431 protein-coding genes and 7 pseudogenes (1 of these 438 only partly in view) are annotated in these 461,373 nt (G+C 67.9%); 230 read left to right on the forward strand and 208 right to left on the reverse strand.

What is annotated here, in order from left to right:
* On the reverse strand, positions 1–963 hold a 963-nt coding region (locus tag NX1_RS02255), incomplete at its 3' end, for an acyl-CoA dehydrogenase family protein (protein WP_169812163.1).
* 286 nt (positions 964–1,249) lie between these two features.
* A complete protein-coding gene (locus NX1_RS35880) occupies positions 1,250–1,402 on the reverse strand; it encodes a hypothetical protein (RefSeq protein WP_157119486.1) in 153 nt (50 codons plus the stop codon).
* Between the two features lie 197 nt (positions 1,403–1,599).
* Between NX1_RS35880 and NX1_RS37630 the strand changes: the two are divergent.
* Positions 1,600–1,962, forward strand: a pseudogene (locus NX1_RS37630) (sigma factor-like helix-turn-helix DNA-binding protein); the annotation flags it as partial.
* A gap of 453 nt (positions 1,963–2,415) precedes the next feature.
* Positions 2,416–3,252 (forward strand): peptidoglycan-binding domain-containing protein, encoded by an 837-nt coding sequence (locus NX1_RS02265; RefSeq protein WP_245668277.1) that lies wholly within the window; start codon positions 2,416–2,418, stop codon positions 3,250–3,252.
* Between the two features lie 124 nt (positions 3,253–3,376).
* Here the strand turns inward: NX1_RS02265 and NX1_RS02270 are convergent, their stop codons facing one another.
* The gene (locus NX1_RS02270) at positions 3,377–4,612 is read right to left on the reverse strand and encodes a lipase family protein (protein WP_373864858.1); all 1,236 of its coding nucleotides are present in this window, start codon (positions 4,610–4,612) and stop codon (positions 3,377–3,379) included.
* 529 nt (positions 4,613–5,141) lie between these two features.
* Here NX1_RS02270 and NX1_RS02275 point away from each other — a divergent pair.
* The gene (locus NX1_RS02275; protein WP_157119487.1) at positions 5,142–5,591 is read left to right on the forward strand and encodes a hypothetical protein; all 450 of its coding nucleotides are present in this window, start codon (positions 5,142–5,144) and stop codon (positions 5,589–5,591) included.
* Positions 5,592–5,603: 12 nt separating this feature from the next.
* Here the strand turns inward: NX1_RS02275 and NX1_RS02280 are convergent, their stop codons facing one another.
* On the reverse strand, positions 5,604–7,337 hold the full coding sequence (locus tag NX1_RS02280) for a GMC oxidoreductase (protein WP_068052958.1): 1,734 nt from the start codon (positions 7,335–7,337) through the stop codon (positions 5,604–5,606).
* Positions 7,338–7,436: 99 nt separating this feature from the next.
* Between NX1_RS02280 and NX1_RS02285 the strand changes: the two genes are divergently transcribed.
* From NX1_RS02285 to NX1_RS02295, 3 genes are all read left to right on the forward strand, one after another.
* A complete protein-coding gene (locus NX1_RS02285; RefSeq protein WP_245668278.1) occupies positions 7,437–8,120 on the forward strand; it encodes a MerR family transcriptional regulator in 684 nt (227 codons plus the stop codon).
* Between the two features lie 37 nt (positions 8,121–8,157).
* On the forward strand, positions 8,158–8,853 hold the full coding sequence (locus NX1_RS02290; protein ID WP_068052964.1) for a TetR/AcrR family transcriptional regulator: 696 nt from the start codon (positions 8,158–8,160) through the stop codon (positions 8,851–8,853).
* 123 nt (positions 8,854–8,976) lie between these two features.
* Positions 8,977–9,966: an AurF N-oxygenase family protein gene (locus NX1_RS02295; protein ID WP_068052967.1), complete on the forward strand. Its 990-nt coding sequence runs from the start codon at positions 8,977–8,979 to the stop codon at positions 9,964–9,966.
* 42 nt (positions 9,967–10,008) lie between these two features.
* Here the strand turns inward: NX1_RS02295 and NX1_RS02300 are convergent, their stop codons facing one another.
* A complete protein-coding gene (locus NX1_RS02300) occupies positions 10,009–10,743 on the reverse strand; it encodes a TetR/AcrR family transcriptional regulator (RefSeq protein WP_068052970.1) in 735 nt (244 codons plus the stop codon).
* A gap of 396 nt (positions 10,744–11,139) precedes the next feature.
* Between NX1_RS02300 and ctaD the strand changes: the two genes are divergently transcribed.
* Positions 11,140–12,894 carry an aa3-type cytochrome oxidase subunit I gene (gene ctaD, locus NX1_RS02305; protein WP_068054065.1) on the forward strand — a complete coding sequence of 585 codons (1,755 nt, stop codon included), beginning with the start codon at positions 11,140–11,142 and terminating at the stop codon, positions 12,892–12,894.
* A 71-nt stretch (positions 12,895–12,965) separates the two neighbouring features.
* Here ctaD and NX1_RS02310 read toward each other — a convergent pair whose 3' ends face one another.
* Both NX1_RS02310 and NX1_RS02315 read right to left on the reverse strand, forming a co-directional pair.
* Entirely contained in the window at positions 12,966–13,529 is a 564-nt protein-coding gene (locus NX1_RS02310; RefSeq protein ID WP_068052973.1) for a TetR/AcrR family transcriptional regulator, read from the reverse strand.
* A complete protein-coding gene (locus NX1_RS02315) occupies positions 13,526–14,749 on the reverse strand; it encodes a cytochrome P450 (RefSeq protein ID WP_068052976.1) in 1,224 nt (407 codons plus the stop codon). Before NX1_RS02315 ends, NX1_RS02310 begins: the two co-directional genes overlap by 4 nt.
* Before the next feature lie 142 nt (positions 14,750–14,891).
* Between NX1_RS02315 and NX1_RS35885 the strand changes: the two genes are divergently transcribed.
* Both NX1_RS35885 and NX1_RS02320 read left to right on the forward strand, forming a co-directional pair.
* Positions 14,892–15,062: a hypothetical protein gene (locus NX1_RS35885; RefSeq protein ID WP_157119488.1), complete on the forward strand. Its 171-nt coding sequence runs from the start codon at positions 14,892–14,894 to the stop codon at positions 15,060–15,062.
* A 390-nt stretch (positions 15,063–15,452) separates the two neighbouring features.
* Positions 15,453–16,784, forward strand: coding sequence for a PucR family transcriptional regulator (locus tag NX1_RS02320; RefSeq protein ID WP_084500875.1), 1,332 nt, complete (start codon positions 15,453–15,455; stop codon positions 16,782–16,784).
* A gap of 46 nt (positions 16,785–16,830) precedes the next feature.
* Here NX1_RS02320 and NX1_RS02325 read toward each other — a convergent pair whose 3' ends face one another.
* The 3 genes from NX1_RS02325 to NX1_RS02335 form a co-directional block, all read right to left on the reverse strand.
* Positions 16,831–18,156, reverse strand: a complete 1,326-nt coding sequence (locus NX1_RS02325) for a glycoside hydrolase family 1 protein (protein ID WP_068052978.1) — start codon at positions 18,154–18,156, stop codon at positions 16,831–16,833.
* 411 nt (positions 18,157–18,567) lie between these two features.
* Entirely contained in the window at positions 18,568–19,368 is an 801-nt protein-coding gene (locus NX1_RS02330; protein ID WP_068052981.1) for a class I SAM-dependent methyltransferase, read from the reverse strand.
* A gap of 109 nt (positions 19,369–19,477) precedes the next feature.
* Positions 19,478–21,691 carry an MMPL family transporter gene (locus NX1_RS02335; RefSeq protein ID WP_068052984.1) on the reverse strand — a complete coding sequence of 738 codons (2,214 nt, stop codon included), beginning with the start codon at positions 21,689–21,691 and terminating at the stop codon, positions 19,478–19,480.
* A gap of 302 nt (positions 21,692–21,993) precedes the next feature.
* On the opposite strand from NX1_RS02335, the gene NX1_RS02340 reads away from it, so the two are divergent.
* Positions 21,994–22,470: a nitroreductase family deazaflavin-dependent oxidoreductase gene (locus NX1_RS02340; protein ID WP_068054067.1), complete on the forward strand. Its 477-nt coding sequence runs from the start codon at positions 21,994–21,996 to the stop codon at positions 22,468–22,470.
* A gap of 6 nt (positions 22,471–22,476) precedes the next feature.
* Here the strand turns inward: NX1_RS02340 and NX1_RS02345 are convergent, their stop codons facing one another.
* The gene (locus tag NX1_RS02345) at positions 22,477–23,349 is read right to left on the reverse strand and encodes a LysR family transcriptional regulator (protein ID WP_068052987.1); all 873 of its coding nucleotides are present in this window, start codon (positions 23,347–23,349) and stop codon (positions 22,477–22,479) included.
* Between the two features lie 70 nt (positions 23,350–23,419).
* Between NX1_RS02345 and NX1_RS02350 the strand changes: the two genes are divergently transcribed.
* Complete coding sequence (locus NX1_RS02350; RefSeq protein WP_068052990.1) at positions 23,420–24,316, forward strand: dihydrodipicolinate synthase family protein; 897 nt, start codon at positions 23,420–23,422, stop codon at positions 24,314–24,316.
* Between the two features lie 66 nt (positions 24,317–24,382).
* Positions 24,383–25,096 carry a TylF/MycF/NovP-related O-methyltransferase gene (locus NX1_RS02355; RefSeq protein WP_068052994.1) on the forward strand — a complete coding sequence of 238 codons (714 nt, stop codon included), beginning with the start codon at positions 24,383–24,385 and terminating at the stop codon, positions 25,094–25,096.
* Here the strand turns inward: NX1_RS02355 and NX1_RS02360 are convergent.
* The 4 genes from NX1_RS02360 to NX1_RS02375 are packed head-to-tail and all read right to left on the reverse strand — an operon-like array spanning position 25,036 to position 28,384.
* Complete coding sequence (locus NX1_RS02360; RefSeq protein WP_068052997.1) at positions 25,036–26,250, reverse strand: epoxide hydrolase family protein; 1,215 nt, start codon at positions 26,248–26,250, stop codon at positions 25,036–25,038. The two genes, NX1_RS02355 and NX1_RS02360, sit on opposite strands and share 61 nt — an antisense overlap.
* Positions 26,251–26,302: 52 nt before the next feature.
* The gene (locus tag NX1_RS02365) at positions 26,303–26,800 is read right to left on the reverse strand and encodes an HIT family protein (protein ID WP_218024036.1); all 498 of its coding nucleotides are present in this window, start codon (positions 26,798–26,800) and stop codon (positions 26,303–26,305) included.
* A 28-nt stretch (positions 26,801–26,828) separates the two neighbouring features.
* Positions 26,829–27,917, reverse strand: a complete 1,089-nt coding sequence (locus NX1_RS02370) for an NAD(P)-dependent alcohol dehydrogenase (RefSeq protein WP_068054075.1) — start codon at positions 27,915–27,917, stop codon at positions 26,829–26,831.
* Positions 27,914–28,384, reverse strand: coding sequence for a DUF4334 domain-containing protein (locus NX1_RS02375; protein ID WP_068052999.1), 471 nt, complete (start codon positions 28,382–28,384; stop codon positions 27,914–27,916). Before NX1_RS02375 ends, NX1_RS02370 begins: the two co-directional genes overlap by 4 nt.
* A gap of 90 nt (positions 28,385–28,474) precedes the next feature.
* On the opposite strand from NX1_RS02375, the gene NX1_RS02380 reads away from it, so the two are divergent.
* Together NX1_RS02380 and NX1_RS02385 are read left to right on the forward strand one after the other, a co-directional pair.
* The gene (locus tag NX1_RS02380; protein ID WP_068053001.1) at positions 28,475–29,035 is read left to right on the forward strand and encodes a TetR family transcriptional regulator; all 561 of its coding nucleotides are present in this window, start codon (positions 28,475–28,477) and stop codon (positions 29,033–29,035) included.
* A gap of 116 nt (positions 29,036–29,151) precedes the next feature.
* Positions 29,152–30,768 (forward strand): FAD-dependent monooxygenase, encoded by a 1,617-nt coding sequence (locus NX1_RS02385; RefSeq protein ID WP_068053004.1) that lies wholly within the window; start codon positions 29,152–29,154, stop codon positions 30,766–30,768.
* Positions 30,769–30,775: 7 nt separating this feature from the next.
* Here the strand turns inward: NX1_RS02385 and NX1_RS02390 are convergent, their stop codons facing one another.
* From NX1_RS02390 to NX1_RS02400, 3 genes are all read right to left on the reverse strand, one after another.
* Positions 30,776–31,603, reverse strand: coding sequence for an alpha/beta fold hydrolase (locus tag NX1_RS02390; RefSeq protein WP_068053007.1), 828 nt, complete (start codon positions 31,601–31,603; stop codon positions 30,776–30,778).
* Positions 31,600–32,193: a TetR/AcrR family transcriptional regulator gene (locus NX1_RS02395; RefSeq protein ID WP_068053010.1), complete on the reverse strand. Its 594-nt coding sequence runs from the start codon at positions 32,191–32,193 to the stop codon at positions 31,600–31,602. The genes NX1_RS02390 and NX1_RS02395 overlap by 4 nt, the downstream gene beginning before the upstream one ends.
* 696 nt (positions 32,194–32,889) lie before the next feature.
* Positions 32,890–34,089, reverse strand: coding sequence for a site-specific integrase (locus tag NX1_RS02400; protein WP_068053013.1), 1,200 nt, complete (start codon positions 34,087–34,089; stop codon positions 32,890–32,892).
* A gap of 326 nt (positions 34,090–34,415) precedes the next feature.
* Here NX1_RS02400 and NX1_RS02405 point away from each other — a divergent pair, with 326 nt between their 5' ends.
* Positions 34,416–35,276 carry a TIGR03619 family F420-dependent LLM class oxidoreductase gene (locus NX1_RS02405; protein ID WP_068053016.1) on the forward strand — a complete coding sequence of 287 codons (861 nt, stop codon included), beginning with the start codon at positions 34,416–34,418 and terminating at the stop codon, positions 35,274–35,276.
* A gap of 84 nt (positions 35,277–35,360) precedes the next feature.
* On the opposite strand, the gene NX1_RS02410 is transcribed toward NX1_RS02405, so the two are convergent.
* Positions 35,361–36,578 carry a pyridoxal phosphate-dependent aminotransferase gene (locus tag NX1_RS02410; protein ID WP_281216016.1) on the reverse strand — a complete coding sequence of 406 codons (1,218 nt, stop codon included), beginning with the start codon at positions 36,576–36,578 and terminating at the stop codon, positions 35,361–35,363.
* Between the two features lie 83 nt (positions 36,579–36,661).
* Between NX1_RS02410 and NX1_RS02415 the strand changes: the two genes are divergently transcribed.
* Positions 36,662–37,237, forward strand: a complete 576-nt coding sequence (locus NX1_RS02415; protein WP_169812165.1) for a winged helix-turn-helix transcriptional regulator — start codon at positions 36,662–36,664, stop codon at positions 37,235–37,237.
* Here the strand turns inward: NX1_RS02415 and NX1_RS02420 are convergent.
* From NX1_RS02420 to NX1_RS02430, 3 genes are all read right to left on the reverse strand, one after another.
* Complete coding sequence (locus tag NX1_RS02420; protein WP_068053019.1) at positions 37,234–37,740, reverse strand: nucleoside deaminase; 507 nt, start codon at positions 37,738–37,740, stop codon at positions 37,234–37,236. The two genes, NX1_RS02415 and NX1_RS02420, sit on opposite strands and share 4 nt — an antisense overlap.
* Positions 37,741–37,750: 10 nt before the next feature.
* On the reverse strand, positions 37,751–38,221 hold the full coding sequence (gene cynS / locus NX1_RS02425) for a cyanase (RefSeq protein WP_068053022.1): 471 nt from the start codon (positions 38,219–38,221) through the stop codon (positions 37,751–37,753).
* A 64-nt stretch (positions 38,222–38,285) separates the two neighbouring features.
* Positions 38,286–38,864 (reverse strand): carbonic anhydrase, encoded by a 579-nt coding sequence (locus tag NX1_RS02430; protein WP_068053025.1) that lies wholly within the window; start codon positions 38,862–38,864, stop codon positions 38,286–38,288.
* A gap of 195 nt (positions 38,865–39,059) precedes the next feature.
* Here NX1_RS02430 and NX1_RS02435 point away from each other — a divergent pair, with 195 nt between their 5' ends.
* The 6 genes from NX1_RS02435 (at position 39,060) to NX1_RS35890 (ending at position 42,788) form a co-directional block, all read left to right on the forward strand.
* A complete protein-coding gene (locus NX1_RS02435; RefSeq protein WP_068053028.1) occupies positions 39,060–39,533 on the forward strand; it encodes a hypothetical protein in 474 nt (157 codons plus the stop codon).
* Positions 39,534–39,829: 296 nt separating this feature from the next.
* Positions 39,830–40,405 (forward strand): TetR/AcrR family transcriptional regulator, encoded by a 576-nt coding sequence (locus tag NX1_RS02440; protein ID WP_068053032.1) that lies wholly within the window; start codon positions 39,830–39,832, stop codon positions 40,403–40,405.
* A gap of 71 nt (positions 40,406–40,476) precedes the next feature.
* Positions 40,477–41,265 carry an oxidoreductase gene (locus tag NX1_RS02445; RefSeq protein WP_068053035.1) on the forward strand — a complete coding sequence of 263 codons (789 nt, stop codon included), beginning with the start codon at positions 40,477–40,479 and terminating at the stop codon, positions 41,263–41,265.
* A 223-nt stretch (positions 41,266–41,488) separates the two neighbouring features.
* Positions 41,489–41,674: a hypothetical protein gene (locus tag NX1_RS02450; protein WP_157119489.1), complete on the forward strand. Its 186-nt coding sequence runs from the start codon at positions 41,489–41,491 to the stop codon at positions 41,672–41,674.
* Between the two features lie 180 nt (positions 41,675–41,854).
* On the forward strand, positions 41,855–42,601 hold the full coding sequence (locus tag NX1_RS02455) for a HEAT repeat domain-containing protein (protein WP_068053040.1): 747 nt from the start codon (positions 41,855–41,857) through the stop codon (positions 42,599–42,601).
* Between the two features lie 28 nt (positions 42,602–42,629).
* Complete coding sequence (locus NX1_RS35890) at positions 42,630–42,788, forward strand: hypothetical protein (protein ID WP_218024037.1); 159 nt, start codon at positions 42,630–42,632, stop codon at positions 42,786–42,788.
* Positions 42,789–43,008: 220 nt separating this feature from the next.
* Here the strand turns inward: NX1_RS35890 and cynR are convergent, their stop codons facing one another.
* A complete protein-coding gene (gene cynR, locus NX1_RS02460; protein ID WP_068053042.1) occupies positions 43,009–43,893 on the reverse strand; it encodes a transcriptional regulator CynR in 885 nt (294 codons plus the stop codon).
* Between the two features lie 204 nt (positions 43,894–44,097).
* Here cynR and NX1_RS02465 point away from each other — a divergent pair, with 204 nt between their 5' ends.
* A complete protein-coding gene (locus tag NX1_RS02465; RefSeq protein WP_245668279.1) occupies positions 44,098–44,631 on the forward strand; it encodes an ankyrin repeat domain-containing protein in 534 nt (177 codons plus the stop codon).
* Entirely contained in the window at positions 44,628–44,753 is a 126-nt protein-coding gene (locus NX1_RS37635; protein ID WP_245668280.1) for an ankyrin repeat domain-containing protein, read from the forward strand. Before NX1_RS02465 ends, NX1_RS37635 begins: the two co-directional genes overlap by 4 nt.
* Positions 44,754–44,828: 75 nt before the next feature.
* On the opposite strand, the gene NX1_RS02470 is transcribed toward NX1_RS37635, so the two are convergent.
* Positions 44,829–45,566, reverse strand: a complete 738-nt coding sequence (locus tag NX1_RS02470) for a MerR family transcriptional regulator (protein ID WP_068053045.1) — start codon at positions 45,564–45,566, stop codon at positions 44,829–44,831.
* A gap of 41 nt (positions 45,567–45,607) precedes the next feature.
* Positions 45,608–46,522, reverse strand: a complete 915-nt coding sequence (locus NX1_RS02475; RefSeq protein WP_068053048.1) for an alpha/beta fold hydrolase — start codon at positions 46,520–46,522, stop codon at positions 45,608–45,610.
* Positions 46,523–46,923: 401 nt separating this feature from the next.
* Between NX1_RS02475 and NX1_RS02480 the strand changes: the two genes are divergently transcribed.
* The 3 genes from NX1_RS02480 (at position 46,924) to NX1_RS02490 (ending at position 50,244) form a co-directional block, all read left to right on the forward strand.
* Positions 46,924–48,333, forward strand: coding sequence for a hypothetical protein (locus tag NX1_RS02480; RefSeq protein ID WP_068053051.1), 1,410 nt, complete (start codon positions 46,924–46,926; stop codon positions 48,331–48,333).
* 367 nt (positions 48,334–48,700) lie between these two features.
* Positions 48,701–49,690 (forward strand): NAD(P)H-dependent flavin oxidoreductase, encoded by a 990-nt coding sequence (locus NX1_RS02485; RefSeq protein ID WP_068053053.1) that lies wholly within the window; start codon positions 48,701–48,703, stop codon positions 49,688–49,690.
* A 305-nt stretch (positions 49,691–49,995) separates the two neighbouring features.
* Positions 49,996–50,244, forward strand: coding sequence for a hypothetical protein (locus tag NX1_RS02490; RefSeq protein WP_068053056.1), 249 nt, complete (start codon positions 49,996–49,998; stop codon positions 50,242–50,244).
* Positions 50,245–50,403: 159 nt separating this feature from the next.
* Here NX1_RS02490 and NX1_RS02495 read toward each other — a convergent pair whose 3' ends face one another.
* Positions 50,404–50,832 (reverse strand): organic hydroperoxide resistance protein, encoded by a 429-nt coding sequence (locus NX1_RS02495; protein ID WP_068053058.1) that lies wholly within the window; start codon positions 50,830–50,832, stop codon positions 50,404–50,406.
* A 140-nt stretch (positions 50,833–50,972) separates the two neighbouring features.
* On the opposite strand from NX1_RS02495, the gene NX1_RS02500 reads away from it, so the two are divergent.
* Both NX1_RS02500 and NX1_RS02505 read left to right on the forward strand, forming a co-directional pair.
* Complete coding sequence (locus NX1_RS02500) at positions 50,973–51,674, forward strand: alpha/beta fold hydrolase (RefSeq protein ID WP_068053061.1); 702 nt, start codon at positions 50,973–50,975, stop codon at positions 51,672–51,674.
* 4 nt (positions 51,675–51,678) lie between these two features.
* Positions 51,679–52,365 carry a winged helix-turn-helix transcriptional regulator gene (locus NX1_RS02505; protein WP_068053064.1) on the forward strand — a complete coding sequence of 229 codons (687 nt, stop codon included), beginning with the start codon at positions 51,679–51,681 and terminating at the stop codon, positions 52,363–52,365.
* Here NX1_RS02505 and NX1_RS02510 read toward each other — a convergent pair whose 3' ends face one another.
* Both NX1_RS02510 and NX1_RS02515 read right to left on the reverse strand, forming a co-directional pair.
* Positions 52,366–53,940, reverse strand: a complete 1,575-nt coding sequence (locus tag NX1_RS02510; protein WP_307649626.1) for a carboxylesterase/lipase family protein — start codon at positions 53,938–53,940, stop codon at positions 52,366–52,368.
* A 231-nt stretch (positions 53,941–54,171) separates the two neighbouring features.
* The gene (locus NX1_RS02515; protein ID WP_218024038.1) at positions 54,172–54,648 is read right to left on the reverse strand and encodes a MarR family winged helix-turn-helix transcriptional regulator; all 477 of its coding nucleotides are present in this window, start codon (positions 54,646–54,648) and stop codon (positions 54,172–54,174) included.
* Positions 54,649–54,736: 88 nt separating this feature from the next.
* On the opposite strand from NX1_RS02515, the gene NX1_RS02520 reads away from it, so the two are divergent.
* The 7 genes from NX1_RS02520 (at position 54,737) to NX1_RS02550 (ending at position 61,644) form a co-directional block, all read left to right on the forward strand.
* On the forward strand, positions 54,737–55,060 hold the full coding sequence (locus NX1_RS02520; protein WP_068053070.1) for a rhodanese-like domain-containing protein: 324 nt from the start codon (positions 54,737–54,739) through the stop codon (positions 55,058–55,060).
* 339 nt (positions 55,061–55,399) lie between these two features.
* Complete coding sequence (locus tag NX1_RS02525; RefSeq protein WP_068053073.1) at positions 55,400–56,317, forward strand: phosphatidylinositol mannoside acyltransferase; 918 nt, start codon at positions 55,400–55,402, stop codon at positions 56,315–56,317.
* A 266-nt stretch (positions 56,318–56,583) separates the two neighbouring features.
* Positions 56,584–56,874, forward strand: coding sequence for an SHOCT domain-containing protein (locus NX1_RS02530; protein WP_068053075.1), 291 nt, complete (start codon positions 56,584–56,586; stop codon positions 56,872–56,874).
* Positions 56,875–56,893: 19 nt separating this feature from the next.
* On the forward strand, positions 56,894–59,374 hold the full coding sequence (locus tag NX1_RS02535) for a heavy metal translocating P-type ATPase (protein ID WP_068053078.1): 2,481 nt from the start codon (positions 56,894–56,896) through the stop codon (positions 59,372–59,374).
* 212 nt (positions 59,375–59,586) lie between these two features.
* The gene (locus NX1_RS02540) at positions 59,587–60,273 is read left to right on the forward strand and encodes a Mu transposase C-terminal domain-containing protein (protein WP_068053081.1); all 687 of its coding nucleotides are present in this window, start codon (positions 59,587–59,589) and stop codon (positions 60,271–60,273) included.
* A gap of 7 nt (positions 60,274–60,280) precedes the next feature.
* Complete coding sequence (locus NX1_RS02545) at positions 60,281–60,637, forward strand: TniB family NTP-binding protein (protein ID WP_245668281.1); 357 nt, start codon at positions 60,281–60,283, stop codon at positions 60,635–60,637.
* Positions 60,634–61,644 carry a hypothetical protein gene (locus NX1_RS02550; RefSeq protein WP_068053084.1) on the forward strand — a complete coding sequence of 337 codons (1,011 nt, stop codon included), beginning with the start codon at positions 60,634–60,636 and terminating at the stop codon, positions 61,642–61,644. Before NX1_RS02545 ends, NX1_RS02550 begins: the two co-directional genes overlap by 4 nt.
* 61 nt (positions 61,645–61,705) lie before the next feature.
* Here the strand turns inward: NX1_RS02550 and NX1_RS02555 are convergent, their stop codons facing one another.
* On the reverse strand, positions 61,706–62,368 hold the full coding sequence (locus NX1_RS02555; protein WP_068053086.1) for a TetR/AcrR family transcriptional regulator: 663 nt from the start codon (positions 62,366–62,368) through the stop codon (positions 61,706–61,708).
* 104 nt (positions 62,369–62,472) lie between these two features.
* Between NX1_RS02555 and NX1_RS02560 the strand changes: the two genes are divergently transcribed.
* From NX1_RS02560 to NX1_RS02595, 8 genes are all read left to right on the forward strand, one after another.
* Entirely contained in the window at positions 62,473–63,321 is an 849-nt protein-coding gene (locus NX1_RS02560; RefSeq protein WP_068053088.1) for an SDR family oxidoreductase, read from the forward strand.
* On the forward strand, positions 63,318–64,415 hold the full coding sequence (locus tag NX1_RS02565; RefSeq protein WP_068053091.1) for an MBL fold metallo-hydrolase: 1,098 nt from the start codon (positions 63,318–63,320) through the stop codon (positions 64,413–64,415). Before NX1_RS02560 ends, NX1_RS02565 begins: the two co-directional genes overlap by 4 nt.
* A 158-nt stretch (positions 64,416–64,573) precedes the next feature.
* Positions 64,574–65,557 (forward strand): alpha/beta hydrolase, encoded by a 984-nt coding sequence (locus NX1_RS02570; RefSeq protein WP_245668282.1) that lies wholly within the window; start codon positions 64,574–64,576, stop codon positions 65,555–65,557.
* Positions 65,558–65,613: 56 nt separating this feature from the next.
* Complete coding sequence (locus NX1_RS02575) at positions 65,614–66,333, forward strand: recombinase family protein (RefSeq protein WP_084500877.1); 720 nt, start codon at positions 65,614–65,616, stop codon at positions 66,331–66,333.
* A gap of 472 nt (positions 66,334–66,805) precedes the next feature.
* Positions 66,806–67,750: a coiled-coil domain-containing protein gene (locus NX1_RS02580; protein ID WP_068053095.1), complete on the forward strand. Its 945-nt coding sequence runs from the start codon at positions 66,806–66,808 to the stop codon at positions 67,748–67,750.
* 48 nt (positions 67,751–67,798) lie between these two features.
* Positions 67,799–68,425, forward strand: coding sequence for a maltokinase N-terminal cap-like domain-containing protein (locus NX1_RS02585; protein ID WP_068053098.1), 627 nt, complete (start codon positions 67,799–67,801; stop codon positions 68,423–68,425).
* Between the two features lie 69 nt (positions 68,426–68,494).
* Positions 68,495–69,094: a DUF308 domain-containing protein gene (locus NX1_RS02590; protein ID WP_068053101.1), complete on the forward strand. Its 600-nt coding sequence runs from the start codon at positions 68,495–68,497 to the stop codon at positions 69,092–69,094.
* Between the two features lie 91 nt (positions 69,095–69,185).
* Positions 69,186–70,586, forward strand: a complete 1,401-nt coding sequence (locus NX1_RS02595) for a S8 family peptidase (RefSeq protein WP_068053103.1) — start codon at positions 69,186–69,188, stop codon at positions 70,584–70,586.
* A 69-nt stretch (positions 70,587–70,655) separates the two neighbouring features.
* On the opposite strand, the gene helR is transcribed toward NX1_RS02595, so the two are convergent.
* Entirely contained in the window at positions 70,656–72,857 is a 2,202-nt protein-coding gene (gene helR / locus NX1_RS02600; RefSeq protein ID WP_174555447.1) for an RNA polymerase recycling motor ATPase HelR, read from the reverse strand.
* A 965-nt stretch (positions 72,858–73,822) separates the two neighbouring features.
* Here helR and NX1_RS02605 point away from each other — a divergent pair.
* The 6 genes from NX1_RS02605 to NX1_RS02635 all read left to right on the forward strand — a co-directional run bounded on the left by NX1_RS02605 (position 73,823) and on the right by NX1_RS02635 (position 80,738).
* A complete protein-coding gene (locus NX1_RS02605; protein ID WP_245668283.1) occupies positions 73,823–75,208 on the forward strand; it encodes a three-helix bundle dimerization domain-containing protein in 1,386 nt (461 codons plus the stop codon).
* A 194-nt stretch (positions 75,209–75,402) separates the two neighbouring features.
* A complete protein-coding gene (locus tag NX1_RS02610; protein WP_068053106.1) occupies positions 75,403–76,158 on the forward strand; it encodes a hypothetical protein in 756 nt (251 codons plus the stop codon).
* Positions 76,159–76,278: 120 nt separating this feature from the next.
* On the forward strand, positions 76,279–76,770 hold the full coding sequence (locus tag NX1_RS34985) for a hypothetical protein (RefSeq protein ID WP_245668317.1): 492 nt from the start codon (positions 76,279–76,281) through the stop codon (positions 76,768–76,770).
* Positions 76,713–78,590 carry a protein kinase domain-containing protein gene (locus NX1_RS37640; protein ID WP_245668313.1) on the forward strand — a complete coding sequence of 626 codons (1,878 nt, stop codon included), beginning with the start codon at positions 76,713–76,715 and terminating at the stop codon, positions 78,588–78,590. The genes NX1_RS34985 and NX1_RS37640 overlap by 58 nt, the downstream gene beginning before the upstream one ends.
* Before the next feature lie 448 nt (positions 78,591–79,038).
* The gene (locus tag NX1_RS02630; RefSeq protein WP_068053117.1) at positions 79,039–79,911 is read left to right on the forward strand and encodes an alpha/beta hydrolase; all 873 of its coding nucleotides are present in this window, start codon (positions 79,039–79,041) and stop codon (positions 79,909–79,911) included.
* A 128-nt stretch (positions 79,912–80,039) separates the two neighbouring features.
* A complete protein-coding gene (locus NX1_RS02635; RefSeq protein WP_068053121.1) occupies positions 80,040–80,738 on the forward strand; it encodes a DUF4241 domain-containing protein in 699 nt (232 codons plus the stop codon).
* A gap of 93 nt (positions 80,739–80,831) precedes the next feature.
* Here the strand turns inward: NX1_RS02635 and NX1_RS02640 are convergent, their stop codons facing one another.
* The 11 genes from NX1_RS02640 to NX1_RS02690 form a co-directional block, all read right to left on the reverse strand.
* A complete protein-coding gene (locus tag NX1_RS02640; RefSeq protein ID WP_068053125.1) occupies positions 80,832–81,125 on the reverse strand; it encodes a gas vesicle protein K in 294 nt (97 codons plus the stop codon).
* On the reverse strand, positions 81,122–81,334 hold the full coding sequence (locus NX1_RS02645; RefSeq protein WP_068053128.1) for a gas vesicle protein: 213 nt from the start codon (positions 81,332–81,334) through the stop codon (positions 81,122–81,124). The genes NX1_RS02640 and NX1_RS02645 overlap by 4 nt, the downstream gene beginning before the upstream one ends.
* Positions 81,331–82,122 carry a GvpL/GvpF family gas vesicle protein gene (locus tag NX1_RS02650; protein WP_068053131.1) on the reverse strand — a complete coding sequence of 264 codons (792 nt, stop codon included), beginning with the start codon at positions 82,120–82,122 and terminating at the stop codon, positions 81,331–81,333. The genes NX1_RS02645 and NX1_RS02650 overlap by 4 nt, the downstream gene beginning before the upstream one ends.
* Positions 82,115–82,513, reverse strand: a complete 399-nt coding sequence (gene gvpJ, locus NX1_RS02655; RefSeq protein WP_068053134.1) for a gas vesicle protein GvpJ — start codon at positions 82,511–82,513, stop codon at positions 82,115–82,117. Before gvpJ (NX1_RS02655) ends, NX1_RS02650 begins: the two co-directional genes overlap by 8 nt.
* Positions 82,510–82,842: a gas vesicle protein GvpO gene (gvpO, locus tag NX1_RS02660; RefSeq protein ID WP_068053137.1), complete on the reverse strand. Its 333-nt coding sequence runs from the start codon at positions 82,840–82,842 to the stop codon at positions 82,510–82,512. Before gvpO ends, gvpJ (NX1_RS02655) begins: the two co-directional genes overlap by 4 nt.
* A gap of 18 nt (positions 82,843–82,860) precedes the next feature.
* Positions 82,861–83,097, reverse strand: a complete 237-nt coding sequence (locus NX1_RS02665) for a gas vesicle protein GvpG (protein WP_068053139.1) — start codon at positions 83,095–83,097, stop codon at positions 82,861–82,863.
* Between the two features lie 3 nt (positions 83,098–83,100).
* Positions 83,101–83,892, reverse strand: coding sequence for a GvpL/GvpF family gas vesicle protein (locus NX1_RS02670; RefSeq protein WP_068053142.1), 792 nt, complete (start codon positions 83,890–83,892; stop codon positions 83,101–83,103).
* Positions 83,892–84,290: a gas vesicle protein GvpJ gene (gene gvpJ / locus NX1_RS02675; protein WP_068053145.1), complete on the reverse strand. Its 399-nt coding sequence runs from the start codon at positions 84,288–84,290 to the stop codon at positions 83,892–83,894. The genes NX1_RS02670 and gvpJ (NX1_RS02675) overlap by 1 nt, the downstream gene beginning before the upstream one ends.
* Entirely contained in the window at positions 84,287–85,510 is a 1,224-nt protein-coding gene (locus tag NX1_RS02680; protein WP_084500881.1) for an SRPBCC family protein, read from the reverse strand. The genes gvpJ (NX1_RS02675) and NX1_RS02680 overlap by 4 nt, the downstream gene beginning before the upstream one ends.
* Positions 85,510–86,127, reverse strand: coding sequence for a hypothetical protein (locus NX1_RS02685; protein WP_068054100.1), 618 nt, complete (start codon positions 86,125–86,127; stop codon positions 85,510–85,512). Before NX1_RS02685 ends, NX1_RS02680 begins: the two co-directional genes overlap by 1 nt.
* Positions 86,128–86,617: 490 nt before the next feature.
* Positions 86,618–87,586: an NADP-dependent oxidoreductase gene (locus NX1_RS02690; protein WP_068053148.1), complete on the reverse strand. Its 969-nt coding sequence runs from the start codon at positions 87,584–87,586 to the stop codon at positions 86,618–86,620.
* A 77-nt stretch (positions 87,587–87,663) separates the two neighbouring features.
* Here NX1_RS02690 and NX1_RS02695 point away from each other — a divergent pair, with 77 nt between their 5' ends.
* The 3 genes from NX1_RS02695 (at position 87,664) to NX1_RS35900 (ending at position 89,397) form a co-directional block, all read left to right on the forward strand.
* Positions 87,664–88,047 (forward strand): winged helix-turn-helix transcriptional regulator, encoded by a 384-nt coding sequence (locus tag NX1_RS02695; RefSeq protein ID WP_068053151.1) that lies wholly within the window; start codon positions 87,664–87,666, stop codon positions 88,045–88,047.
* 52 nt (positions 88,048–88,099) lie between these two features.
* On the forward strand, positions 88,100–88,942 hold the full coding sequence (locus NX1_RS02700; protein WP_084500883.1) for a DJ-1/PfpI family protein: 843 nt from the start codon (positions 88,100–88,102) through the stop codon (positions 88,940–88,942).
* A 230-nt stretch (positions 88,943–89,172) separates the two neighbouring features.
* Positions 89,173–89,397 (forward strand): hypothetical protein, encoded by a 225-nt coding sequence (locus NX1_RS35900; RefSeq protein ID WP_157119491.1) that lies wholly within the window; start codon positions 89,173–89,175, stop codon positions 89,395–89,397.
* A 60-nt stretch (positions 89,398–89,457) separates the two neighbouring features.
* Here NX1_RS35900 and NX1_RS02705 read toward each other — a convergent pair whose 3' ends face one another.
* Positions 89,458–91,038: an FAD-dependent oxidoreductase gene (locus NX1_RS02705; RefSeq protein ID WP_068053155.1), complete on the reverse strand. Its 1,581-nt coding sequence runs from the start codon at positions 91,036–91,038 to the stop codon at positions 89,458–89,460.
* 40 nt (positions 91,039–91,078) lie between these two features.
* Positions 91,079–91,699 (reverse strand): acyl-CoA-like ligand-binding transcription factor, encoded by a 621-nt coding sequence (locus tag NX1_RS02710; protein WP_068053158.1) that lies wholly within the window; start codon positions 91,697–91,699, stop codon positions 91,079–91,081.
* 136 nt (positions 91,700–91,835) lie between these two features.
* Between NX1_RS02710 and NX1_RS02715 the strand changes: the two genes are divergently transcribed.
* The 5 genes from NX1_RS02715 (at position 91,836) to NX1_RS02730 (ending at position 94,118) form a co-directional block, all read left to right on the forward strand.
* Entirely contained in the window at positions 91,836–92,267 is a 432-nt protein-coding gene (locus NX1_RS02715; RefSeq protein WP_218024039.1) for a T6SS immunity protein Tdi1 domain-containing protein, read from the forward strand.
* Positions 92,268–92,316: 49 nt separating this feature from the next.
* Positions 92,317–92,688, forward strand: a complete 372-nt coding sequence (locus NX1_RS02720; RefSeq protein WP_068053161.1) for a hypothetical protein — start codon at positions 92,317–92,319, stop codon at positions 92,686–92,688.
* Positions 92,689–92,972: 284 nt separating this feature from the next.
* On the forward strand, positions 92,973–93,170 hold the full coding sequence (locus tag NX1_RS02725; RefSeq protein ID WP_157119492.1) for a hypothetical protein: 198 nt from the start codon (positions 92,973–92,975) through the stop codon (positions 93,168–93,170).
* Positions 93,171–93,367: 197 nt separating this feature from the next.
* Entirely contained in the window at positions 93,368–93,754 is a 387-nt protein-coding gene (locus NX1_RS35905; RefSeq protein ID WP_157119493.1) for a hypothetical protein, read from the forward strand.
* A gap of 130 nt (positions 93,755–93,884) precedes the next feature.
* Complete coding sequence (locus tag NX1_RS02730; RefSeq protein WP_068053166.1) at positions 93,885–94,118, forward strand: hypothetical protein; 234 nt, start codon at positions 93,885–93,887, stop codon at positions 94,116–94,118.
* 6 nt (positions 94,119–94,124) lie between these two features.
* On the opposite strand, the gene NX1_RS02735 is transcribed toward NX1_RS02730, so the two are convergent.
* Complete coding sequence (locus tag NX1_RS02735; protein WP_068054107.1) at positions 94,125–94,529, reverse strand: DUF2752 domain-containing protein; 405 nt, start codon at positions 94,527–94,529, stop codon at positions 94,125–94,127.
* A 14-nt stretch (positions 94,530–94,543) separates the two neighbouring features.
* Positions 94,544–95,035, reverse strand: coding sequence for a CD225/dispanin family protein (locus NX1_RS02740; protein WP_084500885.1), 492 nt, complete (start codon positions 95,033–95,035; stop codon positions 94,544–94,546).
* 322 nt (positions 95,036–95,357) lie between these two features.
* On the opposite strand from NX1_RS02740, the gene NX1_RS02745 reads away from it, so the two are divergent.
* Entirely contained in the window at positions 95,358–96,719 is a 1,362-nt protein-coding gene (locus tag NX1_RS02745; RefSeq protein WP_084500887.1) for a M20/M25/M40 family metallo-hydrolase, read from the forward strand.
* A gap of 46 nt (positions 96,720–96,765) precedes the next feature.
* Positions 96,766–97,290: a YbhB/YbcL family Raf kinase inhibitor-like protein gene (locus NX1_RS02750; RefSeq protein ID WP_068053172.1), complete on the forward strand. Its 525-nt coding sequence runs from the start codon at positions 96,766–96,768 to the stop codon at positions 97,288–97,290.
* Positions 97,291–97,354: 64 nt separating this feature from the next.
* On the opposite strand, the gene NX1_RS02755 is transcribed toward NX1_RS02750, so the two are convergent.
* The 4 genes from NX1_RS02755 to NX1_RS02770 form a co-directional block, all read right to left on the reverse strand.
* The gene (locus tag NX1_RS02755) at positions 97,355–99,187 is read right to left on the reverse strand and encodes an AMP-dependent synthetase/ligase (RefSeq protein ID WP_068053174.1); all 1,833 of its coding nucleotides are present in this window, start codon (positions 99,185–99,187) and stop codon (positions 97,355–97,357) included.
* 161 nt (positions 99,188–99,348) lie between these two features.
* A complete protein-coding gene (locus tag NX1_RS02760; protein ID WP_068053178.1) occupies positions 99,349–99,966 on the reverse strand; it encodes a GTP cyclohydrolase II in 618 nt (205 codons plus the stop codon).
* Between the two features lie 190 nt (positions 99,967–100,156).
* Positions 100,157–100,954, reverse strand: coding sequence for a GTP cyclohydrolase II (locus tag NX1_RS02765; protein ID WP_157119495.1), 798 nt, complete (start codon positions 100,952–100,954; stop codon positions 100,157–100,159).
* A gap of 53 nt (positions 100,955–101,007) precedes the next feature.
* Positions 101,008–102,498 carry a PfkB family carbohydrate kinase gene (locus NX1_RS02770; RefSeq protein ID WP_068053184.1) on the reverse strand — a complete coding sequence of 497 codons (1,491 nt, stop codon included), beginning with the start codon at positions 102,496–102,498 and terminating at the stop codon, positions 101,008–101,010.
* A 463-nt stretch (positions 102,499–102,961) separates the two neighbouring features.
* Between NX1_RS02770 and NX1_RS02775 the strand changes: the two genes are divergently transcribed.
* Positions 102,962–103,228 (forward strand): hypothetical protein, encoded by a 267-nt coding sequence (locus NX1_RS02775; RefSeq protein ID WP_068053186.1) that lies wholly within the window; start codon positions 102,962–102,964, stop codon positions 103,226–103,228.
* Positions 103,229–103,243: 15 nt separating this feature from the next.
* Positions 103,244–103,636: a hypothetical protein gene (locus NX1_RS02780; RefSeq protein WP_068053188.1), complete on the forward strand. Its 393-nt coding sequence runs from the start codon at positions 103,244–103,246 to the stop codon at positions 103,634–103,636.
* A gap of 29 nt (positions 103,637–103,665) precedes the next feature.
* On the opposite strand, the gene NX1_RS02785 is transcribed toward NX1_RS02780, so the two are convergent.
* The 3 genes from NX1_RS02785 to NX1_RS02795 are packed head-to-tail and all read right to left on the reverse strand — an operon-like array spanning position 103,666 to position 106,033.
* The gene (locus tag NX1_RS02785) at positions 103,666–104,742 is read right to left on the reverse strand and encodes a quinone-dependent dihydroorotate dehydrogenase (RefSeq protein WP_068053191.1); all 1,077 of its coding nucleotides are present in this window, start codon (positions 104,740–104,742) and stop codon (positions 103,666–103,668) included.
* A 5-nt stretch (positions 104,743–104,747) separates the two neighbouring features.
* Positions 104,748–104,996: a DUF5703 family protein gene (locus NX1_RS02790; protein ID WP_068053194.1), complete on the reverse strand. Its 249-nt coding sequence runs from the start codon at positions 104,994–104,996 to the stop codon at positions 104,748–104,750.
* Positions 104,996–106,033 carry a YncE family protein gene (locus tag NX1_RS02795; protein WP_307649657.1) on the reverse strand — a complete coding sequence of 346 codons (1,038 nt, stop codon included), beginning with the start codon at positions 106,031–106,033 and terminating at the stop codon, positions 104,996–104,998. The genes NX1_RS02790 and NX1_RS02795 overlap by 1 nt, the downstream gene beginning before the upstream one ends.
* 149 nt (positions 106,034–106,182) lie before the next feature.
* Here NX1_RS02795 and NX1_RS02800 point away from each other — a divergent pair, with 149 nt between their 5' ends.
* Genes NX1_RS02800 through NX1_RS02810 form a run of 3 tightly spaced genes read left to right on the forward strand, consistent with a single transcriptional unit; the run spans position 106,183 to position 109,192 of the window.
* Positions 106,183–106,539, forward strand: a complete 357-nt coding sequence (locus NX1_RS02800) for a hypothetical protein (protein ID WP_068053197.1) — start codon at positions 106,183–106,185, stop codon at positions 106,537–106,539.
* 6 nt (positions 106,540–106,545) lie between these two features.
* The gene (locus NX1_RS02805; protein ID WP_068053200.1) at positions 106,546–107,082 is read left to right on the forward strand and encodes a WKL family lipoprotein; all 537 of its coding nucleotides are present in this window, start codon (positions 106,546–106,548) and stop codon (positions 107,080–107,082) included.
* Positions 107,083–107,098: 16 nt separating this feature from the next.
* Positions 107,099–109,192 (forward strand): MMPL family transporter, encoded by a 2,094-nt coding sequence (locus tag NX1_RS02810; RefSeq protein ID WP_068053202.1) that lies wholly within the window; start codon positions 107,099–107,101, stop codon positions 109,190–109,192.
* Positions 109,193–109,209: 17 nt separating this feature from the next.
* Here the strand turns inward: NX1_RS02810 and NX1_RS02815 are convergent, their stop codons facing one another.
* From NX1_RS02815 to NX1_RS02830, 4 genes are all read right to left on the reverse strand, one after another.
* Positions 109,210–110,064: a heme ABC transporter ATP-binding protein gene (locus tag NX1_RS02815; protein WP_068053205.1), complete on the reverse strand. Its 855-nt coding sequence runs from the start codon at positions 110,062–110,064 to the stop codon at positions 109,210–109,212.
* Positions 110,065–110,248: 184 nt separating this feature from the next.
* Positions 110,249–111,394 carry a FecCD family ABC transporter permease gene (locus tag NX1_RS02820; RefSeq protein ID WP_245668284.1) on the reverse strand — a complete coding sequence of 382 codons (1,146 nt, stop codon included), beginning with the start codon at positions 111,392–111,394 and terminating at the stop codon, positions 110,249–110,251.
* Between the two features lie 150 nt (positions 111,395–111,544).
* The gene (locus NX1_RS02825) at positions 111,545–112,588 is read right to left on the reverse strand and encodes a heme/hemin ABC transporter substrate-binding protein (protein ID WP_068053208.1); all 1,044 of its coding nucleotides are present in this window, start codon (positions 112,586–112,588) and stop codon (positions 111,545–111,547) included.
* 19 nt (positions 112,589–112,607) lie between these two features.
* Complete coding sequence (locus tag NX1_RS02830; RefSeq protein WP_068053211.1) at positions 112,608–113,573, reverse strand: aldo/keto reductase; 966 nt, start codon at positions 113,571–113,573, stop codon at positions 112,608–112,610.
* Between the two features lie 315 nt (positions 113,574–113,888).
* Between NX1_RS02830 and NX1_RS02835 the strand changes: the two genes are divergently transcribed.
* The 4 genes from NX1_RS02835 to NX1_RS02850 all read left to right on the forward strand — a co-directional run bounded on the left by NX1_RS02835 (position 113,889) and on the right by NX1_RS02850 (position 117,083).
* Positions 113,889–114,824, forward strand: a complete 936-nt coding sequence (locus NX1_RS02835; RefSeq protein WP_084500971.1) for an undecaprenyl-diphosphate phosphatase — start codon at positions 113,889–113,891, stop codon at positions 114,822–114,824.
* A gap of 37 nt (positions 114,825–114,861) precedes the next feature.
* The gene (locus tag NX1_RS02840; RefSeq protein ID WP_068053217.1) at positions 114,862–115,605 is read left to right on the forward strand and encodes a histidine phosphatase family protein; all 744 of its coding nucleotides are present in this window, start codon (positions 114,862–114,864) and stop codon (positions 115,603–115,605) included.
* Between the two features lie 83 nt (positions 115,606–115,688).
* On the forward strand, positions 115,689–116,273 hold the full coding sequence (locus tag NX1_RS02845) for a DUF3090 domain-containing protein (protein WP_067783416.1): 585 nt from the start codon (positions 115,689–115,691) through the stop codon (positions 116,271–116,273).
* Positions 116,274–116,276: 3 nt separating this feature from the next.
* Complete coding sequence (locus tag NX1_RS02850) at positions 116,277–117,083, forward strand: SCO1664 family protein (protein WP_068053222.1); 807 nt, start codon at positions 116,277–116,279, stop codon at positions 117,081–117,083.
* A gap of 284 nt (positions 117,084–117,367) precedes the next feature.
* Here NX1_RS02850 and NX1_RS02855 read toward each other — a convergent pair whose 3' ends face one another.
* On the reverse strand, positions 117,368–118,234 hold the full coding sequence (locus NX1_RS02855) for an LLM class flavin-dependent oxidoreductase (RefSeq protein WP_068053225.1): 867 nt from the start codon (positions 118,232–118,234) through the stop codon (positions 117,368–117,370).
* A 168-nt stretch (positions 118,235–118,402) separates the two neighbouring features.
* Here NX1_RS02855 and NX1_RS37645 point away from each other — a divergent pair, with 168 nt between their 5' ends.
* The 4 genes from NX1_RS37645 (at position 118,403) to NX1_RS02870 (ending at position 121,614) form a co-directional block, all read left to right on the forward strand.
* Positions 118,403–118,552, forward strand: coding sequence for an aldo/keto reductase (locus tag NX1_RS37645; protein ID WP_169812166.1), 150 nt, complete (start codon positions 118,403–118,405; stop codon positions 118,550–118,552).
* Between the two features lie 62 nt (positions 118,553–118,614).
* Positions 118,615–118,863: a hypothetical protein gene (locus tag NX1_RS36770; RefSeq protein ID WP_068053228.1), complete on the forward strand. Its 249-nt coding sequence runs from the start codon at positions 118,615–118,617 to the stop codon at positions 118,861–118,863.
* Between the two features lie 249 nt (positions 118,864–119,112).
* Positions 119,113–120,351, forward strand: a complete 1,239-nt coding sequence (gene mshC / locus NX1_RS02865; RefSeq protein WP_068053231.1) for a cysteine--1-D-myo-inosityl 2-amino-2-deoxy-alpha-D-glucopyranoside ligase — start codon at positions 119,113–119,115, stop codon at positions 120,349–120,351.
* A 189-nt stretch (positions 120,352–120,540) separates the two neighbouring features.
* The gene (locus NX1_RS02870) at positions 120,541–121,614 is read left to right on the forward strand and encodes an MBL fold metallo-hydrolase (protein WP_068053235.1); all 1,074 of its coding nucleotides are present in this window, start codon (positions 120,541–120,543) and stop codon (positions 121,612–121,614) included.
* A gap of 65 nt (positions 121,615–121,679) precedes the next feature.
* On the opposite strand, the gene NX1_RS02875 is transcribed toward NX1_RS02870, so the two are convergent.
* The 3 genes from NX1_RS02875 to fadD11 all read right to left on the reverse strand — a co-directional run bounded on the left by NX1_RS02875 (position 121,680) and on the right by fadD11 (position 125,932).
* Positions 121,680–122,939: a ZIP family metal transporter gene (locus tag NX1_RS02875; protein WP_245668285.1), complete on the reverse strand. Its 1,260-nt coding sequence runs from the start codon at positions 122,937–122,939 to the stop codon at positions 121,680–121,682.
* Complete coding sequence (locus tag NX1_RS02880) at positions 122,936–123,985, reverse strand: multicopper oxidase domain-containing protein (protein ID WP_068054117.1); 1,050 nt, start codon at positions 123,983–123,985, stop codon at positions 122,936–122,938. Before NX1_RS02880 ends, NX1_RS02875 begins: the two co-directional genes overlap by 4 nt.
* Positions 123,986–124,114: 129 nt before the next feature.
* Positions 124,115–125,932: a fatty acid--CoA ligase FadD11 gene (gene fadD11 / locus NX1_RS02885; protein WP_068054122.1), complete on the reverse strand. Its 1,818-nt coding sequence runs from the start codon at positions 125,930–125,932 to the stop codon at positions 124,115–124,117.
* Positions 125,933–126,077: 145 nt separating this feature from the next.
* Here fadD11 and NX1_RS02890 point away from each other — a divergent pair, with 145 nt between their 5' ends.
* Positions 126,078–126,599, forward strand: a complete 522-nt coding sequence (locus tag NX1_RS02890) for a DnaJ family domain-containing protein (protein WP_068053239.1) — start codon at positions 126,078–126,080, stop codon at positions 126,597–126,599.
* Between the two features lie 62 nt (positions 126,600–126,661).
* On the opposite strand, the gene NX1_RS02895 is transcribed toward NX1_RS02890, so the two are convergent.
* Both NX1_RS02895 and ligD read right to left on the reverse strand, forming a co-directional pair.
* On the reverse strand, positions 126,662–127,513 hold the full coding sequence (locus NX1_RS02895) for an SDR family NAD(P)-dependent oxidoreductase (RefSeq protein WP_068053243.1): 852 nt from the start codon (positions 127,511–127,513) through the stop codon (positions 126,662–126,664).
* Between the two features lie 47 nt (positions 127,514–127,560).
* Positions 127,561–128,508, reverse strand: coding sequence for a non-homologous end-joining DNA ligase (ligD, locus tag NX1_RS02900; RefSeq protein WP_068054128.1), 948 nt, complete (start codon positions 128,506–128,508; stop codon positions 127,561–127,563).
* Positions 128,509–128,668: 160 nt separating this feature from the next.
* On the opposite strand from ligD, the gene NX1_RS02905 reads away from it, so the two are divergent.
* The gene (locus NX1_RS02905) at positions 128,669–130,405 is read left to right on the forward strand and encodes an aminotransferase class V-fold PLP-dependent enzyme (RefSeq protein WP_068053246.1); all 1,737 of its coding nucleotides are present in this window, start codon (positions 128,669–128,671) and stop codon (positions 130,403–130,405) included.
* A gap of 20 nt (positions 130,406–130,425) precedes the next feature.
* Here NX1_RS02905 and NX1_RS02910 read toward each other — a convergent pair whose 3' ends face one another.
* Entirely contained in the window at positions 130,426–131,265 is an 840-nt protein-coding gene (locus NX1_RS02910; protein ID WP_068053250.1) for an SDR family NAD(P)-dependent oxidoreductase, read from the reverse strand.
* A 196-nt stretch (positions 131,266–131,461) separates the two neighbouring features.
* Here NX1_RS02910 and NX1_RS02915 point away from each other — a divergent pair, with 196 nt between their 5' ends.
* A complete protein-coding gene (locus NX1_RS02915) occupies positions 131,462–132,103 on the forward strand; it encodes a histidine phosphatase family protein (protein ID WP_068053253.1) in 642 nt (213 codons plus the stop codon).
* A 339-nt stretch (positions 132,104–132,442) separates the two neighbouring features.
* On the forward strand, positions 132,443–133,171 hold the full coding sequence (locus NX1_RS02920; protein ID WP_068053257.1) for a dienelactone hydrolase family protein: 729 nt from the start codon (positions 132,443–132,445) through the stop codon (positions 133,169–133,171).
* A gap of 243 nt (positions 133,172–133,414) precedes the next feature.
* On the opposite strand, the gene NX1_RS02925 is transcribed toward NX1_RS02920, so the two are convergent.
* Positions 133,415–134,323, reverse strand: a complete 909-nt coding sequence (locus NX1_RS02925; protein WP_068053260.1) for a LysR family transcriptional regulator — start codon at positions 134,321–134,323, stop codon at positions 133,415–133,417.
* Between the two features lie 71 nt (positions 134,324–134,394).
* On the opposite strand from NX1_RS02925, the gene NX1_RS02930 reads away from it, so the two are divergent.
* The gene (locus tag NX1_RS02930) at positions 134,395–134,808 is read left to right on the forward strand and encodes a nuclear transport factor 2 family protein (protein WP_068053263.1); all 414 of its coding nucleotides are present in this window, start codon (positions 134,395–134,397) and stop codon (positions 134,806–134,808) included.
* Positions 134,809–135,096: 288 nt separating this feature from the next.
* On the opposite strand, the gene NX1_RS02935 is transcribed toward NX1_RS02930, so the two are convergent.
* From NX1_RS02935 to NX1_RS02945, 3 genes are all read right to left on the reverse strand, one after another.
* Entirely contained in the window at positions 135,097–135,330 is a 234-nt protein-coding gene (locus tag NX1_RS02935) for a DUF6841 family protein (RefSeq protein WP_068053266.1), read from the reverse strand.
* Positions 135,331–135,457: 127 nt separating this feature from the next.
* A complete protein-coding gene (locus NX1_RS02940) occupies positions 135,458–136,111 on the reverse strand; it encodes an enoyl-CoA hydratase-related protein (protein WP_068053270.1) in 654 nt (217 codons plus the stop codon).
* Positions 136,112–136,137: 26 nt separating this feature from the next.
* Positions 136,138–136,743: a TetR family transcriptional regulator gene (locus NX1_RS02945; protein WP_068053273.1), complete on the reverse strand. Its 606-nt coding sequence runs from the start codon at positions 136,741–136,743 to the stop codon at positions 136,138–136,140.
* A 204-nt stretch (positions 136,744–136,947) separates the two neighbouring features.
* Here NX1_RS02945 and NX1_RS02950 point away from each other — a divergent pair, with 204 nt between their 5' ends.
* Positions 136,948–137,535: a TetR/AcrR family transcriptional regulator gene (locus NX1_RS02950; protein ID WP_068053276.1), complete on the forward strand. Its 588-nt coding sequence runs from the start codon at positions 136,948–136,950 to the stop codon at positions 137,533–137,535.
* Here NX1_RS02950 and NX1_RS02955 read toward each other — a convergent pair.
* On the reverse strand, positions 137,511–139,364 hold the full coding sequence (locus NX1_RS02955) for a Na+/H+ antiporter (protein ID WP_068054131.1): 1,854 nt from the start codon (positions 139,362–139,364) through the stop codon (positions 137,511–137,513). The genes NX1_RS02950 and NX1_RS02955 overlap by 25 nt on opposite strands.
* A gap of 42 nt (positions 139,365–139,406) precedes the next feature.
* On the opposite strand from NX1_RS02955, the gene NX1_RS02960 reads away from it, so the two are divergent.
* The 3 genes from NX1_RS02960 (at position 139,407) to NX1_RS02970 (ending at position 141,960) form a co-directional block, all read left to right on the forward strand.
* Positions 139,407–140,372, forward strand: a complete 966-nt coding sequence (locus NX1_RS02960) for an alpha/beta fold hydrolase (protein ID WP_245668287.1) — start codon at positions 139,407–139,409, stop codon at positions 140,370–140,372.
* A 56-nt stretch (positions 140,373–140,428) separates the two neighbouring features.
* Positions 140,429–141,031 (forward strand): TetR/AcrR family transcriptional regulator, encoded by a 603-nt coding sequence (locus NX1_RS02965; protein WP_245668288.1) that lies wholly within the window; start codon positions 140,429–140,431, stop codon positions 141,029–141,031.
* Between the two features lie 137 nt (positions 141,032–141,168).
* Positions 141,169–141,960 (forward strand): SDR family NAD(P)-dependent oxidoreductase, encoded by a 792-nt coding sequence (locus NX1_RS02970; protein WP_068053278.1) that lies wholly within the window; start codon positions 141,169–141,171, stop codon positions 141,958–141,960.
* Positions 141,961–142,141: 181 nt separating this feature from the next.
* Here the strand turns inward: NX1_RS02970 and NX1_RS02975 are convergent, their stop codons facing one another.
* On the reverse strand, positions 142,142–142,711 hold the full coding sequence (locus NX1_RS02975; protein ID WP_068053281.1) for a TetR family transcriptional regulator: 570 nt from the start codon (positions 142,709–142,711) through the stop codon (positions 142,142–142,144).
* A gap of 114 nt (positions 142,712–142,825) precedes the next feature.
* Here NX1_RS02975 and NX1_RS02980 point away from each other — a divergent pair, with 114 nt between their 5' ends.
* Positions 142,826–143,704, forward strand: coding sequence for an SDR family oxidoreductase (locus NX1_RS02980; RefSeq protein ID WP_068053284.1), 879 nt, complete (start codon positions 142,826–142,828; stop codon positions 143,702–143,704).
* A 98-nt stretch (positions 143,705–143,802) separates the two neighbouring features.
* Here NX1_RS02980 and NX1_RS02985 read toward each other — a convergent pair whose 3' ends face one another.
* From NX1_RS02985 to NX1_RS02995, 3 genes are all read right to left on the reverse strand, one after another.
* A complete protein-coding gene (locus tag NX1_RS02985; protein ID WP_218024040.1) occupies positions 143,803–144,306 on the reverse strand; it encodes a GNAT family N-acetyltransferase in 504 nt (167 codons plus the stop codon).
* 260 nt (positions 144,307–144,566) lie between these two features.
* On the reverse strand, positions 144,567–144,962 hold the full coding sequence (locus tag NX1_RS02990; RefSeq protein ID WP_157119496.1) for a hypothetical protein: 396 nt from the start codon (positions 144,960–144,962) through the stop codon (positions 144,567–144,569).
* 308 nt (positions 144,963–145,270) lie between these two features.
* Positions 145,271–146,692 (reverse strand): wax ester/triacylglycerol synthase domain-containing protein, encoded by a 1,422-nt coding sequence (locus NX1_RS02995; RefSeq protein ID WP_068053290.1) that lies wholly within the window; start codon positions 146,690–146,692, stop codon positions 145,271–145,273.
* 215 nt (positions 146,693–146,907) lie between these two features.
* Here NX1_RS02995 and NX1_RS03000 point away from each other — a divergent pair, with 215 nt between their 5' ends.
* From NX1_RS03000 to NX1_RS03010, 3 genes are all read left to right on the forward strand, one after another.
* Entirely contained in the window at positions 146,908–148,746 is a 1,839-nt protein-coding gene (locus tag NX1_RS03000; protein ID WP_068053293.1) for an AMP-dependent synthetase/ligase, read from the forward strand.
* 99 nt (positions 148,747–148,845) lie between these two features.
* A complete protein-coding gene (locus tag NX1_RS03005; RefSeq protein ID WP_068053296.1) occupies positions 148,846–151,644 on the forward strand; it encodes an AMP-binding protein in 2,799 nt (932 codons plus the stop codon).
* Positions 151,645–151,963: 319 nt separating this feature from the next.
* Positions 151,964–156,160: a cation-translocating P-type ATPase gene (locus tag NX1_RS03010; protein ID WP_068053299.1), complete on the forward strand. Its 4,197-nt coding sequence runs from the start codon at positions 151,964–151,966 to the stop codon at positions 156,158–156,160.
* Positions 156,161–156,178: 18 nt separating this feature from the next.
* Here NX1_RS03010 and polX read toward each other — a convergent pair whose 3' ends face one another.
* Complete coding sequence (polX, locus tag NX1_RS03015) at positions 156,179–157,921, reverse strand: DNA polymerase/3'-5' exonuclease PolX (RefSeq protein ID WP_068053302.1); 1,743 nt, start codon at positions 157,919–157,921, stop codon at positions 156,179–156,181.
* Positions 157,922–157,930: 9 nt separating this feature from the next.
* Positions 157,931–158,299 carry a hypothetical protein gene (locus tag NX1_RS03020; protein WP_068053305.1) on the reverse strand — a complete coding sequence of 123 codons (369 nt, stop codon included), beginning with the start codon at positions 158,297–158,299 and terminating at the stop codon, positions 157,931–157,933.
* A 372-nt stretch (positions 158,300–158,671) separates the two neighbouring features.
* Here NX1_RS03020 and NX1_RS03025 point away from each other — a divergent pair, with 372 nt between their 5' ends.
* Positions 158,672–159,643 (forward strand): enoyl-CoA hydratase/isomerase family protein, encoded by a 972-nt coding sequence (locus NX1_RS03025; protein WP_068053308.1) that lies wholly within the window; start codon positions 158,672–158,674, stop codon positions 159,641–159,643.
* A gap of 36 nt (positions 159,644–159,679) precedes the next feature.
* On the opposite strand, the gene NX1_RS03030 is transcribed toward NX1_RS03025, so the two are convergent.
* Positions 159,680–160,114: a MarR family winged helix-turn-helix transcriptional regulator gene (locus NX1_RS03030; RefSeq protein WP_068053310.1), complete on the reverse strand. Its 435-nt coding sequence runs from the start codon at positions 160,112–160,114 to the stop codon at positions 159,680–159,682.
* A 115-nt stretch (positions 160,115–160,229) separates the two neighbouring features.
* Between NX1_RS03030 and NX1_RS03035 the strand changes: the two genes are divergently transcribed.
* Positions 160,230–161,357: an NADH:flavin oxidoreductase gene (locus tag NX1_RS03035; RefSeq protein WP_068053312.1), complete on the forward strand. Its 1,128-nt coding sequence runs from the start codon at positions 160,230–160,232 to the stop codon at positions 161,355–161,357.
* A 79-nt stretch (positions 161,358–161,436) separates the two neighbouring features.
* Here the strand turns inward: NX1_RS03035 and NX1_RS03040 are convergent, their stop codons facing one another.
* The 3 genes from NX1_RS03040 to NX1_RS36780 form a co-directional block, all read right to left on the reverse strand.
* Positions 161,437–163,644, reverse strand: coding sequence for a molybdopterin oxidoreductase family protein (locus NX1_RS03040; protein WP_068053315.1), 2,208 nt, complete (start codon positions 163,642–163,644; stop codon positions 161,437–161,439).
* 203 nt (positions 163,645–163,847) lie between these two features.
* A complete protein-coding gene (locus NX1_RS36775) occupies positions 163,848–164,024 on the reverse strand; it encodes a hypothetical protein (protein WP_169812167.1) in 177 nt (58 codons plus the stop codon).
* A gap of 295 nt (positions 164,025–164,319) precedes the next feature.
* Positions 164,320–164,760, reverse strand: a complete 441-nt coding sequence (locus NX1_RS36780) for a nuclear transport factor 2 family protein (RefSeq protein ID WP_169812168.1) — start codon at positions 164,758–164,760, stop codon at positions 164,320–164,322.
* Positions 164,761–165,256: 496 nt separating this feature from the next.
* On the opposite strand from NX1_RS36780, the gene NX1_RS03055 reads away from it, so the two are divergent.
* The 5 genes from NX1_RS03055 to NX1_RS03075 all read left to right on the forward strand — a co-directional run bounded on the left by NX1_RS03055 (position 165,257) and on the right by NX1_RS03075 (position 171,525).
* On the forward strand, positions 165,257–166,423 hold the full coding sequence (locus NX1_RS03055) for a cytochrome P450 family protein (RefSeq protein WP_245668289.1): 1,167 nt from the start codon (positions 165,257–165,259) through the stop codon (positions 166,421–166,423).
* An 11-nt stretch (positions 166,424–166,434) separates the two neighbouring features.
* Entirely contained in the window at positions 166,435–167,691 is a 1,257-nt protein-coding gene (locus NX1_RS03060) for a cytochrome P450 family protein (RefSeq protein WP_068053325.1), read from the forward strand.
* 221 nt (positions 167,692–167,912) lie between these two features.
* Complete coding sequence (locus NX1_RS03065; protein ID WP_157119498.1) at positions 167,913–169,748, forward strand: acyl-CoA dehydrogenase family protein; 1,836 nt, start codon at positions 167,913–167,915, stop codon at positions 169,746–169,748.
* 361 nt (positions 169,749–170,109) lie between these two features.
* Positions 170,110–170,556: a sigma 54 modulation/S30EA ribosomal C-terminal domain-containing protein gene (locus NX1_RS03070; RefSeq protein WP_068053331.1), complete on the forward strand. Its 447-nt coding sequence runs from the start codon at positions 170,110–170,112 to the stop codon at positions 170,554–170,556.
* Positions 170,557–170,565: 9 nt separating this feature from the next.
* The gene (locus NX1_RS03075; RefSeq protein WP_068053334.1) at positions 170,566–171,525 is read left to right on the forward strand and encodes an acyl-ACP desaturase; all 960 of its coding nucleotides are present in this window, start codon (positions 170,566–170,568) and stop codon (positions 171,523–171,525) included.
* Between the two features lie 122 nt (positions 171,526–171,647).
* On the opposite strand, the gene NX1_RS03080 is transcribed toward NX1_RS03075, so the two are convergent.
* Positions 171,648–172,091 carry a pyridoxamine 5'-phosphate oxidase family protein gene (locus NX1_RS03080; protein WP_245668290.1) on the reverse strand — a complete coding sequence of 148 codons (444 nt, stop codon included), beginning with the start codon at positions 172,089–172,091 and terminating at the stop codon, positions 171,648–171,650.
* A 200-nt stretch (positions 172,092–172,291) separates the two neighbouring features.
* On the opposite strand from NX1_RS03080, the gene NX1_RS03085 reads away from it, so the two are divergent.
* Positions 172,292–173,380, forward strand: coding sequence for an Acg family FMN-binding oxidoreductase (locus tag NX1_RS03085; RefSeq protein WP_245668291.1), 1,089 nt, complete (start codon positions 172,292–172,294; stop codon positions 173,378–173,380).
* A 155-nt stretch (positions 173,381–173,535) separates the two neighbouring features.
* Here the strand turns inward: NX1_RS03085 and NX1_RS03090 are convergent, their stop codons facing one another.
* On the reverse strand, positions 173,536–174,015 hold the full coding sequence (locus tag NX1_RS03090) for a PaaI family thioesterase (protein WP_084500900.1): 480 nt from the start codon (positions 174,013–174,015) through the stop codon (positions 173,536–173,538).
* Between the two features lie 63 nt (positions 174,016–174,078).
* Here NX1_RS03090 and NX1_RS03095 point away from each other — a divergent pair, with 63 nt between their 5' ends.
* The 4 genes from NX1_RS03095 (at position 174,079) to NX1_RS03110 (ending at position 178,355) form a co-directional block, all read left to right on the forward strand.
* On the forward strand, positions 174,079–175,407 hold the full coding sequence (locus NX1_RS03095; protein WP_068053343.1) for an aminotransferase-like domain-containing protein: 1,329 nt from the start codon (positions 174,079–174,081) through the stop codon (positions 175,405–175,407).
* Positions 175,408–175,532: 125 nt separating this feature from the next.
* Entirely contained in the window at positions 175,533–176,006 is a 474-nt protein-coding gene (locus NX1_RS03100; protein WP_068053345.1) for an RrF2 family transcriptional regulator, read from the forward strand.
* A 1-nt stretch (position 176,007) separates the two neighbouring features.
* Positions 176,008–177,231, forward strand: coding sequence for a globin domain-containing protein (locus NX1_RS03105; protein ID WP_068053348.1), 1,224 nt, complete (start codon positions 176,008–176,010; stop codon positions 177,229–177,231).
* A gap of 233 nt (positions 177,232–177,464) precedes the next feature.
* Positions 177,465–178,355 (forward strand): universal stress protein, encoded by an 891-nt coding sequence (locus tag NX1_RS03110; RefSeq protein WP_068053351.1) that lies wholly within the window; start codon positions 177,465–177,467, stop codon positions 178,353–178,355.
* A gap of 9 nt (positions 178,356–178,364) precedes the next feature.
* On the opposite strand, the gene NX1_RS03115 is transcribed toward NX1_RS03110, so the two are convergent.
* The 3 genes from NX1_RS03115 to NX1_RS34995 all read right to left on the reverse strand — a co-directional run bounded on the left by NX1_RS03115 (position 178,365) and on the right by NX1_RS34995 (position 181,833).
* A complete protein-coding gene (locus tag NX1_RS03115) occupies positions 178,365–180,110 on the reverse strand; it encodes a sensor histidine kinase (RefSeq protein WP_068053355.1) in 1,746 nt (581 codons plus the stop codon).
* A 58-nt stretch (positions 180,111–180,168) separates the two neighbouring features.
* The gene (locus tag NX1_RS03120) at positions 180,169–180,810 is read right to left on the reverse strand and encodes a response regulator (RefSeq protein WP_068053359.1); all 642 of its coding nucleotides are present in this window, start codon (positions 180,808–180,810) and stop codon (positions 180,169–180,171) included.
* A gap of 150 nt (positions 180,811–180,960) precedes the next feature.
* Positions 180,961–181,833, reverse strand: a complete 873-nt coding sequence (locus NX1_RS34995) for a DUF302 domain-containing protein (RefSeq protein ID WP_084500902.1) — start codon at positions 181,831–181,833, stop codon at positions 180,961–180,963.
* Positions 181,834–182,984: 1,151 nt separating this feature from the next.
* Here NX1_RS34995 and NX1_RS03130 point away from each other — a divergent pair.
* The 4 genes from NX1_RS03130 (at position 182,985) to NX1_RS37655 (ending at position 186,914) form a co-directional block, all read left to right on the forward strand.
* Positions 182,985–184,619: an MFS transporter gene (locus tag NX1_RS03130; protein WP_068053362.1), complete on the forward strand. Its 1,635-nt coding sequence runs from the start codon at positions 182,985–182,987 to the stop codon at positions 184,617–184,619.
* Positions 184,620–185,079: 460 nt separating this feature from the next.
* Positions 185,080–185,532: a DoxX family protein gene (locus NX1_RS03135; RefSeq protein WP_068053365.1), complete on the forward strand. Its 453-nt coding sequence runs from the start codon at positions 185,080–185,082 to the stop codon at positions 185,530–185,532.
* Between the two features lie 755 nt (positions 185,533–186,287).
* Positions 186,288–186,551 (forward strand): hypothetical protein, encoded by a 264-nt coding sequence (locus NX1_RS37650; RefSeq protein WP_245668292.1) that lies wholly within the window; start codon positions 186,288–186,290, stop codon positions 186,549–186,551.
* Between the two features lie 183 nt (positions 186,552–186,734).
* On the forward strand, positions 186,735–186,914 hold the full coding sequence (locus tag NX1_RS37655; RefSeq protein ID WP_245668293.1) for a hypothetical protein: 180 nt from the start codon (positions 186,735–186,737) through the stop codon (positions 186,912–186,914).
* 39 nt (positions 186,915–186,953) lie between these two features.
* On the opposite strand, the gene NX1_RS03145 is transcribed toward NX1_RS37655, so the two are convergent.
* Positions 186,954–187,313, reverse strand: coding sequence for an Rv2640c family ArsR-like transcriptional regulator (locus NX1_RS03145; protein ID WP_068054153.1), 360 nt, complete (start codon positions 187,311–187,313; stop codon positions 186,954–186,956).
* A 98-nt stretch (positions 187,314–187,411) separates the two neighbouring features.
* Here NX1_RS03145 and NX1_RS03150 point away from each other — a divergent pair, with 98 nt between their 5' ends.
* Positions 187,412–187,930 (forward strand): ArsI/CadI family heavy metal resistance metalloenzyme, encoded by a 519-nt coding sequence (locus tag NX1_RS03150; protein ID WP_068053368.1) that lies wholly within the window; start codon positions 187,412–187,414, stop codon positions 187,928–187,930.
* Between the two features lie 77 nt (positions 187,931–188,007).
* On the opposite strand, the gene arsA is transcribed toward NX1_RS03150, so the two are convergent.
* On the reverse strand, positions 188,008–189,789 hold the full coding sequence (gene arsA / locus NX1_RS03155) for an arsenical pump-driving ATPase (protein ID WP_068054156.1): 1,782 nt from the start codon (positions 189,787–189,789) through the stop codon (positions 188,008–188,010).
* 375 nt (positions 189,790–190,164) lie between these two features.
* Here arsA and NX1_RS35000 point away from each other — a divergent pair, with 375 nt between their 5' ends.
* Positions 190,165–190,623 (forward strand): OsmC family protein, encoded by a 459-nt coding sequence (locus NX1_RS35000; RefSeq protein ID WP_169812169.1) that lies wholly within the window; start codon positions 190,165–190,167, stop codon positions 190,621–190,623.
* Between the two features lies 1 nt (position 190,624).
* On the forward strand, positions 190,625–190,933 hold the full coding sequence (locus NX1_RS35005) for an arsenate reductase/protein-tyrosine-phosphatase family protein (protein ID WP_245668315.1): 309 nt from the start codon (positions 190,625–190,627) through the stop codon (positions 190,931–190,933).
* A gap of 20 nt (positions 190,934–190,953) precedes the next feature.
* Here NX1_RS35005 and NX1_RS03165 read toward each other — a convergent pair.
* The 3 genes and pseudogenes from NX1_RS03165 to NX1_RS03175 all read right to left on the reverse strand — a co-directional run.
* Positions 190,954–192,434: pseudogene (locus NX1_RS03165) on the reverse strand (Tn3 family transposase); the annotation flags it as partial.
* 113 nt (positions 192,435–192,547) lie between these two features.
* Positions 192,548–193,318, reverse strand: coding sequence for a leucyl/phenylalanyl-tRNA--protein transferase (aat, locus tag NX1_RS03170; protein WP_218024041.1), 771 nt, complete (start codon positions 193,316–193,318; stop codon positions 192,548–192,550).
* A 202-nt stretch (positions 193,319–193,520) separates the two neighbouring features.
* Positions 193,521–194,021, reverse strand: coding sequence for a hypothetical protein (locus NX1_RS03175; protein WP_157119500.1), 501 nt, complete (start codon positions 194,019–194,021; stop codon positions 193,521–193,523).
* 222 nt (positions 194,022–194,243) lie between these two features.
* Between NX1_RS03175 and NX1_RS03180 the strand changes: the two genes are divergently transcribed.
* The 6 genes from NX1_RS03180 (at position 194,244) to NX1_RS03200 (ending at position 201,041) form a co-directional block, all read left to right on the forward strand.
* On the forward strand, positions 194,244–194,675 hold the full coding sequence (locus NX1_RS03180) for a Fur family transcriptional regulator (RefSeq protein ID WP_068053375.1): 432 nt from the start codon (positions 194,244–194,246) through the stop codon (positions 194,673–194,675).
* Between the two features lie 39 nt (positions 194,676–194,714).
* Entirely contained in the window at positions 194,715–196,946 is a 2,232-nt protein-coding gene (gene katG / locus NX1_RS03185) for a catalase/peroxidase HPI (protein ID WP_068053378.1), read from the forward strand.
* 98 nt (positions 196,947–197,044) lie between these two features.
* Entirely contained in the window at positions 197,045–197,761 is a 717-nt protein-coding gene (locus NX1_RS03190) for a metal-dependent hydrolase (protein WP_068053381.1), read from the forward strand.
* Positions 197,762–198,201: 440 nt separating this feature from the next.
* A complete protein-coding gene (locus NX1_RS37290; RefSeq protein ID WP_218024042.1) occupies positions 198,202–198,309 on the forward strand; it encodes a cytochrome P450 in 108 nt (35 codons plus the stop codon).
* Between the two features lie 431 nt (positions 198,310–198,740).
* Entirely contained in the window at positions 198,741–199,745 is a 1,005-nt protein-coding gene (locus NX1_RS03195) for an SMP-30/gluconolactonase/LRE family protein (RefSeq protein ID WP_245668295.1), read from the forward strand.
* 45 nt (positions 199,746–199,790) lie between these two features.
* A complete protein-coding gene (locus NX1_RS03200) occupies positions 199,791–201,041 on the forward strand; it encodes a lipase family alpha/beta hydrolase (protein ID WP_068054162.1) in 1,251 nt (416 codons plus the stop codon).
* Between the two features lie 7 nt (positions 201,042–201,048).
* Here the strand turns inward: NX1_RS03200 and NX1_RS03205 are convergent, their stop codons facing one another.
* A complete protein-coding gene (locus tag NX1_RS03205) occupies positions 201,049–202,140 on the reverse strand; it encodes a hypothetical protein (protein WP_157119501.1) in 1,092 nt (363 codons plus the stop codon).
* 94 nt (positions 202,141–202,234) lie between these two features.
* Between NX1_RS03205 and NX1_RS03210 the strand changes: the two genes are divergently transcribed.
* Positions 202,235–203,032: a HugZ family pyridoxamine 5'-phosphate oxidase gene (locus tag NX1_RS03210; RefSeq protein ID WP_068053383.1), complete on the forward strand. Its 798-nt coding sequence runs from the start codon at positions 202,235–202,237 to the stop codon at positions 203,030–203,032.
* 315 nt (positions 203,033–203,347) lie between these two features.
* Here NX1_RS03210 and NX1_RS03215 read toward each other — a convergent pair whose 3' ends face one another.
* Positions 203,348–203,971, reverse strand: coding sequence for a TetR/AcrR family transcriptional regulator (locus NX1_RS03215; protein ID WP_068053386.1), 624 nt, complete (start codon positions 203,969–203,971; stop codon positions 203,348–203,350).
* A 137-nt stretch (positions 203,972–204,108) separates the two neighbouring features.
* On the opposite strand from NX1_RS03215, the gene NX1_RS03220 reads away from it, so the two are divergent.
* Positions 204,109–204,984, forward strand: coding sequence for a TIGR03619 family F420-dependent LLM class oxidoreductase (locus NX1_RS03220; RefSeq protein WP_068053389.1), 876 nt, complete (start codon positions 204,109–204,111; stop codon positions 204,982–204,984).
* Positions 204,985–205,002: 18 nt separating this feature from the next.
* Positions 205,003–205,848 (forward strand): fructosamine kinase family protein, encoded by an 846-nt coding sequence (locus NX1_RS03225; protein ID WP_068053392.1) that lies wholly within the window; start codon positions 205,003–205,005, stop codon positions 205,846–205,848.
* A gap of 15 nt (positions 205,849–205,863) precedes the next feature.
* Here NX1_RS03225 and NX1_RS03230 read toward each other — a convergent pair whose 3' ends face one another.
* Positions 205,864–206,643 (reverse strand): helix-turn-helix domain-containing protein, encoded by a 780-nt coding sequence (locus tag NX1_RS03230; RefSeq protein ID WP_068053395.1) that lies wholly within the window; start codon positions 206,641–206,643, stop codon positions 205,864–205,866.
* A 205-nt stretch (positions 206,644–206,848) separates the two neighbouring features.
* Entirely contained in the window at positions 206,849–207,415 is a 567-nt protein-coding gene (locus tag NX1_RS03235; RefSeq protein ID WP_157119502.1) for a MarR family winged helix-turn-helix transcriptional regulator, read from the reverse strand.
* Positions 207,416–207,486: 71 nt separating this feature from the next.
* Between NX1_RS03235 and NX1_RS03240 the strand changes: the two genes are divergently transcribed.
* Positions 207,487–207,840 carry a VOC family protein gene (locus NX1_RS03240; RefSeq protein ID WP_169812170.1) on the forward strand — a complete coding sequence of 118 codons (354 nt, stop codon included), beginning with the start codon at positions 207,487–207,489 and terminating at the stop codon, positions 207,838–207,840.
* 259 nt (positions 207,841–208,099) lie between these two features.
* Entirely contained in the window at positions 208,100–208,537 is a 438-nt protein-coding gene (locus tag NX1_RS03245; protein WP_245668296.1) for a carboxymuconolactone decarboxylase family protein, read from the forward strand.
* 133 nt (positions 208,538–208,670) lie between these two features.
* Here the strand turns inward: NX1_RS03245 and NX1_RS03250 are convergent, their stop codons facing one another.
* Together NX1_RS03250 and NX1_RS03255 are read right to left on the reverse strand one after the other, a co-directional pair.
* Positions 208,671–209,030, reverse strand: coding sequence for an RsbRD N-terminal domain-containing protein (locus tag NX1_RS03250; RefSeq protein ID WP_068053404.1), 360 nt, complete (start codon positions 209,028–209,030; stop codon positions 208,671–208,673).
* Positions 209,031–209,369: 339 nt separating this feature from the next.
* Entirely contained in the window at positions 209,370–210,068 is a 699-nt protein-coding gene (locus tag NX1_RS03255) for a chymotrypsin family serine protease (protein WP_245668297.1), read from the reverse strand.
* A 182-nt stretch (positions 210,069–210,250) separates the two neighbouring features.
* Here NX1_RS03255 and NX1_RS03260 point away from each other — a divergent pair, with 182 nt between their 5' ends.
* On the forward strand, positions 210,251–211,837 hold the full coding sequence (locus NX1_RS03260) for a serine hydrolase (protein ID WP_068054173.1): 1,587 nt from the start codon (positions 210,251–210,253) through the stop codon (positions 211,835–211,837).
* Positions 211,838–211,844: 7 nt separating this feature from the next.
* On the opposite strand, the gene NX1_RS03265 is transcribed toward NX1_RS03260, so the two are convergent.
* Positions 211,845–212,354, reverse strand: coding sequence for a mycothiol transferase (locus NX1_RS03265; protein ID WP_068053407.1), 510 nt, complete (start codon positions 212,352–212,354; stop codon positions 211,845–211,847).
* A gap of 176 nt (positions 212,355–212,530) precedes the next feature.
* On the opposite strand from NX1_RS03265, the gene NX1_RS03270 reads away from it, so the two are divergent.
* Positions 212,531–212,893 (forward strand): hypothetical protein, encoded by a 363-nt coding sequence (locus tag NX1_RS03270; protein ID WP_068053410.1) that lies wholly within the window; start codon positions 212,531–212,533, stop codon positions 212,891–212,893.
* A 54-nt stretch (positions 212,894–212,947) separates the two neighbouring features.
* On the opposite strand, the gene NX1_RS35915 is transcribed toward NX1_RS03270, so the two are convergent.
* Positions 212,948–213,109 (reverse strand): hypothetical protein, encoded by a 162-nt coding sequence (locus tag NX1_RS35915; protein ID WP_157119503.1) that lies wholly within the window; start codon positions 213,107–213,109, stop codon positions 212,948–212,950.
* 166 nt (positions 213,110–213,275) lie between these two features.
* On the opposite strand from NX1_RS35915, the gene NX1_RS03275 reads away from it, so the two are divergent.
* Positions 213,276–214,097: a DUF72 domain-containing protein gene (locus NX1_RS03275; protein WP_068053411.1), complete on the forward strand. Its 822-nt coding sequence runs from the start codon at positions 213,276–213,278 to the stop codon at positions 214,095–214,097.
* A 64-nt stretch (positions 214,098–214,161) separates the two neighbouring features.
* Positions 214,162–214,668, forward strand: a complete 507-nt coding sequence (locus NX1_RS03280) for an SLOG cluster 4 domain-containing protein (protein ID WP_084500913.1) — start codon at positions 214,162–214,164, stop codon at positions 214,666–214,668.
* A 2-nt stretch (positions 214,669–214,670) separates the two neighbouring features.
* Here NX1_RS03280 and NX1_RS03285 read toward each other — a convergent pair whose 3' ends face one another.
* From NX1_RS03285 to NX1_RS03295, 3 genes are all read right to left on the reverse strand, one after another.
* Entirely contained in the window at positions 214,671–216,143 is a 1,473-nt protein-coding gene (locus tag NX1_RS03285) for a DUF4153 domain-containing protein (protein ID WP_068053414.1), read from the reverse strand.
* Positions 216,144–216,644: 501 nt separating this feature from the next.
* A complete protein-coding gene (locus NX1_RS03290) occupies positions 216,645–217,577 on the reverse strand; it encodes a HAMP domain-containing sensor histidine kinase (protein WP_373864860.1) in 933 nt (310 codons plus the stop codon).
* Positions 217,578–217,825: 248 nt separating this feature from the next.
* Entirely contained in the window at positions 217,826–218,542 is a 717-nt protein-coding gene (locus tag NX1_RS03295; RefSeq protein WP_068053417.1) for a response regulator, read from the reverse strand.
* A gap of 514 nt (positions 218,543–219,056) precedes the next feature.
* On the opposite strand from NX1_RS03295, the gene NX1_RS03300 reads away from it, so the two are divergent.
* Both NX1_RS03300 and NX1_RS03305 read left to right on the forward strand, forming a co-directional pair.
* Positions 219,057–220,457, forward strand: coding sequence for an FAD-binding oxidoreductase (locus NX1_RS03300; RefSeq protein ID WP_068053420.1), 1,401 nt, complete (start codon positions 219,057–219,059; stop codon positions 220,455–220,457).
* Positions 220,454–221,203, forward strand: coding sequence for a S1 family peptidase (locus NX1_RS03305; RefSeq protein ID WP_157119504.1), 750 nt, complete (start codon positions 220,454–220,456; stop codon positions 221,201–221,203). The genes NX1_RS03300 and NX1_RS03305 overlap by 4 nt, the downstream gene beginning before the upstream one ends.
* Positions 221,204–221,224: 21 nt before the next feature.
* Here the strand turns inward: NX1_RS03305 and NX1_RS03310 are convergent, their stop codons facing one another.
* Positions 221,225–222,019: a helix-turn-helix domain-containing protein gene (locus NX1_RS03310; RefSeq protein WP_157119505.1), complete on the reverse strand. Its 795-nt coding sequence runs from the start codon at positions 222,017–222,019 to the stop codon at positions 221,225–221,227.
* Positions 222,020–222,454: 435 nt separating this feature from the next.
* On the opposite strand from NX1_RS03310, the gene NX1_RS03315 reads away from it, so the two are divergent.
* The 5 genes from NX1_RS03315 to NX1_RS03335 all read left to right on the forward strand — a co-directional run bounded on the left by NX1_RS03315 (position 222,455) and on the right by NX1_RS03335 (position 226,920).
* Positions 222,455–223,273: a hypothetical protein gene (locus tag NX1_RS03315; RefSeq protein ID WP_068053423.1), complete on the forward strand. Its 819-nt coding sequence runs from the start codon at positions 222,455–222,457 to the stop codon at positions 223,271–223,273.
* 60 nt (positions 223,274–223,333) lie between these two features.
* Positions 223,334–224,134 (forward strand): SGNH/GDSL hydrolase family protein, encoded by an 801-nt coding sequence (locus tag NX1_RS03320; RefSeq protein WP_068054185.1) that lies wholly within the window; start codon positions 223,334–223,336, stop codon positions 224,132–224,134.
* Positions 224,135–224,246: 112 nt separating this feature from the next.
* Positions 224,247–224,774 (forward strand): hypothetical protein, encoded by a 528-nt coding sequence (locus NX1_RS03325; RefSeq protein WP_068053426.1) that lies wholly within the window; start codon positions 224,247–224,249, stop codon positions 224,772–224,774.
* Between the two features lie 393 nt (positions 224,775–225,167).
* A complete protein-coding gene (locus NX1_RS03330) occupies positions 225,168–225,734 on the forward strand; it encodes a copper chaperone PCu(A)C (RefSeq protein WP_068053429.1) in 567 nt (188 codons plus the stop codon).
* Complete coding sequence (locus NX1_RS03335; RefSeq protein ID WP_084500918.1) at positions 225,727–226,920, forward strand: Dyp-type peroxidase; 1,194 nt, start codon at positions 225,727–225,729, stop codon at positions 226,918–226,920. Before NX1_RS03330 ends, NX1_RS03335 begins: the two co-directional genes overlap by 8 nt.
* A 49-nt stretch (positions 226,921–226,969) precedes the next feature.
* On the opposite strand, the gene NX1_RS03340 is transcribed toward NX1_RS03335, so the two are convergent.
* Positions 226,970–227,320 (reverse strand): hypothetical protein, encoded by a 351-nt coding sequence (locus NX1_RS03340; protein WP_068054193.1) that lies wholly within the window; start codon positions 227,318–227,320, stop codon positions 226,970–226,972.
* Between the two features lie 453 nt (positions 227,321–227,773).
* Between NX1_RS03340 and NX1_RS03345 the strand changes: the two genes are divergently transcribed.
* The 3 genes from NX1_RS03345 to NX1_RS03355 are packed head-to-tail and all read left to right on the forward strand — an operon-like array spanning position 227,774 to position 231,105.
* On the forward strand, positions 227,774–228,433 hold the full coding sequence (locus NX1_RS03345; RefSeq protein ID WP_068053431.1) for a TetR/AcrR family transcriptional regulator: 660 nt from the start codon (positions 227,774–227,776) through the stop codon (positions 228,431–228,433).
* A complete protein-coding gene (locus NX1_RS03350; protein ID WP_068053434.1) occupies positions 228,430–229,287 on the forward strand; it encodes a 3-hydroxyacyl-CoA dehydrogenase in 858 nt (285 codons plus the stop codon). The genes NX1_RS03345 and NX1_RS03350 overlap by 4 nt, the downstream gene beginning before the upstream one ends.
* A 48-nt stretch (positions 229,288–229,335) precedes the next feature.
* Entirely contained in the window at positions 229,336–231,105 is a 1,770-nt protein-coding gene (locus tag NX1_RS03355; protein ID WP_068053436.1) for an oleate hydratase, read from the forward strand.
* Positions 231,106–231,360: 255 nt separating this feature from the next.
* On the opposite strand, the gene NX1_RS03360 is transcribed toward NX1_RS03355, so the two are convergent.
* A complete protein-coding gene (locus tag NX1_RS03360) occupies positions 231,361–231,924 on the reverse strand; it encodes a TetR/AcrR family transcriptional regulator (RefSeq protein ID WP_068053439.1) in 564 nt (187 codons plus the stop codon).
* A gap of 134 nt (positions 231,925–232,058) precedes the next feature.
* Between NX1_RS03360 and NX1_RS03365 the strand changes: the two genes are divergently transcribed.
* Together NX1_RS03365 and NX1_RS03370 are read left to right on the forward strand one after the other, a co-directional pair.
* Positions 232,059–233,102, forward strand: a complete 1,044-nt coding sequence (locus NX1_RS03365) for a fatty acid desaturase family protein (RefSeq protein ID WP_068053442.1) — start codon at positions 232,059–232,061, stop codon at positions 233,100–233,102.
* 26 nt (positions 233,103–233,128) lie between these two features.
* Entirely contained in the window at positions 233,129–234,502 is a 1,374-nt protein-coding gene (locus tag NX1_RS03370) for a carotenoid oxygenase family protein (protein ID WP_068053444.1), read from the forward strand.
* Positions 234,503–234,826: 324 nt separating this feature from the next.
* Here the strand turns inward: NX1_RS03370 and NX1_RS03375 are convergent, their stop codons facing one another.
* The gene (locus NX1_RS03375) at positions 234,827–235,459 is read right to left on the reverse strand and encodes an HD domain-containing protein (RefSeq protein WP_068053447.1); all 633 of its coding nucleotides are present in this window, start codon (positions 235,457–235,459) and stop codon (positions 234,827–234,829) included.
* 167 nt (positions 235,460–235,626) lie between these two features.
* On the opposite strand from NX1_RS03375, the gene NX1_RS03380 reads away from it, so the two are divergent.
* Both NX1_RS03380 and NX1_RS03385 read left to right on the forward strand, forming a co-directional pair.
* Positions 235,627–236,547 (forward strand): NADP-dependent oxidoreductase, encoded by a 921-nt coding sequence (locus NX1_RS03380; protein ID WP_068053449.1) that lies wholly within the window; start codon positions 235,627–235,629, stop codon positions 236,545–236,547.
* Between the two features lie 287 nt (positions 236,548–236,834).
* Positions 236,835–237,404 carry a hypothetical protein gene (locus NX1_RS03385; protein ID WP_068053452.1) on the forward strand — a complete coding sequence of 190 codons (570 nt, stop codon included), beginning with the start codon at positions 236,835–236,837 and terminating at the stop codon, positions 237,402–237,404.
* A gap of 219 nt (positions 237,405–237,623) precedes the next feature.
* Here NX1_RS03385 and NX1_RS03390 read toward each other — a convergent pair whose 3' ends face one another.
* Positions 237,624–238,043, reverse strand: a complete 420-nt coding sequence (locus NX1_RS03390; RefSeq protein WP_068053455.1) for a DUF6463 family protein — start codon at positions 238,041–238,043, stop codon at positions 237,624–237,626.
* A 250-nt stretch (positions 238,044–238,293) separates the two neighbouring features.
* The gene (locus tag NX1_RS03395; protein WP_245668299.1) at positions 238,294–239,211 is read right to left on the reverse strand and encodes a hypothetical protein; all 918 of its coding nucleotides are present in this window, start codon (positions 239,209–239,211) and stop codon (positions 238,294–238,296) included.
* 432 nt (positions 239,212–239,643) lie between these two features.
* Here NX1_RS03395 and NX1_RS03400 point away from each other — a divergent pair, with 432 nt between their 5' ends.
* Together NX1_RS03400 and NX1_RS03405 are read left to right on the forward strand one after the other, a co-directional pair.
* Positions 239,644–243,777, forward strand: coding sequence for an SMI1/KNR4 family protein (locus NX1_RS03400; RefSeq protein ID WP_068053461.1), 4,134 nt, complete (start codon positions 239,644–239,646; stop codon positions 243,775–243,777).
* Positions 243,778–244,214: 437 nt separating this feature from the next.
* Positions 244,215–244,445: a DUF6400 family protein gene (locus NX1_RS03405; protein WP_068053464.1), complete on the forward strand. Its 231-nt coding sequence runs from the start codon at positions 244,215–244,217 to the stop codon at positions 244,443–244,445.
* 72 nt (positions 244,446–244,517) lie between these two features.
* Here NX1_RS03405 and NX1_RS03410 read toward each other — a convergent pair whose 3' ends face one another.
* A complete protein-coding gene (locus NX1_RS03410) occupies positions 244,518–245,105 on the reverse strand; it encodes a GNAT family N-acetyltransferase (RefSeq protein ID WP_084500920.1) in 588 nt (195 codons plus the stop codon).
* A gap of 158 nt (positions 245,106–245,263) precedes the next feature.
* Between NX1_RS03410 and ligA the strand changes: the two genes are divergently transcribed.
* A complete protein-coding gene (ligA, locus tag NX1_RS03415) occupies positions 245,264–247,255 on the forward strand; it encodes an NAD-dependent DNA ligase LigA (RefSeq protein WP_068053467.1) in 1,992 nt (663 codons plus the stop codon).
* Positions 247,256–247,326: 71 nt separating this feature from the next.
* On the opposite strand, the gene NX1_RS03420 is transcribed toward ligA, so the two are convergent.
* The 8 genes from NX1_RS03420 to NX1_RS03460 all read right to left on the reverse strand — a co-directional run bounded on the left by NX1_RS03420 (position 247,327) and on the right by NX1_RS03460 (position 256,641).
* On the reverse strand, positions 247,327–247,704 hold the full coding sequence (locus NX1_RS03420; RefSeq protein WP_245668300.1) for a VOC family protein: 378 nt from the start codon (positions 247,702–247,704) through the stop codon (positions 247,327–247,329).
* 342 nt (positions 247,705–248,046) lie between these two features.
* Complete coding sequence (locus tag NX1_RS03425) at positions 248,047–248,295, reverse strand: hypothetical protein (protein WP_068053473.1); 249 nt, start codon at positions 248,293–248,295, stop codon at positions 248,047–248,049.
* Positions 248,296–248,438: 143 nt separating this feature from the next.
* Positions 248,439–248,906, reverse strand: a complete 468-nt coding sequence (locus NX1_RS03430; RefSeq protein WP_068053476.1) for a hypothetical protein — start codon at positions 248,904–248,906, stop codon at positions 248,439–248,441.
* An 854-nt stretch (positions 248,907–249,760) separates the two neighbouring features.
* Complete coding sequence (locus NX1_RS03440; protein WP_068053482.1) at positions 249,761–250,489, reverse strand: SAVMC3_10250 family protein; 729 nt, start codon at positions 250,487–250,489, stop codon at positions 249,761–249,763.
* Positions 250,490–250,504: 15 nt separating this feature from the next.
* Entirely contained in the window at positions 250,505–252,337 is a 1,833-nt protein-coding gene (locus NX1_RS03445; RefSeq protein ID WP_169812171.1) for a protein kinase domain-containing protein, read from the reverse strand.
* Entirely contained in the window at positions 252,330–254,138 is a 1,809-nt protein-coding gene (locus NX1_RS03450; RefSeq protein ID WP_068053488.1) for a vWA domain-containing protein, read from the reverse strand. The genes NX1_RS03445 and NX1_RS03450 overlap by 8 nt, the downstream gene beginning before the upstream one ends.
* Positions 254,135–255,172 carry a KH domain-containing protein gene (locus tag NX1_RS03455; RefSeq protein WP_157119506.1) on the reverse strand — a complete coding sequence of 346 codons (1,038 nt, stop codon included), beginning with the start codon at positions 255,170–255,172 and terminating at the stop codon, positions 254,135–254,137. The genes NX1_RS03450 and NX1_RS03455 overlap by 4 nt, the downstream gene beginning before the upstream one ends.
* A 224-nt stretch (positions 255,173–255,396) precedes the next feature.
* The gene (locus NX1_RS03460) at positions 255,397–256,641 is read right to left on the reverse strand and encodes a hypothetical protein (protein WP_068053493.1); all 1,245 of its coding nucleotides are present in this window, start codon (positions 256,639–256,641) and stop codon (positions 255,397–255,399) included.
* Positions 256,642–256,944: 303 nt separating this feature from the next.
* Here NX1_RS03460 and NX1_RS03465 point away from each other — a divergent pair, with 303 nt between their 5' ends.
* Together NX1_RS03465 and NX1_RS03470 are read left to right on the forward strand one after the other, a co-directional pair.
* Entirely contained in the window at positions 256,945–257,955 is a 1,011-nt protein-coding gene (locus NX1_RS03465) for a methyltransferase (protein ID WP_068053497.1), read from the forward strand.
* Positions 257,956–258,266: 311 nt separating this feature from the next.
* A complete protein-coding gene (locus NX1_RS03470; RefSeq protein WP_068053502.1) occupies positions 258,267–259,292 on the forward strand; it encodes an alpha/beta fold hydrolase in 1,026 nt (341 codons plus the stop codon).
* A 182-nt stretch (positions 259,293–259,474) separates the two neighbouring features.
* On the opposite strand, the gene NX1_RS03475 is transcribed toward NX1_RS03470, so the two are convergent.
* A complete protein-coding gene (locus NX1_RS03475) occupies positions 259,475–262,726 on the reverse strand; it encodes an ATP-binding protein (protein ID WP_169812172.1) in 3,252 nt (1,083 codons plus the stop codon).
* A gap of 75 nt (positions 262,727–262,801) precedes the next feature.
* On the opposite strand from NX1_RS03475, the gene NX1_RS03480 reads away from it, so the two are divergent.
* Entirely contained in the window at positions 262,802–263,437 is a 636-nt protein-coding gene (locus tag NX1_RS03480; RefSeq protein WP_245668301.1) for a hypothetical protein, read from the forward strand.
* Positions 263,438–263,718: 281 nt separating this feature from the next.
* Positions 263,719–263,889, forward strand: coding sequence for a hypothetical protein (locus NX1_RS36785; protein ID WP_169812173.1), 171 nt, complete (start codon positions 263,719–263,721; stop codon positions 263,887–263,889).
* A 268-nt stretch (positions 263,890–264,157) separates the two neighbouring features.
* Here NX1_RS36785 and NX1_RS03485 read toward each other — a convergent pair whose 3' ends face one another.
* Positions 264,158–265,069 (reverse strand): class I adenylate-forming enzyme family protein, encoded by a 912-nt coding sequence (locus tag NX1_RS03485; RefSeq protein ID WP_084500926.1) that lies wholly within the window; start codon positions 265,067–265,069, stop codon positions 264,158–264,160.
* Positions 265,070–265,475: 406 nt separating this feature from the next.
* On the opposite strand from NX1_RS03485, the pseudogene NX1_RS38840 reads away from it, so the two are divergent.
* Both NX1_RS38840 and NX1_RS38845 read left to right on the forward strand, forming a co-directional pair.
* Positions 265,476–265,865 (forward strand): annotated as a pseudogene (locus NX1_RS38840) (RsbRD N-terminal domain-containing protein); the annotation flags it as partial.
* Between the two features lie 268 nt (positions 265,866–266,133).
* A complete protein-coding gene (locus tag NX1_RS38845) occupies positions 266,134–266,703 on the forward strand; it encodes a PucR family transcriptional regulator (protein ID WP_507762093.1) in 570 nt (189 codons plus the stop codon).
* Between the two features lie 387 nt (positions 266,704–267,090).
* Here NX1_RS38845 and NX1_RS03495 read toward each other — a convergent pair whose 3' ends face one another.
* A complete protein-coding gene (locus tag NX1_RS03495) occupies positions 267,091–267,309 on the reverse strand; it encodes a hypervirulence associated TUDOR domain-containing protein (protein WP_068053511.1) in 219 nt (72 codons plus the stop codon).
* A 17-nt stretch (positions 267,310–267,326) separates the two neighbouring features.
* Positions 267,327–268,313 (reverse strand): phytoene/squalene synthase family protein, encoded by a 987-nt coding sequence (locus tag NX1_RS03500; RefSeq protein ID WP_068053515.1) that lies wholly within the window; start codon positions 268,311–268,313, stop codon positions 267,327–267,329.
* Between the two features lie 227 nt (positions 268,314–268,540).
* On the opposite strand from NX1_RS03500, the gene NX1_RS03505 reads away from it, so the two are divergent.
* Positions 268,541–270,046 (forward strand): SDR family oxidoreductase, encoded by a 1,506-nt coding sequence (locus NX1_RS03505; RefSeq protein ID WP_068053518.1) that lies wholly within the window; start codon positions 268,541–268,543, stop codon positions 270,044–270,046.
* Positions 270,047–270,050: 4 nt separating this feature from the next.
* On the opposite strand, the gene NX1_RS03510 is transcribed toward NX1_RS03505, so the two are convergent.
* Positions 270,051–270,488, reverse strand: coding sequence for a GtrA family protein (locus NX1_RS03510; protein WP_084500986.1), 438 nt, complete (start codon positions 270,486–270,488; stop codon positions 270,051–270,053).
* Positions 270,489–270,783: 295 nt separating this feature from the next.
* Between NX1_RS03510 and NX1_RS03515 the strand changes: the two genes are divergently transcribed.
* On the forward strand, positions 270,784–271,755 hold the full coding sequence (locus tag NX1_RS03515) for an NAD(P)-dependent alcohol dehydrogenase (protein WP_068053520.1): 972 nt from the start codon (positions 270,784–270,786) through the stop codon (positions 271,753–271,755).
* Between the two features lie 108 nt (positions 271,756–271,863).
* Here the strand turns inward: NX1_RS03515 and NX1_RS03520 are convergent, their stop codons facing one another.
* Entirely contained in the window at positions 271,864–272,850 is a 987-nt protein-coding gene (locus tag NX1_RS03520; RefSeq protein ID WP_084500928.1) for a GlxA family transcriptional regulator, read from the reverse strand.
* Positions 272,851–272,919: 69 nt separating this feature from the next.
* Between NX1_RS03520 and NX1_RS03525 the strand changes: the two genes are divergently transcribed.
* The 7 genes from NX1_RS03525 to NX1_RS03555 all read left to right on the forward strand — a co-directional run bounded on the left by NX1_RS03525 (position 272,920) and on the right by NX1_RS03555 (position 282,221).
* Positions 272,920–273,882 carry an NADP-dependent oxidoreductase gene (locus NX1_RS03525; RefSeq protein WP_068053524.1) on the forward strand — a complete coding sequence of 321 codons (963 nt, stop codon included), beginning with the start codon at positions 272,920–272,922 and terminating at the stop codon, positions 273,880–273,882.
* A 202-nt stretch (positions 273,883–274,084) separates the two neighbouring features.
* Entirely contained in the window at positions 274,085–275,584 is a 1,500-nt protein-coding gene (locus NX1_RS03530) for a HEAT repeat domain-containing protein (RefSeq protein WP_157119508.1), read from the forward strand.
* Positions 275,585–276,001: 417 nt separating this feature from the next.
* Positions 276,002–277,084: a zinc-dependent alcohol dehydrogenase family protein gene (locus tag NX1_RS03535; RefSeq protein ID WP_245668303.1), complete on the forward strand. Its 1,083-nt coding sequence runs from the start codon at positions 276,002–276,004 to the stop codon at positions 277,082–277,084.
* Positions 277,085–277,662: 578 nt separating this feature from the next.
* Positions 277,663–279,285, forward strand: a complete 1,623-nt coding sequence (locus tag NX1_RS03540) for an ABC-F family ATP-binding cassette domain-containing protein (RefSeq protein ID WP_068053530.1) — start codon at positions 277,663–277,665, stop codon at positions 279,283–279,285.
* Between the two features lie 99 nt (positions 279,286–279,384).
* Complete coding sequence (locus tag NX1_RS03545) at positions 279,385–280,236, forward strand: alpha/beta fold hydrolase (protein WP_068053532.1); 852 nt, start codon at positions 279,385–279,387, stop codon at positions 280,234–280,236.
* Between the two features lie 40 nt (positions 280,237–280,276).
* A complete protein-coding gene (locus NX1_RS03550) occupies positions 280,277–280,717 on the forward strand; it encodes a VOC family protein (protein WP_218024043.1) in 441 nt (146 codons plus the stop codon).
* 22 nt (positions 280,718–280,739) lie between these two features.
* Positions 280,740–282,221, forward strand: a complete 1,482-nt coding sequence (locus NX1_RS03555; protein WP_068053535.1) for a dihydrolipoyl dehydrogenase family protein — start codon at positions 280,740–280,742, stop codon at positions 282,219–282,221.
* 114 nt (positions 282,222–282,335) lie between these two features.
* Here the strand turns inward: NX1_RS03555 and NX1_RS35920 are convergent, their stop codons facing one another.
* From NX1_RS35920 to NX1_RS03580, 6 genes are all read right to left on the reverse strand, one after another.
* On the reverse strand, positions 282,336–282,482 hold the full coding sequence (locus NX1_RS35920) for a hypothetical protein (RefSeq protein ID WP_157119509.1): 147 nt from the start codon (positions 282,480–282,482) through the stop codon (positions 282,336–282,338).
* Positions 282,479–283,393 (reverse strand): alpha/beta fold hydrolase, encoded by a 915-nt coding sequence (locus NX1_RS03560; protein ID WP_068053538.1) that lies wholly within the window; start codon positions 283,391–283,393, stop codon positions 282,479–282,481. The genes NX1_RS35920 and NX1_RS03560 overlap by 4 nt, the downstream gene beginning before the upstream one ends.
* Positions 283,393–283,821 (reverse strand): SRPBCC family protein, encoded by a 429-nt coding sequence (locus NX1_RS03565; protein WP_068053541.1) that lies wholly within the window; start codon positions 283,819–283,821, stop codon positions 283,393–283,395. The genes NX1_RS03560 and NX1_RS03565 overlap by 1 nt, the downstream gene beginning before the upstream one ends.
* Before the next feature lie 229 nt (positions 283,822–284,050).
* Positions 284,051–285,097, reverse strand: coding sequence for an alpha/beta fold hydrolase (locus tag NX1_RS03570; protein ID WP_068053543.1), 1,047 nt, complete (start codon positions 285,095–285,097; stop codon positions 284,051–284,053).
* Positions 285,098–285,322: 225 nt separating this feature from the next.
* On the reverse strand, positions 285,323–288,037 hold the full coding sequence (locus tag NX1_RS03575) for an ATP-binding protein (protein WP_068054206.1): 2,715 nt from the start codon (positions 288,035–288,037) through the stop codon (positions 285,323–285,325).
* 129 nt (positions 288,038–288,166) lie between these two features.
* A complete protein-coding gene (locus NX1_RS03580; RefSeq protein WP_068053545.1) occupies positions 288,167–288,811 on the reverse strand; it encodes a TetR/AcrR family transcriptional regulator in 645 nt (214 codons plus the stop codon).
* Between the two features lie 147 nt (positions 288,812–288,958).
* On the opposite strand from NX1_RS03580, the gene NX1_RS03585 reads away from it, so the two are divergent.
* Positions 288,959–289,585 (forward strand): SRPBCC family protein, encoded by a 627-nt coding sequence (locus NX1_RS03585; RefSeq protein WP_068053547.1) that lies wholly within the window; start codon positions 288,959–288,961, stop codon positions 289,583–289,585.
* Between the two features lie 96 nt (positions 289,586–289,681).
* On the opposite strand, the gene NX1_RS03590 is transcribed toward NX1_RS03585, so the two are convergent.
* The 6 genes from NX1_RS03590 to NX1_RS03615 all read right to left on the reverse strand — a co-directional run bounded on the left by NX1_RS03590 (position 289,682) and on the right by NX1_RS03615 (position 296,694).
* The gene (locus NX1_RS03590; protein ID WP_068053548.1) at positions 289,682–290,164 is read right to left on the reverse strand and encodes a hypothetical protein; all 483 of its coding nucleotides are present in this window, start codon (positions 290,162–290,164) and stop codon (positions 289,682–289,684) included.
* A 225-nt stretch (positions 290,165–290,389) separates the two neighbouring features.
* Positions 290,390–290,923 (reverse strand): hypothetical protein, encoded by a 534-nt coding sequence (locus NX1_RS03595; RefSeq protein WP_218024044.1) that lies wholly within the window; start codon positions 290,921–290,923, stop codon positions 290,390–290,392.
* Positions 290,924–291,201: 278 nt separating this feature from the next.
* On the reverse strand, positions 291,202–292,341 hold the full coding sequence (locus NX1_RS03600; protein ID WP_245668316.1) for an esterase/lipase family protein: 1,140 nt from the start codon (positions 292,339–292,341) through the stop codon (positions 291,202–291,204).
* Positions 292,342–292,911: 570 nt separating this feature from the next.
* On the reverse strand, positions 292,912–294,291 hold the full coding sequence (locus NX1_RS03605) for an ABC1 kinase family protein (protein ID WP_068054210.1): 1,380 nt from the start codon (positions 294,289–294,291) through the stop codon (positions 292,912–292,914).
* A 168-nt stretch (positions 294,292–294,459) separates the two neighbouring features.
* Positions 294,460–295,701 carry a PucR family transcriptional regulator gene (locus NX1_RS03610; protein WP_068053554.1) on the reverse strand — a complete coding sequence of 414 codons (1,242 nt, stop codon included), beginning with the start codon at positions 295,699–295,701 and terminating at the stop codon, positions 294,460–294,462.
* Between the two features lie 336 nt (positions 295,702–296,037).
* Positions 296,038–296,694 (reverse strand): TetR/AcrR family transcriptional regulator, encoded by a 657-nt coding sequence (locus NX1_RS03615; RefSeq protein ID WP_068053557.1) that lies wholly within the window; start codon positions 296,692–296,694, stop codon positions 296,038–296,040.
* A 209-nt stretch (positions 296,695–296,903) separates the two neighbouring features.
* Here NX1_RS03615 and NX1_RS03620 point away from each other — a divergent pair, with 209 nt between their 5' ends.
* Entirely contained in the window at positions 296,904–297,482 is a 579-nt protein-coding gene (locus NX1_RS03620) for a hypothetical protein (protein ID WP_068053560.1), read from the forward strand.
* A gap of 32 nt (positions 297,483–297,514) precedes the next feature.
* Here the strand turns inward: NX1_RS03620 and NX1_RS03625 are convergent, their stop codons facing one another.
* Both NX1_RS03625 and NX1_RS03630 read right to left on the reverse strand, forming a co-directional pair.
* The gene (locus NX1_RS03625) at positions 297,515–298,000 is read right to left on the reverse strand and encodes a DUF488 domain-containing protein (protein ID WP_068053563.1); all 486 of its coding nucleotides are present in this window, start codon (positions 297,998–298,000) and stop codon (positions 297,515–297,517) included.
* A gap of 67 nt (positions 298,001–298,067) precedes the next feature.
* On the reverse strand, positions 298,068–298,463 hold the full coding sequence (locus tag NX1_RS03630; RefSeq protein ID WP_068053566.1) for a RidA family protein: 396 nt from the start codon (positions 298,461–298,463) through the stop codon (positions 298,068–298,070).
* A gap of 132 nt (positions 298,464–298,595) precedes the next feature.
* On the opposite strand from NX1_RS03630, the gene NX1_RS03635 reads away from it, so the two are divergent.
* The 5 genes from NX1_RS03635 to NX1_RS03655 all read left to right on the forward strand — a co-directional run bounded on the left by NX1_RS03635 (position 298,596) and on the right by NX1_RS03655 (position 304,216).
* A complete protein-coding gene (locus NX1_RS03635) occupies positions 298,596–299,576 on the forward strand; it encodes a helix-turn-helix transcriptional regulator (protein ID WP_068053569.1) in 981 nt (326 codons plus the stop codon).
* Positions 299,577–299,653: 77 nt separating this feature from the next.
* Complete coding sequence (locus NX1_RS03640) at positions 299,654–300,016, forward strand: DUF1304 domain-containing protein (RefSeq protein ID WP_068053572.1); 363 nt, start codon at positions 299,654–299,656, stop codon at positions 300,014–300,016.
* Complete coding sequence (locus NX1_RS03645; protein ID WP_068053574.1) at positions 300,013–300,582, forward strand: TetR/AcrR family transcriptional regulator; 570 nt, start codon at positions 300,013–300,015, stop codon at positions 300,580–300,582. Before NX1_RS03640 ends, NX1_RS03645 begins: the two co-directional genes overlap by 4 nt.
* A gap of 171 nt (positions 300,583–300,753) precedes the next feature.
* Positions 300,754–303,576 (forward strand): toll/interleukin-1 receptor domain-containing protein, encoded by a 2,823-nt coding sequence (locus NX1_RS03650; RefSeq protein WP_084500933.1) that lies wholly within the window; start codon positions 300,754–300,756, stop codon positions 303,574–303,576.
* Positions 303,577–303,694: 118 nt separating this feature from the next.
* Complete coding sequence (locus NX1_RS03655) at positions 303,695–304,216, forward strand: RipA family octameric membrane protein (RefSeq protein WP_068053579.1); 522 nt, start codon at positions 303,695–303,697, stop codon at positions 304,214–304,216.
* A gap of 61 nt (positions 304,217–304,277) precedes the next feature.
* Here NX1_RS03655 and NX1_RS03660 read toward each other — a convergent pair whose 3' ends face one another.
* Positions 304,278–304,943 (reverse strand): hypothetical protein, encoded by a 666-nt coding sequence (locus NX1_RS03660; protein ID WP_068053581.1) that lies wholly within the window; start codon positions 304,941–304,943, stop codon positions 304,278–304,280.
* 9 nt (positions 304,944–304,952) lie between these two features.
* Complete coding sequence (locus NX1_RS35925) at positions 304,953–305,090, reverse strand: hypothetical protein (RefSeq protein WP_157119511.1); 138 nt, start codon at positions 305,088–305,090, stop codon at positions 304,953–304,955.
* Here NX1_RS35925 and NX1_RS03665 point away from each other — a divergent pair.
* The 8 genes from NX1_RS03665 to NX1_RS03700 all read left to right on the forward strand — a co-directional run bounded on the left by NX1_RS03665 (position 305,089) and on the right by NX1_RS03700 (position 313,044).
* Positions 305,089–305,277 carry a hypothetical protein gene (locus NX1_RS03665; protein WP_068053587.1) on the forward strand — a complete coding sequence of 63 codons (189 nt, stop codon included), beginning with the start codon at positions 305,089–305,091 and terminating at the stop codon, positions 305,275–305,277. The two genes, NX1_RS35925 and NX1_RS03665, sit on opposite strands and share 2 nt — an antisense overlap.
* Before the next feature lie 88 nt (positions 305,278–305,365).
* Positions 305,366–305,542: a ribbon-helix-helix domain-containing protein gene (locus NX1_RS03670; RefSeq protein ID WP_068053591.1), complete on the forward strand. Its 177-nt coding sequence runs from the start codon at positions 305,366–305,368 to the stop codon at positions 305,540–305,542.
* Positions 305,539–305,880, forward strand: a complete 342-nt coding sequence (locus NX1_RS03675) for a glyoxalase/bleomycin resistance/dioxygenase family protein (protein WP_068053592.1) — start codon at positions 305,539–305,541, stop codon at positions 305,878–305,880. Before NX1_RS03670 ends, NX1_RS03675 begins: the two co-directional genes overlap by 4 nt.
* A 5-nt stretch (positions 305,881–305,885) precedes the next feature.
* Complete coding sequence (locus tag NX1_RS03680; protein WP_068054213.1) at positions 305,886–306,740, forward strand: class I SAM-dependent methyltransferase; 855 nt, start codon at positions 305,886–305,888, stop codon at positions 306,738–306,740.
* 436 nt (positions 306,741–307,176) lie between these two features.
* Positions 307,177–307,581, forward strand: coding sequence for a Fur family transcriptional regulator (locus tag NX1_RS03685; RefSeq protein WP_169812180.1), 405 nt, complete (start codon positions 307,177–307,179; stop codon positions 307,579–307,581).
* Between the two features lie 34 nt (positions 307,582–307,615).
* Positions 307,616–309,841 (forward strand): catalase/peroxidase HPI, encoded by a 2,226-nt coding sequence (katG, locus tag NX1_RS03690; protein WP_068053603.1) that lies wholly within the window; start codon positions 307,616–307,618, stop codon positions 309,839–309,841.
* A gap of 180 nt (positions 309,842–310,021) precedes the next feature.
* Entirely contained in the window at positions 310,022–311,554 is a 1,533-nt protein-coding gene (locus tag NX1_RS03695) for a MutS-related protein (protein ID WP_068053607.1), read from the forward strand.
* Positions 311,545–313,044 (forward strand): MutS-related protein, encoded by a 1,500-nt coding sequence (locus tag NX1_RS03700; RefSeq protein WP_068053610.1) that lies wholly within the window; start codon positions 311,545–311,547, stop codon positions 313,042–313,044. Before NX1_RS03695 ends, NX1_RS03700 begins: the two co-directional genes overlap by 10 nt.
* Before the next feature lie 38 nt (positions 313,045–313,082).
* Here NX1_RS03700 and NX1_RS03705 read toward each other — a convergent pair whose 3' ends face one another.
* On the reverse strand, positions 313,083–313,634 hold the full coding sequence (locus NX1_RS03705; protein ID WP_084500935.1) for a P-loop nucleotide/nucleoside kinase family protein: 552 nt from the start codon (positions 313,632–313,634) through the stop codon (positions 313,083–313,085).
* A gap of 770 nt (positions 313,635–314,404) precedes the next feature.
* Here NX1_RS03705 and NX1_RS03715 point away from each other — a divergent pair.
* Together NX1_RS03715 and NX1_RS03720 are read left to right on the forward strand one after the other, a co-directional pair.
* Entirely contained in the window at positions 314,405–315,271 is an 867-nt protein-coding gene (locus NX1_RS03715) for a thermonuclease family protein (RefSeq protein WP_218024045.1), read from the forward strand.
* A gap of 176 nt (positions 315,272–315,447) precedes the next feature.
* Positions 315,448–315,918 carry a GNAT family N-acetyltransferase gene (locus tag NX1_RS03720; protein ID WP_068053626.1) on the forward strand — a complete coding sequence of 157 codons (471 nt, stop codon included), beginning with the start codon at positions 315,448–315,450 and terminating at the stop codon, positions 315,916–315,918.
* Between the two features lie 230 nt (positions 315,919–316,148).
* Here the strand turns inward: NX1_RS03720 and NX1_RS36790 are convergent, their stop codons facing one another.
* Positions 316,149–316,370 carry a hypothetical protein gene (locus tag NX1_RS36790; RefSeq protein ID WP_068053629.1) on the reverse strand — a complete coding sequence of 74 codons (222 nt, stop codon included), beginning with the start codon at positions 316,368–316,370 and terminating at the stop codon, positions 316,149–316,151.
* Between the two features lie 149 nt (positions 316,371–316,519).
* On the opposite strand from NX1_RS36790, the gene NX1_RS03730 reads away from it, so the two are divergent.
* Positions 316,520–317,257: an MBL fold metallo-hydrolase gene (locus tag NX1_RS03730; RefSeq protein WP_068053632.1), complete on the forward strand. Its 738-nt coding sequence runs from the start codon at positions 316,520–316,522 to the stop codon at positions 317,255–317,257.
* Between the two features lie 149 nt (positions 317,258–317,406).
* Here NX1_RS03730 and NX1_RS03735 read toward each other — a convergent pair whose 3' ends face one another.
* Together NX1_RS03735 and NX1_RS03740 are read right to left on the reverse strand one after the other, a co-directional pair.
* Entirely contained in the window at positions 317,407–318,024 is a 618-nt protein-coding gene (locus NX1_RS03735) for a LuxR C-terminal-related transcriptional regulator (protein WP_068053635.1), read from the reverse strand.
* The gene (locus NX1_RS03740) at positions 318,021–319,217 is read right to left on the reverse strand and encodes a sensor histidine kinase (RefSeq protein ID WP_068053638.1); all 1,197 of its coding nucleotides are present in this window, start codon (positions 319,215–319,217) and stop codon (positions 318,021–318,023) included. The genes NX1_RS03735 and NX1_RS03740 overlap by 4 nt, the downstream gene beginning before the upstream one ends.
* Before the next feature lie 130 nt (positions 319,218–319,347).
* Between NX1_RS03740 and NX1_RS03745 the strand changes: the two genes are divergently transcribed.
* Positions 319,348–320,394, forward strand: coding sequence for an ABC transporter permease (locus tag NX1_RS03745; protein ID WP_068053641.1), 1,047 nt, complete (start codon positions 319,348–319,350; stop codon positions 320,392–320,394).
* A 14-nt stretch (positions 320,395–320,408) separates the two neighbouring features.
* Complete coding sequence (locus NX1_RS03750) at positions 320,409–321,131, forward strand: ABC transporter ATP-binding protein (protein WP_068053644.1); 723 nt, start codon at positions 320,409–320,411, stop codon at positions 321,129–321,131.
* A gap of 107 nt (positions 321,132–321,238) precedes the next feature.
* Here NX1_RS03750 and NX1_RS03755 read toward each other — a convergent pair whose 3' ends face one another.
* Both NX1_RS03755 and NX1_RS03760 read right to left on the reverse strand, forming a co-directional pair.
* A complete protein-coding gene (locus NX1_RS03755; RefSeq protein WP_245668304.1) occupies positions 321,239–322,723 on the reverse strand; it encodes a flavin-containing monooxygenase in 1,485 nt (494 codons plus the stop codon).
* A 381-nt stretch (positions 322,724–323,104) separates the two neighbouring features.
* Positions 323,105–323,509, reverse strand: coding sequence for a nuclear transport factor 2 family protein (locus NX1_RS03760; protein WP_068053649.1), 405 nt, complete (start codon positions 323,507–323,509; stop codon positions 323,105–323,107).
* A gap of 136 nt (positions 323,510–323,645) precedes the next feature.
* On the opposite strand from NX1_RS03760, the gene NX1_RS03765 reads away from it, so the two are divergent.
* From NX1_RS03765 to NX1_RS03775, 3 genes are read left to right on the forward strand one after another with little or no spacing between them, the layout of a single operon-like run.
* The gene (locus NX1_RS03765; protein WP_068053655.1) at positions 323,646–324,227 is read left to right on the forward strand and encodes a TetR/AcrR family transcriptional regulator; all 582 of its coding nucleotides are present in this window, start codon (positions 323,646–323,648) and stop codon (positions 324,225–324,227) included.
* A gap of 10 nt (positions 324,228–324,237) precedes the next feature.
* The gene (locus NX1_RS03770; protein ID WP_068053657.1) at positions 324,238–324,966 is read left to right on the forward strand and encodes a TVP38/TMEM64 family protein; all 729 of its coding nucleotides are present in this window, start codon (positions 324,238–324,240) and stop codon (positions 324,964–324,966) included.
* 58 nt (positions 324,967–325,024) lie between these two features.
* Positions 325,025–325,753: a MerR family transcriptional regulator gene (locus NX1_RS03775; RefSeq protein WP_307649758.1), complete on the forward strand. Its 729-nt coding sequence runs from the start codon at positions 325,025–325,027 to the stop codon at positions 325,751–325,753.
* Here NX1_RS03775 and NX1_RS03780 read toward each other — a convergent pair whose 3' ends face one another.
* The 3 genes and pseudogenes from NX1_RS03780 to NX1_RS38615 all read right to left on the reverse strand — a co-directional run.
* Positions 325,754–326,320, reverse strand: a complete 567-nt coding sequence (locus tag NX1_RS03780) for a hypothetical protein (RefSeq protein ID WP_068053659.1) — start codon at positions 326,318–326,320, stop codon at positions 325,754–325,756. It lies immediately after the preceding gene.
* A 9-nt stretch (positions 326,321–326,329) separates the two neighbouring features.
* On the reverse strand, positions 326,330–326,566 hold the full coding sequence (locus NX1_RS38610; RefSeq protein ID WP_373864861.1) for an aromatic-ring hydroxylase C-terminal domain-containing protein: 237 nt from the start codon (positions 326,564–326,566) through the stop codon (positions 326,330–326,332).
* Between the two features lie 83 nt (positions 326,567–326,649).
* Positions 326,650–326,739, reverse strand: a pseudogene (locus tag NX1_RS38615) (FAD-dependent monooxygenase); the annotation flags it as partial.
* Positions 326,740–326,865: 126 nt separating this feature from the next.
* On the opposite strand from NX1_RS38615, the gene NX1_RS35010 reads away from it, so the two are divergent.
* A complete protein-coding gene (locus tag NX1_RS35010; protein WP_084500990.1) occupies positions 326,866–327,345 on the forward strand; it encodes a hypothetical protein in 480 nt (159 codons plus the stop codon).
* A 13-nt stretch (positions 327,346–327,358) separates the two neighbouring features.
* Here the strand turns inward: NX1_RS35010 and NX1_RS37670 are convergent, their stop codons facing one another.
* Positions 327,359–328,456 carry an HD domain-containing protein gene (locus NX1_RS37670; protein WP_245668305.1) on the reverse strand — a complete coding sequence of 366 codons (1,098 nt, stop codon included), beginning with the start codon at positions 328,454–328,456 and terminating at the stop codon, positions 327,359–327,361.
* A 13-nt stretch (positions 328,457–328,469) separates the two neighbouring features.
* On the opposite strand from NX1_RS37670, the gene NX1_RS03800 reads away from it, so the two are divergent.
* Complete coding sequence (locus NX1_RS03800) at positions 328,470–329,855, forward strand: flavin monoamine oxidase family protein (RefSeq protein WP_068053663.1); 1,386 nt, start codon at positions 328,470–328,472, stop codon at positions 329,853–329,855.
* Between the two features lie 82 nt (positions 329,856–329,937).
* On the opposite strand, the gene NX1_RS03805 is transcribed toward NX1_RS03800, so the two are convergent.
* Positions 329,938–330,459: a L,D-transpeptidase gene (locus NX1_RS03805; protein WP_084500939.1), complete on the reverse strand. Its 522-nt coding sequence runs from the start codon at positions 330,457–330,459 to the stop codon at positions 329,938–329,940.
* Between the two features lie 317 nt (positions 330,460–330,776).
* Between NX1_RS03805 and NX1_RS03810 the strand changes: the two genes are divergently transcribed.
* On the forward strand, positions 330,777–331,538 hold the full coding sequence (locus tag NX1_RS03810) for a hypothetical protein (RefSeq protein ID WP_068053669.1): 762 nt from the start codon (positions 330,777–330,779) through the stop codon (positions 331,536–331,538).
* Here NX1_RS03810 and NX1_RS03815 read toward each other — a convergent pair.
* Positions 331,434–332,459, reverse strand: a complete 1,026-nt coding sequence (locus NX1_RS03815) for an AraC family transcriptional regulator (protein WP_068054227.1) — start codon at positions 332,457–332,459, stop codon at positions 331,434–331,436. The two genes, NX1_RS03810 and NX1_RS03815, sit on opposite strands and share 105 nt — an antisense overlap.
* Before the next feature lie 162 nt (positions 332,460–332,621).
* On the opposite strand from NX1_RS03815, the gene NX1_RS03820 reads away from it, so the two are divergent.
* The 5 genes from NX1_RS03820 to NX1_RS03840 all read left to right on the forward strand — a co-directional run bounded on the left by NX1_RS03820 (position 332,622) and on the right by NX1_RS03840 (position 337,717).
* Positions 332,622–333,596: a quinone oxidoreductase family protein gene (locus NX1_RS03820; protein WP_068053672.1), complete on the forward strand. Its 975-nt coding sequence runs from the start codon at positions 332,622–332,624 to the stop codon at positions 333,594–333,596.
* A gap of 32 nt (positions 333,597–333,628) precedes the next feature.
* Entirely contained in the window at positions 333,629–334,522 is an 894-nt protein-coding gene (locus tag NX1_RS03825; RefSeq protein WP_068053677.1) for a TauD/TfdA dioxygenase family protein, read from the forward strand.
* 189 nt (positions 334,523–334,711) lie between these two features.
* Complete coding sequence (locus NX1_RS03830; RefSeq protein ID WP_068054230.1) at positions 334,712–335,560, forward strand: 3-hydroxybutyryl-CoA dehydrogenase; 849 nt, start codon at positions 334,712–334,714, stop codon at positions 335,558–335,560.
* Between the two features lie 293 nt (positions 335,561–335,853).
* Positions 335,854–336,651, forward strand: coding sequence for a class II aldolase/adducin family protein (locus NX1_RS03835; RefSeq protein WP_174555450.1), 798 nt, complete (start codon positions 335,854–335,856; stop codon positions 336,649–336,651).
* Between the two features lie 142 nt (positions 336,652–336,793).
* A complete protein-coding gene (locus NX1_RS03840; RefSeq protein WP_068053680.1) occupies positions 336,794–337,717 on the forward strand; it encodes an alpha/beta fold hydrolase in 924 nt (307 codons plus the stop codon).
* Positions 337,718–337,809: 92 nt separating this feature from the next.
* Here the strand turns inward: NX1_RS03840 and NX1_RS03845 are convergent, their stop codons facing one another.
* From NX1_RS03845 to NX1_RS03855, 3 genes are all read right to left on the reverse strand, one after another.
* Complete coding sequence (locus NX1_RS03845) at positions 337,810–338,319, reverse strand: thioesterase family protein (protein ID WP_157119512.1); 510 nt, start codon at positions 338,317–338,319, stop codon at positions 337,810–337,812.
* An 11-nt stretch (positions 338,320–338,330) separates the two neighbouring features.
* A complete protein-coding gene (locus NX1_RS03850) occupies positions 338,331–339,227 on the reverse strand; it encodes an SCO6745 family protein (RefSeq protein WP_068053686.1) in 897 nt (298 codons plus the stop codon).
* A 109-nt stretch (positions 339,228–339,336) separates the two neighbouring features.
* Positions 339,337–339,945 carry a TetR/AcrR family transcriptional regulator gene (locus NX1_RS03855; protein ID WP_068053688.1) on the reverse strand — a complete coding sequence of 203 codons (609 nt, stop codon included), beginning with the start codon at positions 339,943–339,945 and terminating at the stop codon, positions 339,337–339,339.
* A gap of 252 nt (positions 339,946–340,197) precedes the next feature.
* On the opposite strand from NX1_RS03855, the gene NX1_RS03860 reads away from it, so the two are divergent.
* Positions 340,198–340,851, forward strand: a complete 654-nt coding sequence (locus NX1_RS03860; RefSeq protein WP_068053691.1) for an HAD family hydrolase — start codon at positions 340,198–340,200, stop codon at positions 340,849–340,851.
* A 52-nt stretch (positions 340,852–340,903) separates the two neighbouring features.
* Entirely contained in the window at positions 340,904–341,719 is an 816-nt protein-coding gene (locus NX1_RS03865; RefSeq protein WP_068053694.1) for an enoyl-CoA hydratase-related protein, read from the forward strand.
* Between the two features lie 383 nt (positions 341,720–342,102).
* Here NX1_RS03865 and NX1_RS03870 read toward each other — a convergent pair whose 3' ends face one another.
* The 12 genes from NX1_RS03870 to NX1_RS03925 form a co-directional block, all read right to left on the reverse strand.
* A complete protein-coding gene (locus tag NX1_RS03870; RefSeq protein ID WP_068053697.1) occupies positions 342,103–343,104 on the reverse strand; it encodes an NADP-dependent oxidoreductase in 1,002 nt (333 codons plus the stop codon).
* 97 nt (positions 343,105–343,201) lie between these two features.
* Entirely contained in the window at positions 343,202–343,525 is a 324-nt protein-coding gene (locus NX1_RS03875) for a putative quinol monooxygenase (RefSeq protein ID WP_068053700.1), read from the reverse strand.
* Positions 343,526–343,569: 44 nt separating this feature from the next.
* The gene (locus NX1_RS03880) at positions 343,570–344,793 is read right to left on the reverse strand and encodes an acyl-CoA dehydrogenase family protein (protein WP_068053703.1); all 1,224 of its coding nucleotides are present in this window, start codon (positions 344,791–344,793) and stop codon (positions 343,570–343,572) included.
* 156 nt (positions 344,794–344,949) lie between these two features.
* Complete coding sequence (gene curA / locus NX1_RS03885; RefSeq protein WP_174555451.1) at positions 344,950–345,966, reverse strand: NADPH-dependent curcumin/dihydrocurcumin reductase; 1,017 nt, start codon at positions 345,964–345,966, stop codon at positions 344,950–344,952.
* 4 nt (positions 345,967–345,970) lie between these two features.
* A complete protein-coding gene (locus tag NX1_RS03890; protein ID WP_068053705.1) occupies positions 345,971–347,080 on the reverse strand; it encodes an acyl-CoA dehydrogenase family protein in 1,110 nt (369 codons plus the stop codon).
* Positions 347,077–348,264 (reverse strand): acyl-CoA dehydrogenase family protein, encoded by a 1,188-nt coding sequence (locus NX1_RS03895; RefSeq protein WP_068053707.1) that lies wholly within the window; start codon positions 348,262–348,264, stop codon positions 347,077–347,079. The genes NX1_RS03890 and NX1_RS03895 overlap by 4 nt, the downstream gene beginning before the upstream one ends.
* Positions 348,261–349,298 carry a phosphotransferase family protein gene (locus NX1_RS03900; RefSeq protein ID WP_068053709.1) on the reverse strand — a complete coding sequence of 346 codons (1,038 nt, stop codon included), beginning with the start codon at positions 349,296–349,298 and terminating at the stop codon, positions 348,261–348,263. Before NX1_RS03900 ends, NX1_RS03895 begins: the two co-directional genes overlap by 4 nt.
* Positions 349,298–349,750: a MaoC family dehydratase gene (locus tag NX1_RS03905; protein ID WP_068053712.1), complete on the reverse strand. Its 453-nt coding sequence runs from the start codon at positions 349,748–349,750 to the stop codon at positions 349,298–349,300. Before NX1_RS03905 ends, NX1_RS03900 begins: the two co-directional genes overlap by 1 nt.
* Positions 349,751–349,769: 19 nt before the next feature.
* Complete coding sequence (fabG, locus tag NX1_RS03910; RefSeq protein WP_068053715.1) at positions 349,770–350,531, reverse strand: 3-oxoacyl-ACP reductase FabG; 762 nt, start codon at positions 350,529–350,531, stop codon at positions 349,770–349,772.
* A 28-nt stretch (positions 350,532–350,559) separates the two neighbouring features.
* The gene (locus NX1_RS03915) at positions 350,560–351,543 is read right to left on the reverse strand and encodes an NADPH:quinone oxidoreductase family protein (protein ID WP_068054234.1); all 984 of its coding nucleotides are present in this window, start codon (positions 351,541–351,543) and stop codon (positions 350,560–350,562) included.
* 10 nt (positions 351,544–351,553) lie between these two features.
* Positions 351,554–352,306, reverse strand: coding sequence for an SDR family oxidoreductase (locus tag NX1_RS03920; protein WP_068054242.1), 753 nt, complete (start codon positions 352,304–352,306; stop codon positions 351,554–351,556).
* Between the two features lie 29 nt (positions 352,307–352,335).
* Positions 352,336–353,553, reverse strand: a complete 1,218-nt coding sequence (locus NX1_RS03925) for an acetyl-CoA C-acetyltransferase (protein WP_068053717.1) — start codon at positions 353,551–353,553, stop codon at positions 352,336–352,338.
* Positions 353,554–353,832: 279 nt separating this feature from the next.
* Here NX1_RS03925 and NX1_RS03930 point away from each other — a divergent pair, with 279 nt between their 5' ends.
* Entirely contained in the window at positions 353,833–354,597 is a 765-nt protein-coding gene (locus NX1_RS03930; protein ID WP_068053723.1) for a crotonase/enoyl-CoA hydratase family protein, read from the forward strand.
* 7 nt (positions 354,598–354,604) lie between these two features.
* Here NX1_RS03930 and NX1_RS03935 read toward each other — a convergent pair whose 3' ends face one another.
* From NX1_RS03935 to NX1_RS03975, 9 genes are all read right to left on the reverse strand, one after another.
* The gene (locus NX1_RS03935) at positions 354,605–355,285 is read right to left on the reverse strand and encodes a TetR/AcrR family transcriptional regulator (protein ID WP_068053726.1); all 681 of its coding nucleotides are present in this window, start codon (positions 355,283–355,285) and stop codon (positions 354,605–354,607) included.
* A 161-nt stretch (positions 355,286–355,446) separates the two neighbouring features.
* Entirely contained in the window at positions 355,447–356,265 is an 819-nt protein-coding gene (locus tag NX1_RS03940; protein ID WP_068054246.1) for an SDR family oxidoreductase, read from the reverse strand.
* A 182-nt stretch (positions 356,266–356,447) separates the two neighbouring features.
* Positions 356,448–357,086 (reverse strand): TetR/AcrR family transcriptional regulator, encoded by a 639-nt coding sequence (locus NX1_RS03945; RefSeq protein WP_245668306.1) that lies wholly within the window; start codon positions 357,084–357,086, stop codon positions 356,448–356,450.
* A gap of 114 nt (positions 357,087–357,200) precedes the next feature.
* A complete protein-coding gene (locus NX1_RS03950) occupies positions 357,201–358,094 on the reverse strand; it encodes an ABC transporter permease (RefSeq protein WP_068053729.1) in 894 nt (297 codons plus the stop codon).
* A complete protein-coding gene (locus tag NX1_RS03955) occupies positions 358,091–359,017 on the reverse strand; it encodes an ABC transporter permease (protein ID WP_169812174.1) in 927 nt (308 codons plus the stop codon). Before NX1_RS03955 ends, NX1_RS03950 begins: the two co-directional genes overlap by 4 nt.
* A 47-nt stretch (positions 359,018–359,064) precedes the next feature.
* A complete protein-coding gene (locus NX1_RS03960; RefSeq protein ID WP_068053735.1) occupies positions 359,065–360,597 on the reverse strand; it encodes an ABC transporter substrate-binding protein in 1,533 nt (510 codons plus the stop codon).
* The gene (locus tag NX1_RS03965) at positions 360,594–361,583 is read right to left on the reverse strand and encodes an oligopeptide/dipeptide ABC transporter ATP-binding protein (protein ID WP_068053742.1); all 990 of its coding nucleotides are present in this window, start codon (positions 361,581–361,583) and stop codon (positions 360,594–360,596) included. The genes NX1_RS03960 and NX1_RS03965 overlap by 4 nt, the downstream gene beginning before the upstream one ends.
* On the reverse strand, positions 361,583–362,542 hold the full coding sequence (locus NX1_RS03970) for an ABC transporter ATP-binding protein (protein WP_068053744.1): 960 nt from the start codon (positions 362,540–362,542) through the stop codon (positions 361,583–361,585). The genes NX1_RS03965 and NX1_RS03970 overlap by 1 nt, the downstream gene beginning before the upstream one ends.
* Before the next feature lie 82 nt (positions 362,543–362,624).
* A complete protein-coding gene (locus NX1_RS03975; protein WP_068053747.1) occupies positions 362,625–362,807 on the reverse strand; it encodes an MspA family porin in 183 nt (60 codons plus the stop codon).
* A gap of 413 nt (positions 362,808–363,220) precedes the next feature.
* Between NX1_RS03975 and NX1_RS03980 the strand changes: the two genes are divergently transcribed.
* From NX1_RS03980 to NX1_RS03990, 3 genes are all read left to right on the forward strand, one after another.
* Complete coding sequence (locus tag NX1_RS03980; protein ID WP_068053750.1) at positions 363,221–364,732, forward strand: AMP-binding protein; 1,512 nt, start codon at positions 363,221–363,223, stop codon at positions 364,730–364,732.
* Positions 364,729–365,688 (forward strand): phosphotriesterase family protein, encoded by a 960-nt coding sequence (locus NX1_RS03985; RefSeq protein ID WP_068053753.1) that lies wholly within the window; start codon positions 364,729–364,731, stop codon positions 365,686–365,688. The genes NX1_RS03980 and NX1_RS03985 overlap by 4 nt, the downstream gene beginning before the upstream one ends.
* Positions 365,689–366,029: 341 nt before the next feature.
* On the forward strand, positions 366,030–367,001 hold the full coding sequence (locus NX1_RS03990) for a hypothetical protein (protein ID WP_157119513.1): 972 nt from the start codon (positions 366,030–366,032) through the stop codon (positions 366,999–367,001).
* 112 nt (positions 367,002–367,113) lie between these two features.
* On the opposite strand, the gene NX1_RS03995 is transcribed toward NX1_RS03990, so the two are convergent.
* Together NX1_RS03995 and NX1_RS04000 are read right to left on the reverse strand one after the other, a co-directional pair.
* Positions 367,114–367,992, reverse strand: a complete 879-nt coding sequence (locus NX1_RS03995; RefSeq protein ID WP_068053759.1) for a VOC family protein — start codon at positions 367,990–367,992, stop codon at positions 367,114–367,116.
* Between the two features lie 187 nt (positions 367,993–368,179).
* Positions 368,180–369,145: a hypothetical protein gene (locus tag NX1_RS04000; RefSeq protein WP_068053762.1), complete on the reverse strand. Its 966-nt coding sequence runs from the start codon at positions 369,143–369,145 to the stop codon at positions 368,180–368,182.
* 105 nt (positions 369,146–369,250) lie between these two features.
* On the opposite strand from NX1_RS04000, the gene NX1_RS04005 reads away from it, so the two are divergent.
* Positions 369,251–369,883: a TetR/AcrR family transcriptional regulator gene (locus NX1_RS04005; protein WP_068053765.1), complete on the forward strand. Its 633-nt coding sequence runs from the start codon at positions 369,251–369,253 to the stop codon at positions 369,881–369,883.
* 50 nt (positions 369,884–369,933) lie between these two features.
* Here NX1_RS04005 and NX1_RS04010 read toward each other — a convergent pair whose 3' ends face one another.
* The 4 genes from NX1_RS04010 to NX1_RS04025 form a co-directional block, all read right to left on the reverse strand.
* On the reverse strand, positions 369,934–370,719 hold the full coding sequence (locus tag NX1_RS04010) for a hypothetical protein (protein WP_157119514.1): 786 nt from the start codon (positions 370,717–370,719) through the stop codon (positions 369,934–369,936).
* A 276-nt stretch (positions 370,720–370,995) separates the two neighbouring features.
* Positions 370,996–371,847 (reverse strand): class I SAM-dependent methyltransferase, encoded by an 852-nt coding sequence (locus NX1_RS04015; RefSeq protein ID WP_068054250.1) that lies wholly within the window; start codon positions 371,845–371,847, stop codon positions 370,996–370,998.
* Between the two features lie 296 nt (positions 371,848–372,143).
* The gene (locus NX1_RS04020; RefSeq protein WP_068053771.1) at positions 372,144–372,608 is read right to left on the reverse strand and encodes an aquaporin; all 465 of its coding nucleotides are present in this window, start codon (positions 372,606–372,608) and stop codon (positions 372,144–372,146) included.
* A gap of 26 nt (positions 372,609–372,634) precedes the next feature.
* On the reverse strand, positions 372,635–373,150 hold the full coding sequence (locus NX1_RS04025) for an ArsI/CadI family heavy metal resistance metalloenzyme (protein ID WP_068053775.1): 516 nt from the start codon (positions 373,148–373,150) through the stop codon (positions 372,635–372,637).
* A 98-nt stretch (positions 373,151–373,248) separates the two neighbouring features.
* Here NX1_RS04025 and NX1_RS04030 point away from each other — a divergent pair, with 98 nt between their 5' ends.
* Positions 373,249–373,608 (forward strand): Rv2640c family ArsR-like transcriptional regulator, encoded by a 360-nt coding sequence (locus tag NX1_RS04030; protein ID WP_068053777.1) that lies wholly within the window; start codon positions 373,249–373,251, stop codon positions 373,606–373,608.
* Positions 373,609–373,631: 23 nt separating this feature from the next.
* On the opposite strand, the gene NX1_RS04035 is transcribed toward NX1_RS04030, so the two are convergent.
* Positions 373,632–374,129: a DoxX family protein gene (locus tag NX1_RS04035; RefSeq protein WP_373864859.1), complete on the reverse strand. Its 498-nt coding sequence runs from the start codon at positions 374,127–374,129 to the stop codon at positions 373,632–373,634.
* Positions 374,130–374,244: 115 nt separating this feature from the next.
* Between NX1_RS04035 and NX1_RS37675 the strand changes: the two are divergent.
* Positions 374,245–374,429: pseudogene (locus NX1_RS37675) on the forward strand (helix-turn-helix domain-containing protein); the annotation flags it as partial.
* Between the two features lie 240 nt (positions 374,430–374,669).
* On the opposite strand, the gene NX1_RS04040 reads toward NX1_RS37675, so the two are convergent.
* Positions 374,670–374,921: a hypothetical protein gene (locus tag NX1_RS04040; RefSeq protein WP_157119515.1), complete on the reverse strand. Its 252-nt coding sequence runs from the start codon at positions 374,919–374,921 to the stop codon at positions 374,670–374,672.
* A gap of 628 nt (positions 374,922–375,549) precedes the next feature.
* On the opposite strand from NX1_RS04040, the gene NX1_RS04045 reads away from it, so the two are divergent.
* Positions 375,550–376,419, forward strand: coding sequence for a hypothetical protein (locus tag NX1_RS04045; protein ID WP_068053782.1), 870 nt, complete (start codon positions 375,550–375,552; stop codon positions 376,417–376,419).
* Between the two features lie 173 nt (positions 376,420–376,592).
* Complete coding sequence (locus tag NX1_RS04050) at positions 376,593–377,027, forward strand: hypothetical protein (protein ID WP_157119516.1); 435 nt, start codon at positions 376,593–376,595, stop codon at positions 377,025–377,027.
* A 147-nt stretch (positions 377,028–377,174) separates the two neighbouring features.
* On the opposite strand, the gene NX1_RS04055 is transcribed toward NX1_RS04050, so the two are convergent.
* On the reverse strand, positions 377,175–377,681 hold the full coding sequence (locus NX1_RS04055; protein ID WP_157119517.1) for a ricin-type beta-trefoil lectin domain protein: 507 nt from the start codon (positions 377,679–377,681) through the stop codon (positions 377,175–377,177).
* 283 nt (positions 377,682–377,964) lie between these two features.
* Between NX1_RS04055 and NX1_RS04060 the strand changes: the two genes are divergently transcribed.
* From NX1_RS04060 to NX1_RS04070, 3 genes are all read left to right on the forward strand, one after another.
* Positions 377,965–379,305 carry a hypothetical protein gene (locus tag NX1_RS04060; RefSeq protein WP_068053792.1) on the forward strand — a complete coding sequence of 447 codons (1,341 nt, stop codon included), beginning with the start codon at positions 377,965–377,967 and terminating at the stop codon, positions 379,303–379,305.
* Positions 379,305–380,702 carry an outer membrane protein assembly factor BamB family protein gene (locus NX1_RS04065; RefSeq protein ID WP_068053795.1) on the forward strand — a complete coding sequence of 466 codons (1,398 nt, stop codon included), beginning with the start codon at positions 379,305–379,307 and terminating at the stop codon, positions 380,700–380,702. The genes NX1_RS04060 and NX1_RS04065 overlap by 1 nt, the downstream gene beginning before the upstream one ends.
* A 306-nt stretch (positions 380,703–381,008) precedes the next feature.
* Entirely contained in the window at positions 381,009–382,172 is a 1,164-nt protein-coding gene (locus NX1_RS04070) for a hypothetical protein (RefSeq protein WP_068053797.1), read from the forward strand.
* Positions 382,173–382,466: 294 nt separating this feature from the next.
* Here NX1_RS04070 and NX1_RS04075 read toward each other — a convergent pair whose 3' ends face one another.
* The 5 genes and pseudogenes from NX1_RS04075 to NX1_RS04090 form a co-directional block, all read right to left on the reverse strand.
* On the reverse strand, positions 382,467–382,880 hold the full coding sequence (locus NX1_RS04075; protein WP_068053799.1) for an Imm10 family immunity protein: 414 nt from the start codon (positions 382,878–382,880) through the stop codon (positions 382,467–382,469).
* Between the two features lie 38 nt (positions 382,881–382,918).
* Positions 382,919–383,068: pseudogene (locus NX1_RS35025) on the reverse strand (IS982 family transposase); the annotation flags it as partial.
* Between the two features lie 114 nt (positions 383,069–383,182).
* Positions 383,183–383,431, reverse strand: coding sequence for a hypothetical protein (locus tag NX1_RS04080; RefSeq protein WP_068053802.1), 249 nt, complete (start codon positions 383,429–383,431; stop codon positions 383,183–383,185).
* Between the two features lie 115 nt (positions 383,432–383,546).
* Positions 383,547–384,611, reverse strand: coding sequence for a magnesium and cobalt transport protein CorA (locus NX1_RS04085; protein ID WP_068054257.1), 1,065 nt, complete (start codon positions 384,609–384,611; stop codon positions 383,547–383,549).
* Positions 384,612–384,834: 223 nt separating this feature from the next.
* Entirely contained in the window at positions 384,835–385,476 is a 642-nt protein-coding gene (locus NX1_RS04090) for a TetR/AcrR family transcriptional regulator (protein WP_068054260.1), read from the reverse strand.
* A gap of 208 nt (positions 385,477–385,684) precedes the next feature.
* On the opposite strand from NX1_RS04090, the gene NX1_RS04095 reads away from it, so the two are divergent.
* The 3 genes from NX1_RS04095 (at position 385,685) to NX1_RS04105 (ending at position 389,279) form a co-directional block, all read left to right on the forward strand.
* A complete protein-coding gene (locus tag NX1_RS04095) occupies positions 385,685–386,488 on the forward strand; it encodes an SDR family NAD(P)-dependent oxidoreductase (RefSeq protein ID WP_068053804.1) in 804 nt (267 codons plus the stop codon).
* Between the two features lie 32 nt (positions 386,489–386,520).
* Entirely contained in the window at positions 386,521–387,648 is a 1,128-nt protein-coding gene (locus tag NX1_RS04100) for a DUF5938 domain-containing protein (RefSeq protein ID WP_068053807.1), read from the forward strand.
* A gap of 89 nt (positions 387,649–387,737) precedes the next feature.
* Entirely contained in the window at positions 387,738–389,279 is a 1,542-nt protein-coding gene (locus tag NX1_RS04105; protein ID WP_068053809.1) for an acyl-CoA synthetase, read from the forward strand.
* A gap of 90 nt (positions 389,280–389,369) precedes the next feature.
* On the opposite strand, the pseudogene NX1_RS04110 reads toward NX1_RS04105, so the two are convergent.
* Positions 389,370–389,705, reverse strand: a pseudogene (locus tag NX1_RS04110) (transglycosylase family protein); the annotation flags it as partial.
* Positions 389,706–390,026: 321 nt separating this feature from the next.
* Here NX1_RS04110 and NX1_RS04115 point away from each other — a divergent pair.
* Positions 390,027–391,808, forward strand: a complete 1,782-nt coding sequence (locus NX1_RS04115) for an ABC transporter ATP-binding protein (RefSeq protein WP_245668308.1) — start codon at positions 390,027–390,029, stop codon at positions 391,806–391,808.
* Between the two features lie 7 nt (positions 391,809–391,815).
* Here the strand turns inward: NX1_RS04115 and NX1_RS04120 are convergent, their stop codons facing one another.
* The gene (locus NX1_RS04120; RefSeq protein ID WP_068053814.1) at positions 391,816–392,049 is read right to left on the reverse strand and encodes a hypothetical protein; all 234 of its coding nucleotides are present in this window, start codon (positions 392,047–392,049) and stop codon (positions 391,816–391,818) included.
* Positions 392,050–392,067: 18 nt separating this feature from the next.
* Between NX1_RS04120 and NX1_RS04125 the strand changes: the two genes are divergently transcribed.
* The 3 genes from NX1_RS04125 to NX1_RS04135 all read left to right on the forward strand — a co-directional run bounded on the left by NX1_RS04125 (position 392,068) and on the right by NX1_RS04135 (position 394,830).
* Entirely contained in the window at positions 392,068–392,724 is a 657-nt protein-coding gene (locus NX1_RS04125; protein WP_068053817.1) for a hypothetical protein, read from the forward strand.
* Positions 392,725–392,931: 207 nt separating this feature from the next.
* Positions 392,932–393,663, forward strand: coding sequence for a dienelactone hydrolase family protein (locus tag NX1_RS04130; protein WP_068053820.1), 732 nt, complete (start codon positions 392,932–392,934; stop codon positions 393,661–393,663).
* A 501-nt stretch (positions 393,664–394,164) separates the two neighbouring features.
* Positions 394,165–394,830, forward strand: coding sequence for a hypothetical protein (locus tag NX1_RS04135; RefSeq protein ID WP_169812175.1), 666 nt, complete (start codon positions 394,165–394,167; stop codon positions 394,828–394,830).
* A gap of 47 nt (positions 394,831–394,877) precedes the next feature.
* Here the strand turns inward: NX1_RS04135 and NX1_RS04140 are convergent, their stop codons facing one another.
* The 3 genes from NX1_RS04140 to NX1_RS04150 form a co-directional block, all read right to left on the reverse strand.
* Positions 394,878–396,287 carry a serine hydrolase domain-containing protein gene (locus tag NX1_RS04140; protein ID WP_068053826.1) on the reverse strand — a complete coding sequence of 470 codons (1,410 nt, stop codon included), beginning with the start codon at positions 396,285–396,287 and terminating at the stop codon, positions 394,878–394,880.
* A 288-nt stretch (positions 396,288–396,575) separates the two neighbouring features.
* Positions 396,576–397,856 carry an ATP-binding protein gene (locus NX1_RS04145; protein ID WP_068053828.1) on the reverse strand — a complete coding sequence of 427 codons (1,281 nt, stop codon included), beginning with the start codon at positions 397,854–397,856 and terminating at the stop codon, positions 396,576–396,578.
* Positions 397,857–398,018: 162 nt separating this feature from the next.
* Positions 398,019–398,735, reverse strand: coding sequence for a TetR/AcrR family transcriptional regulator (locus NX1_RS04150; RefSeq protein ID WP_068053831.1), 717 nt, complete (start codon positions 398,733–398,735; stop codon positions 398,019–398,021).
* Between the two features lie 153 nt (positions 398,736–398,888).
* Between NX1_RS04150 and NX1_RS04155 the strand changes: the two genes are divergently transcribed.
* Positions 398,889–399,818 (forward strand): NAD-dependent epimerase/dehydratase family protein, encoded by a 930-nt coding sequence (locus NX1_RS04155; RefSeq protein WP_068053834.1) that lies wholly within the window; start codon positions 398,889–398,891, stop codon positions 399,816–399,818.
* 134 nt (positions 399,819–399,952) lie between these two features.
* Here NX1_RS04155 and NX1_RS04160 read toward each other — a convergent pair whose 3' ends face one another.
* Positions 399,953–400,594, reverse strand: coding sequence for a hypothetical protein (locus NX1_RS04160; protein ID WP_068053837.1), 642 nt, complete (start codon positions 400,592–400,594; stop codon positions 399,953–399,955).
* Positions 400,595–401,030: 436 nt separating this feature from the next.
* Between NX1_RS04160 and NX1_RS35945 the strand changes: the two genes are divergently transcribed.
* Positions 401,031–401,711: a hypothetical protein gene (locus tag NX1_RS35945; protein WP_068053840.1), complete on the forward strand. Its 681-nt coding sequence runs from the start codon at positions 401,031–401,033 to the stop codon at positions 401,709–401,711.
* Positions 401,712–401,720: 9 nt separating this feature from the next.
* Here the strand turns inward: NX1_RS35945 and NX1_RS04170 are convergent, their stop codons facing one another.
* Positions 401,721–419,921: a non-ribosomal peptide synthetase gene (locus NX1_RS04170; RefSeq protein WP_068053843.1), complete on the reverse strand. Its 18,201-nt coding sequence runs from the start codon at positions 419,919–419,921 to the stop codon at positions 401,721–401,723.
* 574 nt (positions 419,922–420,495) lie between these two features.
* On the reverse strand, positions 420,496–421,146 hold the full coding sequence (locus tag NX1_RS04175) for a hypothetical protein (RefSeq protein WP_157119519.1): 651 nt from the start codon (positions 421,144–421,146) through the stop codon (positions 420,496–420,498).
* Positions 421,147–421,574: 428 nt separating this feature from the next.
* Between NX1_RS04175 and NX1_RS04180 the strand changes: the two genes are divergently transcribed.
* Positions 421,575–423,389: an ABC transporter ATP-binding protein/permease gene (locus NX1_RS04180; RefSeq protein ID WP_068053849.1), complete on the forward strand. Its 1,815-nt coding sequence runs from the start codon at positions 421,575–421,577 to the stop codon at positions 423,387–423,389.
* A gap of 69 nt (positions 423,390–423,458) precedes the next feature.
* Here NX1_RS04180 and NX1_RS04185 read toward each other — a convergent pair whose 3' ends face one another.
* The 4 genes from NX1_RS04185 to NX1_RS04200 form a co-directional block, all read right to left on the reverse strand.
* A complete protein-coding gene (locus tag NX1_RS04185) occupies positions 423,459–425,051 on the reverse strand; it encodes an HD domain-containing phosphohydrolase (RefSeq protein ID WP_068053852.1) in 1,593 nt (530 codons plus the stop codon).
* 69 nt (positions 425,052–425,120) lie between these two features.
* The gene (locus tag NX1_RS04190; protein WP_068053856.1) at positions 425,121–426,668 is read right to left on the reverse strand and encodes an ABC transporter permease; all 1,548 of its coding nucleotides are present in this window, start codon (positions 426,666–426,668) and stop codon (positions 425,121–425,123) included.
* On the reverse strand, positions 426,665–427,288 hold the full coding sequence (locus NX1_RS04195) for an ATP-binding cassette domain-containing protein (protein ID WP_373864862.1): 624 nt from the start codon (positions 427,286–427,288) through the stop codon (positions 426,665–426,667). Before NX1_RS04195 ends, NX1_RS04190 begins: the two co-directional genes overlap by 4 nt.
* A gap of 172 nt (positions 427,289–427,460) precedes the next feature.
* Positions 427,461–427,688, reverse strand: coding sequence for a DUF2933 domain-containing protein (locus NX1_RS04200; protein WP_068053859.1), 228 nt, complete (start codon positions 427,686–427,688; stop codon positions 427,461–427,463).
* A 371-nt stretch (positions 427,689–428,059) separates the two neighbouring features.
* On the opposite strand from NX1_RS04200, the gene NX1_RS04205 reads away from it, so the two are divergent.
* Complete coding sequence (locus tag NX1_RS04205) at positions 428,060–428,422, forward strand: DUF6153 family protein (RefSeq protein ID WP_068053862.1); 363 nt, start codon at positions 428,060–428,062, stop codon at positions 428,420–428,422.
* Between the two features lie 207 nt (positions 428,423–428,629).
* On the forward strand, positions 428,630–430,186 hold the full coding sequence (locus tag NX1_RS04210) for a multicopper oxidase family protein (RefSeq protein ID WP_068053865.1): 1,557 nt from the start codon (positions 428,630–428,632) through the stop codon (positions 430,184–430,186).
* A 439-nt stretch (positions 430,187–430,625) separates the two neighbouring features.
* On the opposite strand, the gene NX1_RS04215 is transcribed toward NX1_RS04210, so the two are convergent.
* Positions 430,626–431,741, reverse strand: coding sequence for a hypothetical protein (locus NX1_RS04215; protein WP_068053868.1), 1,116 nt, complete (start codon positions 431,739–431,741; stop codon positions 430,626–430,628).
* 188 nt (positions 431,742–431,929) lie between these two features.
* Between NX1_RS04215 and NX1_RS04220 the strand changes: the two genes are divergently transcribed.
* The 10 genes from NX1_RS04220 (at position 431,930) to NX1_RS35950 (ending at position 442,068) form a co-directional block, all read left to right on the forward strand.
* Positions 431,930–433,690, forward strand: coding sequence for a WXG100-like domain-containing protein (locus NX1_RS04220; protein WP_068053870.1), 1,761 nt, complete (start codon positions 431,930–431,932; stop codon positions 433,688–433,690).
* 24 nt (positions 433,691–433,714) lie between these two features.
* Positions 433,715–434,059, forward strand: a complete 345-nt coding sequence (locus NX1_RS04225; RefSeq protein ID WP_068053872.1) for a hypothetical protein — start codon at positions 433,715–433,717, stop codon at positions 434,057–434,059.
* Positions 434,056–434,544: a YbaB/EbfC family nucleoid-associated protein gene (locus NX1_RS04230; protein ID WP_068053875.1), complete on the forward strand. Its 489-nt coding sequence runs from the start codon at positions 434,056–434,058 to the stop codon at positions 434,542–434,544. The genes NX1_RS04225 and NX1_RS04230 overlap by 4 nt, the downstream gene beginning before the upstream one ends.
* Positions 434,545–434,589: 45 nt before the next feature.
* Positions 434,590–437,127 carry a hypothetical protein gene (locus NX1_RS04235; RefSeq protein ID WP_068053878.1) on the forward strand — a complete coding sequence of 846 codons (2,538 nt, stop codon included), beginning with the start codon at positions 434,590–434,592 and terminating at the stop codon, positions 437,125–437,127.
* Positions 437,124–437,924 (forward strand): ESX secretion-associated protein EspG, encoded by an 801-nt coding sequence (locus NX1_RS04240; RefSeq protein WP_068053881.1) that lies wholly within the window; start codon positions 437,124–437,126, stop codon positions 437,922–437,924. The genes NX1_RS04235 and NX1_RS04240 overlap by 4 nt, the downstream gene beginning before the upstream one ends.
* Before the next feature lie 278 nt (positions 437,925–438,202).
* Positions 438,203–439,249: a DUF6630 family protein gene (locus NX1_RS04245; RefSeq protein WP_157119520.1), complete on the forward strand. Its 1,047-nt coding sequence runs from the start codon at positions 438,203–438,205 to the stop codon at positions 439,247–439,249.
* 212 nt (positions 439,250–439,461) lie between these two features.
* Positions 439,462–439,683 (forward strand): hypothetical protein, encoded by a 222-nt coding sequence (locus NX1_RS04250; protein WP_067833685.1) that lies wholly within the window; start codon positions 439,462–439,464, stop codon positions 439,681–439,683.
* Positions 439,684–439,776: 93 nt separating this feature from the next.
* Positions 439,777–440,451 (forward strand): response regulator transcription factor, encoded by a 675-nt coding sequence (locus NX1_RS04255; RefSeq protein ID WP_068053886.1) that lies wholly within the window; start codon positions 439,777–439,779, stop codon positions 440,449–440,451.
* A complete protein-coding gene (locus NX1_RS04260; protein WP_084500954.1) occupies positions 440,448–441,722 on the forward strand; it encodes a sensor histidine kinase in 1,275 nt (424 codons plus the stop codon). The genes NX1_RS04255 and NX1_RS04260 overlap by 4 nt, the downstream gene beginning before the upstream one ends.
* 28 nt (positions 441,723–441,750) lie before the next feature.
* On the forward strand, positions 441,751–442,068 hold the full coding sequence (locus NX1_RS35950; protein ID WP_157119521.1) for a hypothetical protein: 318 nt from the start codon (positions 441,751–441,753) through the stop codon (positions 442,066–442,068).
* A gap of 101 nt (positions 442,069–442,169) precedes the next feature.
* Here the strand turns inward: NX1_RS35950 and NX1_RS04265 are convergent, their stop codons facing one another.
* Positions 442,170–443,096, reverse strand: coding sequence for a zinc-binding dehydrogenase (locus NX1_RS04265; RefSeq protein WP_068053887.1), 927 nt, complete (start codon positions 443,094–443,096; stop codon positions 442,170–442,172).
* Positions 443,097–443,178: 82 nt separating this feature from the next.
* Between NX1_RS04265 and NX1_RS04270 the strand changes: the two genes are divergently transcribed.
* A complete protein-coding gene (locus NX1_RS04270; RefSeq protein WP_068053890.1) occupies positions 443,179–443,628 on the forward strand; it encodes a MarR family winged helix-turn-helix transcriptional regulator in 450 nt (149 codons plus the stop codon).
* A 94-nt stretch (positions 443,629–443,722) separates the two neighbouring features.
* On the opposite strand, the gene NX1_RS04275 is transcribed toward NX1_RS04270, so the two are convergent.
* Positions 443,723–444,190 (reverse strand): YybH family protein, encoded by a 468-nt coding sequence (locus tag NX1_RS04275; RefSeq protein ID WP_068053893.1) that lies wholly within the window; start codon positions 444,188–444,190, stop codon positions 443,723–443,725.
* Positions 444,191–444,200: 10 nt separating this feature from the next.
* Positions 444,201–444,785, reverse strand: coding sequence for an NADPH-dependent FMN reductase (locus tag NX1_RS04280; RefSeq protein WP_068053896.1), 585 nt, complete (start codon positions 444,783–444,785; stop codon positions 444,201–444,203).
* 305 nt (positions 444,786–445,090) lie between these two features.
* On the opposite strand from NX1_RS04280, the gene NX1_RS04285 reads away from it, so the two are divergent.
* From NX1_RS04285 to NX1_RS04295, 3 genes are all read left to right on the forward strand, one after another.
* Entirely contained in the window at positions 445,091–446,017 is a 927-nt protein-coding gene (locus NX1_RS04285; protein WP_068053899.1) for an ATP-binding cassette domain-containing protein, read from the forward strand.
* On the forward strand, positions 446,014–446,823 hold the full coding sequence (locus NX1_RS04290) for an ABC transporter permease (RefSeq protein WP_068053902.1): 810 nt from the start codon (positions 446,014–446,016) through the stop codon (positions 446,821–446,823). Before NX1_RS04285 ends, NX1_RS04290 begins: the two co-directional genes overlap by 4 nt.
* 432 nt (positions 446,824–447,255) lie before the next feature.
* Positions 447,256–447,891: a sigma-70 family RNA polymerase sigma factor gene (locus NX1_RS04295; protein WP_068053906.1), complete on the forward strand. Its 636-nt coding sequence runs from the start codon at positions 447,256–447,258 to the stop codon at positions 447,889–447,891.
* A gap of 609 nt (positions 447,892–448,500) precedes the next feature.
* Here NX1_RS04295 and NX1_RS04300 read toward each other — a convergent pair.
* Together NX1_RS04300 and NX1_RS04305 are read right to left on the reverse strand one after the other, a co-directional pair.
* Positions 448,501–449,721, reverse strand: coding sequence for an MFS transporter (locus NX1_RS04300; RefSeq protein ID WP_068053909.1), 1,221 nt, complete (start codon positions 449,719–449,721; stop codon positions 448,501–448,503).
* Between the two features lie 6 nt (positions 449,722–449,727).
* A complete protein-coding gene (locus NX1_RS04305) occupies positions 449,728–451,101 on the reverse strand; it encodes an NAD(P)-binding domain-containing protein (protein WP_068053914.1) in 1,374 nt (457 codons plus the stop codon).
* Between the two features lie 101 nt (positions 451,102–451,202).
* On the opposite strand from NX1_RS04305, the gene NX1_RS04310 reads away from it, so the two are divergent.
* Positions 451,203–452,042 (forward strand): helix-turn-helix domain-containing GNAT family N-acetyltransferase, encoded by an 840-nt coding sequence (locus NX1_RS04310; protein WP_245668309.1) that lies wholly within the window; start codon positions 451,203–451,205, stop codon positions 452,040–452,042.
* 37 nt (positions 452,043–452,079) lie between these two features.
* Here the strand turns inward: NX1_RS04310 and NX1_RS04315 are convergent, their stop codons facing one another.
* Positions 452,080–452,610 (reverse strand): DinB family protein, encoded by a 531-nt coding sequence (locus NX1_RS04315; RefSeq protein ID WP_174555452.1) that lies wholly within the window; start codon positions 452,608–452,610, stop codon positions 452,080–452,082.
* Positions 452,611–452,718: 108 nt separating this feature from the next.
* On the opposite strand from NX1_RS04315, the gene NX1_RS04320 reads away from it, so the two are divergent.
* The 3 genes from NX1_RS04320 to NX1_RS04330 are packed head-to-tail and all read left to right on the forward strand — an operon-like array spanning position 452,719 to position 454,687.
* Positions 452,719–453,093 carry an ArsR/SmtB family transcription factor gene (locus NX1_RS04320; protein WP_068053921.1) on the forward strand — a complete coding sequence of 125 codons (375 nt, stop codon included), beginning with the start codon at positions 452,719–452,721 and terminating at the stop codon, positions 453,091–453,093.
* Positions 453,090–454,238 carry an ACR3 family arsenite efflux transporter gene (gene arsB / locus NX1_RS04325; RefSeq protein WP_068053924.1) on the forward strand — a complete coding sequence of 383 codons (1,149 nt, stop codon included), beginning with the start codon at positions 453,090–453,092 and terminating at the stop codon, positions 454,236–454,238. Before NX1_RS04320 ends, arsB begins: the two co-directional genes overlap by 4 nt.
* A gap of 38 nt (positions 454,239–454,276) precedes the next feature.
* Positions 454,277–454,687, forward strand: coding sequence for an arsenate reductase ArsC (locus tag NX1_RS04330; protein ID WP_068053927.1), 411 nt, complete (start codon positions 454,277–454,279; stop codon positions 454,685–454,687).
* 314 nt (positions 454,688–455,001) lie between these two features.
* On the opposite strand, the gene NX1_RS04335 is transcribed toward NX1_RS04330, so the two are convergent.
* The 3 genes from NX1_RS04335 to NX1_RS04345 form a co-directional block, all read right to left on the reverse strand.
* Complete coding sequence (locus NX1_RS04335) at positions 455,002–455,487, reverse strand: hypothetical protein (protein WP_157119522.1); 486 nt, start codon at positions 455,485–455,487, stop codon at positions 455,002–455,004.
* Between the two features lie 39 nt (positions 455,488–455,526).
* Complete coding sequence (locus NX1_RS04340) at positions 455,527–456,399, reverse strand: hypothetical protein (protein ID WP_068053932.1); 873 nt, start codon at positions 456,397–456,399, stop codon at positions 455,527–455,529.
* 680 nt (positions 456,400–457,079) lie between these two features.
* A complete protein-coding gene (locus tag NX1_RS04345) occupies positions 457,080–457,556 on the reverse strand; it encodes a nitroreductase/quinone reductase family protein (protein ID WP_068053934.1) in 477 nt (158 codons plus the stop codon).
* Between the two features lie 261 nt (positions 457,557–457,817).
* Between NX1_RS04345 and NX1_RS04350 the strand changes: the two genes are divergently transcribed.
* From NX1_RS04350 to NX1_RS04360, 3 genes are all read left to right on the forward strand, one after another.
* Positions 457,818–458,825 carry an Acg family FMN-binding oxidoreductase gene (locus tag NX1_RS04350; protein WP_068053937.1) on the forward strand — a complete coding sequence of 336 codons (1,008 nt, stop codon included), beginning with the start codon at positions 457,818–457,820 and terminating at the stop codon, positions 458,823–458,825.
* 437 nt (positions 458,826–459,262) lie between these two features.
* Positions 459,263–460,063, forward strand: a complete 801-nt coding sequence (locus tag NX1_RS04355) for a LuxR C-terminal-related transcriptional regulator (protein WP_169812176.1) — start codon at positions 459,263–459,265, stop codon at positions 460,061–460,063.
* A 331-nt stretch (positions 460,064–460,394) separates the two neighbouring features.
* Positions 460,395–461,373, forward strand: partial view of an IPT/TIG domain-containing protein gene (locus NX1_RS04360; RefSeq protein ID WP_218024046.1) — the 5' portion only. It continues 350 nt past the right edge of the window; the window shows 979 of its 1,329 coding nt (coding positions 1–979); its start codon is at positions 460,395–460,397; its stop codon lies off the right edge, out of view.

The following is a 461,373-nucleotide window of genomic DNA, read 5'->3' on the forward strand; positions in this document are numbered from 1 at the left end:
TTCCAACGCATTGAGGTACCCGGTCGACAAGGTCGCGATGGCCTTGGTGCCCACCATCATCCGGGCTTGTTCGATGACGTCGAACATCTGCGCGATGCCATTGTGCACGTCGCCGACCAGCCAGCCCTTCGCCGGTTTGCCGTGGCCGCCGAAGGTCAACTCGCAAGTGGCAGAGGCTTTCAGGCCCATCTTGTGCTCGAGGTTGGTGACGAACACCCCGTTGCGTTCACCGGGTTCGCCTGTCCGGGAATCGAAGAGGTACTTCGGGACGATGAACAGGCTCAGCCCCTTGGTACCAGGCTCGGCGCCCTCCGGGCGCGCCAGCACCTGGTGGAGGATGTTCTCGAACAGGTCGTCGGAGTCGGCGGAGGTGATGAAGCGCTTGACGCCCTCGATGTGCCAGGAGCCGTCCTCCTGCTCGACCGCCTTGGTCCGGCCCGCGCCCACATCGGAACCGGCGTCCGGCTCCGTCAGTACCATGGTGGCGCCCCATCGCCGTTGCACCGCCAGTGCGGCCCAATGGCGTTGTTCCTCGGTGCCGATGCCGTTGATGATGTCGGCCATACCAGGTCCGCCCGCGTACATGAACGCGGCAGGCTGCGCTCCGAGGACGAATTCGCTGATAGCCCAATCCACCATCCGCGGTGCGGGTACACCGCCGATCACCTCGGCTTTGCCGATGCGCCACCACTCGCCGTCGTACCAGGCGCGCACCGACCGTTTGAAAGCGTCGGGCAATCGCACCGAGCGCGTCTCCGGGTCGAAGACGGGCGGATTGCGATCGGACTCGGCGAAGGAATCGGCGACCGGCCCTTCGGCCAGCCGCGCGGCTTCGGCGAGCATCGTCCGCACGGTGTCGCCGTCCAGGTCGCCGAATGCTCCGGTCCGCAAGACCTCTTCGAGGCCGAACACCTCGAAGAGGTTGAACTCCAGGTCCCTGACATTGCTCTTGTAGTGCCCCATCGGCCTGTCCTTCCGACGCTTCTCGGTCTGGTTGCCGAGATCTGTCGGGCGCACATGATCACGCCCAGCCGAAATTCTGGCAGGCGGGAAGCCGGAAAGGCAGTCGTAAGTTACTGACCATTATGGAGTATCTTTCGCATCCGATCTGCGAACTAAAGAAGTACCTCCCAAGATTCGCGACCGACAGTTACCGATGGATTATCGCCGAGATCGTCGACGAGCGCCGACGGTCCGCACCCTGGATGCGAACGTCAGCGACGATCGCCCATAGGGGTCAGATCCGAGCTCAGGTCCACTCCCGACGCTGGCGCACGACGCCATCGAATTGCGCTGTGCCCGAGCTGACTTCGTTGACCATATCGTCGATGATCTCGACCGCCGGCCGCTCCGGTCCGGCCCGCAGCCGCCGGTACGCTCCGTCGGAGAGATCCCCGCCCACCGACGAGCCGATGAGTCGCGCCCTGAGGTCGCGCCTGGCGTAAGCGATCTCGGCGGCTGTCCCGATGCCTGTCAGGCCGCCTCCGATGACGGTGACCTGGCCACCGGCCGGGAGGCGTCAGTGCCGCCCCCGCTTGCCGTGCGCCTTCCCATGTGCCCACCGGGACCGTGCCCGGCATCGCCACGACCGTGCCGCCCACCGCGCCCGACGTCGCCGAGGACGTCGAGCTGGCAGACGACGTGTCGATGGCGATGCTGCTGGTGCGCGAGACGCTCACACCGACCGACCGGGCGGTGGTTCGTGCTGCGGGAAGTGTTCGACATGGGCTACGACGAGATCGCTCGAGCGTCGACAAGAGCGCCGCCGCGGTCCGCCAGATCGCCCACCGCGCCCGCACGCACGTCGCCGCGCGCCGGCCGCGCGGAGCCGTATCTCCCGTCGAGACCCGAGAAGCGCTCGGTGCGTTCCAACGAGCGGTCGAGACCGGCGATCTGCACTGCCTGCTCGACACCCTCGCGCCGGATGTCGGTCTTGGGCGCGGGTGTGACGTTCGATCCGCGGACCGGCGTTTTCGTGGCGAACAGTGGCGACGGCACGATCACCGTTATCGACCGCGACCACACGGTGAAAGCCACGATCGAACTCGATACGAGCGCCGGTGGCCCGCCGCAACCGGCCCACGACCGTTCGGTGTGGCCGCCGACCCCATGGACCGGATCTGGGCACACGCTCGTCGAAGCCCTTCAGCCACAACCATATAGAAAACAACTCGCAATCCGCCTCGAATTCACCCGACCTGGGTTTTCGCCCGGGCGAGCGTCGCTGTCTGGAGATCCGCGATTCGAGTAGTCCATTACTCACGCCTGGCCTGCCTCGCGAACCTATTTTCTCCCTTACCGGCGATCCGACCGCAAGAGGCCCTGACAAGGAGCGTTCACGCCGTGGTGCTCGGACACATGCTGTTCGGCTTCGTGGGCCACTGCCGAGCAACCACCTCGAAGGGATGACGAACCGTGGGACTCAAAAGCATGCTGCTGACCTCGCCTGCCGCCGACCAACAGCTGGAGAGCTGCCTGATTTCCGATCCAGCGCATATCGGGGAAGGGATCAACGGCATCGGCGAACACGTGCGGCGAATTCAGATCGCGCTCAACGAGGTCGACGACGCCGAACTGGAAGTCGACGGCAAATTCGGGAGCGCCACCGGCGATGCGGTCGAGGACTACAAGAACGCGCGCCGCATCCTTGCCCCCGGACAGACCACGGCCGACCGTGTCGTCGGCAAGCGCACGATCAAGACTCTCGACGACGAGGTTTTCGAATTCGAGAACACCGGGCCACCGGAGAGCGGCCTCGTCTCGCCGAGCGAGGCGGGCCTTCCGCACAATCACGCCGGTTGTCCGACCCGTCCGCGAGTGGCCAATCCGGGGCCGGACGGCCGCGCCCAGCATCGAGGCACACCGATCAATCCCATCGGGAACGCGATGAGACTCAACATCTATGGCGAAGGTGAGACCGACTACGTCGGCTTCACCGACTTCGCGACCGAAACTCAGCACGCCAAGGGCAGGCCGATGACTTCGACCTTGGTCGATGGATGCGCCAGCGATATCTGTGTGCGCAGTTCACCGCTCAGCGCGGTGACTCTCCGCGAAATCCGGCGGCTGGCTCAGTCTGCGCTGGTCGGCGGGTGCCGGTTCACCTATGCGTCGAACCAAGAGCTGTTCCGGACCCCGCGTGCCGATATCCTCAGCCTCGGGACCGTGATTCAGCAGCACCGCATCGCCGACCCAAGCCAACCGAACAACCCCCATGAGGACTTCGAGGTGTGGGTTGTCGACATGTTCTGACCGACAGCGCATCAGTACGTGCAGCCAGGATCGCCCGACGTAGCGCCGGACGACTACGGCAGCATCGTCGAGGCGGGCGGCCGTGCCCTTTCGGCATGACCGCCCGCCTCGAACCGTCGATACGTCAGCAGTTGCTGGGCGCGGGCTCGCCGTGAACCCGGGCGATGAGCCAGGGCAACACCTCGGGTGCGCCGATCAACGCGGCGGATAGGTGTTCGGGCGCGGACACCCGCAGCGTCTGCAACGGCACCCCGGACCCGCACCAGCGGTTGTCGGTGTTGACGATGGCGTCGACCGGAATCAGCGGGTCGGTCGGCGAATGCCATTCGAACATCGGTATCTGCGGCACCCCGGGGTAGAGCTCCAGGCTGTTCTGCTCCACCACCGCCCGCGCCTCCGGGCTGTCGAACACCGAGGTGTTGGCGACGTAATCGCCGACACCGGTGTTGGCGCCGATCGCGAGAAGTTCGTTGGTGCAGCTGTTGGCCAAGGCGTCGCGCACCGCGAGACCGCGCGGATTGAGGTACGAGGTGAGCGCCACCTGGTCCGGATACTCCCGTTCCAGGCCCATCGCCACCGCCATCACCAGTCCGAAGGCCGGATGCGAACCGTCGCGCACCGCCTCCGCCATGGTCACCAGGTTCATCGGGACGCCGCCGATGGCCGCGCCCGCGAGTGCCAGTTCGGGTGCGTACGACGGTTGCAGCGCCGCCGCCCATGAGGTGGCGATGCCTCCGCCGGAGTAACCGGCCATCACCACCGGACTGGCCTGCAGGGCGAGCTCCGGTAGTCGTTTGGCCGCACGGATGCCGTCCAAGGTGATTTGACCACCCAGCCGGGCGGCTCCGAGGGCGAACTGCGGCCCGAGGTGATCCGGCAGCGCGATACTCCAGCCCTGCTGCAGAAACACGTTCAGGACCGGCGCCGTGGTCATCAGATTCGGATCGCCGGAGTAGAGCTTGCGCGATACGGCACATTCGGTGCCGAGCGAATTGATGAAATGCTGATACGACAGCAGCGGCGCGTCGGGCCGGTTGATCAGCGGCGTGAGGATCGTGGTGGTGGCCGCGATCGGCGTCCCGTGCGAGTCGCTGGATCGGAATTCGACCAGCCGCACGGTGGCGCCGGGAAAGAGCAGCAGCGGCGGCAATTCCCGAACGTCGAGCACGTCACCGGGCCGGTGCGCTGCCAGATCCGGCGGGGCGGCGTAGAACGGGTCGGGATCGGGCCGCGGATACAACGGTTCCGCGGTTGCTGTCGCGACGAGCAGCAGCCCGAGTGCTAAACCTCCGAGTGCACCGAGGATGTCGGTCACGCGGTTGCGCTTGGCGCCGGGAAAACGAAGAAACGGACGAGTCACGAGCTTTGACCTCCACGGATTGTGCGCGGAATTCATCGACCAGCCAGCTTGATTTCGAGTGTCTTTGTCAGCAAACGCTCAGCGACACGTCAAAGAGTAAGCCGAAGACGCGTCGCGCACGTGCCGAATCGCGTCTGAAGGCGACGATCCGAGCTAGAACGATCCGCCCAAAGCGACCATGATTAGGCTATCTAGCAGCGGTTTTGTTCGACATGGCGGCTCTCTGGATGCCGGCGTGCGCGGCGGCCGCCGATCATGATCCGTCCTGCCTCGACTGCGGTTAACCGTGCCTCACGCTAGGAGGGCGATTGTGGAGCTATCTCATCTCGCGCCCGACGGCATGCTCGGTTAATCGGATATACCTCGGTGCTGGTCGCGACGATCCGCGCCGAGACACGCCGATCGGCTTCCAGAACTCGAGTAGGCGACTACCCGTTCGAGAGGCCGGCGTCGGTGCAAAACTCGCTGATGGCACGACCCGTGCCGTCCATTCGGACACAGCCATCCATTACTCGAAGCGGTGAATGTTATGTCGGTTGAATTCGATTCGGGATCGTTTACTACCAACGGCCTCATGCCGAGCAAGGTGACCGAGTTCGTCCTCGACAGGACCGTCGACATCGTGCTCGGACTTCAAGTCGACCAGAACGACGACGGGTTCTTTCTCGCGCTCATGCTCCGCACGCCGGGCGGAATACCGGAAGGCGTGAAGACTTCGGCGGCCTCGTTCGCGGTGGGTACCTCGCTGGAGATCCGGTTCGATGCGGTTCCAGCAGGCATCTATTCCATAGTGCTGCAACCTCTCGGCGGCGTCGTCGCCGGGACCTATCGGGCGCGCTGGGAGAACATCCTCGGCGGCGCGCTCGAAGCGGACGGTTTTCCGGTGAGTCTTCCCGCCGAGTCGAACTTCGAGGAATTCGAACCGATCTCCCAGGCTCCCGACGCGCAGGCGGTGCCGCTGGTGCCGGTTGGACCATAGGCCGGCTACGGCTCAGCCCGCGGCCGGTGTCTCCTCGTCGGCGCGGCGCACCGGCGTGATCGGCAACACGAGCGCGGCGGGCGCACCGGCCGGAACCACGGGCTTGGCAGGGGCGACCGGCGAAATGCGCTGATACCCGTCACTCTGCGACGGCCTGGTGTCCACTTCGCCCTTGTTCGGCCAGAAGGCCGCCGCGCGCTCGGCCTGCGCCGTGATCGTCAGCGACGGGTTCACGCCGAGATTCGCCGAGACCGCGGCGCCGTCTACCACGCTCAGCGTCGGGTAGCCGAAGACGCGGTGGTAGCCGTCGATGACGCCGTGCGCCGGGTCCGCGCCGATGGTGGCCCCGCCGAGGAAGTGCGCGGTGAGCGGAACGTTGAAGATCTCGCCCCAGCTGCCGCCCGCGATGCCGCCGATCTCGTCGGCCACCTTGCGAGTCACCTCGTTGCCGACCGGGATCCACGTCGGATTCGGTTCGCCGTGGCCCTGTTTCGAGGTGAGCTTGCGCCCGAACAGGCCGCGCTTGGTGTAGGTGGTGATCGAGTTGTCCAAGTGCTGCATCACCAGCGAGATGATGGTGCGCTCGCTCCAGTCTTTGGTGCTCAGGAACTGCAACAGCTGCATCGGGTGGCGCAGCACCAGCAGCACGAACCGCAGCCAGCGCGGGATGCGGCCGCCGCCGTCCACCATCAGCGTCTGCAACAGGCCCATCGAGTTGGAACCCTTGCCGTAGCGAACGGGTTCGATGTGCGTGTCCGGTGTCGGATGGATCGAGGACGTGATCGCCACGCCCTTGGTGAAGTCGACGCCAGGGGTGACCTTCCTGGTCGCCGCGCCGACGATCGACTCGGAATTGGTGCGGGTCAGCACGCCGAGGCGGTCGGAGAGGCCGGGCAGCACGCCCTTGTCGCGCATGTCGAACAGCAGCTTCTGGGTGCCGCGGGTGCCCGCGGCGAGCACCACGTGCGCGGCGGTGTAGGTCTTGGGCTGCTTGCGGACCAGCGCGCCGGTGCGCTTGGTCTCGACGTCCCAGGTGCCGTCGGGCAGCGGCCGCAGCGCGGTGACCGTGGTCATCGGGACAACCTCGGCGCCTGCCTGCTCGGCGAGGTAGAGATAGTTCTTCACGAGGGTGTTCTTGGCGCCGAACTTGCAGCCGACCATGCAGTCGCCGCATTCCACGCAGCCGGTGCGCTCGGGGCCGACGCCGCCGAAGTAGGGGTCGGCCACCGTCTTGCCCGGCTCGCCGAAGAACACGCCGACCGGGGTCTGCACGAAGGTGTCGCCGACGCCCATGTCCTCGGCGACCTTCTTGAAGATCTCGTCCGCGGGCGTCATGTGCGGGTTGCGCACCACGCCGAGCATCTTCTGGGCCTGCTCGTAGTAGGGCGTCAGCTCCGCGCGCCAGTCCGTCATGTCGCGCCACTGCGGGTCCTGGAAGAACGGCTCCGGCGGCACGTAGAGGGTGTTGGCGTAGTTCAGCGAACCTCCGCCGACACCGGCGCCGCCGAGAATCAGTACGTCGCGCAGCAAGTGGATGCGCTGGATGCCGTAGCAGCCGAGCGCGGGCGCCCAGAGGAACTTGCGCAGATCCCAGCTGGTCTTGGGCAGCTCGTCGTCGGCGAAGCGCTGACCCGCCTCGAGCACGCCGACCTTGTAGCCCTTCTCGATCAGGCGCAGCGCGGTGACGCTCCCGCCGAAACCGGAACCGACGATGAGCACATCGAAGTCGGTTGCTCGCTGGGACATGCGGGAACTCCTCGGACGGTCGACAGTGACCCGCGTTACGCTAATGCGGACAGTAGGAGCTGTCAACGAAGGATCGGCCGGGTCTCTATGCTGATTCGCGTGTCCCGATACAGCCGAGTCCAGCTGGCCGACCTCAGCGGTGTACCGGCGCGCACCATCCGCTACTACCACTCGCTCGGTGTGCTGCCGAAACCCGGCCGCGCGGGCAAGGAGGCGGTGTACACCGACGAGCATCTGGATCGGTTGCGCGACATCTCCGGTATGCAGGCGCGTGGATTGCGCCTGGAAGCGATCCGCGAGGTGTTCGACGCCGAAGCGCAGCGCGGCGCGAACGCCGACTGGCGGTCGGTGCTCGATCCGCGGTACGCGGGCGCGGCGGACCAGTCGGTCGTGATCGATGACGACGAACTGTCGTCGCTGCTCGGCGATCGCCGAGCCGACGTCCTCGACGAGCTCATCGCCGCGCAGTACGTCGAACGGTACGAGGAAGGCTGGCGCATCCCCGACCAGCCGATGCTCAAGGGCGCGCTGATCCTCTACGACGTCGGCACCGACATCACGCTCGCGGGCGCGCTGCGCAAACTCATCCGCGCCAGGATCGCCGAGCTGGCCGACGAGATGGTGCGCACCTTCCGCGACGCGGCCGCGACGAGCTACGGCGGCGAGGGCATCGGCACCGACCTGAGCCGTTTCCGTGAGCGCTTCCGCGCGGCCGCCTGGGAGGTCGGCGGCGCGACCCTGGCCGACGAAATCGAGCGCGCGGTCCGCGAACTGGACGGCTGACGAAACCGCGAGCAGTGTTCACCCTAAGGTGACTGCCATGAGCACGCCGCGCGCCAGGGCGAGAGCCCAGACAATGGAGGACATCAAGCGGATCGGCCGCGAACACCTCGCGACGCACGGCGCCGCGGCGCTCTCGCTGCGCGCGGTGGCCCGCGATCTCGGCGTGGTGTCCTCGGCGGTGTACCGGTACGTGCGCAGCCGCGACGAGCTGCTGACCCTGCTCGTGGTGGACGGTTACAACGCGCTCGGCGACGCGGTGGACGAGGCCCTGGTCGGCGCGCCCGACGATCCGGCCGAACGTCTGCGCGTCGCGGGCCGCGCGGTGCGCGCCTGGGCGCTGGCCGAACCCGCTTGGTACGGACTGCTTTTCGGCTCGCCGGTGCCCGGCTATGAAGCGCCCGCCGAGCAGACCGTCGACCCGGGCGTGCGGGTGATCGCCGCCCTGTTGCGGGTCTTCGCCGACGCGTACGCGGCGGGCCGCTTGGCTGGTCCCGCCCGGCCGGTGCGGGTCTCCACCGCGCTGGCGGGCAGTTTCGCGAACGTCCGCGACGAATTCGGCCTCGACGTGCCGGATTGGTTGGTGTCGCGCGGCGTCTCGGTCTGGAGTGCGCTCTTCGGCGCGGTGAGCTTCGACGTGTTCGACATGTACGGGCGCGACACCTTCGCCGACCGCACCGAACTGTTCGAGCTGATGCTGGACAACCTGCTGGATCTGCTGGGTTTCCGGGACTGAACCCCGGACGAACCTCCCCCGCCCCATTGTGTGGGACCGTCGGTCCCATATATTCTGGATCCCACCACGCGAGGAGCGTGCGCAGTGCCGGCGCCGAGCGCCGGCAGGAGCGAGGAGGCATCGATGACGCTGTCCGAATCGGTTCGTACCGGACTGTTCGATCGGGAGTACTGGGAGACGCTGGACACCCTGTCGGAGGGTTCGGTGCACCGGAAATTCGACCCGTACCTGGACATCGACTGGGATGGCCCCGAGTTCGCGATCGACAAGGACGATCCGCGGTGGATCCTGTCCCCTGAGTTCGATCCGCTCGGCGCGACCGACTGGTATCGGAACCTGCCGCGGCAGCGCCAGATCGAGATCGGCCGCTGGCGGACCGCGAACGTCGTCAAGGTGGGCGCGGCCTTCGAGAGCGTGCTGATCCGCGGGATGATGCAGTACATCATGAAGCTGCCCAACGGCTCCCCGGAGTTCCGTTACTGCCTGCACGAGATGACCGAAGAGTGCAACCACATCCAGATGTTCCAGGAGCTGGTGAACCGGATCGGTGACGACGTGCCCGGCATGCGGCCGATCTTCCGCGCGCTGTCCCCGCTGATCGGCGTGGCGGGCGGCTACGCGCACGTCATCCTGTTCATCGGCATCCTGGGCGGCGAGGAGCCGATCGACCACTACCAGAAGGCGATCATCCGCGACGGCGGCAACATCCCGCCCGCCGTGCTGCGCACCATGGAGATCCACATCGCCGAGGAGGCGCGGCACATCTCCTTCGCAAACGAATTCCTGAAGGCGCACATCGAACGGATGAGCCCTGCGGGTAAAGCCCTGTGCGCCTTGGCTTTTCCGCTGGCAATGCGCTGGCTGGCCGGTGAGATCATGGTGCCGTCGCGTTCGTTCGCCAAGCGGTTCGACATCCCGCGCGAAGTGTTCCGTGAGGCGTTCTGGCAGGGGCCGCAGTCGCGCCGGATCCTGTCCGGCTACTTCGGCGACATCCGCAAGCTCGCGGGCGAGCTGGGTCTGATGAACCCGGTCACCAAGCGGGTGTGGTCGATGCTGCACATCGACGGCGACGCGGCGCGCTACCGCAGCGAACCCGAACGCCGGATCGCCTGAACACTTCTCGCGCACCGCGTCCGCGAACGGGCCGGAAGCGGCTCAAGGCGCGGTGTCGACGCTGGACAGCCGGGCGAGCGCCGCGAGCAGCGGTTCGTCGGGATCCAAAGTGAGCCGGTGCGCCCGCGCCACTCCGTCGAGCACGCTCCAGGCGTAACCGGCGAGTTCGGTGACGAGTTCGTCGCGGCCCATGGCACGGTCCGGATCGCGCGCCCAGCGCGACACGGTGGCTTCGGTCATGGACACGATGGCGAAGGTCATCGTGTCCGCGGCCGCCTCGTCCACCACGCCGACCACTCCGGCCAGACCCGATACCAGCCGACGGGTGCGACCCGCGATCCGGTCTTCGAGGCTGCTCACGGCGTCTACGTCATCGGGGTCGCCGAGGGCTGGGCCGCGGCGCAGGAAGTCGTAGAGACGCGCGTGACTGTCGATCCAGTCCACCACCGCGGCGATGGTGCGGTGCAGGATGACGCGGATGGAGCCGTCGGAGATGTCGAGTGCGGTGTCGATGTCGTCGGTGAACCGATCGCCGATCGCCGTCCTGGTGCGCCGGTCGAGTTCGTCACGTCCCGAAAATTGCCGATACACCACCGATTTCGACAATCCGGAGCGCTCGGTGATCTGCTGCATCGGAACCTCGACGCCCATCGGCGTCTCCTCGATCAGCTCGATCAAGGCCGTCACGATGCGTTCGCGCCGCCGATCGTTGTGCGGCTGCCAGCGCGCCCGCCTGCCACCGATCGGCTGCGGGGCGGGTGACGAGGACGTCGGCACGGCACGAGTCTAGAACACGGGGGGACCGGGGGCGGCGTTGTCGATTCCGAGGCCGTGGGGGAGGGGTGGCGCATGACCGCCGGACCCGCAGGGTGGTGTCGCGAGGGCACCGAGCCCGGCGGTCATGACATGCCGACCATAACCGAGCGACGCCGGGGTGTCTGGCGGATCACGGTCGGCGCGGTGTGTCGCGATGGAGCAACGCCAAGTCGCCGGCGGGGCAAATGTTCGGTTCACATCTGCGCTGGTCGCGCGGCGCACAACGACACGGCAACAACTGGCCGAATCCGCACTCTTGCGTAATTGCCCGGCGTATGCTCGCCGTCGTTCGACCCGTGGGGATCCGCACTGGCGACACGTCCTACGGACCGGAATCTGATGCACGAGGAGGATGTGGTGACTGCCGTAGCTCCCAGGCCGGAGCCGGAACTCGAGGCCATCCGGCCGTATCCCCAACGGAGGGGGCCGAAGGGGTCGTTCATCTACAAGTTGGTCACCACGACCGACCCGAAGATGCTTGGCCAGATGTATTTGGTCACGTCGATGACGTTCTTCATGATCGGCGGACTGATGGCGCTGCTCATGCGTGGCGAACTGGCCAGGCCCGGCCTGCAATTCCTGTCCACCGAGCAGTTCAATCAGCTGTTCACCATGCACGGCACGATCATGCTGCTGTTCTACGCGACGGCCGTGGTGTTCGCGTTCGCCAATATCGTGCTCCCGTTGCAGATCGGCGCGCCCGACGTCGCCTTCCCGCGCCTGAACGCCCTCAGCTACTGGCTGTATCTGTTCGGCGCGACCATGGCGACGGCGGGTTTCGTGACGCCGGGCGGCGCGGCCGACTTCGGCTGGACCGCCTACCAGCCGCTCAGCGACATCATGCACTCGCCGGGCGTCGGCGGCGACCTGTGGATCCTCGGCCTTGCCGTCTCGGGTCTCGGCACCATCCTCGGCGGGGTCAACATGATCACCACCGTGGTCTGTCTGCGCGCACCGGGCATGACCATGTTCCGCATGCCGATCTTCACCTGGAACATCGTCGTCACCAGCGTGCTGATCCTGCTCGTCTTCCCGATCCTGACCGCCGCTCTGTTCGCCATCGCCTACGATCGGCACCTCGGCGGCCACATCTACGACCCGGCGACCGGCGGCGTGCTCCTGTACCAGCACTTGTTCTGGTACTTCGGCCACCCGGAGGTCTACATCATCGCGCTGCCGTTCTTCGGCATCGTCTCGGAGATCTTCCCGGTCTTCTCGCGCAAGCCGATCTTCGGCTACACCACCCTGGTCTACGCGACGCTGGCCATCGCCGCCCTGTCGGTAGCCGTGTGGGCGCACCACATGTTCGCGACCGGCGCGGTGCTGCTGCCGTTCTTCTCGTTCATGACCTTCCTCATCGCGGTGCCGACCGGCGTGAAGTTCTTCAACTGGATCGGCACGATGTGGCGCGGTCAGCTGACCTTCGAGACGCCCATGCTCTTCGCGGTCGGCTTCATCGTCACGTTCCTGTTCGGCGGTCTGTCCGGTGTGATCCTGGCCAGCCCGCCGCTGGACTTCCACGTCACCGACTCGTACTTCGTCGTCGCGCACTTCCACTACGTGCTCTTCGGCACCATCGCCTTCGCGACGTACGCGGGCATCTACTTCTGGTTCCCGAAGATGACCGGCCGCATGCTCGACGAGCGGCTCGGCAAATGGCACTTCTGGACTACGCTCGTCGGCTTCCACACCACCTTCCTGGTGCAGCACTGGCTCGGTGCCGAGGGTTTCCCGCGCCGCTACGCCGACTACCTGCCTTCTGACGGCTTCACCGGACTGAACACCGTATCCACCATCGGCTCGTTCATCCTGGGCGCCTCGCTGCTGCCGTTCATCTGGAACGTCTTCCGGAGCGTGCGGTACGGCGAACCCGTCACGGTGGACGATCCGTGGGGCTACGGCAACTCGCTGGAGTGGGCCACCACCTGCCCGCCGCCGCGGCACAACTTCTACGAACTGCCCCGGATCCGGTCGGAGCGACCGGCATTCGAACTGCACTATCCGCACATGGTCGACCGCATGCGCGCCGAAGCGCACGTGGGCTGGGGCGCGCCGCGGCATGGCCAAGCCGTCAGCGAACCGGCCGCGACGGCGGCCGACCGGGAGGCCTAGGCGCGTCACTCACGAAGGCCGCGGACACCGGCAACAGCTTCGGTGTCCGCGGCCTTCGGGACGTGTGGCGGTCAGGCTCGGGCGAACAGCGGCGCGACGAAGTGCTCGAGCATCGCGCGTTCGTCGGCGTCGTCGACACCGGGGACGGTGAGCAGCGAGACGACGATCCGCGTCAGCCAGCGCGCGAGCTGCGCTCGATCTCGGTCCCCGGCAATCGAATCCGGCAGGAACGCGGTCGCGAGCGCCGCGATGACCTCTGAGGATTGGCCGATCTCCACCGCGAGCCCGGCATCGGCGGGCCGGAACCACGCGATCAACAAGGGGTCGGCGCGCACCGCGCGCACCGCGGTCAGCACCGCCGCCACGATTCGCTCACCCGGATCGGCGATTCCGTCGACCTCGGCGACCACCTCGGCGCCGATGCGGCGCGCCTCCCGGTGGACGAAGGCCAACCGCACCGCGTGCCGGTTCTCGAAGTAGCGGTAGACCGTCGCGCGGGAACATCCCGCGGCCTTGGCGATATCGGCCATCTGGGTGTTGGCGACGCCTCGTTCGGCGAACAGGCGCGCGGCGGCATCGAGGATTCGCTGCGCCGCCAGCTCGGCGCGCTGATCGGCCAGCCAGTCGCCGGTCATGTTCCGCTCGCCACGAACGGAACGTGCACCGGCCACCGCACGTAGTTGCCCTCCGCGTAGCGGACGCCGTCGAGGTCGACGGTGAAGTCCGGGCAGCGGGCGAGCAGCTCCTGCAGCGCGACGGTGGCCTGCATGCGGGCGGCCGCCGCGCCGAGGCAGTGATGGTTGCCGTGGCCGAAGGTCAGAATCGTCTTCGGCCTGCGGGTGACATCCAATTCCGCTGCGTCCGGCCCGAATTCGCGCTCGTCGCGGTTGGCGGAGGCATACAGCAGCAGCGTCCTCCTGCCCGCCGGGATGGTGACGCCCTCGATCTCGACATCCCTGGTCACGGTGCGGGCCATGTTCTGCACCGGGGAGGTGAGCCGCAGGAACTCGTCGACCGAGCCGGGGATCAGGCTCGGGTCCTCGATGAGGCGCCTGCGCTGGTCGCGGTGCGTGGTCAGCAATTGCACCGCACCGCCGAGGTTGCCGGTGGTGGTGTCGTTACCGCCGGTGATCATGGTGAACGCGAAGCCGATGATCTGCAGGATGCCGGGAATGTCGTCGGGTTCGCCGAGGCCGGAGGCCACCAGGTGGGTGACCGTGTCGTCGGCCGGTTCGAGACGGCGGCGTTCGATCATCGCGGTGAAGTACTGGGTGAGCTCGCCGACGGCGGCCTGCGCCGAGTAGACGTTGCCGGTGGCCGAGGCCGCGACGATGCTATCGGTCCATTCGTCGAACTTCGCCCGATCCGCCTCTGGCACACCGAGATAGTGCGCGACCACCATGGTCGGCAGCGGCTTGAACAGCTCGGCGGAGATGTCGCCGCCGCCCGCCTCGCGCAGCCGCTCGATGCGCTCGACCACGAATTTCCGTACCGCGGGCCGGATCTCCTCTACCTGCCGCGGGGTGAATCCCTTGGCCACCCGGCGACGGAACATCGTGTGGTCAGGGGCGTCGGTGAAGACGAACGGCTTGTTCTCACCCAGCCCGATCTTCTCCAGATCGTGGTAGTCGACCGTGATGCCGGAGGCCGAGGAGAAGGTCTGCGCGTCGCGCACCGCGTCGTAGACGTCCGCGAAGCGGGAGAGCACGTAGTAGTCCTCATCGGGACGGTCGTCCGGCATCACGCGGTGGACCGGGGCGTGGTCGCGCAGTTGGGCGTACATCGGCCAGGGATCGCGCCAGGTATCGCCGGACCGGAGTACGAACCCGCCTGTTTGTGACAAACTCGCCTGCATATATCGACCGTAAGACGAATGACCACCTTTGTCTAGAACGCGTTTCAGTGAGCGCCGGTCTTCGAGAGTTCGGGGGAGCCTGCAAACCCTGCGACTGCCCGATCCGGTCGGCGGGCACTATGCGCGCGACGACTACGGGCGCATGACCGGGAAGGTCTCCGAGGCGCCCGCGGGGCTGTCGGTCATCGGGCCCGTCCTCGCCGACCAGCTCGCCGGCCCGGACCTGCTCGCCCGCGAGCACGCCGACCTCGCGCGCTGGCCAGATATCCGCGTCCCGGATCACCGGCCGCGCCTAGAGCATTGCGGGCGATGACACCCGAGCAGTTCCGGCGTGCCGCGCGACTCGGCATCACGTGCGGTTTGTTCGGCGATCACGTCTACTGCTGGGGCGACGTGCTCGTCGATGACCTGTTCGGCCCCGACCACGGTGCCAACTGGGTGCGCACCCGATTTGCACTCGATGCGGGTATGCGTGTCGTTCCACAACGACTGCCGGTCACCGGAAAAGAGCCGCTGCGCAACATGGCCTCCGCGGTCGTCAGGGGAGCCGACCTTCCAAACCTGACCCGCATCCTCTGTAACAAGTCACAAATCTCTGTGGGCAGCGGACCCAACTCTCACAATGCCTGGCCGAGGTGGCCCACCGTAACCGTGATTCCCGTTACGTTGGATCGCTGTGCAATTCCGGCCGGAAGGACCCGCTATGACCGCCCCCAACATGGCCGATCCAGATCTCATCGTCTCGGGCCGTCCGGTCTCGACACACCTCAAGGACACCAGGACGCTTTCTCAGCGCATGGTGGGGCACTTCGTCAAGAACGTGGTGCCGTGCGGCACGCTGCCCGGCGAAGCGCTCAGCGGCGACGTCACCGCCGTGACCAAGGTGTGCCTCGAACTGGCCGTGCAGATGCTCGACGGCAACGAAGGCGGCGAGGACATCGAGCGGGTCGGCGCCGCTGCCGCGGGCTGGGCGCGCGAAGGCATTCCGATCGACACCATCCAGCACGCCATTCACGAGGGCTTCAAACTCGGCTTCGACCTGATCTTGGCGAACGCCACCACCCAGGACCACGAGAGCCTGGTGAACGTGGCCCGTCGCTTCATGGACATCCTCGACACCATCATCACGACGGTCTCGGTGGCGTACGTGCGCGAGCTACGCGCCGTGGTGAGCGAACACCACACGGCGGTGCATACGCTGACCTCGGCGCTGCTCGGCGGCAACAGCACTTCGACCATGGCCCGCGAATGCGGCATCCAGGTCGCCGAGTCCTATCATGTGCTCGCGCTGGCGGTGCCGCCACACCGCGACGAGAAGAATCCCGCGCTGGACGGCAAAGTGGTCGCCCGGCGCAAACTGCGCAGGCTGCAAGCCGAGTTGGCCACCCGGTGCGGCGACAGCGCCCTTTCGCTGCTGAGCGTCGACGGCGGCACCATCCTCATCCCGACCACGACGCTCGCCGACGCGGAACTGGACGAACTGGTCATCCACCTGTCCAGGGCCGCCCAGGTTCCGGTGCGCGCGAGTGCCGTCGAGGCCACACCCGAACGCATCCCGCAGGCCGCCGACCAAGCGCACGAGCTGCTCGACATGGTGCACCGGATGAACAGCGCGCCGGGTCTGTACCGCTTCAACGACTTGGCGCTGGAATATCAGCTCACCCGCCCCGGCCCGGCGCGTGACTTCCTCGGCTCGCTGCTCGATCCGCTGGACGACTATCCCGAATTGCTGGAAACCCTCCAGATGCACATCGGCACCAACTTGAACCGGCAGCGGACCGCGCGCCTGCTGCACGTGCACACCAACACTGTCGACTACCGCCTCAAGCGGATTGGTCAGCTGATCGCGTTCGACCCGACCCAGGCCTCTGGCCTGTGGTATCTGCGCTCGGCGCTGGTCGCCCGCGCGCACCGCACCGGAGATCCGGCCGGCGAAATGCCTCCGCTCGCGGGCTATGGCGAGCCGGAACGCGCAGGCGAGCAGGACGCCGTGGTGCACGACATCGCCGCGTCGCCCCGCGTTCGGCGTTCCTGACGGGCCCCGGGCGCGCGGCGCCGGGCCGCACGCCGAAGCGGGCCTGTCAGCGGGGCAGAGTGACCGGATCGGCGCAGCTGGCGAGTGCGTCCACGAAGGAGCATTCCTTCGGCAGTCGCGTCGGCAGATAGTCGGCCGGGACGCCGCCTTCGCTGGTGATGGCGCGGTAGGCAGCGACGGCGTCGGTCGGGCGCCGGGTCAGTGCGGGGTCGGTCAGCACGTCGACCGTGTAGAGGCCGAAACGCGGTGTGTAGGAACCCCATTCGTAGTTGTCGGTGAGGCTCCAGTAGTTGTAGCCGATCAGGTCGATGCCGTCGGCCTTCGCGCGTTGCAGCCAGTAGACGGTGTCGCGCAGATTGTCCGCGCGGCTGTAGGCGTCCCAGCGCGGCAGGCCGTTCTCGGTGGGCATGCCGTTCTCGACGATGTAGAGCGGCTTGCCGGGGAAGGCGTGCGAATAGTGTTGGAGCGCATAATAGATGCCCTCGGGCTGTAGCGGGTTCTTCCACAGCTCGGTGAAGTTCGTCATCCCGGTGAGGTTGTCGGGGGAGAGGCCGTAGTAGTAATCGATGCCGATGTAATCCAGCTTGGCGGCGATCTTGTCGATGAGCGGCTTGTCGACCACGTCCTCGGCGGCGGGGATGTAGGCGACATTGCTGGTCACCATCGCGCTGGGCTGCACCGCGTGGATGTGGTCGTAGATGGCGTTGTGCGCCTGGGCGATTCGGTCGTGCATTGCTGGCACGTCGGCCGGTCCGATGCCGCCGTGGCGGACCTCGTTGAGCATGTACATGATCGGCTCGTTGAAGGTCACCCAGAGCGGGTCGGCGCCGGCGTAACGGTCGACCACCCGCCTCGCGTTGGCCAGCCAGTCCGCGACGATGGCCGGGTTACGCCAGCCGCCGCGGTCGACCTCCCAGCCCGGGTAGACCCAATGGTCGATGGTCAGCATCGGCCGCATGCCCGCGGCCTGGATCGCGGCGACCACGTTGTCGTAGAAGCGGAAGCCCGCCTCGTCCCACTCGCCGGGCCGGGGCTGAAGCCGCGCCCATTCGATGCCGATGCGGTACACGCGCACCCCCAGCTGAGCGGCCAGTTCGATGTCCGATCGGTACCGGCTGTAGAAGTCGATCGCGTTCTCGTACGGATCCTCGGTCTTGCCCGCGGCGACGTACCGCGACCAATTGCTATCCGGCGCATGGCCTTCCGACTGATAGCCGGACGCGGCGACGCCCCACAGGAAGTCGCTGCCGAACGGCTGCACCTGTGTGGGCGGCGCGGGGCGGGCCTGCACAGGGGCGTTACCGCCGACGAGCAGTGTGGCGGTGGTGGCGGCGAGGGTGGCCAAGACGCGGCGGCGACTGGGGGATCGCATCGAACTCCTGTTCCGAACGGGTGACCGGCGCTCGTGGACCCCCGGCGGCGAGAGCGCCGGGTCGGGTGGGGCCACGGCGAACACTGTAACTGGTCACCCGACCGTGTCGGGGGAGGATTGCGAAGCGCGGCAAGCCGATTCGGGTAGGGGAGGAGCTCGGAATGACGGGCTTGTCGGCCAGGGGAGGGGAGTGCGCAGGCCGGGGACCACCTGCGCTTTCGGGGCGGCCCAATGACTGTGCATCACGGTGGGCTTGCCGGTCTGGCAATCAACATGCTGATACGTAGATATGCGCATCTAACCATGAAAGCTCACCTTACCGAAAGGGCCATCACGGATCACCTTCAACAACAAACAAACGAAAATGCCCAGCCGCCAAGCTCTGGACGAGGAGGAATGCGGCGGAACGGATCAGTCGGTGACGACCGCCGTGGCGATGACGTACCCCTTGGGATCGCGCCAGGTGCGACCGGGGTGGTGCGCGAACCAGTCCTCGACATCGGCGCTGAGATCGGCGAGGACGGCGTCGCGATCGGGGTGGTCGGCCGGGATGCCGCGCGGGCCGAAGATGGCTTCGGCGAAGCGGATCAGCGGAGCCGGGGTGTCGAAGACGAGCGCGTTGTCGCGTCGTTGGACTCGCACGGAGCCGAAGACGTCGGACATGAGCCCGGGCAAGGTCTCCGAGTCCACCGTCCGGTACGGCGTCTCGCCGAGGTCGATGCCGTAGCTTGCGGCGTGCGCGTCGACGAGCTCGCCGACGTACGGGCAGGTCTCGGCGTGATTGACGACGACCGCGACGGTGCCGCCTGCTTTGGTGGTGCGCCGGAATTCGCGCAGCGCCGTCGCCGGGTCCGGCACGTGGTACAGCATATGGCGGGCGGTGAGCACGTCGAAGGTGTTGTCGTCGAGAGGGATCCGGCGGGCGTCGGCGCGGATGCCGCGCACGCCGGGGAGGGAGTCGGCCGCGGCGACCATGGCCTCGGAAGTGTCGATGCCGAGCAGTGGCCCGTGGTGCCCGAGGGCGACGAGTTTGGCGAGAAAGCGGGCGTCGCCGCAGCCGACGTCGGCGAGGTATTCGGTGCCGGACAGGCCGAGCGCGGCGAGCACGTCGGTGCCCGGGTCGTGTGGCTTCTCGGAGTAGCGCTCGTGGGTGTCGATCCGCACCCGCAGCGGAGTGGGATCGGCGTATTCGGCGTCGAGACGGCTGCTCATCGGTGCACGTCCTTCGGTCCGGTCGGCGGTGGTGACGCTCCCTTCTGGCGGTGAGCGTACTCCGGGCGAGGGTGGCGACCGCGCTTTTCGCGTCCGACTCGGCCGACGGTCAGGTCCGCGTGCCCGCGGATACCGCGACCGGCGCCACGTCGGGAGCCTGCGATTCGTCGTACAGAACAGGCTCGCCGAGGCCGACCTTCCGCTGGATTCGCTGCATCCAGGCCGGGGCCCACCAGCATTTGTCGCCGAGCAGTTTCATCACGGCGGGGACCAGCAGCATGCGCAAGAGGGTGGCGTCGATGAACAGCGCGGCGATCATGCCGTAGGCGATGTACTGCATCATCACCAGATCCGAGAAGGCGAATGCCCCGGTGACCACCAGGAGGATGAGTGCGGCGGCGGTGATGATGCCGCCGGTGTGGGCGGTGCCGACGCGGATGGCCTCGGTGGTGTCCGCGCCCCTGGCTCTGGCTTCGACCATGCGGGACAGCAGGAATACCTCGTAGTCGGTGGACAGCCCGTAGATGATGGCGATGATGAGCACCAGAACCGGGGACATGATCGGCTGCGGCGTGAAGTTCAGCAGCTCGGCGCCGTGGCCGTCGATGAAGATCCAGGTGAGAATGCCGAGGGTGGAGCCGAGCCCGAGTGCGCTCATCAGCGCGGCCTTGATCGGCAGCACGAGGGATCCGAAGGTCAGGAACATCAGCAGCGTGGTGACGAGCACGACCGCGGCGATCATGTACGGCATGCGGTCGAGGAGGGTGTCGATGCTGTCTTCCTGAATGGCGGGCTGACCGCCGACGAGCAGGGTGAGACCGTCGGGTACGTCGAGCGCGCGCAGGTACTCGATGGTCGGACCCGCGTCGTTGGAATCGGCGAGGGTGGCGCGCAGGCGGTAGAGGTCGGTGCGGCCGGGCGCGGAGGCGGGCACGCTGAATTCGCTGGCGAGTCCGGGCGCTTGGTTGACCTGGCGATAGAGCTGGCCGATGGCGGCGCGGTCCTCGGAGATCACGATGAGCTGGAGCGGGTCGGGCTGGCGTTTGGGGAAGAGTTCGTCGAAGTGCTGCTGGGCGAGTCGGGTGGTGTTGTCCGGCGGCAGGTAGGTCTCGCTCATGCCGCCGAAGGCGAGGTTGTTGATGGGGATGATGAGCAGGCAGAGTCCGAGGGCGATGGGAACGGCGACGCGCAGGGGGCGGCGCATGACCCAGTCGGTGGTGCGGCCCCAGAATCCGTTCTCGATCTCGGCGGCAGTCTTTGCGCGGCGGAAACGGCTGAGGCCGAGGCTGTCCACGCGCGGTCCGATGATGCCGAGCGCGGCGGGCAGGATGGTGATCGCGGCGAGGGCCGCCAGCAGGACGGTCGAGATCGCGCCGTAGGCGAGGGATTTGAGGAAGCCCTGCGGGAAGATCAGCAGGCCGCCGAGGCTGGCCACGATCATGGTGGCGGAGAAGACGACGGTGCGGCCCGCGGTACTGACGGTGCGGCGGACGGCGGTGCGGGTGTCGTGGCCGGCGGCGAGTTCCTCGCGGAAGCGGCTGACGATGAACAGCCCGTAGTCGATGGCGAGTCCGACGCCGATCATCGAGACCACGCCGGTGACGAAGGAGTTGACCTCGGTGAAGTTGGTGAAGATCCGCATGATGCCGTTGGCGCCGGTGACGGTGAGCGCTCCGATGGCGAGTGGCAGCGCGGCGGCGACTAGTCCGCCGAAGACGAAGAACAGCAGTACCGCGACCACGGGTAGGGCGACGACCTCCATGCGGTGCACGTCGTCGGTGAGGGTGTCGGTGAGCGTGCCCGCGATGGGTTGCAGGCCGGCGACCTGGACATCGACGCCGGGAATGTGGAAATCGTCCTTGACTTTTCGGTAGTTGCGCACCATTTCGGTGTCGTCGTCGCCGCGAATGGCGATGAGGACGAAGGCGTGCCTGCGGTCGTCTGTGGCGAAGAGAGGGCCGCTGCCTTTGCCGGTCTCGGTGGCCCAGTAGGCGCCGTTGATGCCGGCGATCTCGTCGGGATGGTCGCGTGGGAGGCGGTCGAGGCGGGCGACGACGGTGCGGGTGAGTTCCGGGTCGTCGACGGTCTTGCCCTCGGGTGCTGTGACGAGCAGGACGACGTCGGATTCGTGGTCGCGGCCCCATGCCTCGTCGGCGATGCGGCTCGCGCGTGCGGATTCGGAGGTCGGATCCTCCAATCCGCTGGAGCTCAGGTGGTTTTCGATCCCGATGCCGTAGCTCGCGAGTGCGAGCAGTCCGGCGACGACGATGCCGAGGACGCCGAATCGGTATCGGTGGACCAGGTCCCCCCATCGCGCGAACATCAGAGGTCTCCGTGGAGGCAGGGGCGGGCGTCGGGGGCCGGGTTCGGTCGGTGAGCCGATCCTGCTGCGCGGAAGACCAAGGGGCCGCGTCCTTTCCGTGGGGTGACGGGGGTGTCTGCCATCTAAAGTACATATGAGGGTGAAATATCGGCGTTTAACTATTGATTCCGTGGTGTGCGCCACCGGTTCGCTTCGTACACATGTGCGGTCGGTAGGCGGACAAAGACGTGCGCGTGTGTGAATTGCCCCGCTTCGGGCCGCGCGGACCGGCCGTGATCGCCGCGCCGTGGCACCATGCGGTTATGGTCTCGAATCCGTTGCCCACCCTGGCCAGACGCTTCGCCCAGCAGCGATGGGTGATGCGACTTGCGCCGGTGGTGCTGCCGCTGGAGCGGTTCGTGCGGTGGGTGAGCCGCGGCCGGATGGGCGTGCTCGACCTGGTGGGCCTGCCGTCGATCGAGGTGACCGTGGCCGGGCGCAAGACCGGTGTGCCGCGCACCGCGTCGCTGCTGTATGTGCCGCGGGGCACGGATTTCCTGGTGATCGGTTCGAACTGGGGCAGCCCGAAGCATCCGGCGTGGTCGGCGAATCTGCGTGCGGCGAGCACGGCGACGGTCGGGCATCGGGGTGAGCGGTTCGCGGTGCGAGTCACCGAGATCACCGGTGTCGAACGTAAGCGGGCCTGGGATCTGGCCGTGGAGTTCTGGCCCGGTTACGAGATGGAGTACGAGCTGTCCGGTGGCCGGGAGTTCCGGATCTTCGAACTACGCCGGGAGTGAGCGCGGTCAGTCGATTTCGGCTCGCACGGCCGCGGCGAAGGCGGCGATCGCGGGATGTGCGCCGGCTCCGGCGCGGCACGCGATGGTCGTGGTGCGTGCGATCGGTAGCCGGATCAGTCGCACGCCGGGCGGGAGATCGGTGGCGCTGAGTTCGGGGACCAGTGCGACGCCGTGTCCGGCGGCGACGAAGGCCAGCACCGTGCTGAAGTCGTCGACCTGGTGCCGGATGCGCGGGCTGAATCCGGCGGCTTCGCAGGCGCGCATCGTCATGGTGTGGCAGCGGGTTCCCGCGGTGGCCACGATCCAGGGCGCGTCACGCCAGGTGTCGAGTGTGGCGCCAGGGGCGGCGGATTCGGCGGCGAGGAACATGGCTTCCCGGTAGAGCGGTGCGGTGTGCACGCCGGGTTCGGGCGGGAACGGCACCAGGTCGTAGTCGTGGACGAGGGCGACGTCGAGTTCGCCTGCGCGCAGTGCGGCGGCCACCCTGGCCGGATCCAGTTCCGTCACACGGGGCTCCAGTCCGGGGTGGGCGGTGGCGAGCCGGGTGAGGGTGGCGGGGATGAAGGCCTGGGTGGCGCTGGGGAACGCGCCGATGCGCAGTGGTCCGGTGAGTCCTGCTCTGGCGTCGGCGAGATCGGACTCGGCCTCCTCGAGCCGGGCGAGCACGGCGTCGGCGTGGGCGACGAGGGTGTGTCCGGCGGTGGTGAGGGTGACACGGCGTCCGGTGCGTTCCAGGAGGGCGACGCCCGCTTCTCGTTCCAGCGCGGTGAGTTGCTGGGAGACCGCGGAGGGTGTGAACGCGAGTGCGTCGGCGACGGCGGCGATCGTGCCGCGTCGTGCGAGTTCGCGGAGCAGGCGCAGTCTGCGCACGTCGAGCATCAGTTTAGCTTACGCTGAGCAGAACAAATGCGAACTGGTACTTAATTTCGCGGTGCGGCACGCTGGCCGTATGCACCGATTTCGTGGGATTTTCGTACCGCTGGTCACGCCGTTCACGGCGGAAGGCGACGTAGCTCGGGACGCTTTGGAGACGTTGGCGCGCGACGTGCTCGACGCGGGTGCGGCGGGTCTGGTGGCGCTCGGCACGACCGCCGAGGCGGCGACGCTGGACGCCGAGGAGCGGCGCGGGGTGATCGATGTGTGCGCTAGGGCGTGCGCGGCGGCGGGGGCGCCGCTGATCGTCGGGACGGGCGGCAACGACACTCGCGCTGGTGTCGGCGCGTTGACGGAGCTCGCCCACTGGCCGCAGGTTGCCGCGGCCTTGGTACCGGTTCCGTACTACACGCGCCCCACCGAGGCCGGTGTCGTCGCGCATTTCGCGCACCTCGCGGCGAATTCACCCGTACCGCTGATCGTGTACCACATTCCCTACCGGACCGGGCGCGCGTTGAGCGCGAACACGTTACGCGAACTGGCGGCCTTGGACGGTGTCGTCGGCGTGAAGTACGCGGTCGGCGGTGTGGACGCCGACGCGGTGGATCTGCTCGCCGAGCCGCCCGCGGATTTCGCGGTGCTGGCCGGTGACGACGCGTTCCTGTCGCCGCTGCTCGCGCTGGGCGCGGCGGGCGGCATCGCGGCGACCGCGCAGCTGGCGACCGCACGCTTTGTCGCTCTCGAAAATGCTTGGCGGACAGGTGACCTGGCGGCCGCGCGGGCGATCGGCGGGGAGCTTGCGGTGCTCTCGGCGGCGGCGTTCGCCGAGCCGAACCCGACGGTGATCAAGGGGGTGTTGCGCGCGCAGGGGCGCATTCCGAGCGCGGCGGTGCGACTTCCGCTGCTGCCCGCCGCGCCGGAATCGGTGGATCGGGCGCTGGCGGCGCTTCTCGATCACATTCCATCTCGATAGCCGATTGCTATTCTGACGTAGTCCGGTGCCGCCGGGCGGCTGGAACCGCACAGACCGGAGGGCGTTGTGAACGATCGTCGCGGCGCGTTGCAGGAGTACCTGTTGCGGACCCAGCCCAGGACCGTCGACCGCGGGCGGATGGTGATCGTCGAGCGGGAGCTCACCCGGGTGGTGCGCGCCGGAGTGACGGGCGCGGTGGTCGAATTCGGTTGTTACCGGGGCGGAATGACCGCGTGGATGCGCGCCGTGCTGGATGCTCTCGAGGCGGACGCGCCGGTGCACGCCTACGACTCGTTCCGCGGACTGCCCGCGGTCGGCCGCCACGACAGCGACTATCTGGCCGAGGGCGAGTTCGCGGCGTCGGTCGGCGATGTGCTGAGGCTGCACGAACAGTTCGGTCTGCGCCGCCCGCACGTGCACGCCGGGTTGTTCGCTCACACCCTGCCAGAGCAGCTCCCCGCGCGAATCGCGTTCGCCTATGTGGACGGTGACCGGTACGAGTCGACAGTGGAGTGCTTGCGCGCCGCCCTGCCGCGGCTCGCACCGGGCGCGATCCTGGTGTTGGACGACTATGCCGATCCGGCGGCGTCACTGCCCGGTCGCGCGGTCGCGCAACCGAAGGCGCCGGGGGTGATGAAGGCGTGCGAGGACGTCTTCGGCACTCCGCTGGCGGTCACTTCGGTGTGCGAGAACCCGAGCTGGGCGCTGGGGGTCTACCGTCACGCGGTCCCGCCGACCGTCTCCGCGGCGATGTCCGTCGGTCCGGAGACGGCCCGCTGAGCGGTGGCCGTCTGGTTGCGGTATTCGCGGAAGGTGGCGCGCAAGTCGTCGACGATGAGGTCGGGTTCTTCCATGGCGGCGAAGTGGCCGCCACGGTCGAATTCGGTCCAGCGCACGATGTTGTGGTTACGTTCGGCGATGCGGCGAACCGGGATGCCGAGGTCGTGGGGCATGACTGCGACGGCGGCCGGCACGGGGGTCTCGGGTTCCGGTGTGCCCCAAGTGGCGGCGCCTTCGTAGTAGTAGCGTGCCGACGAGCCCGCGGTGGCGTTGAGCCAGTAGATCATGACGTTGGTCAGCATCGCGTCTCGGTCGACGGCGTCCTCCGGTGCGTCGGTGGAGTCGGTCCAGTCCTTGAAGCGTTCGACGATCCAAGCCAGTTGCCCGACCGGTGAATCGGTGAGCGCGTAGGACAGCGTTTGGGGGCGGGTCGCTTGCAGCATCGCGTATGCGCCGAGCTCGTACTGGGCGCGCTGAGCCAGTTCGACGGCACGCTGTTCGGCAGGGTTGCCGGGGTCGGCGGTCTCCGGGGTGACGGTGGCGGAGGCGATCATCGTCAGATGCATCGCGACCAGGTGCTCGGCGTCGATGACGGCGAGCTGGCGGGTGATCGCGGCGCCGGTGTCTTCGCCGTGGGCGGCGTAGCGGTGGTAGCCGAGCCGGTGCATGAGTTGCGCCCATGCCCGCGCGGCTCGTGCGGTGGACCAGCCGACCGCGGGTCCGGACAACCCGAACCCGGGGATCGTCGGCACAACGACATGGAAGGCGTCTCCCGCGGCGCCGCCGTGCGCCACCGGGTCGGTCAGCGGCCCGATCACATCGAGGAATTCCACGATCGACCCCGGCCACCCGTGCGTGAGGACGAGTGGCAACGCGTCGGGTTCCGTCGAGCGGACGTGGATGAAATGCAGGTTGTGGCCGTCGATTTCGGTGCGGAACTGGGGGAAGGAGTTGAGCCGGGCCTCCTGGGCTCGCCAGTCGTAGGTGTTTCGCCAGTATTCGGCCAGTTCCCTGGTGTAGTCGAGCGGGATGCCCTGGGCCCAGCCCACACCGGGAAGGCCGTCGGTCCAGCGGGTGGTGTCCAGCCGCCGATTCAAGTCGTCGAGCTGGTGTTGGGAAACGTCGATCCGGAACGGGGTGATCTCTGTGCTCATGAGAATCACGCTAGGACGCACCTAGGACATCTTCCGCCCTAGCTTTGCTGAGTCAGTCCAGTGTCGACAACGCTGCGCGCAGCCGGTCGGCGAGCTCGATCGCCTGGGGCAGCGTCCACGGCAGCACGCCGTTCTCGCCCATCAGCGCGTGGAACTGCTGTTCGCGGTAGGGGACGCCGGGCGGCAGCGGCGCGATGTGCCAGTGCAAATGCGAATTGCCTTGCTGGCTACCGAGACTGAGCACATAGGTGCGCTCGCTCGGCACGACCGCCTCCACCGCGCGCGTCACCCGGTGCACCAGCGCCATGATCCGCAGGAAGGCGTCATCGGGAAGGTCTCGCACGACGTGTTCGCGGTGCAGTTTCGGTGCGACGAGCACGGAGCCGAACAGAGTCGGATACCGCGACAGGAACGCGAAGTTCTCCTCGTCTTCGGCGATGACCTGCTCCAGCTCGGAATCGTGTTCACCCGCCACCATCGCGCAGATGAAGCACGGCGAGGTCTGGACGCGCTGGACGTAGGCGTCCACGTCGAAGGAAATCCGTTCCACCCCCGCGATTTTGCCGCAGCGGCAGAGATCACCAGGTGAGTACCGGTTTGACGACTCGGCCGTCGCGCTGCTGCTCCAGTGCGGCGTTGATCTCGGTGTGCGGATAGTCGGCCACCAGCCGGTCGATCGGGAAACGCCCCGCGGCATGGAGTTCGAGCAGGTGCGGGATGAAAGTGTGCGGATCGGCGTCGCCTTCGAGGCATCCGCGAATCGTCTTGCCGCCCAACACGATATCGCGCACGTCGATGTCGGGAACTCCCGCGCCGAGTCCGACCGCTACCACGGCGCCACCTGTGGTCAGTGCCGCGGTTGCCGCGGCGAGCACGCTCGGATGTCCGGTGGTGTCCAAGGCGTGGGTGGCGCCGCCGTCGGTGCTCTCGCGCACCGCCGCGAGGGTGTCGCCTGCCGCCGGGTCCAGTGCGGCGACAGCGCCGAGTTCGAGTGCCAGCGCTCGGCGTGCGGCGTTCGGCTCGACGACCACGATCTGCCGCACCCCGGCGACACGGGCGGCGAGCAGGCCCGCCATACCGACCGCGCCCGCGCCGTAGACGACGAACCGGGCGTCGGGCGCGGGTCGCAACGCGTTGAGCACCGCGCCGGCGCCGGTCTGAAAACCGCATCCCAAGGGCGCGGCGACGACCGGATCGACCGCGGGATCGATGACGACCGTGTTGTCCGGCGTGGTGAGCGCGTAACCGGCGAAGCTGGACTGCCCGAAGAATCCGTCGCGCACCGGAGTTCCGGCCACGGTGACGCGCGGGGTGCGGTCCCGCCGAGATCCGAACTGATTCAACGCGATCGACCGATGGCAGTAGGCGGGTCTGCCGCCGTGGCAATTGGCGCAACTGCCGCAGTGCCGGAAGGTCAACACGACGTGATCGCCGGGACGCACGGTGCGCACCTCGGCGCCGACCGCCTCGACCACTCCGGCCCCCTCGTGCCCGAGCAGCAGCGGCCGATCCGGACCGCCCGCGGCGCGCGTGACCAGATCGGTGTGGCAGATGCCGACCGCTCGCACCCGAACCAGGATCTCCCCGGCGCGCGGAGCATCGATTTGCACGTCCTCGACGGAGAACGGCGCGGCCGGATCGCGCGATAGCACAGCCGAAGTGGTCAGCACGGCGCGACTCGTTCGAGCAGGAAGTAGAAGTGCGCGCCGTCGGCGAGCACCAGGTCCGCGCGGCCGTTCATGATGCCCATCAGCGTCGTGTCGTCTAGGGGCTTGAAGTGGTCGAACACGGGCTGGCCGTCGTAGACCATCGTCGCGGTCACCTCGCCGCGGAATTCGATGTTCCACAGCGAGGCCTCGCCCTTGCCGAGTTCCTTGTTCGAGAACAGCGAGCCGTCCTCGGCGCGGCAGACCAGTGGCTCGACATGCGCCGGCGACCGAAACCGCTTGCCGTACCAGCGATTCGCCGGCAGCGCGCGGCAGAGCGGATGACCGGTCTGGAACGCGGCGCCGCGCCATTCGCCGAGAATTTCCTCCGCGCGCACCGTCGGAAGCCCGGCCCACAGTTCGTCCAGGGCCGCCGTCGAAACCCCTGATTCTCGCGCGGCCAGTTCACGCCAGGACGCAGTGCCCATCGTCGGTCCCCATCTTCCCGAAGTTTCAGAACCATTTGGTTCGTGAACCCTATCCCGGACCAAATGGTTCGGCAAGATAGGATTCCTGTCATGCGCGCAGCAGGCCACGCCACCAGGGATCGGATCCTCGCCGCGGCCAAGGAAGAGTTCGCTCGCCACGGCGTCGCGGGCGCGCGGATCAACCGCATCGCCACCGCCGCGCGCGCCAGCAAGGACCGGCTCTACGCCTATTTCGCGAGCAAAGACGAGCTCTACGCGGCGGTCACCGAAGAGTGGACGGGCCAGACCACCGAGGAAACCGCGCTCGACGCCGCGGACCTGCCCGGCTACGCGGGCAGGCTCTTCGATCACTATCTGCGGCACCCCGAGAACGCCCGCTTACAGACGTGGGCCGAGATCGAGGACACCCGCATCCCCGAAGCCGAAGACGCGGTGCGACGCGTCCTCGCGACCAAGATCAGCGAAATCGAGCGAGGACAGCGCGAGGGTTTGATCACCACCGACTTCCAGCCCGTCACGCTCGTGGTCATGCTCACCGATCTGGCGCGCACGGCCGCTGTGCGCGCCACCCGCGCGGAGGAAACGCACAACCTCGCCGAACGCCGCGCCGCGGTGGTGCTCGCCGCACGTCGGCTCGCCGCCCCGGAGTGATCCCGCCGAGCCTGCGCGAATGCTGGGAGTTTGCCTGGAACCGGTGATCGCCGCCGACGGCCGGGCGTAGACTCACCGGGATCGCTGCGTGAACATCCACTTCGAGGTGATGTCGCATGGTCGATACAGAGGTGCTCATCGTCGGCGCCGGTCCGGTCGGACTGACAGCGGCCATCGAGTTGGCCCGACGCGGAGTGGCATGCCGGATCATCGACGCGGCCGCCGAACCGCCGCGCTACGCCAAAGCGGTCGGCATCCAACCCCGGACGCTCGAGGTGTTCGAGGGTATGGGAGTGCTGCGGCAGGTGCTCGACTCGTCGATCGAGCTGCGCGGGCAGATCGTGTATGTCAACGGCGTCGAAGTCGAACGCGTCGCGTTGACCCTGCCCGCCGACATCCCCTACCGGTTCGTTGGGCTGCCGCAATACGAGACCGAACGGATTCTGCGTAAACGCCTGGACGCCACCGGCACGCGCGTGGAACGTGGCGTCGCGCTCACCCACTTCGAGCAGGACGAGTCCGGCGTGCACGCCGTGCTCACCGACGAGAAGGGCGAGCGCCGGGTGCAGGCGGCGTATCTGATCGGTTGCGACGGCGCGCACAGCATCGTGCGAAAGGGGTTGGGGCTCGGCTTCGAAGGCGCGGCGTTCGCGGAACAGTACATGCTCGGTGATGTCGAACTGGACTGGTCGATGCCGCGCGGTTACGGCATTCGCTCGATGCACCGCACCGACGGCGTCACCGACGATCTGCTGGTGTGCATACCGTTGCCCGGCGCGAACCGGTATCGAGTGTCGATGCTGGTGCCCGAGGAACTCGCGACCGTGCCTGCGATCGGTGGTGGCGCAGTCGAGCACGGCTTCGAAGGCGGTCATCCGCCCGAGCGGCACCACATCCAGGCGGTGCTCGACCGGTTGGCGCCCGAACCGGTCACCGCGTCGAGCCTGCGCTGGTCATCGGTGTTTCGCATCAGCCACCGCATCGTCGATTCGTATTCGCGCGCAAGGGTGTTCGTCGCCGGAGACGCCGCCCATATCCATCCTCCGACGGGCGCGCAGGGCATGAACACCGGCATCCAGGACGCGCACAACCTCGCCTGGAAACTCGCGCTCACCCTTGCGGGCATCGGCGCGCCCGACCTGCTCGCCAGCTACGACGCCGAACGCAAACCGGTCGGCGCGGAAGTGGTCGGACGGACCGTGCGCAGCGCGCGGGAAGGCATCGGCGCGGGAGAGACCGACCCCGACTTCGTCATTCGCCGCGAAGCGCAACTGCTGATCGACTACTCCGCCGGCCCGCTGGTGAGCAATGCCCCCGCCGACACAGGCGGCCCGCTGCCCGGGCAGCGAGCCCCCGACGCGGCCGGTCTGACTCGGGACGCCGTCGCTTTCCCGATACGGCTGTTCTCCTTGCTCGGACGCACCGATCACACCGTCCTGATCTACCTCGACGACACCGCAGGCTCCGAGTCGTCCGCCCTGGTAGCCGCGCTCACCGATGCCGCGCGGCGCGCCGCACACGGCCGGGTCGACGTCTACCTCATCGTCGGCGGCGACGCCGAACCCGCATCCGCCCTACCGGTGATTCGCGACCGCGACGGCGACTTCGCCCGCAACTACCGCGCGAAAGGGTTGTGCGCCTACGTCATCCGGCCTGACGGCTATCTCGGCTTCACCGAGCACGCACCGACGCCCGAGGACCTGACCAAGCACTTCGCGTCGATCTTCCGCTGAACCCGGTTCAGCGAGGCGAGAGAATCCGAATCAGCTGCTGAGCGAATTCGTCTGCGTCGGTGCGGATCCCGTTGTGCGCGCCGGGGAACTCGACCACCTCGAGACCGACCCGGCTCGCTATCTCCACGGCCGGGCGATACGGCAAGCAGCCGCGCGTCTGCTGGCCGACCGCCAGAACCAGCCGATCCCGCACCCGCGCCACTGCGGCGTAATCCGGGACGTAGGAAGTGAATTCGCGCAGCTCATGCTCGATCATGAGCGGACCGTTGGCCGCCAGGCGGACCCACATCTCGGCGGCGCGAGGCGGCAATTGCGAAACCTCCGGAGCCGGTTTCATCGCCGCCGGACCGATACCGGCCAGGAACCGGGCCCCCGCAGCGGCCGCGCCCTCTTGCTGGAAGATCGTGTAGACCTCGTCGACCATGGCGCGATGCACGGCGGCGTCGGGCAGGACGGCGAAACACGGCGGTTCGTGGGCGACCAGCGACCGCACCCGATCGGGATGGTGTGCCAGCAGATCCAGGCCGACGATCGCGCCACTGCTGGTGCCGCACACGAACGCCGGACCGTCCGACAGGTGAGCCAGCAACCGGTAGGCGTCGTCGCTCTGGACGGCGACGTGCTGGGTGGCAGGCGTGCCGCCGTCGAGGGCGCTGCGCGAGTAGCCGCGCGGGTCGAGCGCCGCGACGGTGAAGTTCTGGGCGAGCACGTCGGCCATGTCGTCGAACACGCCGGCGTCGCCGCCACCGCCGGGAATCAGCAGCAGCAGCGGGCCCGCGCCGCGCACTTCGTAGTAGAGGGTCGCGCCGGGCACGGACAAGGTCTCGGATCTCATCGCGGATCCTTCTCTGCGGATGCGGACGGCCACTGCGACAACGTCAGGTGCAGTGCGTCGAGAATGTGACGCCAGCTGGCGTCGGTAGGCCGGGAGTGGGCGAAGCCGCCCGCCGCTTCCAAGGTGGCGAAGCCGTGAAAGGTGCTGCGCAGCATGCGTCCCGCATCGGTGAGATCGGAGTCGGCCAAGTCGTAGCCGCGCAGCATCGACACCGTCAGCTCGATACCGCGCAGCATCGCGGGCTCGTCGGCGACCTCGGCCGGATCCATGTGGATCTGGGTCGCCGCGTAGCGGCCAGGATGTTCCAGCGCGTACGCGCGATAGGCGTCGGCGAACGCGATCAACGCGTCCTTGCCCGACCGCCCGGCCACCGCGATACCGATCCGATCGTTCATCTCCGCACCGGCCAGCAGCCCGACCTGCTTGCGCAGATCGTGCAGATTCCGCACATGGGCGTAGAGGCTGGGATCCCGCACGCCGAACCTGCGGGCGATCGCCGAGAGCGTGACGTTGTCGAATCCGATCTCGTCGGCGAGTTCGGCTGCGGCCTGGACGATTCGGTCCCGGGACAGACCCGCGCGAGGCGACATCGCAACCCTCCTTCCTACGATAAGTAGGCTACAACCTAATAGAATTAGGAACAAGGGCTCATACGACCCGGTCCTCGGGATCGGAAAAGTGTCGCGTAAGCGAATTCGCGCGCTCGTTGCCCGGGTGCTCACCTGTCGGCGCGGTGCCCGAACCGGGATCCCGCCATCACGTGATCGCCTCGGCGGCAGGAAAATTCGACGCGATCGATCAGCGCTCGAAGATGCTCGTGTCGCCCGGTTCGGTCTCGAGCGCCTGGCGGCCGAACGCGGCCGTTTTGCGGTCCAAGCGTCCGCGCACCGTCAGGTACAGCACGATCGTCGAGGCGTAGATGAGGGCGGGGAGGAACGTCGACCCGTGATCCGCTCCAGCAGCGCGTCACCCGGCAGCTTTCTCTGTCGACGCCGAGGCGCTCTCACGGCTGCACGCCGACGTGTTCGGCGTCTTCCGCATGTGAGCCCTTCGAAGGCTCGCCTGGGTGGGCGAAAACCCGTCCACGGCAAGGATTCCGGTGAACCCAACTACGATGCCTGCGTCGAGGGCTGACTGAACCACGAGAAGATCCAACGGCCTGCGCGAGGAAGGGTGGCTGTCCGTCGAGCGCGGACGCGTAAGCAGATGCGACGGTCGGTTGCTGGTCGATGTCGCGTTGCGGCAACACGGGCAGGGCCGTGACACCGGTCGCGTCAAAACCTACGTCACAGACCGAGTTTGGTGACGGCGTTGTCATCCAACGGGTTCGCGGTGCGGATGTACGAGTGCACGGTGCGCGGGTTGGACCAGCGTCCTTGGCGCATGATCTCGCGGTCGCTGGCGCCACCGAGGGCGGCTTGGGTGGCGAAGCCCGCGCGCAAGGAGTGTCCGGAGAAGAGATTCGGGTCCAGGCCCGCGCGGGCGGCGTAGCGCTTCACGAGTTCGGCGACGGCGCGGCCCGACATCGGGCGGTCGCCGATGCCGCCGTGGCGGGTGATGGTGGGAAACAGGGGGAGATCGGGGTGTTCGGCGAGGGGAGTGCCGGTGAAGCCGTGGCAGCGGTGGATTCCGTTATCGGCGACGCGTGCCGCGCAGTGTTCGCGGAGAGCGAGTGGTCCTGCCGCCGTGTGAATTTCGAGTAGCTCGAGCCAAGCGGCGAAGGCGCAGACGGGGCAGGTGTGCGGGCGTTGTCCGCGCGGAAGCGCCACGCGCTGTTCGGCGGCGCCGGTGGGGTCGGTCTTGGTGGTCGGCAGGTGCACGAGCAGAATCGGCTCGCCGGTGACGTGATCCGTGCTCACCCGCACGTCGGCGACGCGCAGACTCGCGAGTTCGCTGCGCCGCAACGCGCCCGCGAACCCGATCAGCAAAGCGAGCGCGTCGCGGCGGCGGGCGGGTTCGGTGGGCCAGCCGGGTTCCGGTAGACCGGCGAGCAGCTGGTCGAGGGTGTGCAGCAGGATGGGACGCTTCCGGGTGGGCGGTGTGCGGCGGGTGCGCCGGATACCGCGCAGGGTGAGGCGGACGACGTCGGATCGGGTGGGGGATGACAGCCCGTTGGCGGCGTGCACGGCGGCGATCGCGGCCGATTTGCGTTCCAACGTGGCGGGCCCGAACGCCCACTCGCCGTTCGGTCGTCGCGCGTCGGCCGCGGCCGCCAGATACACCGCGACATCGAGCGCGTCGGCCGGAAGCGCTTGCCGCCCTTCGGCCGCGCACCACCCCGCCCACGCGATCCAGTCGGTGCGATAGGCGCGCAACGTGTTCGCCGACTGCGACGCCTCCAGGTAGCGGCGCAGCGCACCGGCCTGGACGTCGTCGAATCGCTCACGCACCAAATGCAAGGCGGCAGCGTCGACGAGGACGCTGCGCACGCCACGACGCAGCTCCGTACGCACCGCCTCCGGCACGGCCACGACGCTGTCGCCCACTACCCGCTCCTCACTGCACCAGGTCGGCGACGCGCAGAACGTCGTGGCGCCGACCGACTTCCAGCCCAGACTATGCGCAAGCGGCGAGCGGATCGCGCATCCGGGCAGTCATGTTGCGGTCGTGGACTGCGGCGGCACGGTTTCTCCGGCGCGACTCGGTCGCGTCCAGACGGCGTTGGGGAGCGGTCGCCACCGCCGGGCCGGGAATTTTCGGCGAGCATGGCAAGGTTTCCCCCGCGGACGACCGCCGGACCCGGCAACACGCGCGCCGGAGCCGGTATCAGCACTGAACGGCGACACGGACGTCGCGCCGAAAGGGATCGAATATGAAGTTCGCGGTCAGTTACAGCAGCGCCCATTTCGGGACCGATCCCGATCGGATCGTCGACTACGCGCGCCACGCCGAGGCCTGCGGATTCGAGGGCCTGTACCTGCCCGAGCACCTGGTGCTGTATCCCGGCGCGAAGATGCACAGCTTCGAGGTCCCGCCCACGCTGCCATTCCTCGACCCGCTCGACACCCTCGCGTACGTCGCCGCGGCGACCGAGCGGCTGCTGCTCGGCACCGGCGTGTTACTGCTGCCGTACCGGCACCCAGTGGTGCTGGCGAAGCAGCTGGCGACCATCGATGTGCTGTCCAAGGGCCGGATGCGTTTGCTTACAGTGGGATTGGGCACCCTGCCCGAGGAAGCGGCGGCCACCGGCGTCGAATTCCGCGCCCGCGGACGGCGTGCCGACGAAGCGATCGACGTGCTGCGGCTACTGTGGGCGGGAGGCGAAGAGGGAGTCGGCTACCGCGGCGAGTTCTTCGCCTTCGAGAATCTCGTCCAATACCCGAAGCCCTACCAGGCCGCGACATTGCCGATTCACGTCGGCGGATCGAGCCTGCCGGCCGCGCGCCGGGCGGGACTGCGCGGCGACGGATACTTCGCGGGCGGCATGCTGGTGCCGCAGGAACGCAAGGTCCAGTGGGATCTGGCGCGCTCGACGGCCGAGGAAGCCGGGCGGGACCCGGACGTACTCGAATACACTCGCTGGAGCGGCATCGATATGACCGATGAACGGCTCGCCGCCTTCGCAGCGCAGGGTGTCACGCGCGTCGTCGTCAGCGCCACCGCGTTGGATCCGAACGAACAACTCGACGAATTGTCACGCTTCGCCGAACGATTCGGTCTCGCACGGGTGTGACCTCATTGCTCGGCCGACACCTCGTCGGGGGATGTTCGGCCGAGCGGGCGAACATCGCTGGTAACAGCGTCATTCGCCCGAAGGTCACTGGCGGTAGGTGGCCAGGAAGCGGCCGATGCGTTCGATGATCGCTTCGAGCTCGTCGGCGTGCGGGAGAGTGACGATGCGGAAGTGGTCGGGCCGCTTCCAGTTGAAGCCGGTGCCCTGCACGATGTGCAGCTTCTCCTGGAGCAGCAGATCCAGCACGAATTTCTCGTCGTCGTGGATCGGGTACATGTCGAGGTCGATGCGCGGGAAGGCATAGATCGCGCCCCTGGGTTTCACGCAGGAGACGCCGGGGATCGCGTTGAGCGCTTCCCAGGCCCGGTCGCGCTGCTCGCGCAGCCTGCCGCCGGGCAGGGTCAGGTCGTTGATGCTCTGATGCCCACCGAGCGCGGCCTGAATCGCTTGCTGTGCGGGAACATTCGCGCACAAGCGTAGCCCGGCGAGCATGGTCAGGCCCTCCAGGTAATTCTCGGCGTGTCCGGTGGGGCCCGACACCACCAGCCAGCCGGACCGGAATCCGGCGGCCCGATACGCCTTGGACAGTCCGGAGAAGGTCAGGCACAGCAGATCGGGGGCGAGCGCGGCGGTGGCGGTATGGGTGAGATCGTCGTAATGGATCTTGTCGTAGATCTCGTCGGAGAACACCACGAGATTGTGGCGGCGGGCGATTTCGAGGATCTGGCGCAGTACCTCGGGCGAATAGACCGCGCCGGTCGGGTTGTTCGGGTTGATGATCACGATCGCACGGGTGCGGTCGGTGATCTTGGCGGCGATATCGGCGACGTCGGGGAACCAGTCCGAGGACTCGTCGCAGACGTAATGCACCGGCTTGCCGCCGTTGAGCGCGGTCGCCGCGGTCCACAGCGGGAAGTCGGGCGAGGGAACGAGCACCTCGTCGCCGTTCTCCAGCAGCGCGGTCATCGCCATCATGATCAGCTCGGAGACCCCGTTGCCGAGGAACACCTCCTCGACGTCGACATCGTCGACGCCGAGGGTCTGGTAGTACTGCACCACCGCGCGCCGCGCCGAGAGCAGGCCTTTCGAGGAGGAGTAACCGCTCGAGGCGGGCAGCGTGCGGATGATGTCCTGCAAGAGTTCCGTGGGCGCTTCGAAACCGAACGGCAGCGGATTGCCGGTGTTCAGCTTCACGACGTGGTGGCCCTCGGCCTCCAGCCGCGCGGCGTGCTCGGCCACCGGTCCGCGGATCTCGTACGACACGCCCGCGAGCTTGCTCGACTGCTTGACCTGCATGGACATCCCTTCTCATTGCGGTTGCCGCACACTCTACTTGGTTTTTCCAAGTATGCACTTGGATTTTCCAAGCGACCGGTTACAGTGGCATGGTGCCACGTCGAAGCTATGACCACTTCTGCGCCGTCAGCCGCGCACTCGATGTCGTCGGCGACCGGTGGACGCTGCTGGTGGTCCGCGAACTGTCGTCGGGTCCGCGCCGCTACAGCGATCTGTTCGCGGACCTGCCGGGCATCAGCACCGACGTGCTGGCCGCCCGGCTCAAAGATCTGGAGCGCGACGGCATCCTCACTCGCCGCCGCGTCGGCCCGCGTGCGGCCACCGCGGTCTACGAACTCACCGAGTCCGGCCTCGGGCTGCGACAGGTCCTCGACGCGCTATCGGCTTGGGGCGCACCGCTGCTCGGTGAACGAGGCCCGACCGACGCCGTCCGCGCGCACTGGTTCGCCCTGCCGCTGGGTCGCGCGGTCGCCGAGCTGATCCCCGAAGGGATCGTCACCGTCCACATCGGCGAGACCACGTTCCACTACGTGATGACCGGCGCGGGCATCAGCCACCATGACGGCCCCGCCGAGGACCCCGACCTCGAACTCCACCTCGACTTGGCCGCCGCGACCGAGGTGGTCATGGGCACGCGCTCGTTGGCAGAGCCCGCGCAGCGTTAACCGCCGGTCGGGGCGCCCGCGACGCGCCGCTCGCCGCCGTTGCGTTCCTGCCAGAGGCGGTAGACCCCGACTGCATCCTCGTGCGGCGCATGGCGCATGGGCAGGCGGCGCTGGTCCCATGGCTTGCCGAACTCGTCGTAGAAAGTGTTGAGCTCGAAGTACCTTCGGTCGTCGACGTAGTGCGGTTCATAGGCGTCGCGGGTGGTGAGGAAGACGACCTCGTCGGGGGAGCAGTAGTACAGCGCTCCCAGGCACATCGGACAGGGCAGGGCCAGGATGTAAACGGTTGCGCCCGTAAGATGTTCGGTGCCGAGCGCCGTGCAGGCCTCGCGGATGGCGAGGATCTCCGCGTGGGCGGTGGGGTCGCCGGTCTGGGCGACCTTGTTCGGGCTCTCCGCCAAGACTCGGCCGTCCCGGACGATGACGGTCGCGAAGGGCCGCCCGCCCTCGGTGACGTTGCGGCGCGCGAGATCGATGGTGCGCTGTGCGAAATCCGTTGCTATTCCTCGCTTCTCAGAACGGTTCGGTGGGCAGATACTTGCCGTCGAGAGTGATCACGGCGCGTTCGCCGCCTTCCGGGTCGGCGACCTTGCGCACGTCGAGTTTGAAATTGATCGCGCTGATGATGCCGTCGCCGAACTGCTCGTGCACCAGCGCTTTGAGGGTTGTGCCGTAGACCTGCAACATCTCGTAGAAGCGGTAGATCGTCGGATCGGTCGGGACTCCGCCGGGAATGGACCCGCGGGTCGGGATAGTTTGCAGCAGCTTCGCCGCGTCGTCGTCCATGCCCAGCAGCTCGGCGACCGCCGTTGCGGCGTCGCGCGGAAGGGCGTGCTGGCCCAGCACCGCGGCGGTGACGAAGGCGACCGACAGCCCGGCGGCGTCGGCGATCTGCTGCCAAGTGAGGTCCTTGGTGATCTTCGCGTCCACCGCCGCGGCGGCCAAGACCTGGCGGGCGGTGGGATCGAATTGTGCGTGCACCATGGTGGGTTCCTTTCTGGTCGAACGGCCTGGAAGGTCAGGGCCGCTTCGGTTTTCGTGTGGGAGATCAGGTAGTCGGCACGCTGTCGGTATCCGAGCCGTCGAGGACGGTGATCGCGCCGGTGCCGATGTCGAATACCCATCCCTCGACGGTCAGATCGCCCGCCGTGACCGCGCGGGCAACCGACGGGTGACCCGTCAGGTCGGCCAGCTGCGCGAGGACGTTCGCTCGCACGAGCGTCGCGACGGAGACGCCCGAGGCGGCGGAGCCCGCGTGCCGCAACCACTCGGCGAGCATCGGTGTCGCGCTCAGTTCGCGACCTTCGGCCAGGGCGGTCATCGCGCCGCAGCCGGAATGGCCGCACACTACGATGCGCGAGACGCCGAGCACGGCGACGGCGTACTCGATGCTGGCCGTCACCCCGTCGGTATCCGGGTAGGCGGGAACCAGATTCCCCGCGGTGCGGATCACGAAGAGCTCGCCGGGCTCACTGTTCGTAACCAGCTCCGGAACCACACGCGCGTCGGAACATCCGATGTACAGCGTCTCGGGTCGGTGCCTCGTCGCCAAGCGGGCGAAGAGCTCCGCCTTGGCGGGGAAGACATCGCGCTGGAAACTCGCGACGCCGGCGGCGAGGTCGTGCATGGATCGCTCCCTTCGGTAAGCCCTGACGAATCCACCATGCACAACCTGCGGCTATAGCGTCCAAGACGCAGTTCCCATGCCTACGATTGCTCACACCAATAGTTGCGCGGGCGGTGGAGCGCTCACACCACCTCCGCTGATGTCACCGCACGGCCGCGCTTTCCCAACCGGCCTGCGAGATAGGCTGTGGCGGCTATGAGCAGCCGCCACGAGGTCACGCACCGAATCGATCAAGTGTTCACCGGCTCTCGGCCGCTCACCGAGGAAGAACTCGCACCGCCGAGCATCGACGCGCCGTACGTCATCGCGCACTTCCACGGCCGCTCGCGGGCGGACATCGACCGCTCGAGCTTTCTACCCGGCCTGCACATGGAAGACTTCACGTACATGACCGCGCAGGCCGTCGAGTACTACCTCCCGGCGGTGCTGAAGCTGATGCTGATCCAGCCGTACGACTTCGAACTCTGGATCCATCTCAGCGGCTTCCTCGGCAGTGCGCGACGCGAGGACGAGACGACGCTGCGCGGCCTGCGCCCCGAACAGCACACGGCGATCGCGGACTGGCTCGAGTTCCTGTCCCGCGAGATCGACGAGGGATTCGGAGTCGATCGCAAGGACGCCACGAAACTGGCGCGGCTCTATCGGCAGCTCGCGAACGCCGCGACGTAGCCAAGGCGCCCGGGCGTTCTGCGGATGGTCGGGAATGGAAGCTGGCCAGATTCTTCCAGATCGCAAGTACGCCAGATGAAGTCGAGCACGAAGTACCCGTCCCACCGGCCGCTTGGAGATCGGCGGCCTCGACCCTCCCCGTCCGGGCATTTTCGACGGCGGTAGTTGCTGTCGAGAGTGGGGGATGGTGTGTGCCGGAACCGGTTCGAGCCTATCGGCTGAGCGACGCGGACGGTCGACGGCCGCAACCGCCAGATTTCTTGACCTGTAGGACAAGAACGTTTAGGGTTCTTCGCATGGGCAGGCCGCGGAACTTCGAAACCGATACCGTGGTCGAGCGCGCGATGGAGGAGTTCTGGACCCACGGGTACGCGGGAACCTCTCCCGCGCAACTCGCCGAGGCCACCGGCGTCGGCAAGGGCAGCCTGTACCACACGTTCGGCAGTAAACGGCAGCTGTTCGACCTGGCATTGGCCCGCTACGGGCGAATGGGAGTGGAGCAAGCCGAAGAGTTGCTGTTCCAACCGGGAAGCACCCGCGAACGCATCGGAGCGTACCTGCGTGAGACCGTGGATTCCGATGTCGCACAGCCGGTTCGGCGTGGCTGCATGGTCGTGAACACGGCCGCCGAGCTCGGTGGCCACGACGAGGAGATCACCCGAGCCCTGCGTGGCATCGAGGAGCGCATCGTCGCGGTGCTGGCCGCCCGGATCGAACAGGGCCGACGCGACGGCGACGTCGGTCCCGGCGTCGATGCGCAGGCTACGGCCGAGTTCCTGCTCAACACCAGCGCCGGCCTGCGCACCATGGCCAAGACTCGCGACGCAGAAGCTCTGTATCGCATCATCGACGTCGCCCTCACCGCCTTCTGACTCATTCGCCACGGTGCGATGGCTCTCGTATACCCGAATTTTTGACCTGTAGTTCAAGAAAGGAAATCTCCATGGATCTCGAATTGACCGGCAAGACCGCGGTCGTCACCGGAGCGAGCCGCGGCATCGGCCTTGCCGTCGCCGAGACCTTGTCCGCCGCGGGCGCACGCGTGGTCGGCGCCGCCCGGACCATCACACCCGAACTCGAAAAGGCCACCGTGGCTACCGTTTCGGTGGACTTGAGCTCGCAAGACGGCGCGACCGCGCTCGTGGATGCCGCGCTGGAGGAACTCGGCGGCATCGACATCCTGATCAACAACGTCGGTGGCGGCGACCCCGACCAACTGACGCTGGGCGGGTTCCTCGACAGTACCGACGATCAGTGGCGGCACTTGCTGGATGTCAACCTGTTCAGCGCCGTCTGGGCGACCCGCGCCGCCCTGCCCAGCCTGCTCGACCGTCGCGGCGCCATCGTGAACGTCTCCTCGATCAACGCGCACCTCCCGTCCGCCGGGCCGGTCGGCTACAGCGAGGCAAAGGCCGCGCTCACCGCCTTCGGCAAGCGCCTGAGCGAGGAGTTCGGTCCGCGGGGAGTCCGCGTCAACACGGTCTCACCCGGCGTGGTCGGTACCCGGATCTGGCGCGGTTCCGAATGGGTGGGCGCGAAGCTCGCTGCGGAACAGGGCATCTCGCAAGAACAGTTGCTGGCGGCGCTGCCGGACCAGTTCGGCATCGCCTCGGGCCGAATCTCCGAGCCCGAAGAGGTCGCGGCCCTCGTGACGTTCCTGGTCTCGGGCAAGGCCGCCAACATCGTCGGAGCCGACATCGTCATCGACGGCGGGACCATCAAGACGAGCTGATCCGACAGTCTGCATCGGGACAAGACCCGGCCCGCGCGTCGACCACGACCTTCACCGGTCAGGTTGCGGTCGCGTGGGTTCGGGGTCGGCCCCAGCGCTGCCGGCGTTCGCTGCGGGTGGACGGGCCGGGGACGGTCTTCGGGGTCGACGGGGAGCTGGTCGACGGAGCGATCTGGTCGGGCGTGACCTGAGCAGCGCCGACTGGCGGGTGGAACAGATCCTGGTGCGGACGGACGGAACCAGGGAGGACGCGCTGCGGATCACGGCCATGGTCGAGGCGGACGGCGACTACGCGATCGACGATGCGCCGGAAGGGAATCCGGTCGGCCTCGGCGAGGTCGTGACCACCTGGGCGGACCAGCATGGTCAGTGGGATCTGGCCCTCGTCCGCCTCGGCGTCGCGGGGTGAGGATCTACACTTTCGCCGCGGCCTGTCGCGGGTGCGCTGGTCGTTTTCCGTACACCGACCGCACGGCCGAGATCGCAGGACGACGGCGAGGTTAGCCGCCCTGGTGTGACGGTCTCAATTGGTTCTGGCTATCGGGTTTTTCGGTAGTGGTCCGGCTGCTGGTGTCACTAGGGTCGTCCTGTGACTCTGCTCGTGCACCTGACACCGGAGAAGAACGCTCGGCGAATCCGCCGCGCGGGCATCACCGCCAGTAGCTCTGGACGCGGGGTGTTCTGCATGCCGGTGATGCCGTCCTACGTGCTGTCGCATCAATGGTTGCGCGAACTGCGCCGCGGCGGGCAGCGGCTGATCGTCGCGGTGGACTTCCGAGTACCCGACGACGAACCGGTCCTCGTCGGACACTATCGCACAGCAGCGACGGGAATGACTGCGGCCGAGGCTGTTTCGGTCATTCTTCACGCCGAGGACGCGCGTGGGTACGAGATCGTCGTACCTCGCTCGATCGCAGCCGCCGAACTGCATCGGGTTCGGCTCGTGCGGCAGGTGACGGGGTGGCGGTATCACCCGGACGCGCACGGTCGGCGGCCCTGCGCGTGTCCAGCGTGCTTGGCCCGCGGTGAATTCAAGGCCGCCGACCTTCGTCGCCGATTCGCCACAGAACCCCCACAGCTCACGAAGCCTCAATTGCTGGACCGACTGCGCAACGCGGACAACGACGACGAACTGATCGACGCACTCTACGACCTGGGTAGCAGGAGCCGCGGCGACGTCGCCGACATCGCGCACCTCGTCGACCATCCCAACCCGGACGTCCGCTACGCCCTCGCCTCGGCGCTGCACAGGTACCGCGGCGGCGAAGCCCGCCGACTCCTGGTGCGCTTGGCCGCCGACCCGGATCTCGAAGTGCGTGATGCGGCGACGGCCTGACCGTCGCGATCCGCGCGAAGCACCGGATATGGCGTGGGCCCGTGGCTGGGCTGTCCTGCGCGCCCTCGGCCTGATCCGGACCGGGCAGAACGGCAGGCGTGGTCTGCGCGGCGGCAAACCGACCTGGGAGCCGGCAGGCTACGCCACGCTCGGGCGGGTCCTGTTGATTACGCGAGCCCAACGGTGAAACGTGCTGGTGGGCGGAGGGTCGGCTCTCAGCGGGCTTGCGGATAGCCGATTTCGGAGATGTCTCGGGCCAGGTCCGCCAGGGTGACCTCGACGTTCAACGACGATACGAGTTCCTCGTCCAGCGGGACGAGCCAAGACGCGGCAGGTGAATATGCCAGCGCACCAGTACGGGATTCCGGACCGCGTGGCAGATCGATTCGGCGGGATGTCGACGGGGTTCAGTTCGACCGCGCGGCGTTCTCGATGATCGCGGTGAATGCCCGCGCGGCGGCCGAATGGTAGGCGGTTGCGCGCCGCAGCAATACCACGGTCCGGGTGGGCAAGGCGGGCGTCGAGTCGATGGGAACCAGGTCCGGGTGTGCGCGGGTGATCGCATCGGGCAGGACGGTGGCGAGCGAACCGCGGCGCACGAATTCGACAAGTGCTCCAATGGAATTGGCTTCCACCACGATGCTCGGCGTGCTGCGGCTTTCCTCGAAGTAGGCATCGATGTGCGTTCTGGTCGCGAAATCGCGCGTGAGCAGCGCCAGCGGATACCGCGCCAGCCGCGCGACAGGCAGTGGCCTCGCGCGTCCGGCCAGGGCGTGCGTCTTTCCGGCCACCAAGCTGAGGCGTTCGGTGAACAACGCGACGCTCTCGACCCCGGCGGCATGGGCGCCCGCGAAGGCGATACCGAGATCGACACGGTCGGCGAGCAAGTCGGCCTCGATCCGGTCCTGGGTCGTCTCGACGACGGTGAGCGTGACACCCGGGTACGCGGCGTGGAACTCGTGCACGAGCGGACCGATGAAATAGGCGGTGAACGTCGGCGTCATCGCCACCCGGAGCTGGCCGCGGGACAGATCCTGCACATCGTGGATCGCGCGCTCACCGGCATCGAGATCGCGCAGCGCGAGCCGGGCGTGATACGCGTACGCCTCGCCGGCCTCGGTCAGCCGTACGGCACGACCGGAGCGATCGAGCAGCTGCACCGCGAGCGTCCGCTCGAGCTGCTTGATCTGCTGCGACAGCGTCGGCTGCGACACGTGGAGGAACTCCGCCGCGCGGGTGAAGTTGCGGTGATCGGCGACCGCGAGCAGATACCGGATATGGCGCAGCTCCATGAACGAACTATAGATGCTTTCTATCGCGACCATGGGATCTACGTCTTGGGCACTATCGCGATTCCTGGGCATGGTGGGGACATCGGCAATGCCCTAGTCAGGAGTTCTCCATTGATCCAGCGTCACCGTCGAATCGTCCTGGCGACGGCCGCAATGGCTTTCGCGATCGTAGGCTGCACGGCCGATCCTCTCACCGACCGGACCGTGCCACCGGTCGACCGTCCCGGCGCCTTCGCCGCGGAGCCGCCGCCGGTGCGCGCTTCCCGCGACCCGGCACTCGGACCGCAGTTGGTGCAGGCGGCCTCGGCCGACGACGCGGAAGGGGTGCGCGAGCTCATCGCCGGTGGGGCTGATCTCGAGTTCCGCGGCGACCGCGATCGCACTCCGCTCATCGCGGCCACGAAGAACCGGGCCTCCGCCGCGGCTCGGGCACTGATCGAGGCGGGCGCCGACGTCAACGCCAAGGACGACATGGAAGATTCGGCCTACCTCTACGCGGGCGCCGAAGGAATCGATGACATCCTCGAACTCACCCTGCGCCACGGCGCCGACGTGCGCAGCGTGAACCGCTACGGTGGCACCGCTTTGATCCCGGCATGCGAACACGGCTACCTCGGCACGGTGCGGCTGTTGATCGATGCCGGCGTCGACGTCGACCACGTCAACGAGCCGGGCTGGACCGCGATGCACGAGGCGTCGTCTACGGAGACGGATCCGAGCGCTACGAGCGAGTCGTGACCGCGCTGCTCGACGCGGGCGCCGACGCCTCGATCCGCGACGCGTCCGGCCGCACCGCTCTCGACAATGCTCAGCGGCGTGGGCAAACCGCGATCGTCTCGATCCTCGAGGCACGGAATTGACCGAGAACGCTTTCGAATCTGTCCCCGAGAGCTAGTGAACGGCGGGGTCCCTGACCGCTGATGGACGACCGGAGGTCAGCTGTCGTGCCCGGCGGCTCGGCGCCGTTCGGCGCGGTGGGTGAGCGCCTCGACGATGCGTTGCCATGCCGGTGTCTCTTCGGAGATGCGGGAAAAGACCATTTTCACGTGCCCGGACCGGCTGCTGTCTCGCTCGTGCCGGATCTGCCATGCGTCCAGGTCGTCGATGAGCCGGTCCAGGCGCGGGTCGTGCGGATCCCAATCGGCCGCTCGATCACAGGCCAGATAGAGACGCGTCGTCTCGGGGTCGTCGAGAGCGGCGTTCTTGTCCCGAATCCGCTGCGGCATGGCGCTCGGTTCCAGCGCTTGCATCAAGATCCACGAGTCGCGCTCGAGTCGTACCCTTCGTTCGCCGACCCCGAGGCCGCGCATCCGGTCCAGGATCGCGACCACCTCGGAGGGCAGGACCAGTCTTTCGCCGCCGTCCAATTCGGCGATCCGGCGGCGGTATTCGCTGAGCTGGTCGATCTTGCGCTGCAATTCGGCATCGATGTCGGTGATGGCCGCGGCGAACTCGGTCGGCTGCGCATGCAGTAGCGCGTCGATACGGGCCAGCGGAACACCGGCGTCGGCGAGGGTCCTGATCCGGATGAGATCCACCGCCGCTTGCGCGCTGTAACGGCGATAGCCGGAGGCATCACGCTCGGGTTCGGGCAACAGCCCGACGTGATGGTAGTGGCGAACGGCGCGCACGGTCACGCCTGCGGCGGCGGCAAGTTGGCTGATCGTGAGCACCGTCCTCCTAGGGGCTTCGTGAACAGGTGAACCTGCCGAGTCTAGGGGCGAGCGGCCCGGTCGACGACGTCGCGGATCGCCTGGACCACGGCATCGGGACGGTCGAAGCAGAGACGATGGTGGGCGGTGTCGGAGAGGATGCGTTGTTCCCCGCGCGAGACCGCGCTCACCAGGGCGGCGTCCATTCTCGTCTTGCCGTCGTTGATCTCTCGCAGCGTCTGTTCCGGCATCAGCGCCTGCTGCGCTGGGTCGACGCCCACCACGGTGAGAGCGACCACCGGGACGTCGGGAATGTTCGGCCCGGCCCGCAGTTCGGCGGCGAGTCCGGCCAACATACTGCGCTCGGCGATGCCGACGCGGAGCCATTCGTCACTCACCTTGGCATCGATCAGCGGCTGCCGGACGTGCTCCGGGTAGTCCGCGTGCAACTCGACGCTCATTTCCCGCAAGGCCGGACGCATCTGCCGGAGCTGCTCCAGATCGGGTGTCGTCCGCTCGGCCGCCGCCAGACCCGCCGCGAGCGGCATGTATAGATCCCAGTCGCGGTGGAGGCCGTCCAGCCAGACCAGCCCGGCCACCTCCCGCGGGTACAGCTGCGCGAACCGATGCGCGTAGAAGCCACCGAGAGAATGCGGCGCGAGAACGTATGGCCCGGCGATGTTCTCGGCGCGCAGTACCTCGCGCAACTCCGTGGCGACCTCGGCAGCGCTGCGCGGCAGCGGAAGCGGATCGCTGTAGCCGGTGCCGCCGCGATCATAAACCACCACCGTGGTGAATTGCGAAACACCTTGCTGGACACCGAAATAGTCGAGGCCGACGGCGCTGGCGCCCGGTAGGAACACAACGGCCGGTCCGCCGCTGCCCGCCCGATGTACGAAAATGCGTCGGCCGTCGATCTCCTGGAACCCTCCGACCGGCGGAGCGAGCCGAGCCGAGTACGTGCTGTTGTTCGTCATGCGACAAGGTTTCAACCCTGACGCAGGGTCAAGGTCAACCCCGGCCATCGTCATCCACGGCCCGCCGTACGCGCCGGAGGCGCGGACCACGACGGTCGTAAATGATCTCGGCGCCGCATGGTTCATCTGAGGTGGGCCTTGCCGGGTGACGTCCGAGCTGGAGGCTCCGGACTTCTGCCCGGCGCGCATATGTCGTATGGTGGCGCGGTGACTTTCTCTTACGGAAAGGGCGCCACGCGCCCCTGCCGGTGAACCCCGGCGAGTGGCTGGTCTCCGGCGAAAGCGATGACCGGACCACTTTTCTCGCTCACGCGATCAGTCTCGTCGCCCTGCATGGTCCAGGCCCATGGCCTGCGGAGGGCCGCCCGCTACCGGACGATCCACCTGGCGAGCCAGAATTCATGAACTCGACCGTCCTCGACGGCGTACAGACCCATCACAGCAAGGCCCCGGCCGATCCCGATGCGGCCACCGACGCCGTTACCGCGATCACCGATATTGTTGCCGCGCCGAGCAATTCAGCGCTGTCCGCGTTGCACGACCAGCTGGCCGAGTGCTCCGCGCTGGCGCTGGCCGACTCGTTGGTGTGTGAGCTGCGTGCGGCCGACCTGCCCCGTGACGAGGTGCGGTCGGTCGCGCGGCGGCTCACCGAATACGGAACCCGCCGCAATGCGGTGGCCCTCGGCATCGTCATGCTGGGCGTGACCGGCGACGAGCGAGACCGCGAATTGTTGCTGACAGTGGGCTCGCTCGGCGATTTGACGCTCTATGCGGTTGTGGCGCTGGCCAATTCGCAACCGGATCGGCATCACGCGGTGTACGAACTCGCGCGCCGCGTCGACGGATGGGGTCGGATCCACGCCGTGGAGCGATTGGCGAGAACCAACGATCCCGAAATCAAGGCGTGGCTACTGCGAACCGGCTTCCGTAACGGCGTGATGAACGAATACCTGGCTCACCTTGCCGCCACAACGGGTGATCTCCGCGATGCGCTGCTCGCGTCTGCCATCGACGACGAACTCCTCGATGGCGCGGCCGACATTCTCGCCGCGCTGGCCGCCTATGGCGGGCCGGCCGCAGACATCCGGCACTACCCCGACGCGCTGCCGGTGCTGAACCGGTTCGCCGAGCTGCTCGCCACCTCGGCTCCGACCCTCACACGCATCCGCAGTGCGCAGACGATCACACGATTGCTGAACAACCCGCCTCCGGATCTGGATTGGCCATCCGACGAGATCAGTTGTCTCGCCGCCCAATACGCGGCGCTGCTCGCGCGGACCGACTGGGCAGAAGAAGTCCGGGCTCGCCTGGCCCAGCCGGAAGGCGAATTCGGCTTCGACTACGCCCTGGCTTGCGCCGACGCCGTCGAAATCCAGGCCTACCCGCAGGCTCTGGCTCATCTTCGACTCCAGCCGAAGAACATCTACGTGTGGCAATGGGTTTCCCAACGGACTCCCGGCCGTGAGGTCGCCGCACTGGCCGAACTGGCGCAGGAATTGCTACCGCTGGACGAGATCGTGTGCGGGCCAGAGCTCGGTCGCAGACGGCGCGGACCGGGATTCAACGAGGACCACATCATGGAGATCATGGTGTCGGCCGTGGCGCGTGCGGCACCGGGAACCGGCTTGCCGTTGGTGCGCTCCGCGCTCAGCGGACGTCCGACACGGCTGCGCCGAACTGCCCTTCGAACCATCGCCGAATGGTACGACCGCGACCTCCCCGACGAGATCCGCGAATGGGTAACCGCCGCTGCCGCAATCGAACCCGACGATGAACTGCGCAGCGAACTCGTTGCGCTCGGCGATCGCTGACCCGAAACCGGGGCCGTTCGCCCCGAACATTCGCATCGTCTGCGTCCCGGCCCGCCATCGTCGGGCGCAGACGCGTGCGAGGTACTCGGCCCTGTCCGAGAATCCGTTCTCGCTTACATTCTCACCGGCTCAAAGGAAATAGGTGAACGCACTCGAATCAACCCTTCTCCCACGTTTCCTACAGCCCTCGCCGCCGCGGTGCGCGCCGTCGTGGAAGCGCTGCCGGGACTACACGAAACCGCAGCCACGTGCTGGGATACCTGCAGCAGCTCCGCGCATCCTGCGGCCTCCGCAGTGACTCGGCGAACGGCGGTATGCTCGGCCGTTCGCAATGCGGCGGATTCGCCGCCCGGAAGGGGAGTGCGACGTGGACCTGGTGGATCGCATCGGAATCGAATATCCGGTCGTGCAGGCAGGAATGTCCGGCGGCCTCGCTACCGGCGCTCTGGCCGGGGCCGTGTCCGCCGCCGGGGGCCTCGGCACCGTCGGGCTGCTCGATCCTCGGCAGCTGCGCGTCGAGTTCGACGCCGCACGCGAGCGGGCGAACGGCCGGCCGATAGCGGCCAACCTGCTCGTTCCGTTCACCACCCGGACCCAACTCGACACCATCCTGGCGGCGAAGGTGAACGCGGCGACCTTGCACGGCAGCTTCGATGCCCGACTTGTCGCCCGGTTGCGCGAGGCAGGAGTCTGCGTGCTGGTCACCGTCGGCACGGTCGACGGCGCGCGTCGCGCGCTGAACGGCGGAGCCGACGGTTTGGTGGTGCAGGGAATCGAGGCAGGAGGTCACCTGCTCGGCGTGGAGCCCGCGCTGACCGCGCTCGAGAAGATTCGTGACGCCACCGGCTCCCGCGCGCTGCTGATCGCTGGCGGCATCGCCGAGGCCGCCGACACCCGCCGCGCGCTGGACGCCGGTGCGGCAGCGGTCGTGGCGGGAACACGTTTTCTGCTCACGCACGAATCCCGCGCCCATGACGCCTACAAACAGCATGTACTCGACGCGGACCGAACGCTGGAGACGATGCTGTTCGGCATCGGGTGGCCGATGAGACATCGCGTGGTGCCGAATGCGGCCACCGAGCGGTGGTGCCGCAACGACCCGCGGGGGCCCGCAGCGGTCGTCCGGCTGGCATCCTGGACTCGCGGCCTGCACCGCCTACCGCTGCGCACCGCCAACGTCCTCACCGCGATACAGCATCCACTCATCCCGTTCTACGGTCCCGGCGCACCCCTGACCGGAATGCCCGAACGCCGAGTGGATTCCACCGCCCTCTACGCCGGTGAGACCGCACTACGCATCCACTCGGTCGTACCGGCCGCGCAAGCCGTCGCCGACCTCGCGGGCCTGACGCAATGACTGCGAAACGTGAGAACTCTTGCGGTGCATGACACTCCATTGCGGACGGTGGAGGCGTGCCGCGCGTGAAGCAGCAACCGCAACGAAGTGGTGTCACTGATCACTTTCATCCGCCTCCACGGGACGCATCCGTCGGCCTTCGGGTGTGAAGAAGAAGATGGCCGGGAACGATCCTGTGCCACATCGGATCGCCAGCAGAACCTGCTCCGATTATTCGGACGGCGAGGTGTGTGTGTGCTGCGCGTTCCCGCGCCTCTTCGATTCGACGCCGATCGCACAGACCGGTGGGGAAGTAGCATCGCGGCATGGACGGTTTCCTGCTGTTCGTGATCTCGGTCGGCCCCATCGTGCTGATCACGGGGGGATTCGCAGTGGCTACGACCAGGGCGCGACGGCGGGGGATCGGTGGTGTTTCGGTGATCGGGCCGTTCCAGGACATGTGGGATCCGGGCGCGGCGCGCACCCAGATCGAGATCCAGATTCAGGCCGAGCAGGCAGCGCCCGCACCTTCTCCGGGTGATCCTCCCGACTCGGATGATCGATCGGACCGCTGACCGGCTGTCGCGGTGCGGTCGTGCCTTCGGGCTGATCACCAAGGCAGCGGTCGGACTTGTTCAAGGGTATTTGCCGTTGCGATTTCGCGCTTCGGCGCTCGCTCGATCCAAGGCCGGGCGCGATCGAGCGAGCTCCTCGGCTCTCGCTGGGCAAGTTCTCTACAGTCGGTTGCCGTTGACTACCAGCGCCACGTCGATGTTGTTTCGCGTGGCATTGGAGTAGGGGCAGACCTGGTGGGCCGCTTTCACCAGTTCGATTGCCTGCTCGGTGGTGACCGAGGGCAACGAAATATGAAGTTCGACACCGAGTTCGAAGCGGCCGCCATCGTTCGGGATCAGCGCGACCGACGAGTCGATTCGCGCGTCGTCGGCTTGGAGCTTGCTGCGCTGCCCGACGAGGGCGAGCGTCGTCCCGAAGCATGCGGCGTACCCGATCGCGAAGAGCTGCTCAGGGTTCGCGCCATCACCGTTGCCGCCCAACGCTTTTGGTTGGCGCAAGCTCAGATCCAGCTGTCCGTCCGTCGTCCGTCCGCGGCCGTTCCTGCCACCGGTCACCTGCGCCTCTGCGCGGTAGAGCACCTTCGTCATCCCGTTTCCTTTCTCTGCTACTGCTATATGAACTTGGCACTTCAAAAATAAGAAGTCAATAGCTACACTCGGGGAGCGGACAACCGTCCCAGCCTGGTTCGCCGACCAGGCTTTGCTCCACTGCGCGAGGAGGATTCGCGATGACCACCTTCGTTCTCGTCCATGGCGCCTGGCACGGTCCGTGGGCGTGGCAGCGGGTTGTCCCCGTCCTGCGCGCCGCAGGGGCGCACACCATCACCCCGGACCTCGGGGCGGACGACGATCACGGCCTCCACGACCACGCCGCCGTCGTCGCCGCCGCACTTGACGACGTACCGGACGAGGAGATCGTGCTGGTCGGGCACAGTTACGCGGGACTGGTCGTGCGGGAAGCGGCCGACGCCCGACCCGATACCGTCGACCACATCGTCCTGGTGGACGGATGGGCCGGCCGTGACGGCATCGGCATGTTCGACCTGGCCCCCGCTGCCTTCGCCACGTCGGTACGAGCGGCGGCCGAGTCGCGCGGGGACGGCCGGCGGATCCCACCCCCGTCGGCGGCGGCATTCGGAATCGTCGACCCTGACAACGCGGCTTTGCTGGATGCGCGCTTGCTCCCGCAACCGCTGCGCACGTTCACCGAATCCACTCGCCTGACAGGCGCCGTCGACCATATTCCCGGTACCGCCATCTACTGCGAACCGCAGACCTACCCCTTCGCGCAGTTCGGCGCGGCCCTCGGATACCGGACCCGCGCCCTCGACGGGCCCCACGACGTAATGCTCACCCGACCTCAACCGCTCGCCCGGATGCTGCTGGAAGCCTCGCTCGTTCAAAATCGGGAAGTGCGGAATCTAGAGTGATGAAGTGGACCAGCGAACCTACAACCAGTACTGCGCCACGGCGCGCACCCTCGACATCGTCGGGGAGCGCTGGACCCTGCTACTGATCCGCGAGCTGCTCACCGGACCCAAGCGGTTCGGCGACTTGCAGGCCAGCCTCCGTGGACTCGGCACCGGACTCCTCGCTGCCCGGCTGAAGCACCTGGAAGCCGAAGGGCTCGCGCGCAAGATCACTCTCCCGCCACCGGCCCGCACCCCCGCCTACGCGCTCACCGAGGCCGGTGAAGAACTCGCCCCCGCGATCCTGGCGCTGGCCCGTTGGGGATTGAAGTGGGCGATGGGGCAACCGCGCGAGTCCGAGACCTTTCACCCGGGCTGGGCCGTGCTCGGCCTGCGGGCTTGCTTCGATCCCAGCGCCGCTGCCGACCTGCGCGCGGTGTACGAATTTCGCATCGACGACGAGGTTTTTCACGCGCGTATCCACGACGGAACCATCGAGACGCTCCACGGACCGGCGCAACACCCGGACGCAAGCATCACCATCGGCTCCGCCTCCTTCCTGCGTCTGACCGGTCATGATCTGACTCTGGCCGAAGCGATGGAAAGCGGCGAGGCATCGGTGGCCGGCGACAGCGAGGCACTGCACAGGCTGAGGAGCTTGTTTCGCCTGCCGCCCCCGCACGCCCGGAATGCGCTGCCGCCCGCGTCTTGATCACGTCGTCTCTCGACGACTTGCTACCGCGGCGCGAGTCGGGCGCGAGTCCGTACGAAGTAAGTCGAGCGTGTCGAATCGGTGCGTGCGCCAGATGCGACGCGAGCGTTCCTCTGGGTAGGGCTGGGTGATCGGCTCGGCGTAATAAACGCGAGTTGTTCGTGTATGCGGATCGTAAGGCGCCCAGCCGAGTTTCCCTGTGGTTGCGAATCTCGCCCAGTCGGTGCGCATATGGTTTGCGACGTGGGTGATCTCGTTTGCGGCGTTCGGGTGGGCGGCGGGATGCGCGCGTACCTCATCGCTGCCGAGGGTGCCGAAGACGAGCAGGAAGTCGAGGCAGTGTGAGGCGCCCTGTTGCCGGTTGAAGCTCCAGCCGAGTTCGTAGAGCCAGACGGATCCGCCACCTGCGTGCGCGGCGTCGGCCAGGTGCAGGCTCGGCATGCGAAACAGCCAGTCGGTGTTGAGAAATTCGTACCGTTGCTCGGGTGTGGCGTCCGGGTAGGCGCGGCGGTAGACGTCCTCGGTGGCCGTGGCGGGTGCGAAGTGGTGAAATGCCGCGGTCATCCGAGTATCGGTCGGCTTCGCTCCGGGCCGGGAGGTGTACAGGCGGAATTCGTCACGGGTGTGACCGATGAGCAGGTCGATGTCGCTCGCGGCCCCGCCGGCGAGTGCGCGCCATGGTGCGTCCGGCAGCAGCACTCCGTCGACGACCGGTGAGAACGGTGTGGGCGTGAGCGCCATCGGGCCCCAGGAGTCCACGAATTCGGGCAGCTTCTGGATGACGGCGTCCGTCGCGTCGGTCAGGGCACGCGGCGAGAGACGAGAGAGCTCACCGATGCTGGCGCGCACACCGAGTCGCGCGGCGATCGTCGTGGAGATCGCGGCGGCGAGCCGTTCGGAGAAGTAGGTGCCCGGCATGCTCTGACTGATCGCTCGACGAAACAGTCCGGCGGCCATCGGCATGACGAGCAGGGCGGCGATGCACGCGCCACCGGCGGACTGGCCGAAAACGGTGACGTTGGAAGGATCCCCGCCGAAGGCGGCGATATTCTCCTGAACCCAACGCAGCGCGGCTATCTGGTCGAGAATGCCGCGATTGTCCGGTGCTCCGGTGATGCGGGCGAAGCCTTCCGCGCCGACGCGATAGTTCATGCTGACCACGACCACACCGGCCGCCGCGAGAGTCGCACCGTCGTAATGCGGGTTGGAGGAGTAGTTCTCCAGATACGTGCCGCCCTGGATCCACACCATCACCGGCATTCGAGCGGCACCGAGACTGGGTGACCAGACATTGAGCGTCAAACAGTCGTCGGACCCATCACAGATGGCGGGCGCCGACGACATCACAGGTCCCGCATGGCTCGCTTGGGGAACCGGTGGACCGAACTCCAGCGCATCACGGATGCCATCCCACGCTTGCACCGGCGCAGGAGCCATGAACCGACGTGCTCCGAACGGCGGCTCCGCGTAGGGGATTCCCCGGAAGACCGCGACGGCGTTTTCCCATCTGCCACGCACAACTCCGGAGGTCGTACGGATCTCAGGTCCGCTGTTCACTCGGGTACTCGCTTCCACCGGTGGATCAGGCTGCCGCCGAACCGATCGATCGCGTCGGACGGCAGACCGCCAGCAGCGCTCGCCACCTCACCATACCGGGCGGCTGCTTCCCCGTTCTGCCGTCCGCATCGGCCTTCTATCTCGTTGGCTCTCAGCAATTTCAGTCCCCTGTACGTGGTCCTGGAATCCTGGAACCGGGATTTCCTTCCTTCCGAGTGGAACGCTCCCGGCACTCGCCACGTTCGGCGACTACGACCGGCGCCCTCTGGTGGTGGGATCGGGAAGGTCGGTCTGGCCAAGGACTTTGCGGAGTCCCGACGAAATGACCTCGAGTTCTGTGGTGTCGAGGCCGGAGAAGCGGCGTTCGATGGCGGCGAGGTAGTGCGGGGCGGTTGCGTGGAGGCGTTGCCGGCCGTCGTCTGTGATGCTGACGAACGCGGAGCGACCGTCGTCGGGATTGGATTCGCGGCGTACCAGGCCGTGTGACTCCAGTTCGGTGACCAGCCTGCTCACCCGGGTTCGGCTGAGCACCACCCGCTCGCCCAGGTCGCTCATGCGCAATTGTTGCGGACCGTTCAACTCCAGCAGTACGTCGTACCAGCTCAGGGGGAGTCCGGTGGCGCGACGCAATTCGGCGTCCAGCTCGGGGACGAGTTCGGCGTGCACCTGAAGCAGCGCGGCCCAGGCGCTGACCGCCGGGTGTGATCGGTTGGCATGGTTCGGCACGACAAACATCCTAGCCAATTGCGTGCGTGCGCACACATATAGTAGCGTGCACACGCACGCAAATTCGTGCTCGAGAAAGGTACTACTGATGACTCGCCTGATCACCCGTGACGAACTCGCGAAAGAGCTCGAGACCGGTTCGGTGACCGTGATCGATGCGCTCCCCGCCGAGTACTACGACAAGGCGCACCTGCCCGGCGCACTCAACCTCGTCGAAGCCGATGTGGAAGCCAAAGCGTCGCAACTGCTTCCGGACAAGGACGCGGCGATCGTCACTTACTGCTCGAACCCGGCGTGCGCCAACAGCGCGCACGTCGCGGCCAAGCTGGAAGCCCTCGGCTACACCAATGTGCGCAAATACCGGGAGGGCATCCAGGATTGGACAGAGGCGGGCTTCCCCGTCGAAAACTGATCGCTGATCGTGTGGGTGTGGCAAGTGCCGCGTGCAGTTGCCACACCCGGCCCGGCGCCTGCCCTCCGTCGATCTCTCGCCGCATCTCTTCCGCGGTGGACAATCGCAGCCGAAGATCGGGCGAACCTTGCGCGATTCTCCCCGTTTCCGATGCATATGGGGGGACACTTCAGGAATGAACCGCACACATAGACCTCCGCCGGCCCTGTTCAGTCACCTCGACGAACCCGTCGTCACCCCGCCATCCGGTGAGGGAGCAGTGTGCCATCCGGTGTTCAGCAGCGCCGTCTCGGGCGCCGCAGCGACGGACGATGTCGCCGTCCCGGGTACAAATAATCAGTGAACCCGAAGGACCGAGCCTGGGATCTCGGATACGCGGCGGGGTGGCGGCTGGTGCGCGCCCTGCCGCAGCGGTGGGCGACGCGCCTGTTCGACAGCGCAGCCGATCGCGCGGCACGTAATGGCGGACCGGAACAATTGCGGCGCAATCTGGCTCGGGTCCTGGGCACCACACCGGGGGACGTGCCCGACGACCTCGTGCACGCGAGCCTGCGCTCCTACGCCCGGTATTGGCGCGAAGCGTTCCGGCTGCCGTCGATGAATCCGATGCGGCTGGCCGAGACCATCGAATCCTCGGCCACCGGGCTCGAACACATTCACGAGGCTGTCGAGCGTGGACGCGGCGCGGTGCTGGCGTTACCGCACAGTGGCAACTGGGACCTCGCGGGGGTCTGGGTGGTACAGCGGGTGGGTTCACCAACCGTCGTGGCCGAGCGTCTCAGACCGGATTCGCTGTTCCGGCGCTTCGTCCGGTTCCGTGAGCGCCTGGGATTCGAGATCATCCCGCTCACCGGCACCGCGACACCGCCGCTCGAGCTGCTGACCGCGCGACTCAGGCAGGGAAGAATTGTCGGACTGCTGGGCGAACGCGACCTCTCCGGTACGGGCGTGCCGGTCACGTTCTTCGGAGAGCCGGCCCGCATGCCGGCCGGTCCGGCCCGCCTGTCCATCGACACCGGCGCACCACTGCTGCCGGTGCACTGCTGGTTCACCCCCGGCGGCTGGGGATTCCGCGTCGACGCGCCGATCGATACCGCCCGTGGGGTAGAGCACACGACTCAGGCGATGGCCGACCGCTTCGCCGCCGGTATCGCCGAACACCCGGCCGACTGGCACATGATGCAACCGGTGTGGACTGCCGACTTCACCGCCGATCAACTCGCCCGCAGCCAGACTCGCCGCAATCTGCCGAATTGACCCTGCGGGTCCCCGAGGGCATATCGTGCCTCGGGCGAGCCCACTTCCAGAGCCGGTGACAGCACATCGGGAGGTATTGTCGCGCCTCGCGCGGCATACGGGGCGGGGGTAGTGACCTTCGGATTCGCGGTAAGGGCATCTTGTCTCTACCGACCGCAATCAGCGGAGCGGAGCGTAGAAGGCGCCGGTCACGCACCTACGCCGACACGACAGTCGGAGGGGAGGCGCGGCAACGCTGGCGATTCGCATCGATGAAGGAGCGCCCGATGATGATTTGGTACGGAGACAACGGGATGAGTGGCTGGGGTTACGGGCTCATGACCGTTGGCATGGTGTTGTTCTGGGTGCTGGTGATCGTGGGGGTCGTTCTCACAGTTCGCTACCTGGCTCAGCCGTCCGCGCCGGGCGGCGGCGCGCCGATCGTGCGTCCCAGCGCCGAGCAAGTGCTGGCCGAGCGGTTCGCCCGCGGTGAGATCGATGCGGACGAATACCACCATCGACTGGCTACGCTGCGCGGCGACAGCGGCCCCGGCCCCAGGTCGGAAGAGCGTCGGTGACGTGTAGAGGACTGATCACGTGACAACCCACCCCGAGACCCACAACCAGTCACCGAAGGAACGTGCCACCGCGGTGCTGGATGTGCGCGGCCTGCTGTTCGCCTCGGAGCAGAACGTCGTCGCCGCCCGGCTCGCCCGCCGCCCCGGCGTGCATCAGGTCGAGGTCAACCCGGTCGCGCAGACCGCCACCATCGTCTACGACCAGACACAGACAACGATTGCCGCGCTGCGGGACTGGGTTGTCGAATGCGGCTACCACTGCGCAGGCCGGTCGGTGCCCGCCCACATCTGCGACCCACTGACCGAACCGGACCCACCCACCGACGACAGGCACCACGAACACGCCGGCCAGCTGGCGACCGCGGAGCCCACCGACCATGCCGGGCGCACCGTGGCGGCCCCTGCTCAGATCGAGGAGTCGGCCGGCGCCGAGCTCCGTTCTCCGCATGAGGCGATGGGCCACGGTGGACATGCCGGAATGTCGATGGCAGCCATGGTGGCCGACATGCGCAACCGGTTTCTGGTGGCGTTGGTCTTCTCGATCCCGATCGTGATCTGGTCGCCGATCGGTCGCGACGTGCTGGGACTGGACGTGCCGGTGCCGTTCGGGCTGCGCGAAGATCTCTGGGCGCTGTTGCTGAGCCTGCCGGTCATCTTCTACTCGTCGTGGATCTTCTTCGACGGCGCCGCGCGCGCTCTGCGGGCCCGCACGCTGGACATGATGGTGCTGGTCGCCGTCGCGGTCGGCTCCGGTTGGCTGTATTCGCTGGTGGTCACGCTGACCGGCGGCGGCGAAGTGTTCTACGAAGCCGCCACCGTGCTGACGACGTTCGTACTGCTGGGGCACTGGTTCGAGATGCGTGCTCGCGGCGGCGCCAACGACGCCATCCGCACCTTGCTCGACCTCGCGCCGCCGAAAGCGCTGGTGCTGCGTGACGGCGAGGCCGTCGAAATCCCCACGGCCGAGGTCGTCGTCGGTGATCTGCTCCTGGTGCGCCCTGGCGCGAAGATCGCCGTCGACGGCATCGTCGAGGACGGTGACAGCGAGGTCGACGAGTCGATGGTCACCGGCGAGAGCCTGCCGGTGCACAAGGCCGCCGGTTCGGCGGTCATCGGCGCCACCATCAACTCCAACGGCACCTTGCGGGTGCGCGCGACCAAGGTCGGTGCGGACACCGCGCTCGCGCAGATCGTGCAACTCGTGCAGGAAGCGCAGAATTCGAAGGCCCCCGGCCAGCGTCTGGCCGACAAGGCGGCGTTCTGGCTGGTGCTCGTCGCGCTGATCGGGGGCGGCGGCACGCTGGCGGCATGGCTGTTGCTGTCCGACCGCCCGTTCTCGGAGGCGATCCTGTTCGCGATCACCGTCGTGGTCATCACCTGCCCGGACGCTCTCGGGCTGGCCACCCCAACCGCGATCATGGTTGGCACCGGGCTCGGCGCCAAACGCGGTGTGCTGTTCAAAAACGCGATGGCTCTGGAGACTTCGGCCCGAATCCAGGTGGTGGTGATGGACAAGACCGGAACCCTCACCAAGGGCGAACCCGAGGTCACCGACGTCATCACCGACGGCCTCGGCGAAACCGAGGTGCTGCGCCTGGTCGCCGCGGTGGAACGCGAATCCGAACATCCTCTCGCACAGGCCGTTGTCCGCTACGCCGAAAATCAAGGGGTGCAGCAAGTTCGGGCTCGAGGGTTCGAGAATATCTCTGGCCACGGCGCGATCGCCGAGGTCGAGGGCCATCGTGTCGTCGTCGGCAACCGGCGGCTGGCCGAACGAGAGGGCATCGACCTCGGCGCGCTGGCCGACCGCCGCGACGATCTCGCCGCCACCGGACGCACCGCGGTGATCGCCGCGGTGGACGGGAAACCGGCGGCGGTCATCGGCATCGCCGACGCGCCCCGCGAAACCTCACCGGCTGCCGTCACCGCGCTGCACGATCTCGGCGTCGAGGTCGTCATGCTCACCGGCGACAACGAAGCCACCGCCAAGCGCATCGCCGATCGGCTCGGTATCGACACCGTCATCGCCGAAGTCCTGCCCGGCGACAAGGCCGCGCGAATCGCCGGACTACAACGCGGCGGCCGCCAGGTCGCCATGGTCGGCGACGGCGTCAACGACGCACCCGCCCTCGCCCAAGCCGACCTCGGTATCGCCATCGGCGCAGGAACCGACGTCGCCATCGAAACCGCCGATATCGTGCTCATGCGCTCCGACCCACTCGACGTGCCCACCGCTCTGCGCATCGGGCGCGGCACCCTACGCAAAATGCGTCAAAACCTTGGCTGGGCCATCGGATACAACACCATCGCCCTGCCCATCGCCGCAGGCGTCTTCGAACCCGCCTTCGGCCTGATGCTGCGACCGGAGATCGCCGCACTGTCCATGTCCGGATCCAGCCTCATCGTCGCCGTCAACGCCCTCGCCCTCAAACGACTCCGACTCCCCACACCGAAACCCACACACACCGGAACATCCGAGAAAACACCGGTGGTCGCGTAGCGAACGCGGCCGGGCTCGGAGTGATGCGGGCGCGCTTCGCCGATCGCAGCGAATCCGCAGCCGTCAGCGGCGCAACCTCGGGTGTCGCTTGCCGCCATGCGGCCTCGGCGCGACGAGGTTGCGTGGCGCACGCCGCGAGCGCTGCGCCGCGGTTGTGAGCAGCACGGTATCGGTGTGGACTACCGGCCGCCGGGGCAGCCGCATTTCGGCGGGTGATCGAGCGGCTGATCGGCACCATGATGACGATGGTGCACGAGCTGCCCGGCACCACCTTCTCCAACACCGTCGAGCGGGGCGGCTACGACAGCGAGGCGAAAGCTGTTCTCACCCTGGGCGGACGGACCCCGGCCGGGGTGTGGGCGGAGCGCGCCGCGGTCCAGGGAGCTCCGGCGACGGTGACCAACGAGACCGCGTTCCTTGTCGACTTCTTGCCGGTGGTCCGGCGGCGCCTGTCGCGTACCGGGTTCACTGTCGATCACGTGCAGTACTACGCCGATGTGCTGCGGCCGTTGATCGCCCGCCGCGAGCAGCTGGGCCGGTTCGTGTTGCGCCGCGACCCGCGCGACATCTCGCGGATCTGGGCGCTGCACCCCGAGACCGGTGAGTACCTGGAGGTGCCGTATCGCACGTGGTCGCGCCCGGCGATCAGCGTGTGGGAGCACAGCGCCGCGGTGGCGCGGCTGCGTGAGCAGGGACGCGCCGAGATCGACGAGAACGCCCTGTTCTCGATGGTGGAGCAGATGCGCGCCATCACCGACACCGCGGCCGCGGCCAGCCGTAAGGCCCGGCGCACAACCGCCCGCCACACTGCGGTCCGGGCCCGGCGGCCGGCCGAGCCTGAACCGCCACCGGCCACGCCACCGGCTGCCGCCCAGCACCGGTGCGACCGTTCGAGGTGATCGAGCAGTGGTGATCGGCGAGCCGGTGGACCTGTCGCACCCGCATCCCTCGGCGCAGCGGATCGCGCTGCTTCCGGCCGTTGAGCGGGTGCGCCATGTGCGCGCGGATCGCTGGATCGGCTACACCCGCGCCACCGAGGCCCTCGCCCGGCTCGAGGCGCTGCTGACGATGCCGTCCAAGCAGCGCATGCCGGACCTGCTGCTGATCGGGCCGACCAACAACGGCAAGTCGATGATCATCGAGAAGTTCCGCCGCGACCACCCGCCGATCTCGCACACCGACCGCGAGGAGATCCCGGTGCTGGCGGTGCAGATGCCGTCGGAGCCCAGCTCGCACCCGGTGAGGCCACCCGGTTCGAGGTGACACGGCGGCGGGCTTGGCGCGGTCCGTGGATTCCCGAGACCTGGATGGATCGCTCCTGCCCCCTGTGCACGGCCGGGCCCGAGCCGCAGCACAGCTGGGTGTGGACGTTGCCGTTGATTACCGGCTGCACCATCCACCGGCGACGACTACTCACCCGCGCCGAGCTGGTCACCGCCGAGCTGGGAGGAAACGGTGTCGCAGGTGCTCCGGTCACCGAACCGGTTGCCGCACTGGAGAACTACACCCACCAGGCCCTGACCGCCGGCGCGGTCAGGTTGGCGGGACGCCGCGTGCACGCGGCGGTGTGGTTCCGGCTGCTGCGTACCCTGCTCGACGAACTGAGCCTGTCCACGACCGGCCTGAGCAGAGCCTCCGCGCGCACTCTCAACCAGGTGTGGCAGGCCGCCGGGCTGACCCCGCGCGCCGGGATCCGCATCTGGGCGCCCTACGAACACCTGTCCTGGCCACGCCAGGAGAACCTGCTCACCGCGGCCGCCGTCGCGGTGGACCTGGCCGCGCAGCGGCGCCTTCGACCGCGGGGAACCCTCGCCGAAGTGCTGGCCACGCCGAGCGCCGAACCGGTCTACCCCGGCGATGACCCTCGTCGCGCACCCGATAGTCCTGCCGCCCGGATCCTCGACTTCCGAGGCCTGTACCGGCGCACCGAGTACAGCGAGCTGTTCGACGAACTCGCCCGCACGGTGCGCACCGATCCTGACACCGCCCGCCGAGTGCTGGCCTTCCTCGTGCGCACCGACCCGAGCCCGGCCAACCTCGACCGCGAACGCGACATCCTGATCCGCGACACCGGCATGCCACCGGAATTCGTGCGGACCCGCACCGAAACCGAGGCGCTGCTGATCCTGCACGGCTATGAGCCCGGCGAGGTCGCCCGCGCGCTGGCCGAGCTTTGCGCCGAGTCCCCGTCGCGTGGCACCGACGGCCAGCGGACGAACCTGTTCGTACCCGACGATCTCGCACGGTTGCGTAGCCGGCTGGATCGGTGAACGGCACGCCAGCTCCGCTGCGGCAGGGGGCGGGGTCACCGGCGGATCGGGCACGCGGGCGCTACGACGTTGTGGCCGCGGCGTCCCAGCGTGTGCGGGCGGCGGCGAAGAGTTCCGCGCACACCGCCACAAGGTCGGCGGGGTCGTCACGGCGCCCGTCCATCAGCCAGTCGACGAGCAGGTGGTTGACGCCACCGACCAGCGCTGTCGCGGCGAGGCGTTCGCTGCGGGTGAGGGTGCGATTGCCCGCGGAGGCCCAGGTGGCCATCACGGTGTCCACGAAATCGCGTAGCACCCGGTGGCGGCGTTGCTCCATGTCCGGTGAGACACCGACGACTTCGACGAGTACCACCTGCGCGCGACGTGGATCCTGCGTCAGGTAGCCGATGAAGGCCCGCAGGCCGGCCGCGGTGAGCGCGTCGAGATCGGGTTCGGTCTCGGCCAGCGCAGCGGCGGTCGCCGCGCGCATCGCCTCGGACAAGGTGTCATACAGCGCGGCCAGGCAGACCTCACGGCTGGGAAACGACTCGTAGAAGTACCGCTCGGTGACCCCGGCGCCACGGCAGATCTGCTTGATCGAGGCCGCCGCGTATCCGGAGGTGCCGAACTGTTCCAGCGCGGAGTCCAGGATCGCCGCACGGCGCAGCCGCACGCGTTCCTCGGGCGCGATGCCCGAGTACTTCCGGCTGGAGAGCTTCGGACCGGAGGGGCCGGATCGTGTCATGGGCCTTTCCCTTCTGCCGACGAGGTGCAATACTAGCGCCGTTCAATTCTGACAATATTAGTTGCCCAACACGGGCGCGTGCCCGAGAAGGAAGGTGGCATGCCGTGACGACAGCACTGACCGGGCGCATCGTGGCCGTGACCGGTGGAGCTCACGGCATCGGGCGCGAGATCGCACGCCTGCTCGCCGAGGCCGGCGCCCGGGTCGCGATCGGCGACCGTGACGTCGAGACCGCGGAGAAGACAGCGCGGGAGCTGCCCGGGACGGTGCGCGCTTTGCCCCTGGATGTGACCGACACCGGGTCTTTCCGCCGGTTCCTGGCCGAGGTCACCGACGCGTGGGGACCACTGGACGTGCTGGTCAACAATGCCGGAGTGATGTGGGTCGGGTCCTTCGACGACGAACCCGAGGCCGCAACCGAGCGCATGCTCGCGGTGAACCTGCACGGGGTGATCCGGGGCGTGCGACTGGCCGCGCCGGGCATGCGCGCTCGCGGTGCCGGTCACATCGTCACCATCGCCTCGGCCGCCGCCAAACTGGCCCCACCCGGGGAGTCGACCTACGCCGCGACCAAGCACGGCGTGCTGGGCTACCTCACCGGCGTACGCGAGGAACTGCGCGGCAGCGGCGTGCACGTCTCGGTGATCATGCCCGGGGTGGTCGACACCGAACTCGCGGTCGGCACCGATTCCGGCGCGACCGCCCGGTTGCAGCCCCGCGACGTCGCCGCCGCCGTCGTGGATGTTCTGCACCGGCCGCGCTTCGAGGTCACCCTCCCGGCCTCGATCGGGCTGCTGGTCCGCGTGACCGGGCTGCTCCCGCAGTCGCTGCGTGACCGGCTGCTGCGCCGCACGGTCCCCAACCAGGTCAAGGCCCTGCAGGGCTCGAACACCCGTGAAGGCTACGAGCACCGCGCTCTGGCCGACTCCGCCGATCCGAGGACGACCCGATGACCGACACCGAATCCACCACCCTGCGCCCGATTCCGGAATTCGAGGGCGTCCACGACATCTGGCCACGCGGCAACCGCCTCGAGGCGATCCGTGAAGCAGCCCAGAACTACCGGGAACGGTTTTTGTGCCAGGGCCAGGTGCGCGCGGTCAAGAGTTTCGACATCGCCGCGGCGCCGTATCCGGCGCAGTACGCGTTCCAGAACTACTCGGTCAACCTCAACCCCTTCATCTCGATCATCAACCGCATGTTCGTCATCCAGTTCGAGGGCTTCGACGGCAAGCTCAAGACCCTGGTGTGGGAACCCACGGTGGCCGCCGGTTCGGCCGAAGCCCCGTTCTACCGGCAGCTGCAGCGCTTCGGCCGCCGGATCGGGATGGAATCGTTGTTCGTCAAGTACTACAACGACCCCGATCAGGTGCTGCCGCGCCTGGGGTTGACCAACGCCGACGTGGACTACATCAGCTTCGATCACCTCCACGTCCAGGACCCACGCATGATCGTGGGCAGCAGCGAACCGATCGAGGGCGAGACCCAACCGCGCAAGCCGTTGTTTCCCAACGCCAAACTGCTCGTGCACCGCCGCGAGCTGGGCACCTTCGAATCCATGCACCCCATGCAATGGGCCTGGTACGTCGAGGGCGGCATGAACGGCGTCCCCGAGGACAAGCTCGAGATCTTCGACGGCGACGTCGAACTCGGCGTCGGGGTCAGCCTGCTGTGGACTCCCGGACACACCGACGGCAACCACTCCTTGGTCGTCAACACCCCTGACGGGGTGTGGGTGTCTTCGGAGAACGGCATGGCGGCCGACAGCTGGCAGCCCGAACTGTCGAAGATCCCCGGTGTTCGCCGCACCGCGCAGTTCTACGGGCGCGAGGTCGTGCTCAACGCCAATACTCTCGAAGACTCCCTCGATCAGTACGACTCGATGGTCAAGGAGAAGACCCTCGCCAGCCCATCGCCGCGCAACCCGCAGTGGCGCCAAATCATCCCGTCCTCGGAGTGCGCGGACTGGAAGCGGCAGTGGCCGGTCGTACCCACTTTCAGCCACGGCGGCCTGGACTACGGCGCCATCACTGTCCTCGCCCGCTGACCAGGCCCGCCGAGGAACATCGCGATGCCCGCACCCGCCCGTGCGGGCATCGCGATGTTCCTCGCACCGGCGGGACACGGCGCTCGGCGGGCACCGCAGGGCTGGTGTTCGAACACTGACGGGCGGACGAGCTAGACACAAACTTGGAGTTGATCGACATGGCTGTACACACCGGCGCTGATGATCATGTGATCACCGTGCGGCGCTCACCCGCTGCGCTGATGACCATCTGGGCGTCGCGGATCTTCGTGCGCCCGATGCTGTGGCTGCTTCCGCTTCATTCACCGATCGGGGTTCTGGGCTACCGCTTCACACAGGTTGTGGCCTGCCGGATGTGGTTGGCTGCGATGCTCCCAGCCACCAGGGTCGATGCCACCGGGCCTAAGGGCCGGACCGTCGGAGAGTGGGTCGGCGGCCCCGCCCAACCCGGCGACCGGGTGATCTACTACATCCACGGCAGCGGATACATCAGCTGCAGCCCGTGGACTCACCGCGGCCTGGTGTCGGAACTATCGCGCCGACTGCATCGCCCCGTCTACGCCGTACGCTACCGGCGCGCACCGAAATACCGCTTCCCCGCCGCCCACGACGACGTCCTCAACGGCTACCTGTGGCTGATCGAACAGGGACACCGCCCCGCCGACATCGTCGTGATGGGCGATTCCGCCGGTGGCCACCTCGCCCTGGGGCTGTGTGTCCAACTGCGCGAACTCGGCGTCGACCAGCCCGCCGCGCTGGTCGGATTCTCCAGCGTCGTCGACCCGACATGGCAACTGGCCCAAGCCCACGGCGAACACATCTGGGACCAGTTCGTCTCCGCCCGCACCGGCCGCCGCATCATGCACACCTACCTCGTGGGGGCCGACTTCAGCGATCCGCGCCTGAATGTCCTCGGCGCGGTCGGCCCCGACCTGCCACCGATGCTGCTGCAAACCGGCGGCAGCGAGGCCCTCGGCTCGGACTCCGAACACTATGCCGCCGCACTGCGCTCGGCCGGTGGACGGTGCGAACTCGAGGTGTGGTCGGACATGTTCCACGTGTTCCAAATGGGATACCCGCGAATGTCGGAGGCGCGAAGCGCCCTCGACAGCGTCGAGCGGTTCATCGAGAACATCGACACGAACCACACCGCGACTGCCTGAGCACCTCACCGCCGCACGCGGCTCTTCACCGGATCCCGCGCCCGGGTGTTTCATAGGTGACCACCCATGAAACACCCGGCGCCGCAGCGGGTTTCCAGGGCGAACTACTGCCGCGCCCGGCCGCGGCCGCCGACGAGTCGAGCGCGCACGTGCGCATCGGCTACGCCCGAGCCTCCACTGTGCGCCAATCCCTCGACACCCAGCTCGATTCCCTGCGCGCGGCCGGGATCGGGCGGATCTTCTCCGAGAAGATCTCCACTCGCGCGCTGGTCCGCCCCGAGCTCGATCGTGCGGTTGCCCTGGCACGGGAGATCCGCGGCTCCGGCGCCGCGGTGACCCTGGTCGTGCACGAACACAAACGCCTCGGCCGCGGAATCGAACTCGCCGCCCTGGCCGAGCAACTCAAGGCCGCCGGCATCGGCCTGGAGTTCCTCACCGGCGAGCTCCAGGGCTCCCACGACCCGTCCGGGGTGGTCTTCACCGTGCTGGCCGCCCTGTCGGCCATGGAACGTGAGTACATTCGCGACCGCACCCTCGAAGGCCACGAATCCGCCCGCCAGCGCGGCAAATCCATCGGCGGGGTCTCCGTGGTCGACGAGACCATGCTCTCGATGGCGCTGCACCTGCGCGCCAGCGACTACAGCCTGCGCGACATCGCCGCGCGGCTGGTCATCACCAGCGGGAAGAAGAAGGGCCAGCGCCCTTCCCCTGCGACCGTGCTGCGGTTGCTACGCGACTACGACCAGCGCGCCGAAGTGGCGGAAAACGCCAGCTGAACAGGACTTCGAGCATTACTGAACCCGACTTCGAACACCGACAGATAACCCGGGAATGGTACGGACGTCCCAGCGGCCCTAGTTTTCAACGACTTTCGTAAGCATTATGTTTCGTTTGATGCGACCAAACGTAAACGAAACGAGGGTGGCTGTACGCGAGGGAGTCGCAAATCCTGACCGCCGATAATGTTCACTTATCGGCGGTCAGAACTAGAGTCCGTGCGCGTGTGCCCTCAACCGCCGACACGGATTTCGTTTGGTGTGAAAACGTAGAACCCAACGAAAACAACGCTACGATTCCCAGGTGTCCAGCATTTGTAACTATCCGGGATGCACCCGGCCCATCACTCGGGGCGGTGGCCCCGGACGCCCGTCGGAATACTGCGAACACCCCGACCACACGCGATGGCGGGCATGGCGGGAAAGGCAACGGCTGCAACAGGAGTCGGAGACACCCGTAACTTCCGTCACTGTGACGCCACAGGGTCCGGTCACGGCGGCTCGCGCGCGGGCCGACGAGCTGCTCACCCAGTTCCGCGGCCTCGCCGAACAACTGAGCAACAACCTCAATGCGGCGGTGGTGGAACTGTCGACGCTGGCCGATCCCTCGATCGCCGAGGCGCAGGTGCAGGCCGTCCAGGCCGATGCTGCCCGCCGCATCGCGGAGTCCGAGGTCGCGGCGGTGGCCGCCGAACAGGCGCGCCGGGAGGCCGAGGAAGCCCGCCGGATCGCGGAGTCCGCCGCCGACGACGCGGCCGCCGCCGCGGAACGCGCGGAAACGCTGGTCGGCGAGGCGAACACCGCCCGCGACGACGCGTTGCGCGAGGTGGAGCGGGTGAGCAAGCAGGCCGCCGATGACGTCTTCGCCGCCCGCACCGACGCCGACGCCGAGATACGCGCGGTGCGGCGCGAAGCCTCCGATGACATCGAACGCGCGCGTCAACAAGCGACCGAGGACGTGGACAAGGCGCGGCGCAAGGCCGCCGCCGAGATCGAGCAGGTGCGCAGGGAAGCCGCGCAGCAGGTCACCGCGGCGTGCGCCGAACGCGACCTCGCCGTGCAGCGCGCCGCCGACGCCGACCGCGCCATCGACCGCGCCGAACAAGCCACCGCCGAACGCGCGCAAGCGCTGGCCGAAGCGCGCGAGGAACTGGCCCGCCTACGCGGCGAACTGGACGCCACCCGAAGCGAACTCGCCGACCTGCGCCGCACCGCTGTCGCGGAAGCGGCCGCCCAGCGTGCCGAGGCCGCCGCGTCACTCGAACAGGCGCGCGCCGCTTCCGCCGAACGCATCGCCGCCCTGGACGACGCTCGCACCCAAACGCTCGCCCGTGCCGAACGGGCCGAACGCCAACTCGACGAGTTGCTCGCCGCCGCGCGAGTCCCCGCGACTCCCGTACCGGTCGAGGGCTCCTGACCGAAAATCGGGGCGCGGCCGACGCCCCGGCCCGCGCTATGGTGCGATATGGCTGTCATCCATCGCACGACCATGTCCCCGACCAAACTGGACCTGCTCACCGAGTGGTTGCCGAGCCGCCCGTGGTATCGCGGTGGGCAGCGACCGCGGCTGGTGAAAGCGGGCGGGTTCCGGCTCGACGATCCAGCGGGGGAGGTCGGCATCGAGTTCATGGTCGTCACCGACGATTCGGGCGCGCGACCGGTGACCTATCACCTGCCGCTGACCTACCGGGGCGCCGAGTTGTCCGACGGTGCGCACGCGCTGATCGGCACCTCGGAGCACGGTGTTCTCGGACCGCGCTGGATCTACGACGGATCGCACGACCCGGTGGCCGTCGCGCAGATCGCCGCGCTGCTGAGCGGGAACACCCAACCGCAGGCGCAGAGCGCGAGTGATACCCAGGATCCGTCCGTCGTCGTCGCGAACCCGATATCCGCGTCCCCCGTGGCGGAATTCGCGGTGGCGGACGGCGTCGACGAGGCCGCGATCACCATTGTCGGCGGACCGCTCCTGCGAGTTCATCGGCGGCTCGATGGGGAAGCGCTGCCGCCCGGCGTCCCCACCGTCACCGCGCCGTGGCGGGGGCCCGACGACGCGGTGACGCGGTCGGTGCTGCTGTCGGCTCACCACTGAGCTCCGGGCAGCCTCCGCAAATACGGCAAACATCAGGCTAACAACACTCTCCGGTCATATCATGGTGCTATGCCCGGAAACGGTGGTGAGGGGCGTGTGGAATCGCGGGTCCGTGGGGGACGGGAAACGATTCTGGTCGTGGGTGTCTGCTCCGTCGCCCTCGGCGTGCTGATCGCGATCTGGCCGGAGAAGACCGTGCCGATCCTGGAGTTGCTGTTCGGCCTGTATCTACTGGCCAACGGAGCGGCGCAGCTGTGGCTCGCGATCGGCGCGCGGTTCGCGCTGCCACTGCGGGTGCTGGTATTCGTCAGCGGACTGCTCTCGATCGTGCTGGCCGTATTGTGCTTGCGCGGTGGGAATTCGGTGTTGCTGCTCTCGATGTGGGTCGGGCTGAGCTGGACCATTCGCGGCATCACCCAGGCCACCGTCGCGGCATGGGACGACGAGCAGCTCTCCGAGAGTCTGCGCCACGAACTGTTCGGGTTGTTCACGATGATCGTCGGCATCGTCGTGCTCGGTCTTCCGCTGGAGGAACTCAGCACCCTCGGCGTGGTCGTCGGCGGCTGCCTCGCGGTGCTCGGCGGGCTCGAGATCGCGCTGGTCGGCGTCGGTCGCGCCGGTCCGGTCCGGGTGCCGGACGCGCCGCGAGTGCCCGTGCCGCGCAGTTGAACTGGCGGGACGTCCGCGTAACCGGTTCACTGTCTTTATGGCACCAACGGATCAGCGGCGCAGTTCGGCACGGCCATCGGTACCGGGTTCGATGCGGTCACCGGCGGAACTCATCGTCGTCACCCACGGCGCGGCGCGGCCCATCGGCCCGATCGCGTTGCGCGAGAACGACACAGGGCGATCCCATGTGGCGGCGGCGTTGCCCGGCGGCGCTCGGCTGTCGCCGATCTTCGGTCCGGCCGACCGGCTGCCAGGGCGGTTACGCGGCACCGACCAGGAACCGGTCGGCGCGCGATACCTGAACTACTTCGCCGTCCTCGGCGTCGCCGAAGATCTCGAAGCGATTGCTGAACAGTTGCGGGAGAACGATGCGGTGGCCGGCGCCTACGTCAAGCCGCCGGCGGAGCCGCCGATCGCACCGTTGTCCACCGCGGTGCCATCGGCGGCCGCCGCCCCGCCGGTGACGCCGGACTTCCAAGCCCGGCAGGGATATCTGGACGCCGCACCGGCCGGGATCGACGCGCGCTGGGCATGGACCCGCCCCGGCGGACGCGGAACGGGCGTGCGGGTGATCGACATCGAGGGCGCGTGGCGATTCACCCACGAGGACCTCACCCAGAACCAGGGCGGCGTGATCGGCGGCGAACCCTCCGCCGACGACGGCTGGCGCAATCACGGCACCGCTGTCGCGGGCGAGATCAGCGGCGACGCCAACACTTTCGGCATCACCGGCATCGCGCCAGAGGCCACCATCCGCGCCGTCTCGGTGTTCGGCCCGGGATCGGCGACGGCGATCCGCACCGCGGCCGACGCGCTGAGCCCGGGTGACATCATCCTGATCGAACTGCACCGGCCCGGGCCGCGCCGCAACTACCAGAACCGCGCGGACCAGCTGGGGTACATCGCGATCGAATGGTGGCCCGACGACCTCGCCGCCATCCGCTACGCCACCGCGCGCGGCGTGATCGTGGTGCAAGCGGCGGGCAACGGCGGCGAAGATCTCGATGCCGCGCTGTACGACACTCGCCCGACCGGATTCCCGGAGTCGTGGCGCAACCCCTTCCGCGGCGGAGCAGACGATTCCGGCGCGGTGCTGGTGGGCGCCGGCGCTCCGCCGCCTGGCACGCACGGCAGCGATCACGGCCCGGCGCGATCGCGGCTGGCGTTCTCCAATTACGGGTCCCGTATCGACGCGCAAGGATGGGGCCGGGAGGTGACCACAACCGGATACGGTGACCTGCAAGGCGGAGCCGACGAAGACTACTGGTACACCGACGAATTCAGCGGAACCTCCAGCGCTTCCCCCATCGTCGTCGGCGCGCTCGCGTGCTACCTGGGCATCACGTCCGCGACTTTCGAGACGCGCGATCCGGCGCAGGTGCGTCGGCTGCTGCGGGCCACGGGGTCTCCGCAGACCGATGCCGTGGGGCGGCCCGCCACGCAGCGGATCGGGAATTTGCCCGACGTCCGCGCCATGGCGGGAGAGCAGTAGCTCGTTTGCTCACCGAGACCCGTTCGCGCCCAGCGTGTTCGAGCACGCTGGGCGTGGAGGCCGCACGAATCACGCCGATCGTCGACACTCGGCCTGCGCGGGTGTCTCGGTTTCGGCGAGTCCGCGCAACGCCTGCGGCAGGGGCCCCCGGTGCAGGACGCCGAGGCGCTGGGTGGCGCGGGTGAGGGCGACGTAGAGCTCGGCCGCGCCGCGCGGACCGTCGGCGAGGATCCTTTCCGGATCCACCACCAGGACGGCGTCGAACTCCAAGCCCTTGGTCTCCGACGCGGCCACCGCACCCGGAACGCCCGGCGGCCCGATCACGACGCTGGTTCCTGCGCGATCGGCTTCCGCGCGGACGAATTCCTCGATGGCGGAGGGCAATTCGTCCTCGGCGACCTGCCGGGACCACGGCTGGACACCGCACGCGCGGACCGACTCCGGCGGCTTGACCTCGGGTGCGAACTCGGCGAGCAGCGCGGCGGCGACCGTCATGATCTCGGCCGGGGTGCGGTAGTTCACCGACAGCGACCGGTAGAGCCAGCGGCCCGGCACATACGGCTCGAGCATCGTGTCCCACGAGGTCGCTCCCGCCGCCGACCGGCGTTGGGCGAGATCGCCGACGACCGTGAAGGATCGGCCGGGACAGCGCCGCATGAGCACCCGCCAATCCATCTCCGACAGTTCCTGGGCCTCGTCGACCACGACGTGCCGATAGGTCCAATCCCGGTCCGCCGCAGCGCGTTCGGCGAGCTCACGAGTGTCGCGCTCGACGAAGCGATCCGCGAGGTCCTCGGCGTAGAGCATGTCCTGGGCGAAGAGGTGGTCCTCGTCGTCCATCATGTCCTCGCGGCTGACCAGGATGTCCAGCACGCCAGCGGCGTATTCGGCCTGGTCCTTCCGCTCGCGCTCGGCATCCCGATCGGCCGACTTCTCCTTGCCGAGCAGATCGACCAGTTCGTCGAGCAGCGGCACGTCCGAGACCGTCCAGGCGTCGCCGTCGGCGCGGAGCAGCGCCTCGTCGCCGCCTGCCGCTCGTAACCGCTCGGCAGAGGTGTACAGCGAGGCCAGCAGGGCTTCCGGCGTCAGAATCGGCCAGAGCTCGTCGAGTGCGGCGGTGAACTCGTCGTCGCCTGCCAGCTCGGTCAGCAAGTCCGCCCGCAACTGCTCCCACGCTTCGCGGTCCTTGCGCGTCAGCCAACCTCGGCCGATCCGGCCGATCGCCCGCTCGGTGAGCACCCACGTGACGATCTCTGTGAACACCGCACGTGCCTCGTTGTGCGGCAGCCCGCTCGCGCGCGCCTCCTCCCTGGCCCACTGCGCGGTCTCGGCGTCGATCCGCACCGTGATGTCCGCCAGCGCGATCGGCACCGGGTGCTCCGGCAGCCGCTGACGATCCGCGACCGCCGCCGCGAGCACGTCCAAGATCTTCAGCGAACCCTTGAGCCGCGCGGCTTCCGGGGTGTCCTCCGCCGTGACGCGCAGGCCAGGAACGAAGTCGCCGGTGGTCATGAAGACCACGTTGGACTCGCCCAGCGACGGAAGGACGCGGCCGATGTGGTTCAGGAACGCCGGGTTCGGTCCGACCACGAGCACACCGTTGCGCTCCATCTGCTGGCGCTGGGTATAGAGCAGGTAAGCGACGCGGTGCAGCGCCACCACGGTCTTCCCGGTGCCGGGACCGCCCTCGATCACCACGACGCCCGGATGATCGAGCCGGATGATCTCGTCCTGCTCCGCCTGGATCGTCGCCACGATGTCGCGCATCCCCGCACCGCGCGGCGCGTTGACCGCCGCGAGCAGGGCCGCATCCCCTCGCTCGCCACCACCGGGGCGGCCGAGCACCTCGTCGGTGAAATCGACCACGCGACGCCCGCGCGTGTGGAACTGGCGACGCCTGCGCATGTTCTCGGGGCTCGCGGCGGTGGCGACGTAGAACGCGCGCGAGGCGGGCGCCCGCCAATCGAGCAGCAAGGGTTCGTACTCGTTCGCCTCGTCGAAAATGCCGATCCTGCCGATGTAGGTGTGCTCGCCCGACACGGCGTCCAGCCGGCCGAAGCACAGCCCGTTGTCCGCCACATCCAGCCGCCTCGCCTCCTTGGCCAGCGCGCGCACCTCGAAATCCCGTTCCATGGGAGTGCCGCCGGTGCCTCGCAGCGCCGCGCCGTAACGACCCTTCACCCGCGCGCGCTCGGCGTCGAGCCGCGCGTAGAGCCCGGCGACGTAATCGCGCTCTGACCGCAGTTCGTCTTCATATCCCTGAGTTGTCACACACCCCTCACTTTCCCTGGCACGACGATCCCGGGCGACCGTGCCGCCTCTCACTTCTCCCATTTCCGCAGGTTCCGACCTCGGCCAGCGATTGTGCGGCACGACCGGGGTCTTGCCGCAAGCCCCCCTGTGCGCTATATGTTGAAAATGGAAAGGAGTTGATCCTTTCCGTTCATCGTCCGTTCGGACGGTCCACCTCTCGCTGATCGAGGTCGAAGCACTCGATCGCCTCCGCGACCTGAGAAGTCGTGGCGCAGAACCATGCACGTGATGCTGCCGTGCAGCACGAGGCCGTGCGGGGGTCGTGCGCTGCAAGCGCACCCCGAGCGCTCGAGCCGGAGCCAACTCGACGAGCCAGCCCGGTCTTCCGAAGCTCGAACATCGCAGGCGTCATCGCTGGAGCCCCAAGGACGAATCGCCGTGGTCGCAACGGTGCCGTGCGCCTTGCGGCGGGGCCGTAGGTCCGTCTGGCGGTCGAGTCTCGGCAGCCGGTCGCCAAACAGGCTGTGTCGCAACCCGAACCGAGGAAGCATCTATCGGTACAGCCCAGACCATCGTGCGAGCCGCACGTCCGTCGATCGGCCAATGCCGCACCGAGACAAGCGGTCTGGGTGCGGCCGGGTCGATCGGTGAACCGTGGCACAACATTCGATGGCGCGAAGCCGATGTCCGATTGAACTCTGCGCGTTTGCCGCGGCCGCTTCACCATCGGGTCCGTGGCGGTGCGGCATCGAGCGAGGCAACGTTTTTCACGCGAAGGAACAGGCGCTGACCTGCGGATCAATCGTCCGGCGGCCACACGGGTCGCGGCATCGAGATGCGTTCAACCGCAGGCGAATCGGCCTCGTCGCCGAGTTTGCGCGGTGTATCGGCCCGGGGGAAATGCCGGTATTGTTTCGGCGCGCGCGAACAGGTGCTCGAGGCTGTCGCGAGCTCCCATCCAGCTGTGACATCGAGGAGAACTGGTGGCTGTCGACACTGTCCGCGAAGAACAGGCGATGCGCCGGTTGACCGACAGTCTGGTCGAGAATTACACCGAAACCCACTCCACCGAGCAGATCCACTCCGCGATCGGCTCGGCCAGGCAGCGCTTCGACGGCCGCCCGGTGCGGGAATTCGTGCCGATCCTCGTCGAACGGATCGTGCGCAGGGAACTCGACCCGGAACCCGACGAGTTTCCGGCCGAAGGCGTCGCGATCGCCTCGGCGCCGGCCGAGGGCGCACGCGTCGATCTCGCCGACCGGTTGCGGCAGTCCCCGCTGAACAGCAAGCGGTCGCTCGCACTGCTCGGCGGCGCACTGGCCGCGGTGGCACTGATGGTCGTCGTGCTGGTGGCGCGACAGCCCGATCCCGCGCCCACCGCGATTCCCGGTTCCGGACTCACCATCGTGCGCGGCGTCGTCGGTTCGGAGAAGATGGCGTTCTTCGAGGACCCCCGCGTCGTGGCGGCGCTGGCCGAGCACGGGCTGAAGGCCGAAGTCGAGCCGGCGGGCTCCCGTCAGATCGCCTCGATCGACCTGACCAACCACAGCTTCGCGTTCCCCTCCAGCGCGCCCGCCGCCGAGCGGATCCAGCGGGCTCGGAATATCGCCACCAAATACACGCCGTTCGCCTCGCCGATGGCGATCGCCACCTTCCGGCCGATCGCGGACCTGCTGACCACGGCGGGCGTGGTGCGCCCGGGTCCCGTGCCGACCTTCGACGTGGCCCGCTATCTCGACCTGGTGAGCCGCAACACCGAGTGGGCGCACCTACCTGGCAACACCGCCTACTCGGTGCGCAAGAACATCCTGGTCTCCACCACCGACCCGCGCACCTCCAATTCGGCCGCGATGTACCTGGCCATCGCCGGGTTCGTCGCGAACGACAACGCGATCGTGCAAGGCGCGGAGGCCGAGCAGCGGGTGCTGCCGATCGTCTCGCGCCTGTTCACCGGCCAGGGCTACGCGGAGAACTCCAGCGCGGGCCCGTTCCAGGAGTACCTCACCGCCGGGATGGGCCCGACGCCGCTGGTGATGATCTACGAAGCCCAGTTCGTCGAGGCGGCGGCGCAGGGGCAGCTGAAGCCGGACATGGTGCTGACCTACCCGTCGCCGACCGTTCTCTCCACCCACACGCTGGTACCGCTGGACGCCTCTGGGGACCGATTGGGCCGACTGCTGTCCACCGATTCCGAGCTGCGGCGACTGGCTGCCCAGCACGGCTTCCGCACCGGTGACGCGGCACAGTTCGCCCAGGTCAGCGCGCAGTACAAGGTGCCGGTCCCCGCCGATCTGATCGACGTCGTCGACCCGCCGGCCTTCGAGACCATGGAGCATCTGCTCGACGGGGTCACCCACTCGAATAACTGAGATGTTGCGTTCGACGCGGTCGCGACGATGATTCAGTAGTAAACGGAAGTGTGACCGAGGGCCCGAGCGCGCAACGCGCGACGGATCGGCCCTGGCGAGTAGCCGGAACATGGGGAAACGAGTAGCCCGGCACTCGTGGCCGTGACCGGGTTTGGTGCCACTCTCCCACGAGGGACTGGAGAGAGGAGCCCCCCATGTTCGGGATCCACACCCACGCGTTCGAGCGTTCGAGCGCCATGGCGGGCACGACCGGTACGCACGCCATGCTGGTGTTCGGCACCGGCGTCGACTGCTACCTGTCGCATATGCCGACATTCGAGGCGCCGAACGACTACCAAGTGCTGCTCGCCGTCGAGCTGGACGAGCACGGGAGACGCGCGCTCGGCGCCGACCGCCGAATCGGATACGACGGGTTCCACACCTTCGAACCCGACTTCTTCCCGCTCGCCGAACTCGACCCGCAGGGCGAGCGGCCGCGCACCGAACTGCGCGGCACCCTGTTCCGTGGTCACCTGGAGCGCGGCGGTCCGATCATCGCGCGCGACGTGGTCGCCACCGTCCGCAGCGTCGTGTACTTCGCCGCACTCCGGCCGTACGTCGGCGAGGAGTTGCTCACGCACCTGTGCTTCGGGCGGCCGGGCCGGTTGTATCTCGCGCACCGCATCGCGCGGCGGCCCAGCTTCGATCAGATCGTAGCCGTGCGCCTGATCCCGGGCACGGTCACCGACATGCTCGGCAGGCGGTTGCCCGACGACGTGCGCGAGGTCGGCTTCGACACCGCGCAGCCGATCATCTTGGGACAGCGTGAATTTCACGGTCAGCGCCTGCGCACCGGGGAGATCGCGGTGGCGGCGTTTCGTGCGACTCCGTCCGTCGGCGGTGCGCAGGGGTTCCTCGCCGAACTCGCGGTGGAGCGCCAGATCTATCTGGAGGTCGCGGATCTCGGCTGACGCCGGGCCGCGCGGTCGATACGCCGGAAGTCACGGCTCGCCCGACTTCGACCATTCCACGAATCGCCCTTAGGAGGACGCGTTTCGGTCGTCTCGGCGGTTAGCGTCGAATCATGTCCGGTGCCACCGATCCGTGCTGCCCGCCGCGACATCCTGCGCGGCTTCGCGCTGTTCGGGATCCTGATCATCGATGTGACCGTCGCGACGGTGCTGTGGCGTGCAACTTTCCGTGGCGCCCAGCTTCCTGCTGCTCACCTGGGTGGGGCAGGGAATGACCAGCCTCGGACTGTTCTCGATCGGCATGGCTGCGGGCAAGCGGGGCTTGTTCGAGGGACGGCGCGACACTCGACCGGTGGGCGCCACGCGTGCTGGTCATCGGGCTGGGGCTCGGGCTGCTCGGCGGTGACGTTCGCGAACGCGGTCGGCCTGGTGCACGCGCCGTGGTGGTGGATGGGCGTGCAGGAACTGGTGAACCTGGCGATGACCTTCGCCTACATCGCGGGCGTGTCGTCCTGCTCGCCCGCGCGCCGCGTACCGCGCGAGCCATCGGCAGGCTGGCGCCCGCGGGCCGGATGGCTGCCTCGAACTACATCGGCCAGTCGATCGTGCTGATGGTGCTCTACACCCGCTACGGCTTCGCGCTCGCCGGCGAGGTGCCGCCTGTCGGGGTGTTCGGGCTCGCCCTGCTCACCTACGCGGCGCAACTCGCGCTGAGCGCGTGGTGGTTGCGCGACCGCCGCACCTCGCCCACTGGCCCCGGTCGGGGTTGTCGGCGGCTTCGCCACGGTCGTGCATCGGCGTATCCCGGACGATATCGTCGGGGTATGTCCGGGCAGCGCGGCAGCGGCTCGTTCGGGAGCTACCACCTCGAACGCTTGCTGGGGCGTGGGGGCATGGGCGAGGTGTGGTTGGCGCGCGACGGCAGCGGCGGCGCCGTGGCACTGAAGGTGCTGTCCACGTCGTACTCCGCGGATTCGGCCTATCGGCGTCGCTTCGAGCGAGAGGCACGGCTGGGAGTCCAGTTGCGCAATCCGCACATCGTGCCCATTCACCACTTCGGTGAGGTCGAGGGGCATCTGTTCCTGGAAATGGCCTACATCGAGGGTGTCGACCTGGCCACGAGACTGCTGTCGGGCCCGCTCGCGCCCCACCGGGCCGTGGAGGTCATCGCCCAGGCCGCCGAGGCGCTCGACGCGGCGCACGTGGCCGGGCTCGTCCATCGGGATGTGAAGCCGGCCAACATCCTCGAGCACACCAGCGGTTTCGTCTACCTGATCGACTTCGGTATCGCGCGGGGAGCCGATGCTACCGCGCTCACCGCCGCAGGCCAGGTCGTCGGCACGTTGCAGTACATGGCGCCGGAACGGTTCGAGGGCACGCTCGACGCCCGCTCCGATATCTATTCGCTGGCCTGCGTGCTCTACGAAACCCTCACCGGACGCCTGCCCTACGGTGACGGTGGTCCGGCGCAGCAGATGCGCGCACATCTGACCGCCACACCACCGCCCGCCTCGCGAGCTGCCGCGGGTGTTCCCGCCGCACTCGACGCCGTGATCGCGCGCGGCATGGCGAAGGATCCGCGCGACCGCTACGCGACGGCGGGCGAATTCGCTGCCGCGGCGCGTGCGGCCCTCGGCCTGCCTGTGCAGGCGCGACGGCCCCCACCGATGCCGCGCCAGGTCGCGCCGGGCACGCGCCCCGCGACTCGCGTCATGACCGCGGCCGGTCCGCCGGTGAGCGCGGCAGTGAGTCGACCGGCGGCGACCGAGTCCCGGCCACTCGCGCCGACCGATCGCAGGCCAAGGCCTTCGATGAGCCGGTGGGCAGCGTTCGCCGCGGCGGCAGTCGCCGTCGCCGCGGTGGCATTGTGGTTGCTCGTCGGCGGCATCGATATCGGTTCTCAACCAGGCTCGAACCCGACGACCCCCGAGGTTGCCGCTCCAGCTCCGAACACGACTACCTCCGAAGGCGCCGCTGCGGCGACGACCGGTGCGCTGCCGCCCCCGACCGCGGGGCAGCCCTCCGACGCGGGCGGTGCTGTGCGGGACGGGAACTTCGCGTTCACCGTGACCGACACGGTTTCCGGCGTGCCCGGCACCGGCTCGGCGGACGGCTCCTCCACCGTCGTGACGCTGACGGTCACGAATGTGTCCGATCGCCGGCAGGTTTTCCCGGTCGCCGATCAGCGCCTGATCACCGCAGGTGGCCGCTCTGTCGCACCCGAGGCCGCCGCCACCGCGGGACTCAACCCCTCAGGCACCGGCTCGATCGTCCTCGATCCCGGCGGCACCGGCACGATCCGGCTGGCCTTCGACCTTTCCGGGAAAGACAAGAAGAACGATAAGAAGAGCGACAAAAAACAGGACGTCCCGAGCCACCTCGAGTTGCATGGCGGTCCATCGACATCCGGCGTGATCGTGCCCATTCGCTAGCCGCGATGCGGGCTCGCACGTCCAGGTACCAAGCAACCTCTCGCTCTTCCTCCGGCCGTATCGCGACGTGATGCTCAGCCATGGACTCCACCAGCCTCGATGTCGGCGAGCCGGTCGAGGTCACTCGGGCGCAGATCTCGGCCGCGTGGCGGGGCGCTCGATGGGTTTCACGGCGACCCACCACGCCGCAATCACCTGACGCGCATCGACGGCGAAGTACGATGTGCAGCGCGTCTTTTCGAACCACCTGCCGCAAGACAGATCCGGTACGGCGGCCTCGCCGATGCACTTGCGGCACTTATCGTTTCGATCTCCTGCGACCCAGCGGCGCATGGCGGATCATCGAAGTCGTGATGACGGCGATCTTGGGGACGGCAACCGAGGGCTTCCATGACGCCCCTTGCCATGGCCGGTGTGTCAGTGCGAGCCGAGAGAAGGGATTCAGTTCATGAAAGTCGAATTCGACAGCGACGGAGTAGAACTCGTCGGCAATCTGTACTTGCCGCAGGGGCAAGACCCTGCGCCTGGCGTGGTGGTGGCCGGGACGTGGACCAGCGTCAAGGAAATGATGGCCGACCGGTACGCCGAGCGATTGGCCCGGCACGGTTACGCGGCGCTGTCGTTCGATTTCACCGGTTTCGGCGAATCCGCGGGCGAACCGCGCGATGTCGAATCCCCGCGGCGGAAGATCCGGGATATCCACAGCGCGGTGAGCTTCCTGGCCGGACATTCCGCGGTCGACGCCGGACGGCTCGGCGCACTGGGGATCTGCGCGGCCGCGATGTACATGTCCGACAACACCGCTCACGACACGCGCGTGAAATCACTCGCGCTGGTGGCGCCGTGGCTGCACGACGCGGCCATCTGCGAACAGGCCTACGGCGGGGCGGAGGCGGTGGCCGCCAAGATCGAGCTGGGGGAGCGGGCTCGGTCGCGGTTCGACGAGACCGGCGAGATCGACTACGTGCCGGTGGTCAGCGCGACCGACGAACGCGCGGCCATGCCCTACGACATCGACTTCTACCTCAACCCCGCGCGCGGTGGAATTCCCGCCTGGCCCAACCGGTTCGCCGTCATGTCCTGGGTAGACTGGCTCACCTTCGACTCGATCGCGTTGGCGCCGAAGATCTCCCAGCCCACCCTGCTCGTGCACAGTGAGCAGGGTGCGATCCCCGAGGGCGCGAGGAGCTTCCACGCCGGACTGGCCGGACCCAAGGACATCTTCTGGACCGAAGGCACCCAGTTCGACTTCTACGACCAGGAGCCCCAGGTCACCGTCGCGGTCGACACCGTCGCCGCTCACTTCGCACGGACGCTGTGAAAGGTTCGCCCGAAGCCGAGCGGTGAGTCAGCTTGGACGGGGATGCGGACGGCCAGCAGGTCGCGATCGGCGCGGGTGAGTAGGGTCGGGCGCGGATGCCGTGGACGTGAAAAGGGAAGGGGCGGGGCATGGACCAGCTCAGGCTGGAGTCTCGGGAGTATCTCGATGGACTGTTCACGGTAGGCCGGCGGATCGGAGGCGATCCGCACACGCCGTACAGCTGGATCGAGATCGTCGACGTGCAGAAGGTCGCCGTGATCCGGCTGCCGAGCGGCCGGCTGGTCGTGGACTCGCCCTGGAGCACCGAGCCGCCGCACGAGCTCGCTCTTCGCGTCCCGCCCGGCACATACCCGGTGGAGGCATCCTGGGCGGAATCACCCATCGTCGTCGACGGCTACTACACCGAGCACCGGGAGTGCGCCGCGACGCGCCTGCGCATCCGTGACGAGCCGGTGGTCACGTGGGAGCTGGTGCTTGGCAGGGACGAAGACCCGTCGGGACCACGCGCCGATCGCGCGGGGTTCGAGGCGGAGGAGGCCATGGGCTGCTTCGCCGACGCCACCGCCTGGGAATCGCCGACCGGGCCTTTCCGCCGCTTCCTGGCGGACGCGGCAGACTCCGGCTTCGGCCGGCCGGCTCCCGCACGGGACACCGAAGACCTTTGCGATGGCTACTTCGAGCTCGCCCGCGACGAGGAGCACCGGGCCGACCTGCTGACCTTCGGCGTCCCCGAAGGCTGGGCCCAGGTGTGGGCCGGCCGTGACCGCGACGGCGAGATCGCGGTGATCGTCGTCCCCGGCCCGGTGCGCACCAGCCCGTGGGACTGAGAGAGGCCGACCTCATGTTCTCGCGCGACTCGACAGGACACGCTTCCGCGGCCGGCCAACCGGCGAGCGGGCTCTCGTCACCGACACTGAACCTCACTGTTCGGGCAGCAGCGTCCCGAGCGGTCCGAGGTCGATGTTCAGGTCCTCGGGGGTGAGCCCGAAGTGGTCGCGCAGTTCCCCCATGCGTTGCTCGAGCAGCATCAGGGTGGTGCCGATGCGCTCGATCTGTTCCTCGCTGAGGTCGCCGTCGTCCACGCGACGCAATGCCTGGCGCTCCATCAACTGGCGTAACAGCTCCACGAGGGTGAGCACGAGCGTGACTAGTCCGCGTTCGACGGATTCGGGATCGGTGTCGATACGCGGGGAGATGCCGTCGAATTCAGTCATCCGGGGGTGGCTCCAGTTCGCTGCGCGAGGCGGACGCGAGCGGGGTCAAGGGCGCTGACCGAGGAGATCAGGGCACGCAGCGAGATCTGGACCATGTCGACATCCGCGATGGAGAGCTTGATGTCGCCGGTGATGACGACGCCGCCCGCCAGCACCCGATCCAGCAGGTCGACGAGTGCGACGCGTCGCTCGCTGTCGGTGCGCGTCATGGCGTGTCCCGTTCCGCGCCCGCGAACGAATACGGCGGCCACGGTCCGGTGAGCTCGAGCCGGATGCCAGGAAACTGGGCCCCGAGATCTTCGACGGCCGAGGCGAATTCGTCCGCGCGGTCGTCGTCGACCAGGTACGTGCCGTTGAGCACCATCCAGTCCCGGCGGCCGTTCAGTACGGGATCCGTCACCGGCTGACGCCGACCCGCCGCCGCCTGCCGGACCAACAGCTCGTGGATTCGATCGGCGCGCTCGGCCGCGTCGCGTTCGACGGTTTCCTGCGCCGACAACTGCGCGCGCCGCCGCAGCAGATAAGCCGTTCCCGCACCGCCTCTTTCGGACTTGGCGAGGTCGGCCTCGGCGACCGCGGCCGTGAGCGCGGCGCGGTCGCCGTAGGCCTTGACGCCCCACTCGGTCCGTCCGCGAATCAGGGCCAGCGCCGACTCGAAGGTCGCTCGGCGTTCCTCGAGCATGCCGCGCACCCGATCGTCGTCACGGAAGACGATGGCCAGGCGCAGCGGCACGGCCGTGCCCCGTCGCGCCAGTGCGGAGACGACGGCGTCGTGAGCCCGGGCCGTCGCCTCCAGCCACGTCAGATCTTCCAGATTCCGGCGCAGCGGCTCGTCGCCGAAGACCGCGAGCGGCACCGACCCCACGACCGCCGCGAGATCGCCGGAGACCACCGGGCGCACCGCCTCCCCGGCCACGCCGGTCAGCTCGCCCAGGTCTTCCCCGACGTCTGCGGCGCTGGTCACCGCGTACAGCCAGACTCCGTCGGCGTCAGTCACGGTCTCGCTCTTCCTCCGGCTCGCGTGCGCGCTCGATCGGCGTGGGATGCACATCCTTTCGCGATTCCAGTTCCGCGATCCGATCGCGGAGTTTCTGGTTCTCGAGTTCGAGATCGTGATCCTGCCGCTCGAGGGTGCGGGCCTTGCTGTTGAGCCAGGGATCGGTCTCCCACCAGTCGATGCCCACCGCCTTCGCGGTTTCCAGCGACGCGACCACCAGTCGCAGCTTGATCGTGAGCAATTCGATGTCGAGCAGATTGACCTGGATGTCGCCGGCGATGACCAGCCCCTTGTCGAGGACCCGCTCGAGGATGTCGCCGAGGTTCGTCGACCGATGGCCGCCGCCGTACGGCTCCGGAGCAGGCTGCGATCCGCTACCCACGACGGTCATGAGGTACCCCTTGCGCCGATGTCGGTGCTGCCGCGGGCGTAACGCCGGGTTCTGCGATACGCCACCAGATTCCCGTCCGGGTCGAGCTCCACCTCGTAGAGCGCGAGCATGTCCGACGACGACGGGATGCGGCGGTCCTCGAGCACCTCGACCTCCACCAGCCAGCCGTCCTCGATGGGCTCGGCCGAGGTTGCTCCCTCGGTGGCCTTCGAGGTCAGATCCGCCAGCTGCGCGATCGCCGCCGTGGCGGCCTCTGCGGCGGTCCGGCATTGCGATCGATCCGATCGGCCGCCGTCCTCGGTGTCATCGTCCGCTCTCCGGGCGCTCACTCGGATCACTCCTTCCGGTCAGGCGCCGCCGCCCGGACGCATCATCCGGTCGAGGACTGCCTGCTGGGCTTGAACGCGTTCTTCCTCGGACAGCTGACCGGCCGCCGCGGCCTCGTCGATCGCCTCGAGTTCACGCCGGATGGTGGCCGGATCGTGCAGCTTCCGTTCGACTTCGTCCTGGATGATCTCGCCCAACCAGATCACGCCGCGGACAGGCGCGAGCGGCAACGTGAAGATCGCCGAGAGCAAACCCACGGGTCAGCCCTCCGGTGCGCGCTTCATCACGAAGTCGTAAGCCGCCATCGGACCGAGCAGCGACAACTCCACACGGTCATCCCACTCGTCGGCGAGCCCGGCCAACGCATCCTCCAAGTCGTCCTGTTTGGACAGCTCAACGAGAATCGCGACGTGCACCGCGTCCTGCTCGTGGGTCGGGGGCCGCTCGTTGACGAGGGGTTCGAGCTCGACGAGCGCATCGAGCACCCGACGGGTGTCCTGGGCGCGTTTCGATTCGATGCCCTGGTTGATGATCTCGCCGAGTGCCATCCTGGCGTCCCGCGTCGCATCTGCCGACTTGTCACGGATGACGTCGCGCAACCGAGCCGCCTCGGCGTTCTCCTCGAGCAGTTCGCGCAGGATCGCCTTTTCGACGTAGCGACCCTTGACCACGAACTGCGCGCGACCCTCCAATTCGTCCAGCGCGGCACGGAACTCGTCTTGATGGGCCTCGAGCAGCTCCTTCTCCACCGCCTCCGCGGTGGACATGACGGCCCCGAACCGCAGCGGCAGCACCGGTACCACGGCGGCCGAGCCGTCCAGCAGCTCCGCGTGCGCGGTCATGTCGGCAGGGGTGCCGAGCGGCCGATCGGTCGAGATCTCGCTGACCAACGCGCCGATCTCCCCGTACCGCACCACGGTGACGCTGTGATCGCCGACACCGGAGGCCTGCTCTTCGGGCTCGACGTCCGCGGGCACGATGCCGTAGACATATACCGCGGTACGTCCGCCGCTTTCCTTCTCTCGCGCTTCGGTCGCTTGTTCGGTGGACATCAATCCTCCTTGTGTCGAGAGGACCGGCTCTGCTTCTGGCGCCTCGCCTCGACGTCGTCCATGAAGTTCAGGACTTTTTCGCCGGCGGCCTCGAGCGCGCCCTGGGTCTTGTGCTTGGCTCCGCCGCTGGCGACCTCCCCGACCAGGTCAGGCAGACCCTTCGGTTCGGTGTCGGAGATTTCGAGCCGGTTGACGGCCTCGGCGAATCGCAGATATGTATCGACGCTGGCCACCACGACTCTGGCGTCGATGGTCACCAATTCGATACCGACCAGCGACACGCGCACGAACGCGTCGATGACCAGTCCCTTGTCGAGAATCGTGTCGATGACGTCGGCCAAGCCCGAAGAGTTCGGGCGGGCCGCGACGCCACCGCCACCGGCAGGTTCGATAGTCATGCTTCTTGCCTCCTCCGCGCGGTCGACCGGCGTACGGGCGCGGCGCGCCTGCCCTCCGATGCGGTGCGACGACTCGCCGATGTGGTGCGACGGCGCGCCGCAGGCCGACGAGCGGGCCGCTCGTCTTCCTCGGTCTCCTCGTCTTCCTCGGCCTCGTCACGTTCCTGGTCTTCGCCGGGTTCTTCGTCCTCCTCGGCCTCGTCGCGTTCTTCGTCCTCGTCTTCGTCGGTCTCCTCGTCTTCGGCCTCGTCACGTTCCTCGACTTCGTCGGCTTCGTCGCGTTCTTCGTCCTCGTTTTCTTCTTCCTCACGACGGGCCGTCTCGTCGTCCTTGACGACCTTCTTGTCGCGGATTTCGCCGTGCCAGCCCACGATGTCATCGGGGCGCAGCGCGCTCTCGATCATGACGTGCCGCTGAAAATGCTTGAGCTCGAGTCGAACTCGTCGGCCTGCGGCACGCCAGAGGTTGGCGGTCTTTTCGAAGAACCCACCCGGGTGGTACTCGAGCACCACCACGATCCGTGTCAGATCGGGGGTGAGTTCGTGGAAGGTCACCGCGCCGTCGATGTAGCCCTTGGCGCCCTTCGAGCGCCACACGATCCGCTCGAACGGCACCTGCTCGACGATGGTGGAACTCCACCTCCGCTTGGACCAGAACACCTTGCCGGACCATTCGAGCTTCTCGTCGGAGACCTGCTCGACTTGCTCGACCTTCTTCATGAACTTCGGGAAGTCCGCGAACTGCGTCCATTGGTCGTAGGCGAGGTCGATCGGGACACCGACATCGATGTACTCGACGATATTGGTCAGTTTGAGCTTCTTGCCTCCGCTGCCCTTACCCTTGCCTCCGGTCAAGGATTCCTTGACGTCCTGGAACTTCTCCGTGGCGGTGTTCTTGAGCTTGTCCATGCCCGCGCTCATCGCCGCGGACATCGGTGATTTGCCTTCGGCCAGCTTCTCGACCCCGGTCAACGCAGACAGCAGGGTGCCACCGCCGCCTTCGGCCAAGTTGGTGAGTCGATCGGCCGTCCCGGCCACCCGGTCGGCGACGTTGGTGAGAGCACGCTCGGCGATGGTTTCCGTCAGACTCCGCAACGAGTCCTGCAGGTGCTGCTGCGGTGTGCCAGGCCCAGCCGCCTTCTTGGCCCGGCTCGCGGTCTCGGTCGCGGTCTGGCCGAGCTTGCGGGTGACGTCTTCGAGAACTTTCGCAGCCATCGCCATCACCTCCTGGTACGGCGCACGGGCGCGCTGTCCGCGGTGTCGGCACGGCTACGCCGCTGTCGCGACCCAGTCGGCTTACGTTCTCCGGAGCCGGACGCTTTGGCCGGTGTCCTGGACTTGGACGCCGGCGCCCTGCGGCGTGTGGTCTGTCGTGCGCGGGTGGATGACGACTTCTTGCCCTTCGCGGGCTCGGGCTCGGTGTCCTCCTCCTCCTCTTCGTCTTCGTCTTCCTCGTTTTCGTCCGCGGATTCGTAGTCGTCTTCGGCATGATCGTCCGCGTCTTCGGGGTACTCGTCTTCGTCGGTGTCTTCGTCGCCCTCGGACCTAGCGCCCTGCAGCTGAAGGCGTTCGTTCAACGCATCGATACGGTTGCTCGCGGCAGTGACCGCCGCGGCCCGCGCGGCATCCATCAGCTGACCGCGAATCGCGTCGGTGAGCTTCGTCAGTTCCGGCGACGACCCGAGCACGGACGTTCCGCGTTGCAGCAGCGCCTGTGGGCCGCCCGCCTGCTTGCTCAGTCCCGCGCCCGTCAACGCCAACGCCAGCTTCATCTTGCGCGTGCGTCCCAGTAGGTACCCGATCCCGATCCCCACCGCCATCCTCGTTCCAACCTTCATGGTCACTCCTGATTTGCCATCTACTCCATCTCGCGTCGAGGGTGCGAAATAGAGTTGAGCTATAGCCTCGCGTGTACAAAAGTGGGCTGGATCACTCGATGTCCCAAAGCTTGCACGCTACGCCCTCTACGAATGGGGTGTAACCGCGTTCTTGCTGCGAAAACCTGAAACGGCCCAATGTCGGGCGTGGATATCGTTCGCCGTACCCTGACCGGCCGCGAGGTCGGATTTCCGCGAAGCCGTGCTGTGCGCCGGGTGATAGCCAGATGGTTCCTCGCGCGATCTTCCGCGCTTCGGTGCGGCAGGCCGGACCGAGTGTCACGGCGGGCTGAATCTCGTTAAGCGAGAGCCTGCTTCGACAGCACCCTCTGCGCGCATCGCGCCGCCGGGGAGCGAACCGCGGGGGTCGCGGCACCTATGGCGGAACGCGCTGCGAGTCAGCGGAACTCCGCGTCCACGCCGCGGGTTGGGCGAATGTCGATCGCCGAGCTCATGGCACCAGCACGAGACGGCCGCGCAACTTCCCCTCGGCCATCCGGTGGTGCGCCTTCACGGCGTCGGCCAGCGGGAATGTCTCGGCCACGCGGACAGTCAATCGCCGGTTCTCCGCCAGTGCGGCGATCCGGGCGAGCGCGGCTCCGTCGGCGGCGATCCACTGCTCGCGGACGGTGATGCCGCGCAAGGGAGTGGGTGCGGCGCCTGCGATCACCGAGACGAAGCCGCCGCGATTCCGTACCGCCCCGAGGGCGGGCAGGCCGAGCACTGCCGTGTCCACCGCGGCGTCGACACCGCCCGGGACCAGTCGTCGCACGGCGTCGGCGAGGTCGTCGGTGCGCGGGACGAACCACTCGGCTCCCACGCCACGGAGGAATTCCTCGTCGGCCGCGTCCGCGTTCGCGACGACCTGCCACCCGCGTTGCGCGGCAAGTTCGACGGCGAAACCACCCACCGCGCCCGCCGCGCCGGTGACGAGCAGGGTGCCGCCCGGCGGCAGGTCGAGCAGATCCAAGGCTTGCGCGGCGGTGAGCCCGTTCAACGGCAGGGTCGCCGCTTCCACCGCCGACAGCCCGCGCGGCGCGGGCGCGAGCGCCGCCGCGTCGAGCACGAGGTAGTCGGCATAGGCGCCGAGGGAGAGGTCGAGCCGGTCGCGCAGGCCGATGACCCGATCGCCGACGGCGAACTCGATGACACCCGCGCCGGCGCTCTCGACTCGCCCCGCGACATCCCAGCCGATCCCGGTCACGGGACGTGGCGACATGAGTCCGGCTTCGACGAGCATTCCGGTCCGCGTCGCGACATCGACCGGGTTGACCGCGGCGGCCTCGACCCGCACCAGCACCTGACCCTCGCCCGGTGCCGGCATCGGGACCTCCGTCAAGGTCAACGCCTCCGGTCCGCCTGGTGTCCGCACCACCACGGCGCGCATCGTGGGGACTTTCTCGTTCTGCAAGCTCGTCATGATGGCGATCGTATGGAGAGCTACTCTCTGCTGGGAAGAACGCACTTCGAAGTGCGGTAGGCACGCGAAGGAGAGTTGTGCGGACACAGGACCAGGCGCGCGCCGCCTACGACGCCTATCTCGCGGGGTGCCCCGCGCGGCAGCTGCTCGACCGGATCAGCGACAAGTGGGTGAGTCTGCTGATCAACGCGCTGGCCGAGGGCCCACAGCGCTACAGCGATCTGTCGCGCACGCTGGTGAGCGTCAGCCAGAAGATGCTCACCCAGACGCTGCGCAATCTGGAGCGCGACGGTCTGCTCACCCGCACCATCACCCCCTCGGTGCCGGTGCGCGTCGATTACGCGCTGACCCCGCTCGGGGAGAGCCTGGTGCCGCTGATGCGGGAGATCAAAGCGTGGGCGGAAGCGCACATGGACGCGGTGACGGAGGCGCGCGCGGCATACGACACCGCGACCGCCTAGCAAGCAGGACCGGCAGCGGTTTCGCGGGCAGGCGCGCGGGTACGCGACGGCTGTGACCGCAACGAATTCGGCTGCCAAGGGCTCCGCCGATCACCGCAGGGTGCTGGTCGTCGTATCCGCCGCCGATCGAATCCCATTGCGCGAGGGCGGCAGCGAACCGACCGGCACCTACCTCGGTGAACTCGTCGAACCGACCGACGCCATGCTCGCCGCCGGCTTCGAGCTCTCGTTCGCCACACCGGGTGGCAAGATCCCGACGATCGACGGCACTTCGTGCAGCCTGATGTACTTCGGCATGTCCCGGCGCACCCGCGACGCGGCCATGACCAGCTATACCCGGCTGCTCGAACTCGGCCTCGCCAAGCCCGCCGACTTGGCCGATCTGGCGGCCTCGCCGCGCGAACCAGCCGCCTTCGACGCGGTGTTCGTCCCCGGTGGCCACGCGCCGCTGGTCGACCTGCTGTATCGCGACGCGTTCGCCGACGATTCCCGCAACGAGGACTTCGGCGCGCTGCTGAACTACTTCCACGAGCACAACCGCCCGACCGCGCTGATCTGCCACGCCCCGGCCGCGCTCGCCGCCGCGCCGAAGGTGGACGGACGCTGGATCTACCAGGGTTACCGAATGACCTGCTTCAAGACCGCCGTCGACACGATGCTCAGCACCGTCCCGGTGGCGCGCCGCTTCCGCGGTCATCTCACCGTCGATCCGACGGAGCTGCTGCGTGAGTGCGGCGCGCGCGTCGAGCAGACCCGGCTGCCGATGGGCAGCAAGATCGTGGACGACCGCGAGCTGCTGACGGGGCAGGATCCTTACTCCGCCAAGGCGTTGGGAGCCGCCTTCGTGGCGAAGGTCCGTGCGAGCGCGCCGGTGACGACGGGGCAGCCCGCCTGATCCAGCGGACGCCGTCGATCTCAGCGGATGCGGCGATGAGTTGTGCAGCAGCACAGCATGTTTCGACCTTCAGCCGCGTGACGTGCGGGTTCCGATCGCGAAGCCCTGCCCTACGAGGCTTTTTTCGATCACAACGACGCGAACAGTGGTTCGCGGTAAAAGAAACCGGACGCCACGTCGAAACAAGAAATCACGGTTTGATCACGAGCCGCCGTGGGTAATACGTGAATATGACCCCACGGAACGACCGAGCCGGCCGAATCATCGGCATCGAGCGCGGTACGGCCGTGCTGTGCGCTGTTATCGCCACGGCTCTGGCCTGCGGCGTAGCACTATTGACCACCTCGCTGACCTGGACACTCGCGGCGGCAGCCGCGGTGTGCGCGGGTATGGCGATCAGTTTGCCGACGATTTCTCAGAAACCGGCACCGCCGCGCGCTATTCGTGATATGTGACAGCGATTGGGCGCATTCCCGTCATCAATTCGCAAAACAACTTCATGTCATTCGACAACTTCATGACATTCGACGCGGCGCGGTGCGGTGGTCCGACGACTCGCCGAACCACCGCCGCACGGACGCACGAAGCGCATCCAGTTCCGCTGCGGTAGGCGCCGGTGACGAGGACGCCCAAGCGATGTAGCTGTCGGGCCGCAACAGTACCGCGGTCGCTTCGGTCGATTCCGTTGCGGCGGTGATGATTTCGACGCGGTCATCGGCGCGGGTCGCAGCGAGGCTTTTCGCGGCGGAAGCGTCCTTCGTGAAGTCGAGCAGCAGGGGGCGGGCGGATCTGGCCAGTTCGGCGAGGCGGACGGTTCTCGCGGCGGTGCGCACCGCCAAGTCGGGAGCGAAGCGGCCGACCAGTGGATGTGCGTCGGGGACGGCCATGTCGTAGCGGACGTCCGCGCCCGCGACGAGATCCGCGAGCCGCTGCACGGTGTCGCGGTCGCGCAGCAGTTCGGTGAACAGGTCGCGTAGTCCGCCGACATCGGGGCCCGGAGCTATGAGCGCCGTTTGTGCCTGCGCGTTCATGATCATGCGGCGGGCGGCGTGCCTGCGTTCGGTCTCGTAGCTGTCCAGCAGTCCGGGCGGGGCGTGGCCGGCGATCTCGGCGGCGAGCTTCCAGCCGAGGTTGACCGCGTCCTGGAGGCCGAGATTGAGGCCGGGACCACCGCCCGACGCGTAGACGTGGGCGGCGTCACCGATCAGAAACACCCTGCCGTCCCTGAATCGCGCTGCCACCCTGGTGTTTCCGCCGAACAGGCGGCGCAGTACATGCGGGCCGGCGCCCTCCGGCGCGGTCAGCGGCAGATCGGCGCCGAGCACGCGGCGGATACTGGCCCGCATTTCGTCGAGCGTCATCGGCGCGTCGGTGCGCGGCTGGTCCCACTCCGTGGTGCTGACCAGCGGCGGATGGCCGGGCAGTGGCGCGTAGGAGAATCCGCCGCGCTCGGTGCGATTCGGCGCGAAGGGCCGGACGTGACCGTAGCCGGGAACATGCAGCGCGCCGGTGCCGGGATCGATCGACGTCGCCGGAAGGGTGACGTGCGCGGATCGCGTCGTGGTCCGATCGTAGGTGACACCGGGAAATTCGATGCCGGACAGCTTGCGCGTGACGCTGTGCGCACCGTCCGCGCCGACGAGGTAGCGGGCCCGCAACCGATAGGTTCCATCCTGGCCCGCGACATCGACGCCGACCTCGTCGTCTTGCCGCACACCGAGAACTTCGTGGCCCCAGCGGATTTCGGCGCCCAACTCGGCGGCTCGCTCGGCCAGCACGTCGACGAGGCGACGCTGCGGCACGGGCAGGGCGTAGATCGGGCTCTCGTCGAGCAGGGTCAGGTCCAGATCCATGGCCGCGAACATGAAGTACGCCGAGTTCGGCTGCGGTGGAACCGAACCGCCACCGAGGCGCTCGAAAAGGCCGCGGCGGTCGACCATCCGCACGACTTGGCCGAGCAACCCGTTCGCTTTCGGCTCGGCGCTCGGTTCCGGCAGCCGCTCGAGCACGATCGGCCGGACACCGGCCAGGCTCAGTTCGCAGGCCAGCATCAGCCCGGCCGGGCCGCCGCCGACAATGACGACATCGGTGTTCATCGGATCTACTCCTCAGCTGAGAACGAATCGTTCGAAGGCGTCAGGGCACAGGGAGTCCGGCGCGGATTCGGTCGAACACCTCGCGCAGCACCCGCGCGAGGGGAAGCGGTTCGTCGGCGCGCAAACAGTGCTCGACGGCCGCCGCGGTGCCCGCGCCGATCACCGCGGCGACCAGTTGCGGGTACACGTCGCGCGTGGCGTCGGTGCTGGTGCGCTCGGCGATCGCCGCCGCCAGCGCGTTCTGCGCGGCCGCGTTGGCCTTGACCACTTCACCTTGCAATGCGGGCTCGGCCAGCATCAGCCGCAACGCGTCACGCCACCGCCGGTCGTCTTCCGAGTCGGCGCCGGAGCGCTCGCCTCCCGCGAACTGGGCCAGCACCGCGTCGGCGATCGAATCCCACAGCGGCTCGTCAGTCGGTCGCGTCCTGAGCTCGTCGGCGATGCGCATCGACCGCTCGACATGACTGGCGGCGATCGCTTCGGCCTTGTTGGCGAAGTAGTTGCGAAACGTGCGCACGGAAACATTCGCTTCCGCCGCGATGGCCTCGACGGTGACGTTGTCCCAGCCGCGCTCGATCGACAGCCGAATCGCCGCCCGGCTCAGCGCGAGTCGCGTCTCGCGCTTCTTGCGTTCCCGGAGACCCGGAGCTTCGACCGCCATGTCAGCCACGGTAGCAATAATTGCAGATTGTGCAAGTTTGCGCTTTGGGCAAGATTTGTTGCCGCAAGAGTGCGGAGAATCCCCGAACGGCCTGGGCCGTCGAGACAACTCATACCCCGGCTGATTGGATCGACGCGTGACAATCGAGGGTTTTCAGTTGATCGCGCAGCGGCCGATGCTCGAGGCGATGCCCGCGTGGGCGCCGCATTTTCCCCAGTTCGACCTCGTGTTCGGATACTCCGACCTGGGCCACGCGTTTCTGGTGAACAGCCAGTCGGGAGAGTGCTCGGTGCTGCATCCGTACCGCGCCGCCGCGAAGGGGTACGGCGCGTTCGCCGATCCGGCCGATTTCGCCGACCAAGTGCTGCGCGAGCCGGGGTTCACCGCGGTCGTGCTGCGCAACGAGCACGTCGCTCGGATCCGCGACCGGCTCGGGCCGCTCGATCCTGAGCAGGTGTACATCGCGACGCCGTATCCGTTCCTCGGCGGCAGCGAGGAGCCCGAGACGTACGACACGGGCGAACTGTGGACGTTTCTGGAGCTCGTCGCACAGGCGCAGCAACTTTAGTTGCGGGTCCCATTCCGACCGGTTCGTAGACGTGTCATGATGGGAACATGTGTTCGAATTGCGGCGCGGCCGGGTCGGGTGGTCGACGGTGAGCGAGGATGCCTTTTCGGCGGTCCGGCGCCTGCCGCGGCCACGCCCGGTGCTGGTCGATCCCAAGCGGATCTGGCTGCTGCCGAACCGGCCGGGACCCCAGCGGCCGTCGCTGGGCGTCGCGTCGAACAGCCTGGATCCTCGATTCCAGGAACCCTGGGTGCAGGCGACCCAGTACGGCTGGGTCCGGCTGCACCTCGGGCATTACGTCGCGTGGTACGCCGAGGTCGCGGTCGACTACCGGACGCGTAACAAGCTCACTGAGACGACGCTGCGCCACTGGGTGCCGTGGGATGCGGTGCGATTGCCACCGGCGGGTAAGGGCTCCTGACATTCGGCTCGGCGAGCTCAGGGCTACGTCCCAGCATCCGCTGCGCGATCCGGGGCGGGCAGTTCGGTTCCCAGTCCGTCATGGCATGGTGAGCACGGTGGGGTCATGCGACATCCCGCCGCGAGAATTGCTGCGGCCCAGGGCTTTCTGTTGTGAACGGAGCCCAGCGCTCCGTACCCTCGTATCTCGGGGAAGTTCGAATCAGGCACGGGGTGCGGATGATGGGCGCGCGATGGTTAGGGGCGTCGGCTGTTGTGGCGTGGGTTGGCGGGGGAATGCTGGAAGTGGCTTCTCTGTGGTCGTCGCAGCCTTGGCTGGTCTGGCCAGGATGGGTGCTGTTCGTGGTGGGGATGGTCGGAATGCTCGTGGCCGGGTCGCGTGGGGTGCGCAGGGCGCGGGCGGAGTCCGAACAGATAGTTGAACAACTGCGCGAGATGCGCGAGAAGAACGAGCGGATGTTCGACCAGCGCGATGGGCAGTGACGCGGTTCGATAACGTGGCGCTCATCGGTCGTAAGAATCGTTGTCGCGGCGCGGTGACCGGATTTCGACACGGCCCCGCCGGTGCGGCGGGGCCGCACGCGGGCATTGCGATCAGCGGCTGGGCGTGAGGTCGGTCTGACCGCCGGGGGTCAGATCGACTCGGCCGCCGCACACCAGGATGGGAGGAAGAACGCGGAATGACCGATGTGGCGCAGAATAACTCGACGAGAACCAGACGGTTCTTCGTGGCGTGGAGCACACTGGGCCTGCTCGGGGTACTGCCAGCGGGGTTTGCCTCACTAGTCGTGTGGATGGCGTCGGATCAGCCTACGCACTGCGGTTTCGAACCCTCGTGCTCCGCAGACGGCATCCTGTCCGTTGCTCTCCTGCCGCTGTGCTGCGTGTGGGGGTTCTGGTTCATCGCGGGCGTGCTGGCATGGGTAGTCGGGCAGCGTGCTGCTACAACAAACAGTCGCTTCGGCTCGACAGCAGCTTTCATAAGCGGCGCAATCGTCTTCGGACTCGGCCTCTTCGTCACCGGCTGGACGCTTGTACACGGCATAGACGCCACCCACGGACCCTGACCGCGCGAGCGCGGATACGCGGTGTCACATAGACTTCCGGCCCCGAAACATCCGTCCTTGCCGAAGGATCGGGTGCACAAGGCCGAACCTCGGTTGCTGTTGCAGACGGGAATTCGAATGGTCTACCACAGTGCTCGTCGCCCGCATGCCGCTGCTGCGCTATGCCGTCGTGCGCAATCCAGCACAGGCCCGCCGCATCCTGGTCTCGAATCAGGAGAACTATTGCAAGAGCGCCCAATACGACGTGATGGCGGTGACCTTCGGCCAGGGTCTGGTCACGACCGGGGAACCGATCAGGCGGGCGCTCGCGTTCACCGGCGGCCCGGACGGGCCGGTCCCGATGACGGCGACGCCGCGCACCTGAGCGGGCTCAGACGCGCAGACCGGTGAAGGGCGCGATCGGGATATTGCGCAGCACCAGCCAGCCGAGCACCAGCGCGAGCACGATGTGCGGCGCGTTCCGGTACTGATACCAGCGCACCGAATCACGGCCGCGGACGCGATCGCGCGTCCAGAAGACGAACGTGCCGACCAGCGCGATCAACGCGATCAGGCCGAGGGCGTTGTAGTGCAGGGCGGCGGGAAGGTCGCCGTGCAGCAGCGAATACAGCATGCGGGAGCTGCCGCAGCCGGGGCAGTTGATGCCGAGCAGCGCCTTCGACGGGCAGACCGGGATGACGCCGCCCGGCGTGGTGGGATCGGCCCACAGCACCGCGGCGCAGACCAGCGCGCCCGCGCCGGCGACCGCGACGGGCGCGGTCAACCGGTGCGGCATCGAGACGGACGTGCTCACACGCTGGAGGCCCCGATGAGCGCGACGTTGAGGATGATGATGAGAATGGCGCTGATGACGCCGCACACCGCGGAGATCATCGTCCATTTCTTGGCGTCCTCGGCCGCCCGGTATGCCTCGGCGGCCTGCCCCTGCGCCCACAGGTTGTTGACGTTTGCCGCCTTCATGATCGCGACGATGCCGAACGGCAGGCAGCAGAACACCGTCGCGAGGATCGCCCAGACCATGTTGTTGTCCGGCGGCGCGGCGGGGTAGCCGGGAGCCGGGGGATAGCCGCCCGCGGCCGGGTATCCCGGCGCCGCGGGATACCCGGGCGCCGCGGGATATCCGGGCGCGGCCGGATAACCCGGGGCCGCAGGGTATCCCGGCGCGGCGGGGTAGCCAGGCTGCTGCGCGTAGGGGTCGCTCGCAGGCTGCGGCTGCTGCTGCGCGTACGGGTCGGACTGCTTGTACGGGTCGAACCCGGGCTGGGGCGGGGGGTACGTCATCAATTCCTCACTTGTCGTCGACGCTCGGCGAGCGCGAATGTGGGCTTCGGTGGAACTCCGAGTGCGCGCTCCCCCCGAACGATCCTGACAGTCTGTCGACCAGGTCTCCGGCAGTGTAGTGGGTCTCGGCCGCCCTCTCCCGTCGGCCGCCCGTCGTCGTCCTCGCGGGCGCGGCAGCGTGTTTCGGCCCGGCGGGTACGGGTTCGGCTCACGCTGATCGCGAACGGCCGCGCGCGCGATCACGCACGCCAGCCCGCGCCGCCGGGGGACTCGCGGCGCGGGCGCGATGCCCCGTAGCGGCGACGAGTGGTAGGAAAGGGACGTGTCCGTCAACGGCGAAGACTCCGGTCCGAACAGCAGATCTCGTGCGGTGGACGAGGTCGTCGAGTTGGTCAGTCAGCTGATCAGATTCGACACCTCGAACACGGGCGACCTGGCCACCACGAAAGGTGAGCGGGAATGCGCCCAGTGGGTGGCCGACCAATTGCACCAGGTCGGATACACCACCGAATACGTGGAATCCGGTGCGCCGTGCCGCGGCAACGTCTTCGCGCGGCTGAAGGGGGCCGATCCCACCAGGGGCGCGCTGCTGATGCACGGGCACTTGGATGTGGTGCCCGCCGAGGCGTCGGACTGGAGCGTGCACCCGTTCTCCGGCGCGGTGCGCGACGGCTACGTGTGGGGCCGTGGCGCTGTCGACATGAAAGACATGGTCGGCATGATGCTGGCGGTGGCGCGCCAGTTCGCGATCGAGGGCACGGTGCCGCCGCGCGACATCGTCTTCGCGTTCCTGGCCGACGAGGAGAACGGCGGCAAGTGGGGGTCGCACTGGTTGGTGGACAATCGGCCCGACCTGTTCAACGGAGTCACCGAAGCGGTGGGAGAGGTCGGCGGCTTCTCGTTGACGGTGCCGCGCCGCGACGGCGGCGAGCGCAGGCTCTACCTGGTGGAGACGGCCGAGAAGGGCCTGGGCTGGATGCGCTTGCGCGCCAAGGCCCGCGCCGGGCACGGCTCGTTCCTGCACGAGGACAACGCGGTGACCATCCTGGCCGACGCGGTGGCGCGGCTGGGCAAACACACCTTCCCGCTGGTGCTCTCGGATTCGGTGGCCGAATTCCTCGCCGCCGTGTCGGAGGAGACCGGTTTACCGTTCGACCCGGAGAGCCCGGACATCGAGGGACAGCTCGCCAAGCTCGGCACCATCTCCCGCATCATCGGCGCCACCCTGCGCGACACCGCCAATCCCACCATGCTGCAGGCCGGTTACAAGGCCAACGTCATTCCGCAGACCGCGGAGGCGGTGGTCGACTGCCGGGTGGTGCCAGGACGCCAGGCCGCGTTCGAACGCGAGGTGGACGAGCTGATCGGCCCCGACGTCGAACGGGAGTGGATCACCAAGCTCGACTCCTACGAGACCACCTTCGACGGGCACCTGGTCGACGCCATGAACGACGCCGTCCTGGCCCACGACCCACACGGCCGCACGGTGCCCTACATGCTCTCCGGCGGCACGGACGCGAAAGCCTTCGCCCGCTTGGGAATTCGCTGCTTCGGCTTCGCGCCGCTGCGGCTGCCCCCCGACCTGGACTTCAGTGCCCTGTTCCACGGCGTGGACGAACGTGTTCCGGTGGACGCCCTCCAGTTCGGCACCCGGGTACTGGAACACTTCCTGTTGCACAGCTGATCCGTATACACGGCTCCGACATCCAACGGCTCCGAAAAGAGGAACGATGACCTACGACCCCTACGACGCACTGCCGAAAGTGCCTGGCTTCACCCTCACCTCCGAGGACGTCACCGACGGGGCCCCGCTCGGCAACGATCAGGTCAGCGGCGTGTTCGGCGCCGGAGGCAAGGACGTTTCCCCGCAGCTGTCCTGGTCCGGATTCCCCGCCGAGACCAAGAGTTTCGCGGTCACCGTCTTCGATCCGGATGCTCCGACCGCCTCCGGCTTCTGGCACTGGGCCGTCGCCGACATCCCGGTGTCGGTCACGTCGCTGCCCAGCGGTGCGGGCAGCGAGGGCGGTTCGCTGCCCGCCGGCGCCGTCACCTTGCGCAACGACGGCGGTTTCCCCGGATTCGTCGGCGCCGCACCGCCGCCGGGCCACGGCCCGCACCGCTACTTCGTCGTGGTGCACGCCGTGGACGTGGAGAGCCTCGGCGTCGGACCCGACGCGTCGCCCGCCTACCTGGGTTTCAACCTCTTCTCCCACACCCTGGCCCGCGCCACCCTGATCGGCACCCACGAGCGGTAGTCTTGCGCCGAAAGGACCGTGGCCCCGGGCTTTTCGCTCGGGGCCACGGTCGTCTCGCGGTGGCTCAGGAGACGTTGACGACCGTCTCGGGCAGCGGGTTGGTGTAGAGCGTCGCGATTTCCTCGGCGTACTTCGCGGCGATCGGGTTGCGCTTGAGCTTCATGGTCGGGGTCAGCTCGTCGCCGCCCGGCTCCCACGGCTTGGCGACGATCGTGAAGCGCTTGATCTGCTCGACCCGCGACAGTTTGCGGTTACCGGATTCGACGGCCGCGCGCACTTCGTCGACGATCTCCTTGCGGGTGGCCAGCGCCGCGAGATCCTCGGCGGGAGCGCCGATCTCCTTGGCGCGGATCGCGACCGTGTCGGGGTCGAGCACGATCAGCGCGGAGATGTACGGCTTGGCCTCTCCGATCGCCACCACCTGGCCGACCAGCGAGGACGCCGCCTTCACCGCGTTCTCGATATTGGTGGGCGAGATGTTCTTGCCCGCCTCGTTGATGATGAGTTCCTTCTTACGGTCCACGATCCGCACGTAGCCGTCGGCGTCGATGGTCGCCACGTCGCCGGTGGACAGCCAGCCGTCGGAGTCGAGCGCCTCCTTGGTCTTGTCGGGCTGCTTGCGATAGCCGGGCGTGACGATCGGGCCGCGCACCAGCAATTCGCCGTCCTCGCCGAGGCGCACCTCCAGCCCGTCCACCGCGCGGCCGACCGAGCCGGGCCGCGGCTTGTCCAGTTCGGTGTAGGTGGCCACGCCGGTGGTCTCCGACATGCCCCACACCTCGGTGACGGTGAAGCCCAGCCCGAGGAAGTACTCGAGGGTCTCCGGCGGGATGGCGGCCGCGCCGGAGGCTGCGACCTTGAGGTTGTCCAAGCCGAGCGCGTGCCGCAGCTTCGACAACACGAGTGCGTCGGCGATCTTGTATTGCACGCCGAGCACCGCACCGCGTCCCTTGCCCGCGAGATCGGCGCGCGCGGCGGCGATCCCGGTGCCGATGGCCCATGCCGCGAGCGACTTCTTGACCGGGCTCGGTTCGGTGGCCAGCTTGCCGTCGATGCCCGCCTTGATCTTCTGCCACACCCGCGGCACGCCGAAGAACACGGTCGGCCGCGCGTCGGGCAGCGCCGCGGCGATCTCGCGCGGGTCGGGGACGCAGGTGATCAGGATGCCGGTGAGCAGGCTGATCGCGTGGCCGGAGATGCGGTCGGCGACGTGCGCGGCGGGCAGGTAGGAGATCGCGCGGTCGTCGTAGCCGACCCGCAGCGGCCCGGACACCAGCGCGATGATCTGGGCGAGCACGTTGCGATGGGTGATCTCAACGCCTTTGGACGGGCCGGTGGTGCCCGAGGTGTAGATCAGCGTGGCCAGATCACCGGGCTCGACCGCCTGCCATGCGGCGGCGAAGTCGAAGTCGGCGGCCGGGTTGGCCTCCACCTCGTCCAGCGAGATCGCGCCGGTGGCCGGGCCGTCCACCACGACGGTGTGCGCGAGTACGACGCCGGCGCCCGCGATCACGTCCAGGAACGCGCGTTCGGTGATCACCACTTTGTTCTCGGCATTGGTGAACAGGTGGGCGATCTGTTCGGGGGAGCTCGTGTTGTAGATCGAGAACGGCGTGGCGCCCAAGTGCAGTGCGGCCGTGTCGACGAGGTTGAACTCGGGCCGGTTGGTGAGCATGATCCCGACGGTGTCGCCGCGGCCGACGCCGAGCGCGGCGAGCCCTGCCGCGATCGATTCGACCCGCTTGGCGTACTCCCGCCAGGTGATCTCCGTGGTGCCGCCGACCGTACGTAGCGCGATCCCGTCCGGCCGCAGCTTGACGGTCTCCTGGAACGCCTCGGGAACGGTGTAGACCGTCTTGCCTGATTCGTGCGCGAAACCGATTTCTGTAGTGCTCATATTCCCTGTTCCCGATGATCCTGTCGGTGAACCGACCCGATGCGCTCGACGCCAACCGCTGACATAATGCGCCAGACTCTATGTCATCTTCTCACCGCATGGGTGTCGGCGTGTGGCGCGGCTCACTCATGGTAGCCAGAGTGCGCCGAATATGACGGTCTTTACAGCGCGAGCAGCCGACGCCACCAGCAACCCGCCGCGAAGCGACGGGACGAGCAGCGCCGGACCGAACGTCCCAGCGCCGACCAGGTCTCGTCCTCGGCCGGAAGCGTGTGCCCGCGTCTGCGCCGTTTGGCTTCCAGATACCGGCGGGCGCGCTCGCTGCGCGGCCGCGTCACCAAAGGCACGACGATGACGGCGATGCCGAGCTCGGTGAGGGCGCGCACCTTGTCGGGGTTGTTCGTCAGCAGGCGCACCGACCGAAGACCGAGGTGCAGCAGCGCGTGAGCCGCGTGCTCGTAGGAGCGCGTGTCGACGCACAGCCCGAGTCGCTCGTAGCTGTCGAAGGTGTCCAGCCCGAACACCTCGCTGGTGCGCAAACCCCTTGCCTTGTCGACCAATCCGGCGCCGCGGCCCTCCTGTTCGAGGTAGACCAGCACGCCGCACCCGGCGTCCTGGATCAAATCCATCGACAGGTCGAGCTCGGGCCCGCAATCGCAGTCGTCGGAGCGCAGGGCGTCGCCGTAGAGGCAGCGCGAATGGATGCGTACCAGGCAACCATCGACCACCGGGCCGAAGACGAGAGCGTGCCCGCCGTCCTCGGCGCCAGGGATCGCCAAGACTCGAACGCGGAGTTCTCGCCCCTTGCGAGTCAGACGATGCCCGGTCTCACGGAGATCGGATGCCGCTCGGTCCATGCCCCTCCGATGCCATGCCCCTCCGATGCACAGTGCAGCGGTCGGCGAACTGCGGAATCCCCAGTCGCACAATCCATCTATGGTAGCCGCAGGCCGGGCATCGCAGCAGTGGCTAGACCAGAACCGGTGGCGCGCTTTCGTGCGCGGGTCCCTCCGGCAGCGCGCCGCCGGAATTCGCCCGCGGCAGAATGGTCTGCTCCAGCGACCACGGCGATTCGCCGTTGGGAATCCAGTGATGGCGCCTGCGACGTTTGGCGTCGAGATACTCGGCGGCGCGCTGACTCAGCGCTTCGGTGACCAGCGGAACCACTTGCACCGCAAGCCCTACCGCGCGCAGCGCGTGCACCTTGGCCGGATTGTTGGTCAGCAGTTGCACCGTGCGCAGATTCAGCACGTCGTACAGCGCTCGGGCCGCCTGCTCATAGGAGCGCCCGTCCGGGGCATAGCCCAGTCTCTCGTAGCTGGTGAAGGTGTCCTCGCCCGACTTTTCGCTCTCCAGGTACCCGCGCGCTTTGGCGAGAAGTCCTGCGCCGCGGCCCTCCTGCTCGAGATAGACCAGCACGCCGGACCCGGCCTCCAGGATCATGTCGAGCGACTTGTCCAGTTCCGGACCGCAATCGCAGTCGTCCGATCGCAACGCCTCACCGTAGAGACAACGCGAATGAACCCGAACCAGACATCCGTCGCTGATGTCTCCGAAGACGAGAATGTGGCCGCCTCCATCGCCGTGATCAGGTAGTTCGATCACGCGAACGCGAGTGTCACGCCCCTTGCGCGTGAACCGATGACCGGCTTCGGCAAGATCCGACGCAACCGTCGTCAACCGCTCCTCCGACTCAACAGGTGCGGCAGCTGGCCGCACATCCGAGATGACCTCGCAACCGTACCCTGCGTGTGACGTAACACGCATGTTACTACCAGGTCTTTTGTGTTAAAATACGCCGCCGCGCCGCGCGGATCAGGTCATTGTTCGTTCCCCAGCCGGACCACGTCGTCGATACGGTCCTTGTCCGGCATCGCGCGCGGAACCGCACCCAGCTTCTGGGTCGGAATCATCGCGGCGGTCGCCCAGATGAAGTCCTTCGCGGCCAGCTCACCGCCGGTTTCGATCAGACGGCACGCCAGCGCGGCGGAGAACGCGGCGGCCGCGCCCAGCGAATTCGTCAACGCATTTGTCTTCCGGAACCGGCTGACATCGAACTTCGACCGCTCCGAGAGCACCGCGCAGCCGAATTTGTCGATCGCACACACCGCGCGCACCCCCAGCCCGCGCAGGCGCTGCGCACTGCCTCCGGCGGAGTCGGTCGACACGACGGGCAGCATCGCCTCGAGTTCCGACGGCGATCCGACCAGGTAGTCCACCACCTCGAGATACTGGTAAAGATCTTGCGGCACAGTGGGACTCGGCGACGGGCAGAGGATCACCTGCGGCCGCGGCCGCATGCCGCGCACCATCGCGAGGACCTGTTCGGCGACGCCCTTGGGGTGTTCGAGCGTCAGCAAAACCACCTCCGAGCTCGCCAGCGCCGCGTGCACGGCGCCGGTGTGCAGATCCGTCACGTCGAGCTCGACCCTGTCGTCCTTGCACCCGATGAGCCTCGTCTCGCCGCTGGAATCCATGATCACGGCCGTGACGGGGGATCGGCCGCCGTCGACGATCTTCACCAGATCGCAGCGGACGTTCTCGTTGGTCAGGAAGCTCAGAATCTCCGCGCCGTCCTTGTCGTTGCCGACCGCCGAGACGAGCGCGACGTCCAAGCCCAGACGCGCGGCGGCCACCGCGCGGTTCAATCCCTTCCCGCCGGGCGGCCTGGTGAAGTCGCCGCGCGCCGCGCGGTCCGCGGCGGGGAAACCGTCGACGCGGTAGAGGTGATCGATGACCGCATCGCCGACCACCGTCACCGACTTCGGTCGCCGGACCGAATCGGGCAGCGAGACAAGGATTTTGCCGCTCGGCATGGCCTGCGGGACGACGTAGCCCGTGTCGGCGGTGAGCAGGTCGGCCAGTGCGGTGAAGGTGTCACCCTCCGACGACGTGCGCAGCCGCTTGACCGTCGGCGCCTCGGGAACGCGGTCGACACCGAGCGCTTCGTGCAACCGCCGCCAGTGCTCGACCAGGTATTCGCGTCGAGGCCCGAGATTGTCCGCGTAGAGCCGGGCGAGATCGACACCGTCAGGGGGGTTGTCACGAAAAAGGCCGAGCGCCAACGCCGAATCGGCGATCAGGCGATCGGTCGGGGGCAGCTGTCGCACCGTTTCGCGCACGACCGGCAGCAAGGATTCGCCCGCGGGCAGGCCGTTGCGTTGCGCGTGCTGGCGCACGATCGGCAGCTCGAGCAGGCTGGTAACGTCGATTTCGGTGTTGCCCAAGCGTTCTGGCCGCAGACCGTAGTAGGTGCACAAGCGGGTGAGGATGTCGCGGATCGCGATCGTGCGGGGATTCTGCGGAGCCATCGGCTAGTCCGCCCTCCATCGCGTCGTTGCCGTTTTCCTTGTGCTTGTGCGGTGATTGCCCTCATCGCGGTGTTTAACGGGCAACGAGACCGGCAATCCCCAAGATACTCCGGCAATTGACCGGGGGAAAGGCAAATGCCACACTGCTTTTGGGCGATCTGGTCGTCCTCCACCAGCGGACTCGGGAGGGCCTTGGTGATGAAAGAGATTCTGCTGATACGTCGCGACCGGCGGCGCATGCGTCACAAGCCCGGCACGCCAGAGACCGAACTCGGATCCCACCGTCCGGTCGCGTGATTCTCCCCCGACCAACGCGACACCCGAACCGCGTCCACCGCCGGTTCCGCTCCGCCGTCCAGCGAGACCCGGCCCGTGCGTCATTCGCGCACTTCGCCGGGGCTCGCCGCTCTCCGAACTCTTCGGTGACCCCACTCGACCCTCGGATGCTCGACAGGAGGCATTCGTGACCATCTACGTCACCGACTGGTCGATGACCAGCGATTGCACCACCGAATCGGCGCAGCGCGTCGCCGACAAATGGCCCAAGTCGTGGCGGCTGAGCTGGCTGCCCGACCGCCTGCTCACCCGCGAACAGGCACTGGCGGGGATGGATCTCGCCGAGATCGTCAGCACCCAGACCTACCGGCACGATCGGCTCGCCCACCTGCGGGCGGTGCACTTCGCCGGACAACTCGGAATTCCCCTGGAGCAGATATTGCTCGGGCTGTAGTACCGGAGGCAGCCAATGACCATTCACACCACCGAATGGACCATGATCAGCGACCTGACCCCCGAATCGGCTTACCGCGATGGCGAATCCAGCGCCGACACGTGGCGGCTGAGCTGGTTGCCGGGTCGCACACTCTCCCTCGAGCAGGCCTTGGCCGGCATGGAGCTGGACGAATTGCTCAGCGACCCGGACATGGTGCACGACCGAATGACGCACGCGCGCGCCGCCGCGCGGGCCGACCGGCTGGGCATCCTGCTCGACCACGCGATCATCTTGCTGCACAAGCGGATCGTCGCGCGATTACGGGAGCGGCCGGACGAGTCGGCGTCCGGCCCCGTCGGCGCATGCGGTTCTCGAGCGCACGGTTTGCCGCCAAGGGCGAGCGGTCCGCCGCGCGTGTACGGGTGACTCGCTCCGGCTCGGGATCAGCGCCGGATTCAGGTCCTCGCCACGTTGTCCGCGCCGACCGCGTCGGCGATCGAGCGGTAGCCGTGGTCGCGCAGACGCGCGGCGAGGCCGCGGTGGATCTTGCGGGTCCAGAACGGGCCGCCATAGATGAAGCCGGTGAAACCCTGGAGCAGGCTGGCGCCCGCGAGGATGCGCTCGAAGGCCTGGTCGGGAGTTTCGATGCCGCCGACGGAGATCAGCACGAGGCGATCGCCGACGCGCCGGTAGAGCCTGCGCAGCACCTCGAGCGAGCGTTCGGCCACGGGCGCGCCGGACAGGCCGCCCGCGCCCATGGCCGCGACCTCGGCGGCGTCGGTGCGCAGGCCGTCGCGGCGAATGGTGGTGTTGGTGGCGACGATGCCCGCGAGGCCGAGTTCCAGCGCGAGGTCTGCGACGGCGTCGATGTCGTCGTCGGACAGGTCGGGGGCGATCTTCACCAGAACCGGCACCTGGACGGTGTCGAGCACGGCCCGCAGCAGCGGGCGCAGCGATTCCACGGCTTGCAGGTCGCGCAGACCGGGGGTGTTGGGGGAGCTGACGTTGACCACGACGAAGTCGGCCAGCGGACCGAGCAGTGCGGCGCTGGTCGCGTAGTCGGCGGCGGCGTCGGCCGCTTCGACGATCTTGGTCTTGCCGATGTTCGCGCCGATCGGGACGGTGGCGGCCCTGGCGCGCAGCTGGTCGGCGGCGCGGGCTGCGCCGTGGTTGTTGAAGCCCATCCGGTTGATCAGGGCGCGGTCGGCCGGGAGCCGGAACATCCGAGGCGCCGGATTGCCGGGCTGGGCCTGGGCGGTGACGGTGCCGACTTCGGCGAAGCCCCAGCCGAACGGACCCCAGATGTCGGCGCCTTCGGCGTTCTTGTCGAAACCGGCCGCCAGACCGAGCGGGGCGGGGAACTCGACGCCGAAGACGGTATTGCGCAGGATCGGGTCGTCGACGACCGCGAGCCGCTTCACCAGCAGCCGGGTCGGCGCGAAACGGGCGGCCACGCGCATGGCCGCGAAGGCGAGATGGTGAATGCGTTCCGGCGGAACCAGGAACATCAAGCGAAGCAGCAGTGCGTACATCCGCCTCACATCCCCGGCTCTGGCTGGGGTAGTAGCGAGGTCTTGCGACGACGCAGCAGCACCTTGCGGCTGCCGTCGGTGTAGGCGCGCACGCGCGAGAGCTCCCATCCGCCGAATTCGGCCTGAATCGCCAGGCGCATCGAGGCGGTCACCCTGGTCACGTCTTTCGGTAAGCGCAGCGGGACGTATTCGTAGTCGTCGCTGCTGGTCTCCCAGTTCGCCGGTAATGCTGTGCGGGAGCTTTTCGGCGCCATCACTGCCCTCTCTTCAGCTGGTCCGCGCGGATCCGCTGGACACCGTCCCCGGTGGCGGATCCGACGAACAGATCACCGGTGCGCTCGTCGACGGTCACCGAATCGGGCTGCCGGACGGTCGGAAAGCGTCCCACTTCCTCCGGTATACCCGTCGACAGATCGAATCCGACGACTTCGTTGCTCTGGGTGCACGTCACCCACACGGTCTCGGACCGTCGATCGTAGGTGAGCGCGTAAGGCGACGATCCTACCGGGAAACGCTGGCGCAGCACGAGCGGCCCGGTGGTGTAGACCAGCAGTTCCTCGCCCGCGGTGTCGGTGACGATCACCCTGCCGAAGTGGTCGGAGATCATGTTGGTCGCGCCGTCGCCCGCGCGCAGGGCGAGGCCGAGGCGGTCTTTGGCCGGGTCGATCTCGGTGACGGAGGTCTGGCGGCGGTCGAGCACCGCGATGCGGTCGGCGGTAAGCGCGACGACGTCCGCCGAGGCCAGGCCGGAGACGGAGTCGCGCACGTCGCCGTCGGGACCGAGGACACGGACCGCGCCGTCGGCGGTGCCGACGACCAGCGTGCCGTCCTCGCGCTGACGGACCGAGCGGACGTCACCCTCGACGGGCGTCTCGGTGATCGCGCCGCTCGCGGTGTCGACGTGGATGACGAAGCCGGGTGCGGCGACCAGGACCTCGCCGGATTTGCCCTGGGCCAGGCTGGTCCCGTGCGCGGGCAGGGTGACGGTGCGCTGGCCCGCGCCCGCGGGGGCGGCGGGATCGATCAGGAAGAGCACGGTGGAGCTGTCGCTGCTCGCGTCGAGCGCGGCGAGCAGGCCGGTGCCGGATTCGGCCAACAGATTGCGGATCGGGGCGCTCAGGCCGATCACCTGGCCCACGGGCGGGGTACGGGGCGTGGGCGCGGCAGCGGCGGTCGCGGGTTCGCGGGTCGGGACGTCGGGTTCGCCCTTGTCGGAAGCACATCCGGCCAGCAGTGCGAGCACCGCCAAGGCGACGAGCGCTGAGGGGACCGAGCCGCGAGGGCGCACCACCGAACTCCTCCTACCGACGAATCAACCCGACGTCACCATCTGACCATGATGGCGCAACACCGCCACCGACCGGGGGTGGCGGCGGCACCGAATTACCCGTGATGGGGGTTACCGTGTAATCAAACAGTGTCCGACTCAGGGAGATCCGGTTGAAAGCCGACCATCCATCGGGATTTGCCATCGATGACATAACCGTTGGTCCGTTTGCTCACGGGTTCGGCACCACCGCCGATGGCAGGCCGTACGCGTTCCGCACGGTGCGCTCGATCCTGACCCTCGAGATCTACCGCGCCGACCTGGACAGCGATGTGCCGGCTCCGGAGGATGTGGTCGCGGTGGCGGAGGTGCGGGTCACCGACGTCGACCTGGACGACGAACGCAGTGTGGTCGCGCTGGTGCGCGACATGATCCCCGACGCGGTTCCGGTCGAAGCGGCCGCGGACCGGGACGTCACGACGGTGCGCGCCCTGCTCGCGCGAATCAGTTCCGTCATCGATGGTATGTAGGTAGTGATGTACTCCACACGAATCGCCCGAATGGGGCTGGCCGCGCTCGCCTGTGTCACGGTGGCCGCGACCGCCGCCTGCAATTCGGGTCCGGACGAGGCATCGGTCGAGACGGCCCGCTCCAAGGCCATCGCCGAGCTGTCCTCGTCCGCCGCCGCCACCTCCAGCGCCATCGCCAACCGGCCGATGCCGACCGCCGCCGACCTCGACGCCCAGATCAAGCGGGCGCTGGACCCGGCGCTGCCCGACAGCGAACGCACGGCGCTGATCGAGGACGGCGACGCCTTCCGCGACGCCATCCCCGACATGTACCGGGCGCTGCAGGACAACCCGCGCGCCGTCTACGGCGTCACCGATCCCGTCTTCGACAACCGCGACGGCACCCTGACCGCCACCATGCGACTGGACAGGGACGGCACCGGCACCGCCGTGCGCACCACCGTCGTGCACTTCGTCTACCTCGACGGCCGCTGGAAGATCTCCCGCACCGACCTGTGCGGCATCCTGCGCTCAGCCGATTACCGCACCGCGGCGTGCGGCTAGCGGCGCGGCCCGGAAAATGCTGCATTCCGGTTTCCTGGGGTGGGGGCGGTTCGTCCACCGCTATCGCTATCTCGTGCTGGCCGGGTTCGCTCTGGCCGTGCTGCTGTCCGGCTGGTACGGGCGCGACCTGACCGAACGGCTCAGCCAGGAGGGCTGGTTCGACGAGAGCAGCGAATCGGTGGCCGCGTCCGAACTGGCCGACGCCACTTTCGGCCGCGACACCGACAGCGACCTGATCCTGCTCTACACCGTGCCCGATGGCAGCACCGTCGACTCCCCTGAGGTGCGCGCCGCGGTCACCGCCCAGCTGCGCGGCCTGCTCGAACGCTACCCGGACCGGATACTGAAGATCGACAGCTACTGGGACAGCCCGTTCACCGCCAACGCCAGCGACGCCACCAAAACTCACGCCTTCGCCAGCGTCGGACTCTGCGGCGAGGGCACCGCCACCGTCGAGAACTATCTCGCGATCAAAGACGCGCTCGGCGCGGGCAGCGAAGGCGGCGGGCCGGGCGGCACCACGGTGCAACTGGCGGGGTTGCAGCCGATCGTCGAGGGCATCAACACCGGGATGCAGAACGACATCGAGCGCGCGGAGCTGATCGCGCTGCCGATCGTCGCGATCATGTTGTATTTCGTGTTCGGCGGGGTGATCGGGGCGCTGCTGCCGGTGATCATCGGCGGGATGACCATCCTGGGCACCCAGGGCATGTTGCGCTTGCTCACCGACCACATCGAGGTCAACGTCTTCGCCAACGCCGTGATGACGCTGGTCAGTCTCGGTCTTGCCATCGACTACGGCCTGTTCACCGTCACCCGGTTTCGCGAGGAGCTCGCGGCCGGACGCAGCGTGGAGGAGGCGACCGCCCGCACCGTGGCGACGGCGGGACGCACGGTGATGTTCTCCGCCGCGATCATCGCGATCAGCCTCGCGGCGCTGTTCATCTTCCCCAACGGAGTGCTGCGCTCGGTGCCCTACGGCGGCATCAGCTCGGTGCTGCTCGCGGCGCTGCTCTCGGTGACGGCGCTGCCAGCCGCGCTGAGCATCGTCGGCCGCCGCATCGATTTCCTCGGCTGGAAACGCTTCTCCCGCACCAAGACCGAAGCCCAGATCGACGCGGGGTTCTTCTCCCGGCTCGCGCTGTTCGCCATGCGGCGGCCGTGGGCGGTGGCCGTGCCGATCGTGCTGGTGCTACTGGCGTTGAGCATCCCGTTCCGCAATATCGAATTCGGCGGGATCAGCGAACGCTACCTCGCCGAGGACAATCCGGCCCGCGTCGCCCAGGAGAGCTTCGACGAGCTGTTTCCCAGCTTCCGTACCGAGCCGTTGAAACTCGTTGTGGTCGGGGCGAATTCGCAGCAGCTCGGCGACATCCGCTACGCGGCCAACCAGGTGCCCGGCCTGACCGGGCGCTTCGAACCGTCGGCGGCGACCAAGGACGGCGTCAACGTCCTCAACGCCGGATTGACCGACAAACGCGACGCCGACGCCGTGATCGCCGCGCTGCGCGCCATTCCCGAACCGCCGGGCGTGCGGGTGATGGTGGCAGGCGTGCCCGCGCTCGAGCGCGACAGCATCAACGGATTGCTCGACGGCTTGCCGATGCTGGTCGCGATCCTGGCCGGTACCGCGTTGGCGGTGATGTTCATCGCGTTCCGTTCGATCGTGCTCGCGCTCAAAGCCGTCGCCATGAGCGCGTTGAGTCTCGTCTCGACGCTGGGCATCCTCACCTGGATCTTCGTGGAAGGACACGGGGCGGACGCCTTCCGGTTCACACCGGGGCCGCTGATGTTCGCGGTGCTGGCGTTGATCGTGACGGTCGTGTTCGGACTCTCCACCGACTACGAGGTCTTTCTGCTGTCCCGTGTCGTCGAGGCGCGGCAGGCGGGAGCCGACGCGCCGGAGGCCATCCGCTACGGCATCGCGCACACGGGCGGGGTGATCACCTCGGCCGCCGCCATCCTCATCGTGGTGACCGGCGCGTTCGGCTTCTCCGACCTGGTGCTGATGAAATACATCGCCTACGGCATGATCGCCGCGCTGATCATCGACGCGACCGTTATCAGGATGCTGCTGACCCCCGCCGTGTTGAAGCTGATCTGGCGGTAGGCGGGACGCAGACGGGATCAGCGCCGGACCGGAAGGACCAGCTGGGCGCCGGTGACGGGATGGTCGAGTACTTCGACCGGATGCTGGTAGACCCGGCTCAGCAGTTCGGTGGTGAGCACCTCGCGCGGCGGGCCGTCGGCGGCGACGCGGCCGGATTCCAGTACGGCGACGCGGTCGGCGTAGGCGGCGGCGATGCCGAGGTCGTGCAGCACGACGACCACCGCCGCGCCCGCGGCCGCCCGCTCGGTGGCCAGCCGCAGCACCGCTTCCTGGTGGCCGAGATCCAATGCGGCAGTGGGTTCGTCGAGCAGCAGGGTGGCGGTGTCCTGCGCGAGGACGCGGGCCAGGGCGACGCGCGCGCGTTCACCGCCGGACAGCGTCGGGAACGATCGCATGGCCAGGTGCGCGACGTCGGCCGACGCCATGGCCGCCGCGACGAACTCGTCGTCTCGTTCGCCGCGCTCGGTGCGCACCCACGGCGCCCTGCCCATGGCCACGACTTCGCGGGCGGTGAACGGGAATCCCACGGTGTGACTCTGCGGCAGCACCGCGCGCCTGCGCGCCATGTCCAGCGGCGTCCAGTGCTCCAGCGCGCGGCCGTCCAGTTCGACGGACCCCTCGCTGAGCGCCAGCTCCCCGGCCAACGCGGCCAACAGCGTGGACTTGCCCGCCCCGTTCGGTCCAACCAGCGCGACGATCTCACCCGCGGCGACCGCGAAATCGACCGTATCCAGCACGCGCCGCAGGTGCGTGCTCGCGCCGCCGCGCCGGTCGACGCTCACCCCGCGCGCCCGCAACGTCACCGTCCCGCGCTCGGGGCGCTGCGGCTCCTCCTGCGTCCGGCCGAGCATCGCGCCCAGTCCCTGCCGCATGCCACTCACCGGCGACCTCCGATCCTCTGATCATCCGCGCCACCCGCCATGCCCACGGCGCGATCGACCGACGCGTCCGTCGGCCGGGCGGCAACGCGTTGTGCACCGGCAGGCCGCTGAAAGTGCGCGCGGTGCGTCCTCGCGGCAACTGCAGAGCCGCGCGATCGGTACGGGCGGGTCGCGGTCATCCCCAGCCTCCGGCGCGGGCGCGAGTGCGGCGGAGCAACCAGAAGAAGAAGGGACCGCCGATGAGCGAGGTGAGCATGCCGAGCGGAAGATCGGCGTTGTCGACGAGGGAGCGGGCCGCGACGTCGGCGGCCAGCAGCACCACCGCGCCGACGATGGCGCTGAGTGGGATCAGCACGCGATGGCCGGGACCGACGAGCATCCGCACCAGATGCGGGACGATCAGGCCGACGAACAGGATGATTCCGGTGAACGCGACGCCCGCGGTGGCGAGCACCGCCACGATGACGATGACATTGCGACGCAATCGTTCCACGTCGACGCCGAGATGGCGGGCGGCGGATTCACCCAGCGCCAGCAGGTCCAGGCGCGGCGCCACCGCGATCGCGGCCAGTACGCCCAGGGCGGCGAGCGGGGCGACGACCGCCACCGACTCCCAGCTCGCGCCGTTGAGACTGCCCAACTGCCAGAACACGATCTGGTCGCGCGCCGCGGGGGAGGCGACGAACAGCAGGAACGCGATCAGGCCGCCCGCGAAAGCATTGATCGCCACGCCGGTGAGCACCAAGGTCACCACTTCGGTGCGGCCGTTGGAGCGCGCGAGCAGATACACCAGCAGCGTGGTGAACAGGCCCGCGACGAACGCCGCGGCGGCGACCGACCATGCCGCGACGAACGCGCCGCCGACCACGATCACGGTGCCCGCACCGACCGCCGCGCCCGCCGAAACGCCGATCACGCCGGGCTCGGCCAGCGGATTGGCGAACACACCCTGCAACAACGCACCCGCTGTCGCCAGCGCCGCGCCCACCAGCATCGCCAGCACCACCCGGGGGAAACGCACCTCCCACAGCGTCACCTCACCGGCCGGATGGGCGGGCAACGGCCCCCAGTCCAGACCGATCCGGTGGAACACGCTGCCCGCGACCTCCGCGGGCGAGGTCGGCACCTGACCGATGGCGGCGGACGCCAAGGCCAGCACCACCAACGCGGCGATCGCCACCGCGAACGCGACGGTGATCCGCGAGACCGAGCGGGTGCGCGCCGGAACCGGCTCGGGCGGCGGCGACTCGATGCTGTTCTCCCGCACGGGCCCGGCGCCGTTGGCCGATGAAACGGACGATGTGCCCGCCCGATCGCTCATGCCTGCGCCTCGCTGGCGCTCGGCTCCGGCATGCGCGAGGCGCGCTGGCACACGATTCGCTCACTGCGTTCGCTCATGCCTGCGCCTCGCTGGCGCTCGGCTCCGGCATGCGCGAGGCGCGCTGGCACACGATTCGCTCACTGCCTTCGCTCATGCCGGCACGGCGCCGTAGACGGCATCATCGAGCGCGGCGACCACGCGCCCGGTGTTCGGGCCGAAGCTCAGCAGCACCCCATCGGCCATATCGACGACGCGGCGGTTCTTGCCGGCCGGTGTCTGCGCGATGCCGGGGACCTTCAGCAGTCCATCCACGCCGCCGACCGAGCTCAGCCCGTCGGTCATGACGAGCAGCACATCGGGGGCGGAACTGATCATCGCCTCGCTGGTGATGGCGGTGAACGGTTCGGTCAACCCGGCCGCGGTGCCCGCATCCTCGCCGCCGATGGCAGTGATCAGCTGGTCGGCGCCGGAGCCGGGCCCGGCCATCATCGTGATGGCGGTGCTGCGCAAGTACAGGAACGCGATCCGCAACGGCTTGTCGTGGGCGGCAGCCCCGGTGGACGCGGCGGCGATCTCGTCGCGTGTGCGGTCGGCCAGGGCGCGACCGCGGTCGGGGACGCCGAGTGCGGCGGCGACGGCCTCGATCTGGGGCACCACGCCCGCCATGGTTCGCTGCGGGTCGAAGTAGACGACCGTCACCCCGGCCGCGCGCAGCTGCTCCCGTATCGCGGGCGTTGCGCTGGTGGTGTCGGTGAGGAACACCGTGGGGCGCAGTGCCAGAACCGATTCCACGTTCATCGAGCCGTTGCCGCCGGTCACGATCGGCAGGTCCTCGATCGCGGGGAACACCCCCGAGGTGCTGCGCCCGACGAGGTTGGCGCCGAGACCGAGCGCCCAGACGGTCTGGACGAGGGTGCCGTAGCGGTCGGCGGCGATGATGCGGTCGGCCGAGGTGACCGTGACCTCGGTGCCGTCGAAGGAACGCACTGTCGCGGGCAGCGCAGGAGTCGGAGCCGGACCGATCGGCACCGGCTGCTGGTCGCCGACCGTGGCCGTGCTCGGCCCGCGCTGGCCGGAACCCGCCGCGCCACCGTCGCTGCCGCCGCACGCCGCGGTTCCGGCGAACAGGGTCAGGGCGAGGGCGAGGAGAAGGTAGCGAACCACCCCGGAACGGACACGGTCGAGGAACCTCATGAGGCAAGCCTAATCTGCGTCATTCGGTGCGCGCGCTGACGTCGTCCAGTGCGGCCGCGATCGCGCGCGGCAATTCCAGAGTCTCGGCGGCCATCACGCCCGTCAGCTGCCCGATGTCGCGAGCGCCGACGATCATGCTCGCGATGCCGGGCCGGTCCCTGATCCAGGCCAGCGCGACGGCGAGCGGCGAGGTGCCGAGCCCGTCGGCGGCGGTGACGAGCGCGTCGACCACCCGGGTGGCGCGTTCGTCGAGGCGGTGGCGGATCTCGGCGGCGGTCGCCTCGTCGGCCCCGCGCGAGTCCGCGGGCACGCCGTCGCGGTATTTGCCGGTAAGGATGCCGCCCGCCAGCGGCGCCGAGGCGATCACGCCGACGCCGTGATGCTGTGCGGCGGGGACGAATTCGCTCTCGGCGCCGCGCGCGAGCAGCGAGTACGGCGTATGGGCCGCGGAGACCGGCGCGATGGCGGCGAGGCTGGCCAGCTGCCACGGATTGAATCCGCGTACGCCCGCGTAGCGGACCTTGCCGGAGCGCACCGCGTGTTCGAGGGTGCCCGCGATCTCGTCGAGCGGGGTGTCCGGATCCCAGGCCGCGACGTGCCAGATGTCGAGGTAGTCGGTGCCGAGTTCGAGCAGCGTCCGGTCCAGCTGGCGCAGCAGCCCGCGCCGGGACGCGTCGATCTCGGCGCGCGGCGCCGGGCCCGGGATGGTGGTCTGCGCCGGTTCGGTGCGCGGCAGCACGCCCGCGCAGCCGCTCAACACGAGGTCGTCGCGCGACACCAGGTCGCCGAGCAGATCGGCGAGGATTCGCTGCGCCGCGCCGCCCGCGTAGGCGGGGGAGGTGTCGACGAGGGTGCCGCCCGCCTCGGCGAACGCCACGAGCTGGACCGCGGCGGCGTCGACGTCCGTCTGCGCGCCCCAGGTGTGGGTCGCCAGTCCTAGCCGGGACACCCGTAGGCCGCTGCGTCCGACCGTCCGCTGTTCCATCACCGGATCCGCGCTTTCATCACGGCGCCAAGCCTAAAGGTTGAGTCGGCCCCAGACGGTCATCAGCGGCGCATGACCTCGTACGAAAGCCGAGGTGCGTCCGAAGACGCCGCCCGACCTGCCCGTTCGCCGGTGCTGCGCGGGCGGGGAACGCAGGGCGGGGCAGCGGCCGGGATCACGCGTCCACCGGGCGACATGTACTGTCGCTGCCGTATTGCGGTGCCGCTTTCCGGCGTGCGGTGTCGTCGCTGGACCAATTGCCCAGTCGGAACGGATTTTTCGGGCAGTGGAAGAGGAGGTTGCGTGGGCGAGTCGATGACCTGGTTGCAGGCACTGGTACTCGGACTGGTGCAGGGTCTGACGGAGTTCCTGCCGGTTTCCTCCTCGGCGCATCTACGGATCGTGTCCTCGGTGTTCTTCGGCGACGACGCGGGCGCCTCGTTCACCGCGGTCACCCAGCTGGGCACCGAGGCCGCCGTGCTGGTGTATTTCGCCAAGGACATCTGGCGCATCATCGTCGCCTGGTTCACCACCTTGACCGAGAAGATGAGCGCCAGGTCGAGGGAGATGGTGCCGATCACCGATCAGGTCACCACGAAACTGCCCATCGTCACCGCGGGCGGTCCCGTTCCCTACGGGCTCGATGAGGACCGGCAGCGCGAGCTCGACTACCGCATCGGCTGGTATGTGATCATCGCCACCATCCCGATCGGCGTCATCGGCTTCGTGTTGAAGGACCAGATCCGCACCGGCGCGCGCAACCTGTGGCTGGTGTCGTTCATGCTGATCGCCTTCGCCCTGGTGATCGCGGCCGCCGAGCACTACGGCGCCAAGCGGCGATCGATCGAGCAGCTCACCAACCGCGACGGACTGGTGATGGGTTTCGCTCAGTGCCTCGCGCTGATTCCCGGGGTCTCGCGCTCCGGCGCCACCTCATCGGCCGGCCTGTTCCTCGGGTTGGAGCGCGAGGCCGCGGTGCGGTTCTCGTTCCTGCTGGCCATTCCCGCGGTGACCGCGTCCGGGCTGTTCAGCCTGCCCGACGCGTTCGAGCCCGCGGGCGAGGGACTCAACGCGTCGGGCCCGCAGCTGCTGGTCGCCACGATCGTGTCCTTCGTCGTCGGCTACGCGTCGGTGGCGTGGCTGCTGAAGTTCGTGTCGAAGCACTCGTTCAACTGGTTCGTCGGCTACCGCATCGTGCTCGGCCTGGTGATCATGGGTCTGCTCGCGGGCGGGGTGGTGTCGGCGACATGAGCCGCTCGGCATCGAAAGCGCCCACTAAGCTGGCGCCATGACGGTGATCCTGTTGCGGCACGGTGCGTCGACTTCGAACACCGCCCGCACACTCGCCGGTCGCAGTCCAGGAGTCGATCTCACCGAACACGGCGCCGATCAGGCCCGCGCGGTCGCCGAACGACTCGGTGCGCTCCCGATTCAGCACATCGTGCATTCGCCTCTGCTCCGCTGTCAGCGCACGGTCGGCCCGCTGGCGGACAAACTCGGGCTGGAACCGGAGTACGACGATCGGCTCATCGAGGTCGATTACGGCGACTGGACCGGTAAACCGATCGCCGACCTGCTCACCGAACCGTTGTGGAAGGTGGTGCAGCGGCACGCCTCCGGTGCGGTGTTCCCGGCGGGCGAGGGTCTCGCCCAGGTTCAGGCCCGCGCGGTCGCGGCGGTTCGCGAACACGATCGCGTCTTCGCCGAGCGGCACGGCCACGACGTGCTGTGGGTCGCGTGCACGCACGGTGACGTGATCAAGTCCGTGCTCGCCGACGCACTGGGTCTGCACCTGGACGGATTTCAGCGCATCGTGGTGGAACCGGCGTCGATCAGCGTCGTTCGCTACACCCCGCACGCGCCCTACGTGTGGCGGCTCAACGACACCGGTTCGGATCTGGGCGCGCTGGAGGCGATCAGGCCGCAACCGCGCAACGACGCGGACGCGAATCGATCGGATACGTCCGGCCCCGTTCCCGGCGGCGAGCTAGGCGGTACTCCTAGTGCGGATAATGGGAATGCGGAGCGCTGAGATTCCTTGTAAACGAGTAGTCGGTGTTCTCGGAGTCCGGGCGCCGCGGAGAGTCGATCAGGGTCACGCATCAGGAGGTGCAGATGGCACGAGCAATCCATGTATTTCGCACCCCCGATCGTTTCGTCGCCGGGACCGTCGGTGAGCCGGGCGATCGCGCCTTCTACCTGCAGGCGGTACAGCAGCCGCGCGTTGTGAGCGTGCTGCTGGAGAAGCAGCAGGTGAAGGTGCTCGCCGACCGCATGGGACTGCTACTGGACGAGGTGGCGCGCCGGTTCGGCGCGCAGGTGCCGCCGCAGGCCGACGACGTGACCGACACCGATCCGCTGGTGACGCCGATCGACGCCGAATTCCGGGTCGGCACCATGGGTCTGGGCTGGGACGCCGACGCGGGCGCCGTGGTGGTGGAGCTGCTGGCGATCACCGAGACCGAAGTGGACGAGTCGGTGGTGTTGGACGACACCGAGGAAGGCCCCGACGCGGTCCGGGTTTTCCTCACTCCGATCCAGGCTCGCGAGTTCGCGCTACGTTCGGCGCGAGTGATCGCCGCGGGCCGTCCGCCGTGTCCGTTGTGCGGGGAACCGCTTTCGTCGCGCGGGCACATGTGCGTGCGGACCAACGGCTATAAGCGCGGCGACATCTTCGGCGCGGCCGAGCTAGAGGAGTGATGCGTGGCGCGGGTCGACGAGGCGTTCTCCACCGGTGAGCTGAGCGTGATCGGACGGGTGAGCACCGCGAGCAACGTGACGCTCGTCTGCGATGTGGACCCGGACGTCGACGGGCACCCGCTGCGCGTGGTGTACAAGCCGGTGCGCGGAGAGCGGCCGCTGTGGGATTTTCCGGACGGCACCCTCGCCGGACGCGAAGTGGCCTCGTACCTGATCTCCGACGCACTGGGGTGGGGCGTGATCCCCGAGACGATTCTGCGTGACGGCCCCTACGGTCCCGGCATGGTGCAGCGCTGGGTGGAGTCGGTCGACAATCACACCGAACGGGGCAACCGGCTCGATCTGGTCGACCTGTGCCCGCCCGGCTCGGTTCCCGAGGGCTTCTGCGAGGTGTTGCGCGCACTGGACGGCGCGGGCAACGAGGTCTCGCTGATTCACGCCGACGACCCGCGTCTGCGGCGCATGGCGGTGCTCGACGTGCTGCTCAACAACGCCGACCGCAAGGGCGGACACGCGCTCGAGGGCATCGACGGTCAGGTGTACGGCGTCGATCACGGCATCTGCCTGCACAGCGAGCCCAAGTTGCGCACGGTGCTGTGGGGTTGGGCGGGTCTGCCGATCGGCGATGATTTGATCGTCGACATCGCCGCTTTCGCCGCCGCGTTGCCCGGTGAACTCGCCGACGCCCTCGCCGAGCACATCACCGACGCGGAGATCGACGCACTCGCCGGCCGCACGAAGGAACTGCTCGACCAGCCGGTGATGCCGCTGCCGCGCACGTCGCGGCCGATACCGTGGCCCGCGTTCTGAGGTTGTTCGCGGGAGCGGGAAAGTTCAAGGGCAGGAAGTGCACTCGGTGCCAGTGTGCGGCGAGCGCCGGTTTGCCGAGTTCGGGATAGCGCTCGGCTCCTGTCAGCCCCCACCCCGGTCGGGCGTGCGGAGGCCGGGTGGCGGGTCGTCGCTGGTCGCCGACACCGCCGCGGGCGTTCGCAGTGCCGGGTCGATTCGCGCGCTGGCAGGGTCGGAACCCGATAACTCGAAGACGGCGGCGGGCGTTGCCGGTTTTCGTCGCGGCGCTGTCGGCGAAGGAGCTTTCATTCGACCAAGGGACGCACCTGTTCGCCTGCGAAGCGGACGAAGTCGATGGGGTCCGGTTCGTCGGGTGCGGGTTCGAGGACGACGGTGTCGGCGCCCGCCGCGGACCACCGGTGGACTGCCTCGGCGATAGCGTCGGCATCGCCCGCGACGCCAACGGTGTCGGGGAGACCCGCGTGGCGGCGGGCGGTGGCTAGGCGCTGAGCGGCGTCGGGTCCGGTGACGGCGAGCAGATAGACGATGACGTTGTGCGGTTCGGTGCGGCCGGCCGTCGCGCGTCCTTCGTCGATGAGTCGGCGGGCGGCGCGAATACCGTCGGGGGTCGTCGAACTGGTGAGGACGGTGCCGTCGGCCAGTTCACCGGACAGCCGCAGGGTCTTGGGCCCGCTCGCGCCCGCGACGAGCGGCGGTGGCGTGCCGGGCGGCCAATCCAACCCGACCCGATCCAGCTGGACGTATCTGCCGGAGGCGTCGACGATTTCGCCGTGCAGCAGTTCGCGCAGCGCGGTGAGCTGTTCGCGCAGAAGAGTCAGCGGGGAGTCGACCCGAGCGCCCACCTGCCCCATCCACTCCTGCACGCCGTGTCCAAGACCGGGAATCACCCGTCCCGGGTGCATGCGCAGCAGCGCCGCGACCTCCATCGCGGTCAGCGCCACATTGCGCAGCGGCGCGGGCAGCACCCCGATGCCGACGCGCAGGCGTTCGGTGTGCGCGAGCACCGTGGCCACGCACGCGCTGCCAGCGGCCCAGAAACAGTCCTCCCACAGCCACAATTCGGCCAGTCCGCTCCGTTCGGCGGCCGCGGCGATCGCGGGCAGCTGTTCGGGCGGGAGCTGGGGGAGCGCGATCGCACCGAGTACCGTCACCAGCCCAAGGTAGCGGTCGGCTCCGACAAGTTCGTCCGCTGTCCGAGGGTGTCCCGGCAGGGTCTCGGGCGCGCCCGCTCCATGAGACTCGAACCATGCTGCGTTATCGACCCTTCGGCACCACCGGCCTCCGGGTATCCGAAATCGTCATGGGCACAAGGGGATTCGATGCCCCTGCGCGGGCGCGACATCCTCTGGGTGCACATCTGGGATCGGCACACTCCGCTCGAGGAGACGCTGCGCGCCCTCGACGACGCGGTGTCGGCGGGCAAGCTGTCCGGCGCGGCAGGCAGCCGGGTCGATCCGGCCGCGCGCTGACCGCGCGTGAGCGTGCGGCCGCCGCCTCGGTCGCCGGCGAGCTCGGCGCTCGGCCCGCGCAGGTGGCGCTGGACCAGACACAACCGCCCGCGGTGCTGCCGCTGGTCGGGGTGAGCAGTGTCGCGCAACTCACCGAGAATCTGGCCGACACCGAGCTGACGCTGCCCGAGGACGCGGTGCGCCGCCTGGAGGCCGCAGCGCCGTTCGAGCGCGGATTTCCCGGTGATTTCCTAGCCGAATGCGAACCCCATCCTTTCCTGTTCGGCACCGCCGCGACCAGGGTGGACGGTCGTCGCGGCGCTTCGCTGTGAATTGCCTCGCGGCCGCACGGTGAGCGGTCGCCGCGCCGCGGTTTGGCGGACTCACGCGGCCCGGGGTAGTTTGCTGGGCGAACCGCGGACTCCCGGATTCGTCGGATGTTCCCTTCCACGTGAGCGAAACCATTGACTTCTGGTAGTCGTCTCGTTTCGGCTGGTCCCGGCAGGGTGTGTGGGTAGCGTGGTGGCCCGCGGAGCCGGGTCGAGCGCCGACGAGCTCGGCCGCACCTTTACCCTCGAACCATGCAGTCCTGGTCCGATATCGCCCTTCCGACCGTCCCCGGAGCAGGGCCACCGTTGCGGTTGTACGACACCGCCGACGCGCGAGTGCGGCCGGTCACCCCCGGCGCCACCGCCACCATGTACGTCTGCGGGATCACCCCCTACGACGCCACCCACCTCGGGCATGCCGCGACCTACCTGACCTTCGACCTGGTCAACCGGCTCTGGCGCGACGCGGGCCACGACGTGCACTACGTGCAGAACGTCACCGATGTCGACGATCCGCTGTTCGAGCGGGCCGCCCGCGACGGCGTGGACTGGCGTGACCTCGGCACCCGCGAGATCGAGCTGTTCCGTTCGGACATGCAGGCGCTGCGCATCGTGCCGCCGCGCGAGTACGTGGGCGCCGTCGAGTCGGTGGACGAGGTCGTCGAGTTCGTCCAGAAGCTGCTCGCCTCGGGCGCGGCCTACGTCGTCGACGACGCGGAGTTCCCCGACGTCTACTTCCGCGCCGACGCCACCGACCAGTTCGGCTACGAATCCGGCTACGACCGCGCGACCATGGAGCGCCTGTTCGCCGAGCGCGGCGGCGACCCGGACCGCGCGGGCAAGCGCGACATCATCGACGCGCTGCTGTGGCGCGCCGCCCGCCCCGGCGAGCCGTCCTGGCCCGCGCCGTTCGGTGCCGGTCGTCCCGGCTGGCACATCGAGTGTTCGGCTATCGCGCTCAACCGCCTCGGCCCGGAGTTCGACGTCCAGGGCGGCGGCAGTGATCTGATCTACCCGCATCACGAGTACTCCGCCGCGCACGCCGAATCCGTCGTCGCGGGCCGCCGCTTCGCCCGCCACTACGTGCACGCCGGGCTCATCGGCCTCGACGGCGAGAAGATGTCGAAGTCCAAGGGCAATCTGGTGCTCGTCTCGAGGCTGCGCAAGTCCGGCGTCGACCCGGCCGCCATCCGCTTGGGCCTGCTGGCAGGCCACTACCGCCAGGACCGCATGTGGACCGATCAGGTCCTGACCGAAGCCGAGGCGCGTCTCGCCCGGTGGCGCAGCGCCACCACGCTGGCCTCCGGCCCCGCCGCCGATGACACCATCGCCCGGCTGCGACAGCACCTGGCCGACGATCTCGACACTCCGAAAGCCCTTGCCGCCGTGGATAACTGGGCCACTCAGGCGCTCGAATACGGCGGCCCCGACACCGCTGCGCCCGGTTCGCTCGCGACGGCCGTCGACGCGCTGCTCGGCGTGGAGCTCTAGGGATTCAGGCCGCACCCGGCAGCGAATTCCATGCGGACCACCGCGGGTTCCCCACCCTTCATGGCGAACATCCGGGGTGCGGACCGCGTGTAGGCGCTCGTCATGGTCGCGGCCGCCCTCGTCGCTGGGTTGCGCGGCAACGGTCCCCGAGGTCTTGCCGAACGTCGCGTTCCGTGATCTGGTGCACAAATGTGCAATCTGCATCCTGGTTCTCTGATCGCCGGTCTTCGTGGTGCACTGGGTGGTCCGCTGCGGCTGGACCCGGTGGGCGAGCCGGGGGACGCGCGGACGGTGGCGGCGCGGCGGCGGTTCTTCGGCGCCGCGGCGGATCCCGATTCCGGTGCGGTGCGGGCCGATCGGGCGGTGCTGTCGTGGGTCGGGTGCACGACGTACGCGCTCGCGCTCGGCGGTTCGGTGTTCCTGCTCGACGCGTGGGTGCCGCGGGTGACCAGCTCCGGTTACGTGCCCGCGACGCCGCAGGAGCTGGCGGACCTGCGTCCCGCCGCGATCTTCATCGGCCACGGGCATTTCGACCATGCCGGTGACGCGGGCGCGATCGCCGAGGCGAGCGGCGCGACCGTCTACGGCACGGCCGAACACTGCACGGCGATCCGCGCCCAAGTTTCCGAGGCCACGTTCCCAACGGTCGCCCTGGGCGACGCGCACACCCTCATCGGGCAGCGCCACGAGGTCACCCTCGCCGGGATCGAGATCACCGCGGTCAGGCACCTACATTCGGCGCGCACCCCGGAGGACCCGGCCGACGAGGCGCGCCGGTTCTTCCCCCGTCCCGAACTCGGCCCGATCCGGCGTCACCGCCCGACGCTCACCGATCTGCGCCAGACGCTGCCGCGCCTGCTCGATCCGGAGGGCGGCGTCCTGCTGTACCAATTCCGCGTCCCCGGTTTCACGCTGACCTGGCACGATTCGGCGGGCCCGCTGACGGAGAAGGCGCCCGAGGTCTTCGACTTGCTGGCGGGGTTGCCGAGCACCGACGTGCACCTCGGCGCGGTGCAGGGCTACAACCAGATCACCAACGGGCTGCGCGACCCGCGCAAGTACGTCGAAGCGTTGGGCCCGTCGGTCTTCGTCCCCGGCCACCACGACAACTGGCTGCCCGGCCTCACCGCGAGCGCCGTCACCTACGACGCCCCGCTGCGCACCGAACTCGCGCGCCTTGCCCCCGGCCGCCGCCCGGAACTGCGCACGATGCACGACCCCACCGATTACCTCAGCCCCGGCCGCCTGACCTTCGCTCTTTGAACCCGCACTCCACACACCTCTCGATGCCTATGTGAGGCGCGCAAAAGCTTAGGACCACCTGGGTGTTACGCCAGTACCAGAAGACCTGTCGCGTACATCGCCGCTACGCCGACGGCGACGCCCAGGATCGCGGTGGCGTCCATCGCTGCCACGGTCCCGGTCGCTCGATTGTCGGTGGTGCGCAACGCTGGCGCGATCTGCACGACGACCTGTGCGATCGCACCGATGCCGAGGCCGAGCAACAGCAACGACAGTTCCGCATTGCCGACACCGGCGCCGAGCACCGCACCGAGGATCGCCGGTCCGCCCGCGATCAGCCCGAGGCCGAGCAGTCGCGGCACACCGGGGTGTTGCGCCGCCAGCAGCGGGCTCACGATCGCCAACCCTTCGGTGGTGTTGTGCAGCGCGAAGCCGATCACCAGCGCCGCGCCGAGCGCGAGTTCGCCCAATGCGTAGGCGGATCCGATGGCCAAGCCCTCGCCGAGGTTGTGCAGGCCGATGCCGATGGCGATCATCAGCGCCAGCCTTCCACCGCCGCGCCCGCCGGCCGAGTCGCCGCGGCCATGCAACCAGCGATCGACGAAGGTGAGCCCGAGGAAGGCGAGAATCGACCCGAGCGCGAGCAGGCTGACCCCGCCGAACGCGCCGCCCGAACGATCGCCGAGCTCGAACCCTTCGAACACGGCGTCGACGGCGAGGAAGATCAGCAGTCCGACGGTCACCGCGAGCAGGAAACGGATGCCGCCCTTGCCGATTCGCCGCAGCACCGGAAGCAGCAGCATGCCGAGCACGACAGGGACGATGCCCACGTAGGTGCCGAGCAACGCCATCACCGCGAACAGGTCACGACCACCGGTGGGCGTCCGAACAGCGGCGCCGATCTCGTGTTCGATGACCACACCGGTGGAGGTCATCATGGACACCACGTACGGCTGACCTTCCTGCCACGGGTAGTCCAGGGTGAGCACGGTGCTGCGGCGCGGTTCGATCGGGTCCTCGCCGCCGCGGACGTCGACGAAGGCATCGTTGACGAAGACCTGCGCCACCTGAACCGGGTCGGGTCCGGCATTGCGGACGGTGAGATCGATGCGGCCGGGCGACATCCGGACCTGCTCGACCGCGAGCTCTTCGACGGGCGGGCCGATCCGCTCGGGCAGCGAGCGCCCGCACACGACGGCCAGCGCGGCCAGCGCCAGCCCGAGCAACAGGACCACCGCGATGGTCGATGCCCAACCGCGCCACCCGCTCGCCGGTGCGCGGTTCGCCTCGGCTTCCGGCGCGGTGACCGGCTCGCGTTCGGTCTCGATGTCGGCGCGCTCGCTCATTCGGTCACCTCGAAGAACCCCATCCACCCCAGTTCGGCGAACTCGGACTTGTGCGCGTGGAACATGTACTTGCCCGGATACGGGAACCGCAGTTCGCAGATGCCGCGCTGGCCTTGACCCTGGACGATGGTGTCGGTGTATTCCGTTGGCTGCAGGCGAGTTCCGGTGGGGAAGTAGTCGAAGAAGTTGCCGTGGATGTGGAAGCTGTTGATCGGGTCGTACTCGAGCACGTTGACCAGGTAGATGCGCACCAGTTCGTTGCGTTTCACCCGAACCGGTTCGTGCATGTAGTGGAACGGGATGCCGTTGACCGCGTAGAGCTGATTGCCTTCGGCGTCGAAGGTGGTGTTGTAGCCGTGCTGCACCATCACCAGTTCGTCGGCCGCCGGACGCGGCTGCGGCGGGTCGACGATGAACGTCCCGTACATGCCGCGGGCGATGTGCTCGGCGAGCGGCCCGACGTGACAGTGGTAGAGGTGCAGCCCGAAGGGAGTGGCGTCGAATTCGTAGACGGTGGTCTGCCCGGGCTCGATGAGTCCGGCGCCGAGGCCCGGGGTACCGTCCATCGCCGCGGGGTGGATGCCGTGGAAGTGCATGGTGTGCGGGTGCCGGGAGCCGTTGGTGAAGGTGATCCGCAGCAGGTCTCCTTCGGTGCAGCGCAGGGTAGGGCCGGGGATTCGGCCGTCGAACACCCAGGCCGGGAACTTGACGCCCGGTGCGACCTCGAGTTCCTTGTCGGTGGAGGCGATCTCCCACTCCCGCTGGGTGCGGCCGTCGCGGGTTTTCGAGACGGTGCCGTAATCGAAGTCGCGCAGGATGTCGGTGGGGTCGAATCCGTTGGCGTCGTGATCGACCGTCGAGCCGATGCGGAAGGTGGGGCCGCCGGCGCCGCCGCCGTGGGCGACCGCGCCGTGCATGCCGTGTCCGGTCTGTTCGGTGCGCGGCTGCGCCTCCGACAGGCCCGCGCGCGCCGCCACCGCCGCGCCACCGAGGCCTAGCAGCGCGCCGCCGCCCGCCAGAAACCCCCGCCGTGAAGCTCCCCCCATCGAGTCACGCTGCACAGCCCCACGCCCTTCCCGCGTAGTTTCGTATTACCTAAATTAGATCTAAGGGCGTGCTAATACAACTATTCGGGATGCCATTCAGGCTGGTCGGTTCTCCGCGGACGCTCGTCGCTAGTTGACCACAGGTTCGAGCGCCTCGATCGGCTCATGCACCGAACTGCCCGGCCGATCCGCGTAGAGCGCCTCGATCTCGTCCGCGTATTTCTCGGCGATGGGCTTGCGGCGCAGTTTCATGGTCAGGGTGATCTCGTCACCGCCCGGCTCCCAGAAGACGGGCAGAATCGCGAATCGCTTGACCTGCTCGACTCGCGACAGTGTCGCGTTGCCCGCCGCCACGCCGCGGGCGATCGCCGCGATCACGCCCGGGTCGGCGGCCAGGGCGGCGGGCGAGGAATCCGGCAGTCCGTGCTGTTCGGCATAGGGTGCCGCGGATTCGGCGTCGAGCACGATGAGCGCGGTGGTGAACGGCCGCCGATCCCCGATCACGGCCAGCGAGCCGACCAGCGGCGTCGCCGCCTTGACGGCGTTCTCGATATTGGCGGGAGACATGTTCTTGCCCGCCGAATTGATGATCAATTCCTTCTTGCGGTCGACCACCTTCAGGTAGCCGTCCGCGTCGACGGTGATGATGTCGCCGGTGTGCAGCCAGCCTTCGGCGTCGAGCGCGTCGGCGGTCTTCTCCGGTTCCTTGCGGTAGCCGCGCATGAGCAGCGGCCCCCGCACCAGGAATTCCCCGTCGTCGGTGACGGCGCCCTCCAGCCCCGGCAGCAGCTTGCCGACGGTGCCGAGGCGAGCCTGCTGCGGCGGGCTGACGCTGGCCACACAAGTCAGCTCCGACATGCCCCACACCTCGGAGATGGGGATACCGAGCCCGAAGAAGAAGCCGAGTGTCTCCGGCGGCACCGGCGCAGCCCCCGACATCGCCCACTTCACCTGATCCAGACCAAGTTTCGCGCGCAGCTTGGACAGCACGGCCGCATCGGCGCGCGCCCACTCCTCGGCGAGTGCGGGATCGAGCGGCTCGTCCCGCAGCCGGGCATCGGCCTTGCGGCGGGCCGTGTCGAGGGCCCACTGCAGGGCGGCCTTGGTGGTGGGATCGGCCTCGTTCGCGACGGAGAACTCGATCGCCGCCTTGAACTTCTCCCACACCCGCGGCACCGCGCCCCAAATGGTGGGGCGCACGCCGAGCAGCGCGGCGGGCAACTGGGCGCGATCCGGTACGGCGGTGATCTGCGTGCCGAACACCTCTTGCAGATACAGCGCGGTGAATCGGTCGGCCATGTGCGCGGTCGGCAGGTAGGAGGTCTGGCGGTCGCCGAATTCGACCGGCAGCACCGAGGCGAACGCGCGCGCCTCGAACAGCAGACTCTCGTGGGTGATCTCGACGCCCTTGGAGTTGCCTGTGGTGCCGGAGGTGTAGCAGAGGGTGACGATGTCGTCCGGGCGCACGGCCCGCCAGGTCGCCTCGAACTCGAAATCGTCGGCGGCCGAGGCCATGAGCTCGGTGACGCCGAGGGTTCCTTCCGGGGCGCCGTCGACGCACACGATGGTCTCGATCGGCGCTCCGCAGCCGCGAACCCGCTCGACGTACTGCTCCTCGCAGATCACCACCCGGTTGCCCGCGTTGCTGAACACGTACCGCAACTGGTCGGGAGCGAGGGTGTTGTACACCGAGAACGACGTGGCGCCGGTGTGCTGCGCGCCGACCTCGAGCGGATAGAACTCGACGCGGTTGCTCATCATCAACGCCACGGTGTCGCCGCGGCCGACGCCGAGCGCGCTCAGCCCACCCGCGACGGCACGGACCTGGTCCGCGTATTCGCGCCACGTCAGGCTTTGTTCTCCGCCGATCGACCGGACGGCCACGGCGCCGGGATCGATCGCGGCGACGCGCTGGAAAGCGGCACAGGAGGTGTTCGGTTCGGTCATTTCGGTCTCACTCACGACGCCCGGCACTGTGCCACGACCGTAGGTCGCGCGGGCCGCCACGCGCGGACTTTCCCCGAATCCTGTTCTTGTACAACACATCCCAATGTCATGGAGCCATCGAAACCGCCTCGGTAGGCTGGATGACATGACCGAGCGCAAACCGCCGGATCAGACCTTCGAATCGTGGATCGACAAACAGGTCCGCGAGGCGACCGAGCGCGGGGAGTTCGACAATCTGCGCGGCGCGGGCCGCCCGATTCCCGGGGTGGGCACCCCTGTGGACGAGAACTGGTGGTTGCGCGACTACTTGCGCCGCGAAGGGGTGCGCGCCGACGGCATGCTGCCGGACTCGCTCGTGCTGCGCCGCGATATGGAGCGCATTCACGAGACGGTGGCCGAACTGGACACCGAGCGTGAGGTTCGGGCCGCGGTGTCCGAACTCAACCAGCGCGTGGTCCGCTATCTGCGGACGCCGACGCCGCCCCACGTTCCGGTCGGGCCGGTGAACGCCGACGCGGTGGTGGTGCGCTGGCGGGCCGACCACACACCCACACCTGCGACGCCCTCGTCCGCCGCTCCGCAGCGAGTGTCATCCGCTGCTCCGCGGCGCGCGCCGGAAGCCGCGGGTCCGCCGCCGCGTCGGTGGTGGCAGCGTTTCCGCCTCTGAGCCTGTCGCACGCCTGAGGGTCTACGGACTGTCGGAATCAACCGTCGACCCGACAGTCCCGGTCAGTGTTTCGCTTCGGATTCCAGGCGCTGAACGAGTGCGGACATGGTTCTGTCGTGGTCGAGCCAGGCGTCGGTTGCGGTGGCGAAGATGCCGCGCAGCAGTGAGATCGGCGCCCAGCGTCGGGGTTCGATGATGCGGGCGGAGCGTCGTTCGATTCCGGCGGTGACAGCGTGCGCGACCCGTTCGGGCGATATCGGTTGTCCCAGTGGGCCTTTGAAAGCGCGTCGGGCCATGGTCGTCGCGGTCTGGTTGCCGCCGAGAGCGGGGTGCGCGAGGGGTGTGACGACCCAGCCCGGAAGCAGCACGCCTGCGCGTGCGCCGGTGTGCGCGAGTTCGGTTCGCAGTGAACGGCCGAACATTTCCACCGCGGCTTTGGAGGTGGCGTAGGCGGAGTTGGCGATCCCGTTGACGAACGCGTAGATCGACGCGGTCACCAGGACGTACCCGTCATTGCGGATGACCTCGTCGAGGCAGGCTTTGACGGTGCGCCACACACCCAGGAGGTTGACCTCGATGACTCTTTCGTAGGCGGCCACGTCCGCGGTGGCGACGGTGACCGGCGGGTCGACGGCGGTGCCGGCGTTGGCGAATACGACGTCGATGCGGCCGAAGCGGGCGACCGCCTGATCGGCGACCGAGCGCATCTGCTCGAAGGAGGTCACGTCGGCGGCGACCGCGAGCACCGCGCCCGTACCCAGCTCGGCGGAGAGAGCGTCGAGGGCGGCCCGGTCCAGGTCGACCAGGACCAGCCGTGCCCCACGGTCGAGCAGGTCGCGGGCGCATGCGGCTCCGATGCCGCCGGTCGCGCCGGTGATCAGGACGACTTTGTCGCGCAAGCTGTAGCGGCTCATGGTTCGTTCTCCGGGTGAGGTCGGCGGCTCGGGGCGTTGAATGGCGTCTACTCGGGTACTACCCACTTGATCTCGGCGGGAGTCTTGTCGATGCGCAGGCCCCGCCAGCTGGGGTGACGCAGACCCTCGGACGTGGCCTCGCGATATTCGATGTCGGCGACCAATTCGGGTGCGACCCAGTGCGCCACCACGGACACCGCGCGCGGCGGCGGAACGTCGAAAGGTGTATCAGGACGGGTGATTTCGTCGAGGCGGGCGCGGAGTTTGCGGCGTTCGGCGAGTGTCCAGCCGGTGCCGACGCTGCCGATCGGCACCAGCCGCCCCGCCGAATCGTGTGCTCCCAGAAGCAAAGACCCGAATGTCTTGGCGAACGGGCCATTTCCTGGCAACCATCCGGCGATGACGGCTTCCGCCGTTTTCCGGAACGGCGTCTTGATCCAGTTGCGGGTCCGCTCACCGGGTTGATACGTGGAGTCGAGGCGTTTGGCGACCAGTCCTTCGAGCCCGTTCTCGGCCGCGGCCGCGGCCAGCGCTTCGGGATCGACGTCGGTCCAGTAGGGCGACAGCTGGATCGGCGGGCGGCCGAGATCGAGCCGCGCGAGCAGGTCCCGCCGCTGCGAGTACGGCACGGCGGTGGTGGCGTGCCCGTCGAGGGCGAGCAGGTCGAAGATCATGTACAGCACCGGAACATCGCGAATCAGCTGTGCGGACGGCGCCCGCACGTGCATGCGCCGCTGGAGCCGGGAGAACGAGGGTGCGCCGCCCGCGCCCTCCGGTGCGACGATCTCCCCGTCGAGGGTGACCTGGTGATCGCCTGCCGCCGCGGCGACGGCCGCGGCGATCTCAGGGAACGAGCCGGTGACCTGTTTGCGGTTGCGGCTGTAGAGCTGGCATGTCCCGTCGGCCGCCGCGGCGATGGCGCGCATGCCGTCCCATTTCATCTCGAAAGCCCAACCGTCCGGGTCAGCGGGCGGTCGTCCGGAACGGGCCAGCATCGGCGGCGGCGCGGACACCACCGATACAGCATATCTTTGGCAAACGATTGCTCGGATAATTCAAGAGGCAGACCAATGGCCCTGGCGCGGCGCATGGCTCCGGGGCACGGTGGCTGGTAGCCGGGGTATCGGTGCCTCGCGGTGAAGAAGGAGGGCCGGCATGGAGAAGACAATGAGCAGCGTGGACGTCTCGGCCGCGCCGGTCCCCACCTCACCGTTGCTCGAGCGAGTCCGGCAAGGGGTTATCGGTGAAGGCGAGGTCTTGCACGGACCGTATGGTCGGCGCCGGATCACCTACGCCGACTACACCGCTTCAGGCCGGTCGCTGGATTTCCTCGAGGACTTCATCCGCAGACAGGTGTTGCCGCGCTACGCCAACACCCACACCGAAAGCTCCGGCACGGGATTGCAGACCTCACGGCTGCGGCAGGACGCACGCCGGATCATCCACGACGCCGTTGGCGGCACCGAGGACGATCTGGTGATCTTTTGCGGGTCCGGGGCCACGTCGGCGGTGAACAAGCTGGTGGGCATTCTCGAGCTCCGCGTTCCGTCCGGACTCCTCGCGCGCTACCGGTGGGACGGGAAGATCCCCGATTCGCAGCGACCTGTGGTCTTCATCGGCCCCTACGAACACCACTCCAACGAGTTGCCATGGCGGGAATCCATCGCCGATCTGGTGGTGATCGACGAAGACGCCGACGGTCAGATCGATCGGCGACAACTCGAGCAGCGGCTGATCCGCTACGCGGACCGGCCATTGCGCATCGGTAGTTTCTCGGCCGCCTCGAACGTTACCGGTGTCTTGTCCGATACCGACCGGATCGCCGCCCTGCTTCACGAGCACGGCGCGTTGTCCTTCTGGGACTTCGCCGCTGCCGGCCCCTACGTTCCGATCCGGGTGCGGGAGAGCGCTCCCGGTCGCGGCGACCACAAGGACGCGATCTTTCTCTCACCGCACAAGTTCGTCGGCGGACCGCAGACTCCCGGTGTGCTTGTGGTTCGTCGTGAGTTGGTGCGCAACGCCGTGCCCACCGTGCCGGGAGGCGGCACGGTGGCGTTCGTGGACCCGATCGGGCACCGCTACCTGGATGATCCCGTTGCCAGGGAAGAGGGCGGAACCCCGGCGATCATCGAGTCGATCCGTGCCGGTCTGGTCTTCGCGCTCAAAGACGCCGTCGGCACCGACCTCATCGAGCAACGGGAACAGCGGCTGTGGCGTCATGCCTTCGGCCGGTGGCGCGAACACCCGAACATCGAGATCCTCGGCCACCCTCGTGCCCGGCGACTGTCCATCGTGTCCTTCCGCGTGCGGTGCGGCGCGGATCGCTACCTGCACCACAACTACGTCGTAGCCCTGCTCAACGACTTGTTCGGCATCCAAGCTCGCGGCGGCTGCTCCTGCGCGGGCCCGTACGGGCACCGGCTCCTGGCGATCGATGCGCAGAACTCGCGCGCCTACCGAGACGAGATCGCCCTGGGTTGCGAAGGCATCAAACCCGGCTGGACACGGGTCAACTTCAACTACTTCATCTCCGACACCGTGCGCGACTATCTGATCGAGGCCGTGGAGCTGCTGGCCTCGTTCGGTCACCGTCTCCTCACCGACTACGTCTTCGGTCCGGACACCGGTCTATGGCGCCACCGGGACGCGACCCACCAGGCCCCGTTACGTCTGACGGACCTCTGGTACGACAGCGCGGGCACCCTGCACTATCCGACGGAGCGCGAGACCCTCGACGAGGCCGCGCTGGCCGAACACCTACGTACCGCCCGCACCCTGTTCGAGGCCCGCCCCGATGAGGTTCCCGACGGTTCCACCGGGCTCCCAGCGCATTTCGAAGCGCTGCGCTGGTTCCCGCTGCCGCCGCAATGCCTGACGCCCGATCCTCGCTGAGGGCAGGCGCGCACGGTGGATCAGTTCGCCACCATCGGCGGCATCGCCGGGTCTTGCTGATTGGCGATCTGTTCGGCGCGGTGTCGAATGTGCTCGAGATATCCGGTGCCGGTGAGGACGTAGAAGCGTTCCTCGCGGATCGCCTCCACCACCAGGTCACCGACACCGCGCGGCTCGAGGCCCTGCTCGAACGCCCGCCGGGCTGCATCGATCGACCACCCGCTCGGGCGCGGGCCGGCCTGCGGATAGCGCGCGGGGCGATTGCGTTCGGAAACGTAGATGCCGGTGTCGACGAGTCCTGGGCACAGCACCGAGGCGCGCGGCTTGTATCCGCCGTCGACGAGTTCGAAACGCACCGTCTCCGATAGCGCGACCACCGCGGATTTCGATGCCCCGTACACCGAGCCGCCCGCGATCAGTCCGGCGATCGAAGCGGTGTTGACGATGTGCGCCTGCTCGCCCTGGTCGATCATCAGCGGCAGGAATGTGTGGATGCCGTGCACCACGCCCATCAGATTGACGCCGAGCACCCACGCCCAGTCGTCGAGCGTGCTCTCCCAGCTGGGCTTGCTGCCCGCGAAGACGCCCGCGTTGTTGCACAGCACGTGCACGGCGCCGTAGGCGCGCAGCGCGGATTCGGCCAGCGCGGCCACTTCGCCGGGTATCGACACGTCGGTGACCACGGCGTGCACGTCCGCGCCCGCCTCGCGCAGATCGGCCGTGGTGGCCGCGAGCGCGGCTTCCTCGATGTCGGCGAGTACCACGCGCATGCCCGCCGCGAGGAACGCTTCGACCATCCCGCGGCCGATCCCACAGGCCGCGCCGGTGACCACGGCGATCTTGTTGTCCAGGCTGTCCACTGTTCCTCCGCGTCGGTCGATCCGGTCAGAGGTCACCAGGGTAGGGAAGCGCCGCCCGCCGAACATCGACCCGAGGGCCGATGTTTTTCCTGGTCCGAGCCGTTATTGTGAAAGTGGGTGGGAGTCCCCTTTCGACGCGATCGGCGATCGGCCATGTGCGCCACCCGAACTGCTGCCCGCGTGAGAAGGAGAATCGGTGCGCAAGGTCTATGTCGTCACGCATCCGGAGGCGACCCATCACGTCGACCGAGTCGTGGGCGGGTGGTTCGACTCCGAACTCACCGCGGCGGGCACGCGTGCGGCGGCCGCCATCGGCGTGGCGCTGCGTGCGCGGATACCCGAGGACGCCGACGTGCGGATGTACTCCTCGGATCTGCTGCGCACCGCGCAGACGGCCGAAGCGGTCGGCGAGGCATTGGGCGTGACGCCGATCCTCGACGCGAGACTGCGCGAGAAGTCCTACGGCGAGGCGGGCGGACGGCCGCAGGAGTGGCTGGATCGGCGATTCGTTCCACCGCCCGCGGTCGGCGAACGCCTGCGCCACGACGAGGGAATCGCGGGCGCGGAGACCAAAATGAGTCTGGCACAGCGCATCTACGCCGCGATGGGAGAAATCCTCGATGACCCCCGTGAGCATCAGGTGATCGTGACGCACGGCGGCGCAATGACATTCGTGATCGCGGCGTGGATCGGGATGCCGATCGAGTCGGCGGGCTACGTCGCCTTCCGGGCCGCGTCCGGCAGTATCACGGTGCTCACCGAGGACGATTTCTTCCACAACCGCGAGGTGTCGAGCCTGGGCGACACGCGCCACCTCGAGGCCGTGCCGGCAAACTGACCGTCGTTCGCGCCGTCGATTTCGAGGTCTGCTCGCCGTCCGCCACCGAGTGGCAACCCGCCGCGCCAGTCCTCTCTGAGCCACCGCCGTCGACTTCGAGGACCGCGCGCCGTGGCTTTGCCTGCGGTCCGCCGCCGTGGGAACCGCCGCTTCAGGCTCCCCGAGTCCAGTGCCGTCGATTTCGGGAAACGTCGCCGTCGGTCCCGTCGAGCGTCCGCCTGGGTGCTCTGTGGTCGACTTCGGCCGGGCCCGCATCCTGCGGGCAATGACCGAACTCGGACGAGTCGCGCTTCGGTCAACGCGCCCCGCCCTCGACCCGCGCGGCGTACATTTCCGATCATGGACAGGGTCGAGCTGAGCGCGCCGGACGGTCCGCTGCCTGCGCTGATCGCCAGGCCTTCCGGCGCGGGTCCGTGGCCGGGCGTCGTCGTGGTGCACGACGTGCTGGGGTTCGGTCCGGATCTCGAGGGGAACCTGGCGATGCTCGCCGAGCACGGTTATCTGGCCGTTGCCCCCGATCTGTTCTCGCGCGGCCGTGCCCGTTGTATGCGGGCGGTGATGCGCGCGCTGTGGTTCACCGGCGGCAAGTCCGACACCGACGCGGTCCCGGTGCGCGACATCCTCGCCGCACGCGACCGCCTGGTGTCCGATCCGGCGTGCACCGGCCGCACGGCCGTGGTCGGTTTCTGCATGGGCGGCGGGTTCGCGCTGCTGACCGCGCCGCGCGGCTTCGACGCGGCGGCCCCGTTCTATCCGGGCCTCTACGGCGACTACCGCACCTTGCTCGACGGCACCTGCCCGGTGGTGGCCAGCTACGGCCGCCGCGACCCGTCGCTGGTCGGCGCGCCGGCCAAACTGGAACGCGCGCTCACCGAATTCGGTGTCGCTCACGACATCAAGACGTATCCGGGCGTCACCCACGGCTTCGCCAACACCTTCCCCGGCGACCGGCTGCTGCGCGTCACCGGTCTCGGCCACAACGCCGACGCGACCGCGGACGCCTGGCGACGCATCTTCGCCTTCTTCGAGAAGCATTTGGCGGACCGCGAAAACCCGCCGTCACGCTGACCGCCGAATCGGCCACCGATCCGACGGCTATCTGCCACACCTCCAGTACGCCGTCGGCAAGGGGTCAGGGAGCAGATCCGCCCGATCCGGCGTCAAGCGCGGAGCGGTGAGCGGTGTTGACCTACAGGTGATTTCATGTCGGCGTGACCGATGGGGGTGGTGGCTATGGACGGTTTGGGGAATTCACCCTACTCAGCCTGCGCCGCCGCGCCGCGAATTCGGGCGCATGGCTATATGAGTCGGCTATCGCAGTCGCTGGCGGACCTCGGTGGCGAGGTCGGCGGCGGTATCACGCAGTGCCTCGATGAAAAGCTGTCTCGGGGTGGCCGGGTCCCCGCCGCGATAGACGACGCAGGTCGGGCGGACCGCAGCGGGATGGTCGATGCGGACCAATGCGATGCCGGGTGGCAGCACAGGAACCGCGATTCCAGGTACCACGGTGCTGCCCATACCCGCCGCGACCAGCCCGAGTTTGGCGAACCAGTCGCGGGCGACGAAGGCGATCTCCGGTTCCCAGGCGGCGTCGCGCCAAGCGCCGAGCAGGGTGCTGTTCACCTCGGTGCTGCCCGCGATCCAGCGCTCCCCGCGCAGCTGCGCGGGCGTGACGCTGGCCCGGCCCGCGAGGGCGTGGTCCGGTGGCACCGCGACGAGCAACGGGTCGTTCAGGAGTGAGACGATCTCGGTATCCGGGGGCGGATTCCGCATCTCGCTCACCACCGCCAGATCCAGCCGCCCCCGCGCGACGGCGGAGGCCAACCGCGGGCTGGTGCCCTCGCGCAGCGGTACGCGCGCGAGTCGTGGCGCCGCGGCGGCGATGGCCCTCGGCACCAGCGCGGCCATGGCGGTCGAGAATGCGCCGACCCGGAGCGTGGCGGGCGGAAACGCGGTCAGTTCGTCGAGTTCCTGCCTCGCGGAGCCGAGCCCGCCGAGTACCGTTTCGGCATGGCGCAGCAGGATCCGTCCCGCGTCGGTGACCTGGACGCCGCGCGCGTGCCGCTCGAACAATGCCCGGCCCGCCGCCTGCTCCATGAGGGCGATCTGCCGGGACACCGCCGACTGCGTGTAGCCCAGATTCTCCGCGGCGGTCGAGAACGACCCACACCGAGCGGCCTCCCGGACCACCCGCAAGCCGACGATCGTGAACTCACCCATGCGATCCACTCATATCAGATATGCGATACTCTCGCTTGTCGCATATCTCGACGCTCCCTAGCGTCGGAGGTATGAGTGCAGCAGCGAACAGGAAACTGATAGAGGACATCTTCGAGCAGATGTCGCAAGGCAATACCCGGGCGATGGTCGAGGCCATGGCCGATGACTTCCGCTGGGTCTTTCCGGGGAACTGGTCCTGGTCGGGCATCTGGGAACCGAAATCGGTGGTGCTGAACGAACTTCTGCGGCCGCTGATGACCCAGTTCACCGAGTACCGTAGCGCGGCCGAGTTCGTGATCGCCGAAGACGACCGCGTCGTCGCCCAGGTCCGCGCGCACGCCCGCACGACCCGGGGCGAGCCGTACGAGCAGACCTACTGCCTCGTCTTTCGGATCGCGGACGGTCGGCTCACCGAGGTGATCGAACATTGCGATACTGCGCTGGTCGAGCGGGTGCTCCAACCGCTCCATCGGGTTGGTGGCTAGCGTCGACGCCTGGAGGCCGGGTCGGCCTCGGCATGCCACCGCCTCAGCCTCTCGGCCGACACCTGGTGTATTTAGCGAGGCTACGCACCGAGGAGTGCCCGGACAGCATCGGCGTGGACGCGCCGGCCTCGGCGGCATGGTGAGCTTGCTGTGTCTGAGTTGGTGCAGCGTGAACGGGCCGCACTTGGTGTGCTGCTGTCCCGGCAGACTTTCGGATGCCTCGCAGAGGAGATCGTGGACGTCTATCGGACAACGCCCTCGGGCATGAACAGCGGTGGATACTTCTGCTCAGCCACGACCGACCACCTCGGTCGGCGATTCCGAGGCGAAGATCTCCTCGAGCGCGCTCTCGGCGGTGTCAATGGCTTGGACCGCGATCACCCGCCACCCAGCGACGGACTTCGCGACCTCGAAATGAACAGCCCAGCGACGGATTTCGCTCTCGTCGGCGCGGCGACGGGACCAGATCACCTCGATCGTCGCGCCGACGGCGTTGTAGACGGTGACGCGGCGATCGGGCACGACGGTGTGGACGCAGGCGACCGACCGGGGCTGACCCTTTTCGGCACACAGGCCCGACGGGCGGTGAATACCTCAGTGACCAGGCATCGCGATCGATGCCTGGTCACCGGATCTACCCGAGGTGGCCTTACGGCGTGGTGAGTGCGGCGACAGCCGGTGCGAACATCGTGTTCTTGATCGCGCCGAGGGTGCCGGAATCCTTGCCGCCCAGCGGAATCAGCATTTCCAGCGCGTCCGCGAGCACCTGCCCTTCGGCGACCGCCGCGTCGACGATGTCGACCTCGGCGGCGGCCTGTCCGCCGTAGCGGCGGCCGGTGGTCATCGAGGCGACGGCGGTCTTCGGGGGCAGCTTGGCCTGGATCAGGGCGGCCATGCCGGGGGTGAAGGGGATGCGGATGTCGACTTCGGGGAAACAGAAGTAGCCGCGGTCGGCGCGCATCACGCGGTAGTCGTGGGCGATGGCGAGCATGGCGCCCGCGCCGAAGGCGTGTCCAGGCAGCGCGGCCGCGGTCGGCACCGGCAGGGTGAGCACCCGCGCGAACAGGGCCTGCACGCGCTCGACGTACCACGGGCCGCGGTCGGAGTTGGCGCCGAGCCAGTCCAGGTCCAGGCCGTTGGAGTAGAACTTGCCGCTCGCGGTGGTGACCAACCCTTGCGCGCCCTCGGCGAGGACGGTGTCCAGGTGGGCGTTCACTTCGTCGAGAAACTCGGGGGAGAAGCGGTTTTCGTCGCCGCCGAGGTCCAGGACGGCGATCTTGTCGTGGTAATCCAGAGTTGGCATGGTGGCTCCTTCGTCATGGGACTTTTTCACGGGGGTGGCCCGACCGCGAGCACAGCGCGCACGGCGGCCCGAAGTTGTTCGCGGGCAAGGGGTTCGGCGATCCGGTCGCGGCGGATCAGGATGGCGGTCGGCAGGTCGACCAGGCAGGTGGTGAGTACCTCGACGGCGCGGCGGTCGCGGCGGCCCCACTGCCGCTGCGCGAGGCGCACCAGCAGATCGATCAGCGCGCGTTCGGCGGTGCGCACCTCGGCGGCGACGTCGTCGGGCAGGTCCTCACCGAGCAACTGCTCGCGGGAGACGGTCAGCAGCAGCCGGGAGGAGTCGGGGAATCGTTCGGCGAACACGCTCGGCGCCTCCGCCGCGGCCACGATCGCCTCGGCCGCACCGTTTTCGGCGTTCGATCGCACATCGACCAACTCGTTCTGCACCGCGAGGAATCGCCGCGCCGCGCGCAACCACGCGCGCCCGAGCACTCCCGACCGCGATCCGAACGTGTGGTACAGCGCGCCGTTCGACATGCCCGTCGCCGCGGCGACGGCGCGGATGGTGACCGCGGCGGGCCCACCGCGCACCGCCAGCGATTCCGCGGCGTCGAGCACGGCGTCGGGATCGTGGGTCCGGGGGCGTGGCATGCCGACGACTATAACAGAGCAAGTGCTCTGTTATACAAGGGCGACGCGGTCCGGCTCGGGTTTCGCAGGCGCACTGCATATTTCGCTCGGTAACTGCTACCGTGAGTCACCTAACGGATTCCGTTGTGCCCGCACGCGCGAGTGATTCGATGCGGTACTGTTCGGGCCCTCCCCCCTTGCCCGCACGAGCAGAACGGCATCCGCATGTCACGAGTGGTCACCAAGGAGCAGTACTTCGACAGCGCTTTGGAGGTGCTGGCCGAACTCGGGTTCAAGGGCCTCAATATCGGGCTGCTGTGCCGTCGGCTCGGGGTAACCAGCGGTTCGTTCTACCATCACTTCGGCAGCTGGCAGGGTTTCGTCGACGCGCTGCTCGAGCATTGGGAGAACCGGCAGGTGCTCATCCTGCGCACGTTGAAGTTCAATCAGGGCGATCCCGACGACGACGTGCGCGCCATGTCCGATCTCGCGGCGGGCCTGCATCACGAGGCCGAGGCCGCGATCCGGGCTTGGGCCGCCAACGACGAATCGGTGAATCTGGCGCTCAAGCGGGTCGACGAGTCGCGCCGCCGCACCGTGCACAAGGTGATCAACGGGGTGGTCGGCGACGACGAGACCGCCACCGTGGTCACCTCGCTCGGTATGGCGATGCTGGTCGGCTACCAGCAGATCAGCGCGACCGGTGGCGACGTGTCACTGCAGCGGCTGCTCAACGAATACGCCCGCCTGATCTACTCGCATGCCCGCCGCCCGGCGGCGGCGGGCGCTCAGCCGAGCAGCTCGTCCACGTAGCACCAGCGCCACGCCTCACCCGGTTCCACGCTGCGCATCACCGGGTGGGCGGTCGCGGCGTGGTGCTTGGTGGCGTGATTGCCCGGCGAGGAGTCGCAACAGGCGATGTGCCCGCAGGACAGGCACATTCGCAGGTGCACCCAGGTCAGCCCTTCGGCGACGCATTCGTCGCACCGGTCCGGTTCGGTGGGTTCGCGCAGCAGCGGCGCGGCACGCAGGTGCTCGCAGTCGTCGATGATGGCGGGCGCGGCGAGGGGTTCGCCGCGTTCTTCCTCGGTCTCGTCGAATCGGTCGATCATGGATTCCTCCAGATCGAGCCTGGCCAGCACGTGTTGCAGGATCTCGTAGTCCATGCCGCCCGAATCCCGCACCCGCAGCACGGTTTCGCGTTCGGCGCGCAACATCTCCAGCCGCAGCCTGCGGTATTCGGCGGTGGGGGTGCGCTGTTCGGATTCCGCGCGGCCCAGCCGTTCCCAGGCGGCGTTGGTCCGCCAGGTCAGCCGGTCCCGCAACGATTGCACGACCTGCGGCGGTGTGTCGGGTCCGGCGGCCGCGTCCAGCGCCGCCATTCCCGCGGTGCCTGCCTGGGTGAGCAGATTGGCCTTCTGCAGCGCGTCCTCGGAGCGGCTCGGGCCGCGCAGACGCAGCAGGCGCACCAGCCAGGGCAGCGAGGGGCCTTGCAGCAGTAGGGTTCCCGCCACCACGACCAGCGCGAGCAGCTTCAGCACGGGCAACTGCGGGGTGTCCTCGGGCAACAGCAGCACGGCCGCCAGCGTGACCACGCCGCGCATGCCCGCCCACGAGACCACCGTCGGGTAGCTCAGCGGGGTCGTCGAACGACCCAGCCGTTGGAACAGCAACGACCACGGGAAGATCCACAGCGGCCGCGCCACCATCACCGCGAGCAGGACCGCGATCGCCGAGACGATCAGGGTGGTGTGGTCGAGGCCACTGCCCCACGCCCCTTCCAAGATCGCCCGCACCTGCAAGCCGATGATGAGGAACACCGAGCTCTCCAGGATGAATTGGATGGTGCGCCAGTTGGTGCGTTCGGCGATGCGAGAGGCCGCCGACTGCCAGACCGGCGCGCCGTGCCCGAGGATCATGCCGCAGGTCACGACCGCGATCACACCGGAGGCGTGGATGCCTTCCGCTGGCAGATACGCGGCGAACGGCGCGAGGAACGACAGCGTGGTGTCCAGCACGGGGTCGGTGATCCGCCTGCGCAGCATGGCGAGCACCCCGGCGACGGCGATACCGACGACCGCGCCGCCGCCCGCGGCGAGCAGGAAGTTACCGCCCGCGCCCCATACCGACGCCGCGCCCGCCGAGGCCGCGATCGCGGTCCGCAATGCCACCAGCGCGGTCGCGTCGTTGAACAGCGATTCGTCCTCGAGGATGGTGACGATGCGCCGCGGCATTCCGATCCGGCGCGCCACCGCCGTCGCCGCGACGGCGTCCGGCGGCGCGACCACCGCGCCGAGGGCCACCGCCACCGCGAACGGCACCGGCAGCAGCCACCACACGACCCCCGCCACCGCGAAGGTGCTGAACAGCACCAGACCCACCGACAATGACGCGATGGTGCCGATGTTGGCGCGGAAGTCCACCAGCGAGGTCCGGATCGCCGCGGTGTAGAGCAGCGGCGGCAGCAAGCCGAGCAGCACCACCTCCGGTTCGAGGTGCACCTCCGGCACGAACGGCAGATAGGAGGCGGCCACTCCGGCCACGGTCAGCACCAAGGGTTCGGAGACCCCGAGCCGGCGCGCCAGGGCCGCGAGCGCGGCCGCCGACGCGACGAGAACCACCAAGCCGATCGCGACATGCACTAGGGCATTCTCGCAAAACGCGACCGCCGCGTCGGTGCCGCGGTGGACGACACGGTCGCCACGCCGATTCCCGCGAATGGCTGCCGCGCGGCCGCGCACGCGCAATGCTTGTTCGATATGGAGGAGTTTGCGAATTGGCGTGCGAACGGACACCGGTTCACCCATCGTGGGCATCAGATCTTCTGGACCGAGGGCGGCGGCGGACCCGAAGGGGTCCTGTTGTGTGTCCACGGCTTCCCGACCGCGTCCTGGGACTGGCATGCCGTGTGGCCCGGCCTGTGTCAGCGGTTCGCGCGGGTGCTGGCCGCCGACATGATCGGTTTCGGCTGGTCGGCCAAACCGCGCACCTACGACTACAGCATCGCCGACCAAGCCGACCTGCAAGAACGACTGCTGCGCGAACAAGGCGTGCAGCGTTTCCACCTGCTGGCCCACGACTACGGTGACACCGTCGCCCAGGAGATGCTCGCCCGCGACGCCGAACGCCGCGCGTCCGGAGACGATTCGCTGATCATCGAATCGGTGTGCCTGCTCAATGGAGGACTGTTCCCCGAGACCCACCGTGCGCGCCTGGTCCAGCGGCTGCTGGCCGGACCGCTGGGGCCGCTGGCAGGCATCTTCGGCGGCGAGGCTACGTTCGGCAGGAGCCTGTCAGCGGTCTTCGGGCCCGACACTCGCCCCAGCGCCGCCGAGCTGCACCAGTTCTGGCTGCTGTGGTCGTCCCGGCACGGTAAGAGCATCGGGCACAAGCTGATCCGGTACATGGCCGAGCGTCGCAAGAACCGGGAACGCTGGGTCGGCGCGCTCCAGCGCACCGAGGTGCCGGTGCGGTTGATCGACGGGCTGCGCGACCCGGTCTCGGGCGCGCACATGGTCGAACGCTATCGCGAGCTGATCGAGCACCCCGATGTGGTGGAACTTCCCGACATCGGCCACTACCCGCAGATAGAGGCGCCGCAGCGAACCCTGGACGCATTCCTCGAGTTCCATCGCACCAGGGTCAGGTGATCGTCTAGCGCACCGGCAAACACCTCGCACTATGGGCATCCCCATAGAATCGACGCGTGGCACGCCGATCCAGTCCCGACGGTTCTCGCACCCGCCTGCCCGACGCGCGACGGCGGATGATCGAAGGCGCGATCGACTCGCTGCGCGTGCACGGCGCCAGCGCGACCAGCGTCGACCGGGTACTGGCCAGCACCGGCGCGCCGCGCGGCTCGGTGTACCACCATTTCCCCGGCGGACGCACCCAGCTGATCAACGACGCGGTCACCACCGCGGGCGACATCATGGCCGGCTACATCGAGCGCCTCACCCGCGACAGCGACCCGGTCGAGGCGCTGGAGAAGTTCGCCGACATGTGGCGCACCACGCTGCGCGACAGCCAGTTCCGCGCGGGCTGCCCGATCCTCGCCGTCGCCGTCGAAACCAACGACGACGCACCGGAATTCGCGCGCGCCGCGGCGGCGGTGTTCGAGCGGTGGCACGCCGCGCTCATCGATGTACTGACCAGGAACGAGGTCCCCGCCGACCGGGCCCGCCGCCTGGCCATCCTCACCGTCGCCTCCTTCGAGGGCGCGATCGCGCTGTGCCGGGTGCAGCAGAGCATCGATCCCCTCGACGACGCCGTGGCGGAACTGCGAGCGCTCTACCCGGCGACGCGCTGATCCCCTACCGGAGGCGGAGCCGGAGATCCGACCGCACGCGGATGTGCTACCGCTGCAAGCTCGCTAGCGTGCTTGCAGAGCGGGGCTGGCCCGCGCACCGCGGGTGACGCGGTCGGCCACAGGGGACGGTAGAGCGGATGAAGATCGAAGGTTCACGAGTCCTGATCACGGGCGCCAGCGGCGGCATCGGGCACGCCATCGCCCACGAGTTCGCCGACCGCGGCGCCGAGTTGGTGCTGACCGGTCGCCGCGCCGACGTGCTCGCCCCGCTGGCCGAGCAGATCGGCGCCCGCGCCGTGCCCGCCGATCTGGCCGACAGCGAGGCCGTCGCGGCGCTGCTCGCGGCCGCGGGACCGGTAGACATCGTCGTCGCCAACGCGGCCCTGCCCGCCAGCGGGTTGCTCACCGACTACTCGATCGAGCAGATCGATCGCGCGCTCGACGTGAACCTGCGCGCCCCGATCGTGACCGCCCGCCTGCTCGCCGAACCCCTCATCGCCCGGGGGCGCGGCCACCTGGTGTTCATCTCCTCGGTCTCGGGCAAGCTCGCCTCACCACGCGCCTCCCTCTACAACGCCACCAAGTTCGGGCTGCGCGGCTTCGCCGAGGCGCTGCGGCAGGATCTCGCCCCGCACGGCATCGGAGTGTCGACGATCTTCCCCGGTTTCGTCCGCGACGCGGGCATGTTCGCCGACGCAGGCATTCCCGCTGCCCCCGGGATGGGCACCTCGAGCCCCGAGCAGGTGGCCGCCGCGGTGCGCCGCGCCGTCGAACGCGATATCGGCGAGATCGTGGTGGCTCCGCTACAGGTGCGTCTCGGCGTGCTGCTGGGAGGCATCGCGCCGGGCCTGGCCGCGCGGGTGCAGCGGCTGGGTGGCGCGGACAAGATCGCGGCGACACTGGCGGACGCGCAGCGCGTCAAACGGTAAGCGCGCAAGGATATCGCGCGACACTCGATCCCGCGCCGCATCGTCCGGCTGGTAGCGCAGTTTCCGAGCTACCAGCCCTTGCGGGTCCGCGACACGCGTTCCGATCCGCGCGGTCGGCCCAGCCTGACCGGTATTGCCAGCCCGCTAGCGCACATCGCCGGGGGATCGACCGCCTGGACTTTCAAAGGTCGTCCGAGGTGGCGGCCCTCAGTTCGTCGAGCGTCTCGTGGATGAGCGGCACCAAGTCTTGCCGTCCGGCGTCGGCGATCCAGCGGTTGAAAGCGACTTTGAATACCGCGATTCCCGCTTCAGAGGTCAGGATCGCGGTTCGGGCCTCGATGCCGCGCCCCCGCAACGCCCCGGCGATCCCCTGCGCGAGCGTGGACAATTTGACCAGCTCGCGCTCCTGCAACTCGGGGTTCGCGGCGATGACGGCCTGGCGTGCGCCAGCCTCCTCGCGGCGTTCCCGCAGAAGATCCGAGGCGGCCTCCAGGCCCGCGATGACCGCGCCGATGGCGGTGGACGTCGGCGGCGCACTGTCGACGGCACGCACCACCAACTCTTGCAACACGCCCGCGCCCGCGAACAGGACATCACGTTTGTCCGTGTAGTGGCGGAAGAAGGTCCGTTTGGTGAGCCCTGCCCGGACGGCGATGTCCTCCACCGTGGTCTGGTCGAACCCGCGCTCGCCATAGAGCGCCAGCGCCGCCCGTTCGAGGCGACCACGCGCGTCCGGCTCCCAACGGCCCACTGTCGACCTCCTCATTGTTCCTGGTCTCACCAGTGACACTATCCGTGATGACACCAGATGTCATCATGACGTACTCTGATGTCATCAGGTGTCATCACTAACCAGGAGATTCTTATGCGGGTATTCGTCACGGGGGCGTCCGGCTGGGTCGGTTCGGCCGTCGTCCCCGAGCTCATCGGCGCAGGCCATCGAGTCCTCGGCCTGGCCCGATCGGATTCCTCGGCCGCCGCCCTCACCGAAGCGGGGGCCGAGGTGATTCGCGGCGGCCTGGACGACCTGGACGTCCTGCACGCGGGCGCCACCGGATCCGACGCCGTCATCCATCTGGCGTTCATCCATGACTTCAGCAGATTCGCCGAATCCATCCAGACCGACGCGCGAGCCATCGAGGCGATGGGCGCGGCGCTGGAGGGCACCGGCAAACCGCTGGTGATCACCGCCGGGACGCCGGCCGTCCCCGGCCAGGTCGCGACCGAACATGACCACTCTGCCCCCGGCACCCCAACGGCGGGCCGGGACGCCAACGCCAGGATGGCCCTCGCCATGGCTTCGCGCGGTGTCCGCTCGTCGGTGGTGCGGCTGCCTCGCTCGGTCCACGGCGACGGCGATCAGGGCTTCATCGCCCAACTCATCGGCATCGCCCGCGACAAGGGCGCCTCCGGCTACGTTGGAGACGGAACCAGCCGCTGGCCCGCCGTACACGTCCAAGACGCCGCCCACCTGTTCCGCCTCGCGCTCGAGCAGGCCCCGGCGGGATCGGTCCTGCACGCGGTCGGCGACGAGGGAGTTCCGATTCGCGTCATCGCCGCCGCGATCGGCCGGCAGCTGACCCTGCCGACCGGCCCAGCACCGGCCGAGAATTTCGGCTTCCTCGGCCACCTCCTGGCCATCGATCAGCCCGCCTCCGCCACGCTGACCCACGAACTCCTCGGATGGAAGCCGACCCGGCCGGGACTCCTCGAGGACCTCGATCAAGGCCAATACTTCGCCTGAGCACAGTCGGAACGCTTCGGGCGAGCGTCTCGCCGAAGACTGCGGCCCGTTCTCAGATGGCCTGAAAACGCGTCAGGGAATCGGCGGAGATACTCACCTCAGCGCAGCGGCAACACCATCGTGACACTGGTAGTCCCCGCTCGGTTGACGATCTGGGAGCCGGGCACATCGGCGAAGCCCAGTCGCTGGTAGAGCCGGCGCGCCGGATTCTCTTCGCGCACACTGAGACTCATCGCGGGGTAGCGTCCGGCGACGTCGGCGATGAGCCGTTCCAGCATGGCCGTACCGAGTCCGGTGCCGCGGGCGCTCGGCGCGACGGCGATCGCGAGTTCCGGGGTGGCGTCGTCGACGTAGCCGTAGGCGGCGTTCGCGCCGGTGAACAGCCGCACCCAGGCCGCGCCGCAAGGGGATTCGGCCGGACCGCCGACGACACCGAGATCGCCCTCGGCGCCCCAGCCGTCGACGTAGCGCGACAGCGCGGGGATGGTTTCCAGGTCGGCGACGGTCAGTCCCTGCTCTGCGGCATGCGAGGCCTCGTAGAGCATTTCCCACAGGAACGGTTCGTCGGCGGGCACGGCCGGGCGCAGTAGAGCGGAGATCACGGACCCGACGATAGGGCAGCTGTGCGCGCCGCGGCCACGCCATTTCGGGTCGGTGCACCGCACGCCCGAGGGCGCCACCGCCGTATTCCCCGCCCCGACCGTTGTCCAACGCAGTCAGGAGCCGCAGAAGTCCCACGCAGTCAGCCCCGGCTCGACCGGTCGCCGCGGTCACCACCCCGATGCGGGGGAGTGCGGTCGACGATGGTCGCGGCCCGAGCAGATCTGCCATTCCGTGCGTTACTTCCCTGTTCGACGTGGCGTTACTGGCTGGGGGACGACACCTTTTGGGCATGCTTCGCCACCCAGACACCGACACCGATCGCCGTGGCTACCGGCCACGACACCAGTCCGGTGGCGGCCGCCGCGCCGAGCCCGCCGTAGTAGAGCAGCTGCTCCCGATCCGGCACCCGATGCAGTGCCGCCGTGGTCGCCGAGGAGACTCCGCCGGCCACGGTGCGCGGCCCGGGCGGAAGCGGGACTTTCGTCATCCGCACGCCGACGGTCGGAAGCGGGACACGCAGTCCCTCGTGCTCTTCGGTCGCCGCATTCTCTCCGGTCGCCGGCGATTCTCTTCCGGATTCGGGCACCGGAGGTGCCGTCCCGGATAGCTCGCTACCCGATTTGTGGGCCTGCTTGGTCGCTGTCTTGTGGGACATGGCCGTTCCTTCCTTGTCCTGGACCTCCGCGCCGAGTATGCGATCAAGTCAAGACCGGTCGGCCGCTGACCGCTACGTCCCTTGGCGGTGCGGTCGATGGACTTTGGTCACCGACGGCGACGCCGCGCTCCCAGGTCAAGCTTGCGGCAACCAACAGAGCCGCGGACAAGCCGAGCAATACCGGACAGATCTCGAACCAGATGACTCCGGTTCGCGCGCCGGTCACACCAGTCAGCACGGCCAGGCAGCTGAGTTTTCCCGTCACGCTCCGGCACACCCGGCTGTGCCGGTCGACGCGGCAAGACCGATCAGACGGGCGCCGATCGAGGCGTTTCACCGAGGATGTCGGCGCCGGCCTCTTCGCTCTCACCGCCGAGACGAAGCACGGTCGCGAACCCAGCGGCGAGACAGTCGGTCAATGTCGCGAGATCAGGGACCGCGGCGGTGTCCGCATTGATCGCGATATAGCAGGTCCCGGCATGCGAGGTCAGCGTCACGTTGACGGCCGTGCCGATGGTGGGACCGAATGCGTAGATCCGGTCGATTCGCGCACCTGCGATATAGAGAGGCACCGGAGAACCCGGGACGTTGGACGCGACGAAGTCGATGTGCTCGAGCATCTCGGTGAGCAGTCCGGCGGGCAACCGGTTGAACGCCGCCGCGACGGCGCCGGACAGCGGTATCGCCGGCTCACTGCGCCAACCATCGACCGCGGCGTCCACGGCGCGCATCAGATCTCCGGTCTCGGGGATGTCGACCGGCAACGCGAAACGAGCCAGCGTGATCCGGTTGCCGCCCAGCGGATCATCGGCTGTGCGAAGACTGATCGGCATCGTCACGCGCAGCCGGTCGACTTTCGCGCCGCGCCGATCGTGGTATCCGCGCAGTCCGACGACCACCGCGGTCAGGAACGCGTCGTTCATCGTGCAGCCCGCAGACCGCGCGGCGCGGCGTAGCCGCTCGACGGGAGCGTCCAGCACCGCCAGCCCGCGACAGAGACTGCGCTCGGTCATCACCGGCGAGAGCGTCGATGTGACGGGCTGTGCCAATCGGAACAGGGAGGCCGCGAGCGCGGCGCCGGCGCGCGCCGCCCGCGCGGGATGAGTGACCGCTCGCCATGCGGTCCGCGGCGTTGCCCGGACACCGCTGCCGAGGAGATCCGTGCCGACCGACCAGTTCCATGCCACCAGATCGCGGAGCGCGCCGTCACGCTCCGGCGACGGCTCGGGCGGAAGGCGGCGATCGGTACCCGCCCGATCGAAATCGAGCAGCGCTGTGGCGATCTGAATGCCACCGATACCGTCGGTGAGACTGTGGTGCACCGTCAGCACCAACGCGCATCCGCCACCTCGCAAGCCGCTGAGCAACGTCGAGTGCCACAGCGGACGGACCGGATCGAAGGCGGTCATCGCTTCGGTTCGGGCGAATTCGAGCACCGCGGAGAAATCAGCCGGTGCCGGGACCGCGGAACGTCGCAGATGCCAGGACAGGTCGAAATCCGGATCGAGTACCCAGCGCGGCGGGGCGAGACCGAATGGGGCGCGGACCAACCGATGCCGCAATCTCGGCACGATGCGGGTGCCGCGATCGAAGGTCTGTACCAGGCGATCCCAGTCCGGCTCGGTGTCCAGGATCTGGACCGAGACGATGGTCGAGCGCAGGATCGGATCACGCTCCATGTTCCACGAGAACAGGTCCGATTGCGACATGTGGGATTCGCGGGTGGCCATACGCCCGAGTCTGCTCTGTCTCGCTCGAAGGCGAACGATGACGAAGACCCCTATGGCTGGGCCATTCGTCCTCTGTGCCGGCTACTCGAGCCGCCTGCTGGTCCTCTTCGCAGGTCGAGGGAGAAATCCCGATGGAGCAATCCGGAAGATCCGAACGAGGGAGGAGTCGTCCGCGAACGCCCAGCGATCGGCGTCGATGCTCGTAGAATCGAAGGATGACGTTCCTCCGGCAATCCGAGGAACACCCCGAGCTCAGCAAGATCGAGAAACGGGCATCCTCGGTCGCCCAGATACTCGTCGACCGCGTCACCGCGACCCCGGACGCGGAGGCATTCCGATTCCCGGACGGCGACAGGTGGGCCAGTGTCTCCTGGAAGCAGTTCGGTGACCGGGTCACCAGCCTCGCCGCCGGGCTCATCGCGCTGGGAACAGAGCCCGAGGACCGGGTCGCGCTGTTGTCTTCCACCCGGTACGAATGGGTGCTCGCCGACTTCGCCGTGATGTACGCCGGCGCCGCCACCACCACCGTGTACCCCACCACGAAGGCGCCCGGCGTCGCGTTCATCGTCGCCAACTCGGGCAGTCGGGTCGTCGTCGCCGAGGACCAGGCTCAAGTCGGCAAACTGATCGAGCACCGCGCCGAGTTGCCCGATGTGCAACAGGTGGTGATCATCGACGGCGTGGGCGACGGAGACTGGGTGATCGCTCTCGACGACCTCGAGGAGCGCGGCCGCGGACTGCTCGCCGAGTCCCCTGACGCCGTGGCCGACCGCATCCACGGAATCCGGCCCGAGCACCTGGGCAGCATCATGTACACCTCCGGCACGACCGGCACCCCCAAGGGGGTTCGGCTGCCGCATTCCGCGTGGACCTACAGCGCCGCGGCGATCGACGCCCTGAACGTTCTCGGCCCCGACGACCTGAACTTCTTGTGGCTGCCGCTGTCCCACGCGTTCGGCAAGGTGATGTTGGCGTTGTCACCGCTGATCGGTTTTCCCACCGCGATCGACGGCCGGGTGGACAAGATCGTGGACAATCTCGCGATTCTGCGTCCGACCATCGTCGGCGCCGCCCCGCGCATCTTCGAGAAGGCGCATGCGCGAATCGAGGGCATGGTGGCCGAGAAAGGCGGGCTCGAGAAGAAGCTCTTCGACTGGGCGGTCGGAGTCGGTCTGGAAGTCTCGCGCGCCAAGCAGGCGCGCAGGCGGCCGTCGCCGCTCGTCTCGCTACAGCACCGAGTCGCCGACCGGCTGGTGCTCACCAAGATTCGCGAACGCTTCGGCGGCCGGCTGCGGTACTTCGTATCGGCAGCGGCGCCCTTGGATCGCGATGTCGGGCAGTGGTTCGACGCGATCGGTGTCATCGTGCTCGAGGGGTACGGCCTGACCGAGACCGCCGCCGCCTCGTTCATCAACCGTCCGGAGGCATACCGGTTCGGTACTGTCGGCAAGCCGTTCCCCGGTACCGAGGTCCGGATCGCCGAGGACGGCGAGATCCTGCTCAAAAGCCCCGGGGTGATGAGCGGCTATCACGACCGCCCCGACGCGACCGCCGAGGCTTTCGACGCGGACGGCTGGTTCCGCACCGGCGACATCGGCGAGATCGACGCAGACGGCTTCCTGCACATCACCGACCGCAAGAAGGACTTGTTCAAGACCTCGCAGGGCAAGTACGTCGCACCTTCGGCGATTGCCGCCACATTCAAGGGAATTTGTCCATACGCGGCGGAACTCATCGTCTACGGAGAGACACGACCCTACTGCGTCGCATTGGTCGGCCTCGATGCCCAGAGCATCACCGAATGGGCAGGCAAGCACGGCATGGCAGGGAAATCGTTCGCAGAAATCGCGGGCGATGCGAAGACCCACGACGTGATCGCCGGCTATGTCGACCACCTGAACGCCCAACTCGATCGCTGGGAACAGATCAAGAATTTCGACATCATCGACCACGAATTGTCCGTGGAGGCAGGTGATCTCACCCCGAGTATGAAGCTGCGCCGCAAGATTGTCATCGACAACCTCGCCGACAGCATCGACGCCCTCTATCGCTGAAGCCGATCGATGACAGTCACTACTCCACGTCCGGGCGCGCCGCCACCTCGAGTACGACCGGATCTCCGTGGAACGGGCGGTCCCGTCGAAGGATGACCGGTGACGACCTCAGGGCAGGATGCGGACCGGCTTTTGGCCGTTGTCCGGGATCTCGTGGCCGAACGGCACACCGTGGACCGCGCCGCGCGCGCGATGCTCGACAGCGAGCTGGACCGTGATCTCGGGCTGGACAGCCTCGGCGTCACCGAGCTGCTCGACCGCACCGAGCATGCCTTCGGGGTAAGCCTGGGACGCGGCGTTCTCGGCACCGTGACCACGCCGCGCGATCTTCTGGCCGCCGTGCACGGCGCTCCCGTTCGGAGCCGCAGGCAGTCGATGCCCGTCCGGCACGCCGTGCCGCCGCGCACCGGCCGGACACCGGAAGCCGCCGCCACACTCTGCGAGGCGCTGTTCTGGCATGCCCGCACCCACCCCGACAGCACGCACCTGCGGATACTCGCAGGCGGCCCGCGGGACTGGGAGCAGGAGGAAGTCAGCTACGGTGAAGTGCAGTCCGCCGCCGCAACGGTGTCCGCCGCCTTGCTCGTTCACGGGCTGCGCCCCGGCGACCGGGTAGCCATCATGCTGCCCACAGGCCGGGCGTACTTCACCACCTTCCTCGGTGTGCTCGTGGCCGGTGGCGTTCCGGTACCGGTCTACCCGCCCTCACGTCCGTCGCAGCTCGAAGAGCACCTGCGGCGTCAGGTGCGCATCCTCGGCAACGCACAAGCCCGCATCCTGGTCACCGATCCGCAGGCCGCGCGGCTGGCGCGGCTGGTGCGCGGCCAGGTGGAGTCGGTACGCCACGTCATGACCCCGGAAGAACTGGCCGGTTACGGGGAGGTCGAAGGCTCGCTCCGCGGGGCGGGCGAGGTCGCGTTGGTGCAGTACACCTCAGGTAGCACCGGCGATCCCAAGGGCGTGACCCTGACCCACGCGAACCTGCTGGCGAATATCCGGGCGATGGGTGAGGCGGCCGAGGTCGCCGCCTCGGATGTGTTCGTCAGCTGGCTTCCCCTCTACCACGACATGGGTCTCATCGGGGCTTGGTTGTCCTGCCTGTACTTCGGGGTGCCGCTGGCCGTGATGTCGCCGCTGGACTTTCTCGCGCGACCCGCGCGGTGGCTGTGGGCAATACACGCCCACCACGGCACGGTGTCGGCGGCCCCGAACTTCGCTTACGAACTGTGTCTGCGCAAGATCACCGACGCGGAACTCGACGGGCTCGACCTCGGGTCGCTGCGGATTCTCTTCAATGGCGCCGAACCCGTGAGCGCGGACACCGTGACCGGGTTCGGCGAGCGATTCGCCGCCTATGGGCTGCGCCGCGAGGCCCAGGCCCCGGTCTACGGACTGGCCGAGGCGTGCGTCGGCCTCACTCTCCCGCCCGTCGGCCGGGGGCCGATCGTGGACCGAGTCGACCGCGACCGTTTCCTGCGCACCGGCAGGGCGATGCGGGCCGCTGCCGACGACCCGGATCCGCTTCGCTTCGTCGGCTGTGGCCGGACGATTCCCGGCCACCGGATTCGCCTGGTCGACTCGGCGGGGAACGCGCTCGGCGACCGGCGTGAGGGCCGGATCGAGTTCTGCGGACCGTCTGCCACCGCGGGATACTTCCGCAATCCGCGGGCAACGAAAATGTTGTCGCGGCACGGCTGGCTCGACACCGGCGACCTGGGCTATTTCGCCGACGGAGAACTCTTCGTGACCGGCCGGATCAAGGACTTGATCATCCGGGCCGGCCGCAACCTGCACCCGGAAGAACTCGAACGGACCGTGGGCGATATCCCGGAAATCCGCAAGGGGTGCGTCGCCGTCTTCGCGACACCCGAACCCGTCGGCGGCACGGAGCGGCTGGTGGTGTTCGCCGAGACGCGCCAGACCGCGGCAGCCACGCTCGCCCGACTGCGGGAACAGATCATCGGGGTCAGCATCGACCTGCTCGGAACACCTCCTGACGACGTCGTACTCGCGCCACCCGGGACGGTGCCGAAAACCTCCAGCGGAAAGCTCCGGCGCGCAGCCACCCGGGAACGCTACGAGCGAGGCGATGTGCGTGCTCGTGCCCGGCCTGTTCGGTGGCAGCTGGCCCGGTTCGCAGCGCGGGGCGCGATCCCCGCGCTACGGCGCGTGGGCCGGCTCACCGCAACCGGGGCTTTCGCCTTGTGGTGTTGGTCGGTTCTCGTCGCCGTGGGTCTGCCGACACTGATCGGCATGGCTGCGCTGCCTCGCCTCAGCGCACGGCGAGCCGTCGCGCGTGTGGCCGCCCGCAGCCTCGCCCGGCTCACCGGCACCCGCATCACCGTGGACGGGGCCGAACAACTGGTGCGGCTGAGCAACTGCGTCGTAGTAGCCAACCACGCCAGCCTCCTCGACAGCATCGCGTTGTCCACGCTCCTTCCCGGCCGCTTCACCTTCGTGGCCGGCGAGGTTTTCGAACGCAAGCCGCTGATCGGCTTCCTGTTGCGGCGGGTGGGTACGCGATTCGTCGAGCGAACCGAGCGCGAACACAGCGTGGCCGACACTCATCGACTGATGCGAGCGGCACGGCACGGCGAATACCTGGTGGTGTTCCCGGAAGGCAGCCTCTCGCCGGTACCGGGCCTTCGACCGTTCCACATGGGTGCGTTCGTGATCGCCGCGAAGGCGGGCCTTCCCGTCGTGCCGGTCGCGATCTCGGGCACCCGGGCGATGATGTGGCCCGACCACGGCGCGATCATCCGCCGCGGCGCCATCCACGTGGTCGTCGGTGAAGCGATCCGTCCTGACGGAGACGGATGGGGTGCCGCCATCGGGTTGGAACGCGCGGCCCGCGCCGCGATCGCCGCACACTGTAAGGAACCCGACAACGCCGGGTGATGCGGGTCGCGTGTCCGGTTCGTTCGGAAGGTCGGGCACCGGCGAGGCGGTCTCGCGGCCCTGTGGCATCCGAACCCCCGGCGTCATCTCGACTACCGAAACTCGCCGGACCCGTCGACCCACGGACCGGAGGTCGCCGACACCAGCGGGTCCCTGGTCAGATGCTCGGAAAACCACACCGCGGCCAAATCGGCCGGGCGGCGTGCTCTGCCAGCTCAGGAGGTTGGGGGGCAAAGACAAAGGTCCCCCTGGGTCCGCCCCGTTATGCCCTATTCCGCTCGGTCACTCGCCAGGTTTGCTGAGCAATATCCAATCCGCAATGGAGGCTGTGATGTTGGGCGGATATCTCCAGAAAGCGGTGCGTGTCCCGCTGGTCGCGGTCGATGCCGCGTTGCGAGTCCCAACGGTCGCGGGCTACGCGCTGCGAGCCCCGGCGGCCGCGGTGGATGCGCTGCACTCTGTCGTGTCGGACGCCGCGGGCCACAGCCGCGCCATATGGTCCGGCGGGGACCGCCTGCATGTCGCGGTGCGCGGACCGGCACCTGACCGGCTGGAGGCATTCGCCGTGGACCTGAGCGCGCGGGTCGGCCGCCTGCCCGGGGTGGCGTGGGTGGGTCTGGACACTGGATGCGGGCGTCTCGTGATCGCCGAAGAGTCTCCCGCCTCAGTGGACGAGGCCGCCGTCATCGCCGCGGTGGAACAAGCGGAAGCCGACGCCGACGCCGAGGGGCCTTTCACCGCGGCCCGCACCGTGCATCCCACCGACCGGGCCGCGGCGGCCTGGTACACCGTTGCGGCACTCGCCGACGTGGCCGCCGCCGGCCTCGCGACCGTCGGCGTCATGCTGCGTCTGCCCGGGCGTTCGACGCCGATCGGACTCACCCCTGTCATCGCGTTCGTGCAGAACCAGGAGCGGCTACGCGGCCCGCTGGAGCGGCGATTCGGGGTGACCGAGGTGGATTTGGCCCTCGGCATCGCGGCCGCCACGTCCAGCGCCCTCGAACGCCAGTTGCTCAGCCCGGTCGTCGACCTCGTCCACCGAGTGCTGCTGCTGCGCCAGGAACGCTCTCGCGCGCAAACTTTCGCGCACGTGGAGCCGGTGCTGTACGCGGCGGCGCCGCCTGCGCGTCCGTTGCCGGAGCCTCCCGCGCCGCGGCCCATTCCGCTGCCGCCGGGACCGATCGAACGCTACGACGAGCGAGATTTGATCGCGACGATGGCCGCGGCACTGACCACCATCCCGCTTTCCCAGCGAACGCAGGAGGCGATCGACGTGCTCAGCGCGGGGGTTGCCAAGGCCGCCCGGCTCGGGCGCGAGGCATTCGCCGCTGGAGTCACGGAATACCTGGGCCGCTGCGACGTGCTCGTGGTGCGTCCGGAACCCTTGCGCGTACTCGATCATGTCGACCGCCTGGTGATCGACGTGGACCTGCTCGGTGACACGCAACCGCCCAAGCCGGTGGCAGGCCAGGACATCGAGATCGTCCGGTACGAACCCAAGACCGAGCCCGGGCAGGGTGCAGAGGACCTCACCGAACTGGTCGCCGGACTGCAGCGCGAAGGTCACGTCGTCGCGGTCGTCGCAGGCGGCGACGAGTCGGCGCTGGCCGCCGCGGACTGCGGCGTCGCCGTCACACCGCACCCGGAGCATCCGGTGCCGTGGCATGCCGACCTCATCGCCGTCGACGGACCGGTCGGTGTCGCGGCCGTGCTCGACGCCTGCCGGCTCGCCCGTGACATCAGCCGGCACAGTGTGCTGCTGGCGCTGGCCGGGTCGGCGGCGAGCGCGCTCGTGCTGCTCGGCGTGCCGATGCCGTGGCGGCGTCGGGAACTGCTGCCGGTCTCGCTCAGCGTGGACGCGGCTGCGCTGGTCGCCTTGGCGCACGGGCGTCTGAGCACGTTACGGCTGGTCCCGCCGCTTCCGAAGACGCGGACTGACGACGACTGGCACCGTGTCCCGGCCGCCGAGGTGCTCACCCGGTTGGGCAGCAGCCGAGCAGGATTGACCACAGCCGCGGCCGGCTCCGGCCGCCCACCGCCGGTCGCCGCGCCGAGCGCAGCCCGGCAGCTGCTGGCTCATATCGTCGACGAGATGCGCAACCCGCTCACCCCGGTGCTGGCGGCGGGCGCCGCACTCTCGGCGGCCGTCGGCTCGGTGCTGGACGCGGCCATGGTGGCCGCGGTCGTGTTCGCCGACGCCGGTATCGGTGCGATCCAACAGCTCGAAGCCGACCGGGCCGTCGCCGCGCTCGACCGGGTGGCCGCCCAGCGGGTGCGCGTGCGCCGCGACGGAATCGAGCGGGGTGTCCCCGCCGACGAGCTCGTCGTCGGCGATGTCATCCGGCTCGGTCCCGGCGAAGGGGTGCCCGCCGACTGCCGTCTGCTCGAGGCCGAGGGCCTCGAGATCGATCAATCCGCGCTGACCGGTGAGTCGTTGCCGGTGGCCAAGGTTCCCACGCCGACCGACGCGGCGGCGCCGGCCGACCAGGCGTGCATGTTGTTCGCAGGCACCGCCGTGGCGACGGGGCGAGCGAGCGGGGTCGTGGTAGCCGTCGGGGCGGACACCGCCGCCGGAAGGGCCGCCCAAGGCGTCACCTCTCCGCGCACTGGCGTGGAGATGCGGCTCGAGGCATTGGCGGCACGCGCCACGCCGGTCGCGCTCGGGGCGGGTGTCGTCACCATGGTCGCCGGTCTGGCCCAGGGCGCGCCGCCGGCCGAGACGCTGGCCACCGGAGTGAGCCTCGCCGTCGCTGCCGTTCCGGAGGGCCTGCCGATCCTCGCCACGGCTGCCCAGCTGGCCGGGGCCAGACGCCTCGCCGAACGGGGCGTCCTGGTTCGTCACAAGCGAGCCGTGGAGGCGCTCGGCCGGGTGGATGTGCTGTGTGTCGACAAGACCGGCACCCTCACCCATGGAATTCTGCGCGTCACCGCTGTGCACGACGGGCTGGAGGGTGTCGCTCCCGACCAGCTCTCCGGCGGGCACCGACGGATCCTCGCCGCCGCCCATGCGGTGGCGGCGGCCACCCTGCCGCGACGACGTCGCCTTGGCAGTACCGACGACGCCATCGTCACCGCGGCATCGGCCGCCCGGCTCGCGGCGCCCCCGGCCGCGCTGGCCGAGCTGACCTACGAGTCGGGCCGGTCCTACCATGCGGTCGCCGTCGCGGACCGGGGCAGTGTGCGTCTGAATGTCATCGGCGCTCCCGAGACGATCCTGAGCCGCTGTGTCCACCACGATCACCCTGCCTCCGGCCACGTGGTGGTGGACCGCCATCGCCGCGGCCGGCTCGATGGACTGGTCGAGGAACTGGCCGGAGACGGCGGCCGGGTGCTCGCCGTCGCCACCCGCAAGCTCGCCGCGCCACCGGACGGTGCGTTGACCGAAGACAACGTCGCCGGCCTCACCCTCACCGGCTTCCTCGTCCTCTCCGACCCGCCGCGCGGCCACGCCGTGGATGCGCTGGATCGAATCACCCGCGCCGGCGTGCGGCCGGTGCTGATCAGCGGTGACCATCCCGCGACGGCTCGCTGGCTGGCCGCGGAGGTAGGGATGCTGCCCGCGCCGGACGGCGGCACCGGGGTCGTCACCGGCCCGGAGCTCGACCGCCTCGAGGACGACGCCCTCGACACGACGCTGCCCGGGGTGTCGGTGTTCGCCCGAGTCACGCCGGCTCACAAGGTCCGGCTGGTGGCCGCCTACCGCAGAGCCGGGCATTGCGTCGCGATGACCGGCGACGGTGTGAACGACGCGGCCGCGATCCGGCTCGCCGACGTCGGTATCGCGCTCGGCAGCGGCCGTAGTACCGAAGCGGCCCGCCACGCCGCCGATGTAGTGCTCGTCGAGGACCACATCGGCAGTATCGTCGACGCGCTCATCGAGGGTCGCGCCCTGTGGGTGGCGGTCCGCGACGCGGTCGCCAACCTGCTCGGCCATAACTACGGTGAGATCGCGGTGATCACCGGTGTGAGTCTGTTGACCGGCACGACCCCGCTGACCGCCCGCCAGTTGCTGCTGTGCAACCTGTTCACCGACACGGTCCCGGCGCTGGCCATCGCCATGCGGCCGGTGCCCGACCTGGATCCCGCGCGGCTGCTCGCCGAGGGTCCTGACCGCTCCATCGGCCCGCTGCTGACCCAACGGATCACCGTGAACGGCGTCGCCACCGGCTTGGCGGGCGCGGGCGGCTACGTGGCCGCCCGCCTCAGCGGCACCGTCGGGCGGGCTCGCACTGTCACCCTGCTGAGCATCGTCGGCGCCCAGTTGGGGGAGACGGCGGTGCTGCGGCCCACCGACCCGGTGGTCGTCGGCGCGGCCGCCGCGTCCGCGGCAGCGCTGCTGGGCATCGTCGAGACCCCGGGGCTGAGTCAGTTGTTCGGATGCAGGCCGGTAGGCCCCGGCGGGTTGCTGATCGCCGGAACCGCCGCGGCAGCCGGGACCGTCGGCACACTGCTGTTCCCGGCTGTGACCGCGCGTCGACGCAACGAAGACGAGCTTCCTGCCACCGGACCACTCTAGACTTCCCGTCCGCCCTGATCACGCCCGTTGCGCAGACACACAGCGGCGCCGCTTGGCGAGAAAGCCGCGCAGTCGGCGCAGAGGCCAGGCGTTGACGACCTGGCTCGCCTCGGTCCAGCCGCGTTGTGCGGTCGCCACGCCGAAGCGCATGTGGTCCAGGTGTGGCACGGCATGGGCGTCGGTGTCGATGGCGAACGCGACACCGAGTTCGCGTGCCCGCCAGATCAATTCGTCGTCGAGGTCGAGTCGGTCGGGAAACGCGTTGATCTCGAGCGCGGTGCCGGTCGCTGCGGCGGCGGTGAACACCGCATCCGCGTCGAATTCGATGGACGGTCTGCGGCCGAGGATGCGGGTGGTGGGGTGGCCGATGATGTCGACGTAGGGGTGTTCGATAGCGGTGATGAGCCTGCGGGTCATCGCCCGGGGTGATTGATCGAAATGCGAATGGACCGAGGCGACGAGGATATCGAAGCCTGCGAGGAATTCGTCGTCCCAGTCCAGCGTGCCGTCGGCGGCGATGTTCAGTTCCGAGCCGTGCAACACCGCGATCCCGTGCTTCGAGGCGAGCTCACGCAGCTCCCGTCGCTGGGCGAGGGCCTTCTCGCGGGTCATCCGCTGCATCGCCAGCTGCGGTGCGTGATCGGTGATCGCGCAGTACCGATAGCCGTGGCGCGCCGCCGCGGCGATCATGTCCGCGGCGCTTGCCAGGCCGTCGGTCAGATCGGTGTGCATATGCAGGTCACCCCGCAGATCGGTGACCTCGACCAGTCGTGGCAGCCGCCCGGCCGCCGCGGCCTCCACTTCGCCGCGGTCCTCTCGCAAGGTAGGCGGAATCCACGGCAGCCCGAGTGCCTCGTAGATCTCCGACTCGGTCGCCGCCGCGACGGGCTGCTCGGTGCCCGCGACGAAGAGTCCGTATTCGCTCAGTTTCCGTCCGGCCCGGACCGCCAGCTTCCTGATGTGGATGTTGTGCGCCTTGGACCCGGTGAAATACAGCAGCGCGGCACCCCAGGACGAGGCCGGTACGACACGGAGATCCACCTGGATGCCCTGGGTCGTCACGATCGATGATTTGGTGGGGCCGTGCGCGAGAACCCGATCTACCAGCGGCAGCGCACAGAAAAGATCCATTACCGTTTCCGGATCGTCGTCGGCCGCGACGAGCAGATCGATATCGCCGACGGTGTCGCGCATGCGGCGCAGCGACCCGGCGTAGTCGGCGCGGCTCACCTGGGGAACCGTCGTGAGGGCGGCGACGAGTCCCTCGGCGATGTCCAGCGCGACCGCCAGCGGTATGCGGCGCCCTGACTCCTGCATGCCGCGGATCGCTTGGGCGAGGTTGCGTTCGCTGGTTTCGCCCCAGCCCTTCAATGTCCGCAGCCGTTCGTCGTGCAGCGCGGTCATCAGCTCCGGCATCGACGAGATGCCCAGCTCCTGGTAGACCTGGTGCGCCCGGCGCGGTCCGAGTCCAGGAATACCCAGCAGGGAGCGCAGTCCGGCGGGCAACTGGGCGTGCAGTTCTTCCAGGCCAGCGATCCGGCCGGTGCGGCGCAGCTCGAGCAGGCGGTCGGCGGTGTGCGCACCGACCGCAGGAATCGCCATCAGGCCCTTGCGATCGAGGGTATCGACGTCGAGGTGATATCCGGCGACCGAGCGGGCCGCCTTCTCGTAGGAGCGGACCCGGTACGGATCGCCGCCGGAGATCGCGATCAGATCCGCCATCTCCGACAAGGCTCGGGCCGCGACCTCGTTCGAGCGCATCGCGATCGGTTACTCCTCGCCGCTCGCGGGGCGGGCCGGTTCGCACCGCCGGGCGAGCCGAATCATGCGGGCACGGTATTCCGCTGGGGCGATCCGCCGGGCGAGCAACGCGGCCAGCAGGGCGTTCTCCGCGTCCAACGCGGACCACACCTGCGCCGGATCAGCCCACTCGAGGACGGGTTCCGCCTCCGGCACCGTCGGCTCGGAGGCGTGGGACGCGCGAAGCGCGGTGCTCGGATTCGTCTCGTCGGTCTCGCGCCGATACCGTCCGGGTAGACCTCGATCAACGCGCCTGTCGATGGTCGCTCCGATCGCCTGCCGCAGCAGTGCCGCCAACACGATCACGCACACGACCAGCAGGACAATGCCTAGGACCATGGGTCCGCCTCCTCCCTACCAGGGTGACCGGAGCCGCGCTCGGTGAATGAGCTGATCATGCATCGTCACGACCGGTCGGCGGTAGCGGCATCCGTACCGTTCCGGGTAGACCAACGTCCCTGACGCGAGGGAGAATTCGCCCCTCGTGACGCCCGTATCCGGTGTCGACGGGGGCGGAGCGCCCCCGGCCGAGTGGGGGGGCCGGTCGTTTGCCAGGTGCGCGATGCAGGCGGTGGTGGTCAGCGGGGGCGATGCTTGACACACCTATTATGGCGTATGCCATAGTCGATCGCCGGGGTTACAACCCCGAATCGCGTTAACGCAGGCCAATTTTCGCGTTCCGACCGCAGCCGCGCACCGAAGGAGCCGCCGATGTCCGCCGCCGACCTGCACCTGGAGACCATCGAACTCGAACGAGACGGGCGGGTACTCACCGCGCGCATCGTCGCCCCACCGTGGAACTTCGTCACCCCGGCGGTCGTGCGCGATCTCGACACCTTGACCGCCGCGGTCGACGCCGACGACACGGTCGGCGCGGTCGTGCTCACCGGCGGGCTGCCCGGGCGTTTCCTCACCCACGCCGACCCCGCCGCGCTCACCGGCATGATCGAACTGCCGCACCCGTTCGTTCCCGCCCGCGCCGCGGCGCCGTTCCTGCGCGCTACCGCGGCCGCACTTCGCCTGCCCGGCGCGGCGGCGCTGGTCGAACGCCGCGGTGGCGGACTCGGCGCGGGACTGGTCTGGGGTTACCGCTGGAAACGCACTACGCTGCGGATGAACCGCTCCGGCGTCGCCTACCTCGCCGCCATCAACGGCCCCGCGCTGGGCGGCGGTCACGAGATCGCGCTGGCCTGCGACCTGCGCTACGCCGCCGACGCCGACCACGTGCGCCTCGGCCAGATCGAGACACTGGCCAACCTCATTCCCGGCGGCGGGGCGACCCAACGCCTGACCCGCTTGCTCGGCGCCGCCAAAGCCATCGAGATCACCCTGGAAGGCACGCCTTTCACCACCCAGGAGGCCCTGCGCCTCGGGTTGGTGCATCGGGTGGTAGCCACCGACGAACTGCTCGCCGAAACCAAGGCCACCGCGGCCCGTTTGGCCGCACGCAACCCGGTCGTCGTCGCCGAACTCAAACGCGCCGTCTACTTCGGCACCGACAAATCGCTGTCCCGCGGCCTTGACGCCGAACAGGCCGGATTCGTCTCGGTCGGCACCACCGCCGCGGCCGCCCGCACCACCGAAGCCTTCTTCGAGGACCTCGACCGCCTCGCCGACACGCCCTTCCTCGCCGACCCGAAGCCATGGGTCGACGGCACCCGCGTCGACCAGGTGAGCAAATGACGAAATCCGCTGGAGCTATCTGAGCTGGTTCTCCGGTCAAACGGCGGGCTGGGCGACGAAAACCCGTTCCAGCAAGGTGTACAGGGAATCCCGATCCTGATCGCTGAGCCTGTCCAGGCCATCCTGCGTGGCGCGCATCTTCGCGCGAATCGCGTCGGTGACGCTCTCGCCCTCGGCGGTGAGGACGACGTTCTTGACGCGCCGGTCGGAGGCGCTGGGCTCGCGCCGTACCAAGCCGCGCTTCTCCAGCCGGTCGACTATCCCGGTCATGTTGGAGGCGTCGCAGGTCAAGGTCTCGGCCAGGGCGTTCATCGCGGCCGGTCCGCGGCGCAGCACGGTCAGCGCCTTGCCCTGGCTGGCCGTGAGGTTCTCGCTCGCCGCCGCGACCGTGAAGTCTCCGTAGTAGGCGCCGAGCGATACCGAGAGCAGTTCCATGAGCTGGGCCGTGTCGACGCGGGGACGTCCTGTCATTGGAGTCATTCTAGCCGGAAAACTTGACAATCTCAAATATCGACCTCTACCGTCTTCGAGTTGCTTGAAGTTCTCAAGCATCAAGATCGTCAAGTACCTACGAGGAGCATCCCCGTTGACCGTCACTGCGTCCCCCACCTCCCGCGCAGCCGAGATCCTGTCCCGGCCTGTCACGCTGAACGGCCTGACCGTCCCCAACCGCATCGTGATGGCGCCGATGACGCGTATGTTCTCCCCGGGCGGCGTCCCCGGTGAGAACGTGCGGTCGTACTACGCCCGTCGCGCCGCCGCGGGTGTGGGCCTGATCGTCACCGAGGGGACCTACGTCGGCCACGAGTCGGCCGGGCAGAGTAACCGTGTGCCGCGATTCCACGGTGAGGAGCAGCTGGCGGGGTGGGCGAAGGTCGCCGAGGACGTGCACGCGGCGGGCGGCAAGATCGTCCCGCAGCTGTGGCACATCGGCATGGTGCGCAATCAGGGCGAGCCGCCCTACGCCGACGCACCGGCCGTCGGCCCCTCCGGCATCCGCGTCGACGGCACCGAGGGCACCGGCAAGGCGATGACCCGAGGCGACCTCGACGATGTCATCGGCGCCTTCGCCGAGGCCGCCGCGGCCGCCGAGCGCATCGGCTTCGACGGCGTCGAACTGCACGGAGCCCACGGCTACCTCATCGACCAGTTCCTGTGGGCGGGGACGAACCGCCGCACCGATGCCTACGGCGGCGATCCCGTGGCTCGTACGAAGTTCGCGGCCGAGATCGTGGCCGCGGTTCGCGAGTCCGTCTCGCCCGAGTTCCCGGTGATCTTCCGCTACTCGCAGTGGAAGCAGGAGGCCTATGACGCGAGGCTCGCCGAGACTCCGGAGGAGCTGGAGGCAATCCTGACCCCGCTCGCCGCGGCCGGCGTCGATGTCTTCCACGCCTCCACCCGCCGCTACTGGCTTCCTGAGTTCGAAGGCTCGGACCTGAACCTGGCGGGCTGGACGAAGAAGCTCACCGGCAGGCCCACCATCACCGTCGGTTCGGTCGGTCTCGACGGCGACTTCTTGCGAGCGTTCACGGGCGAGGGCGCCGAGCTCGGCAGCCTCGACAACCTCCTCGATCGCCTCGAGCGCGACGAGTTCGACCTGGTCGCCGTCGGCCGCGCCCTCCTCCAGGACCCACAGTGGGCGGCGAAGGTCCTCGAGGGCCGGATCGACGAGCTGAACCCATACGACGGCACGGCCCTGAAGACCCTGAGCTAGGACCGGCGTCCTCGCAGAGACTCGGCACGCTTCGCAGCGCTCACAGCGTCTGCGAGGCGTGCACGACGTCTGCGAAGTGTCATGCGGTGGGGACGGATTCGGCCATGGTGGGGGCGGACGAGGGTTCGAGTGGTGCGGGTGTGACGCGGACCCAGGTGTTGTTGACCGCCGCGGCGCCGGAGAACGGGTCGATCGTCGCGGGGTCGTGCAGCAGGTTGACATTCGCGCCGGGCAGCGACGCGGCCACCGTCCAGCCGACGCCGGGCTCGCGGTGTCCCCATCCGTGCGGGATCGCCACGACGCCGCGCCGGATTTCGTCGCTCACTTCCAGCGCCACGGTGATCGAACCGGTCGCCGAGGTGACCGTCACCGGAGCGCCGTCGACCAGTCCGCGCTCGGCGGCGTCGTCGGGGTGCATGAGGGCCGTGCAGCGGTCCTTGCCTTTCACCATCGACGGCACATTGTGCAACCAGGAGTTGTTGCTGCGCAGGTGCCTTCGCCCGATCAACTTCAGGTCGAAACCCTCCGACGGCGCGGTCGTCGACCGGCCGCGCTCCGCGTCCTGGACCAGTTCGCGGGCCGCGGCCAGGAAGTCCGGCGGAGCCAACCGCACCTTCTTGTCCCACGTCCCGATCAGCGCCGGCAACCGCGGACGCAACGGACCCAGATCGACGCCACCCGCCGACTCGCGCACCTTCGCCACGGTCAGCCCGCTCCGCCCCTTGCGCAGCACGCCGTAGGGGCCCGCCGCCATCGCCGCCGACGCCAGCCGCACCGGGCTCAACCGCCGGAACAGCGCGTTCGCCACGCGGCCGGTGACTCCGCGCGCGGGCAACGGCAACACCTCGGTCACCAGCCGTGCCAGAATCTGCCAATCCTCCAGCCCGTCGGCGGGCGGCTCGAACACTCGCGCGTCGTAGCGCACGTTGTTGCGCACACTGAAAACCGGGAACAGGATATTCAGGTCCTCCCGTTCCAGCGGTGACACCGGCGGCAGGATGATGTCGGCGTGCCGGGTGGTCTCGGTGACGTACATGTCGACGGCCACATAGAAATCCAGCGTTTCCAGCGCCGCGCCCAATCGACCGCGCTGCGGTGTCGACAGCACCGGATTGCCCGCGTAGGTGATCATCGCCCGGATCCGTCCGGGTCCGTCGGTCATGATCTCCTCCGCCAGCGCGGCTACCGGCAATTCGGAGCGGAACGACTTGTAGGTGCCGGAGCTGTCGGTCCACGCCCCGTATCCCATCGGCAGATACTTCGCATACCGGGCCGCGTCGATCGGCGGGGTCGCGAACATCTGGCCACCAGGCCGATCCAGGTTCCCGGTGACGGCGTTGATCGTGTTCACCAGCCAATGGGTCAGCGTGCCCGTCACCTGCTGGCACACCCCGATCCTGGCGTAGAGCACCGCCGACGGCGCCGCGGCATGTTCGCGCGCCAGCCTGCGGATCGTCTCGGCATCCACCCCCGCGTGCGGCGCCATGGCCTCGGGCGTCACCCCCTCCACCAGCGCCCGCAACTCCGGCCACCCCGAGCACTGGGTGTGGATCGAATGCCGGTCGCACAGATTCTCGGTCACCAGCACGTGCAGCATGCCCAGCAGCAGATACACGTCCCCACCCGGCGCCACCGCCACGTGCTCGTCGGCCAGGCGTGCGGTCTCGGTGCGGCGCGGGTCGATCACCACGACCGTGCCGCCGCGTTTGCGCACCTCCTTGATGCGCAGTTTCGCTCCCGGCATCGTGGTGATCGACCCGTTCGACACCGCGGGATTCGCGCCGAGGATCACCAGCCGATCGGTCCGGTCGATATCGGTCACCGGCATGAGGACGTTCGACCCGAACATCCGCCACGCCGCGAATTCCTGCGGGAACTGATCGATCGAGGACGCGGTGTAGAAGTTGCGGGTCAGCAGCGCCGCGCGCAGCAGCCCGCCGTAGAGCACCGCGGAGCTGTGCGCAGCCGGATTACCGAGGTACATCCCGATCGCGCTCGACCCGTGCTCGGCGCGCACCGCCCGCAGCCGCCGCCCGATCTCGGTGAACGCCTCGTCCCAGCCGATCGGCTCGAACGTCTCGCCCACCCGCCGCACCGGGGTCCGCAACCGGTCCGGGTCGTGGTGCAATCCGCCCATCGCCGTCGCCTTCGGGCAGATATACCCTTTCGACAGCACGTCTTCCGGATTGCCTTCGATCCGGGTGACCTGCTTGTCCTCGACGGTCACCAGAATCCCGCAGTGGGCCTCGCACAGCGTGCACTGCCGGGCGATTGTGGTAGCGCTCATGGGTTTTGGACACCTTCCGCCGGTCGCTGGCCCCAGGCTACCGCGCGCGCCCGCCGCCGTAGATCCTCTTACGGTCGGAAATTTTCGGGCGACGGGCGAGCGGCCGGGGAACTCTCGCCGCCGAAGATCCCTGCCCGACAACGGACTTGCGCACGAATCGGGACCTGGCCGTCGAAGAAGCCAGGTCCCGGGGGTTCGGGGTCTCAGATGCAGAAGCTGACGGACACCGACCCGAGCGGAATGTTCAGGCAGATCGCCACCGGCCCGAGCGCGGGGGTCGTCTCGGGCGCCGGCGCGGCCGACGCGGTGGGAGCGGCGAAGGTACAGACGGACAGGGGGATCACAATGGCGGCGAGCGCCGCCGCAGCCTTGGCGAGCATTTCGATGTTCCTTTGCTGAGAGACAACTACACAATCCGACCCTCCTTAGATCGTGCGCCGCTACGGTGGCAGGAACAAGGCTTGGACGGCACATCGCAAGGTCATCGGCGGGAATTGTCCGAAAAAGATACCGACGGTTCCGTATGAAACCATTAATCGGATCTCCCACCTTGTCGTGGGGGCCATTTCGGACCAGAAGCATCGAAATGTCGCACGGCGCCCCGGTGGGAACGCCGAATCGCCTCGCACATCGGGAGCTCGCACCCGTTTCAGCGCGGAAACACCTTGCGCCGACTCACTCGCCTCGCGCTCCACCCGGCGGTGGGCCGATCGGCTCGAGCACTCGCTCGACCAACGCGGTGTTGCAGTACTCGACGACCTCGGCCAATCGCCCTTCGGCGACCCGGAAGACCATGCAATACGTCTGCTCGTATGCCTCGCCCCGCACGGTGACACCGTGGCCGCGCGCCTGCACCACGACCCGATCACCGTCGCCCAGAACGCTGTCCGCCACCAGGCGATAGCTCTCGAACTGTGCCATCAGCGGTCCCAGCAGTTGTTGCAGGACAACGGATTTCGGAGCCCACGTGCCCGCCCAGGACCAGTCGCCCGGAAAGATCCACGCGAAGTCCTCGGCCATGGCCGCACCCAGCGCGCGCATATCGCCGCCGGCCATTCGATCGAACACCGCACGCACGAGTTCCGTGTTCGGGTTCTTGGTGTCGGACATGATCATGACCACATTGTGCCGAATGAACAGTAGGTGAATAAATCCGATAGCGGCTCTCGGACAAGCACTTTTCAGCTGGAACAACGGCGCCGACCGGCGTCTGCGCTGTCGCCCGGCCTGGTACGTTGCACTGCGCGCGTAGTTCGTGATGGGTATGATACCGCGTCGTGATCGAAACATGTTTTGGTCAAACACCTTTCGGACTCGACGCTTCCCTCCCGTGTCCGCACTGGACGGAACTCGGAGCAGCCGGCCTACATAGCGGCTAAGACTCTTCACACTGCACGACCGGGCCATTCGGGGTTGCGGCACGCCGTTACCCCGGCTTCATCGGCCCGCGCTCGGCCGTGCCGCCACTTCGCTTGCTGTGCTGCGAAAATGTCATGTCGCACAGCATCTTTCATCGCTACATGCAAAATTAAGGGGGCTTTACCATGACTGTGCCACAGGTGAATTCGAGACCACGTCGGAGCGCTCGTTCCTCCGCATGGGCCGTTGGCGAATGAGACTGGATACGAAGGAGTTCGCCACTGACCCACACCGCGCCTATACCGACCTGCGGGACACGCACGGCCCGCTGGCTCCCGTGGAGCTGGCCGACGGAGTGCCCGCGACCTTGGTGCTCGGCTACCGTGAGGCGCTGCAAATCCTCAGTGACCCAGCGCGTTTCCCCACCGATCCCAGCGACCGGCCGAAGCACGCGGGATGCCCGGCGCTGCCGCTGTCGCAATGGCGGCCCAGTGCGGCAAGGGGAGAGGACCACAACCGCCACCGGCAGGCCTACAACGACTGCCTGGCTCGAGTCGATCTGCACGCGCTACGCAACGACGTCATCGCCACCGCGATACCGCTGATCAACTCGTTCTGCGGCGCCGGCTCCGCCGACCTGCTCAACGAGTACGCGGTCCCGTTGACGGTCCGCGTCGTCAACAGCCTGCTGGGTTTCCCGCCGGAGGCGGACGAAGCCGCGTTCGCCGCGTTGACGCACATGCGTGACGCCCCCGATGCGGCGGCGGCCGAGGTCGGTTCCGAGAAGCTGGCCGCGGTCATCCGTGCGGTGCTCGCGGACAAACGAGCCAGGCCGGGAACGGATGTGATGTCGTCGCTGATCACCCACCCGAGCCGGTTCACCGACGCGGAGATCGCTCAGATCGTCGGAATGTTGTACGAGGGCGGCACCGAGCCGACCTGGAATTTGATCGCCAACACGTTGCTGGAAATGACCAACGATGTGTCCTTCCGCGATGTCCTGCTCGGTGGGTCCCTCTCGACCAGAGACGCGATCGACGACGTGCTGTTCGGCGACCCGCCGGTACCCAACGGCTGCGTCAGCTACCCGCGGCAGCCGCAGATCATCGGCGCCACGATGCTTCCGCCGAATCAGCCGGTGATCACCAGCATGGCCGCATCCAACAACGATCCCACCACCAGCGCCGGTGATCGCACCGGCAACCGATCGCATCTGGCGTGGGGGGCGGGTCCGCACGTCTGCCCGGACAAGGCGCAGTCGGTGGCGATGGTCATCGCCACCGACGCCGTCGAGCAACTACTCGATGTCCTACCGGAGATCGAGCTGGCCGAGCAGCCGCAGTGGCAGCGCGGCGCTTTTCATCGCGCGTTGACAGCTCTACCGGTGACCTTCCCCCGAACCCCACCACTGCCCCTGTAAGGAGAACCCCCGTGCACCCGCAGCAGGCACCCCTTCGTGAGAGCGACGAAACACGTCCCATCGAAAGGATCGGCCCTCGGATTCCCCTCTACAGCCCCGAATTCGCCCACGATCCGCACACGGTCTACGAAGCGATGCGGCGCGACTACGGACCGCTGGTACCCGTCGAAATCCACCCCGGTATTCCGGCGACCCTGGTCATCGGCTACTCGACCGCGGTGCGAATTCTCGGTGACGAACCGCATTTCCCGGCCGACCCGCGCAACTGGCAGAAGACCATCGACCCGCAATCGCCGATCCTGCCGATGGTGGAGTGGCGGCCCAACGCCCTGCGCTCCACCGGTGAGGTCCGCGTCCGCTACCGCACGGCGACCAACGACGCCTTGGCCGGTGTGGACCTGCACTCGCTGCACGCCGTCGTGGAGCGCACCGCGATTCCGCTGATCAACTCGTTCTGCCGTGCGGGCGAGGCCGAACTCATCGGCCAGTACGTGCAGCCGCTGGTGTTCTCGGTGCTCAACCACATCCTCGGCTGCCCGCCCGAGATCGGCGCACGGGTTGCCGAGGCGTCGGCGGCCATGTTCGAGGGTGTCGACACCGCCACCGTCAACACGATGCTCGACAACGCGTTGCTCGAGCTCATCGAACGCAAACGAACCAACCCCGGCAACGACGTCGCCACCCGGCTGGTGCAGCACCCGGCCGAACTGGACGACGTCGAACTCATCAACGCGCTCGTCACCTGCTACGCCGCGGGCATCGAGCCGCAACAGAATCTGATCGCCAACACCTTGCGGCTGATGCTGACAGACGAACGGTGGCACGCGCACAACCTCGCCACCGCCCCGCTGCCGCGCCCCGCGTTGGAGGAGATCCTGGCGACCGATCCTCCGCTGGCCAACTACTGCATCACTTACCCACCCCACCCGATCGTGATCGACAACGCCACACTGCCCGCCAACGAGCCGGTCGTCATCAGCATGGCGGCGTGCAGCAACGACCCCGCCATGAACAACGGCCGCTATTCCGGACACGGCGCGGCGTGGAGTCTCGGCTGGGGCGCGGGTCCGCACCAGTGCCCGCAGCAGGCGCAGGCGTCCGCGTTCCAGATCTCCCAGGACGCCATCGAGCAGCTGATGGACGTACTGCCGGAAATGCGCCTGGCGATCCCGGCGCAGGACCTGGAGTGGCGCCCCGGGCCGTTCCACCGTGCGCTGGCCGCGCTGCCCGTCGTCTTCCCGAAAACCCCTCCACTGAATATCGGGTGACGCGCATGAACCGAGTCTGATCACGTGACATCCCGGTCGAGGGTGAGCCCCTCGACCGGGCAAGGAGTTTCCGCAGGAATTCCGCCCGCACATCCGCGACCGATCTCCTGGGCGACCCGCGGGCGGTCGGCAATATCAGGGTGAGTGCAATGACAAGAGCAGATATTCCCGTCGACCTATTCTCCGAATCCGAACGACCACAACACGATTCGAACTCAATCGTGCACGCGCTACGGAAGGTGATCTTCGGTGCCCACACCGACCTACACATCCGCGTGCGTGACATCGTCACCGAACTCGGCGACGTTCCCCGGTCCGGCCTGACCTACACCGAGGAAACCCAGGCTGCACCGCACTTGCTGCGCAGGGCCATCGCGGCGCTGGGCCGCCCAGGCAGGGAGATCGCCACCGACACCCATTTACGCGGGGCGTTGTGCGACTGGGCGCAGGTCAGCGCGCCCCGTCTGCTGCTCGTGCTGACCGGCCACTTCGACCTCGCCATCGGCGCGATCCTCGCGCACGGCAACGGCTCCGGCTACCAGCAGGAATGCTTGGCCGAACTGGACAGCGGCGCGGCGCTCGGAGTGCTGGCGTTGACCGAACTGGGCGGCACGAACGGCGCCGACCAACAGACCCTCGCCGAATGGGATCCGGTTTCCGGCGGATTCTGGCTGACCACACCGTCACCGGAAGCCGTCAAGTTCATGCCGAATGTCGCGAGCGAGGGCGTCCCGAAGATCGTCGTGGTGACCGCGCGGCTGATGGTCGCAGGCCAGGATGAGGGAGTCCTGCCGTTCCTGCTGCGGCTGCGCACGTCGACCGGGCTCGCCAGGGGCGTGGAGGTGGCGCCGATGCACAAGGTGTCCGCGCCGATGGACCACGCGATGATCAAGTTCGATCGGGTGTGGCTGCCACGTGAGGCGCTGCTCGGCGGTAACTGGGCACGCTTCGGCGAGGACGGCCGGTTCATGTGCGCGCTGCCGCGGCGCCAGCGTTTCCATCATGCGATCGCGGTTCTCGACAACGGCAGGCTGGATCTGGCGACCGCAGCCATCGCCAGCGCACGCGCGGCCTTGGCGGGGCTGGTGAACTACAGCCGCCAGCGACGCCCAGGATCCAACGACCTCGCGGCGGGCCAGTCCCGCAAGGCCATGGCCGACCGCGACCAAGTGCGGTTGGATTTCGTGTCGGCGCTGGCCGCGGTATACGCGACGAGCGCACTGGGCCAACAGATTCGAGACATGCGCGCGGCCGCCGCGACCACCGATGCCGAGCAGCGGCTCTGGTCGGCGCTGGCCAAGCCGCTGCTGTCCGGCACCGCCGCCGACGTGCTCGCCATGTGCCGTCAGCGCGCCGCGGCACAGGGGGCGCTGCGCCTCAACCACCTGGTGGACTGGATCGGCAATCTGGAGGCGATCATCACCGCCGAAGGCGAGAACCAGATCATGCTGGTCTTCGCCGGGCTCGCCGGTGGGCTCACCGACCTGCGACTACCTGGCACGCCGGCGCGGCGACCGTGGTTCCTGGACATGCTCGCCGCCCGCGAACACACCCTCGCCGTCGCACTGCGCAACGGCGACTACCAGTCCACCGGCGTCGTTCTCGGCCGAGATTCGGCCGCGATCGAGCTGGCCACGGCCACCGAGGAGCGGCTCGCGACGACAGCGCTGGTCATCGCCGCCTCCCGAACCGATGACCCCGACGCTCGACGACTGATCGAAACGACCGCCGCCGCCTACGCCCTCGGCCGCATCAACGCCCACGGCGCCTGGTACACCGCCCACCAGACGTTGTCGCCGCTCCGCGCCAACGAGATCGCCGCACAGCTGCGCCACCATTACGCCGTCCTGGCCGACGAGCTGCCGATCATGGTGCAAGCCTTCGATATTCCCGCTCTCCCCGGTCCCATATTCGCATCGGACAACAGTGCTGACACCACCACAGACATCGGCAGACCGGCCGCCTACATCTCCCGATGGATGGAATACGCGGGCTGGCGAGGCCCTTGGTCACAGCCCGTCGACAACCGGCCAGGACCGGCCTGGTCTCTGACCTGATGTGCTCGGTGGGTGGGCACCACCGCGATCAGTGCGGAGAGTAGCTCAGCTCGATCGCGGCCGCCGGATCGGTCAGCGCCGCGAGCACCCACCGAAGATTTCCGAGGAGCCGATGACCGTACCTATGGTGCGCGCCGGTCGGCAACCGTAGGAACCCGAGCCGGACGCCGCAGCGGGTTCGTCGCGGACGAACTGTCCGTCGAGCACGGCTCGAGCTGTGTCGCAATCCATTACGCCTGTCCAGATCCTGCCGCGCACAGGTCCTCGGTCCCCGCTCGCGATGACCTTCGGCCCTGGGTTCGCGGGCGGCTCGCTGGTGGCATGGGGGCGGCGCATTGCCGGAGCGAGGAGGCAGGGTTCGGTGGGTTCGGACATAGCGATCGGCGGGATCGGTGACGCGGTGCAGACGGTGCGGCCGGTTGTTCGCCGCGAACACCGTGTGCTGCCGGTGATCTCGGTCGCCCAAGCCGCGGCCGAAATGGCGGCCCGCGGCGGGGAGGCGTTGCTGTTCACCGACATCGAGTCCGGTATGGACGCGGTGCTGTATCGGGGCGGACCCTACGGCGTGCGGTTGGCGCGCCAGCACCGCCGAGGCTTGCCCAGCGACACGCAGGCGCCCGCGCTGACCGTCGACGCGCGCCCGACACCGTATCTCGAGGAATCCGAGGCGGTGGAGCGGCTGTGCCGGTTCGGCTTGCCGTTCGTGTTCTTCAACGACCCGCGCGACGGGCGGGGCAGATTGCTCTCTCGCGGCAACGACGGCGAACTGACCGTCGTTGCGCCGCGACCCACCGAAACGGAAAGGTGAACCACGACTATGGCACGCGATCTGACCCAGCGCGAGCTTCTCACCGAACTGGAACCCGTCGCCGAGACATGCGTGAACCGCCACCTGTCACTGGCCAAGGACTGGCAGCCGCACGACTACGTGCCGTGGGATCGGGGCCGCAACTTCGCCGCCCTGGGCGGAACCGATTGGGAGCCGGAGCAATCCGCGCTCAGCGACGTCGCCAAGGCGGCGATGGTGACCAACCTGCTGACCGAGGACAATCTGCCCTCCTACCATCGCGAGATCGCCGAGAACTTCTCCCGCGACGGCGCGTGGGGCACCTGGGTTGGCCGTTGGACCGCCGAGGAGATGCGCCACAGCACGGTGATCCGCGACTACCTGGTGGTGACGAGGGGCGTGGACCCGGTCGCGCTGGAACAGGCCAGGATGGCACACATGACCAACGGTTTCGACCCCGGCATCGGGCGCACCGAGGTCGACAGCGGCGCCGGATTCCTGCATTCGGTCGCCTACGTCAGTTTCCAGGAGCTCGCGACCCGCATCACCCACCGCAACACCGGCAAGGTCTGCCACGATCCGGTCGCCGACCGCATGCTGCAACGCATCGCCGCCGACGAGAACCTGCACATGATCTTCTATCGCACCGTCTGCGCGGCCGCGCTGGACCTGGTTCCCGACCAGGCCATCGAAGCCATCGACGCCATCGTGGAGAACTTCCAGATGCCCGGTGCGGGCATGCCCGACTTCCGGCGCAACGGCGTGCTGATGGCCAAACATGGTGTCTACGATCTGCGCCAGCATCTGCAGGAAGTGCTCGAACCGGTGCTGCGGCAGTGGAACATCTTCGAGCGCAACGACTTCGGGCCGCGCGGCGAAGCCGTCCGGGAACGTCTCGCTGCCTTCCTCGACGACATGCAGCGCGTGCGTATCCCTCGCTTCGAGGAACAGCGTGAACGCGCCCTCGCGCGGGAGCGGGCCAGGGCCTGAACCGCACTATCGTCACGTCCATGCCGCTGGGCTCGTCTCCCGATGAGCCCAGCGGCATTCTCTCGTGGGATAACCGCGCGCAGAGGATGTTTCAACCGCACCTCGGGAGGGCGAAGGACCGATCACAGATCGTCGACGAGCCTGATCCCGGAGACGATCGTCGCCTCGATCTCGATCACGCCGTCCATCGGCGCATCGATCCAGGGCTGAAGCAGCTGCTGGTAGCGGGCGAGCCGGGTGGTATCGGTGACCGGGCGCGCGATCCCGGTGACCACGACCGACCATCCGGTGCGGCGGTCGAGGTCGATGTCGTCGGCTTCGTAGGCCACCACGATGCCCGCTCGTCGCTGCACGGCGGTGGAGAACTGCGAGGCGAGCCGGGTGCGCACGATGACCCGCCCGTCGTCGAGCAGATGGTTGACCGGGCGAATCGCGGGCAGCGCGTCGCGGGTGTACACGACCCGCCCGAACGGGACTTCCGCGAGCAGCGCCAGCGCCTGCTCGCGATCCAGTTCGACGACGCTGTGTCCGGTTCGCACGGTGGTGGCCGGTTCGGAAGGTCCCACGTGATGCCCCATCCGTTCGCGCGTGTGATCACCTCGATGCTGGTCGTTTCATGCCACCAGCTGGTCCGAAAGCCTTCTAGGGTCGAAGGTCGTTTGCGCGGAGGACCAAACGACTGTCTCGCAGGGAATGTGACGATCGGCCCCGCAGGAGCGGCACAATGGCCGTCTCGATCCCCGCGCGCCGCGCCGACACTGGAATCATGACCGACAGCACCGCACCTCCCGCATCCTCCGTGCCGGATACGCCCACCCTGCTGGCGGCGCTGCAGCTGGCCGCCCGCGCCCCCTCGGTGCACAACTCCCAGCCCTGGCGCTGGGAGTTCGACGGCACCCGGCTCGACCTGTTCCGCGACGACGACCGGCTGCTGACCGCCGCCGATCCGCAAGGCCGCCAGCTGGTGATCAGCTGCGGCGCGATGCTGCACCATATGCGCACCGCTCTCGCCGCCCGCGGCTGGCACACCGACACCCAGCGTGTCCCCGTCGCGACCCGGCCGGACCTGCTGGCCACCATCACCTTCCGCGCCTGGCCCGACCCGCCCGCGGGCGTCATGACCCGCGCGCAGGCCATCGAGCGCCGTCACACCGATCGGCTGCCGATGATTCCGCCGCCGAGACTGGGCGAGCTGGTGCACACCGCGCGGATGCTGGCCAGCCCGCACGACGTCGAACTCGACGTCCTCGACGACAGCGCGCGCCCGTTGCTGGCGGCCGCCTCCGAGCACGCCGACGCCAACCGCCGCTACGACATGGATTACCAGACCGAATTACATTGGTGGGCAGGACATTCCGGCACGAACGAAGGAGTGCCCGGCACGGCGCTGGCCTCCGACGCCGAAGCCGCACACGTGCCGATCGCCCGCAAGTTCCCTTCCGCGGCGCATGCCCGACGCCGCGGCGACATCCACGATCAAGCCGCGCTGCTGGTGCTCAGCTCGCCCGGCCACACCGTCTCCGACTGGCTTCACGTCGGCGAAGCCCTTTCCGCGGTGCTGCTCGAATGCACCTCGATGGGGTTGGCGACCTGCGCGCTGACCCATATCACCGAGCTGCCCGCCGCCCGTGAGTCGATCCGCGGGGCGCTCACCCGCGCGGGCATTCCGCAGGTCGTCCTCCGTGTCGGCGCCGCACCCGCCGAAACCACCGAGCAACCGCCGACCCCGCGACGCCCGGTCAACGAGATTCTCACCGTCCGCGACCACCCGGCATCGCCTGCGGGCGGATCTCACACGCGGTCGCCGGACGGCGACAGGACGAACGTCACCATGTCGCGGCCGGGGCCGTTGTAGCCGCGCACCGGTTCGCCGACCTCGAATCCCATCGCTTCGTGGAAGGCGATGGAGCCGGTGTTGCGCCCAGCTCGCCATCGCACTCGGCGACGAGGCTGGTGGCGGCGAAATGATCGACCCAGCCGCCGGTTCCCGCCCATCGACCAGCGGTGCGGTCAGCGTCCGTGGGATCGCTCGCCGCGCAAGGTGGTGACGATGCTCGAGGCCGTTGCTACGGGTTTGCCGTCGGCGCGGGTGACTTCGCACGCGTAGTGGGTGAGGGTGCGGCCGGTGTGCACGGCGCGGGCGGTGGCGCGCAGGGTGTCGCGCCAGACCGGGCGCAGGAACACCGTGCGCAGTTCGATGGTGGTGAACGATTCACCGGTCTGCACGAGGGTGGAGTGGGCGGTGCCGATCGCGGCGTCGGCGAGTTCGGTGATCAGTCCGCCGTGCACGGTGCCTTGCTGGTTGCCGTGAACGTCGGCGTCTACTTTCAGTTCGACCGTGGCGCAACCGGATTCGATTTCGACCAGTTCGATGCCGAGTGTTCGCGAGATGGCGGTGGGGTAGCGGAATCCGCATTCCGCGCCATCGGTGGGGAGTCCGGCGATGTGGCGGCGCAGGAACTCGAGAACCGGCAGCGGTGTCGTTGTCATGGCTGACGACCGTAGGAACACGACCTAGGACAATCAAGAAATTGTCCTAGGTACAGTCGGTGGGTGCAGTCGTACGCCGACATCGCCGCGCAGGTGGCCGCCCAGATCCGTGCCGGACGCTTGGCCCCGGGCGACCGTCTGCCCACGCACCGCGCGCTGGCTGCCGAATGGGGCGTGGCGATCGCCACCGCGACCCGGGTCTTCGCCGAGTTGAAACGCCTCGGTCTTGTGGTGGGCGAGCCGGGCCGCGGCAGTTTCGTGCGCGATCGTTCGATCCGGCTGGTGCCGCCGGAGTACGGCCCCGGACCCGACACCGTCTACGCCGATCTCTCGGTCACACAGCCGCTCTCGCCGCGCCGGGCCGAACTGTTGCGGACCGCGTTGCGTGATCTGGCGTGCGCCGGTGACCTGGACGCGCTGTTGCGTCAACAGCCTCCCGGCGGACGGCCCGCCGACCGTGCCGTGGCGGCCGAATTCCTGGGCTCGCGCGGCATCGATGCCGAGGCCGATCGAGTGTTTCTCACCGCAGGTGTTCAGCACGGGTTGGATCTGGTTGCGCGAGCGGCACTCTCACCCGGCGACGTGGTCGCTGTCGACGCGTTGACCTATCCGGGGTTCAAGATGCTGGCCCACGCGCACCGGCTGCACCTCGCGCCGATCCCCGTCGGCCCGGACGGGCCGGATCTGGACGCGATGGAGGAGCTGTGCCTGCGACGGCGGGTGCGGGCGGTGTACACGATGCCGACGCTGCACAATCCGCTGGGCTGGGTGCTCGGCGAGCAGGCGCGTGACCGGCTGGTGCGTATCGCCCGTGCCAACGACCTGATTCTCATCGAGGACGCGGCGTACGCGTTTCTCGCCGAACCCGCTCCCGCGCCGCTGGTTTCGCGGGCGCCGGAACGCACGTATCGGCTGTCGAGCCTGTCCAAGAGCGTGGCGGCGGGTCTGCGTTTCGGGTTGCTGGTCACCCCGCCGTCGGGCCGGGCCACGATGAAGCACACGCTCCGTGTGCACATGGCCAGCCCGCCCGGCCTCGTCGCGGCGGTCGCTGCCGGGTGGTTGGCGGACGGCACGGTGGACGCATTGGAAGACGCCGCTCGCCGCAGCGCCGAGGAGCGTCAGCGTGTGCTGCGCGCCGAACTCCACGACATGGATCTCATCGCCCACCCGCGGTCCTACTTCGCCTGGCTGCCGATCGATCCGCAACAGCGCATGGACCGGGTGGCCGCGGAACTGTCGCGGCGCGGTGTGCGGATCTGCACGGCCGAGATGTTCGCGACCACACCGCATGTCCGGCACGGGGTGCGGATCGCGGTGGGATCACCGCTGGCCGAACTGCCCGCGGCGCTCGCCGCCGTGCGCGACGCTCTCGACGCCGTGCCACTGGGCTGACCAGCGATCCTCGCCGCCAGAAGAGATCCGGGCCACGCACGGCCGAGGCGCCGCGCCCAGCTTCGGCCCGGTTATCCCGCTCACATAATTGGTATCTCGCATGCGAATTATCGTAGGTTCAAGGCATGCAGCTCACCCGCTTCACCGACCTCGGACTCCGAGTCGTCATGCGATTGGCGGTGGCAGAGGAGGGTGTTCGCCCGGGAAGCCGCGAGATCGCCGAGGAATTGTCGGTGTCCTACACCCACGCGGCGAAAGTGATCACCCGGCTCGGCGAGCTCGGCGTCGTCGACGCGCGCCGCGGCCGCAGCGGTGGGCTGGCAATCACCGAGCTCGGCCGCACCGCCACCGTCGGCTGGCTGGCGCGCCGCCTCGAGGGCGAAGCCGAAGTGGTCGAATGCGACGGAGCCATCCCATGCCCGCTGCGCTCGGGCTGCCGGTTGCGCTCGGCACTGCGCCGCGCCCAGCAAGCGTTCTTCGAATCCCTCGACGCACTCACCATCGAAGACCTCACCCGAAACCCCACCGGCACAGTACTTCTCGCCCTTCCCCGGATCGGCGGCGCCGACACACAGATTTCAGCAACGAACGGAGAATGACATGCTCTCGGCCACCTCGAAGGAGACGATCCGCGCCACCCTGCCCGCGGTAGGTGCGGCCATCGACGACATCACGACGCTGTTCTACCGCAAGATGTTCACCGCCCACCCCGAACTCGAACGCGACCTGTTCAATCGCGGCAACCAGAAGCAGGGCGGCCAGCAGAAAGCGCTCGCAGGCTCCATCGCCGCCTTCGCGGCGCTGCAACTCGAACCCGACCAGGCACGCGTCGACCTCATCCTCTCGCGCATCGCGAACAAGCACGCCTCCCTCGGCGTCAAGCCCGACCAATACCAGATCGTGCACAAATACCTGTTCGAAGCCATCGTCGAAGTACTCGGCGCCGCCGTCACCGCCGAAGTCGCCACGGCATGGGACGAGCTGTACTGGCTGATGGCCGAGACGCTGATCGCGATGGAAGCGGGCCTCTACCGGTCCGCCGGTGTCGCGGCGGGCGACGTCTGGCGCAAGGTGCTGGTGCGCGAGCGGCGCCACGAATCCGCCGACACGGTCTCCTTCGTGCTCACCTCGATCGACGGCACACCGCTGCCGTCCTTCTCGCCGGGACAGTACCTCTCGGTCGGCGTGCACCTCGAAGACGGCGCCCGCCAGATCCGCCAGTACAGCCTGTCCTCGGCGCCGTCGAACGCCGACTGGCGCATCACCGTCAAACGCGTCGACGCCAAGACCCTGCCCGACGGCTCACAGGCACCCGCCGGTGAAGTGTCGAACTTCCTGTACCGCAACGTCTTCGAGGGCGACGTGCTCGAGGTGACCACCCCGTTCGGCGATCTGGTGCTCCAGGACGACGACGCGCCGCTGCTGCTGATCTCCGCTGGCATCGGATGCACACCGATGATGGGAATGCTCAGCCACCTCGCCGACACCGCCGACCCCCGCGCGATCTCGGTGCTGCACGCCGACCGCTCGCCCAGCAGCCACGCCCACCGCGCGGAACTGGCCGAACTCGTCGACCGTCTGCCGTTCGCGGTCATGCACCGCTGGTACGAGGACCTCGGCGCCCGCAGCCCCGAGGACCGGCTCCGCGAAGGTCGCGCCGATCTCGGTGAGATCACCATCGCCGCAGACACCCGCGCCTACCTGTGCGGTCCGCTGCCCTTCATGCTCGGCATGCGCGAGGCACTGCTGAAGAAGGGCGTCGCGGCGCAGAACATCCACTACGAGGTCTTCGGGCCGGACAGCTGGGCTGCTGCTCCCGCGTAATCCGCTGTGGCAGGGGCGGATTCGGCCGCTGGAACTCGCTGTCGTGTGGTTCCGGGCCGGATTCGCCCCACTCGGTCGCGCCGGATCGCCGGGAACCCGCGACCTCGGGCTGGTGACAGTGGTCCCAGCGATTGCAGGCATTCGTCCCTGGCCGAACCCGCTCCGCACAGCCAAGCTGTGAGTAAGGGTGTTGCCCACCGGGCAACACTTTTCGTACTGGGAAAGGATCCGACATGACCGAAGACACCTTCCCCGCCGACCGGCCGGTCCTCGTCGCGGTCGACGGCTCGGCGAGTTCGTACCAGGCCGCCGCGTGGGCCGCGGTCGACGCGGTCACACACGGGACCAGGCTCCACGTGCTCACCTCGGTGGCGCTGATCGGCGGAATCGGACCGGCGATGAGCCTGCCAGAGGCGGAGATGACGTGGTTGCGCACCGACGGCGAGCGGATCGCGACCGAAGCCGCGCGCATCGCACGAGAGGCGGTGCAGGGCGTGGAACTGGAGCTCACCACCGAGGTCACCTTCGACCTGCCGATCCCCACCCTCATCGAACGATCCAAAACCGTGCGCACCCTGGTCGTCGGCAGCCGCGGACTCGGCGCATTCCAGCGCGGCGTGCTCGGCTCGGTCAGCACCGCGGTAGCCAGGCACGCGCACTGCCCGGTGGCGGTCGTCCACGACCGTTCCGCGACCGACGCGGTGTCACTGACCAAGCCGGTCCTCGTCGGCGTCGACGGCAGCGAGAACAGCGTGCCCGCCGTGCGGTACGCCTTCGACCAAGCCGCCCGCCGCAAAGTCGAACTGGTGGCCCTGCACGCGTGGCGCGACACCAGCAGCATCGATCTGCCCGCGCCGGAATGGGATTCGATCCGGGAGACCGAGCGCGCTGCGCTGGCCGAGCGGCTGGCCGGCTTCGGCGAGGAATACCCCGATGTGACCGTGCGCCGAATCGTGGTGCCGGACCGACCGGTTCGCGCGCTGCTCGAAGCGTCGGCCGACGCCCAGCTGGTAGTGATCGGCAGCCACGGCCGCGGCGGCTTCTCCGGCATGCTGCTCGGATCCACCAGCAACGCACTGCTGCACGTCGTCGAATGCCCGATCGTGGTACTGCGGCAACGGTGAACCCGACGATCAGGGCAGCGGAACCGACCAGCGCAGCACAGTACCGCCCGCGGGGCGTGGGCCGATCTGGAAGGTTCCGCCCGCTTGCTCGGCGCGCACCGCGAGATTGGCCAGCCCGCTGCGGCGAGTGACGTCGTCGGCAATGCCGATTCCGTCGTCGGCGACCTCGATGGTCACGTGGTCACCGACGCGCAATTCCACCGCGACCATCGTGGCCCCGGCATGGCGAACGACATTGCTGACCGCTTCGCGCAGCACCGCCTCGACGTCATCGGACAGCGGCGGAGCCAGCACGGTCACCGGTCCAGCGAGACGAACGGTGGTGCGCAACCCGCTGTCGGCGGTCATCTCGACGATGATGCCGTGCAAATGCTTGCGGTACTTCGAGGAGTCCGCGATGTTGTTGCTCTGCAGGTCGAAGATCGAATGCCGGATATCCTGCACGATGGCCTGCACGTCGTCGACGGTCTCCATCAGCCGGGACTTGACCTCGGGGGAGCGTGCCCGCTGCAAGGTGGCCTGCAACGACAGGCCGACCGCGAACAGCCGCTGGATGACGTGATCGTGCAGCCCGCGCGCGATCCGATCGCGATCGGACACGATATCGAGCTCCCGTATCCGCCGCTGAGTGTCCGACAGCTGCAAGGCCAACGCCGCCTGGTCGGCGATCGCCGCCATCATCGCCTGCGCCTCGGCGTCGAGCGGGTGGGCCTCGGCCGGGCGCAGCGTGGTGAGCACACCGATGACCGTGTTGCGGGCACGCAGCGGCAGCGTCAGCGCCGGACCGAACTGCGTCCTGGCCTCAGAGAACACGCTGTCGGGAAGCTTCTCGACGGCGACGGTCTGCCCCGTGCGATACGCCGACCCGAACTGGGAGCCCTCGACCGCCAGGCGCCGACCGGTGATCACGTCGGCGTCGATGCCCGCCGCCGCGACCACGACCAGCTCAGTGACCTCCTCCGAAGGCACGTCAGGGTCCTCGGGCAGCGCGACGAAAGTGCACGCCGACCCGGTCAGCGCGAGAGCGCGCCCGGTGACCAGTTCCAGCACCTCGTTCGGTTCGCCGCCGGCGAGCAGTTCGGTCGCGACATCCCTGGTGGCCTCCAGCCACTGCTGACGGGTACGGGACTGCTCGTAGAGGCGGGCGTTGGCGATCGCGATGCCGGCCGCGGCGGCCAACGCCTGCACGACGATCTCGTCGTCCTCGGTGAATTCCTGGCCGTCGGCCTTCTCGGTGAGATAGAGGTTACCGAAAACTTCGTCACGCACCTGAACAGGAACGCCGAGGAAGGTACGCATCGGCGGATGGTGCGCGGGAAAACCGACCGACGACGAGTGTTCGGACAGATTCGTCAAACGGATCGGTTTGGGCTGTTGAAAGAGCAACCCGAGCACACCGTGACCGCGCGGCAGGTCGCCGATGAGCACCCGGGTGCGGTCATCGATCCCCTCGTAGACGAACTCCGCTAGCTCGTTGCCGGGCTTACCGGTCTCGCGGACGCCCAGCGCCCCGTATTGCGCGTCGACCAATTCGATGGCGGCGTGCACGATCGAACGCAGCGTCTCGTCCAAGTCCAGACCGGCCGTGACGACCAGCATCGCCTCGATCAGCCGATCCATCCGGTCACGGACATCGACGATCTGCGCGATCCGCTCCTGCACTTGCGTGAGCAGTTCGTTCAAACGCAGCTGGGACAGCGTCTCCGCCACCGGTGTGCGCCTGTTGACCAACGTGTCGTCGTTGTGCGCATCCACGTGGTCATTCTTTCATGATCGTGGACCAGCGCATCGCCGGTGATCGGACGGCCGGCGCCTATCGGTCGAAATCTTCGAGTTTGGACGCGATGACCGCCGCCTGTGTGCGCCGTTCGACCCCCAGTTTGGCCAGCAAGCGGGAAACGTAGTTCTTGACCGTCTTCTCCGCGAGAAACATCCGGCCCGCGATCTGCCTGTTCGTCAGCCCCTCGCCGAGCAGCGCGAGCAACGTGCGTTCCTGCGCGGTCAGCGTCGCCAGCGGACCGCTCTTCGCTTCCGCCTCGGAACGGAGCTTGGCCATCAACGCCGCGGCCGCCCGATTGTCCAGCAACGACTTGCCCGCCCCGACATCGCGAATCGCATCGATCAGCTCGAGGCTCTTGATGTCCTTGACGACATAGCCGCTCGCACCGGCCAGGATCGCGTCGAGCATCGCCTGCTCATCGGTGAACGAGGTCAGGATCAGGCAACGCAGATCCAGGTCCGCCGACAGCAGTTCACGGCACAGCTCGATCCCGTTGCCGTCGGGCAGCAACACGTCCAGCACGGCTACGTCGGGTCGCAAAGAGGGAATCCGGGCCAGGGCCTGCGCGCAGGTACCCGCCTCACCGACGACCTCGAGATCCGGCTCGAGGTCGATGAGATCGCCGACTCCACGGCGCACGATCTCGTGATCGTCGACCAGGAACACCTTGACCATGACTTCGTAGCCCTCTCCGTCGCGGCGTTGCCCTCAGCCTACGGGCTCGCCTACCCGGCCCGACGACGCAGTGGGCCTCTGCTTCGAGGACGAAAGTCCCTCATCGATCTTGTCGAGTTCGCCGCCTCCATCCCTGAATGCGAGCGCCTGCTAGGCGCGGTTCAGATCGCGAGACGATGACATCGAGCGTGCGGCCACGTGACGCAGCGCCGCCGACAAGCCCGCGCGTGCCTGGGCGGCGATCGACTCCAGGACCGGCTGCTTCCTTTGCGCCGCAACCAGATCCGGATCCACCGCCTCCACGACGGTCGACTCGGCGTCGGTCCGTACGACGACGTTGCAGATCAGCAGACCGGTACCGCCGTCGACCCGAAGCGCTCGGCCTGCGAGGTCGGGATTGCAGGCGGCGAGAACGACGTGGCGCTCCGACGTCGCATCGAGCTCAGCCTGTAAGTCGATTTCGGCGAGCACACCGAAGCCCTGCTCGGTCAAGGCGTTTCGGACCTCGGCGACCGTCTCGGCGAATGGCAGCTCGAGGCGCACGAACAGCGCGGCGGGAGCAACCGGAATACGGATCTCGGTGACCAGATCCCTCGGACTCACCGCCTCGTCCGGCGCGACCAAATACACCTCCGTGGGCGGGCCCACCGGCTGAAACTCCGATTCACGCAGCCAGTTCTCCAGCGCTCGATACGCCTGGCCGATATGCCGATAATCGCCGCGATGAGTGGTACGGGCGAAAAGGCCGTGCTCCTTGCGACGTACGAAGATCTCACCGGTGACGGCGTCCGCCGAGGTAACCGGCATCGCGAAATCGACCGCCGTCGACGCGCCGGCGGCGACCTCCCCTAGATAAGTCGTCGAAGGCGCACCGGCAGGCGTCAGACCGGTCGCGGCGACCAGCTCGTACAGCGCCTGCATGCCGTTGTCGATATCCTCGCCCGCTCGATCGGCGCGGACCGTTCGGCGCAGCTCGAACACGACATGAGGCGCCGAGTGATCGACGGTGACCTGATATGACATGGTCGGATCCCTTTCCGCGAGCCGCCGAACCGATATCGGTCCGCCACATTTGCGGGGACGAATCCGACGGTAATCGCGGCTGGACGCGGTACCCAGTGCCGAACCGACTCTGTAACAGGGACCTTCGGCATCGAGTCACGGCTCACGGGGGAGCGTGAAGTCTATGGGTATGCGTTGCCACAGAAAGGGGGAGTGCATCGAAGCCGAATCTCGACCAGCGCGTAGGCGATATCCCCGGCGGAAGCGCCGGGGATTGCCACACAGCGTCGTAGTACGGCCCACCTTCGCGGTGGGTTCTCAGCCTATGGGCTCAGATGCAAAAGACCACACTGCCGAGCGGGAGGCACAGTGCGACCGATCCCCAACCCCCATGCCCGGAGCCCGATCCCCAGAAGCCGGAGCCAGATCCCCAGAAGGCCGGTGTCACCTCGACCGGCGCCGACACCGCCGGGGCCTCCTGCACCGGGCTGGCCGAAGCCGCTGGAGCTGCGATAGCGCCCACAGGCAAGGCAATAGCGGTTGCGGCTGCGATCTTGATAATTGCGTTGGACATGTTCTCACCCTCGATCGACGTAACTTGGTTGCTCCGCGTCCAGTGCCGTCCAGGCATCTGCGCTGTCGCCATCGATCTGCGGATGGGTGGGTCAGCGAGCGATGTGCTGTCCGGCTGGTTACGTCCTGCTGCCAAGCGATTCCGACCCAGGACGCCCGTGACGCGCCTCGATTCAACCCCGACCCGATTCTGTATTGCGATGCGTAGCGAAGCGAACTAACGCCACGCGGCGAGACTGCCGGACCATCCGATCAGGAGTTCGTCCGGCGCCAGGGCCGGTCACGAATGCGCCGACCTGACAGCTCCGGCCACGAAACTCGACCGAAGCGGACCCTTTTCACAGCGCCGGGAAAAGGTTGCCCCTAGTTTACTGGCGGTCACCGCAGCCTGCCAGAGAGAAAGTCGCCGCTTCGTGCGCTCGGCTGCGCTCCGCCGGACGACGGGGCGCAGACCGACTTCCCGGGTCATCCCGACACTCCCACGCCTTTCCGGACGGACTCATCGTGCTGACATGGGACGATGACGCCGAGCGCGGTGCGGCCGGTTCTCGTCGTCGGCAGCGCCGACGCCGTCCACATCGCCACTGAAGGAGCGCCATATGGCATCGGTGCCGACCGAAAGATCCAGCTCCACCCTCGTACTCGTGGTGCTGGCGTCGGGCCAGTTCTTGATGACTCTCGACAGCTCCGTGATGAACGTGTCGATGGCCACCGTCGCCGAGGACGTCGGCACTACGATCACCGGAATCCAAACCGCCATCACCCTGTACACGCTGGTGATGGCATCACTGATGATCACCGGCGGCCGGGTGGGCAGCATCCTCGGTCGGCGCCGGGCTTTCGGGTTCGGCCTCGTGATCTACGGCGCGGGCTCGTTCACCACCGGGCTGGCGCCGAACCTGCCGATCCTCCTGCTGGGTTGGTCACTGCTGGAAGGCATCGGCGCCGCCCTGATCATGCCCGCGATCGTCGCCCTGGTCGCCGGGAATTTCCCTCCCGAACGCCGGTCAGCGGCCTACGGATTGGTGGCGGCGGCGGGAGCGATGGCCGTCGCGGTAGGGCCGCTTCTCGGCGGTGCCGTGACCACGTTCGCATCGTGGCGGTACGTCTTTTTCGGCGAGGTGGTCGTCGTCGTGCTGATTCTGCTGGTTCTGCGCCGGGTCCAGGACGCTCCCGCCGAACGTGTCCGGCTGGATCTCGTCGGCTCCGTCCTATCCGTGATGGGGCTCGGCATGGTCGTATACGGGGTGCTGCGGTCGAGCGAATGGGGCTGGGTGCGTACGAAGGAAGGCGGCCCCGACCTCCTCGGTTTGTCGCCTGTCTTCTGGTTGTTGATCGGTGGCCTACTGCTGTTGTACCTGTTCTTGCGGCGGCAGACCTATCTCGTTGAGCGCGGCCGCGACGCGCTGGTCGATCCGGGCCTGCTGGCGAACCGGCAGCTCGCCGGGGGCTTGAGCATGTTCTTCGCGCAGTTCGCGGTGCAGGCCGGAGTGTTCTTCTCCGTGCCGCTGTTTCTGTCGGTGGTGCTCGAACTCAGCGCGCTCGAGACCGGGGTGCGGATCCTGCCCCTGTCGATCGCGCTGGTCCTTGCCGCGGCGGGCATCCCGCGGTTCTGGCCGCGCGCCAATCCTCGCCGCGTCGTACGCCTCGGTCTGTCCACGATGATCGTCGGCGTTCTGATCCTCACCGCCGGAATGGACCCGGGCGCCAATGCGGGCGTCGTGTCGATTCCGATGCTGTTGATGGGACTCGGCCTGGGCGCCTTGGCTTCTCAACTGGGAGCCGTCACGGTATCGGCCGTGCCCGATTCGGAGAGCGCCGAGGTCGGGGGACTGCAGAACACCGCGAGCACTCTCGGTGCCTCCCTCGGCACCGCACTGATCGGGTCGGTCCTGATCGCCACGCTCACGTCGTCCGTGATCGAGGGCATCGAGAACAATCCGGCTATTCCGGCCTCCGTGCAGGAGCAGGCCACCACGGATCTGGCTGACGGAGTGCCGTTCCTGTCCAACACTCAGTTGGCGGGCGCTCTCGACACCGCCGGCGTCGGCGACACGACGGGTGACGCCATCCTCGCGGTCAACTCCGCCGCCCGTCTCGAGTCCCTGCAGGTGGCATTCGCCGTGACCGCTCTGCTCGCGATCGCCGCCCTGTTCGGCACCGGCCTGCTGCCTCGCCGACCGGTCGGCCAACCGGACACGAAGGTCCCCGGCACGCCCGGCCGGGATGGGTAGCGCACTCCGACTCCTGGCCGCAATCCGCTCGTCGATCCGATGGAGCATCTTGCGTCACTGTGACGTTTTGAGGGCAGCACGTCTCGCAATGCGGGGAAGTGGACCGAACTCGAATCTGGGTCAACCACTGGACCCGGGGCAGTGCGTCACCCGGCAGTGCGCGGATCCGGCATCGTGGTGAAATCCTACGATGGTTGCGGGAGCCGCATCGCCGTCGCGACCGATCGGCGTCGGACGCGAGGATGCGGATACTCGCTGGATGGGAGCCATGAACAGGCCGACAACACATACCTCCGCCACGGACCAGGAGTCCGCCTTCGAGACATCGCCAGCGCTGGACCGCACGCCGTCTCGCCGAAACCACCCGGCCGCGGAAGGGGCGCATCCCCGGAATACGCACGAAATCTATCGCCCCAGGACGATATCGGCGTCCGCGGGGCTGTCCTAGAGGAGTTTGTCAATGTCACGGAAATTCAACGGCCCGAACAGTTTTCGCGCGCTGGGGCAGGCCTCGCTCGGCGCGCTGCTGGCCACTGCCGGCACCGGTCATCTGACGTTCCAGCGCCAAGAATTCCGGGCGCAGGTCCCGGACTGGCTGCGGTTGGACCCCGATGTCGTCGTCCTCGCGTCCGGGGTCGTCGAGATCGGTCTCGGCAGCGCGCTGCTCGCCACCTGGAAACAACCCCGCCGGGCCTTCGTCGGCGGCACGGTCGCGGCGTTCTTCGTCGCGATCTTCCCCGGCAACATTTCGCAGCTGGTCAACCACGCCGACGCCTTCGGACTCGACACCGACACCAAACGTGCTGTGCGACTGGTCTTTCAACCGATGCTCGTCGCATGGGCGCTGGCCGCCACCGACAGCTTCCGCGTCCTGCGAGAGCGACGCGCCCTGCGGAATCGCCGATCGGCGTAGCCGGGCTCGGGTGCAGCGTTCATCGCCTGCGCTGGGCCGATGGGGCAGTACCGCGGTCTGGTGACAACGCGACCGGTAAGCCACTTACGTCACAGTGACGACTTATGCATATTTATGCATAAGTTGAGCCGAGTCAACCATCCAACTCGCAAGCTTTCGGTGTTTCCCTAGTTCAACTGGAGGCTCCCAGAACCCTTCCCGTATTACTCCCGCCTTCACCGGAACAGGCATCAACGACATTCGACGTACCTGATCCGATTAGACCCGGCAGCGGACTCGATGCGCCGACCAGGCCACTGCCAGGTTTCTTCGGACGCCGCGGTGGCCAGCATGTGCTGTCGACCGAGGTGGGGGTCCCGGTAGTAATGGCGCAGAAAACAACGAAGTTCGTGTAGCTGCTGGTCAGCAGCGGCGGTCGGCTCCGGGGCCGAGGAGGCTGGTGAGGTCGCGCATGGCGTGTGGCGATGGTTTGAAGTAGCGGCGCAGGTTCTCGGGTTTGCGGTGGCGGGACTTGGCCATGAGTTCGAGCAGGCAGGCCCCGGATTCACCGAGATGCGTGAGTCCGGAATGCCTGAGTTCGTGCAGGTCCCAACCGGTTCCGGGCCCGGTGGTCGCGGTGGCGGCGTCGAGCAGGTCGCGCGCCTGGTCGTAGGACAGCCGCGCGTCCGGGGTCGGGGCAGATGTCGCGGTCGGCGAGGTACTTGCTGGGCCCGGGGCGGCGGTGGGTGACGAACAGCGGCCCGACGCTGCGGTCCTTGATCAATCTCGGCAGCAGCAAGGCGGTGCCGGCGTCCCAGTGCACGGTCTCCAGGACGTATTCGTGGTGGGCGGCGCCGCGGCGGCGGGTGGGCGCCTTTGGATTTCACTGGGCAGCAGCGCCCGACCGGGTCCAGGTCTTCGATGTTGACCTGGAGCAGTTCGTCCGCGCGAGCACAGGTTTCGTACAGCATCCGCCACAGCGTCTTCTCCCGGATGTGGAGGTCGCGGCGGGCGATGAGCCGGTCGATCGCCGTGCGTGAGCGGACCGGGGTGTCGGAGTCCGGCGGGGTCGACCGGCGCGCCGTGGCGGGAAGGGCCGCTGCGTCCCAGCCCTGTTCGCGGCACCAGCTCAGCCATTTGCCCACGGCGGCGCGTCGCGCGTTCCAGGTGTTGACCGCCGCTGAGCCCCACAGGGATTCGAGGGCCATCGGGTCATCGGGTCGTTGCAGCGGTCGTTGCGCCGGGAGACCGAGGCGGGCTTCGCCCGCGATATGCACTACCCGAGTCGCTGGGATCCCTATTTCCGCGACCGTATGAGCCTCGCGGATCTCTACCGGTATCCCGGGCGGCACTATCACCACCACCGGAAACAGCTGACGGTCACCGGCACTCGGGAGCCGTGAGGGACCCAAAACGGCGGGGCCCACGTCGGGCCGTGGCTTTCAGCTGCAGCAGTTGGGGTCCAATACAAGGCACAGTGCCGATAATGCGTCCCGGCGTGCCTGGTGATAGGTGTTCATCCCGCGGCGTTCGGACTCGATCAGGCCTGCCTTCTTCAACTGCCCGAGGTGGTGGCTGACCGTGGACTCGGCCAGCCCGACTACCGCAGCAAGGTCCCCGGTGTTCTCCTGCCCGGCGGCGCTGGTCAGCAACAGCGACATCAACCGCACCCGAGCCGGGTCGGCCAGCGCCTTGAGCCGCAACGCCACCTCCAGCGCTGCGGCATTATCGACCGGTCCGGCCGCCACCGGCGCGCAGCAGACTGGGGCGGACATGTCGATCACGGGCAACGCCTTGGGCATGAAATCCACCCTACCCACTTTGTTGACATATGTCGAAAAGGTGGCACACTCGGCATCGTCAGCTTTTCGATATATGTCTCACGCATGGAGGTTGTGTCATGTCCCGTGTCCAGCTCGCCCTCAACGTCGACGACCTCGACCAGGCCGTCACCTTCTATTCGACCCTGTTCAACACCGAGCCGGCCAAGCACAAGCCGGGGTATGCGAACTTCGCCATCGCCGAGCCCCCGCTGAAGCTGGTGCTGATCGAGAACCCCGGTCACGGCGGCAGCGTCAACCACCTCGGCGTCGAGGTCGAGTCGTCGCAGCAGGTGCACGCCGAGATCGCGCGGCTGTCGGAGGCGGGGTTGTTCACCGAGGAGCAGATCGCGACCACGTGTTGTTTCGCCACTCAGGACAAGGTGTGGGTGAGCGCGCCCGATGCCGAGCGGTGGGAGGTGTACACGGTGCTGGCCGACAGCGAAACCTTCGGCACCGCACCCGAACTCGCCTCCGGCGAGGCGGAGTCGGTGGCCGTGTGCTGCGGGACCGCCGAGGAGGCCGCAGCCGAGGAGGCGTGCTGCGGAACGGCCGCGAAGGAGCAGGCACTCGCCTCCGGCGCCAGCTGCTGCGGCTGAGGTAACCGGGCCGGACGCGACCGCGGCGGGCGGTCGCGTCCTTCGGGGTTCTCCGCGTGGTGTGGCCCTGTGGCGGGTCAGGCGGGCGAGGCGTCCGGGGATTGGGGCCCGGTGGCGGTGTGGGTGAGTGCGGTCAGGGCGGGAATGCCGACGGGTTCCTCGGCGAGTGCGGGGATGACCGCGTAGCGGCCGGTGTGGGTGGTGACGCGGTGGATCTGGTCGAGTTCGGCGGCGGCGCGGCGGCGCAGTAGCGGGTCGGTGGGTGCGGCGGCGGCGAGGCTGTTGTCGATGATCCAGGCCCACGGGTGGATGCCGGCGCGTTCGAGGTCGGTTTGCAGGTCGGCGGCCTCGAGGACGGGGGTGGTTTCGGGCAGGGTGACCAGCAAGACCTTGGTGGCCTTGGGGTCCTGTAGCCGCATCAGTGGGGTAGTGAACCGGGTGCCGGGCGCCATCTGGCGCACGATGTCGCGGTGGTAGGAGCCGGTGGCGTCGAGCAGCAGCAGGGTGTGGCCGGTGGGTGCGGTGTCGACGACGACGAATCGGCGCCGGGATTCGGCGATGACGTGTGAGAACGCCTGGAAGACCGCGACCTCGTCGGTGCACGGGGAGCGCAGGTCTTCGGCGAGCGCGGCACGACCGGCGTCATCGAGGCCGGCGCCTTTGCCGGCCATGACCCGGGCACGGTAGTCGGCCACCGCCCGGGCGGGGTCGATGCGGGAGACCTGAAGGTGTTCCAGGCTGCCGGCGATGGTTTGGGTGAGGTCACCGGCGGGGTCGGTGGTCGACAGGTGCACGTCGTGGCCACGCTCGGCCAGCGCGACGGCGACCGCGGCGGCCACGGTGGTCTTGCCGACCCCGCCCTTGCCCATGCACATGATCAGGCACGGCCCATCGGCTTCGATCTGGGCGATGAGCCAGGCCAATGGCACATCGGCCACCGCCGCCATCATCGGCTGGACTGTGACCGCGGCGGTGCCGGGCGGGGTGGGATCGAACAGGGTCTCCAAGGCGTCGACACCGACGATGTTGGTGGCCTTGAGCTCGACCAGATCCCGCGGCAACTGCCCGACGCTGGCGGGCATGGCCTCGACGGCGGCGCGCTCGCGCCGGCGGGTCGCGGCCACGAGCGGGTCGCTGGAATCGACGGTGTCGGGCAGCACGCCGTTGATCACCACATACTGGTCGTCCAGCCCGACGGTGGCCAGTTCGGTGCGTGTGCGGGCGATCTCGGCCAGCGTCGAGCGTGACGGGCGCGCGACCAGCACCAGACGGGTGCGGTGCGGGTCGGCCAGCGCGGTGACCGCGGCAGCGTAGACGGTCTTCTGCTTGTCCAGCCCCGAGAGCGGGCCCAGGCAACTGGCGTCGCCGCCGCTGGTGAGGAATTCGCTCCAGCTGCCCGGCAACTGCAACAGCCGGATGGTGTGTCCGGTGGGCGCGGTGTCGAACAGCACGTGGTCGTAGCGGCTGTTCTCGTCGGTGAGCAGGGCGGTGAACTCGTTGAACGAGGCCACCTCGGTCGTGCACGACCCCGACAACTGCTCGGTCATCGACGCGATGTCCGCCTCCGGCACCACATCGCGCATCGGGGCGAGGATCCGCTCCCGGTAGGCGGTCACGGCCTGCTCCGGATCGATCTCGAGCGCCCACAACCCTGCCACATCGGGGATCGCGGTCACCGTGTTGCCGACCGTGACACCGAATACCTGCCCCACATTCGACGCCGGATCGGTCGACACCAGCAGCACCCGCCGCCCTTCTCGCACCAACGCCACCGCCGCGGCGCACGCGATCGACGTCTTGCCCACTCCACCCTTGCCGGTGAAGAACACGAACCGCGGCACACCGGCCAGAAACTTGATCTCACCCACCGTGTCCGACACCTCCACACAGCCGACCCCGGCCGTCCACTCGAACCTGTTTGCTTCATTCGACCGCAGTCCCGCCAGGCGCGGCAGGGCCGAACGTCCCGTAGGTCCAGGCCGACCATTGCCCATCTAAGAAGAAGATGATGTCCTCCGGCTCGATCCTGAACCCCACACCTCTGGCCCAGGAGTGGATCGGGGGTGCGATCTCTCTGCGCTCACCATGGCGAGGTCCCTTCCCTGCGGTAGCTCGTCGGATGCCGCGATCGTATGGGCGCGCGAGCCCGAGTGGGGCGACACGGCCGAAAGCAACCCGTGCCCGGTGACGTCGGGCCCTGGCCGCAGCGGCCGCCACGCGACAGGCTTGCGTGCATGGGAACCGCCGAGACCAGCACCATCGCGTCGGCCGCGCCGACCACCTACACCGTCACCGCCTGCTCGGGCGCCGGGGCCGGCCCGGCCGTGGCGCATGCCGGCAGCGAGACGATCGCCCTGGACGCCAGCTGGGGGACCGCGCCGTCGGGGCTGCCGGGTCCGGCGCACCTGCTGGCGGCGGCGCTGGCGGCGTGCCTGTTGAAGAACCTGGCCCGCGCCCAGGACCTGCTGTCGTTCGGTTACGAACACGCCGAGGTGCAGGTGAGCGCCCGACGCCAGGACGCCCCGCCGAAGTTCACCGAGTTCGCCTGGGAAATGCGGCTGGTCACCGACGAACCCCAGCGGCGCCTGGACCTGCTGCACCGCAACCTGACCACCCACGGCACCGTCTACAACACCCTCGCGGCCGCCTGCGAGGTCCACGGCACCATCACCGCCGTGCCGAGCGCCTCCTGACCTGCCGGACTCGGCATCAGCGGTGACCAGCACGATCAACCCCGCCGCCGTCGAAGCGATGGCCGAGGCCGGCATCGACATCATCGCCCAGACCCCGAAAATCCTCACCCCCGACACCGTCGCGACCTCCGATGTGGTGATCACCATGGGCTGCGGAGACAACTGCCCCAACTTCCCCGGCGTGGAATACCGGGACTGGAAACTCGACGACCCCGCCGGCAAAGGCGTCGACGCGGTGCGCCCGATCCGCGACCAGATCCGCACACTCGTCGAAGAGCTCATCGCCGAACTACTGCCCGCCCACCGCTGACCCCACCCGTGGGGCCCCAGTCAGAACAGGGTGTCGCGCACGCGCAAGGGCCGATATCCAGTCGGCCCGAGCGCGGCGAGTTCGCCCTCGATATCGACCTCGATCGCGCCGAAGAAGTTGATGTTCTCACTGTGCGCCGGGCTGATATGGGCGAGCACATCGTCATCGAGCAGATGCGCCCGGCCCGGCGCATCTGCTCGATCGCGAGCCCGTAATACTCTGTGGTCCACGCGATCACGGCGTTCGTGGCGAGGGTCAGACACCATGCCTGTCCTGTTTGCGCTTCCAGCTGCCGCGCCCGGATCATGCCCTTGTGGGCGTCGAACAGGTCCCGGCGCAACGCGCGCAGGGATTCGCCCTTGTTCAGCTGGCGGGCGATCTTGCGGCGATACGCCGGATCCGACAGATACCGAGCGGCGTAGATGGTGCGCCGCATCGCCCCGTACTCCTTGAGCGCCGCGGCCAGCGCGTTCTGCCGCCCGGATGCGGACAACTTGCCGACCAGCAGCGACGCGGTCGCGTGCCCGAACTTCAGCGATCCGGCCAGCCGCAGCAGATCGTCGTAATGCTCAGCGATCAGGTCCAGGTTCAACTTGCGGGTCATCAACGGGCCCGCGTGCGGGAACCGGGCCTCAGCCTCGGCGCGCGGGACCGGCCGGTACAGGGTGATCCGGCCCAGGTCCCGGATGCGCGGTGAGAGCTGCATCCCGAGCAGGTCGAACAACCCGAAGTTGACCAGGGTGACCCCGTGCGTATCGGTCGCATGCTCGGTGATCGGCAGATCCGTTGCGTTGCCGAGGATTTCATCGAGCACGTAGTGGGCTTCGCGTTTGGTCGCGACGATGACCTTCGTGCCATAGGTGGCGTGCTGATCGCTGACGTGGGTGTAAGTCGACAGCCCTTCCTCGGCGAAATACCGACTCAGGGCGCGGGCGGTGATCGACTTGCCGCGGGTCGGGAACCGCTGCCCGTCCGAGGACGACAAGGTACCGCCACCGAACGCCGAGGTCAGCGGCAGCCGCTGGTGGTAGTCGATGATCGCCAGGTTCGCCGCCCGCAGGGTTTCCTCCCGGACGTACCACTCCTCGGTCCAGGACAGGATGTCGTAGGAGATCCCACACGCCTCGGCCATCCGGGTCAGCCCGAGATTAGTGGAAGCGGCCAGCAGCACCGCAATCAGATTCCGCTTCAACTCCGGTGTCCGAGACTGCTTACCGCCGGCGTGGGTGAAACAGTCCAGGTAGCCGGTGCGTTTGTCCAGCTCGATCAGCAGCGACACGATCGGCGCGAACGGCAGCATCTCGGTCAGCTCCGCCTTCAACGCGATCGCCTCGGCGGGCACATCCTCCGCGGTCAACGGCGAGATCACCAGATCCCCACCCTCATCGAGCCGGACCGGGCCCTCACCCCGTGCCAGCACCGAATCCAGTTCCCCGACCGCCTCGTACAGCTCCGCGACCGCAACCGCCAGAGCCTGACCAGGGTCGGCGGGTTTGCAAACGGCGTATTTCCGTCCAGTCCTCCACGTTGAGCACCTCGTGATTCGTCACAGGGTGGGTCAGCGTTCACCCGGAACTACCAGGTCAGGATCGCACCGGAACCGACACCGTCAATTCACGACGTTGCTGACCTATCGCTTCGGTGATCGTTCACGCCGGTATGTGGTTGGGGGAGTTGGGGACCGGGATTTCGAACTGCCAGGGGCCCGGGAGGCCGGGGCGGGCGGCGGCCTGGGTGTAGGTGCAGGTAGTCCGCACGGGAGAGGTCGATGGCGCCGAGGGAGGTGAGGTGGCTGGAGGTGACCTGGCAGTCGATGAGGGCGAACTCCCAGGCGGTCAGTTGGGCGCAGAGCCAATACAGCGCGACCTTGGAGGTGTCACGGGCGCGGGAGAACATGGACTCGCCGGCGAAGGAGCGGCCGCATGCGACGCCGTAGAGGCCGCCGACAAGGTCGCCGTCGCGCCATACCTCGACTGAGTGCGCATGACCGAGGTGGTGCAGCCGCAAGTAGGCCGCCAGCATGTCGGAGCCGATCCAGGTTCCGGCCTCCTTGTCACGCGGTCCGGCGCAATTCGACATCACATCGGCGAAGGCGCGATCCATGGTCACCCCGTAGTCGGCATTGGCGACAGATCGACGATAGGACTTGGTCACCCGCAGGTCGGTCGGCACCAGAATGCTCCGCGGATCCGGGCAGTACCAGTGGATCGTTTCGCCGGGGTTGTACCAGGGAAAGATGCCCGCGGAATAGGCGCCCAACAGCCGCTCTGGCGACAGATCCCCGCCCAAAGCGACCAGTCCGGTCGGATCCGCGAGTTCGACAGGTGGGAAAGGCTGGTCTGGATCGACCAGATACATCCGCATCAGGTCGGTAGCGTCGGTCACCGTACAGACATTACCGACCTGAGCGAACAGCCTCAGGCTGCGACGACAGGACGAACCGTCGGACGGGGATCGGTCCGCGGACTTGGCAACCGTCGAGCGGGAACTTGCCTGCGACTCAGTCGATCGATCGGTAATCGAGGTCGCATTCCGAACCGACGCTTCGCGGCATTACAGGGCGTCGGTGAGGTTCTTCCCAGTCGGCCTATTCCGCCAGCAACTCGCGTGCTCGTTCGATCAATTCCTCAGGGTGCGGGGAGATGCCCTTGTGACACTGTCCCACTTGTGTGCCATAGGCGTACACGACGATCGTGCCCGTGACCATGACCCCCTCGCGTGCGGCTGCGTGACGCACTTGTGCATAGCGGACCGTCCCGAACACTATGTCGGAGAACAGGTCCCAGTGAGCGAGCCCATGCCGGCCACAAAGCGGGCTGTCGCTTTCATCGCTGCGATACTCGATGACGACAACCGCTCCGCTGGAAGTGAAGTCGTCGATCACCTTCCACTGTTCGTAGGGGTCGGTGTAGGGATCGAAGTTGATCCATGTGGCTGGCATCCCGACCACCGCCGGATACACGAAACGCTCTCTGCCGGAGAATACTTCACCGAACGCGTCTGGGCTTGCCCCCCACACGCGTTCATTTTCGTCACAGTGACAATAAGATGCCTGCATAAATATCCACCAACTGACCTGCAAGATCACAGCTACTGACAACCCTGCCCGGATCCGAGCCGCCAATCCAGAGCGCTGCCAACCCTTCCGGATCACTGCCACCTTTACCCAGATCAGGCACGACGGATCACCAACCCCTTTCCGGCGATGCCGTTCTCGCGCCGATAATCGACATTATGTCAAGTAAGGCCGGTGGAGTGCATTCCCCCAAACCGCCCACGGCGAAGACTTGACTGGGTCATACTTCAGAACGTGTCCACCACTTCGGACTTCCAGCGGATGCTTCGCGGCGCCGACCTGCGGGTGACCGCGCCGCGACTCGCGGTGCTGGCCGCGGTGCACGACCATCCTCACTCCGATACCGACTCGATCCTCGCCCGCGTGCGTCGCACGCTCGGCGCGGTCTCCCATCAAGCCGTCTACGACGTACTGCGCGCACTGACCGCCGCCGGACTGATCCGGCGCATCCAGCCGATGGGATCCGTGGCCCGCTACGAGACCCGGGTCGGCGACAACCACCACCACCTCGTCTGCCGATCCTGCGGCGCCATCGTCGACGTCGACTGCTCCGTCGGTGCGGCGCCGTGCCTGACCGCGGCGGACGACAACGGTTTCGTCCTCGACGAAGCCGAGGTCATCTACTGGGGCCTGTGCCCCGAGTGCGCACAACGGACACTCCCCTGATCACAGCCCGATTCACCGTCACCCCGAAAGGAAATCGCTGTGCCCGAAGAACATCCGCCCATCGCAGAGGCGAACACCGAACCCGCGGGAAGTGGTTGCCCCGTCGCGTCCAGTCGGCTGAAGTACCCGACCGAGGGCGGAGGCAACCGCGACTGGTGGCCCAACCAGCTCAACCTCAAAATCCTTCAGAAGAACCCCGCCGTGGCCAACCCCATGGACGAGGACTTCGACTACGCCGCGGAATTCGCGACCCTCGATCTGGCCGCGGTCAAGCGCGACATCGTCGAGGTCATGACGACCTCGCAGGACTGGTGGCCCGCCGACTACGGCCACTACGGGCCGTTCTTCGTCCGGATGGCCTGGCACGCCGCGGGCACCTACCGCATCAGCGACGGCCGCGGCGGCGCGGGCGCCGGCATGCAGCGGTTCGCGCCGCTCAACAGCTGGCCCGACAACGCCAGCCTCGACAAGGCTCGCCGCCTGCTGTGGCCGGTCAAGAAGAAGTACGGCAAGAAACTCTCCTGGGCCGACCTGCTCGTCTACGCGGGCAATGTCGCACTCGAGGACATGGGGTTCGAGACTTTCGGTTTCGGCGGCGGCCGCGTCGACCAGTGGGAGCCCGAGGAAGACGTCTACTGGGGCCCTGAGCAGACCTGGCTCGGCGACGAACGCTACTCCGGCTCCCGCGACCTGGAGACGCCGCTGGCCGCGGTGCAGATGGGTCTCATCTACGTGAACCCGGAAGGGCCCAACGGCAACCCCGATCCCCTCGCCGCGGCGACCGATATCCGCGAGACCTTCCACCGCATGGCCATGAACGACGAGGAGACGGCCGCGCTGATCGTCGGCGGCCACACCTTCGGCAAGACCCACGGCGCCGGCCCGGCCGACCACGTCGGCCCCGAGCCCGAGGCCGCACCGCTCGAAGAACAGGGCCTCGGCTGGCGAAGCTCCTTCGGCACCGGCGTCGGCAAGGACGCGATCACCAGCGGTCTCGAGGGCGCCTGGACCCCCACTCCGACCAAGTGGGACAACAGCTTCCTCGAAACCCTCTACGGCTACGAGTGGGAGAAGACCAAGAGCCCCGCGGGCGCGTGGCAGTATGTGCCCAAGGACGGCGCGGGCCAAGGCACCGTGCCCGACGCGCACGACCCGTCGAAGTCGCACACCCCGGTGATGCTCACGACCGACCTCTCGATGCGCATCGACCCGATCTACGGGCAGATCACCCGCCGCTGGCTCGACCACCCCGAAGAGCTCGCCGAAGCGTTCGCCAAGGCGTGGTACAAGCTGACCCACCGCGACATGGGCCCCCTCGTCCGCTACCTAGGACCGCTCGTCCCGCAGGAGGCGCTGCTCTGGCAGGACCCCATCCCCCCGGTCACGCACGACCTCATCGGATCGGCGGATATCGCCGAACTCGAGGGCCGGATTCTGGGGTCGGGTCTCACTGTCGCCCAACTGGTTTCCACCGCGTGGGCCGCGGCCGCCTCCTTCCGCGGCAGCGACAAGCGCGGCGGCGCCAACGGCGGACGCATCCGTCTCGAACCGCAGAGCGGATGGGAAGTCAACGAACCCGACGAGCTCGCCCAGGTGGTGCGCGTCCTGGAGGGTATCCAGGAATCGTTCAACGCCGCCCAGACCGGGAACACCCGCGTCTCGTTCGCCGATCTCGTCGTGCTCGGCGGCTGCGCGGCCGTCGAACAGGCCGCGAAGAACGCCGGATTCGATATCGAGGTGCCGTTCACGCCGGGACGCGCCGACGCCACGCAGGAATGGACCGATGTGGAGTCCTTCTCCGCACTCGAGCCGAACGCCGACGGCTTCCGCAACTACCTCGGCAAGGCCAGCAAGCTGCCCGCCGAGTACCTGCTGATCGACAAGGCGAACCTGCTCACCCTCAGCGCACCGGAGCTGACGGTCCTCGTCGGCGGCTTGCGCGTGCTCGGCGCGAACTACAAGCAGTCGCCGCTGGGCGTATTCACCGAGACCCCTGGGTCGTTGACCAACGACTTCTTCGTGAACCTGCTCGACATGGGGACGACGTGGGAGCCGTCGCAGGCCGATGACGGCACCTATGTGGGCAAGGACCGCGCCACCGGCGCGACCAAGTGGACCGGCAGCCGCGCCGACCTCGTGTTCGGCTCGAACTCTCAGCTGCGCGCCCTCGCCGAGGTCTACGCGACCGACGACGCGAAGCAGAAGTTCGTCAAGGACTTCGTCGCCGCGTGGGACAAGGTCATGAACCTCGACCGGTTCGACCTGGCCTGATCACGACGGCGCTCCGCGCACCGCCCGCGGTTCGCGGAGCGCCGTCACCGGACCACCGATTAGGTGGTGTGGTCGCCCATTCAACTAACCTCCAAGCGGTGCTTGGACATTCACATGCGACCAGCGGCGCGCTCGCCTGGTCGGTGGCGGCGGCGACGCTGCCTCTCGCGGCGTCTACCTATCCGGTATTGCAGAACAGCGAGGCCCGCCTCGGCCCGGTCGACATCCTCCTCGGCGTCTTCCTGACCGCGGGCGCGGCGCTGCTGCCCGATGCCGACCACCCCAAGGGAACGATCGCGCATGTGCTGGGCCCACTCTCCTACTTCCTCTGCAAAGTCATATCGACCGTCGCCGGCGGACACCGGCAGGCCACCCACTCCTTCGCGTTCGTGATCGTCGCCGCCTATGGCACCTGGGCCGGAATGCATTGGATCGGACGCGGATTCACTCTCGCACTCGTCTTCTTCCTGCTGGCCTTGGCGGTGCGGGCACTGCACCTGTACCCGCCGGGCGACGGCATCCGCTCATGGGGCACGGTCGTGGTCCTCGCGACCGCGGGCACCTTCGCGATGGACAACTGGATCAACGACCGACCCGCCTGGCTGCCGTTCTGCGTCGGCCTCGGCGCCTTCGCCCACCTCATCGGCGACTGCCTCACCGAACGCGGCTGCCGGCTCTTCTGGCCGCTCGAGCTGCGCACCCGGCTGCCGATCATCGAACGAACCGGGAACAAGGTCGAAACCTGGCTTCTCACACCGCTGTTCGCGGTCGCCACGCTCGGCGTGCTGTGGCACGTTTTCACCACCAGTCCGTAGCGGAACGGGTGGGCCACCGCAGCGGCCCACTCTCCCCTCGTCTGTGCGGTCTTTAGTCAGGAGGTTGTCGAGCGAAGCTGTCCGACATGAGTTTCGCAATATACATCGATATGCATATCTGAATAGCGGTATCTTTCATCCGACCTTCACGGCCGAGGCCAAGGTCTCCGTTCGATCCGTTCGATATCCGTGTTGAACCGCTCGAGGAACCCCGCGAAGGCTGCCACATCCGTGGCCGACCACTCCCTCAGGACGGTCTCCAGCGCCGACATGTTGTACGCCCCCCACGCGGCGCTCCCCCTCGTCGGCGATGCGGAATTTACTTGCCATCCCGCCCTCCGGATCGGGAATGCGTTCGATGAGACCGGCTTTCATCATCCCGGTGGTCTGCCGGTGCAGCGTCGAGGTGTCCAACCCGAAAGCATCGCTCAGCTCCCCCGTTGGTGCCCGACGCGCGCCCCGCCGAACGGCTGCTCGAGACCACGGTGAACCTGCTCGACCATGCCATCCACGCGCTGTTGACCCATCCCGCGCGGCGTCCGGCTTGAACGGCCGGTCCCCTTGTTGCAACCAGGTAGAGCCGGGCGTGCGCGACCGGTCGTTGCGGGGTCCGGCTCGCGGTGCACACATTCGGCGCGCTTGTAGCCGATCAAACCGGTGCTGGCCACCAGCATCGGTTCGTGGACACCTACTGGCACGCTGTCACGCCGCCGCCGGTCGCCTGACGGGCGTACCCGCGGCGAATCCGCTTCGTTCACGCTCGATGCGGTGGATTCGGCCCTGGGGCGGCGGGTCGAATCCACCACGTGAGGCGTTACGCACCGCCCCCTCCCCGTCCTTGCTCGTCCGGCGTGCCGGACGTCAAAGGGTCGATCCGAGAGGTATACATCGCTAGATGCGCATATCTACATAGCGAGATGTGGTTTTCCTTACTCCGATTCTCCACGACTCCGGCTCCGCCGCGGATACGCTGGCCGCCATGTTCGCAGGATCGACGATGCAACCGCACCGATGGACACCGCCGAGCGCCTCCGAGCGAGCGCGCGGGAAGCGCAGCACTCCCCCACTGCCGCCGGTCACCAGGATCGAACTCCCCGCCGCAGCACCAGAAGACGTCGTGCGCACGCCGGATGGAAAGGTGATCGCCGGCCTCGAAAACGGCGCGATCGTGAGCATCGACCCCACCGACGGATCGGTGCGCGAAGTGGCGAACACCGGCGGCCGTCCGCTCGGACTGCACGCCGACGCCGACGGCTCTCTGCTGATCTGCGATTTCGCGCGCGGTCTGCTGCGCATGGATCCCGACGGCGCGCTCGAGGTACTGGTCGACGAGATCGACGGCGAGCGACTCGCATTCGCCAGCAATGTGGTTCGCGATGCCGACGGCGCTATCTATTTCTCCGCGTCCTCGCGCCGCTATCCCCTCGACCAGTGGATGGGCGACCTGCTGGAGCATTCCGGCACCGGCCGCCTGTTCCGGCGCGATCCTTCGGGCAAGGTCGAAACCCTCATCGAAGGACTGCAATTCGCCAACGGCGTCGTTCTCGCCCCCGATCGCTCCTGCGTACTGGTGGCCGAGACCGGCGCGTATCGCGTGACCCGCTACTGGCTCACCGGGCCGCGGGCCGGTACACACGACCGGCTGATCGAGAACCTGCCGGGTTTCCCGGACAACATGGCGCTCGGCAGCGACGGGCTGGTCTGGATCACGTTGCCCGCTCCGCGCGATCCCCTGCTGGATCGCCTGCTTCCCTTGCCCGGCGTGCTGCGCCGCGTGGTGTGGTCACTGCCCGCTTGGGCGCATCCGAAACCGCCGCGAACGGTCTGGGTACAAGCGGTCGATTTCGACGGGACGGTCGTACACGATCTACAGACCGAGGGCGCGGATTTCTCGATGGTCACCGGGGTGGCGGAACACGACGGCACGTTGTATCTGGGCAGTTTGACGGAGGCGGCGATCGCCGTCAGCCACGTGCCGAGCTGAACAATTTCCACTGAATCCCTCAGTGCACATATGTACACTGAGGGCATGTCGGAGACAATCCCGCAGCGCCGGGCCGAGGTTCGCGCCTTGGCCCGCTTGGCGGGCGACGAACTCGGTGGCGCGGTGGACGGCATCGCGGCGATCCACCGGGCGGTGTCGGATCGCGTGTTCGCCGCGGTGCGCTTGGGTGTCGGCCCCGCCGCGGAGCCGGTGAAGGTGGTGCACGACGCGATCACCGACGGGGTGTACCGGATCGTCGGCGGCGCCGCGGTGACCGCGGGGGCGGTGGGCGAACGGGCAGCGGATCTGCCGGGCGCTCCCCCGTCTCGCACGGTGTGGGGTTCGGGTTTCCTCGCGGCGTTGCAGGGCCTGATCGGCGACAGTCTCGAGGCGAGCACGCCGGTCCTCGCCGGTCCGATGACGATTCGGGTGGACGGCGATCCCGTTGCGCCGGAGTCGATCTCCGAGCATGTGCCGCCGCGCGATCACCTGGTGGTGTTCCTGCACGGCCTGGTCGAGACGGAGCACGCGTGGCGGTGGGGCGGGCGGGCGACCTATGCCGAGCGTCTGACGACGGATCTGGGCTGCGCGTGCGTCCAGGTGCGCTACAACAGCGGCCTGCACATTTCCGAGAACGCCCGGGAGCTGGCCGATCTGATCGGGCGGCTCGTCGAGCACTGGCCGGTGCCGGTGCGGCGGATCTCGCTGGTCGGGCATTCGATGGGTGGGTTGATCGCGCGGGCGGCGTGTTTCGACGCGGCGGAACAGAACCGGGCGTGGGTGCGGCTGGTTCGCCACATCGTGTGTCTCGGTTCGCCTCACCTGGGTGCGCCGCTGGAACAGGTGGTGCATCGGTTGTCGGCGGCGCTGGTGTGGTTACCGGAGACTCGCCCGGTGGGCCGGATGCTGCGGCGGCGCAGCGCGGGGATCCGGGATCTGCGTTACGGCTCGCTGGTGGACGAGGATTGGCGCGGGATGGACGCCGACGCGCTGGAACGGCGTGCGGTACAGGAGATTCCGCTGTTGGCGGGTGCGGACCACTACTTCGTGACAGCGTCGTTCACGCGGAGTCCGCGTCATCCGCTGGGGCGGTTCATCGGTGACGGTCTGGTGTTGACGCCGAGCGGCGCGGGCCGGAGCCGGGCCAGGCGGCTGGGTTTCGCCGAGGACAACGGTCTGCACGTGCCGGGCGCGCATCATTTCGCGCTGTTGAATCACGAGGCCGTGTATGCCGCGTTGCGTGGCTGGCTCGGCGGTGCGCCCGCCGCGGCCCTGGGTCCGGGCCGGGCGGGGTGAGGCCGGTTCAGAAGAGCCGTTCGGAGTGGTTGTCGGCGGCGCGGCGGACGTCGGCGGCGAACCGGTCTTCGATGTCGGTGTCGTCGTCGTGGTGGACGGCGTAGAGCAGCAGGCAGCCGCGGATGCCGTCGAGCAGATCTTCCAGCAGGTCGAGTGCGGGGCGCGCGGGATCGAGCCTGCTGACGCGGAATTCGGCGAGCATGGCGGCGCGGGTGGCGTTGTCGATTTCGTAGCGGCGGGCGTGCTCTTCGAGTTCGGCGACGCGGGCGACGACGGCCCATGGGGCGGGCAGGTGGCCTTCGGAGACGGCGACGGCTTCGGCGATGAGGTCGACGACGATGTCGGTGGCCGTTTCGCCGTTGTCGAGGCGTTCCAGGACGAGGGTGGGGGTCGCGACGGGGATCGCTTCGATCTCGTCGGCTTCGGCGATGACGTCGGTGATGGGGAGGTCGGCGAGTTCGCCCGCGATCTCGGCGGCGGCGTGCAGCCAGTGGGCGGCGGCGACGGAGGCGGAGGCGGGGTCGAGTTCGGTGAACAGTTCCGGCGCGCCGAGTGGGTCGGCGCGCAGCAGTGTGTCGGCCGCGTGGACCTGGGCGGGTGAGACGTCGGGCCGGGAGAGTTCGACGGCTTGGCGGGCGCGGCCGGAGAGGTCGCCGAGTTCGGCGGCTTCGATCGCGGCCTGTTCGCGGTGGATCTCGGTGACGATGGTTTCGGTGAGTTCGGCGGTGTCGATGCTGTGCAGGCAGCGGCCGACGCGGTGGGCGGATTCGACGACGCCGCTGTAGGAGACGAGCAGGCCGGCTTCGGTGGGCAGGTTCGGGTTGCGCAGGCCGTTTTCGACCACGGTGAAGTTGCGGCGTTCTTCGGCGCGGCGCCAGGCCTCGCTGTCGGGCACCTCGGGGTCGCCCGCCGCGGCCGCGGGGTGGGTGTAGGTGCGCCAGTGGAAGCGCGACAGCGTGGTCAGATTCGACGCCAGGTCCGTTGCGAGCTCGGGTGTTGTCGGCGGCAGCAGGGCCACCGTCTCGGCCTGGTCGCCGCGGCCGGTCGCCCAGATGGCGACGAGTGCGTTGCGTGCGGCGTCGAATGCGTATCGGGTCACGTGGCACATCCTCACTCATTGGGTGGCGGCGCGCGGGTGTTGGGTTGCTTTGGTTGTGCCGCCGACGGCGTTTCGGCGTGGCACGCTGGTGGCCATGACTCTCGATCATGGTGATCCCGGTGATGCGTCGTCGATGCCGGGACCGCTCGGTCCGGTGGTGAATCCGGTGCGGCCGTCGGCGGCGGAGGAAGCGAGAACGGTTGCGGCGGCGACGAATATGGCGACGCTGGCGAGTTCGAGTGAGGACGGGACGCCGTGGGCGTCGTTCGTGACGTACGGGCTGTTGGATGGCGCGCCGGTGCTGTGTGTGTCGCGGATGGCCGAGCATGGGCGGAATCTGGCGGCGGAGCCGCGGGCCAGTCTGTCGATCGTGGCGCCGGGGCTGCCCGCGGATCCGTTGGCGGGTTCCCGGATCACGGTGGCGGGAGTGGTGGAGCGGCCGGTGGACGCGGAGTTGGCGGCGGCGCGGGAGGCGCATGTGGCTGCGGTGCCCGCGGCGCGGATGTATGTCGATTACAGCGATTTCTCACTGTGGGTCTTGCGGGTGCGGCGGGTTCGGTGGGTCGGCGGGTACGGACGGATGGATTCGGCGACGGGCGAGGAGTATCTGGCGGCGGAGCCGGATCCGGTGGCGCCGGTGGCGGCGCGGGCGGTCGCGCATCTGAACGACGATCACGCGGACGCGTTGCTGTCCATGGCGCGGGTGCTCGGTGGTTATCCGGACGCGACGGCGGCGCGGTGTGAGCGGGCGGATCGGTACGGGCTCGATTTGCGGGTGGAGTCGCCGCGCGGGGTGGCGCGGACCCGGGTGGGTTATCCGGAGCGGCTCGATGGAGTCGATGGATTGCGTGCGGCGACAGTGGAATTGACGCGGCGTGCGCGGGAGGGTTGAGTTCGCCGCGCGGTTGGGGGCTGAGTAGTCCTACGCTTCCGTGCGCGTGCGGCGTGGGTGATGCTGGCGGTCATGAAGCGGTATCGGGGGTTGTGGGCGGTCGGTCTGCCCGCCGTGAGGTCTTCCTTCTCAGGTGGTCGGCGGGGTGATGCGTGATGCGGCCGCGGATTCTCGGGCGAGTCTGGCGAGATCACTGCGCAACGGCGACGGCGGGCGAACCGGTCGATCGGCGAGACGTGCCGCGGCCCAGGCGGCGCGGCTCGATGATCGCGCGGGTGGCGGCGTGTTCCGCGCGCGGGTCGAGCTGAGCGGATCTCAGGCGGAGTCGCGTGGGGGCACGGTGAGCATCGCGACGAGCATGTCGGCGATTTCGGCGGTGTCGTCGTCGAGGTGGGGGGTGCGGGTGCCGTCTTGGAGTGCGCGTTCGTAGTCGGCGACGAGTGCGAAGAGCACGGTGGTCATGGTTTCCATGCGCCTGCGGCGGTGACGGGGCTTCAGGTGCGGGAGGGCGGCGTCGAGGCGGGTGGCGATGATGCGGACCGCGGCGCGGTCGGCGCCCGCGAGGCGGCGGGCGTCGGCGATGACGGGGTGGGTGCGGACGACTTCGAGGAAGCGCCCGTAGTGGCTGGCGCGGTCTTGTCCGACGAGTTCGAGCATGGGTCCGACCAGCATGCCGACGAGGGCGTGCGGGTCGGCGCCGGTGCCGTTGGCTTCGTGGGTGGCGAGCATGTCCATGCGGCGCTGTTCGAGCCGGTTCATGCGGCGCTCGACAATGGCTTCGATGAGTCCGTTGCGTGAGTCGAAGTAGTAGTGGACGGCGGAGTTGTTGCGCTGGCCCGCGGCGGCGGCGATGTCGCGCAGCGGGACGTCGACGCCCCGTTCGGCGATGAGCCGCTCCCCCGCGGCGAGGAGGGCGGCGCGCGAGTCCTCGGCTTGCATGGACACCCACTGTACTGAACCCGAGTCTTGACCTTGTTAAGCACCAGTGATTAATTGGCTGGGAGATGTTCGCGGGGCGTACCGCGCTCACCGACGACACCGTTGCCCGGCGACGACCGAGCAGGAAGGCTGGTCCCATGCGGTTCACGTACGCGGAGACGATGACCGACCCGTCCTACTACGTGCCTTTGGCGCAAGCGGCCGAGGCGGCCGGGTACACGTCGATGGCAGTGGCCGACAGCGTCGCCTATCCGCGCGACTCCGACGCCACCTATCCCTACACCCCCGACGGCAGCAGAGAGTTCCTCGAGGACAAGCCGTTCATCGAGGCGTTCGTGCTGTCCGCGGCCATGGCGGCCGCGACGACGAAGCTGCGGTTCACCCCGTTCGTGCTGAAGCTGCCGATCCGTCCGCCGGTGCTTGTGGCCAAGCAGGCGGCGTCGGTGGCGGCGCTGAGCGGGAACCGGTTCGGTCTCGGCGTCGGGATCAGCCCGTGGCCGGACGACTTCCAGATCATGGACGTGCCGTTCGAGAAGCGCGGCGCGCGGATGGACGAGTGCGTCGACATCGTGCGCGGGCTCACCGCGGGCGGCTATTTCGAGTACCACGGCGAGTTCTACGACCTGCCGCCGATCAAGATCAATCCGGTGCCCACCGAGCCGATCCCGATCCTGATCGGCGGGCACAGCGGCCCGGCCCTGCGGCGCGCGGCCCAGCGCGGCGACGGCTGGATGCATGCGGGCGGCGATCCCGCCGAGCTCGATCGGCTGCTGGCCAAGCTGGACACGCTGCGGGCCGAGTACGGGACGCGCAAGGATTTCGAGGTGCACGTCATCTCGCTGGACGGTTTCACCGTCGACGGCGTGAAGCGTCTGGAGGACAAGGGCGTCACCGATGTCATCGTGGGCTTCCGCAACCCGTACACCCGCGAGCACGACACCGAGAGCCTGGAGACGAAGATCGCGAATCTGTCCCGGTTCGCCGAACACGTCATCGCGCGCACCGCGTCCTGAGCGGCATACCGTGGTGCGGTGAGCATCGCTGACCGGCTGGGTGAGTCGCTGGGTGTCGCCGTTCGCGCGGTGACCGATCTGGGGTCGGGTCACGGGTGGACGCTGCACCGAGCGGAACTGGCCGACGGGCGCGCCGTATTCGTCAAGGCCGCCGCGGACCGGGCCGGGGTGTTCGCGGCGGAGGCGGCGGGTCTGCGCTGGCTCGGCGCGGGTAACTCCGGGCTGGTGCCGCCGGTGCTGGCCGCCGGTGACGGCATGCTGGTGCTGCCGTGGTTGCCGGATGCCGCGCCCTCCCCCGCCGCGGCGGACCGTTTCGGCCGCGATCTCGCACTGCTGCACGCGGATTCGCCGGAGGCTTTCGGCGCGCCGTGGCCCGGGTGGATCGCCGAGTTGCCGTTGGACAACACACCGAGCGAGGGGCCGTGGGCGCGCTGGTACGCCGAGCGCAGGCTACGCCCGTTCGTGGTGCGAGCCGCCGATGTGCTCGGCGCGGACGGGGTGCGGCTGCTGGAGCGGGTGATCGACGGGGTCGACGAGTTGGCGGGCCCGCCGGAGCCGCCAGCCCGCATTCACGGCGATCTGTGGTCGGGCAACCTGCGCTGGACCGACACGGGCGTGGTGCTGATCGATCCGGCGGCGCACGGTGGACACCGAGAGACGGATCTGGCGATGCTGGCGCTCTTCGGCGCACCGCATCTGGACCGCATCCTGGCCGCCTACGAACGGACCCGCCCGTTGGCGGCGGGCTGGCGGTCCCGTTTTCCACTGCACCAGTTGCATCCGCTGCTGGTGCACGTCGCGTTGTTCGGCGCGGGGTATCGCGCGCGGACTCTGGCCGCCGCCCGCGCCGCGCTGACGGGCTGACGGGCACCGATCGGCTCAGGAAGCCAACGCGCCCAGGCGTTTCCGCGTCTCGGCGTCGGCGGGGAAGAACGATTCGATGGCCAGTTCGGCCACGGTGACGTTCATCGGCGTGCCGAACACGGTGGTGACCGACAGGAACGACAGTTCCTCGCCGTCGTGGCGCAGTCGCAGCGGAACGATGGCCTGATCCGGTTCCGGGAGTGCGACCTCGGTCTCGCCGCCCGGGTAGCCGCGCAGTTCCTCGCGCAACGCGATCAATTCTGGTGCGCCGGTCACCTCGATCTGCCGGGACAAACGCGCGAACAGGTGCCTGCGCCATTCGGCGAGATTGACGATGCGCGGTGCGAGGCCGCCGGGATGCAGGCTCAGCCGCAGCGCGTTCACCGGCGCGATCAACAGCCGCGGGTCGATGCCGGTGAGCAGCAGGGCCACACCGGCATTGGCGTCGACCATGTTCCAGTCCCGGTCGATGGCCAGCGCCGGGTGGGGCTCGTGTCCGGCGAGGATCTGCCGCATCGCTTGCCGCACCGCGTCCATCTCGGGGGTGTCCATGGCCGGTTCGGCATAGGCCGGGGCGTATCCAGCCGCGAGCAGCAGGCGGTTGCGTTCCCGCAGTGGAATGTCGAGGTGGTCGCACAGGTGTGCGAGCATCGCGCGACTCGGTGTGGCGCGGCCGGTCTCGATGAAACTGAGGTGGCGCGCGGACGTTTCGGCACGACCGGCCAGCTCGAGCTGACTCAGTCGACGCTCGAGGCGCCAGTGCCGCAACAGATCGCCCGCCGTCCGAGTACTCACCCCGCCGATCCTACGAACCGTGCGGGCGTCCAACGAACTACCCTGTGGGTAGTAGCCGCACCATGCCTAGGCATGGTTGGCCAGAAGGTTGTCGACGAGCCATGTCCAGCCGGTCAGCCACATGGCGGAGCCCGTGAGTCGACGGCTGAGCCGGTCGCGTCCTCGGTCAGTGCGGCGCAGTTGGACCGAGTGGCACGGTCGGCGATCAGTGTCGGAGGACCGCGTTGTTGACTGGGCAGTTGCCTTCGCTTCGGCCGCATGCGGCGAAGTCGCAGAGGCGACATAGCCAAGGTTGTGGACGGTCGTTGGTGCCGGCCGCGCGGCCCTCGGCTCTGGCGAGGGTGACTGTGGTCAGCATCGTGTCCAGAGTTGCTGCGAGGTTGTCGATCTCGTCCGAGGACAACGCCGATAACGCGCTCGTCAGTGACGTCTCACGTGCTTGAAGTATCCGCACCGCCATGCGATGGCCAGTTCGGGTCAAGACGACGGATACCGCCCGCCCGTCCTGTGCTGCGACCCGCTCGACGAGGCCCTCGGCTTCGAGGCGATCGACAAGGCGGACTGTGCCCGAGTGAGTCAGGGCCAGCACGGAACTCAACTGGGTGACCGACCCGCCGTCGAGAAACTCGTGCAAGGCGGCCAGTGCGGCGGGGGCCGACGGGCCGAGCGCCGCGATCGCTTCGATGGCCGCGTTCATCCGGTCGGCGACTACGAGGCTCAACGCGCCCAGGGCGTTGGCTGCGTGCTGGAGGCTTGACTGTTTTGGCGACACCGCTCTAGTTTATATGCATGAGTCACACATATTCTACTTCCGAGCGTGGTGAGTCGACGGCGGCGCTGTCGATGCTGAACATCGACAGCGCGGACCCAGCGAGGCTGGCACGGTTCTATGCGGCCGCGCTCGGTTGGGAAGTCACCTACAGCGACGACAGTTACGGGATGGTCGAAGGCAACGGCATCAAGATCGGCTTCGGCAAGGTCGAGGGGTTCCGGCCCGCGCAGTGGCCTGATGAGGCTTGCGCCAAACGCTTCCACCTCGACCTGCAAGTGGACGACCTCGACGAGGCGGCCGAGAGCCTGTGCGCGATCGGAGCCAGTCAACCGGACTTTCAACCCGGAGCCGGGCGCTGGCGGGTGCTGCTCGATCCCGACGGCCAACCGTTTTGCCTGAGTCCCCGTCCTGCGGCTGTGCCGTAGCGCCCGTCCCGACAGAGCTCGCGGAGCTGCTCGTCCGGGACGCCGAGGCGTAGCACGCCCGGTTGGGACAGCCACCATGCCGACCACCCTGGGGTCTGGCTGGTGCTGCGCAGGAAGGGCTGTCGGACGACGACGGCCCTGACCCGTGCGCAAGCGCTTGACGAGGCGCTGTCGCGGACGATCTCGGCCAAGGTGCGTTAGATGAACGGCCCGGATGGGCGCACGTAACCGACGAAGGGCAGGACTCATGGAAGCACGCATGAACATCGTGGCGAATCCCGACTTGATCACAGGGATCCAGCATCTCCAAAAGGCGATTCACGCCGGTGGCGTCGACCCGCTCATGCTCGAGCTGGTCCATCTGCGGGCCAGCCAGATCAACGGCTGCAGCCCGTGTGTGTTCGCCGGCGTCCAGTCGGCGAAGAAGCATGGAGAGACCGAGGAGCGGCTACACAACGTGGTCACCTGGCGCGAGACCCCGTTCTTCACCGAGGAGGAGCGGGCAGCGCTCGCGCTCACCGAGGCCGCCACCCGGATCCAGGACGGCTCGCCGGGAGTGACCGACGAGATCTGGGAGGCTGCTGCCACCCACTTCGACGAGAAACAGATGTCCGCGATCATCCTGAACATCGCAATCACCAATTTCTTCAACCGGATTAACCACACGATCCGGGAGCAGGCCGGCAAGACCTGGTGAAGGTGCGCGGCGTCATCCATCCAGAGACCCCGATCGACGGCTACTCCCGCCTCGCCTACACCGAAGCGCTCCCAGATGAGAAGGCAGTCAAGGAGGAGTTCTCCAGCGTCAGCAATGTCCTGACGTCCCACACCTAGCGGGCGGTGCCGCGCGTGACGCGATCGGCTGTCAGATACGCCCGCGACACGGTCGAGGTCATGATGTCGAGCAGATCGACGACGAGCAAACAGTCGAGCAGCGGGCCCGCTTCGTCGCGCAGCTGGGCGAGCCCGGATTTCACGCCCTCGTGGACCGCGTGCTGGATGTCGTCGATCGGCACGCCGTCCAGCGCCCACAGCGTGGTGTGGCGCTCCAGGGTGCGCAGCATGCCGTCCAGCGACGGGTCGGCATCCTCCACCAACGCCAGGGCGAGATCCAGGCCCATGCGGATCGCCGTGCCGAAGTCACGCACCGGAGCCGGTTTGCCGTCGTCCTCGGCGTCGTTGGAGCCCATGTGGATTCTGCTTCCTCCCGATGTGGTCCCCACGGTATCGACCGGCAACCCCCGAGGCGATTCGGTGGCGCGAATTCGGCAAACGCCCCCGGTTGAGTATCCAGTCGTTGTGACCAACCCCAAATCGCAGCGGCTCTAGTTGCTATTACTCCGTCACTTGACTAGAGAGACCAATCCGTAATCTGTTGGCTTCTCACATAAGTCGATAACAATCTGGCCTCACAGCCTCCAGATCGGGGATTCACTTAATGTACTGCTGCGCCTGGCGAGCGGCCGTCTCGCACATCGCTGTCCTCGAACGCTCGGCGTGCTCGTCGCGAGCCGACCGGCCCGACCACGTCAGATCGGCTGGAAACCCGCGCCGACCTCTCCGCGCGCATCCAGATCGGCCACTACCGCATGAATGTCGGTACCCACTTCCGGCCCGAAGCAACCCACCCCGAGATAAGCGTTCACCATGCCGACGAGAGTGGAGCCGACCAGCACCGGTGCGCCGGAATCGCCTTCCAGCACGCACAGCTGCGTCCAAGTGTCGGACGTAGCGCCGATGTCGCCCCACGCGACGCCGCAGGTGGTTCCCGTGGTGCGGCCCTTCTTGCACACCACCGTCGGGAACTGTGCGGGCGCGCCGAGACCGGTGATCGCGATGTCGCCGAGCTGTCGCGCCGGGGTGACGCGGTCGGCGTCGAATTCGATGACCGCGTAGTCCAAGACGGGATCGGAGTGGGCGAACCTGCCGACGACGCCGTAATTGGGGTTGTATTCCGCCAGCACCGTCGCGCCCGGTTCGCCGCAGTGCCCGGCGGTGAGACCGACCAGCCGCCCGGCGCGGTCGTGGCCGATCGTGGTGAGCGTGCACTCGGCCTGGTTGGCCACGACGATGCCCGAGCCGCCGCCGAGCACCGGCGGGTCGGCCGCAGTCGCCGTGCCCGCGACCGGTGCGAGACACACCGTCGCCGCGATCGCCACTGCGGATACGCCGCGCGCCGCGGCGGTACGCCGCCCGGTGTCGCCGCGGCCTTTCGGTAGCCGGCTCATCGAAGCTCCTCTCCGCGGGTCGGCAGCCGGATGCGTCCGCCGACGGTCCTTGGTTCGAGATGAGGACTACCGCGAAACCCGCGGGGACAAACAACCCCTGGATTCGGCGGGGTTCCACCACAAGATCGGTTGCTCTACGCTCTAGGGTGGGTTTGTGTCGAAGACGACCCCCGGGAGTGGCCGTGCGGAGAGATCGGCGGAAGATTCCGGGTCTCGCGGCGCTGCTGGCCGCGGGACTGCTCGTCGGCGGCTGTGTCAACGCCCCGGCACCCGAACCGCTCCCCACCACCTCGCCCGAGATGCCGAATCAGGTCGCCGGGGTGACGATTCCCGACGGACAGATCGATCAGGCGGTGCAGCGCCTCGACGGGCTAGCCGACAGCCTGATGCGGTCCTCGCACATCCCAGGACTCGCGGTCGCCGTGGTACACGACGGAAAAGTCGTGTACCGCAAGGGATTCGGCGTGCGAACCGTGGGCTCGGACGCCAAGGTCGGCCCGGAGACGGTGTTCCAGCTGGCATCGGTGTCCAAATCGCTCGCCGCGACCGTCGTCGCCAAACAGGTCGCGACGGGCGCGGTCCAATGGGATACACCGGTGCGCGAGCTCATGCCCACGTTCGCGCTGAACGACCCGTACGTCACCGAGAAGGTGACCGTCGGCGACCTTTTCGCGCACCGCTCCGGCCTCCCCGATCACGCCGGTGACCTGCTCGAAGACCTCGGCTACGACCGCGCTCGAGTGCTGGAGCGCCTGCGGCAACTGCCGCTGGATCCGTTCCGAGACTCCTACGCGTACACCAACTTCGGCCTGACCGCCGCCGCCGTCGCGGTGGCCGATGCGGCGGGCACCGACTGGGAGTCGTTGTCGGACAAGGAGATCTACCAGCCACTCGGCATGCGCTCGACCAGCTCGCGGTACAGCGACTTCCGGGCCCGCGCCGATCGCGCCGACGGCCATGTGCTCGTCGACGGCACGTATCGGGTCGCCGACCCGCCCCGTCAGCCCGACGCCCAATCCCCCGCGGGCGGGGTGAGTTCGTCGGTGGACGATCTCACCGAATGGATGACCATGGTGCTCGCCGACGGAGCAGTGGACGGGCGGCCGTTCCTGGCGCCCGACGCGCTGCAACCGGCTGTGTCGCCGCAAGCGGTGTCGGCGCCGCCGAAGACCTTCGATTCGCGCGCCGGTTTCTACGGATACGGCTTCAATGTCGGGGTCTCCCCGGCGGGACGGGTGGTGCTCGGACATTCGGGTGCCTTCGATCTCGGCGCCGCCACCGCGTTCACCCTCATTCCCTCGGCGAAGGTCGGCATCGTGACGCTCACCAACGCCGCGCCGATCGGGGTGCCGGAAACACTCAACGCCGAATTCGCCGACCTCGTCCAGTTCGGCACCGTCCGCGAGGACTGGCGCGCGTTGTATCGCGAGGCGTTCGCCCCGCTCAGTGCGCCCAGCGGCAGTCTGGCGGGCAAGACACCACCCGCCGACCCCGCGCCCGCCCAGCCGCTGTCGTCTTACGCGGGCGGCTACGCCAACCCCTACTACGGTCCGGCCACGGTCACCGCCGAGGGCGGTTCGCTCACCCTCAGCCTCGGGCCGAAGGGCATGCGTTTCCCGCTGCGCCACTGGGACGGCGACACCTTCGTGTTCACCCCGAGCGGCGAGAACGCCACCAGCGGCTCGGTCTCGCGGGCCACTTTCGCCGGAAACACCCTCACCCTGGAGTACTTCGACGCCGATGGACTCGGCAGATTCACGCGGCCATGACGCGATCTCACCGCGTCCGGTCGAACACCCCGCGCAGAAACGCCGCCTGGCCGGCGTGCTGCAGGTCGTCGGAGATCACGCTGACCAGGCGCACGCCGAGCGTGACCGGCGGGTCCCAGCGAACGTCGACCACCTTCGCCAGATCCTTGTCGGACAGCTCGCGCACGAACGCCAGGGTCTGATCGTGGACGGCGTCGTAGTAGCCGGTCAGCAGTTCCGCGGGAGCGCGGATCACGGCGACGTCGCCGGGGCCGTCGCCGTAACCGGTCGCCGATTCGTCCAGCGGCAGGCCGAAACGGCCGTACCAGTCCTTGGCGGTCCACACCTGCTCGGTGCCCGCCACGTCGGCGAGGTGATCGTCCTGGACGCGGGTCAGATGCCAGATCAACCAGGCGATCGTGTTGGCGCCCGGATCGATCCGGAAGGTCAGCGCGTCCTCGCCGAGCCCGTCGACGGCCTCGTGCACCACCTCCTTGACCCGCTCGTACCCGTCGGTGAGCAGTTGTGCGCTCGTCATCGCCCCGCCTCCCTGCATCGTCGATGTGCGTCCGTCTTCGGAACCTACCCACTGGCCCGCACTCCACGCCGGATGTCACAGCGGCAGAAGCGGAGGCGATATGCACTGCATTCCGCGCGAACTAGATCATTTCCGACCGAGCCCCTCGTTGCATCGACGCGCTCAGTGAGGACACCGTGACGCCACCCGAATTCCAGCACCTCGGACCTCGCCTCGACGACATCGACCAGTTGCGAAATCAGGCACGGCTCTCGGTCCGCCGCCGCGAGGCCCGGAGCGCGGTGCGCGATCTGCACCGGGCTCAGACCATCGCCGAGGAACTGGCCGGTGACGCCGAACGACGGCGACCCGCTCACGCCGCGCTGCTGACCGTGCTGGTGCGAGTCATCGAGCTGGAAGCCGAGATCGCCCGCGGCATCGCTGACGGCACCCTGGGTGACGTCAGCGCGCTGAGCGAGGCATTGATCAGGTTCTCGGTGCGGTCCTGCGCGCACGGCGATCCTGGCATCGGCGGCGAGTGCGGGCCGGAATGTGAGTGAACCCCGCGGCGTTGTGTCCGAGCCGACCCTGCATTTCGGCCCGGACGAAGCGCCTCAGGCGCCGTAACGCCTGCGCTGCGCGTCCTCGGCGATGAGGCGCAGGCAGGTGTCGTGCTCGGTCTCCGCGGGATAGCGTTCGTTGCGCAGCCGCAGCATCGCCTGCGCCACATCGATGCCCAGTACGCTCGACAGCCGCACGGCATCGACCTTCGACATGTGATTCCTCCGATTGAACTCTGTTGAAAAGCGAATGATCCGACCATGACGTACCCGAACGACAGGCGGCCGAACCCTCGGAGATCCTGCCGCGTACCGATTTCCGTCTCGCGGCCGCCCCCGGCACATTCGCCGTGCGCGTGCTGACGGTGCCACCATGGATGCCATGGGCGACATCCGGATCGGCACCTCGGGGTGGGTGTATCGACCGTGGCGCGGTGTGTTCTATCCGCAAGGCCTGACCCAGCGGCTCGAACTCCCCTACCTCGCCGAGCGACTGAACAGCGTCGAGATCAACGGATCGTTCTACTCGCTACAGCGACCCTCGAGCTACCTGCGCTGGGCCGCTCAAACGCCCGACGATTTCGTGTTCGCCGTGAAGGGCGGTCGCTTCATCACCCACATGAAGCGGCTGCGCGACGGTGACACGCTGCTGGCGAACTTCCTCGCCTCCGGCGTGCTCGCGCTCGGCCCCAAGCTCGGCCCGATTCTGTGGCAGCTGCCGCCGACCATGCGGTTCGACCCGGAGCTGCTCGCGGAGTTCTTCGCCCACCTGCCGCGCAGCACCGCGCACGCCGCCGAGATCGCGAGCCGTCACGATCACCGCGTCGACCCTGCCCACACCACCGCAGACGCGGACCGCCCGCTGCGCCACGCGCTCGAGATCCGGCACCCCACGTTCGTCACGCCGGAGTTCCCGGAATTGTTGCGCGAATACGGAATCGGACTCGTCGTCGCGGACGCGGCGGGCAAGTATCCACTGCTGGAGGACGTCACCGCCGATTTCGTGTACGTCCGGCTGCACGGGCACGACGAGCTCTACGTCAGCGGATACACCGACGCCGGACTGGACATGTGGGCCGAGAAGATCCGCGCGTGGTCGCGCGCCGGGGACGTCTATGCCTACTTCGACAACGACGCGAAGGTGATGGCGCCGCGCGACGCGCTCGCCTTGCGCGCCCGGCTGGCCGACGCGTCCTCGCGATAGGCGCGGCGCGTGCATCGAACGCAATATCGCGCAGCCTGCCCAGCCGACCCGGCACACTGTCGGTATGGCAGCGCTGACCATTCGCCGCACCCACGCCAAGCAGGTCGCCGTCTGCGGGCCCACCGCATGCACCCGCGCCGACGCCGCGAACGCCACCGAAGTCGGCAGACTGCTCGCCGCCGCGGGGGCGACCGTGCTGTGCGGCGGCGGCGAGGGAGTGATGGCCGCGGTCGCCGACGGCGCGTCGAGGGCGGGCGGACTGGTCATCGGAGTGCGCCCCGACCTCGACCGCGGCGCGGCCTGCCCCGGTCTGTCCGCCGTGCTGTTCACCAACATGGGCGAGGCGCGCAACGCGATCCTGGTGCGCTCGGCCGACGCGGTGATCGTCATCGGCGGCTCGTGGGGCACCCTGTCCGAACTGGCGCTGGCCCGCCACCGCGGCGACATCCCGGTCGTGTCGCTCGGGGGCTGGCAGATCCTGGATGCGGCGGGCGAACCCTTGCGGGCCACGCTCACCGCGGCCGATCCCGCCGACGCGGTACGACTCGCGATCGGCACGCACCGGCGCTGAATTCAGCGCGCGGCGGCGCGGGACAGATTCCAGCTCTGCCAGGTGTCCTCGGGCAGGTCGTCCCGGATCGGTCCGAGTACCTGGCGGCGCATCGGTTCGGGAAGCCGGTCCAGCGCGGGTACGACATCGGGCGAGAGTCTGCTCAGGTACTCCGTGTCGAGCCGCTTTCCGTCCACCCAGCGGTCGATATTGCGTTCGGCGACCAAGCGTTCCGGGTTCAGGATCGCCAGCGCCAGCAGCGTCGCGAAGGCCGTGCCGATCGCGGCGCGCGGCAGCCACGCGCACCGCAACCGCGCCACGGCCGCAAGCACCAGCACGTAGATCAGCCCGAGCCACAGCTCGCAGATCTCCACCAGCAGGCGCAGCACCGTGAACCCGTACGCCTGCTGATATGTCCACATGCGGCCGAGAGCGGACGCGACGAGCACCAGCGACAGCGTGCTCACCGCGCCGAGCAGCGCGCGCAACCACGTCCGGTCCCGCGCCGAATCCTGGGCCGCCCATCGCAGCACCGCGAGGATCACCGCCAGCGCAAGCATGGTGACGATGGACAGCTGCCAGAATCCGCTGCGCGCGTACTCGGCGTAGGTGAGGCCCGCGGTCTCCTGCACGTAATCGTCACCGCCGAACAGCGCCGCGAACTGGGCGGCGACGAATGCCGCGAACAGCACCGTCAGCGCGCCCACCGGCAGCACCCACTCCCACCGGCTCCACGTGCGGTGTGAAACCGCGTCGCGCGCATCTGGATTCGCTGACATCGGCGGCCCGGCAAGCAGGAACATCGCGGCCATACAGCCCAGCGCCACCGTGCCGGACACCAGCGTCCACCGCACCAGCGACTCCACTTCCACCGTGGGGACCAAGCGGTTCAGCATCGAGCCGAACGTCGCGTCGGCGCTGCCGAGCAGGGGCGTGAACACCGCGAGCAGCGCGATGGTCGCGCCCACCGACAGCCCGGCCCGCCAGGTCCGCGCCGTCCGGGCGTCGGGCAGGCGACGCGCGCCGTCGTATACCCACAGCGCCGCGTTCACCGTCTCCAGCGGCACCGCGATCGCGTCGTACCAGAGGCCGTGCGCCGACCGGCGCGGCACCACCGCCAGCGAACCGGCGATGGCGGCCGCGAGCACACACAGCACGAACAACCATCCCGCGGCGCGCACAGCTCCCACCGCCAGCAGCGCCAAGGCGAGCGCGGTCCACCACAGCCGGGCCGGATTGCGACGCAGCAGAGCGAGTATCGATCGGTCAGGCGTCTTCTGCTCGGCATCCCGGCGCGCACGGCGATCGACCTCGAACACCGCGCCCGCTGCGATCACACCGGTGAGGACCCAGCCGATACCGGGGCGATCCCACGGAATCGTCACCGCCGCGGCGACGCCCGCGACGGCCGCGGCGGGTAGTACGGCGCGCGGATAGTTGACCTTGCGCCATCGGGGTATCGGGGGTGGGCCGAAGCGCACTGTGACAGGCGTCATCGGCCGGGGAGTGCTGTCGTGCGAAGTCGATGAGGTAGCAGGGTCTTTCGTAGCGGGGTCTACTGTTTTGCGGAGTTCGGCGATCGATGCGACCTCCCCCTCGGACTGCGTGCCTCGAGGAGCCGCTGTCTCGGCGTCGGCGGAAATGCTGTCGGGCGTCGCGGTCTCGGACGTCGCGGCCGGTTCGGGCGCCTTTCCCTCGAGTGCTCCGGCCTGTACGGATGTCCCGCTCTTCGGTGCCACGGCCGCTGCGGAGGCCGCCGCCTCACTCACCGTGGTCTGGGATTTCGGCGCGCCGGTTTCCGTGCCTGCGGATTCGGCAGGACCGGGTGCAGCCGAACGCGTCGTAGCGCCTTCCTTCGATGACGAATCAGTCGAATCGTTCCGTCCGGTCGGTTCTTTACTCATGCCCCTCCGTATTTCGTGTGTACTTGATCGACCCGGGACCTCGTGGCGGTCCAGGGGTTGCGGTGGATGGATTTGCCGGTCGGTCCAGCCCCGTCAGGGGGCGGGCAGGACCACGCGGATGCGGGAGCCGGGGTCGGCCACGGCGATGGTGCCGCCGTGCAGGTCCACCAGCCAGCGGGAGATGGCGAGACCGAGCCCGGTGCCGCCGCCGTTGCTTCGCCCGCCGCGGGTGAAGCGGTCGAAGACCGCGGCGCGTTCGGCGACCGGGATGCCAGGGCCCTCGTCTTGGACGTCGATGACGAGTTCGCCGTGCTGCGCGTGAGCGGTGATCCGTACCTCGCCGCCCGCAGGGCCGTGCCGCGCGGCGTTGTCGAGCAGGTTGATCAGCACTTGGTGCAGACGTGCACGATCCGCGATGACGCGCGCGCCGCCGGGCCGCACATCCGCGCTGAATCGCACGCCGCGGCCCAGCGCCGCCGCCATCACCTCGGCCTCGGCGACCACTTCGGCCAGCAGCGGCGCGACCGGCAGATCCTCGCGGTCCAGCGACCGCGCACCCGCCTCGATGCTGGACAGGTCCAGCAGTTCGGAGACCAGCAGCCCGAGCCGTTCGGTCTGGACGAGCGCGGTGCGCAGGGTGCCGGGATCGGGTTCGGACACACCGTCGACCAGGTTCTCCAGCACCGCGCGCAAGGCCGTGATCGGGGTGCGCAGCTCATGCGAGACGTTGGCGATGAGGTCGCGGCGCTGCTGGTCGACGGCGGCCAGGTCGGCGGCCATCCGATTGAACGCCTCGGCCAGCTGACCCACTTCGTCACGGGAACTCGCGCGCACCCGGCGGGTGTAATCGCCCTGTGCCATGCGCTGCGCGGCCGCGGTCATCTCGCGCAGCGGCCTCGTGATGCCGTGCGCGAGAATCTGCGAAGTCACCAGCGCGATGAGGACCGCGGTCAGGGTGGTCCGCGGCGGCAGCCAGCCGATCTGGAACCGGAAGAACGCGAACGCGAGACCGCCGGACACCACCATCAGGATGGCCAGCTTCAGCTTGATCGACCGTATCGGATCCAGCGGCCGCGGCAACACCTCCGCCACGACATCGGCGAACGCTCGGCAGCGGCGCGCGAGAACTTCCGACCGCGAGGTCTCGTCGGTGCGCCGAGCCGACTCCAGCACGACGGGCGATGCCGGGCGATCCGCAGCGGCGTCGTCGCGCATCGCGTCCGCGGCGTCGCCCAGCCCCTCGCCCGGCGTGGGCGGCCATGAGGCGCCGGAATTCATCGCGCCTCCAAGGCGTATCCGACGCCGTGCACCGTACGAATCAGATCCGCGCCGAGCTTGCGCCGCAACGCCTTCACGTGGCTGTCGACCGCGCGAGTGCCCGCGGCGTCGGCCCAGTCCCACACTTCCTCGAGCAGACGTTCCCTGGCCAGCACCGCGCGCGGCCGCCGCGCCAGCCGGACGAGCAGCTCGAATTCGAGCGGGGTCAGCTTGGCTTCGGCCTCGCCGCGCCAGACGCGATGCTGCTCCAGGTCGATGCGTAGATCGCCGACGACGATCGCGGCGCCGTCCCGGTCGGCGGCGCGCTCGACGCGACGCAGCAGCGCGTGCACCCGCGCCGTGAGGACGCGCAGCGAGAACGGTTTCGTCAGGTAGTCGTCCGCGCCGACGCCGAGTCCGACCAGCTGGTCTGTCTCGTCGGTGCGTGCGGTGAGCATGAGCACCGGCACCCCGCGCCCGGCTTGGATGCGCCTGCACACCTCGAGTCCGTCGAAGCCGGGCAGCATCACGTCCAGCACCACCAGGTCGGGCTCGTTCGCCTCGACCGCGGCCACCGCGCCCGGCCCGTCGTGCGCGAGCTCGACGATGTACCCCTCCGCCCGCAGCCGCGCGGCCACGGATTCGGCGATGGTCACCTCGTCGTCCACCACCAGGATCCGCCGCGCCGCGTGCCCGTTGGCCGCGCCGCCACGCTCGACATTCCGAAGCTCCATGCCCGGAACCCTAACCACCCGCTGTGGAGAGCAGCGTCGGCAATTGTGGAGATTCCGTGTGTGCGGCCAGGACCCGGTCATCGGGTACGGCCGGATGACCGTCGAGCGCAGACTCTCCGTCTACGACGCGCGCGGGCGGTCCGACGCCAACTCTCGTTACCGCGCCGAGACCGAACCGGGGCCGCGCCACAACGAAACCGTTAGGTCGGATCTCGGCTTCGATACACCCGTTGCCGACAGACACCGGACGCGCGAGCGATGTTGCACGGAACGCCAAACCTGTTGCGACCCGGCCATCTAACCGGCTCGTCAGGCAGCCGTGCCACCGGCCCGATCCCGCGTAACGCCCGTGCGAACCGACGCGCCCGACGCCCCGAAAACCCTCTCCATCGACGGATTGCATCTCGGCATCGCTCTCGGCAACCCGGCCAACCCCCGCGGCCGCGCGCGTAGCGTGACTGACCCGAACGACAGTTTGCCGACACGATGCCGACGGCGGTGACACGGAGGCGATATGACGACGCACTCTCCCTATCCAGCCGTGTCGGACCTGCGGCAGCAGTTCGCTGGTTCGGTGCTGACGCCCGACGATGCCGGTTACGACGCGGCGCGGACGATCTTCAACGCGATGGTCGACCGCAGACCCGCGGTGATCGCCCAGTGCACCGGCACCGAGGACGTCCGCGCCGCACTCGCCTTCGCCGACCGCACGGGTCTCGAAGTGGCCGTGCGTGGCGGCGGCCACAGCGTCGCGGGTGCGAGCCTCACCGAGGGCGGACTGGTCGTCGACCTGCGCCGCATGCGCTCGGTCACCGTCGACCCGCACGCGCGCACCGCCGTCGTCGAGGGTGGCGCCACCTGGTCGGACTTCGATCGCGCCTGCCAGCCACACGGCCTCGGCACCACTGGCGGGCGGGTGTCGAGCACCGGCGTGGCCGGGCTGACCCTTGGCGGCGGCTCGGGGTGGCTCGAGCGCAAGTTCGGGTTGGCCTCCGACAGTCTGCTCGCCGTCGACCTCGTCACCGCCGACGGCATCGAGATCCACGCCTCCGAGGACGAGCATCCCGACCTGTTCTGGGCGCTGCACGGCGGCGGCGGGAACTTCGGGGTGGCCACCCGCCTGACCTTCCGGCTGCACCCACTGCCGGTGACCTCGCTGGCCCTGTTGTTCTGGGAGGCCGAGCAAGGACCGGACGTCCTCGCCGCTTACCGAGACCTCGTCGTGCGCGGCGTCTCCGAAGATCTCGGCGGCGCTGTCGCCTACCTGACCGGACCACCCGAGGAGTTCGTTCCCGCCGCACTGCAGGGCAAGCGGGTGGTGGTGTGTATCGGCATCTACGCGGGCACCGCGGCCGAACTGCGTGACGTGCTCGCGCCGATGCTGGCGCTGAAACCGGACGGCGAGTTGCTCACCGAAATGCCCTACTGCGATATCCAGTGCGCGCTCGACGATCCACCCGGCCTGCGCAATTACTGGTCCGCCGCACATCTTTCGGCCCTGCCGGACGAGGCGCTGCGGCGGTTCGGCGAACAGGGGATGACCATGCTCGTCCCCACCGCCTCGCAGAGTCTGCTCGTGCCGTGGGGCGGCGCCGTCGCGGCCGGCGCGCAGAACTGGCCGCAACCGCACCGGAGCGCCGCGTGGGTGGTCCATCCGTTCGGTTTGTGGGAGGACGCCGCCGACGACGCGGCGGGCATCTCGTGGGCACGCGACGCCATCGCCGCGATGCAGCCCTTCGCCACCGGAGCGGTGTACCTGAACTTCATCGGCGACGAAGGCATGGATCGGGTGATCGCGGGCTACGGCAGGCAGAACTACACCCGGCTCGCGGCCGTCAAGCTGGAATACGACCCGCGCAACGTCTTCCATCTGCATCACAACATCCATCCCGCCGCCGCGGCCCGACGCTCATGAATCCGGCCACAGCGCAACAGATCCGGCCCGCGACGCGACGGCCGCGAGCCGGTGCGGCTCGCGCCGCGCTGACCGCCGTGGCCGCGATGGTGATCGCCCTCGTATCGCCAGGGCATGCGTCCGCGGTCGACCCCGCCGTCCTCGGCGGCGGATCGGGCATCGTGCTGGGCGCGCGGGCAGCCTGCACGCTCACCACCATCGGATACGACAACGCGGGGCGCCTCGTCGGGTTGACAGCCGGACACTGCACCATGCCTGGCGCGCCGGTGCAGGCCGAGCAAGCGCCGTGGGCGGGGCCGGTCGGCACCGTGGTGCTGGTCGACCGGGTCGACGACTACGCCGTCATCGAGTTCGATCGCGAACTCGTCGTCCCACTGCGCAGCGTGGGCGGGACCGTGATCGACGACGTCGGCGGACCGCCCGCGCCGGGCACGATCGTCTGCAAGAACGGACGCACCTCCGGGCACGGCTGCGGCGTGGTGTGGGATCAGAACGAGTGGTGGTTCCGCAACCAGGTGTGTTCGCAGCCGGGCGATTCCGGCGGGCCGGTGACGGTCGGTGATCGCCTGGTCGGTATGAACGTCGGCCACGTGGGCGTCACGGTGTTCGACATGACGGTGTTCGACCAGGCTTGCCAGAATCCCGATGTGGCGTTGCACGATCCGGCGGTCGCCACCCAGATCGGCAAGGTTCTCGACGATATCGATCGCGCGGGCGGACCCGGAGCCGGATTCGAGCCGTTCTGACCGAACCGCCGATGCCCCGATTCAGGCAGACCGTGGCAGGCGAGTACCGACGAAGAACTGGATACGTCCGGGATAGTTTCCCGAATCCAGGCGAAAGACTTGGACGGCAACACGATCGGCCCGACCGGTGGCGGGATCGGCGATCAGCATTTCCGGTCGATCGCGCCCGTAGGCGACATTCCCTTCGTGCCAGAGCCTGCGAAAATCCGGGTACTCCGCCAACTGCGCGAGCACATCTCCCGGCCAGGTGGCCTCCGGTTCCTGTCCGGACAGCCCGCGCAACCAGTGCACGAAAACCCTGGCCTCGGCCTCCCATTCGACCAGCACGCCGCGGGCGATATCGCTGCCGAACAACCAGCGCAGCAGACTGACCTCGGCGGCGACACCGGGAAAGGCGGCGGCGAAAGAATCGTTGCACGCCAGCACATTCCAGCGTGTGTCGAGATAGGCGGCCAGCGTCGGTTCGTGCAGTGCGAGACGGTGCCGCATATCCCCCGAGATCTCGGAGCGCAACGCGTCGACCCCTGGATAGTCGGTAGTGCTGAGTCCGGCGAGATCGAACAGGTAGCGGAGTTCCGCGCCGCTGATCGCGTGGATGTTCCTCAGGTAGCGCACCAGCGCTTCCACCACCGAGCGGGTGGGATTCGCGCGCACGCCGTTCTCCAGATGACTGATATAGCTGGTGCTCACTCCGGTTTCGAAGGCGAGCTTTTCCCGGGAGACCCGGCGCTCGTCGCGTAAACGACGCAGTACGCTCCCGAAAGTCGGGAAGGGTAGTTGTCTGATTTCGGCTCCACCGGCAGGTTGAATCGGCAAGGCGATGCTCCTAGGACAATGGTTCGACGAACCCCGACATACGAACCACAGCGAGGTTCGGCTCCCACTCGCCGACCGCCTCCGGCGGTTTTACGCCGTCGTCGAGCTGAATCCCCCAAGCCTGCTGGGCACGGATAGTTAAAAGCAAAACGTGCGGTATTCGCAAGGCGGGCGGGCTTGTGTTGCGTAACTCACAGTTTAGCCACGAGTACTTCTAAGTGGATGTGCCGCACCGTGTTTCGGCCGTCCACGACAATCGATGATTACCGCCGCCGTGCGGCGATTCCGCCGCGAAAGGCATTCATCCGACCCGGTCATTCCCATACCGACCGGAGCAGGTACTCGACAGTGCAATTGCGATACCGGCCAGTGTATGGACTCCCCCGCCGTTCTCGATTTGGATCAGTTTGTCGGACGCATCGAACGGGGACCGGTATGACGATCCAGAATGACGCGCCAGCCAGAGAAATCACCCTCGCCGTCGCCGGAGACATCGTGGCGGGCACCTTCGCGGTGACCGACCGTTACGGGCGACCGCTCTGGTATGGGCCGCTCGGACGCGACACCGACGGCGAACGCGTGGTCCCCGCGATGACCGCGGCCATGCACGGCATCCGGCTCGCGGCGCAGGCCAGAACCGCGGCCGGGATAGCGCACGCGAGGCTGCGCCTGCTCGTCCCCTCCCGCCTGGTGGACGCGCGCAGGCTCACCGAGGCCGCAACGGCCGGGGCGCTCGATCTCGACCTCGTTGTCGAACCCGACAATCCGGCCCACGCCTGGTGCACCACGTACGGCAGGCTCGAATGGGATCCGAGTACCGTCGCCGAGCTCGTCGAATACGTCGTGCGCCCGGCCGAGCTGGACGACGTCGACGACACCCTGCCCTTACGCGACGCCCTCGAGCGCTTGGTGGTCGACCGTTCCGCCCTGCCCACCGAAGACAGGCACGCGATCGCCGCCCTCGTGCACCTCGCGGTCGACGCGCCGCCGACGCCGCCGCGGGACGCGGACGAATTCCTGCGGCGGCTCGACGCGGGCTGGCTCGGCGCCGCCTGGGAAGGGCACGACCTGGAACTGTCGCTGCTCGACGCGCTCGCGCGCGGCGCGAACCCGCCGCTGTCCTGGTGCGAACTCATGTTCATCACCGCCCTGGCGCCCTGGTCCGGCGCCGAACCCGCGGTGCACGGCCGCGGCCTGTTCACCCGCACCGCACAGCCCCGCGCTGGAATGGCCCGAACCCTCCCGCGCTCGTAGGATGTTGCTGCGCCGGAGGTGACCGGTGCGCGCGTCGCCGCCTACCCGCAGGAGCCGAACGTGGACACCGGAGCCGTCCCCTCCTATCTCCGCTACGTCGCGATCGGCGACAGCCAGACCGAGGGCATCGGAGACCCCGACGGCGCCGGCGGGCACCGTGGCTGGGCCGACCGATTCGCCGCCTTGCTCGGCGCCGGCACGCCCACCCTGCGCTACGCCAACCTCGCCATCCGCGGCCGCCGCGCCGCCCAGATCCGCGCCGAACAACTCGGCCCCGCCGTGGCGCTGCGACCCGATCTCGTCACCGTGATGGCCGGTATGAACGACATCATCCGGCCGCGCCTCGACCGAGCCGCCCTGCTCGCCGACCTGCACGCCATGTTCGGCGAGCTCACCTCCATCGGCGCGCGCGTGATCACCTTCACCTATCCCGACATCGGCGGCATCGCGCCCTTCGTGCGGCCACTGTCCCCGCGGGTGCGCGAGCTCAACGCCGAAATGCGCCGCCTCGCAAGCCGATACCGGCTCACCCTGGTCGATTTCGAGCCCATCGCCGCCACCACTCACCCGCTGGTCTGGTCCGCCGACCGCCTGCACCTGAGCCCACTCGGCCACGACCTCGTCGCCCGCGCGGTCGCCGACATTCTCGCGCTTCCCGGCGCCGATACGACCTGGCGTGACCCGTTGCCGCCGGTGCGCCGCACGGTGGCCGAGTCCGTCGCGACCGAATTGACCTGGACCACACAGCACATGCTCCCGTGGATCGCCCGCCGGGTGCGTGGACGGTCGTCCGGCACCGGCATTCAGCCGAAACGGCCGGACTTGCAACCGGTGCTGGTCTCGGACCGGCTCACGACCTGATCTGCCGGTCCCCCGCACCGGTGTCGCGGCGACCGCTACGAGGGTCGGCGGGCCCGCTCACGAGACCGAGGGGCGTCTGCTCGATGTCTACGACCGGCGGTAGTATGGTCGGGTGCGTAAACCGGTGAAGGGAGCGACGCGCCTGCGCGGCGCCTTCGTCGGATCCGCCTCGGGGGCAGTCAGCATCGCCGCGCACGCACTCGGCGGTGGTGTGATCTCGCCCGAACAGACGTCGGTCGCCCTGCTGATCGGCGCCTGCGCGGCGGTGGGCGTGCTCGTCGGCTCCCTCCGGACGCGGGCCGGGCTCCTCGAAATCATGGGGCTGCTGGCGATCGGACAGGGTGTCGGTCACACCGCGCTCACACTGTCCCCCGGCCATCACCACGGAGCGCACGCGACCGCGCTGATGCTCCTCACCCACCTCGCGGCGATTCCGGTGGGGGCGTCGCTGATTCGCGGTGCCGAAGCCGCGGTGGGCAGAGCGGCGTCGAGTGCGCGGCGTGCAGTGCGGGTTCTCGGCGCGCTGCCCGTGCCTGCGCTGCCGACGGTCGTTCTTATCACCGCGCACGAGGCCGCGACTCCGCGAAAACTGCTTCTCGGTTCGGGTATCGGGACCCGAGGGCCACCGGTCTATCTGTAGGCCCTATACCGCCATCCGAGTACCAGGCATCGGAATTCGCCGACACGCCTGCCAGACAGGGGATTTGCCGCCATGTCCGCCGGACGTGGTGATCCTGCGCGGGCACGCGCTCGCTTCACCGCGTCGAGGCATCGATCGTCACGGACGCATCCAGCCCAGCTCGCGAGGCCGGTACGCGAATCGAGCCGTCCGGCGGCTCGTTTCCGAACTCGGCGCACCGAGCGACACAGGATGCCTTTCGTCCGAACCGGACTGCTACGTGGCAGGTCGGTGAATCCATTGCGCCACAAGACAAGCGCAGGTGACGGCCGATATTCGCCGCGCACCGAAGCGACGCCGAACCCAGACCGATGGCGGTCCCTCTCACCTCCCGATTCCGAACGGAGCTTCTTCATGTTCCCCATCAATCGAACCCACCCCTCCCGCCTCCTGCGCGGCACCGCGGCACTCGCCGCCGCTCCCCTCCTGCTGGTCGCTTGTTCCTCCACCGACAGCACCCCGGCCCCGGCCCGCGCCGCCGACGCGATCACCATCGAGGACCAGTGGATCAAGGCCGCGGACAGCGATATGTCGGCGGCGTTCGGCGAATTGACCAACAAGGGCGACAAGGCGCTGACCGTGGTGTCCGCGACCAGTCCCGCCTCCGCCAGGGTGGAATTGCACGAGGTGGTCGCCGACGCGAGCGGCACCAAGACGATGCGTCCCAAGAAGGGAGGTTTCGTCATTCCTGCGCACGGGTCGCTTGCACTGGCGCCGGGCGCCGATCACATCATGTTCATGGGGTTGAACGGTCCACTGCGCACCGGTTCCGAGACGCCGGTCACGCTCTCCTTCGACGACGGTTCGACCATGACGTTCACCGCGCAGGTGCGTGACTTCCCGGGCAACCAGGAGAACTACGTACCCGACGGCGACCATCACGCGGGCGCGCCCGCCCCGGCCCACACGCCCGGTGCCTGAGCAGATCGGTCCCCGGGGCTTCACCCGCAGGCGCCTCCTCGGTGGGGGCGCCGCCGCGGCGGGCGCCGTCGGCCTCGGGGCGGGTGCGATCGCACTCACCGGTCGCGACACCGGCGCGACCGAACCGGCGACCGAACCGTTCTACGGACCGCACCAGGCGGGCGTCGCGACCGCACCGCAGACGCACGCGGCGTTCGTCGGATTCGATCTGCGCCAGGGGCTGGATCGCGACGACATCGCGGGCGTCCTGAAGATCTGGACCGGCGACGCTGCCCGCCTCACCCAGGGCGCCGCGGCGCTGGCCGACACCGAACCAGAGCTTGCGGCGCGCCCGGCGCGACTCACGGTGACGGTCGGCTTGGGCCCCGCGGTGTTCACCGCCGCGGGTCTGGAGCACCGCAGGCCCGCCTGGTTGCGGCCGCTGCCGCCGTTCGCCATCGACCGGCTGGAGCCGGGCTGGAGCGACGGCGACCTGCTGTTGCAGATCTGCGCCGAAGAGGCCACCACGGTCGCGCACGCCGTGCGGGTGCTGTGCCGGAGCGTGACCTCGCTGCTCACGGTGCGCTGGGTGCAGCGCGGGTTCCGCGACGCGGCGCCCGGCCGGACCCCGCGCAACCTGATGGGCCAGGTCGACGGCACGGTCAATATCGCGGCGCCCGACTTCGACCGGCTGATCTGGGACGACGGCGCCGCGCAGCCCTGGCTCGCGGGCGGCACCTCGCTGGTGCTGCGACGCATCGCGATGGCGCTGGACACCTGGGACGAAATCGATCCGGAGGGAAGGGAACTCACCGTCGGACGCAAACTCGGTAGCGGCGCGCCGCTCACCGGCAGCCGGGAATTCGACGAACCGGACTTCGCGGCCGTCGACGCGCACGGCATTCCGGTGATCCCGCCCTCCGCGCACATCGCCCGCGCCCGCCACACCCACGACGGCGAGCGATTCCTGCGTCGCGGCTACAACTACGACGACGCACCCGCGCCGGGCCAGACCTCGAACTCGGGTCTGCTGTTCGCCGCGTACCAGCGCGACGTGAACGCCCAGTATCTGCCGGTGCAGCAGCGGCTGGCCGATTTCGACGCGCTGAACGTCTGGACGACGCCGATCGGGTCGTCGGTGTTCGTGATCCCGCCCGGCGTGCCGGAACCCGGCGGCTACCTCGGACAGACCCTGTTCGAGTCGTGACGCGACCCGGGGCCCGCCGATCAGCGGGCCCCGGGCGCTCCCGGCTCGATCAGCTCCAGAGCACGGCGACGAACACGTTCGCGATCCCGAGACCGCCGGACGCGTGCGTCATCCACGGCACGTCCTTGCCCCGCTTGGCATCGGCGCGGCCCATTTCGGCGAACGCCGCGACCAGCACCGAAACCACCAGCTTGACGCCGATCTTCGTCATATTCAGGTCTTTGCCCAGCGAATCGATCGACTCGGCCATCCCGACCAGAACGATGCCGGTGATGATCTGCGCCCGCGCACCCCACACCATCACCTCGTTGACCTTGGGCTGCCCCGCCGCATACCCGCCGATCACCGCGGCCATACCGAGCAAATGCGTTACAACCACGATGTTGTAGACCAATTCCAGCACGCTCACGTTGCGAACTCCCACCAGTTTGGACGTTAGAAGACCGTTCTACTCCGTCGATCGCGGAAGCCACCAATCGTGACGAATAAACGTCTGGAGGCCAGTTTGTCTGAGACAGAGACGGTCACGCTGGTTCCGCAGCACCAGCCAACGAAGCGGACTATCCGCGATCCGGTGCTTTTCGCCGCCGAGTCATCGCTCCACCGAGGCCGCCACTGATCGAAAGGCGTCCGCCCCTTGGTACCTACGGAATGGCCGCAACGTCCACGCGACATTCGCGGGCCTGTGCGCCGGAGCGAAACTCGCCGCGGCCAGTGGTGTTCTGCGTGATCGCACCGCGCCGTAGCAGACGTTTGTGTCAGGCGCCCTACCGCCGCGCAGTTGCGGGATCGGTTACCAGGAGTACGCTACAAAATGAGTCCACTCAGTTTTGGTCCGGTCGGAGGTGTTCGGATGTCCGCGTCGAGTGAGTTCGCGCCGGTCGGACGGCGCCTGCGGAAGGTTCACGACAAGCAGTCCCGCATCTTCGAGGCGGCGGCCGCGCTGTTCGCCGAGCACGGCTTCCACGGTGTCACGACACAGCAGATCTCCGATCGCGCCGAGATCGCCGCCGGGACGTTGTTCCGCTACGCGGCTACCAAAGGTGAACTCCTGCTGATGGTCTACAACGAGGACTTCCGGGCCGCCCTCACCGATGGCGCGGAATCCGCACGAACTGAGGCCGATACCGCGACGGCGGTTATCGCGATGCTCCGGCCGCTGCTGGAGGCCGGTGAACGCCATCCTGGAAACACCGTCGTCTATCAGCGCGAGTTGCTGTTCGGATCGCCAGCCGACAGGTACCGCTGCGAGGGGCTGGCCTTGGTCGACCGGCTGGAGACCATGATCGCCGAGCGATTGGCGGCCGACGCCCGCGCTGGGGGACTCGAGTCCGAAAAGGTAGGCGAACAGGCGTTATTGGCCGGGCGCAGCGTGTTCGCCGCCGTGCATCTGCTGCTGGCCCGGCCCGCGACCGGGGCGCATCCCGGTCACGATGCCCGCGCTGATCTGCGGGCACAGGTCGCCCAGATCGTCGCGGGCTTCTTCGCAACAGTCGAGAGGAAAAACGAATGACCATCGACATTCGCAAGGTGGCCGTCCTCGGTACCGGGGTGCTCGGGTCCCAGATCGCCTTCCAGACCGCCTTTCGCGGTTTCGAGGTGACGGCCTACGACATCGATGACAAGGCGCTGGCCGTGGCCGAGGAGCGATTCCACAAGCTCGCGGCGGTCTACCGCGAGCAGGTACCCGGTGGCGGGAACGGCAAGGCTGAGCAGACGGTGGCCGGCATCACGCCGACTTCTGATCTCGCGCAGGCGGTGCGCGACGCGGACCTGGTCATCGAGGCGATTCCCGAGGTGCTGAGCATCAAGCAGCAGACCTACGAGCAGCTCGGCCGGGTCGCACCGGAGCGCACCATCTTCGCCACCAATTCCTCCACCCTGCTGCCCAGCGCCATGAAGGACTTCACCGGCCGCCCGGACCGGTTCCTCGCGCTGCACTTCGCGAATCAGGTGTGGCACTTCAACACGGCCGAGATCATGGGCACGACCGACACCGACCCGAAGGTGTACCAGGCCGTGGTCGACTTCGCCTCCGCGATCGGCATGGTGCCGATCGAGATCCACAAGGAGAAGGCCGGATACGTCCTGAACTCGCTGCTGGTGCCGCTGCTGAACGCGGGCATGAGCCTGGCGGCGGGCGGCTATGCCGATCCCGAGGCGGTGGACAAGACCTGGCAGATCGGCACCGGCGCACCGGCCGGGCCGTTCCGCATCCTCGACATCATCGGTCTGACCACGCCTTACAACATCCTCGTCAACAACGAGGACGAGGACTCCCAGCGGCTGGCCCAGTGGTTGAAGGAGAACTACATCGATAAGGGCAAGCTCGGCATCGCCACCGGCGAGGGCTTCTACAAGTACTGACCGGCGCGGCCGGCAAGCACCACAGACGAATTCGGGACAGGAGCTCTCATGTATTACAGCAGTGGCAATTACGAAGCCTTCGCCCGGCCGCGCAAGCCCGCGGGAGTCGACGACAAGACGGCCTGGTTCGTCGGAGCGGGCTTGGCGTCGCTGTCCGGCGCGGCCTTCTTGATTCGTGACGGTCGGATGCCCGGTGACAAGATCACCATTCTGGAGCAGCTGAAGCTGCCCGGCGGCGCCCTCGACGGCATCCGGGAACCGAAGAAGGGGTTCGTGATTCGCGGCGGACGCGAGATGGAGAACCACTTCGAGTGCCTGTGGGACCTTTTCCGCAGCATCCCGTCCATCGAGATCGACGAGGCCAGTGTGCTCGACGAGTTCTACTGGCTCAACAAGGACGACCCGAACTTCTCGCTGGAGCGCGCCACCGTCGACCGTGGGCAGAGTGCGCAGACCGATGATCTGTTCACGCTGAACGCGAAGGCACGCAGAGATTTCACGAAGATCTTCCTCGCCACCCGGGAGGAGATGGAGGACAAGCGCATCGACGAGGTGTTCTCGAAGGATTTCTTCGAGAGCAACTTCTGGATGTACTGGCGCACGATGTTCGCCTTCGAGGAGTGGCACAGCGCGTTGGAGATGAAGCTCTATCTACACCGCTTCGTCCACCATATCGGCGGCCTACCGGATTTCTCGGCGCTGAAGTTCACCAAGTACAACCAATACGAATCGCTGGTGCTGCCGCTGTATCGGTGGCTGCTGGATCAGGGCGTGACCTTCCAGTGGGAGACCACCGTCACCGACGTGGACTTCGATATCAACGGCGACCGCAAGCAGGCCACGCGGATCCAGTGGGTGTTCGAAGGCGAGGAGGGCGGTGTCGACCTGGGACCGGACGATCTGCTGTTCATGACCATCGGCTCGCTGGTGGAGAATTCCGACGAGGGCGACCATCACACTCCGGCCCAGCTGAACGAGGGCCCGGCTCCCGCCTGGGATCTGTGGCGGCGCATCGCCGAGAAGGACCCATCCTTCGGGCATCCGGACGTCTTCGGCGGCCACATTCCCGAAACCAAATGGGAGTCGGCCACCGTGACCACGCTGGATCGGCGTATTCCCGAATACATTCAAAAGATCTGTAAGCGAGATCCGTTCAGCGGCAAGGTCGTCACCGGCGGCATCGTCACCGTCAAGGACTCCAGCTGGCTGATGAGCTGGACGGTCAACCGGCAGCCCCATTTCAAGCAGCAACCCGCCGACCAGATCGTGGTGTGGATCTACTCGCTGTTCGTCGACAAGCCGGGCGACTTCGTGAACAAGACCATGCAGGAGTGCACCGGCGAGGAGATCACCAAGGAGTGGCTGTATCACCTAGGCGTTCCGGAGTCCGAGATTCCGGAGCTGGCCGCGCACGCCGCCAAATGCGTTCCGGTCATGATGCCCTACGTCACCTCGTTCTTCATGCCGCGCAAGGCCGGTGACCGCCCCGACGTGGTACCGCAGGGCTCGATCAACTTCGCCTTCATCGGCCAGTTCGCCGAAACCTCCCGCGATTGCATCTTCACTACCGAATACTCGGTGCGCACCGGTATGGAGGCGGCCTATCGCCTGCTCGATATCGAGCGCGGCGTCCCGGAGGTCTTCAACTCCACCTATGACGTTCGCAGCCTGCTTGCCGCGATGAGCCGTCTGCGCGATGGCGACCCGGTCGACCTTCCCGGCCCCGAATCGCTGTGGCGCAACTTGTCCAAGCGCTTCGGGAACAACGAAATCGTGAAATTGCTCGAAGAATTCGGGCCCATCGAGGCACCGAAGTAGAACCGCGCGACCAAGCAGTGCCGGCGGCGGCAGGCTCGATGACACCCGAACGTGGAGGGTGCGTCGAGCGCTGCCGCGGACCAAATCGACGGTGAGGCAGCGGCACTGGCCTGCCGCAGCTTCCCCGCTCGCACCGCGGTCAGGCCGGGGCCGACTCGTCAGGTGCGGCTGACATGGCTGGAGCCTGCCCAGGGCGAAATGGCCTGCGGAGGCAGAACCCGGTCCGCACCGGAACGAGGCCTGCGACAGCGCCGGTCAGGAGCCTCCGTCTGCCTTCAGGGCGTCGGCAAGGGCGAGCACGCCCGCGGTGATCTGCGCGCCGGTGGGGGCCCGCTCGCGGTCGACCATCCACTGCACCAGCAAGCCGTTGAGCAAAGTGACGATGACGGTCCCTGCGTTTGCGTCGTTGTCCGGGCTGAGCAGTTCGGCCAAATCGCTTCGCGCCCGCTGCTGGCCCTCCGCCATCGGGGCGCGCACCTCGGGCGAGTGCAGCGCCTGCGCGAGCGCCTCGATGTTGGCCGACCACAGCGCGCGGTCGGTGTCGAACGAGCCGACCAGCCTGGCCCAGAACTCTTCCAAACGGACCCGCACGCCGCCCGCCTCGCCGTCGGCTTGGGCGGCGAGCAACTCCTGCATCGCATCGCTCACCGACTCGACCATGGCCAGGTTCAACAGGTCGTCCTTGGACCGGAAGTGGTAGTTGATCGCCGCAAGGTTGGTGCCGGAGGCGGCGACGATGTCGCGCACCGTGGTGCGGGCGTAGCCGCGCTCGGCCAGGCATTGCTTGGCCGCTGCCAGAAGGTCGTCTCGTGTCCCCACACCCAGACCGTACCAGGACCCCCGACATACGTTTAAAACATCTGTATGTGACAGTTGTTTTAAACGTATGTATGTTGGCGTCGTCGGGACGCACGACACCTCCGACAACGCCCGAACCCCTCCTGGAGCCGCGCATGACACACACCATCCAGACCACCGCACCACCGATCGCCACCGATGGAAGCGACTTCGCCCGCCTCGCCCGCCGGATAGCCGATGCCGGGCTGATGCGCCGCCGTCCCGCCTACTACCTCGCGCGGTTCACGCTCGTCGCGGCCCTGTCGGTCTCCCCATGGGCCGCCCTCGCCCTGCTCGGCGCCAACCGGTGGACGACCCTGCCAGTCGCCGCCCTGATGGCCCTGGCCAACGGCCAGGTCGCGCTGCTGATGCACGATGTGGCACACCGTCAGGTCTTTCGCACCCGGCGGCCGACAGAGGTCGTCGGCCGCCTGGTCGCCGGAGTCGGCATCGGCTTCGGCTACGGCTGGTGGCAGGACAAGCACAACCGCCACCACGCCAACCCCAACCACGAGGAGCTGGACCCGGACGTCAGCCCCGACGTCTTGGTGTGGTCGCGGCGCCAGGCGCGCGAGAGCCGCGGACTGCCGCGACTCATCGGCCGCGTGCAGAGCTTCGCATTCTTCCCACTGCTGACCTTGGAAGGGCTGAACCTGCGGGTGGCCGGAGTCCGGGCGGTCCGCAACCGCGCGGTCCGCAACCGCTGGACCGAAGGCGCGCTGATCCTGGCCCACGGCGCCGGCTACCTCGCCGCGCTCCTGCTACTGCTGCCGCCGGGACAGGCCCTCGCCTTCGCCGCTGTCCACCAGGCCCTGTTCGGCATCTACCTCGGCTGCATTTTCGCCCCCAACCACAAGGGCATGCCCACCCACACCGGTCGCCCATACCCGGACTTCCTGCGCCGCCAGGTACTCACCTCACGCAATATCCGCGGCGGCCTGCTCACCGACATCGCGCTCGGCGGCCTCAACTACCAGATCGAGCACCACCTCTTCCCCAGCATGCCGACCCCGCATCTGCGCCACGCGAGAGTTCTCGTTCGCGACTACTGCGCCGGACTCGGCATCCCGTACCACGAGACCGGACTGATCGCCTCATACCGCGAGGTCGTCGCCCACCTCCACCGCGTCGGCGCGCCGATCCGCGCCGCCCACCGCTGACACCACCACACCGAGGAGCACCCGAGATGCCGACGACGAATCCCTACCTGAACGGAAACTTCGCGCCGGTGGCTGCCGAGACCACCGCGTTCGACTTGCCCGTCACCGGGCGCATACCAGCCCACCTGACCGGCCGCTACCTGCGCAACGGCCCCAACCCGCTGGGCCTGGACGACCTCTCCGCCCCGCACATCTGGACGCTCGGGGAAGGCATGGTGCACGGGGTGCGGATCAGGGACGGGAGAGCCGAGTGGTACCGCAACCGATGGGTCCGGTCCTCCTCCGTGGCCGACCGGCTCGGCGAACCGCGACGCGGCACACCCGCGGACCCCCGCACGGACATGGCGCCCAACGTCAACGTCGTCGGACTCGGCGGGCGAACCGTGGCCCTGCTCGAGGGCGGCATCAGACCCTACGAGCTGACCGAGGAACTCGACACCGTCGGCCCCAGCAGCCTGGGCGCCACCGGGCAGGGCTACTCGGCCAACGCGCACGCCAAGTACGACCATGCCACCGGGGAACTGCACTGCCTGGCGTTTCTCTACGGGGTCCCGGCCATCCAGCACATCGTCATGGACCAGTACGGGACGGTACTGCGCGCCGTGACCATCCCGATGCCCGGCAACCCGTATATGCACGACTTCGCCCTGACCGGCCGTCATGTGCTGCTGTTCGACTCGCCACTGGTCTTCAGCCCCGTGCACCTGAGCACCGGCGTGCCGTTCACCTGGGACCACGACCGGCCCGCCCGGCTGGGGGTGATGCCACGTGAGGGCGGCGCGGTGCGGTGGTACGAACTCGCGCCGGGCAGCGTCGGGCACACCGTCAACGCCTTCGACACCGGCCGCGGCATTGTCGTGGACGTCGTGGTGCACCCGCGTGAGATGGACCTGCGCAACATCGGGGCGTCGCGACCGGTGCTCGAACGCTGGACGGTCGACGAAAAGGCCGGAATCGTGCGGCAATTGCGGCTGCACGACCGACCGCAGGACTTCCCTCGTGTCAACGGGCGCTTCGCCCAGCGCCCCTACCGCTACGGCTACTCGGTGGCGACAGAGCTCTACACCATGCCGACCGGCCCGCAGGACACACGCCCCGCCCACGGGTTCAGCAGCGCGCTACTCAAGCACGACCTGGAGCTCGGCACCACCGAGGTACACGATTTCGGACGGCACGGGGCGGTCGGAGAGGCGGCGTTCGTTCCCGCGCAATCACCCACCGCCGAGGACGACGGGTACCTGATGGCCTTCGCCCACAATCCCGAGCGTGGCGCCGCCGACCTGGTCATCCTGAACGCACAGGACATCGCCGCCCCTCCCATCGCGCGCATCCACCTGCCGGTCCGTGTTCCGTTGGGGCTGCATGGCAACTGGATTCCCGACGACGGGACGGGAGCCTGACAGCCGACCAGGTCCAGCCCGAGCTCGGCGGGGCCGCGACGGATCGGCTCGACGGGCTCACCATATAGCTGGACGATGGCGTATGGCTTTGTGGCGCACCGTATTCAGGTGCGCCACGAGTTCGTCGCGGCAGCGCAAAGGTTCGGGCGGATCGGCCGAATCCCACACCCGCAGCGCGGCACCAGTTCCCGGATCGTTACGGCGTCCGGCCGTTGAGCAGCAGCGGAAACGACCGAGCCACCATCCGCGCCATTTCGGCACCGACCAACCCATATCCGCCCGCCAAGAGAACCGGGCCTTGCACATCGGAATGCAACGCACAGCTCACTCCCCCGAACAGGACAGATGACCTTCGGAACCGGCATCGAGCGGGTTCGCGGCCATCCTCGTCGCGAGGCCGGACTGCACCGCGCGCGCGGCGGAGCTGCCGGTCTTCCGGTCAGCCTGCGCCTGGAAGCAGGCAAGGAACTCGGCGGCGAGCCCGAGCCGGGGATACTGCTGGAGTACTCCGGCACGGAAGGCGGGGCTGAAGTCGTCGATGTTCTTCCCCACGATGTCCAACGCCGCCGCCCGCCACAGCAAGTGACCTTCAGGATCATCGGCCACGTCCACGTCAGGCCACATATGCCTGACGATGACCTCGCCGAGGCGTTCGCGACGCTCGCTCGACCAACCGGCGCCGGCGGCGAACACCCGGGCGACATGGCCGCCCGCCTCTTCGAAAGAGACGGTGTGGCTGTCGAACTCCGGCACCAGGCTGATGTCGTGGAACATCGCAGCCGCGAACACCAGCTCAGCGTCGAATCGAATGCCCTGCTGCCTGCCGTAGGCAGCCGCCCAAACGTAGACGCGGCGCGAGTGGTTCAGCAAGGCGGCGGAATGGTAAGCGGAGGCCACTTCCAAGGCAGCCGATGAGGCGGCCGTGTCGGGAATCACGAGGTCGTCCAAACCGACCATACTTCAACAGTACGGCGTGGAAGGCCCGTGCCGCTGACCCTTTCCAGGGCTACGCATATGGGCCGTTCACTCCTCAGGCAGCCCCCCCGCCTTCACCTCCAGCTGGCCCACCGACGGCGGACCCCGAGTGCGTACCAAACCAGTGCAACGACTACCGGAAGGATCTCATGCGAGCCATCACAGTCCGGGACCGCGAAGCTGGCATCCGCGGATTGACCCTGACCGATCTGCCCCACCCCCACGCCGCTGAGAACGACGTCATCGTGCAAGTCCACGCCGCCGGCTTCACCCGCGGCGAGCTGGACTGGCCAGGGACCTGGACCGACCGCGCCGGCCGCGACCGCACCCCGAGCGTCCCCGGCCACGAACTCTCAGGTGTGGTCGTCGAGCTCGGCTACGGCACCACCAACCTCACGGTGGGGCAGCACGTCTTCGGACTGACAGACTGGGCCCGCAACGGTTCGCTCGCGGAGTACACCGCCGTGGAAGCCCGCAACCTGGCCCCGCTCCCCGCCGACGTCGACCACGTCGCCGCAGCCGCTCTACCGATCTCCGGTCTGACGGCTTGGCAGGCCCTGTTCGACCACGCTCACCTCGAAACCGGCCAAACCGTCCTCATCCACGGAGTCGGTGGTGCCGTCGGCTCCGTCGCCGCACAACTGGCCCACGAGGCAGGAGCCCACATCATCGGCACCGGCCGAGCCGCCGACAAGGACGTGGCCCGCGATCTCCGCGTCGGCACGTTCGTCGACCTGGACGCCGAACTCCTCGAGGACGTCGGCGAGGTCGACGTAGTACTCGACGTGATCGGCGGCGACATACGCGACCGCTCCACCGCACTACTACGCCCCGGCGGCACCCTCGTCACCATCGCCAGTCCACCTACCATCCACCCACACGACGGCCGAGCCATCTTTTTCGTCGTTGAACCCAACCGCGACCAACTGACCCAACTGGCCACCCGCCTCCGCGATGGCCGGCTCATCCCCCTGGTCAGAACCGTCCGCCCCCTGGCCGACGCCCCCGCGGCCTTCAGCCCGGACCGACGCGCCCCCGGCAGAACGATCATCAAGGTAACCGCGGACTGACGCTCACCGGTCCCGCAGCGGACCCGGGACTTCTCCATGGTGAGCCGCTTCACTACGGAGAGGCCGCTACTGAAAGAAGTCACGGCAGCCGTTGACGCCCTCGACGACTCCGACGACCCAGCCGAGAGCCGACCAGGGTGCAGCGCCGAGAACGACCGTGCCGCTGACTCTCGATCAGGGATTCAGGTTGTAATCGCCTGAGATACAACGAAGTTCGCGTAGCACCTGATCAGCGCCGCGCCAATGCTGCCGGAGGCGAGCCGGCTCGGGACTCCTACGATGAACGCATGGACAACCCCATCCACAGCGCAGATCTGTTGCTCGACGAACTCCACCCGGTCTCCGGGGCGTCCCTGATCGGCCAACTGCTCGACAACCCGTCGATCGCCCCTGCTCCGGCACTCACCTGGTTACTGGAAATTCCAGGTTGGCCTGACGGAAACTCCTCGGTGAACGTCACGATCGACCGGATCCCGCTGGATGTACCCTCTTGGCGCGAACTCGAAGGCGCACAGGTCGAATGCACTGAAGCCGACGAGCCGATCGCGGCATACGCGTACGACGGTTGCTGGTTCCAGTTCGAGTATGTGCGCATCCAGGTTCTACGTCAGGTCGGCACGGTGGCACGGTTCGACATCGAACTGGACTACTGCGACGAGATGTTCAGTATCGAACTCGCCGATGGCGAGACACTCGAAACCGACCGGCTCTGCGCGACGCTGGACGTCGAGTTCGAAGGCATTCGAGTGGAACTGGACACGGACCGGCAATTGGCCGAGTTCACCGACCTCGCCGATTTGGTGTTCGACGCCACCTCCGGCTTGTACAGGCCGGTGGCGAAGCGAGGCTTGCCTTGATCGGAAGGCATTCGAGGCGGCCGACTTCCGCTACTGACATCGAAATTCGAATCATCCACTGATATTCGTCGCCGCTGCCCGGCACACGGCAAGCGAGCGGGCTGCTCACTGCTGGCGCAGCGCTGGTTACCGCCGACGGACGGTGCACGAACAACGCCATCTACCGATGCGGGTTACCCTCAACCGAGCCGCCACACCAGCCTGCCCACCCCGACGGGTTCAACTTCTCCGAATGGACATTGCCGCAGCAGTTTCCGGATTGCGGCGAGGGGTGGCACGTCGTGAGCCCACCAGTAATAGGCCAGCGGCGATCAGAAGTACCAGCAAGGGCGATGGGCCGCCGACTGCGACCGTGACCAAAGTCCAACCGGCCACAATCCATGCGAGAAACGCCGGTGGCGTGATGCCGCGGCGGTCCAGCCACAGCACCATCAGGCCGATCAAGAGGAATGGCACGCCGAAGCTGAACACGGTGTACCACAGCGTGGCCTCGGCGTAGTTCATCGCTGTGGCATCCGCCCTCCACCCTTCTCCACTGAACCAGTCATCGGCGTAATCCGGGGCCGTCTCCACGAGAGCGCCCACCGTGTGCCCGATTCCCGGGAACAACACGATGAGCCAGCCTGCCCACTTGATCATTCGAACTCCCTTTTCGTCCGCGGAGACGTGTGGCTCCGTCAGGGTCGCACTGAGGCTAGCCCTTATATACGGTGCCGTATAGATGGCGCGGCATGAGAGGAGTCACACCGCGGGGCCGCAAGTTTCAAGGAACGATCGACGATCTCGTCGGTGTGGGAGCTCGCCGGCGTCGCCGGGTTCCCACCCTTCCGGTCCTCCCTGGAACGCCCCGGTCGGGTCAACGGTCGACCCCTCCGGGACCGGATCGAACTCAGGCGTAGTGTCCCCCTGCTCTGGTGGGCGTCTCGGCCGGATCGGAAAATGTGCCATCGGACTCCGGAGGGACGCCGAGGGCCCGCGGAGGCGCACTGAAGGCGTGCACGGCACCGAGCGCCGCGCCGACGCCGGCGCCGATGACCGCGAGGGGGACGGCCATGAGGGCCGCGCCGTAAGCGGCACCCATCGGCCCCGCGGCGAGGCCGATCGGCGCGAACGGCAAGCCGACAACTCCGCCGATCACACCGCCCATGGCGGCCCCGAGCAGTGCGAACGGGCTCGCCACCGCCGCGCCCGCGGCCACACCGATCGCGGCGGCGCCCACGGTCTGGCCCGCGATGCGGTCGGACCTCGTGCGCTCCATACCGACCGAGTCGAGGAATGTGGCGATGTCGGCCTCTGCTTGCGCGGCACCGTCATTGAGCTGGATCGCCTGCTCCCGATAGAGCCATTCCGGTGCGTCGACTTGCACGTCGCCGAAGCGCAGCTTGTGCGGCGGCGGCGCGATGGGCGGCACAGGGGCGACCGGAACGGGCAGGTGCAGCACGTCTACTGGCGCCAGGTATTCCTTCTTCGGCGTCGGCCGCGCCCACTGCAGCGAACTCAGCGTGTCCTCCGGAATGTACAGACCCCGGTACGGACGCACGTTCTGCGCCTCGGCCGCGGGCCACTGCTGCGAGGGACCGGCTTCCGCTTCGCCGGTCTCGTCCTTCCAGGCGATCTGGTCCGCCTCGCCGGTCCAGCCGAACCGCTCAGCGCGGTCGGCCTCGGTCGCCGAGACGGACCGATCGCGCCCCGCGTTCGCGGTTCCGGTCCCCGCCAACGCGACGACCAAGGGGATCGTGCCCGCTACGACAATCGAGCCCATCTTCTGTCGACGCGCGTCGACTGCCCGATGCTTGCCTGTACCCATAGATCACCTTCCATCCGCAAGAAGACTCCGCCGCTACACATTCGGATTCGCTGGCGACCCGGATTGGTCTAGCTCGCCATAGACATCACGAACTGAAATAACTGAATGTTTGCCAATGGATTCCGCATTGACGTCGACACCGGCTTGCCACCGCGGCCCTGCCGAACGGAGGCGCCGAGCGGCTACCAGTTGCTCGGCTCCTCGCGCGAGGATAGCCGCGTCGGCCAGACCGAATCCCTGCCACGGAATTCTGGAAATCCGTACATTGCCATCGGCGACAAGCGCGGTTTCGTTCTTGTCACAGCCGAACGGTAGCGTCCCGAACCAAACGATCTGGACGGTGTGCCCGCCATCCGCCACCGGCTGACGAGCCGCCTCGGACCGGATCGTCTTCCGTACCGGCACAGCACATTTCGAGACCAGAGAGAACCCATGGATCTGCACCAGCCGGCCAGCCGCTACTTCGGCGTGCCCGTTCCCGCTCGCGTGGCCGACGCCATCGACAATCGGCTGCTCGAGTATTGGGTGGGCGATCGCGGCCCGCTCGTGGACGCCCACTTGGCGATCAACTACCCGTACTTCGGAGCGATCGATAAATCGCTGAGCGGCTTCGTCGTCATCGACGACGAAGGGGACGACTACACGCTGCTGGATCTGCGCGGCAGTGGCCGGGTGTGGTGGCAGAGTCACGAAACCCGGGAACTGGAACTGTGGTTCGACTCGCTCGACGACTGGCTGGCCTACCGGGACGAGCTCGAGCGCGCCGAGGCGAACGACGAGGACGAGCGGTCGAGATTCGATATTCGCGACTCCTTCCGTCCGCCGTCGCCCGCCGCGGATTCCGAGCCCGCCCCGGCCAGCGCCGAACTGGCGGAGCGCTATCAGTGGCTGATGTGGCTGCTGGCACAGCCGTTGCTGCGCGACGGAAAGGCCATGCAGTGCGCTGACGACCTGGCCTCCAACGCCGCCGGGCACTTCACGCACCTGTGGAGCGATACCGGCGCCAGGAAGGTGTTCGAGGTGGAATTGCCTCTGTTGCACCGTGATCCGCATCTGGCCATCTATTGGCTGCTGCACACCGCCGTGCTCGCGCAGGAGGACGATCGCACCCGCGTACTCGCCGAGATCGGCCGTGCCGAGGAGCGTCCCGATCTGCTGAACGCCTTCGCCGAGGTCTTCGGCCCGCTGTCGATCGACGGCGATGTGGCGTCCGTGCCCGAGTTCCGCGTCCGCCGTTCGCTGATACAGCAGTACCTCGCCGTCGACGAAGAAGCGCGTGTGTCAGCCGCGCTCACGGCCATGGAGATGGCACCGGAGCACCTGCCGCTCGGCCGGGCGACCTGGATCGTTCACGGCCTCGACACCGGAACGCTCTCCGCCGAGCAGGTCAGCGCCGCCCTGGATCGCATGCCTGTCACCACGGGAACGGCACTGCTGCGCGCCGAAGCGGACCGGCGGGCGGGACGCGATCACAGCCCGGCCGCGGACACCCTCGTGCGTTTGCTACCCGCATCCACCTGCACATGGTCGATCCGCGGGTGGGCCCTGTCCGTTGCGACGCCGCTGGTGCGCGACGGCGCGGCGCTCGCCGCGGCGGCCGCGGACCTGCTCGGCAAAGACCCGTACAGCAGGCCGTGCCTGACCGCCCTGCGGCGTGCCCACGAACTGTGTGCGACCGAACCGGTGCTGACTCGCGCGGAGCTCGACCTTCGCTGGGCCGACGCTCAGACATCGTCCGCCTACCTGGAGCGCTTGCGCGCTGCCGGGGACGACCACGCCGCCGTCCTCGCCGAGATCGAAAACGCCGAGCTGAGCGAGCTTGTCGCGCAACGCGTTCTGCTGCGCGCGGACATCGATGAATCGCCCGCCGAGGTGATCGAATGGGCGCTGGGCGCCATGCTCGGCAGTGCGCATCCCGATCGGGCAGCGCTCGCCGCCACCGGTATCCAGCACCTGCCCGCCGAGGTGCGCACCCGCGTGGTCAAGGGGTTGCGGGTGGACTCCCCGGACAGCGCCTTCGTTCGAGTGCTCCTGCGGCTGCTCGAGCACACACCGGAGCCGGACGCCTCCGACATCCTCGCCGAGATGCACAACGACGAACTGAAGAAGGCCGTCTGCCTCGTACTGCGCCCGGTGGCGCATCATCCGCCGGTGTTCGATGAACTGCTGCGGCTGGCGGCCCTTCCCGCACCGGCCAGTACGGTCGAAGCGCTGTGGCAGCAGCTCTTCGATTCGAGCGAGAAGCAAAGTGTGCTACGGCGGGCGTCACCCGAGCAGGCCGTACGGGCCGCGGCCGCCATGATCGACACCATTGTGACCCATCCCGGAATAAGCGCCCGCAATGCCGCGGGCCATCAGCTGTATCGCTTCCGGCACCCCGGCGCGCAGGACTTCCTCATCGCCGCACTCGACGACTACGGACGGCGCTATGCCGACTCCGACCCGGTGCAGAGCACGGTACTGAGCCACGGGCAGACGGTGGACGATCAGCTCGAAGACGTAGTCGCCAACCTGTATTCAGCGGTACGGAACCTGGACTCCGAAGTCGCGCGCACGGCGTTGATCGAGCGGCTGTTCACCGAACGACGCAGCATCTGGCGGATGGGAAACGCACTCGGCGAAATCTTCTCGGCGACGGTACACCGAGATGTCATGCGGCGGTTGCGCGATCGGCGTGACTATCGTGCTGCCGCGCACTACGCCAACGCCCTCGCCGATCACGTCGGGCAGCGATGGCCCAGAGTCGAACTGCTGCGCGAGATCAGCGCCTGGGCCACCCCGCCGGACGAGACCGAACATCGGGTATTCAAGTACGCGCTGGGCGTCGGCATCGTGGCCGCGTTGGAAGCCGACGAGTACGACCTGGTCCGAACCGCCTACGCCGGTTGGGAATCCATCGCGGCCGACGCCGTCGAGCCCGACAGTCTGGCCCGAGGACGGAGGTGGACCGATCCACTCACCTCGGACGACATGCAAGCCCGCCTTGCCGACGTGCTGTCGGGGCAGGCCGATTCGGCGCGGCGCGCCCTACTCGACAAGGGTGAGCGAGCACGTGCCGCGGGGCGGCCGCTCGCTCGGATCAGCGACGACGAACTCGGGACCTTGGCCGGCACCACCGTGCGGCGACGCCTGCTCACCGACCGGGCCACGGGTGAGGTGTGGTTCCTCGACTCGGAGGGTGATATTCACGCCTTCGACGGTTTCGGCATGTCCGACAACCCCTTCCAGCCGAGTCGGATCGACCATGGCGGGATGCAGGGATTCCTCGGTGATGCGCGCGAGCAATCCGAGCGCGCGCTGCTGTGGACGGCTTCGGGCAAAGAATTCGTCGAATTGGTGCGCTATCGCAATCGACTCGTCTATCGGTGGGGCGTCAACAACGGCCGCTTCGACACGGTAGGCCTCACCTTCACCGACGAGGATTCCGCCGAAAACGCCTTCGCCCGAATGAAAGCCACTTGCGCGGCGGCGAAATACGCTGAATCCGACCCCTGGTATCTACCCGGTCGGGCGGCGATCATGCGCACTTTTCACCGCCCCGATGGCGACAGCGAGCGCCTGATGGCCTTCCACCCGCACCTGTTCGCGGTGGACGCGGCGCTCGCGGCCACTCATGAACGCCGGGAGCTGGAGCTGTACCGCGACGGTGCGCGGCTGTCCTGCCTGGAGTGGGTGAGCTGGGACGGCTATCGAGTACGCGACGAACTGACCGTCGCGGAATGGGTCCGCGCACGCATCCGCGACGACAGTCGAGACCCGGCCTGGCACGTCGCCGCGCTCGGTGACATCGCCGAATACTTGGCGGCGCAGGGATTCTCCGCGCATTCGCCAGGTCTGCACGGGTTCGGGGTGGAAATAGGCGCGCCCGCCACGCAGGAGGACATCGATGCCCTCGAAACCGAGCTCGCGGCACCACTGCCCGCGAACCTGCGCACCCTGTGGGAACACATCGGCTACGCCGAGTGGCGTATCGGAGAGAGCGGTCTGAGGCTTCTCGGGCCCGACGAGGTACGGCGGGAACGCACGCGAATGCGCAAACTCGGGAAGGATTACGTGGCCACGCTGCGCGGTGAACAGCAACTCCAATGGGACCCCGTGCTGTCGGCCATGAGCGCGCTGGTGGTGAGCCTCGACGGCACGATCGACACCGTATTCTCCGATGTCTCACCGAGTTCCGACGACCGCGTCTTCGCGCACCTGGGTCGGCATCCGGCCAAGTCGTGGTGGGAGCGGTCGCTGTCCTGGATTCTCGCGACCTCGTTCCTCAGCCGATTCGCCGACCACCTCGAACAGGCCGCGCCCGAAACCACGATGCTCTTCGGCGGCCAGCGGCGCAGCCTCGATCTCATCCGCCGGTCCTTCGAGGCCGCAGGGCCGCACGGCACCAAGTTCTGGGAGATCGTCACCGATCCCGCTCTCGATACCGTCGCCACCCGGCACGGTAAAGAAGGCACCGTGGGCACCGTCAGCACCAAACGCTGCGGCGACCCGGCCAAGGCCGCCGCCCAAGCCGCGAGGACGATCGCCGCCAAACAGAAGAGCGGATATCGGGAGACCGTCGGCTGACGCGGGCAGCCGAGCAGCTCGCGCGGCGTCCGCTGAGTTCGGCGCACGGTGGAAGATGCCCACAAGGCCGAACTAGATCCTCGTATCCACACGCTTTCGGCCACAAGACGTTTCGACTTCGGGCTCGATCGGTGCGGGGTGTTCGTTTCGGCCAAAAAAGCATCGGGGTGGCCGACAACAGCACCCCACCACCAGCGAAGACCATTGGCGAATCGCTCTGTTGGCGACGTGGCGATATAGCGTCGCTGAGCCGGATTAGCGGGGACATGCCGTAGCGACTATATGTGGACGCGTCTACTCCGTCGTCCAATCCCCGCGCAGGCATCAAATGTGACGAAGTCCGACGACGAAATGTGATGCACATCATTGCCCGGAAACCCAGGTTTGGGCATCGTCATCAATTCGTTATCGGAAAGAACCCGGTTGGAGACGCCCACATGGCTGACCACAATTTTGCTTACGACCTCACGCTGGACGAGGTACGACGGCGCAGCGCCGTCGTCACGGCGCTCGGCGACGACTGGGATCCGGTGGCGGTGCTCGCCGAGGAAGAGCTGGCATACGACATGCTGTACTCGAATCTCGATGACGAACAGCAGCGGATCTACGACGAACTCGTCCAGGCCGGGGTCCTGCCGGATCGGACGATCCGCAATTTTGCCGACTGATCTCACCGCCGAGCACAGCCTCTGAACCACCGCCTGTCCCGGCACAAGCCAGTCGGCTGCAACACAATCCGCTCACACCTCCTTGCCCTGGCGGTCTTCGACCCAGAACATGCCTCGGCCCGATTCCGCAGGCGCGCGGATCTCGCGTGGTTCGACCCTGTCGAGCCGGTATCCGAGTCGGCGAGGGACCGCGGCGCTGCGAACGTTGGCTTCGTCGCAGTGAATTTCGACGTGGTCGATGCCGGGTAGGGCTAACGCGATTCGGGTCAGCGCGGCGACCGAACGCGTGATCACGCCTCGGCCGGTATGCGCGACATGGCACCAGTAGCCGATTTCCAATGCACGCGGGCCGACGCCGTCGTGGATTCCGATCGCACCGAGTACGGTCCCCTCGGCATCGAAGATTCCGTAGTTGCAACTTCCGTCCGGGCTCGGCCAGCTCGCCGCCATCGCGTCGCCGAAGGCGCGTTGCTGCTCGAGTGTCGCGGGTTCGGCCAGCCAGTCCATCCATGGACGGAGGTGGTCGAAGGAGGCGGTTATCGCGTCGAATCGTGGCACCAGGTCCTCGGGCTGCCAACGACGCAGCAGAAGATCGCCCAGGTCGATCCGCTGAGGCGGCGCGATACCGGGCGCGAGCGCGGCTGATTTCTCGGTGTTCATCCTGGGAGGTTGGCAGCTTGGTCCGATATGCGGCATCGCAATAACGTCTGCGCGAGCAGAGCGGAATCCGGTCAGCCCACGAGGTATGAGCAGAACGAACGGCGCTCGACGTTGCCCCTCCACCCAGGTGTCGGTGGGTGTCGGTAGCGTCGGGTGCTGTGGAAACTGGGGAACGTATCCAAGAGCTCGCTGACCGCATCGTGGCGCTGCGCGACGCCTACTACCAGGGCTCGCCGCTGGTCGCGGACGCCGAGTACGACACGCTCGAGGACGAGCTGCGTGGCCTGATCGAGGCGCACCCCGATCTCACGCCCGACCCGAATCCGCTGGAGCAGGTCGGCGCGCCCGCGGTGCTGCACGCCCCGATCCGGCACTCGCGTCCGATGCTGTCGCTCGAGAAGGCGACCAAGCCCGAGCAGGTCGCGGCGTTCTTCGACCGCTTTCCTGGCCAGCCGGTGGTGGTGATGCCGAAGCTCGACGGCTTGTCTCTGGCCTTGGTCTTCGAGGACGGGCGGCTGGCGCGTGCCGTGACCCGGGGTGATGGCACCACAGGTGACGACGTGACCGTGCTGGTCCGGGCGTTGGTCGATGGTGTACCCGAGCGTATCGACCTCCCGGGGCGGGTGGAGGTGCGCGGCGAGGCGGTGATGCTGCGTTCGACCTTCCTCGCCTACAACACGGCGCATCCGGACAAGCCGCTGATCAATCCGCGTAACGCCGCGGCGGGCACGCTGCGGGCGAAAGACCCGGCCACGGTCTCCGAGCGCCGCCTGCAATTCTTCGGCTTCGACCTGGACACCACCGCCGGCGACGCTGCGGTCGACCTCGAAGAGGGGCTGCGGGCCCTGGGGGTCGCGGGTGCCCAGATGCGGCTCTGCGCCGACGCCGAGCGGGCGCAGGCGGCGATCGCCGCGATCGAGCAAGGTCGCAACGAGCTGGACTACGACCTCGACGGCGCGGTACTGCGGCTGGCCGACCGCGATGCCTACGCGGCGGCCGGGACTCGGTCGAACTCCCCACGCGGCGCGCTGGCGTTCAAGTTCGCCGCCGAGGAGAAGACCACGTTGCTGGCCGACGTGGTCTGGGATGTCGGCAAGACAGGCAAGATCGTCCCGGTCGCGTGGCTGGAGCCGGTGTTCGTGGGCGGCACGACGGTCACGAAGGCCACACTGGCCAACCAAGAGGTGATCCGCGCCCGCGACATCAAGATCGGTGACACGGTCCTGGTGCGCCGCGCGGGCGACGTGATCCCGTTCGTCGCGGGCGTGCTCGACGCCTCCAAACGCACGGGCGAAGAGCGCGAGATCGTGCCGCCCACCGCCTGCCCTTCGTGCGCGGAGCCGGTGACCGAGCAAGGCAACAGCCGAGAACTGTTCTGCACCAACGTCTCCTGCCCCGCGCAGACGGTGCGCAGACTGATCCACTGGGCGTCGCGGGCGGCGGCGGACATCGACGCCATCGGGCAGGTGTGGATCGAACGCCTGGCCGAAGCGGGCATCCTGGAGCGCCCGTCGGACTTCTACACGCTGACGAAGGAACGCCTGCTCGAGTTCGACCGCATCGGCGAGGTCTCGGCCGCGCGCATGATCGACTCGATCGATGCCAGCCGCCAGGTCGGCTTGCGCCGCGCCCTGATCGGCCTGGCGATCCCGATGGCGTCCGACGGCACCGCCGCGCGCCTGGCGCGGGCGGGCTTCCGCTCCCTGGAGGAGGTCGCCGACGCGGGCGAAGAACGGCTCGTAGCGGTGGAGGATATCGGACCGAAGGTCGCCGCCTCCCTGGTCGCGCACCTCACCCGCCTGCGTCCGGAACTGGAGCGGCTGCGCGAGGCGGGCGTCTCCCTGGACGTCCGCGAGGAGGACCTTCCTCCGGTCGTCGCGGCCGGCGCGCCCCTCGAAGGCAAGACGGTGGTCATCACCGGCGCTATCAGCGACCCACGCTCCGGCGAGAAGGTCGCCCGCCCGACGTTCCAACGCCTGTGCGAGAAAGCGGGCGCAACGTCGGCCTCCTCGGTATCGGCGAACACCGACATGCTCATCACCGGCGCGGGAGTCGGCGAGAGCAAGCTGACCAAGGCGGAGAAACTCGGCGTCGAGGTCGTCGACCAGGGCGAGATCTGGAATCTGCTGATCGCCGCCAAAGTCGTCTAGGCGGCCGATGCCCGGACCAGGCGGTGCCGCTCGAAGGGTCGCCCCGACCAACGAGGCGGCACCGCTGAAATTCAGCGGTCGGCGAAGATACCTTGGAGCATGCCGGTGGCTTGGCCGATTTCGATGAGGTATCCGTCCGGATCACGCAGGTAGCAGCGAATTTCGGCTTTGCGGTCGAGGGGCTCGGTGAGGAACTCCGCACCCTTGCGGCGCGCGGCGGAATAGAAGGCGGCGATGTCGGCTACGCGCACGTTGAGGAACGCCGAAACGGTATCGGAGGGCTCGGGCGGACGCAGGACGATATCGGGTTTGTCGGGGGTGGGTCCACCGCCGGGGTTCATGATGATCCAGCTGTTCGCGACTTTGACGATGCACGGGTTCTCTTCGAGCACCACCCGCCCGTCGAAGATGTCGGCGTAGAACCTCCGGGAGCGGCCCACATCGGACACGGTCAAAAAGTGCGTTACCAGTAGACCCTGGTCAGGGGCCGGCAGATCGGGATTGGTCATGAACGCTGCCTGCTTTCACGGTCGATCGGTGGGATGCGGTGTGCTACGAATTGCGCCCTCGGACCCGCCAGAAGCCACATCGTGCCACGCCACCACCAGCGGTTATGGGCGCCACACCGCCACGGGTTCGCTGCCGCCGCGTTTCCTTACCGGGCGGCCCGCACCACCGGGCAGAGTCGCAATCCCGGTGGCCGCGGGCCACTCCACCAAGTCGCCCCGGCCAACAAGATCGGTTGCCGCGCGAGCACGCGGAGACGGAAAGGCGTATCGGCGAAACCGACGTCACATCCCGGGCGAGTAGCCGCCCTGGAGCCGGCTGCGCCGCAACCGCAGCGCGACAACGGCGACCAAGACCACAGCTGCGACGATCGCCAGCGCGATGTCAGCCGAGGCCAGCTCAGGTCCGAGTAGCCTGACCAGCCGGCCCCAGTAGCCGACGTCCTCGGGGATCGAGGCGCACTCGTTGTGCCGCAGCGTCGCCAACGCCAGGGGTGCGAGCGCGATCAGGGCCACCAGCAGCACGGCTGTCACGCCCAGCGCTCGCAGGACACGGTAGAGCGTCCATCGACCGTAATGGGCGAGCCCCGCTCGCCCGGTGGTAGTCGCACTTCTCTCTGCGGACGACCGCACAGTGCTCGACCCAGCCGAGCGGTGCCCCTCGGTGGAGCGGTTCGTTACGTCCGTTCGGCCGTTCCCCCACCGTTGTCGCGGGCTTCGATAGCTTTCACAGTCTTTTCGAAGGCCTGTTTCAAAACGCGGCTGCCAACGGTCCCGACCACGGCTCCGAGAATCTTTCCCCTGAGGTTCTTACCCTCGCGTACCACCACGACATCCACGTCGGTCGTCCCATCAGGCCTGCGCATGAAGGTGTATGTGTGACCCGAGTGGCCGCCCCACAAGTTCGAGTCGGTGGTCGTCATGACGACACGGTTGGGGTCTGACCAGTCGTAGTGCAGGCGTTCCCAGATGCCGCGCGAGCCCTCCGTGACGTCGGCCTCCCGTTGGCCCCGGTCGTGTACCTCGAGATACTTGTCGGTGCTGTTGCCGAACAGCTGCGAGCGACCAGGCCCGAAATCGGTGAGCGCCGCCACGAACTGCTCCGGTGTCGAACTCGTCGTCTCCTTGAAGTGGATGGTGGACATTGTTTGCTCCTTCGTTCGAGAGATGACCGCCGCAGGGTTGGCGGGTTCAGGCCCGCGCTCGGGCGTCGAATCCGCGGCAGTTGTGCGTCTGGGCGGGTGGGTTGCTCCCGTCGGCATCGACGGCACTGGTTCAAAGCCAGGAGGTGAGGACGATCCGAACGAGGTGCTCTTCGAGGTGTTCGGGCAGGCCGTGAAGTGCGCTCGCACCGGCCCCTGGCACCGCCGGCCCGAAAAGCTCCGGACCGCGGACCGCCTCGATGTGCGCGCTATTTTCCTATCGATGAATCATGATCTCCGGCGCATGCCGACGCAAGGCTCGGCGCGATCGGGACCGTGTCCTCCGGCGATCGAGCCGAGATCTCGGCTCGACTTGTACGGCCGTCCCGCTACCCAGCCGGGTCCGGCGTGCTCCGGCACTCAGAGCCGGAAGATGCGCGCACCCATCCCCCAACCGGCGCTCGACCAGTTGGGGCCGAAGCAAGCCACCGTACCCGCCTTTCCGAGAGGCAGGTCTTCGCGCGTCGTGTACTGGCCGAGGATCGGCGGAAAGGCAGTGAAATCGTATCCCACGCAGTCGATCTCGAGTCGGTAGCTGCCCCCGCCGCCTTGACAGTTCCCGTTGTAAGCCCACGGACCGTTCATCGATCCTGAGCAACCGGGCTCCGCGACGGCCGTTCCGGTGCCAATCCCCGTGACGGCGACCGCCACAACGGGAGCTGCCAAGCACACGATTATTGCTCGAACCGAGATTCGCATACCGAGCTCCGAACGTAGTCGTGGTTGATTACGGGGGATGTATCCGAAGCTGTGTCGCAACACGTTACAGAGTTGAGGCTGTGGCGAGGCAGCCCTGATCAAGGGCGCTCGTAGCGCACATACAACGGGGAGGCCAAGACCACCGGGAACGGCAGTTGCGGCGGACGGACGACGGCGGTGACCCTGGCGTGGCCACCGAGGTAGGGCGCGAAGTCACGGAATTCCGCCGTGCAGGCCACTTCCTGAAAGAACGTCGACAGTTTGCGCTCGAAATCGTGGCTCTGGTTGTCCGAGCGCCCGAAGAACTGCCAGAAGTCTCGACTTCGCTGTTCGGTCCCCGATCCTGTGAGTTTGTCGATGAGGTCTACGGCTCCGGTGGGCAGTGAGTATCCACCCTGCGTCTCGGTCTCGCCGTCATGTGGCGTCGATCGGCCCGCTGCCATGAGGTGGCGGCCCGAGCCGTGCAGCAAGATGCGCGGCGTCGTGACCTCCGCCTGCTCCGCCTCGCAGAAAAGCACACCGCCACGGCCGGGTGGAGACTCGACGTGGGCAAGCCCGATGCGCCCTTCGAACATGACCCATTCGCCAGGGCCTACGCCCCAGTCGGTGTAGCAACGGCCCGACTCTTCGAGGTACTCGATGAGCTTCCGCAGTTTCCGCTCGTCACCGCCGATCTCGGACGGCTCGACTTCGAGTGATGCCTCGACAGGACTGACTTTCAGCGCCGCACCGGCCTTCTTCGCTCGCAATCGTTGCCACCACCAAGCTTTCGCTGGTACGAACTGCTGAACCTTGTCTCCGGACAGGTATACGAACTCGTGGTACACAGTCGCTCCGTTTCCTCACGCTATGGGGGTGGTAGACCATCGACCGAAGCCCTCGGTCGCGACGAAGACTTGCCCGTCCGCGATTGCGGCGAGTTGCAGCCGCCACGCAGCGCCGACCTTCACCGCGACCCGCTGACAGTGTTGGTGTGACAGTTGCTGCCAGTCGTGCCGGCTACCGTTGGGCTGGGCGGCGACCCACAATCCGTCGGCGCACGCCGCTACCAGGGTGATGCCGTCTCGCTGTCCGACACAGGCGACCTCTTCGACATTTCCCGGCGCGGTGATCGTGCCGGTCGGCAGCCAATGCCCGTACCGCTGTTCGTAGGCCGCCAGTTCACGGGAACCCGCCATCGCGGCGAAGCAGACCGGTTCGCCGAAAGGGTTCGAACAGACCGCGGCCGAATGAACTTCACCCGATCCGAGGTGGACGCAATCTTCTCCGGCGACGATCATCAACTCGCCATCGGTGGACACCGTGGCCACCAATGGAGTCCCGGTGTGGTCGATCGTCGCCGCGAGCACGCGCCTTGCATACGGCCCTGCGGTGGCGCGGCGAATCGTGCCGTCGTCGGCGACATCCATCGTGGACAGGCGATCGTGGGCGGGGTCTACTACGAAGGCCATCACCGAACCTGTGGCGGACCGCACGACAGCCAGTCCCGCACCTGCCGCCGCACGGCCCGCGTCCCGCCAAGAGCCGTTGCGGCCGAACATGATTCGCCCACCCTTGTCGATGACGAAATCCACGGTGTCGCCGCGGCCGTCCGTCGTCGAACGAACCACGACGGGGCTGAGTGGGCCCTCCGCATCAGGTACCAGAGCCGGTAGGGCACCGGGTCCGAGCCGGGCCCGCGAAAGCCCCGAATTTCCCAGCGCGGTGATCGTCGTCGTCCGGTAACCGTCCACTGTCAGGTCGAGATCCGTATATCGCAGGCCCGTCGGAGTACGCGCCCCCAACTCGGCGAGCTCGGATGCCCAGCGCCGCAGAGAAGTCGGCCGGTCGGCCGGGCTCGCCGACAACAGCGCGGCGACATGGGCAGCGACCTCGACAGGGAAGCTAGCCCTGACGAGCTGGGCGTAGCTTTCGCTCTGAGCAGCGGCCGGTTCCGGTCGCCGGCCGGTGAGCAGGAAGAACACGACTCCCCCGAAGGAATACCGGTCGGCGGCGGCGCTGCCGTGGCCGTTGCGTGCCTCGGGAGCCGTGTATCCCTTGTTCTCGATAGCGGTGACCGGCCCGCTGCGAGTGGGGACCGCGAAGGTGAAGTCGATCAGGGACACTTTTCCCGACTCGGGATCGATCATCACGTTCGCGGGCGAGATATCCCGGTGGACGAGTTCGGCTCGGCTGTCGGCGATCCCGTCGACGATGGCGGCCAGCTTTGCGGCCACGTCGCACACTTGGGCGAATGTGGGATTGCGCTTGAGCCATTTGGTCAGATCGACACCGTCGATCCACGGTGAAACGACATACAGCGTGCGGACATCCCCGGGTTCCCCGGGTGGATGCGGGCGAGCACCGCGGAAGACGTCGATCGCCCCTTCCACGCCGGGTACCTCCCGCCGAACTTGGCCGGTCTCGTGTAACGAACCGCGGGCGCGTAGATACCAACGCTCGAGTGCGTCCGCCGCGGACTCGTTGTGCCCTGCTTCCAGGTGCTCGGCGTTCAGTATCTTGACGGCCCACCGGAACTTTTCTCCATTGCGCCGGTAGGTCGTCGCCAACCACACCGCACCCTCACCGCCACCGCCGACCGAAGCTTCCAGTCGGTACTCGTCTGGATTGTCGGAATCGCCGACACAATATCCGGGCTGGATATCAACTGCTCGGAACGGCTCCTGCTCAGTCACGATAGGTGAACCTGGACTTGGCGGGCGGGCGGGCGGACGGTTCGGGCTCGTTCTCGGCGGCCGTGGGCTGCATTGCCGCCAGGACGGAATGCATTTCGCCTATCAGCTCGTGCACGCGCTGCATGACGAGAACCTGCGCACCGGATGGCGAGTCCACCACGGCTCCGAGCAAGCCTGTGAGCGCTCCGTATTCGGCCCCGGACTGCTCGAGCCGATCGAGAAAACTCCGCAACGACCTGAACGGCGGCTCGGTCTGCTTGCCCCGCAGCACACGGGCGACGCTGACGACGAACCTTCCGAGATCGTCGATCGGCTCTCCGAATTCACGGCTCATCAGGCGTTGCAGATCCAGGTCCAGCCACGCGGGCCGACCGTAGATCCGTTTGCCTTCGCCGTTGCATTTCATGACCAGATCGAAGAGCAGGTCGCGCAGTTCGTCGCGGCGTGAATCCCATTCGACCGCGCCGGCGGTGCGCAGACGGGCGAGTGCCGCGAGCGTCCGTTCCGGCAGCGGTCCCGGACGGGACGGCTCGGTGAGCCGTTCGCCGACCCGGTGTGTCATGCCCCCGCCGAGTCCGGCGAAATAGTCCGCGAGGACGTCCAAGCCACCCACGGTGGTCGGGTCACCACCACCGACTTTGACCAATTCCTCCAGCAGGGCGTGGTTGGGCACGATCGTCTCATTGGGCTCGTACGCCGCCCGACGGTAGAACATCTCCGCGGTACTTATTCCGATGGCGTGCAACCGGATACCGACATCGCGATGAAGATGGGCGACCAGGCTCACCGGTTCCTCCACCGTCTGCACCATCTCGCCGGTCGCCTGCTCGCCCTTAGGGGTCCAATTCGCCCCGTCACTCACCAACACGATGAGCTTTTCGTTGCCTGCGCGTCCGTGCTGGTACAGCAGATTCGCCGCTTCGTGCACGGCGTTGCCGATCGCGGTGGCACCCGACGGCCGCAGCAAGGCCACCGCATGCCGGAACTCGGTCACCACTTCTTCCGGCGAACTACCGTCCAGCTGCGCCATTCCACCGCCACGCGGAAACTTGTGCTGCACCCGCTCGTTGAATTCGAGCAGAGCGAGACGGGATACCCTTCCTGAAACCTGAAGTCGGATTTCCAGCAGTTCGTGCAGCGCGCGTTTGAGGGCATCTATCCGGGTGATCCAACTCTGGCGGGAGCCGAAACGTCTCGCGCTCTCGATCTCGGCTGGAATGTCGTCCACAGTCATCGAGTTGCTGACGTCGGCGAGCACTACGATGTCCACCCCGGCCCGCACCGAGGACGCGTACAACTCGACGGCCGTGTTCGTGGTCAGGCAGGCGAGCCCGGTGCGCTGGCCGCCGAGGTCGATCTCTCGCACGCGATGCGGCACACCGTCGACCGGGACGAACAGTTCCGCCCTGTCGTCGGACACCCACAGCAGCGAACCCGCCAGTCGCGCGTTCACTATCCCGCGAGCCGCGTCGGCGGGATCGAGTTCGGTCGGCAGCTCGAGCACGATTCTGCGTACTGCCTGCGGGTTCACCGAGTCGAAACGCCACGCGGTATGGCCCGCGTAGACCTCGATATCCCACGCAGAGGCGAGGTCGTCGGCTATCGCGGCGTATCCCGGCGGCACCTGCTCGAGTTCGACGGCGCGAACCGCGACCTGGACCAGCTCTTCACCAGCCCGTACCTGCAACAGGCCGGGGCCTGCGGCGGCGCCCTTGGGCAGCCCGATGCGACTTCCTGCGATCGGACCTCCTGCGGGCACCACCACCAGCTGATGGGAGGACGAATCGATGACACCGGTCACCGGCGGCCCCCTTCGATCTGCACCTTGACCCCCAGTACCTCCGAGTAGTGCCGGATCGCCTGGCCGCCTGTTCCGATGAACAGACCGCGCAGGTGCTGCGGCACCTTGACGAACAGCATCCCGGGCCGCGTAATCCCACCCCGACTGCTCGGGGCCTTGTACTCGGCCAGTTCTATGGCCGCCGCGACCTCGTGACCGGAGCGTGCGTTCTTCTCGATCACCAATCCTTTGAGCCGCTCCACCAGACGCGTTCCTTCCCGGGAGACATCGTGAAGAGCGGTCAGCTGCCGGTCCCAATCCGGGCGCGCGCGTTCGAGGGCGGTAGCCGCTTGTTTGTTGTTTCGCAGCGCGTTGGCCTCGGTACTGAGCATTCGGTGAATGCGGGGGTAATCGATGGCCAGATCCACGTGGCGGCACCGGCGCAACGTGTGGGCGAACCCCTGCAAACTGGGCAACCGTTCCTTTCGGCGGCCTCCGGCGGCGCCCGCGATGATCCGGAAGATGACCTCATCCGCGGTCAGCCCGACGACCTGCGAATGCCTCGCGCACAGACCGAGCCCCATCCGCTCACCCCCGAACACCTGCCAGCGCGCCGCGTGCCTGGTGCACATGCGCTTGTCACACCGGCGGAACTCGCGCGAAACGTGTTCGCAGCGCACCGTCCCGATATCGGTGCAGCGCGGATGCTCGCAACGAGGAAACGTCACGTCGAAACAGGAAGGGCAATAGCTGATGTCGGGATCGCGAGGATGTTGCCGACGATGGCGCGCGCACCAAGCCTTGTCATGCCTGCACCCTTTTCCGGCGCAGCGAAAGACCGCCGGTTCGGCACATTCCTGGCAGTGCGGACGGTGGTCATGACATGTCGGTGTCAGTGCGCCGTCCAGGATCACCACGTGCTGATCGCAGACCCGGTTGTCCTTGGTGTCGGACGGGCAGGCAGAGCAGACGAACGGCGCGTAGCGCGACTCACCGGTCGCTCGGCAGTGCTTACACCGATAGTTCAAGCGTGCGCGCTCGCGCACCGCGACCACTGCGAATACGGTGTCTCGGTTGATCATTCCCACCGTGGCGGGCACCCGCACGACTTCGAGCCGGACTTCGCCATCCGGACCGTCGAAACTATGTATCCGACGCCCTCGGAGATCCCGGCCGTACAACGCGGGCTCGAGTTCGTCCCACAGATTCGCGAACTCGTCCGGTGTGCTCGGCGCACTGCCGAGGCCACTGAGATCGAGCACCAACTCGACGGCTTCGCTCACGTTTCGTCCTTCCCCCCGTTGCCGCGCCGCCGATTGCCGTGCTGCCCGTGCGAGTTACCTCGCCCGTTGTTCACCGGACCGCCGGACCGACGTTCCGATCGGGCGCCGCCGCGCTGTTCCTGGTGTTGAGCTCGGGGCCTTCTGTTCGGCCCGCGCTGGCCACCGCCCGCTTGCTCCGGCTGCGCCTGCGCGATGCGAGTTCGCCACGAGCCCAACACTATCGAGGTCTGACCCGGCACGTCGTCGTTGGACCACGCCAACAATGGGCCGCCGACCGTGGGATCGGTCAACGCCTCGAGACAGCGACCGAGTAGCTCGTTGTCGCCACCGGCCGCCCAGCGGGTCAACAAGTCGATCTCTGTCACCCTGCGTTTGACTCCGAGATCTGGGAGATCCAGCGGAAGCAGGACAGGGGCCAGTTCCGCGGCATCAGCGTCCAGATTTCGCAGTTCGACGGCCGCGGCGCGGATCGCGGCGCGCGCGGCGTCCCGCACCGGCCGCATCGTCGGCTCGGCACGACCACCACTTTGCCGATCCGTCTGTGCCGTTGCGCCGGCTCGGCTGCGGGGCGCGGACTTCTTGTCGTCCACCGCGAGTCGAGCGCGGAGACCGTCGGCCACCGCCCGCGCCCGGTTGTCCTCCAACATCCGCTGTGGTGCGTTTCCGACCCGTCGGCCATCGCGAACCATACGCCGTGCCTGCATTGCGAAGGCCGCCAAAAGCAACGCCTGCGCGCGAACGCCCGCCAGCGTGGCAGCACTGTCCAGACACCGTACGACCACCGTCATCGTGCCGTCCGGATCACGGGTGGGATAGACATCCATGCGGTCGAGCAAAGCCACGCCGTCGCGGCGGCGGAGCTCCGCTTTGACCCTGTCGAGGTGCTCGGGTGCGGTCGAGGCGAGGAACCGGGTCGCGAGATGTGAACGCGACCCGGCCAGCCAGCGTGAACCGATTCGGTCCCGTGGTGCGCCCGCCACGGTGATCCCACGACCGAACAGCGCGATCAGCGCGGGCACCTGGGTGCGAAGGAGGTTACACAGTACTTCCTGCTCCACCGAGGAAAGCACCTCGAGGACGTGTGTATCGCCTGCCAGTACGGCCGGATTCCTCGCTGTGCCGACGCCGGGCGCAACGAGCACGCCCCCTCTCGTCCTGGCGAGTTCGGCCAGTTGCCGAAGATTGCGAGCCAGCAGGTCGTACGTGTCGTCGCGCGCAGGGCGGGTGCCGAGCCACGTCATTGGAATCCCGGCCGTGAACAACGACGACTCCCCCGAGACTGCCGTAACCCGAACGTCCCGTACGGTTTGGAATGCCTTCGTCATAGCATCCGGCTCTACGCCATACACCGCGAAAGCCTTCTCGAACCGCTGCCGTGTTGCCCCAATCCTGGTCAAGGTCGCAAGCACATACCCATGATCGCCCAGAAAGGTGTGTGCTGTTACACATTTCGCTTCGCGCACCACCCCGGATGAGAAATGCCGGCTGAGTGCCATCCGAGATCTCCAGGCCCGGTTCGTCCGGGCATGCCACAGTGGAACTCGATGGGAGACAACGACAAAGATGCGGACGCGCTCCGTCGCATGGCCAGTCTGGCGACACCGATGGCGCTGCGGGTTGCGGTGACCCTCGGTCTGCCGGACCGGCTCGTCGGCAACGGCGCCGAGGCCGCTCAACTCGCGGTCGAACTCAATGTTTCACCGGTCGCGCTCGATCTACTGCTTGGTCATCTCACGACCCTCGGAATCGTAGAGCCGACCTCCGCCGGCTACCGAACCACCGAGTTCGGAGCGAACCTGTGCGCCGATGCAGGCAACGGCTTCACCAATATCCTCCTGCACCTGGATTCCGCGGCCGGTCGCGCCGAGCTGGCGTTCGTCGAACTGGCCCACAGCATCACCACCGGCCAAGCAGCCTATCCACGCCGCTACGGGCAGGACTTCTGGGCAGACCTCGCCGGAAACCCGCATCTGCGTACGTCTTTCGACCAGCAGATGATCCTGCGGTTGCAAGAGCAGATCCCGCGGATCGTCACCGGTTTCGATTGGTCCCGATTCACCACCATCGTCGACGTCGGCGGCGGCAGAGGAGCCCTGCTCGCCGCGATCCTGACAGCCCACCCCCGGATGCACGGCCACCTCGTGGATCTCGCACCGACCGACGACGAGGCCCGCCACACATTCAGCGCCCGCGGTCTCGACGCCCGAACCGAAGTGACCGCGGGCAGCTTCTTCGACGCACTCCCGGCGGGAGCGGACGCCTACTTGCTGTCCGACATCCTCCACGACTGGGATGACGAGCACACCCACCGCATCCTCGCTCGATGCGTCGAAGCCGCTCGGCCAACCGGCCGTGTCCTCGTCATCGAACCGGTAGGACGACGCCGCGCCATCACCGAGATGGACCTGTCCATGCTCGTGATCTACGGCGGCCGCGAGCGCAGGATCGACGAATTCCGCACGCTCGCCGCCGAACACGGATTGATCCTCGACACTGTCATCGACCTGACCGACCAACGCTGCCTTCTCGAATTCCAGCTCGCCGCAAACCGGTGAGGGGATAACGGCGCCGCCGCACTGGGTGGAGTCTTCGCTGGGGTTCACCGAGGCGGGTCGGCGCGTATGTGGGATCGCACGCCTTGCAGGCCGAACAGGATGAGAAGCATGAGCCCATCTTGCCGGAACAGCAAGATTGCGTGCCAGATCGTGGTGCGACTGGCGAGACTGAACGCGTTCCGACAGAAGGAGTCTGGATGCCCACCACCACGCGCCGCCGCGAGCGCCGCGACGCCCCGCCGCCGCCCTGTCCTCCGCGAACCGATCGACGGCACGACCGGCCGCTGACCGCTTGTCCGGCAAAGGAACACATGATCACCGCATTCCGGCCGTTTTCGCGCCGCTTCCTCCGATTCGGGCGTACGGCGGCGACCGTCGCGCTCACGCTCCTGCTCACGATGGGGGCCGCAGCCTGCTCCACTACCACTCCCCACGTCGATCCTTACGCCGCCGCTACCAAGGGCGATCCCGCGTTCGAGAACACTTTCCGGCACGAGTTCGCCGACGTCGACGGCGTCCGTATGCACTACGTGACCGGTGGCAGCGGTACGCCCGTCGTCCTGATCCACGGCTGGCCGCAGACCTGGTACGGCTGGTGGCCGATCATGCCCGCACTCGCCGAACACCACACCGTCTATGCCGTCGACCTTCCCGGACTAGGCGACAGCACCGGCTCACCCACCGGCTACGACAAGGCCACCCTCGCGCGATACGTGCACACCGTCATCGCCGACCGGCTCGGAGTGCGCGACGCCCGCGTCATCGGCCACGACTTCGGGGCCGCCGTCGCATTCCATTACGCCGCTCAGTTTCCCGCCGACACCGCACGCCTCGGCTACCTCGACCTGCCACTGCCGGGGCCCGCGATCGATGCGCCCACCTACCGCTCACTGAGCTGGCACATCGCTTTCCACACTCAGCGGCGGGTTCCCGAAACCGTCGTCGGCGACGACGTCCGCGAGTACCTGGCCCTGTTCTACCCCCAAGTCGCTTATCAGGGAACGGCTTTCGGCGGCACATCGGACCGATCCCCGTTCACCGACGCCGAGATCGACGAATTCGCACGCACTTACAGCAGACCCGAGATCTTGGCGGGCGGCTTCGAGCTCTATCGCGCCCTCGACGAAGACGTCCGCGACACCATCGAGGCCGCACCGATAGATGTTCCGGCCCTTCTCATGACCGCCCAAGGACAACTCGACGCCGTCCGAGCCACCGTGTCCCCGCGCATGACCAATATCGTTCAAGCCGCGGATGTGCCGCGCGCGGGACACTGGCTCGTCGAGGAGAACCCCGAGTTCGTCACCGCGGAACTAGAGCGCTTCCTCGACCGATGAGGCATCCCTGCTCGACTTGGGGCGCCGTACTGCCCCGAGCCGGTGCTGATCGGAGGGCGCGAACGTCCGCTCATGCCGTCGGCGTCAGCAAGACGTCAGCAGATGAGCGGCAGGGATGTCGGTGATCGACCACGGCATCGCTGTGCGGTTGTGTGCTGGAATGCTCACGCGCAGAAGGCATATCATCCGAACGGCCACCGCGTCAGGCGGTCCGCCGCGCGCGCCTCGTATGGCCGGGCCCCGAGCACGCGCGCCCGGTGCCGCGCGGCGATCACCTCGTCGCGCGCGCCAGGAAGCCCGAGAATTCCGCGCGCGGTGCCGCGATAGAGTCCGGACGGCCCGAGACACACCAGTCCCGGCCATTGCACGAGCAACGTCTCGCCCCACCCCTGGGTGAACGGTTCGAGTTCGGCGGTGAACTCGGCCACCCGGTCACGCTGCCGCGGCGCGCGCTGACCGACCGCGAGCAACGCCTCGATCAGCAGTGGCACACGCACGGCCAGACGCGGACCGTGCAACCTCCCCGGCAGGGCGATGACCGACTCGATCGACGAGAGCGCGCGCTCGTGATCGCCGATCTCCGCCGCGGCCATCGCGACCACCAGCGCGAAATCCTCGTCGAAGTCCTGAGCCATACGGTCCACCTCGGCGAGTACCTCGCCGAGACGTCCGCGATGCCACAGCTCGATCGAATGGCTCGTCAGCGCGGAGGCCTCGGCGAGCAGCCGGGCGTGATCGTCGACCGCGGCCAGATCGTCGGCGAAACGTGTCATCAGCGCCTGCGACTGCTCATAGTCGCCGCGCAGCACGGCCAGCATCACCTGCCACCACAGCTGGGTGGCCGCGAGATCGATGTCGCCGGTGGAGGCGAGCCGGGCGAACTCGGCCGACAGCCGGCGGACCAGCCGCATATCGCCCGCCTCGAGGGCGCAGACGCGGCGCAGATGGACCGCCGTCGCCCGCGCCGTACGGTCGTGGCCCGCGAGTTCCTCCAGTTCCTCGGCGATCTTGCGCCGGTCGGCGACGGTTGTCGGACTCCAGGTGCACAGGAACTCGGCCAGCAGCACCTGGGGCCACGATCGGCTGCCGGGTGCGCAGCGCGCCCGCGCCTCGGCCAGCGCATCGAAATCGCCCGCGAGACCGTGGATTGCTCGGTCCGCGGCCTCGATCGCTTCCGCCTCGGCGACCAGTTCGGAGTCCAGATCGAGGCGGTGCGCCAGTGCCTGAGCCCGCAGCACCGACGAACCCGCTTGCACCACACCGTATCCGGAGAAGTAGCCGGCCACGCCACGCGGTGCGGCCAGCAGCGCGGTCCGCGCCAGACCCGACCAGTCTCGGCGTTCGGCGCAGCGCCGACCGGCCCGGTCGAAACACTCGGCGGCCGCGTCGAAGTGGCCGAGACGGTGATGCGCTTGTCCCGCAAGCCAATCCAACTCGATCAGCGACTCCGCGTCACCTGGATCCGCGTGCCGCACTCCGCGCGCGGCGAGTTCGGCGCATTCGGTGGGCGCGTCCCGCCGCAACGCGTCTCGCGCCGCGACCGAACAGGCATGCGCGGCAGCGGAATCCAGCGAATCGAGGGCGGCGGCGCTGCGATGTCGCGCCTGGGCCGCGAGCGCACCCGGTCGCACGTCGGCCAGCGTGTCCGCGATCCGCTTGTGCAGCAACGCCGTCCGCACTTCGCCGATCGTGGCGAGTACGGCATCGCGCACGAGGTCGTGTTCGAAGGCGACCGCGCCGTCCTCGAGCGAGACGACCCGTGCGGCGACGAGTTCAGCGATCCGATCGTCGAATCCTGGCGCGCCGTCGGCGGCGGCGGCCAGTCCGATCGACGCGCGCGCACCGATCACGGCCAGCACCTCAGCGAGCGCGCGCGCCGAAGGCGAAACCGCGGCCAGCTTCGCCGTCGTGATCTCGGGAGCCGAGCCCCTGACGTCCAAGGGGCGGCCCGTCCGGACGAGATCGCACAGCTGTGCCGCGACGAACGGACTGCCCGCGCTCAATTCGATGATCTGGGCGCGCACCTCGGGACCGACCGAACCGAGATCGGCGCGCACCAGCTCGTCCACCGCCGCATCCGACAGCGGCGACAGGTCCACCGCGACATGCGTACCGGCGGACTGGAGCAACCGCACCGCGGCGTCCACCTCGGCCGGGAGCGGCTCCGGGCGAATCGTGAGAAACAGCAGGACGGAATGGGCACGCAGCACCCGCAGGGCCCCCGCGATCATCCGAACCGAATCGGGATCGGCCCACTGCACGTCATCGATGACCGCGACCATTCGCCCGGTCTCCCGCGCCACGTCGGCGAACAGTGCGGCGAGCGCACGCGGTGTAGGGATGTCGGGCACGGCGCGTCCGGCCAGCGCGGCCTGATCCAGCCACGGCATCAGCGTCGCCAACGCCGAGGATCCCGCCCCGTTGATCCCCGCGGTGAAGAAGGCCGCGTCGCCGTGGCGTCGTAGGGCGTCCTCGACGACGGCCGTCTTGCCGATGCCGGACGCGCCGCGCACCGTCACGACGGCGAGGCCCTGCGACGACCGGTTCCGGGCACGGTCCAGGACAGCGGCGATGTCGTCACGTCCGACGAGGGCCGGTCGGCCCGCCGCCGGGGCCTCCGCAGATTGGGCCGGATTGCGGATCTCGCTCTCGACCCGGACGGTGTCGGGCGCGGGATCGAGCCCGAGGTCCTCCCGCAGCGAGCGCCGCAAGCGAACGAGGACGTCGAGAGCCTCCGAGATTCGTCCGCAATCGCGCAGCGCCAGCGCCAGCAGCCGTGCCGTGCCTTCGCGCTGCGGATGCCGCTCGCATTCGTCGGTGAGCAGTGTGACCGCGCGCCGGGCGCGGCCGAGCACGATCAAGCCTTCGGCGCACATCTCGACGAGTTCCGACCGCAGCTCGGCCAGACGCGCCCGTTCCGGAGCGAGTTCGGCGACGTCGTCGACATCGGAGAGCGCATCGCCGCGCCACAGCCTCAAGGCGCGTTCGAGCAGATCGACTGCTCGCCCCACGTCACCGTCGGCGTGCGCGGCGCGGGCGTCCCTGGACAGCACGTCGAGCAGGTCGAGATCGGTGCCGGAACCGCCGCATCGAAGCACATAGCCGTTCGGGCTGGTCTCGATCCGGAATTCGGGGAGCGGCCGCAGCGTCCTGCGCAACCGTGACACGTAGCCCTGGAGCGTGACGAGGGCGCTCTCCGGCGGCCTGCCTCGCCAGAGCAATTCGCACAGATAGGGTGCGCTGCGGGCGGTGCGCTCCGCCGCGAGGATGACCAAGAGCTCGGCGTGTTTGCGCGCCGCGATGGTGAGGCGGGCGCCGTCCGGGCCGCGCACTTCCAGCTGACCGAGCACCGAGATTGCCGGTCGGTCGTCGTCGGACCTGCCGCGCACCAGCGTCACACCAGCGCCCTCGTCGACCCTTGGCTCATGACACACACGCAAGCACTCCTACCAACCCCGGCCACCGGCGAAATCCGGACCATCGGCCCCTCTCGCGAGACTGTACTGCGAATGTGCGGCGCCGCACTGAGCATCGCAGGCCCCCTGTGCATCGCGGGCGGCACACTGCATCCGATCGTCGCGGGTAAGAGCCATTCGGCCGAGGCGCTCACCAGCCCCGGCGCGCCGACCGCGCAAATCCTGCTCGGTATAGGAACCATCCTGTTGATCCTCGGCCTGCCGGGGATGTACGCGTGGATGCGGCCGAGACTCGGCACGGCCGGATTCATCGGCTTGGTCTGCTACCTGCTCGCCAACATCGTCACCGCAGCCGGTCACCTCACCGTCGAGCTGTTCGTCGCCTACCCGTTCGCGTCCGACGCCGACACCGCGCACCTGATCGCCGGCAACGACAACATGATCGGCACGACGGCGTTCGCGTTGTTCAACATCGTCGGCGCCATCGTCCTGCTCATCGGCCTGGGGCTCATGGGTGCGAGCATGCTGCGCAACAACACGGTACCCCGCTGGATCGCGGTGCTCACCCTCGTCGCCGGACTCGGCTTCTTCGTCCCGATTCCCGCCACCCAGGGCCTGACCGGATTCCTCTACGAGGCGCCACGCGGCATCGTCGTCGCCGCCATCGGCGTCCTCATGCTGCGTCAGCCGGGCGGATTGCGACGGTGGATCGAGGACACGGGCCGGTAGCGCAGAACAGGTGATCATCCCGGCGAGCGGTATCGGCGGAGTAGTGCGGTTCCAAGACCGGAAAGCACAGAGCCGACGCCCTGGCCGAGCCGGGCGTCGGCCCGCCCCGAGTCGCGCGCACGACACCGACACCTGAAAAGCGAATTAACACAAACGCTTTAGCGATGTCTTGTTACCTGCACAGGGCGATCGCACAGGCCTACTCCCGGGTAACCGAACCGTGATCTGATGGGCGCGTCCCGAACTGGGACGCTATTTGATTCACAAACAGAGGACGAAGTATGACCTCGAGAATTGTCCGCCCATTTGCCGTCGCCGCCCTGGCGCTTTCCGCCGGCGCCCTGAGCGCCGGTACCGCAACCGCGGCCCCCGCCGCAACCCCCGTGTCAGGTTCGGTGGAAGTGTGCACCGGCATCCCGATCGGCCAGATCGAAATCAGTTTCTGCCTGTAACCGCCTGGGGCCGGTTCAGCTCGCGGCAGTCGCGAGATCGCTCGTGGTGACGAGACACCCTTGACCACCCGTCCGAAATCGCCACCGCAGCAAAGCTTTTGAAGCATCTCCACCCAGGGCGAACATCCCTGGGTGGAGATTGCGGTCTATCAGCCGCTTGAAAGGACGACCCCTCGCCGGACACCTTGGTCGTGCTCGCGCGAATCCGGCCAACGAAGGGCTGAGTCCGGGTCCGGCGGGTCGGATCATCTGGATCGGCAGGAGTGTTTCAAGGTGCCGTCGGGCGGATGGAGCGTGCTCGTCCAGGTACCTCGGTCAGTCCGTGGTCGTGGATGATCGGTATTCCGTAGCGGTGTTCGAACTTGGTCCGCAGTTCGGCGCCGGCTCGCGCGGCACCGCAGATGCCGAACCGGACGGACGTGGTGTTGGGCTGTATCTCGGCGGGGAGATCGGACAACTGCGTGTACATGGCCGGGTCGGCGGTGAAGTAGGTGGCGCGGCTACATTCGATCCGGTCGAAGAATGTGGTGGGACTGAATGGGCCGGCGACAGTGGTGCGGCCACCAGCGAGTAGTGGCGACACGGTGCCCACCGCGATGCCGTTGACATGGAACAGCGGCAGGATCGACAGGCTGTGGTCGGTGTCGGCGAGTGCGAATATCTCGATCGCCAATCGGCATAGGGCGTTGAGCTTCAGGTGGTCGAGCGACACGATTTCACGATCGCCGCCGGAGTTGTTGGTGTGGATGAGTAGTGCCGGTGCGTCGTCGCGGGCCCCTGCGGGCTTGCCCGTGTCGGGCCGTGCTGTGGTGAGCGTGTCCGCGGGTATGACGGTTCGCACCGGCAAGGCGTAGGCGGGTTCGTGCACGGCGATGAGGACTTCGGCGCCCGTGTCCGCCATTCGACGGCAGGCGTCTTCAGCGGGCAAGGCTGGGTCTATGGGAGTGGCAGTGGCACCTAGGCGCCAAGTGGCGAACAGTGATACGACGAGGGCGGCTGTGTTGGGCAGCATGATCGCGACTACGTCGCCCGTCGAGACTCCCGCGGCGCGCAGGGAAGTAGTGGCCCGCCGTACGGCGGTCAGAAATACGGTGTTGTTCAGGTCTGTGTTGTCATCGGCGACGGCAGCGGCGTGTGGCGCGGTGTATGCACGGCGGTCAGGGAGTGTCGCAAGGTCCATGGTCGGTCCTGGGGAGGGGGTGTGGGAATGGCACCAACGGTAGGAATACCTGGGGTCGCTCCACACCGTCGCGTGTGGATGAACTTCGCTGCGCGTGTTGTTGCTCGAGGACAATGCCGACGCCTTGATCCGCTAGGCGGTAGTCGCGATTCAACAGCCGCTTCGTCACGGCGCAATATCGATGTGGACGGCATTCACCAGGCAGTGGCGCAGCCTGCCATGGGGATGGGCAGCCGCTGGGTCGCTCGATGCGATGCGGGAGGGAGTTCTCGCGATTTTGTCGCGGGAGAACATGCGGATCGAACACTGCCACGAGGGTCGGCAGGAGATTAGGGTTGAGGACGTGGCGATCGCGCGTCACGACGATGTCGATGCAGACCGCTTCATCGCGGCGATAGCCGCCCGGATGAATGACCGGGTGACCGACGTCAGCGCGGCCATCCGCGACTACCTCGAAGACGGCATCCCCGAGCTTCGCGGCGATCTGCGCAGCACTGATCTGCTCACGGCCAGCATCGAATCCAACGTCGCCACCGTTCTACGCGCCTTGCGCTACGACCTTCCCGCCGCGGACGTTCGAGCTCCGCTTGCCGCGGTGGGATTCGCCAGACGCCTGGCCCGGCAAGGGGTGCCTGCCAATGCCCTTATCCGCGCCTACCGGCTCGGGCAGCAGCGCATGACCGAGCTGGTCTTCGCCGAATTGCAGACACTGGCCATTCCCCCGGCCGAGCGGATCAGCGTGATCGAACGCATCACCGCGACTCTGTTCGACTTCAGCGACCGCATCACCGAACAGCTCGTGACGATCTACGACGAAGAGCGGGAGCGCTGGCTGGAAGGCCAGAACAGCGTCCGCGCGGTACGGGTTCGCGAGGTACTCGATGGCCGCAAGAGCATCGATGTCGACGCGGTGACCGAGGCGATCCGGTATCCGCTGCGCTGGCGACACCTGGCGCTCGTGCTGTGGTATCCCGACGCCGAGACCGACCGACAGCGATGCGATTCCGCGCCTGCAACGGGTCGTCCGCGAACTCGGGGACGCGGTTGCCGCCGCGTCCAGCCCGCTGGTCGTCGTCGCGGATCAGGTCAGCGTCTGGGCCTGGCTGCCGTACCGGACCGCGCCGCGAGCCCTGGTCAGCGAAGTACGCACATTCGTGACCGCCCACCGCGACCACCCGAACGTTGCGATCGGCACCGTCGCCGCGGGAATCGATGGCTTCCGCGCCTCCCATCACAGCGCTCAACGCGCCTGCTCCGTCGCTGTGGCGCGCGGGCTGTCCTCGTCCACCGTCGTCGCCGCCGACGACCCCGGTCTGATGATTGCCGCACTGCTGGGCGGCACCCTCGCCGAGACCCGCGACTGGGTGAGCGAGGTGCTCGGCAACCTGGCCGGTGACGACGAGCACGACGAACGCTTGCGTGACACCCTGCGGATATTCCTGGGCAGCGGATCCAGCTACAAAGCCGCCGCCACCGAGCTGAATCTGCATTCGAACTCCGTCAAATACCGAATCGGACGCGCCGTCGCTCGACGCGGGCGCCCGATCGGCGCCGACCGGCTCGACGTCGAACTCGCACTGCTGGTGTGCCACTGGTACGGCCCAGGTGTTCTGCGGCCGGACCCGAACCAGTAAGTACGGCTACCGATCCGCTCTCGGCCCGCACCCCGAACGAATGCGATCAGACCCGAATTCGTCTCCTGTACACCAACCCTGCCTCACCGGAGCAAAATCCGTTGCAGCGCGTCATTCTTCCGTCGAGCACCGCCCGAGCCCGTCCACGGCGTGGGCGTGATACTTCGCTGCACCCGGTAGACGCCCCGGAAGTGGCTGGATGGACAAATTCGCGACCGAATCGGACACTCTCCGGCATACTCGCGGCATTCGGTAGCAGCAACTCCGGGAAGCGCACGCCTGGAACTCACCGTGGCTGGGTGCGCTGACGTATTGCCCGCCCCTCGCGTGGCCCGGCCCCGACGCCGCTGGCCGGTGTTCCCCTCCGCCGGCAGGGGTCTATCGGTCTCAATAGTTCTTCGGTCGCAGCGCGTCGGGCTTGTGCACCGCGTCCTTGCCGCTCTTGGCACTGCGAACTCGGTACTGCGGTGAGTCCTTCGAGGCCCGCACCGTCCGGCCCGCTTCCGTCGTGTCGGAAGTGATCCGCTCTTCGACGGTGCCCGAAGTGGTGCTGCCGTGGCTGCGCCACTGCACTTTCTCGCCCTTACGAAGCTGTCGCTTTCCCATCGAAACACCCTCTCCCATTACCGAATTTCTCGAGCTCCGGGCGATGTCGACGAACGTCCAAATCCATTCGGGCTCTGCACCTGTCGCCCGCTGCGCGCCCACCACGCGCGCAGCAGGCCTTCGGCGCCCACGCGAACACGTCGCCGGGCGCCAACGGTGGCGCGATGGCCGAACACCTCGAAATCGATGTCTTCGATGCGGTCGAGAATTTCGGAGTACAGCAGTAGCGCGGTCGCCACGCAGGGGCGAGATCGCGGTGTCAGCCGTTCGATGCCGCCACGCGCGAAGTCGTATATCCGCCGGGCGATCTCGTGCTGCGCGGCGAGTGCGCGGCGCACCCTGACATCCGCGTGGCCGAATCGACTGCACCAGATCAGGCGTTCCCGGTCCACGCCGTGTACGGCCAGTTCGTCGGCGGGCAGATAGACGCGGTTGCGGGCCAGATCATCGTCGATATCGCGCAAGAAGTTGGTGAGCTGAAACGCCTTCCCGAGCGCGGCCGCATACGGCGCCGCGTCTTGCTCCGATGTCGTCGTGCCGAGAATCGGAAGCAACTGAAGACCGATCACTTCGGCCGATCCGTAGACGTAGCGATTCAGCGTCTCGCGATCGGGATAATCGGTGACCGACAAATCCATCCGCATCGACGCGAGGAAAGCATCGAAGAGATCATCCGGTATGCGGTAGCGGTCGGCGGTGTGCAACACCGCGGCCAGCACCGGATCGCCGATCGTGTCACCCGCTTTGAATTTCTCTGCCAGACCGGCCAATTGGGACGCTCGCTCGGCGGTACCGAGTCGTGGATCGAGATCGTCGATGATGTCGTCCGCCCGGCGGGCGAAGCCGTAGAGCGCGTGCACCCCTGGTCGCTGGTCGGGCGCGAGCAACCGCGTGGCCAGGAAGAACGTCTTGCCGTGCTGGGCGTTGAGCGCCCGGCAGTGTTCATACGACCGTCGTAGCGATCGATCGGTGATTCCTGCCGCATCGAGTTCGGTACGCGTCATCTCGAGTGTCCGATCAGTGGTAGGAGCGGGCCGCCGGTGAGCATCGGGCCGTGCCACCATCCCTCCGCCGGGCTTGCTGAGCGGTCTCCCCATAGTACGCGATAAACGATGCGTCTTCGATGCAATCTACGATTCTTCGGTACCGGTTCGATGCGAGGCCTCGCAGTACGACCCCGATCGGGGTAGCGTCGAATTGATGCACAGTCGATGCGATCCGAGGTGCAAATATGCGATGCGTGGTGTTCGGCGCTACCGGATACATCGGTGGCCGGCTGGTTCCTGAGCTGCTCCGAGCCGGTCACTCGGTACGCGTGGTCGCGCGCAGCCCGGGGAAGCTCGCCGACGCACCATGGCGCGATCGGGTCGAGATCGTGGGCGGCGATGTCCTCAGCGACGAGGATGTCCGCGACTCCGTCGCAGGGCAGGAAGTGCTCTACTACCTCGTCCATTCGCTCGACCGCGCGGATTTCGGGGAGATCGACCGTGCGGCGGCCGCTCGCGTCGCCGCTGCCGCCGCGAAAGCACGGGTGCGTCGCATCATCTACCTCGGCGGCATCACTCCCGCGAATCAACCGCTGTCGCGCCACCTGGCCTCGCGCGCCGAAGTCGGACAGATCTTCCTGGCCTCTCCCGTCCCGGCACTGGTTCTGCGGGCCGGGGTGGTCATCGGGTCGGGCTCCGCGAGCTTCGAGATGCTGCGCTACCTCACCGAGCGGCTACCCGTCATGGTCACTCCGCGGTGGGTCAGGAACAGAGTGCAACCGATCGCCGTCCGCGACGTCCTCTATTACCTGGTACAGGGCGCGGAGCTGGGGCCGGATCAGGTCGGGGCCTTCGATATCGGAGGCCCGGACATCGTCACCTACGAGGACATGATGCAGACGTATGCCGAAGCAGCTCAGCTGCCTCGCCGTGTCGTCATCCCCGTACCGCTCCTGACACCGTGGCTGTCGGCCCAGTGGGTCAACTTGGTGACACCGGTGCCACGCGCGATCGCGGTTCCGTTGATGGAGTCGTTGATCAACGACGTCGCGTGTTCCGACCACACCATTTCGCGGCTCATCCCAGACCCGCCGGCCGGGCCGATACCCTTCCGCGAGGCGGTGACGCTGGCGCTCACCAGAATTCGAGACCTCGACGTGCCCACCCGATGGTCGGATGCCAGTCCACCGCAGACACCCTCGGATCCACTACCGTCGGATCCCGATTGGGCGGGCGGCTCGCTGTATCGGGATCTCCGCGAACGACCGGTTCACGCGGATCCCGAGGTTCTGTGGTCGGTGATCGAATCGGTCGGCGGGGAACACGGCTGGTACTCGTTCCCGCTCGCGTGGGCAGTTCGCGGATGGCTGGATCGAATCTTCGGCGGTGTCGGTCTGCGCCGAGGACGACGGCATCCCCATACCCTCCGCCAGGGTGAGGCGCTCGATTGGTGGCGCGTCGAAACACTCGAACGCCCGCGGTTGCTGCGGCTGCGGGCGGAGATGCGCGTTCCAGGACGGGCATGGCTGGAACTGTCCGTCACACCGACACCCACAGGCGGCGCGCTGTACCGCCAGTGCGCGGTGTTCGAACCACGGGGACTGGCTGGGCAGGCGTACTGGCACTCCGTCGCCCCCTTCCACGCCCTCGTGTTCGGCGGCATGGCGCGCAACATCACGGCGAAGGCGGAAGCGACGAAACGCCCTCTGTCATCGATCGCGTTGACTCCGAAGCTGATTCGAGGCCGGTGACCTTTCAGAAGACGAAGCCGCGCAGTGCCAGGAAGCGCAGACCGCCGACCGTCGCCATGACGGCGATGACGGCGCCCGCCTGTGCGATCTCGCCGAGGCCGGGCGCGACGAACCCCAGACCGGCCAGCGCCGCCGTGCTGATCAGCAGGCCGATCAGCGCCAGCCCGCCACCTTCCCACTGTGCGGTGAACCAGCCGACCCTTCCGGCCGCACGAAAGGTGAGCTGCCGGTGCATTTCGTTCGCGATCACCGTGCTGACGATCGAGCCCGCGACATTGGCGACCAGCGGGCTGACCCCGTTCGTGGCCATGAACAGCAGGACATAGGCGATGTTGCTGGAGCCGCCGACCAGAGCGAACCGGATCAACTGAGCAAAAGCGTGATCGCCGCGCAGATACCGCGTCACGCGGGAGGTTCGGTCGAGCCATTCCCTGCGCAGCATCGGGTAAGGACCGGCGCCGATCGTCTGAGCGATGCCATCGAGAATCGTTGCGTCCTCGTATGCCTTCAGCCCGGAACCTGCGATTGCTGCGCTGTTCACACGAATACTGTCGCCAGCTCGGCTGACAACGACCTGACACCGGGCTGACATGTTCATGGACACGATGTTCGGCCTCAGGCGAGCTGTTCCGGCCCAGCACAAATCAGTGCTGGTCTCAGGGGGTTCCCCGATGCCTGGGGCCGGTGTCTCGATCTACCGTTTTCGGCGACAGCGGGTAGCGCGAATGGAGGACTGAATGAAGGCGATCACGCAGGACCGGTACGGATCACCGGAAGGTCTCGAGTTCGGCGAGGTCGCCGTACCGGTGCCTGGCGACGACGAGGTGCTGGTCCGGGTGCACGCTGCCGCGGTCAACGCCCTCGACTGGCATGTGATGCGGGGAGATCCGTACCTGGCCCGGCCGATGATGGGACTGCGCGGGCCGCGGGCGAAGATCCGCGGCCGCGATTTCGCGGGCCGGGTCGAGTCCGTCGGGCGAAACGTGCAGCGGTTCAAGGCCGGTGACGAGGTGTTCGGCGAGGCCGATGGCGCCTTCGCCGAGTACGTGGCCGCACCGGAAAGCGTGATCGGACACAAACCGGCTCGCCTGACATTCGAGCAGGCGGCCGCGATTCCGCTGGCGGGCAACACCGCACTGATGGGCTTGCGGGACCTCGGGCAGATCCAGCCGGGCCATCGAGTGCTGATCAACGGCGCGTCCGGCGGCGTCGGCACGTTCGCCGTGCAGATCGCCAAGGCCTACGGCGCGGAGGTGACCGCCGTGTGCAGTACCAAGAACATCGAGCAGACGCGAGCGCTCGGCGCCGACCACGTCGTCGACTACACCAAGGACAACTTCACCAGCGGCACAGCGCGTTACGACCTGATCTTCGACTTGGTCGGCAACCACTCGCTGACCACCTTGCGGCGAGCGCTGACACCGGCCGGAAAGCTCGTTCTCTCCGGCGGCGGCGTGTACCGGGGCGGCTCGGTCGTCGGGCCGATGGCGCTCATGGTGACGGGAATGGTGGTGGCGCGCTTCGCTCGCTGGGTGGATGTCCTCCAGGTTGAGCAGCGCGCCGCCAACCTGAGCACGCTCGGCGAGCTCGCCGAAGCCGGGAAGCTCACACCGGTCATCGACCGGACTTACCCGCTCAGCGAGGCCGGCGCGGCCATTCACTACCTGGAAACCGAGCACGCGCGCGCGAAAGTCGTCATAACGGTCTGACGAGTCGTCACGTCTCGCCGACCCGCGCACTCACCACACTGCCGACCACCACGGCGCACGAGAGCCCTTGCCGCTCAGCGTACCTGGCGATGCTGAGCTGGTTCCGCTTCAGCTGTCCGCGGCAGGTCGACCGGACACACCGGCCGACGCACGGAAGTTGCGGCGGTAGGTCATGGGCGAGACTCCGATCGCCTCGTGCAAGTGCTGGCGCAAGGAAGCGCCGGTGGCGAAGCCGACCTCGGAAGCGATGCGGTCGACGGACAGGTCGGTGGACTCGAGCAGTTCGCGTGCGCGGAAGACGCGCTGCTGGATCAGCCACCGGCCGGGACTGACACCCACCTCGTCGCGGAAGCGGCGGGCGAACGTGCGATGGCTCATGCTGGCTTGTTGTGCCAGATCGGCCAGCACCAGGGGGAGATGGAGACGGCTCAGTGCCCACTGCCGGGCCGCCGCGGTTCCCGCCGACGTCGTAGGCGGCACTGGCTGTTCGATGAACTGAGCCTGGCCGCCATCTCGCCACGGCGGCACCACGCAGCGGCGCGCCACCATGTTCGCGATCTCGCTGCCGTGATCGGTACGCACCAGGTGCAGACACAGATCGATACCGGCGGTGGCGCCCGCGGAGGTGAGGATGTCGCCGTCGTCGACGTAGAGGACGTTCGGATCGAGCCGGACATACGGGAAAGCGCGACGGAAGCGGTCGGCCGAGTTCCAGTGTGTGGTGGCGGGCCGATCGGCCAGCCTGCCGGTGGCCGCCAGCACGGCCGCCGCCGTACACAGCGAGACGATCCTGGCGCCCGGTCGAATTCGAGCCATCGCGCCGACAACCGATCGCGGTGGTTCACCGGCGAGATACGGTGCGATGTCGCACGGTGGAATCACCACCGTCTCAGCCGTTTCCAAGACCGATGCGTCGTACTGGACGGCGATGGCGAAGTCGGCCTGGCTGCGCACCGGAGAGCCGTCGACCGAGCAGGTGAGTATCTCGTAGCGACCATCGGCCACCCCGAACACGCGGTTCGGAATGCCGAGCTCGAACGGATACACGCCGTCGAGCGCCAACACGACCACCCGATGTGGTCTTCCACTCACCATGGCACGATCCTATCGAACAATGGCAATCACGCCATTTCGCCGCACGTCGGCGCACGGCAGGCTCGAGCCATGAACAACTTCGATATCCCTGCCACGATGCGCGCGATCAGCCAGGACATCCTCGGCGGCCCCGAGGTGCTGCGCGAGGTCGAGCTGCCGGTGCCACAGCCGGGGCCGAGCGAGATCCTCGTTCGGGTGCGCGCCACCGCCCTCAACCCGACCGACTGGAAGCATCGGGCCGTCTCCGGCCTGTTCCTGCCCGCGCCGCCGTTCATACTGGGCTGGGACGTCGCCGGTGAGGTGGTCGCCACCGGCTACGGCGTCACCGTGTTCGCACCGGGTGACGAGGTCTTCGGCATGCTGCCGTATCCGTATGGGCACGGCGCTGCGGCCGAGTACGTCACCGGTCCGGCTCGCGCATTCGCCCGAAAGCCCATCAATCTGAACCACGTCGAAGCCGCCGCCATCCCCCTCGCCGCCTTGACCGCTTACCAGGCACTCGTCGATACCGCGAAAGTTCGAGCCGGGCAACGGGTTCTGGTCCACGCCGCGGCCGGAGGAGTCGGGCATTACGCGGTGCAGATCGCCAAGTCGCGCGGCGCCTACGTCATCGGCACCGCGAGCGCGCCGAATCACCCCTTCCTGCGCGAGCTCGGTGTCGACGAGGTGATCGACTACCGCACAACCGATTTCACCACAGCGATCCGTGATGTCGATGTCGTCGTCGACCCGCTCGGCATGGAGAGCGTCCTGAACTCCGTGCGCACGGTGCGCCCCGGCGGCATCGTGGTATCCCTGCTACCGTGCGACGCCGCCCTGCTGTCGGCCGAGGCCGAAAAGTGTTCGGTTCGAGCGGTTGTCATGCTGGTCGAGGCCGATCACGCCGGAATGCAGGCTCTCGCCGACATGGCCGCGGAAGGCGCCCTGCGCCCCGCCATCGCCGGTACCTTCCCGCTCGCGGAGGCCGCCAAGGCGCACGCTCTCGGTGACACCGGCCGCACCGTCGGCAAACTCGTCCTCACCGTGCCCTGACCGCCGATACGGGTGCCGTCAAGGATCGGGCCATGCGCGGCAAATGAAGCCGATCGACCAGTCCAGAGGTCGTGCGAGGATCGTGTCGTCGGATGCGTGAACGACCGCGCCGCATCAGCGGTGGTCGGTTCCTGGCCCGAGGAGGCTGGTGATTCCGCTTTGGCGCCCGTCGAATGTTTGTGGGGCGGTAGCGTTGTCGGTCGTGGGTGACGCTCTTGTAGCCAAGCTGTTCGCTGAGGTGACCGACGTGGATCCGGAGGTTCGCCGAAAAGGCTTGGAAAGGTTGGCCGACTGGGGTGGCTACATCTACAACGTGTTGGTGGAAGTGCTGCGATACGAGAAGTACTCGTACGCCTGGCCGGATTGCGCCGACATGCTGAGCGAGGACCTCTGTGACAGCAAGATCTCCTTCGGCGTCTTCATCGATGACCTCATCGAAGCGCCGAACGAGGTCGTGTTCGATCGGTTTGCCGGTCTGCTCGGGCTACCGGCCGGAACTCACCCACCCCGCTTCGCCATTGACGGTCACAGTGGCGACCCCGAGCTACCCGCGCCCGCGGTGTCTGCTGGCCTCCATCAACGGGTAGCCGTGCTGGTGGCACTGCTGGGCAGCCCACTGGAGCGGGTGCGGCAGAATGCCGTGTGGTCCCTGGCCGAACTCGGCCCCGGCGTCGCCCCGGTATTGCGCGCCGTACGAGACACACGAATGTTGGGCCGGCGCGCCGCGATCAGCGCCCTGGCGGAGCTCGACTGGGCCGAGTTGGGCACGGCCGACCAAGCGTTGGTCCAACGCCTGATTCGGGTCAAGCAGCTCACCGAGGTGCCGCGGCCGGTGATCCCGCAAGGCGAGTGGTACGCGTTGCCGACGACCGACCAGGCAGCAGTACTGGCCGCGTTCGATCTTCGAGACCCGGTGCCCGTGACCATGCGTATGGGATTCGCGCCCTGGCAGCTGGACGGCCCATGGCGGCCGTTGCCCGAGTACATCGGCTACGGCATCACCGGTGCGTACGGGCAGGTGTTCGTCACACCAGCCTTGGACGGGTGGACGTTGGTATTCGCCGACGGCGGCGTGCTGGCCGCGGACGGGAATGTGGCTGACGGTGAAGTCGCGTTCGCCTCCGCGCAGCACCGCTGCGCGGAATTGAGCCGCCGCTTCGGGAAAGCGCACTGGTACCTCGAAACCGAGAGTGGTGGATGTTGGGATCAGAGCGGATGGTGCGTCGCCGACAAGGGTGAGGTCGTGCGGTACTGCTACTACGACTTCGATATCGAGGGCGGTGTGCAGATCGGCCCTGCGGCCGAGTCCGGACGCCAACCGACCATCGAGGAACTTCGGGCCTGGGTGAACGAGCATGACCCCGGCACGGGAGTCCCACCGGTGCGACCGGAGATCCCACCCAACGAGTCGACAGACGAGAAATTCACAGCGTGGGTGCTGGAAAACTTCGCACCGCCTACCCAGGGCGAGACGAGCCACGAGGACATCGACGACAATGCCGACGACCTCGATGAACCTCTCGACACTCATCGTGACGAAGAGGAGTCAGGGGGCTGGGAATTCAGATCCCTCGAGGTGGCCTGGCGGCTGTCGGTGAGCCCCGAAGCACTTGGACCGCATACCCGTGTCCAAGGCACCGGTGTGCTGGCCGTGCCCGCAGGCAAACCGCACAGCAGACGCTATGGGGCCCTGCCCATCTGACGCTTCGGCGACCGGCAGTCGCCCCGGCGGGCGAGTTCGGCGTGAAGGTCGACTTCGACGGTGCCGAAGAAGTCGATGTTCTCGCTGTGCGCGGGTCGAGATACGGGCCAGCACCTCGTCATCGACATAACGGCCGACCCGTCGCATCTACTCCCGGGCGGACTCGTTTCCACGCGACACCTCGAATGCGCTGAAGTCGGCATTGTGGGATGTTCGAGGAAGACGGCAGCGCACCGCGCGGTGCGGCTGCTGCACGACACGCCCGGCGGGAAGGATCGCCGCCGTCACGCGCTTGGTGTAAGTCGGCTGGCCATGTTCGGTTTCCTCGCAATTCGCCGGAATCCCGTGCTTCCACCACAGCTTTCATTCCCCGGAGGGAATCGCTAGGTGTTCGTGCGCCGAGCAGAATCGAGCGCCATGAGCAATCGCTTCGACGACAACGCACGCGCCGACTCGACCGAGCAGTACGTGCCCGACGCCCGGGTCTCCCGCGCCTACCACCTGGAACCGATGCGCGGCTTGGACGGACTGACCACACGGACACGAGAGATCCCGCGACCAGGCCCACACCAGGTCGTGGTGCGGGTGCGCGCCGCCTCGATCGACCGCCGCGACATCATGCTCATGGAAGGCGCGTATCCGGTGCCCGCCGAACCGGGCGTGGTGCCGTTGGCCTCCGGTACCGGCGAGGTGATCGCGCTGGGAGACAAGGTGACTCGGGCCGCCGTGGGAGACAGGGTCACCGGCACCTACTTCCTCGGCTGGATCGACGGCCCACAGACACAGGCGCTGTCGTGGCAGCAGTACGGTGCCAACCACGATGGCTGGCTGGCCGAACACATAGTGCTGGAGGAGGATTCGGTAGTGCACGTGCCGGCGCACCTGACCGACGCCGAGGCCGCGACACTCACCTGTGCCGGGTTGGTGGCCTGGGCGGGGCTCACCAAGCCGGTGCCGGTGGGCGCCGGGCAGACGGTCTTGACCGTGGGTTCCGGAGTTGTCGGACTGTTCGCCGTGCAGCACGCCAAAATACTGGGGGCGCGCGTCGTTTCTATCACATCCTCGGCCGAGAAGGCGGAGCGGCTGCGCAAGCTCGGCGCCGACGAGGTCGTCGACCGGACTCGCACGCCGGACTGGGAACAAGCAGTGCTCGACCTCACCGACGGTATGGGCGCAGACCACGTGATCGACGCGGTCGGCCCGCTCACCCTGCCGAAATCCCTCGCGGCCGCGGCCTACAACGCACAAGTGACGCTGATCGGCGCATTCCCCGCCCCGGCCGGGCAACACCCCGCCGATCCGCTGGGCGGCAAATACCTGGCGATCCGGCGGTTGGCGGTCGGCAGCCGCACCGACTTCGAGGCCATGAATCGGGCTGTCGCCGAGCACCGCGCACGGCCGGTGATCGATCAGGTCTTCCCGTTCGACCGAGCCGCCGACGCCTTCCGCCACTTCACCGAGGGTGACCCCTTCGGCAAAGTCGTCATCACCATGCCGTAAGAACCCGCCAGCGGTTCCGGACGTTTCGTCCGGGTTTCACAATCCACTGGACGGCAGCGGCGTCGCGGTCTCCGGGCCGCGATGGTGTAGCCGGAAACACGGCCGGTGTCGGGCCGGAAGAAGACCGGCCGACACGGAAAAGGCGCGCCGAAGCGCGGTTTCGTCCCGCTGCCGCATGTGTTCCAACGGCGGCCGCCCGGGGCGCGGTTTCACCGGTGGTAGGGTGGCCGGGTGCTCATCGAGGTCGACAGACTGTAGCCGCCAGTTCGAAGGCGGCGATTCCGGGTTGGGCGTTCATCGCATCCGATGAACCGCCGAGTTCGCGCGCGGATCGCGCGCGAAATTCTCGTGTCCACTGTGCGCACGTCCTCGCCAGGTCGTGGAGTCGGCTTCGCCGCGCACAGCGCACCGCTACCCCAGCGCCCTAGTCTTCGGCTTTCTCTCACGCGGTATCACCTGCGGCGCTGTGTCTTCCGGTAGACATTCACCGGTGATCGTCGGCCGCCCGCTGCCGCGCGCGTCCCGCACCGGCGGGCCGCACTGCCAGCTTCCTCCCCGGGCACAAGGAGAAACACCGCATGCCGACGTCCACCCACGCGCCGATCACCCTGCACGACCTCACCTTCGAATGGCCCGACGGCACCGTCGCGCTGTCCCACCTCGACGGCGTATTCACCACCGGAAGAACAGGATTGTTCGGACGCAACGGCGCGGGAAAGTCCACGCTGCTACGGCTGATCGCGGGCACCCTGACTCCGACCTCGGGCCGTATCGAGGTCGCCGGCGAGATCGGATACCTGCCCCAGACCTTGACCCTCGGCCACGACACCACCCTCGCCCAACTGCTCGGCATAGCGGACGCACTCACCGCACTCCGCGCGATCGAGGCCGGAGACATCGACGAGCGGCACTTCGAATCGGTCGGCGACGACTGGGACATCGAAGCCCGAGCGGACGAGGCGCTGCACGACATCGGTTTCTCCGCGGCCGATCTCGATCGTCGCGTCGCCGAGATCTCCGGCGGCCAGGCGGTGCTGGCCGCCATCACCGGGCTGCGGATTCGCCGCACCCCGATCACCCTGCTCGACGAGCCGACGAACAACCTCGACCGGTCCACGCGCGCACAGCTGAGCGCGTTCGTCGACAACTGGCCCGGCACCCTCGTCGTCGTCAGCCACGACCTGGAACTGCTCGAACGCATGGACAGCACCGCCGAATTGCACGCCGCGGAACTGGACGTGTTCGGCGGCCCCTACAGCGCGTGGAAGCAGCACTTCGACGAGCGGCAGACCGCGGCCGCGCAGGCGGCTCGCACCGCCGAACAGGCACTGAAGGCCGAGAAACGCCAGCGGATCGAGGCCGAGACCAAACTCGCGCGCCGGGAACGCACCGCACGCGCGACGCAGCAGCACGGCGGCATCCCCCGCATCCTGGCGGGCAACCGCGCCAGCAGGGCGCAGGTCTCGGCGGGTGCGATGCGCACCGGACTCGACGCGAAAGTCCGCACCGCCCAACGGGTTCTCGACGAGGCCGAATCCCGCGTCCGCCGCGACGAGCACATCCACCTCGACCTGCCCGACCCGGACGTGCCCCGCGGGCGGCGGATCGCCGAGTTGCGCGACGGCGACCACACCCTCGTCATCCAGGGCCCCGAACGCGTCGCCCTCACCGGACCCAATGGCGCCGGAAAATCGACGCTGATCGAGAACCTGCTCGGCACAAGGAGTTTTACGCCGGGCCAGGTGACGGGAACCCTGTTCACCGACCGCGTCGGCTATCTGCCGCAGCGCCTGGACGGGCTCGACGAGAACGCGGGTGCGGTCGACAACGTGCACGCCGTCACCGCCACCACGCCACCCGCCGCCATCCGCAATCAGCTGGCCCGGCTGCTGCTGCGCGGCGACAGCGTGGACCGGCCGGTCTCGACGTTGTCGGGCGGGGAACGATTCCGCGTCTCCCTGGCTCGGCTGCTGCTCGCCGACCCGCCCGCCCAACTGCTGATCCTCGACGAGCCGACCAACAACCTCGATATCGCCAGCGTCGACCAGCTCGTCGAGGCGCTCGCGAACTACCGCGGCGCGGTCCTCGTCGTCAGCCACGACCATCCGTTCCTCGCGCGCATCGGCATCGACACCATCGTCGAGCTCGCCGCCGACGGCCGCCTGCACCGGCGCGGCGCCCTCGAAGAACTCGACCGCTGACCGAACTACGTCGTGCGCAGCGTCAGCTGACGGATGTGGCGGGGGCAACGCACGACCGAGAGTGGAGATCCCACAATCTCTGCTCGAAGGACGAACCACATGATCGAAACACGACGAGGCCGCACTGGGCGGCGAATCACCAGAGCTGCCACCACGATCGCGGCCGGAGTCGCCGCCGGCAGCCTCGCCGTCGCGTGCACCGCGAGCACCACCACCCACGCGGGCCCGACCGAGGACGCGCCGAAACCGACGGTCGTCCTCGTGCACGGCGCCTTCGCCGACGGGTCCAGCTGGAACGATGTGATCGAAAAGCTGCGCGCCGACCACTATCCGGTCGTGGCCGCGGCCAATCCGTTGCGCGGCCCCGCCTCGGACGCCACCGCGCTGCGGGCGCTCATCGGCAATATCGGCGGGCCCGTGATCCTGGTCGGACACTCCTACGGCGGCTCCGTCATCAGCGCGGCCGCAGCCGGAAGCGACCAGGTCAAGGGGCTCGTCTATGTGGCGGCCTTCCTGCCCGCGCCGGGCGAGACCGCGCTCGGGCTGACCAACCAGTACCCGGGTTCCACGCTGCCCGGCACGCTGAACCCGGTGCCGTTCACCGCTACCGACGGCAGCACCGGCACCGACCTCTACATCCGGCAGGACAAGTTCCACGACCAGTTCGCCGCCGACGTCTCGGCCGACCGCGCCGCGCTGATGGCCGCCGCCCAGCGGCCGATCGCCCAGTCGGCGCTGGAGGAGAAGGCCACCATCGCGGCCTGGAGCGACAAACCGAGCTGGGACGTCGTCACCACCGAAGACCGGAACATCCCCGTCGCGGCCCAGCGATTCATGGCCGACCGCGCCCACGCTCAGGTCACCGAGGTCGCCGCCTCGCACTCCGTCGCCGTCTCACACCCCGATGTGGTCGCCGACGTCATCGAACAGGCCGCCCACGCCACCCACTGACCACCCGCGAAAGACCGTACAGGAGAACACGATCGTGGACATGAAACTGGAAGTCGTCGTCCTGCCCGTCGCCGACGTCGACCGCGCCAAAGCGTTCTACACCGAGCGGCTCGGATTCCGCCTCGACGCCGACTTCCCGGTGGACGACGGCTACCGCGTCGTCCAGGTCACCCCACCCGGCTCGGAATGCTCGATCATCTTCGGCGCGGGCGTCGCCGCCGCCGCACCGGGGACGCTGCACGGCCTGCACTTGATCGTCACCGACATCGAGAAGGCCGTCGCCGAACTGACCGAACGCGGTATCACGGTCGACGGTCCGTTCCGCGACGTCACCGGCGTCTTCCACCATGCCGGAACCGTCGGCCGCGTCCCCGGCCCGCACCCGGAGCGCGCCAGCTACGGCTCGTTCGCCGCCTTCACCGACCCCGACGGCAACGGCTGGTTCCTACAGGAAGTCACTCAGCGGGCACCAGGCCGCTGAGCTCACGACGAAAGCGAACGCCATGTCCGACAAGGCAAATCATATTTACGATGTCGTCGTCATCGGGGCCGGACCGGTCGGTGAGAACGTCGCCGACCGCACCAGCGCCGCCGGGCTCAGCACAGTCATCGTCGAATCCGAACTGGTCGGCGGCGAATGTTCGTACTGGGCCTGCGAACCCAGTAAAGCCCTGCTGCGCCCGGCCTTACTGCATGCCGAAGCCGCGCGATTCCCCGGCGTCGACACCGCGGTCACCGGGCCGCTGGATGCCCGCGCCGTCCTGAAACACCGCGACCGCATGGCCGCCGAATGGAACGACCAGGGACAGGTCGACTGGCTCGACTCCGCCGGTATCGCACTCGTGCGGGGCCACGGCCGACTCGCCGGGCCACGACGGGTGACGGTGCGGACCCCCGACGGCGACACCCTGCTGCTCACCGCCCGCTACGCTGTCGCGGTGTGCACCGGCAGTTCCGCTGCCCTGCCGCCGCTACCCGGTCTGGACACCGTGCGTCCGTGGACGAGCCGGGAAGCCACCAGCGCCCGGGAAGTGCCGGGCCGCCTGGCCATCCTCGGCGCCGGGGTGGTCGCCACCGAGATGGCGACCGCATGGCAGGCGCTCGGCGCGCAGGTCACGCTCATCGCCCGCGAGCCCCGATTGCTCACGCGCGTCGAGGAATTCGCCGCCGATCTGGTCGCCCAGCGGCTCCGGGAAGCAGGCGTCGACCTGCGGTTCGGCACCACAATCAGCGTCGCCGAGCGCGCGGGCGGACCGGACGACGGAATTCACCTCACCCTCGACGACGGCGCCCGGCTCGTCGCCGACGAACTCCTGCTCGCCACCGGACGCGCGCCCCGCACCGGCGACATCGGATTGGAGACCGTCGGACTGACGCCTGGACAGTGGCTCGCCACGGACGACACCTTCACCGTGACCGGGGTCGATGGCGACTGGCTGTATGCCGTCGGCGACGTCAATCACCGTGCGCTGCTCACCCATCAGGGCAAGTACCAGGCTCGCGTTGCCGGTGCGGTCATCGCGGACCGGGTGCGCGGGCTTGCCCTCGACGCCGATCCGTGGGGGCGGCACGCGGGCACCGCCGATCTGCTCGCCGTGCCGCAGGTCGTGTTCACCGACCCGGAGATCGCGGCGGTCGGCCTCACCAGCGAGGACGCCGCCCGCACCGGACGGGTGGTGGATGTCGTCGACTACGACATCGGCCGGGTCGCCGGTGCGATCCAGCACGATCCGTCCTATCGCGGACGGGCACGCGTCCTCATCGATGCCGAGCGCCGCGTGATCGTCGGGGCCACTTTCGCCGGGGCTGGCGTCGCCGAACTCCTGCATTCGGCCACGATCGCCATCACCGGTGAGATCCCCCTCGACCGGCTCTGGCACGCGGTGCCCGCGTTTCCCACCATCAGCGAGGTCTGGTTGCGGCTGCTCGAAACCTATCGAGACCAGCAGTTGGCGGCGGCGACACCCCGCATCGTCGCGACATAGCGGAATTCGGGATGACCCTACGGAATCGCGCCCGCGGCAGTGCATTGCCGCGGGCGCTTTCGGCACTTCGAGACGCGCCTCAGCGGAGCAATCAACGCCCGTCGGCCGCGAGCATCAGACGGTGAACTCCCAGACCGCCGGTCCGCGGCCGTGGAGGACCGCGGCCTCCGCCCATAGCCACAGTGCTACCGGGCCCGCGAAGAGGGCAGCCCCGCGCACCCGCCGATCCGTCTGCGGATCGGCGGGTCGCGCCGCGTTCATTCTCGCCGTCCACGCGTCGAGACGAACTCCCGAACCGCCGCGGCGAAAAGCTGCGGCTCCTCCAAATGACCGAGGTGCCCGCTGTTCTCGAGGACACGCAGGCGTGAATCCGGGATGAGCCGATGCAGTTCCTCCGCCCAGCGCGGTCCGCAGATGACGTCGTGGCGGCCCACGATCACCAGGACCGGCACGGACATGCCGGGGAGGTCGGCGCGATCGTCGATCAGGTCGGGGGACCGATCGGCGTCCAGGCCCGAAATGTAGTTCGCCTGTATGGAATTCCGCACGGCAGCCCAGCGCTGCTCGTCGCCCCAGTAGTCGGCGAAGTACGACGGCAACACACCCCGGGCGACGGCCAGCGTCTGCTCGTCGCTCGAAATGTCTTGCATCACACCGAATGCCGCGAATATCTCGCCCAGTTCGGGCCGGTCCGCGTGCGCCGCGGCGAACTGTTCCAGCCTCCGCGCGGCCTCGAGGGCGTGTTCGGGGCCGGTCACCGGCGCGCCCTCGTACAGGATGATCCCCGCGAGCCCCGTGGGCCGGTGCAGCGCGTGGTAGGCGGTGACGAACGCGCCGTACGAGTGGCCGAGCAGATACACCTCCGGTACGCCGAGATGTTCGACGATCCGTTGCAGGGCGCGACTGTAGCGTTCCCGCGTGTAGCCGTGCGGATGCGACGGCAGCCGGCCGGATGAACCGGTGCCGATGGCCTCGACGTACACCATCGTCAGGTGCTCCTCGAGGGCCGGCATTCGCAGGTACTCCCAGAGGATTCCGGGACCGCCCGGGTGGGCGATGCACACCGGGCCGCGGCCGTACACGTGGTACCGCTGCAAGACGCCGTCGGAGTCGAACGAGTGGACGCCCGGTGACAGCCGCATGTCGTGCGCGGTCGAATGCGGTGCGGTCATCACGCGGCCTTCAGCGGGCCCGCGAAGGACTTGCGCAGGGAAGACGGGCCGATCAGGGGCAGCAGCGCCGCGAGGATCTTGCCTTTGAGCGTCCGCGGGGCGCGGGTCAGTTCGACGTCGACCCGGGTGCCGCCCTCGTCCGGTGTGGCACGAAAGACCCAGCCGCCGCCCGCCCCGAAGAGTTTGGAGTCCAGGGTGGTGATGGTGACGGTGTCGCCCGCCGGATCCCATTGGTAGCGGGCGCGTTCCCACGCGGCCGACGTTCCCTCGGTGACCTCGGCCCAGGTGTCGCCGCGGTCGTGGACGACAAGATGTTCGGCGTCGATGGTCGGCCACACCTGAGCTCGGGCGGGCCCGAAATCGGTGAGTACCTGTACGACCTCGGCGGGAGACAGGGTGGACAGCAGGTGGAAACGGACCGTTGCCATGGGAAATGCTCCTCGAAACCTCAGCTATGGATGTGGTTCCGGTTCCGCTTACACGGTTCCGGACGCTCATCGAGCATCGCTTTCGGGAGCATTTCCACGAATCCGTCAGATGACGCTGCGTTGACGTAATCGCTTCCGGCAGGGCGGAAAATACGCCGTGCGCAGGCCGTTCGCACTCCTCGCAGACGCAATGGCCGCTGCGAGGAGTGCGGACACGCTGCTCAGGGAATCACAGGTGGTCGGCGTCGATGACGGCTTGGGCGAACGGGTGTGGCGCTTCCTGCGGGACGTTGTGCCCAATGCTGTCCAAGACGCGGTGCTCGTATTTGCCGGTGAACTTGCCGCGGAAGGCTTTTCCGTCCTTGGCCGCGCCGTCGAAGTCGCTGGTGACGGTGATGGCGGGCACGGCGATCGTCGCGCCGTCGAGTTGCCGTTCGTAGTCGTCGTACTGCGGTTCGCCCGGCGCGAGGCCGAGTCGCCACCGGTAATTGTGGATGACGATGTCGACGCGATCAGGATTGTCGAAGGCGGCGGCGCTGCGGTCGTAGGTCGCGTCGTCGAAGTTCCATTGCGGTGAGGCCCGCCGCCAGATCAGCTTGTTGAATTCGTGGCGGTTGCGGCTGTAGCCGAGTCGTCCGCGCTCCGTGGCGAAGTAGTACTGGTACCACCAGCCCAGTTCGGCCTCCGGCGCGAGCGGCTGCTGGTTGGCGGCGATCCGGGTGACGAGATATCCGCTCACGGACACGATGGCTTTGCAGCGCTGCGGCCAGAGTGCGGCGATGACGTCGACCGTTCTCGCGCCCCAGTCGTATCCGGCGAGGACTGCCTTGTCGATGCGCAGGGCGTCCATGAGGTCGACGATGTCGCGGGCGATGGCCGTCTGCTGGCCGTTGCGGACGGTTCGGTCGGACAGGAAGGTGGTGGGTCCGTAGCCGCGCAGGTACGGGACGATCACCCGATAGCCCGCAGCGGCGAGCAGCGGTCCGACATCGGCGTAACTGTGCGGGTCGTACGGCCAGCCGTGCAGCAGCAATACCGGTTGCCCTGTGGGGGAACCGAATTCGGCGTATCCGACGTTCAGGACACCGGCCTCGATCCTTTTGATGGGCCCGAGGGTGGTGTTGGCTCCCGATCCCGCGCGCATGTCCGCGCCCGGTGCGGCGGTCGCGGGTGCGGCGGTGCGATCGGCGCCGCAGGCGGCGAGCGAGGTCGCGGCCAGGCTCGCGGCGCTCACCGCGAGCGCCCCGCCGAACAGTCCTCGTCTGCTGATGGTCATCGCAACTCCTACCGGTGTCGTCCATGGGCGGCGGCCGGTGGATCGCCCCCGGCCGCCCCGATGACGCTAGGTAGCTCGCGACGGCCGTCGCGAGCGTCGGCCGACGTAGTCGATGTCGGTCATCCGACGGAATGGCTGATCACGCATACGCGCCCACCGCGCCGAATCCGGCTGTCCCCGCCGGTCGCGGTCCACCGTGGAGTCGGGTCGCAGCCTGGGCCTGAATTACGCAGTCGCGTTCTCGTCGGTAGGGAGCAGGCCCGCGAGATCGGTGCGCGAGCTGACGCCGAGTTTGGGAAAGATGCGATGCAGGTGGGTGCTTACGGTCCGATGCGACAGGTACAGCCGCTGCCCGATCTCCCGGTTGGTCAGCCCCTGGGCCGCCAATCGGGCGATGCTCAGCTCATGTGGTGTGAGCCGATCGCGGGCGTCCGGATCGCGGTTCGGGCTGGACTCACCGGCGCTGCGCAGTTCCAGCCGCGCTCGTTCGCTCCAAGCGGTGAACCCGAGCGCGTCGAAAATCTCTCGGGCCGTGCGCAAATGGGCGCGGGATTCGACGACCCGGCGCTGTCGCCGCAGCCATTCGCCGTAGGACAGGTGCAGCCGCCCGCGCTCGGCGGGCCAGGCGGTCAGATCCGCCGCGAGCGCATCGGTGAAGTGTGCTTCGGCGTCGTCTGTCGCCAAAAGAGCGTGGGCGTATCGCCATCCGATGTGCAAGGCGGGCGACGGCGTGGACGCCACGGCCTGTTCCAGACCGCGCAGCAGTTCCCGCAGTGCGTCGGCTTGGCCCGCGCGGATCGCCGCGTCGGTGAGTTCGGCCAGGAAATAGGCGCGCAGCGCCGGCGAGTGCGACGGATCCCGCGGATCGTGCACGCGGCGCAGATCGGCGAACGCGTCGTCGTACCGGCCCTCGCCGAGTGCCGCGATCCCGCGCGCGAGTTGAACGGTGGCCAGGACGGGGCGTGCGCTCGAGGCGAGCCCGATCCGTTCGGCATCGCCCGCGAGTGCCGCGGCGTGCGGGTAATCCCCTCGCAGCGCGGCGATTTCGGCTTGGACGGCGGTGGCGAGCCCGTGCATGAAGGGCTGACCGGTTTCGCGGGCGAAGTCGGCGGCTTCGGCGGCGGCCTGCGCGGCGGCGGCGAGATCGCCGAGCCGGGTCAGCGTCCACGCCCGCACGGCGAGCGCGCGCGGCAGCAGTCCGAGCTGCCCGCCGGCGCGAAATCCCGGCGCGGCCGCGGCGGAGAAGTGGGCGGCGAGATCGAACGCGCCCACCTGAAGTGCCGCGCTGCCGAGGAACCGGTCCACCTCGTGGTTGCGGCCGGTGTCCGAGGCCAGCGCCCGCAGCCGGTCGATGACGCGTTCGCCGCGTTCGAACGGTGCGACATACGCGGACACGGCGACAATACGCGGGTCGTCGTCGGCGACGGGAAGTTCGTCGGCGACGGCGAGCAACGCGCGGCGGGTGCCGGCCCCTGGATCGGACCAGAAACAGCGCATGGCCGCACCCCACAGGATCCGCATGGCCGCGTCGGGGTACCCGTCGGCGGCGACAGCCGCCGCCAGCGCCGCCAACTCGGCGATGCGCGACGGGCTTTCGCGTACACCGTCATCGAATCCGCTGAGCAGCCAGGCCGCGGTGGCGTCGTGCCTCGGCGTGGTCGGGAGCGCGCGGGCGGCCTGGACGAGTCGTTCGGCGGTGTCGCGGCGGCCGGAGTCGACGGCGAGTTCGGCCGCGCGTAGCAGCCGGTCCGCGCGCGAGCCCGGGCTGTCGCTGAGGTCGGCGGCGCGCTCCAATGCCGCAACGGCGCCGCCGCGGTGGCGTGCCCGTTCGGCGACGTCCTCCAGTTCGCGCGCCGCGTGTTCGTCGGGGCCAGCGGCTGCCGCGGCCCGCTGCCAGGCGCGCCGATCCGGGTGCTCGGCGAGAACGTCGGCGAGCGCGCGATGGGTGCGGGCGCGTTCGCCGGGCGTCGCCGTGGCGATGAGAGCCGACCGCATCAGGGGATGCCGGAAGGCGACGGTGCCGTCTCCGAGCACGAGCAGCCGGTTCTCGACAGCGGGCGTGAGGATCTCGAGTTCGGCTGGCGATCCGAGGAGAATGCCTGCGGCGGAAAGTGTTTCAGTGACCGAGTCGCCGTCGTTCAGCGCGGCGGCGAGTAGCGCGGCCCTGGTGGAGGCGGGCAGCGTAGCGCCGCGCGCGGAGAAGGCGCGTTCGAGCCGGTCGGTCAGCGGCAGCGCCGCCGGAAACTCATCGAGATCGACCATCGCCGTGGACAATTCGGTGAGTGCCAGCGGATTGCCGTTGGCCTCGGCCAGCAGCCGGTCACGGATCTGCGCGGGCAACGCGGGGGCCACCAGGTTCAACAGTGCGGACGCATCGTCATCGGACAGCGGTTCGAGCCGCACGAGGCTCAGCCCCGCGTCGGCGAGAGGCGTGTCGATGTCATCGCGCGAGGTGGCGATCACCGCGATCGGTTCGGGATCGATGCGGCGGGCCACGAACGCCATGACCTCCGCGCTGGCTGGATCGAGCCAGTGCACATCCTCCGCGACGATCAGCAGCGGCCGCTCGTCCGCCGTGTCGGCCAGCAGCGTCAGCGCGGCGAGCCCGACCAGATAAGCGGTGGGTTCATCGCCGCTGTCCGACAGTCCCAAAGCGGTTGCCAGCGCGTCGTATTGCCGGGCCGGAAGTCCGGTCAGCTCCTTGCGCAAGGGATACAGCAATCGATGCAGCCCGGCGTAGGCGTAGTTCTGTTCGGCCTGCACCCCGGCGGTCCGCAGCACCCGGACCCCCGCGATGGCCGCCGCCGCGACGGCCTCGTCCACCAGCGCCGACTTCCCGATCCCGGCCTCGCCCCGAATAAGAATCCCGCTGCGATCGGCGGGCCCCTCGACAAGCGCACCCAGATCCTTCAGCTCGGCATCTCGCCCGAACAGCGGCATCGTGCGCACTCTCTTTCCTGCCCCGTTCCGGTCGCGGGCACCCTGCGACCCTACTCGAGTTCGAACTCGTCGACCTGTCGCCTAGGTCATGGACAGTGGGCTTCAGCAGCGGTGACGCACCGGAAGCTGTCACTCCGTCAGGAGAGAGCTCACCTCGTCGGCGAACAGGAGGGCGGGGTCGAATTCCATTCCGGTGAAGTGTCCGGCGAGTTCGAGGGAGAGGACGCCGTGGATTCGGGTCCAGAACGACAGGGCGCGGTGAAGTGTCGTGGCCGGCACATTGTCGGGGGCCCATCGGCGATGGCGTTCGAGGTGGGTGTCGAACGGTGTCGCCCGCTCGTCGAGCGGCAGCGCGGAGAATGCCTCGATCAACATCGTCATGGTCTCGTTCGAGATCGCGGTGGTGTCGTCGGGTGCGTGATAGCCGGGGACCGGCGTGCCGTAGACGAGCAAGTACCGCTGGGGGTCGGCCAAGGCCCATTCCCGTAGGGCATAGGCCATTCCGCTCACGTCGGCGCCGGAGTCTCGTGCTGCGCGGAGAGTATCGGCCAGGCTTCGGTAGGCGTCGCGAATGAGTTCGGTGATCAACTCGTCGCGGCCGGCGAAGTACCGGTACAGGGCGGGGCCGCTCATGCCGACCTGTTTGGCGATCGCGTTGAGCGACAGCGCGGACGAACCCGCCGTGGCGATCTGTTCCCAGGCGCACCGCTTGATCTCCGCGCGCATCTGCTCGCGATAGCGCTCGCGCGGACTCCGCGCCACGGCATCCGTCATGGGCTGCCCCTTCCGACTGTGCACCGTCACCGTTGGTTAGAGGCTATCACTTTTTCTCTTGCATCTCACTCAGGGCTGTTATAACTTCTAACCAACGCGACAGTGAGTAACCCTAAGCGTTTCACGATTCGAACAAGGAGCAGAACCATGACCGACACCCGCCGCCGTAGCCAGGCCACCCTGCTCGGGATCGCCTTGACCGCCGCGATCGTCGGCGCTACCCCCACGCCGGCTCTCGCGGACGGCTCCGCGGCGGACTCGAGCCCGCTGACCTGCCAGGGACAAGGCATCGACCCCGCCGCCCCGATCCACTACCGCACCGAAACCTTCATCAAGGCACCGCTGGACACCATCTGGAACCTCCAGACCGACGTGGAACGCTGGCCGAGCTGGCAGCAGCCCGTCACCAGCAACGAACGCCTGGATTCCGGCCCACTGCAGCCCGGTTCGCAGTTCCGATGGACCACCCCCGTCCCCGTCCCCGCCACCGCCACGACTCCCGCGACGATGCTCACCATCACCTCCACCGTCCAGCAAATTCAGCCGCAGCAGTGCATCCGCTGGAGCGGTCCGGCGATCGGCGACGGGATCGGCATCGACAACGGCATCCACGTCTGGACCTTCACCCCGGTGGAGGGCGGCGTCCTCGTGCGCACCGAAGAGAACTGGAACGGGGCGCAGGTCGAGGCCGACGTAGCGACCTCGACCCGCTTCCTCGGCGCCGGTCTCGAAGCCTGGCTGGCCGACCTGCGCACCGCCGCCGAAGGTCGGTGAACACTCTGCCGGTCAATATATTTCGGCGTGGACGCGGCGGCGGCAGGCGGTGGTGAGACGGTGGAATCGAGCGGTTCCCACGCGGTATGGCCGGGTTCAGACGGCCGTGAAGGTACCGAGCCCCGCGGAGATATTGATGGCGAAGCCGCCTGCCTGCGCAAGTGCGACGATATCGCCCGCTCCGGTGAACACCGGCACCGGAGCCGGGGCGCAGTCGCAGGGCCGCGGCGCCGTTTCCCGATCCGCCACGTCGGCCACACCGGACGCTCCGGTCGTCGAGTTCGACCAATAGATTCGAGCGTGAGAGTCGAAAATACTCCCACCGCCGAAGGGGCTGGGATTGGCGACACCGAAGGTGGTGACGCCGGGTCGTTCACCGACGGTCGCCGTCAGATAGACGTTGAATTGTGATGGAACACCGAATGTTTGGGTCAGCTTCATCAGCGGAAGCTGGAACGTGGTCGTCTGCGCGGCGTGAGCGACGGTGTGCTGCCCCAGCACCAGCGCACCGGCTACCGTACTCGCGACACCCAGTTTGACGCCGACGCCGGCAGCCCGGCGCACCACCTCGTTCGTCACTAGCCCTCCTCACAGTCGATTCCGGCCCACATCCATGCCGGCGACCCCGTGCGATCGGTGAGTCAACCGCCGCATCGACGTCGCCGACAGCCGCATTCACGGCGCGGCCTGCGCATTCGGCAAGGCGCCGTGAACGAGCGCCTGCCAAGTAAACAACCCGAGATGCGATATTCGCGGCATCGACCCGCCCGGACTTGCGGCGTGCCGGTCGAGCAGGGATACAGCTCAGGAAAGGAAGGGCCGCGCCCACTCGGTGAACCGCTCCCCCAGCTCCGCCTGCGCCGCCGCGAGGACGGCCGCGGGGTCCTGCGCCACCGGCAGGCCGAAGTTCTCGTCGAGCCACACCACGAACTCGTCGTGCCCGTCGCTGTACTCCTCGTCCTCCTCGCGATAGAAGTACACCTCTTCCCAATCGACTCGGATCTCCGAGTCGAAGCCGAGAAGCTGGAACAGCTCTCGCACGTGACGCGCGACGACGTGCTGTCCGCCCTCGTCTCCGAAGACGACCACGGGCAGCGTCGCCAGGTCGGCCCGGTCGTCGAGACGCCACAGCGCGTAGAACGAACCCGAGCCGTTGGCCTGCGCGAAGGGGATCAGCCGATCGGTGAACTCCGGATCTTTCGACCAGCCCGCCACCAGGCCCGAGATGTCCCCGAAGTCCGTCAGGCCGAACCCGTCGGCGTAACTCTCGTAGCCGAGCCGCTCCTGCAACTCCATCAGCAGGTTCAGCTCCTCGACGGGCGAGTACGGGCTGTTCACAATGCGTCTCCAAGCAGGCACGTGGGCAGTCTCGTTGCGGCCGCCCGGATTTCGAGATCTTAAACGTCATCGCCCGGCCGGTTCCCGTCCACATCCCGCGCCGCGCGGATATGGGTGTGCCCATCGAGCGAGGGTTGAAATCGCTCGATGGGCACGTGCCGCGAGTCTCGATCGCGACGCGGGGCAGCGCTCCGATGATCTCGACTTCGCGGCAAGGTGCGCCGGAAGGCAGGGGTGAAGTTTGCGAGACCTCCGCCTCCGGCGCACGTCTGGACGGGTTACAGCGAGCCTCCGCCGCCGACCAACCACGGGTTGAAGGTGCACTCGAGGTTCGGGTGGCCGACCGGGTCGAGCGCCCGCAGCGCGATGGACAGCGCGCGCGGCGAATACATCATGGTGAGGTGGTCGGAGAGGTCCTGCTCGCAGCCGTCCTGGAGGGTGATGTTCTGCACCGTCGCACCGGGGCCCGCACGCAGGAAGGTCAGCTCGTAGGGGTTGGTGACCTCGTCGTAGCGGGTGCCGACGATCGTGTATTCGACTCCGGATACGGTGTCGCCGTTGGCATTCAGCTTGTTCACGAAGTCCGAGCCGATCGTCTGCTGGATACCAGCGTGCCCGACGAAGATCTCGACGAAACCCAGAACGTCGATACCGAGGTTGTTGATCGCCCGACCCAGCGCACCGATACCGTCCAGACTCGTCCCGTGATGGGTGGCACCGTAGGTGATCAGGTTCCCCACCTTGGCCGCCCCGCCCTCGAACTTGGTGTACCAGTTGGCCATCGAACCACCCTGCGAGTGCGCGACGATGTCGACCTCGTCGGCGCCGGTAGCGGCGAGCACCCGGTCCACGAACATTGCCAACTGCTTGGCCGAGTCCTGGATGTAGCCGGTGCCCATCACCCCTGGCAGCACCGACCCGAGCCCGCCGCCCTCGACCGGATTGGCCCGGCCGTAGTTGAAGGTGAAGGTGCAGAACCCGGCGTCCTTGATGGGCTGACCCATGTAGGCGAACCCGTTGTAAGCGTTCATCCACGTCCCGTGCAGCATCACCACCGGGCGGGGATGCTCGGCGGTCGGCCTGCATTTCCAATCGTTGGCACCGGGCGGGGCGGCATCGGGGTTGGTCAGGCCGTAGCCGAACGCCTCGACCCACGAGGTCTTCGGCGGACCGTAACCGACTGTGTCGCTGGCGAATCCACCCGAGGATCCCGAGCTGCTCCCCGATCCGCCGTAACAGTTGCCGGAACCGTTGCCCGATCCCGCGCCACTACCCGAAGTGCATGCCGAGCCCGAGCCCGCGCTGCCCGAATTCGCCACCGGCTTCCGGCCGGCCGCGATGTAGTCCGCCAGTTGCTGTTCGGTCGGCTGCGCTTCCGGCGCGGCGTGCCCCGTCAGCACACTCGACCCCATCGCCATCGCCGCGGTGACGGTGAATATCGCGGCGCGCAGTATTCTCCGATTGATGCTGGATCTCATCGAATGCCTTTCCGTATTACGGCATGGTTGTCGTTGCGTCGGGCGCGCCCCGCGGTATCGAACGGCAGCAACGATAAGACGACGCGTTTCCGAAAATCACTGGCCGGCAATGGATCCTGGACGGATCACTGAACAATTCAGATCCCGTGTATGAGCCGCCACAGAACGAACAGAATGCGAGCGATACACATCTGGTTTCGAGGTTGCCGGCGGCGCACACGTCGGTCACCGCACTTCTCCGGACTCGATATTTCGACTTCGCCACGGAGGCGCGCTCAGAGGTCCGGTGAAATTTCGCCTCGGTCATAGGATTTCGACCGGATCACAAACTTTTATCCTCAGATGCTGTGAACCTGCGCAAGCTGATCGGTCGATCTCGAACGCGCACTGGAGTCATATAGCTCGGGCCTGTCACACACCAAACCAATTGGCCCGAAGTGATTCTCGTCGGCAGGTCGGCGACGCGCGCCGTAGTCTTTCCAGCCGCGCGAGCGCCGACCACTGCCGGCCCTATCGCGGGCTACCGGCCGCTCGCCACTCGGCGATGGCCCGCCCGATCTCGGTGGCCGGAGGCTCGTCGTAGAGCCACTCACGCGCTAGCCGATGCCAGTTGTTGGTGACACCGAACTGGCCGAGCGCGGCGAAGGTGAACAGATCCGCGCGTCGGGAGAACACGTGCTCCGCCGGAAGCAGTTGGTGGCGCATGCCTTTGAACTCGGCGGCGCGCGGGTCGACCGCGAGGATCACCGCGCCGGTGGCGAGCTCGGGAGTGATCGTGATCCGCTCGTCCAGCAGATGCCATCCCGCTGCGGCCCAGACGTATTCCAGGCATTCCTCCGCGGCGACTCCCGCATCCGGGTCGATGATGCCGCGTCCGACCCACGCCTTGTACAGGTCCCCCGCGCGGTGTTCACCGGCCGCCCGCAGACATGCCCGCTCGAAGTCCACGTGCACGGGATCCATGTGGTCGTAGAGCCCGAAATCGACGAACGCGAGCCTGCCGTCGGCCGCGAGCAAGATGTTGCCGGGATGCGGATCGCCGCAGAACTCGTTGTCGCGGAACAACGAACTGATGTAGAAGCGGTAGATCAGCTCGCCGAGCCGATCGCGGTCGGCATCGGGCAGCGTCCTGATCTGGTCGAAGGTCGCGCCTTCGACGAACTCCGTCACGAGAACATTGCGCGTGCAGTGCTCTTCGATGCTGTCGGGCACCGTGATGAAGGGATGACCGCGGTATCGCATCGCCACCCGATGCTGGATCCGGGCTTCTCGCGGATAGTCGAGTTCGTTGCCGATGTTGCGGGCGATCTCGTCGAGCACGGCGGTGTCGGCGGCACTGGGCAGCACGGACTTCCACAGCTTGCTGATCATTTCCAGATTGCGCATGTCCGCGTCGATGGCCCGGTCGACGCCGGGATACTGCACCTTGACCGCGACGGTGCGCCCGTCGTGCAGCCGGGCCCGATACACCTGGCCGATCGACGCCGCGGCGATGGGCGTCTCGTCGAAGTCGGCGAAGACTCGCGCCAGCGGCCCGAGATCGTCCTCGATGACCTTCAGCATCGCCGCGAACGGCGCCGCCGGAGCCCGATCGCGGAGTTCGGCCAGCTTGGCGCGAAACATTTCACGATGCGTTTCGGGAACGAGGTCGACGTCGAGAACCGACAGCATTTGGCCCAGCTTCATCGCCGCGCCTTTCATACCGCCGAGCACCGTGACGATCTGCTGCGCCGTGGCAAGAGTCGACCGTTCGGCGAGTATCCGCCGAGCCTCCTCGGTTCTGCCGATCATCGACAACCGGGCCCCGACACCGCGCACGGCCTGCCCCGCGGCCAATCGGCCGAGCCGACCACTCCGCGCCAGACGTCCTCCCGGCACCCGATCGGCCACCGCACGCACCTCCGCCAGATCAGCGCGGCGCACGTCGCCGCGTCCGGACATTCTTCACATCTCGGCTGCCACTTCGACAGAGCCACCGCCGCGCGATTCCTTCAGCAACTCGAGCAACTCCTCGAACAGCCGCTGCGGATCGTGGCTTGGCCCTGCGCCGGGTGTGGGCTAGCGCGAGCCTGCCATGCGCCGGGTATCGGCCGGTGGCCAGTGGTCGTCGGTCCAGGCGATCAGCGCCGAACGCAGGTACCACAGTCCCCTGGCATCGGCGGGGTCGAGGCCGGTGAGCTGTGCGATTCGTCGTAGCCGGTAATCGACGGTATTCGGATGGACGTGCAGTTGCCGCGCCGTGTTCTGACGGTTGAGGTCGTTGCCGATGTGAATCCTTAACGTCTCCAACAGATCCGGATGTTCGATGAGGGGAGCGAGCCGAGCGCCGAGGACGTCTCGGCCGAGGCCGGGGCGGGTCAGCTGGTATTGCAGCGCCAGCTCGGTGAACCGGTACAACCCGGGGCCGCGGCGCAATCGCTCCACGGTGTCGAGCAGCTCGTGGGCTTGGGCGGCGGCGACGGAAACCTGGTGCGCACCGGCGGTGACCACGGTGGCGGCGATCGGCACTCGCGCTGCCTGGGAAAGCTTTTCGACCACGTCATCGAGGTCGGGATTGCCTGTCTCGGCGACCGGGATGAGGATCGTGCCGCCATCGACCGATAGCAACGACAGCGCCCGGCCGTCGAACAGGTCGGCCAGGCCGGACTGGAGGCGGCGGAGCTTGCGCCGCGCGACGACCAGGCCGTCGAGGTGCGGGTGGCGTTCGTCGGGATGCGCAGGCACAGCCACCGCGAGCACGAAATACTCTGCGGCGATGGGTATTCCGCATTCGCGGGCCAGCGCCGAGGTCACGCGGCCGCCCAGCAGCGCAGAGGTCAGGTTGTGCACCGCGGTGCGGTCGTCGGCGGCGATGGCTTTGTACTCCCGCACGTACGCTTTGCCGACCGCCGCCGTGATCAGGCTCAGGAGCTCGAGTGTGGTGGCGGCGCCCGCGACGATGCCGGCGCGGTCCGCTGAGCCTCGTTGGGCGAACAGCGTGTCCAGCCCGAACTCGAAACCCACATGGATCACGTGGAGAACGGCATCGATCGGGACACCCTCCCTGGCCAATCCGGCCGCGATGGTCCGCAGGCTGTCGGTGCGGTCGACCGATGCATCGCCGTTCAAACGCTGGATCGCCCACTCCAGGCACGTCCTGACCATCGCGGCGGCCTTCGCGCCCGCTGCTCCGCCGGGCAGCGCGGCGGAATCGGCGAGGTGTGCGACGACGGTGGCAGCCAGTTCTTGGATATCGCGTGCGGACAACGCGACCGGCCGCGCGGTGCTCCTTTCCGCGTGGGCGATGCTCTCGATCGTCACTGGTGACCTCCTGTTCGCCGTCGAGCCGCGGTCGCGTCGAGTTCGCGCCTCGATCGGAAGGAGCCGCAGCGCCCCGGCGCGTCCTGCTGTTCGCTCCACCGAAAACGGTAAATCGCACGACAACTCAGTTGCTACTCCGCTTCGGACAACTGGAGCCGACCGCGAAAACCGGGCTCTCACCAGCACATACGGTGAAGGAATGTCCGGTTTGGGAGCTCCTCCGCACCACATACCTGGTGAAGTGCTCACTTTTGTCATGCGAGAGGGTGCAGACGTGTACGACTATTGCCGATACCGTCGATGGACAGCCGGGCGGCGAGCCAGGAGCAGCGGCAGTTATCGGACGCGCGCCGGGCGGCCCGCGTGCGGATCACGCGACGCGACCTCGGCTTCGGCCCAAGCTCCGATCATGCGCGCCGTCATGTCGATCGCTTCCTTGCGCGCGGTGCTGTCGACCTCGAGGGCGGACGCGCGCAGGACCGCGGCGAAACCGGTATTGATCACGACGAATGTCATCACGTCGTACTCGTGATCGTCGCCGGGGCCGAGGACCTGAATCAGCAACACCTTGACCAGCAGGCGCAGCCGCGGCTCGAATTCGGGGATGCCACTGCTGTAGAACTGCACACCGGCGACCAGCGCGCGCACCAACTTCGCGTTGACCACCAGCTCTTCGGTGATCACGCCGAGGATGTCGGCGGCAACCTCGTGCAGCGGTTTTCCCGACAGGTCGAACACTCGCTGAGTGAAGCGACGCTCCACGGTCTCGAGCAATCGCTCGAGCAGTTCTTCGACAAGGACGGCGCGATCGGCGAAGTAACGGTAGACCGTGCCGATGCTGACGCCTGCCTCCGCGGCGATGCGGTTCGTCGAGGTATTGGCGATACCGCGCTCGCCGAACAGCGCCGCCGCCGTGTCCAGGATGTGCTCCCTGGTCGCCCTGGCACGCGCCTGAGTCGGACGACGACGTTGGCCGACAGCCTTCGGGGGCATCGCACCTCCCGCTCGAACCGAAAATGAGCAATGCTCATCTTAACCGCGCGACGCGCGGGCTCGAAGACGTCCGATGGAACCGATAGCCACAGCGGCAGAAGGCGAACCCGGTCACATTGCCGTACTGCCCGGTACGCAATCACCGATACCTCTGCGACAGAAGACGATTCACGGAGAGGTGGAGACACATGGCCGGTCGGCATCGTGCAATGAGCAAGCGCAGCAAGGTGTTGCGCGGAATACCGGTCGCGATGGCGCTGCCCGCCGCCGTCTCCCTCGGCGATGCGGGCGCGGCTACGGCGCAGGCCGCCCCCGCGCAGGCCGTCGAGTCCGCGCCCGAGATCGCCGGACTCGTCCACGCGACGCAGGCATCGGCGGCGCTCCCCGACCGATTCGTTCCGAGCTCGGCCGTGTCGAATCCGGTGACCGAACCTGTCGAACACGTTGCGGCACAACCGCTTCCTCAGGGCGCGCCCGTCGCGCAGGGCACACCGGTCATCCACGCGACCGCGATCGCCAGCCCGAACGAGAACGGCACCTTCATCGGCCAGACCGCGGGCCAGGTGATCGGAGGCGTCACCGGGGCGGTGGTCGGCGGCACCGTCGGGGCCGCGCTCGCCACGCCTCTCGCCGCGCCGACAGGCGGAGCGGCCGTGCCGATCGGAGCCGTCACCGGCGGTGTGATCGGCGGCTTGGTGGGCACCTACGCCGGCTACTACGCGGGCTCGTTCATCGGATCGGCGGTCGCGGAGGCGGCCCCGCAGGCCATTCCGAACGTCCTCCCCTGAGTCCGTCCGCCGGCGTCCGAGGAATTCCCGCGTCACAAAGGGCGCAGGTGCTCGATCGTGACTTGGTGCCGCTCGGTCAGCCGCTGTGCGATCAACGAGCGATGGCAGGCCTCGGGGTCGCGCTCTACGCAGAGGAGCGCTGCGGTCCCGCGGCTCGGCAACGCCGACACGATCACGGCGAGGTCGGCGCGGTCGAGGATCTCGCTGGTGTAGCGGCGGGCGTACTCGGCGGCGAGTTCACGGCGCGAGCGCTTGCCGACTCCTTGGCGAGCATCCTCGGCGTACTGGAGTCGGCGTAGCTCGGTAGTCGGGGCGAGTTCTGGATGGTGCTCGTAGGCGATCCGGGCTTGGGCGAGGGCCGCTTGTAGCCGCTGTGAGTTCGCCCAGGCGTACTCGGGTCCGCGGACGCCGCGGCGCTGGCGTACGTCGAACAGCAGGCGGACGTCCGCGTCCCGTAGCCGTTGCAGGAAGGACGCGAAGTCGAAGCCATAGACGCCGATCGTCACCATTCTGCGCATCGGGAATCACCTACCTTCCTGCTTACTCGCCGCCTCCGGCAGCCGTACCGGAGGCGGCGAGCCGGCATCATGCGACGGCGGTTCCCTCGAGCTCGACCATCTGGCCGGGGATGGCCAGCCGCGTGACCCCGAGCATCGTGGTAGCCGGCGCCACTTCGGAAGCGCCCAACCGCGACGCCAGCACGCCGTAGTTCTGGAAGAGCAGATCGACGTCGGTGGTGTAGACGTTGAGCCGGACGAGGTTCGCCAGGGACATGCCCGCCGCGCCGAGCACGGCCTCCAAGTTGTCGAGGCTCAACGCCAACTGCGCGGCCATGTCACCATCGTGCTGCGGCTTGCCGTCATCGCTCATGGCGGTCTGCCCGGAGCAGTACAGAGTCCGGATGTTCCCGGAGACGAGCTCCCCCTGATTGAATCCCAGCTCCACCGACCACGTCACCGGGTTGACCGCCGTTCGTTCCACTGCCACATCAGCTCCATTCGATTCGTCGAAGTACGCACGTCGTCGGCCCCGTAGCTGTGCCTGTGACGCCGTGGCGGTAAGCCTCCCAACGAATCACGACATCCTGTGTCGTGTATTCGGTAGGGTTTTCGGGTGCGCGCCGACCGGTTGGTGTCGCTGGTGCTGCTGCTGCGCCAGCGCGGTCGGCTGACTGCGGCCGAGCTGGCCGACGAACTCGAGGTGTCCACGCGGACCGTCTTGCGCGACATCGAGGCGCTGTCCGCGGCCGGTGTCCCGGTCTACGCCGAACGCGGCCGGCACGGCGGTTTCGCGCTGCTCCCCGGGTTCCGGACCGAGCTCACCGGGCTGAACCACGACGAGGCGCTTGCCTTGCTGGTCGCCGGATCGCGGCGCGGCGCACAGGCATTCGGCCTCGGCTCGGCGCTCGCTTCGGCGATGCTCAAGGTGGTCGACGCGCTACCGGAAAGCTATCGGGACACCGCGGCCGACGTGGCCGAGCGATTGCTCATCGACCCGGAGACCGATCTGTTGTCGCGTCGGCTGGTCGCCGAGGAGGTGCCCGGCACCGTATTGGCCGAGGTCCGGCGCGCAGTGTTCGCCGGAAACAAACTGCGCATCCACTACGCGGCCGTCGACCAGAGCCCGAAGTGGCGCACGGTGGACCCGATCGGCCTGGTCATCGTCCGCGACCAGGGTTACCTGCTGGCCACGAGATCCGGCGTGGACCGCACTTACCGGCTGTCGCGGCTGTTGGCCGCCGAGGAACTCCCCGAACCGGCACAGCGGCCGGACCGGGTCGATCTGGACCGGGCCTGGCAGGAACGCAGCACCCGGTTTCGGACCAGCGGCGACCAGATCGCCGTGCTGGTACGGGTGCACCCGGCGCGGCGGGAGGACCTGGTGAGCACCGCGCTGGCCGTCCGCAGCGAGGAACCCGACGCGAACGGCTGGCTCCGGCTCGAGGTGACCTTCCAAGACTCACGACACGCGGAATGGGCGCTGTGGCAGCTCGCCACTGACGCGGAGGCCCTGGCTCCGCGGTCGCTGCGCACTTCCCTCCGCGAACGCGCCACCGCGATTGCCGCCCGCTACGGAGAGTCGTCCGACACATAGACCGCGGTCTCCTTGACCATCATAGACATCTGTCTATAAATTCTAGACAGATGTCTATGAATGGAAGGGAAAGCCTTATGTCGATCGCCGCGAATGTGCTGATCGGTCTCGTGGCCGTCCTGCACGGGTACTTCCTGGTGCTGGAGATGTTCCTGTGGGAGAAGAAGCCGGGCCGGGAGCTGTCCGGGTTCGACGCCGAAATGGCGCACGCTACCGCGCCGCTGGCCGCGAATCAGGGCCTGTACAACGGGTTCCTGGCGGCCGGGTTGATTTGGGGTCTGGTCGCGGACGACCCGACCGGGTTCCGTGTCCAGGTCTTCTTTCTGGCGTGTGTGGTCGTCGCCGGGGTATATGGCGGTCTCACCGCGAACCGGCGCATTTTCCTCGCCCAGGCGTTGCCCGGGGCGTTGGCGCTGGGCGCGGTCCTGCTGGCGCGATGAGTGCCGATCCGTCGGATCCGCGAGCGGCGCGGACCCGTGCGACCCTGCGTCGGGCCTTGCTCGACGAATGCGCCGATCGTCCGCTGGCCCAGGTGAGTGTCGCCGCCTTGACACGCCGCGCGCGGGTCGGCCGGGCGACGTTCTATCTGCACTACCCCGATCTCGAGGCGCTGGCCGTCGACGCGTGCGCCGACATCGTCCGCGAGGCCGTGGACGCCCTGCACGCCTGGCGCGGCACGCCCGACCCGGCCAGCCCGCCCCCGGCTCTGCTCACCTTCTTCGCCGACCTCACACCGCACACTCCCCTCTACCGAGAACTACTGGGCCCCGGCGGAACCGGCCCGCTCGGCCGAATCCTGCACCGGGATCTGCGCGCCCGCAGCCGCACCGAACGCACCCTGGCCGGTGCACCTCAGCCCGATCTGATCGCTTCCGCCGTCGCCGCCACGTTCACCGGCGTCCTCGCCGACTGGTTACACGGCGGCATCGACGCCGACACCACCGACATCACCCACCGCGTCTGGCGTTTGCTCGTCACGTTGCATCGCACGCCCTGGCCCGGCTAGGCCGTGCTTCGAAAGTGGGTGCGTCGGTGCGCACTGGATCCGCGGCATTGCCGGTCACAGGGAAGCTCGTGACGTGAAGCGAAGCCGAGTAGTGGACTACCCGCGACATCCGCGGTCGCATCGGTCAGGCTCGGATATCGCAGTCCCTATGCCTCGGCTTCGGAGATATCCATGTGCGCACAGGCCGCGGCTGCGTTGGAGCAGCCGGCTCGCGGACGAGGGGCGTCGTTCGACTACGACGCCTTCATCTCCTATAACCACCGTGACCGGCCGGTCGCCGCCGGAATCCAGAAAGGGTTGCACCGCATCGGCCGTCGGATGGGCCACCTGCACGCGCTGCGGGTGTTCCGCGACGCCACCGACCTCACCGCCAGCCCCGATCTGTGGGGCAAGGTCACCGAAGCGATGGACCGAGCCCGGTTCCTGGTCGTCGTGCTCTCGCCGCACGCGGCGGCCTCGACCTGGGTCGACAAGGAGGTCGCGCACTGGCTGGCCCGCCGCGGACCGGACCACCTGCTGTTCGTCGTCACCGGCGGACGCCTGACCTGGGACGAGCAGACCGGACGGTTCGACCCGGTCCGATCCGACGTGGCTCTGCCGGTACTGACGCGGCCGGGTGTCCTCACGACCGAGCCGTTCTACGTCGACGTCACCGAGGACGCGCCGTGGGATCCGCGCGCGCCGATGTTCCGGGAGAAGGTCACCGACCTGGCCGCACCGATTCACGGCAAACCCAAATCGGAACTGGCCGGTGAGGACCTGCGCGAGCAACGTCGCTTCCGGCGGCTGCGGCGCGCCGCCGTCCTCGGCTTGGTCCTGCTGACCGTCATCGCCCTCGCCGCCGCGACCATCGCGGTCGTTCAGGGGCGGGAAGCGAGACTCCAGCAGCAGGAGGCCGAACGCCAACGCAACGAGGCGGTCGCTCTCGCCTTGGCCGCGGCGTCCCGCGATGCCGCGCCCGGCAACGCCGCTCTCGCCCTCGCACTCGCCGCCGAGAGCAGCCGGGCGACGCCTGCTCCGCTGTGGCAGGCCACCAGCGCACTTGTCAACGCCCGCAGCGCCTTCGGCAAGGCCCCCGGGCAGCAGGCCCCGACCCCGCTCACGGGCCACACCGACTGGGTGAACGATGTGACGTTCAGCCCGGACGGAGCCCGGCTGGCCTCCGCGAGCATGGATGGCACTGTGCGACTGTGGGATCCGGCGACCGGCAGGCAGGTCGGCGAACCGATCACCGCCGACCCCGACGCGGTGTACTCGGTGGCGTTCAGCCCCGATGGCGCCCGGCTTGCCACCGCAGGCTTCGATCACTCGGTGCGGCTGTGGGACGCCGCCACCGGCAGGCAGGTCGGTGAACCGCTCGCGGGCCATGCAGACAGAGTGAACGCGGTGACGTTCAGCCCGGACGGAACTTTGCTCGCCTCCGCCAGCTGGGACGGCACCGTGCGATTGTGGAATCCGGCGACCGGCAGGCAGGTCGGCGAACCGGTCATCGGCGACCCGGACGGTGTGGCGGACTTGGCGTTCAACTCGGACGGCACCCTGTTGGCCACTGCGGGCGTCGATCGAACTGTGCGGCTGTGGAATCCGGCGACCGGCGGACAGGTCGGCGAACCGATGATCGGCCACACCGATTCGGTGGCCGACGTGGCGTTCAGCCCGGATGGCGCCGTGTTGGTCTCCGGTGGCGTCGACGCCACCGTGCGGTTGTGGGACCCCGCCACGGGTAGGCCGATCGGGGCCCCGCTAATCGGCCACACCGGAACAGTGCCATCCGTGGCGTTCACCCCGGACGGCACCCGGCTGGCGACCGCCGGGGACGACACCACCGTGCGATGGTGGGACCCCGCCACCGGCCGGTCGCTCGGCGAACCGCTCACCGGTCACAACGGCCGCGTGAACGCGGTGGCGTTCACCCGGGACGGCGCCCGCCTCGCCACCGCCGGGAACGACGACACCGTACGGCTGTGGGACCTCACTACTGCCGCGCCGCTCGGCGAACCACTCACGGGCAATACCGATCTCGTGAACGACGTGGCGTTCCGTCCGGATGGCACACTGTTGGCCACCGGCAGTCGAGACGGCACCGTGCGGCTGTGGAACCCCGCCACCCGCCGACAGGTAGGTGAACCGATCACCGGCCACACCGGCGCGGTGGGTGCGGTGGCGTTCAGCCCGGACGGCGCCCGGCTCGCGACCGCAGGCGGCGACGGCACCGTGCGGCTCTGGAATCCCGCCACCGGGCAGCCCACCGTCGCTCCGCTTACCGGCCACACCGACGGTGTGTTCGATGTCGAGTTCAGCCCTGACGGCGCCCGGCTCGCCACCGCAGGCATGGATAAGACGGTCCGGCTGTGGGACCCGATCAGTGGGCAGCCTATCGGCGAACCGCTCACCGGCCATACCGGCTCGGTGTACTCGGTGGCGTTCAGCCCGGACGGCACAAGGCTGGCCACCGCAGGCGTTTCCGATGACAACCCCGTGCGACTGTGGGACCTTACGGGCGATCGGCCGGTGGGAGAACCACTCATCGGCCACACTCGCGGGGCGTCTGCCGTGACGTTCAGCCCTGACGGCACGAGGCTGGCTACCGACAGCGCCAAGCACACCGTGCGACTGTGGGACCCCGCCACCCGGCAATCCACCGGTACTCCCCTCGTCGGCCACACCGAATGGGTGGCCGACGTCGCGTTCAGCCCCGACGGTGCCCTGTTGGCCTCTGCCGCCGGCGACGGCACCGTGCGGTTGTGGGACCCGACCACCGGCAGGCCGCTCGGCGAACCGCTCACCGGCCATAGCGGCCCGATTTTCACGGTGGCTTTCAGCTCGGACGGCAGCCTGTTGGCCACCGCCGGAGCCGATCGCACAGTGCGGCTGTGGGACCGCCTGTGGGACGCGAACAAGGCGTGCGAACTCGCTGCTCCTTACGTGACCCGAGAGCGAGTACAGACCTACGCACCATCCGACTGGAAGATGACGTGCCGTTATGTCGACTGAATCCAAAGCCTTTGTGAAACAAGCAGATCGGCGCCGACGTGGCCTCTACGCGTACCAGCCGCGCCTCCGGAAGGAACGGATCGAGCCGGGAGACCGGAACGACACGAGGAGGCCGGCGGTGCACCCCGACGATCAGCGATCCGAGCTTCGCACCCGGCTCTGGAACGACGCATCGGGAAGTTCCGAAATCCGCGCCACCGCCTTCGAGAGCGCGGTGCTCGAACAGTACCGGCTCTGCGTGGAGATGGCCGACCGGGTGAGCGCCAGGCGCGGGCTGGCGAACTCCTTCTTCTTGACGCTCAACACCGGCATCTTCACCGTCGTGGCCGCCTTCGGGAAGACCCCGCCGCAAGACAAGGTGTGGTGGCTGGCGATCCCTCTGGCCGCGATCCTCGGCCAGTGTTTCGCCTGGTTCTATCTGGTCCGCAGCTACCGGCTGCTCAACTGCGCCAAGTACCAGGTCGTAGGCGCCTTGGAGGAACGACTCCCCGCCTCACCCTTCTGGCGTGCCGAGTGGTGGGCCCTCGGTGAAGGGAAGGACCGGTCACGGTACTGGCCACTCTCGCACATCGAGGAGTGGATCCCTCTGCTCTTCGCGATCGCCTACACCTCAGGATTTCTCGCCGTCGTTCTCTCCTGAATCGCCTCCGTCCAAGCAGTTTTCGCGAAACCGCCATCCGCGAGAGCCGATCTCGACGCCCTCAGACCAGCGCGGCCCGGCTCCGCGCGTACGCGATGACGTTCGCTTCGTAGTCCGCCGCATCCTGCTCCTGCAAACACAGTCGGAGTCGATGTATCGCGTCATCGAGTTCCGGCCCCGGCCCGCGGTCGGCCAGCAGGACGACGATCGCCTCCCACTCCCCGAGCCCCTTGTCCGGCCGAGCCAGTAGCTCATCCAGGTACCGATCCGGCTCCGCCAGCTGCAAAGCACGGCGCGCGTAAGCATGCACGCGGCGGGGCAACTCGGCGCGAATGGTATCGATATCGGCTTGCAGCACGTGCTGACCCGGTTGCTCGGGGTCCAGCCGCACCGACCACAACGCGGTCACCTCGTCCGGCAGACGGTGACTGGTGATCAGGTCCGGCCCGCCGGCCTTCTCCAACGGCGTGGGCGGCAGACCCAGCCGAGAGTCGCGCCAATTGCAGAACTCCCACCAAGCCGCAGGCGTAGCGTTCAGTTCCAACCCGAATCCGATGACTTGCTGACCGTCCGTCCACGTGCGGGTCACCCGGGTACGGCCGACGGACGCGACCCCGCCGGGCTCGACCCGCACCCACACCGGGTCCGACCCATGAAAACCATACGGCTGTAGCAACTTTCCTGTCTCACGCAGCACACGACGCAGCGCCGAATCGGGACTGACCATCCCCGCAGACTATCGATGCGCCCCGACAAGCAGGCCGAGGCCGGGCGGTGCGGCGAATTCCCCGGCGACGACGACGCCACGAAGCGTCTCCATGGTCGACAGCGTGACGATATCGGTACACCGGTCTCGAAAGGATGGCACCGCCATGACATCTCCCCATCGGCACGGCGCCGAAGCGGCCGCTCGCGCGACGCGGGCAGCGCAGGAGTCCGGCAGGCTCGCAGGAAGTTCCGGCGGCGGCTGCCTCATGAGCACGGTGCTCACACTGGTGGTCGCCATCGCCTTCGTGACCGTTGCCGTGCTGCTCGGCGCCGCAGTCGGACACGCGCTGTAGGGGCGTCCTCCGCCGGTGATTCCTCTCGCGGGCCGACGCTTCCATCTGGGCTAGATTGCTAGCAAGCTAGTGTGCTAGCATTCCTGCCGTGGGCGACGAGGATGTGAAGCAGTTCAACGTCTATCTGCCGATCGGACTGATCAAGCAGGTCAAGTTGCAGGCGATCGAGTCGGGAATGTCGTTGTCGGCGCTCGTTGCCGCCGCGCTGCGCGCATATCTCGACGACGCCCATTCGCAGTCACCGTCAGGAGAGGATCAGCAATGAGGACCGAGGGCATCGATGCCGTGTTCCTGGAGACCCACAATTGGGGCAAGCAGGCCAGATTTCTGCAGGAGCTAGGGTTCGAGGTCGAGTTCGAGACCGGCCACAATTCGGGTCGGTTTCGCAACGGTGACGGTCCCTCCGTCTTCGTCGCCGAGGTGCCGCCGACCCAGGATCCGCGGACACTTCTGGTTCTGAAGGTCGCCGACACGCAGAACCGCCCCGGCCGCGATGTCGAGATCGTCACCGAATTCGATCAGACCCATTACGGGACCCAGGAGATGACGGTCCGCGACCCCGACGGGCGGCAGTGGAATCTACAGGCGCCGGGCAAGGAGTGAGCGCGATGCCGAACGAGCTGACGATCGCCCCGGACAACACGGCGATCCGGGTCGCGCTGTGGCGGGCGCTGCACACGCAAATCGATGCGGCCCCACCTGTTTTCGACGACACGATCGGCCTGCGCATCGCGCAGCCCGAAGAGGGCTGGCAGCACCGCCCTGATATGGATCCGCAGACCACGAGCCCGATGCGCGCGGGCATGGTGTCCCGCGCTCGCTTCGTCGAGGATCTCCTCGCCGAACAGATCGCACGCGGGGTGGATCAGTACGTGCTGCTCGGCGCAGGGCTGGACACCTTCGCCCAGCGCAGGCCGGAGCTGCTCGCGCGGCTGACGGTGTTCGAGGTCGATCAGCCCGGCCCACAGGCGTGGAAGCGGCAGCGGCTCACCGAGCTCGGGCTCGACCTCCCGGATCGGTTGCGGCTGGTGCCAGTGGATTTCGAGGTGGACTCCTGGTGGGAGCGACTGATCGCCGCCGGTTTCGATCCGAGCAGGCCCGCGGTCGTGGCGTCCACCGGCGTCTCCATGTATCTCACCAGGGAGGCGAATACCGCCACCCTGCGCCAGCTTTCGACGCTCGCGCCCGGCTCCACGCTGGCCATGACGTTCATGCTGCCGCTCGAACTCGTCGGCTCCGGCGAACAGCAGATGCGCCGGTTCGCCGAACAGGGCGCTCGCGCTTCTGGCACTCCGTTCATCAGCTTCTTCGGCCCGGACGAGATCGTGTCGCTGGCCGAGGAAGCGGGTTTCGCCGATGCCGAGCATATTTCGTCCGAAGAGCTGACGCGCCGCTACTTCGCCGACCGCACCGACGGTCTGCGGCCCGCGGAATCGGAGCAGATCTTGGTCGCCACCTGCTGACGTTCCAGAGCTCCGCGTGTAGTGGGCGATCCTGTAGAGAACGTGCCCGAGGACAAATCTCCTCGCCGCTGGGCGCTGTCGTATCGAGGGCAACGGCCCTGACCACGGCAGCGCCCAGCGGCGGTCAGAGCACGCTCTCGGCGATCGAAGCAGGCCGCAGCGACGATCCACGATCGCCTGACGGGGATGGGCGTCGCTGCCCTCCGCCGTGAGGCCCGCGCATCGAGCCGAGTCGGAGCCCGGCGGACGTTCGCGGCACGGCACCACGACCGCGGCTCGAGGTCGCCGCTGCGGTGCCCGGAGAAGACTCCACCTCACGATGGCGCACCTCGCGACATGCGGATATACGCGGAAAGCGACGTGGGGGAAATGCTTGACTCGTTCAAGAAACCGGACGAGACTTCCCTGCGTGCCCACGGCCACGGAATTCCAGCAAATGCTGCGGGAAGTTTCGCTGCGCGTGACCGCTCCGCGTGTCGCGGTGCTGAGCGCGGTACACGATCGTCCGCACGCCGACACGGATTCGATCATCCGTGCCGTGCGGTCCCGCCTGTCGGCCGTGTCCCACCAGGCGGTGTATGACTCGTTGCGCGTGCTCACCGCGGCAGGCCTGATCCGTTGTATTCAGCCGTCCGGCTCGGTGGCGCGTTACGAGTCGCGAGTCGGCGACAATCACCACCATCTCGTATGCCGGGCCTGCGGGTTGATCGCCGACGTCGATTGCGCCGTCGGCGAGTCCCCGTGTCTGACCGCGTCCGACGACCGCGGCTTCTCGATCGACGAAGCCGAGGTCATCTACTGGGGCCTGTGCCCCGACTGTGCGGCATCACCACGTCGCTGATCGCAGCCCGCACCACACATCAGGAAGGAATGTCGTGACATCCGATAGCCGTCCACCCACTCCTGACGCCGGAACTCGCAGCGCGAGCGAGAGCGAGAACCCGGCGATCGCATCCCCCACTCCCAAGACCGGCCATCGCCCCCGCTCCAACAAAGACTGGTGGCCGGAGCAGATCGATGTCTCGGTGCTGCACGCCCACTCGTCCAAAGCCAACCCGCTCGGCGAGGATTTCGACTACGCCAAAGAGTTCGAGAAACTCGACGTCGAAGCCCTGAAAGCCGACGTCGCGGCGGTCATGACCGATTCGCAGGACTGGTGGCCCGCCGATTACGGCAACTACGGTGGCCTGTTCATCAGGATGAGCTGGCACGCGGCGGGCACCTACCGGATCGCCGACGGACGCGGCGGCGGCGGTCAAGGCGCGCAGCGCTTCGCGCCGCTCAACAGCTGGCCGGACAACGCCAACCTGGACAAGGCGCGCAGGCTGCTGTGGCCGGTCAAACAGAAATACGGCAACAAGATCTCGTGGGCCGATCTGCTGGTGTTCGCGGGCAACGTCGCCCTCGAGACGATGGGATTCGAGACCTTCGGCTTCGGCTTCGGCCGGCCCGATATCTGGGAGCCGGAAGAGATCTACTGGGGCCCGGAGGACACCTGGCTCGGCGACGAGCGCTACAGCGGTGAGCGAGACCTGGAGAATCCGTTCGGTGCCGTCCAGATGGGCCTCATTTACGTCAATCCGGAAGGGCCGAACGGAAAGCCGGACCCGGTGGCAGCCGCGCGGGACATCCGGGAGACGTTCCGTCGCATGGCGATGAACGACGAGGAGACCGCCGCGTTGATCGTCGGCGGCCACACTTTCGGCAAGACCCACGGCGCGGGCGACGCCGATCTCGTCGGCGCCGAACCCGAAGCCGCCCCGATCGAGCAGCAGGGCTTGGGCTGGAAGAGCGCCTACGGCACGGGCAAAGGCAAAGACGCCATCACCAGCGGCCTGGAGGTCGTCTGGACCGCCGCACCGACTCAGTGGGACAACGGCTTCCTGAAGATCCTCTACGGCTACGAATGGGAACTCACCAAGAGTCCCGCCGGGGCGTGGCAGTACAAGGCGAAGGACGCCGAGGACGTCATCCCGGATCCGTTCGGCGGCCCCGCGCGGACGCCCACCATGCTGACCACGGACCTGTCGCTGCGGGAAGACCCGGTCTACCGGGAGATCACCCGCCGCTGGCTGGATCACCCCGAGGAACTCGCCGAGGCGTTCGCCAAGGCGTGGTACAAGCTGCTGCACCGCGACATGGGACCGATCAGCCGCTATCTCGGGCCGTGGGTTCCCGAACCGCAGTTGTGGCAGGACCCGGTGCCCGCCGTCGACCACGAGCTGATCGACGAACAGGACATCGCGGCGCTGAAGGGCAAGGTGCTCGAGTCCGGCCTGTCGGTCTCCCAGCTGGTCAAGACCGCTTGGGCGTCGGCGGCGAGCTTCCGCAGCACCGATAAGCGCGGCGGAGCCAACGGGGCCAGGATCCGGCTGGAGCCGCAGAAGAACTGGGAGGTCAACGAGCCGGCCGAGCTGGCGAAGGTGCTTCCGGTGCTCGAGCAGATCCAGCGTGACTTCAACAGCTCGGCCTCCGGCGGCAAGAAGGTCTCGCTGGCCGACCTGATCATCCTCGCCGGATCCGCGGCGATCGAGAAGGCGGCCAAGGACGCGGGTCACGACGTCACGGTGCCGTTCGCGCCCGGGCGAACCGACGCCTCGCAGGAGAACACCGATGTGGAGTCGTTCGCGGTGCTCGAACCGCGGGCCGACGGCTTCCGCAACTACGTGCGAAAGGGCGAGAAGGCCCCGCTCGAGCGCCTGCTGCTCGAACGGGCGTACATGCTCGACGTGACGGCTCCCGAGCTGACGGTGCTGATCGGCGGGCTGCGCGCCCTCGGCGCCAATTTCGACGGCGCCTCGCACGGTGTCTTCACCGACCGGCCGGGCGCCCTGACGAACGACTTCTTCGTCAACCTGCTCGACCAGCGCACCGAGTGGGAGGCGTCCGAGTCGACGGAGAACGTCTACGAAGGTTTCGACCGGCGCACCGGCCAGGCCAAGTGGACGGCGACCGCCAACGACCTCGTCTTCGGATCGCACTCGGTGTTGCGTGCGGTGGCCGAGGTGTACGCGCAGCAGGACAACCAGGCGAAGTTCGTGAACGACTTCGTGGCCGCGTGGGTCAAGGTCGTCGAGAACGATCGCTTCGACCTCGCCTGACCGATATCCGAAGGAACCCCGGGCCGACCGTTCGAGGTCGGCCCGGGGTTTCGGCTGAACGGACGCTTCCATATCGCGATTACTTGACGGCCGGGGAACGGTGTCTCTACCGTGCGAATGCTCGTCCGATCCGCCTCCGCCGCCGAGCGGAGGGCCGGTGCAGATGATGGAGGTGGGGACATGCCTGGCGTCAGCGTGCTGTGGCCGGGGCCGACGGAGCCGACCGAACACCTGGTGGTCGATGCCACCGCGGTGACCGATCTCGGTATCGACCGGATTCTCACCGACATCGTGGGCCAGGACGAGTACCGGCTACGGTCCTGGTTCGCCCGGCCGGTGCGCGACCCGGATACGGTGCGGTACCGGCAGGAAGTCTTCGCCGACCTGACCGACGACTCGGTGCGCGCGGTGTTCGACGAATTCGCGGCGGGCATGCGGACCGTGCGTAAACGGCTGGCCTGGCGAGACCGCCTGCATCACCCGCACCAACGGCAACGGTGGCAGCTCGGCGCCGCCGCGGATTACCGCGACACCGTCGCCCGATTGACCGAGTCCCTCGCCTCACTGCCGCTGCGATCCCGTGCGCTGACACGATGGCGCGAGTTCGTCACCGCCTACGTCGAGGGGACGGACTTCGAACGTCTCGCCACCGCCGGCCGCCGGGTGGAGCAAGCGCTGGGCGAGCTGCGCTACAGCCTCCGCATTGTCGACCGCACCCTCGAGGTGGCTCCCGCCGACGCCGCACCGGATTACAGCGCGGCGGTCGCGAAGTTGTTCTCGCGCTTCGGGTCCGGCGCGCCGCGTCCGCCCCGGCAGCGCTCGGAGTGGGACGATATGAACCAGATGGAGGAGCAAATCCTCGACCGCGTCGCCGCCCTGCACCCGGCCGCGTTTCGGCAACTCACCGAATTCGCCAGCGAATACGAGCAATTCGCCGACCTCGACGTGATGGTCTTCGAGCGGGAGATTCAGTTCTATCTGACATATCTCGCCTTCGCCCGGCGCGTCCGCGGTGCCGAGCGAGCGATGTGCCTGCCGCAATTGGCATCTCGGGCGACGCCGATACACGCCGAGGACGCCTTCGATCTCGGCCTGTTCACCTGTCACGGTCGCGGGGATGCCACGTTGGTGTGCAACGACTTCCGGTTGTCGGGTCCGGAACGGGTACTGGTGGTGACCGGTCCGAATCAGGGCGGAAAGACGACCTTCGCGCGCGCGATCGGTCAGCTGGTCTACCTGGCCGCGCTCGGCTGTCCGGTGCCGGCCCGCACCGCGTGCCTGCCGCTGCCGGACCGGTTGTGCACGCACTTCGAACGCGCGGAGCAGGCGACAGATCCCGACGGGCGGCTCGCCGACGAACTCGTGCGCATCCGGGAGGCACTGGAGACAGCCAGCGCCGACAGCGTGATCGTCCTGAATGAGAGTTTCAGCGCGACCAGCACCGCCGATGCCGTGCGCATCGGTCGCGACGTGCTGGACCGGATCGTCGAGCGCGGCTCGATGGCGGTGTGGGTCACCTTCTTCGACGAACTCGCCCGCACCGGCCCGGCCACGGTCAGCATGGTGGCCGCCACCGACCCGGACGATCCGTCCCTGCGCACCTTCCGGATCGAGCGCAGGCCCGCCGACGGCGATGCCGACGCCGTGGTGCTCGCCGAGCGCTTCGGGCTGACCTACGACCTCGTCGTCGACAGGATCGCGCCGTGCGGGTGAACCTCCTCCAACCCGCTGATCGCGAGGTCCGCACAGCGGCCAACGGCGACAACACTTTTGGCGATCTGGGTATCGAATCGCTCGGCGCTGCCATGGCCAACGGCGACACCGCCATCCTCGACGCGGTCCGCGCGGTACTGGCGGCGCCGGTGACCGATCCCGAGGTGATCCGTTACCGGCAGGCCGTGCTGGCGGACTGCCGCGCTCATCCGGCGGTGGTGCGCGAGCTCTACCGGATCGCGACCGAGGCGACCGAGGTCAAGCGCTGGAAGACCGGTCCGGCACAGCACGCCAACGGAAGACTGGTGCTCGCGCTGCAACCGCTCACCGAACTGGTGACGTCCCTGCGACGACTGCGCGCCACCTGCGACCGTGACGGCCGTGCGTTCCGAGCGGCCGGATTGACCGACCTGATGGCCACCATCGCCGCCGAGCTCGACGACGAGTATCTCGACACCGTCGAAGCGCAGCTCGCCGCAATGGATTTCGAGTACGGCGTGCACATCGGCGCCGGGCTCGGCGCTGGAAACGAGTTAGCGGGCATCGTGCTGCACGAGCCGGTCCGCCGCCGCAGATTCGGGTTCGATCGCCGTGCCGGTCACGCATTCCGCGTCATCGAAGAACCCGAGCCGGAATTCGACCCGGTGATGCGGTTGCGCGACCGGGCACTGTCCGTCATCGCCGATGTCGTCGACGACGCGACCGACCACGTGCAGGACTTCTTCCGGCGCTTGCACACCGAGCTCGCCTTCTATCTCGGTTGTCTCACACTGCACGACCGCCTGAGCCGCGCCGGTGCGCCACTGTGCCTGCCGACGCCGCACCCGGCGGGCACGCCGCGACTGCGCTGCACCGGCTTGCGCGACATCGCGCTGTGCCTGTCCTCCGGTCAACCGGTGGTGGGCAATGACATCGACGCCACCGGCCGCTCGCTGATCGTGGTCACCGGGGCCAACAGCGGCGGCAAATCCACCTTGCTGCGCAGTGTCGGCGCCGCCCAGCTGATGATGCAAGCCGGCATGTTCGTCGTCGCCGACGGCTTCGAGGCCGACGTGCGCGACGGTGTGTTCACCCATTTCGTCACCGACGAAGATCGCACGATGTCGCACGGCAAGCTGGTCGACGAACTGGCCCGCATGAGTCACGTCGTCGACCGCGCAGGCCCGAATTCCCTTCTGCTGTGCAACGAGTCGTTTTCCTCGACCAGCGAACGCGACGCCACCCGCATCGCCGGGCCCCTCATCGACGGGCTCGTGGCCACCGGCGTCCGAGTCGTCTTCGTCACCCATCTTTACGAATTCGCCGATCAGCGTTACCGATCCGCCTACCCGACCGATCTGTTCCTGCGCGCGGGCCATCACGCCGACGGCACCCGGACCTTCCGCTTCGCTCCCGCACCTCCTGAACCGACCAGCCACGCCGCGGACGTCTTCCGTCGAGTATTCGACCGCGCACCAGGCGAATCACCGAACCCGACGCGAGTGGGCTGAGCTCGGGGCCTGGGGGCCACTTCACCGCGTGTTCGCCTTCAAGCCTCCAGCGCTTCCTTCGGGTCGGCTCGGGTCGCGAATCGGGAGATTGCCACGAGACCGGGCTGGTAGCCGGCCGTGGTGTCCACGGTCAGCATAGGCACTGCGTCGATGCCCGGGTCGAACTCTCGTTCGGGCGCGGTATCGGGGTCGACCGATTCCAGCAGTTCGTCGCTGCGGGCGCGGCGATTCGGATTGGTTTCGATGCGCTGTTGGATGCGCGCACGGACGATCGATGTCGGCGCGGTGCACAGCAGAATGCGGAACTGGGCGAGCTCGGTGAGCGCTTCGAGGCGGGGGTGCCACAGCTTGCCCGGCAGCGCCGCTTCGGCCACTGCGGTGACGCCGGCCCGCGCCAATACCGCGATGACGTCGAAGAAGACGGTCAGTGCGGGGCGCTCGAAAGCCAGGTCGAGGCCCGTGGTCCTGGTGGGCGAATTGGCCAGGACCATGCCCTGCGTGACTTCGTCGTGGACGATCGCCGGGCAGCCGATCTCGCGCGCGAGGCTGCGCGCAAGGGTCGTCTTCCCGGTACCCGGTCGACCGGTCACGACAGTCAAGACTGGCGAAGCCATACCTCATTGTCCCACCAGCCCGGGCTGGCACACCCCTAGCAATCAGCGATGAGTAGCGCTACTCCCGGGAAGCACCTTCGGTCGGGAAATCGAGTACCGGCTACTCGTGTGCGACTCCGGGCTCCGGCGCATAGTGCACGTGACACGACGACCGTGCCGGTCCTCCGCCCGGCCCGGTCGACATCCCGACACGTGTCGACGCCGTCGCGAGACCATGCGGCGAGCGTTCGCGAGCGTGATTGCGAGGCGAGACATGGGCATGATGTCGGCCCGCTTCTCCGGCGATCCGGTGTTGGAGAAGTGCTTGGCCGGTTCCCACCGGATGATGGAGCCCGAGGAAATCCTGTCCGTGCTGCGGGTGCAGGAAGCACTGCGCAGGGCGAGCTGGCCGGATCGGTCGCCGAGCACCGCGTGGAACCCTTCGTCGGGCCCGAGCTCGCACCCCTGCTCTCGGCGCCGTCCCCCAGCCGACGTCACGACCGCGGCTTCTCGATGCTCGACCGCCTCGATTCCGGCGACTGTCGCGCAGTGGCTCCGCCAGGGCCGCCGGACTGACTTCACCAGCAAACCGGAGCAGCAGAAAATCAGTGCTCAGGTGTTCCGCGACGCCGCCGACCCGAATGCGGCCCCCTTCCCCCGGAAAAGGTCTGTTCCCCGGACCTGACGATTTTCATTGAACCTGAGCTTGGAAGGAAATTGTGATGCTCGAAGCAGTGCAAATCTTTTGGTCACCTCGCGGTGTCAGCATGCCGTCGCTCGAGACGAAGGCATTGGTCGACATCCACGACGGCGATACACCGAGCATCCGAATGCCCGTGCGGATGCTGTCGATCGATACACCGGAAGTCACCGCGGGGTCCCCAGAAGGGGCGACGAAGGTGGATGAGAAGTTCGCCCAACTCGCGGAGTGGATTCAGCAACGGCCGCAAGATGTTCCGGTGTCACGCCGGTTCGCCGACTACCTGCTGCCGAAGCTCTCCACCGACAAGGCGGGAACCCTGCAGCTCTCCCAGGGCACGCAGGCGGCCGACTTCGCCAAAGCCAATGCCGCCCACCGGTTGACGCGCCCCGACGGCAGCAAGCGGACGCTGTTCGTGCGCACCGCGGACGCACCGTTCGACACCAATGGACGACTCCTCGCCTACCTCGCTCCGAACTACTCGAAGTCGGAACTTGCGACACTGAGCCGCGAGCAGCGCTCGACTTTCAACCTCGACATGGTGCGCGCCGGCTGGGCCGCGACGTTCATCATCTACCCGTCGATCCCCGGCGAACTCGACCTGCCGCTCTTCCTCGGCGCCGCCGACGACGCGGTCACCGCCGGACGCGGCATCTGGGACGAGCCCGCGACCATGCCCGCCTACGAATACCGTTGCGTGGAACGGCTGTACGGAATCGCCAAATCGATCATCGTCGACAAGAAACCGATCGCCGACCCATTCGCCTGGCGCGAACGGTACTGCGCCGACATGCGAACCAGAGTGCTGGTAGGCCCCGAAGACTACTTCGACATCGACCCTACCTATCGCCTCTTCTTCTGGCCCGCCGACGTGCGCACGGCCGTCAGCGGCCTCAACCTCACCCCCTCCCCCAGACTGGTCGGCGTCGGATGACGGAGCGAAAACCAGTAGTCGAATACTGACAACAAACGCGGCCGGCACACCGCGGCCGCCGTCCTCGATGCGGTGGTAGCCGAATTCTCGTCGGCGGCTAACGGTCACACTGTCGGGAAGCCGGGCCTGGCGTAATTCCGTTGAACCGACCGAACTCGGTCGGGTACGAAGATCGGGTGAGCAGAGCAGCCGTCGCCGGAGCAGTCGTCGAACTGCGCAGGATCACCGCGGAAACCGTCTACGAAGTGTGCAAACTCAGCGAGACGCTGTCGGCGGATCAGCGAAAGATGGTGGCCGACAATGGTATATCCATCGCGGAGGCGCACTTCTCGGACGAGGTGTGGTTCCGCGCGGTCTATGCCGGTGACGAGCCGGTCGGCTTCGTCATGCTCGATATCGGCATGGATCCGGAGGAACCCGGGATATCCCTGTGGCGCTTCATGATCGCCGGACCGCATCAGCGTAAGGGCTACGGTCGCAGAACGATCGACATCCTGCTCAGGCACCTGAAAGCTCGCGGAACGAATGCCCTGTACACCAGCTACCGCCGCGGCCGAGGCAGCCCGGAAGGCTTCTACCGGTCACTCGGCTTCGAACCCACCGGCGACCTCATCGACGACGAAATCGAGGCCGTACTGCGCTGGTGAACCCGCGCGGCGGCGATGACCAGCCTCGGTCCCGGCGGTCTGGCTGCCTGCGCCCCGCGACGACAAGGTTGCGACTCGACGCCGCCGTCGAGTGAGATGTTCTGAGCTACAGCAGGTCTCGCGCGTCGGGTTAAGGAGCCGACGCGCTCCGGGGAACTGCCGTGGACACGATCATCCTCGAGCGCGACCGTCTTCGGCTCGGCCATCGTCGCCGGGTTGGAGGGCGCGGATCATTTGGGTGACGAGGTGGTCGACGAGCTCGGGGTCGGGGCGGTCGCCGGTGAGCAGGTTGCGGAAGTGACGAACGCGAGCGCCCGGAACAGACCATGGCCGATCGGAATGTCGAGAAGGTCGATGAGCGCGGCGCCGAAAGCGGTGGGGTCGCCGCGCAGCGTCCCGGTGTCGGGCAGCGGCAGGGTGAGTTCGCTCGCGGCGAGCAGTGCGTCGAGCATCAGATTCTCCCGACTCTTCCAGCGCGGTACCCTGCCCGGGGGCAGCGGAATGGAACTGGGCCGCTGGCTGGCGCCCGGCGACGAACTGCGCCTCGAAATCGACGGCATCGGCGTCATCGAACACCGCATCGAGCAGTGAGGACTCATCCGTGAAGATCGACCAGGTTTCCGACTCCGTCTACGTGGTGGCGGGAACGAACGTCAACTGGGCACTGGTCAGCGACGGCTCCGGCGTCACCGTCGTCGACGCCGGATATCCCTCGGACGCCGGCGACGTTCTCGACTCGGTTCGCCAGATCGGCCACGAGCTCACCGACATCGCCGCAGTCCTGCTGACGCACGCCCATCTCGATCACATCGGCGCAATCCCCTCCCTCGTCGAACGCGTCGGTATGCCCGTCTACACCGGCGCCGAGGAAGTCCGGCACGCCAAACGCGAATACCTGCAACAGATCTCCGCCGCCCACATGCTCGGGCTCCTGGGTACCCAGAGGGGCCGTCGATGGGTGGCCCAGACCCTCTGGGCGATCAAGGGCCATCTCGGCGACAGCGTCCCGTCCGCCACCGCCGCGGACGACGCCATCCTCTCGTCGCTGCCCGGTGGGTTCGTCGCGGTACCGACCCCCGGCCACACCGACGGCCACACCGCCTACCTCATGCCGTCCGAAGCGGTCCTGTTCACCGGCGACGCCCTGGTCACCGGCCACCCCCTCGTCCGCCACACCGGACCGCAACTGCTGCCGAAAGTGTTCAATCACGACGAAGCCCGCACCCTCGACAGCGCTCACCTGCTCGCCACCCAACCCGCCCGAATCATCGTTCCGGGACACGGTCTGCCCACCAAGCGCGACCCGGCGACACCGATGGATATCTTCCAGCAGTCGTGAACGCCTTCGAGCCGGTCGAATCCCGCCGCGCACCAGTCCGCGGATATCGGCCGTGCGTCGCAACCCGCCCGAAGCGTGGAACTTCCTCCGAGGCCGGATTCCGCCGCGAACCGCCCCGGTCCACTGCTGAGCCGGTGCCCGGCCACAGCTCAGATCGCGCCCTGCTCGCGGGCGCGCGCCACCGCCGAGGTGCGGGAGCGGACGCCGAGCTTGGCGTAGATGTGCACCAGATGGGATTTCACGGTGGTCTCGCTCAGGAACAGTTCCTTGGCGATCTCCCGGTTGGACCGTCCGTCGGCGACGAGCCGGAGCACCTCGATCTCGCGCGGGCTCAAGGTGGTGTCGGCGCGCCGGACCCGCGTCATGAGTTTGGACGCGACAGCCGGGGAGAGCACGCTCTCCCCGGCCGCCGCGGAACGCACCGCGGCGAGGAGCTCGGGCGGCGGGGTGTCCTTGAGGATGTACCCGCAGGCGCCCGCCTCGATCGCGCCGAGGATGTGGGCGTCGGTGTCGTAGTTGGTCACCACAAGGACGTTCGCCGGACGCGGCAACGCGCGGATCTCCGCGGTCGCGTCGACGCCGGAACGTCCGCCGCCGAAACTCAGGTCCATCAGGACGAGATCGACGGGCGTCGTCGCGCAGAAAGCCACGACCGCTTCGGCGGTCGCCGCCTCTCCCACGACATCGATGTCGTCGGCGGCGGCGAGCAGCGCGCGCAAACCCGCGCGCACGATGGCGTGATCGTCGGCCAGCAGCAGGCGGATCATTCGTCGGCCGCCGAATCCGACTCGGCGACAACGGTTCCCGGCACGAGCGGGAATGATACCGAGACGGCGGTGTGCCCCGGCTCCGACTCCACCGCCATGCTGCCACCCTGCTGCTCGACCCTGGCCCGCATCGCGGGCAATCCGAAGCCGCCGGACGCGGTGCGCGCCGACGCCTCCCGGTCCATGCCGACTCCGTCGTCGACCACGTCCAGGTGCACGTCGGTGTCGGCGTAGGTCAGGGTCAGGCGCATCCGACCGGCGTTCGCGTGCTGAACCACGTTGGCGACCGCGCCCTGCGCGATGCGCACCAGGGCCGCCTCGATCGGCATGGCCAACCGCTCCGGCTCGCCTTCCACCACCAGCTGGGTACGCAGACTCGGCGTCTCGGCACGGCGGCAGATCCGTTCCAGCGCCTCGGCCAGCGACGAGCCCTCCAACGGGACCGGCGCGAGTTCGGCGATGAGGCCGCGGGTTTCGGCCAGATTCTCGGCCGCCGTCTCCCTGGCGAGTCGAATCTGCGGCAGCGCGGGGTGCTGCGGATCGGCCCGTTCTGCCGCATGCAACAGCAGCTGGATGCTGCTCAGCCCTTGGGCGACGGTGTCGTGAATCTCCTGGGCCAGGCGCTCGCGCTCGGCGAGCCTGCCCGCAGCGCGCTCGCGGTCCGCGAGAGTGGCCCTGGTGCTGAGCAATTCGTCGATGAGCCGCTGTCGTTCCGCGAATTCCCGGAACAGCGCCTCGTACCCGAGCCCGATGCCGACCGCCACGGCGGCCCCGATGACCGGGCCGACCACTCCGGCGACCGACCACCCGTTGTGCACGCCGAAACCGACGACCGCCACCGAGGTCGCCGCCACCACCGCCGGCAGGCTCCACGGGCGGGGCAGCAGGTGCAGGTAGAGGAAGAACAGTCCGAAGGCCAGATACCCGGCGTCGGGTGCGAGGACGACCAGGCCGAGCCACAGCAAGGTCAGTGTTCCGAGCCATACCGGCAGTGCGCCTCGGCGCCTGTCACCGAAGAACGCGCCCGCGAAATAGACGAGCAGAAACGCCGCCGCCAGTACGACCACCGGCACCGGGTGCGGCGCGCCGGGCAACAGCGCGCGCACCACGACCACGGCGGCGAGCACCGTCATCAACAGGTGCAAACCCAGCCGCAGGGCGGTGACGACAGGGGTGAGCGGCGACGGATGCACGCTGCCAGCTTATGTGCGGTTACCCGCGCGGCATCCATCGAAAGGTGGAAAACCGCCTCCACCCTTCGTCCGCCGCCGGTTCCTTCCCGTGTGCGATGCTGCACCGGCCGCGCGCCGCGAGAGTGGAGGCATGTTCCTCGCACTCCGGGATCTCCGCGTCGCCCGCGGCCGTTTCCTGCTCATCACCCTGGTCGTCACGCTGGTGGCGCTGCTGGTGAGTTTCCTCAGCGGTCTCACCGCCGGGCTCGCGCACCAGAACATCTCCGCGATCCAGGCCATCTCCGCCGAGAAACTGGTGTTCGCCGACGGCGGCGGTGATCCGTCCTTCGACACCTCCGCGCTGACCGAGCGGCAGGTCGACACCTGGCGGGCCGCCGCGCGCACGGTCGACCCGGTCGGCATCGGACGCGCCGAGGCGGTCGGGTCCGGCGGGCCCGCCCGCGTTGCCCTGTTCGGGGCGCGGGAATCCACCGTCGGCAACCGTGCCGCAACCGAGCAGGGATCGGTCGTGCTCAGCGAAGGCGCGGCGCGCGAACTGAAAGCGGCAGCCGGCGACACCCTGCACCTAGGCGAGCGCGACTTCACCGTGGCGGCGGTGCGCGGCGACGATTGGTACAGCCACACGCCGGTGGTCTGGATGACCGTCGAGGACTGGCGCTCGGTCAGCCCGCGCGGTGGCGCGGCCACGGTGCTCGCGGTCTCCGGCGTGTCCGACGCCGCGGGCGCGAACGCCGCCGCCGGCACCAGCACGACCAGCGTCTCGGGATCGCTGGACGCGCTCGGCTCCTATCGCGCCGAGAACGGTTCGCTGACCCTGATGACCGTACTGCTCTTCGCCATCTCGGCCCTGGTGATCGGCGCCTTCTTCACCGTGTGGACCATTCAGCGCACGCCCGACATCGCGACGCTCAAGGCGCTCGGCGCGACCTCGGGATCGCTGGTCCGCGACGCGCTCGGCCAGGCCGCCGTCGTGCTGCTCACCGGTGTGGCCGCCGGACTCGGAATCACGTTGGCCGCAGCGTCTTTCGTCGGCGATGCGGTCCCGTTCGTAGTGACGCCCGCGACCACGGTGCTGCCCGCGGCCGCGCTCGTGCTGCTCGGCTTGCTCGGCGCCGCGTTCGCCCTGCGCTTCCTGTTCACCACCGACCCGCTCGCCGCGCTCGGCGCGGCCCGCTGACACCGGAGCACCTCATGACCCTCACTGTCGACGACGTCACCCTCACCTACCCCGATGGCGCGGACCGGCTCACCGCGCTCGACCACGTCAGCCTGCGCGTGGACGCGGGCGCCGTCGCCGCGATCACCGGCCCGTCCGGGTCGGGCAAATCCAGCCTGCTCGCCGTGGTCGCGACCTTGACCAGGCCCGACTCCGGCCGTGTCCTGCTCGAAACCGACTCCAAGGCAATCGATCTAGCCACACTCGGTCGGCGGGAGGCGGCCGCGGTGCGCCGCTCGTCCATCGGCATCGTGTTTCAGCAGGCCAACCTCGTTCCCGCGCTCACCGCACTGGAACAGCTCGAGATGATGCACCACCTCGGCGGACGGGGTTTCGCGACACCAGCGCGCCGCCGCGAAACCCGCGCCAAGGCAAGGGAACTCCTGGACGCCGTTGGGCTGGCGGAGCAGGCGGCGAAGCGCCCCGCGCAGTTGTCCGGCGGCCAGCGTCAGCGCGTGAACATCGCCCGCGCGCTGATGAACGATCCGGCGTTGCTCGTCGTCGACGAGCCAACCAGCGCATTGGATTCCGAACGCGGCGCGGCGATCATCGACCTCATCCTCGCCGTCACCGACGACCACCGCGCCGCCACCCTGCTGGTCACCCACGACCGCACCCACCTGCCTCGGATGGACGCGGTCTATCGCATGACCGACGGCGCGCTCACCCTCGACCGCACCGCCGAAGTCGCCGCCTGAGCGGACGGCCGACAGCGCGGGAGCAGGTAAGGACACCGCTGCGGTGCATGCGGATCATAATGGGATTCAATGGGATTCGACCGTTCGACGCGGTCCCCGGCGTCCGATCAGGACGCCGCCGGAGACGCGACAGTCGTCGAACATCTGGTCACGGCGTGGGCCGCGCGGCCGCGTCTGGGATATGGTGTGTCGGCCGAGGCCGCGCGGAAAGATGCCTCGGGCCGGTGATTTCGCAGCATTCGCTCGTAGGTGCGCGCTGAGGCAGGCCACGGATTGGTGACGCGCCCGGCCCGATCCTTGTACCAGCTCGGCCCGGCGACGGGCCACACCGTCTTGGCGATCGCCTGGTCGAGCCACCGCCGGTGTGCGCGCATCGCCTCCCCGTCGACTTCGATCGCCGCGACGCCGAGCCGGTCGCGCAAGCGCAGGCACTCGAGGATGTAGTCGATCTGACGTTCCTTCATGCCAGGGTTGCTGCCCGCGGGGTTGAACGAATTGGGCCCGGCGATCAGGAAGGCGTTGGGATAGCCGGGGACGGCCAAACCGAAGAACGCACTCGGGCCGGTGCGCCAGTGGTCGTGCAACACCGTCCCGCCGCGCCCCCGCACCTGGACCGGGACGAGGAACTCCGGCGCCCGGAAGCCCGTCGCGTAGACGATCACGTCGACTCGATGGCGGGTCCCGTCGGCGGTGACCACACCATCGCGGACGATGCCCGTGACCGGCTCGGTGACCAGATCGACATTGGGGCGGTTGAGAGTCGGGTAGTAGTGGCTATCGAAGATGATGCGCTTGCCACCGATGGGATAGTCGGGTGTGAGTTTCGCGCGCAGCGCCGGGTCGGAGACTTGACGGTGCAGGTATCGGCGGGCCAGCCACGTGGCAGGTCGCGCCGACCATCCGCGCCGCATGATCGGCGCCAGTACGGCGTCGGCGCCGTTTTCGAGCGCCTGCCGGTAAAAGTGGTGCGCGCCGGGCAGACTCAGACCCGCTCGGGCCAACGGCCCGAACTCGGTGGGCGGCTTCGGCAGCACCCAGTGCGGCGTGCGCTGGAACAGACGCACCCGCGCGGCGGTGGCCGCGAGAGTGGGCAGTATCTGAGCGGCGCTGGATCCCGAGCCGATCACCGCGATGTCGCGGCCTTGCAAGTCGTGACGGTGATCCCATTCGGCGGTGTGGAACGCGACCCCGGCGAAATCGTTTCGCCCCTCGATGTCGGGAAGATACGGACGGTGCAGCTGGCCGACAGCGAAGACGACCACGTCGGCCACCGACCGGCCAATGGCCGTGGTCAGCTCCCAGCAGCCGCGATGCTCGAGGTAGGTGGCCTCGGTGACGGCCGCGCCGAGCCGCAAGTGCGACATGACGTCGCAATCGACAGCGACCTTGTGCAGATACTCGAGGATCTGTCGCTGGCCTGGATAGCGAATGCGCCTGTCGCGGTATGGCGCGAAGGAGAACGAATACAGGTGGGAGGGGACATCGCAGTTACAACCCGGATAGGTGTTGTCCCGCCAGACCCCGCCGAGGTCGGCGCTCTTCTCGAAGATCACGAAATCCTCGAAGCCCGCCCGTTTCAGAGCCACTCCCATCCCGATACCCCCGAATCCGGCTCCGATCACCGCCACGCGGCAATTCGACATTCCGTTACCACCTCCCTTTCTCAGTCAGTCAACGTTCAGCTACCTGACTATTCGTGCGGCGGAATCGGGCGGATGGGATGAAGCTCACCCCCGCCCAAACAGACCGGACGGTACCGAAAAACAGCGGATACCAACGAGGTTGGCGAGCGCAGGAGGCGATACCAAGCGGACGATTGATCTCGACGGAGTTGGCGGGCTCTTGTCACCACATCCCACTGTGGCACATCTTCGGCTAACCTCGAGTGGTGCGACTCCCGATGGTCAGCGTCGAGCCGCGCACCGCCGACAACGAGACGCCCGGCGGATTCCGTCGAGTGGGCGGGACTCCCTTCACCGCACGCCGCGACGCGCCACCACCTTGCGGTAGCAGATGCGCCACCCCTGCGGTTCCCGTCGAAGCACGTCTTCGTACACCGCGGACGCGGTTGTCCCGTCCGCCGCGACCGCCAGCGCCTTCGAACGCGCCAGCACGTTCTCGCGATCCCGCCCGACGATGACGACATTGGTGACGTGATGCCCCAACGGCTGGTTCGTGTCGTCCTGAGCGCCGCGCGCCAAGTCCCGCATAGCCCGAAGTCCGTGCAGCGTGCCGTATCCGTAGTCCGTCACATCGAAGACCACGTCGTCGGCGAACACTTCATCGAGCCGATCCCACGCACGATCGTCGGCCAAATGCCCATGCAGCGCGATCGTTTCGTGGATCGCGACCCGGTCTTCGGCGGTGATCTCCGACATCTCGTCCCCTTTCAAAATCGGTGGGCCGACCCGGTGAACGCATCGCGCGACACGAAACGGAGGTGCCGCCCCATTTATCCGCCGGGTACGATACGGGGCGCCCACCCCACTTAGCAAGAAGAAGGCGGTCGAACGGATGGGAGAGAACCCCGGCTCACCGGGCCGCATGCGGGCCGACGCGCGACGCAACCGCGACAGACTGGTGACCGCGGCGAGTGCCGTGATCGCGGAAGCAGGCGCCGACGCGTCCCTGGAGGAGATCGCCCGCCGCGCCTGCGTCGGATCGGCCACCTTGCACCGGCATTTCCCGAGCCGCGAGATGCTGCTGGAAGCGGTGCTGCGCGAACGCGTCGAGGTCTTGTGCGCCCGGGCCGAGGATCTACTCAGCGCACCGAATGCCGGTGCGGCCCTGCTGATGTGGCTGCGCGATGTCGTGGCGCACGCGGCCACCGCGCGGGGGCTCGGACCGGCGCTGACGGGATACAAGTCCGACCCGGAGTTCTCGCCGCACGCCATGATCAGGGAAGCGGCACGGCGACTTGTCGAGCGGGCCAGCGAAGAGGGCTCGATCGCCTCCGGCGTCACGGTCGACGATGTTCTGCAACTGGCCAACGGCATTTCCCTTGCGACCGAATCCCTTCCCGATCCAGCACAACGCGCCGAGGCACTGATCGGCCTCGCCGCCAACGGACTCCTGCGCCGTGCCGACGACAAGTGACAGGTTCACCATGACCGACGACAACGATTTCTCCCCCATCGGCAGGCGGCGGCACATCGTGCGGCTCGCGCTGTCCGTCGCGTTCCTGCTCGCGATGTTCTATCTCGTCGCGATCGCGCGAGTGATCGACGTCGAAGGCGCGCGCGACATGATCGCGGCGACGGGGCCTGCGGCGCCGTTGGCCTACGCCGTGGTGTCGGCCGCGCTGGGCGCCGTCTTCGTGCCAGGGACGATTCTGGCGGCCGGGAGCGGGTTGCTCTTCGGGCCGCTGATCGGAACGTTCGTGACGCTGGGCTCTGCGGTCGGAACGGCGATCGTCACCAGCCTGCTCGGGCGGCGGGCGGGCCGCGAGAGTACGCGCGGGTTGCTCGGCGCCGAGCGCGCCGCTCGGATCGACGCGCAGATCGAACGGCGCGGCTTGTGGGCTGTCGTCGGGCAGCGCTTCGTTCCTGGCATCTCGGACGCGCTGGCATCGTACGTGTTCGGCGCCTTCGGAGTTCCGTTGTGGCAGATGGTCGTCGGATCGCTCATCGGATCGGCGCCGAGGGCGTTCGTCTACACCGCGCTCGGCGCATCGATCGGCGATCTGTCAACGCCGGTGGCCTATTCCGCCATCGCGGTCTGGTGCGTCACCGCGATCATCGGAGCCTTCGCCGCGCATCGTGGATATCGGAGCTGGCGGGGCCGTGGTGCGGGGACGGAGCGCGAAGCGACTGACGTCACGGAGTCGGTGGGCTGAAAACGGTGGCGAAGACGCCGCTCCGCTCGGCAGTTGGCCTTGTACCTTGGGATTCGACGTGAGACTTTCCAGAACCCTGCGACCGGTAGACCTGGCCCGCGAGCACCGCCTGTCCGCCCAGGCCGTCCGCAACTACGAAGACCTCGGCGCACTCCCGCCCGCCGAGCGCACCGACCACGGCTACCGCCGGTACACCGACCTGCACGCGAGGGCCTTGCGGACGTTCGTCGCGCTGCGCGCCGGGTACGGTCACCAAGCCGCCCTCGACCTCATGCGCAGCGCCAACCGCGACGACCGAGCGGCCCTCTACACCCGATTGGACGAACTACACGCGGGCTTCCTGCACGAACGCCGGACACACGCCGAGGTCGCCGCGGCGCTCGACGCACTGACAACCGCTGCGCCACAGAGGAATTACCCCGAACAGCTCACGGTCGGACAACTAGCGCACCGCCTCGGCGTCCATAGCGCGACGCTGCGGCAATGGGAGAAGGCCGGCATCCTGCACCCGCCACGCGACCGTGCCACCGGCTACCGGACGTACGGCGGCGCCGACATTCGTGACGCCCACCTGACCCGCTACCTGCGCAAGGGTGGAGTGCCCCTGCGCCAGGTGGCGTCCTTCGTCCGCGAACTACGCCAGGCCGGTGACACCGAACGCATGCGCACCGTTCTCACCGATTGGGGCGCACGCCTGTCCGCCCGCGGCCGCAGCGCCGTGCACGGGGTCGCCCAGCTCGACGACTACCTCACCGCGCTCGACCACGCCCGGTCCGAATCGCGCTGACTACTTCATGAGTCTCAGCAGGCCGAGATTCGGCTCGAGCGCGCCGTCCTGACCGAGCGCGAGAAAGTCCGCCTCCACCTCCGTGCGCGCGAGCTTCCCCGCACGCACCGCGCGGTAGCGCACGAACGACCAGAGGAAGACGTCGAGATTGTCGAAACGGGTGCCGCCCTCGAGCACCTCCTCTTCGTGAAACCACACGGCCACTTGACCATTGGTCAGCACGCAATACAGATTGCCGCCGCCGTCCGCGCCGACCGAGTAGACATCGTCGTCGGTGAGCTCGGTCGTGTAATCCGAATCCAGCAGACCACAATCGTTTTCCGCGAAGCCGAAACCGTAGGACCAGTCGAAGATGTCCAAGAATTGCGGCAGTCGCCCGGAGCGGACGCGGCGGTCCAGCGCGGCCAGCGCCGCCGCGTCCGCGGGAGCGAGGCGCTCGAGAAACTTTGCGACGGGCCGGGTTTCCTCCGGGACGTCGACGAGGTCCGCATCGGTGAACCACCGCGCCAGATCGGCGTCGAGGTCACGGTCGGTGTAGCCGACCAGGTCGGCGAGGGTGATCGTCACGCGGGGATTCTAGAAACACCGACCGACAATCGGGGACGCGGCGGGTGCGACGACTACACCGGCGCCGTCGCTTCGCGCGGGTGCGCCGAACCAGCACGAGAGGGCTTCGCGCAGGGTGCGCGCGGCGGTGTCGGTGGGTTCGTCGATCGTTGCGGCCCAGGCGATGTCGGCGTCCGGCCGGATGAGCAGGGCGTCGGCCGGGCGGTCATCCGTTTCGGCGGCCTGGAGGTCGATGCGATGCGCCAGTCTCGGGCGATCTCGTCGAGTTCGGGGCGGCGCAGCAGTTGCAGAATCTGTCCGCCGAGACCGTTCGCCTTCGGGATGTCTCGATGCTCCGGCCGCCGCTCGAGCACCAGTGGCCGCACTCCGGCCAGCCGCAATCCGGCGGCCAGCATCGAACCGGTCGGGCCCGCACCCACAATGGTGCCAGGCGGCCAGAACGATCAGGAATCGAGAAGCGCAGGTCACCGGGCCGTGGCTAACGTTCTCGGCATCGACATCCACCCGGCAGATCGCCGGGTCGCATGCCTTCGGAGGAGGACCCCATGAACTGGAACAAGCGGATTCGGCAGACCCACCGGTGGTTGGCCATCGTCTTCACCACGACCGTCGTCCTCACCATCGTCGCCTTGGCGCTCGGGGGTCCGGTCTGGGTGTCGTATCTACCGCTGCCCCCGCTCGCGCTGCTCCTGTTCTCCGGCCTCTACCTTTTCGTATTGCCATATGCCGCCGGACGCAACCGGCAAGCCGCGGACATCCGCCCCCGGCAGACCACCGATAACCGAGGTCGCTCGACGGCACAGTGGGTCAGGCAACTGCACCGCTGGTCGGCCATCGTTTTCCTCTCGACCGTCCTCGCCACCTTCGTGGCCTTGGCGCAGGAAGAGCCGATCGTCTGGGTGTCCTACCTGCCGCTGATCCCGCTCGCCGCACTCCTGCTCACCGGCCTCTATATGTTCGCACTGCCGTATGCGGCCAAGAGGCGCGGCGCCCGCCGTACACTTTCCGCTCCGGCCGACGCGTAGTCGGCGTACGCGGTCACTCCCCCCAGGGAATCAGCCCCGCCGCCAGCCGTTCCAATTGCGTAGCGCCGCTTTCGCGCCGCTCGAGGGCGAACTGCTGTCCCATCGAATAGATCGGCGCGGCGGTTTCCGAGCGAGCCGCATGGTCGACGATCGCGTCGGTCAGTGTCCGCACCATCCGCAACCGCGGATAGGCGGCGTGAATCGCCGCTTGATAGCTCGCGGTCACCGGTGCGTTGAAGCCGATGTCCATCTTGCTGCCCTCGGCCGTGAGATAGGCCAGAAGACCACGGCGTTCGGCGATTCCGGGCGAAGTGTGCAATGCGATCGCTTCCCACACGCGATCGATATCCGCTTGCGGCACACCGTGTTCGGCGAGAACTTCGGCGGCGAGATCCGCGCCTTCGACTTCGAATCGTTCACGGCCGGGGGCCAGAGCACCGGTTCCGAGATCGTGCATGACGGTGGCGGCGAACAACAGCTCCCGGTCATAGCCTGAATCACGGTGCAGGCCCTCGCGGATGGCGAGCAACTCGGCGAAGAAGAAGCTGCGGGCGCTGTGGTTGGCGATGGCTTCGGCCTCTGATCGTCGGACGATCGCGAGCGCCGCGCCTGCCATCGGTGTGGTGGGGAATTCCATCGTGAAAGACACGGCAGTGACGGTATTTCCGGTCGCGGCCTGCACGGAAGTAGCTGTCGTGCCGCGCAACGCCACGATCGGGCCACTCCGGCCGGGAGTGGCACTCAGCCGTTCCCTCGCGACGGATGGCGACGAACCGGTGGCGGCGCCGGTCTGGACGATCGGCCGTCCGCGACCACCGCCGACCGACGTCCGTGCCCGCCGGGCCACGGCCGAATCCGGCGAAAGCATCGTCGCCGCCGCGAAGGCCGTCGCCGCGCTGTTCTCAGCGCGGCGATCGAACGCAGCGCTGACCGGTCCGTCCCGACCTTCCCGAACCTGCGTGAGGCCGGGAACGCGCCGCGTGCCTGCTATAGAATTGCTGGACGAATTCGACGCTCGAGCCTGATCGAAGGCGACGTGCACCCGGTGTTCGAGGGTGCGGCAAAGTAGTGCGCCCGGCCGCGCGGCGGCCTCGGCGCCGAACTTCAACACGAGGCGGCGCTCCATGACAGACGTCGACTATTGCGTAATCGGTGGGGGATTTGCCGGATTGACAGCCGCGCTGCGACTGAAACAGGCGGGCCGAGAGGTGGCGCTGCTGGAAGCTCGCGACCGGCTCGGCGGGCGCACGTTCACCGAAGTGCGCGAGGACGGATCCTGGATCGATCGCGGCGGCGCCTGGATCGGGCCGGGGCAGGACCGGATCCGGGCGTTGATGACCGAGTTCGGGATATCGAGTTACCAGCAGTTCACCGAGGGCGAGGCCCTCCTGGTGGTCGATGGCAAACGGCATCGCTACGAGGGCACGATTCCGTGGACGATGAGCCCATGGGCGGCGCTGAACCTCGGCACGGTATTGCTCGAGCTGGGTCACATGTGCAAGGCGATTCCCCTCGAAAGGCCGTGGGCGGCGAAGCATGCCGACAAATGGGATCGGATGAGCCTGGCCCATTGGCTGGACAGCAATGTGCTCTCCAAGCCCGCGCGTGAACTGCTCGAGACCGCGATCGCCGGGCTGTACACCTCCGACGGTTCGGAGGTGTCGTTGCTGTTCGTGCTGTACCAGATGGCGTCGGGCGGCGGCCCCGGGTTCGTCTTGGGCGTCAAGGACGGCGCCCAGGATGCGCGACCGGTCGGTGGCATGGGCGCCATCTCCGGCGCCATGGCGGCACGGATGAGCGACGCGATCCACCTGTCCCAGCCGGTCCGGCGCATCGACCAGGACGACGACGGCGTGACGGTCCGCTCGGACGAGATGACGGTGCGCGCACGCCGGGCGATCGTGGCGGTTCCGCTCGCGATCGCGAGCCAGATCCGCTACGAACCGATGTTGCCGGTCGATCGCTCGTTCCTGCATCAGCGGATGCCGAGCGGGTCGATCCTCAAGATCGCCGCCGTGTACGACGAGCCGTTCTGGCGCGGCGACGGGCTGACGGGACAGTCGGCCGCGCCGGGCTCACCGGCGACCATCACCATCGACGCGTGCACGGACTCCGCGCGACCCGGAATCCTGTGCGTCATCACCGAGGGCCCCATCGCGCGGCGAATCGGACGGCTCGATCCGGCCGACCGGAGAAGGGCGATCCTCGGCTCACTTGCCGAACGATTCGGCGACAAGGCGAGTTTCCCCGTCGACTATGTCGAGCAGGACTGGAGTATCGAGCGCTACTCCGGTGGCGGAATGCTCAGCCACGCGCCGACCGGTGTGCTGACGCAGTTCGGTCCCGCCTTGCGCGCACCGTGCGGCCGCGTTCACTGGGCGGGCACCGAGAGCTCCGCCGTCATGTGTGGTTGGGTCGACGGAGCCGTTCGCTCGGGTGAGCGGGCGGCGAGCGAAGTACTGCAACAGGAGACGGTGACCGCGGCCGACGGACGAGCAACCGATCGCTGAAGCCTTTGCGCGACGGAACTGATTGCGAGACAAGGGGTTCCATTCGCGGTGCGCGCGGACCGCACGATTCGGCGTGGCGTCGTTACGGCACGACTTCGATGATGTCGCCCGGCTCCAGGTAGTAGAAGAACTCACGCGCACCGTCGGGCGTCATGCGGATACACCCGTGCGACTCCTCTTCGATCGGACCGATATGGGTGGCGATGTCGCCGTCGAAGAACACCGCGTACTTCATCCAGACGTGGTGCATGGTGCTCCAGTGGTCCTCACGCTTGAAGTCGACGTCGAAGACACCGGCGCGAGTCCGAAATCCTTCCCTGCCGTGCGAAATCGGGGTCGGACCGTAGGTGACCTTGCCGTTGTCCATCAGCCACGCCTCATTGGTCGACAGGCGCATACACCCCCGAGCCTTGGGTGCGGTGCACGGTGCCACCACCGGTGCGGGCGGTGGGGGCGCGATCAGCGGTGGCACGCCCGGAATGTCCGGTCCACCGGGCCACAGCGGTTCACCCTGCGCCGGCGCCGCGACGGCGAATCCGATCGCCGCCGTCCCGATCAGCAACGCGAGCCTGGCCACCGGACGCCGTAGTCTCTCGCACTTCATGATCAGACCTGCCTTTCCCTCACCCCATCGGGGGGACGTGCCGACCGCGGGGCGAGGGATCGCATGGGCGACACGAGAGTCCGAGCTGACCTAGAAGTGTTTTCGATCATTGTGAAGCGGCTCTCGACCCCCGCGGGACGATTCGGCCGCGACCGGTAGGCAACCGAGTCGATCTCGATAGCGTGGCGTGATTGCCATTTTCGGATTGTTGTGATCCGCCCTCACCTCGAATACTGCGCATGCCGCAGCTCGCCAACTCGTATCCCACCGGGTGAAAAGAACTGGAACCGGCGAAACGCACGCACCACGATGGTCGGATGGACGGCAACGACAACAGCGCGAACCGGATTCTCTGGAGCGAGCTTCCCGGCGTCGTGCGCGCCGAGGTCGAGGACCGTCTGGGCGCGCGAGTGCGCGCGGCTACCACGCAACCAGGTGGATTCAGCCACGGCTTGGCCGCGCGACTCGAAATAGGCGACCGTCGAGGGGTTTTCGCGAAGGCGATCCCCACCGACGACGGCCTCGCCGCGATGTATCGGACCGAGCTGGAAACCGCCGCCCGGCTGCCGCCGACAGTGCCAACACCCGCGCTGCGATTCGGCCTCGATACCCACGGCTGGCTGGTCGCGGTCTTCGACTACGTTCCCGGTCGGCACCCCCGGATCGATCGACCGGACGAGCTGTCGGCGATCCTGGCCACCGTCGAGCAGCTTGCGATCACGCTGACCCCCGGTCCGCTGCCCGATCTGCCGACAATCGCCCAGGACTACGGGCGGCCGACGACTCGGTTGGTGATACAGCCCCAGGCTCCACCTAGAACCTCCTGCACCATAGGGGAATTCGGGGATTCTCTCGGTATCGACCTTCGGCTCGCGGGCCGCGATTCGCGCGGACGCGGCCGCGATCCGGCCGCGAGCCATGCGGAGTACCGCGCCACCACTGGCGGCGCGGAAACCTGCGCGAGCGACCGACCACTATCTGACCGCGACGGTCGATCCACCGGCCCCCGCTGCCGCGCGCCATTGTGTGGGGCTGCATCCGTAGCGTTTCCGGAACCAGCGGGAGAAGTTGCCGGGTGAGGAGAAGGCGAGTAGTTCGGCGATCTCGGTCTGGGTGTGCCTGCGACTGGCGACCATGTGCTGGGCGAGTTCGGCGCGGGTGGCGTCCAGCAGGGAGCTGAAGGTCTCGCCTTCGGCGGCGAGATGGCGATGGATGGTGCGGCGGTCGACGCCGAGACTGCGGGCGATCTGCTCGGCCGAGCAGCGGCCCGTCGGCAGTAGCAGTTCGATGAGTTCACGAACCCGATCCACCATCGTCGTGGTCTGCGCACTCGGGGCCGAGTCGAACCGCTGCTGGGCGTAGACCCGGAGCTGAGGGTCCGACATCGCGTTCGGCGCGTCGAGATCGGTTGTGTAGGCGAGGATTCCGTGGAAATCCTGGTCGAAGGTGACATGCGGGCCGAACAGCCGGCGGTGGGTGCCGGTGTCGCGCGGCGCGGCGTGGGCGAAGCGGACTTCCAACGGTTGCCAATCGGTTCCGAGGAACCCGCGCAGAAGTCCGTGCAGCACGCCGATCGCCAGTTCGGTCGATTGCCGGGCTTCACCCGGCCCACCGAGATCCAGAACCAAGCGAATGGTGGCGATGCCGTCGCGCTCGGTGACGCGCGTGTGGACGGCCTCGTTGTACATGTGCTCGTGCCGGGACATGATCCGCAGGGCGCTGCGCGCGTCGGGTTCGTCCCGGATGACCAGGCTCAGCGGCCCGAGGTTGGCGAAGCGGCGACGCTCGGCCAAGCGCAGCCCGAAGTCCTCGCACCCCGACGCGCGGGCGGAGCGTTCCAGCAGATCGGCGATGGCGGCGGCCGGAACCCAGCGGTCCTGCATGCTGACGCCGGCCGGATCGAGACCGGCCTCCCTGATCAGTTCGACCGGGTCGATGCCGAGCGACCGGCCGAGCTCGACGTAGCTGTGCAGCGCGGCGTAGCGAGCCAGCGGTTTCACCACGACCTCCTGTTTGTCCCGAAATGAATATGAACCCGCCCCCTCAGGATAAGCAATTCGCCCCCGATCGCCCTACTGTGAATTGCGTACCCCGACGGTGACCAGCGGGAAGAGAGAACCCGCCGCGCTGTTCGCGGAGCGGCATCGAGGAGGAGATCCACTGTGGCACAAGCTGTTCGCTTCTACGAGACCGGCGGTCCCGAGGTGTTGCGCTGGGAAGACGTCGAGGTGGGCGAGCCAGGGCCCGGCGAAGTGCGCATCCGGCACGAAGCGGTCGGGCTGAATTTCGCCGACACCTACTTCCGCACCGGGCTGTACCCGTCGCCGCTGCCCGCGGGCATGGGCGTCGAGGCCGCCGGAGTGATCGAAGCCGTCGGCCCCGGCGTGCGCGATTTCCGGCCCGGCGACCGCGCCACCTACACCGGCAGCCCGCTGGGCGCATACAGCACCGAGCGGGTGATGCCCGCCGAGCATCTGATCGGTTTGCCGGACGGCATCGGCTTCGATGTCGCCGCGTCGATGACGATGCGTGGCCTGACGACGGCCTATCTGCTGCGCCGCATCCACCCCCTGCGCGCCGGGGACACCGTGTTGCTGCACGCCGCAGCGGGCGGGGTGGGTCTGATCTTCACGCAGTGGGCGAAACTGTTGGGGCTCACCGTGATCGGGACGGTGTCCAGCGAGCGGAAAGCCGAGATCGCCCGCGCGTACGGCTGCGATCACGTGCTGATCCACACCCGCGAGGACGTCCCGGCCAGAGTCCGCGAGATCACCGACGGCGCGGGTGTACCGGTCGTCTACGACAGCATCGGCAAGGACACCTTCGCGTCGTCGCTGGATTCGCTGGCGCGACGCGGGCTGCTGGTGTGCTTCGGCACCGCCTCCGGTCCGGTGCCGCCCATCGATGCCATGCAGCTGGCGGTCAAGGGCTCGCTGTTCGTCACCCGCCCCGCCCTCGCGGATTACATCGCCGACCCCGCCGAACGCGCCGAACTGGCCGACGAGCTGTTCTCCCACGTCGCGGCGGGCCGGATCCGCATCGAAGTCAATCAACGCTACGAGCTTCCCGACGCCGCACACGCACACCGTGACCTGGAATCCGGCCGCAGCATCGGCTCCTCGGTCTTCACCCTCTGACCCCACGACTCGACCACAAGGCGGACCTTCTCATGACAAGCATTGCCCCCCATCGAGATTCGACGCTCGCCCGGTCGATCCGGGTGCAGCCCATGACCTGCACGATCGGCGCCGAACTCTTCGACGTCGACCTCGGACAGGTCGCTCGCGACGACGTCCTGTTCGCCGAGCTGCGCGCACTGCTGCTCGAGTACAAGGTGTTGTTCGTCCGCGATCAAGACATCAGCCGCGCCGAGCACGTCGCTCTCGCAGAACGTTTCGGCCCCCTGGAGGACCACCCCGTGGCGGGCAGCGATCCCGACCATCCCGGCTTGGTGCGTATCTACAAGGATCTCGACAGCCCGCCCGAGCACTTCGAGAACGCCTACCACTGCGATGCGACCTGGCGGCAGAACCCGCCCATGGGCTGCGTCCTGCGCTGCGTGGAGACACCTCCGGTCGGCGGGGACACCATCTGGGTGAACATGGCCGAGGCCTACCGGCGGCTGCCCGACGGGATCAAAGAGCGTATCGGCGGCCTGCGGGCGCGGCACAGCATCGAAGCCAGTTTCGGCGCGGCCATGCCGATAGACGAGCGTCACGACCTCGCCCGGAGGTTCCCCGACGCCGAACACCCCGTCGTCCGCACGCACCCCGAGACCGGCGAGCAGATCCTGTTCGTGAACTCCTTCACCACGCACCTGGTCAACTACCACACCCCCGAGAACGTGCGCTTCGGCGCCGACTACGCCCCGGGAGCCGCGGAGTTGCTGCACTACCTGATGCGGCAGGCGAGCATTCCGGAATACCAGGTGCGCTGGCGGTGGACGAAGAACAGCTTCGCGATCTGGGACAACCGGTCCACCCAGCACTACGCGGTCCAGGACTACTGGCCCGCGGTCCGGAAGATGGAGCGCGCCGGGATCATCGGCGACGCGACCTTCTGAGAACCCCTTCGTCTCATCGGCCGCCGCCACCCGGCTCCGGACGCGAGTCGCGACGCCCTGTGACGCACCGCACTCCGGCCCGCGCGACTTCCTCCTACCGTCAGGGGGGTCAGGCGAAGGAAAGTACGCTACCGGGGAGTAGTCGATGACCCCGTTAGCGATGACGGATTCGAGTTTGGAGAGATGACAGTGGAGCTGGTCGGAGTGATCGGTGGCGGCACCATGGGCGCCGGTATCGCGGAAGTATGCGCCAAGGCCGGGAGCTCGGTGCTCGTGCTCGAGACCAAGCAGGAGTTCGCCGATGCCGCGCAGCAGCGCATCGCCGCGTCCATCTCTCGCGGCGTCGCCAGGGGCAAGATCACCCAGGAGGAGGCGGACGCGGCGATCGCCCGCGTGCGCGTCACCCTCGACATCGACGAGTTCGCGGACCGCGACCTGGTCATCGAGGCCGCCCCGGAGATCGAGTCGCTGAAGTACGAGATCTTCGGCAAGCTCGACAAGATCGTCAAGCCCTCCGGCATCCTGGCCACCAACACGTCCTCGATCCCGGTGATCAAGGTCGCGGGCGCCACCCAGCGTCCCGAGCGGGTCGTCGGCGTGCACTTCTTCAACCCGGTTCCCGTGATGCCACTGGTCGAGATCATCTCGACCCTGGTGACCGCGCCCGAGACCGCCGCCGCCGTCACCGACTACGCGAAGAACACCCTCGGCAAGACCACCGTGCAGGCGGGCGACCGGTCCGGCTTCATCGTCAACGCGCTGCTCATCCCCTACCTGTGCCAGGCGGTGCGGATGCTGGAGTCGGGCTACGCCACCGCAGAGGACATCGACGCGGCCATGAAGGGCGGCTGCGGCTACCCCATGGGCCCGCTGACCCTGCTCGACACCGTCGGCCTCGACATCGCCCTCGCCGCCGCGGAGTCGCTGTACGCGGAGTTCGCCGAGCCGCACTACGCTCCGCCCGCGCTGCTGCGCCGGATGGTCGACGCGGGCCGCCTGGGCCGCAAGACCGGCCGCGGTTTCTACGACTACAACTGACAGGTAGCCGCGCCCGGTGTCCTCGCGCCGAAACGAGGACACCGGGCGGCATCACACGCGATCGGGCAGGACTGACACGCCGTGTCGGCCCTGCCCGTTTCGTTTTCAGGGGTGGCCACGCCCGGATTCCCGCGAGCGATCTTTCCAATAAACATGAATCTGACGTCAACTTTGCCTAAGCTGAACGCTGCGCGTCGCTGAGCCGCCACGCGGCCTCGCGCGCACATCCACGGCGCACCGGCACGCCATCGCACCGGTCGACGCCCGCCCGCGCGACTCCCAGGAGGGCCATCGTGAACGCCCCGCACATCGCAGCCATCGGTCCGCAGTCCGAAGACGCGGCCTTGCCGACGCCACCGACGTTCGATTCGATCGAGGCCGAACGTCAGTACCGCAAAGAACAACTCGCCGCGGGATTCCGCCTCTTCGGCCGGTTCGGTTTCGCCGAAGGGGTCGCGGGGCACATCACCGTACGCGATCCCGAGAACCCGGACCACTTCTGGGTCAATCCCTTCGGCATGAGCTTCAGCCACATCAAGGCCTCGGACCTGGTACTGGTCGATCACCGAGGCGCAGTGCTCCGCGGCGACCGGCCGGTCAACAGGGCGGCCTTCGTGATCCATTCGCACATCCATGCCGCCCGTCCCGATGTGATCGCGGCGGCACACTCCCATTCCGTACACGGCAAGGCGTTCTCCAGCCTCGGCATCCCGCTCGATCCGATCACCCAGGACGCGTGCGCGTTCTTCGAGGACCACGGCGTTTACAGCGACTACCGCGGCGTGGTCAACGAAGCAGAGGAGGGACGCAGGATCGCCGCCGCGCTCGGTTCCTACAAGGCCGTCATCCTGCAGAACCACGGCCTGCTCACGGTCGGGCACTCCGTCGCCGAGGCCGTCTGGTGGTTCATCACGATGGAACGCTCCTGCCAGGCCCAGCTCCTGGCGATGGCCGCCGGACGCCCCAAGCTGATCAATCGAGAGACCGCGCTGATCACCCGGGAACAGGTCGGCACCCACCGCGCGGGCTGGTTCCAAGCCCAGCCACTGTGGGATCAGATCACCGCTTCCGAACCCGACCTGTTCGTCTGAGGCGTGGCGGGCATCGGCGCACGCCTACCGGCCATTCGAGGGCCGATGCCCCCTGATCGGCGACGCAGATAGTTGAATCCGACGTCAGAATTGAATACCGTCGGTGATCGAAACGGCATCCGAACACGAGGTGGACCACGGGATGGAAACAAACGATCTGCTCGACCGATGGCTGCGGCTCGGCAGCCGCCGAGTCATGACGAATGGGATCGAGCTGCGCGTCGTCGACCACGGCGAAGGCCCCGCGGTGATCTTCTGCCATGGTTTCCCCGAGCTCGGATTCTCTTGGCGCCATCAGGTCTTCGCCTTCGCCGAGGCGGGTTTCCGCACGCTGACCCCCGATATGCGCGGGTACGGCGGCAGCTCTCGCCCGGACCGGATCGAGGACTACGACATCGCCGCCCTGTGCGCCGATCTGGCCGGTCTCCTCGACGAGTCGGGTCTCGATGACGCGATCTTCGTCGGCCACGACTGGGGCGCGTCGGTGGTATGGCAATTCGCCCTTCGGCACCCGAGCCGGGTGCGGGCGGTGGCGGGCCTGAGTGTTCCGGTCACGCCGCGCTCCTCGGCGCCGCCGATGGCGATCCTGCGGTCCCGGCTCGGCGACGACTTCTACATGTGCTGGTTCCAGGAGCCTGGCGTAGCCGACGCCGCCCTGGCGGCGGACGTGCGACGCACACTGCTCCAGGACGACGTCATCAGCGCTCGCGATCTCGTCGGCGCCGAGCCCGCGGTCCCGGACTGGACGAGCGAAGCCGAATTGGGCTATTACATCGAGACTTTCACCGCCACCGGCTTCACCGGCGGGCTCAACTACTACCGCAACCTGGACCGGAACTGGGAGCTCGCGGCAGACTTGGCCGACGCGAAGATCGACAAGCCCGCCCTGTTCATCGCCGGATCGGAGGATCCGGTCATCCGATTCACCCCGACCGCCAAAATGACCTCCGTGCTGTCCGACCTGCGCGGGTCGATCATCCTGGACGGTGCGGGGCACTGGATTCAGCAGGAACGCGCGGCCGAAGTGAACGCCGCCCTGATCGACTTCGCCCGCAGTCTCGGCTGAATCGAATCGATCGGAACGACAACAGCTTTCGGCGGGCCGGCCCGCTCGGGCGGCGGCGTCGCGAAATCGCTACGCCGCCGCCGGAAAGCCGCTCAGTTCCGCACGCGGGCCGTCGTCGGACGCAATTCCAGCACGCCGTACTCGGGTCCGAATCCAAGCGACCGAGCTCGCGCGATCGATTCGTCCAACGCCGCGGCGACGCCGGCCTCGAACTCGGCCGGGCGCCGAGACAGCCGATCGACGTTCATGGTCAGAAACTCGAACGAGCTCGCGACCTCGCCGACGGTGCGATTGACCAGGTACGAGATGCCGCGCATCACCTTGTCGGTGCGTCCCAGATCGCAGACGTGCACCGAAACCTCGTGGCCCACCAGGACTTCCCGGTAGTAGGCGACGTGCTGCTCCATCGCGAACATCCCGAACCTGCCCGACCCGCCGTAGCCGAGCGCACGGTGCTGCTGCCACATCGCCTCGCCGTGCAGCCGGAAGTAGTGCGCCACATTCATGTGCCCGTTGCTGTCTTCGAAATCCGGCGGGATCTCCTTGGTGAACGCGGCGGGAACCGCGAGTACCTGGGTGATCTCCGGTCGCACCGCCGCCATGTTCACCCGCCTCACCGAGATCCGGCCTGGATGGCCTGCCGGTAGCGCTCCGACAGCACCGGCGGAAATCCCAGGCCACCTTCGATGACCTGGATCGCCAGCGACGAGACCAGCGCGCGCAGGCGTGCGCACCCGTCTTCGCCGATCGCCTCGTACGGATGGACCGCCAGTTCGTCGGTCCGATCCTCGATCGACTTGCGCCGCGCGGCGCCGTGCTCGGTCAGCGCCAGATCCTCGTCCGTCACCCAGCCCCTGCCACGGAGCCGGTCCACGCCGGAAGCCCAGTCCTGCTCGCTCCAGGATCGGCTCGCCCGCAGCACCTCCGCCGCGATCTCGCCGGTCGCGCTGTGCGTGATCAACGCCTCGATGCCGTCGAGCCCCTCCGTCGCGAGCAGGGCCACATGGGCATCGCCTCGGTACTCCCGCAGCAATGTCTGGGCATGCCAGAGCACCAGGTGCGGCTCGTCGGGCCAAGGCAGCGCGGCGTGGGCCGCGAACAGCGGACGGCCCTGAGGCCGCTCGCGGGCGCGTTCGGCCGCGCGCCGGGCCAGATCGGCGGCCTCGCGCACGTCGGCGCCGGCGACGTCATCGCCCCATGCCTGCCGGAGCGACAGATCGACGGCAGCGAACCTGGCGCGCAGAATCGCCTCGGGAGAGGCGATTTCCCACGCGGCGGGGAGGACGGCATGCACCGCGGCCGGATTGAAGTTGAAGAACGAGGCGACGGTGACATCGGCCGCCACCGGGCCGAAGGCAGCGGACCTGGAGGCGAAGTACATCATCCGCGGATCCGTGATGCCCAGGTCGCGATACGCGCCGGGGCCATGCGGGGTGAAGTAGATCATGCCGTGGATCGGCTCGAGGGCGCGGAAGGTCAGGCGAGCACTGTGCGGGGAGACCGTTGTCAAGAGACTGCTCCGATATCTGATCGTGCTGGAAACTCGCCTTCGATAGTTACCCGAATCCGATGTCAAGTTCAAGAGTGCGGAGCGGAGGAAACAGCGCCACGCCGAAAGGTCAGCCGTCCTGCTTCCGCGCGCCGACGATGCGCAGGCCGAGGTCGACGTAGTAGTCGCCGATCTCCTCTGGCGACCATCGGCCGTCGTCCCGATACCACCGCGCCAGGTCGATGCCGAGCGACAGCAGCGCGATCGCCGCCATGCGCGGATTCGGGTTGTCGAAGACGCCCGCCGCGACGCCGCGCTCGATCAGGCCGCGCACCTCGCTGTCGATGACGCGCCGGACCGCTTTGATCTCCCGCTGGTGTTCCGGGCTGAGCGCGGTGAGTTCGTAATTGATGACCCTGGCCATGGTGTGTGCGCGGGCATGGTGGATCGAGAAATCACGCATCACCGCGATGAACTGGTCTACCGGGTCGTCCGCCGAGGCGATCGCGGCCTGGATCGTGGCCAGGGTGTCCCGATGGCCCGCCAGCGAGACCTGATAGAGCAACTCCTCCTTGGAACGGTGGTGCACGTAGATCGCCGCGGTGCTGAGGCCGGCGATCGAGGTGATGTCGCGGGTCGTCGAGCCGTGGAAGCCACGCTCGGCAAACGCGGCGACAGCGGCCTCCAACAGCCGTGCTCGCGTCTCGTCGGCGCGCGAGCGGTCTTCTGATCCGGTCACCGGCCCAGTCTCGCATCCGTCCGCTCGAAACCTGCGGACCGGTATGGTCCGCCGGGTCGTACCGCCGAGCAAAACGCCCGCTCACGGGCGGCGATGGGTATTGAATCTGAACTCGAATTCAATTACGCTCGGCTGCGAGCAGCAGTAATCGACCTGCCGGATACGTGCATCCAGCGCTCGGCCGTGCCGCCGACAGCTGCACGTGACGCCTCGTCCGGCCGCGCCCGGCGACACGGAGCGAAAGGGAATCCCATGGCCAGTCCCACAACCGCACCCACCGAGCAGCACGTCCGGGCGACCGCCGTGCTGTTCGACTTCGGGGGTGTGCTGACGTCCAGCGTCTTCGACGCGTTCCAGTCGTTCGGCGAGTCGCTCGGCTGCGATCCCCGCTTGCCGCTGCGCCTGTTCAGCCACGACCCGGAGGCGAAGGCGCTGCTGGTCGAGCACGAAGAGGGACGCATGCGCGAGCGCGAGTTCGAACAGGGCTTCGCCGCGCGGCTGCGCGCACACGGCATCGAGGTGGACGGCACCGGGCTCGTGCGCCGCATTCAGTCCGGCCTGCGCGCCGACGACGCCATGATCGAGCTGGTGGCCGAAGTCAGGGACGCCGGATTCCGCGTGGGGCTGCTGTCGAACTCGCTCGGCGACGACTGCTACGCCGGTTTCGATCTCGCCGCGATGTTCGACGCCGTCACCATCTCCGGCGAGGTCGGCGTGCGCAAACCGTCCCGGCGCGCGTACGACATCGCCTGCGCCCGTTTGGACGTCGAGCCAGGAGCGGCCGTCATGGTGGACGACCTGCCGCAGAACGTGGTCGCGGCCGAGCGCGCTGGGCTCACCGCCGTGCTGCACCGCGACGCGGCGGACACCGCTCGGCGGCTCTGGGCCGCTCTAGGCCGGTCGTGAGCCCGGCTCTGCCCGAAAGACTTGCCAGCGAGAACCACGAAGGGGCACGGGCATGGGCTCGACCACCCAGCAATCGACCGAGACCGTTCTGGCCGAGAAACGCGGTCCGGTACTGATATTGACGCTCAACCGGCCGGACCGGCTCAACGCATGGAACGACGCGCTCGAACGCCGCTACTTCGCATTGCTGGACGACGCGGAGAACGACCCGGAAGTCAGGGCCATCGTCGTCACCGGCGCGGGACGGGGCTTCTGCGCGGGAGCGGACATGGACGATCTGGCCGCGGCGAGCTCGGCGACGGATCTCAGCGCTCCGGAACGGCAGCGTCCCCGCGAGTTCCCGCTCTCGGTGCGCAAACCCTTGATCGCGGCGATCAACGGCGCTGTCGCCGGCCTCGGGCTGGTCGAGGCGCTCTACTGCGACCTGCGGTTCAGCACGCCCGAGGCGAAGTTCACGACGGCGTTCGTCCGCCGCGGCCTGATCGCGGAGTACGGAATCGCCTGGCTGCTCCCCCGCGTGATCGGCCGCAGCCGGGCGCTGGACCTGCTGCTGTCCGGCCGGGTGATTCTCGGCGCCGAGGCTCACGCGATGGGACTGGTCGACCGCCTCTGCCCGCAGGAGACCCTGCTGCAATCCGCGATCGAATACGCGACCGACCTGGCGAACTTCTGCTCGCCCACCTCGATGAGCATTGTCAAGAGCCAGGTCCATCGGGCAATGGATTCCGACTTCGCGACCGCGGTGGCAGTCGCCGACGATCTGATGCTCGCGGCGTTCGCACATCCCGACGCGACCGAAGGCGTCACGAGCTACCTCGACCGCAGGCCGCCCGCCTTCGCGCCCCTCGGGCCCGTGTCGACCGACTGAACTCTCCAGACTCCCACGCTGTCGTCGAGCGACGCGGGAGCCGGATGGTCTTCGGGGCCATGACAGTTCACTGCGGCGCAGCGAGCATCCGCGAACAGGCGGGACGATCAGGCCCGGCCGCCTGGCGCCGATTCTCGGGCAGTCCGACTCACCTTCCGGAATTTCCCGCGACCATCGACGCCATGGCGGAAGGGGGCCTGACCTACCACGACGGCACGGGCACACCGGCATCCCGTCGCGGCACGCGACCGTGGCACTGCCCGATCTCGGCGCGTTGTCCGGCCACGATCTGAGCTGGACGATCCGCTGGACAGGTGAAAGCTCTGGTGACCGTGCGGACGAGGCCCCGCGCGGTGTCGCGCGGGGCCTCGGATGCGCCGAATTCAGCGTGCTAGCACGAGCTTTCCGACATTCGCCCCGGTGAAGAGCATGTTGAGTGTCTCGCCGAACTGTCCGACGCCACCCTCGACGACGTGCTCACGGCTCTTCAACGTTCCGTCGGCCAGCCATTGGGACATCTGCGCGACGGCCTCGCCGTAGCGGTCGGCGTAGTCCATGACGACGAATCCGGTCATGGACGCGCGGAAGACCAGCAGCGACATGTAGCGCGACGGCCCCGGCGGCAGCTTGTCGTCGTTGTACGCCGAGATCGCCCCGCACAGCACCACGCGGGCGCCGAAGCGGAGATTGGCGAGCGCGGCGTCGAGAATGTCGCCGCCCACGTTGTCGAAGTAGATGTCGATCCCCTTGGGGGCCACTTCGCGCAACCGCCGCAGCACGTCCTCGTTCCGATAGTCGACGGCCGCGTCGAAACCGAGCTCCTCGGTGAGCCAGCGGCACTTCTCCGCTCCACCGGCGATGCCGATCACGGTGGCGCCCTTGGCTTTCGCGATCTGCCCCACCACGCTGCCGACGGCTCCGGCCGCGGCGGACACGACGACGGTCTCCCCCGCGCGCAGCTTCCCGACCTCGAGCAGGCCGAAATAGGCTGTCATGCCGGGCATTCCGAGCGTGCCGAGCCACGTGGGCCCCGGCGCGACGCCCACGTCGATCTTCTGGACGTCCTTGCCGTCGCTGATCGCGTACTCGGTCACCCCGAAGGTTCCGCTGACCGTGTCGCCGACGGCGAAGTCCGGATGCGTCGACGCGACGACCTTCGCGATGTCCAGCGATCGCATCACCTCGCCGACACCGACCGGCGGCAGGTACGAGCGCACGTCGTTGAGCCATCCGCGCATCGCGGGATCGAGGGAGATGAACTCGACCTCGACCAGAATCTGCCCCTCGATGAGCTCGGGAAGCTCCTCGGTCGTGATGTTCCAGGTGTCGGCGTCGGGCAGTCCGGAAGGGCGCCGCGCGAGGCGCACTTGCTGGGTTTTCGTCATGAGATCTCTTCTCGTTCGTGCCGTCGTGCCGCGAGCCACCTCGCGGCACGACGTCCAACGCCGTCGAGCCGACCCGCCCGACCGGCGAGTTCTGATATCAGAGCGCTCCCAGTTCGGGATCGCCCGCAGGCAACGCGTCGAAGACCAGCACCTCGGCCGGACCGGTGAGCGCGTCGCCCAATGCCGCACCGACCTCACGCAGTGCGGCGCTCTGGCCGTGCGTGCGCAGCGCTTCCTTCGATGCCCACTTCTCGATCATCACGAATCGACCTGGTTCGCCGATCCGTCGATGCAGTGCGTACAGCAGACAGCCAGGCTCGGCGTGCACGGCGGGAGCCGCCGCCCGCAACGTCTTCTCCACCAGCTCTTCCTGGCCGGGCTTGGCGAACATGGTCGCCACTACCACGCAGGGTTCGGCCATCGTTTCCTCCTCTTGGAGTGGGTTGTTTCGGTACTTGCGTCCGGTTACTTCCGCTTGCCCCACGAGGGGTCGCGGCGGCGCAGCTCCATCTGGGCGATGGTGCGCTTGTGCACCTCGTCCGGCCCGTCCGCCAGACGCAGCGTCCGCAGGTGCGCGTACATGCTCGCGAGGGGGAAGTCTTCGGAGACGCCGCCACCGCCGTGGACCTGGATCGCCCGGTCGACCACCTTCAGCGCGACCTCGGGCGCGGCCACCTTGATCGCCGCGATCTCGACGCGCGCGTTGCGGTTGCCGACGGTGTCCATCAGATAGGCGGCCTTGAGCGTCAGCAGTCGCGCCATCTCGATCTCGATGCGGGACTCGGCGATCCAGTCCTGGATGTTGGCGCGGTCGGCCACCGGCGCACCGAACGTCGTGCGCGATTGCGCCCGATCGATCATCAGGTCCAGCGCCCGTTCGGCCATGCCGATCGCGCGCATGCAGTGGTGGATGCGTCCTGGCCCGAGCCGGGCCTGGCTGATCATGAACCCGTCGCCCTCACCGGCCAGCAGCGCGGTGCGCGGCACCCGGACGTTCTCGAACACCACCTCCGCGTGGCCTTCGCGGTCCTGATATCCGAACACGGGTAGGTTGCGCAGGACGGTCACGCCGGGGGTGTCGATCGGGACGACCATCATGCTCTGCTGGCGGTGCACTGGCCCGTCCGGATCCGTCTTGCCCATGACGATGAGGACCTTGCAGTTCTTGTGCAAGGCGTTGGAGGTCCACCACTTCCGGCCGTTGAGTACGTACTCGTCGCCGTCGGGCTGCATGCGTAGCTCGATGTTGGTGGCATCGGAGCTTGCGACGGCGGGCTCGGTCATCGCGAACGCCGAGGCGATCTCGCCGTCCAGCAGCGGCCGCAGCCACGTCTCCTTGTGCTCGGGGGTGCCGAACAGCGTCAGCACTTCCATGTTCCCGGTGTCCGGCGCGTTGCAGTTGGTCGCCTCCGGCGCCAGATGCGCGCTGCGGCCCATGATCTCGGCGAGCGGCGCGTATTCCAGGTTGGTCAGACCGGGCCCCCACTCCGGGTGCGGGTGGAACAGATTCCACAGACCGCGCTTGCGCGCTTCGGTCTTGAGTTCCTCGAGAATCGGCGGATGGAAGTGCGGATCACCCGACTCCGTCATCTGCGCGTGGTAGATCGACTCCGCGGGATAGACGTGCTCGTCCATGAAGGCGAGCAAGTCCTCCTGGTATTGGCGCGCTCGCTCCGAGAACTCGAACATGGCAACTCCTCGTCCTGACTGTTGGCTTCCTTCGCACCGTACTTGAATTCGACATCGGATTCAACTTTGGGTCCCGCGGATTCGGGTACAGACACGAACGGTGCCGTGACAGGTCATGTCACGGCACCGTTCGATGGACAATTCGCCGGCTCAGGCTCAATCGCCGACCCGGATGAGCGCCTTGCCGAAATTGCGGCCCGCCAGCATGGCGCGAAACGCCTCGGGAGCGTTCTCCAGCCCGGCCACGACGTCTTCCCGGTAGCGGACCGAGCCGCTGCGGATCCACCCCGACATGTCGCGGAGGAAGTCCGCCTGCCGAGTGGGGATGAACTCGTCCTGGATGAAGCCACGCACCGTCAGGCTCAGGGTCAGGATCTGCCGCATGAACCCGGGCAATCGGTCGGGGCCCTCGGGCGATTCGGTGGCGTTGTATTGCGCGACCAGGCCGCACACCGGTATCCGGGCGAAGCGATTGAGCAGCGGCGTGACGGCCTCGGCCACCTTTCCGCCGACATTCTCGAAATAGACGTCGATGCCATCCGGCACCGCCTCGGCCAGCCGCTCCGCGAAGTCGGGCGCACGGTGATCGACCGCCGCGTCGAATCCGAATTCGTCGAGCAGGGCGCGGCACTTGTCGGGTCCGCCCGCGATGCCGACGGCGCGCGCGCCCTTGATCCGGGCGATCTGACCGACCGCCGAACCGACCGGCCCGGTGGCCGCCGCGACGACGACGGTCTCGCCGGGCTGCGGGCGGCCGATTTCGAGCAGGCCGCCGTACGCGGTGAACCCGGGCATGCCGAGGACGCCGAGCGCGGTGGAGATCGGGGCGGACTCCGGATCGAGCTTTCGTACGTGGCGAGCAGAGGCGACGGCATGGGACTGCCACCCCGAGTACGACAGCACCACGTCCCCCGGCGCGAGCGAATCGGCTCGGGACTCGATCACTTCGCAGACGGTGGCGCCGACCATCACGTCGCCCAATTCCACGGGAGCGGCGTAGGACTTGGCCGAGCTCATCCTGCCCCGCATGTACGGATCCAGCGACAGGTACAGCACACGCAGCAGCACCTGACCGTTGTCGAGTTCCGGCAGATCGACGGTGGCGAAGTCGAAGTCGCTGTCTTTGGGCTCTCCTTCGGGCCGGGCGGCGAGCCGGACCTGGGTCGATTTCATGGATTCAATCCTCTCCCAGTCGTAGATCGATGAGTTCGGCGAGCACCGACCGGTGACGGCCGGGGCTGCCCAGCCCGATCTGATCGGCTTTCGCCCGCTTGAGGTAGAGGTGCGCCGGATACTCCCACGTCATGCCGATACCGCCGTGCAGCTGGACGGCTTCCTCGGCGGCCAGGACCGCGATATCCGCGCAGTAGGCGGCCGCGACGGCGGTAGCGACAGCAGCGTCGGGGTCACCGGCCGCGAGGGCGCCCGCGGCGTAACGTGCCGCGGCGCTCGCGGTCTCGATGTCGACGTACAGGTCGGCGAGCCGGTGCTTCAGCGCCTGGAATCCGCCGACCACGCGGCCGAACTGCCGACGCACCTTGAGGTAGGCCACCGTCGTTTCCAGACACCAGGACGCGACACCGACCTGTTCCGACGCCAGCAGCGCCGCGCCCGCGTCCAGACCGGCCCGCAGCGCGGCGATTCCGGACTCGGCGTCGACGACGACCCGCCCTGGCACGGACTCGAGGGTGACGTCGGCGAGCTGGCGCGTCATGTCGAGCGAGACGACCGGCGCGACCGCCGCCGCCGTCACCGGAAGCGCGTGAATCTCCGTGCCCGCGGCGGTCTGCACCGCGGCCAACAGCACATCGGCGTCGAGCACGCCCGCGACGCTCGTGACCCGTCCGGTCAACCGTCCGTCCGGGTCCTTGGCGAAGGTCGGCACATCCGTCGCCGAGGCGGCGGTGAAGGGCGCGAGCAGCGCCACCGTGCGCTCGCCCTCCGCCAGCTGCCCGATCAGATCGGAATCACCGGCGAGCAGGATGGTCGCGGCGATCACGCTGTTGGTGAGGAATGGGACGGGCGCGACGAACCGGCCGAGCTCTTCGAGCACGACGGCCGCGTCACGGGCGGAACCGCCCACGCCGCCGCGGTCCTCGGGGACGAGCAGCCCGGCGAGTCCGAGATCGCGAGAAAGCGACTTCCACAGGCCGGGCGTCAACGCGCGGTCGCCTTCGTAGGCCCTGGCCACCGCGGCCGGATCGCAATGGGTGGCGAGCAAGTCACGCACCGCGTCCCGCAGCGAAGCCTCGGTGTCGGTGTCGAGCAGCAGGATGTCGTCGCTCATCGGCTGAGGTCCTTCCAGGCGATGTCCTTGTCCGCGCGCGGTTCGACCGGCAGACCCAAGACCCGCTCGGCGACGATGTTGCGCAGGATCTCCGAGGTTCCGCCTTCGATCGAATTGCCTTTGGCCCGAAGGAACCGGTAACCGGCGCTGCGCCCGGTGAAATCGACCCGGTCCGGCCGCACCATGGTCCAGTCGTCGTAGCGGAGGCCGTCCTCGCCGAGCAGTTCCAGTTCGAAACCGGACAGCTGCTGATTGGACCGGGCGAAGGAGAGCTTGAGGGCGGAGCTTTCCGGGCCCGGCTGTCCTCCGGCGACTCGCTGGCGCAGCTTCGTCGCGGCCAAGCGCCCTGCTTCGGCCTCGACCCAGAGTCGCAGCAGCCGGTCGTGCAGTTCCGGGGTGCGCTTGCCGGGGTTGTCCCGCCAGCTGCGCGCGACGACGCCGAGCACACCGCTTTCCCGTGGCATGGCGCGCCCGCCGATGGAGACCCGTTCGTTGTTGAGGGTCGTGGTGGCGACGCGCCAGCCCTCGCCCTCCTTGCCGAGCCGCTGAGAGTCGGGGATCCGCACGTCGGTGAGGAAGACCTCGTTGAACTCCGCTTCACCGGTGATCTGACGAAGCGGTCGCACCTCGACCCCGGGATCGGTCATGTCGCAGATGAAGTAGGTCAAGCCCGAATGCTTGGGGCGGCTCGGATCGGTGCGAGCGACCAGGATCGCCAGCTGCGCCTTGTGCGCGACCGACGTCCACACCTTCTGCCCGTTGACGATCCAGTCCGCACCGTCCCGGACCGCCCTTGTGCCGACCGCCGCCAGATCGGAACCGGCGCCGGGCTCGCTGAACAGCTGACACCAGATCTCTTCGCCCGCCCACAGCGGACGCAGGAAACGCCGCTGCTGCTCCGGTGTGCCGTAGGCGAGGATCGTCGGAGCCGCCATGCCGAGCCCGATGCCGTTGAGTTCGGCGTTGTTGCCCGGGGCTCCCGCTTGCTCGAACAGAGCGTCCACGAAGGGCTGCATTTCCCGGTCGAGGCCGAGCCCGCCCAACCCGACCGGGAAGTACACCCAGGCCAGTCCGGCGTCGAACCGGGCGCGATGGAAGGTCACCGCGTCGGTGGTCGACGGATCGTTGTCGGCGAGGACCGCGTGCACGCGCTGACGCAGGTCGTCGAGAACGGTGTCGGTCATCGGTTGTTCCCCTCGAGGGCTTCGATTCCGGTGCGCAGCAGCGTTTCGACCCCGGATCCGACGATCTCGAAGCCGGATCCGACGGTTTGCCCGTGCAGATGACGGTAGTGGATCCCTTCGAGGATCGCCGCCAGTTTGAAGGCGGCCAGCCCCAGATAGAAGCCGAAGTGCGCGAGGTCGCGGCCGCTGCGTTCGGCGTACCGGTCGAGCAGTTCGGTCTCGGTGAGGAAGCCGGGCGCGAACGCCACGTCGCTGACGCCGGGTACGCCGAGCTCGCCGAGGCGCTGGTACAGCAGCAGGAGCGCCACATCGGTGAGCGGATCACCCAAAGTGGCCATCTCCCAATCGATTACGGCGACGACTCGGTCCTCGGAGTCCACCAGGACGTTGTCGAGCCGGTAGTCGCCGTGGACGATGCCGTCCGGAGACTGCGGGGGCTGGTGGGCCGCGAGCTTGCCGTACAGCTCGTCCGCGTCGGGCAGATCCCGGGAGTAGGAGGCGTCCAACTGCTTCTTCCAGCGGTGCACCTGCCGCGCGAGGAAGCCGCTTGGGCGTCCGAAATCCGCGAGCCCGACTTTGGCCGGATCGACGGTGTGCAGATCGGCCAGCGCGTCGACCATTCCGGCCGAGATGGTCCGCGTCCGGTCCGCGCCGATCGCCGTGAGCTCGGCCGCCAAGCGGTAGGGCGTGCCGATCACCCGCTCCATCAAATAGAACGGCGCGCCGAGGACATCGGGATCCTCGCAGAGCGCGTACGTGGCGGGAACGGGAACGTCGGTGTCGGCCAGCGCGGTCATGACCCGGTATTCCCTGGACATGTCGTGCGCGGTCGCCAGCACGTGACCGAGCGGCGGCCGCCGCACGATCCACGCCGATTTGCCGTCACTGATCTCGTAGGTCAGATTGGATCTGCCACCGGCGATCAGGCGACCCGTGAGCGGCCCGGTGAGCAGACCCGGCTCCACCTCGGCCAGCCAGGCCGTCAGGCGATCCACATCGAGGCCGGGCAGATCCGTGCCGTTGTGGTCGGTCATCAGGGCACCAGCACCGCTACGGTCTCGGCGACGCACGCGGGCTTGGCGGCCCCATCGATCTCGACGGTGACGCGGGTGACGGCCTGGTATCCCAGCGTGCCCGGCGCGAGCGAGATCAGCTCGGCGCCCGCGCGCAGCCGCGACCCCACGGGAACGGGCGCGGGGAACCTGACCTTGTTGGCGCCGTAGTTGACGCCCATCGACAGTCCCTCGACGGTGTAGATCTGCTGAGTCAGCATCGGAATCAGCGACAGCGTGAGGAACCCGTGGGCGACGGTCGTGCCGAACGGTCCCGCCGCCGCTTTCACCGGATCCACGTGGATCCACTGGTGATCGCCCGTCGCGTCGGCGAAGCGGTCGATCTGCTCCTGGGTCACCGTGTGCCAGTCGCTGTATCCGAGGTGAGTTCCGATGGCCTTCTCCATGTCGGCCAAGCCCTGGAATACCTTCATCGGTCGCTGTCCTTCCGTCCTAGTCCCGAGGTCCGCCGGCCACGTACAAGACCTGGCCGGACACGAATCCCGCGCCCTCGCTGGCCAGGAACGACACGGTGTGCGCGATGTCGTCGGGCGTTCCAGCGCGAGCGACCGGGATCTGTGCGATGACCACCTTCTTGAAATCCTCGAAGGGGACGCCCATGCGTTCGGCCGTGGCCGCGGTCATGTCCGTCTCGATGAATCCTGGCGCAACAGCGTTGGCGGTGACACCGAACTTGCCGAGTTCGAGTGCGAGAGTCTTGGTGAAGCCCTGGAGACCGGCCTTGGCAGCGGCGTAGTTGGCCTGGCCGCGGTTGCCGAGCGCCGACGTGCTGGAGAGGCTGACGATCCGCCCCCAGCCCTGCTCGATCATGTGACGCTGCACCGCGCGGCTGCACAGGAACGCGCCGCGCAGGTGCACGCCCATGACGGCGTCCCAGTCGTCGACGGTCATCTTGAACAGCAGGTTGTCGCGGAGGATGCCCGCGTTGTTGACGAGCACCGTCGGGGCGCCGAGTTCGGCGACGACGCGATCGATGGCCGCCGTCACCGCGGCTTCGTCGGCCACGTCCGCGCCGATGGCGAGCGCGCGGCCACCCGCGGCCACGATCTCGTCGGCCACGGGCTTGGCCGCGGCCTCGTCCAGATCGAGGACCGCGACGGCCATGCCGTCGGCGGCGAGCCGGCGCGCGACGGCCGCGCCGATGCCGCGCGCCGCGCCGGTGACGACGGCGGTCCGCGGGGTCTGGTTGCTCATGATGTTCTCCTCTGTGGTGCGTGTTCGATCAGGGCGCGTAGACGACGCGGCCCACGGTCTTGCCGTCGGCGAGGCGCTGTACGCCTTCGGCGATGCCGTCCAGCGTCAGCCGTTCGCTGACCAGCGGCCTGATCCCGCCCTCCGCGGCGAGCCGGGTCAGCGTCCGATGGCATTCGGCGACCGCCGCCGGTTCGTAGGCGTTGTACAGACCCCAGTGCAGGCCGACGATGGAATAGTTCTTGACCAGCGCGTGATTCAGTGCGGCCGTTTGGATTTCCCCACCGGCGAAGCCGACGACCAGGATCCGGCCTTCGAAGGCGATGCACTTCGTCGACCGCGCGTAGACGTCGCCGCCGACCGGGTCGTAGACGACGTCGGCGCCCCGGTTGTCAGTCACCTCTTTGACGACCTCGACGAAATCCTGCGTCCGGCGATCGATCACCACGTCGGCGCCGAGCTTGGCGGCGTACGCCGCCTTCTCCGGACCGCCGACGACGCCGATCACCCTGGCGCCCGCGGCCTTTCCGAGCTGGATGGCGGCGCTGCCGACGCCACCGGCAGCCGCGTGCACGAGCAGGGTCTCCCCCGCTTTCAGGGCGGCGCGGCGATGCAGTCCGAACCATCCGGTCTGGTATCCGATGTACAGCGCGGCCGCTTCGGCGTCGTCCAGCGCGGGCGGCGCGGGGAACGTCTGCGCGGCGTCCATCAGAGCGAATTCCGCGAAGCCGCCGTGCGGCAGCGCGGTTCCGCCGATCACACGATCGCCGACCGCGATCCCCGAGACGTCGGATCCCACGGCGACCACTTCACCGCACACCTCGACACCCGGCGTGAACGGCAGCGGCGGACGCACCTGGTAGAGGCCGCGACACATCAGCACGTCGGGGAAGTTCGCGGCGGCGCCGGTGACCCGGACGAGCACCTGGCTCGGACCTGGATCGGGTCGCTCCACCGTGTCGAGCCGCAGCACCGCGCCCGGCTCGCCGAGTTCGTGGACGCGCCACGCCTGCATCGTCGTCACGTCAGACACCGCCGGTGAGGGTGATGCCGCCGTCGACGACGAGCAGCTGACCGGTGAGCCAGGCGGCGTCTTCGGAGAGCAGGAAGGCGACCACGCTGCCGATGTCCTCGGGCACGCCGAGCCGCTTGAGCGGGTAGGCCGCGGCGACCTCGTCCTCGCGGCCCTCGTACAGGGCGGTCGCGAACTTGGTCTTCACGACGGCCGGTGCGACCGCGTTGACGCGCAGGTTCGGGCCGAGTTCGACGGCGAGTTCCTGGGTGATGTGGGTCAGCATCGCCTTGCTGGAGCCATAGAAGCCGATGCCGGGCGCCGGCTTCAATCCGGCGACCGAGGAGACGTTCACGATCGCGCCGCCGTGCTCCTTCATCCACGCCTGGTACGCCTGCTGCACCCACGACAGAGCGGCCAGGCAGTTGACCTCGACGATCTTGCGGGCGGCCTCGAGCGGCAGCTCAACCATGGGACCGAAGACCGGGTTGATTCCGGTGTTGTTGACGAGGAGATCCGCGCTGCCGAAGGCCTCGATCGCCCGCTCGACGGTCTCGGCCTGGTGGGCGACGTCGTCGGAGCGACCGGCGACGGCCAGCGCCCGCTCCGGACCGCCCAGCGTCTCGACGGCCTCGTCGAGCGCCTTCTCGTTGCGAGCGGTGATGACGACCTTCGCGCCCTCGTCGACCAGACGCTGCGCGATGCCGAGGCCGATGCCACGGCTGGCGCCGGTGACGATGGCGGTCTTTCCTTCGAACCTGTTCAAGGGTCGGTCCTTTCCAGTGTTGTCCACGGTCACGACAGTCGTTCGAGCACCATGGCCATGCCCTGGCCACCGCCGACGCACATCGTTTCCAGGCCGATCTGCTTGTCGTGGAATTGCAGCGAGTTGACCAGGGTGCTGGTGATTCGCGCGCCGGTCATCCCGAAGGGATGGCCGACCGCGATCGCGCCGCCGTTGATGTTGAGCTTGTCGAGGTCGACGCCGAGCCTCCTGGCGGACGGAATGACCTGTGCCGCAAAGGCTTCGTTGATCTCGACCAGGTCGACGTCGCCGATCGTCATCCCGGCGCGGGCCAGCGCCTGTTCGGACGCCGCGACCGGGCCGAGTCCCATGATCTCCGGCGACAGCGCGCTGACGCCGGTCGAGACGATCCGCGCCAGCGGCGTCAGCCCCAGTTCGGCGGCCTTCGTGTCCGACATGATGACGACGGCGGCGGCGCCGTCGTTGAGCGGGCAGCAATTGGCAGCGGTGACCGTCCCGTCGGGCCGGAACACCGGTTGCAGCGCGGCGACCTTGTCGAGCGTGACTCCGGCGCGCGGGCCGTCGTCGGCGGAAACGACGGTGCCGTCCGGCAGGGTGATCGGCGTGATGTCGCGCTGCCAGAAGCCCTTGGCGAGGGCGATCTCGGCCAGGTTCTGGCTGCGCACGCCGAAGGCGTCCTGCTCCTCGCGGGTGACACCCTCGGACTGCGCCACGTTCTCGGCGGTCTGGCCCATCGCGATGTAGACGTCGGGCAGCAGGCCGTCGAGCCGGGGATCGGCCCATTCCTGGCCCCCCGCGGCGAGTTTCGCGGTTCGCTCGACCGCGTTGTCGAACAGCGGGTTCTGGGTGCCGGGCAAGCCGTCCGCACTCCCCTTGCCGTACCGGCTGACGGTTTCGACACCGGCCGAGATGAACACGTCGCCCTCGCCCGCGCGAATCGCGTGCAGCGCCATGCGGGTCGTCTGCAGGCTCGACGAGCAGTAGCGGTTGACCGTGGTGCCGGGCACCCCGTCGAGGCCGGCGAGCACCGCGACGATCCTTCCCAGGTTGAAGCCGGACTCGCCCGCGGGCTGGCCGCACCCGAGCATCAGGTCGTCGATCGCGGCCGGATCCAGCTCGGGGACCTTCGCCAGCGCCGCTCGCACGATCTGCGCGGCCAGGTCGTCGGGCCTGATGTCCTTCAGCGAGCCCTTGGCGGCCCGCCCGATCGGCGACCGGGCGATGGAAACGATGACGGCTTCGGGCATGGCCCAACCTTCCTGCGGAACTTACTAAGCGCTTACTTTCTACCGCCACCTTGCGGGACGGGTGCCGCCGCGTCAATACCGACCACCCCGGAAAACGCCTGTGACTTGCCTCACGAAAGGCGTGAAAGACCAGGTCATGGCGCGGAAGCGGACACGATGTTGAACTCGAATTCAGATTTCGCTAGCGTCACCGCGACACGGCCGACCACGCGGACGGTGGGCCTCACCCGGCCGAGCCGCGCCGCGGCGGCCACGAAAGACCCCCGAGAGGAGTCAGCGGTGAGCGTCGTACTGACCGAATTCGCCGACGGCATTGCCACCATCACGATCAACCGCCCCGAGGCGCGCAACGCGGTGAACCGCGCGGTCGCCCGGGCGCTGGCGGACGCGATCGACGAATTCGAAGCCCGGCCCGACGTCGCGGTCGGCATCCTCACCGGCGCAGGCGGCACGTTCAGCGCCGGGATGGACCTTAAAGCCTTCGCCGACGGCGGCGAGCATCCGGTCTTGCCGGGACGCGGATTCGGCGGCCTCACCGAGCGACCGCCGGCGAAACCGCTCATCGCCGCCGTGGAGGGCTGGGCACTGGCGGGCGGCTTCGAGCTCGCGCTCGCGTGCGACCTCATCGTCGCGGCCACCGACGCCAAGTTCGGTCTTCCCGAGGTGAAACGAGGTCTGATCGCGGCGGGCGGCGGCGTCCTGCGGCTGCCGAAGACGCTCCCCTACCAGCTGGCGATGGAGATCGCCCTGACCGGTGACACCCTCGGCGCGGTCCGCGCGCACCAGTTCGGCCTCGTCAACGCGATCACCGAACCCGGACAGGCCATCCGGACGGCCGAGGCGCTGGCCGCCCGCATCGCCGAGAACGGACCGCTCGCCATTCGCGGGACGAAACAAGTTCTCTCCCAAGCCATTCGATACACCGACGCGGACGCGTTCCGAGCCCAGCTGGAGATCGTCCGCATTGTCAACACCTCGGCGGACGCGCTCGAAGGAGCGCGCGCGTTCGCCGAGAAGCGCCCGCCCGTCTGGCGCGGCGCCTGATCCGCGCTCAGCCGGCCGCGGCTCCGATGCGCGCCGCGTTCACCCACAAACGGGTGGCGGTGCGTACCAGCTCGTCGATGCTCGCCTCCTCCCCCAGGACGAACGCGTAGTACGCCATCCGGCCCACCATGCCCGACAGCGCTCGCGCCGCCTGGTGGGGATCGAGCTCGGGATCGGCCAGCCCGCGCTCCTGCAGCTGCGCGATCGAGCGGGCGTTGCGCTCCCAGAAGGCGCGGCTGCGACGCCGGCGAGCCGCACGGAACTTCGGATCGATGGCGGCCACCTGATCGAGGATGGCCATCAGCTTCGCGTTGCGTTTGTACGTCTCGAAGTAGGCCCGGTTGCTCGCCTCGATGACCGCGGCGGGTGAGGCCTCGTCCGGCTCCAGCCGGGGCAAGCCGGGGTGCAGCATCTCGTTCTGGGCGAGGTCGAGCACCGCTTGCAGGATCTCCTCCTTGCCCGCGAAATAGGTGTAGAAGGACCCGGTCGAGCATTTCGCTTCCGCGGCGATGTCGGACAGCCGGGCCTCGAGATAGCCGTCGCGTTCGAACACCGTGCGAGCTGCGGCGACCAGCGCCGCGCGCGTTCGCGCACCGCGCGCCGTGCTCGGCAGGTCGCGCAGGACCGAGGTGTCGGCGAGCGAGGGGATGCCCTCCGCCGCGACGTCATCCGGGGTCGTTCTGGTCATCACTTCCCTCGCTCTCGTCTCTCGATTTCCTGACGCATCCAGGTGAAACGCTAATCGAACCTGACTTCATCATCAAGTTTCGCGCGCACCAGCCGCCCCGGAGTCCGGCCCACACCGTTCGATCACCTCGGGGCGGCACGCACCGCCCCGGGGTGGTCGATTCACTCCGCCGTCTGCAAGAGGGCGGCCTGGTAGCGGCGCATGCCGCCCAGCCACCTGTCGTAATCCGCCCCTTTGCCGCGGTACATCTCGAGCACCTCGGGGTGCGGCAGGATCAGGAAGCGTTCGGCGTCGACGGCCTCCAGCACCACCGTCGCGACCTCGTCCGGGCTCAGCACCGCACCCGCGGTGGTGACCGCCCTGGTCGCCGCCGCGCCGAGCGCGTCTCCCGACTCGGCGCCCGCGCGCAGCAGCTTCGTCTCGACACCCATCGGGCACAGGCAGCTCACCCGAATTCCGTTGTCGCCGTAGGTGACCGACAGCCACTCGGCGAACCCGACGGCCGCGTGCTTGGTCACCGCGTACGCGGCCGAGCCGATCTGGGTCAGCAGGCCCGCCGCGGAGGCGGTGCTCACGAAGTACCCTTCACCGCGTTCGAGCCAGCCGGGGACCAGCAGCTGGGCGGCCCGCACGTGCGCGTTGACGTTCACATCGATCGCGGTGTTCCAGCCCGCGTCGTCGCCCAGTCCGACCGGTCCGACGACGCCCGCGTTCGCGAAGTACAGGTCGACCGGCCCGAACTCGTCCTCCGCGCGGGCGATCAACCCGCCGATCTGCGCCGGGTCGGACACATCCGCCCCGACCGCCACCGCGGAGCCGGGGGCATCTTGCGTGATGGACCGAACGAGGGACTCGGCCGCACCGGCGTCCAGATCGGCGACCACGACCCGCGCGCCCTCGCGCACCAACAGCCGCGCGATCGCGCCGCCGATCCCGCCGCCGCCTCCGGTGACAATTGCCGTTCTTCCAGCGACCTTCACGAACATCTCCTTCCGGGATTCCCCTGGCGCGAGCGATCACCCGTCGGCCACGCCGGGCCGAGCATCCAACAAACTTGAATCCTACGTCAAATTCAAGTTTGGGCAAGGGTGGCCGACGACGGAAAAGGAGCTGGCACGCGGCCCGGGCATCACCCGGGAAAGCAGAGTCCGGCGAGCGCGAATCAGTCCGAGTCGAGCCGCAGCGCGTTGACCCACAGCTGCGTCAGAGTGGTGACGAGCTTCTCGAACGGGATGCGATGATTCTGGACGAAGACCGTGTAGGCCATCCGGCTGACCATCACCGACAAGGCGTGCGCGGTGATCATCGGGTCGAGGTCCGCGCTGGCCCGGCCGGATTCCTGCAGCTCGCTGATCATCTTCGCGTTGCGCTGCGCGAAGGCCTTGCCTCGTTCGATGCGCAGCCTGCGGAAGTCCTCGTTGATCAGGGCGACTTCCTCGAACACCGCCATCAGGCGCGCATTGCGCTTGTACGAGCGGAGATACTCCCGGTTGGCCGCCTCGATGAGGTCGCGCGGGTCGGTGACGCCCGTGCGCTCCCGGACGTGCGGGTGCAGCATCTCCTCCTGCACCTGTTCGACCACCGCGGCGAAGATCTCTTCCTTGCTGTCGAAGTAGGTGTAGAACGACCCCGATGCCGTCCCGGCGGCCTTGGAGATGTCGGAGATCTTGGCGTCGAGATACCCGTCGCGCTCGAATACCTCGCGCGCCGCGGCGATCAACGCGGTGCGCGTGCGCTCGCCGCGCTTGGTGCGCGGGACGCCTTTCCGAGGCTCGGCCTCGCTCACAACGGGCTCGGACACCAACGCTGGCCACTCACTGTCGGTCGAAGGGACGGTTGACGTGTTCACGTTATCACCGCCCCGGCAGTGTGGGACGCACCTGCGGAATGCGCGCGAAGTAGGCCCGTACCAGTGCTATTCGGCTTCCCTCCTGGACTGTTCGGCCGCCGGGGCCGAGCCGAGGCCGGACAAGCGATCTCGAACTTCGTCGCCGATCCGATAAGTGGCCATGACCACGATCGCGATCAGCACACCCGGTGCGAGTACCTGATTCGGGGCGCCGAGTATGTGCTGGTAGGCGTTGTTCAAATCGCCACCCCAGCTCGGCGTCGGCGGCTGGATGCCGAGGCCGATGAACGACAGCGCGGCTTCGATGACGAACGCGAGTCCGGAGAAAAGCGTGGCCTGCACTATCACCGGTCCCACCGCGTTGGGCAGGACGTGCCGTAGCAGCGTGACATGCGTCGGGCAGCCGGCCAGCTGCGCACCGAGCACGTACTCCGAACGCCTGACCTGCGCCACTCCTCCTGCGGTCAGCCGCGCGATGACGGGAGCGAACACGATGCCGACCGCGCACATGGCCGTCACCAGATCCGGTCCGAGCACGCCGGTGATGGCCACGGCCAGTACCAGCGCCGGGAACGCCAGGAACGCATCCGCCGCGCGCAGCAACAACATTCGCAACCACGCCGGACCGTATCCGGCGCCGAGCCCCCACGGCAGCCCGACCGTGAGCCCGACGCCGACCGCGATGGTGACCGCGACGAAGGAGGACCGTCCGCCCCAGATCAGCCTGCTCAGCACGTCCCGGCCGTAGCTGTCCGTCCCGAGCAGATGCGCACCGCTCGGCCCGGCGAACCTGTTCGTCAGATCCTGGTCGGTCGGGCTGTACGGCGTCACCAGCGGCGCCAGCGCCGCGAGCACGATCAGGGTGCCGAGAATCGCGAGGGCGAGCCAGAACCCGGCGCGCGACCGCCGCCGGGTGTCACCGGTCGAGCGAGTTCCGGCGGCCAGTGTCACGGTGCTCATGCGTTCACCTCCGCTCGGAGCCGGGGATCCAGGAATCCAGTTGCCGCGTCCACCACCAGGTTGATGCCGAGCACGATTACGACGTAGGTCAGCACGATGCCTTGCAGCATCGGATAATCGCGAGTCTCGATGGCGGTGACCAGTGCGCCGCTCATGCCGGGCAGCACGAAGATCTGCTCGAGCACAACGGTGGCGCCGAGCAAACCGATCGCGAGCAGCCCGTACACCGTCACGACGGTCGTCGACACGTTGCGTAGCGCGTAACGCCACACGATCGTGCGCTCGCGCAAGCCCATGGCCCGCGCGGCGCGCACGTATTCGCTCGACAGCGCGTCGATCATCGCGGCACGTACCTGACGCACCACGATCGCGCTCGCGCCCGCCGCCAGTGCCGCCGCGGGCAGGGCGAGGTGGCGCAGATTCGCCACCGGGTCCTTGCCGAAAGGCACATAACCCAAAGCCGGAAACAACCCGAGGCCGACGGCGAACACGTCGATCAAGACGATGGCCAAGAAGAATTCCGGGACCGCGAGGCCGATTCCGGACGCCGCGCGAACGACCCCGTCGGACCGGCGGCCCGCCCGATACGCGGTCCACACACCGAGCGGCACCGCGATAACGGCCGACAGCGCCAACGCGAGCCCGACGAGTTCCGCGCTGACCGGCAAGCGGTGCAGCACCTGATCGGCGACGGGCGCGTTGTTCACCAGGGAGGTCCCGAGGTCGCCGTGGACCACGCCGCTCAACCACCGGAGGTACTGTTCGTACAGCGGTTTGTCGAGACCGAGCCGCTGCTCGATGACCGCGGGATCGACATCGGTGCTGCTCACACCGATCAGCGCCTCGGCGGGCCCGCCCGGCACGAGATGGATCAGGCCGAAGGTCATCACCGTCGTCAGAAACGCGGTGATCAGGATCGACACCGATCGCCCCAGTACCGGGCCAACCGACCGTCTACGACGGATCCACTTCATGACACGGCCAGGTACGCGAGTTCGGGCGATCCGCTCAGCGAGGGAACCACTCCCTGCACGCGCTGCGTGTAGGCGACCACCGCGGGACCGTGGTAGAGCGGGATGAATTCGGCTTGTTCGACGATGATCCGGTTGATCTTCTTGACGACCTCGAGCTGTTCGCCGTCGGTGTAGGTGTTGTTGAGCTGCGCGATGAGCTGGTCGAGTTGCGGATTCGGCGCGGCATTCTGCCGGTAGTAGGAGGTCGGACCGAGCAGGGCGCTGTAGTTGAGCGGCGCCGACGCCTGCGAAGGCCATCCGACACTGAAGACGTCCGCGCCGTTGTGCGCTACGAACTGCGAAATAGCCTGCGGACCGGGAACATTGGTGAATTCGACGTCGATGCCGACCGCTTTCCACTGCTCCGCGACCAGCAGTGCGTTGGTGGAGAACGGCGGCGCGGCGGCGGCGATGCCTCGCACATGCACGCCGTCCGGGTAGCCGGCCTCGGCGAGCAACCGCCGCGCCTTGTCCGGATCGTAGGGCCAGGCGTTGTCGGTGGCGGAATCGTGGAAGGTCGCCCCCGGCGGGTAGACCGACCAGGCGGGGGTGCCCGCGTCGCTGTTCAGCGCGGCCGTGGCGATGGCCTTGCGGTCCAACGCGTATTCCATCGCCAACCGCACCTTCGGGTCGTCGACCGGGTGGTTCTTGGTGTTGATCACCACCGCGGTGAAGCCGAGTTGCCGATGCCGGTCCACGGTGATGCCGGGCAGGCGCTCGAGCGCGGGCGCAGCGGATTCGCCGATCCCGAAGGCGAAATCCGCTGTCCCGGAGGTCAAGGCGTTCGTCAGTGCCGTGTCACTGGTGATGATCGCGATATCGATGCCCGCCGCTCGCGGTGCGGGGTCGCTCACCGGCTGATAACCGGCGAACCTCGTGAAGGAGTATTCGCTGTTGGGCACCGCGCGCGCGAACTGGTAGGGCCCGGCGCCGACGGGATGGTTACCGAATTCGTCACCGTACTGGCGCAGCGCGGCCGGCGAGACGACGAAACCCAGACGGGTGCTGAGGTAGCCGGGCAGCCCGGAAGTCGGGCTGCTCAACTTGATCGATACTGTGTCCGTGCCTTGAACGTCGATGCTCTTGATCGACGGAACGGACACCAGACCGGTGCCGAGACAATGCTGCATGCTGGCCTTCACCGCCTCCGCGTCCACGGGTGTGCCGTCGTGGAACGTCAGGCCCGATCGGAGTTTCATCGTGAAGGTGAGTTTGTCGGCTCCGGCGAACTCCCACGAGGTGGCGATCCCCGGTTGGGGTGCGAGAGTTTGCGGGTCGGTGTCGATGAGCGGGGCGTAGAGCAGCTTGAGATAGGTCAGGTCGTAACCCGAGTTGCCCCGGCAGGGGTCGAGCGAGCTGGGCGTCTGCCGCGTGGCGACCTTGATGCTCGCGTTCGGGTCGGGCGCGGACGCGGAGGGGTCGCCGCCGCAGGCGCCCAGTACGAGGGCGAGTGCGGCAGCCGCTCCGGCGGCGATCAGTTTTCGGTTCATCGCGATTCTTCTTTCCGGTCCGCGGCGGGACCAAGCGCGGATTGCCAGGCGTCGATGGCTTCCTGGCGAAAATGGCATGCTGCCGAATGGCTTTCGGTGTCGTCGGTCAGTACGGGGGCGGTCGTCGCGCAGCGATCGGTGGCCAGATGGCACCGCGTGCGGAATCGGCAGCCCGACGGGGGGTTACGTCGATCGGGAATCTCGCCCCGCAGCAGCAGCCCGCGCCTTTCCCGGCGCACCCGAGTCGGCCGGGGCACGGCCGCGAGCAGTGCCTGGGTGTAGGGATGCCGTGGCGATTCGAGCACCGACGCGGTCGGTCCCAGCTCCACCAGCCTGCCCATGTACATGACGCCGACTCGATCGGCGATGCGCGCCACCGAACCCAGGTCGTGTGAGATGAATACGTAGGTCAGCCCGTGCTCGTCGCGCAGTTCGGCCAGCAGCGCGAGCACTTCGGACTGCAGGGAAACGTCCAGTGAGGCGACCGGTTCGTCGCACAGGATCAACTCCGCGCGCGAGGCCACCGCCCGGGCGATGGTCACGCGCTGCCGTTGACCGCCGGACAGCTGCGCGGGCTTGCGGTCGGCCAGCTCGTCGCCGAGTCCGACCCGGCGCAGCAGTTCGACCGCGGCCGGGCGCGTCGATCGCGGTATCCGCAACCGGCGCGGCGCCATCGGCTCGGCGACGCACTGCCAGACCGCGAGCCGAGGGTCGAGCGCCGACCGCGGATCTTGAAAGATCACGTGGGATGCCCCCGCGGTGCGACCGTGCGCGCCCGGGACGCGGTCGATCGATCCCGCGGCCGGCTCGACGATTCCGGCGAGAGCGTGGGCCAGGGAGGTCTTTCCCGATCCGGATTCGCCGATCACGGCGAACGTTTCGCCGCGGTACAGAGAAAAGCTCACAGTGTCGACCGCGCGCAACCGGTCGGCGCCGCCGCCGTAGTCGACGACCAGATCGCGGACGTTCATCAGGATCTCGGTCATCAGGCCACCAACCCGGTCAGTTCGAGGTCGCCGGCGCGCAGGCAGCGCGTCGCCGAGCCGGCGTCGCCGATCAGATCCGGATGTGTCGTCCGGCAGGCATCTATGGCGTACCGGCACCGGGTTCGGTAAACGCACCCGTTCCCGTCTGGCGGGGACTCGTGCGCCGACCGCACGACCGCCGGCGTGGTGTCGCGACTCGATGCCTGGAGCAACGCCTGTGCGTAAGGGTGCGCCGGACGGCGCAGCAACTCGTCGCGAGCGGCGATATCGACGACTTCTCCCGAGTACATGGTGACGACGCGATCGCAGAGCTCGGTGATCACGCCGATGTCGTGGCTGATCAGCAGCACGGCCAGATCCTCGTCAGCGGTGAGCCCCCTGAGCAGCTCGAGAATCTGCGCCTGGATGGTGACATCGAGCGCGGTCGTCGGTTCATCGGCGATCAGCAGTTTGGGCCTGCACGCCAATGCCATCGCGATCATGACCCGCTGGCACATGCCACCCGACAGCTCGTGGGGATAGGAGCGAATCAGGCGCCCCGAATCGGCCAGACCGACCTTTTCGAGCAACTCCGCGGTCCGTGCGCCGATCTGGGAGGATGTCATCTTCTCGTGCGCCCGAAGCACATTCGCGATCTGACGCCCGACAGTCATGACCGGATTGAGCGACGACCGCGGCTCCTGGAAGATCATGCCGACTTCGCGGCCGCGCAGGGCGCGCAACCTGTCCGGCGTCGCCGTCAGGAGATCCTCGCCGCAGAAGTCGATACGGCCCGTCACCCGGGCACCCGGAGGGTGGAGCCCGAGGACGCCGAGCCCCGTCAGCGTCTTCCCGCTGCCGCTCTCCCCCACTAGCCCGACGACTTCGCCGGGGGCCACTTCGAACCCGACGTCGCGGAGCAGGCCGCCCACCGTGGGCAACGACAGCGACAGTTTTTCCACCCTCAGCAAGGCGGCCATATTCTTCTCTCGATCTTCCTGTCGGCCAACATGTTCCGGCGGCGATCGACCTGCCGATCGCCACCGGGCCCGCGGCGCGGGATCAGCCGAGACTGAAGGGCTGTCCCCAGAAGACGACGATCTCCCTGGCGCGCGGGGTGTCGACCTCCACCCGGACGAACGAGCGAGCTTGCGCGTAGCCCGCGCATCCGCTCAGTGCGATGGTCGAGTTCTTCCAGGTCACGCTGCCGCTCGGGCCGCGGAACTGGATGTAGGGCAGATGCACCTCGTCGCCGAACAGTGGAGGTGAACCTCATAAGAATTGACCCTCATCTCGGTCGAATGCGGTGGCGGGCATCGAGATACCCCTCGCGCGGCGCGACGTACGCCGCACACCACGTCACCGATGTCATCGCGAATCTCTCATCGCGTCGCCCGCGTCGTACACCGCGAGCGATGGTCGCCTGCCTGCGCCGCCGAAGGATGCAATGTGTGACGACCAACACATCGGCTGGCCGGACTCTAATTGAATTTGGCGTCAAGTTCAATAGAGCTCCCGCCGAGTGTTTCCGGCGGTCTCGCCCGCGCTCCCGTCACTCCTGGCGATTGAAGTTGACACCAAATTCAGATAGAGTGCCTTCGGACGTGACCCCCGTCACACGCCTTTCCATAGCCGGTCTCTACCTGTCTGGATGTGCCATGACCAATGTCGCCGACCGTTTCTGGCAGCACGCCTCCGAGCGCCCCGACGCCATCGCGCTGCGCACCGGGGACCAGCGCATCACCTATCTCGACCTCGCACATCGCAGCGCCGCCTTCGGTGGCCTTATCACCGATTCCGGCGTGGCAGCCGGCGACCGCGTGCTGCTCGTTGCGCCGACCGTCCCCGAGTTCGTCGTCGCCTACCTCGGAGCCCACCTCGTCGGGGCCGTCGCCATTCCGGTGAACACCATGGCCACCGCGCCCGAAATCGGCTATGTGCTCGACGATTCCGGCGCCCGGCTCGCCATCGCCTGGCACGGAGCGCAGGCCGCGGCACGGCAGGCGGCGGCCGAGCGCGAGATTCCGCTGCTGGTGCTCGAACCCGGCGCGTTCACCGAGCCGACGCGGGTGGTCGGCGAACCGGTCCGGCGCGCCCCAGACGACACCGCGATCCTGTTGTACACCTCGGGCACCACAGGCAAGCCGAAGGGCGTCGAGCTCACCGTCTCGAACCTGATCGAGACCGCGCGAATCTTCATCGACCAACTGCGGCTCACGCCGGACGAACGGTTCGGCACCGGGTTGCCGCTGTTCCACGTGTACGGCCAAGCGGTGTGCCTCATTACCGCACTGCACGCGGGATGCTCGTTCTCGATGGTGTCGCCCTTCCATCCGCAGGCGATGATCGAGATGATCAGAGACCACCGCCTCACCGTGGTTTCCGGCGTGCCGACGATGTGGAACGCCATGCTGCACACCGCCGGTGACTACGGGCCGGACGACTTCGCCAGCCTGCGCCTGGCCGCCTCCGGCGGGGCGTCGCTACCCGCCGAGGTCATCCGCGCGTTCTCGGATCGGTTCGGCTGCACCATTCTGGAGGGCTACGGACTCACCGAATCCAGTGGCGCCGCGACCTACAACGCGCTGGATCGTGAGCAGCGGATCGGATCGGTGGGAACCGCGCTGCCGGGAACCTCGATCGAAGTGCGCGATCCGGAAGGCAACGCGCTACCCGCGGACACCGTCGGTGAGCTCTTCCTGCGCGGGCCCAGTGTCATGAAGGGGTATTGGAACCGCCCCGACGCCACCGCCGCCGAACTGTCCAATGGATGGTTGAAGACCGGCGACCTGGGACGCGTCGACGCCGACGGTTACGTCTATATCGTCGACCGCGCCAAGGACCTGATCATTCGCGGCGGATACAACGTCTATCCGCGTGAGGTCGAGGAGGTGCTCTACGAGCACCCCGAGATCGTGGAAGTCGCGGTCATCGGCATCCCGGACGACCACTACGGCGAGGAGGTCGGGGCTGTCGTCGCCGCGGCGGCGGGAACGCGACTCGATCCGGAGGAGCTGCGAACCTGGGCGAAGGAACGCCTGTCCGCCTACAAGGTCCCGCACCGCTTCGCCTTCGTCGACCAGCTGCCCAAGGGCGCCACCGGCAAGATTCTCAAGCGCGCGCTCGATGTCAGCGTGTTCGCCGCCGCGCCGGAGAAGGCCTCCCGATGACACTGGTACCCACCGTGACCGGAGCCATCGACTCGAGCGAGCTCGGTCGCGTGCTCGTGCACGAGCACGTCTTCGTGCTCGGCACGGAGTTCCAGCAGAACTACGGCGACTGGGACGAGGACGCGCGCATCGACGACGCCGTCGCCCAATTGGTGGAACTCCATTCGCTCGGCATCGACACCATCCTCGATCCGACGGTGCTCGGACTCGGCCGCTACATTCCGCGCATTCAGCGGATCGCGGCCAGAACGCGATTGCAGATCGTCGTCGCGACCGGGGTGTACACGTACAACGATGTGCCGTTCCAATTCCATTACAGCGGACGGGATTTGATATTCGACCAGCCGGAGCCGATGGTCGACCTGTTCGTCCGTGACCTGACCGAAGGCATCGCGGGCACCGGTGTCCGCGCCGGATTCCTCAAGTGCGCCATCGAGGAACCCGGCCTGACTCCCGGCGTGGAACGAGTGATGCGCGCGGTAGGACAGGCCGCGGTGCGCACCGGGGCTCCGGTGACCGTGCATACCAACCCGCACACCCGATCCGGTCTCGTCGCGCAGCGGGTGCTCGCCGAGGAGGGAGTGGATCTGACCCGCGTGGTGATCGGGCACTCCGGTGACTCCACCGATCTCGAGTACCTGACCGAACTGGCCGACGCGGGTTCGTTGCTCGGTATGGACCGCTTCGGCGTCGATATTCTGCTGCCCTTCGAGGACCGGGTGAACACGATCGTCGAGCTGGTTCGTCGCGGGTATCGCGACAAGGTCGTCATCGCGCACGACGCCGCCTGCTTCATCGACTGGTTCCCGCACGACGCCAAAACCCAGATGGCGCCCAAGTGGAACTATCGCCACATCAGCGAGGACGTCATCCCCGCGCTGCTGGCGAAGGGGCTCACCGACGACGACATCGACGCGATCCTGGTCCGCAATCCGCGTCGCTACTTCGAGAAATGAGCGGCGCGGCCTGCTCCGGGTGGTCGGCGCGCCACGGCGCAGCCGGATACGTCGGCCTTCGTACCGCCGCGGCCGCGCGAACCACCGCACCCGGTGCGGCGGAACCACCACCCTGTCCACGCCGCACCGGCCACACGGAGGACGATCGACCCGACACCGACCGACCCGAACCTTGACGCGCGCAGCGGCTCTGTTCCACTAGCCGCGAGACCGGCCGCCATGGACAGAGGGAGCAGGGAGCGACCACCACGCCCCGCCCGGCACTGCTATTCCGACCACGGCGTCAGGGTCGCAATAGCAGAAGTTGGCAGGTAGACCTCTATTTGAGGCAAGATCGATAGGTGAGTGCACTTCAGAAGAAGGTGATGCTCTACGCGATCGCACTGGCCTATGTGGTGACGTTCGCGGTGGGCGTCTTCCTCGCACTGCTCGACGAGAGTCTCACCGGTCGCGAGATCGCCTCCGCGATCGGCTTGAACCTTGTCGCCTCGGCGATCTTCGCGACCTTCTTCGCGCTCATCGCGACCCGCTCCCAGGACCAGAACTTGCAGGCGACCCTGCGGGAATCGTTCGCGACGATGTCCGATCAGGTCATCGATCGCGCGTTTCAGGCCAACTCGACCTACCTACCGCAGCGCACCTATCCGGCCACAACGGGATTCGATCCGGTCTTCAACCGTGATATGCAGCAAGCCATGGCGGGTTCCACCTTGTACGCGTGCAGTGGCCCGAACCCGTGGTACGTCCCGGCCAGGCTGCGGCAAAGCGACAATCCGCCCGATCAGGTTGTGGTGCGGATGATCTCACCGGCCTTCGACAAGGCGGTTCGGCGACGAGTCGCCGACCGACGGCTCCTCCCCCGCCTGCGCGGCGTACCGATGGACGAGATGATCCGCGACTATCGCGATTCCCTGCTGACCGCTCTGGTCGCCCTGTTCGACTGCCGCGACATCTGTCCGATCGACGTCGTGTTCGCCGAAGACAGCGCGGTGACCCGCCACGAGATCTGCGACAACGGCGTCTTCATCGCCTGGTACCGAGGGCCGGACTCACAGACGAAAACCTTCCCGCACGCCCTCCGCTTCTCATCGGACGCCCTGCTCTACAAGACACTACGGCTGGACATCCTCCGCGCTCGCGAAATCGCCGACCACGTCCTGACATTCCGCGCCGCCACCACCGAGGCCGACCTGATCGCGGCGCTGGCCGCCTGCACCGGCAGCCTCCTGGACCCCGACGACATCGCCCGCCGCCGCTCGAAATACGCCACCGAGTCCGCGGCATTCGTCCGCCACCTGCGCAGCCTCCGCTAGCCGGTCCGCTGTCCGCGGGCCGGCCGAAGAATCCGACGCGGCCCGCGGTCTGGTCACCGATGGCGGCGAGTTGGCGGGTGCCGTCGGCGCGGGCGAGCAAGGTCCACCGAGGTCACATCTCGCGGAAGACGAGTGCCGCGCCGCACGCCTGCTCGGCGCCGACGAAGAATCCGCCCGGGAGATCACGCGTGCTGAACCCGTTGCCTTTCACCAGCGCCCGAGCCGCATCCACATCCCGGACGGCGACCGTCTGCGCGGCCATGTACGGCAGCGCGGGTACCGGTTCGCCCGGCAGCACGTCACCGAAGGCGGAGACGGCGACGATCTCGACCCGCCCCGCCAGGAGCGGAATGACATACAGCGGCCCTTCCGCTGTCGGTTCGCCGTTCAGAATCGAGGCGTAGCGCGCGACGGTGGCTTCGATGTCTGCGTCGTCCACGACCAAGAGCACGCTGTGTAGATCGGTGGCGCCGTTGGCGTGCTCGAGGTAGCGGGGCTGATGGATCAGCTCGGGCGTCAGGTGCCGCGCGACGTGGATCAGCCCCTCGGGAGTGAGCGCGCGATCGAGGTGCACCGCCTGGAAGTGGGCCGTCGCGGTCCCGGTGGGCGTCTGGACATCTCGTTGCAGCGAAAGCACGCCCGAATCGGTCAGCCCGGCCGCGCGGAGCCGCTTCTCGGTGAGCTCGGCGTCGGCGCAGCCGAACGAATAGCCGTGCAGGCCTTCGTATTCGGCTATCAAAGGACGGATGTTCCACGGGTCGACCGATCCGTCGCCGAACAAGCCGAGCAGCTCGAGATAGGTCCGGCCGAACAGGGCACACCGATTGCCCGCGCCCATCGGCTTGCGTTCACCGCCGGGGCGGTCGGAGCCCAGGTGCATCGACAGCGGACTGAGAGTGAACCCGAGCCGCTGGTACGTCGCCGCCGTGGCATCCATGTCCGTGGTGTACAGGACGGAGTGGTCGATTCGGTCGATATCGCGATCGATCATGGTCTCTTTTCCTTTGCTGCGTTCAACCCGGAACCGCTGCGGTATTTCGCTTTTCTCATGATTCGGCCACCACTATCGACCAGCCGACGGCGCCGGTTATAGGACGAATGTTCCTCGACCAGCCGCTTGCGTCGCGCTCACGACCTGGCGGCTGCTGCCGAACGTCACCTCGGACCCGCGCCTGTGATCACCGTCCGCCGGCCACGGCACTGTCGATGAAGACGGGCGTCGGCGAGATCGGGACGCGCAGCATGCCCGCGGCGATGTCGACCGGCACCCGAGCGCCGTAGACATCCACGGCGTGCGCACGGAGATACCGCCATTCCCAGGCCAATTCGTTCGCCGAACCCTCATCGCCGCCCCGCTCCCAGACCACCAGCGCCGGAGTGCCGTGGCTCCGCTCGGCTTCGAACAGATACAGGTCGGGGCGGTCGGTGACCGGGATCCGCCGAACCCGTGTGACATCCCTGAGCAGGCGTGCCATCGATTCGAAAGCGTCCGCGGCCGGATGCCGGTGACCGATGATGCCACCTCGGCTGTCCAAGAGCTGAAGTTTGCCGAACATCAGCGCACCCGCGGCGCGACTGTCGCGATGGAAATCCCACTCGGGCGCGATCGGATAGTAGAGATTGCGCCGTATGCCCTCGGCGAGCACCACGAGCGCCGCGGGATCCGCCTGTTCGACCGCGTCGTGGAAGACCCGCAACTGGGTGAGATAGTCGCCGGCCGTGCCAGCCCAGAACAACGGCAGGCAGGGCTCGATCTCGCACTGCCAGAACCGGATCCGGCCCGGCCGGTGTGCGGCGAGCGCTCGGACGAAGTGGCGGTAGCGGTCGATATCGAGGGCCGGTGAGGCGGGCAACCACCGGGTGGTGCGCCGCGTGGCCCACTCGGAACTCGCGCACACCGTCACCCAGGCCTCGTCGCCATCGTCGAGTTGCTCCAACAACGCATCCAGCGCGGTCCAGACGAACCGGCCGGGTTCCGGCTCGACCTGCGACCAATAGATGTTCACCCGTACGATGCCCGCACCCAGCGCCCGCGCCTGGGGCACGAACTCCTCCGGCGGGCCGAACAGTCCATAGGTGGTGCCACGCACCACTCCGAGACGAATTCCGGGCAGCAGTTCATCCGCCGAGGCAGCAGAGGTCATAGTCGAGCTCCTTTCACCAATAGAGGACGTTTAGTCCTCTATTTCGATCCGATGCTACCTGGAGGACCCTCGATTTGGGAACGTATAGTCCTCTAAGTGAACGGAATGCAGGTGCCCGAGAGGCCGAGTCGCACGGACGATCACCGCAAGGCGCCGCGGCGGCGTGGCGAGGTGCTGGAGCAAGCGATACTCCAGGCGGCGGCGGAGGAACTCGCCGAGGTCGGCTACGCGGGCTTCGGCATCGACCGAGTCGCCAGCCGCGCCGGGACCAACAAGACCACGATCTATCGCCGCTGGCCCAGCCGCGCGGCGCTGGCGGTCGCGGCGTTCCGCGATGCCGCGCTGGCCGGCGAACTGCCCGACACCGGTGACCTCAGGACGGACGCGGCCGCGATGCTGCGCGGCGCCGCCGACCGAATGGCGTCACGGCAGGGAGAGTTACTGCAGGTGCTTGCCACCGAAATGCACAGTCAACCGGACCTGCTCCGCGAAGTTCGAGACCAACTCCTCGACGCCGGCGTCACCCGTTGGCTGACCGTTCTCGGTCGCGCCGTCGCCCGCGGCCAAGCCCGACCCGAAGCACTGTCGCCGCGGATCGCCACGGTAGCCGTCGACCTGCTGCGCAACGAATACCTCGTCCGCGGCGTCACCGACATCCCCGACAGCACGATCACCGAGATCATCGACACCATCTATCTGCCGCTCGTACAGGCCCGCATCGACCGGGGCGGCGCCTGAGAGCGGCTTTGGTACGACGCTCCCTCATGTGTCGGTGAGCCACGGCCAACTCAGTGCAGGACGGTTGGCGGCGCGGACGACACCGCGAAGCCGTTCACGGTCGCGGTGTGCAACGCGAGGAAGCCCCGGTCGTCGCCGCGGAACATCTGCCACAGCCATATCCAGACGATGTGCCGCTCGCCCGGCTCGGCGTAGAAGGTGATGGGAGCGACCGGAAATCGGAACGACAACGGCGGCCGTACCGTGTCGGAGGCGTCGCCGACCGGCCCTTCGCCGGTCTCTCCGGCGAGCACGGCCGGCGGGATCGTCGGCAGCACTGCGATGTTCCCCGAGTTGGGCAGGTCACCGCCGCTGACGTTCCACAGCGTGGCTCGACGGGTGAACACCGGCGACGGATCGCCGGAACGGTAGGCGACAGTGGCCAATCCGCCTCGGCTGCTCAGTCCGTGTACATCGGCCCAGATCCAGCTGTAGCGGTGGTGCCCGATCGGGGTGACCGAGACGTGCAGGGTGCGGCTGGTGGGATTGTCGACGACTATCCCCGCGCCGCTGGTGGATTCGGGCTCGCCACTAGCGGTGAACAGCTCGCCCATCCGGCCCAGTGGTCCGCCGTTGCCCAGATGCCACGACAGATCGTAGGGCGGTCCGGTGAGCACGCCGCCCTCCGCGAGGTCGATGCGGAGCAGGCGTTGTCCCGTTCCGATCTCCCGCAGTGCCCTGTCGCGCACGAACTCGTTTGCCCGCTCGAAGACCGGTTCCCGTGCCACCGGATCGAATTCGAGGTCGCCGAGGTCGTTCATCGACTCACTGTGGTGACGTTCCAACACTGCCGTCACCACCGGCTCCTCATCCGCGGTCAGCGTCCCACGAATCGCGGACCGAAGTTCAGGCCGCTCGATCAATCGCTCCGGCATGATGCCCTCCTGATGCTGGTCTCCGCGTCCAGCCTGGGGCAGTCTTTCGCGGCGGGCACGAGTAGCGGCGTACTCGTTGCCTGCGGCTCTCGCGTCGAAAGCTACTCGATTACCCGCACGCGCGATGGTCCGAGGACTGCGGGCCCGTGCTCGCTCGCCCCCTCATCCGCGAAGTCCGCGGAGTCGCTACGGCAATCCTCAGCGGCTCGCGCGCACCACGTGCGGTCCGAAGAAGTTCGCATTCGAACTCGGCGCGTCGATGTATCCGGCAATCAGGTCTCGCACGGATCGATCGTCGATCCGCGTGAAGCCGAAACCGCGCAATGTCTCGGTCATTTCGTCGGGCGTGAAGTAGCTGAGCCAGGGTTCGCCGATCGCGGCGACCCGCTCGGCACGGGCCTGGAGTTCGGCACGGTCCTCGGGAGTCGCCGCGGGTTGCCCGTAGTCGAGGACCACTTCGACGGGTGCCGCTTGGCCCGCAATCAATTCGATCGTCGATTGGATGGCCGCGGAGGTCAGGTAAATGGTGACGCCGAGCCATACGAAGATCGCAGCTGCCGATCGGTCGAACCCCGCGTCCGCCAAACGCGCTGCCAGCGTGTCGGTTTCGAAGTCGACGGGAGTGAAGGTGAGTGTATCGGGCAGGTCGATGCCCGCAATGGCGAGGCGTTCCCGCTTCCAAGCCTGGGTATCCGGATGATCGACCTCGTAGACCCGCAGGTCCGGATAGGGATTGCGGTACGCGAAGGTGTCCAGCCCCGCGCCGAGGATCACCGTCTGTCGCACCCCGGCGGCGACGGCGTCGTGCACGGCATCCTCGGCGAAGCGTGAGCGGGCCGCGATGAACAGGCGGCGCGGGCGGTTGCTCGCAGCGCCGAGGCCGGGGTGATCCGTTCCGGCCGTATCCAACTCGGTCAGCTCACCGTCGGTGACGCCGAGGATGCGACCGGCGATCGGGTCGGTGAAGACGCGTGGTTCGTTGGCGACCTGGTGGCAGGCGCGTGCGTATGCCGTGACAAGTGCCGTCCGGCTGGATCCGCCGAGTTCCATGGTCATCAACCTACTCGGCGAGACAGCGCGGGTCGCTAAACGAGAGGCTCTGTGATGAGTTCCTCTATGTCGGTGCGAATTCGGTCGCGGATCGAGCGGACGGCGTCGATGTCTTTTCCCGCGGGGTCGTCGAGCTTCCAGTCGCGGTAGTCCACGGAAGGCCTGTGCCATTTGGGAGCGGCCTGCGTTGTGGACGCAGACGAACAGGACGCTGGGCTTGGAAGCCACTGGCGGGTGCGCCTTTCGGTCGAGGCGGTGGTCAGCGGGATGAGGCGCGGACCTCGGTAGCGGTTCGGTTATCGAGGGCTTCGTGAATCGGCGAGCGGGGCGTCGCGGTCGTGGTGCGGGACCACGACGTCATCGGCGACCTCGGCCGAGCCAGGGTAGAGAACTCCGACCAGTGCGAGTCCAATTGCGCCGCCGATGATTTGGGCGGCGGTGAAGGCGGGCGCGGACGTGGGAGCTATTCCGGCGAAGGTGTCGGAGAAGATCCGCCGGATCGTGACCGCGGGATTGGCGAAGGAGGTGGATGAGGTGAACCAGTAGGCCGCGCCGATCGCGCCGATGACCGCGCCGCCGGTCTGCGCGAGGGTGTAGACGCCCAGCTCGGCGACGGTCAACCCGATGTGGCGCCGATGACCGGCCAGCCAGTCCGCCGCCGAGACGACCGGGTTGAAATGCGCGCCGGAGACCGGCCCGAAGACCAGGATCAACGCCGCGAGCCCGAACACCGTCGCCGTGGAGTTCTCCAGCAGCTGCAACCCGACGTTGCCGGGAGGCCGGCAGCTCAGGCGCAGCAGGACGCGCCGGACGCCTTCGCCTCGGCTTTGGCGGCGCTGCCACAGCAGGCGTCCTCGGCGGCAGCCTCTTCGGCGGTGCCGCAGCAAACCTGCACGGCCTCGTCGGCGGTTGCGGGTTGGGGTGCGGCGCCGAAGGTCTCGCTGTCGGCCAGGACGGTGTAGACCTCCCAGCGTTCGGCGTCGGGGCCGCTGACCCACACCTTGTCCTGGGTGGCGAAACAACAGGTGGTCGCGATCTGCTCCTCGGTGAACAACCCAGCCTGCGAGAGCCGGGCGATCTCGGCGTGAACCCGCTCGGAGGTCTCCACCTCGACACCGAGGTGGTTGACACTGCCGCCGTGCCCGGGGTTCTCGATCAGTACGAGCTTGAGCGCCGGTTCGGCGATCGCGAAGTTGGCGTAGCCCGGCTTGCGCTTGGCCGGGGCGGTGTCGAACAGGGTCGAGTAGAACGCGACGGCCTGCTCGAGATCGTCGACATTGAGGGCGAGCTGGACGCGAGACATGACATTACCTCCGGTTGTGTGACATATATCGAAGAGCTGACACCACGAAGTCTGCCACCTTTTCGACATATGTCAACACACTCGGTAGAGTGAATTCCATGCCGAAGACCTTGCCCGTGATCGATATGTCCGCTCCGGTGTGCTGCGCCCCGGTGGCCGCCACCCCGGTCGATGAAGACGCCGCGCTCGCGGTGGCACTGCGACTCAAAGCCATCGCCGACCCGGTGCGAGTACGTCTGCTGTCGCTGCTGCTCACCAGCCCGGCAGGGGAAGAAAACGGCGGTGACCTCGCCACCGCGGTCGGACTGGGCGAATCGACGGTGAGCCACCACCTGACCCAGCTGCGCAACGCCGGACTCGTCGCCTCCGAACGGCGCGGGATGAACACCTTCCACTCCGCCCGCCGTGACGCACTCGCGGCACTGTGCGTGGTCCTCGACCCGAATTGCTGCCGCTGAAGGCGTCCTCCGGACCAGCACGACTACGGGTTCATCGCGCTGCTTCGCATCACCTGAGCGCGGCGGGTGAGCCAGGCATCCAGCGACCAGCGGCCGGGCCCGGCCCACACCAGGAAGATCAGCCCGAGCAACATCGCGAAATCCGTACGGGCGTCGTGCGCCATCCCCCAAAAACCCTGCACGCCCTGGAACCCACCTGGTCGCAGCTCTCGCAGCTTGGTCAGCACGATCGCCAAGCTGATATCGACGAGCAGCGGCAGCGCCGCCAGCCGAGTCAGCAGACCGATGACGATCAAAGCGCCGCAGACGATTTCGACGACACCGTCGAAGTAGGCGAAGAACGTGGGCGCCGGTATCCCGATCTTGTCGAACCGGCCCGGCCCCAGCTTGTCCGGATAAAGAAACTTTTGGATTCCCTCACTGAGGAATACCAGCCCCACCGCAACCCGGATGCAGATCACCGCCGCCGGGCCGTCCGCGCCCAGAACACGTGGCCACGACCACCGATCAGCTCCAGCCATGGCATTCGCCTCCCGACATCGTCACCCGAGCCTACCGACGAGCACTACGCGCAGAGGGCCTTCACCGCTCGGACCGGCCGGACGCGCGACAGCTTGAAGGTTCATCATTTTCTGAATACTTTCCAACCACCCGGCCTGCCTGCGCGGTTGCGGACTGGTCGTCGCGGTCCCCGAGGCCGGCGCAGCCGCTACGAACTGGCCGATGCCCGGATCGCGGTCGCGTTGGAGGATTTGCTGGGGCCGGCGCTGGCGGTGGATCCGACCTGCTGCCCGGCCGCTGATAGCGAAGGCTGCTGCTGATGGCTTCCCTGGGCATGCCCAGCCTGCCGTCGGCGGTGACCCACGGGCCCGATCCGGTGCGCAAGGCGGCGCTGACCCGGCGGATCCGCCGGCTCGTCGCGGCGACCATCACCTAACGTGATCGAAGCCGCGGTCGCGCTGACCGAGGCGCGCGGGTGAACAAGGGCCGGTCACCGAGTCCGTGCCGCATCTCCTACCGCCGTCGAATGGTCCTCACGGGAACCACTCGTCGGCGTCACATCACTTACGACGGTGACCCGTTCTGACCATGCGCAGGCCCCAAATTTCCAGAGCGGTCGCCATGGTCATGTACTGCACATAGGCGACGATGACCAGCCAGCCACCGTAGTCGTGCACCCATGCCCGCAGCGGCAGCAGCGCCGCGACACCGAGACAGATCAGCAGCGTGCCCAGCACGAGTGCCGGGATCCGCAGCGGCGCCAGCTGCTCATAGCGACTTCGGGCAGACCAGGCCGTATCCGAAGTAGTCACCCTCGGGCTCGGCCTCGACGCGGAGGTCATACCGGTACGGGCGGTCTCGAAGGGGTTGGGTAGGGACGCGGAGGTAGTCATAAGCGTTCTCCGGGCCGACACTTCGATCGACCGAGTAGCGATTCGACACGGAACATGGCACACACGGGATGGGCGTCGGCATCGGCGACCGATTCCGATGTGAAACGGCATTGCTACACGAGGTTCAACCAGGCTAACTGTTAGTTATCGAAAAGGAAGGGGAGATGCGGCATCGAATGCGGACCGGCCGCCGGACGGACCGCAACCACGATCACGAGACCAAATTGTGATCTGGCTCACGAATTGCTCTGTGACCTCGCGAATCCTTCGGCTCGAACCGCGGGTTCCAGGCCAGGTTGGCGGGTGAAGCGGTTCGCTGGCGTTACCGAACCGATATCCAGCTGGCTGACCGGCACCGAGTCGGCGTGCCCACAACCGAATCGTGCCCTATCCAGCTACCACTGCTGATCCGTTGCCACCGGTCATCGCCCGCACAACGGTTCCCCAGCAACGCCGATGGCTTCCGGGGCCACGAGTCCACAGAAACACCTGCCCGTGGCGCCGGAGCGCGGTACCTACGATGATCCGGTGACGACTTCTCGTCGCGATGGAGAAGTCGAGCTCGGCCACCACCTTGTTCGCCTCGATCACCTGGCAGGTGGTCGCCGTTTACCGGGGTGAGCGGGAACAGTGGCTGGAGAACCAGAACAGCCTGCGCGCCCTCGAGGTCCGCGAAGTGCTGTCCGGGACGAGCGTCGTCGACGTCGACGCGGCGACCGAGTCGATCCGCTATCCGCTGCGCTGGCATCATCTCGCACTCGTGCTGTGGTATCCGGAGCTGAGCACCGACGGTGACGAGCTCCCCCGGATGCAGCGGTTCGTGCGGGAGCTGGCCGACGCGGCGGATACGGCGGCACGCCGACTGTTCGCGGCCGCCGACCGGGTCAACGCATGCGCCTGGCTGCCCTACCGATCGCTTCCCGTCGACCTGGTCGGCACCGTCCGCGGGTTCGCGCGCGACCGCGCCGACGCTCCCTGCATCGCGATCGGCACGCCCGGCGACGGGACTCGCGGGCTTCCGCCGATCACATCGGCACGCTCAGGCCGCGCGGGCGGTCGCGCTCGCTCGCGGCACAGACCATCCGATGGTGTTCTCCGCGACCGATCCGGGACGTCGGCCGCAGCCCTGCCGTGTGGCGACGTCGAGCTACAAGGCCGCGGCCGCGGAGATGAACCTGCACGCCGATTCCGTAAAGTAGCGGGTAGCGCGGGCGGTGGCGCGACGGGGTCGGCCTATCGACGAGGACCGGCCCGAGGTCGAGATGGCATTGCCGGCATGCCAGTGGTACGGGGCGGCGGCATTGCGCCAGGACCCGGCATAGGGCGTCCGCCGGTGACAAACGTCTGCGCATACTTCGTGCTCTCGAGACGATGGCGCGACCCTCGCGGCGGTCTATGTTTTCGACATCAATCGTGAGCGGATGTCGGCAAAGTAGCCCACGCCATCCATCGACCCGATGTTCATCGACAACCTGGCCACCGCGTCGAAGTCGGCAGCGCGTCACCACCGCACCCGCACGACAGCGGCACTTCGACCGATCACGAACGCTGCCGGGTCCCGGTTGTCGAAAGATTCAGAAAGAGTTGATCTTGTCGATACCGACCGAATCATCTTCCCCGCAATCGAATACGCCTGTCGCCACCGATGTCCGGTCGGTAACGAATGGTGCCGGAATCCTCCCTGCCCCCACAACGCGCGGCGAAAACGCCGATATCGCCCCGCTCGGTGCACCCGTGCTCGTTCTGGGCGTCATGCTGATCGGCGCCGGGCTCGCCGCATTGCTGAAGGTACGGAGCTGGTCGAGCGACTACGGCTGGTTGGTCTACGTCGCCTACCTCCTGTACATGAGTCTCGCCGGTTTGTCGAGCGTGTGGGGCTTCCGCTTGACCCGCAACTCGAAGGTGCCGAACCCACCCGCAATTCGCAACCGGACCTCCTCGGCGAATACCGGTGGGCGATCGCGCTCTCGAACGGCGCCGAGAAAGCGGCGAGATCCCCGGGCGACGCTAGGGGCCGCGGGCTGACTCCGGCATGACCGCCCGTGCTGAATTTGCGGCGGCGGAGAAATTTTCGTTCGCGGGACTGCGCGGTCCGGCACACCGAGCGGGAATGTGCGGGCGGGGAGATGCCGGGCACCACCGTCGGTGTCGTTCGGTGATCTCGACGGGTGATCACGATGCCTTGTCGACGGTCCACAGCTGATGGCCGCCGTTGGGTTCGCACTTCGCGATCCGCGCTTGTTCGTTGGGCACATTCGGGTCGGTCACCCGGGACAGGCACAAGTTCTCGGTGTCGGATCGGATCCGACCACCCCCGCCGGAGGGCTCGAATACCCATTTCGGGCTGCTGGGTTTGCATTTCATGAGGGCCGCGAGTTCGGCATCGTTGGCCGACACCGCCAAGCACGCCGTCTTGCTCGTGATGGGTGCGATAGTGGAGAACCCGGTCCCATCCTTGGCGATCCATCGTTGCTCCAGCTTCTGGTTGCACGGAAGGAAGCGCAGAATGTTCGATCTCGATCCGGGAAGAGTCAGACACCTGCCATCCGAGCTCTTGATCACGATTTCCTCGTTCGCTGCCGGCCAGTCGGCATGCGCTGTGCCGCAGGACATTCCGGCTGCGCAGACAATCGCCGCGCCGACCCCCGCTATCGCCACGTGAAACGCCGCACCACGCACATCGTCTCCCTAGGTCGCTCCGAACAGTACGAGGCTCGGACCGCCGACGCAGCAGGACTCCTGTCGAAGCCCCTACCCGCCCGGATCCCGTCGCCTTCATTCGCCGCCGATAATTCCTGATGCGATGGGTGTTGTCGTGCGCATGCGGCGGCGTGTCCTCGCCCGGCGGTCGTAGTAGGCGTGGTCGACCCGGGCCATGGCTCATCGGCAGTCCATCGCGACCTCCCGGGGTCGGCGTCGCTGCCGCCTGGTCTAATGGTCGGAACTTGGAGGGGAGGCAACGGTGCCGGAGGAAACGCGCGCGGACGCGACGCCGTCGCGCGCCGTCACCGCGTGGACGCAAGGTCTGCTCTGTGTGGCGATCGTGGCGAGCGGCGTCATCGTCGGCGGCCTGCTGCACGAACCGGATCCCGGCCTGACGACCACGCCTACGTCCGCGACCCGCGCAACCACCGAGGCCGAGCCGCCGCAGCCGTCCTTCGTAACCCCGCCGGTAACCTATCCGACGCAGATTCCCGGCTGCGCCACCGTTGAGCCGCCCGGCGAAGGCGGGTTGATTGGCTTCGCGTTCAGCGGCGAATTCGGTTACGACAACCCGGCGTATCCGTGGTTCTCCGGGCCCAAAGCCGTCGCGATGTCGACCGCGCTGCGCGAGGCGCTGCCCGATGAAGTGGTCATCGGCTTCGCCCCTGTCGGTGAGTCGCTGTTGTTCCAGCCGATCCTCGGGAACCCCGGTGACTCGGCCGAATTCGCGAAGTTCGGCGGTTCCACCGAAGCACGCGCCACACTGCGGCGCGGCGATCTGGCGGGGTCGCTGTCGATTTCGGTGCGGAAATCCACCGCGCCGATCCCGCCCTGTATCGCCGGGGAGCTCGACGAGCGTCGCCCGCTCGCCGACGGTACGACGGTCGACACACACGACACCTGGTCGCAGGTCGACGGGGTGCGCACCCTGTCCCGCACTGCCCGCGCCTACGCACCCGACGGCAGCGTTGTGGTGGCCTCTGCCACCGACGAGCCGCCCGGGCTCGGTCCCACCGGGATCGTGCCGTTGTCCGTCGACGAACTCGTCGGCCTGGTGAATGCCCCGGGGGCGCGGATCACCGCACCCGTGCCGCCCGGAACGCCGGACCCGCCCGAAGACTGCCGCCTCGCGACCGCGAATGCCGCCGCGATCGACGAGGCCGAATCGCGCAGGCTGGACGCGGTGCTGGCGCGGATCCCCCTCGATGGCCTCACCATGGACCGCCCGCTGGGATCGCTGCGTCCCGGTGCGGACGGCTCCGGCGGAGTGTGCCAGGCGGTTCGGGTCACCGCCGCGGGCCGACGATCCCGGCTGAGCATCGCGATCGACGCCGGTCGGACCACGCCGGCGACGGAATCCGCTGTGCCGTCGAGCGGACAGCCGGTGACCGCACGGCAGCTCCCGGACGGAACCATCGTCGAAAGCCGGGAGCTGCGAACGACTCTCGCGGCGAGCTCGGAGCTGACGCGCACGGTCGTCGTGACCCGCTCATCGGGGTCCGCGGTACAGGTGGTTTCCGCCGCGGAAAGTCCGGCCGAGCCGCTGAGCGTCGCGCAGTTGGAGGCGATCGCGCTGACTCCCGGACTGGAGGTGTCGTGATGGCGTGGCCGCCCGGCATCCGCAATCTGGTGCTGGCCGCGGTGGCCGCCGTCGTGACGAGCGCGGGCGCGGTCGCGGTGCTGCTGCATCCCGAGGACGGCACCCGCAAGATCACCGGAACTGTCGATGCCGCACCGGGGTTGGGGTGGTCGATCGACGCCGTCGCCATCGACGGGCGAGCGGCGGCGGAGTTCCGCGATCCGTTGGCCGGCACCGAATTCGATATGGACACGCTGGGTTTCGTCGACGCGGGAGACACCCTGGTGACCGTGATCGGGGTCGCGGACGGATCCATGCTGCGCGACCCGATGATGTACGGCATCGATGCCGGGACAGGCGCGACGCGCTGGCGGGCCCCCGCGGGCGAGCTCGGCGGCTGCGCGGGAACTCCGGTCGACGGCGATATCATCTGCTTCACGTCCCCGATAGCCGAGGTACCGGCCCTGATCGGCTACGACGTCGCCAGCGGAGCGATCACCCGCACACCCATCGATTGGCTCGTCTTCTCGCTCGCGGCGGCCGACGACCGCGTCTACGTCGCGGAGGGAGATGTCGAGTCCGACGATGTGCGGGTCCACTCGGGGACGCTCGCGGACCCGGATTCCTACTGGACCCGCGGGTTCGAGATGGGCACCTCATGGGAGGACATGCCTTCCGACGCGTTGGACGTCTCGCACGGACAGGGTGTGCTGACCCTCGGCGCCGACGTCGCCGGTTTCGACCTGCGCGACGGCGATCCGACATGGACCGCGGAACTGCACGGATGCTCCCGCATCACACAGACTTTCGACGCCCTCGTCCTGCACGACCACACCGGGTGCAGCGGAAATTCGCCCACCGGCGCCGAGATCTTGGACCGCGCCGGACATACGCTCGTCGCGACCGGCGGCGAGGGCGTGCACGATCTGACGTTCGACCGGCCCGCCGACGCGACGATCCCCGTCCTACTGGCCGATGGCGCCTACGATCGCCGGGACGGCGCCATCCGGTGGACCGATCCAGACCTGGTGCAGACCGGCCCCGACCGGAACGGCGGTGGCGCGAACCGAGGCACCGCGACGGCCGTGCTCGGTGACGTCGCCGTCCTGCACGATTCCGCGACCCGCACCGCGACCGGGGTGGAACTTCGTACCGGACAGCATCTCTGGCGTAGGCATACCGAACGCTTCGGCACGGTGCAGGGCTGGGACGGTCACGTCGCCGTCCTCACCGACGCCACCGGCCTGTGGGCCATCGATACGCGAACCGGTGAAATCGTCTGGGACATACCGTTCCTGGCGGTCGACGCCGATCCCGACGCCATCACCGGCGGCGGTGAGCTCAGCGCGAAGGGCGACGGTCACTACCTCTACGCCGCGCGACGCACGATCATCGGCCTTCGTCCGCTGGGCGGCTAGGTTCGAGCGCTCGGCCGTCGGCGGTATCTCGCTGGGGCTCCCAGTAGTGATCACGAATGGATCGACGGCACGGTGCCGGTCGGCAGCGGGCCCCGCTACGACAGGCGCACGACATCGCCGGACTGTTCCATCGCGACCGCCCACCGTGCAGCCGCACGCGCGAAATCTCGCGGGGATCGTCGGCGACAACCGGCCCTGCCCTCCACCCGCGGCCGGGCCGGAAACCACAGAGTTCTCTCACGAGTCTCGGGAGCGAGAGGTCGAACCTGCGCAGTAGCATCCGCGGAGAACGAGAGGAGCTCGACCATGGCTGGTGGGCGCAACGGATTCCTGCTGCTCGCTGGTGCAGCGTCGATCGGGGCGGGTGCGCTGCACCTGTTCGCCGCGGGACTGCACACCGAGCACGCCACCCTCGCCCGGCTGATGGTCGTGCTGGCGGCAGCGCAGTGCGTGGCCGGTCTGCTGGCGTCGGTGAGCGCTCGCAAGGCCATGCCGTTCACGGTGATCGGCGTGAACCTCGTCGCGGTGGCGATTTGGGGGTTCACCCGGTTCGCGGGGCTGCCGTGGCCCGACGGTCTCGGCACTGCCGAGGCGCCGCAGTTCCTCGACAGCACGTGCGCGGCGCTGGGGCTGCTCGCGATCGCCGGTGCAACCGTCGCCTTGGTGCGTCCCGGGGCGACACTGCCCACGGCGTCGGCCGCGACCGCCGCCGGTCTGGCGGGCGCACTCGCCGTCGCGGCGATGCTCGGCGGCGCCGGACACGTGCACAGCCACGGCGACGGCGACCACGCCCATGCCGCCGACGACCACCACACCGACCACAACCACGGAACCGGCACCGCGTGGCCGCGGCCGTGGGATCCGGCGACCCCGATCGACCTGTCCGGCGTGCCCGGCGTGACCGCCGCGCAGGAGCAACGCGCGACCGCCCTGATTAGCAGCACCCTCGACCAGCTGCCCGCGTTCGCCGACGTCGGTTCCATCGGCGCACTGGGCTTCCGCTCCATCGGCGACTCGGCCACCGGTTACGAGCACTACATCAACACCGGCTACATCCGCGACGACCGATTCCTCGACGCCGCCCACCCGGAGTCACTGGTCTACCGGGTCGACGGCGCCGACCGGACCCTGGTCTCGGCGATGTACATCGCCAAGGGCAAGACGATCGACGACCCCGAACTGGTGGACTACGGCGGGCCTCTGATGCAGTGGCACGTCCACGACAATCTCTGCTGGAAAGCCGGCGACAACGGCCCCAAGGTCGCCGGTGTCACCGACGCCCAGGGCAACTGCCCGCCCGGCTCGATCAACCCCGGCGCCGGCAATCCGATGGTCCATGTCTGGATCACCGCCCACCAGTGCGGACCTTTCGCGGCCCTGGAAGGCCACGGCGCCGGGCAGGCGGCCACCACCCCGGACGGCCGTCGCACCGACACCTGCTCCCACGATCACTCCGGCGGCCACCGCTGAACCACCCCGCAGGCTGAGCATCCTGTCACGGTCGACCTTCGGCAGGACCCCACCGCCTCACCGATCGACCTCGACGCGGTGCACGAGTGTGTCGCGGTGCAGGTGGAGGAGCTCGCCGACTGTCGAGAAGGCTACGCGCCGAGTGCCTCCAGAACCCGCCGCGCCTGGTAGTCCGCCCGCCCCTAGACGAGTAAGTCCGAAGTCCGGTCAGTGATCGTAGGAGATGCGTGACCGGATGCGGGGTTGGCCGGTGGTGCGGTTGTGGCAGATGGCGCTATCTCCGCTGCTGAATTGCTACGACGTGATCAGTCGCGGCCGGGTATCTGGGCGTCCGTAGACCAGGATGCGCGGCAGCACTTCCCGCAAGCGTGCCACGTCCGCTGCTGGCGCATGCAGCAACGCCTCGACAACGGGATCGGTCAGGCCGAGATTATCCAGCGACTCGGGATCCAAGGTCACCCGAAGCACGTCGCCGGTCAGCTCCACGTCGCGTACGCAGCCATAGGCAGTGCCCTGATCGGGCGTGACAAGGCAATGTGTGTCCATGCCCAGCGACACATCCTGTTCGTCGGGCTCGTCGAAGTCGCACATGAACAACAAGGAGAACCCCTCTTCGTCATTCGACTCCGCCACGCCCGCCATCATGCAGTCGTCTACATCTGGATCATCGAGTCCGCACGCAACCAGCGCCGTGAACCTGTACGCCATGCACGTGTTCTAGCATGCTCATCTGATCCGAGTGTTGGTCAGTGGTCGTAGGCAATCAGTGACCGGGTGACCGGTGCGCCGATCGTATGGTTGTGCCAGATCGCGGCGGCCATCGCGAGTATGCGCTGGGCGACGCGGATCGCGACGCCCTCGACGCTGCGGCCGCCGTGGTCTTCAAGGTCGAGTTGCATCAATCTTCACGTACAGTGCGGTCAGGAGGGCGTCCAGATCGTTCGTCACACAATGATCTTCGACGCCCTCCGCCCACGTCCGGGCATCACCGGGCCTTCGGACTTACTCGTCTAGTTGGTTGGGAAGGAACGGCGCGGCGGGGCCACCCGGGGTGCTGGAGAACAGCACCAGCCCTTCCACCCAGCGCACGCCCGGGGGCGGCAGGAGTCGTGACCGGTGGTGCCGACGACTTCGAAGTAGTCCAGCGTCAGGATGCGGGCGTGCGGGGCGTGTGCACGGATCCCCGCGATGGTCGCGGTCACCCGGGTGGCGGCGACGTCGATGGCGTCGGTCGTGCCGTCGGTGTCACCGGTGATCATGGCGTTCCGGCCCGGTGTGGCGGCGGGATCGGTTGTGAGACAGGTGAATACGGACTCGGCCAGAGCACCAGGAAAGCCCCCGCCGGGTCCCCGTACGAACGGATTCGCCGTCGGCTCAAAGCCATTCGATGCGGCGGAAGATGACATAGAGGGTGCCGCAGAGGGTCGCCATGAGTGCGAGAACGGCCGGATAGCCCCAGGCTTGTCGCAGTTCGGCCATGTGCTCGAAGTTCATGCCGTAGATCCCGGCGATCATGGTCGGAACGGCGAGGATCGCGACCCAGGCCGAGATCTTGCGCACGTCGGTGTTCTGCTGGACGGCGGTTTTCGCCAACGCGGCGCCGATGAGGGCGCTCAGGGCGTCGTCGAAGTCGTTGATGCGTTCGGCGACAGTGGTGTGGTGATCGGCGACGTCCCGCAGATAACGGCGAACTTCCTTGGGCAGCGGTGTTTCTGGTTCGCTGAGCTGGTGGAGCGGGTCGGCGAGCGGCTTGACCGCGCGCCGGAGTTCGACGATTTCGCGTTTGAGCTGGTAGATGGGTTCGATGGCGATCCGGCGGCGCGGGGTGAAGATCTCCTCTTCCATAGCGTCGACATCGAGTTCGACCGCTCGGGTGAGCTCCAGGTACGAGTCGACGACGAAATCGGCGATCGCGTGCAGCACAGCGCCGGGGCCCAGCTGGAGTCGCTGCGGGTGGGCTTCGAGGTCGCGCCGTACGCCGGCGAGGCCGGAGTGCTCGCCGTGGCGGACCGCGACGACGAAGTCGGGTGCGGTGAAAATGAGGATTTCGCCGGTCTGCACGATTTCGCTGACGCTGTGCAGTTCGTGCTCGACGTAGGCGACGGTGCGCATCACCGTCACGAGGATGTCGTCGTAGCGTTCCAGTTTCGGCCGTTGATGCGCTTTCACCGCGTCTTCGACCGCCAGTGAATGCAGCCCGAAGGTCTGCGCGATGTCGCCCATCTGCGTCTCATCGGGTTCGTGCAGACCGACCCATACGAACCCGGTACCGCGCGCGCGGACCTCGGCCAGCGCCGCGGCGTGGGTGAATTTGCCCGGGAGCCGCTGCCCGTCGACGTACACCGCGCAATCGACGATCGCCCGCGCGGTGGGGACCGGGACCTTCGGCACCACCGGAACCTGCCGCTCGGACCGCCGGAACGACGGGAGATGCGGAATATGCGACACCTAACGATGCTAGTCGGTTGCGCATTCTCCGGACGCTCTCAGTCGCGCCATAGACCAGCAAGTCGAACGTCATTGCAACAACTTGCCGACGGTGATGATTCGGACGTGAGACAGGGCAGCGGCTTCGACTCACACCACGTCGCGGACCATCCTCGTAGAGCCCGTCCCAGGGTCCTGATGCGACAACGCCGCGACGGTTGCGGTCGCCCGGGGTTCAGGACCTGCCGTCGCAGGTAACCAGGTCGAGGAGAACACCGGCATCGGCGCGCAGATTGCCGACGGCGTCGTCGCGGCCGGCGAGTTTGTGTTGCAGCGCCTGCTGAAAGAGGCCGTCGTACAGGGCGTATGCCGTTTTCGACGATACGAGCAATGGCCTGCCGGACAGATCCGCGTAGCGCTGCACCACGTTGTGGATCATCCGCTCCCTGCGTCCGTCGATCTCGATGACGTCGTTGCGGAAGGATTCCTCGAAGAGACTCTGGTTGCGCAGGTCGTACCAGAGCCGGTGCAGCGGCGCGTCGGTGTCGAGGGTGGCGGCCATGGCGGCGCCGAAATCTTGCCGGAGCTCGTCGGCCGTGGTCGCGGTGGCGACGATGTCGTCGTAGCGGGTGACGCATACCGCCTCGTACTGGCGCACCGCTTGGGCGATCAGCTCGACCTTGTCGTTGAAGTAGTAGTGCAGGACGCCGTGGGTGAACTCGGACTTCTGCGCGATCTCCCGCAGGCTGGTCCGGGCGTAACCGAGTTCGGCCAAGGTGTGCAGCGCGGCGTCCGCCAGCTGTGCACGCCGTTCCGCGAACTTGTCGACCTGTCTGCGCGCGATGCGATCCCGCCTGGTCTCTACGACGTCGGTCACCGTCACTTCTCCCGTCAGCGTCTGCGCGCCCTGCGAACCAGCTCAGTCTACGCGGCCGTGGGGAGCGGAAACGCATTCCTTTGACAGTCGTCAAAGAAAGTCTTGACGACTGTCAAAATTTCGGTCTACTGTGAGCCACGTCGCAATCGGACGTGGTCCCGCATCGAGCGCGCCACGCCGCATGAGCGATCCCGAGAGGAGATGCCGGATGAGTGGATACGACCTGACCGGGCGCCGAGCACTGGTAACCGGTGGAGCGCGCGGTCTCGGCGCGGGTATGGCCGAAGCGCTGGCTCGCGCCGGAGCCGCCGTCGCGATCGGCGACGTGCGGGAGGATCTCGGCAAGGATACCGTCGAAGCGCTGCGCGCCTCGGGCGCAGTCGCCGAATTCGTCCCGCTCGACGTCACCGACGACGCGCAGTGGGAGCGGGCCGTCGCCGATACCGTGGCCTCGCTCGGCGGCCTCGACATCGTGGTGAACAACGCCGGTATCGAAATCACCAGCCCCCTGGCGGATCTGGATCCCGACGACGCGCGTCGCCTCTTGGAGGTCAATGTGCTCGGCACCGCGCTGGGCATCAAGCACGCCTTCCGGGCGATGCGCCCTGGCGGCGCGGCGGGACAGGGCGGGGCGATCGTGAACATCGCCTCGGTCGCGGCTACCATCGCTTTCCCCGCCATCGGGATGTACTCGGCGACCAAGTCGGCGGTCGATCGCCTCACCCGCGTCGCCGCGATGGAATCGGGCAAGCTCGGCTATGGAGTCCGGGTGAACTGCGTCTATCCCGGACTGGTCCCGAACGAGATGGGTACGAGACTGGCCAACGACCTCGTCGAGATCGGCCTGTTCCCCAGCGCCGAGGCCGCCGTCGGCGCCGTGGTCGACCTGACACCGCAAGGGCGCCTCGGGGATTCCTCCGACATGGCCGACGCGGTGGTGTTCCTCGCCTCCGACGCCGCCCGCTTCATCACCGGCGCCGGCCTGCCGGTCGACGGCGGCATGGGCATGTGAGAACCGAACGACATCGAAAGGTCCTGAATCCGATGAGCACCGACAAATCCGTCGTCGTCTACGGCGCCTCCGGCTACACCGGGCGACTGATCTGTGAATACCTGCGCGAGTTCGGTATTCCGTTCGTCGCCGCGGGCCGCGACAAGTCCCGCCTTCAGGAGGCGATCGACAAGATCCCCGGTATCGACACTGTCGACCACGAGATCGTAGAGGTCGCCCACGAGGTCGGCCCGCTGACCGACCTGTTCCGCGGCGCCTCGGTGGTCTGCAATACCGTCGGCCCGTTCTCGCAATACGGCCACGAGGTGGTCCGGGCATGCCTCGCCGCGGGAACCCACTATCTCGACACCACGGGCGAACAGGATTGGCTCATCACCTGCGACGAGGAATACGGCAGCGAGATGGCCGAGCGCGAACTGCTGCTGGCGCCCGGCGTCGCGCAGATGTACACCACCGGTGAGATCGCGGCCAACCTCTGCCTGGAGACGCCCGGCATGGACACCCTGGACATCCAGGTCTTCTGGAAAGGATCACCGACCGTCGCGTCGACGAAGACGATCCTGGTCAACTCCGCGCTGTCCAAGGCCTACTACCTCGAACAGAACCAGTACGTCGAGTGGCCCGCCGACGCCGGACTCTACGACGTCGTGGTTCCCGGCCAGCACGAGATCGGGCTCGCCCTGCCATGGGGCGGCACCTCGCATCCGGTGTGGTTCAAGCGGGATCCGCGCGTCGCGAACGTGAAGGTGCTCGGCGGCGTCGTCAACCGGCCGCTGATGCTCGGCGTCCCACAGATCGTGCAGGCGGTCGCCGAGCAGGTGAAAGACCTCCCCGTGGAAGAGAAGTACCGCGTGCTGGCCGAGCATGCGTCGGCGGTGCGCAGCGAGATGCCGCCGCGGGAGAATCCGCGCGTCAACACCTCGCTGGACTCGGTGCACGCGTCCGGACCTCTGGCGCGCGCGCACTGCGTGATCTACGGCAACTGCAACTACAAGCAGACCGGCCTGCTGCAGGCCTTCGCCGTGAACTCGCTCCTGCAGACGCCGCCGAAGCGGGTCGGGTTCGCCTCGGCCTGCCAGGCGTTCGGCCACCGGGAACTGCTCGGAGTGCTGCGGGCGTTCGGACTGGTCGCCGAGCCGGTTCTCACCGTGCACGGTTGAGCACGCCTCGGCCCTGTCGGAATGCGGCTCCGCCCGCCGACAGGGCCGAGCCCCGGCCTTCCCATCCTCTTCGGCCCGAAAGAACGACTGTGCGTCTGACCGACTACCTCGACAAGGGCGCCTCGCTCGGCGCGACCGCTCCTTGTCTCACCATGAACGGAAACACGCTGACCTATCAGCATGTTCGGCAATTGTCCTGGCAGATCGCCCGCGCGCTCGACTCCTCCGGCGTGCGCCCCGGGGACAAGGTCGCGATCCTGTCCGCGAACGACACCCTGGCCTTCGCCTGTGTGTTCGGCATCGCCCGCGCGGGGGCGGTGTGGTGCCCGATGAATCCGCGCAACGAAGCCGCCGAGAATCGTGAACTACTCGAACTTTTCGATTGCGCGTGCTTGATCTTCCACTCCGCTTTCGCACCGCTGGTGGACGTCATCGCACCGCAACTGCCTTCGTTGACCACTCTGGTCTGCCTGGATGAAAACGTCGACGGCGCAGTCCGTTTCGATGATTGGACGCGCGACTGCCCGGCGACCGAGTGGCAGGCCGAACCCGTGGACGACGTCATCATGCTGGTCGGCACCGGCGGAACGACCGGACGGCCGAAAGGCGTACGGCTCACCGGTCACAACATCGAAGTGATGACGGCGCTGACGCTGATGAGCTATCCCTTCGAAGGGCGTCCACGCTACCTGGCGCTCGCGCCGCTCACCCACGCCGCGGGCGTACTGTGCTTCCCGATCATGGCCCTCGGTGGCGAGATCGTGGTCATGCCCGCTCCCGATCTCGCCGAGTTCCTCACCCTGCTGGAACGTCATCGCGTGACGCACGCCTTCCTGCCACCCACCCTGATCTACATGCTGCTGGATCACCCAGCCCTGTCGAGCGCCGATCTCGTTTCGCTGCAATGCCTTTGGTACGGCGCGGCGCCCATGTCGACCGCCCGGCTAGAGCAGGCACTACAGCGGATCGGTCCGGTCATGGGTCAGCTCTTCGGACAGTCCGAAGCGCCCATGATGGTCTCCACCCTCGCTCCGAAGGATCACTTCCGGCCGGACGGCTCCATCGCGACCGAACGACTGTCGTCCGCCGGTCGTCCCACTCCGCTCACTCAGGTGGCGATCATGGACCGCGACGGCCGGCTGCTGCCCACCGGCGAACGCGGCGAAATCGTCGTGCGCGGCCCCTTGGTGATGGCGGGCTACCACAAGAATCCCGAGGCGACCGCCGAGGCGTCACGTCACGGGTGGCATCACACCGGCGACATCGGCTACCTCGACGCCGACAACTACCTCTTCATCGTCGACCGCGCCAAGGACATGATCATCACCGGCGGTTTCAACGTCTATTCCGCCGAAGTCGAACAAACTCTGCTCACCCATCCCGCCGTCCAGGACTGCGCCGTGATCGGCCTTCCCGACGACAAATGGGGCGAACGTGTCACAGCCGTCGTCCAAATCCACCCCGGCCGCACCGCCACGGCCGCCGAACTCCGCGAATTCACCAAGGAACGACTCGGCGCCGTCAAAACCCCGAAGCAAGTCGAGATCTGGCCCGACCTTCCCCGCTCGAAAATCGGCAAGGTGCTCAAGGCCGAAATCCGGGCGGAACTGCGCGCCGAGAGCAGCGGCTAGCTGTTCTGGCGCCGTGATCCGTGCGCTCGACCGCGACTATGACAGTGTCACGGCTAACCGTTGGATGGCTCTACGGTCTCACCGGAAACGGCCGAGCGGTCCCGAACAACCCGCCCAAGGACCCCAGCCCTCAGCGGCGAGTACCTGCTCGGCGACGGCGATCTGCTGCTCACGGGTGGCTTGGTCGGCGGTCCGCCCAAACGCGGCGCCGCCATATGCGGCCCATGTGCCCGGCGCGAACTGCAGGCCGCCGTGAAAACCGTTTCCGGTGTTGCTGCTCCAATTACCACCCGACTCACACGCGGCGAGGCTGTCCCATTCCTGATCGGTGGCGGCGGAAGCTGGGCCGGCGTATGCCATGCCTGCGCCACCGACGATCGCGCCGATGGCGACGATCTTCTTCAGTGGGGTGCCCAGAGCACTCATGTCGCAATTCCTTTCGAGTCAGAAAACCAATACAGGTGTCCAAGCATGAAAGGTGATCACAAGATCTTTTGCGCCCGTTCGAGTGTGTGCCGGGCGCGGTGAGCCCAAGTGACAGTCATCGATATCGTGTCCACATCGAAATGCAGACCCATCGCGTGAACCACGCTCACGCACGGCGGGCTTGCGGGCCTCGACTGGCCCCGAGAGTTTCCAGAGCTGGGCACAGCTCGCCGTCGGCGGATATTCGCTGGCGGTAATCCCCCTGGATACGGGATCATTGCTCACCTGCATTGCTCGTCGATTCCAGACGCGAGGGGGAGCATGAGTTCACGTGCAACGGCGGTCGAGCTGGTGCTGCGTTTTTACGGCCGCGAAATGGCCTCTCGCAAGGCCATGGCCATTCCGGCGCTGCTGGCGCCTGCACTCGGCAATATCTGCAACCTGTACATCGCACCGCTGATCGTCGCCATGGTGGTCGGCCGGGTCGCGGTGACCGGGGATACGAGTTTCGGGGCCCTTGCTTGGTACATCCTCGCCTTCGGTGGCGCCCTGCTGCTCGCGGAATTGCTGTGGCGCATCGGGATTCACTGTCTGAACCGAGTCGACGCCTACGGTATCGAGCACCTGTACGTGCTCGCCATGGATCAGCTGCTCGCCAAGGACGCGGCGTTCTTTCACAACAACTTCGCCGGTTCGCTGACGAAGCGCTCGCTCAGCTTCGCGTCTCGGTTCGAACAGTTCGTGGACACCCTCGCCTTCGAGGTCCTGGCGACACTGGTGCCGCTGGTGTTCGCCTCGGCTGTGTTGTGGCGCTACAACCCCGTGCTCGTCGTCGTGCTGATGGGGATGATCGTGGTGACCGCGCTGGTCATCATGCCCTTGATCCAGCGCCGCCAGAAGCTTGTCGACGACCGGGAGGCCGCCATTGCGCAGGTTTCCGGGCACGTGGCCGACAGCCTGGCCAATATGCAGGTGGTGCGCGCTTTCGCCGCCGAACCGCAGGAGGCGGCCGAGCATCGACGGCGGGTCGCCTCGTCACGGCGAAAGTCGTTGCGCTCCTGGGATTACGCGAACTTGCGGATAGATACGCTGGTAGCGCCGCTGTTGGTGCTCACCAACGTGATGGGCCTGCTGATCGCGCTCGGCCTGAGCGGCGGGAACGCGGGAGTGGAGGCCATTGTGGTGGCATTCACCTACTACTTCAACGCCACCGGGATCATGTTCCGGTTCAACCAGATCTACCGACGGTTGGAGACAGTGCTCACCGAAGCGGCCCAGTTCACCGAACTGCTGCTCGACGAACCGAAGGTGCTCGATATCGAGCATCCGGAACCACTGCGGCCCAAGGGCTTCGACGTGCGGTTCGAGAGAGTGAACTTCACGCACGCTGGTGCGCGGCAGCTGTTCGATGGATTGGATCTGCACGTGCCGAGCGGCGCCAAGGTAGGGCTGGTCGGACGATCCGGTGGCGGCAAGACCACCATCACCCAACTGCTGCTGCGGTTGATGGATATCCAATCCGGAACGATACGCATCGGTGGGCAGGACATCGCCCGGCTGCGGCAGGCGGATCTGCGCAGTCTGATCGCCTGCGTGCCGCAGGATCCGGCCATGTTTCACCGGACACTGAGCGAGAACATCCGGTTCGCGCGCCCGGACGCCACGGACGAGGAGATCCTGCGGGCCGCCGAGGCCGCGCACGTCACCGAGTTCGCGGACGCGCTGCCGCGGGGTATGGAAACGCTCATCGGCGAGCGCGGCGTGAAATTGTCCGGCGGCCAGCGCCAGCGGGTCGCGCTGGCCAGGGCCATCCTGCGGGACGCGCCCATCCTGCTCCTCGACGAGGCCACCAGCGCCCTCGACTCGGAAAGCGAATTGCTTGTGCAGCAAGCGCTCTGGGAGCTGATGGAAGGACGTACGGCGCTGGTCGTCGCGCACCGGCTCAGCACTGTGGCCGGGATGGACCGGCTGGTGGTGCTCGACCAGGGGCGAGTCGTCGAAGAGGGGACGCACGAGGAGTTGCTGTGCGCGCAAGGAACATACGCGCAGCTGTGGCGGCACCAGTCGGGCGGATTCCTCGGCGAGGACGTGGTCGCCCGCTGACGCCGGCCTACGAAAACAGACGGCGGATGCGCTCGCGGATGCCGACGGCGTCCCGAGGTACTGGCGCGGCGGTTTCGGCGGCCGCTTCGGACGCGGCCGCCTGAGCGAATCGCATGTGCAGTTGTTCGCGGACCTGGTCCGGCGTGTAGGCACGGCGACGGCGCTCAGCGCGCACGATCACCACACCGGTCGCGACCACACCGGCCGCACCCGCCAATCCCACTGCTTTCCACCACCTCATACCGCATAGGCTACGTCCATGACGGGTACGAGCATCAGTCTCGATCGAGCGCTCGAGATCACCAGAACCGGCGACATCTGGCTGTTCCGTGGCCATTCGGCAGCCGACCGTGCGATTCGGATGACTACGAACAGTCCCGTGAACCATGTCGGTATGTCGGTGGTGCTCGACGATCTGCCCGCGCTGATCTGGCACGCGGAGCTCGGCCGATCACTGCCCGACATGTGGACGGGAGTCGCGCACCGCGGCGTCCAGTTGCACAACCTCGGCGACGCGGTACTTGTATGGGCACACCGCTACGGTCAGCAGGCGTGGTTGCGCCAATTGAACCGCCCGGCAACCAAAGAGATGGAAGACAGCTTGCTGCGCACCATCGCCCGACTCGACGGAACCCCCTTCCCTTCTACTGCCGGTCTCGCCGGACGGTGGCTACGCGGCCGAGTACGGCTCCCGCTACGCCGATCGAGCCGAGCGGCCGCCCAGGAGCTGGAAAGCGCGTACTGCGCGGAGATCGTGGCCGCGACCTACCAATCGATGGGACTGCTGACGCAACAGCGAAGCCCCAACTGGTATGACCCCGGTCGGTTCTGGAGCGGTGACGGACTGCAACTGAGTGGCGGCTACGAACTGGGTGGCGAGATAGCCGTGCAGACACCCGCCGAGCCGAACTCCTGAAGACCGCAGCCGATGGACAGCGGCGCGGCGTGGAAAACCCGTTGGCGGACCACGACAACCACTGCTAGCCTTCCGAAAGCCGTGCCAGAGAAGAAGGAGGTGGTACCCGTGAACGCAGTATCGACATGGGTGCTCCCCTCCGGGGTCACGGTCGGGCGATAGGTCGTCCGGGAGCGCCGCTCGAGAGCACTCCCGAAAGGCACGACCATGCAATTCACTTCCGAACAGCGCCTCGACGACGGCGTCCTGGAACGCGAATTCACCCTCGGCGAGATCCCTGGCATCCTGTGGACACCCGGATCCGCATCCACACCAACACCGCTGATCCTGATGGGCCACCCCGGCGGACTACACATGATGTACCCGCGATTGGTGGCTCGGGCCCGGCACGCCGCGGCGGAGGGCTTCGCCGCGGCCACCATCGAGGGCCCCGGCAGCGGTGAGCGGCCCCGGTCCGCCACCGCCGAGCAGGCCCGCGCCGACTTGCGCCGGGCGGTGGAGGCCGGCGAGCCGGTCACCGACGAGATCGTCGACCGGCTCGTCCTCCCGCTGGTCGACAAGGCGGTCCCGGAATGGCGGGCCGCCCTGGACGCCCTTCTCGCGCTGCCGGAGATCGGCGGCCCGGTCGGGTATTCGGGAGGGGTGATCTCCGTCGGCACCCGGCTGGCGGTGGTCGAGCCGCGCATCTCGGCCGCCGTTCTGTTCGCCGGGAGTTTCGTGCCCCGCACCATGTTCGACGAGGCCCGTCAGGTCACCATTCCGCTGCATGTCCTGCTGCAGTGGGACGACGAAGGAAACGGCCGGCAAATGGCGCTGGACCTGTTCGACGCCTTCGGCTCCAAGGAGAAAACGCTGCACGCCAATATGGGCGGGCACACCGGCGTCCCGCAGTACGCAGGCGAGGAGGCGAACCGGTTCTTCGCCCGGCACCTGAAGTGAGGCGGGACCGTCAGGCCGACAGCAGACGATAGAAGCTGTCGGCCGGGACGCCGCTGACCGAGGACAGGTCCCGGCCTCCTCGATGGCGGTGGCCAGCAGATGCCCCCCGACCGGCCGGTACCGGCCATCGGCGTACCGGCCGGTCTGGGCCAACACACCGGCCTCGGTCGAGAAGCCGTGAAAAACCTCGTGGTAGCGGATGACGGTGACCGGGACACCTTCCGCCTCCAGCCGCGGCGTACGCCTCGGCATCGTCGCGGATCGGGTCCTCGGCCGTGACGACCAGTGCGGGCGGCACCGCAACGATTCCGCCCGCATCGAAGCAGCGAGGGCATCCGCGAGCTCGCGCCGATCGGTGTGGTGCGACGAAGGTCCTTCCCGGGATGGCGGTTCGGCACTGTCGAGGCGGGCGGTAGCGGTCGTAGCGTCGTGGCTTGGAGAGCTGACGGCAAGACCGGATTCCCGACAGGTGGCAAGGTCATGCGATGGATCGTTCCTGTGTTGGCCACGGGCGCAGCGGCGTTGACGTTGCGGCGTCGGATGTTGCGATGGGGCGCCAACGCGGCGGAGGCGGCCGCCGAGTATCCCGGTGACATGCTGGTGCCCGATGCCACGGGTCGATCCACCATGGCGACGACGCTCGAGGGGCCCCCGGAGGCGGTCTGGCCCTGGCTGGTTCAGATGGGCGTCGACCGTGCAGGCTGGTACAGCTGGGATCGTCTCGACAACGGTGGCAGGCCGAGTTCGACGCGGATCGTGCCGGAATGGCAGGAACTGCGCGTAGGTGACCGAATCAACGCGACGGTTGGCGGACGTGCCTATTTCACGGTGGCGATCGCCGATCGCCCGACGACGCTGGTGCTGCGCAGCGATCTCGCGTTGCCCACCGGCCACCCTTTCGAGCCGCGCGGACCACTCCCCCGGATGTTCAGCCAAGGCGTGTGGGGCTTTCACCTCACCGAGCTGCCCGGTGGGCGCACTCGCTTGGTCGTGCGCACGGTCGGTCGAAACGCACCGCGTCCGCTGATGGCGGTCGTCGACTTTCTCGTCGGTCAGCCCGCTCACCTGATCATGCAGGCACGGCAGTTCGCCAACCTACGCCGCCGCATCGACGCGGCGAAGAACACCCCGGCTGATACCGGTGTCCTCGCCGATTCCGGGCCGTGAGTCCTGTCCGCCACAGCCACCAGGTCGCCGCGCACCATCGATCCTGATCATCGCGGCATCCGCCGCCGGCGCGCCGCCGACAACCACCCGGACTTCCGCAGCGTCATCGGAATCAGATCGAAGTGCATCGCCATCCCGCCGGTGCCGACGTCGTGGCCGAACACGATCCTGCCGGTGCCGAGCCCCCACCGAGTCAGGTCGATGCGGAAGACGAAGGGATCATCCGGATCGTCGGGATGCAACCGCAGTCCGCGTAGCAGAGCGGGAATCGGGGTCAGCACCCGCAGGACCGGCAGGCCACCGCTGATCCGCACCTCGACTCCGGCTCCCACCATCGACCGCGCGCGAACATCGGTGAGCGATCCGGACATCGGATAGTAGCCGCAGATCTCGGACCAGATCTCGGGGTGGTGGGCGACATCGTCGCGAATCGCAGGCTCGGCGACGCCGAGCAGTCCGTGCATCAGCGTCGCGGTCTCGGCGGGTAGCCAGAGCATGGCCTGGCGGCCACCGGTGACGAGGGCCATGAGGCCCAGCCGGTCGTCCGGCGCCAGCCATATCTGGGAATTGAACCCGGGCAGGATGCCTTGATGCTCGATCACGCGATGACCTCCCGCGGACCCGCGGAAGAACCCGAAACCCATGCCCGGCACGCGGGGATCGGGCTGGTACTGCGGCGCGAACATCAGTGTCAGCGTGTCGGGGTGCAGGACCGCCCCGTACTCGTTGCGGCCACCGTCGAGCAGTGCGGACAGATACCGGCCCATGTCACGCGGCGTGGAGTAGATCGAGGCCGCGCCCGCGGTGATCATCTCGCGGTGCGTGACCGCTTCGGGGCCGTGTGCTCGGAGCGTGTATCCGGTGGCGCGGCACAGTGCCTGGTCAGGGGGCGTGAGGCTCGTCGCGGTCATGCCCAACGGCAGGAAGACGTGCTCGCGCAAATGGTCGGCCAGTGCGGTGCCGGTGACGTCGGCGACGATCTGACCGAGGGTGGCGAAGCCGTGGTTGGTGTAGGTCCATCGTGTGCCTGGTTCGGCGCCGACTCGCAGCCCGCGCCGGTAGTACACGCTCAGCGGCGGAACCGGGGCGCCCGGTGCGACGCTTTCGCCGAAATCGGGTCCGAGGACGCGCGAGGGATGGGCCGTCTCCCCGACGCCGGATGTATGGGTCAGCAAATGGCGAATCGTCACCGGACCGAACGCCGGGTCGTCGGGAATCAGGCGATAGGCACGCAGGTGGTCGTTCGCCGGATCGTCGAGATCGATGAGACCTCGTTCCCACAACTGCATCACCGCGATGGCGGTGAACGTCTTCGAGATCGAGGCGATCCGGAAGATCGTGTCCTCGGTGATCGGTCGATGCGTGGCGATGTCCGCCGAACCGTGGCCCGCGAACTCCATCCGCCCGCCACGCACGACACCGACGGCGGCGCCGACAACCGCATGACGGTTGAACATTGTGGCGATCCGAGTCGCCAACGGGGCTTCTTCGACTGTGTCCACGGCTCCTCCATTCGCTTCTCGCTCATCCAGCGAGCGCAGCTTCCATCGTGCGGTTCGGTGGACAACGGCCGGAGGAGCACATCGGCTCGAAGTCCGTGGCCTAACGTCACTCATGCCCGGCGGCCTCGCTCATTTCGCCGCCTCGGCAGTGCCGGGGCGCGAGAGCCGCGAGGAGGTGATCGGTGCGGCTTCACCAAGTAACTGTCCGGCCGCGTCGCGACATCCGCGGCGGACGACCATGTCTCACAGTCGTGTGTAGTTTGTCTGGTCTTGCTCGAACGCTGTCAGAATCTCCGGTGTCAGTGTCAGGCGGGTGTTGGCGACGGCGGTGAGGTAGTCCTCGAGGTCGGCTGGTCCGCTCGTTTCCTCGCGCATCGCGCGTTCGAACGCCGACTGGGCCCCGGTGCGGGCGGCGTACTCGATGTCAGCGGGGGTGAAGTGGGCTGTGGCCTGCACCAAGTGGTCAAGGTCGATCGTCTCGGCCGCGGGGCCAAGATAGCGCCGCCAGATCTCTGTGCGTGCGGGCTCGTCGGGCGGACCGACCGGGATCACGTAGTCGAAGCGGCCCGGCCGCAGGAACGCCGAATCCAGGGAACGAACGGAGTTGGTCGCGCAAATCAGCAACCGGCTGTAATCCTCTCGGAATACCGGAATCAGTTTGAGCAGCTCGTTCGTCACGCCATGCGCCGGACTGGTCGCCGTCCCTACGCGCGCACCGGCGATCTCCTCGACCTCGTCGATGAACAACAGCAGTTCATCGAGCTCGGCCAAGTCAGCGAACACCTCACGCAGAGACGCCGCGAGCCCGCCGCTCGCCGCGGCAGCCAACCGAGACGGAAACAACTCCACGAACGGCCAGCCCAGCCGTGAGGCGACCGCTTTCGCGAAACTGGTCTTCCCGGTACCCGGCGGCCCGAACAAGATCACGCTCTTGGGTGGCCGAACCCGATAACGCTCGGCGACGTCCGGGTTCGCCAACGGCAACACGATCCGCCGTTCGATGATCTCTTTCTCCCGGTCCATCCCCGCCATCGACTGCCACAACCCAGCGGGCAACAGCCGACCGCCCAGCTCGGCCAGCAAACTGGACTGCGCCGGCGCCAGCGGTTCGACCAGCTCGTAGTAGACGAGACCGGTCCTGCGTAGGTAGCCGGAGTTCTCGAACGCGACCGACCCGGTGGCGCCCTCGGGAACGAGCGCGCAGATTCGCCGCACCCCGTTCGAGCGCAGCCGCCTCTCCAGCTCGGTCAGCAACGCACTGCCGATACCGCGCCGACGCCACTGCGCAGCCAGCGCCACCAGCAGAACCCACGCACGCTCGCCCTGGATCCGCGCGACCGCCATTCCGACCATCTCTTCGCCGACCTCGGCCACCACCGCGGGCTGCCCCGCGCGGGCGGACGCGAGCACCTCGGCCAACGCGAACACCGGCTCACCCGCGGTGGCCATACGGCTCTGCTCCCAGACCTGAATCGCCTGGTCCAGATCGTCATCGCGAAATTCGCGAAGTCGCCATACCGGCATACACACCTCGCATCGCCATCGAAGAATGGACGAACCGCTCCCCGCCAGTAAACACCTCGCAGCGCCCTTGAGCAGGCCGTTTCCCAGCTCCAGTGCAGAGGCGGATCGGCGGCCCGTTGTGCGAGTCGGCTTGTCGTCAGGTGGACCGGGTCGCCGGGCGTTCTAGGCGTTCGGCAGTCCGACGAGGTCGGCCATGAGGTTCATCTGGTGATCGAAGTAGTCGGCCCTGGCTTCGATGGTGCCTTCGAGGCGTCCGAAGATCTCGAAGCTGACGAGGCCGAAAAGCTGTGTCCAACCGGTGAGTACGCGGGCGAGCGTGTCTTCGGGGAGGTCGGCGGTGAGGTGTTCGGCCTCTGTTCGTTGGTCGATCAGCACACGGAGATCCGCGCGGACGGGTGCGGGAAGAAGAGTTGGCAGGGGCGGAGGGTCGATGCGTCCCGCGGCCGTCGCGGCCGTGGCGATGTCGGAGAGCAGGAGAACGACGGTCGAGGCGGGGCGGATGGTGTCTCGCGGGGCACTGTAGCCGGGCACCGGGCTGCCATAGAGCAGGCCGTATTCGGTCGGGTGAGCCAGCGCCCAGTCACGAACAGCGGTGCAGACGGCGAGCCATCGGCCGCGGTAGTCGCCCTCCGATACCGCCGCCGCAGCGGAAGTGGCTGCGGCGCCGAGGGATTCATAGCCTTCCAGGATAAGGGCGGTGAGCAAGTCGTCGCGGCTTGGGAAGTACCGGTAGAGCGCCGAAGCGGCGATACCCATATCGCGCGCGACCCCGCGCAGCGAGAGATTGGCCCCGTCCACGGCAAGCCGTCGGCGCGCGACGACCTTGATCTCCTGGATCATTTCCGCGCGGACACGGGCTCGCAGCGTAGGGGCGGACATACCCGCCACTGTAGCGAACGCGGAACCAAAACGAGAACAGTCGGCCATTTAGAGAACTCTGTTCTTGACAGCTTCTACCTCGACATCTAGCGTGAAAAGCGTCGCGAGAACGCTGTTCTCGAAACGGAACGCCTGACAGGATCGAGGATCGCCATGCCCCTGCACGTCGTCGTCGGAGCCGGACCCGTCGGATCGGCCACCGCAACCCTGCTGGCCGAGCGGGGCGACGACGTTCGCCTGCTCACTCGCAGCGGATCGGGACCCGAGCATCCGCGTATCGCACGCATCCGAGTCGACGCCACCGACACCGAGGCCCTCACCGCCCAGTGTGCGGGGGCGAGAGCGCTCCATCACTGCGCCGGGCTCGCATACACCCAGTGGGCCACCGGATTCCCGCCGCTCATCCACGCCGCGATCAACGCTGCCGCAGCCTCCGGCGCGCTTCTGCTCACCGTCGGAAACCTTTATGGCTACGGCGAATTCGATGGCCCGGTCGGCGAATCCCATCCACTGCGCCCCAACTCCACCAAGGGGCAGGTGCGCGCCGATCTCTGGAACGAGGCCTTGGCCGCGCATCGAGACGGCCGCATTCGCACCGCGGAAGTGCGTGGCTCCGACTACCTGGGAGCCGGAGCCAACTCGGCCTTCACCGCAGTGGTCCTGCCCGCCGTCACCGCGGGCAAGACCGCGCTGTTCCCGGGCGACCCCGACGCTCCGCACAGCTGGACAGCCATCGACGACATGGCACGCACCCTCGCCGCCGTCGCCGATGACGAAACAGCCTGGGGCAGAGCATGGCACGCGCCCACCGCCGCTCCGATATCGGTCCGCGCACTCGCCGACCTGACCGCCAACCTCACCGGCACATCCCCGGCACGAGTCCGCCGCATGCCCTCGGCAATGCTGTGGGCCGCCGGCCTGTTCAATGCCGACGCCCGTGAAATACGGGAGTTGCGCTACCAATTCGACCGCCCGTTCGTGGTCGACTCCACCGCCGCGACCGAGAAATTCGGTATCGAACCCACACCGACCAGAGCCGCCCTGCAGGCCACCGTCGGCATCAGGACCACCGCTGGGAACTGAGGACCCTGCCACCACAAGAAATGACCGTCCTCTCGGCGCCGCCTACTACATACGCGGCCGACCGGTCGGAATACGGCAGGTCAACCGACCGTGGACACGGGCCATGGAATTGCGGCGGGTCAGCCGATGGTTCGTCAATCCGGCATCCCGATCCTGGGCGGGCAGACGACTCGGTCGGGGTTGGCTCGCAAGTATTTGAGGCCCTGCTTCATATAGACGCGGGGGTTGGTGTCGAGGTGCTTGGCCCACAGCGGCCTGGGATCGCCGCGCATCACGCTCCAGCAGGCGAGCGCGTACCCGAACATCGGCTGCGAGAGATAGCCGAGCCGCTCGGATCGCCAGCCGTGGCGGCTCTGGGAGAACTGGAACGCCGCATTGGCATTGAAGACGCCGAGCCCCAGGTACACGGTGACCAGATCGGTGAGCTGCTCGCCATCGTGCCGATCGGGCGCGATGCGGTCCTCGCCGAGCAGCCGTTCGTGCGCCAGCTCATGGGCGACGGTCGCCACCAACGCGACCGGCGAGCGCATCTGCGACATCGACAGCGACACCACCGCACGGCCGCGCTCCAAGCGGTAGTGTCCCGCCTCCCCCAGCGAAGAACCCTCCAGAAACGTGGCATCGTCCGGCAGCACATCGCCGTCCGTGTCGACCTCCACGACGACGCGATCCCGACGGACACCCATGTACCCGCTCACGCGCTCGACCAAGGACCGGACCTCCGGCTCGGTGCCGGAGTACGCGTCGGGAAAGAAATCCGAAGTCGGCAGAATCACCGGTGTTCGCAGCGTCCTTGGTCCGAATTGTGTTGCGCACCAGCTCAACATCTCCTCGACCCACAGCCGCTCGATCTCCCCCACCGGGCATGTCGGCTTGAAAAATCCCATGCGGCATTATCTCTGGCGACGCACGGTTCGCTCGGTTGCCGTTCAGGCGGTGAGCAGGGACGCCGCCGGCCGCCCACATCGATTTTCGACCACACCCACCCGCGGGGCCGCGCGTATCGCGCACCACCTGGCACATAGCCACAGATTTGCCAAATATGCCGATGACGCGGCGGTTCTCCCGGGCTCTGCCGCACAGGCCGCTTAAGCTGTCTGCGCCGCAACGTGCGACACATTCGAGGTCCGGAAGCGCTCAGAGGTAGACGTCCAGGAGGCGGGAATGCCGGAAACCGGTCGTAGGCGGTCACGTCCGATATTGATTGCGAGCATGTTGCCGCTTGCGGTCCTGCTCGGCACAGGAGTAGCCAACGCATCCCCGCACAACGCGGCACAGGCGCCTGCCACGCCACCGACGACAGCGGAACGGCTATCGCGCCACGAACAGGGGCAAGATTCCTCCCCGTCGCCGATCCTCCTCGTTCTGGTCGCGCAGTCGCCGGTCGACACCACATCGGCGGCGGACACGGGCCGCGTCGATGGCGCCCTGGCGAAGGCGGTCGCCGACGGTCGCACCGGACTCGTGACGGTAGCCGGACCGGACTCGCCGCCGCTCGTGGATCAGCGGCAGATCGAGGAGTTCTGCGCGCAAATCCCCATAGATCCCCGCCGATGCACCGTCGTCGCCGTCGAAGCGGGCGTCGGTGCGGCCAGCGGTGCGGCCATCGGTGCGGGCATCGCCGCGGGAGTGTCCGCGCCGGTCGCGGTAGCCGCCGCATTGGCGGGCGCGGCCGCCGGGTTCCTCGTCGGCATCCCGTTCCTGCCTACCGGCCTTGTTGTCGGCCCGCTCCTCGGCGCGGCCGTCGGCGCCACCGTCGTCGCCATACCCGCCGCCCTGCTCGGCGGGGCGCTCGGGGCGTCGATCGGGGCGCTGGTCGGCTTCACCACGCCCCTGCCGCAAGAGGGCGCCCGAACCGAGGGATCCGAGGCACCTGCCTCCTCGCCGAATTGAACGCGGCCATCACTCCAGTCGCGCGTCGATAATCCGGGCGATCTGCGCCATCGCACCGGGTTCGGTCATCGCGAGGTGGGTCGCATCGATGTCGAAAGCCGAGATCTGCCCGCGCACCACCGGTGCCCATCCCTCGTGACCCGCGGCGTCGGATCGCCTTTCCCGCGTCGCGGTGAAATAGAGCATGTCGGTGTCCAAGACCGCGGGCCGCCACACACTGACCGCACGGATCGCCTGGTTGTAGGCATCGGTCAGGCGCTCGATCCGTGCGGCGTCGATACCGAGGCTGCTGCCCAGATGCCGTTCGATCAGCTCGGCGGCTTCCTCGGCGGTCGCATCGGCGCTCACGAAATCGACGCCGAGGACCGGGCCGAGATTGCTGATCAGTTCTCCGGCGGTGACGGCGGGGAATGCAGGCTCCTCCACACCGTCCGCCTCGGCGTCCAACAGCGCCAGTAGCGCGACCTGTTCACCGGCTGCGCGCATCTCGACTGCAACGGCATGGGCGATCACACCACCCAGCGACCAGCCGAGGAGGTGATAGGGGCCGTGCGGCTGAACCGTGCGAATCTCCTCGAAGTAGCGTCGAGCCATTTCTTCGATCGAGGTCGGACCAGGGACCTCACCGCCGATTTGGGGCGCCTGAAGTCCGTAGATCGGCCGGCCGTCGGAGAGGTACCGGTCGAGCGTGCGGTAACACCACGACAGGCCCGCCGCCGGATGGATGCAGAACAGTGGCGGCCGCTCGCCGCCCGTCCGAATCGGAAGCAGCACGTCGAAGCCGTGATCGGTCCGGTCGACGGCGTCATCCGAGCACATTCCGGACTTGATCCGGTTCGCCAGGTCGGCCGGGCAGGGGTCCGACAACATCCAGGCGATCGGAACCTCGTAGCCGAGTTCTTTCCGCAACTCGTTCACCACCTGTACCGACTTCAGCGAGTTGCCACCCAAGGCGTAGAAGTCGTCGTCGGCGCCCACCCGATCCACGCCGAGCACCGCTCCGAAGATTCGTGCGACCGCCTCTTCCAGCCACGACGAAGGCTCCCTGAACTCTCCTACCGCCAGCACCGGCTCAGGTAGCCGCGTGAGGTCCAGCTTGCCCGACGGGGTGAGTGGCATCGTGTCGAGCACCACGACCGTGGTGGGCATCATGTATTCGGGCAGTTCGGTCGCCGCGTGCGCCAAGACCGCCGCGGCCTCGACCGTGGCGCCCGCGGCGGGTACCAGGTAGCCGACCAGGTGCTCCACCGCACCGGTGGAGCGCACCACAGCGATCGCCCTGGCAATGCCGGGATACTCGGCCAGTACTGCCTCGATTTCACCCAGTTCGATACGCAGGCCGCGCAGCTTCACCTGGAAATCGGTGCGGCCCAGGTATTCCAACCCGCCGGTGTGCCGCCAGCGCACCAAGTCGCCGGTGCGGTACAGGCGACTGCCATCGCCGTACGGGTCGGGCACGAACCGTTCCGCGGTGAGGCCCGGACGTGACCTATAGCCGCGCGCGAGCTGGGCGCCCGCCAAGTACAGCTCCCCGGCGACACCGGGCGGCACCGGGCGCAACCGGTGGTCGAGGACGTATGCCCGCGCGTTCCACACCGGTGTGCCCATCGGGATGTTCCCGCTGTCGGCTTCCGTCACCCGGTGCGCGGTCGCGCACACGGCGAACTCGGTCGGCCCGTACAGATTGTGCAACTCGACGCCGGGCATTGTTCGCCGCACCGCGGCCACCACCTCGGGGCCGAACGCCTCACCACCCACCAGCAGCGTCCGCACCGAGTCCAGCGACCGCGCGGGCGCCGCGTCCACGAATACCGCCAGCATCGACGGCACGAACGCGGTGACCGTGACGCGCTGGGCGGCAATGGTTTCGGCGAGGTAGGCCGGGTCGGCATGCCCGTCGGCTCGCGCGATCACCATCCGCGCTCCCACCGCCAGTGTCGCGAACAGCTCCCACACCGACATGTCGAACGTGGCCGGGGACTTATGGAGCACTACGTCGTTCGGAGTCAGTGCGCAGAGCCCGCTGATCCACCGCACCTGGTTCAGCATCGAAGAATGGGATACCGCGACGCCTTTCGGTCGCCCGGTCGATCCAGAAGTGAAGAGCAGGTAGGCGACGTTGTGCGGTCGCAGCGGTGCGAGCCGATCCGCGTCGGTGACCGGGGCGTCATCGAACCCGGACAGCTCGAGACCATCGAGGGACGACAGCTCCAACACCGGTGCGGCGACCGACAGCATGTACGCGATGCGGTCGGCCGGAAGATCCGGGTCGACCGGCACGTACCCGCCACCGGCGGCGTGCACCGCGTACATGGCGGTGACCTGGTCCAGTGAACGCCGCATCCGCAGCGCCACCAACGACTCAGGGCGCACTCCGCGGGAGATCAGCCACCGCGCCAATCTGTATACGCGGGAGGAGAATTCCGCATAGGTCAGCGACTGTTCGCCGGACACCACCGCGGGCCGATCCGCATACGCCCGCACGGAGCCGGCGAAGACCGAGGGCGGCGTCTCGTCGAGAGGTAGCCTGTGATCGGTCGAATTCCACTGTGTCAGAACGGCTTCACGTTCCTCAGTGGAGAGCAGATCCACCTCGCGCACCGGCTGCGCCGGATCGGTCACCAGTGCGCCGAGCAACCGCAGCAGGCGATCGACGATCATGGTCACCGTCGTCTCGTCGAAGAGGTCACTGGCGTAGGTCACCGCACCGCCGACGCCGGCCGGGGTGCCGGCGGAATCGTAGGAATCCGATACCGAGATCTGTAGATCGAACAGTGCGGTGTCGGTGTCTGCCGTCACGGCCGACGCCGAGAGCCCCGGCAGTTCGAACTCGGCCATGCCGATGTTCTGGAACGCCAACATCACCTGGAACAGTGGATGGTGGGCGTGCGACCGCGCCGGGTTCAGCTCCTGCACCAACCGCTCGAACGGAACATCGGCATGCCCGAACGCGGCCAGATCGGTCCCGCGCACATGCTCGAGCAGCTGGCTGAACGTCATCCCCTGGGTCAATCGGGTCCGCAGGACCAGGGTGTTGACGAACATGCCGACCAGATCGTCTAGTTCCGGCTCGCCGCGTCCCGCATACGGAGTGCCGATCGCGATATCGTCCGTGCCGGCCAGCCGGGCCAACGTTGCCGCCAGCCCGGCATGGAAGACCATGAACAGCGTCGTGTTGTGTGCCCGCGCGACGCGCTGCAATCCCGCGTGCAGATCGGGATCGACGGTTATCGGTACGCTCGCGCCGGCGTGGGTCTGCACGGGCGGACGCGGTCGATCGGTCGGCAGCTCGAGCAGAGCCGGGAGTTCCGCCAATTCCGCTGTCCAGTAGTCGATCTGGGCGCGTAGCAGCGAGTCGGGATCGTCTTCGGTCCCCAGCACGGTCCGCTGCCAGATCGCGTAGTCGGCGTACTGCACCGGCAGCGGCGGCAGGTTCGGTGTCTCCCCGGCCAGGCGTGCCGCGTACGCGATCATCATGTCCCGCGCCAGCGGGCCGAGCGACGATCCGTCGCAGGAAATGTGGTGCACTACGACGGCCAGCACCCACTCGGTCGGCCCGAGCCCGAACAACCGGACCCGCACCGGCGCCTCGACCGTCAGATCGAACACCGTCGAGACGAACGCCGACAATGCCTCGGGCAGTTCCTGTTCCGCTATCGAGATCACGGTCTCCGGCGCGATCGCCCCGGCGGCGGGAAGGACGACCTGAGACGGCTCGCCCGCGCCGTACGGGTATACGGTCCGCAGTACCTCGTGCCTGTTCAGCACATCCTCGACGGCCGCGCGCAGGGCGTCGAAATTCAGCTCTCCGGACAGCCGAAGCACGATCGGAATGCTGTAGGCGGCCGAGCCGGGCTCGAGCTGGTTCAGGAACCACATTCGCTGCTGTGCGTACGACAGCGGAATTCGCTGCGGCCGTTGCTGCGCGGTCAGCGCCACCCGACCGGTGTCGGCTCGCGATTCGGCGTAGGCGGCCAACCGCGCGACAGTCGGCGCCTCGAAGATCATCGACGCCAGGATGGTCGCGTCGAGCGCCGCGCCGATCCGCGCGGCCAGGCGGATGGCCACCAGGCTGTTGCCACCGAGTTCGAAGAAGTCGTCGTCGGCGCCCACCGGACCGTCGATGCCGAGGACGTCGGCGAATACGCCGGCCACTATCTCCTGCACGGGAGACTCCGGGGCCCGGAATCGCTTGGCCTGTACGACGGGTGCGGGCAGAGCCGCGCGGTCGAGCTTTCCATTCGGCGACAGCGGAATCGCGTCCAGGATCATCACCGCGGCGGGCACCAGGTACGACGGCAGCACTTCGGCCAGCGACGCCCGCAACTGTTCACCCGACAGGCCGGCCCCGGTTTCGGGCACCGCATACGACACCAACATCACCTGACCGGTGTCGTCCCGCCGCGCCACGGTGACCGCGTATGCCACATCCGCCCGCGCGCTCAACACCGCGTCGATCTCGCCGAGCTCCACACGGTAACCGCGGATCTTCACCTGGGAATCGTTGCGCCCCAGGAACTCCAGGGACCCGTCGGCATTCCAGCGAACCACGTCACCTGTGCGATACATGCGTCGTCCCGTTTCCCCGAACGGGTGCGCCACGAACCGCTCCGCATTCGTCGCCGCCCTGTTCAGGTAACCACGCGCCAGCGCAGGGCCCGCCAGATACAGCTCCCCGGCCACCCCTACCGGCACCGGCTGCAACCGGGTGTCCAGGACCAGCGCCTGAGTACCCGGCAGCGGGGCACCGATCGTCGGCCGGTCATCCGGTCGCAGCGCACCTGCCGCCGTGGCGGCGATCGTGGCCTCCGTCGGCCCGTACAGCACCTGGAAGGTCCTCGCGCCCGCGATATCGGTGCCGGTCCATCGGCTCACCAGATCTGCCGGTACCTCCTCACCGCCGGACATCACCAGCCGCAAGTCGTCCAGGCCTGCCGGATCCACCGACGCGAGCGCGGCCGGGGTCAGGAAGGCGTGGGTGACCCGCTGCACGCGCAGGAGCTCGGCCAGCTCGCCGCCGCCGTAGATCCCCGTCGGCGCCACGACCAGCACAGCGGCCCGGCTGACCGCGATCAGGATCTCCATCAATGCGGCGTCGAACGACGGCGACGCGAAATGCAGCACCCTGGACGTGTTCCGAAGCTCGCTGTGGGCGCGCCACCCCGAGACGAATTCGGCGATGCCGGAATGCGTGACGGCGACGCCCTTCGGCGCCCCGGTCGATCCCGAGGTGAAGATCACGTAGGCGACATTCGAGGCCCGCAGCGGCCGCGTCCGCTCTTCGTCGCCGATCGTGCCGCTCGCCGACGCCTCGATCCGCGCGGTGACGGCCGGGTCGTCGAGCACGATCCAGTTCACCGAATCGGGCACCTCGGCGCGTGCCGACGACACCGTGATGCCCAGCGTCGCACCGGAATCCGAGACCATCTGCGCGATCCGGCCCGCGGGATAGCCCGGGTCGACCGGTACGTACGCCGCACCCGTCTTGACCACCGCCCACCACGCGACGACGGAATCCATCGACCGCGCCGCCGCCACCAGCACCGGATGCTCCGGTCCGGCGCCGAGGCCGATCAGTACCCTCGCCAGCCGGCTGGACCGCTCGTCCAGCTGCGCGTACGACAACGTGGCATCCCCCGCGACGACGGCGATACCGTCGCCATTGTCTCGCACGGCCGAGGCGAACACGTCCGGTAACAATCCGGAGGGCTCCAGCGCGGCCACGGTATGTGCCCCGACCCGCGACGTGAGCGCCGAGCGCTCGTCGGCCTCCAGCCAGTCGATATCCCCGATCACCACCGCCGGATCGTCGGCGACGGCTTCCAGCACCCGCACCAACCGCCGGACGATCGCCGCCGCGGTCGCCTCGTCGAACAGATCCGTCGCATAGGCCATCGTTCCCGAGATACCTTGCGCCACACCGACATTGCTGATCGAATCGGACAGCGCCAGTTGCAGGTCGAACTGCGTCGCCCCGGTATCGACATCCACTCGGGCAACCCGGACGCCGGGCAGCGCCATATCGCCCGTCGACACGTTCTGGAACGCCAGGGCCACCTGGAACAACGGATGCCGCGCCGCCGATCGCTCCGGGCTCAACGCCTCGACGATCCGCTCGAACGGCACGTCCGCGTGCTCGAACGCGAGCAGGTCCGTCTCGCGGGTGCGAATCAGCAACTCGGCGAACGACTCGCCCGTATCCACCCGGGTCCGCAATGCGAGCGTGTTCACGAACATCCCCACCAGATCTTCCAGAGCGGGCTCACCGCGACCAGCGACCGGGGTGCCGATCACTATGTCATCGCTGTCACCGAGCCTGGCCAATACCGTTGCCAGCGCCGCGTGCATCACCATGAACAGCGACGAACCCCGCGACCGTGCGAGCGCGAGCAACCGCTCGTGCAGCCTCGCGTCGATCTCCACCGGCACCCGGCTTCCCGACAGCGACGCGACCGCCGGGCGTGGTCGGTCCGCGGGCAGTTCCAGCCGGTCCGGTGCGCCCGCGAGCGTCGAGCGCCAGAACTCCAGCTGCGCGGACATCAACGACGCCGGATCGTCCTCGGCCCCCAGCATCTGCCGTTGCCACCACGCGAAATCCGCGTATTGCACGGCGAGCGGCTCCCATTCGGGCGCGCGCCCGGCCAGTCGCGCGGCATAAGCCGCCATCACGTCACGGGCCAGCGGCCCCATCGACTGACCGTCGCCCGCGATGTGGTGGACCACCAGCACCAGCAGGAATTCTCCTGTGCCACCGTCGAGCTCGAACAATCCCACTCGCATCGGGACTCCGGCCGTCACATCGAATCCGCGCCGCACGAACTCTCCGACCACATCCGGGACCGCATCCGCTGGCACCCGCACCGGCTCCACCGGCACCGCGGGCTCGTCGAGAACGACCTGCCGCGGCTCGCCGGAGACTTCCGGATATATCGTCCGCAGCACCTCGTGACGTGCCATCACATCGGCGAGTGCGGCCGCCAGCGCCGCGGTGTCCAGCCGTCCCGTCAGCCGCAGCATCACCGGAATGTTGTATGCCGCAGAGTCCGGATCGAGTCGGTTCAGGAACCACATCCGCTGCTGCGCCAGAGACAGCGGCACGGGGTCGGGGTGCGCTCCGGGCAGCAAGGGCAACCGTCTCCCACCGCTGAGCGTTCCCGCGAGCGCGGCCAATTCGGCGACCGTCGGCGCCTCGAACACCGACCGCACCGGCACGCGCACGTCCATGGCCGCACCTATGCGCGCCACCACCAGGGAGGCGCTGAGCGAATCGCCGCCAAGCGCGAAGAAGTCGTCGTCGGCTCCCACCTGGTCCACGTCGAGAACCTGCTCGAATGTCCGCGCGACCAACTCTTCCAACCCCGGCGACGGCGCCCGGAATTCGCGGGCGACGGCAACCGGTACGGGCAACCGCTCGCGATCCAGCTTCCCGTTGGGGGTCAGCGGCACCTCGTCCAGCACCACCACCGCGGATGGCACCATGTACCGGGGCAACGCCTCGGCCAGCGCCGCACGCAACTCCTCGCCCGATACCTCCGCCCCGGGTGCGAGCACCACATAGGACACCAGCAGCACCGGTCGCCCTTCGTCGCTCCTCGGCACGGTGACGGCGTATGCCACATCCGCGCGCGCGCCGAGCACCGCGTCGATCTCGCCCAGCTCGATCCTGGTGCCACGAACCTTCACCTGAAAATCGTTGCGCCCCAAGAACTCCATCTCACCATTGGCGGTGCTGCGCACCATGTCACCGGTCGCGTACATGCGCTGGCCCGGCTCCCCGAACGGACATGCGACGAACCGCGCCGCAGTCAATCCCGTCCTGGCGACGTACCCATCGGCCACGCCCGGGCCGAACAGGTACAGCTCGCCCGCGACGCCGGGCGGCACCGGCCGCAACCAGGTATTCAGGACCACCGCCGCGACCGTGCCGATCGGCCTGCCGATCGTGATCGCGGCGCCCGGCGCCATCGGGTCGCCGGAGGTCGCCCAGATAGTGCATTCCGTCGGCCCGTAGACATTGACCATGGCGCGATTCGGCGCCCACCGTTCGACCAGTTCCGGCCCGACCGGCTCACCGGCCGGCGCCAGCACGCGCAACCCGTCGAGACCATCGCACGGGACCGTCGCCAGCGCCGAAGGGGTCACGATGGCATGCGAAACGCCTTCTCGCCGGATGAGATTCGCCAGCTCGGGACCGGCGTAGATATCGGCGGGCGAGACGACGAGCCGACCGCGCGAGCCGTGCGCCATCAACACCTCGAACACCGAGGCGTCGAAGCTGGGCGAGGCGACCTGCAACACCACCGACGTCTTGTCGACGCCGAGTAGTCGCCGTTGCGCCGCGACGATCTCGGCCAGGCCGCGATGGCTGACGAGAACGCCCTTGGGCGTTCCGGTCGATCCGGAGGTGTAGCTCAGGTACGCGGTCTGATCCCGCCGGATCGGCCCGCCGCGTTCGGCATCGGTGATCGGCGCGGCAGGTCCCGAGTCCAGGGCGCCGAGCATCTGTTCCGTGTCGAGGACCAGCCAGTCGACACCTTCGGGAAGATGCTTCCTGGTCGGCGTATCGGTCAAGCCGAGAGCTGTTTTCGAGTTCGACAGCAGAAATCCGATGCGCTCCGAAGGCAGGATCGAATCGATCGGCAGAAGGGCGGCGCCGGTCTTGGCCACGGCCCACAGGGCGACCGTCGCCGCAAGGGATCGCGGAAGCACGGAGGCGACGACCTGTCCCCGCCGGGCGCCGTGCCGCAGCAGGATCCGCGCCAGACGCGCGGATCGCTCGTCGAGCTGCCGATAGGTCATCGCGGCCCCGCCGCACCGCACGGCGATCGCATCGGGTTCGGCCGCGGCGGAAGCGGCCAGTATTCGGTCCAACGTGTCCGGAATCGCGGCTTGCGCACTCCGAACCGGCCACGACGGTCCCGGTTCCTCGTCGAGCGGCAGCTCGCCCAGCCGCACGTCCGCGTTCGCGGCGATCCGGCACAGCAACTCGACGAAGCGGTCGAGGATGCGGCACGCCGAGTCCCTGTCGAACGCATGCTCGTGGAATCGGAGGACGATCCGCAGCCCCTGCGCCTCGCCGTCCTCGGACTGCTTCGGTTCCACGGCCAGGCTCAGCGGGTACGGCGTCGCGTCCACACCGCTGAGTCCGTCCACCCGCAGGCCCGCCGAATCGACGAGCTCCTGTAGCGCTGTCCGGTCCACGGGGAACGACTGGAAGGTGACGACGGTGTCGAAGAGTTCGGGAAGACCTACGCTGCGGTGGATCTCGGGTAGGCCGATATGGTGATGCTCCAGCATGCGGGCGTGCCGCGCCTGAATGCCGGTGAGCAATTCGCGCACCGTCATGGTGGGTTCGAGCGGGACTCGCACCGGAATCGTGGTCAGGAACATGCCGAGCGTGCGATCGACCAGCGGCAACTCCGGAGGCCGTCCCGACACCGCGGCGCCGAAGATCACGTCGGTCTCCCCGGTCGATACGCGCAGATTCAAGGCCCAGGCCGCGGCCACCACTGTATTGATGGTGACGGCCGTCTCCGCCGCCACTCGACGGAGTTCCGCGAAACGATCCGCCGCGAGTTCGACCGCGATCTCGGCGGCGGATACGCCGCTCGCCGCAGCGGATTCGCCGGACACCCGTGTCGGTGCGTCGACATCCGAAAAAGCCTGCGCCCACGCGGCTTTGGAGGCTTCACTGTCCTGCCGAGCCAGCCAGGACAGATAGTCGCGGTAGGAGGGGGCGGGCCCGGCCGAGTCGATATGCGCGGGCGATCCGTAGTAGTCGAGCAGTTCTCGCATCAGCAACGGCATCGACCAGCCATCGAGGATCACATGGTGATTCGTGACCAGGAGCCGGAAAGAGCCTGCATCGAGACGGATCAGCGTCAAGCGCAGGAGCGGAGGAGCCGACAGATCGAATCCCGCCGCCGCGTCCGCCGCCGCAATGGATTCCGGGTCTGCGGGGGATTCCGCATCACCACCACTGGCGAGATCGATTTCCCGGAACGGGATTTCGGCATGCTCTAGCACGATCTGGCACGGCCCTGCCGCCGTCTCCACAAAGGCGGCGCGCAGGATGTCGTGCCGGTCGACCACGGCCTGGGCGGCACGTCGCAGGCGCTCGGCGTCGACCGCGCCGGAGAATCCGATCATCGTCTGGACGGTGTAGTTGTCCCCGGCATCAGGGTCGAACGTCGAGTCGAAGTACATCCCGGATTGCATGGGCGACAACGGCCATATGCCGGACAGGCCGTGGTGCTGCCGTTCGAGCCGATCGATGTCCTCCGCCGTCAGCGTGACGAGCGGATCATCCGAGGTGCGATCCGCCGTCGGGCGTCGCGGGGGTTCCTCGATGATCACCGGAGCCGCATCGCGGCCCGCCAGTGCGGCGAGGGCGGCAACCGTCTTGGCTTCGAACACATCTCGCGGTGTGAACGTGAGCCCGGCGGATCTCGCCAGCGCCACCAGTCGCATCGAGACGATGCTGTCCCCGCCGAGCGCGAAGAAGTTGCTGTCGGCGGACACCGTGTCGAGATGAAGCACCTCGGCGAACAGTTGCGCCACGAGTTGCTCCGTAGGCGTGGACGGCGCTCTGCCGCCCGTGGCGTCGGCAGCGAAGGCGCGCTGGCGCAACGCTTTCCGATCGATCTTGCCCGTGGGCGTGCGCGGCATCTCCTCGAGCCGCACGATCGCCGTGGGATTCATATAGCGGGGTAACCCGGCCGCGAGATCGTCACCGATTGCCGCCACATCCACCTCGGAGCCCGGCGCCGAGCTGACATAGGACACCAGAACCGGTTCGCCCGCGGGCCCTTGCACCGCGACAGTGGCGACGCTCGCCACGTCCGGGTGCCTGGCTATGTGGGCATCGATTTCCCCCGGCTCGATCCGCAGGCCGTGAATCTTGACCTGCTGATCGCAGCGGCCCAGGTATTCCAGTGCCAACCCGGCGGGTCCGCGCACCCAGCGCACGGAGTCACCGGTGCGGTAGATCCGCTCGCCGCGGGTGGATCGCGGATCCGCGACGAAGCGCGACGCGGTCACGCCCGGTCGATCGATGTACCCGCGGGCAAGTCCGGGACCACCGACATAGAGTTCGCCCGCGACACCGACCGGCACCGGCCGCAGCCACGTGTCGAAAACCACCGCGGACGCACCGCGGATCGGGCCACCGATCGTCACCGGCTCGCCGGGCACGAGGGCATCCGACCCCGTCGCCCAGATCGTGCACTCGGTCGGTCCGTAATGATTCATCAACCGTCGCCCATGGCCCCATCGGTACACGGTGTCCGGCCCGGTCGCTTCGCCGACGACCGCGAGCGTTGTCAACGAGGGTGTGCGAGATGGATCCATCGTGTTCAGCACGGACGGGGTGATGATCGCGTGCGAAACCCGCTGGGACCGAAGCAGTTCCTCGAGGTCGGCCCCGCCGTACACCTCCGGCGGCGCCACGACCAGACATGCGCCGCTGCCGTGCGCCAACAGCAACTCCGACAGGAAGGCGTCGAAGCCCGGCGACGCGACCTGCAACACGCGCGAATCCGCATCCACACCGAAGGCGTCGGCGTGCGCCGCGACCAGTCCGGCCAGACCGCGATGGCTGAGGTAGACCGCTTTCGGTTTGCCGGTCGAACCGGACGTATAGATCGCGTATGCCGCGTGGTCGGCGGACAGCCGGTCGGTGTAGGCCGGACCGGATAGATCATCGTGAGCGTCCGAAGCCGGAGCATCCAGCAGCATCCAATCGACAGTATCCGGAAGCTGTTGCGCCACAGCGCTGGTCGTCACGCCCAGACCGGTCCCCGAGTCGGACAACAATTCACCGATCCGCGCGGCGGGATTGCCAGGATCCAACGGAAGGAAGGCGGCGCCGGTCTTCGCCACCGCCCAGATCGCGACGACCAGTTCGGCCGAACGGGGCACGGCCACCGCGACGATCGACTCGGCGCGAGCACCACGGCCGGCCAACACGCGAGCGAACGCGTCGGCGCGACGCTCCAGCTCACGATAGGTCCACGTGGTGCCACCGCACCGGACAGCCACGGCATCCGGATACCTCCCCGCCGTGCCCCACAGAATGTCGCGCAGCACGAGCTGCGCGGCAGGCTCCTCGCCGCCTACCGAAAGCAGCTCCGCACGTTCGGAATCCCGGCAGGAGGAGATCGCGGCGACCTTCCGGGCGGGATCGCCGACGATCTGCTTCAGCAGCAGCTCGAATCGTTCGAGCAGTGTGCGCGCATCGTCGGCATCGAATCGGTCGGTGGCGAATTTCAGTGTCACCGTGTAGGTGCCGGGCTCGTCGGCGTCCGGTTGCCCGTCTCGGCCGGCCTGCGGCGGGGTCACCTGCAAACTCAGCGGATAAGGCGTGGCATCGTGTGCGTCGATCTCGACGAGCCGCAGTCCGGCGTCGGAGAGGTTACGCGCCAACATTTCCCGGCCCAGTGGATAGGACTCGAGTACCGTAGCGGTGTCGAACAGATCGGTGATACCGATGGCCCGTTGCAGCTCCGCCAGACCGATGTACTGGTGATCCAGCATCGCGGCCTGCTCGGATTGCACACGGACGAGCAGGTCACCGACGGTTTCGCCGGGTTCGAGCCGGACCCGGACGGGCAGCGTGTTGACCAGAAGCCCCACCATGCGCTCGATATCCGGAAGCTGCGGCGGGCGCTGGGACAGCGTATTGCCGAACACCACGTCCGACCTTCCGGTCATCGCGGCGACCAGCAATGCCCACGCCACCTGCAAGGCCGTGTTGGCGGTGACGCCGTGCGAGCGACCCAGATCGAGAATCGCGGCGGTGGTCGCCGCGTCCAGGTTCAGGCCGACCTCACCGGCGTCCGCGGTGGCTGTCCGGTCCGCCGCGCCCGCGACCCGCGTCGGACTGTCGATTCCGGCGAGCATCTTCCGCCACGCAGCGATCGCGGCGTCGCGATCCCGAGTTTGCAACCACCGCAGATACTCTCGGTACGAACGAGGGGGCGCGAGTTCGGCGGTATCGCCATCGGAGGCGTACAACGCGAGCAACTCGTGGATCAGCAGAGGCATCGACCAGCCGTCGAGCACGAGATGGTGGTTGGTGACCAGCAGCCGGAAGTTATCGACGCCGGTGTGCACGAGATGGAATCGCACCAGCGGCGGGTGGGCCGGGTCGAACGGAGCCGCGGCCTCCTTCGCGAGTCGCCGGAGTGCTTCGTCCCGCCGGCCGGGATCGCCGATATCGGCGACACTCGACTCGCTCCACTGAAACCTCGTGTCGCGCAAGACAATCTGACGCGGCCCATCGGAACTCTCGACGAACGCGGTCCGCAGGCTGTCGTGGCGGTCGATGAGCACCTGCGCGGCCCGCCGCATCCGCTCCGCATCCACTGGCCCGGCGAACGTCAGCGCCGCCTGCACGATGTAACCGTCGTCGCCGTCCCGGTCGTAGATCGTGTGGAACAGCAACCCGGCCTGCAGGGCGGTGAGCGGCCAGACGTCGGTCATCGACGGGTACTCCCGCAACCAGATGTCGATATCGTCCTGCGATACCGCGGTGAGCGGAAAGTCGGAGGGGGTGAAGCCCGGTGTGGTGTCGGATCGGACGTGATCCGCCAGCGCCGCCAGGGCTCGAGCCCACAGTCCGGCGAGTTCGTCGACGTCGTCGGCATCCAATACCTGCGAGGCGAACTCCCAGGTCGCGTCTAGTTCGAGTCCGTCGCTGCCTTCCTCGGCGATCGCATTGATGTCGAGCACGGCGGCCAGCGCCATCGCCGGATCGCTCGTCGCGGTCAGTGCGGTGAATTCGGTGGTGGGGGCCCACGGCCCCGAGCGGTCACCGGCGCCGACCCGCCCGAGGTAGTTGAAGCTGATCTGAGGTTCGGGCAGGCCTGCGAGCTCGGCACTCCCCTGAAGATCGAGCCAACGCAGCATTTGGTAGCCGATGCCGTTGTCGGGCACCGCACGCAACTGTTCCTTCACCTGTTTTATCGCCAGTCCCGCACTCGGGCCGCCGGCCAGCGCATCATCGAGATCGATGTCGTCCCATACGATCCGGACCGGGAAGCGGGTGGTGAACCAGCCCACGGTGGCGCTGAGATCCGCGCCGGGCACCGGCCGCTCTTCGCGGCCGTGCCCCTCCAGCGAGATCACCTCTCCGTCCGCCGCCGTACCGCGCCTGCGTCGCCACGCACCCAGTGCCAGTACCAGAGCCGCCAGCAGCGGATCGTTGGCACCGCAGTGGAAGCGGTCCGGAATGGTGGTGACAACGGCCTCGGCGATCGCTGCCGGGATGCGCTGATGGACCCGGCCCGCCGTGGCCCCGACGTCACGATCCGGCAGCAGGCGGCGCGCTCCGAGCAGCTCATCGCCGCGCTCGAGCACGTCTTTCCACAGTTCGAGCTCCGTCGACCGCCGGTCCGGCGCCTGCGCGACCAGGCCGTGCGCCCATCTCCGGAACGACGTGGTGAGCGGGGCGAAATGCGGTTCGCCACCGTCGGACACCTGCGACCAGGCCTGCGCGAGGTCGGCCAGGACGATGCGCCACGACACCGCGTCGACGGCGAGGTGGTGGATCACCAGCCACATCAGGTCGGGTCGTGAGCCGTCGCGATCCCGAAGCCAGACGGCCTGCACGAGCACACCGTTGCCCGGATCCAATCGATCCGCGGCCTCCTGCAAGTGGCGGTCGACTTCGGTGGCGTCACGTCGATCGAGCCGCACGTCGACCAGCACGGCGTCCGGGGAAACGGCTTCCCGATCGAGTACCTCGACGTACTTATCGTCCGAATCGCCGCCGCGCAGCACGGCGCGCAACATATCGTGGCGGTCCAGCAGGGCTCCCACCGCGCGCACGAGTCCCGCTCGATCGACCCCCTCGGGCAGCTGCACGAGCGCGGCCTGCGCGAATCGGTCGTAGTGACCCCGATCGAGCATTGCCCGCATGATCGGCGACAACGGCATCGAGCCGACGCCGGCGCCGGGCAACTCGGCCAACTCGACGGTGTCGACGGCTTCCGTCGCCGTGGCCGCCAAGCCCGCGACGGTCTTGTGCACGAACACGTCCTGGGTGGAGAAACTCAGCCCCTCGGCCTTGGCCCACGCCACCAGCCGGATCGACAGAATGCTGTCGCCACCGAGTGCGAAGAAGCTGTCGTCCGCCCCGACCTGGGGCACGCCGAGCACCTCGGCGAACAACCTCGCGACTGTCTTCTCCCGAGCCGTAGCCGGCGCCCGACCGGCCGGCGCGGTCCCGAATTCGGGCTTCGGCAAAGCGCGGCGATCGACCTTGCCGAACGCGTTCACCGGAAGACTGTCCAACCCGACGATCACCGCCGGAACCATATGCGGCGGTAGCGAATCGCGAGCGAAGCGCTGGAGTTCGAGCGGATCGATGCGACGGCCATCGACCGGGACGACATAGGACGCCAACACGGTTGTACCTACATTGTTCCGTACCGGCACCGTGACGGCGAGATCCACGTCCTCGTGGGTGGTGAGCGCGGCGTCGATCTCACCCGGTTCGATCCGGTACCCGCGGATCTTGACCTGGAAATCGCTGCGCCCCATCAGTTCCAGCGTCATCTCCGCGTCGTCACCGGTCCAGCGCGCGATATCGCCGGTGCGGTACATCCGCTCGCCGGCGTCGCCGTACGGATCGGCGACGAACCGGGCCGCGGTGTCGACGGGCAGCCGGCTGTATCCACGGGCCAATCCCGCACCGGCGAGATACAACTCGCCCGCGGTGCCCTTGGGCACCGGCTGGAGCGTTCGGTCCAGCACCATCGCCGAGACGCCACGGATGGGGCCGCCGACCGCGTGGGCGCGGCCGGGTCCCAGCATGGCGCCGGCGGCGGTCACGGTGGTTTCGGTGGGACCGTATTCGTTGTACATGGACAGTGAATCCGTCCACCGCTCGATGACGTGCGGTGGGCATACGTCGCCACCGACCACGACCACACGCAAGTCGGTCGCTGGACCCGGATCCACGGTCGCCAGCATCGTGGGCGTCAGCGTCAAGTGGGTCACGTGCTCGTCGGCGAGCAGTCGCGTGAGCGGCTCACCGCCGGTCACCTCGGGCGGCACGACAACCAGCGTGGATCCGTTCGCGAAGCAGGTCAGAAACTGTTCCAGGGACGCGTCGAAACTGGGCGAGAGTGCGTAGGACACGCGCGATGTCGCGCCGAGGCCATACGTGGCGGCGCGGTCGGCAACGAGATTCGCGAGGCCGGTGTGGGTGACCTGGACGCCCTTTGGGTTCCCGGTGGATCCGGAGGTGTAGGTGATGTAGGCGATGTTGGACGGCCGTAGGGGGCGGATACGGTCATCGTCGGAAATCGGCCCGCTCGCGGCCTCGCATTCGCCCAGGGTTGCGGGGTCGTCGAGAACCACATGGTGCATCGCTTGCGGGAGCCGCCCGCGCAGGGCATCGATCGTGATCGCCACTGTCGCACCGCTGTCTGCGATGATGTGGTCTATCCGCTTGGCGGGATACTCGGGGTCCAATTGGACGAACGCCGCGCCGCATTTCGCGACCGCCCATGTCGCGACGACCGATTCGACCGAGCGGGACAGCATGATCGCCACCGCCGCCTCCGGTCCACAACCCAGAGCTATCAGATGCCGGGCCAGCTGGGAGGATCTGGTGTCCAGCTCGCCGTAGGTCATCGTCTGCCCGGCCGAGGTGATCGCGCACGCATCACGATTCCGATGCGCGCTCTCGCTCAAAATGTCGGGGAGCAGCCGTGTTTCGACCCCGCTCGGCCCCCGCACCGGCAGCAGCGCTGACCGTTCCTGTATCTCGAGCAGCGGCAGCCTGTCTACCGGGAATTCCGCTCCCCCGGCCAGGAACTCGTGCAGGAACATGAGGAACCGGCGGTGGTGACCGGCGAGTTCCGCAGGGCTGTAGGCATTCGGATTTCCCTGGAAGTCGATGTGCGTACTGTCCTTGCCCGCGCCCGGATAGATATTGACGAAGAGGTCGGCGGTTGGGCCCGAGGTGAGAACGTGCAGGCGTCCTGTCGTGTGGCCGAGCACGACCTCGTTGTCGACCATCATCAGGTTCACGGCCGGCCCGAAGGATGCCGCCTCGTCGCGCGCGATCCCCATATCGCGGAATATGTCCTCTTGGCGGTAGCGCTGCCGTCGAAGCGCACTCGTCAACTCGCTCAGCACAGCGGCGATCAGCTCGCCGACACTGCGGCCCGCGACCCGCACTCGCAGCGGGACCACATTTGCCACCATTCCACCGGAACGGCGCAGCACGGCGGAATGCCGCCCCGAAACCGGCAGGCTCAGCAACACTTCATCGCTTCCGGTCATCCGCGCGAGGTAGGCGGCGAACGCCGCGACGATGGTCGGTGTCACGCTCGGCCCGTACCCGAGGACGACGCTTTCCAGCAAATGTGCTGTGTCCTGGGGTAATTCGGAGCTGATCAGCGTCGGATGGATGGTGGCCTTGCCCGTGCGACCGGAAAGGCTGACGACGGGGGGCGCGCCCGCCAGATGCTCCGACCAGTAGCCGCGGTCGTTGTCGAAACGCTCCGAGACCCGGTACGCCAGGTCCTGCTCGACGACGACCTCCAAGTCCTGTGCCGCGCACGGCGGCGCTTCCTCGGACTTCACCCACGCGTTGTACAGCTCGGTTATCCGGTGCAGCATGGTTACCGCGGCGAATCCGTCGAGCGCGATATGGTGCGCCCTCTGATACCACAAGAAATGGCTCGCGCCGACCTGGAAGATCCTGCTCACCATCAGGTCGTCATGCAGCAGGTCGAGTGGAGCCGAATAATCCCGAACCATGATTTCGTGGGCAGCCGCAATCGGATCGGCGTGTCGGCGCAGGTCGATCAGCGACACCTCGGATCCACGTTCCTGACCGATGAACTGACGTGGCTCTCCATCGACCTCGATCAGGCGCACATACCCTGATCCGAACTCCCGACCGGCGGTTTTGCATGCCTCGGCCAGCAGTTCCACGTCCAATTCGCCTACGATTTCGACGTATTGGGCCACAGATATCGGCGACGATTCCGCGAGATGCTGGGCGAACCAGATGCCCCGCTGGGCCGCGGTCAGTGGCAGAATGCCGGAGGATGGAAGTCGCGCGTATCCATTGCCGTCGGAGCGCGGCCCGGAAACGTTACCCGAATCCGAGTCTTCGGAAGAACGGAATGGGCTGATCTCGGACCGTTTCGACCGGTCCCGACTGCCATCGATGCCACGCTTTCGGCCCATTTCGACCTCCGACGATATCGTTGATTTCAGGAGCTCAGTTTTATTGCCGTAAGGTTGCCTACATCGAATTGTTAGGAGTTTGCAACATAGTTACGACAACCGGAATACGTGCTCAGGAAAATCACGGCGATCGGCAACCGATCGCCAACGGCGTTCTCGCCGGTCGGACGTCTCCGTCATCCGCCCGTTGTCAGGTCACCTGCGGCGCAACGCCCAGGGACCGAGGTCACAGTTATGGATACGACGCACCATCTCGCAGCAAATATAGCGCACACACTTGCAACTTAGTCAAGGTGCCCGTAACCTGGCACGGGTTGTCGATCAAGCAGTGCTCGTGGCCGTATCAATAGCTCAGCAATACGTTAGCTAACACTTGCCCTGGAGCCGTTGACAGGCTTCCCACAGTTCCCCCGCTCCGCGGTCGGCCCGGAACCACCCGGCCAACCGCGCGAGCTTTTTCGAATACTCCAGCTATTCCCGGGACCGGCCCGGAGGTCTCGTTTTGGCCGACGTTTCAGTGGCCGCCGAATTCTCGCTGCGAAATACCCGCTTGCCCGGGCAAGCGAAATGTAAGTCAGCGGAGCACAGGCAGGCCCTGAACGAGTGCCGCGCGTATCCGGAACATGTCGAGTTGGCCGCTCTCGCCGAAATATTCGGGGCGTACGGTATCGGACCGGCTTTCGATCGGGTGGTCGGCGCCGAGGTAAGAATTGCCGGAAGCGCCGATCCGCCTGGGCACACGGACATCATCGAAGTAGATCGCGCCTCGGTCACAGTCCTCCAGCCACGCCTGAGCGAAGACCGACTTCTTCACGACCAAGTGACCAGCATCCGTCAACGCTGTCGCGAGCAGCTGGTCTACGTGCAGCGCGCCGCCGATGAAAAGGCAACTGTCCCATAGGCAGATCAGATCGCGCGCCTTCATCGAACCGGTGACATAGAGCGAGGTGTAGATGTCCATGTTGAGGAAGCTGACCGGGCCGTCGACAGTCAGGTTGCCGTCGACGACGTAGACGGTGTCCTCGTCTTCGCCGGGGCCGTTGCCCAGCACGAGCGGGCCATCGACCACGATGTCGCCGGTGTGTACGTAGAAGCGCTGGGGTTCGTCGCCGAACAGGTCCTCCAGGTACACACTGTCATCGCTCGCCTCGCCGATGTCGTAGCGTTGTATCGCCTGCGCCAACGGCATCGGCTTCCAGTCGCCGGGCATCCCATCGAAAAACATTCTCAGCCAATCCAAATCGGTCGGTCAGTGAAAACCTCTGGCGCGCAATGTACTCCAGAAGCAAGGTCGGCCCTCGGGCGCACTCGCTGGACCGTGTCCAGGCACTTCGCCGTCTCCAAGAGAGTCGCGCCATCATCTCCACGTGTACGAGCCACAGCCGAGAGGAGGCGCCGGACGTTGTGTGCGACGAGCTTGTGCCCGTCGGCAATCACGACCGGTTCACAGCGGCGAGGGCTGCTCCCGGCGAAAGCAGATCGTTCGGAGTCACCGTTGGTGAGGTCGGCGGTACCCTCGGCATCATTTCGGCCCGACGGCCGTCAGCCGCGTCACCCGGTTAGATTTTGTCGCCGGGGATGCTGAGCGGAGCGCATCCAAAGAAGGGTGTTCTCCGCTGCCGAAACCAGGGCGCGATTTGGGGCAAACGCCTCATGCGACCACGGAGGCGGCGGACCGATGATCAGGGCATGACGAAACGAGTTCAGGCATCACGCAGATCACCGGTCATGACCGAATGGACATTCGAATCACCGCCTGTCGAGCGGTTCGATACGTGCACTTCAGATCACGCAGCTGGAGCGCCGGGCGGCGGGCGAGTCGATGCGGTCGACGTAAGCCGGCGTGTCGGGGCGCGGCAGATCCTCCAGGAGCTGTCGTTGTCGATCGAACCGGGCGAGTTGGTCGCCATTGCCGGCGGCAGTGGAGCAGGAAAGAGCACACTGCTGGAGATCCTCGCGGGACTGCGGCCACCGTCTGCCGGGGAGGTTCGGCATGACGGCGTCGTTCGAGGGGCCCGAGCCGGCGCCGATTCCCGTATCGGCTACGTGCCCCAGGAGGACATCATCCACCTCGAGATGCCGCTGCGCCGCACGCTGCGCTACGCGGCGCGGCTGCGGCTGCCCGCGGGCACATCGGCGGCCGAGGCGGACCGGGTGGTCGAAGAGACCATGCGTGATCTCGACCTGGCCGATCGGGCCGAGGTGCCGGTCCGTGCGCTCTCCGGCGGCCAGCGCAAGCGGGCCAGTATCGCCGTGGAGCTACTGACCCGGCCACACCTCTTCTTCCTCGATGAACCCACCTCCGGGCTCGATCCGTCGACCGCGGCCGACGTGATGCGCCTGCTGCGCCGACTCAGCCAACGCGGGGTCACAGTCGTCCTGACGACGCATGAGCCGGCCGGCATCGACCGGTGTGACCGGGTGGCATTCCTGGCACGCGACGGCCACCTGGCCTTCACCGGCAGCCCGGCCGAAGCTCGGCGCTACTTCGGCGTGCAGGATCTCGCCGAGGTGTACGAGCGGCTGGCTCGTGAGCACACCCCTCAGATCTGGGCGAAGCGATTCGCGGACAGCGGTGGGAAGCCGAAAGTGCCTGGCTCGGCTCTACTGCCCGACCCTGCCACCCGTTCGGACGTGAAGCGCACGGGCACGGTCCGGCAATGGTGGCTGCTCACACGACGCAATATCGACGTTCTCCTTCGCAACCGGCTGACCCTGGCGGTCCTGCTCGGGTCGCCGGTGCTGGTCACCGCGATGATGGCGACGCTGTTCAAGCGCGGCGCGTTCGATCCGCGTAGCGAAGCAGCCGACCTCGGCCCGGCCCAGATCGTGTTCTGGATCGCATTCGCGGGCTTCTTCTTCGGCCTTACCTACGGCCTGCTCCAGATCGTCGGGGAGATGGCCGTCTTCCGGCGGGAGCGCCTGGCCGGACTCAGCGTGGGCGCCTACGTGACGTCCAAGATGACAGCGCTGCTTCCGGTGCTGGCTGGAGTGAGCGCGGTGCTCCTCGGTGTGCTGCGAGCGCTCGGTCGGCTCCCCGCCGTTGGATGGGACGTGTCCGCCGTCCTGTTCGTGACGATTGTGATCGAGGCGACCTCGGCACTGGCCCTCGGATTGCTCGCCTCGGCCGCGGTCTCCAACGCCGCGCAGGCCGCCCTCGCCCTGCCGATGCTCTGCTTCCCTCAGGTCCTGTTCGGTGGCGCCATAGTCCCCGTCGACGAGATGGCCTTCCCGGGACGCCTGATGAGTCTCGGCCTAGCCAACCGCCACGCGTTCGAAGCGCTGGGTCGCGACCTGGATCTCGACCGGTACACCGCCACGCTGCCTGCCATGTCCGCCTACGGCGACACCTTCCACGGAGGCACCGGCGCCAGCCTCTTCGCGCTCGCCTCGTTTGCCGTTGGCCTCGTGCTGGCCACGATATGGGTCTTGGACCGGCGGTCCCGGCCCAGCGCATCCGGGCGATGAAGGCACACGCAGTCGGTCCCGCCGGATGTCTGACCAGATGTCGGCGGGACCTGGCGCGCAGCGGATGCTTCAATTTCCCACGGCCGCATTCCCCTGGAATCCCGCCAGACCCCGGTCGATCGCGGCGAGAGTGGCCTGTGTGCGGTTGTTGACGCCGAGCTTGGCGTAGACGCGTTCGACGTGGTTGCGTGCCGTTTTCTCGGCGATGAACAGTTCGGCGGCGATTTCCCGGTTCGATCGGCCCTGCGCGACCAGTCGCAGGATCTCGACCTCGCGGTCGGTCAGCCCGGCCGGCCATGGCGTCCGCCGCGAGACCCGCGGACCGGCCACCGCAAGCACGGCCGCGGCCGACTCGGCGTCGAAGCGTCCGGCTCGCGCCTCCTTTCGCAACCGATCGGCAGCGCCGCGAGGATCGAGCGGCGGCCGGTCGGGACGCGGCTCGAGCAGTCGCTGATAAGCCTCCGCCGCGGCAAGCAGCCGGTCCCGCGCGGTCAACTCCGCGCCGGAGATCCCCCGGGGAAAGCCGGACCCGTCGATCCGTTCCCGGTGCTTCATCGCGATGGGTACCACCGACTCCAAGCCGTTGACTCGGCTCAGTATCCGGCCGGTGAGATCCGGATACATCCGTACCCGTTCCCATTCGGCCGTGGTGAGCGGCCCCTTCTTCTCCCAGATCCGGTTGGACACTCCCATTTTGCCGAGGCCGTGCACTAGCCCGGCACGGTAGAGAAGCGTGATGTCCGACGGCGACATGCCCAGGTGCCGAGCTGCTCCGGCCGCCAGATTCGCGACGCCACGCGAATGCCCCAGAGTGAATGGACATTTGAGATCGGCGAAATCAGCCATGGCCTCGAGCAATTCGTCGCTCTCCTCGACCGTGAGGGTTCGATCACGATCCGGCGCTTGGGCCAACGCTGTGGTCCAGACGTCGATTTCGAGCAACCCGTCCACGATCGCCGCCGCGTCACGATCGAACACCGCCGCAACGGCTGGGCTGAACTGGCTGCCGCGCCGAGAACGGAGAACATGCTTCGCATGCTCGAGCCCACCCGTCCGCAGGTGCACCTCGATGACGTCTGCGACGTGCGCGATGTGGATCTCGACCGGGATATCTTCTCCGCGAGAACCTTTGGGCAACCCCCGGCCGTCCCAGCGTTCGAAGACGTAGGCCAGCGCCTTGCCGACCTGCTCGTCCAAGCCCATCCGATCGGAGAGAACCCCGGCGGAACTGCAATGCGACTGGATCAGTGTCGCGACCTGGCCGCGAGCCGTGACCAGAAAGGCGGTGGCACGGATGCCGCGCTCCCAGCCCGGCAATCCGCGTCCGACATGACTCATCATCAGCCGCAGAAACGGCAGGCCGGTCGTGTCCACCGTGTAGGTGTCTGCCCGGAAGGCGATGTCGTCGCCGAAGAGCGCCGAGAGTTCGTGGGAGTCGGCGTGACAACCGATCCACCCGACCAGATTGGCGTAGTACACGGTCGCCCGCTGTTGCGGGTCGAGCCCCATCCGCTCGGCGATCCGCGTCGCGATCAAGGACGACCGAAGCATGTGTTCCATCGGCTGACCCAGACCGAGGTCGATCGCAAGCGATATCGCGGCCAGCAGTTCGGCCCTGCTCAGACCCTTTCCCGAGCCGGGCAGCGTCCCGTGCGCGTGCATCTTTCCATTGTCCACCCGAACAAACGGCCATCTCGGCGAAAGACGAGACAGCGGCCTGATCTTCGGATTTCAGGCGAGGGCCGATGACGATCCGATTCGGTTACTGCGGCGGGATGGGTATCCCCGTGTGTAGAGCAGCGCGGCGACAGCGGCCAGACCGATGAACCAGACCAGCGCGATCAGCAGTGCTTCGATCTCGTCGAAGTGGTCGGTGAGGGCGGTGTCGAACAGGACGCGGCTGGCGCCGTAACCGGGCATGGCGCGCGCCCACGGCTGGGGTTCGGGACGCAGCATCGGGCTCTGTATCAGGCCGAGGTCGAGGAACGGGATGAGAAAGGCGACGAACACCCCGGCGACCCGCCCGAACAAGGGGCCGATGATGACGCCGATGAGCGCATAGGTCGCGGCCAGCAGCAGATTCGCCGCGGCGTATCCGGCCCAGTTGCGGGCGTCGAAGACGGTCGCCGTGATCGCGAGTGCCGCGGCGGTGACCACGAGTACCGCCACCGCGATCACTCCCAGCCGCGCCGTGAGCAGGACACCGGCGCGGTACCCCGCGAGCCGCAGTCGGCGATCGCCGTCGGCGGTGTCGAGAACGAGGAACAGCCCCGCCAGCGTGGCCAAGGAGCCGATCGCGATCGGCGTCATCGTTCCGGCGTGTACCTCGGGGAACCAGAAGGACATGGTGACGGCTGCGCTGTTCTCTCGCAGGGTCAACACCATCGAACGGGCCGGGGTGGTGATCTTGGCCAGCAGCACGAACACCACTGGCACCACGATCAACAGCACCGCGAAAACCGGGTTCCGGCTCAACTCGACCACACCTAGACGCAAGCCGGTGCGCAGCTGTCCGGCGGCCCGTCGGGTGGGGCGGGCGATGCGCGAACTGGCTACCAGTGCGGCGGCCGCGATCAGTACAGCCGCGGTCACCCAGACCAGTGATGCGCCGAGGTCGCCGAGGCGTCCGGCGTGGCCGGTGGGCAGGCCGACCATCCATCGGGCGACGAAATGGGTGGGGAACCAGCGGCTGATCGGCTCGGTGGTGTCGCCGACCTGGCCGATGAACACGTCGATGATCCACACGAACAAGATCACGACCGCCCCGTTGACCGGGTTGCCGGCGAGGATGCCGACTACTGCGCCGATCGCCAGGTAGATCACCGCGAACATCAATGTCGCGGGGATCACCCGGACCGGGTCATCGATCCCGGCGCGGGCGGCGAGTGCGAGCAGCGACACCGTCGACACGAGCACCGCCAGCGCCAGCCCCGTCGTCGCCCGGGCGCCGACCAGCCCCACCGGGGACAGTCCGGCCAGTACCAGCCGTCGATCGGTCGCCCGCGCGGATCGGACCTGGAAGTACATGGCGACGCCAGCCAGGAACGCCGCCGCCCACCCCGCGGTCGCGGTCTCCACGGCCGGCCGGGATCCGAGACTGCGGCCGAGCAATTCCATTGCCTGGGCGATGCTTCCGGCCGCGACGAGCACGAACACCGCGGGCACGAGTACCAGCACGATCAGGTTGACCGGGTTGCGGAAGTAGTCGCTGACGAAGCACCGGACGAACGGCGCTACCGCCGTCGGCGGTGGCGCCGCGACCGGCGCGGGGGCAGTCATCGCTCGACCGCCCGACCGTCGCGCAGTTCGACGATGCGGTCGAAGCGGTGTTCGTCGGCGACGAAGTGACTGATGATCAGCACAGAGCGGCCGGCGGCGCGGCGGTGTGCGACGAGTTCCCAGAATTTGAGGTAGGTGTCCCAGTCGAATCCGGCATACGGTTCATCCAGCAGCAGCACATCGGGGTCGGCGAGCAACGCCAACGTGAGGTTGAGTTTCGCCAAGGTCCCGCCGGAGAGTCGGTCGGCGCGCGTGCTTGCGTAGCGTTCGAATCCCAGCGCCGCGTAGAGCTCACGCCGCGCACGGTTTTCAGCTTCCCGGGTCATCCGATAGGCCCGGGCGAACAACTCGATGTGCTCATCGCAGGTCAGCCGCTCGTACAGGACCGGTTCCTGCGGGCAGTACCCCAGCCGCCCCGGCCGGGTGACCGAGCCCGCGTCCGGAGACAGGTCGCCGACCAGGATCTTCATCACCGTCGATTTGCCCGACCCGTTCTCCCCGACCAAGCCGACCACTTCACCGGGCAGCAGCCGCACATGGAACCCACGCAATACGGGAACGCGCGGAGAAAAGAACCGGCCGCCGCGGCGATACGCCTTCTCGAGACCCTCGGCCACCAGAAGCGGCGCCGCGTCTCCCGCGGCTGCGGTGACCGGCTTTGCCGCCGTGGCCTCGACCGCGGCGGGCTCAGTGGCCACGGTGTTCTCCGAGGTGACTCACACGCCGCGAAACGCTGGAACGACGAGGATGTGCTGGGCCGGACATGGTGCGTTCCTCACCTTCGCGGGGCGTTCAGGACCGGCCGGAAGCGGGGCCGTGGTCGTGGCGTTTGCTCACCTCGTATGGCTTGTCGCCATTGCCGCCGTGTCCGGAGCCGCCCATCATGAACATCATCATCAGCGGGCACGCCAGCGCCACGAGCAGTACCAGCAGCGTCGACACCGACACGCCCGAAAGGGCGAGACCGGCGACCAACACGGCCAACGCGAGCACATACCACGGAAGATAGCGGGTGTTCATCGCATTCCCTTCTCTCGCAGTCACCTCGAGTCTGCGCTCGTACATCGGTGCCGGGCATGGGAGAAGGTCGCCTCGAGCGGCGCCGAAGGACCCATATCCGACCACCGGAGGTCCCTACCCGCATGGGGTATTGGGACGGCACGTCGATGACACGGCACGATCGCCGCTGCGGGCCGGTCAGCGCGTCAGGATCGTGGCGAGGTCGCCGGTGCGGATGCCGACCCCCGAACCAGCGCCTGCCCGCGACGGCACCGATGAAATCGCTCCCGAGAACAAGCGCTGACAATGCCACGCCGAGGTAGCGACGCCGACCCTATGATGACGGTGTGACGCAGCACCACCAGTCATCGCGGGCACCCCGGTCGGTCCGGATGCTCGCCCTGCTGGTGCTGATCTTCGGGATCACCGCCATGCATACCGGCGGGTTCCACATCCGTTCCGACGCTCACCACGCCGGCTCCTCTCCTGCGTCCGTCACAGCCGGACCGAACCTCCACCACGAGGTCGCCATCGCGGGCGGCTATCACGATCTCGGCCATGAAGCGATGCACGACTGTGTGTTCATCCTGTCCACCCTGACGCTGGCGATCGGCCTGGTTCTGCTGTACCGAGCGGGCTACCTCTCCCCCGGCATCGGGCCGGCACCGAGAGCGGCGTCCTGGCGCGTGCACCGCGAACGACCACCCCCCTGGGCCGTCCCTTCCCTGGCCGAACTATCGATTCTGAGGATCTGATACGCCTACCGCTTCCGCGATGCCCCGGAAGCGGCAGGCCCCTGCTGACGGAACGCGGCGCCGTGTTCACCGCCGCCTATCCGGGCAGGGACAGCCGGAACGGTTCGATGCACTCCATGGCATCCGCCCGATCTGGCTGCACCAGATCACGGGCCTCCGCCCTGACACCACGGCGGAACCCCAATCGTCACCCCAGGAAGAAAACCCATGTCATCCAGTCAGTTCCCCCACCCGCCGTCGATGAGTCGCCGCGGCTTCCTCGCTCTCGGCACCGGCGTCACCGCAGCCGCCGTTCTCGCCGCCTGCTCTCGGGACTCCACCGCATCACGCGCACTCGTCGAACCAGACTCCGAAGCAGTCCGCGCAGCCGAGAACACGCGCCGGGCGACGGGTGCCGCCGTCAGGGAGGTGAGGTTGCGTGCCGAGCAGGCCACCGTCGACCTCGGCGGCGTGCAGGTCCAAACCTGGGCCTATGACGGCAAACTGCCCGGCCAGGAAATCCGCATCACCAAGGGAGACGTACTGCGGGCCGAACTCACCAATGCATTGCCCGTACCGTCGACGGTCCATTGGCACGGGATCGCGCTGCGCAACGACATGGACGGCGCACCCGAGGTGACACAACCGCAGATCCCGCCGGGCGGCACTTTCGGCTACGAATTCACCGCACCGGAACCCGGCACGTACTTCTTCCACCCGCACGTCGGAGTTCAACTCGATCACGGCCTGTACGCGCCCCTGATCGTCGAGGATCCCGCCGATGGCAAAGACTACGACCTGGAAGCCGTCGTGGTGCTCGACGACTGGCTCGACGGCGTCAACGGCCGCGACCCGGACAAGGAACTGGATCGACTGCGCGCCAAAGGCATGTCGGGCATGAGCATGGGCGGCATGAACCACGGCGGCATGGACATGGGCGGTTCTTCCACGATGGCGATGCCGACCGACCCCAACGCGCCGCTCGGCTCCGACACCGGAGACGTGACCGACTATCCGTACTATCTGATCAACGGCCGCATCGGCACCGATCCGGCCACGATCACCGCTCGTCCCGGCCAGCGAATCCGGCTGCGAATCATCAACGCCGCCTCCGACACCGCGTTTCGCGTCGCCGTCGGCGGCCACCAACTGCGCGTCACGCACAGCGACGGCTTCCCCGTGCAGCCGGTCACCGCCTCCAGCCTGCTCATCAGCATGGGCGAACGGTACGACGCCGTCGTCGAACTGGCCGACGGAGTGTTCCCTCTGGTCGCTTCCGCCGAAGGCAAGGCAGGCCAAGGCTTCGCCCTCCTGCGCACCGGCGCAGGCGCACCACCGCCCCCGGAAATCCGCCCGGCCGAACTGTCGGCGCCACCACTCACCGCCGACCGGCTGGTGTCCACCGAATCCGTACGGCTGCCCCACCGCAAGCCAGACAAGACACTCGACCTCACCCTCGATAACGATGCGGCCAAATACCTCTGGATGATCAACGGCAAAGCTTTTCCCGAGCACGCCATGCTCGATGTAACCGAAGGACAACGGGTTCGGCTGCGGTTCATCAACCGGACAATGATGTTCCACCCCATGCACCTGCACGGTCACACCTTCCAGGTCGTCACCGCCGCGGGCACCGGCCCCCGCAAGGACACCTCCATCGTGCCGTCGATGCAGACCGTCGAAGTCGACTTCGACGCCGATAACCCTGGACAGTGGATGGTCCATTGTCACAACGCCTACCACGGTGAAGCCGGAATGATGAGCATCATTTCCTACATGCGGTGACGACTCCGAGGCGTTGTGCGTGATCGGTCGGGCACCGAACTCGAATGCGGTCACCGGTATCCGGTTGCGAACCTCGTTCGGGGCGAGGACGAAGGCTGGTCCGTAGCAGAACTCGTACCCCGCGATGACGTCGCAGTGGTCGCCGGTCGCCCTGGCGAGCCAGGGATAAGCGTCCCTCCATTCGGCAGTGCCCTTCTCAGCTTCAGCGCGGCCTTCGGCGACGGCGCTGAGCGTGAGGTAGTCGTATCCGTACAAGTCCGCCACCCGGCGGAGCCCACCCAGGAGTGGCGCGGAGTCGTTCTCGGCGAAGAACACGGTGTGAATCAGTTCGGGTTTCTCGCGCATCTCTTCGAGCAGCGAAGGCTCGATCTTCGCCAGTTCCAACCACATGGACACGGTCGGTTACTTCCTATCCAGATGTTCGATCGGCCCCTGACGGTCAGTCCGCCGCGCCCGCCATGAGTAGCTGGTGTAGCGCGCCGTCCACATCCTCGCGCTCGCCGAAGAGCCGCACCAGCAGTGCGCGCTCCGCCGCACCGTGCTCCGCGGCCAGCACCAGTTCCGTTGCGGCATCCCGCATTTCGACGCCGGATTCGTCGGCGAGCGACGCCACGATGTCGGCTGCGCTCTCCGTGGTCCATACCCCGGGAATCGCGGCCGCGACCTCGCTCGCGGGCGGGGCGGCGCCGCGATACCAGTGGGCGCCCTCCCACCAGTAGCAGAAGGAGAGCAACCCGGACCCGGCGCGCGGGTTGAGCAGCGGGTTCGCCACCCACCCCGGCGCGCCCGCGTAGAGATCCGGCATGGGAGCGCCTGCGTTGTAGACCGCGTCCAGCACCGGGTCGTTCCATACTCCGCCGGAGAGCACCGCACGGTCGCCAGGGACCAGCCATAGCGAGGAACCGCTGCGTTCGGCTCCCTCGAACATGCCGAGCGCGGGCAGCACCCTCGGCCCCCACGGAGATCCGGCCGCCACGAACGCCGCGGCGATCGCCGCCCAGCGCATCGCCAGCAACGGCAGCGCCGGCAATGTCGTCTCGATTTCCGGGGTGCGCGTGGTGGTCCTGGCCAGTGCCCCCGCCTGCTCGGTGGGCCGAGACTGCCGGTTCTCGTGACCGACATAGGCTGCCAGCCAGACCGGGAGCCGCGCCCGCGGAAACGCCTCCAGGTCGGCCCGATACACCTCCGGCGGGAAGAGGTGGTCGTCCGGGAAGGGCTCGGCGCCGAAGTCGTGCTCGGCACCGATCTCGCCGGACGCCGACGCCGTCACCAGGTAACGCCACCACGGGCCACCGGGCATGGCGGCCGATGCCTCGCGGTGTCGACGGACCAGTGCCAGCACCTCCTCGGAGGGCAGCACCTGGGCCGGGTGGCCTTGCTCGTCGGTGAAGAAAACCGACGCCAGCTCCGATACGGCGGTCAGCGCGAACACCGCCTGCATCTCGTGCCAGCCCGGCGGGGCGAGCGCGATCAATTCCGCGGCGATCCGGCGGCTCGCCGCGTCGGCGAGCGGTGACTCGGAATCGATGGGAAGCGAATCCTCTGCTGCGGTCACGAAAGCGGCACCTCCTCGATCGGGTCCGCAGGCTACCACTCGGGAGCGAACGGCGCCGGAGCGGCGAATTCGTTTGCCCGTCATTGCGAATTCAACTGTCTGCGTTGTAATCCCACGACATCGAACGCCGAGAGGAGAGCTGCGGTGAGCAATCCGGCGGGGCGGTACGGAGCCGCCGCGGTGCAGCGATGACCATTCACATGCCCGAGGGGTTGCAGTGGCTGGCCTGGGTGGCCGGAACCACCTGGCCAGAGGGCGACGAGGACGTCGCATGGGCGGTGTCGGAGGCATGGAAGACGGCGAGCGCGGAGCTGACGGCCCTGCTCGCCGATATCGATGCGGCCAAACAGGCCACCGTCGACGCCTATCCGCAGGGCGAGGGCGGCACCGCGATGGGCGCCCGCTACGACACGCTGCGTACCGGTGACCATTCCATCGAGGCGCTGGCGACCTTCATGAGCACCGTCGGCGACAGCACCTTCGACATGGGCACCGAGGTCCAGGCCACCAAGATCACCGTCATCGTGACGCTGGCCTGGCTGGCGCTGGAGATCCTGTGGGCCTGGCTCTTTCCGCCCACCGCGCCCGCGGTGGAGGCGGCCGCGATCACCACCACGCGCTCCTTCCTCAAGGTGTTCGAGGACTTCGTGCAGAAGGCGATCACCAATCTCGCTGCACGCCTGGGTGCTTCGACCGCCAAGCGCCACTTCTGGACCCAGGCCGCTCGGCTGCGGCCGGTCTTTCCCACCGCGAAGGGCTGGGGCGTCTACGGCGTGCGGGCCATGGAGGCGACCGCTATCACCGCGACCATCAACGGCTCGGTGCAGGTCGGCCAGCTCGCGGCGGGCAAACGACGGCACTTCAACGGCAAGGAGTTCGGGCTGTCCATCCTCGCCGGTGTCGCGGGCGTGGTGCCCGGGCGCGAATTCGGGCGCTATCTCGGGCACGGTATCGACAGGGTTGCGGGCAAGCAGTTGAACAACATTCCGGGCCGGGTCGGTCGTGGCGCGGTGATCGGTGGCGCCTCCGGTGCGGTCGGCACCGCCTTCGGCAACCTGGCCGTGGGCGCGGCGACCGGAGACTTCTCGTCTTTCGCCTCCGCGCCGGGCTGGGTCGGCGGTGTCGCGCGGGGTGCGATGGTGGGCGGTGCGCGTGGCGGTTTCGCCATCGGCAAGCCGATTCCGCCGGGGCACGGCGACATTCGCTCCTATGTCTGGATGCCGAAACCGAATTCCGGCAATCCGGCGCCCCGGCCGCCGGTGAGCGACGGTTCGTCCAGCGGGTCGAGTTCCCGGCCGTCCGGCCGTTCCGATGCGAGCGTGTCGTCCTCGGTTCAGCCGGTGCACTCCACCGTCGCGGGCTCGTCGAGCCGGCCGCCGTCCTCGCACAGCAGCGTCTCCGGTAACAGCGTCTACCACGATGCCGCGAGCTCGTTCTCCAGCGGCGGGAGCAGTTCGAGCAGTAGCTCGGGCAACAGCGTTTACCACGACGCCCGTACCAATCAACCCCCGACCTCGTGGTCGTCCTCGGTCGACGGCGGCTGGACCCCGCCGCCTCCGTCCGCCTCGGGATCCTCGCACGCCGCTCCCCCGGCGCCGATCGGGTCGTCCTCCTCCTCGAGCAGTGGGCATTCCGGCTCCGGCGGTGCGCAGCCACGCCCGCTCCCGCCGTCTGGTGCTCCGGTGACCGGCGCGAATGGCGGGAGCGGCAACGGAAACCCGATCGCCACCCACCACAGCGAACCGTTCCTCGGCGAGGGCAAGGACGTGCGCGGCAAGACGAGGCCGAAGCAGTGGCCGTGGGTGGAACCGCTGCCCGGCCCGTATTCACCACCGTCGTCGAGTGGCTCCTCCTGGCAGCAGTGGTTGCCTGCCCCTGGCGCCGCGCCCGCGGCGGGTGCGCCACTCGAGAACGCCGGCGAGCAGGTCGACGTCCCGTTCACCCCGTAATCCGACGACACAGAAGGGAGTGCCATGGCCGCGGACCGGTTGGAAGTCGATCCCCAGAAGCTGCGCCACGCCTCGGATCTGACCCGGGAGCTGTCGAACGCCGCCAAGGGGGTCGCCGAGAAGCTGCGCAACACCCTCAGCGGTATCGAGTCCGACGGCACCGTCATGCCGTGGGGTGATGACAAGCGCGGCCACAAGTTCTTCGACGGTGACAAGGGCTACAAGGCGGCGCGGGACAACCTGATCGAGGGCGCCATCGGCGCCGCGACCACGTTGGGCGACATGGCGACCGGTCAGCGTGATGCCGCGGATGCCCTGGCCGCTACCGACGCCGGCAACGCAGGCCAGTTCGGGAGGCCCACGCCGTGACCGGGCAGCCCGCCGTCAACGAACGCTTGCGCGCCGACATGGCGACGCTGTTGGAGGGTCTCGGCGAGCAGTTCCGCGGCATCGCCGAACTGCAGCAGCGCCGTTCGCGGCTCACCGAGACGGTGAGCGTGTGCGATCAGCGCATCGAGGTCACGGTGAACGCCGACGGCATCCTGATCGACACCAAGTTCGCCGACGACGTCCTGGATCTGACCCTCGAGGAAATCGCGGAGAACGTCACCGCGGCGGTGCAGGCCGCCGCGGCGAAGGTGGCCGAGCGCAGCCGGGAGCTCATGCGCCCGCTGCTGGAACGCAAGAACGCCCTGCCGAAGCTCTCCGAGATCATCGAGGGCGCACCGGATTTGGGGTCGCTCATGCCGACGGCGCCCCCGCCGCCGCTGAGTCCGCCGGACCCGAACCGCTGGCCCGACGACGATTCCGGCGCCCGTGCGCCCCGGTCCGTGGTGGCCGACAACGACGACTGACGCGGCGCACGCGGTGCGCCCGTACGACAAGAAGGGTGAACGGGGATGGCTCTCGAACCGGGCACGTGGTCGGGCCTGAGGAATCAGGCGCAGGCCGGGTATCTGAAGTTCGACACGTCCGACGCGCTGGCCGCCGCTCGCGCGTGCGCCGATCTGGTCGACGACCTGCTCGGTATGGCCGCGACCGTGACGAATCTGCGTCTCGACGATTTCGCACCGATCGGCACCCTCACTTCCGGCACCCAGCTGGCGATGGCGTTCACCGCCAAGGGAAACCGGCTGCGAACCATCCTCCAAGATCACGCCGACATCGTCACGGACATGGGCGAGACCTACATCGCGGCGGGCAAGGCGTACGCGAACGCCGAGGGTGAGTCCGAGGGCGACTTCGAGGCGCTCGACGACCTGAAGATGCCGACCGTGGCAGGCCCCTACACCCCCGGCGCACGCAAGCCGGGCGGGCCGGACGCGGAATTCGACAGGGCGAACGGCGGATTCGCGTGGATCGGCAAGGACGGCAAGCCGCACGTCCAGAACGCGAACGCAGAGAGTTTTCCCGCCTCGCTGAAGGACTACCAGGGCGAGAAGGATCCGGGCGTCACCGCCAACATCGAGAACAAGGACAGCCTCGCTTTCAGCGAATTATACGAGCTGGGACGCGATCTCGACCCGGCTCCGGTGCTGGCCGCCGCTGGCACCTGGCACAGCATGGCCAACGACCTGCTCGGCAAGCTCAACACCTTCGTGAACGCCATCAACACCGGCACCGAGGCATGGGAGGGACAGGGCGCGACCGCGGCGGCCGCGGCGATCACGAACTACTCCGAGGGCGTGCAACCGCTGGTCACCTCGATGATCGCGATGAGCCAGAACCTGGACTACAGCGCGCAGTGGCTGCACCTGACCAAGCTCAGCATGCCCTCCAGCCCCGATCCCGGTGACTGCTGCCCGGGCCGGGTGACCCGCCGGTACCGCAACGAGTGGCAGAAGCACTACGGCGAGGGCATGAAGAACACCGTCTCGGCGATGCCCGTGGTGAACGGTCCGATCGCCGAGCCGGCGCCGCAGGGTGGTCAGGGCCGGAACCAGCCCGGGAACGACCAGCAGGGCAACGGTCAGTACGGCAACGGCAACGGCCAGAACGGGGACAACCAGGACGGCTACTGGAACCCGCAGCCGGACCCGAGGTACCAGCTGGACTACGGGCAGGCCGACCCGGCGAGCCAGTCCGGTTACGACACAGCGGGTTCCGGCACAACCCCGCGCCCTGACAGCGCCGGATCGCACGGCGCCGGATCGGGCGGGGGCGCCCCGCTGCCCAACAGTGCCAAGGGCGGTGGCGGCGCCGGTTCCGGGTCGCAGGGGCAGCTCCCGCCTGGCTACGAAGCCGCGCGCAGGGAGGCCGAGTCCGCCGCGGCCGGAGCCGGTGGTGCGGCGACCCCGGTCGGCTCGTCCGGCGATGGTTCGCCGGCCGGCGGCGGGACGCAGTCGCGCCCGTCGAGTTCGGGGAATCCGTTCCCGCGCAGTAGCCTTGCCGGCGAGTCGTCATCCGACTCGCCCTCCGGAGGCAGCGGCACCAGCGTCCCGTCGCTCGGGTCGGCTCCGCTGCCCAACGGCGCGAAGGGCAGGTCGTCCGGCAGCGGCGGAACGGGCAGTGGGTCATCGGGAGCGAGTGCGGGTATATCCGGCGCGAGCGGGCTGGAGGACGCGCTCGCCAAGGCCACCGGCGCCGATCCGGCCCAGGTGCGTTCGATGCTCGGCGATCTGCCGAAGCTGCTGAACGAGGACACCCTGTCCAAGAAGACCGGCCTCTCCCCGGAACAGGTGCGCTCGGTGCTGAAGAACATCCCGGAGGCGGCCGATGTCGGCGAACTGGCGAAGCTCACCGGTCTCGACCCGGCGCAGGTGCGGTCGGTGCTGAACAACCTGCCGAACGCGCTGGACGAGAAGGCGCTGGCGACCGCGACCGGCACGAGTGACCACTCGCCCTCGCGTGCCGGCTTGCCGGGCCAGTCGTCCTCCCTGGCCGGGCTGCCCGGTCAGACGACGGGCGCCGACGACGGCCAAGCGTCGTTCGCCCAGGCGGGCAAGGACTTCCTCGGCCAGATCGGTAAGGCGCTCACCCAGGGGCTGGATTCGCTCGGTCAGCTCGGTGCCACCCTGCCCGGCGCGGACCAGTTGCACGGGATGCTGCGCCGGTTCGACCCGGCCGCGCTCACCGCCGCCGTGGGCGATCTGCCGGTCGATCCGGCGTCCGGCGCGGGCGCCAATGGCGCCGGTGGTGTGGACAGTCCAGCTGGTCTGTCCGAGCACCCGTACCAGCAGGCCCGTGCCGGGCAAGCGTTTCCGCGCGCGTCGCTGCCCGGCGCCGAACACCCGCTGTACCCGGCCGCAGCGGCGGCGGCCCAAGGCGCGCCCGGGACGGGCGGTGCCCCGATGATGGGTCCGGCCGGTGCCGGGGCGGGCGGCGGTGCGCAGGGCAATACCGCGCAAAAGCCGGCCAAGTACCTGAAGTCCAAATCGCATCTGGACGACGCCATCGGCGCCGTGCCGAACCGAGTGAAGCCGGTGATCGACTCGTGAACCGAACCTGGGAGTTCACCGACCTGGAGTTCAACCTGCTGTGCGAAGAGGTGCGGCAGGGCGAACTGCCCGCCCCGTTCGTCTTCACCAGCCGCACCCGGCTGGCGGACGACTACGAGCGGGAGAAGTTCGAGGTCCAGCAGCAGTTGCGCGAGCGGTTCGACCACGAACTGGACGCCATGGCGGGCGCCATCGCCCGACCTGACATCTTCATCGTGGCGCACGCCTGGGACGACCAGGATTTCGACAACCCGCAAGCGCGCACTCGGGTGCATGCCGTCCGGCAACGCACCCGCGGGTACATCATCACCCAGCGCCCCGGCGAAACCCTCATGCACGCAGGTGGTTTCGACGCTGTCGAATGCGATCCGCGCGCCCTGGCCGATACCGTGCTCGGGCTGCTGCCCAAATGCAACGCAGGCACTCTGGACGACATCCAGCTCGCCCTGCCGACCTCGGAACCCCCGGTCGTCAACCAAGGCCCGTCCTCCGGCGTCATGGACAACGACGACACAGACGACGACACGATCCGCAGCGACGTCTTCTTCGCGACCCCCGCGGTGAGCACCGGCATCGTCAAGGTGCTGCAGGGCCGTTCCAAGTACGGCCCGCGCGGCCGGATCGAAACCGGCATGCTCTGGCGCGACCTCCCCGACGACGGCCGCTACGTCATGCCGCTGGACCACCCGGCCCCGGTCGCCACCGCGATGAGCAGTGACGGCCTCACCGAGTGGGTGAACGAACAGATCGACCACATTCTGGCGCGCATGGAATCGCATATGGAGACGGAGGACTGACGCCGCTCGATCGTGCCCCGCGCCGGGGCTGTGCGGGATCTCGTGGAACTCGGCCATCTGGCCGTCGGTTCTGTTCCGGGCCCCGGCAGTCGTACGTCTTAGCCGAAGCCCTAGGCGCCGAAGGCGTATCGGCGTATCGGAACGCACCGCAATGCCGATTGTCGCGAGTCGCCGGAGGTGTTGGTGGCGGCCGAGGAAGTCCTGTTACGAATAGGGAAGCGCGGCCTTGTGTTTCGACGTCGGTACGAGCGATAGCTTGGGTTGTGCTCACGGTCAGGATGAACGACCGAGCGGCGAGACTGCTCGGTGTGCGGGACGGCTTCGGTGGTCTGGATCCAGAGGAGGGTTTGTCCTCCGGTTTGCGTACCTGGGTAGACGGCGGGATCGAAAGTCGCGGCGAGGTGGTGTCCTGGGCCCCGATTCCCGCGGACGCTGACGACGCACCAGGGCGCTTTGTCGACCTCTACGAGTGGGAGCACTGGCACAACGACTTCCACCTGGAAGATTTCGTGTCCGTTGACTCCACGTACGCCGACGGGCCGATCGTCGGCGTCGACGCGCAGCGGACCCTGCTCAGGCAAGGGATCGCGCTGGCTCGGGAGGTCGGGCGGCTGGCCGGTGAGCTGAGCACGCCGATTCCGCTGCGGTGCATCATTGCGGCCAACGAAACCAACGGCAAGTTCGCGTTCTATCGGATTCGGCCCGAGGACAATTGGGTGCTCGACGACCTCGACGGGGACGACCGTGGCTATGTAGTGATCATCGACTTTGTTCCTAGGTCTCGCGATAGGTTTCGAAGCGCGCGCATCGGTGCGGCGCAACGGGCGGCGCTCATCGACCTCGTCGAACTGCTCGCACCCGATGTCGAGAAGGCTCGTGGCAGATTGGCGTACGTCCTCGAGAATGCGTTGTGGTCGGCGTTCGATCCCGAAGATGCGCTGATAGAGGCCTTGTTCGACGGCATCGACAGCGCGTTGACCTACTTCCTTCGCGTTGTCGCCGACCCCGCCACGATTCGCCGCCGTCTGGAGCTGATGCCCACCTGCCCGGAAGGACTGACCTGGGACTGGGACGGGTACGACGCCGATATCGGATCCTGGAGTAGCGAGACCGATCTTCAGCCCTACTTGCGGTTGTTGGCCGATCGTTGTCGTGCGGTCGATACCGCGTTGATCGGCGTCTTCACCGGCGCGGATGGACTGGTGCTCGGTTTCCTGCCTTCGGACGAGCTCGAGCGATTCATCGTTCTCGCCGCGACGGCCAAGGCGGAGATCATCATCTACGGCTCGGGCGAGCCAGCTACCAGCGACGCTGCGCCGGCCTAACACGGGTCAGGCGGCGTCGAGGGCCGCGGTGATCTTGCGGGCCATCGCGGCCACGGCGGGGCTGGGCTCACCTTCGCGGGCCTGGACGGCGGCTTCGAGAATCCGGATTCGCCGGGCTGAGCAGCGGCGTCGCGTTCATCATGAAAATCTCACGGAGGGCTTGGTTTTCTGTCTCCAGCGCGGAGACGCCGCGCGGGAAAGGAATCCATCCCATGAAGATCAAGTCCGCGATCGCCGCTGCCACACTCACCCTGGGCGCCGTGGCCGCCGGCGCCGGTGTCGCCGCTGCCGCGCCCGCACCGCTGCACACCCCGTTCATCGGTAACTACGCCACCTACGAGGCCTGCGCCGCGGACGGCAATTCGCCGAAGACCGGTGGCACCCAATGGGAGTGCGTCGAGGTCGCCAACGGCTGGGACCTGTACACCTACTGAGCCGACCGGTTCGGTGAGCGGGTGGCCCGGAGGGGTCGGGCCACCCCAACTCCGGCGGCGAACGATTTGTGAAGTGCCCTATTGTCTGATCTCGTGCGGGTTTTGGTCGTGGAGGACGATGAGGGGCTCGGCGTCGAAGTGGCAGCGGGCCTGCGCTACGCGGGCTTCGCGGTCGACCTCGCCGGTCACCTCGCCGACGCCGATTTCAAGATCTCCGTCAACACCTATGACTGCCTGGTGATCGACCGCGGCCTGCCCGACGGCGACGGCCTACACCTGGTCGCCACGCACCGCGCCGCGGGCCACCGGGTTCCGGTGCTGATGCTCACCGCGCGCGACGGTCTGGCCGACCGCATCGCCGGCTTCGAGAACGGCGCGGACGACTACCTGGTCAAGCCGTTCGCGTTGCCCGAACTGACAGCCAGGGTGCGTGCCCTGTGCCGCCGCCGCGAGCACCCCGCTCCGGCGCGCGTGCGACTCGGCGATATCGATATCGATCTTCCCCGCCGCCGCGTACAGCGGGCCGGCATTCTGCGGTCGCTGACCCCCAAGGAGTTCGCGGTCCTCGAACTGCTCGCCACCCGCGCGGGCAGCGTGGTTACCCGCTCGGAGCTGATCGAATGCTGCTGGGACGAGATGGCCGAACCCACCTCGAACGTGGTCGACGCGGTGATCGCGCAATTGCGCCGCAAGCTCGGCGCACCGCCGGTGATCGAGACGGTGCGCGGCGCGGGCTTCGTGATGGGAGGTGAACCATTCGTACCGTGATCGCCACCTCCGACGCGCGCCCCGCCGTCCGGCGGCTGCGCCGCACCCGGTGGCAACTGACCACGCTGATCACCGCCGTCACCGCGACCTGCCTGATCATCCTCGGGTTGGTGGCCACCACCATCGACGCCCGCTCGCGGGACAAGGCCATGGACGACGCGATCGACCGGGTGGCCACCGGCGTCAACCGCAGTATCGGCCTGCTCGAGGACGACACCTTCGACATCAGCCAGGTCGAGAACTACGACCTCGCCAATGGCGAGACCGCTGTGCTGGTGCTGTCCAACGACGGCGCGGGTCAGTGGCAGGAACGCTATTCGCACCTGCGCTCCTGGCTGCCGAAGGAGGAGATCGTCCAAGGCGTGGTCGACGACGCCACCGTGGCCCCCGACACCATCTTCCGCGACGGCATCGACAGTCAGGGCAGGCCGGTGCGACTGGTCGCCCAGCACATGATCTGGGACGACTCCCCGATCGAGGCGGTCGTCATCGCGGGCGCCAATCCGGGTGTCTTCGACCGGGAACGCGCGCTGCTGCTGTGGGGTCTGGTGGTGGGCGGGCTCACCCTTGTCATCCTGTCGGGTATGGCCGCGCACTGGCTCTCCGGGCGTAGCATGCGCCAGGTCACAGTCATGCTCGAGGAACAGGAGCGCTTCCTCGGCGACGCGGCCCACGAACTGCGCACCCCACTGACCACGCTCGGGTTGGTCACCGCGCCGCGCAGGCGCAACCCACACGAGGTGGAGCGCGCGCTGGATGACGCGCGGGCCCTCGGTTCCCGGATGGAGCGGATCGTGGCGGGACTGATCGCGCGGGCACGGATGCAAGCGGGCGTCACCAAGATGGAGCGGGTGCAGTTGCTGCTCGACCAGCTCACCGAGGCGGTGATCGAGGAGTTCCCGAATGCGGGCATCGTCGTGCGGACCCAGCCCTCGGTAGTCGTGGGAGATCCCGGCCTCCTGAGCCTCGCGGTGCGCAATCTGCTCGAGAACGCCGTCACGCACGGCGCGATGAACCACGGCGCACCCGTCGAGGTGTATGTGACCGAGGGCCGGGTCAGCGTGCGCGACCACGGCCCCGGGCTGAATCCGCAGGTGGCGAGCAATCCGTTCCAACGCGGGGTGACCGGCGGTCGCGGCAGCGGCATCGGGCTGGCTCTGGTGGCGTGGATCGCCGAATTGCACGGCGGCACCGCGACAATGGAGCCCGCGGCGGGCGGTGGCACCCTCGCCACGATCGCGCTACCGCCGCCCGTACTCGGACAGTCGTGATTCAGCTGTCCAACGGAACCACCCGAACATGCACGAAGTCCTCATCGCACGGCTTTCACCGATCGCACCGGCCGTCGAACAAGACGGTCAGGACAACCCTTGCCCTACAACGTCGTACGATGCGTCGGAGGCGCCGAGGACGGCATCACCCGACCGGCCGATTGTGCGTGTCTACAACTACGCCAGCACCGACGAACAAGCTGAGCAGTTGAAAGATGCTTGCCGCCAACCGTTCCCGAATCCGGCGGCACCCTGGTGGGCGGCGTTGATCGACAGCGTCCGCGAGGTCAGCGGCGGTCAAGAAGCTGCCACATTCGATCCAATCGACCGAAAACGAACGGCGTGAGCACGTGGGAACGATCGCCACCAACCCGGGCGCGAGTGACGCGCCGCAATGCCGCCTATAGCGCACCCAAGCGGCCAGCGCTGATCGGCGGGCTGGTGCGGCTACGGGACGTAAACGATGCGGTCGTCGGTTCGGGCGTTCCACGTCTCGCCGACCCGAGCGAGAGGCACAGGACGGGCCCGCACGGCGATCGCCTCGGTCTGCACCGCGGCGGCGAGTTCCGGCAATTCCGCGAGGAAGTCGCGTGCCGGTACCGAGCCGATTCCGCTGCCGCAGATCTGCAGCCGGGACGCGCGCAGCAGCGAGGAGTCGACGGGAATCGTCTGACCGGCGACGGATCCGATCTGGATCCAGTCCAGCGGAGCGCTGCGGTCGCGGCGGGCGGTGATCATCGCGGTCATCACCCGGGCGGACGGTTCTCCCCACACGTAGTCGATGACGATGTCGACATCGGCGGCGCGGTCCGCCCGCTCGAAGGTCACTGTTTCGTCCGCGCCGAGGTCGTGCAGCTCGGCGAGCCGGGAAGCGTTGCGTCCGGCGGCGATCACGTTTGCGGCACCGAACCGTTTGGCGATCTGCACCGCCATCCGGCCGGCGCTGCCAGTGGCACCGAGGACGAGGACGCGTTGGCCCTCCCGGAACGCGATACGGCGGCGCAGCGCGACCCAGGACGACATCGCCGGGTTCATCGCGGCGGCGATGCGCACCGGGTCGGCGTCATCCGGCAGCAGCACGCTGCGGCGTGGGTCGATGACCGTCTGCTCGGCGAACGTGCCCAGGTCGCTGTCGTCCAGCACCACGTACCTGAGATTTCCGCGCGGGTCGCGCACGACGGCGTCGACGCCGGGTACGAACGGGAACGTGCCGGTGCTGCTGTAGTGCGTGCCGTTCGCCCGAGCCTTGACCAGGAGGTGCAAACCCGCCGCGAGAACGTCCACGACCATCTCGTTCTCCCGCTGGGCGACCGGGGCGGGGTACTCGCTGTACCGCGGCGGTGCGTCGAAGCTGGTGACAACAGCGGCGTGCATGGCGACTCCTCGAATTTGATTGGTATTACAAACTAAATCCAGTTTGGTTGGTAATACAAACCATGTCAAGTAGGATCCCGGCATGGGATCTGATGACGCGCTCGAGGAGGCTCTCGTCCGGACGTCGTTCCGGATGATGGCCGTGCTCACCCGCATCGGTTCGGAGCACGATCTATCCCTCACCCAACTGCGGCTGCTCGGCCTGCTGCGCGACCGCCGACCGCGCATGACCGATCTGGCGGCGTTCCTGGGGCTGGACAAGTCCACGATGTCCGGCCTCGTCGAACGAGCAGAGCGCCGAGGCCTCGTGGCACGAGGCAAGTCGCCGCAGGATCGCCGGGTGGTCGACGTGTTCATCACTCCGATGGGCAGCGAACTCGCGCAACGGATTCAGGAGGAGATCCACGCGGCCCTCGCGCCCTATACCGACCGCCTAGCTGCGGACGACCGCCTGGTGCTCACACAACTACTCAACCTCCTCTCGGGAACGGCAACGGTGAACGACGGGAAAGAAGGGTCGACGAACCAGTGAGGGCAGGCACAAGGCCGCCCCCACCGACTTCTAGAACACGACCCGGTACGAAAGCCCGCACAGCGACGGCTCCCGACAACACTCCCGCGATCCTTCAGGGCTCCAGGTCGACCACGCCTTTGCCGCTCGCGATGTCGAGCGGCACCGACACCTGGTCGTGCGCGATCAACCAGGTTTCGTCGATCTTCCGCATGCCGTACGTGACCCGGACCCACATACCGCTGGTTGTGGCCCCGTTCTTCAGCGTGCCGCTGAGACGGGCGAAGGCGTGCCCGAATGCCACATCGTCGCCCACGGTGAACGTCAAATCGCGAACCTCATAGGTCACAGTCTCGAAGAACATGAAGACTTTCGACCAGTTCTCGAGTTTCGCCGCTATCCCGACATGCTGGAGCGGCGGCTCGACATCGAAGGACACGACGTCGGTCGTGTACAGCTGCTCGAGGGCTTCGAGATCCTTGGCTCGCAGTCCTTCGACCGCCTTGTCGATCGTTCGGCGAATCTCGGCTTCATCCCCCTCCGTGCCGTCGGCGTGTGACTGGAAATCGTTGGAAATCGTCATGACCGGCTCCTCAGGAATCGACGAGAGTGGTTTCGGCACCGGCCCGCAGCGGCGCGAGCGCGGCGCTCCAGGCGATGAGCTGATCCAGCGTCTTGTTCAGGGCGGCCATATGGTGGTCGCGCGGTGTGAAGGTCGTGTAGTTCTCGAAATCGGTGAGCACCGAGATCGCGACCTGATGGCCCACGTCGGCCATGCCCAGCGTGCCGCAGACCGTGCGCAGCTGCACCACCGCGCGGGCGCCGCCGTTCACGCCGTAAGAGACGAATCCGACCGCCTTGTCGGTCCATTCCGCGCAGAGATGGTCGATAGCGTTTTTCAGCACTCCGGGAACACCGCCGTTGTACTCCGGTGTCACCACCACGAAGCCGTCGAACGGGGCGATCCGCTCGGCCCAGGCGCGGGTATGCGTATTGACCGACGGGCCGAACATCGGCGCCATCGGCTCGTCCAGATGCGGTAGCGGGTGGTCGCGCAGATCGATCAGTTCGAACTCGGCGTCGCCGCGCTGCGATGCCGTGTCCACGACCCACCGGGCGACCTGCGAGCCGTTGCGGTTGGGTCGGGTACTGCCGAGGATGACGGCGATTCTGGTCATATTCCGAACTCCTGCTGTGCTGACAGTCTTACGACCTTCCGACGACGTAGCCGTCCGGAATGTCAGGCCGCCTCACGCCAGCGGCCGCGGTGTCGACCTGAGTGGGCACGGCACCAGCGGATGAGGTCCATCACTCCCCCACATCCTCGGCCGCCGCCGGCGGTCGGTGCGTCCAATTCACGGCTGGTTCGTCTTAGGAAGCGGACTCCCATCCACCCGGATGTGAGCACACCTTCTTGCGAGAGGAACCCCGCGATGACGATCCACCTGTTCGACCACGTTCCTGACCACGTCGGGGGTGTGCGATGACCGCCCCGGCCGTTGTCGTCGAGGATCTGCACGTCGCCTACGGCAAAACGTGGGCCCTGGACGGTATCGATCTGGAGGTCGCCGCTGGGACGACGTTCGGGGTGCTCGGCCACAACGGTGCGGGCAAGACCACCCTGATCCGTGCCCTCACCACCCTGGTGCGGCCGACCATCGGCCGGGTGGAGATCGGTGGCCTCGATGTGGTCGCCGACGCCACCGAGGTTCGCCGCCGGATCGGGGTGACCGGTCAATACGCCGGACTCGATGAATTCCTCACCGCCCGTGAGAATTTGGAGCTGATCGGTCGCCTCGCCGGGCTGCGTCGCACCGCTCGTCCGCGTGCCGACGCGCTGATCGATCGGCTCGGGCTGCACGAGTACGGGACCCGGCGGGTCGGGGAGCTTTCCGGCGGCTCCCGCCGTCGCGTCGATCTGGCCGCAAGCCTGGTCGGTGACCCGTCGGTGCTGTTCCTCGACGAGCCGACCACCGGTCTGGACCCGATCGCCCGCGCCGGGCTGTGGGACGTCGTCGACGAGCTCACCACCGCGGGCACCACCGTCGTGCTGACCACCCAGTACCTGGAGGAAGCCGACCGGCTCGCCGACCACATCGTGGTCCTGAGCCGTGGGCGGGTCGCCGCGCGCGGCACCCCGGCCGAGCTGAAACGGATCGTCGGCGGCAAGGTCCTGCACGCCACCCTCCCCGTCCACCAAATCACGGATCTGCCGTTCACCCCGGACAGCGACCGGGTCGACGGCACTCGGGTGCGGGTGTCGGTCACTGTCGACGATGCACGCACCGCGACCGCACTGGTCGCCGACCTGCACCGCGGTGGCATCGATGTCACCGACCTGGATGTGGCTTCCCCGAGCCTCGATGACGTCTTCACGCACCTCACCCACACCACCGGAGCCCACCGATGACCACCATTACGACCGTGTTCGGGCGTTCCCCGATCGGGAACCAGCTCGCCGCATTGACTGTCCGGAATCTGCGCACCAGCGCCCGCGTTCCGCAGCTGCTGATGTTCTCGCTGACCATGCCGATGGCGATGCTCGTGCTGTTCAGCCAGGTGTTCCGCAGCGTCGCCGCCGGGCCAGGCTTCCCGGCAGGGGTCAGCTACATCGACTTCCTCACCCCGGCCATGCTCGCCGTCTCCACGGTGATGGCCGGCACCAACGCCGGAGTCTCCGCCGCGATCGACCACACCAACGGCCTGCACGACCGCTTCGCGGCGCTGCCCATGCGAGCGACGTTGCCCGGACTGGCCCGCACGATCAACGAGGCCGTCTTCACCCTCGCCCGAGCGGCGCTGCTCGGAATCGCCGCGGTACTACTAGGTTTCGACTTCCACGGCAGCGCTGTGGATGCCGTCGCCGCGGTGATGGTTCTGGTGGTGCTGGCGGGGGCGATGAGCGCCCTGTTCGGGCTGATCGGGGATCGGCTACGCCGCCCGGACGTGGTCCAGTTCGCCGGGATGATGGTGATGATGCCGCTGATGTTCGTCTCGAGTGCGTTCGCACCGATCGAGACAATGCCCGGCTGGATGCAGGCCATGGCCACGGTGAATCCGGTCGCGCACGCCGCCGACGCCCTGCGCGGGCACGTGCTCGGCACCGCCACCGCCGCGGACACCGCCACCGCCCTGATCGCGGCGATCGGATTGTGGGCCGCGGTCATCGCCGTCCCCGTCCTCACCGGCCTGGTTCGGCCGGCACGCGCTCGCTGACCGACGACGCACCCGCCCCGTCCTTCAGAGGAGAAGGACAGGGCGGGTTTTCAGTGCTGTTCACCCGGAACCGGGCACTCCGATGGCCTGTACCCCCTGAGGGGTAGAGGCTCATCTGGGGCGCTTTTCAGCGGATACACCCGGTGTGGGCGGCGGCGGCGCTCATGCGGCGGCGTCGAGCAGATGCAGTTCCTCCGCCACGATCAGATCGACCTCTTCCTCGGTCAGATCCGACAACAGATGTGTCGTAAGCATCGCTCTCACCTCCTCACCGCGCTTCGTGATTCGACACCCATACAGACGTGACACCCACGATTTGGACGCAGGATGCGTCCGATCGCGGTCACCGCTCGTCGGTACGGGTGAGGACGAGCCGAGGCTCGCCACCGCGGCAGCAGGCGAGGATGCTGGAGACGGAGAGGAGCCAGGATCATGAGCGAGACAACGGCCACCACCGCGACCACATCACAGCCGGAATACGGCGATCTCGAGCAGCTTTGGCGTCGCTTTTCCAACGACCTGAGGGCCTTCATCGCCCGCCGGGTGTCGCGCCCGGAGGACGCCGACGACATCCTGTCGATCGTGTTCCTGCGGATGGCCAAGAGCCTGGACAATCTGCGCGACCAGGAACGGCTGCTGGGCTGGATGTATGCCATCACGCGCAACGCGATCACCGACTACTACCGATCCGCACCCCATCGCCGCGAACTCCCCGTCGACGCCGTCCCGGACAACCCATCCCCCGGCGAAGCTGAACTCGACACCGACGAGGTCGCGGAGCGAGAACTCGCCTCGTGCCTGGTGCCGATGCTGTCCGGCCTGCCGGCCGAGCAGGCTGCCGCGGTGAAGATGGTCGACCTCGACGCACGCACGCACGCCGCTGCTGCCAGCGAGGCGGGTATTTCGGTGTCGGGGATGAAATCCCGCGTCCAACGCGGCCGCGCCGCCCTCCATGCCCGATTGCACGCCTGCTGTCAGATCAGCCAGGACCGCACCGGCCATGTGCACGACTACCAACCCCGCAGCGGAGAATGCGCCTGCGGAGCCACACCACCAACGGACCAGTAGACCGGCACCGGCTCCGCAACGGCCACCAGGCGCACGTCACCACGACCGGACAAAGATGCGGTGCGAGCCGCTCGAGGCTCGCACCGCACCGTTCCGGATCAGGGGCTACTGGCAGCCGCATCCACCGCCAGACGTCGCCGCCGGACCGCAGCACGTCGCCCTTTCGCTGTCATCGCAGCACCTGGCCTGCCGTTCGATGCTGCAACACGCGGTCGCCGCAGGCTGCGGTGGTGCGTCCGGTCGATGTGCCGCCGGGGACGAGAACTCATTCGGGTTGGTCATGGTGACTCCTTGATCCGTGGGGACAGGCATCAGGACAGACGGAGAAGAACAGGAAAGGACGCACCCGACCGTGGGAGAACCTGTGCAGGCAGTCGCGGCACAGTCGAGTGTTCGACCGAGTACTGCGAGCGCCGACGCTTACGGAGCCGGCGCGTGGAGGCTCGCGGACTAGCGGCTGGTCCGTTGTGCGATGAGGTGGGGATCGACCTGGTCGCCTTGCACGAGCAGCGTCACCGGTGAGTTCGGGCAGGGCGGCAGCCAGGCCGCCGCGCAAACCGACGATGCCCTGTGTTGGTGATCAGTTGAGTTCACCGGTCACAACTGATGCTATTTCGGCGCTGGTGTCGGAATGGTGGCGGCGGACAGCACGGCCGCTGCTGCGGCGAGCGCGCCCAGCAGCAGGAAGGCGTTCGGGTAGCCGCCGAGCGCGCTGGCCAAAGCGGTGGCGGCGAAAGGTGCCAACGCCATGGTGATGGTCAGCGGTGCGGTCAGCAGGCCGGTGAGCTGGCCGTAGTTCGCTGCGCCCCATCGGTCGGTGATGGCGGTGGCTTGCAGCAGGGTGAACACTCCGCGCGCCATGCCCGCGGCGATCGCGGCCGCGACCAACGCGGCCGCGGCGGTGAACAACCCCAACAGTGCGGTGGTGACAGCGATAGCGCCCACGATCGCGATGGTCCGGGTGCGAACACTGGTGCGGGCGGCGAAGGCCGAGTAGCCGAGGCGGCTGGCGACTTGTCCGACGCCGCCGAGTCCGAGCGCGATCGCAGCCAGGCCGGTGCCCAGACCGCGTTCGGTCAACAGCGGAACCAACGCGACGATCACGGCGAACGAGGCGAATCCGCTGGCACTCAACGCGATCGCCAACGCGATGAACGGGCGACTGCGTGCGATGGGGCCGGGATCGGTCAGGTGCGCGTGTCCGGGTTCGGCGGTCGGGCGCGGCGGCCAGGGCAGTCGCAGCCCCAACCAGTGACCCGGCACAGTCACCGCGGCGAGCACGACCGCGAGCGCCAGATACGTTGCCCGCCAATCCATCCAGTCCGACAACGCAGCGGTCAGCGGAGCGAAAACGGTGGATGCCAGCCCTGCGGCCAAGGTCAGCATCATCAAGGCACGCACCCGGTTGGCGCCGTGCCAGCGGGTGAGCGCGGCGAAGGCCGGTGGATAGAGCACCGCGCCCATCGCGACCCCGGCCAGCAGCCATCCGGTGACGAACCATGCCAGGGAGGAGGCGGTCGCGATCACGACCAGCGCGGGCACAGCCAGCAGCGATCCGGCGGTCATCACCCCGCGCGGGCCGTGGCGGTCGAGCCAGCGCCCGACCGGGATCCCGGTCACCGCGGCGACGAGTTGACCGGCCGAGAACGCGGCGGTCAGCGCGGTCGCCGACCAGCCAGTGCTCGAGGCGATATCCCCGAGCAGGACGGGGAAGGCGTAGAACAGGATTCCCCAGCTGGTGATCTCGGTCAGGCACAGCACCACCAGCACCCGCCGCAACCCGGAGGCGGTCGCGGCGGGTACCGGCGGCGCCGAAACGACGTCTACCACGGCGGATCAGTGGCCAGCGGGGACAGGAAGCGGCAGCTCCTGCAGCGCGACCGGCGCCGACAGTGCCAGCTCCGGCTCTGGCGCCGGTGCGCCGCAGCCCGAGCTTTCCGCAGTTTGCTCGGCGGGGGCATCGAAGACCCCGGAGCCGCCGCAGACACCGGTATCCGGCAGCACCAGATCGACACGCTCGGCGGCTTCGTGATCTCCGGCCAGCGAGGCCGCCAGGGAACGGACCTGCTCGTAGCCGGTCATCGCCAGAAACGTCGGTGCACGGCCGTAGCTCTTCATCCCCGCCAGGAACACACCCGGCTCGGGATGGGAAAGTTCCTTGACCCCATGCGGATACACCGTGCCGCAGGAATGCACGTTCGGGTCGATCATCGGTGCCAGCAGGGTGGGCGCCTGCAAGGTCGCGTCCATGCCGAGGCGGATCTCCGACAGCCACGACAGGTCCGGGCGGAACCCGGTCAGCACGATCACCTCGTCGACGGCCGTGACCGGATCGCCCTCGGCGGGAACCAGACTCAGACGCCCCTGGCTGTCGCGCTCGACGGTCTCGGTGCGGAATCCGGTGACCACCCTGATGCGCCCGGCTTCGACCGCGGCCCGCGCACGTACGCCCAGCGCACCGCGGGCGGGCAGCTGGTCGTCCTTACCGCCGCCGAAGGTCGAGCCGATCTCACCGCGCCGCAGCAGCCACGACACCCGGGTACCGGGATGCTGTTCGGCCAGGCTTGCCAGCGCGACCAGCGCGGTGAGAGTCGAATGCCCGCTCCCGGCGACCGCGATGCGCTTTCCCGCATACCGCTCGGCCACCGCCGGGTCGGTCAGATCCGGCACCCGGTAGGTGATCCGGTCGGCGGCCGCGGATTCCCCTATGGCGGGCAGCCCGTCACCGCCGAGCGGATTCGGCGCGCCCCACGTTCCCGAGGCGTCGATCACCGCGCGCGCCGCGATACGCTCCTCGCCACCGTCGGCGGTGCGGACATGGACGGTCAATGGCTCGCTGTCGCGTCCGGCGTCCACCACCCGGTCGCGGCCGCGCCGCGCGACCCCGACCACCTCCGCGCCGAACCGCACCCGCGGCCCCAGCGCCTCCCCGAGCGGCCGCAGGTAGGCCTGCACCCACTCGGCTCCGGTCGGATACGTACCCAGGTCGGGTTCGACCCAACCATCCTCGGCCAGCAGCGGCCGCGCGGCCGGAGCGATCAGTTCGGCCCATCGGGAAAACAACCGCACATGGTTCCACTGCGCCACCGCGGCACCGCCGTGCTCACCACGTTCGAGAACCACGACCGGCAGGTCGCGGGCAACAAGTTCAGCAGCGGCAGACAGTCCGACCGGACCGGCGCCGACGACGACAACAGGCAGGGAGTTCATCGGAAATCCTCTTTCATCGATGTGGATCGATCAATCAACGAAGATCCTATCGACGCCCATCGATGAATGCAACCATCGATCCAGATCGATATAATCGAAGTATGCCCACCGCCTTGCCTCTTGCTCAGGTCCTGCCACTCGGGGAGGCCGCCACCTACGCCGAATGGTTCGCCTGCCTCGCCGAACCGGTGCGGGTGCAACTGCTCCACGCGGTAGCCACCACCCCGAAAGGGATCACCGTGGGCGCGCTGACCGAGATCGTGGGCACCAGCCAATCCACCACCTCTCACCATCTGCGCAAGCTCGCCGACGTCGGATTCGTGCGCCTGCACCGGGAAGGCCGGACGACGATCGTCACCGTCAACGAAGCCTGCTGCGCCGGACTCCCACACGCCGCCGATGCGGTCATGGGCCTTCTCGGGCCCCAGCCGAGCCACTCCGCCGAGGTTCCCGCCGACATCTCCGTGCGCGCGATGGACGGTCAGGACTGGGACGCGGTCTTGCGGATCCACGCCGAAGGCCTGGCCACCGGCGACGTCGGAGCCGACACCGAGCCACCCGGCCGCGACTACCTCGTCGAACACTGGCTCCCCGAGCACCGCTGGGTCGCCGAACACGACGGCGCCGTCGTCGGCTGGACGGCCGCCGCCCCGGTCTCCAGCAGCGACGCCTACGCCGGAGTGGCCGAAACCGACGTCTACGTCGGTGCCGGGCACCGAGGCCGCGGAGTCGGAAAAGCATTGCTGCGCAAACTGATTCTCGCGGCAGACGAAGCCGGGTTGTGGACGTTGCAGACCTCGATCTTCACCGAGAACCGCGCCGCGCTCGCCCTGCACCACGGCGCCGGATACCGCACCGTCGGCGTGCGCGAACGCATCGTTCGACGTGACGGGATCTGGCGTGACACCGTGCTCCTCGAACGACGTTCACCGTTCAGCTGATCCCCGCGGCCCACCGCCGGTCAGCCTCGCGAGGCGTTCACTCGCGGATCGTGAGCTGGAGTTCGTGAAAATCGAAGTGCCGCAGTGGATATCGGTATACATCTTCGACGGTCATCACCGCGGAGAAGAACGGGTCCCACCGTGCGGGAAAGGCCATGGCCAGCGCGAAGTCGGCCTCCGGTTCATTGGCCAGTTTGTATTGCAGCTTGGCGATGACGCGATCGCATTGCCCGGCCACCCGATGTCTGTTGAACACCAGCGCCGCGGCACAGGAGCCGTAGTAGTTGACTACGTCGAAGATCGGCGTTCCGGCGTCGAGCAGCCAGGCACAGGCGCGGCCGGCTCTGCCGGGCAGCCTGCCGAACAGCCGCACCAGCGGCAGCAGCCGCGCCACGACCATGAACCCGAAGACCATGTGAAACAGCAGCTGCTCATTGGTCCAGCGCGTGCCGCGCGAACGCCGAGCGAAGTCGTCATCGGTGCAGGAGTCGACCAGCGCGTGCAAGCGCCGCCGAGCTCCCTCGAACTCGGCGGCCATCGCCTGTCGATCCACCACCGGCCTCGCCATCGCCACGACCCACTGTCGACTTCGATTGTCGGCCCACTCGCCGGTGAGCGAAAGCGTTCACCGAGAGTTTGCTTGCCGGTCGGATTCGATATCTGTCAATATAGCCGCATGTCTAAGTCAAGGTTGTCGATCACGCCGTTGGAGCAGTGCGCGGCCGCGCCGCTGGTGCGCGAACCGTTGACCGTCGATGCAGCCGCGGAGTTGGCGGCGGTGTTCAAGGCGTTGTCGGACCCGGTACGGCTTCGACTGTTGAGCGTGGTCGCCAGCCGCGAAAACGGCGAGGCGTGCGTGTGCGACGTCTCCGAGGGCATCGAGTTGACCCAGCCGACCATCTCCCACCATCTGAAGGTGCTGCGCGAAGCGGGTCTGCTCACCAGCGAACGCCGCGCGTCCTGGGTGTATTACCGGGTCGTTCCCGAAGCGTTGCAGCGGCTTTCGGATGTGTTGCTGGTCGAAAGCGGCGCGGCCGGGGTGATGGCATGAGCGTCGCGACACAAACGCCGCACGACGGGGTCGTTGCGAAGCTGTCCACGCTGGACCGGTTCCTGCCAGTGTGGATCGGTGTGGCGATGGCCGCCGGGCTGCTGCTCGGGCGAATGATTCCCGGCCTCGGCGACGCGCTCGGCGCGGTCGAGATCGACGGGATCTCGCTTCCGATCGCGATCGGTCTGCTGATCATGATGTACCCGGTGCTGGCGAAGGTGCGCTACGACCGCCTCGACACCGTCACCGGCGATCGCAAGCTGCTGATCGGTTCGCTGGTGTCGAACTGGGTCCTCGGCCCCGCCTTGATGTTCGCCTTGGCGTGGCTGCTGCTGCCTGATCTGCCCGAGTACCGGACCGGGTTGATCATCGTCGGGCTGGCCCGCTGCATCGCGATGGTCATCATCTGGAACGACCTCGCCTGCGGCGACCGCGAAGCCGCCGCGGTGCTGGTGGCGTTGAACTCGATCTTCCAGGTGATCATGTTCGCCGCGCTCGGCTGGTTCTACCTGTCGGTGCTGCCCGGCTGGCTGGGCCTGGAACAGACGACCATCGATACTTCGCCATGGCAGATCGCGAAGTCGGTGCTGATCTTCCTGGGCATCCCCCTGCTCGCGGGCTACCTCACCCGCCGCTTCGGCGAGCGCGCGAGGGGCCGCGATTGGTACGAGTCGACGCTGCTGCCGAGGATCGGACCGTGGGCGCTGTACGGGCTGCTGTTCACGATCGTGATCCTGTTCGCCTTGCAGGGCAAGCAGATCACCTCCCAGCCGGTCGATGTCGTGCGAATCGCGATCCCGCTGCTGGCCTACTTCGCGATCATGTGGGGCGGCGGCTACCTGCTCGGCGCCGCCGTGGGCCTGGGTTATGAACGGACCACCACTCTCGCTTTCACGGCCGCGGGCAACAACTTCGAACTCGCCATCGCCGTCGCGATCGCCACCTACGGCGCCGCCTCCGGGCAGGCGCTCGCAGGCGTCGTCGGTCCGCTGATCGAAGTTCCGGTGCTCGTGGGCCTGGTTTACGTCTCGCTCGCATTGCGCAAGCGATTCACCCCCGCCACGGCCGCCCCTACACCAGCCTCCCGCGACCACGGCGACCAGGCGCCGGACGCGGGTCCCGATCTCGACATCCCGGCTCGCTGACCACCAGCAGCTCACATGAACGAAAGGCTTTCCCGCCCATGGCTTCCAAGCCCAGTGTCCTGTTCGTCTGCGTTCACAACGCGGGGCGTTCCCAGATGGCGGCCGGGTTCTTGACCCACCTGGCCGGTGAGGACGTCGAGGTCCGCTCCGCGGGAAGCGCGCCCGCCGACTCGATCAATCCCGCCGCGGTCGAGGCGATGGCCGAGCTCGGCATCGACATCTCCGACCAGACCCCCAAGATCCTCACCTTCGACGCCGTGGAGACCTCCACCGTGGTCATCACCATGGGCTGCGGCGACACCTGTCCCGCCTTCCCCGGCATCAGCTACCGCGACTGGGTCCTCGAAGACCCCGCCGGCAAGGGCATCGAGTCGGTGCGCCCCATCCGCGACGAAATCCAAAAGCGCGTAGAGGAACTCGTCGCCGAGCTACTGCCCGCCCGCGCCTGATCTACCGAGCCTGTAAACCACGGTTGAGCGCAACGCATCGACGGTCGATCCGACCCTGGGGAGGTCCCAAAGGGGGGCGAGCGGTGAATGTGAAAGGCAAAACGTCACGGCGGTACCGGACGATGCGACACACTCCTCCGCCACGATCGAGATCGGCTGGCCCGGCGGCGAGCCCAGCGCGCGAAGCGCCGACGGTCACCCAACCGACCGGTGCACCACAGACGAAGTGGCGCAAGCGATCTCACCCACGAGATTGGCCGCGACGGTCGGCGGGAACTCCATCGAACTCCACACCGTGTGGATGCGCCACTGGGTCAGCTCACCCCGCCGATCACTGCCTTCCCCTCGGCTGCGGCGGCCGCGAAGAACGGGCACAGGTCCTCGAACTCGTCATCCTCGTTCTCCTCGTCCCAGTCGGCTGCCGCGGTGCCGAGGGACCAGCCTTCCACGACCAGCCCCTCCGCGACCTGGCGAACCTCGTTCGGGGCGAGGACGAAGGCTGGTCCGTAGCAGAACTCGTACCCCGCGATGACGTCGCAGTGGTCGCCGGTCGCCCTGGCGAGCCAGGGGTGAGCGTCCCTCCATTCGGCAGTGCCCTCCTCAGCTTCAGCGCGGCCTTCGGCGATGGCGCTGAGCGTGAGGTAGTCGTATCCGTAGAAGTCCGCCACCCGGCGGAGCCCGCCGGGGAGTGGCGCGGAGTCGTTCTCGGCGAAGAACACGGTGTGAATCAGTTCGGGTTTCTCGCGCATCTCTTCGAGCAGCGAAGGTTCGATCTTCGCCAGTTCCAACCACATGGACACGGTCGGTCACTTCCTATCCAGATGTTCGATCGGTCCGGTTCAGCGCGCGTGCGGCATATCCGGCAGCCTTACCACGGCGGTGCCGGCCTGGGATTCGCCATACTCCCAGCCCACGACCAGGCGAGCGCCGAGGCTGTCCAGGATGTCGGTAGTGAAGGGCCACCGGTCGGCGCCACAGTAGTGCGCGCCGGCCGCACGAGCGTCTTGCTCGTCGAGGCAGAGCATGCGCAGGTGGTCGCGGAGCTCGGGGCGGGTGATCGCTGCGAGTGCCGCCTCCCATCTGCGTTCGGCTGTGTCGGCGTAGCCCTCGTCGTCGAATGGCACCAGATGTTCGGGGCCGCGCTCGGTGAAGGTCGCCGCGCGCATCGCGTCGGTGAGGGTGCCATCGGTGGCGACCCGAAACAGTACGGTCAGCCAGTTGTTGAGCTTCTTGGAGCTCTCATGGGTCAGATCTATGCCGTGCCGGGCGAGTAACGGGCCGAGTTCCGCGCCACGCACAAGTATCTGATCGGCGCCAGCGGTCGCGGCGGCGCGTATGTCGGCGACGAAGTCGTCGCCGAAGGGCCGGGGTCCCTTGTGCCCGGCCACGTCCCACGGTCCTGTCCCGTCCAGCAGGTGATCGTCGAAGCGGAACAGGGACCGGCTCAGGTCGAACCGCCACACCCCCGGGGACAAGGGGTACTCGTCGGCGCCAGGAAACGGCAACTGCCTGGGCTCCGGCTCGGCGAGCGCCGATGGGGTGGCCCAAGCGCTCGGGAACAGGAACTCGTCCAGCGAGTCATCGGCGTAGTACACGCCGTACTCCGCCGTCGGGTCCTCGGCCGGCTTTCCGCCCAGCAGGATGTCGAAGGCGGCGGTCAGATCGGCATCCCATGCATAGGCGCCTGCCGCTGGGCTTTCACTGGACGTCATGAGAACTCCTGTGCATCAACTGGATCGGGCTCGCTGACACGTTAAGGGTCGCCACTGACATCCATGTCGATAAGCGGGTTCTGGTGATCGTCGCACCGCCGTTTCGGGCCACGCCGGGTAGAGCAGAACGGTTCATTTGGCGATGTCGGCGGCGAAACTCTCTGTCCCGCAGTGATCCCGGCTGCACACTGGATCCGGGCGGCCAGGTGCAGGTGCAGGTGACCGCGGCCGTGATTCGACCATCCGCGCCGGGACTGCGGATCACGATCAGGCGCCGCGCTCTTGGACACTCACGCCGGTTTCGGTGCGTCCAATCCGTTCCCGCGCAGAAGCCTTTCCGACGAGTCGTCGTCCAACTCGCCCTCCGGGGACAGCGGCACCAGCGTCCCGTCGCTCGGGTCCGCTCCGGATGTCCAACGGCGCGAGTCTCCGACGCGCCGAGTTCCGCCTCCTCGGTCCTTCCGTCACGGTTGGCTGATACGGAAACCGTCTCGCCGTAGGGGATCTGGTTCGAGTGCTCAGCTGTACGACGGGAAGTAGCGTGCACCCCACGTGGTGATCACAACTGGCCACAGGAGACCAACTCGGCCGGTGCCGCCATCGCGGAGGCGCGAAAGTAGTTGGACTTTCGTATCGCGCGCCGGGGATCGCGTTCGCGACTTCCCTGAGCGCGGCCACGCTCAGTCCACCGGCTCGGGTTCGATCCGGAACACCGGGTAATCCGAGGCAATCCGCTCGTAGTCGGCGAGTGGAGCATTCGGGCCGACCGGGATGTGCGGGCGGGCTCCGGGCGCCACGCGCAGGTACTGCCGCAGAATAGGGGCCCGCCGACCAGGCTCGACCTCCGCCAGATGGACCTTCTCCCTGCCCCCGTGGCGCAGCACGGCGTGGCCGTCGGCGGCTGCCACGTTGCGCACCCAGTTCGCGTCCCTTCCCAGCATGGACACCACATACCGTCCGTCGTCGAATTCCGCGAGCACCACCGGGAACCAGATCACGCGCCCGCTGCGCCGCCCGCGGACACCAAGCGCCGCGACCCGCCGAGGCCAGATACCCGCCGCGAAAAGCCATGCCGAAGACCGATTCTGAATCCGAGCGAACAGATTCGGCCGACCATGGCGATACAGCCAGCGTAGGTAGTTGTCGTATACCCGCATGATGTACTCCTCGGACGTGGTGGGTGGCAATTGTCGGATTCAGTGTTGTTGCTCCAACGGTGCCCAGGGAGCCGTGCGGCGCGACAGGGTCCGTCGTCCCGAATGTAGGCCGAAGGTCACCACACGATCGAGGGCTGCCGCAACGATCCCCGATTGCACTCGGTACGGGCGAAGACGCGCTTCCATCCGCGGGACCAAGGGCCCTGCCCGGCGGGCGGAAGGCCCGTATCCGCCGGTTCCCGCACCGAGAAGACTCGAAATATGACCGCGCACAACCATGCATCTGCCGTTTCGGTACCCGATCACCCGACAATGCTGGCGGCGCTGCGGCTTGCCGCCCGCGCGCCGTCGGTGCACAACACCCAGCCGTGGTGCTGGAGGTTCGACGGCACGCGCCTGCATCTGTACACCGATGCCGATCGGCTGCTGTCCTCGACCGATCCCCTCGGCCGCCAGCTGGTAATCAGCTGCGGCGCCATGCTGCACCACGTGCGGACCGTCTTCGCCGACCGGGGCTGGCACACCGACACCAGGCGCGTGCCCAACCCGCAACGACCCGATCACCTGGCGACGATCGAATTCCGGCCGTGGCCGGACCCGCCCGCCGGTGTACACACCCGCGTGCTCGCCATCGACCAGCGTCGCACCGACCGGCTACCTTTGGCCGAACCGCAGGGCTTCTCCGACATCCTGCCCCGAATGCGCATGCTCACCGCACCGCACGAGGTAGCGCTCGCCGTACTCGACGAGAGCGCCCGACCACGCCTGGCCGCCGCATCGGCACAGGCCGGTGCCCTGCGGCACCATGACCTGCTGTATCAGACCGAATTGGAGTGGTGGGCCGGGCATCCCGACAGGCCCGAGGGCGTGCCGCCATCCGCGCTGGTGTCCGACGCGGAATTCGCCCGGGTCGGTGTCGGACGCGTCTTTCCCTCCGTCCGGCATTCGATGCGCCGTGCGCAGCCCGAGGACCACGCGCGGTTGGTGGTGCTCAGCACCGACGGCGACTCGGTCACGCGCTGGCTGCACACGGGCGAGGCCCTGTCGGCCGTGCTGCTGGAATGCACCGCAGCGGGGTTGGCGACCTGCGCGCTGACCCATATCACCGAACTCCCGACAGGCCGGAAACTGCTCGCCAGCCTGATCCCGAACCCGGCCACGCCCCAAGTGGTGATCCGTATCGGGACCGCGCCCGACGACGGCGACATGATTCCACCCACTCCCCGCCGACCACTGACGGACATCTTCACCCGCGTCGGCTCCCACTGACCCCGACGCCGGGCACGCCCGGCTGTACGGTCACAGCGGTGCCCGGGTCTACCGGCCGACCTCCCCCCGCTTCGGAAACCCTCGTCCCGGGTCTCGATTCGACCCGCGTCGGCGAAGGACGCCCTCGACACTTCGCGGAGGAAGCTTCCATCAGCGGCTCGACGTCTTTGTTGGTAGTCGCGCCATCCTGTTCCTTACGCCGTGCCCACCGTGGCCATCACCTCTCTGACATAAGGCCAAGGGCCACATCCTCGTTGCTCGGCAGCAATCTGAAAAAGATTGCCCGGGTGCCACTCCAAGGGCCTTAATGGTATAGAGCAGGGCACCTATAGGTCGGGCACCGACCAGGAACAGAGGACCAGCAACAAGGAGCCAGCGCCACTGGGGGCGATCGAGGTGAAGGTGGACGCAATTCTAGCCGCGGTCGAGGAGGAATGATGGCGTCGCTGAATCCGTTCGGCTACCGGCCGGGAGAGCGCGAAGATCAGTGTTGCTCTGCTGATGCCGGGCTTCACGAAGGAGTGCCGAGGGGGATGTCCGAGGGGGCTCACGCAGTTCGCCGAAGTGAAGAATCCGCTTTGCGGATAGTCATCGTCTCGCCGATCCGGCTGTATCGCGAAGGGCTGGCGGCGGTACTGTCCGCGCTGGGCGGCATTGGTGAGATCGCCACATGCGAGCATCCCGTCGAAGGACTCCACCTCGCCCGTCAAGTCGTCCCGCACATTCTCCTGCTGGACATGTCCGCGGTGAACAGTTCGGCAAGCGCACGTTTGTACGCCAGAGAATTCCCGGACACCAAGATCGTGGCTCTCGCGCTCCCGGAAACCGAGCAGCGTGTCGTCGACTGTGCAGAAGCAGGGGTGGTCGCATACGTGCCGCGCGAAGGATCTATCGACGATCTCATGGCGACGATACGGCATGCGGCACAAGGGAAAACGCTGTGCTCACCGCTGATCGCGGCTGGTCTGATGCGCCGAGTCGCCGCGCTTGCCAACGAAAATCGCCTGCGACGCTCACGCCCCCTGCTGACCGCCCGCGAGTCGGAGGTCGCCGATTACATCGCGCTCGGCCTGAGCAACCGTGCGATCGCCGCGCGCTTGGGAATCGAAGTATGCACCGTCAAAAATCATGTGCACAACATCCTGGAGAAGCTCGGCGTGACTCAACGCGCAGACGTGGCCGAACATCTCCGGGACAGAACCCGATCCCTCCCGGACAACTGCCTTCCGTCCGAGTGACCGATCTATTCGGATCCGGATAGCTGAAACCCAGCCGGCCAAACTACTTCATCTGACAATGTCGCCGTGGTGGCACACACGCACCGCGGCTCTGCCCGCTGAAACCGCCCTGGACACCCGCGCGAACAACTCCTCCGGCCCAGCCGTCCACTCAGCAAGACCGTTGTAATCCAGCACGAAACTTTCTGCTACCCAACAGCATCGCGAAGTGACGCTGGAGTGCTATCCGACCAGCGCGAACATCGGTCCGGATCGGGGTTCACTCGAAAACGGATCCAAGGACTCATTGTCCGAATGCCGGTGCTGGGGCGTTACTGGATAGAGCCCGGCAATGACAAAAGCCGGCACCCCGGTGCAGATGGAGCCCTATTCACTCCACATCACCTCTTCACCGCATCAGCAAGGAGACAGCGCCATGCCTACTATTACCTCACTCTCGCCGACATCGGGGCCCGCCTCGGGTTTCAACGGTGTGGTCATCACCGGCACCGACTTCACCGGTGTCCTGGCTGTGCGGTTCGGTGCGACCGTGACCACTTTCACGGCCAATTCCAGTACGCAGATCACCGCGATCGCTCCGCCGGGAACGGGTACGGTGCAGGTCACTGTCACCACTTTGGCCGGTACGAGTAACGGCGTTTCGTATACCTACGTATCGGTTCCCGCGGTTCCCACTGTGGCTTCGATCATTCCGAGTACGGGACCGGTGACCGGCGGGACTTTGGTCACCTTGACCGGCACCGGGTTCACCGGTGCTACCGCGGTGAGTTTCGGCGCCACTCCCGCAACGTCCTATTTCGTGTTGTCGGACAATCTGCTAGTTGCGTTGTCTCCTGCCGGGGTCGGTACCGTGCCGGTCACGGTCACCACTTCGGCGGGTACGAGTGCCGGGATCCCGTTCACGTATGTGCCGGTTCCCACGCTGACTTCGATCAGTCCGAATTCGGGGCCGGTGACAGGCGGGACTACGGTCACTTTGACGGGCACTGGGTTCACTGGTGCTACTGCGGTGCGTTTCGGTATTCTTCCTGCGACTTCGTTCACGGTGAATTCGGATACGCAGATCACCGCGGTCACTCCGGTAGGCCTCGGCACGGTGCCGGTCACCGTCACCACAGCAGGCGGTACGAGTAACGGGGTTCCTTACACCTATGTGCCGCTTCCGATCCTGATTTCGTTGATTCCGAATTCGGGGTCGTCCGCTGGGGGGACTACGGTTACTCTGACCGGTGTGGGTCTGACCGGTGCCACAGGCGTGAGTTTCGGTGCTACGCCGGCAACTTCGTTCACGGTCGTATCGGACACGCAAA

It is taken from the genome of Nocardia xishanensis NBRC 101358 (genome assembly GCF_001613365.1).
Lineage (GTDB): Bacteria > Actinomycetota > Actinomycetes > Mycobacteriales > Mycobacteriaceae > Nocardia > Nocardia xishanensis.

Bases quoted from the DNA above. Each gene is read 5' to 3' on its own strand.
- NX1_RS03375 (WP_068053447.1), bottom strand. From the start codon at position 235,459: ATGGTCGGTTTGGACGACCTCGTGATTCCCGACACGGCCGCCTCATCG.
- NX1_RS04140 (WP_068053826.1), bottom strand. From the start codon at position 396,287: ATGTTCAACCGTCATGCGGTTGTCGGCGCCGCCGTCGGTGTCGTGCGT.
- NX1_RS03585 (WP_068053547.1), top strand. From the start codon at position 288,959: ATGACCGACACCCGCCGCCGTAGCCAGGCCACCCTGCTCGGGATCGCC.
- NX1_RS02755 (WP_068053174.1), bottom strand. From the start codon at position 99,187: ATGAGCACTACAGAAATCGGTTTCGCGCACGAATCAGGCAAGACGGTC.
- NX1_RS02320 (WP_084500875.1), top strand. From the start codon at position 15,453: ATGACCGCCCCCAACATGGCCGATCCAGATCTCATCGTCTCGGGCCGT.
- NX1_RS02555 (WP_068053086.1), bottom strand. From the start codon at position 62,368: ATGACACGATCCGGCCCCTCCGGTCCGAAGCTCTCCAGCCGGAAGTAC.
- NX1_RS04045 (WP_068053782.1), top strand. From the start codon at position 375,550: ATGGAGAAGTCGAGCTCGGCCACCACCTTGTTCGCCTCGATCACCTGG.
- NX1_RS36785 (WP_169812173.1), top strand. From the start codon at position 263,719: ATGACCTCGAGAATTGTCCGCCCATTTGCCGTCGCCGCCCTGGCGCTT.
- NX1_RS02995 (WP_068053290.1), bottom strand. From the start codon at position 146,692: ATGGCCACCCGCGAATCCCACATGTCGCAATCGGACCTGTTCTCGTGG.
- NX1_RS02360 (WP_068052997.1), bottom strand. From the start codon at position 26,250: ATGAGCACAGAGATCACCCCGTTCCGGATCGACGTTTCCCAACACCAG.
- NX1_RS03660 (WP_068053581.1), bottom strand. From the start codon at position 304,943: ATGGTCAGTCCCGATTCGGCGCTGCGTCGTGTGCTGCGTGAGACAGGA.
- NX1_RS02630 (WP_068053117.1), top strand. From the start codon at position 79,039: ATGAAAGTCGAATTCGACAGCGACGGAGTAGAACTCGTCGGCAATCTG.
- arsB (WP_068053924.1), top strand. From the start codon at position 453,090: ATGAGCGTCGCGACACAAACGCCGCACGACGGGGTCGTTGCGAAGCTG.
- NX1_RS04130 (WP_068053820.1), top strand. From the start codon at position 392,932: ATGCAATTCACTTCCGAACAGCGCCTCGACGACGGCGTCCTGGAACGC.
- NX1_RS03265 (WP_068053407.1), bottom strand. From the start codon at position 212,354: ATGACGAGCGCACAACTGCTCACCGACGGGTACGAGCGGGTCAAGGAG.
- NX1_RS02640 (WP_068053125.1), bottom strand. From the start codon at position 81,125: ATGACTGAATTCGACGGCATCTCCCCGCGTATCGACACCGATCCCGAA.
- NX1_RS03505 (WP_068053518.1), top strand. From the start codon at position 268,541: ATGCGATGCGTGGTGTTCGGCGCTACCGGATACATCGGTGGCCGGCTG.
- NX1_RS02980 (WP_068053284.1), top strand. From the start codon at position 142,826: ATGCGGGTATTCGTCACGGGGGCGTCCGGCTGGGTCGGTTCGGCCGTC.
- NX1_RS36780 (WP_169812168.1), bottom strand. From the start codon at position 164,760: ATGATCATGTCCGACACCAAGAACCCGAACACGGAACTCGTGCGTGCG.
- NX1_RS04075 (WP_068053799.1), bottom strand. From the start codon at position 382,880: ATGGCGTACAGGTTCACGGCGCTGGTTGCGTGCGGACTCGATGATCCA.
- NX1_RS03075 (WP_068053334.1), top strand. From the start codon at position 170,566: ATGGCACGCGATCTGACCCAGCGCGAGCTTCTCACCGAACTGGAACCC.
- NX1_RS03770 (WP_068053657.1), top strand. From the start codon at position 324,238: ATGACCGACGACAACGATTTCTCCCCCATCGGCAGGCGGCGGCACATC.
- NX1_RS04285 (WP_068053899.1), top strand. From the start codon at position 445,091: ATGACCGCCCCGGCCGTTGTCGTCGAGGATCTGCACGTCGCCTACGGC.
- NX1_RS04350 (WP_068053937.1), top strand. From the start codon at position 457,818: ATGACCGCGCACAACCATGCATCTGCCGTTTCGGTACCCGATCACCCG.
- NX1_RS03555 (WP_068053535.1), top strand. From the start codon at position 280,740: ATGTCCGACAAGGCAAATCATATTTACGATGTCGTCGTCATCGGGGCC.
- NX1_RS03745 (WP_068053641.1), top strand. From the start codon at position 319,348: ATGTTCCTCGCACTCCGGGATCTCCGCGTCGCCCGCGGCCGTTTCCTG.
- NX1_RS04095 (WP_068053804.1), top strand. From the start codon at position 385,685: ATGAGTGGATACGACCTGACCGGGCGCCGAGCACTGGTAACCGGTGGA.
- NX1_RS02835 (WP_084500971.1), top strand. From the start codon at position 113,889: ATGACCTGGTTGCAGGCACTGGTACTCGGACTGGTGCAGGGTCTGACG.
- NX1_RS03965 (WP_068053742.1), bottom strand. From the start codon at position 361,583: ATGACCGAGATCCTGATGAACGTCCGCGATCTGGTCGTCGACTACGGC.
- NX1_RS03565 (WP_068053541.1), bottom strand. From the start codon at position 283,821: ATGGCAACGGTCCGTTTCCACCTGCTGTCCACCCTGTCTCCCGCCGAG.
- NX1_RS02950 (WP_068053276.1), top strand. From the start codon at position 136,948: ATGTCACGAGTGGTCACCAAGGAGCAGTACTTCGACAGCGCTTTGGAG.
- NX1_RS03105 (WP_068053348.1), top strand. From the start codon at position 176,008: ATGCTCTCGGCCACCTCGAAGGAGACGATCCGCGCCACCCTGCCCGCG.
- NX1_RS35950 (WP_157119521.1), top strand. From the start codon at position 441,751: ATGCACGAAGTCCTCATCGCACGGCTTTCACCGATCGCACCGGCCGTC.
- NX1_RS03545 (WP_068053532.1), top strand. From the start codon at position 279,385: ATGATCGAAACACGACGAGGCCGCACTGGGCGGCGAATCACCAGAGCT.
- NX1_RS02330 (WP_068052981.1), bottom strand. From the start codon at position 19,368: ATGAGCAGCCGTCTCGACGCCGAATACGCCGATCCCACTCCGCTGCGG.
- NX1_RS02315 (WP_068052976.1), bottom strand. From the start codon at position 14,749: ATGCAGGCGAGTTTGTCACAAACAGGCGGGTTCGTACTCCGGTCCGGC.
- NX1_RS02895 (WP_068053243.1), bottom strand. From the start codon at position 127,513: ATGAGCCGCTACAGCTTGCGCGACAAAGTCGTCCTGATCACCGGCGCG.
- NX1_RS02820 (WP_245668284.1), bottom strand. From the start codon at position 111,394: ATGAGCGATCGGGCGGGCACATCGTCCGTTTCATCGGCCAACGGCGCC.
- NX1_RS03430 (WP_068053476.1), bottom strand. From the start codon at position 248,906: ATGTCCACCATCCACTTCAAGGAGACGACGAGTTCGACACCGGAGCAG.
- NX1_RS02280 (WP_068052958.1), bottom strand. From the start codon at position 7,337: ATGTCCCAGCGAGCAACCGACTTCGATGTGCTCATCGTCGGTTCCGGT.
- NX1_RS04220 (WP_068053870.1), top strand. From the start codon at position 431,930: ATGACCATTCACATGCCCGAGGGGTTGCAGTGGCTGGCCTGGGTGGCC.
- NX1_RS03090 (WP_084500900.1), bottom strand. From the start codon at position 174,015: ATGACAACGACACCGCTGCCGGTTCTCGAGTTCCTGCGCCGCCACATC.
- NX1_RS03620 (WP_068053560.1), top strand. From the start codon at position 296,904: ATGAGCAAGCGCAGCAAGGTGTTGCGCGGAATACCGGTCGCGATGGCG.
- NX1_RS03400 (WP_068053461.1), top strand. From the start codon at position 239,644: ATGGATCTGCACCAGCCGGCCAGCCGCTACTTCGGCGTGCCCGTTCCC.
- NX1_RS03480 (WP_245668301.1), top strand. From the start codon at position 262,802: ATGTGCGGCGCCGCACTGAGCATCGCAGGCCCCCTGTGCATCGCGGGC.
- NX1_RS04270 (WP_068053890.1), top strand. From the start codon at position 443,179: ATGGGATCTGATGACGCGCTCGAGGAGGCTCTCGTCCGGACGTCGTTC.
- NX1_RS03355 (WP_068053436.1), top strand. From the start codon at position 229,336: ATGTATTACAGCAGTGGCAATTACGAAGCCTTCGCCCGGCCGCGCAAG.
- NX1_RS03550 (WP_218024043.1), top strand. From the start codon at position 280,277: ATGAAACTGGAAGTCGTCGTCCTGCCCGTCGCCGACGTCGACCGCGCC.
- NX1_RS03085 (WP_245668291.1), top strand. From the start codon at position 172,292: ATGACCGACAGCACCGCACCTCCCGCATCCTCCGTGCCGGATACGCCC.
- NX1_RS04025 (WP_068053775.1), bottom strand. From the start codon at position 373,150: ATGTCTCGCGTCCAGCTCGCCCTCAATGTCGACGATCTCGAGCAGGCC.
- NX1_RS04065 (WP_068053795.1), top strand. From the start codon at position 379,305: ATGGCGTGGCCGCCCGGCATCCGCAATCTGGTGCTGGCCGCGGTGGCC.
- NX1_RS04015 (WP_068054250.1), bottom strand. From the start codon at position 371,847: ATGGAACTCGGCGGATCCAGCCGGACGGCACTTGTCACGGCATACGCA.
- NX1_RS03285 (WP_068053414.1), bottom strand. From the start codon at position 216,143: ATGACGCCTGTCACAGTGCGCTTCGGCCCACCCCCGATACCCCGATGG.
- NX1_RS02490 (WP_068053056.1), top strand. From the start codon at position 49,996: ATGGACGGTTTCCTGCTGTTCGTGATCTCGGTCGGCCCCATCGTGCTG.
- NX1_RS03290 (WP_373864860.1), bottom strand. From the start codon at position 217,577: ATGGTGGTGTCCGGCGGTCTCGCGTTCGCGTTCTTCCGGTTCCAGATC.
- polX (WP_068053302.1), bottom strand. From the start codon at position 157,921: ATGCGCTCGAACGAGGTCGCGGCCCGAGCCTTGTCGGAGATGGCGGAT.
- NX1_RS02810 (WP_068053202.1), top strand. From the start codon at position 107,099: ATGCTGCATTCCGGTTTCCTGGGGTGGGGGCGGTTCGTCCACCGCTAT.
- NX1_RS02765 (WP_157119495.1), bottom strand. From the start codon at position 100,954: ATGCGTGTTACGTCACACGCAGGGTACGGTTGCGAGGTCATCTCGGAT.
- NX1_RS03840 (WP_068053680.1), top strand. From the start codon at position 336,794: ATGGAAACAAACGATCTGCTCGACCGATGGCTGCGGCTCGGCAGCCGC.
- NX1_RS02920 (WP_068053257.1), top strand. From the start codon at position 132,443: ATGGACAGGGTCGAGCTGAGCGCGCCGGACGGTCCGCTGCCTGCGCTG.
- NX1_RS03410 (WP_084500920.1), bottom strand. From the start codon at position 245,105: ATGAACACCGAGAAATCAGCCGCGCTCGCGCCCGGTATCGCGCCGCCT.
- NX1_RS03000 (WP_068053293.1), top strand. From the start codon at position 146,908: ATGACGTTCCTCCGGCAATCCGAGGAACACCCCGAGCTCAGCAAGATC.
- NX1_RS03695 (WP_068053607.1), top strand. From the start codon at position 310,022: ATGCCTGGCGTCAGCGTGCTGTGGCCGGGGCCGACGGAGCCGACCGAA.
- NX1_RS04245 (WP_157119520.1), top strand. From the start codon at position 438,203: ATGAACGACCGAGCGGCGAGACTGCTCGGTGTGCGGGACGGCTTCGGT.
- NX1_RS02930 (WP_068053263.1), top strand. From the start codon at position 134,395: ATGAGTGCAGCAGCGAACAGGAAACTGATAGAGGACATCTTCGAGCAG.
- NX1_RS02475 (WP_068053048.1), bottom strand. From the start codon at position 46,522: ATGACGAACAACAGCACGTACTCGGCTCGGCTCGCTCCGCCGGTCGGA.
- NX1_RS04275 (WP_068053893.1), bottom strand. From the start codon at position 444,190: ATGACGATTTCCAACGATTTCCAGTCACACGCCGACGGCACGGAGGGG.
- cynR (WP_068053042.1), bottom strand. From the start codon at position 43,893: ATGGAGCTGCGCCATATCCGGTATCTGCTCGCGGTCGCCGATCACCGC.
- NX1_RS04330 (WP_068053927.1), top strand. From the start codon at position 454,277: ATGGCTTCCAAGCCCAGTGTCCTGTTCGTCTGCGTTCACAACGCGGGG.
- NX1_RS03130 (WP_068053362.1), top strand. From the start codon at position 182,985: ATGGCATCGGTGCCGACCGAAAGATCCAGCTCCACCCTCGTACTCGTG.
- NX1_RS04315 (WP_174555452.1), bottom strand. From the start codon at position 452,610: ATGGCGAGGCCGGTGGTGGATCGACAGGCGATGGCCGCCGAGTTCGAG.
- NX1_RS35900 (WP_157119491.1), top strand. From the start codon at position 89,173: ATGACCCCACGGAACGACCGAGCCGGCCGAATCATCGGCATCGAGCGC.
- NX1_RS03970 (WP_068053744.1), bottom strand. From the start codon at position 362,542: ATGGCCGCCTTGCTGAGGGTGGAAAAACTGTCGCTGTCGTTGCCCACG.
- NX1_RS04250 (WP_067833685.1), top strand. From the start codon at position 439,462: ATGAAGATCAAGTCCGCGATCGCCGCTGCCACACTCACCCTGGGCGCC.
- NX1_RS02750 (WP_068053172.1), top strand. From the start codon at position 96,766: ATGACCTACGACCCCTACGACGCACTGCCGAAAGTGCCTGGCTTCACC.
- NX1_RS04180 (WP_068053849.1), top strand. From the start codon at position 421,575: ATGCGACCACGGAGGCGGCGGACCGATGATCAGGGCATGACGAAACGA.
- NX1_RS35920 (WP_157119509.1), bottom strand. From the start codon at position 282,482: ATGAACGCGGCGCGACCCGCCGATCCGCAGACGGATCGGCGGGTGCGC.
- NX1_RS04000 (WP_068053762.1), bottom strand. From the start codon at position 369,145: ATGACCTCTGCTGCCTCGGCGGATGAACTGCTGCCCGGAATTCGTCTC.
- NX1_RS02705 (WP_068053155.1), bottom strand. From the start codon at position 91,038: ATGAACACCGATGTCGTCATTGTCGGCGGCGGCCCGGCCGGGCTGATG.
- NX1_RS03570 (WP_068053543.1), bottom strand. From the start codon at position 285,097: ATGACCATCAGCAGACGAGGACTGTTCGGCGGGGCGCTCGCGGTGAGC.
- NX1_RS03295 (WP_068053417.1), bottom strand. From the start codon at position 218,542: ATGGAGCTTCGGAATGTCGAGCGTGGCGGCGCGGCCAACGGGCACGCG.
- fabG (WP_068053715.1), bottom strand. From the start codon at position 350,531: ATGAGCAACCAGACCCCGCGGACCGCCGTCGTCACCGGCGCGGCGCGC.
- NX1_RS04100 (WP_068053807.1), top strand. From the start codon at position 386,521: ATGAGCACCGACAAATCCGTCGTCGTCTACGGCGCCTCCGGCTACACC.
- NX1_RS02440 (WP_068053032.1), top strand. From the start codon at position 39,830: ATGGGCAGGCCGCGGAACTTCGAAACCGATACCGTGGTCGAGCGCGCG.
- NX1_RS03330 (WP_068053429.1), top strand. From the start codon at position 225,168: ATGTTCCCCATCAATCGAACCCACCCCTCCCGCCTCCTGCGCGGCACC.
- NX1_RS03030 (WP_068053310.1), bottom strand. From the start codon at position 160,114: ATGACAGGACGTCCCCGCGTCGACACGGCCCAGCTCATGGAACTGCTC.
- NX1_RS02825 (WP_068053208.1), bottom strand. From the start codon at position 112,588: ATGAGGTTCCTCGACCGTGTCCGTTCCGGGGTGGTTCGCTACCTTCTC.
- NX1_RS02790 (WP_068053194.1), bottom strand. From the start codon at position 104,996: ATGGCGCCGAAAAGCTCCCGCACAGCATTACCGGCGAACTGGGAGACC.
- NX1_RS03315 (WP_068053423.1), top strand. From the start codon at position 222,455: ATGACGATCCAGAATGACGCGCCAGCCAGAGAAATCACCCTCGCCGTC.
- NX1_RS03980 (WP_068053750.1), top strand. From the start codon at position 363,221: ATGACCAATGTCGCCGACCGTTTCTGGCAGCACGCCTCCGAGCGCCCC.
- NX1_RS03935 (WP_068053726.1), bottom strand. From the start codon at position 355,285: ATGACCAGAACGACCCCGGATGACGTCGCGGCGGAGGGCATCCCCTCG.
- NX1_RS02480 (WP_068053051.1), top strand. From the start codon at position 46,924: ATGAACTCGACCGTCCTCGACGGCGTACAGACCCATCACAGCAAGGCC.
- NX1_RS36790 (WP_068053629.1), bottom strand. From the start codon at position 316,370: ATGCTCGACGCACTGCTCGCCGCGAGCGAACTCACCCTGCCGCTGCCC.
- NX1_RS03625 (WP_068053563.1), bottom strand. From the start codon at position 298,000: ATGCGCAGAATGGTGACGATCGGCGTCTATGGCTTCGACTTCGCGTCC.
- NX1_RS36775 (WP_169812167.1), bottom strand. From the start codon at position 164,024: ATGCTCGCCAAGGCTGCGGCGGCGCTCGCCGCCATTGTGATCCCCCTG.
- NX1_RS02590 (WP_068053101.1), top strand. From the start codon at position 68,495: ATGCCCGGAAACGGTGGTGAGGGGCGTGTGGAATCGCGGGTCCGTGGG.
- NX1_RS03950 (WP_068053729.1), bottom strand. From the start codon at position 358,094: ATGAGCACCGTGACACTGGCCGCCGGAACTCGCTCGACCGGTGACACC.
- NX1_RS04355 (WP_169812176.1), top strand. From the start codon at position 459,263: ATGGCGTCGCTGAATCCGTTCGGCTACCGGCCGGGAGAGCGCGAAGAT.
- NX1_RS03575 (WP_068054206.1), bottom strand. From the start codon at position 288,037: ATGCCGCTGTTCGGGCGAGATGCCGAGCTGAAGGATCTGGGTGCGCTT.
- NX1_RS03760 (WP_068053649.1), bottom strand. From the start codon at position 323,509: ATGTCGGAGATCACCGCCGAAGACCGGGTCGCGATCCACGAAACGATC.
- mshC (WP_068053231.1), top strand. From the start codon at position 119,113: ATGCAGTCCTGGTCCGATATCGCCCTTCCGACCGTCCCCGGAGCAGGG.
- NX1_RS02805 (WP_068053200.1), top strand. From the start codon at position 106,546: ATGTACTCCACACGAATCGCCCGAATGGGGCTGGCCGCGCTCGCCTGT.
- NX1_RS04145 (WP_068053828.1), bottom strand. From the start codon at position 397,856: ATGCCGGTATGGCGACTTCGCGAATTTCGCGATGACGATCTGGACCAG.
- NX1_RS03145 (WP_068054153.1), bottom strand. From the start codon at position 187,313: ATGCCCAAGGCGTTGCCCGTGATCGACATGTCCGCCCCAGTCTGCTGC.
- NX1_RS04235 (WP_068053878.1), top strand. From the start codon at position 434,590: ATGGCTCTCGAACCGGGCACGTGGTCGGGCCTGAGGAATCAGGCGCAG.
- NX1_RS02875 (WP_245668285.1), bottom strand. From the start codon at position 122,939: ATGAGCGAGCGCGCCGACATCGAGACCGAACGCGAGCCGGTCACCGCG.
- NX1_RS03195 (WP_245668295.1), top strand. From the start codon at position 198,741: ATGTTCGCAGGATCGACGATGCAACCGCACCGATGGACACCGCCGAGC.
- NX1_RS03255 (WP_245668297.1), bottom strand. From the start codon at position 210,068: ATGAGCCGGCTACCGAAAGGCCGCGGCGACACCGGGCGGCGTACCGCC.
- NX1_RS03960 (WP_068053735.1), bottom strand. From the start codon at position 360,597: ATGAACCGAAAACTGATCGCCGCCGGAGCGGCTGCCGCACTCGCCCTC.
- NX1_RS02410 (WP_281216016.1), bottom strand. From the start codon at position 36,578: ATGTCCATGCAGGTCAAGCAGTCGAGCAAGCTCGCGGGCGTGTCGTAC.
- NX1_RS02740 (WP_084500885.1), bottom strand. From the start codon at position 95,035: ATGACGTACCCCCCGCCCCAGCCCGGGTTCGACCCGTACAAGCAGTCC.
- NX1_RS35925 (WP_157119511.1), bottom strand. From the start codon at position 305,090: ATGGCGGTGCCATCCTTTCGAGACCGGTGTACCGATATCGTCACGCTG.
- NX1_RS03535 (WP_245668303.1), top strand. From the start codon at position 276,002: ATGAGCAATCGCTTCGACGACAACGCACGCGCCGACTCGACCGAGCAG.
- NX1_RS04225 (WP_068053872.1), top strand. From the start codon at position 433,715: ATGGCCGCGGACCGGTTGGAAGTCGATCCCCAGAAGCTGCGCCACGCC.
- NX1_RS35945 (WP_068053840.1), top strand. From the start codon at position 401,031: ATGTTGCCGCTTGCGGTCCTGCTCGGCACAGGAGTAGCCAACGCATCC.
- NX1_RS03810 (WP_068053669.1), top strand. From the start codon at position 330,777: ATGGACGGCAACGACAACAGCGCGAACCGGATTCTCTGGAGCGAGCTT.
- NX1_RS03880 (WP_068053703.1), bottom strand. From the start codon at position 344,793: ATGTTCGAGTTCTCGGAGCGAGCGCGCCAATACCAGGAGGACTTGCTC.
- NX1_RS02710 (WP_068053158.1), bottom strand. From the start codon at position 91,699: ATGGCGGTCGAAGCTCCGGGTCTCCGGGAACGCAAGAAGCGCGAGACG.
- NX1_RS04290 (WP_068053902.1), top strand. From the start codon at position 446,014: ATGACCACCATTACGACCGTGTTCGGGCGTTCCCCGATCGGGAACCAG.
- NX1_RS03875 (WP_068053700.1), bottom strand. From the start codon at position 343,525: ATGGCCGAACCCTGCGTGGTAGTGGCGACCATGTTCGCCAAGCCCGGC.
- NX1_RS03405 (WP_068053464.1), top strand. From the start codon at position 244,215: ATGGCTGACCACAATTTTGCTTACGACCTCACGCTGGACGAGGTACGA.
- NX1_RS02415 (WP_169812165.1), top strand. From the start codon at position 36,662: ATGGTGCCACGTCGAAGCTATGACCACTTCTGCGCCGTCAGCCGCGCA.
- NX1_RS03120 (WP_068053359.1), bottom strand. From the start codon at position 180,810: ATGGTCAAGGTGTTCCTGGTCGACGATCACGAGATCGTGCGCCGTGGA.
- NX1_RS03645 (WP_068053574.1), top strand. From the start codon at position 300,013: ATGAGTGCCGATCCGTCGGATCCGCGAGCGGCGCGGACCCGTGCGACC.
- NX1_RS03600 (WP_245668316.1), bottom strand. From the start codon at position 292,341: ATGGCGATGGGGTCGAGTGTGCTGACGGGGCACGCCGCGCCGGAAGCG.
- NX1_RS03280 (WP_084500913.1), top strand. From the start codon at position 214,162: ATGGCAGCGCTGACCATTCGCCGCACCCACGCCAAGCAGGTCGCCGTC.
- NX1_RS03825 (WP_068053677.1), top strand. From the start codon at position 333,629: ATGACAAGCATTGCCCCCCATCGAGATTCGACGCTCGCCCGGTCGATC.
- NX1_RS02340 (WP_068054067.1), top strand. From the start codon at position 21,994: ATGGTCTCGAATCCGTTGCCCACCCTGGCCAGACGCTTCGCCCAGCAG.
- NX1_RS02380 (WP_068053001.1), top strand. From the start codon at position 28,475: ATGCGCGCAGCAGGCCACGCCACCAGGGATCGGATCCTCGCCGCGGCC.
- NX1_RS04295 (WP_068053906.1), top strand. From the start codon at position 447,256: ATGAGCGAGACAACGGCCACCACCGCGACCACATCACAGCCGGAATAC.
- NX1_RS35010 (WP_084500990.1), top strand. From the start codon at position 326,866: ATGAACTGGAACAAGCGGATTCGGCAGACCCACCGGTGGTTGGCCATC.
- NX1_RS02595 (WP_068053103.1), top strand. From the start codon at position 69,186: ATGCGGTCACCGGCGGAACTCATCGTCGTCACCCACGGCGCGGCGCGG.
- NX1_RS03465 (WP_068053497.1), top strand. From the start codon at position 256,945: ATGGGAGACAACGACAAAGATGCGGACGCGCTCCGTCGCATGGCCAGT.
- NX1_RS03495 (WP_068053511.1), bottom strand. From the start codon at position 267,309: ATGGGAAAGCGACAGCTTCGTAAGGGCGAGAAAGTGCAGTGGCGCAGC.
- NX1_RS02845 (WP_067783416.1), top strand. From the start codon at position 115,689: ATGGCACGAGCAATCCATGTATTTCGCACCCCCGATCGTTTCGTCGCC.
- NX1_RS03100 (WP_068053345.1), top strand. From the start codon at position 175,533: ATGCAGCTCACCCGCTTCACCGACCTCGGACTCCGAGTCGTCATGCGA.
- NX1_RS02635 (WP_068053121.1), top strand. From the start codon at position 80,040: ATGGACCAGCTCAGGCTGGAGTCTCGGGAGTATCTCGATGGACTGTTC.
- NX1_RS03735 (WP_068053635.1), bottom strand. From the start codon at position 318,024: ATGATCCGCCTGCTGCTGGCCGACGATCACGCCATCGTGCGCGCGGGT.
- NX1_RS03200 (WP_068054162.1), top strand. From the start codon at position 199,791: ATGTCGGAGACAATCCCGCAGCGCCGGGCCGAGGTTCGCGCCTTGGCC.
- NX1_RS02670 (WP_068053142.1), bottom strand. From the start codon at position 83,892: ATGTCCACCGAACAAGCGACCGAAGCGCGAGAGAAGGAAAGCGGCGGA.
- NX1_RS03895 (WP_068053707.1), bottom strand. From the start codon at position 348,264: ATGACCGACACCGTTCTCGACGACCTGCGTCAGCGCGTGCACGCGGTC.
- NX1_RS02435 (WP_068053028.1), top strand. From the start codon at position 39,060: ATGAGCAGCCGCCACGAGGTCACGCACCGAATCGATCAAGTGTTCACC.
- NX1_RS03675 (WP_068053592.1), top strand. From the start codon at position 305,539: ATGAGGACCGAGGGCATCGATGCCGTGTTCCTGGAGACCCACAATTGG.
- NX1_RS03755 (WP_245668304.1), bottom strand. From the start codon at position 322,723: ATGGGAGTGGCTCTGAAACGGGCGGGCTTCGAGGATTTCGTGATCTTC.
- NX1_RS04190 (WP_068053856.1), bottom strand. From the start codon at position 426,668: ATGACTGCCCCCGCGCCGGTCGCGGCGCCACCGCCGACGGCGGTAGCG.
- NX1_RS02610 (WP_068053106.1), top strand. From the start codon at position 75,403: ATGTTCGGGATCCACACCCACGCGTTCGAGCGTTCGAGCGCCATGGCG.
- NX1_RS03135 (WP_068053365.1), top strand. From the start codon at position 185,080: ATGTCACGGAAATTCAACGGCCCGAACAGTTTTCGCGCGCTGGGGCAG.
- NX1_RS34995 (WP_084500902.1), bottom strand. From the start codon at position 181,833: ATGTCATATCAGGTCACCGTCGATCACTCGGCGCCTCATGTCGTGTTC.
- NX1_RS03215 (WP_068053386.1), bottom strand. From the start codon at position 203,971: ATGCAAGCCGAGGACTCGCGCGCCGCCCTCCTCGCCGCGGGGGAGCGG.
- NX1_RS04320 (WP_068053921.1), top strand. From the start codon at position 452,719: ATGTCTAAGTCAAGGTTGTCGATCACGCCGTTGGAGCAGTGCGCGGCC.
- NX1_RS03890 (WP_068053705.1), bottom strand. From the start codon at position 347,080: ATGAGCGACGACATCCTGCTGCTCGACACCGACACCGAGGCTTCGCTG.
- NX1_RS03380 (WP_068053449.1), top strand. From the start codon at position 235,627: ATGCGAGCCATCACAGTCCGGGACCGCGAAGCTGGCATCCGCGGATTG.
- cynS (WP_068053022.1), bottom strand. From the start codon at position 38,221: ATGGTGCACGCACAATTCGATCCCACCGCCCGCCAGGTCTTGGCCGCC.
- NX1_RS03680 (WP_068054213.1), top strand. From the start codon at position 305,886: ATGCCGAACGAGCTGACGATCGCCCCGGACAACACGGCGATCCGGGTC.
- NX1_RS03905 (WP_068053712.1), bottom strand. From the start codon at position 349,750: ATGAAGGTATTCCAGGGCTTGGCCGACATGGAGAAGGCCATCGGAACT.
- NX1_RS03055 (WP_245668289.1), top strand. From the start codon at position 165,257: ATGAGACTGGATACGAAGGAGTTCGCCACTGACCCACACCGCGCCTAT.
- NX1_RS03245 (WP_245668296.1), top strand. From the start codon at position 208,100: ATGAACATCGTGGCGAATCCCGACTTGATCACAGGGATCCAGCATCTC.
- NX1_RS02770 (WP_068053184.1), bottom strand. From the start codon at position 102,498: ATGGCTCCGCAGAATCCCCGCACGATCGCGATCCGCGACATCCTCACC.
- NX1_RS03395 (WP_245668299.1), bottom strand. From the start codon at position 239,211: ATGGGTACAGGCAAGCATCGGGCAGTCGACGCGCGTCGACAGAAGATG.
- NX1_RS02880 (WP_068054117.1), bottom strand. From the start codon at position 123,985: ATGGGGGGAGCTTCACGGCGGGGGTTTCTGGCGGGCGGCGGCGCGCTG.
- NX1_RS03560 (WP_068053538.1), bottom strand. From the start codon at position 283,393: ATGACCGCACCGCATTCGACCGCGCACGACATGCGGCTGTCACCGGGC.
- NX1_RS03390 (WP_068053455.1), bottom strand. From the start codon at position 238,043: ATGATCAAGTGGGCAGGCTGGCTCATCGTGTTGTTCCCGGGAATCGGG.
- NX1_RS03520 (WP_084500928.1), bottom strand. From the start codon at position 272,850: ATGGTGAGTGGAAGACCACATCGGGTGGTCGTGTTGGCGCTCGACGGC.
- NX1_RS02970 (WP_068053278.1), top strand. From the start codon at position 141,169: ATGAAGATCGAAGGTTCACGAGTCCTGATCACGGGCGCCAGCGGCGGC.
- NX1_RS02585 (WP_068053098.1), top strand. From the start codon at position 67,799: ATGGCTGTCATCCATCGCACGACCATGTCCCCGACCAAACTGGACCTG.
- NX1_RS04185 (WP_068053852.1), bottom strand. From the start codon at position 425,051: ATGCACGCGCACGGGACGCTGCCCGGCTCGGGAAAGGGTCTGAGCAGG.
- NX1_RS03615 (WP_068053557.1), bottom strand. From the start codon at position 296,694: ATGCCCCCGAAGGCTGTCGGCCAACGTCGTCGTCCGACTCAGGCGCGT.
- NX1_RS02395 (WP_068053010.1), bottom strand. From the start codon at position 32,193: ATGTCGCCTCGCGCGGGTCTGTCCCGGGACCGAATCGTCCAGGCCGCA.
- NX1_RS03150 (WP_068053368.1), top strand. From the start codon at position 187,412: ATGTCCCGTGTCCAGCTCGCCCTCAACGTCGACGACCTCGACCAGGCC.
- ligD (WP_068054128.1), bottom strand. From the start codon at position 128,508: ATGCTGGCCCGTTCCGGACGACCGCCCGCTGACCCGGACGGTTGGGCT.
- NX1_RS03540 (WP_068053530.1), top strand. From the start codon at position 277,663: ATGCCGACGTCCACCCACGCGCCGATCACCCTGCACGACCTCACCTTC.
- NX1_RS03580 (WP_068053545.1), bottom strand. From the start codon at position 288,811: ATGACGGATGCCGTGGCGCGGAGTCCGCGCGAGCGCTATCGCGAGCAG.
- NX1_RS02890 (WP_068053239.1), top strand. From the start codon at position 126,078: ATGACCGAGCGCAAACCGCCGGATCAGACCTTCGAATCGTGGATCGAC.
- NX1_RS03370 (WP_068053444.1), top strand. From the start codon at position 233,129: ATGCCGACGACGAATCCCTACCTGAACGGAAACTTCGCGCCGGTGGCT.
- NX1_RS03385 (WP_068053452.1), top strand. From the start codon at position 236,835: ATGGACAACCCCATCCACAGCGCAGATCTGTTGCTCGACGAACTCCAC.
- NX1_RS37645 (WP_169812166.1), top strand. From the start codon at position 118,403: ATGCCCCTGCGCGGGCGCGACATCCTCTGGGTGCACATCTGGGATCGG.
- NX1_RS02275 (WP_157119487.1), top strand. From the start codon at position 5,142: ATGTCGGTTGAATTCGATTCGGGATCGTTTACTACCAACGGCCTCATG.
- NX1_RS04265 (WP_068053887.1), bottom strand. From the start codon at position 443,096: ATGCACGCCGCTGTTGTCACCAGCTTCGACGCACCGCCGCGGTACAGC.
- NX1_RS02685 (WP_068054100.1), bottom strand. From the start codon at position 86,127: ATGAAGGTTGGAACGAGGATGGCGGTGGGGATCGGGATCGGGTACCTA.
- NX1_RS02565 (WP_068053091.1), top strand. From the start codon at position 63,318: ATGACCGACACCGAATCCACCACCCTGCGCCCGATTCCGGAATTCGAG.
- NX1_RS02445 (WP_068053035.1), top strand. From the start codon at position 40,477: ATGGATCTCGAATTGACCGGCAAGACCGCGGTCGTCACCGGAGCGAGC.
- NX1_RS03765 (WP_068053655.1), top strand. From the start codon at position 323,646: ATGGGAGAGAACCCCGGCTCACCGGGCCGCATGCGGGCCGACGCGCGA.
- NX1_RS02405 (WP_068053016.1), top strand. From the start codon at position 34,416: ATGAAGTTCGCGGTCAGTTACAGCAGCGCCCATTTCGGGACCGATCCC.
- NX1_RS02925 (WP_068053260.1), bottom strand. From the start codon at position 134,323: ATGGGTGAGTTCACGATCGTCGGCTTGCGGGTGGTCCGGGAGGCCGCT.
- NX1_RS04205 (WP_068053862.1), top strand. From the start codon at position 428,060: ATGCTCGCCCTGCTGGTGCTGATCTTCGGGATCACCGCCATGCATACC.
- NX1_RS03345 (WP_068053431.1), top strand. From the start codon at position 227,774: ATGTCCGCGTCGAGTGAGTTCGCGCCGGTCGGACGGCGCCTGCGGAAG.
- NX1_RS03470 (WP_068053502.1), top strand. From the start codon at position 258,267: ATGATCACCGCATTCCGGCCGTTTTCGCGCCGCTTCCTCCGATTCGGG.
- NX1_RS03305 (WP_157119504.1), top strand. From the start codon at position 220,454: ATGAATCCGGCCACAGCGCAACAGATCCGGCCCGCGACGCGACGGCCG.
- gvpJ (WP_068053145.1), bottom strand. From the start codon at position 84,290: ATGACTATCGAACCTGCCGGTGGCGGTGGCGTCGCGGCCCGCCCGAAC.
- NX1_RS04070 (WP_068053797.1), top strand. From the start codon at position 381,009: ATGGCTGGTGGGCGCAACGGATTCCTGCTGCTCGCTGGTGCAGCGTCG.
- NX1_RS35905 (WP_157119493.1), top strand. From the start codon at position 93,368: ATGACCGATGTGGCGCAGAATAACTCGACGAGAACCAGACGGTTCTTC.
- NX1_RS02295 (WP_068052967.1), top strand. From the start codon at position 8,977: ATGACGCTGTCCGAATCGGTTCGTACCGGACTGTTCGATCGGGAGTAC.
- NX1_RS03925 (WP_068053717.1), bottom strand. From the start codon at position 353,553: ATGCCCGAAGCCGTCATCGTTTCCATCGCCCGGTCGCCGATCGGGCGG.
- NX1_RS02375 (WP_068052999.1), bottom strand. From the start codon at position 28,384: ATGGGCACTGCGTCCTGGCGTGAACTGGCCGCGCGAGAATCAGGGGTT.
- NX1_RS03900 (WP_068053709.1), bottom strand. From the start codon at position 349,298: ATGACCGACCACAACGGCACGGATCTGCCCGGCCTCGATGTGGATCGC.
- NX1_RS03805 (WP_084500939.1), bottom strand. From the start codon at position 330,459: ATGAAGTGCGAGAGACTACGGCGTCCGGTGGCCAGGCTCGCGTTGCTG.
- NX1_RS04310 (WP_245668309.1), top strand. From the start codon at position 451,203: ATGCCCACCGCCTTGCCTCTTGCTCAGGTCCTGCCACTCGGGGAGGCC.
- NX1_RS02495 (WP_068053058.1), bottom strand. From the start codon at position 50,832: ATGACGAAGGTGCTCTACCGCGCAGAGGCGCAGGTGACCGGTGGCAGG.
- NX1_RS03800 (WP_068053663.1), top strand. From the start codon at position 328,470: ATGACAGACGTCGACTATTGCGTAATCGGTGGGGGATTTGCCGGATTG.
- NX1_RS04155 (WP_068053834.1), top strand. From the start codon at position 398,889: ATGCCCCTGCACGTCGTCGTCGGAGCCGGACCCGTCGGATCGGCCACC.
- NX1_RS04340 (WP_068053932.1), bottom strand. From the start codon at position 456,399: ATGACGTCCAGTGAAAGCCCAGCGGCAGGCGCCTATGCATGGGATGCC.
- NX1_RS02690 (WP_068053148.1), bottom strand. From the start codon at position 87,586: ATGACGAGCTTGCAGAACGAGAAAGTCCCCACGATGCGCGCCGTGGTG.
- NX1_RS03110 (WP_068053351.1), top strand. From the start codon at position 177,465: ATGACCGAAGACACCTTCCCCGCCGACCGGCCGGTCCTCGTCGCGGTC.
- NX1_RS02325 (WP_068052978.1), bottom strand. From the start codon at position 18,156: ATGCGATCCCCCAGTCGCCGCCGCGTCTTGGCCACCCTCGCCGCCACC.
- NX1_RS03210 (WP_068053383.1), top strand. From the start codon at position 202,235: ATGACTCTCGATCATGGTGATCCCGGTGATGCGTCGTCGATGCCGGGA.
- NX1_RS04125 (WP_068053817.1), top strand. From the start codon at position 392,068: ATGACGGGTACGAGCATCAGTCTCGATCGAGCGCTCGAGATCACCAGA.
- NX1_RS03460 (WP_068053493.1), bottom strand. From the start codon at position 256,641: ATGACGTGGCTCGGCACCCGCCCTGCGCGCGACGACACGTACGACCTG.
- NX1_RS02385 (WP_068053004.1), top strand. From the start codon at position 29,152: ATGGTCGATACAGAGGTGCTCATCGTCGGCGCCGGTCCGGTCGGACTG.
- NX1_RS02500 (WP_068053061.1), top strand. From the start codon at position 50,973: ATGACCACCTTCGTTCTCGTCCATGGCGCCTGGCACGGTCCGTGGGCG.
- NX1_RS02830 (WP_068053211.1), bottom strand. From the start codon at position 113,573: ATGGAACAGCGGACGGTCGGACGCAGCGGCCTACGGGTGTCCCGGCTA.
- NX1_RS03650 (WP_084500933.1), top strand. From the start codon at position 300,754: ATGTGCGCACAGGCCGCGGCTGCGTTGGAGCAGCCGGCTCGCGGACGA.
- NX1_RS04115 (WP_245668308.1), top strand. From the start codon at position 390,027: ATGAGTTCACGTGCAACGGCGGTCGAGCTGGTGCTGCGTTTTTACGGC.
- NX1_RS04210 (WP_068053865.1), top strand. From the start codon at position 428,630: ATGTCATCCAGTCAGTTCCCCCACCCGCCGTCGATGAGTCGCCGCGGC.
- NX1_RS02335 (WP_068052984.1), bottom strand. From the start codon at position 21,691: ATGTTCGCGCGATGGGGGGACCTGGTCCACCGATACCGATTCGGCGTC.
- NX1_RS02870 (WP_068053235.1), top strand. From the start codon at position 120,541: ATGTGCAATCTGCATCCTGGTTCTCTGATCGCCGGTCTTCGTGGTGCA.
- NX1_RS02530 (WP_068053075.1), top strand. From the start codon at position 56,584: ATGATGATTTGGTACGGAGACAACGGGATGAGTGGCTGGGGTTACGGG.
- NX1_RS03220 (WP_068053389.1), top strand. From the start codon at position 204,109: ATGCGGTTCACGTACGCGGAGACGATGACCGACCCGTCCTACTACGTG.
- NX1_RS03040 (WP_068053315.1), bottom strand. From the start codon at position 163,644: ATGAGCGCTACCACAATCGCCCGGCAGTGCACGCTGTGCGAGGCCCAC.
- NX1_RS04305 (WP_068053914.1), bottom strand. From the start codon at position 451,101: ATGAACTCCCTGCCTGTTGTCGTCGTCGGCGCCGGTCCGGTCGGACTG.
- NX1_RS03025 (WP_068053308.1), top strand. From the start codon at position 158,672: ATGTCCGCCGCCGACCTGCACCTGGAGACCATCGAACTCGAACGAGAC.
- NX1_RS02350 (WP_068052990.1), top strand. From the start codon at position 23,420: ATGCACCGATTTCGTGGGATTTTCGTACCGCTGGTCACGCCGTTCACG.
- NX1_RS03515 (WP_068053520.1), top strand. From the start codon at position 270,784: ATGAAGGCGATCACGCAGGACCGGTACGGATCACCGGAAGGTCTCGAG.
- NX1_RS02345 (WP_068052987.1), bottom strand. From the start codon at position 23,349: ATGCTCGACGTGCGCAGACTGCGCCTGCTCCGCGAACTCGCACGACGC.
- NX1_RS02570 (WP_245668282.1), top strand. From the start codon at position 64,574: ATGGCTGTACACACCGGCGCTGATGATCATGTGATCACCGTGCGGCGC.
- NX1_RS03525 (WP_068053524.1), top strand. From the start codon at position 272,920: ATGAACAACTTCGATATCCCTGCCACGATGCGCGCGATCAGCCAGGAC.
- NX1_RS03485 (WP_084500926.1), bottom strand. From the start codon at position 265,069: ATGGACCTTGCGACACTCCCTGACCGCCGTGCATACACCGCGCCACAC.
- NX1_RS03665 (WP_068053587.1), top strand. From the start codon at position 305,089: ATGACATCTCCCCATCGGCACGGCGCCGAAGCGGCCGCTCGCGCGACG.
- NX1_RS04030 (WP_068053777.1), top strand. From the start codon at position 373,249: ATGCCGAAGACCTTGCCCGTGATCGATATGTCCGCTCCGGTGTGCTGC.
- NX1_RS02680 (WP_084500881.1), bottom strand. From the start codon at position 85,510: ATGGCGATGGCTGCGAAAGTTCTCGAAGACGTCACCCGCAAGCTCGGC.
- NX1_RS03715 (WP_218024045.1), top strand. From the start codon at position 314,405: ATGCCGTCGCTCGAGACGAAGGCATTGGTCGACATCCACGACGGCGAT.
- NX1_RS03365 (WP_068053442.1), top strand. From the start codon at position 232,059: ATGACACACACCATCCAGACCACCGCACCACCGATCGCCACCGATGGA.
- NX1_RS03845 (WP_157119512.1), bottom strand. From the start codon at position 338,319: ATGGCGGCGGTGCGACCGGAGATCACCCAGGTACTCGCGGTTCCCGCC.
- NX1_RS03250 (WP_068053404.1), bottom strand. From the start codon at position 209,030: ATGGGCTCCAACGACGCCGAGGACGACGGCAAACCGGCTCCGGTGCGT.
- NX1_RS03685 (WP_169812180.1), top strand. From the start codon at position 307,177: ATGCTGCGGGAAGTTTCGCTGCGCGTGACCGCTCCGCGTGTCGCGGTG.
- NX1_RS03640 (WP_068053572.1), top strand. From the start codon at position 299,654: ATGTCGATCGCCGCGAATGTGCTGATCGGTCTCGTGGCCGTCCTGCAC.
- NX1_RS02520 (WP_068053070.1), top strand. From the start codon at position 54,737: ATGACTCGCCTGATCACCCGTGACGAACTCGCGAAAGAGCTCGAGACC.
- NX1_RS04035 (WP_373864859.1), bottom strand. From the start codon at position 374,129: ATGGCTGGAGCTGATCGGTGGTCGTGGCCACGTGTTCTGGGCGCGGAC.
- gvpJ (WP_068053134.1), bottom strand. From the start codon at position 82,513: ATGACCGTCGTGGGTAGCGGATCGCAGCCTGCTCCGGAGCCGTACGGC.
- NX1_RS03870 (WP_068053697.1), bottom strand. From the start codon at position 343,104: ATGACGAAAACCCAGCAAGTGCGCCTCGCGCGGCGCCCTTCCGGACTG.
- NX1_RS03500 (WP_068053515.1), bottom strand. From the start codon at position 268,313: ATGACGCGTACCGAACTCGATGCGGCAGGAATCACCGATCGATCGCTA.
- NX1_RS02430 (WP_068053025.1), bottom strand. From the start codon at position 38,864: ATGCACGACCTCGCCGCCGGCGTCGCGAGTTTCCAGCGCGATGTCTTC.
- NX1_RS02785 (WP_068053191.1), bottom strand. From the start codon at position 104,742: ATGTACGCACTGCTGCTTCGCTTGATGTTCCTGGTTCCGCCGGAACGC.
- NX1_RS35000 (WP_169812169.1), top strand. From the start codon at position 190,165: ATGGGAACCGCCGAGACCAGCACCATCGCGTCGGCCGCGCCGACCACC.
- NX1_RS04150 (WP_068053831.1), bottom strand. From the start codon at position 398,735: ATGTCCGCCCCTACGCTGCGAGCCCGTGTCCGCGCGGAAATGATCCAG.
- NX1_RS02840 (WP_068053217.1), top strand. From the start codon at position 114,862: ATGACGGTGATCCTGTTGCGGCACGGTGCGTCGACTTCGAACACCGCC.
- NX1_RS02390 (WP_068053007.1), bottom strand. From the start codon at position 31,603: ATGAGATCCGAGACCTTGTCCGTGCCCGGCGCGACCCTCTACTACGAA.
- NX1_RS03750 (WP_068053644.1), top strand. From the start codon at position 320,409: ATGACCCTCACTGTCGACGACGTCACCCTCACCTACCCCGATGGCGCG.
- NX1_RS02990 (WP_157119496.1), bottom strand. From the start codon at position 144,962: ATGTCCCACAAGACAGCGACCAAGCAGGCCCACAAATCGGGTAGCGAG.
- NX1_RS04120 (WP_068053814.1), bottom strand. From the start codon at position 392,049: ATGAGGTGGTGGAAAGCAGTGGGATTGGCGGGTGCGGCCGGTGTGGTC.
- NX1_RS03300 (WP_068053420.1), top strand. From the start codon at position 219,057: ATGACGACGCACTCTCCCTATCCAGCCGTGTCGGACCTGCGGCAGCAG.
- NX1_RS04005 (WP_068053765.1), top strand. From the start codon at position 369,251: ATGCAGGTGCCCGAGAGGCCGAGTCGCACGGACGATCACCGCAAGGCG.
- curA (WP_174555451.1), bottom strand. From the start codon at position 345,966: ATGAAATCGACCCAGGTCCGGCTCGCCGCCCGGCCCGAAGGAGAGCCC.
- NX1_RS02940 (WP_068053270.1), bottom strand. From the start codon at position 136,111: ATGCCAACTCTGGATTACCACGACAAGATCGCCGTCCTGGACCTCGGC.
- NX1_RS02645 (WP_068053128.1), bottom strand. From the start codon at position 81,334: ATGACGCGCACCGACAGCGAGCGACGCGTCGCACTCGTCGACCTGCTG.
- NX1_RS04280 (WP_068053896.1), bottom strand. From the start codon at position 444,785: ATGACCAGAATCGCCGTCATCCTCGGCAGTACCCGACCCAACCGCAAC.
- NX1_RS02905 (WP_068053246.1), top strand. From the start codon at position 128,669: ATGGAGAAGACAATGAGCAGCGTGGACGTCTCGGCCGCGCCGGTCCCC.
- NX1_RS03985 (WP_068053753.1), top strand. From the start codon at position 364,729: ATGACACTGGTACCCACCGTGACCGGAGCCATCGACTCGAGCGAGCTC.
- NX1_RS04345 (WP_068053934.1), bottom strand. From the start codon at position 457,556: ATGCGGGTATACGACAACTACCTACGCTGGCTGTATCGCCATGGTCGG.
- NX1_RS35885 (WP_157119488.1), top strand. From the start codon at position 14,892: ATGACCGGGAAGGTCTCCGAGGCGCCCGCGGGGCTGTCGGTCATCGGG.
- NX1_RS03865 (WP_068053694.1), top strand. From the start codon at position 340,904: ATGGGCTCGACCACCCAGCAATCGACCGAGACCGTTCTGGCCGAGAAA.
- NX1_RS03020 (WP_068053305.1), bottom strand. From the start codon at position 158,299: ATGGTCCTAGGCATTGTCCTGCTGGTCGTGTGCGTGATCGTGTTGGCG.
- NX1_RS03995 (WP_068053759.1), bottom strand. From the start codon at position 367,992: ATGATCGATCGCGATATCGACCGAATCGACCACTCCGTCCTGTACACC.
- NX1_RS03350 (WP_068053434.1), top strand. From the start codon at position 228,430: ATGACCATCGACATTCGCAAGGTGGCCGTCCTCGGTACCGGGGTGCTC.
- NX1_RS02290 (WP_068052964.1), top strand. From the start codon at position 8,158: ATGAGCACGCCGCGCGCCAGGGCGAGAGCCCAGACAATGGAGGACATC.
- NX1_RS02815 (WP_068053205.1), bottom strand. From the start codon at position 110,064: ATGCGGCAGGGACTGGGCGCGATGCTCGGCCGGACGCAGGAGGAGCCG.
- NX1_RS02310 (WP_068052973.1), bottom strand. From the start codon at position 13,529: ATGACCGGCGACTGGCTGGCCGATCAGCGCGCCGAGCTGGCGGCGCAG.
- NX1_RS04170 (WP_068053843.1), bottom strand. From the start codon at position 419,921: ATGGGCCGAAAGCGTGGCATCGATGGCAGTCGGGACCGGTCGAAACGG.
- NX1_RS02735 (WP_068054107.1), bottom strand. From the start codon at position 94,529: ATGCCGCACCGGTTGACCGCGCCCGTCGCGGTCGCCGGCGCGGGCGCG.
- NX1_RS03010 (WP_068053299.1), top strand. From the start codon at position 151,964: ATGGAGGCTGTGATGTTGGGCGGATATCTCCAGAAAGCGGTGCGTGTC.
- fadD11 (WP_068054122.1), bottom strand. From the start codon at position 125,932: ATGACCGAACCGAACACCTCCTGTGCCGCTTTCCAGCGCGTCGCCGCG.
- NX1_RS02945 (WP_068053273.1), bottom strand. From the start codon at position 136,743: ATGCCACGCCCCCGGACCCACGATCCCGACGCCGTGCTCGACGCCGCG.
- NX1_RS03275 (WP_068053411.1), top strand. From the start codon at position 213,276: ATGGGCGACATCCGGATCGGCACCTCGGGGTGGGTGTATCGACCGTGG.
- NX1_RS35890 (WP_218024037.1), top strand. From the start codon at position 42,630: ATGGCGTGGGCCCGTGGCTGGGCTGTCCTGCGCGCCCTCGGCCTGATC.
- NX1_RS03860 (WP_068053691.1), top strand. From the start codon at position 340,198: ATGGCCAGTCCCACAACCGCACCCACCGAGCAGCACGTCCGGGCGACC.
- NX1_RS04200 (WP_068053859.1), bottom strand. From the start codon at position 427,688: ATGAACACCCGCTATCTTCCGTGGTATGTGCTCGCGTTGGCCGTGTTG.
- NX1_RS03915 (WP_068054234.1), bottom strand. From the start codon at position 351,543: ATGCAGGCGTGGCGCGTCCACGAACTCGGCGAGCCGGGCGCGGTGCTG.
- NX1_RS04080 (WP_068053802.1), bottom strand. From the start codon at position 383,431: ATGATCACCGGTGACACCGACGGCACGACCGACGCCATCGACGTCGCC.
- NX1_RS35915 (WP_157119503.1), bottom strand. From the start codon at position 213,109: ATGTCGAAGGTCGATGCCGTGCGGCTGTCGAGCGTACTGGGCATCGAT.
- NX1_RS03240 (WP_169812170.1), top strand. From the start codon at position 207,487: ATGCTGAACATCGACAGCGCGGACCCAGCGAGGCTGGCACGGTTCTAT.
- NX1_RS02780 (WP_068053188.1), top strand. From the start codon at position 103,244: ATGACCATTCACACCACCGAATGGACCATGATCAGCGACCTGACCCCC.
- NX1_RS04175 (WP_157119519.1), bottom strand. From the start codon at position 421,146: ATGTTTTTCGATGGGATGCCCGGCGACTGGAAGCCGATGCCGTTGGCG.
- NX1_RS03510 (WP_084500986.1), bottom strand. From the start codon at position 270,488: ATGCTGCGCAGGGAATGGCTCGACCGAACCTCCCGCGTGACGCGGTAT.